This is a genomic window from Homoserinibacter gongjuensis (assembly GCF_030161875.1).
Classification (GTDB): Bacteria; Actinomycetota; Actinomycetes; order Actinomycetales; family Microbacteriaceae; genus Homoserinibacter; species Homoserinibacter gongjuensis.
On the sequence record NZ_BSVA01000001.1, the window covers coordinates 671,221 to 1,121,149 of the forward strand.

A 449,929-nucleotide genomic window follows, 5' to 3' on the forward strand; every position below is an offset into this window, starting at 1 on the left:
ATCGCATCGGCGCGGCACTGCTCGAGCCGGTGCTGCTCGTGCACGTCGACGAGGAGGCGACCCCGTGACGCCGCCGTTGGGTCGCATGGCCCGCACCCTGTGGGTTCAGTTGCCGTTCTCGCTGTGGCTCGTGGCGGTCTGGATGCTGCTGTGGGGGCAGTTCACCGTGCTCGCCGCGGTGACCGGCGTCATCGTGGCGATCTTCGTGACCCGCGTGTTCCGGCTGCCGCCCGCCGAGCTCTCGGGGCGCGTCAACCTCTGGTACGTCCTCGTCTTCGCGGTGCTCTTCCTCGGTGCGGTCGTGACGGGCTCGCTGCAGGTGGCGTGGCTCGTGCTGCGCCCGCGAGGGCGTCCGCGCAGCGCGATCATGGCCGTGCCGTTGCGCACCGACGACGACCTCATCATGACCCACGTGGGCGTCACGGCATCCCTCATCCCCGGCTCGCTCGTGATCGACACCGACCGCGACCGCCGCATCATCTACCTGCACGTCTTCGGTGTCGACACCCTCGACGACGTCGAGGCGCAGCGCGCCCAGGTGCTGCGCTGGGAGCGGCGCATCGTGCGGGCCGTCGGATCGCGCGAGCAGTACGACCAGCTGCGTCGCGAGAAGGAGGCATCCGGATGAACCCCCTGCTGATCGTCATCCTGATCGTGTTCGGCGTGGCCGCCCTGCTCACGATCGTGCGCATCGTGATCGGCCCCTCGATCCTCGACCGGGCCGTCGCGAGCGACGTGCTGCTCACCGAGGTGATCTGCGTGCTGGGCGCCGAGATGGCCATCAACGGCCACACGCGCCTGCTGCCGGTGCTGCTCATCATCGCGGCCATCGGGGTGTTCGGATCGATCTCGGTCGCGCGCTTCGTCGCCGTCAAAGAGAGTCGCACGCCATGAGCCCCGATGCTGTGGGCCTCGACGCCGTGCTCGACCTCGTGTCGCTCATCCTCATCCTGCTCGGGGCGCTGCTGTGCCTCATCGCGGCGATCGGACTGCTGCGGCTGCGCGACGTTCCGTCACGCCTGCACGCGGCGACCAAGCCGCAGGTGCTCGGGCTCATCCTCATCTGCATCGCGGTGTCGATCTCGCTGCGCGAGTGGCACGTCATCGCCTTCCTCGCGGCGGTCGTCGTGATCCAGTTCGCGACCGCCCCGCTGTCGGCGCACATGGTGGGGCGGCAGGCGTACCGGAACGGACGCCTGGATGCCGGATCGCTCGTCGCCGACGAGTTGCGTGACGCCGGGGCGACCGACGCCGACGCGACGAGCGAGGATGACGACGAGGAGGGCGACGGCAGCGACCGGCGCCGTGGGGGCAGGTCGCGGTGGCCCGCGCGGTGATCTTCGCCGGGGGCGGCGACTACACCGACCCGTGGCATCCGTTCGGGGAGACCGCCGAGCGCCTCGGCGCGGTGCTCGTGCCGGAAGGACTCTCGGTGGCCATCGTCGACACCGTGGAGGCGCTCGGCGCGGAGATGCGCGAGGCCGAACTGCTCGTGCTCAACGCGGGCAGCGGCGACGAGGCGAACCCGCTCGACGCGGAGCTTCTCGGCGTCGTCGAGGCGCACCTGGCGTCCGGTCGGCCGCTGCTCGCGGTGCACGCCGCCGCGAGCCTCTTTCCGGAGCTCGCCGCGTGGGAGCAGCTGCTCGGCGGACGCTGGGTGCGGGGCGTCAGCTGGCATCCGCCGCTCGGCGAGGCCCACCTCGAGCTCGCGCCGCACCCCATCACGGCGGGGCTCGAGGGCGTGACGGTCGTCGACGAGCGCTACACCGAGCTGCGACTCGCCCCCACCGTCACGGTGCTCGCGTGGCACGAGGAGGAGGCGCGCGGCACCCGCTCGCCTGGGTGCACGAGGCCGACGGAACCCGCGTCGTCTACGACGCCCTCGGCCACGACGCCCGCTCCTACGACAGTGCCGATCGTCGCGAGCTGCTCGCGCGCGAGGTGCGCTGGCTGCTGGCCCGCTAACCGGCCGGACCGCTCACCCGGCTAACCGAGCAGGGCCGCCGCGTCCTCGCGGCTGATCACGAGCAGCGGGTCGAGCAGGCGCGTCGGCACCTCCCGGATGCCGTTGTCGATGGTGGCACCGCGGGTCACGGTGGGCGCGGAGCCCTCGACGACCTCGCGCACCATGCTCGCCACGACGCGGGCGAGCTCGCGCGGGTCCTCGTAGACGGTCGAGGTCTGGGTGCCGTCGCGCATGGCCCGGGCCCCCTGAGGCTCGATCCGCCGCCCGTGAGCACGACGGATGGGCGCGCGGCCTCGGCATCCGCGTCACCGTGCTCGGCGCCGCCCTCCGCGTCACCGTGCTCGGCGCCGCCCTCCGCGTCGGGCTGCGCGTCGCCCTCCGCGTCGGTATGGGGCGGAATCGTGGCATCGGGCGGCGGCGGAGCCGGCGGCACGATCGGCTCCCCTCCGGAGGCAGCGGCGTCGCGCTCCAGGTGTCGCCCGCGGGCACGATGCCCCGCCCGTTCTCGAGGAGCAGCTCGGCGATGGCGGCGCTCATCGCGTCGCTCGGCGACAGCACGCCGGCGAGGGGAACACCCTCGTCGAGCAGCTCGGCGATGCGCTCGGCGGCGGTCGCGGGATCTCCGCGCAGCACCGCGGTCTGCTCGAGAGCGATCCGCCCCGAGGGCACCACGAGCCGACCCGAATCGAGGTACGGCTGCAGGGTCTCGAGCGCTCCGGCGAAGGCGTCGCGGGCACCGCGGTCGTCGCCCGAGCCCGCGAGCAGCTCGACGGGCACCGCGTCCGGCACCGCGTCCGCCGGTGCGTCGAGGCCGAGCGCCTCCACGAACGCCTCCGCGCGCAGACGACCAGCCGCTCGGTGGTCGAACGTCGCGAAGTAGTCCACCTGCTGCGAGTCGACGATGAGCTCGTCGTAGGCGATGACCGCCACCTCGGGAGCGGCCTCCTCGTCGAGCACCGCGGCGATCGCCGTGGCGTCGACCGGCGCGATCACGACGGCGACGGGGGCCGCCTCGAGCACGTCACGCAACTGCTCGAGCTGCGTGGGGATGTCGTCGCCCGCGAAGCGCACCTCGACGGCGTAGCCGTCGTCGGCGAGTTCCTGCCGCAGCACCTCGGCGCTCGCGCCCCAGGCGTTGTCGCGGTCGCCCGGGAACAGCACGGCCACCGGCGGTCCGCTCGGCGCCGGAGTGCACCCCGCGAGCGCCGCGCACGCGAGCGCTCCGACGGCCGCCGTCGCGAGCATCCGCGCCCACCTCACGCCCCGAGCCTACCTCCGCGAGAGCACGCACTTCGGGGCGCTGTCGGCGACCTTCCGCCACGAAAGCGGGTGCTCGCGCACCCCCACGGAGTGGTCAGCCGATCGTCGCGAACGCCCGCACGGGGAAGGTGCCGAACCCCTCCACGGCCGGCGGCACGGCCGTGAACCGGGCACCCGACGGCGGCAGCTCGGCGAGGTTCGTGAGGTGCTCCACGACGTGGATGCCCGCACCCAGCAGCCCGGAGTGCGCCGGCCGGGGCCCGTGCGGCACGACGTCGTCGATGTTGAGCGAATCGATCCCCACGAGCGCCGCACCCTGCTCCACGAGGTACGCGACGCCCGGCGCCGACAGGAACGGCGCATCGACCCCGTACGCGGGCCGCCCGAAGTGGCGATCCCATCCGGTGTGCAGCAGCACGGCCTTACCGCGCACGTCGCGGTCCCACAGCGCCTCGGCCGGGATGCCGCGCGTCGCGAGATCGGTGAGATGGAAGACCTCGGTCGGCAGATCGACGAGGCTCGCGAGCTCGAGCCCCGCGAGATCCGGGCCCTGCGCGAAACGGTGGTAGGGGCTGTCGAGGTAGGTGCCCGTGTTGCCGATCATCGTGATGAGGTCCATCGCGAACTCGGTGCCCTCCTCATAGTGAGCACGCGAGTCCTCGCGCGTGAGGTGCGGCGTGAACACCGGCGCCGGCAGTCCCGGGTAGGTCACGAGCCCCTCGCGGATGACGTGGCTCAGGTCGACGACACGGCGCCCGGATGCTGCGGCCGCGGTGGTCTCGATGCCGCGCGTACCGCGGTGCTGCTCCTCCACGACGACGAGGTTGGTGACCTCGATCGAACCGACGAGGGCGAGGCCGAGGTGCTGCACGAACAGGCGCCCGACCTCGGCCACCTCCACGTCGGGCCGCGGCAGATCGATCCGGAAGCCCTCGGCCGTGAGGCCGCCCCGTTGGCGAACGCGACGTGGGCGTCGAAGTGGGCACGGAACTGGGGGCAGCGGGCGGTGCGATGCGGGGCTCAGACACGGGAACGGATCCTCCGGATGACGGTCACCAGCACGGCGACGAGGGCGAGCAGGGCGGGCACGAGCAGGTGGTCCCAGGCGAGCACGAGCAGCGCGCCGGTGAGCACGACCGAGACGACCGCCATCCACCAGCCGATCGTGAACCGGGCGAGCAGCCGCACGGCAGCGACCATGCCGAGGAAGTACAGCGAGACCATCGAGGCCGTGTGGATGAGGATGAACGTCTGCATGTCGAGGCCGAAGACGAAGTACACCGAGGCGTAGCCCAACATGATGAGACCGACGAGCCCGATCGCTCGCCTCGGCACGGCACCCGCCTCTGCGCCCTTGGCCAGCCAGCGCGGCAGGTGCCGATCGCGCGCGAGCGAGGCGGTGAGGTTCGAGAAGGCCGGAACGTAGACGTTGAGTACGCCGAGCGCGATGATCGTCGCGATACCACCCACGACCGCAGGCCCGAACCCGGGCAGGTTGACCGCGACGAGGTCGATGAGCGGTGCCTGACTGCGTGCCCCGGCGGCTCCGAAGACTCCGACGGTCACGAATTGCAGGGCGAGATAGGCGAGGCCGACGACCGTCATGCCGATCACCGTGGCCCACACGATCGTGCGGCGCGGATTGCGGAACTCGTGCGCGATGTGGGTGATGGCCTCTCCGCCGGCGAACGCCCACACGAAGAGACTGATCCCGAGCGCGACGCCCGACCACCCGTGCGGCAGGAAGGGCGTGAAGTTCGCCGACTCGACCGCCGGGGCAGCACTGGCGATGACGCCCACGACGACGGCGACGAGCAGGCCCGAGAGACCCAGTTGCACGGTGCCCGAGACCCGCAGGCCGAACAGGTTGAGCACGAGGGATGCGGCGAGGAACCCCAGACCGATCGCGGCGACCCACCCCCGGTCGAGGCCGAGCGCCGCCGTCAGGTACTCCCCGCCGAGCGCCGCGACGACGGGTGCGCCGAAGCCCACCCCGAACAGGAACCAGTAGCCCGTCGCGCGCGCCGCGGTATCGCCGAGCGCGAGCCGCACGAACGTCGCGACGCCTCCGCCATCCGGATACCGCCCCGCGAGGGCGGCGAAGGTGCCGGCGAGCGGGATCGACAGCACGAGAACGATGCCGACCGCGAGGATCGAGGCCGGGCCCGCGGCATCCACCCCGAGCCCCGGCAGCACGAGGATGCCGGTGCCGAGCACCGCGGCGATGTAGAGCGCGGATGCCGTCGGCAGCCCGATACGTCCGTGGGCCGCGGATGCCGTGGTCGCCTTGACGGCGGTGATCGCGCTCGCGGGGGCGGCCGGGGTGCGGGTCATGTGCTCATCCTTGCGTTGGCGCGATCGCGCCGTCCAGCGATTTTCCGCCATCACGCGGGCGGATTCAGACAGGCGCAGCGGGGGCTACGACCTCCCGGCGGGAGTTGTTTCTCCCTCCGCGGGGTCGCGGCTCCAGCTGCGCCCGGAGCGGTCAGAGGCGGGCGAGCGTCTCGATCACGTCGGACACGAGGTCGTCGACGCCCTCGATACCCACCGAGAGGCGCACGACCGCGGGCGACACCTCGAGCGCGGTGCCCCGCACCGAGGCGTGGGTCATCTCGGACGGGTAGCAGACCAGCGACTCGACGCCGCCGAGCGACTCCGCCAGCTGGAACAGCTGCGTCGACTCCGCGAAGCGCCGAGCGGCGGCCTCGTCGTGCAGCTCCAGTGAGAGCATGCCGCCGAAGGCACGCATCTGGCGCGCGGCGAGTTCGTGACCCGGATGCGAGGGCAGGCCGGGGTAGTAGACGTGCGCGAGCTTGGCGTGGCCCACGAGCGCTTCCGCGAGCGCGAGCGCATTCGCCGAGTGACGGTCCATGCGCACCGCGAGGGTCTTGATGCCGCGGGTCGTGAGCCACGCATCCAGCGGTCCCGAGACAGCCCCCGCGCCGAACTGCAGGAAGGCGACCTTGTCGGCCAGCTGCTCGCCGCCCACCTCGACTCCGGCGCCCACGATGACCGCACCGCCGAGCACATCCGAGTGCCCGCCCAGGTACTTCGTGGTCGAGTGCACGACCACGTCGGCACCGAGGGCGAGCGGCTGCTGCAGGTAGGGCGTCGCAAAGGTGTTGTCGACGACGACGATCGCCCCGACCGCGCGGGCCAGCTCGGCGACCGCGGCGATGTCGGTGACCTTCATGAGCGGGTTCGACGGCGTCTCCACCCACACGATCCGGGTGTTCTCGCGCAGGCCGGCACGCACCGCATCCAGGTCGCCCATCTCGACGGTGTCGAGCTCGACGCCCCACGGCACGTGCACGCGGTTGACGAGCCGGTGGGTGCCACCGTAGACGTCGTTGCCCATGAGAACGTGGTCGCCGGGGGTGAGCACCGCGCGCAGCAACGCGTCTTCGGCGGCGAGACCCGAGGCGAAGCTGAAGGCGCGCGTCCCCCTCGAGCGAGGCGAGCTGCGTCTCGAGCGAGGTGCGCGTCGGGTTCCGCCCGCGCGCATACTCGTAGCCGCCTCGGAAGCCGCCGATGCCGTCCTGCACGAACGTCGTCGAGAGGTACAGCGGCGGGATGACGGCACCGGTCGTCGGGTCGAACTCCTGCCCGTCGTGGATCGCGCGGGTGGCGAAGTCGAAGCCGGATGCGGTCTGGTCGGTGGTCATCGTCGTTCCTTGCTCAGGGGTGGTGCGGGGCTCGTGCTCTGGCGCGCCGGCGAGGGCTATTGCGACAGGAAGGCGAGCAGGTCGTGCCGGGTGACGACGGCCGCGGGCTTGCCGTCGACCGTCACGAGGAGGGCGTCGACATCGGCGAGCGCCTCACGGGCGGCCGTCACCGAGTCGTTCATGCCGATGAGGGGCATCGCGGGGCGCACGTAGCGCGCGAGCGCATCCGTCAGCTGGGCCTCGCCGTGGAAGACGGCGTCGATGAGGCTGCGCTCGTCGATCGAGCCGACCACCTCGCCCATCACGACGGGCGGCTCGGCCGACAGCACCGGCATCTGCGAGATGTCGTACTGGCGCATCTTGTCGATCACGTGGCGCACGGTGTCGCTCGGGTGCACGTGCACGAGGCCGGCGAGCTCGGGCTCCTTGGTGCCCACGAGGTCGGCGACCGTCTTCTCGTCCTCCGCGGGCAGGAACCCGTAGGAACGCATCCATCGGTCGTTGAAGACCTTGCCGAGGTAACCGCGGCCGCCGTCCGGCAGCAGGATCACCATCACGGCATCCGGGCCGAGCGCGCGCGCGGCCTTGAGCCCGGATGCGACGGCGAGCCCCGAGGACCCTCCGACGAGCAGACCCTCTTCGCGCGCGAGGCGACGGGTCATGTCGAAGGATTCGGCATCCGAGCTCGCGATGATCTCATCGACGACCTTCGGGTCGTAGGCGGTCGGCCAGAAGTCCTCGCCGACGCCCTCGACGAGGTAGGGCCGCCCGGTGCCTCCCGAGTACACGGAGCCCTCGGGGTCGGCGCCGATCACGACGATGTCGGGGTTCTGCTCCTTGAGGTAGCGTCCGGCGCCCGAGATGGTGCCGCCCGTGCCGACCCCCGCCACGTAGTGGGTGACCCTGCCGTCGGTGTCGCGCCAGATCTCGGGACCCGTGGTCTCATAGTGGCTGAGCGGGCCGTTCTGGTTGGAGTACTGGTCGGGCTTGAAGGCGCCCGGGATCTCGCGCGCGAGCCGGTCGCTCACCGAGTAGTACGAGTCGGGACTCTCGGGCGCGACGCTCGTGGGGCACACGACCACCTCGGCGCCGTAGGCCTTGAGCGTGTTGATCTTGTCTTCGGAGACCTTGTCGGGGCACACGAACACGCACTTGTAGCCGCGCTGCTGGGCGACGAGCGCGAGCCCGATGCCCGTGTTGCCGGAGGTGGGCTCGACGATCGTCCCGCCCGGCTCCAGCTTGCCCTCGGCCTCGGCCGCATCGATGATGCGCTGCGCGATGCGGTCCTTCGAGCTGCCGCCCGGGTTCACGTACTCGACCTTCACGAGCACCGTGGCCTGGATGCCGTCGGTCACCCGGTTGAGTTTCACGAGCGGCGTATTGCCCACCAGGTCGAGCACCGTCTCGGCGTACTTCATCCCCGAGCCTACCCGCGCACGTGCCGTGTTACCCGGGTCACCGCTGTTGTGCAGGACTTCTCTGTTGTGCAGGAACTGCGCGCGTCCGCGGCGGCGAGATGCCCGGAAAATCAGGGTTCGGGCCGCGCAAGGCCGCGGAAACTCCTGCACAACAGCAGCCCGGCGATCATGACGTCGGCGTGACCCCGGATGCCGTGAGCTGCTCCGCGAAGAGCCGCGCGTACTCCCCGTCGAGGGCGAGCAGCTCCGGGTGCGTGCCCGACTCGACGATGCGCCCGGCGCGCACGACGTGGATGACATCCGCGTCGACCACGGTCGAGAGCCGGTGGGCGATCGCGATGGTCGTGCGCCCGCGGGATGCCGCGTCGAGCGCCGACTGCACGATGCGCTCCGACACGGTGTCGAGCGCGCTCGTGGCCTCGTCGAGGATGAGCACGGCCGGGTCCTTGAGCAGCACGCGCGCGATCGCGACGCGCTGCTTCTCGCCTCCGGAGAGCCGGTAGCCGCGCTCCCCCACGAGCGTCTCGTAGCCGTCGGGGAATGAGGCGATGGTCGCGTGGATGTTCGCCGAGCGGCACGCGGCCTCGAGCTCCTCCTGTGTGGCGTCGGGCTTGGCGTAGCGCAGGTTGTCGGCGATCGTCGCGTGGAAGAGGTAGGTCTCCTGGCTCACGACGCCGATGTGGTCGATGAGGGATGCGTGCCGCAGCGTCCGCACGTCGTCTCCCGCGAACAGGACGGCCCCCGCGCTCGCCTCGTAGAGCCGCGGGATGAGGTACGACACCGTGGTCTTGCCCGCGCCCGAGGGCCCCACGAACGCGACGTACTGCCCCTTCTCGATACGGAACGAGACGTCTTGCAAGGTGCCCGCGGCATCCGGTGCAGCGTCCGGATAGCGGAAGGTCACCTCGCGGAACTCCACCTCGCCGAGCCGCGCGGCGTCGACCACGCGCGCGTCCGCAGCATCCGTGATCGACGGCACCAGATCGAGGTACTCGAAGATGCGCGCGAACAGCGCCCGTGAGGTCTGCAGGTCGAGCGCCACGCGCAGCAGCCCCATGAGCGGGAACATGAGGCGCGCCTGCACCGTCGTGAACGCCACGATCGTGCCGGCCGTCACCGGCACATCCCGCAGGATGAGCCACGCCGCCACGAGGTAGACCACCGCGGGCACGACCGACATGAACACCCCGACGACCGCGAAGAACCACTGGCCCGACATCTGCTGCCGCACCTGCAGCATGATCTGCCGATCGTTCTCGGATGCGTAACGCGCGATCTCGGCCGGCTGCCGGTTGAAGGTCTTCGCGAGCAGGATGCCCGACACCGAGAGGGTCTCCTGGGTGATCGCCGTCATCTCCGACAGCGACTCCTGGGTCTGGGTCGCGATGCGCGCCCGCACCTGGCCGACCCGGCGCTGCGCGAGCACGAGCACGGGCAGCAGCACGACGGCCACGACCGTGAGCTGCCAGCTCAGCAGCAGCATGGCCACGAGCGCGCCGATGACGGTCACGGTGTTGCCGACGACGCTCGAGATCGTGTTGTTCAAGACGCCCGCCACGCCGCCCACGTCGTTCTGCAGCCGGGACTGGATGACGCCCGTCTTGGTGCGCGTGAAGAAGCCGAGCTCCATCGCCTGCAGGTGGCTGAACAGTCGCACCCGCAGAGCGCCCATGACTGAGTTGCCGACGCGCGCCGTGAGGTAGGTCTGCCAGACGCCCAGCGCCGCCGACACGAGCCACAGGCCCACCATCGCGCCGACGAGCCACATCAGCACCGGCACATCCGGGCTTCCGGATGGCGGGAACAGCCCCTCGTCGAACGCGCGTTGGGTGAGCAACGGGGCAGCACACCGAGTCCCGCGGAGATCAACACGAGCACGATCGTCGTGACGAGCTGCCCCGCGAACGGACGGAACAGCTCGCCGATGCGCCCGAGCAGGTTCGGGATGCGCGGAGCCGAGGCGTTCTCCGCCCGCTGCACCTCGGCATCCCGGCTGCCGACGCGACCCGCCGCGCCGCCGCGCCCGCCGCCCATGCTCATGGATCGAGCCTAGGCCGCACCCGGGGTGCCGCACCGGCTGCCCACCATGGCGGGAGAAACGACCTCGCGGCGGGGGTCGTTTCCCCCGCCGCGAGGTCATGGCTCCAGCTGCGCCCCGATCAGCCCTTGGTCGACCCGGCCAGCAGGCCGCGCACGAAGTAGCGCTGCAGCGAGAAGAACACGATGAGCGGCACGACGAGCGACACGAACGCCCCCGCCGTGAGGCGCTGCCACTCCTGACCGCGCGAGCCGACCATCTCGGCCAACCGCTGAGTCAGTGGCGCCGCATCCTGCGTGCCGCCCGAGAAGATGAGCGCCACCAGCAGGTCGTTCCACACCCAGAGGAACTGGAAGATCGCAACGGAGGCGAGCGCAGGGATCGCGAGCGGCAACACGATGCGGAAGAAGATCTGGCCGTGGGTCGCACCGTCGACGCGTGCCGCCTCGATCACCTCGTTCGGGATCTCGGAGATGAAGTTGTGCAGGAGGAAGATCGCGAGAGGCAGCGCGAACATCGTGTGCGCGATCCAGATCGGCAGATAGTTCTGCACGGGGATCATCGGGATCACGTCGTGAAGCCACTGCTGGCCCGGCTTCAGGAAGGTGGAGAAGAACTGCAGCAGCGGCACGAGCGCCATCTGCAGCGGCACGATCTGCAACGCGAACACGAAGATGAACAGCGCGTTCACCCACTTGAACCGCATCCAGGCGAAGGCGTAGGCCGCCATCGACGCGAAGGTGAGGGGAAGATCGTCGACGGGATCGCGATGAACAGCGAGTTGACGAAATAGGCGCCGAGCTGAGGCGAGGACTGCGACGGCGAGAGCAGCACATCCCGGTAGTTGTCGAGGGTGAAGCCGGGGTTCTGGAAGATCGTCCACCACCCGGTGTTGAGGATGAGCTCCGCGGGTCGGAACGAGGAGATGAACAGGCCGAAGGTGGGGATCGTCCACACCACCGCGATGATGAGCGCCGCGACGGTTGCCCCGCGCGAGGTGAGGCGGCGCTTGACGCGCTTCGTCTTGGAGCCCAGCTCCGCTTCCTCGGCGACCTCGATCTCGCCTCGACCGTCCTTCATGGGCAGATCCGCGGGAGCCACGGAACTGCGTGCGATACCTCCGCCGGCGACTCCGGCGTCCATCGAAGTCATCGGATCTCCCTCTGCTTGCGAAGCACGTTGATGTTGTAGATGACGATCGGCAGCACGAGCACGAACAGGATGATCGCGAGCGCCGATCCACGCCCGACTTCGGAGGCGCGGAACGCCTGGGTGTACATCTCGTTGGCGACGACACTCGTGTTGAAGTTTCCGGCGGTCATGGTGCGCACGATGTCGAAGACCTTGAGGGTCGCGATCGAGATCGTGGTGAGCACCACGACGAGGGAGCCCTGGATGCCCGGCACCGTCACGTTGCGGAAGCGCTGCCAGCCGTTCGTCCCGTCGAGCTGCGCCGCTTCGATCTGCTCGGTCGGGATGCCCTTGATGGCAGCCGAGAGCACGACCATCGCGAAGCCGGTCTGGATCCAGATCATGACGATGATGAGGAGGAAGGTGTTGATGGGGTCGCTCTGCAACCACTGCACGGGTTCGTTGCCGAACGCGACGGCGATTGCGTTGAACAGGCCGATCTGCTCACGTCCCGCGGACTTGTACTCGTATACGAAGCGCCAGATGATGCCCGCGCCGACGAACGAGATCGCCATGGGCATGAACACGAGCGCCTTGTACACGCGCTCGCCACGCGACTTGTCGATGAAGACGGCATAGGCCAGCCCGAGCACAGTCGAGAGCGTCGGCACGAGGGCCACCCAGATGATCGTGTTGATGAGCGTCCGGATCGCCGCCGGTTGCGTGAACATCCAGATGAAGTTGTCGAACGTGAAGTTGCCGCCCTTGTCGAGGAACGAGAGCGCGAGCGTGCGGAACGCGGGGTAGACCAGGCCGATGGCCACCAGGATGAGCGCCGGGCCGAGGAAGCCCACGAGCTGCCAGTAGTCGCGCCCCTTCTTGGGCGCTTTGTCGATGAAGAAGACCAGCAACCCCACGATCGCGGCGAAGATCGCCAGGCCGATCAGGAGTTGCAGGATCTTTCCGATCAGATCCGCGGTGGTCATCGTGATCCTCGCCTTTCCTTCGTCGTCGAAGAGGTGGAGCAGGGGTCGACCCTGCACCGAGACTAGAGCGGGGGTGAGGCTGGAGACCAGTCCCACCCCCGCTCCGCTCGGGCGATCAGAGTGTCAGCTGGTGGGCCAGCTCGCCTCGATCGCGTCGACGGTCTGCTGCGTCGACTGGCCGCCGACCCAGGCGACGATGCCCTTCCAGAACGAATCCGCGCCCACGGCACCCGGCATGAGGTCGGAGCCGTCGAAGCGGAACGTCGTGTCGGGGTCCTGCAGAATCTCGATCGACTGCTTGAGCAGCTCGCTCGAGGCGTTGTCGGAGTCGAGGCCCTTGTTGGCCGAGATCACACCGCCGAGCGATACCCGGTTGTTCGCCCAGGTGTCGCTCGAGAGGTACGCACGCACCGCCTCGACCTCCTCGGCGTCACGGAACGCGACCGGGAACTCACCGCCACCGGTCACCGCCTGCGGATCGTCGACGTTCACCGGCGGCAGCAGGAACGCGAACACGTCGCCGTCGGGCGCGACCACGTTGCCCTCGTCACCGTTGGGGTTCCAGAAGGTCTCATAGAACGAGGCCTGGTGGTGCAGCGAGCACTCGCCGTCGAGGATCGGGAGGCCCGCCGTCTGGAAGGCCTCGCTGATCTGCGTCGACACGTCGCCGATGCCGCCGTTGACCATGTCGGGGTTCTTGAGGTACTCCCCGACCGAGTCGAACGCCTTCACGATGGCGGGGTCGTTGAACGGGATCTCGTGGGTCACCCACTGGTCGTAGACGTCTGCGCCGGCCTGACGCAGCACGAAGTCCTCGATCCAGTCGGTGCCCGGCCAGCCGGTCGCCTCGCCCGATTCCAAACCGACGCACCACGGCTTGTGGTCACCTTCGGCGGCGATCTTCTCGGAAAGCGACGTGAGCTCGTCGAGCGTCGTGGGGATCTCGTAGCCCTTGTCCTCGAACTCGCTCGGCGAGTACCAGACGTAGCCCTTGATGGATGCCATGAGCGGTGCGGCATAGAAGGTGCCGTCGATGGTGCCGTACTTCTTCCAGTCCTCGGACCACCACTCGTCGACGTTGTCCTCCACGGCCTTCGAGGCCGGGATGAGCCAGCCGCCCGCCGCGAGGCGCGCGAGCAGACCGGGCTGCGGCACGATGCCGATGTCGGGAGCGTTGCCGCCCTCGGCGAGCACCGCGATCTGGGCCTCGAACTCGCTCGTGCCCTGGTAGTTGATCTTGATGCCCGTGCACTTCTCGAAGTCGCTCCACGACTTCACAAGATTGTCTGCCTCGAGGTCGAGGATCGTGCCGGCGATGGTGACGTTCGCCCCGTCGAATGTGCCGTATTGCTCGTACGGCGCACAATCGACTTCGCCGCCATCATCCGCGATATCTCCCGTACAGGCGGTGAGCGCGAGCACCCCCACCCCCGCGGCTGCGATGCCGGCGATGAGCCGGCGGTTCACCCGTGAACGCATAGTTCCTCCTCATTGAGCCCCGGGCCGCGGGTGGCGGCCGGGGTGCGGATGGTGCAAAGACGAATCGGCTCCGGTCACGTCCGCGACTTTGGGAACCGTTTCCACTTCCCACCGTAGGCGAGCAGTCCTCCGCGCGGCAACCGGGAGACCCCCGGACAGGTCACGATCCGGCAACGTGCGCCGACCCGTTCGGAAACACGGAAGGGCGCCGCCCCCGTGGGGAGCGACGCCCTTCCGGCGACGTGTCGTTACTTGAGGACGACCGTGGCGCCGGCCTCTTCGAGCTGCGCCTTCGCCTTGTCGGCGGTCTCCTTGTTCGCGCCCTCGAGCACGGTGCTGGGCGCACCGTCGACGAGCGCCTTGGCCTCGCCGAGGCCCAGGCTCGTGAGGGCGCGGACCTCCTTGATGACCTGGATCTTCTTGTCGCCGGCGGCCTCGAGGACGACGTCGAACGAGTCCTTCTCCTCGGCCTCTTCGGCGGCGCCACCAGCGCCACCCGCGGCGGGGGCACCCGCGGCCGCGACGGCGACCGGAGCGGCGGCGGTGACCTCGAAGGTCTCCTCGAACTTCTTCACGAACTCGGACAGCTCGATGAGCGAAAGCTCCTTGAACGCCTCGAGCAGCTCGTCGGTGCTGAGCTTGGCCATTTCTATCTCCTTAGCTGTGGGGCGCGCGCCCCGGGTCGATGACCCCGTCACGGATGCGACGGGCAGTCTCTATGCGAGGGTCAGCTCGCGGATTCCTGCTTCTGGCGCAGCGCGTCGACCGTGCGGACGGCCTGGGCGAGCGGTGCGTTGAACAGGTAGGCAGCTCCGAACAGCGAGGCCTTGAAGGCACCGGCCAGCTTGGCCAGCAGCACCTCCCGGGACTCGAGATCGGCGAGCTTGCCCACCTCGGCGGCGGTCAGGGCGGCACCGTCGAAGTACCCGCCCTTGACCACGAGCAGAGGATTGGCCTTGGCGAAGTCACGCAGAGCCTTCGCGACGGCGACGGTGTCGCCGTGCACGAACGCGATCGCGGACGGGCCCTCGAGGAGGTCGTCGAGACCCTCCACGCCGGCGTCCTTCGCAGCGATCTTGGTGAGCGTGTTCTTCACCACGGCGTAGCTCGCGTCCGCACGGATGTTCGTGCGCAGCTCCTTGAGCTGCGCCACCGTGAGGCCGCGGTACTCGGTGAGCACGATCGCGTTCGAGTTGCGGAAGGTCTCCGTCAGCTCGGCGACCGTGGTTTCCTTGTTCGCCATGGCGCTCCTTGTCATTGTGGATGTCGCGCCGATTCCCGCAACTCGCCTTCCCGGCGGTGTTAAACACGAAAGCTCCGGCGCAAGCGCACGGAGCTGAACTCGGGATGGACCCGGGGACTTCTTCACACACCTGCGCGGGCCCCTTCGAGAAGGACTTCGTCTGCGCTCCCGCATGCGGGCGCACAGAGACCAGCGGTCTTCGGCGGGTTCAGATTATCACACTGTCCGCACGCGCCGGACCACGAGCAGGGTCACGATCGCGGCGAACAGCACCGCCGCCACGGCGATCGCGAGCCCGAAGCCCGGGTCGGCGATCTCGACCTCGGGCTCGGGGGTCGGCGCCACGAGCTCGAGCTCGTCGACGGGCGTCGGCTCGGTCACCCCGGAACTGCCCGCGACGAGCGGGGTGGCCACCTCCTCCGCGAGCGCGAACCATGCGCCGGTGGCGGCATCGCGCACGAGCTGGGCGTCATCCGGAACCTCGGCGAGCGCGGATGCTGCCTCGGCACCCGAGGTGAACTCGGCGAGCTCGGGCTGCTCGGTGTCGAGGTTGATCCAGACGACGGCGACCCCGACGGGCTGCTCGGCGACCGACACCGGCACGGCCCACTCGTTGGCCATGCGCGCGGGCTTGCCCTCGACGTCGCCCGCGAGGCGCTCGTCGGTCCACAGGAAGACGCGCGAGATCGGCCCGGGGGTCGTGGTCTCGTCGAAGTCGACGCCCTCCCCCGACGCGTTCTCGCCGTAGATGTCGTCGAGCCGCTCCATGAGACCGCCGCCGGTCACGTACGCGCGCACCTCGGGCGGCACGGAGCCGACGCTGGCCGAGGCCGCGGAGGACGCGACGAGCACCGGCGCGGCCGCGAGCGCCGCGGCGAGCACCAGGGTGGCGAGGAGGGCAGGAGACGACCGGGGGCGGATCGCATGGCGCTCAGTCTGCCAGTTCGGGGCCACCCTCCCGGTGCGCGGCGCGGTGCTGCGGCAGGCGAACCGTCACCCGGGTGTCGCCCGGCACGCTCGCGACGGCGATCTCGCCGTCGTGCGCCGCGACAACAGCCGCGACGATCGCGAGCCCGAGCCCCGTGCTGCCCGTGGCGGACACGCCCGCGTCACGCGCCCGCGACGCGTCGCCACGCGCGAAGCGCTCGAACAGTCGCGGCTGCAGCTCCTCGGGGATGCCCGGGCCGTCGTCGGCGACCGTCAGCACGACGTCGTCGCCGTCCGCCGCGAGCGTCACCGTGATGGCCGTGCCGGCGGGCGTGTGCCGGTGGGCATTGGCGAGCAGGTTGACCACCACCTGATGCAGCCGTGCGGCATCGCCCTCGACCGTGAGCGGCGGCTCGGGCGCTACCACCTCCCACTCGTGGTCGGGGGCCGCCGCGTAGGCGTCGCCCACCGCATCCGTCACGAGTCGCACGAGCTCGACCTCGTCGTGCGCGATCCCCTGCCCCTCGTCGAGCCGGGCAAGCTCGAGGAGGTCCTCCACGAGCGCGGTCATGCGGATCGACTCCGATTCGATGCGGTCGAGCGAGCGGATGGCGTCGGGCGGCAGTTCCGCGTCGATGCGGCGCGTGAGCTCGGCGTACCCGCGGATCGAGGCGAGCGGCGTGCGCAACTCGTGGCTCGCATCCGCGACGAAGCGCCGCACCTTCTCCTCCGAGCGCTGGCGGGCCACGAGCGCCTCCTCGACGTGCCCGAGCATCCGGTTGAGCGCGGCACCCACCTGGCCCACCTCGGTGCGCGGATCCGACTCCGCCTCGGGCACGCGCTCGGGGATCGCGACGTCGCCGGATGCCAGCTCGAGCCCGGTGACCCGGGTCGCCGTCTCGGTCACCCGCTCGAGCGGGCGCAGCGCCACCCGGGTGAGGGCGATCGCGCCGATCGCGCCGAGCAGCAGAGCGCCGAAGGTGACGAGGCCGAAGATGCCGGCGAGCGTCCAGGTGGTCGTGTCGACATCCGCGGTGGAGATGCCGACCGCGAGCGCACCATTGGATGCGGTGTGCACCTGAACGCGATAGCTGCCGAGGCCGCTCAGGTGGACGTTGGACGGCCCGTCGGCGGAGGCGGCGAAGAGCTGGCGCAGCTGGGTCGCGGTGAGCTCTTGGGCGGTGCCGGGGTCGGTGTACACGTAGCCGCGCGCTCCGGTGCCGGGGGTGAGCACCGCCACCACGAGGCCCGCGCTGAGGCTCTCGCTCCCGCCCGGCAGCTCGTCGCCCGGCTCCCCCGCCAGCAGGTAGTGCGACACGTCGTAGACCTGGGCGTCGAGCCGCTGCAGCAGGTTCTGACGCAACGCCAGCACGCTCACGGCGCCGATGAGCACGCCGAGCAGCGCCACGAGCGCCACGACGCCGAGCGCGACCCGACGCCGGATCGACCACGGCGCGCGGGCGCGGGTGCCGTGATCCGCCGTCGTGGCCTCCGGCTCGTGCGCGTCGGTCATGACGGCGGCTTGATCAGATAGCCGACGCCGCGCACGGTGTGGATGAGCGGAGGCAGACCCTCGCCCTCGATCTTCTTGCGCAGGTAGGAGATGTAGATCTCGACGATGCTCGAGCGGCCCTCGAAGTCGTAGCTCCAGACCCGGTCGAGGATCTGCAGCTTGCTCACGACGCGGCGCGGGTTGCGCATGAGGTAGCGCAACAGCTCGAACTCCTTCGCGGTGAGCTCGATGGGCCGACCGCCGCGCGTGACCTCGTAGCTCTCCTCATCGAGGGTCAGATCGCCGACCCGCAGCACGGGGTCGGTGTAGCCCGACACGGCACGCCCGCTGCGGCGCAGAAGACCGCGCAGCCGTGCCACGACCTCCTCGAGGCTGAAGGGCTTGGTGACGTAGTCGTCGCCGCCCGCCGTGAGGCCGACGACGCGATCGGCCACGGCATCCTTCGCGGTGAGGAACAGCACCGGCACGTCGTCGCCCGTGGCGCGCAGTCGGCGCAGCACCTCGAGCCCGTCGAGGCCCGGCATCATGATGTCGAGCACGATCACGTCGGGGGCGAGGGCGCGTGCCTTGCTGAGAGCCGACGCGCCGTCGGTCGCCGTCTCGACCTGCCAGCCCTCGTAGCGCAGCGCCAGCTGGATGAGCTCGCCGAGCGCGGCCTCGTCGTCGACCACGAGCGCGCGCACGGGCGACCCGTCGGGGCGGGTCAACGCGGCGGGCGCAGTCTGGGTCACCATTCGATTGTGCTCGGGTGGCTGGGAGTTCGCTATGCCGCGCCTTGACGGGGGCCTGCGGTGCGCTGATGTCGACACGGCCGCGCGAACCCGCCGCTCCAGCACCGCGATGTCCGCGCGCCGTGTGAGCATGGATCCGTGCAACCCACCCTCGCGCTCTTCGACGCACCCCCGGTGCCGTACCGAGAGCGGGTGATCGCGGATGCCGCCGACCGCGTGAGCTGGTTACGCGAGCGTGCGCGCGGCGTCACGGCCACGGATGTCGCACGCCTCACGGGCGAGAAGGCCGTGCGTGCGGTTGCCCTCGAGAAGCTGCTCGGCTCGCGGTTCAGCGGCAACGCGTACACGCAGCACGGTCGTACCCGCGAGCCCGAGATCGGACGCTGGGTCGCCCGGCATCATCCGGGCATGCGCGGCAACACCGCGCTGTTCCACGCCGACGGGCAGCGGGCGCACCTCGCGACGCCCGACGGTATCCGCGACAACGACGGCACCCTCGAGCTCTGCGAGATCAAGACGACGCGCACGGCGTGGCGCAGCATCCCGCGCCACTATCTGCGGCAGGTCTGGTGGCAGCAGTACGTGCTCGGCGCCGAGCGCACGCTCGTGGTGTGGGAGCAGCACGACGACTTCGTGCCCGTGAGCGGCGTGCCCGAGACGCGCTGGGTCGACCGCGATGAGAACGAGATCCACCGGCTCGTGGCGCTCGCCGAGCAGGTGCTCGCGGCGATGCGACGGTAAGGCTTGTCCGGCCCTAGCGACGACGCGCGCGCGAGATCGCCACGACACCCGTCCCGGCGGCCGCGATGACGACCGCGATCAGCAGGATGTAGAACGCCACCGACAGGTAGCCGTTCGCCGAGGTGTCGGGGTTGAGGAACGGATACGGGTACCACGAGGTCGCGCCCGTGAGCTCATCGCGCACGAACGGCCCGCGGATCATCGTGTAGGCCGCCCACACGATGGGGTAGATCACGATGATGCCGACCACGCGGAAGCCGAGGCGTCGGCGCCCGGGCGCGAACAGCCAGTCCAGCAGCAGCAGGAGCGGGGCGACGACGTGCAGCACCTCGTTAGTCCACGCGACGGTCGTGCCCTGTGGCAGTTCGATGCCACGCAGCAGCAGGTTGTAGACGACACCCGTCGTGACGAGGTAGGTCGTGGCGCACGCACGCAGCACCGCGAACCACTGCGGGTCGACCCCCGCGCGCCCGCCGCGGATCAGCACGACCGCCCCGATCGCGAGCACGACGGCGCCCACGAGGTTCGACTGGATCGTGAAGAACGAGTAGAAGTTCACGATCTTCGACGCGATGTCGCTCACCCCGGTGTCGCGCCAGTAGTTCTGGCTCGTGATGAACTGCACGATGACGGCGAGGAGGATGAGTGCGGCGCCCGCGATGCGGACGGCGACGAAGAGAGGGCGCATGGCGCGAAACTATCAGCGCAACGGACGCTCGTACACGTAATCGTCTTCGTACCGCTCCCCCACCAGGAAGCGCTTGACCCCGACGCGCGTGAAGCCGTGCTTGCCGTAGAAGCGCTGGGCGCGGGCGTTGAGCTGGTTGACACCGAGCCACATGCCCCGCGCGCCCGACGCCGTAGCCTCGGCGAGGCTCTCGGCCATGAGGGCGGACGCGACCCCGGCACCGTGCGCACCCGGATGCACGTAGCACTTGGAGAGCTCGACCGTGGGCCGCAGGGTCACCGCGGCGGCGACGTCGGCATCCGTCGGTTCGCCGGCGACGAGCATCGTGTAGCCCGCGAGCGCGCCCCCGCCCCGGCGTCACCCTCCACCTCGGCGACGAAGATCACCCGGGCCGGGTCGTCGAGGTAGCGCGTGAAGCTCGCCTCGGACAGGTGCGCGGCGATGAAGGCCGCCTTGGCCTCGTCGGTCGTGTGCGGGGGCAGGCGAGGGGGAAGGTGAGCGCCGCGAGCGCCGCAAGCGCCTCGACATCCGCGTGGTCGGCCAGGCGCACTCGCATGCAGCCAGGGTATCGCGACGGAATCAGTGGCTTTTCGCCACGGTCACGGCTTGAATGGCCAGATGAGCGCCCACCAGCCGACGGTTTTCGAGCGCTACCCGCCGACCGCGTCCGTCATCGCCCATTCCCTCGCGTCGACCCGCCAGGCGGTGTTCTGGCTCGACGAGCTCGGCGCGCGGGACGCGCACCCGCCCCTGAGCGGCACGATCACGACCGAGCTGGCGATCGTCGGCGGCGGATTCACCGGCCTCTGGACGGCGCTCCGCGCGAAGCAGCGCGACCCCGACCGGCGCGTCGTGCTCGTGGAGGCCAAGCGCATCGGATGGGCGCAGTCGGGCCGCAACGGCGGCTTCGTCGAGGCGAGCATCACCCACGGCGAGGAGAACGGCCGCTCACGGTGGCCCTCGGAGTACCCGCAACTCGCTCGCCTCGGCCTCGAGAACCTCGACGCGATGGAGCGCACGGTCGCCGAACTCGGGCTCGACGTGCAGTGGGAGCGCACGGGCGAACTCGACGTGGCGACCGAGCCGCACCAGCTCGACTGGCTCACCGGAGCATCCGCTGCCGAGCATCCGGATGCCGACGTCGTGCTCTTCGACCGCGAAGGCGTGCAGGCCGAGGTGCACTCGCCGAGCTACCTCGGCGGCACCTGGCGTCGTCGCGAGGTGGCCCTCGTGCACCCGGCGCGGCTCGCGCGCGAGCTCGCGCGGGCGGCGGCGGATGCGGGGGTCGAGATCTTCGAGGACTCCGCCGTGCGCCGCATCGACGCCGACAGCACCGGCACCCTCGAGCTGTTCACGGATGCCGGACGCGTGCGCGCGGATCGGGTCGCCCTCGGCACGAGCGTGTTCCCCTCGCTGCTCGTGCGCAACCGGCTCATGACGGTGCCGGTCTACGACTACGTGCTCATGACCGAGCCCCTGGATGCGCGTCAGCGCGCCTCGATCGGCTGGGAACGGCGCCAGGGCATCGGCGACCTCGCCAACCAGTTCCACTACTCCCGGCTGACCGCCGACGACCGCATCCTGTTCGGCGGCTATGACGCCGTCTACCACTACGGCGGGCGGGTGCGGGCGCAGTACGAGAACCGGCCGCAGAGCTTCGAGCGGCTCGCCTCGCACTTCTTCACGCTCTACCCGCAGCTCGAGGGGCTGCAGTTCACGCACAAATGGGCGGGCGCGATCGACACGAGCACGCAGTTCTGCGCGTTCTTCGGCACCGCGCGCCGCGGGCGGATCGCCTACGCGGCGGGGTTCACCGGGCTCGGCGTGGGCGCCACGCGATTCGCCGCCGACACCATGCTCGACCTGCTCGCGGGTGAGCCCACCGAGCGCACCGAGCTCGAGATGGTGCGGCGGCGGCCGCTGCCGTTCCCGCCCGAGCCGGCCGCATCCTCGGCATCCAGGCGACCCGCTGGTCGCTCGATCGCGCCGACCACCGTGAGGGCCGACGCAACCTACTGCTGCGCACGCTCGACGCCCTCGGCTTGGGGTTCGACTCGTGAGGGCCGGCGAGCTGCACCACGCGGATGCGGTAGAGCTCGAGCACGAACCGGTCGGCGGCGAGGAGCGCATGTCGGGCACCCCGAGCATCGGCTGGACGGCTCTCGGCGCGACCGTCGACGGCGCGGAGGTCGGGGTCTGGGAGATCACGCCGGGCGTCGTTCGCGATGTCGAAGAGCACGAGATCTTCGTGGTGCTCGGCGGCCGCGCGACGATCGCGTTCGAGGCGGGGCCCGAGCCGATCGAGGTGCGCGCGGGATCCGTCGTGCGCCTCGCCGCGGGCATGCGCACCACCTGGACCGTGCACGAGACCCTGCGGAAGGTATACGTCACTCCTCCGGCGCGCTAGCGACCGCCGTACCGGGCGCCGGCTCGCGCCTGCCCCGCACGAGCACGAGGTGCACCGCGGCGAGCACGAGGCCGAGAGCCGAGGGAACCGCGACCGCGGTGAGCGCTGCCATGGCGCCCGCGGCATCCGCGAGCCCTCCGACGAGCGCGACGGCGATGCCCTGGCCGATGATGATGCCGCTCGAGAGCAGCGTCATGGTCGTCGCGAGACGACCGGCGGGGGCGGCATCCGCACCGATCGTGAAGATCGTGACGACGCTCGCGCCCACAGCGACGCCGACGAGCGCGAAGCACACCGCCACACCTGCCAGGCTCGGCACGTGCGGCATCACGAGCGCGACGGCGGCCATGGCGCCCGCGAACACGAGCCAGCGTGCCGCCACCGGGAAGCGCTGCGGCAGTCGACCGACCGTGATCGCGGCGAGCGCCGAGGTCGCGCCCATGACCCCGTAGAGCAGGCCCGTCGCCTCGCCCGCGTCGAGCGCCTCCATGACGGCGGTCGCGGAGGTGAGCGTGGAGCCGAAGAAGCCGCCGACGGCGAGCATGCCTCCCGTGGCGAGCACGACGCCCGGTCGCAGCAGTTCGCGACGGGGGCGATGCGCTGCGCCCCATCGTGGGAGCCCGGCGGCACGGCAACGGCGGTCGGATGGAGCCCGAAGGCCGCAACGAACACGAGTGTCAACGCCGCCGCGACGAGCAGCGGCGCGGCCGGACCGAAGGCGGTCGCGAGCACGCCGACGAGGATCGGGCCGCCCACGAACGAGATCTCGTCGGCCATGGTCTCGTAGCCGAGTGCGACCGGCACACCGCGGCCGCCGGCACGCGTGTCGGCGGAGAGCAGCGCGAGCCAGCGGGCGCGCGCGAGCGGCGACGCCGGCGGAATGGTGGCCCCCGCGAGGATCGCGAGCACGAGCAGCACGCCGAGCGGGGCGCCGCCGTAGACGACGGCGAGCAGCCCGAGCAGCAGGCCCGTGTGCAGCACCGCGACGATGAGCAGAACGGGTCGCTGGCCCACGCGATCGGTGATCGCCCCGATCACCGGCCCGCCGAAGCCGGACGCGATGCCGAGCGCAGCCGAGACCAGGCCGGCGGTTGCGAGTCCGCGTTCCACCGACACGAGCGTCAGGACCCCGACGACATCCATCGCCACCGGGATGCGCGCGATGAAGGCGACGACGAAGAACCAGGTGCTCGTCATCCGGCGCAGCTGAGCGAGTCGGGTGACCGGAATCGCGGCCTCGGTCATCTCGCCTCCTCGACGCTCGGGTGCGCGGGCATCCGCGCTGTTTCGCAACTCAGGAGCATCCGGCCCGGAAAGGCGGAAAGGCCCGCACGAGGCGGGCCCTTCCTGAGCTGTGTTGCTGTGGTGATTACAGAGCAGCCACGTCGAGCGGCACACCCGGGCCGAAGGTGGTCGAGAGCGACCCCTTCTGGATGTAGCGCCCCTTCGAGCTGGACGGCTTCGCCCGCTGGATCTCGTCGAGCGCGGCGGTGAAGTTCTCCTGCAGCTGCTCGGTGGTGAATCCGGCCTTGCCGATCACGAAGTGCACGTTGGCGTGCTTGTCGACGCGGAACTCGATCTTGCCGCCCTTGATGTCGGACACGGCCTTGGCCACATCCGGCGTCACGGTGCCGGTCTTCGGGTTCGGCATGAGACCACGGGGGCCCAGCACCTTACCGAGACGACCCACCTGACCCATGAGCTCGGGCGTCGAGACGGCCGAGTCGAAGTCGGTGTAGCCGGCGGCGACCTTCTCGATGAGCTCGCTGCCACCCACCTCGTCGGCGCCGGCCGCGATGGCGGCCTCGGCCGCGGGGCCGGTGGCGAACACGACGACGCGCGCCGTCTTGCCGGTGCCGTGCGGCAGGATGACGGTGCCGCGCACCATCTGGTCGGCCTTGCGGGGGTCGACGCCGAGCTTGAGCGCGACCTCGACGGTCGAGTTGAACTTCTTCGACCCGGTCTCCTTGACGACGGCGACGGCCTCGTCGGGAGCGTAGAACTTGCCGGCCTCGAGCTTGTCGGCGGCGGCGCGGTATGCCTTGGACTTCTGAGCCATGATTACGCCTCCACCGTGATCCCCATCGACCGGGCGGTGCCGGCGATGATCTTGGCCGCAGCCTCGATGTCGTTCGCGTTCAGATCGGCCTGCTTCTGCTCGGCGATCGCGCGAACCTGCTCGCGGGTGAGCTTGCCCACCTTGGAGGTGTGCGGGGTGGCGGAGCCCTTGCCCACGCCGGCGGCCTTCTTGATGAGCTCGGCGGCGGGCGGGGTCTTCAGGATGAACGTGAACGAGCGGTCTTCGTAGACGGTGATCTCCACCGGGATGACGTTGCCGCGCTGGTTCTCGGTGGCCGCGTTGTAGGCCTTGCAGAACTCCATGATGTTCACGCCGTGCTGACCCAGGGCCGGGCCGATGGGCGGGGCCGGGTTGGCGGCGCCGGCGTTGATCTGGAGCTTGATCAGGCCGGTCACCTTCTTCTTCGGTGCCATATTCCTTTTCTTTCGATCGAACGAGGCTCTCGCCTCACTCTCCCGCCATCCGGTTGGACGCGGTGGGTGGTCGCCGGGCGCGCGAAAGCGCACAGACAACCTGTCCATGATACACGGGGCTACGCTTCTGCTCATGGTCCCCACCGCATCCCTCGGCGCCTTCGTGGTCGCGTCGATCGTGCTGATCCTCATGCCGGGCCCCAGCATCCTGTTCGTGATCGGTCGCTCGGTGGCCTACGGCCGGCTCGCGGGCGTGCTCTCGGTGGTCGGCAACGCGCTCGGGATGCTGCCGCTGCTTGCGCTCGTCGCCCTCGGGGTCGGGGCGCTCGTGGCGCAGTCGGTCGTGATCTTCACGATCATCAAGGTGATCGGCGCGGGCTACCTCGTGTACCTCGGCGTGCAGGCCATCCGGCACCGCCGCGAGGTGCCCCAGGACGAGGCGCGCGCCCCGCGCTCCAGCTGGCGACTGCTCGGCGAGGGCTTCGTCGTGGGCGCCACCAACCCGAAGACGATCGCGTTCTTCGTGGCGGTGCTGCCGCAGTTCGTCGACTACCGCGCGGGAGCGATCCCTCTGCAGCTGGCCGAGCTGGGCGTCGTGTTCGTGGCGCTCGCGCTCGTGTGCGACTCGGCGTGGGCGCTCGCCGCGGGCACGGCGCGTGCCTGGTTCGCGACATCGCCTCGCCGCATCGCACGCCTGCGCGCCACCGGCGGCGCCATGATGATCGGCCTCGGCGGCGTGCTGCTGCTCACGGGCAACAAGCACTGAGGCGGCGCTCACTCGCCACGTGTCGTCGCATCCGTCCGTCTGAGGCGACAAGGAGTGGCAACTGAGGCCTGGCTACGCGACCACGAGTGGGTGCACGTCAGGCGCACCCGCACGAAGCGCTACTGCGAGGTGTCGAGGATGGTGCGGAGCAGTGCGCGGCGCGCCGGGTCGTCGTACGAGGCGATCCGCTCGCGGGCGAGGCGGTAGACCTCATCATCGGCGCGCGCGCCAACGACCCACACGACCACGACGCTGCCGTCCGGCAGCACCTGGAAGACGATTCGATACGCGCGGTCGCCGACGACAAGCTTCCGGAAGCCGGTGAGATCCGACTGCGCGTTCGCCTTCGATCCGAGCGGAGCGCCCCGCAACTCGGGCGACTCCTCGAGCTTCTTCAGTCCCTTCAGCACAAGGACGCGTGCGGAGCCGTCCAGAGCCCGTACGTCATCCGCGGCCTCGGGCAGCAGGCGCACGAGCGCTGACATCAGGCGGCGTCGGGGTCGACGTCGTCGTGCAACTCGACGCCCAGTTCGGCGGCGAGTTCGTCGAGCTCAACGAGGTCGCCGCTACTCGTGTTGAGCCGCACGAGCGCCAGCCCGAGCAGCCGCAGGTCTTCCTCGCGTTCGTCGACCGCGTCGAGTCGATCGACGAGCGACACGGGCGCCAGTACTCCGACGGGTGTGTTGTTCCGCACGACGACGATCATTCGCCCCGCCTCCACCTCATCCGTGACCTGCCCGAAGTTGCGGGCGACCTGACTGGCGGCTCGGATGTCGCGGGTATCGACCTTCATGCGGGATATTTTACGCATCATTTTGCGCAATGCCAGGTCCCGATGCTCTTCACCGTCGACATACGAAAACGCGAAGGCCCCGGATGCGTGCAGCATCCGGGGCCTGGCGTCGCGTCGTGGACGCTAGAGCTTCGTCACCTGGTCGAAGGAGAGCTCCACCGGGGTCTCGCGCTCGAAGAGCGAGACGAGCACGGTGAGCTTGCCGCTCTCGGGCTTGATCTCGGAGATCGTGCCCGGCAGGCCCGCGAACGAGCCCTCCTTGATGGTGATGGTCTCGCCGACCTCGAAGTCGATCTCGGCCGGGATGACGCGCGCGGCGGCCTTGCCACCCTTCGCGGCGCCGGCACCCTTGACGGGCGCCTCCACGACCTGCACGAGGCTCTTCAGCATGTTGAAGGCCTCTTCGAAGCGCAGCGGGGTGGGGTTGTGCGAGTTGCCGACGAAGCCCGTGACGCCCGGCGTGTGGCGCACGACCGACCACGAGTCCTCGTTGAGCTCCATACGCACGAGCACGTAGCCCGGGATGCGCACGCGGTTCACGAGCTTGCGCTGCCCGTTCTTGATCTCGACGACGTCTTCCATCGGCACCTGCACCTCGAAGACGTAGTCCTCCATGGCCATCGACTGGCGGCGCGACTCGATGTTCTGCTTCACGCGCTTCTCGAAGCCGGCGTAGGAGTGGATCACGTACCACTTGCCGGGCTTGCCGCGCAGCTCGGCGCGGAACTCCTCGTAGGGGTCGACCTCGGGCTCGGTCTCCTCCTCCTCGGTCTCCTCCTCGTCCTCGGTGGCGGCGGCAGCGGCATCCGCTTCGTCGCTCGAGTCGATGTCGAGGGCGTCGTCGACGATCGCGTCGGCCTCGGGGTCGGATGCTGCTTCGAGCGCGTCGAGGGCGCTCTCGAGTCCGGCCTCGACGTCGGTGTCGCCGTCGTCGACGATGTGGATGGCGCGGTGCTCGGCCGACTCGACGGACGACTCCTCGGATGCGAGCACGTTGCCCTCCTGGGCCTCGTCCTCCTCGGAGGACTGCTCGGCTGCGGTCGCGAGGTCGATGTCGCGCTCTTCTTGCGTCACGATGCTTTCTTTCCTTGTGGGGAGCTCAGGGCCCGGGACGGGCCGGATCAGGCGAGGTCGGGGTTGCCGAACGCCCAGTTCACGAGCCAGCTGAAGAGCTGATCGAGGCCCCAGACGAGGCCCATCATGATCAGCACGAACACGAGCACGACGGCCGTGAAGTTGAACAGCTCACGACGGGTCGGGGTGACGACCTTCTTCAGCTCGGCGATGACCTGACGGAGGAAGAGGGCGATCCGTGCGAACGGGTTGCGCCGCTCAGCGCGTTCGCGCTTGGCGTTCGCGACGACGTCCTCGCTGGGCTCGTCGATCACCTTTCGTGCCACTCTCACTACCCTTTCGGCCGGCGATCCCACGCACTCTCGTGCGCCGGATTCGCAGGGCGGACAGGACTCGAACCTGCAACCTGCGGTTTTGGAGACCGCTGCTCTACCAATTGAGCCACCGCCCTATGTCGCTTGCCTCCCGAGCGCCGCAACCCGATTCCGGGCATGACGAAGATTGGGTGACCAGGCAACCCGGTCAAGTGTACGGCATCCGCCGCGGCGTGCTGTCAGCCGGCCCCGTCTCCGCGAGAGTACGCACTTCGGGGCGCGAGGCGCGGCGTGTCGCTTACAAAGTACGTACTCTCACGGACGGGAGCGGAGGGAGGCGCGCGCGGATGCGACGACCGCGGCGGCGAGGGCGTCGAGCGCGGGCGAGCGCAGGTTCCACTGCTGCCAGTAGAGCGGCACCGCGACGCCCGGGCCGCCGGGGGCGAGCTCGACGAACGCGCCGGGTGGGGCATCCGCGAGCTGCGATTCCAGGAGCATGCCCCAGCCGAGCCCGAGCGCGATGGCCTGCAGGAAGTCGCTCGAGCCCGAGACGAAGTGGCGCGGCGGGTCGAGCACTCGCCGCGAGACACTGCGCAGGAAGCGCGTCTGCAGCTCGTCGTCGTGGTCGAAGTCGACGACGGGGGCACGGGCGAAGGATGCTGCATCCGCTGCATCGCGGAACCAGCGCTCGGCGAATGCGCGGCTGGCGGCCGGGTGGTAGACGAGCACCCCGAGGGGGTCGAGCTGCAGCCCGCGACCGGGTCGGCGCGCGAGGTGACCGCGGCCATGACGCGCCCCGAGGCGAGCAGCTCGGCGGTGCGGTCCTGGTCTTCGCGGTGGATGTCGACGACGATGCGCCGCTCGGTGCACACGGATGCGATCGCCGGCAGGAACCAGCTCGTGAGCGAGTCGGCGTTGACCGCGAGCGGCACGCTCGTGAAGCCCTCGTCGGAGTCGTCGAGCCGCAATGCGGCGGCGGCATCGGCCTCGAGCAGGGCGATCTCGCGCGCGAGTCGCAGCAGCACCTCGCCCGACTCGGTGGCGCGCACCGGCTTGGAGCGCTCGACGAGCACGCGCCCGAGCTGCTGCTCGAGCGCCTTGATGCGCTGGCTCACCGCCGACGGCGTCACGCTCAGCGCTGCCGCGGCGGCGTCGAAGGTGCCCGCGTCGACGACCGCGCGGAGCGTGGCGAGGTGGTCTCGGTCGAGGTTCATCTGAAGTGATGCTAATGCTTCTGCAGAATCCTGAACTGGATTGACGACGGGAGGCGGCCTAGCGTGGGCGCGTGACGACATCCGCTGCCCTCGCCGCCGCGCTCGCCGGGCTGACGCTGGGCCTCTCGCTCATCGTCGCGATCGGCGCGCAGAACGCCTTCGTGCTGCGCCAGGGCATCCGCCGCGAGCACGTGCTCGCGATCGTCGCGATCTGTGCGCTCAGCGACATCGTGCTCATCGGGCTCTCGATCGCCGGCACGGGCGTCGTGATCGATGCGGTGCCATGGCTGCTCGTGATCGTGCGGATCGGCGGCGCCCTGTTCCTCGCCGCCTACGGCGTGCTCGCGGCGCGGCGCACGCTGCGGCGGCAGACCGAGGTGCTGACCGTCGACACGGCACCGGATGCGGCATCCCGCCGCCGCTCGCTGCTCGCCGCGGTCGCGACATGCCTCGCGGTCACCTGGCTCAACCCCCACGTGTACCTCGACATGACCATCGTCGGCTCGCTCGCGAACAGCCACGGCGATGCCCGCTGGTTCTTCGGGCTGGGGATCGCCGCGGGGTCGGTGCTGTGGTTCACGACGCTCGGCTTCGGTGCCCGGGCGCTTGCCCCGGTGTTCGCTCGCCCGCTCGCGTGGCGCATCCTCGACGGCGCGATCGCGCTCGTGATGCTGACGCTCGCGGTGCTCGTGGCGTGGCCGCTGTTCTTCTCGAGGTGACGCTTCGAGGTGACGCTTCGAGGTGACGCTTCGAGGTGACGCTGGTTTCGAGACGCGTATCGCTGCGCGATGCGCTCCTCAACCAGCTGAGCGGCGCACCGACGGGCCGCCCAACGGTGTCGGCACTCGCGCGGCCGGGCGTTCGCGCACGGCCGGCCGCGCGGCCGGCGTCGCGGATTACCGCGGCGCACAACAAGCACAGCCTCAGAGCAGACGCCGCTCGAGGGCCCACGCGGTGAGCTCGTGGCGTGACGAGAGCTGCAGCTTGCGCAGCACCGAGGAGACGTGGGTCTCGACCGTCTTGATCGAGATGAAGAGGTGCGACGCGACCTCCTTATAGGCGTAGCCGCGCGCGATGAGCCGCATGACCTCCTGCTCGCGCGCCGAGAGGCGATCGAGCTCGTCGTCGCGGGTCGCGACGGCCGGGGCACCGGCGGCGGTGCCGAAGGCGTCGAGCACGAAACCGGCGAGGCGCGGCGAGAACACGGCGTCCCCCGCGGCGACCGTCGCGACCGCGGCGGCGACCTCGGCCCCACTCGTGGCCTTGGTGATGTAGCCGCGGGCTCCCGCACGGATGACGCCGACGACGTCTTCGGCGGAGTCCGACACCGAGAGCGCGAGGAACCGCACCTCGCCCAGCAGCGCGGCCGAGCGGCGCACGACCTCGGCGCCTCCGCCGCCCGCCCCACCGGGCAGGTGCACGTCGAGCAGCACGACCTCGGGACGCAGCTCGGCGATCGACCGCACCGCCGCATCCACGTCGCCCGCCTCGCCGACGACCTCGACGGCGTCGCCGAGGTCGGTGCGCAGGCCGGTGCGGAAGATCGAGTGGTCGTCGACGATGAGCACGCGCGTCATGACGCTCCCCCTCGGTTGCGGGTGCGGCGGGCACGATGTTCGGCGCCGGCGCGGTGCCGGATGCCGGGGCCGCGCGCCGCGGAAGTCGCAGCAGCACCTCGGTGCCCTCCTCGCCGCTCGTGACGGTGCCCGTGCCGCCCGCGCGCGCCATGCGCCCCACGATCGATTCGCGGATGCCGAGGCGGCCATCCGGGACGGCATCCGGATCGAAGCCCGCACCCCTGTCGCGCACGAACACCTCGATCGCCTCGGGTGTCGCCTCTGCGTACACCGTGACCTCGCCCCCGCGTGCCGCGCCGCGTTGACGAGCGCCTCGCGCGCGGCACCCGCGAGCGCGCCCGACTCGATCGCGCCGACGTCGCCGACGGTCACGACCTCGATGCGCACAGCGTGCTCGAGCTCGAGCTCGCGTGCGATCGTCTTGAGCTCCGTGGCGAGGTCGCCCGCGAACGGGTCGGTGCCCGCGAACAGCCAGTCGCGCAGTTCGCGCTCCTGAGCGCGGGCGATGCGCGCGATCTCAGAACCGGCGCCCGCCCGGTTCTGGATGATCGCGAGGGTCTGCAGCACCGAGTCGTGCAGGTGCGCGGCGATCTCGGCGCGCTGCTCCTCGCGCGCGAGGGCGGCGCGCTCGGCCGCACGCGACGCCCAGCGATCGATGAGCGGAGGCAGCACGAACCCGGCGATTCCGAGCAGCACGAGGGCGACGCACACGATCGCGACGAGCGTGCGCGCATCGGCGAACGAGGCGGGCAGCGGCGCGACGCCGAGCACGATGAGCAAGCCGGATGCGAGACCGCGCACCACGGGCGCCGTCACGGCACGCTGCGGGTCGCGCCGGTCGACGGCGACGGCCCATGCGATGGCGGCGAGCAGCGCGAGAGCGGATTCGGCGAGACCGATGGGCAGCAGCTGATACGTGGAGGTCGGCCCCCAGGTGAACGGCACGATCAGCGCGAAGACGGCGCCGCATCCGATCAGAATCGCCGCGACGGGAGCGAGGCGGGTGCGCGGAGCATGCGGGGTGCCCGGCTCCCGCGGCACGAGCGCCCACAGCCACGCGTAGAGCAGCGCCGGTGCGAGCCCCGCCAGCGCTGCGACGGGTGCGCTCCGCACCCACAGCGCGTACAGCATCCACACCGCGCCGAGCGCGCCGAGCCCCGCGAAGAGCACGCGGGTGAGCACGACCGGCATGCCCAGGTGCCGCGCGAGCGCGACGCTCACGCCGCCGAGCACAAGCGCACTCGGGCGCACGAGCGGGGGCGGATGCGTTGCTCGCCCGCGCGCGCGGGCGCGACGGCCCCCACGGATGCAGGCTCGGCGGCGGTCATGCGTCGATCGTCGCACGCGCGGGGCGTCCCGCATCCTCGGATCAGGGGACGATCAGGGCATCCCCCATAGAACGCCACCCGCGCCGCGCGCCACGATCGAGTCATGGCCCGACGCACCACCGCATCCCCGCCGCCCGACGAGGCTCCCGAGGAGTCGACTGACGCGTCCGCGCCCGTCGGCCCCTCCACCGCCGAGGAGGCCGCGCCCGAGACGCCCGCCCTCGAGACGGAGAAGGCGGCCTCCCCCAGCGCGGCATCCGCATCCGCTCCCGGCGAATCAGGTTTCTTCACCTGGCTCCGTGGCCTCGGCGTACAGCGCCAGAACGGCTGGCTCGGCGGCGTGTGCGGCGGCCTCGCAACCCGCATCGGGATCGACCCGCTGCTCGTGCGCGGTATCGCCGTCGTGCTCGCGGTGGTCGGCGCACCCGTCGTGCTGCTGTACGCCATCGCCTGGTTCCTGCTGCCGGATGCGGCGGGCACGATCCATGCGCAGGAACTCGGACACGGGCGCATCACGCGTGCACTGCCCGGCATCATCGCCGTGTTCCTGCTGTCGTTCCTGCCCCTCACGCAGGGCTTCTGGTACGCGGGCGCGCTCTATTGGGGCGACCTCGGATGGGGTGGTGCCGCCGGTCGCATCGTCTGGACCGCCGTGCTGCTCGCCGCCGTCATCGTGCTCGTCGTGTGGCTCGCGCGCCGCTCCTCGGCCGAGATCCCGATGACGCCCGCCACGACGGATGACCGGCCCGAGACGGTGCCGACGTTCCCATCGGAGGCGGCAGGCGTGAGCGTGGCGGACACGGCGCCCACCACCGCCGCGTTCGTCGCGTCCGCGTCGCCCGCGTCCGAGCCCGGCGAGCCGCCCGCGCCTCCGGCCGATGCCTCGGCGGAGGAGCTCGCAGCATGGAAGGCCAGCCAGGCCGAGTGGCAGAAGCAGCGCGCCGCGTGGGCGGCAGAACAGCGCCGCAGCGAACGCGACCGCCGCCAGGCCGAGGCGCACGCGCAGGCTGTCGAGGCCGCGGAGCTCGCGCGCGAGCGCGCACGCATCCGGCGCATGACTCGCCCGAGAGCCAGCGCCGGGGTCGTGTTCCTCGTGCTCGGTGTCGCCCTCGTCGCGGGGGCGATCGCCGCGTTCACGGCCGCCCAGTCGCCGGCGACCCGCGGCGCCGAGTGGATGATCGGCGCGGCCGTGCTCGTGCTCGTGCTCGGCCTCGGCACGGTCGTCGTGGCCCTGGGCCGCCGGCGCAGCGGGGCGCTCGCGTTCTTCTCGATGCTCGCGGTGGTCGCGCTCGTGCTCGCCGTGGTCGTGCCGACGGATCGCACGACGATCCTGCCGGGAATGCGCTGGTCGATCGCCGGCACGCACGACGGTCGCTACTCCCAACTCGTGGGCAGCACCCACCTGTACGTGGCGGACCGCGAGGGGAGCACCGCGGTCATCGACCTGTGGCAGTTGTCAGGCGACGTGCAGATCGAGCTCGAGCCGGGTGCGACCCTGCGGGTCGAGATCACCTCCGACGACCCCGGCAAGTGGGTGACGGTGGAGGAGCGGCACGACGACGTGGGCAGATTCTCGGACTATCGGACCGACCGCGGTCGGCTGACGTTCACGGCCGGTGAGGGCGATCCGGATGTCGTGCTCCGCGCGTGGATCGGCAGGGGCACATGGATGCGCGTGAACTCATGGTCGGAGCCGGGTCCATGGCTCACCCTCACCCCGCAGCCAGACGATACCTGGGCGACCGACACGAACGGCGCGCTCGTCGAACCCATCCCCACCCCCACCCCCACGCCGGCCGATCTCATCGACACCGACCAAGGAGCCACCCCGTGAACGACGCGATCCCGACAGAGACTCTCGCGAGCGACGCCACCGTGGATCCGGCATCCGCCAGCGAGCACCTGCCGCGCCCCCGCATCCGCGTCGGGGCCGTGCTGTGGGGCCTCGTGCTGCTGGCTGCGGGCGGCACGGTGCTCTGGCTGGCCTCCTCCCCCGCACGCCGTGCCGACGCCCTCGATACCGTGCTGGGTCTCGACGGCTTCGGATGGGCGTTCGTGATCGTGGTGACCCTCGGCGCGACCATCACCGTGCTCGCTCTCGCCGCAGTCATCCGCCGCCTGCAACACCACTGAACCCCCAGGCAACCCCTCACCGAGTGGTCGCATCGGGTGGCCCATTCGGGCGGGAAGGCCACCCGAATGGACCACTCGCGCGGGGCGGTGCGGAGGTTGTCCACAGATGCGGGGCTGGGGACCGCCGGGGCGCAGATCGGGAGCAAGCTGACGGGATGCCTCGACCTCCCGAGCCGCTGCCCGACGAATGGGCGGATGCGCCGTTCCGGGTGCGCGACGCCCGTCGCCTCGGGATCGGGCGAGACCGCCTGAAGGCATCCGCATTGCACGCGCCGTTCAACACCGTGCGCGACCACGTCGGTCGGCTCGAACCCGCGCGGATCGCAGCCGCTTTCGCGCTGCGTCAGAATCCGGATCAGGTGGTCAGTCACACGACCGCGTTGCTGCTGTGGGGCGCGCCGCTGCCTCGCAGGATCGAGCGGCAGCCGACGATCCACGTCTCGTCCGTCGGGGCCTCCCGGCCACGGACGCGCCTGACGATCCCCCACCTCCTGCAGTCGGAGCGAGTCGGCGTGACGACTCTCGGCGGCCTCGCGATCACCGACCCCGCCACGAGTTGGGTGCAGAGCGCACCGTTGCTCGGCCTGGATGATCTGGTCGCGGCCGGCGACTTCCTGATCACCGGAACGGAACCGTTCGACGCGAGGCCGCCGCTCATCCGGCGGGAGCACCTGGCGGCCGCCGTGGAGCGGCATGCGGGCGGCCGGGGGTGAGGAAAGCCCGGGAGGCCCTCGGTCTCGTGAGGTACGGTCCGCTCTCCCGTCGCGAGAGCTACCTGCATCTCATGGTGCTCCGTGCTGGACTTCCGGAGCTGTCCCTCAATTTCGACGTCTACCACCCGACCACCGGCGCGTGGATCGCGATGGTCGACGGCGCCCATCCGGAGTTCCGCACGGCGATCGAGTACGAGAGCCTGCTGCACCTGGACCCGGCGAAGTTCCGGCGCGACATCCGCAAGCAACAAGAACTCGCCGCGATCGGCTGGGAGACGCACCGCCTCACGTCCGATGACGTCGACCCACAACTCCGCACCCCCGCATCCCGTGCAGCTGTGGCGCGCATCCGCGCCACTCTTCTCGCTCGCGGCTGGCACCCGCCCCGCGAGTAGTCGCATCGGGTGGCCCATTCGGGCGGGAAGGCCACCGGATGCGACCACTCGCGAGCACCGGGGGTCCACCGGATGGTGGAGGGAGGAACCACCGGGCGGGAGAGGTGCGCGCGGGCACGGGCAAGCAGAGTGGGGGCATGACCACAGGCAGTGCCACCACGCAGAACGTCGTCGAGGTGCGGGGGCTCCGCAAGCGGTACCGGGATGTCGAGGCCGTGCGCGGCATCGACTTCGACATCCGCCGCGGAGAGACCTTCGCCCTGCTCGGCCCCAACGGTGCCGGCAAGTCCACCACCATCGAGATCCTCGAGGGCTACCGCGACCGCACGGCCGGCGAGGTGCGCGTGCTCGGCATCGACCCCCACCACGGCGACCTGCCCTGGAAGGCACGGCTCGGCATCGTGCTGCAGTCGACCGGCGAGTCGGGCACCGCGACGGTGCGCGAGCAGCTGCGGCACTTCGCCGGCCTCTACCCGAACCCGCGTGACGTCGAGGAGACGATCGCCGCGGTCGGCCTCGAGCAGAAGGCGAATACGCGCATCGCCAAGCTCTCGGGCGGGCAGAAGCGCCGCGTCGACGTGGCCCTCGGCATCATCGGACGCCCCGAGCTGCTGTTCCTCGACGAGCCCACGACGGGCTTCGACCCCGAGGCGCGCCGCCAGTTCTGGAAGCTCATCCGCAGCCTCCGCGACGAGGGCACCAGCATCCTGCTCACCACCCACTACCTCGACGAGGCGCAGCAGCTCGCCGACCGCGGCGGCATCATCGCCGGCGGCGAGCTCGTGGCCATCGGCGCCATCGACGAGCTCGGCGGCGCGGATGCGCGGGTGCCGATCGTGCGCTGGCTCGAGAACGGCGTGCAACGGCAGGAGCGCACGACCGAACCCGGCGCACTCGTGGCCCGTCTCGCGGCCGCGGGCGAGCCCGAACGGCTCGAGGTGATCCGCCCGAGCCTGGAAGACATCTACCTGGAGCTCGTCGGCGAGACCGCCACGATCCCCACGCTCGAAGGGAACCTCGCATGAGCGCCGTCACGGCATCCGCATCCCCCACGACCACCGGTTTCGGCCCCGTGCGCACCGTGCGGCTCGGCCTTGCACGCGTCGGCTACGAGGTGCGCTCGTACTTCCGCCAGGGCGACACGGTGTTCTTCACCTTCCTGTTCCCCCTCGTGATGCTCACGATCTTCTCGATCGCCTTCAGCGATGCCGAGTTCGGCCGCACCCCCGACGGAGATCCGGTGACGGCCGCGCAGTACTACCTGCCGGCGATGCTCGCGGCCGGGGTGCTGCTGTCGGGCCTGCAGAACATGGCGACCGACATCGCGATGGAGAAGAGCGACGGCACGCTCAAGCGACTCGCCGGCGCCCCCTCTCGCCGGTGAGCTACTTCATCGGCAAGATCGGGCAGGTGCTCGTGACGGCCGTGCTGCAGGCGGCGCTGCTCATCGCGGCCGCGGCTGTCGCGTTCGGCGTGCCGCTGCCGTCGGATGCGGAGGCCTGGGCCACGTTCGCCGGGGTGCTCGTGCTCGGGGTCGCCACGTGCGCCATCCTCGGCATCGGGCTCTCGGCCCTGCCGCGCTCGGGCAAGAGCGCGACGGCGGTCATCATCCCGATCGTGCTCATCCTGCAGTTCATCTCGGGCGTCTACATCCAGTTCTCGCTGCTGCCCGAGTGGCTGCAGCAGATCGCCAACGTGTTCCCGCTCGCCTGGCTCGCGCACGGCATGCGCGCCGTGTTCCTGCCGGATGCCTACGCGGCCCTCGAGGCCGGCGGCGAGTGGAACCTCCCCGGCGTCGCGATCGTGTGCGGCATCTGGCTCGTCGCCGGTCTCGTGCTCACCCGCGTGACCTTCCGCTGGATCCGCAAGGATGGCTGAGTGATCACCTCCCGCTGGTGGCTCCTGGGCCTCGCGGGCGTCGGCGTCTTCGTCATCGCCACGCTCGTGGTGACCACCGCGCCCCCGCCGAGTTGGCGGTGGGCGTGGTGGCCGTCGCGGTGTATGCGGCGCTCTTTCTCATGCTGCGACGACGCGCGGTCGTGGAGCGCTCCCCGCCGCGATCGCGCTCATCGTGGCGACGGTGCTCTTCGCGGGCGCCGTCGCGGGCCTCGAACCGCTGCTCGCGATCGCGCAGTGCTTCGCCTACCCCGCGGTGTGGGTGCTCTCGGAGGGGCGACGGGATGCCACCCTCGCGAGCATCGGCGTCGCGATCGCGGTGGGTGCGGGCTTCTCGGTGAGCATCACCGACGCCAACGCGTGGCAGCAGATCCTGCTCAGTCAGACGCTCTCGGTGGGCTTCTCGGTGATCATGGGCAACTGGATCTGGCGCATCGCCGAGTTCGGCGCCGAGAAGACCCGGCTGCTCGACGAGCTCACCGCGGCGCAAGACGAACTCGCCGCACTGCACCGCGACGCCGGCATCACGGCCGAACGGGCCCGGATGTCACGCGAGGTGCACGACACCGTCGCGCAATCGCTCACCGGGCTCGTGCTGCTCGCGCAGCGCGCCCGACGCGGATTCGCATCCGGATCCCTCGACGACGAGACGCTCGAGCTCATCGAGACGAGTGCGCGGGATGCGCTCGCCGAGACACGCGCGCTCGTCGCGGCTGCGGCGCCCGTCGAGCTCACTCAGGGCGGGATCGCGGAGGCGCTCGAACGGCTCGCGGAGCGCTTCGAACGCGAGACGCGCATCCGGGTGTCGGTGTCGACGTCGCTCGACGAACCGCTCGATCGCGACACCGAGGTCGTGCTGCTGCGGTGCGCGCAGGAGGGGCTCGCGAACGTGCGCAAGCATTCGGCGGCGGCGCACGCCCGCATGGAGTTGACCGTGGCATCCGGAGACGCACGGCTCGTGCTGAGCGACGACGGCCGCGGATTCCCCGCCGAGGCGCGAGCGGGTTTCGGCCTCGCCGGCCTGCGCGACCGGCTCGCACTCGCGGGCGGCACGCTCGAGGTCGACGGCACGCCCGGGGCCACCGCACTGACCGCGACGCTGCCGATCGGGGGTGCCGCGTGATCCGCATCCTCGTGGTCGACGACCACCCCGTCGTGCGTGCGGGCATCGTGGCGCTGCTCGAGTCGGCGCCGGATGTCGTGATCGTCGGCACGGCGGCGAGCGGCGAGGAGGCTCTCGCCCTGGTGCCGAGCGCCGCGCCCGATCTGGTCGTGATGGATCTGCGGATGCCGGGCATCGACGGCGACGAGGCGACCGCCCGCATCCTCGCGGCCCACCCCGAGGTGCGCGTGCTCATCCTCACGACCTACGAGACCGACGACGGCATCCTCTCGGCGATCGCCGCGGGCGCGAGCGGCTACCTGCTGAAGGCCGCGCCCGAGGAGGAACTGCTCGCGGGCGTGCGCGCGGTGGCGGCGGGCGAGGTGGCGCTCGCACCGAGCGTGAGCCGCATGCTCGTCGCGCGCACCCGGACGCCCGAACCGCCCGCTCCGCTGCTCAGCCCGCGCGAGCTCGAGGTGCTGCGACTCGTGGCCGAGGGCCTCTCGAACCGCGAGATCGGCGCCCGCATCCACCTCGGCGAGGCGACCGTCAAGACGCACCTGCTGCACGCCTTCGCCAAGCTCGACGTGAACGACCGCACGCGCGCGGTGACCCGGGCGATGGAGCTCGGCATCCTCTAGCCCGGGCTCACCTGAGGTGAGACTCGACCTCGGCCCAGCTGGGCATCGACGTCGAGGCACCCGCGCGCGTGGTGGCGAGAGCGGCGGCGACGGCTGCGGCACGCAGCGCGGCGGCCTCGGCGTCGCCCGCGGCCAGGCGCGCCACGAGCACGCCCGTGAACGTGTCGCCCGCTCCCGTCGTGTCGACCGGGGTCACCGGATGGGCGGCCACCTCGGCGACGATGTCTCCCGCGCGCGCCACGAGAGCGCCGCGCGCGCCGCGGGTCACGACGACCGTGCCGACCAGTGCGCTCAGGGCGCGGGCGGCATCCGCTTCGTCGTCGATTCCTGCGAGGGCGCACGCCTCGGCGGCGTTCGGCACGAGGACGTCGACCTGCTCGAGGAACCCGTCGGGCAGCGGCAGCACGGGCGCGGGCGTGACCACGGTCGTGACGCCGACCGAGCGCGCGAACGCGACAGCGGCGGCGACGAGCGGCAGCGGGCGCTCGAACTGCACGACGAGGTACCGGGCCGCGCGGATCGCCGCGCGCTGCACGTCGTCGAGCGGCAGCTCCACCCCGTTGGCGTCGGGCACGACGACGATCGCGTTCTCGCCGCCGTCGAGCACCGCGATGTGCGCGGTGCCGGTGGGACGCTCGACGAGGGCGATCGCATCCGTGTCGACCCCGGCCGCGGCGAGCGTCTCACGCAGCTCGCCGCCGAAGGCGTCGCCGCCCACCGCACCGAGGAAGGCCACGTCGCCGTCGACCCGAGCGGCAGCAATCGCCTGGTTCAGGCCCTTGCCTCCCGGAACGGTCGTGAACGAGCTGCCGAACATCGTCTCGCCGGGCTCGGGCAGCCGGGGCTGCCGCACGACGAGGTCCATGTTGGCGCTGCCGAGCACCACGATCTCTGCCACGACTCGACCCTAGCGAGGGTGCGCGCCGCGCCCGCCGGCCCGCCGCAATGTCGAAAATGCAGGAGATCCGCGCTGCTGGGCCGGCATCCGCCCCCGTTCTGTCGCGTTGAGTCGCGACGACTCCTGCATTTTCGACAAAGCAGGCCCGGGTGCGGCGACCGACCGAGCTACAGCTCGACCCCCACGAACACCGGCTCGGGGTGCAGCCGCACGCCGAACTCGGCGAGCACGCGCGTCTGCACGAGGGAGGCGAGCTGGGCGACATCCGCCGCCGTCGCACCGCCGCGGTTGACGATCGCGAGGGTGTGCTTCGTCGAGATCGCGGCGCCCGAGCCGGGCAGGGTGAAGCCGCGCGAGATGCCGGAGCGCTCGATGAGCCAGGCCGCCGACAGCTTCACCTGGTACTCCGCCGAGGCGAGAGCCGGCACGTCCTCGCCGGGCGCCAGCACGCGCTCCGGCTCCTCCGACACGATCGGCCAGCGCGGGGCGTCGGCAGGCATCGCCCGTGCGAACGACTCCGACACGATCGGGTTGGTGAAGAACGAGCCCGCGCTCACCGAGTCGGGGTCGGCCGCATCGAGCACCATGCCCTTCGACGCGCGCAACGCGAGCACGGCTCGCCGGGCGTCGGCGAGAGGCACACGTTCGCCCAGCTCCACCTGCAGAGCGGATGCGAGCTGCGCGTACGCGATCGGGCCCGACCAGCCGCCCGCGTCGAGGTCGAGCTCGACGGCGAGCACGATGCCGGCTCGCCCGCGCTTGAGGGCGCTCGTACGGTAGCCGAGGCCGAGGTCGCGCGCGTCGAGGCGCATCACCTCGCCAGTCGCGTAGTCGAGGAAGTCGATGCCGACGAGCCGCTCGCCGAGTTCCTGGCCGTGGGCGCCGATGTTCTGCACGGGTGCCGCCCCCACCGTGCCCGGGATGCCGCTGAGCGCCTCGACGCCCGCGAGGCCCGCGTCCACGGTCGCCGCGACGAGCGCGTCCCAGCTCTCCCCGCCTCCGCGCGCACGCGGGCGTGTCGCCCGTCGGCGTCGATCGCGATGTCGATGCCCCGCGTCACGACCCGGATGACGGTGCCGTCGAAGCCCTCGTCGCCGATCAGCACGTTCGAGCCGCCGCCGAGCAGCAGCCAGTCGTCTCCCGTGCGCCAGACCTCGAGCGCGGTCTGCACGAGCTCGTCGCGCGTCGCGGGCTCCACGAGTTCGCGCGCGGGGCCCCCGACCCGGAGGGTCGTGAACTCCGCGAGCGGACGCCCCGGGTGCGACTCCACGGGCGTCACGGCTCCAGGCGGGCGAGAACTTGCGCCTTGCCGAGCACCGTCTCGCCACGGAAGGTGACGGTGAGATCGATGCGCGCAGCATCCTCGTCGATGCGGCCGACCTTGGCGGTCACCGTCACGACAGCACCCTCGGCAGCATCCACCACGACGGGGCGGGTGAACCGCACCTGGTAGTCGACGACGCGGCCGGCATCCCCGAGCCAGTCGACGACGGGCTGCGCGGCGAGCCCCATCGTGAGCATGCCGTGGGCGAGCACACCGGGCAGTCCGACGGATGCGGCGACGTCGTCGCGATAGTGGATGGGGTTGAAGTCACCGGATGCGCCCGCGTAGCGCACGAGGCTGTCGCGGCTGAGTGCGAACTCGGCCTCGGCCACGACGTCACCGACGGTCAGGCTCGAGAGCGTGGGCGTGCTCATTCGTCACCTCGCACGACGAGGGTGGAGGTCGCGGTGACCACGTGGGATCCGGATGCGTCGGCCACGAGGGCGTCGGCCGTCACCATGGAGTGCCCGCCGAGGCTCTTGACGCTCGTGACGGTGAGGGTCGCCGTGAGCTCGTCGCCCGCGACGACCGGGCGGCTGTAGCTGAAGCGCTGGTCGCCGTGCACGACACGGCTGAAGTCGATGCCTGCCTCGGGGTCGGCCAGCAGCTGCGCGAGGGCGTGCTCCTGCACGACGACCGGGAAGGTGGGCGGCGCCACGACATCCGGGTAGCCCGCTGCGCGTGCGGCCTCGGGGTCGTGGTGGAGGGGTTCGTCGCGAACACGGCACGCGCGAACTCGCGCACCTTCTCGCGGCCGACGAGGTAGGGGGCTGTGGGCGGATAGCTCCGCCCCTGCAGCTCGGGGTTGACGCTCACGGGTTCGAGCCTAGCTTCGCTCCCCCGCGCGTGCCCCGCGCGCCCGACCCCTTCGTACGGAACCCCGGCGACCGTCGCGGTCAGCCGGGGTTCCGGGGTCTATGCGGTGGGCCTGCTTACTGGCAGGACTCGCAGTAGAGGTCGTCCATCGGGTCGACCGGAACTGCGTAGCCACCGACGGTGTCGACGTCGTTCATGGCAACCTCCCTCAGAAGTCTCAACTGGTGGTCCAAGGTTTTCACCCTGGTGAGTCACCACTATATAACGGGAATTCCACGCGTGTCATTCCCCTACATGTTGTGTCTCGGCGTGTCGCGCAAACTTTTTCGATACCCGTATTCCACCAGCAACCACCGACATCCGGCGTCCATGCCGGGGTCAGGGGCGGGCGAGCGCCGCCATCCGGTCGACGGCCTCGATGACGAGCTCGGGGGCACACGCGAGGTTGAGACGCACGTGGCCGCGCCCCTCGCGCCCGAACGCCGGGCCGTTCGAGAGGGCGAGGCGTGAACGCTCGAGCAGCACGGATGCGGGGTCGTCGCCCCAGCCGTACGCCGAGAGGTCGATCCAGGCAAGGTAGCTCGCCGACGGTCGCGTCAGCCGCGCCTCCGGCAGCTTCGCCGCGAGCTGCGCCTCGAGCAGCTCGACGTTCGCCACGATCGACGCGATCGTCTCGGCGAGCCACGCCCGCGCATCCGCGAACCCGACCCGGGTGGCGAGGAGGCCGAGGTGGCCCGTGCGGAAGGTGACCTCGTCGGGCAGCCCGCGCACGAGCTGTGACATCCGCTCGGACTCGGCGACGAAGAAGGCGGCCTTGAGTCCCGCGAGGTTGAAGGCCTTGCTGCCCGACTCCGCCGCGATGCCGTGCTCGCGCGCGGCGTCCGACACCGTCAGATACGGGGTGAACACGACACCCGGATGCGTGAGCGGCGCGTGGATCTCGTCGCTCACGACGAAGCCGTCGTGCCGGGCCACGATGCGCGACAGCTCCGCCAGCTCGTCGCGCGTGTGCACGAGTCCGAGCGGGTTGTGCGGGTTGCACAGCAGCACGCCACGCGCCCCCGCCGCGAGTGCCCGGTCGATGCCTGCGAGGTCGAGGGAGTAGGCGGTGCCGTCGGCGTGCAGCGGCACCTCGACGACCCGGGCGCCCGCCTCCGGGATCAGGTCGAAGAACGGCGGATACACGGGCGGGGTGATGATGACGCCGTCGCCCGGCGCGGCCAGCCGGCTCAGCGTCTCGACGATCACGACGCTCACATCCGTCGTGATGCCCATCCGCTCCGGATCGGGCGACCAACCCCAGCTGTCACGCGCGAACGCGGCGAACGCCTCGCGCGGTGCCGGGTCGCGCGGGTCGACGTAGCCGGTGTCGCTGCGGTCGATCGCCGCGCGCAGGGCGTCGGCGATCTGGGGCGCGAGGGGATAGTCCATCTCGGCGACGAACATCGGCAGCACGTCGGCGGGATACGCGCGCCACTTCTCGCTCGTGCGCGTGCGGAGCAGGTCGAGGGGATCAGCGGGAGTGCCCATGCCCCGATGCTAGGCGGGCGGGCCGCTACGCTCGCGGGCATGAGCGGCCTCGTCATCCCTCCCCCGGCAGCCCGGGAGATGCATGCCCCGCACGAGCGCCCGCCGCTGCCACTCGGCACGCGGGTCGACACCGTGTGGATCTGGCTCATCGTCGTGGTGCCGTGGGTGCTGGCCTCCACCATCTACCTCTTCGACGTGCGCGAGGTGCTGGACGCGCTCTGGGTCGACGACGCGACCGCAGCGCTCGGCCACGTGGGGCTGCACCTCGCGGTGCTCGCGGGCAGCTCACTCGTGACGATCGCACTCGCCCTGCTCTTCGCGTTCCGAGATGCGCGCCGGCTGCGGACGGTCGGCGTGGTGCGCCCCTTCCCGTGGGGCTTCGCGGCCATCGCCGGCATCGTCTATGTGATCGGACGCCAGGTGGTGCTGCGCAAGGTGACTCCGGCATCCGCGGCGCCGCTCGTCGTGTCGATCGTGCTCTATGTGCTCTGGTACACGGTGTTCGGCGCGTGGGCGATCGTGAGCGTGGCGGATGCGCTCGCCGGGCTCGCCGCTAGCATCGAGCCATGACCGACCCGACAGCATCCGCGGCCGCGAGCGCGGCCCCGGGTGGTATCCCGACGGCACCGGCGGACAGCGCTGGTGGAACGGTTCCGGCTGGAGTGAGCACACCGCGCCCGCAGCCGCCGGGCCCGCGCAGTCGGTGCAGCGACCGGCCCTGCCTGCGGGCGCGCGCATCGACAACGCGTGGGTCTGGATCGTCTCGGTCGGGTATCTGCTGAGCATCATCCCGATGTTCTTCTTCGACATGAACGGCTACATCGCGACGATCTTCGACGCACAGCTGTCGCGCTCCCCGGCCGGCCTGAGCGACGCGCTGGTGGGCTACGCCGTGTTCGGCATCGTCTCGTGGCTGCTCGGGCTCATCGTCTGGGGGCTCGCCGTCTTCGGGGCGTATCGCGACTACAAGCACCTCGAGGCGATCGGCGTGGAGCGCCCCTTCCACTGGGCGTTCGCGTTCATCCCGTACCCGATCGTCTACCTGATCGGCAGGCACGTCGTGCTGCGCAAGGTGAGCCGCACGGCGGGGTGGCCGCTGTGGGCGCACATCGGCAGCTATGCACTCGTGTTCCTCGCGATGGGGATCTGGATGATCGTCGCGATGCGCGCGATGTTCGAGATGATCGCGCAGTATCCCGGCACGTTCAGCTGAGCCGAGCGCTGAGCCGGGCGCCGAGGCGGCAGGAAAGCTCAGACGACGTCGAACTCGAACTCGAGCCGCCGCGCGCCGAGGTGCACGCGTGCGCCCGGGAACACGATCCGCAGCAGCGCCTGCAGCTCCGGCCCGAGCCGTCCCCGGCCCCCTCGGCTCCAGTGCAGCGAGAAATGGGCGCGGCCCGCTGCCCGCTGCACGATCGCGACGGTGCGCCGGTGGGCGAGCGAGGCACACGCCGCGTCCACCACGGCGCGCTGGGTGTCATCCATGTGGGTCACGAGCCCATCGGCATCGTGTAGTTCCGAGACCACGTCGCCGAGCCAGACGCCGTCGGCCTCCTCGACGAGTGCGCGTCGCAGGGCGTCACCCAGCGTGCGCGCCCGCTCGGCGTCGTCCGAGGTGAGCTCTCCCGCGTCGAGCACGCCACGCAGGAACGGCCCCACCTCACTCTCCACGAGCGCGAGTCGTTCATCGTGCAGTTCGCTGCGCACCCGAGAGCGGATGCGTTCCACCTCCGTTCGACGCAGCTCGCTCGTCTGCTCCCGCCAGCGCAGCAGCCGACGCACGGCGGTCGCCGAGAAGGCGGCCGCACCGACCCCGGCGGCGAGCAGCGGTCCGCCGGTGAGGAACCCGTAGACGACGGGGGCAGTGGCGCCCCCGCGGCCGCGCTGCCCGCGACGGTGATCGCGGCGACGACCACGGCGCTGCCCGCCGCCATGCCGAGCAACTCGGCCGCGGGGCGGAAGCAGGCCATCGCCATCACGAGCAGGGCGAGAGCGAGTGGCGACCAGTCCGAGCGCACCGTGACGTTGCCGCCCCATTGCGCCGCAGCCTCGAAACCCACCGCGGCGAGGCCCACGAGGTGCACCGCGAGCGCGCTGCGCCAGGTGAACGGAGCCCGCCGGGGACTGCTCGCGAGCACCACGATGAGACACGCGACGGCGAGGCACACGTAGCCCGCGGCGAGGAACAGACCGTCGCGGTACTCGGCGCGGTGCACGACCGAAACTCCCACCGAGGTGCCGATCGCCCCCGCCGTGAGCGCCCACCCGAACGCCTGCGCCGTGACCCCGCCGAGGGGGTCGAGCTGCTGGGGCGAGAGTGACGTGACGGCGGTCACACCAACACCGCCGCGGGGATCGTCACGTGCACCGAGGTGCCCGCGCCGGGGCTGCTCCAGACCCGCACGGTGCCGCCGCAGCGCTCCAGCCGGCCGACCACCGACTCGCTGAGCCCGAGACGATCGTGCGGAACGGCATCCGGGTCGAAGCCGACGCCTTCGTCGACGATCGTGACGCTCACCTCGCCGGCATCGGCGGCCGCGGCGAGCCAGGCCTCGGTCACCCCCGCATGCCGCACGACGTTCACGAGGCACTGCGCGAGCGCGGCGCGCATGGCCGAGGCCGCCGGCTCCGAGACCCGGTCGAGCGCCGTCACCTCACCCTCGAGGCGCACCGTGACCCCTCCCGCTGCGCCGATCGAGACGAGCCACGCCGCGACCCCGTCGGGAGCGGGCGGCTCGGCGTGCAACAACGGCAGCACCGCGCTCGACTCGAGGCTGCGCACGATGCGGGCACGTTCGGTCTCGTCGAGGGCACCCGGCTCGCGGTGGGCGAGCACCGCGAGCTCGCCCAGCAGGGTGTCATGCAGCAGGGCGATCGACTCGCGGCCCTCGCTCTCGCGCAGGCGACGCGCGCGCGTGCGGCGGTCGGCCTCCTGCAGGGATGCGGTTCCGCGCCGCGACCGCCGGCGCGCGAGCGGCACGAGAGCGTACGCGATCACGACGGCGGCCGCGATCGCGATGGGCGGCACGTCGAGGCGGTACGGCAGCGAGACCACCGCTGCGGTCACCGCGATCGTGCCCTCGCCGATGGCGAATCCGGCGAGCGCTCCCGCCAGTCCCCCGGTCCAGCGGTCGCTCGCGATCCCGATCACGACGGCGAGGTTGGTCGACATCGACAGCATGAATCCGGCCGTACCCGCCGACGCCTGCGCAGGCGACGCGGCCGCTGCGAGCGTGAGCGCGGCGAGGGACGCCGACACCGTGACGGCGATCGCGACGCATCCGAGCACGGGGATCGGCTGCCAGCGCCATCCGGCGACGCAGCAGGCCGCGAGCGGCACGAGCGCAAGGGGCACCCACGGCACGAGGCTGCCGGGCTGCGCGAGCGGCAAGATCACGCCCACGGCCGCCAGCACCGCGACGAGCACGAGGCTCATCGCCACGACGCCCGTGACGAGCGCGGCACGCGCGGTGAGCGCGGCCTCGCGCAGCGGCACGACCCACTCGCCAGGGGTGCTCACGCTCGTGGCGGGAGGCGGCGCAGCGGTCATGCACGAAGAGTAGCGACTGCCCTCAACGGGGTGCGAGGCTCACCTCGTGCACGGATGCCACGGCCGGCTGACCGAGGGCCCGGTACTCCCAGCCCGCCTGCCGGTAGGCCTCGGCATCGAGCGCGTGCCGGGCGTCGACCACCCGCCGCTCCGCCACGACGTAGCCGAGGAGGGCCGGGTCGGCGTGCCGGAACTCGTCCCACTCGGTGAGCAGCACGACGACCTCGGCCTCGTGCGCCGCCTCGCCGAGCGAATCGACGTAGACGAGGTCGGGGTAGGCGCGGTGCGCGTTCTCGTTGGCCTTGGGGTCGTACACCGAGACCTCCGCGCCCTCGAGGTAGAGCATCCGCGCGACGTCGAGCGCCGGCGCGTCGCGCACGTCGTCGGAGTCGGGCTTGAACGCGGCGCCGAGAGCCGCCACGCGCACCCCGCGCAGATCTCCCCGGCGAGCTCCCGCACGAGCTCGACTGTGCGCGAACGGCGACGCTGGTTGATCGCATCCACCTCTTCGAGGAAGGCGACGGCCTGCCCGACGCCGAGCTGCGCGGCGCGGTGGCGGAAGGCGCGGATGTCCTTGGGCAGGCAGCCGCCGCCGAAGCCGAGACCCGGCTTGAGGAAGCGACCCCCGATGCGTCCATCGTGCGACAACGCGGTCGCGAGCACGTCGACATCCGCTCCCGCCGCCTCGCAGACCTCGGCCATGGCGTTGATGTAGGAGATCTTGGTGGCGAGGAACGAGTTCGCGGCCACCTTCACGAGCTCGGCCGTCGCGAGATCGGCCACGATCACCGGGGTCTCGGCGTCGATGATGGGCCGGAAGACGTCTTCGAGCAGGTGCTCGGCCCACTCCGACTCCACCCCGAACACGAGCCGGTCGGGGTGCAGGGTGTCGTCGACCGCGAAGCCCTCGCGCAGGAACTCGGGATTCCAGGCGAGCTCCACCTCGGCATCCTGCGGCGCGACCTCGGTCACGAGCTGCGCGAGGCGCGCAGCGGTGCCCACCGGCACCGTGGACTTGCCCACGATGAGGGCGTGCTTGTGGATGCGCGAGGCCAGCTCGGTCATGGCGCTGTCGACGTAGCGCAGGTCGGCGGCATCCGACCCCTGCTCCTGCGGGGTGCCCACACACACGAAGTGCACGTCGCCGAAGCGCGCGGCCTCGTCGAAGTCGGTCGTGAACCGCAGGCGGCCGGACTCCAGCGCGGTGCTCAACTCCTCCGCGAGCCCGGGCTCGTAGAAGGGCACCCGTCCGGCCGCGAGTTCGGCGATCTTGCGGTCGTCGACGTCGACACCGAGCACCTCGATGCCCAGCTTGGCCATGCAGACCGCGTGCGTCGCGCCCAGGTATCCGGTTCCCACCACCGTGATCCGGGGCGGAGTCGTCGTGCTCGTCATCGCAATGCTTCCTCTCGTTGTTCGGACAGGTTCGGGTGGTCGTTCGAGGTGGCCGCGCTCGTCGGCACGCTCGGCGCCGGAGGGCCCACCTCGGTGCGGGGCACGATGCCCCGGCTCATCGACTGCAGCGGGCGGCGCTCGCGCAGGGGGTCGTTGCGCTTGCGGCCCGCGCCGAGGCGCGTCACGAGCGCGGCGGCGACGATCAGGGTCACGACCAGCCACACGATCGTGAGCGGTTGCATGACGGTCGCGACGATCTGGTCGAGGCTGCGGCTCGCGGCCCAGCCGTCGACGAGGTTGCCCTCGACGTGCGCGTCGATCGCCCGATCGCTGTCGATCGCCGCCGGGCCGGTGCCGGTGAGCTCGTTGTCGGTGGCGCTCGTGCCGGCGAGCTGGCCCGTGAGCGTGATGCCGTGCACCGTCGCGTCGGTCACCGTGTTGTCGCGCACGGTCGCCGCGGCGTTGCGCACATAGACGCCGGTCTGCGCCCGCGCGATGTCGTTGGATGCGACGGTCACCTCATCCGCGTCGTCGCGAATCGAGATGCCGTGCTGCTCGACGCCGTCGATCTCGTTGTTGCGCACCGCGACGCCGCTCGGGCCGTCGTCGAGCACGATGCCCATGCTTCCGCCGCTCACGGTGTTGTTGCTCAGCCGGATGTGCGATCCGCCGACGACATCGATGCCGCTGCGCGGGTTGTCTCGGATGTCACTGCCCACGACCGACGACCCGGTCGACGCATCCGCGCCCTCGGTGGTCGGCCCGTCGGCGCGAGCCCGGCCGTCGAGCAGTACCCCGTTGCGACCGTTGGACTCGATGGTCGCCCGATTGACGGTCGCCGTCTCGCTGCCCCGTCCGACCACCACGCCGTCTCGGGCGTTGTCGGATGCGGTCACCCGTGTGAGCGCGGCCCCCGTCACGTCGCGGTCGAGCACGATGCCGTCGGCGAGGCTGCCCGTGACGGTGACGCTCATGAGCGTGGGAGCCGACGCTTCGGAGATCGTGATGCCGACAGCGTTGCCGTCGATCTCGGTCGAGCTGACCGCCAGACGGGTCGCCGCGGCGGGTGCCTCGCTGAGCTGCATGAGGGGCACGCCGTCGGCGCCCGCTCCGGCGGGCGTCGGCACGAGGTCGGCGGCGCGTTCGCCTTCGTAGGCGATGCCGCTCGTGGCACCGCTCCAGAACCCGAGCGCCGCGAACTGGGCGTCGGCGATGCGCAGATCGCCGCCCACCACGCGCAGGTAGGGCCGCCCGTCGGCGGTGGCCTCGTCCGGGGTGCCGGTGCTCGCATCCCAGCTCGTGAGCGATGCGGGGCTCGCCGCGGTGCCCTGGACGGCGATCGAACCTCCGAGGGCCACGATCGAGCTGAAGCCCGTGGAGTCGCCCGCGAGCAGCAGCTTCTCGCCCGCCCCGATCGTGAGCTTCGCCTGAGCCATGACGGCGAGGTGCTCATGCAGCACGTACGCGCCGTCGGCGCCGTCGGCGCTGAGGGTGGCGGGTGCCGACTGCACGAGTTCCGCGAGCGTGTAGGGCGCCGAGCGGGCCGGCAGCACGAGGGTCGCGCGCGCCTCGGTCGCGACGCGGAATGGCCGCGAGGTGTCCAGCGCGGCCGAGACTCCGGCCGACGCGGCCGTCTTCACCGCCACGAGCCGTGCCGCCTCCTGTGCGGCGAGCGCGGTCTCGGCGGCCGCGTCTCCGGGATACGGCTCACCGGCGGTTTCGGCGGTGGGCGTCGTCTCGCGCGAGGTGTCCGTGTGCTGGGCGGGGTCGCCGAAGGTGACGAGCGACCACGCGATGGCCCCGGCGGCGCCGAGCGCGATCACCGACACGAGCACCTTGTTCCCGGTTCTCATGCCGTCACCGCCTCGGGCCGGCGCCCCGCACGCCCGAGCGAGGCGGAGTCCTGACCGTCGCCCCCGGTCTGGCCGGCCCGACGGGTCAGCCACCCCTGCTTGTTCATCGTCACGAAGGCGAAGAGCTTGATCGGCAGGGCCACGAGGATCACCGTGAGCGTCATGAGCGGCAGCAGCAGGAGGTCACGCGGATGCTGGCGCAAGTGCGAGAAGCCGCGCACGCCGCGCCCCACCACGACCCACGCCACGGCGAGCGCCGCGCCGATCACCGTGTACTCGAGGCGCGAGAAGATCAGGTAGGCGAGGCTCATCCCCATCGTCACGGGGGTGAGCAGGATCTGCAGCACCGTGAGTTGCGTGATGATCGGCTGGCGGCGCAACCACCCCATCCGGATCGCGGTGAGGTAGCAGCGGAACGAGTTGCGGCTCCAGCGCACCCGCTGTTTGACGAAGGCGCGGAAGGTCGAGGGGAACATCGAGAGCGCCTTGGCCGAGCTCTGGTGCACGGTGCGGTAGCCCTGGGCGAGCACGAGCCAGGTGAGCCGCCCGTCGTCGCCGGCGATGCAGCGGCGACCCAGGAAGTACTCGTTCTCGAGCTGGTCGAGCACGGGCATCACGGCCGCGCGCCGGTACACCGCGGTGCGTCCGGAGAGGCAGGGCACGGCGCCCACGCGACCCATCGCGGGCACGTAGTCGAAGTAACGCAGGTTGACCATCCAGTCCGCGATGCGTCGCCACACGCTCGACTCGCGTTCGAAGACGTTCTGCTGCGTGCTCACCCCGCCGACCCGTGCATCCGCGAACGGCATCTGAACGGCCTCGAGCATCCCGGGCGTCCAGCGCGTGTCGGAGTCGACGAGCGCCACGAGTTCGGAGCTCGCGAGCCTCAGCCCCACGCCGAGAGCGGAGCGCTTGCCCACGTGTTCGTAGAGCACGGGGCGCACGATGGGGTCGCCCAGGGCGACGATGCGGTCGTGCGCTTCGAGATCGGCCACGTCGAGCACGATGATGATCTCGTCGGGCCGCTCCGCACGCCAGGTGTCAAGGCAGTCGAGCAGGATGCCGGGGTCCTCGTGGAATGAGGGCACCACGATCGAGACGCTCGTGCGGAAGTCGGTGACGATCGGGCGCGCACCGCGCGACATCACGAAGCGGATGAACCACAGGCCCCACACGATGACGCCGGCGACGGCGACGGGCATAAATGGTTCGACCACCGCCAGCCACTCGCCGAGCTGAGCGAAGACGCTGCCGAGCGCCTCGACGACGGCGTTCCACCAATCCTGGAACGACCAGTCGAGCTCGTTCTGCACCATCAGCATGGGCCCCTCCGGTCTGTCGAGATCTGGACTCGGCGACCGTAAGCACGGCCGCCACCGGAGGTCGCGGCTCTCAGGACGCTCTCATGCCGCGTTCACATTGCCGCCAGGCTCGGAATCCAGAAAACCCCAGGTCACGCGGCTAATCCGACGCTTAGGGATGAGACCTTTCTCATTCGGTGCAGGTGATGTTGCTGACCCCCTTGACAGCCCCGGATGCGGTGTTATCGCACGCGACCACATTGCCCAGCGCGGGGGTCACCGCGATGCCATAGCCGGGCCCGTCGACGTGGGCGGCGTTGCCGGAGAAGCGGTTGCGGGTGCCCCACCCGTCGACGATCTCGTGGGTCTGGAAGCCGTCTTTCGGCGAGGTCGTGCCCGTGTTGCCGACGATGGTCCAGTCGTTGCCCTTCACGTCGACCCAGGAGTCGGCGGTCGCCGCCACGAGGTCCGACCCGTCGAAGGTGTTGCCCTCCACGACGCCGCCGGAGGTGCCCTCCTTGATGTCGATGGCCTCCGCCTTCGTCCTCGTGATCGTGTTGCCGACGAGGCGGTTGCGGTCGCTGCGATCGGGCTTGCAGGAGCTCACGTCGCACCAGTTGCTCTCGGCAGAACCGACGTAGATCCCTTCGCCGAACTTGGCCTGCCGCAGCCCGGTCTCGGAGATCGTCGAGCCGACGATGAGGTTGTCGACGCTGCCGTCGCGCAGGTGGATGGCCTCGTCGCCGATGCGGCGCACCGTGAGACCGCCGAGCACGATGTCGGAGCTGCCGTCGACCATGATGCCCTTCTGGCCGTTCTCGACGGTGAAGCCGATGAGCCGCCAGTGCTCGACCCGGTCGAGCGCGAGCACGGTGCCCTTCTGGGGGTTGCCGCCGTCGATCACCGCCTTCGATGAGCCGCACAGCCAGATCGGCTCGTCGTCCGTGCCGGAGCGGTCGATCTCGAAGCGGTCGTCGTAGCGGCCGTCGGCGACGCGGATCACGTCGCCCGGCTCCGCGTCGTCGAGCGCGTCCTCCAGCTCGTCGGCATCCGAGACCTTCACGGATGCCGACGGACACGAGGGAACCGCGTCGCCCCCGCCGACGGCGTCGGCGTCGGTATCCGTCCCGGAACCGACAGGGTGGGAGCCGCCGCACACCCGAGAAGCGTCAGGGGCGCGGCGCAGAGACCGATGATCACAGCGATGCGAGTTCGTGTACGCATGCGGCGCGACCTTAGGCGACGAACCCGGATGCCAGCGGCGAGCTTTCCGGACGTTCCTGAGTGCCACTGCAGGCTTGCCCTAGACAGGTGACCCCAGAGTCACCTATTGTCGTCCCGTGGACACGGATGCAGTGATCGCCGCCATCGCGGATCCCTCGCGGCGGCGCATCCTGGACGCCCTCCGCGCGCGCGACGGCCAGAGCGTCGGCGAACTCACGGAAGTGCTCGCACCGCTCGGCCGGCACGCCGTGCTCAAGCACGTGGGCGTGCTCGAGCAGGCGGGTCTCGTCGTGTCGCGAAAGCAGGGTCGCGTGCGACGGTGCCATCTCAACGCCGTGCCCATCGTCGAACTCGCCCAGCGCTGGATCGACGACTTCGGCGCCCGCGCATCCGCTGGGCTGCTGTCTCTCAAGACCGAGCTGGAAGGACCACGCGAATGACCGACGATCGTATCTACGAGGTGGAGGTGGCGGCGCCGCCGCAGAAGGTGTGGGAGGCGCTCACCGAGCCCCACACCGTGCGCCGCTACTACTACGGCACGAGCCCGCGCACGACGTGGGAGGTGGGCTCGCCTGTCGAGTTCGTCGACGATGACGGCGACGTGCAGATCGAGGGCGTGGTGCTCGCGTTCGAACCCCTGTGCGCCTCGCGCACACCTTCATCGCCACCTGGTACGGCGGCCACGATGACCAGGGCTCCCTGCATTGGGAGGTGACGCCGACCGAGACCGGCAGCCGGGTGACGCTCATCCATCGGGGAGCGCAGGCGGCGACCCGCGAGGGCTCCGAGACCGCAGACGGCTCCCAGCACGTCATCCAGGCCCTGAAGGCACTCCTCGAGCGGGATCCGGATATCGCGCAGAGCATCGTGATCGACGCCCCTCTCGAGCGGGTGTGGGATGCGATCGCGGACTCGACGGCGTTCGGCACCTGGTTCGGCGCCGAGTTCGAGGGCCCCTTCGCGGCGGGTGCCACGACGGCTGGCCGCATCGTGCCGACCGCGATCGACCCCGAGGTCGCCGGCGCACAGGAACCGCACCGGGGCGCGCCGTTCACGCTCGACGTCGTCGCGATCGAGCCGATGCGCCGCTTCGCCTTCCGCTGGGAGGCCGTGCCCGACTCACCGGTGCGCACCGCGGTGGAGATCCTGCTCGAGCAGGTCGAGGGCGGCATCCGCGTGACCATGACCGAGGATGGCTTCGACGAACTGCCCGAGGAGGTGCGGGAAACCGCCCGGGAGGACAACGCGGGTGGATGGGCGGCGCAGACGCGCCTGCTCGCCGGCTACCTGGCACGGGCCGCCTGACGGCGCCCGACGCCGGCCCCGACCGGTGCGACGACGCAAGCCTCGCCGCACCGATCGGATGTCAGCCCCTGTCGGGAGAGGGGGATAGGCATCTCATCGACGGGTCACCGGCACGCTATCGGCGCCCGGTGGCCTCGGAGCCGCGTTTCATCCCCTATTTCGGTGGTTGCCTCCTCAGCTTCCGTACCCATACGTCGCCGGGCGTAGACGATGCCGGCCGCACCGAGCACGAGGAGCATGAGCGCCGCGAACAGCGGCACGAGCAGCTCACCCTCGACGCCCGTCGATGACAGCGCGGGCGCCACGACGGCGAGCGCCGCGACCCCGTACCCGCCGTCGAGCGCGTCGGCGCTGAATCCGCGGGCAACGATCGTGTGCGCCCCGAGCTCGAGGCCGGCGGGCACCACGACGCCCACCGAGATCTCCCCGTCGGCGTCGGCGATCGTCGTGCCGAGCGCCTCGGGCACGGAGTAGGCGAAGAGCTCGACGCTCGAGCCGGGTACGAAGCCCGAGCCCTGCACCGTGATCCGTGCGCCCGGAATCGCCGTCGTGATGGGCGATCCGCCCGAGAGGAGTGCGAGCGCGATCGCGGGCGTGCTCTCGGTGGGCGCCTCGGACGGCATCGCGAGATCGACGATGTCGAAGGTGACGGCATCCGAGACCGCCGAGGCGCCGGCCCAGTGCGCCGTGACGACGGCGCTGTAGCTGCCGGCCGCCAGGCCGGTCACCGCGCATGCCGTCGTCGTGGTCGTGCAGCTGAGGCCGCCGGGCTCCACGGCCACGGTGTAGCTCGTGGCAGCCCCGCTCGGCAGGGCCATCGCGTGCCAGCGGATGAGCGCTTGCTGCGACCCGGCCACGACGTCGACGACCATGGCCGTCCAGTGGGCCGTGAGCGCGACGTCGCCCAGTACGGACCGGCCCGCCGTCCACTCGCTCGCACCGTCGTACCAGCCCGCGAACACGAAGTCGGTGCGGGTGGGCGGCGACGGCGGCACGATCGGCGAGCCGTACTCGATCGTCTGATCGGGCACGCTCGTTCCGCCTGCGCTGTCGAAGCTCACCGTGTAGCTGTTGATGCTCCACTGGGCATACAGCGTGATCGCGGATGCCGGCACGCGATCGGCGGCGAAGTCCCACGCTGTCGTGAGCGCGGCATCCGCGAACCAGCCCACGAAGGTGTGCCCGTCGCGCGTCGGAGCCGCGGGCTCGGTCACGAGCGTGTCGTACACCTCGGGCTGCGGCGGTACGGCGCTGCCGCCGTTCGTCGCGAACGAGACGAGGTAGCTGTTGATGCTCCACTTCGCGTAGAGCGTGATGTCGGATGCCGGCACCGTATCGGCCGCGAAATCCCACGCCGTCGCGAACGCGGCATCCGCGAACCATCCGGCGAAGGTGTGGCCCTCACGCGTCGGCTCGGTGGGCTCGGCCACGAGTTCGTCGTAGTCGACCGACTGCGGCGGCACGGCGCTGCCCCCATTCGACGCGAACGACACGAGGTAGCTGTTCACCGTCCACTTCGCATACAGAGTGACGTCGGACGCCGGCACCACGTCGACCCCGAAGTCCCACGACGCCGCGAACCCGGCATCCGCGAACCACCCCGCGAAGGTGTGGCCAACGCGCGTCGGCTCGGCGGGCTCGGCCACGAGCGTGCCGTAGTCGAGCGTCTGACCGGAGACCGCGCTGCCGCCGTTCGCATCGAACGACACCGTGTAGCTGTTGACGGTCCACTTCGCGTGCAGCGTGATGGGGTGGGCCGGCACGGCGTCGACGCTGAAGTCCCACGGCGTCGTGAACGCGCCGTCGGCGAACCACCCCGCGAAGGTGTGACCTTCACGCGTGGGATCGGCCGGCTCGGTCACGAGCGATTGGTACTCGAGCGTCTGGTTGGGCACGAGCGCGCCGCCGTTCTCGTCGAACGACACGAGGTAGCTGTTGATGCTCCACTGTGCATAGAGCGTGACCGCGTGAGCGGGCATGGTCGCGGTGTCGAAGTCCCAGGCGTTCGTCAGCGCGGCCTCCGTGAACCAGCCCGCGAAGGTGTAGCCCTCACGTGTGGGCGCCATCGGCTCGGACGCGACGGTGCCGTAGTCGACCAGCTGCGACGACACGGCGCTGCCACCGTTCGACACGAACGTCATTCCATAGTCATTGACCGTCCACTTGGCGTGCAGGGTGAGCTCCGAGGCCGGCACCGTGTCGGTGTCGAAGTCCCACGCCGTGGTGAATGCGGCATCCCCGAACCACCCCGCGAAGGTGTGCCCGACGCGTGACGGGTCGCTCGGCTCCGCCACGAGCGAGGCGTAGTCGAGGGTCTGCCCCGGCACCGCGCTGCCTCCATGCGCGTCGAACGTCACGATGTAGCTGTTGATGCTCCAGTCGGCATACAGCGGGATCGCGTGCGACGGCATCACACCGCCCGCGAAGTCCCAGGCCGAGGTGAGGCCCGCATCCGCGAACCAGCCCGCGAAGGTGTAGCCCTCACGCGTCGGGTCGCTCGGTTCCGTGACGTGCGTGTCGTACACGACCGACTGCGTCGGCACCGCGCTGCCGCCGTTCGACACGAACGTCACGTCGTAGCTGTTGATGCTCCACTTGGCGTAGAGGGTGATGCCGGACGCCGGCATCACGTCGGTGGCGAAGTCCCACGCCGTCGTCAGCGCCGCGTCGGCGAACCACCCGACGAAGCTGTAGCCCTCACGTATCGGCGCCGTGGGCGCCGTCACCGTCGTTCCGTAGTCGACCGGCTGCGGCAGCACCGCGCTCCCCGTTCGACACGAACGTCACGGGGTAGCTGTTGACGGTCCAGCTCGCGTAGAGCGTGGTGAGTTCGGAGTCCGTGACATCGTCGGCGAAGTTCCACGCGGTCGTGAGCGCCGCATCCGCGTACCAGCCGACGAAGGTGTGCCCCACGCGTGTCGGCGCCGGATTCGGCTCAGGGATCGTGGAACCCACCTCGAGCGCGAGCGGGGTGAGCCCCGTGCCGCCATTGGAGTCGAAGACCACGGCCGCGGGGTACTCGATGCGCACCGAGTAGTTGTTTCCCGCGCGCACCGCTCGGAACACCTGATCCGTGGGCGTTCCCGTCGCGGTGATGGTAGCCGGGCGTGTGTAGCTGCTGGAGACCGAGCGGCGCCCCCGTTGGTCACCGATCCCGCCGCGGCGACGCCCTGCACCGTGATGGATCCTGCCCCGCCTAGCTCGTACGCACCACCTGAGCCGATCCCCGAAGAGTTCTCGCCCCCGACGGCGATGACGGTGCCCCCGGTGATCGTCACCTGTGCCCCCGAGCCCGCCCGCCCGTTGCCGCTCGTGCCGAGGGAACCGCCGCCGCCCCCGATGCCCGCACCGTCGCGAACCGTGTAGGTAGAGGTCGAGGTCGCTCTGACGATTCCCCCGGTGATCGTGATCGTGCCGCCGTTTCCGCCGTTTCCGCCGCCGGAGACGGTGAAGTTCCCCACCACCGCCACCGATCCCCGCTCCTCCGGCACCGCGCGACGGCACGGCGCCGGCCGCGGTCGCCCGCACGTCGCCGCCCCGGATGGTGATCGAGCCAGCAGACTCGCCGTTCTGGTTGTTGCCGCTCTTCCCGCCGATCGCCGCCGCGCTCGCGCCGCCGTTCGCGGTGAGGCGGCCCGTCGTGCCGTCGATCACGAGGCCGGCACCGCTCGGCACGCGGATGGCCGGGACGTAGTTGCCGAGGCCGTTGATCGTGAGGTTCCGGTCGGTGAGATCGAGCGTGACCGTGACGCCCACCGGCACCGAGAGGCTCTGCCCGCCGGGGTTGTCGATGCTCGCGCCGAGCTCGACGGCGACGTCCTCCGTGGCGTCGTTGACGGCTGCCTGCAGCGAGGCCCAGTCGGTGACGAGCGTCGCCGCTGCGGCGGGCGCCGCGGGCACGAGCGCGATCCCTCCCGCCGCGAGGGCGGTGGCGAGCAGGGCGGACAATCCGCGATGGCGACGAGACATGGATGCGACTCCCGGGGTGCTGTGCGATTCACCGTTCGGGCGCGGCGAACCACCGCATCCGAACGAGCAGCCCTATCCCCAGAGCGTCACTCGACGTTCATGCCCGGCCGGCGAACCGCCCGGGACCACCCCAGCACGGTACCAACCCGCGGTCGGCGGCCCGAGCCCCCGCTCGGGGGCATGACACTCCTAGGCGACCAGCACCTTCATCACGACCTCCCGTACGGCTGTGCGTTGTCCGCGGCCCGCATGCCACCGGTCACTCCACCGGGTTCCAACATTCGGCCCAACTCTCGCCGCGGGCCACCTTGGGCGGTCGCTGCTCGGCGCAGATCGCGGTCGCTGCAGGGCAACGCGGCTGGAAAGGACAGCCGGGGGACGAATCGCGACTCGGGGGGCTCCCCGACATCCGCTTCGCCCATCGCGACACGCGATGCACGCCGATGTCCGGGGGCGCCGCGGCCGGAGTCGAGTCGACGAGCAGACGCGTGTACGGATGCAGCGGCCGATCGATGACGGCGTCGACTGGGCCCGCCTCGACGATGCGACCCGCATACATCACTGAGACGAAATCAGAGATGTACCTGGCGCTGGCGATGTCGTGGGTAACGTACAGCACGGCAACCCCCTGCTCATCGCTCAGGCGACGCAGCAGATCGAGGATCTCGAGGCGGATCGAGACATCGAGCATGGAGACGGGCTCATCGGCGAGCAGCACGTCGGGTCGAGAGGCGAGGGCCCTGGCGATGACGACACGCTGACGCTGACCTCCGGAGAGGTCCCCCGGGCGGCGATCGAGGAAAGAAGCCGACGGGAGGAGACCGACGCTCTCGAGGAGTCTGCTCACGCCCGCCTCGACGTCGCGACGACGTGAGGCGAATCCGTGCAGTCGCAAGGGACGACCGATGAGGTATCGCAACCGCTGCAAAGGGTTGAGCGACCCGTACGGGTCTTGAAACAGGATCTGCACCCGGCGGAGCACATCGCGCCTCGGCCGCGCTCTACGCTGGCGCGCTCCATCGAGCAGAATGCTCCCGCTGGTCGGGTGGATGACGAAGCCGAGCATGCGGGCAAGCGTCGACTTACCACTGCCACTCTCGCCGACGAGGGCGTGGATCTGCCCCCGAGAAAGGGCGAGGGACGCGTTCTCGACGACCGTCGCGGCGACGCGCCCCATGATCGGGTCGTCGACGACGTACTCGCGACTGATGTCGTCGGCGATCAGGATGCGCTCATACTCGTGCATCGTCAGGCCTTTCCAGCCCCATGGCGGTAGGTGTCAGCGTCGGGAAGGCGTGGAAGAGCTCCCGCGTGTACTCCTCCGAACGCGGGCCCCCGACGTCTTCGACATCAGAGCGCTCCACGACCTTCCCGTTGCGCATGACCACGACCGTGTCGGCGATCTCCAGCAGGAGCGCGAGATCGTGGGTGACGAAGACGACGGCGAAGCCGAGCAGGTCCCTCAGTCGCAACACCTGGTCGACGATCTGCCGCTGCATCACGACGTCTACGGCGGTCGTCGCCTCGTCCATCACGACCAGGCGCGGGTTGCAGGCGAGCGCCAGAGCGATGGCGGCGCGTTGGCGCGTCCCTCCCGAGAGCTCATGTGGGTAGCTGCGCATGCGCTCGACCGGAACGCCCACGGTAGCGAGCAGCTCCCGGGTACGGGCCGCGATAGCCGCCCGTCTCATCCCCGGGTTCTTGGCGGCCAGCACATCCGCGAACTGCGCGTCTAGCCGCGCGACCGGGTTGAGCGCATCCATCGCACTTTGCAGCACGATGGAGAAATCCGACCAACGGAGACGACGCAGAGCGTCCTCCTCCAGAGCGAGAACGTCGACCAGCTGGCCGTCGCGCCTTCTCCAGAGCACATGCCCCCGGTCACGATGCCCGGTGGACGCAGCAGACGAAGCATCGCGTGGACCAGGGTGGACTTGCCCGACCCGGATTCTCCGACGACGCCCACGATCTCACCCGGCTTCACCACAAGGTCGACCCCCTTGCAGGCGTGCGCAGTGATGTCGCCAGCTAGGTACTCGACTTCGAGGCCCTCGACGCGGAGCAACTCGTCGCCTGCATCCGCAACCGTCTGGGCACCTGCCGCACGAGCGGACGCGGTCGCGCGTTCCAGCCGGACGAGGCGTCTCCGCACCGAGGGGCGGGCGGCGCTCAGCCGGGGATTCACCATCTCGTCGAAACCGAAGTTGAGCAAAGCCGCGCCAGCCCCCAGGATGGCGATCCCGAGGCCGGGCGGGAGATACCACCACCACATCCCGGACAGGATCGCACCCTGGGTCCGCGAGACCTCCAGCATGGTGCCCCAGCTCGAGGTGTCTGGTGAACCGATGCCGAGGAAGCGCAAGGAGGCCTCGGCGAAGACCGCGCCGACGATCGCGACGAGGAGGAGATTGAACAGGTAGCCCGACATCTGCGGAAGAACGTCGACGAAGAGTTGACGCGTTCGGGTCTCTCCCACCATCCGGGATGCGGTGACAAAGTCGCGATTCCGCAGGCTCAGGACCTGGGATCGGACGGCACGAGCCTCGCCAGGCCAGCCAACGAGGCCGATGATGAGGATGATCGTGATCTCGTTGACCGACCGCATGTATCCCGCGACGATGATCGCCAAGGGGATGGCGGGGATCACCATCAAGAGATTCATGGTGCTGTTGAGGGCGGAGTCCACCCAGCCACCGGCGAACCCGGCAACGAGGCCGACGACGACCGCGATCCCGGTCATCAGCACGCCAGCCGTGAGGCCGACGAAGACAGATCCGCGTGCCCCGAGAACCCACTGGGCGAAGAGGTCCGACCCGGAACTATCCGTCCCGAGCCAGTGCCTCGCGCTCGGCGGTTGGCGGATCGCCTGGCGATCGACGGCATGCGGGTCCAGGCCGAGCAGGTCGAGCAGGAACGGCCCGATGATCGCGATGACCAGGAACGAGATCAGGATCGCGGCGCCGATCCGCACTTTCGAGCTTGAGAGCGCACCAGAGGTCATGTGCTGCTCCTCGTCCGCGGGTCGAGGACGACATAGAGCGAATCGGCCAAGAAGTTGCCGAGCAGGATGGCAAGGGTCACCATGAGGAACACCCCTTGCATCACTGGGAAGTCCTTGGCGGTGACGGCTTGCACGAGCACGCTTCCCACCCCGGATAGTTGAAGACGAGTTCGGTGAAGAGCAGGCCGCCAACGACGCCCCCGAGCGCCGTGGCCAGGTTGGTCACCGGCGGCAACAGCGCATTGCGTGCGGCATAGCGAACGACGACGCGTGCACGCGAGAGCCCCTTCGCCTCAGCTAGCAATACGTAGTCCTCGGTCACGGTCGTGATGGTCATGTTCCGCATCTGGAGGATCCAGAACCCGATCGATGCCGAAACGGTCGCGACGATCGGGAGCAGGGCGTAATGAAAGACGCTTCCGATGAATGGGGCGTTGAACCCGGGATCGACACTGGAGCTGAACGATCCAGCGATCGGGAACAACCCGGATTGGTAGGCCACGAAGTAGATCAGCAACATCGCGATCCAGAACGGCGGCAGCGCACCAGCGAACGCCGCTGCAGGGACGGCGACGGTGTCGGCGAAACGGCCGGGCCGCATCCCGATGATGGCCCCGATGATGATGCCGAGCAGGAAGGCCGTGACCACCGACGTGCCCGCGAGGAAGATGGTCCAAGGCAAAGCCGCGCCGATGAGGTCGGCCACGGGCACAGGGTAATACGTCGTCGACAGCCCGAGGTCGAACTGGGCGAGCTTCGCCCAATAGTCAACGTACTGCTGCAACACGTTCTGGGTCGGGTCGCCGAAGAAGGTACGGAACGACTCGATCTGTTCGGGCGAGACGGGCATTCCCGTTTGTCGTTCGATCTTCTGCACGAGAGAGGCGACCGGGTCACCCGGCATGAAGCGGGGGATAATGAAGTTCAATGTGCAGGCCGCGAGGGCGGTCAGCACGTAGAGCCCCGCCCTGCGCGCGAGGAAACGTGCCCCAGCGACGCGATGTCGTCGGACTCCGCGCGCGGCAGGACTCCTCCCGACCCGCGATGTGACGATGCTCAATCGGACTCCTTTCGCGGTTCATGGCCTGCCGCGACAGCGGCCGCGGCAGGCCATGAACCGGGTGCGGCTGGGGTTACTTCGGCTGAAGATCGAGCATGATCATCGTCGCGCTCGGCGCCACATACGGACTAGCGAGATACTCGGCACTCACTGGATCCGTCGGCCAGCCGCTCCAGCGAGACGAGTTGATGAGCACGCTCCAGTTGCCGCCGACGGTGGGAATGTACGGCACATCCTCGTAGACGATCCGTTGCAGGTCCATCCCGAGTTCGATGTACTCGTCCGAGGCCGGATCGACCGCCGACATGCGCTCGACGAGGTCGACCGAGCGCGCGTCCTCCCACCCGCCGAAGTTGCCGGGCGAGCCCATCCAGCGGAAGACGTCGAGCATGCCGGCTGCCCCCGAGGTGAACCGAAGCGCGCCGTGCGCCTCCTCGACGGCCGCGTCGTACTGGTCACCGGGAGGGGTGAGCAGCTGGAGGTCGATCCCGAGATTCTCCTGAAGCTGCGCCTTGATGTCGCGGTAGATGGGCTCCGCCGAGGTCCAGCTCACTGGGTAGGCGAAGGTGAGGCGGATCGACTGGTCGCCCTTGACGAGCAGGCCGTCGTCGACCGACCATCCGGCCGCGGCAAGCTCGTCCTGAGCCGCCTGGACGTCGACCTCGCGCGTGGCTCCGCCGGCGCACTCGTCGATCAGCACGCTGTCGGCGTAACGCGAGGCGGTGAAGCCGCACGGGCTGGGCACGGGCAGGCCCGAGAGCTCCGCGAGCGCAGGCACGTCGATCGCGAACGCGATCGCGCGGCGCATGTGGACGTCGTCGAACGGCGCCTTGTTCGACGCGAGCACGAGCGACTCGGCACCCCCGTGGGGCACGACGAAGCTCTTGTGGTTCTCGGGATCGGTGGCGTCGAACTCCTGCTGGGCAGTCGGCCACGCGGCACCGCTCCATTCCAGGTCGCCGCCGGCCAGTTGGAGCTTGAACGTCTCCGGCGAGAAGGCGACCATCTCCACGCGATCGACGGCGCTGTCACCCTGCCAGTAGTCGTCCCGCACGTCGAACACCGCCGACTTGGGCTGAATCCTGTCGAGCACGAGGAGGCCGCTGCCGATCGGTTCCGGGTTCGTGAAGGTCGCGACATCCTCGTCCTTCCACTGCGCGGCCTGCACGATGGGCGCGTTGGCGAGCCCGGCGAGCCGCCCGTACGAGTTGTCCGGGAAGGTCAAGACGATCGTGTGCTCGTCGGTCGCCTCGACCGAGGTATACGCCGCCCCCAGGCGTTCAGTTCCGGATGCTCGAGGGGCACGGAGAGCGTGAACTTCACGTCCTCGCTCGTGAGCGGTGTGCCGTCGGAGAAGGTCACGTCGTCGCGTAGCACGAGCGTGAGCTGGGTGGCGTCGTCGTTGAAGGTCCACGACTCGGCGAGCCAGGGCTTCACCGGGTCCTCCGGGTGCTGGTGGTCGATGCGGACCAGAGCGTCGTAGATGAAGGTGAGCCCGGGACCCTTCTCGGACGGGCCGAAGGGGTTGTAGTTCTCCACCATGGTGGCGGGTCCCTCGATGCGGAGGATGCGGGGAACGTCGGTGTCCGCCGCCGGAGTGCAGCCGGCCAGGGCCAGCACGGCCGCGGCGGCGATCGCCAGCGGTATGGTCAGTTTTCTCACGGAAGTGCCTTTCGGATTCTCAGGACAGGGTGGTGAAGGTGAGGTTCGGGAAGGTCAGGGCGATGTCGGAGAGGTCGGTCAGGTCGAGCGGCACGAGCGAGCTGTTCCACGTCGTCCACTGGCCCTGCGTGCGCACGGCCGCCAACCCGGTCACGGCCTTCTCGTTCCAGGTGTCGTAACCGTCGGAGGGATCCCACACCTCGTCGATGCAGCTCGTGACGGTGCCGGGGCACGTGGTGCCGAAGTCCCAGCTTGCGAAGTCGAACTCGTCGAGGCGGTCGCGGATGCCGGTGTTGGCGAAGCCGCCGAAGTTGCGGCTCGTGATGACCTTGACCGGGAGATCGGTGACATCGGTGTTCGGGAAGTAGTGCGTGAGCGCCGACTGGGCGATGTTCAGCAGCCGGCCCTCGACGATCGTCAGCGACGACTCGCCCTGGAAGAACAGCACCGGCAGCAGCCCCTCGGTGGAGTCCGCGAACGGCTGGTTCGTCATGTAGGGGCTCAGCGCGATCCCTCGAACCGTCTGCCCGCCCACCGCGAGCGCGCTCGAGTTCTTCGCGTAGAAGGCCGCGGTCACGTACACGCCGAGGTTGTCGATGTCGTAGTAGGTGCCGGCGGTGAGCTTCGTCACGTCGCCGGAGATCACGGGTGCGATGGCGCTCGCGAACGCCGTCGCCTGCTCGGGCAGCAGCCCGGCCTCCCAATCAGAGATGTTCTCGAGGGTGGCCGCGAGCGGCAGGTCGCTCGTGTCGTGCACACGCTGCGCGAGATTGCTCACATCGATGGTGGTGCCCCCGCCGGGGTAGATCACGAAGATGTCGCCGGGGTTGTGCCCACTGGTCGGCGCTCCCGTGTACAGCACCCGGCGGGATGCGTTCTCGCCGCCGCTGCTGTCAGAGGTTCCCGCGAGCACGACATCGCGAACGCCGTGCCTCTCGATGAAGTCGACGTACTCGGAGGGCGGCTCGAGCAGCTTGATCCATGCCACGCCGGGATCCATCGAGCCGTCGTAGCCCATGGTCGCCATGACCTCGTAGCCCGCGTCGGCCGCACCCTGGAGCACCGTCCGCAGCTCGTAGATCGAGTCGAAGCTGACGAGGAAGTGCAGAGGGAGCACGGGAGCCTGCAGCGTACGGATCAGCTGCGGCGCCGATTGGATTCCCGGGGCGACTACGACCGTCTCGAACGTGCGCGTGGAGCCGAGTGCCGTATCGAGCGTCGTGATGGTCTCGGCGATCGCGTGCTCGAGGAACGCGGGCGTCGCGTAGACGGGGGCGGGACCGTAGCCGGACGCACTCGGCGTCCACGAGGGGCCCGCGGACTGAGAGAGGATCTGCGCCGACTTCTGCACGGCGTACTCCGCGCTCAGCCCGCCGCCGAGCGTGTAGACGGGGAAGCCCGAATAGTCCTCGACCCCGATGTCGAAGGTCGTCAGTTGCGAGCCATCGGTGACACGGAAGAAGGTCTGATACTGCTCCCAGGTGCGTCCGTCGTCGAGTCGCACCCGCACGAAGACCCCGTAAGACCCGACCGGCATGCCGCCGTCGACCTGCCAGAGCGAGGACGTGTCGGCGTGCGTGGCGTTCGCTGCGAGCGCCAATCCGCTCTCAATCTGGGTGAACCGCCGGTAGCTCGGGTCGGTGAGCCCGAAGACGATCGCGTAGGCGTCGGAGACCGTCGCCGACGAGCCGGAGACGTTGCTCAGCTCATAGGAGAGCTCGGGCGTCTCGCCCGTGAGGTACGTCGCCTGGTCGAGGGTCGCGTCGACGACCTTGATCGCCGGCGCGACGGTCTGAGTGATCGGGTCGCCGTAGACCTCGAAGTTGGTGAGGTGGGCGCTCGAGTTCGCGGAGTTGCTGATGATGTTCACACGCACGTATCGCCCGACGCCGGTGACCGCGAAGGTCTCGGCGTTCTGGGCCGGGATGTCGTTGTACTTCCACGCGATCGGTGCCGACCAGTTCTCCCCGTCGAGGCTCACCCGCACGTAGTAGTGATAGAAGCGCACGCCATCCACGTAATTCCGATTCGTGAGGGAGCTGAGACTGTAGATCCCTTGCAGATCGACCTGCCACCAGGCGTCGTGGCCTCCGGTCAGTTCGGCGTCGAAGTAGCCGCCAGTGTTGCTCGGATCCGCGTCGTTGGCGGCGGCGGCGTTGACCCCGGACGAGCTCGTCGGCTTGTTCAGGCTGATGGGCAGGGGATCCGCTGCGGCCGATACCGGCGCGGCGATGACCGCAGCGACGATGGGCAGGATGGCGAGGATCGCAAGCAGACCGCGCGGGCGGCGGGTAGACGGACTCATTGTCACTCCTTTGTGTGAGGCCGGATGCGAACGGAGCGTCAGCTCGACGGGTCGAGGCGTCGGATGCGAAGGTCGGTGCGGTGCGCGATCGCCGAGGAGAGCTGTTCGAGCGCCCGAGCCGGAGCTTCGATCGGCCCCGTGCGATGCGCGGCGAGCACGTCGAACGCACGCCAGAAAGGCGTGTCGGCCCGGTCGCCGTAGATCTCGTCGGCCGCGGTGTCGAGTGTCGTGACGTCGGTGAAGCCGCGAGCGCGCAGCGCCCGCTCGAGCGCGAGCGCGTGCTCCGGTCCCCCGACGTTGAGTGTGGCGTTGATCACGACGGGCAGGCCGCGGAGCGCGTCGGCGTCGAGGGCGCCCGCGTCGCGCAGCGTGTGCTCGAAGCGGTCGAGAGTGAGATCCAACGCGTCGAGCTGCCAATAGACGAGCGGCAGGACGCCCCCGACCGCTTCCGCGTGAGGATGCGTGATGAGGTAGGGGTTGAGGGCGAGTTGTCGGATCTCCGTCCCCTGCGCCCGGAGCAGCACTGCCTGTGCGTAGGAGGCCGCGTCGTAGGCAGCGAGGTAGTCGTCGGCCGTCATCAGCCAGGTCTCGACGTGCGCCGCCCACAGTTGGGCGAGGACGCCGTCGAGCTGCTCTTCGGCCAGCCCGCTCTCCCAATCCGTGATGCGGAACGCCTCGGGCTCGAGCTCGACCGCATCGAGGTCGTCGATCGTCCGCCGGAGCATGTTGTCATCGAGCTGGCTGCCGCCGTCCGGCGAGGTCACGAGCACCTCGCCCGCCGCGATGTGGTCGCCGCCGTGCGCCGCCAGCGGCCGCCGTGCGAGATGCGGGCTCACGCCCCGCGTGCCGATCAGAACCACTCGGCGCACCCGGTGGCGCGCGAGGAAGGAGCGGTACGCCGCGGGCAGCTCGAGCATCTTGAGCCAGGCCACGGCCATCGTGGGCATGGACTCGTCGTAGGCGAGGGTCGCGTAGGCCGCGAACCCGTCCTCCGCCGCCCCGTCGAGGGCGTCCTGCGTCTGGGCGATGGAGCGCGCGCTCGCAAGGAAGTGCAGAGGCAGGAACGGCGCCCCCAGCAGCTGGGCGACATAGGACGCACTCGAGACGCCCGTGCCCACGACCACGGTGTCGTACACGCGCTCGGCGCCCAGCGCGTCATACGCGGCGATCGTCACGTCGACGGCTTCGCGGAGGAACGAACGGGTGGCGAGCACCGGATTCGGGCCGAGGCCGGGCGCCTGCACTTCCCAGGTGTGCGCGACTCCGCCGCTCAGGCTCGCCAATGCCTCCTGCACGGCGTACTCCGCGCTCATGCCCCCGTCGAGCGCGTAGACGCCGATCCCCTCGAGGGAGTGCCGCCCGATGCGGTAGCTGGCGAGTTCCGTGTACATCGTGCTCCATAAATAAAAGGTTCTTTATTAAAGAGCACTGTAGTAAGACACGGATGTCGCGTCAAGCGCGGATCGGAGCCTCTCTTTCGACGAGTTCCTCGAGGGTGGCCTCGACCGCAGCGTGCACTGCTCCCAGTGCCACTGCACGGTGCGAGAGCACGCTTGCCTCGATTCGTGTCGGCAGCAGAGTCAACTGCGATACGCCCTCGCGCAGGGGTGGAAGAATCTGACCGGCCGCGTCAGCGACCGCGCCACCGACGACGATCAGTTGCGGATTCAACAAGATCGCGAGTACCGCGATCGCTCGCGCCACACCCGCGAGGATGTCTTCGAGAACGTCGCGCGCCACCGTGTCACCCAGACGAGCCGCCTCGAGCAGCAGCTCCACGTTCACCTGCCCGGGGTCGTCACCCGCCAGGGAGCGCAGGAGCTGACCGCTATCGGCGGCATCCGAGTCGGCGAGCAGGCGACGCAGAGCGTCACGCCCGGCCTCGCGCCCGAGCGCACCGATGCCCTCCGAGCCTTGTCCAGTGGCGAAGAGCTGGGTGAACCCCATCTCCCCCGCACCACCCGCGTAGCCACGCACTGTACGTCCGTCGACCACGATCCCCGCCCCGAGCCGCTCGCCGGCTAGCACGAAGACGAGATCACGGATGCCCTCGCCCACGCCTCGCCATCGCTCGCCCTCCGCCGCGAGGTTCGCGTCATTCTCAACCTGCACGGCGCAACCGAGCGCGGCCGAAAGCTCTTCCCCTAAGTGCAAGCCGTTCCAGCCCGGGAGCGTCGGAGATTGCATGACGATTCCCGATTCGGCGTCCACGATGCCGGGCGACCCCACCACGGCCCGCATGAGGGAATAGAGAGGGAATCCAGCGACACCGATCGTCTCGCGAGCCAACTCGACGACTCGTGCAAGCCGGTCGGGGGCTCCCAGCGCCGAGTCCAGCGCCTCGCTGCGCTCAGCCCGTACGTCACCCGCGAGATCGGCAGCAATGAGCGTCACGCGTCCGACTCCCACGTCCACTCCGAGCACGACACCACCGTCGGCCCGGAACGTCAGCTCACGCGCAGGGCGGCCGCGGCGCTGCCCGGCCTCGATGACGGATTCCGAGGCCCAGCCCAGCCCAACGAGGTCGTCGGCGATGCTCTCGATCGTAGGGCGCGAAAAGCCCGTCAGCTCGACGAGCTCGGTGACGCGCAACGGCCCACTTGCCCGGAGTTCGGTCAGCACCCTGGTTGCGTTGAGCCTGCGCAGCAGCGGCGGCGCCGCGGCTCCATTCAGCATGTGATTCCTCCTCGAGCGCGGCCGCGTCGGCTGTTTCAGCCGGGCACGGGCGACACCGACTGCACACTACCGAGCCTACGGCCGCGCTCGGCCGCGAAGACGGCCAGATGCGACGACAACGACGCGGCCCCTCCCGAATGAATACCCCGCTCATCCCCGGTGGCGACGGCGTGCACGAAGGCATCCATGAGCCCCTCGTCGCCGCCTCCGTGGCCTCCGCCCGCGGTCGCGTCGCCGTATGCGGCGACTTCGAAGACCTCGGTGGTCGGCGCGCCGAACTGGTACACCTCGACACGCTCACCGTCGGTGCTGAGTTCTCCCTTGCTGCCGAAGATCGTCGTCCTGCGATGTCCGCCGGCGTTGAAACCCGTCATGGTGAAGACGCCGCTCGCCCCATCGGCGAACTGCATCGCCACGACCTGATGATCGACGACATCGTTGTCGGCGTAGTAGACACATCGCCCGTACGGGCCGTCCGTAAGGGCGCGATCGAGTTCCTCCCGAGTGGGGATGTCAACGACCGTCTCGAGGGGCCAGCCGGTGTCGCCTGCGTCGAGGAGGCCACGATAGAGCGTGGTCGCCGAGTAAGGACAGGTGCGCTGGAGGGGACAGTCCACGCATCGTGGCGTCGCCCCCGCCGGCGCTGCTTCGGAACGGAAGTGCTGCAGTCCGCCGAAGCTCGAGACCGACGCGATCGGTTGGCCCACGATGTGCTGAAGCCAGTCGATGTCGTGTGACGACTTGGCCATCAGCATGAACGTCGAGTCTTCTTCACGCCGCCAGTTCCCTCGCACATAGGAGTGTGCCTGGTGCCAGTAGCCGACAGGCTCGAGGTGCTGCACGCTGACGATCGTGCCGAGCCTGCCCGAGTCCACGATCGACTTGATGAGGCGAGTGTGCGGCGTGTACAGCAGCACATGACAGACCGCGAAGATCCCCTCCGATCTTGCGGCCACCTCGACGATCCTCCGGCTCTCCTCTTCGGTGGGCGCGAGCGGCTTCTCGAGCAGTACGTGATATCCGCGCTCGAGGAACGCGATCGCGGGATCGACGTGGAAACGGTCCTGGGTGGCGATGATCACGGCATCGGACGCCCTCGGGCGGTCCAGCAGTTCACGCCAGTCGTCGACGAGCTGCGCGCCGGTCAGACCGTGCTCGTCGGCGATGCGCGCCCGCCGCACGTCGTTTCGCTCGGCGACCGCCACGACCCGCGCGCGATCCGGATGGTTGAGCATCCAGCTCGCGTAGTTGTGGCCGCGGTTGCCTGCACCCACGATGGTGAAGGTGACGGGTGAGTCCTGATGCATGCGATGCCCTATTCAAAAGTTTCTTTTATAAAGAACATATCGATAATAGGGCAGACTGGACCGGGCGCAAGACTACGGCAAGACGCAGACCTGAAGTAAGGGACGCAAGAACAGGCATTGGGTGGGGGCTCCCGCGAGTCACGGAAGGCGAGTAGGAATAGCCCATGTCGCGCTCCGTGATCCGCACGACCGATGCCCCCGCAGCGCCGCCGACGTACAGCCAGGCGACGAGGGCGGGCGGCCTGATCTTCGTGTCAGGCACCTCACCCGTCGATCCGGCGACCGGCGGGTTCGCCGGGGAGACGGTTCAGGAACAGACCCGCCAGTGCCTGACCAACATCCGGGCCATCCTGGAATCGGCGGGCAGTTCGATCGACAAGGTCGCGAGCGCCACCGTGATCCTCGCCGACGAGGAGGACTTCGCCGGTATGAACGAGGAGTGGCTGCGATGGTTCCCGACGGACCCACCCGCACGGCAGGGAGCGAAGTTGCCGGTGCGGGTGCCGGGTCTGAAGGTCTCGATCGCGGTGATCGCCGAAGCGTGACGCCCGGAGTTGTCGCGGGCACGAGCCTGCCCCACCCGTGCGGCATGCGACGCGCGTCAGTTGACGAAATCGTCTAGGAAGGGTCTGGCTCGCTACCGCGAAAAGCGCTGCTGGGCGGCCTGCTTGCTCACGCCGAGCGCGGCCCCGATGACCGTCCACGAGTCGCCGGCATCGCGCGCGGCACGCACTGCCTCGCGCAGTCGCTCTTCCGCGGATGCCACGGCTTCGTTCGCCGCGATGATCGCGCGAAAGTGTGTGGCGTCGCGTGCGGACGTCGCCGCGGGGTCGAGTCCGTCGAGCCCGGTGTCGTCAATGCGTGTCGTGGTCGCGATGCCGATCACCTCATATAGTCGTAGAACTTCGCGCGCAAGCGGTCTGCGTGGATGACTCGCGTGGGCGAGCCGACAGGCACCGCCACCAGCTCCAACATCGAGCCGCTCGTATCCGGGCCGATTACGAGTAGCCGTTCCTCGCCGACGTACTCATACTCAACCAGTCGCACTGCGTTCCTCCAGGCGTGCAAGATATCCGCGTTCGAGATGCCGTGCTTGCGTGCACTGATGGCGATCCGTATTGGCGTCAACCTTATCTTGACGGCACAGGCAGGTCAAGGAATTCTTGACGTCGCGAGGCGGATGGGATGTTGTCGGAGCCTACGCGCGTGTAACGGCTTGACGCCGCGGTTGTCCACAGCATGTGTCGGTACGACGCCACCGGCGAAGGAGTCAGGTAGGGCAGATCGGGAGATTCGGTAGCTGAGGCGGGACTCGAACCCGCGACCTCACGATTATGAGTCGTGCGCCCGAACCCTAGGAGCTCGATCACCCCGCGCGTGGTGATCTCGCCTCCGTTTCGCTGATCGGGTGGTTGATGGACGATGTCGTCGACCCAGATGCAATGAGGTGGGATCGTGGCCAAAATGTGTCCACGGTAGTTCTAGTTCGCTCAGTTGGGACAGATGCGACGATCTACCGGACTGACGGTCGGCTTTCACGTGCGAGATGATGGAAACGGAGCTAGCGCATGGCCCGAAACACCGACGACATCGTTGCCGATCTGACGTTTGCATCGGCGGGAATACTTCCCGCTCTTGGAATCGAGACTTGGAACCACGGCTGGGCATTCGAAGACTACCGGCGCTCGAACAAGGCTGCTTTCGACGGGCGGGATGGCCCGGCCACATTCTCCCCGAGGCGCTTGAGCGGTGGGAGCGCGCGACGGCGCAACTCCTGCGAGACCCTCGCATGGCCAGCCGCTGGGATCCCGACGAAGTCTGGGGTCTCGTTGTTTCGCTCTGCGAGACAGCCCGTCACTTGGGTGACCGCAGCGCGTCGTTCATCCACGACAACGTCCAACGAATGCTCACCGCCGATGTCGCGTGCACGATCCTGCTTATCGCAAATACCACTTGGGGCACAGACCCGATGGACCTCGGCGACGCCGTCATCGGAGATGCGGGTGAGGGGTTCCTCGAGGCATTGACGGACGCTTCCCGAGGACGAATAGTGCCCTCCTCGGAACGAAGCGCTATGTGGCTGGAAGACCAAGTGACACCACGAATGCGACGGCCAAAGCGACCCGCTCCTACGGCGATAGCGTGTTGGACGTCCGGGCAACGTGCGCTTGCAGTCGATCACGCGAGCAGGGCGATGCGGGAGATCGTTCACCTTCCGCTCCTATTGGAACAGGACCTAAAGGCATTCGGAGTCTTCCGGCGAGGTGAGCTCAATCGACCTGGTGTCAGGGGCTGGCTCTCGATCGTGGGGCGGTTGAAGCAGCCATCTCGGGCGGAAGGTTTGGGCTCGAACTCGCGGCTCAGCCTCTGACTGTCACCGGGGTTATGCGCAGCGGTGACCCTGTGCACTGGTACAGCGCTGAGCCGCTTCCACTTGGGCGGCTCATGACGCAGGCACACATTCGTGAAGCTGTCGTCACCTGTCTCAGCAACGATCCGGTCGCGAAGCGAATACGCGTGGCCGCGCGGTGGTACGCGCAAGCCCACTACGCAGAGAACGCTGAAGACTCAGCCCTCGCTCTCGGTGTCGGTATGGACGCCATGCTTACCGCGCGACAGCCGCTTCCAGGATCGGCAATGGCAGATCGAATCGCTTGGCTCGTGCGCGATCCCGCCGCGCGATCAGAAGCGCGGCGCGATTACTTGCGGTTCTTTGGCGTCAGGAGCGCTGTCGCTCATGGGGCTAGCAGTTCGAAACTTCACGATCCGTCGTTTCTTCCCGACTTCTTCAACTTCGTGACTGCAACCGCTTGGCGGCTGCTCGACCTGCACGAGTCCTTCCACCCCACTACTGACGCTCAGCTCGACGATCTGTTCGAGAGCCTGCGACTCGGAACTACAGCTTGGCCGGCGGCGACTGCCTAGTGGGCCGCTGACAAATCGAGCCATTTTCTGCTCCCCAGAACAGGCGGCACTTTGGCATTTCCGGACCCGTCGCGCCGGGTGGGCGTCAGCGGCGACCGGTCTTGGCCAGGGGAGAACCACCGACGATGTGCCAGCCGGCACAATAGGGGCAACCAACCACCTGAGACGGCTTGTTGCCGCGCCGAAGGGAGTTCGGTGACGTCCCTGGGGGTGGTGTAGTTCTCGGGCTCGGGTGTCACGTCGTTGACGTGAGGAGCCATCGTGCGATGGTCAGTGAGAACTGTCTAGGAATCTCACGGAAGGACACAAACGCACGATGGCTCTTGACCAGTCTGCCCTCCTCGAGCTGCTCGGGGAACTGAAACTCACCGATGTCACTGACCGGATCCGGGTCGCGACCGAGACGCTCTATCAGGAACTGATCGACGCGGAAGCGACCGCGGTGATCGGTGCGAGCCCGTTCGAGCGCTCTGCGACCCGTACCACGCAGCGCAACGGCTTCCGGGCGAGGACGCTGTCCACGACTGCCGGGGATCTGGAGTTGCGGATCCCGAAGCTGCGGCAGGGCAGCTTCTTCCCGTCGCTGCTGGAGGTGGCGTCCCGCCTGACCGCCCGTTCTACTGGAGCCTCTATTAGCCCTGCTTGGGTCCGGGAATGGCTTGACATGCGGTTGGCGAGACGTCACCGACGTGTCTGAGGGTTCGATCGGCGCAGTCGACACCGGGACCGGCGACAGTTTCAGTCGCATCCTGCCGGACTAGTCCTCGGACAAAAGCCCGATGGTCAGCTCGTCCGACTCGATGTTCAACTCGAGTCCGAATCCAGTGTCCAAAATGCTCTGTACATCCGAGTGGTCGCCTGACGCCACAAACGCCACTGCACGCTCATCCATGTAGACGACGAGCGGCGCCGGGGGCGTCTCACCGTCCAGCGATCGCAGTGCGATGGACCCTGAAGTTTCCGGGTTGAGCTCAATCCAGGACAAGGATGCTCTCGCGACGCCGTCCTCAAGCAAAGAGCGAAGAAGGCTTCGCCGGCGGACTCGAGTGAAGTCAACGAGGTCCAGAACCTCCGAAGATGTCGCCGCGAACTGGTTACGCCAATCGCCGATGCTGAGTTCAGCCAGCCAACTACGAAGTTCATCCACCGATTCGGCCTCAATTGGCGCACTTTCGGCAAGCACGTTGGCCAACCGGCGCGATCGGAAGCCTGACCTCATCAAGCGAAGTGCGCGCAAATCTTTGACCCCATACCGAATGTAGCCAGAGAGCTCGGGGCAAAGCCTTTCCTCTGAGTCGAGACGTTCGAGATGGAGATTGATCAGGTCGACCAGGGCGCCGACGGTCCACGCGAAGTAGTGCTCGCAGTGGTTGGTCACCGCGGTGACAGCCTGCTCCAACCTCCACGACGGCGGTTCGACCGCCGACAGGAACTGTTCTGCAAGATCCGGAAGCGACGCGCCGTTCATCCAAGAACGAACAAGGTCGGCTGGGCCAACCGAGACATCTTGGCCGCGAGGGGTGACGCGAAACTCCCATTTGGGCGCTTCCGGTAAGTCGAGCAGTGTCGGCAAGTATGGGCCCAAGAAGGAAAGAGCGACCGACGGGGAGCCGAGATCCTGGGAGCCGTCAACTTCAGAAGCAAGTCGAAACGCAAGGTGATCCATCCACCGTGCTGTCGAAATTGAGGTCCCGGTGCGGGGCCACCGCCGTCGCTCCGTTGGCTCTGTGGCGAGGTAAGCAAGTTTGGTTGCCTCGGCGAGGGGCTCGTAGACCGCGCGAGCAGCTAGCGACTGGGAGGCCATCAGGGTGGAACCGACAATCGCTTCGACGTCCGCAGAGAATGACTCGGGTGACTCTGTCTCGTCGGTCGCCAGCATCAACCAGACAAAGCTAATGAAGTCAGCGGCAACGCCGGCGGCCGAGAAGATCGCGTCGGTGTCTTCTCGAGCCGATCGCTCCAGCGCCGCAACCGATACCAGAGCATCCTCGACAATGAGAGAGGACGTTACGGCGAGCTCGTCAGCGTCGGGATTGAGATCGTCGAAGTCCTGCGAAGATGGCGCGGCAGCCCGCACCAGAACTATCCATCCCTCGGTTTCTCGACCAGCGCGACCTGCTCGTCCCATCGCATTCACGAGCCTCGCCCCGCGCAGACGGCTGTCCTCGGGCTGGCCCTGGTAGCTCTGGTCGTACAGAACGACTGTTCGAACCGGCAGGTTTACGCCGTCAGTCAGGGTCGACGTGCACGTCAAGAACGGCAGCGAATCGTCTTTGACCGCCTCTTCCAGAGCCTCGAGAACCTCAACAGGCAAGCCGGCGTGGTGAAACGCTGCACCACCGAGGAGTGCCTGTACTAAAGGATGCTCCGGTCCCAGCTGCTGCCGCACGAAGTCGACGAGCGAACTCAGCCTTGGGTGCTCCACCTCGTTCGATGCTGCAAGGGCAGCAGCGAGGGATTGGGCTTGGAGCTTCGTGGTGGCCACCACAAGAACGGAACCTGCGTGACCGAGCGCCCGAACCATGTCTGCCGCAATGACATAATTCTTGGTCGAGCGATCTCCGTCGACCTTCGTCTGTTGAGGCCGCTCTCCCCGTCCTTCGACTTGCGAACCAACCGCCACCCGGTGTCGCCCTGGGTCGACAGAGTCGTGACCTGACCGTTCGCGAGACGAAGGCGAATGAGTCCCTTCAGCTCAGTCGTGTGCCGGAAAGGCCAAACCGTACCCGCGCCACTCTCGACCGATGTGAGCTCCCAGTCGGCATCGGTGTTGAAGACGGCATGGAGTCTGCGTGGCCCTCTCCAGTCAGACTCATTGACCAGAGCCGCTCCGTTGGGGCTAAGCCATTGCGCTATCGATCCCACGTTCCCCATTGCCGCCGAGATCAGAACGATGCGGTGGTCGGTTTCTCGAGTCAGGAGATCGAGCGCTGAGATCGCTGACTCGAGCGCGAATCCGCGCCCTTGCTCCTTCAACAGTTGGGCTTCGTCAAACACGAACATCCCATACCGATCCAGAGTGCCCGATGCGTCATGTCGAATGAGTTGGACGAGTCGTTCGGGCGTCATCACGTCGACGTCGGAAGGCTCGTCATTCCCACCGTCGAACGTCATTAGATCCCACAGCGTCGGATAATCGGGAAGCTCGGGCCCTGCCTCCTTCTGGAGCATTCGCACTCGCCGAGCCATCGCACGCCGAACTTCTCGGCCCAGGCTTCTGGTTGGCACGACGTAGCAAACGCTTCGATTACTCTCGGCCAAGAAGTTCGCAGCAAGTAGTTGCGCCATCAAGGTTTTGCCGCCGCTTGTTGGAACGGCCAGGACCATTCGTGTGACGTTGCCATTGAGCGGTGATGGCGTCGACGCCAGGAGATTCCGCTGCGGCTCCCACAGCGTTACCACTGCAGGGCTGCCCGACGCGAAGGTCTGGCGGACTACCGACGGAACCGAGGGCGGAAGGATCGTTGGGTTCCAGACCGAGCCCGCCCACGCCTCGTCCACGAATTGAAGGATGTGTCCGGCAACCCATCTCGCGTTCAGGTCCTCGGGACCAACTTCGTCTGCGACTACAGCACGCAACCGTTGCAGGCCTCGATCACGCCTCTCCAGATTTCCGCGAACCAAGAAGTGAAGTAGGTCCTCGGCTCCAAGAGTGACGAATTGCGACGGACCGTAGGCAGTTGATCGGAGATCAGTCAGCTCCGAGATTGTGGCAAGGTCGGCAAACTGACGTCTCCAAACCGCAAATCGCTGGAACAGAGTGCGGGCGTCCAGTCCCAGAAAGGCCGCGCCCACCTCGAGTGGTGCGAGAGCGAGCTGACGGGTTACGTCGAATTCTTCTTGATCATTGGTCTTACGCAGGCGTTCGGAAATAGCCGTTGCGTTCGGCTCCCGGCCGCCTCTGCGATAGCCGATAGCCGAAGCGAACCCGAACGACAGCATCTCTTCGCGCGTGCGATCGGGATTCGCCATCGCCAGATCGAACACGTGGGCGCTCACCAGGAACGCTTGGCGCTGCCTGACCAGCGTGTATCTTTCGGCAGCCCCGCTCACGGAAGCGATCCCGTGAAGGTACCAAGCCGTGTCGAGCAACTCTGGCGCGATTCGATCCCGCCGCAGTATCAGACCGATCTCGGCGGTCGCGAGCAGATCCTGCAATTGCTCGGGAGTTGGAAGCCCCGAACGCTGGGCCAGGGCGCCACCGAGTAATGCGATATCTAGAGCCCGCTCCACACGATGTCCTTCACTCTCGATGCGAAGCCCGCAAAGTCGGGAATGGCGACGACAATTGCCTCCGTTTGCGCGGGGAGCGCGAACGCGGGGAAGGTGGCGCGAATTGAACCGAAGCTGCGGTGGCTATGTGGAGCCGTCGACGCCGACGTGCCGACCGAGACGCCCACCCCGGCCTTCGCGCTGCGGTCGAACCACAGATCAACCATCGAGGAGTACATATCTCTCAGGGAGACGTCTTCAATCATCGACTCCGGCCCCGAAAGTTTGGCGAGGTATTCGTGCCCGCGCTTCGCGAGTTGCTTTCCTGCGCGGTTGATGGTCCCAGAAATGACCGCTTGAGCAGTGTGCTTCTTAATCTCCCAAAGACGGAACACGTAATCGCCAGAAGGATTCGCGTAGACAACAAGCCCATCGCCTCCCGGCTCGAGCGGATCTGCTTTCACGGGATGAGCGCGAACCAGAACACGGCCGTCCCGCGCGACGAGACGTTCGGCAATAACGAGGTACCAAATCAGCTCCGCTATGTGCCCTTGAAGGTGATCGTCGTTCGGTGGGTTGTCAGGCGTGCCAAAACCGATCGACATGAAGGTTTCGACCGCCTTCAACGCCGTGCCAGTTTCGGGCGGCCCGCCGTCACGCCTGCCGCGCCACCGGTCAAGGACGGGAGACTCGCCGCAAACGATTTGCATAGCAGTGTCAGCGAGCAACTGAGCCGCAGCTTCTCGTTCGGCGCCTCCGAGCTCGAGGCCTCCGATCACGTACTCGACAGCAGAGTCCGCGGTGCTCTCGCTCAGTACCAGCAGCGGCGTTAGTGCGGTTGCGCGCGCCAACCTGACCTCCTCTCCGAGCAGAGGTTATCGATGTCGGCAGCCAGATTGGGTTAGATGCACCTACTCATACGCACGCCGGCCCGCGAGGCCAATGATCTACTGGCCTCCGCCTCGTAGATCGGCGCGAGACGTGGCCAAAATGTGGCCAAATGGCCACAACTGACGAGCAACGAAAGGCGGCTCATCTCATCCACGCCTTTGAATGGACCAGAAGAACCCCTGATCAGACCATGTGTAGCTGAGGCGGGACTCGAACCCGCGACCTCACGATTATGAGTCGTGCGCTCTCACCAACTGAGCTACTCAGCCGCACGTCCACCGGCCTGAGGGTGGAGCCCCGGACCGGTGAACAGAGCCCCGAGTCAGGATTGAACTGACGACCCCTTCCTTACCATGGAAGTGCTCTACCACTGAGCTATCGGGGCGCACCGCGGATCACGCCGAGGCACCGCAAGAGCCTACCATCCGCCAAGGGGCCGTCACGCCATCCGCCGCCGCCCCTGCGACGCCCTCGCGGGTGCCTTCGCACGGCATCCGATCGACGTCAACCCCTCGCCGTGACGGCGCCGCGTGGCTAGCGTCGAAGCTGCGACGCGTCCGTCGCGCCTTCCCCCTGACGACGAAGGGCGCCCATGCACACCTGGCCCGGATCGGCCTACCCGCTCGGAGCGACCTTCGACGGCAACGGCACCAACTTCGCCCTCTTCAGCGAGGTCGCCGAGAAAGTCGAACTCTGCCTGTTCGACGACGACCTCGTCGAGACGCGCTGCACGCTCACCGAGGTCGACGGCTACGTGTGGCACGCCTACCTGCCCGGCATCCGTCCGGGGCAGCGCTACGGATACCGGGTGCACGGCCCGTGGGACCCCGCGAGCGGGCAGCGCTGCAACCCCGCGAAGCTGCTGCTCGACCCGTACGCGAAGGCGACGACCGGCGAGATCCGGTGGGGGCAGTCGCTGTTCTCGTACCGCTTCGGCGAGGAGGACTCCTTCGACGACACGGATTCGGCATCCGACATGATGCACGGCGTCGTGGTCGACCCGTTCTTCGACTGGAGCGGCGACCGCGCACCGCGCACGCCCTACGACGAGACGATCATCTACGAAGCCCACGTGAAGGGGCTCACCCAGCTGCACCCCGAGATCCCCGAGGAGCAGCGCGGCAGCTACGCGGCGCTCGGGCATCCCGTGGTGATCGCGCACCTGCAGAAGCTCGGCATCACGGCGCTCGAGCTCATGCCCGTGCACCAGTTCGTGCACGACTCGGTGCTGATCGAGCGCGGGCTGCGCAACTACTGGGGTTACAACTCGATCGCGTTCCTCGCGCCGCACGCGGAGTACGCCTCCGCCGGTGCCCCCGGTCAGCAGGTGCAGGAGTTCAAGGGCATGGTGCGCAGCCTGCACGCGGCCGGCATCGAGGTCATCCTCGACGTGGTCTACAACCACACGGCGGAGGGCAACCACCTGGGGCCCACCATCTCGATGCGCGGTATCGACAATGCCGCCTACTACCGGCTCGTCGACGACGACAAGCGCTACTACATGGACTACACGGGCACCGGCAACTCCCTCAACGTCGGCCACCCGCACACGCTGCAGCTCATCATGGATTCGCTGCGCTACTGGGTGACCGAGATGCACGTCGACGGCTTCCGCTTCGACCTCGCGGCGACCCTCGCCCGCGAGTTCTATGAGGTCGACCGGCTGGCCACCTTCTTCGAGCTCGTGCAGCAAGACCCGATCGTGTCGCAGGTGAAGCTCATCGCGGAACCGTGGGATGTCGGACCCGGCGGCTACCAGGTGGGCAATTTCCCGCCGCAATGGACCGAGTGGAACGGCAAGTACCGCGACACGGTGCGCGACTTCTGGCGCGGGCATCCCTCGACCCTCGGCGAGTTCGCCTCGCGCATCACCGGATCGGCCGACCTCTACGAGCAGACCGGGCGGCGCCCCGTGGCGAGCATCAACTTCGTAACTGCCCACGACGGTTTCACGCTGCGCGACCTCGTCTCCTACGATGAGAAGCACAACGACGCCAATGGCGAGAACGGCGCCGACGGCGAATCGCACAACCGCTCCTGGAACAGCGGAGCCGAGGGCTCCACCGACGACCCCGCCATCCAGGCACTGCGCGCACGCCGCCAGCGCGACCTGCTCGCGACCCTGCTGCTCTCGCAGGGCGTGCCGATGATCGCGCACGGCGACGAGCTCGGTCGCACTCAGCAGGGCAACAACAACGTCTACGCGCAGGACTCCGAGCTCAGCTGGGTGAACTGGGAGCAGGCGGACACCGCGCTCATCGAGTTCACGGCGGCCCTCGCCGGCCTGCGGCGCGATCACCCCACCTTCCGCCGCCGCCGCTTTCTCGAGGGCCACCCGCTCGATGAGACGCGCGATGCGCGCCCCGACATCGCGTGGCTCCGCCCCGACGGCCAGCGGATGCGACCGGAGGATTGGGATGCCGACTTCGGCAAGTCGATCGGCATGTACCTGGGCGGCGGCGCGATCCCCGGTCGTGACGTGCGCGGCGAGCGCATCGTCGACGACGACTTCCTCGTGTACTTCTCCTCGCACGACGGCGACGTCGACGCGACGCTGCCCGACCTCGGCCCCAGCGCCTGGACGGTGCTCGTCGACACGAGCGGCGCCGCGGTCAACGCGACCCTGCGCACCGGCGACACCCTCACACTCGCCCCCTTCTCGATGGTCGTGCTCACGGAGTTCATGGCCGAGGAGGAGACGGGCGACGACGCGGTGAGCAGTTCGCTCACGACGGCGGCGGCAGCTCGCCCGCCCGCCGTCGTCGACCCGGGGGTGGCATGAATCCGCTCCCCGCTCGACGTACCGCATCCAGCTGACCGCCGAGTTCCCGCTCACCTCCGCGGCCGAGCTGGCCGACTATCTGCGCACGCTGGGGGCCGACTGGTTCTACCTCTCGCCGCTGCTGGCCGCGACCCCGGGCTCCCCGCACGGCTATGACGTGGTCGACCACGCGCGCGTCGATCCGGGCCGCGGCGGCCCCGACGGGCTCGAGCGGCTCTCGCGCGCCGCCCGCACCCGCGGGATGGGGGTGCTCGTCGACATCGTGCCCAACCACATGGGCGTCGGCGATGCCTCCGCCAACAGCTGGTGGTGGGATGTGCTGCGCCTCGGCCAGGACTCCCCGCACGCGCGCTTCTTCGACGTCGACTGGACCGCGGGCGGCGGGCGCGTGCGCATCCCGGTGCTCGGCGAACCGGTGACGGATGCGGCGGCGTCCGGCGCGCTCCGCGTCGAGGGCGATGAGCTGCACTATTACGAACACCGCTATCCGCTCGCCCCCGGCACCGGCGACGACGGCGCCCCCGTCGAGGTCGTGCACGACCGTCAGCACTACGAACTCATGCACTGGACGCGCGCCGACGCCGAGCTCACCTACCGACGCTTCTTCGGCGTCAACGAGCTCGCGGCCGTGCGGGTCGAGCTGCCCGAGGTGTTCGCCGCCACCCACCGCGAGATCCTGCGCTGGATCCACGAAGGCCTCGCGCAGGGGCTGCGGGTGGATCACCCCGACGGCCTGCTCGATCCGGGCGGCTATCTCGACGACCTGGCCGAAGCGACCCGCGGATGCTACGTGCTGGTCGAGAAGATCCTCGAGCCGGGCGAGCAGCTCCTCCGTTCTGGGCCACCGCCGGCACGACCGGGTACGACGCGCTCGGCGACCTCGACCGCGTGCTCGTGGACTCGGCGGGGCGGGCACCCTGGGCGCCCTCGACGCGCGACTGCGGGACGGCGACCGCGCGGCACCCTCCTGGCCCGACCTCATCCACGGCACCAAACGGGCGATCGCCGACGGGCTGCTGGCCTCCGAGGTGAACCGCCTCGTGCGCGAGGTGCGCGGCGCGGGCGACGCTGCCGAGCATCCGGATGCCGAGGTCGCCGACGCGCTCGCCGAACTGCTCGCGTGCTTCCCGGTGTACCGCAGCTACCTGCCCTTCGGTATCGAGCACCTCGAGCGCGCCCTCGCGGACGCCGAGCGGCGACGCCCCGAGCTCGCGGGCGTGCTGCACGCGCTCGGACGACTGCTGCGCGACCCTCCCACCCGGTGGCCCGGCGTTTTCAGCAGACTTCGGGCATGGTGATGGCCAAGGGTGTCGAAGACACGGCGTTCTATCGCACCTCGCGGCTTGCGAGCCTCACCGAGGTGGGCGGCGACCCGTCCGAGTTCGCGATCGACGTCGCCGAGTTCCATCGCCGCCAGCAGGCGCGGCTGGCGAGCTGGCCCACCTCGATGACGACGCTCTCCACCCACGACACCAAGCGCGGCGAGGACACCCGCGCCCGCATCGACGCGATCACCGAGGTGCCCGAGCTGTGGGAGGAGTTCGTCGACCGGCGACGCGCCGCCTTCGACCTCGGCGACGGCGTGCTCGAGAACCTGCTGTGGCAGTCGGTAGTGGGCGCGTGGCCACGCGAGCGGGAAGCGCTGCACGGTTACGCCGAGAAGGCCGCGCGCGAGGCGGGGCTGTCGACCCGGTGGACGACGCCCGACGCGGTCTTCGAACAGCGTCTGCACGCGTTCATCGATCGCCTCTTCGACGACCCCGACACGCACGACGACCTCGAGCGCATGGTGTCGTTCCTGCAGCCCGCCGGCTACTCGAACGGCCTCTCCGCCAAGCTCATGCAGCTCACGGCGCCGGGGGTTCCGGATGTCTACCAGGGCAGCGAGCTGTGGGAGCGTTCGCTCGTCGACCCCGACAACCGTCGCCCGGTCGACTTCGGCCTGCGACGCAAGCTGCTCGCCCGGCTCGACGGCGGCGAGCTGCCGCCGGTGGACGAGTCGGGCGCCGCGAAGCTGCTCGTCACGAGCCGGGCGCTGCGGCTGCGGCGCGATCGAGCGGAGCTCTTCACACGCTACGTGCCCCTCGTGGCCGCGGGAGCCGCATCCGAGCATGTGGTGGCGTTCGACCGAGGCGGCGCTATCACCATCGCCACCCGTCTGCCGATCGGGCTCGAGAACGCGGGCGGCTGGGGTGCCACCGAGCTGCTCGCGCGCGAGGGCACCTGGCGGGATGCGCTCACCGGCCGCGTCGTGGAGGGCGGCGCCCTGCCGCTCGCGACCCTGCTCGAGCGCTACCCCGTCGCGCTGCTCGTGCGGGAGGACGCGTGATCGCGCGGGTGTGGGCGCCGCGAGCCGCGACGGTAGAGCTCGACCGTGCCGGCATGCGCGAGCCCATGCACGCCGTGGGGGCGGCTGGTGGGAGGGCGGTGAGCTCGCGCCCGGTGAGCGCTACGGCTTCGCGGTCGACGGCGGGGCGACCCGGCCCGATCCCCGCGGCCGCGAGCTTCCCGACGGCGTGCACGGCCTGAGCGCGGCCCGGCCCACCCCGGCGGCGCCGCTCGCGACCCCGGGCTGGGCGGGCCGCGAGCTCGCCGACGCCATGCTCTACGAGCTCCACATCGGCACCTTCACCCCTGGCGGCACCCTCGACGCCGCGATCGACCGTCTCGATCACCTCGTCCGGCTGGGTGTCGACGCCGTCGAGCTGCTGCCCGTGAACGCCTTCAACGGCGTGCAGGGCTGGGGCTACGACGGCGTCGCCTGGTACGCGGTGCACGCCCCCTACGGCGGACCGGATGCCTACCTGCGCTTCGTCGAGGCGGCCCATGCGCGCGGGCTCGCCGTGATCCAAGACGTCGTGTACAACCACCTGGGACCGAGCGGCAACTACCTGCCCGAGTTCGGTCCCTACCTGCGCGAGGACCGCAACAGCTGGGGCGAGACGCTCGACCTCGACGAGCCCGAGGTGCGGCGCTACATCCTCGACAACGCGGCCCTCTGGTTCGAGGAGTACGCCGTCGACGGTCTGCGACTCGACGCCGTTCATGCGCTCGACGAGCGCGGCGCCCCCACCTGCTGGCCGAGCTCGCGGCCGAGACCGAGGCACGCGCGGCGCGTCTCGGCAGGCCGCTCACCCTCATCGCCGAGTCCGACCTCAACGATCCGGTCATGTTCACGCCGCGCGCGGCGGGTGGGCACGGCCTCACCGCCCAGTGGAGCGACGACTACCACCACGCCGTGCACGTCGCGCTCACCGGAGAGACGCAGGGCTACTACGCCGACTTCGCGCCGATCTCCGCACTCGGCATTGCGGCGACGCGCGGCTTCGTCCACGCGGGCAGCTACTCCTCGTTCCGCGAGCGCGTGCACGGCCACCCCATCCCGCCCGACACCGAGGCGTGGCGGCTCGTGACCTTCTCGCAGAACCACGACCAGGTCGGCAACCGCGCGGCGGGCGATCGGCTCACCGCCCAGCTCTCGGAGGAGCGTCTGGCGATCGCCGCGGTGCTCACGGTGCTCTCGCCCTCGACCCCCTGCTCTTCATGGGCGAGGAGTGGGCGGCATCGACCCCGTGGCCGTTCTTCACCTCGCATCCGGAGCCCGAGCTGGCCGAGGCGGTCGAAGCCGGCCGCCTCGCCGAGTTCTCCCGCATGGGATGGGATCCCGACGAGGTCGCGCACCCGCAGGATCCGGCGACCTTCGCGCGCGCCCGGCTCGACTGGAGCGAGCTCGCCGAGCCGTTCCACGCCCGCATGCTCGAGCGCTACCGCACGCTCATCGCCCTGCGCCGCGCCGAGCCGGAACTGCACAGCCCACGGTTCGCCGAGCTCTCGGGCACGTGGGACGACGACGCCCGCACGATCGCTCTCGCGCGCGGCGGCATCACGATCCGTGTGAACCTCGGAACGCGACCCTGGCGTGCGGGCGCCGCCGAGGAGGTGCTGTTCACCACGACCGGCGCTCCACCCATCGCGGGCGGTGAGCTCGTGCTGCCTCCCGACAGCGCGGTCGTCAGCCGCCGCTGAGGCGGGTCACGCCTCGAACGCGGGCAGCGTCACCCCCGGCAGCCGCCAGGCGACGAACGCCGGTCCGGCGGTCGAGACGCTCCCGCCGGCCACGGCAACGGGCGCTCCTCCGTTCTCGGCGAGCAACAACTCGGCATCCTCGGGCAGCTCCCCCGCGAAGTCGACGGCCGCGAGAGCGCGGGTCGCGAGCACGAGCACGCACTCCGCAGCGTGCTCCCGCACGAAGGCGACCGCCTCATCCGAGACGTGCAGCCAGCGGATGCCGCCCTCGGCAAGCGCCGGATGTCGCCGGCGCAGCGCGATCAGGCGGCGGTACAGCGAGATCGTCGGCGCGAACTCGTCGATGCGCTCCCACGGGATCGGCGTGCGCGACTGCTCGCCGTCGGATGCGGTGAAGCCGAACTCGTCGCCCGCCCACACCACGGGGATCCCCGGCAGCGTCATCGCGAGCCCCGCCGCGACGGGAAGTGCGCCCTCGCGCGCCGAGGTGAGGAAGCGGGGGTGTCGTGGGTGTCGAGCGCGTTCATCGTGTGCAGCCGTGTGCGCCAGGGCAGCGCCGCCACGAACTCGCGGTGCGCCGCATAGAAATCGCGGCCCGTGTAGTCGGTGGTACGCCCGAGGGTCATGCCGAGGCCGCCGCCAGCCGGGCTGCCCGGCATCGAGAGCCAGTTCCACAGCGGGCGCGTGAAGTTCGCGTAGGTCATGGCGCCGTGCCACGCGTCGCCCGTGAAGTCGCCGCCCGAGGCGTCATTGGTCGACTCGGCGATGAGCAGCGTGTCGGGGTTCACCTCGATCATGGTGCGGCGAATGCTCGTGCGCACCGCCTCGTTGTGGTCGTCGTCGCGGTAGCGGCCGGTCATGTTGGCCACGTCGATGCGCCAGCCGTCGAGTTCGAACGGCTTCTGCAGGTAACGGGCGACGATCGAGTCGACGCCCTCGATGAAGCGCGCCTTCAGCTCCGGCGAGTTCCAATTGAACTTCGGCAGACTGCGGTGTCCGAGCCACGACACGTAGTCCGACTGCCGTTCGTCACGCCACAGGTAGAACGCGCTCTCGGCCGCCTCGGGGTTCTCATAGGCGGCGCGGAACCACTCGTGCGCATCGCCCGAGTGGTTGGTCGTGAGATCGCCCATCACCCGGATGCCGCGCGCGTGCGCCGCCTGCACGAGCGCGACGAGCGCCTCATCCCCGCCGAGCAGCGGGTCGACGTGGTCGAACGACTCGGCGTCGTAGCGGTGATTCGAGCGCGCCGCGAAGACGGGCGTCAGATACAGCAGGTCGACGCCGAGCAGGGCGAGGTGATCGAGTCGCTCCCGGATGCCGTCGAGGTCGCCGCCGTAGAACTGCCGCCCCGTCGACGCACCCTCGTGGATGACGGGGTCGCCCCAGTCGGCCGGCTCCGCCCAGTCGGGAAGCTTTCGCGCATCCGCCGCGGCCGAGCGTGCGAAGCGGTCCGGGAACACCTGGTACATCACCGCCCCGCACGCCCACGCGGGCGGGGCGGGGAAGGTCACGAGGCGGAAGTCATCGATGTCGCGCGTCTCGATGCTCGAGAGCCCGTGCGAGGTGAGCCACCAGGTGTTCGCGGCGAAATCCTCGAGCAGCCAGCGGTAGCCGTGCACGGGGTTCTCCACGCGCACCTCCGCCTGCCACCAGATGGCATCCGGCGTCTCGTGCGCGACCCGCGCATCCGCATAGCTCGGCTCCCGATCGGGGTTGGAGCGCACGCGCACCACCCGCAGCGGCGGGAAGCCACGCGGCACGCGCAACCGCAGTCGCACGGCCTCGCCGAGTTGCGGCTGCTGCGTCGAGACGTAGAGCGGCGAGCCGTCGTGGTGCGGCAGCGCCGCCGGATGCCGAACTCCCGAGCCGTGCGCCGCCGTCACTTCACGGCGCCCGCGGTGATGCCGCCGACGATGTAGCGCTGCAGGGCGAGGAAGAGCGCCACGACCGGGATCGCCGCCATGATGGCGCCCGCCGAGAAGGCGCTCCAGTCGGCGTAGCGCGGGTTCGACACGAGCTTCACGAGGCCCACGGCGAGCGTCTGGTTCTCGGGGTCGATCAGCAGCACGCTCGCGATGAGGTACTCCGACACCGAGGTGATGACCGACAGCAGGGCGACGACCGCGAGGATCGGCGCCACGAGTCGCAGGATGATCGTGAAGAAGATGCGCGCATGTCCGGCACCGTCGATCTTGGCGGCCTCGTCGATCTCCACCGGCACGGTGTTGAAGAAGCCGTACATGAGGTAGGTGTTCACGCCGAGCGCCCCACCGAGGTACACCATGATGAGCCCGGTGTGGGTGTTGAGCCCGAACGCGGGGAACACGTCGCCGATGGCGCTCATCATGAGGAAGATCGCGACCGCGCCGAGCAGCTGCGGGAACATCTGGATCACGACGATCGTGATGAGCCCGAAGCGGCGGCCGGCGAACCGCATCCGCGAGAACGCGTAGGCGGCGAGCGCCCCCATGAGCGTCGAGGCGACGGCCGTCACAGTGGCGACCTTGAGCGTGTTCCAGAACCACAGCAGGTAGGGGCTCTTGTCGTCGCTCAGGATGCGCCAGAAGCTGTCGATGCCGATCTTCGAGAACAGCGCGTTCGATCCGGTGAGCGTGCCGTTGGGGTTGAGCGCGCTCGAGAGCACGAACAGCAGCGGGAACACCGCGAACACCGCCACGACGAGCGCGATGAGGTGACGCCATCCGGTGTCGGCGAACCAGCGGCCGAAGCTGCGTCGCCGCGGGGCGGTGCGCGGGAGGGTGCCGTCGTGGTCATCGCTGGATCTCCTCGAGAGCCTTGGTCCTCGAGAAGCTGACCACCGCGATGATCGCCACGATGAGGAAGATGATGATCGAGAACGCGGATGCCAGACCGTAGTCGCGGTTCTGGCCGGTGAAGGCCACCTTGTAGACCATCGAGATGAGCAGGTCGGTGTGTCCCACCGGCAGGCTCGTCGTGGTATCTCGTGGACCGCCGTTGTTGAGCAGGTACACGAGGTTGAAGTTGTTGAAGTTGAAGGCGAAGGATGCGATGAGCACCGGCGCGGTCGTCGACAGCAGCAGCGGCAGCTTGATCTGCCGGAAGACCTGCCAGCCCTTGGCGCCGTCCATCGTGGCAGCCTCGGTGAGCTCGTCGGGGATCGCCTGCAGGGCACCCGTGCAGATGAGGAACATGTAGGGGAAGCCGAGCCACACGTTCACGAGCAGCGCGCTCGCCTTCGCGAGCGTCGGATCGGTGAGCCACGGGATGGCGGCCCCGCCGAAGATCACCTGGTTGAGGAAGCCGAAGCTCTCGTTCATCATGCCCTTCCACACGAGGATCGAGAGGAAGGCCGGGAACGCGTACGGCAGGATCAGCAGCAGTCGGTAGTACTTGACCCCGCGCATCCGGGCGTTCTGGAAGGTGATCGCGAGCAGCAGCCCCAGCCCGAAGCAGAGGGCCACGGATCCGATGGCGAAGACGAAGGTCCAGATCGTCACGTAGATGAGCGGGCCGCGGATGGACTGCTCGGTGAACGCCCGCACGAAGTTGTCGAAGCCGACCGTGATCTGCCATCCGGGGCGGAGTTCCGCACCGTCGTCGGCGACGAAGGCGCCCGTGCCCCGGTCGGTGTAGACCACGCCCGTCTGGGTGTTGGTCATCGTGCCGGCCTGCGCGTCGAACTCGAGGGTCGACAGGTAGCGGTAGGCGTTGGAGCCGTCGGGGGTGCGCAGGGCGCCGTCGTTCGGGTCGGACGAGTAGGGCACCGCGAGCGAGGTGATCTCGTCGGTGCGCGCGATGACGTCCTGGAAGGTGAGGCTCGTCCATCCGGGAGCGGCGACGGCCTTGCCGCCCTCGAGGGTGGCCCCCGACACGCGGCTGAGGGGCTCGTCGTTCGTGCCGACGAAGGCATCGCCCGTCTCGGGGTCGGTCACGAGCAGCCCGAGCTCGCCCAGGCGGTCGACGACGGTCACGGGGTAGGTCGGCGAATCCTCGACGCGCTGCAGCGAGGAGGCCAGCAGCGATGACACGGCCTGCTCCTTGGTGCCGTTGTGGCCCGTGCCGTAGTTCGTGAAGCCCACGTAGCAGGTGTAGAGCAGCACGAACACCTGGAAGACGGCGAGGAAGATGAGGCCCGGCGTGAGGTACTTGGCGGGCAGGAGGCGCCGCGAGAAGTAGACCCAGTTCACGAGCGCGGTGACCACGAGCACCACGATCGCGACGACCCAGTTGTCCTGCAGCACGAGCATGAACGCGGCGAAGATCGAGATCGCGTCGATGATCGCGAGCAGCACGATCTTCAGCAGCAGGGCGCGCACCGAGGTGCTCGGCAGAGCCGGCTGGCGCGACGCGGTGCGGCGCGGGCTACGAGTGGACAGAGCCATCGGGGGTCACATCTCTCTGCGCAGGGGTGGATGGGAAGAGGATGCGGGGCGCGTCCACCCCTGCGGCGGCACGCCCCGCATCCTCAGCCGGTCGAGCGGCTCAGCCGATCGCGGCGGACACGTCCGCGACGAGCTTGTCCCACGTCGCCTTCGGGTCCTCGCCGTTGATGATCGCGGCCTCGGAGACGCCCCAGTACTGCCACACCGAGCCCATCGCGGGAATCGCGGGCATCGGCACGGCGTCGCCGCCGACGGCCTGGAAGCCGGCGATGATCGGGTCGCTCGCGGCGGTGTCGGCGGCGGCGCTCAGGGCGGGCAGGATGTTGCCGGCCTGGAAGAGCTCGAGCTGCACGTCCTCGGAGCCGAGGTAGTTCACGAGGAAGTCGGTCGCCGCGACCTTGTTCTTCGACTCAGCGGAGAGGAAGAAGCCCTTCACGCCGGCGAACGGCTGGGCCGCTTCGGCCGTCGGGCTCGGGATCGGGTCGATCGCGACGTTGATGCCTGCGTCGACCGCGGCGCCCACGTTCCACGGGCCAGTCAGCCAGAAGGCGGCCGTGCCGTCGAGGAAGGCCTGCTTGGCGATCGCGCCGTCGATGTCGGTGTTGAACACGCCGGTGCCGGTCTTGCCCTGGCTCGCGAGCCACGCGGCGAACTCGTAGCCGCCCTCGCTGCCGAGCTGCAGGTCGCCGGCGTCGTAGCTGCCGGAGTCGTCGGTGCCGAACACCGGGGCGCCGAACGCGGTCTGGAACGGGTAGAGGTGGTACGGGTTGCCCTCGGCGCCCTGCTCGACGACGAACGGCTGAGCGAGGCCGGCGGCCGTGCCCTTGGCGATCATGTCGTCGAAGCTCGTCGCGGCCTCGGGCACGAGGTCGGCGTTACGCAGCACGGCGATGTTCTCGACGGCGTACGGAAGCATGTAGACGGTGCCGTCGTAGGTGGCGGCCTGGATCGCGACATCGAGGTAGTCGCCGGCCGAGTCGCCGAGCTCGAGGGGAGCGACGACACCGTTGGTGGTCAGCTCGCCGAGCCAGTCGTGCGCGCCCATGACGATGTCGGGGCCCTCACCGGTGGGCACCTGCTGGATGAAGTCGTCCTTGATGGTGGCGTTGTCCTTCGCCACGAGGTCGACCTCGACACCGGTCTTCTCGGTGTAGGCATCGGCCGCGCCCTGCAGCGCGTCCACGCGCTCCGCGTCGACCCAGACGGTGAGGCTGCCGCTGGCCTGCTTGTCGCCGCCGTCGTCGCTCGAGGCCTGGCAGCCGCTCAGCACGAATGCGGAGGCGACGGCGATCGCGCCGAGTGACAGCGCGCCCTTCTTGGTCACCTTCATTGGTGTGGTCCTTTCCCTGTGTACGGATTCGGCCGCACGTGGGAGGCCGTTCTCCGGAACGCTCGGTGCAAGCGTTTGCAGACATGAGAACCTAGAAGGACCCCGCGTGTCAAGTTGATTCGATCACGTCCTGATAACGCCCGGCCGGAATTGACATCCGAGAATGGAAACGTTTACATGTGGTCACGTCAACGCGGGGCGCAGCGGATGGCGCATCCACGTCACTGAGGATCGTTAGCATCGAAAGCGCCCCCGGATCCCACCGAAGGAAGCAGCAGCGTGAACACGACGATCGACCGCGCGACGCAGCGCGACGACTGGTGGCGTACCGCCGTCATCTACCAGGTGTATCCGCGTTCCTTCGCGGACGCCGACGGCGACGGTGTCGGAGACCTGCCGGGCATCACCCAGCGGCTCTCGGCCCTCGCCGAGCTCGGCGTCGACGCGGTGTGGCTCTCGCCGTTCTTCACCTCGCCGCAGGCCGACGCCGGCTACGACGTCGCCGACTACTGCGACGTCGATCCGCTGTTCGGCACCCTCGACGACTTCGATGCGATGCGCGAGCGCGCCCACGAGCTCGGCCTCAAGGTGATCATCGACCTCGTGCCGAACCACTCCTCGAGTGCGCACGAGTGGTTCCAGGCGGCTCTGGTCGCCGCGCCCGGGTCGCCCGAGCGCGCCCGCTACATCTTCCGCGACGGTAGGGGCGAGCGTGGTGAGCTGCCGCCCAACAACTGGGAGTCGGTGTTCGGCGGCATCGCCTGGACGCGGGTGACCGAGCCCGACGGCACGCCCGGCCAGTGGTACCTGCACCTCTTCGACACCTCGCAGCCCGACTTCGACTGGACCAACCCCGAGGTGCGCGAGTACTTCCGCGACGTGCTGCGGTTCTGGCTCGACCGCGGCGTCGACGGCTTCCGCGTCGACGTGGCGCACGGTCTGGCGAAGGCCGAGGGCCTGCCCGACTACACGCCCCCGCCGACTCCGGCAGCATGGGCGGCGACGAGGCGGATGTGCCCTACTGGGCGCAGGACGGCGTGCACGAGATCTACCGCGAGTGGCACGAGGTGCTCGCCGAGTACGGTCCCGACCGCATCCTCGCCGGTGAGGCGTGGGTCGAACCCCTCGCCAAGCTCGCGCAGTGGGTGCGCCCCGACGAGATGCACCAGACCTTCAACTTCAGCTACCTCGAGACGCCGTGGAAGGCCGAGCCGCTGCGCCGTGTCGTCGACGAATCGCTCGCGGCCTTCGGCTCCGTCGGCGCGCCGAGCACCTGGGTGCTCTCGAACCACGACGTCATCCGCCACGCCACCCGACTCGGGCTCACCCCTCCCCCGCCGCAGGGGCAGGGCCTCGGGCCCAAGTCGGAGTCGCATCCGGATGAGGTGGTGGGCCTGCGGCGCGCACGTGCCGCCACGGCGTTCATGCTCGCGTTGCCCGGCTCGTCGTACGTGTACCAAGGTGAGGAACTCGGGCTGCCCGAGGTCATCGACCTGCCCGACACCGCCCGCCAGGATCCGAGCTTCTTCCGCACGGCCGGCGAGACCTACGGTCGTGACGGATGCCGTGTGCCGATTCCGTGGGAAGCGGATGCGCCCGGCACGGGCTTCGGTCCGACCGCGGCGAGCTGGCTGCCGCAGCCCGACAGCTGGCGCGAGTACGCGCGCGACGCGCAGGCCGGCATCCCCGGTTCGACGCTCGAGCTGTACCGCTCACTGCTCGCGGTGCGCCGCGAGCACCGGCTCGGCGCGGGTGAGCTCACCTGGCTGCCGAGCGACGAGCCCGACGTGCTGACCTTCCGCAACGGTGACGTGATCGTGGTGGCCAACACGGGCGCCGGCCAGGCGACCCTGCCTGCTGGCCGCGTGCTCGTCTCGAGCGGCCCCGTCGCCGAGGGCCGCCTGCCCGGCGACACCACGGTGTGGCTCGCGGCGGAGTGAGCCGCTGCCGAGCTGGCTGAGGAGCGCATCGCGGAGCGATACGCGTCTCGAAGCCTCCGTCGCACCTGACGCTGGTTTCGAGACGCCGCTGCGCGGCTCCTCAACCAGCTGAGAGCTAGCGCGACGTGTTCTGCGTCAGCCAGATGAACGGGTCGACCCGCACCCCGTTGTCTTCGATCTCGAGGTGCAGGTGCGGCGCGGTCACCTGACCGGTGGCGCCGACGAGTCCGACGAAGTCGCCCACGGCGATCCGGTCGCCGATCGCGAGCGGCGACGATCCGGTCTGCATGTGCGCGTAGCTCGAGATGACCTGACGGCCGTCGATGGTGTGCTGGATGCGCACGTAGTTGCCCCAGCTGCCGAAGCCGTCGACGTGGTCGATGACGACGCCGTCGGCGATCGAGTAGATCGGTGTGCCCGCACCGGGCACCAGGTCGATGGCGTAGTGGAAGGTCGAGCAGCCACCGCACGGGGCCGGGCGCGCGCCGAAGCCATCCGTGATGGGTACCTCGTAGGGGAACGGCCAGCGCACCGGCCCGGTCCAGAACACCGAGTAGGCGAAGTTGCCGCGCGAGTACTTGTCGCGCAGCACCTGCGCCCACGACTTGACCTCGAAAGTGTCGCGCTGGGCGCTGAGGGCCGAAGCATCTGTGTTGGCGATGTCGACCTCCTGGCCCTCGATCGGCACCGAGGGGGCGAGGTCGGCAACGTCGGCCGCGGCGAGGTCGTAGCCGCCCAGCACGTTGACGGGCAACGACATACCCACCACGAGTGCCCCGGCGGCGGTCAGCGCGCCGAACGACAGCAAGCGGGAGCCGAGCCTCCGCCGGGCCGTGCGGCGCGTCGGCGGATGGGTGGCGGCGGTGGCCGCCTGCGGCCGAGGAGGCGGTGCCGAGGATGCCGGTGCGGCGGGCAGAGGCAGCGCGGCGGGCAGAGTCGGTGGGGTCTGCGACGGCGCTGCCGACGGCGGAGCAGAACTCGCGGCCGCGGCGGCCGCCGCGCGCTCACGTTCACGGAGCTCGCGGCGGGATGTCGCTGCAGGAAGCGGACCGTCGGCAGGCGTCACGAGCTCACATCGCGGTCGTCACCGGAGCGCGCGGCAATGGTCATCACGCTCTCCTCCGGGTTACGACACGCTTCTCGGGTTTCGGGAAACCATTCGATGGTAACCGACGGGTCTTGCGGCGGCCAGTGCCGGCGAGCGTCATGACCCCAGGAAGCGGCGTTGCGCCTCCCACAGCTCGGCGAGTTCCTGACCGCGGCCCGGGTAGTCGCGATGGCCGTAGCTGAGCACGAACCGCCCGATGCGTGAACCCGCGAGGGCGTCGGCGATCGAGAGCTGCCCCGCTGCCGGCACCACCGCATCCTCGCGGGCGACGGCGACGTGCACCGGGAGTGGCGCGAAACCCGCCGCAGTGGCTGCGTCATACCACCGCAGCACCTCGAGCGTCTCCGGATGCTGCTGCACGTACCGGCTCACTGCCGCACCGCTGCCGGTATTCGGCACCGTGATTCGAAGAGGGTGGTTGCCGAAGCTCGGCACGACGAGACAGGCGGCAGCCAGCCGGTCGTCCCACGGGATCGCGAGCGCGCCGATGCCGCCGCCGAAGCTCGTGCCGAGATAGTCGATGCGCGCCAGACCCGGCACGAGGAGCCCGAGTGCGGTGACCGCGCACCAGAGGTCTGCCACGCACCCCCGTGCACGTAGCTGTCGCGGTGCTGGATGCCATGGAGCACGTGCTCGTCGGGGCGCCGCGGGATGCCCGGCACGAGTCCCCGATCCGGGAGCCCCCGGGAGCAGAACCACAGCACCGCAGCATCGTCGACGGGAACGGGGCGCTCGGGGGACGAACGACCGCCGTAACCATGGCCCACGACGAGTCCGCGTGTCGGCTCACCCGAGGCCGGCAGCTGCAGCCACCCACCCAACTCGACGTGCCCCTCCGAGGTGAAGGCGATGTCGTGCTCGATCCGGTCGCCGAATCGGCGGGTGCCGACGATCCGGGGCGCGGGGTCGACAGCCCGTGCCCGCCGGTAGCGGGCGGTCCAGAACTCGGCGAAGCCCTCCGGCGGGGCGGGCGCCGCTGCTGAGGAGCCGCTCACGGAGCCCACCCGTGTGCACGGAGCCAGCGCAGGCAGAGTTCTGTCCACTGCTCGACGTTGCCCGCACCGCGCGCGAGACCGAGCGCGTGGTCGCCGTCCTCGAACAGGTGGAGCTCGTGCGGAACGTGGTGTCGGGCCAGCGCGGCGCCCAGCAGGTAGGCGTGATCGACCGGCACGATCGTGTCCCCCACCGAATGCCAGACGAAGCTCGGTGGCGCCTGCCGGTCGACGAGGACGTCGAGCGAGGTAGCGGCACGTAGCGCGTCGCTCGCATCCTCGCCGAGCAGATTGAGCTGCGAAGCGCGATGGGTCGCCGACTGCATCGACACCACGGGATAACCGAGCACGACGAAGTCCGCACGGTCCTCCACCGCATCCGCTGGTGCGTAGGCGGCGAGACCCGCCGCGTGGCCCCCGCCGAGAAGCCGATGAGCCCGACTGGTCCGTTGTGCCGTGCGCGCTGCGTCCGCAATTCCGCCCGGATCGCGTCGAGTGGGGCGGGGTGCCGCGCGAGCAACGGATAGCGGAAGACCGACGCCGAGACGCCCGCCGAGCCGAGCCATTCCGCCACCGGCTCCGCCGTGCGTTCCGCATGCACCGCGTAGCCGCCACCCGGCAACACGATCACGTGCACCATGTATGCGTCCCCTTCCTGTGCCTCACCCGGGCAGCGCGCGGCCGCGCGCGCGGAAGTCGGCGAGCACGTCACTCCAGGGGATCACCCCGTTGGCGTCCGCCCAGTCGTGCCACGCACGCTCCAACTCCGCGACGAGCGTCGGATGCTGCCCGGCGACGTCGTGCAGTTCGCGGCGATCGATCGCGAGGTCGTAGAGCTCCCACGGCTGATCCGCGTCGCGCACGAGCTTCCAGCGGCCGCGGCGAATCGCGGCGTTCCCCATGTGCTCCCAGCAGAGGGTCCGCTCCTCGGAGTCGAACGTCCGGGGCGCCCGCAGCAGCTCGAGCAGACTCTCGCCGGCTCCCTCGGCAACTCCGCCGACGGCCGTCATGATCGTCGGCGCGACATCGACGATGTGCGCGGGTGCGGCACTCACGCCGCCGCCCGTGACGCCCCCATGCGGCCAGCTCGCCAGGAACGGAACCGCGATGCCGCCCTCGTGCACCCAGCGCTTGTACCGGCGGAAGGGGGTGTTCGAGAGTTGTGCCCACGACCGCCCGTAGCTCGCGAAGCCATCGTCGGGCCCCGGTCGGATCGCGGGCTCATTGCCCACGCGCACTTCGCGTCCGTCGCGCGTGCGCCCGGCATGCGCGGTGAGACTCGGCGAGAAGGGTAGCGCCTCGGCACTCGCCCCGTTGTCGGAGGTGAAGATCACGAGTGTGTCGTCACGCACCCCGTGCGCGTCGAGTGCGTCGAGCAGCCGGCCCACGCCCGCGTCCATCGCCTCGACCTGTGCGGCGTAGGTCGCCATCCGCTCGGCCTCCCACTCGAGGGAGGCCGCGCCTGCGAACGGGGGCACCTCGGGATCGTGCGGCAGGTCGACCACGTGCTCGAGTGCGACTTCACTCAGACGGTCGGCACGCCGGCGGCGCAACTCGTCCCAGCCACGACGGTACCGCTCGCGATAGTGCGCGATCCGGTGCTCGGGCGCGTGCAACGGCCAGTGCGGCGCCGTGTACGCGAGGTAGAGGAAGAACGGGGTGCCACCGGCGACGGCCGCGTCGACGAACTCGACGGCCCGCCGCGAGAGATCGTCGGTGAGGTAGTAGTCGGGGTCGTCACCACGCTCGATCCGCTGCTCGCCTTCGTAGAGCGGGGGATCGTAGTAGCTCGCGGCCCCACCGAGGATGCCGTAGAACTCGTCGAAACCGCGCCGCGTCGGCCAGGTCTCGTTCGGGGTGTTCGTATCCGACGACAGGTGCCACTTGCCCAGCAGCGCCGTTGCGTAACCACGCTCTCCAAGTCGCTCGGCCACCGTCGGTACGCGAGGGTCGAGCGAGCCCGGGTACCCGTTCGGCCGGTCGTCGGTCGTGAGGATCCCCACGCCGACGGAGTGCGGGTGGCGACCTGTGAGGAGGGCAGCCCGCGACGGGCTGCAGCGCGGAGTCGCATAGAACGCGTTCATGCGCACCCCACCCGCCGCGAGCGCATCGAGTCGTGGGGTGTCGATCTCGCCGCCGAAGCATCCGAGATCTGAGTACCCCAGATCGTCGGCGAGGATCACGACCACGTTCGGGGACGTCATGGCGACTCAGCTTCCTCCGATCAGCTCGGCCCGGAACGGCGCGATGAACTCGGCGAGCGCTGAACGCTCCGCCTCGGTGCACGGGGCAAGTGGGGGTGCCACGTGTGGCGTCAGGAGGCCGAGCTGATCGAGCACCGCCTTCACCGAGGGCACCCCGGCGCGAATGCGGTGCATGCCGGTCAGCAGAGTCGTCACCTCTTGCGCGCGTTCGGCGGCTGCGTCGTCACCGACGGCGAGCGCGTCGAGCAGCCGCACGGCGAGCGATGGCGCGATGTTGCCGGTGCCGGGCACGATGCCGTCCGCCCCCATGCGCAGCCCGGCGAGCAGCGCCGTCTCGCCGCCCTGGCTGACCCCGAAGTCCGGACGCGCGTCTTTGAGCGCGATGAAGCGGGCGAGCGTCTCGAGGTCTCCCGAACTGTCCTTGACCCCGATCACATGCGAGAGTTCGGGCAGCTGCTCGATGACGGCCGGCGTCAGGTCGTTCACGTAGCGAGGGATGTTGTAGGCCACGACGGGCGCCTCGAGCGCTGCGAAGCGACGGAAGTGCTCGAGGATCTCGTCGTCACGATGGCGGAAGTAGAACGGCGCACACACCGCGACCGCGTCCGCACCCGCCGCCACGGCGAGCGCCCCGCGCTCGAGCGCCTCGAGCGTGGCCGGGGCGGTCGCGTTCACCACGACGGCACCGAGCGGAACCCGGTCGTGCCAGGCCTGCACCATCTCCTCGAGATAGCCGCGCAACATGCTGGTGGGGATGAGCGGCCCCTCGCCGTTGCTGCCGAGCACCATGAGTTTCGTCACGCCGGCATCAGCCATGGCATCGAGCAAACGTGCGCTCAGCGTGGCATCCGGGCGGCTTTCGGCATCGAGCCCCGTGACGATCGGCACGATGAGCCCCGAGAGCAGGTGACGTCCATCGATCATCAGTACGGCCTCACATCCGGGTCGTCCGGCCAGGCGAGCTCGATGCCCTCGGCCACCAGCAGCTCCTGGAACTCGGCGAGCGACGCCGGGTCGTTTCGCACAGCGGCGGGCGCCAGCTCGCGTTCGAGACAGTATGACGCGAGCAGCCCGGCGACCTCGCCGACGTTCCATTCCACCGGGTGCAGGCGAAAGCATCCGTTGGTGATGTGCGTCGTGCCGATGTTCTTGCCCGCAGCGAGCAGGTTCTCCACCCGCACCGGGATGAGCGCCCCGAGCGGGATCTGGAACGGACAGCTCGCGACATCGATGTAGTTGTCGCCTCCGGTCGACGGGTGCAGGTCGATCCGGTACATCCCGATCCCGACGCTGTCGGGATACGACACGGCGCCCGCCTCGCCGCGCACGGCGAGCGAGACATCCTGTTCGACGACGGTGTACTGGGCCCGGATGCGACGCGACTCTCGAATGTAGGGCGCCTTTGCAAAGCCGTCGTCGGTCCCCATCACGTCGGGGCGGAGCCGCAGACCCGGCCAGCCCCGTCCGCCATCCGGACGCGGAGCCTCCGTCTGCAGCCAGTAGAGCATGCTTGCCGCGAGATCCCGGCTGCCCTGCAGGTGGCGCTGCTTCTCGTCGTCGTCGACGCCGATGAGGGCACCCGGCAGATAGTCGATCATGGGCCAGTTGACGATCGTGACCTCGCTGTCGCAGAAGCCGGGTTCGAAGACATCACGCGAGACGATCCTCCGGAACGCCCACAGTTCGCGGTCACCCGGATCGAGGCTCTGATCGGCGACGATCTCGCCGACCGGCTCGTGCGGCACGAAGCGTCGCTCGAGCGGCTCGAGCGTTCGCGGGTCGGGTGCCGTCAACCCGAGCAGCGGCCCCGGCCAGTAGTCGGGCTGGTACGAACGCCAGAAGTCGTAGTCGGCCGGCCGCTCGATCGTGTGGTCCTCCCCTCGCGGTACTCGATCGCGAAGACCCAGGAGAACGCCTGCATGTTCGACGGCTGCGCCTCGTCGGGCGCGCTCGGCTCGCCCGTCTCGGCACGCGACTCGAATCCCGTGACGTGTTCGACGTCGCCGACTGCCAGCACATCGCCGAGCTCGGTCGCGTCGAGCACGTAGCGGGCCCGCACCTCCACCCTGTGCTCGGGCCCCTGCAGATGCACAGAGGTGATCGTGTCGCCCGAGGTCTCGACCTCGACGGCGACGTGTCGATACAGGATGCGCATCCGTCCCGAGGTGAGGTACGGCGACACCATCGACTCGAGCACGGATGCCGCGACCCGCGGTTCGTGGCAGAGCCGACTGACCTTGCCTTTGCCCGGGTTGAGCTCGGGGTCGGCGAGGGCGTCCGGTGTCAGCGGATACCACCGGCGGTAGTGCTCACGGATGCCGTCGCGAACCGCGCGATAGCTGCGCGTCGCACCGAACCGCTCGATCCAGGGATGCTCGTCGGGGGAACCCCTGACTCGTGAGCTGCCCGCCGATCCAGTCGGTCTCCTCCGTGACGAGCACGCGAAGGCCGCGGCGCGCGGCGCCGAGTGCCGCGGCGACGCCTCCCAGCCCGCCGCCGACGATCAGCACGTCGCATGTCTCCACTCGAACCCCTGTCACCCTGTGCCTTTCCCTGATGTTGTTGACCTAGTCGTCGGCGCCGGCGAGATCGAGCGCGGCGTCGAGAAGCTGACGGGTGTACTCGTGCGCAGGGTGCACGAAGATCTGCTCGGCGTCGTCGAACTCGACGATCTCGCCGCGGCGCATGACGGCGACGCGGTCGGCGATCTGCCGCACGACCCCGAGATCGTGCGAGATGAACAAGAGGGAGAGTCCGTGCTCCTCCTTGAGGTCCACGAGCAGTCGCAGAATCTGGGCTTGCACCGACACGTCGAGGGCGGAGACGGCCTCGTCGCACACGAGCAGGGTGGGCTTGAGCGCGAGCGCACGTGCGATGCTCACACGCTGACACTGTCCGCCCGAGAGCGCCGCCGGCCGGCGGTCCGCGACGCTGGGGTCGAGCCCGACGTCGTCGAGGAGCTCGGCGAGCGCGGTTGCCCGGTCGCGAGGTGCGATAGCGGGGTGCGTTCGCCACACTTCGTTGATGATGGCGCGCACGGTCATGCGCGGGTTGAGCGAGGAACGCGGATCCTGGAACACCATCTGGATCTCGCGCTTGAGGGCGGCCGGCCGGCGCGATACGGTGCGCAACTCGGTCCCGTGGAAGCGAATGGAGCCCGCGCCGAACTTCTGGAGGCCGACGACGCTGCGGGCGACGGTCGTCTTTCCGGAGCCCGACTCGCCCACGATCGCGAGGGTCTCGTTGTGTCGGAGGCTCAAGCTCACACCGTCGACGGCCTTGCGCGGGGGTTCCTCGCCGGGTCGAAGACGGCGACGGCGGCGGGAGAAGTCCACGACGAGCCCGTCGACTTCGAGCAGTGGCCCGGTCATGCGGGGACCTCCTCGGCGAAATGGCAGGCAGAGCGCCGCACCTCGTCGATGGCGATGAACGGCGGCTCGACGACGCGGCAGATGTCCTGCGCCATCGGACAGCGCGGATGGAATGGGCAACCGCTGGGGCGCGACCGCGGGTTGGCGGGGGCGCCGGGAAGGGGTTCGGCGAGCGCGCTCTTGGTCGTCACCGCGGGCACGCTCTTCACGAGTGCGCGGGTGTACGGATGCTTGGGTCGGGCGAGCAGGTCGGCCGCCGGTCCGCGTTCGGCCACACGCCCCGCATACATCACGACGAGGTCGTCGGCGACGTGCGCCATGACCCGCAGATCGTGGCTCACCAGCAGCATCGCCATCCCCTCGGTCTGACGCAGAGAACTCAAGAGGTCGAGGATCCGCGCCTGCACGGTGACGTCGAGTGCCGTCGTGGGCTCGTCGGCGAGCATGAGACCGGGAGAGCCGGCGAGTGCAAGCGCGATCATGGCGCGCTGGCGCATGCCCCCGAGAACTGGTGGGGGTACTCCCGGGCGCGGCGTGCAGCATCCGGGATCCCCGCTCGCGTGAGCAGCTGCACCGCCGCATTGCGCACCTCCTGACGACCGGCACCGTTGCGGCGGAGGATCTCACCGACCTGCGTGCCGATGGTCTGGGTCGGGTTCAGGGCGGCGAGCGGGTCCTGGAAGATCATGGCGATCTCGCGGCCGCGCACGGCACGGCGCTCCGCCTCGCTCATCGCGAGGAGGTCGCGTCTACGCCACCAGATCTGCCCCTGGGTGGTGGAGCCCGGGGGCAGCAATCCGATCACGGCGTTCGCCGTCATCGTCTTGCCACTCCCGGACTCTCCGATGAGACCCGTGGTCCTCCCGGGCCGCACGCTGAACGAGACGTCGTCGACGATCCTGATGGGTCCGCCCGCGCCGGGCACGTCGACCGACAGGCCGACGACCTCCAGGAGCGGCCGCTCATCCGTTGCTGATGTCATCGACGACGCCTCGCCCTCTTAGTTGGACGCCGAGATGGTCACGGAGGCGAAGCCCGGACGTCCGTCGGGCGCCAGGACGAGACCGTCGACGTTCTTGTTCCAGGCGTACGCGAGGCGTGTGAACATCGGGTACATGCCGACCGCGTCGTTCCAGATGATCTCGATCGCCTGGGCGTAGTACTCCTCGCGCTTCTCGACATCACCCGTCGAGCCGGCCGAGGCGAGCAGAGCGTCGAGCTCCTCGTTGCAGTAGCCGGTACGGTGCGCCGCACACGGGTAGAGGCGGCCGACGTTGGTCGCAGCATCGAACCCCTGCGAACCGATCATCTGGATGTTGATGTCCCAGTTGAGAGCGAGCAGGTCCTCGAGGAACACCGCCTGCTCCTTCTCGAGCACGTCGACCTTGACGCCGATCTTGGCGAGGTCGGAGGCGACGGCCTGCGTCACCTCGGCGAACTGCGGTTGCGAGTACTGGAAGCGCAGCGTCGTCGAGAAGTCGAACCCGGCATCCTCGAGCGCCTCCTTGGCAGCATCCGGGTCGTACGCCACAGGCTCCTGCGGGGCGTACCCCAGCACCGTCGGCGCGACCACCGAATCGGCGGGGCTGCCGGTCTCGGGGAAGAGGCTCGTGATGATCGTCTCGAAGTCGACCGCCTGCCACAGCGCACGCCGCACCGCGGGATCCGCGATGGCGGGGGTAGAGCTGTTCATCCACATCGTCATGACGGCGTTGGTCTCGATCGCCTCCACCTGGAGGTCGGCGTTCTCACGCAGCATGGCGACCTGGTCGTCGGGCATACCCCACGCCACCTGGATCTCGCCGGTCTGCAGCGCGGTCATGCGAGCCGCGATCTCCGGGATCGTCCGGAGCTCGAGCACGTCGAGCGTCGGCTCCTCGCCCCAGTAGTTGGGGTTCGGCACGAGCCGAAGGGTCGAGCCGGGCACGAACTCGTCGACGACGAACGGTCCGGAGCCGATCGGCTCGCCGAAGCTGTTCTCGTCAACGTCCGCAGGTGTCACCACGAAGAGCTGCAGCTTGCCGAGCAGCGCCGGCTCGGGTCCGGGCGCCGTGAAGACGACCGTCTTGTCGTCGGGCGCCGCGACCGTGAAGCCCTTGAAGTTCGAGGAGAGCGGTCCGGCGAGCGCGAGCACGCGTTCGAACGACGCCGCGACGTCCGCTGACGTCAGCGGGGAGTCATCCGAGAACGTGAGGCCGTCGCGGAGCGTGAAGGTCCACACGCTCGCGTCGTCGTTCGGTTCCCAGGACTCGGCGAGTTCGCCCTCGAATTTTCCCGGCCCGACGGTGTTGACGAGCTGGCTGAAGATGGCCTCTGCTGCCAATTGGGTGCCGGCGTCTTGCGATGACGCCCCGTGCGGATCGAGGTTCTCGATCGGATACTGCACGCCGACGGCGAGTTCCTGATCCTCGGCGAGAGTGGGCCCGGAGGTGGTGGTACACGCCGCAAGCGACGCCGCTGTGACGATGGCCGCGGCCCCCGCCATCAGTCGTGTTCGGAATGTGATGGGCATTGCTGATATCTCCTTTTCTGACTTCCTTGTCGTGGGCAGTTGAGTTCGAAGACGACGGCTCACCGTCGGTCGCCGGTGAGTCGCGCGGTAAGCCGGTCACCGAGCAGTCCGGCGCTGATGACCAGGCCACTCAGGGCGATGCCGGGGAACGCCGAGACCCACCAGGCGCTGCCGAGGTAGCTGCGTCCGATCGCGATCGTCTGACCCCAGGAGACCGACGAGGGCGGCAGCCCCAGCCCGAGGAAGCTGAGTCCCGCCTCGGAGAGGATGGCGAGCGCGAACTCCGTCGTCGCGAGCGCGGCGACAGGCCCGATCACGAACGGAATGATGTGCCGCAACAGCAACAGGGGTGACGGCACACCGACGAGGCGGGCCGCATCGACCCACGGTCGCTCGCGGAACGACAGGGCGATCCCTCGCGAGAGCCGCGCGAACCCGATCCAGTTGGCGACCGACAGGGCGAGGATGACCACCAGCATGCTGCGGTCGAGCACGCCGGCGATGATGATCGCGAGCAGGATGCCGGGGAAGGCGAGCAGAACGTCGATGAGGCGCGAGATGGAGACATCCGCCCAGCCCGAGAAATAACCGGCCATCGTGCCGAGCAGCACGCCGACCACAGCGGAGATCCCCACGACGGAGACCCCGATGATGAGCGAGGTGCGCGCGCCGTAGATCAGTTGCCCGAGCATGTCCCGGCCGACGCCGTCGGTGCCGAGCGGTCGCGGCTCGCCCGCCGCGCTCACCGATCCGGGCGGGAGCAGCCGGTCGCCCACCGAGGTGATGACCGGGTCGTAGAACACGAACATGGGGCCGATGACCGCCACCAGCACATAGAGGCCGATGATGATCGCGGGGATCGTGCCCTGCGGCAGGCCGCGGGTCGAGCGGCGCGTGCGAGCAGGGGTCGTCAAGAGCTTCGTCATGAGCGCACCAGCCGGATCCGGGGTCGAGTCGGGCGTACAGGATGTCGATGAGCAAGTTGATGGTGACTACGATCACGGCAGCGACGAGCGTGGCCGCTTGCACGATCGAGTAGTCGCGATTCGAGACCGATGAGACGAGCAGGGTGCCGAGACCGGGCCAGGCGAAGACGTTCTCGATGATGACGGCGCCGCCGAGCAGGGCTCCGACGTGCAGCCCGACGATCGTGACGACGGGAATCGAGGAGTTCCGCACGACGTGCCCGAAGAGCACCTGCCGGGGTGTGAGCCCCTTCGAGATCGCGGTCTGCACGTATCCCTCCGCCATCGACTCCGCGACGCTGCTGCGCGTGATCCGGGTGATGACGGCGATGAACGGGATGGCGAGCGTCACCGCGGGCAGCACGAGGTGGGCGGGGCTGCCGGTGCCGGCACTCGGCAGCACCTGCAGCTGGAGGGCGAAGAACAGGATGAACATGATGCCGATCCAGAACGGCGGTGCGGCCTGGAGCGTCAGTGCGAACCCGGAGATCGCGCGATCCAGCCTGCTGCCGGGCCGCGAGCCGGCGATCGCACCGAGCAGGAGCCCGATGGTCGCGACGACGGTTGCGGCGAGAGCCAGCTCGGCGGTCGCGGGGAGTCGCTCGAACACGAGCTCGATCGCGGGACGCCCGAAGCGGTAGGAGTCGCCGAAGTCGAGTCGCACCACGTTGCCGAGGTAGATCAGGTATTGCACCGGGAGCGGCGCGTCGAGCCCGAGCTTGGTCCTCAGCGACTCGACCTCCTCGAGGGTGGCGTCGGGGCCCAGCAGGATGGTGGCCTGGTCGCCGGGAGCGGCGCGAACGATGATGAAGACGAGCGTCACCGCACCCCAGATGATGAAGAGGCCGGTGGCGATCGAGCGAGCGAGGTACCGGATCACGCCTGCACCCGGAAGGTCGGGGACAGTGCGATCGAGTTGCCGTCGGTCGGCTTGCAGGGCAGCAGCACCTGTTGCGCATCGGCACCGGGTTCCTCGAGCAACCGCACGAGCATCTGCACGGCCTCCCGCCCCATCTCGGTGCGCGGCAGAGCGAACGACGTCCAGATGCGTGTCGCAGTCGGGGCAGGCGCCTCTCCCAGGAAGACGACGGAGCAATCGCCGGGGATGTGGATGCCGGCTTGCTCGGCGGCCCGCTCGATCGCCTCGGCGAGACCGGCGGACTCACTCGGCTCGACGAGGATGGCGGTGACGCCTGCGTCGATCCACGACCGCATGAGCTCTGCGTCGACCTCGGCGTTCTCCGAGATCACATGCACCAGTTCCGGCCCGTACGCGAGCCCCGCCTCCGCGAGCCCGTCGCGGTGGCCGGCCTCGCGGTCGGCACTCGGCTCGTCTCCGTTGGACTGCTTGAGCAACAAGATGCGGCGGTGTCCCATGGCGGCGAGGCGCCGCACCATGGAACTCGTCGCAGCGGCGTAGTCGGCACCGACGTACGACAGCTCCACACCGTCGACCTCTCTGCGGCCGATGAACACGAACGGGAAGTCCTCACGAGTGAGGCGAGCGAGGTCGTCCCGCGCCAGGTGGCGACCGAGCAGCACACAACCGTCTGCCTTGAGCAGTCGGTTGGAGCCGCCCGCGTAGACGCTGCGCTCCCCGGAGACGCCCGCGGAGGTGAAGAGGAGCATGTCGTAGCCCAGCAGGGCCGCCTCCGCCTCGACGCCGAGCAGGAACGGGAAGTAGAAGTCGCGCTCGCTCACGGGGAAGACGGACTCGAAGGTGTAGAGGCCGAGGATGCGGTTGCCCCCGCCGCGCAGCCCGCGCGCCATCGGGTTGACCGAGTAGCCCAGCTGCGCGATGGCGTCGAGCACGCGCTGCCGCTTCTCCTCGGAGACCTGCGCGCCATTGCCGTTCACCACCGTCGAGACGGTGGCCTGAGACACCCCGGCCAGGCGCGCGATCTCGACCTGGGTGGGGCGGCGACTTCCTCGTCGTGTGCTCATCATGGCCTTCGATACGTATCAGAAAACGGGTCTGCGTCAGAGTACATACGCCCTTCACATTCGTCAAGCGCCGCCTCGGACCCGTTGCAAAGGCCAAAAAACGGGCTTGCGGCGGCAGGCCGGCGCGGCTACCGTAGCGAACTACTTATACGAAACAGGCCTGAGTTTTCCGGGCCAGGCGGCAAAGGAGCCCCGTGAGACTGGCCACGTTCCTCCTCGAGAACACCGAAAGCTGGGGATTCGTGATCGCCGACCCGGTTTCGGGCGAGGAGCGGATCGTCGAGCCAACACGGGTGCCCGCGGTGCTCGAGCGCACCATCCTGAGCACGTCCGGGTACGCCCACTCCCGCCCCGAGTTCCGCGACGACTGGCCGGCCGATCTCGCGGGAGCGCTCGCCTCCGGCGACGACGGCCTCTCGGAACTCGCGCGGCTCGCACGTTTCCTCGAACGCTATCTCGCGCAGTCGGATGCCGCGGTTCTCGACCTCGTGTCCCATCGCGTCGCCGATGTCGAACTTCTCGCCCCGATACCCCGGCCTCGACTGTGCTGGGGCCTGGTGACCAACGCTCCGTCGTTCGTGCGCAACAAGGTCGGGATCGACCACCTCAACCTCTTCCCCCTCGGCCACCAGCGACCACAGGGAAGCGTGATCGGTAGCGGCGCACCGGTCATCATGCGCGGTGGCCACCACGTGCCGCTCATGTCGTACAACGTCGAGCTCGGGGTCGTCATCGGACGGGGCGGCCGGTACATCGCGCTCGAGGACGCGATGGACCACGTCGCGGGCTTCACGACCGTCACCGACGTGGCGGGCACCTACTACTACGGCGTCGTTCCCGGCAACGAGGGTCGCGGATACCACCTTCCGCCGGAGTACGACGATTGGCTGTACCAAGCGACCGCCTCGTGGGGCGGCAAGATCGCCGACAGCCTGTGCCCGGTCGGGCCCTACCTCGTCACCAAGGACGAGGTAGGCGACCCGTACGACCTCCTCGTCTACACCCGTCAGAACGGCCGGCAACGGGATCGCGCACACACCTCGGCGATGATGCTCGGCATCGAGCGCGTCATCCACTGGTACTCCTCGTTCGCGACGCTGCACCCCGGCGATGTCATCCACTTCGGCACGATGGGCGTCGACGGGCTCCCGATACCGTCGGAGCAGCTCGAGCGGAACCCGACGGTGCTCGAATCGGAGATCGAAGACGTCGGACTGTTGCGCAACCCCGTGCGGGTGATCGAGCCACACGAGCCGGTGCCGTTCGAGAGCCACCCCTCGTACGCGGTTCGCCGCGCCGCACAGGAGCCGCCCCTCACCGCGAGCGAGTGGAGCGTCGAGCAGGCGCGCCACGTGTACACCGCCTTCGGAAACCACGAGCAGGCGGCCGGCGAGGGCCTGCCCCGACTCGCCGTTCCGCGCTTCCTCAACGGACCCGCGAGCTCCCTCGGTGCGAGCGGCACTCCCGTCGAGCTGCCGGTGCGCGCCACCGAGCTCGAGGTCGCGATCGAGCTCGCCGTCGTCATCCGCCGGCTCACCTCGGGGACCGCGCGCGGTGGGGCCAAGGACGCCATGCTCTCCCTCAGCCCCCTCGTCTCGCTGTGCGACCTCTCCTTCGCCGACACCGTCATCGAGCCCGCCCGCGCGGGTGAGCGCCACATTCCGGCGGTCTACGGTCGTTGGGCCGACGGGTTCAACGTGCTCCCGAGCGTCGTCGGCGGCGAGGTCGGTGAATGGCGCGAACGGCGGATGGCACTCACCGTCGGCGACGAAGAAGTCTCGGCCTCCACGTCCGACTATCTCTTCGGGCCCGAGGACCTCATCGAAGCCATCTCCGCCCAATCGACGCTGTTCCCAGGCGACGTCGTGACGCTCGGCAGCACGACGGCACGGGTCGTCCGCGTGACGGCCGAAACCCCCGTGCGCGTCGCGGCCGCCATCGACGGCCTCGGCACGATCGCGTTCGACATCGTGCCGGCGTCCCACTGACCTGCTCCCCCACCACCGCACCACCACGCGGCCACGGTCGCACGACGAACAGGAGAATGACCATGTCGATCACGAGACGTCACATCCTCGGGAGCGCGGGTATCGCCGCGCTCGGCGCCGCGACGTTTGCGGGAGGGCCACCGAGTGGAACTCCGGCAGCATCCAACGTTCCGTGGGCTTCCACGGTCACGACGCCGCAAGACTTCGGGGCGGTCGCGGACGGAGTCGCGGATGACACCTCCGCGATCCAGCAGGCGATCGACGCGCAGGGAACGCGCGACAACAAGATCGTCTACTTCCCGCCCGGCACCTATCGGATCACGCAGACGCTCACCGTGCCCGACGGGACCGGCCCGACCGGCAACTTCAGTCGCCTCGTGCTCGCGGGGGCGGGCACCATGGGATCGCGCACCTCGATCATCCAGGTCGACTTCGACGGCACGGCCCTGCACATCGCCGCACCGCTCTCGGCACTGTACGGACTGTGCTTCGTCGTCGCGGCCGGGCTCAAGAACTCGCTGGGCGTCCTCACGGCGCGCGATCCCGGGATCGGCGAGGCGACCAACACCGACGACGTCGACACGACGATCACCGAGTGCACCTTCGTGGAGTTCTACACCGCAGTGAAGCACGTCGGTCGGGGGATGGTGTTCACGAACAATCTCGTCGCGACCGGCGACTTCGGCCTCGACATCTCGTGGCCCGAGGAAGGTGTCGCCGGCAGCGGCGTTCACCTGCTGCCTTACGGCATGCGCAAGTGGCTCATCGAGGGCAACCACTTCCACAGCATGGGCACCGCGATCCGCACGACGGGACCACACGCGGCGAGCTTCCGAGGTGCGATCATCGCGAACAACATCCTCGACATCGGACGCCGCCTCTTCGCCGGCGGCGTGATCAACTCCACTTTCGCCGGGAACGTCGTCGAGAACGCCTCGGGGGACCGGTGGTCAACGTGACCTCGGGCGGCACGAACCTCACGTTCACCGGCAACGTCTTCGGCGGCAGCGAACCGACCGGCGGCGGGCGGCCGCCCTACGCGATCGCCTTCGGAACGGAGGTCGACGCGCGCAACGTGACAGTCACGGGAAACTCGTTCAACTGGCTGACTCGCTCTCCCGTCTACTTCGGGGCCGCAGCATCGGAGATCTCGATCTCGGCCAACTCGTTCGACAACTGGAACCTCGACGAGGAAGAGCGCTGGTCGGCCGTGCGGATCAACGGCGACGCGTCGCAGGTCTCGATCATGGGAAACATCTTCGGAGCGAACCCGGTGTCGGCGCCTCCGATCCGCGTCATCGGAGCTCTCTCGCACTCGTCGATCGTCGGGAACACCTTCCCGGGGAATACCGACGTGCTGTACGCAGGGTCACAGGGAGGTGGCAACTACATCCCGACGCCGTAGCAAGGAGAACCGGCTCGAGAGCGCCTTCTACTCGACCTCGCGCACAGTATTGCGAAGAACGCCGAGCGCTCCGATCTCGACTTCCACGACGTCTCCATCGTGCAACAGCTTCGGCGGGTCCATGAACATGCCGACCCCGGCGGGCGTGCCGGTGACCACGACATCTCCCGGCTCCAACGCCGTGAACGTCGTCACGAACTCGAGGATCTCCGGGATATCGAAGATGCCGATGCCGCTAGCACGCTGGTGGGGCTTCGGACTCGTCTGGCTTGCCCTCGTACTCGTGCTCACCGACCTCGGCTGGAGTCAGCTACAGGGGAAGGCCGGCCGGCCCTAGGGCTCCCGCCAGCGGGTCTCACGCCCCCAGCTCATCGAGCAGCTCTTCGAGCGGGCCCACGACATCCGGGTGCCCTGCGATAAGGAACTCGCGGCTCGGGCTGGCGGCCCCGCGGCCCTTGACGATGGCACCGGCCTCGCGAGCGATGAGCTCGCCGGCGGCGTGGTCCCACGGGTTGAGGGTGCGCTCGTAGAAGCCGTTGAGGCGGCCGTTCGCGACGCCCACGAGGTCGAGCGACGCCGTGCCGAGGCGCCGGATGTCGCGCACGTGCGGCAGCAGTCGCGCAACCAGCGCGCCCTGCTCTCCGCGGATCGCGGCGTCGTAGGAGAACCCGGTGGCGATGAGCGCCTGCTCGAGCGGCACGGCATCCGCAACCCGGATGCGCTGCTCACCGAGGTATGCGCCGCCGTCGCGCGCCGCCGTGAACAGCTCGTCGATCGCGGGGTTGAAGACGGCGCCGGCGAGCGGAGTCCAGCCCGCGGGATCGGGATCGCCCTCGACCACCGCGATGCTCACGGCGTAGTGCGGGATGCCGTAGAGGTAGTTGACGGTGCCGTCGATCGGGTCGACGAGCCACGTGATGCCGCTCGTACCCCCGCTTGCACCACCCTCCTCGCCGAGGATCGCGTCCTGGGGGCGCGCCGCCTCGATCCGAGCGCGGATGAGCTCCTCCACCTCGCGGTCGGCCGCGGTCACGACGTCGACGATGCTCGACTTCGTCGCGGCGACCTCGACACCCTCGCGTCGCCGCTGGGCGGCGAGCTGCCCTGCCTCGAGGGCGATCGCACGGGTCAGTTCGAGAAGTTCGGTGCTCATGCCTCCAGCCTGGCATGCGGCTGAGGCGACGTGTGCGGCCGCTCAGCCGCGCGCGACCGCCGCCAGCAGCTGCACGAGCGGATGCGGCACGCGATCCTGCGGGACGGCGGCCGCGAGCAGCCGCGCGTAGCGCACCTTGTTGCCGCTCCGACCGGCGAAGAACAGCATGAGCTGCTGCTCGAGCGGTCGACCGCGCTGCGCGGGCTGCCGCTGCAGCACCCGGAAGGAGCGCCCTTCGCCCTGTTCCTCGATGAGGGCGAGCACGCTCTCGGCACCGAGTGCGCGCACGAACTCCGCCTCGAGATCCGGGTCGCACACGAAGAGCTCGTCCACGAGACCCGCGAAGTCGGCCTGCTCGGCGCGGTCGACCAGGCCGAGCAGCCGCTCACCGGCGAGTTCGGCCACGGCCCGCCGTGCGCCCTTCGAACCGCCGACGACGACGAGGCGCGGCCTCGCCAGCCCCAGGCGTGCCGCGAGCGTCTCGACGGCGAGGGCGTCGCTGGCGCCTTCGACGAGCACGACGGTCATGGTCCATCGTTACCACGTGCGGGCATCGGTCGCGCGGCCTAGGGTTGCCGCATGCCCGCCGACAAGGCCGCGGTGCCCGCACCGATGCTCGACCCGATCGTGCTGCCCGAGCTGCAGGCAGGCGACGGCTACGACCTCGAGCCGTCGGCCTCGCTCGAGGCCTTCGCGTTCGAGAGCATCAGCACGGATGCCGTCCAGCTCGGCGGCGCCCGGATCGAATCGTGTCGGGTCACCGGGCTGCACGCTGCCGAGGCGGAGCTGCGCGGTACGACGATCATCGAGACCGTGCTGGAACACCTCGACATCCCGGTGTTGCGAGCCTCGCGCACCCGCTGGCGCGACGTGCGGATCGAGGGTGGCCGCCTGGGCTCCGCGGAGCTGTACGACGCCGACTGGGAGTCCGTGGAGTTCGTCGGATGCAAGCTGAGCTTCGTCAACCTGCGCGGAAGCACGTTGCGCGACGTGCGATTCACGGACTGCACGATCGAGGAGCTCGACCTGGGCGCGGCCGAGGTGCTGCGCCTCGCGTTGCCGGGCACCCGCATCCGGCGCCTCGACGTGTCGCGCGCGACGCTGCAGCACGCGGACCTGCGCGGGTGCGAGTTCGCGGAACTGACGGGCGCCGGCTCGCTGCGCGGCGCCGCGATCGACGGGGATCAGCTCACGCTGCTCGCGCCGTTGCTCGCGAGCGAACTCGGCATCACGGTCATCGAACCGTGAAGCGCGCCGCGAGCAGCACCTCCTCGCGCGACGACGGCCCCACGAGCACGTCGAAGTCGCCTGGCTCGACGACGCGGTTGCCCGCCGCGTCGACGATCGTGCACGCGGACACCGGCAGCTCGATCTGTACGCGCTGCGACTCCCCCGGTGCCAGCAGAACCTGACGGTAGGCCTTGAGCTCACGGTCGGCCCAGCTCGCGCTCGTGACGTCGTCGCGCACGTAGAGCTGCACCGTCTCGCGCACCGGGCGCGCGCCCGTGTTCGCGACGGTCACCTCGGCCTCGATCGTGTCGGCGAGCCCGAGCGAGGTCTCGGCGAGCGTCAGTTGCGAGTACTCGACGCTCGAGTACGTGAGCCCCTCGCCGAACGCCCAGGCCGGCGACTGCGTGAGGTCGGCGTAGCGGTCGCCGTGCTGGCCGCGGATCTGGTTGTAGTACGTCGGCTGCTGCCCGACGTGCCGCGCGAACGAGATCGGCAACCGGCCCGAGGGCTCGGTGTGCCCCAGCACGATCTCGGCGAGCGCCCGCCCGCCCTGCATGCCGGGGTTGGCGACCCAGAGCACGGCCGCCGCCCGGGCGACCGACGGCGGCAGCACGAGGGCTTCGACGCCAGCAGCACCACGATCACCGGCGTGCCGGTCGCGATCACGGCGTCCAGCAGCGCGATCTGGCCGCCGATCAGCTCGAGGGTCGCGGTGGAACGCCCCTCGCCCACGAGCTCGATCGCGTCGCCGACCACCGCGACCACGGCATCCGCCGACTCGGCATCGGCCACCGCCTGGGCGATGAGCGCATCGTCGGGCGGGCAGGCACGCACGACGGGCGGCCGCGGCTGCCCGTCGGGGTGCGTGGCGCCGAGCGGATGCGGTTCGAGCGTGAGGATGTCGGCGCCACGCGCGTAGCTCACCTCCGACCCCGCCGGCGCGAGCTCGCGCAGACCGTCGAGCACCGTCGTGATGAGCTCGCGCGGCTGCCCGTCGAGCCATCCGGCCTGACCCGAGCCGCCGGCCCAATCGCCCAGTTGGTACTGCGCGTCGTCGGCGAGCGGGCCGACGACGGCGAGCTTGAGCGGCCGCGTCGCGGCCCCCGCCGTCCCCGCATCCACTCCGAGAGGCAGCGTGCCGTCGTTCTCGAGCAGCACGATCGAGCGCCTGGCGGTCTCGAGATTGAGCTCGCTGTGCGCGGCCTGTCCGACGATCGCCTCATGCCCGACGACGGGCAGCCGCGGATCCTCGAAGAGGCCCAGGTCGAACTTGATGGTGAGGATGCGCGCGACCGCATCGTCGAACGCGTCGGCGGGCAGCATCCCGGCTTCGACCGCCTCGAGCGCGCCCTCGAAGAAGCGCGGCGTCGTCATGATCATGTCGTTGCCCGCCTTCGTGGCGGCGGCGGCGGCGTGCGCGTAGTCGGGCTGCACGCGCTGCTCCCACACCATCCGCCCCACGTTGTCCCAGTCGGTCACGAGCGCGCCCTGATAGCCCCACTCGCCCTTCAGCACGTCGGTGAGCAGCCACTCGTTGAGCGTGATCGGCACCCCGTCGGTGGTCTGGTAACCGAGCATGAAGATGCGGCACCCCTCGCGCGCGACGCGCTCGAAGGGCGGCAGGAACCACGAGCGCAGCTTGCGGCGCGAGATATCGGCCTCGGACGCATCCCGCCCGCCCTGGGTCTCGCTGTAGCCGGCGAAGTGCTTCGCGGTCGCGAGGATCGCGGTGCGATCGTGCAGCCCCTCGCCTTGGTAACCGCGCACCATGGCCGAGGCGTACTCGCCGATGAGGAACGGGTCCTCGCCGAACGTCTCGTTCACACGCCCCCAGCGCAGCTCGCGCGCGATGCACAGCACAGGCGAGAAGGTCCAGTGGATGCCGGTGGCCGCCACCTCGATCGCCGTCGCGCGCGCCACGCGTTCGAGCAGCTCGGGATCCCAGGTTGCGGCCATGCCGAGCTGGGTAGGGAAGATCGTCGCCCCGGGCCAGAACGAGTGGCCGTGGATGCAGTCCTCCGCGACGAGCAGCGGGATCCGCAGGCGCGTGGCCGCCGTGAGCCGGTTCGCCTCGAGGATCCGCTCGGGCGAGGTGTGCAGGATCGACCCGGCGTGACGATGCTGCACGGCGTCGACCAGATCCTCGCGCGCGTCGAGCTGCAGCATCTGCCCGACCTTCTCCTCGAGCGTCATCCGTGCGAGCAGGTCGGCCACGCGATCCGAGGTCGAGCGGGTCGGGTCACGGAACGGTTCGGTCATTCTGAGGCTTTCTGGGTCGTTGCGTCGGATGCGGTGGTCGGGGTGGCAGCGCGCACGACGGTCACGGCGTCGTTCACGTCGAGGCCCTTCTTCTTCATCGCGCGAGCCCGCTCGCCCGCCGAGCGCAGCCGGGGGTTCACATACTCGTCGATGCCGAAGTTGATGAGCGAGAGGGCGACGCCGATGATCGCGATGCAGAGGCCGGGCGGCAGGTACCACCACCACTGGTTCTGCTGGAAGGCGCCCTGGGCGGAGGCCCAGTTGAGGATCGTGCCCCAGTTGTAGGTGGTCACCGGGATGACGCCGATGTACGAGAGCGTCGTGAGGCTCAGGATCGCTGCGGTGACGGTGCCCACGAAGCTCGCCGCGATGAGCGCCATGAGGTTCGGCAGCATCTCGACCGCGATGATGCGGCGCAACGGCTCGCCGTTGGCGCGGGCCGCCTGGATGAAGTCGCGATTGCGCAGCGACATCGTCTGGGCGCGCAGCACCCGCGCGCCCCACGCCCAGCCGATCAGGCCAAGGACGGCGGCGATCAGCCACAGCGGCGGGTCTTCGAAGATCGACGCGACGATGATGATGAGCGGCAGCCCCGGGATCACCAGGAACACGTTCGTGAGCGCCGAGAGGCCCTCGCTCTTCCAGCCCGAGAGGTATCCGGCGATCACCCCGATCGTGATGGCGATGAAGGTCGCGATGATCGCGGCGAGGAATCCCACGACGATCACACCGCGGGTGCCGTGGATCACCTGGCTCAACACGTCTTCGCCGATGTGCGTCGTGCCGAGCCAATGCGCGGCCGAGGGCGCCTGGAAGCGCGAGGTGTTGTCGACCTTGGTCGGCGAATACGGGGCGAGCACGTCGGCGAAGATCGCGACGAGCACGAAGAAGCCCAGGATCGCGAGCCCGGTGATCGACTTGGCGTTGCGGAACATCGCGAAGGCCGAGCCGAGACGGGCCCAGAAGCTCGTGCCGCGCGGCGTCTTCTCCGCGAGCTGAGCTGTGCGGATGGTCATCGTCTCGGGGGCGCCCGCGCGCGGGGCCGCGTGCGGGTGTCGTCGGTCGTTGCCATGGCTCAGGCCTCCGTCTGTCGGGTGCGCGGGTCGAGGAAGGCGTAGGCGAAGTCGGCGAGCACGTTGGCCACGAGCACCGAGATCGTGATCACCAGGAACACACCCTGCATGAGCGCGTAGTCCTTGGCGTTGGTGGCATCCAGCAGCAGCTTGCCGATACCCGGATAGCTGAACACCATCTCCATGACGATCGTGCCGCCCACGATGAAGCCGATCGAGAGCGCGAAGCTCTGGATCTGCGGAAGCACGGCGTTGCGTGCGGCGTAGCCCCACAGCACGCGGCGGTTCGGCAGTCCCTTCGCCTGGGCCACCGTGATGTAGTCCTCATCGAGCACGGTGAGCATCATGTTCCGCATGCCCAGCATCCATCCGCCGAGCGAGGCGATCACGATCGTCACCGCCGGCAGCGTGCCGTGATGGATGACCTGGCCGATGAACTCGAAGGTCCACTCCGGCCGCATCCCCACGCCGTACGCCTTGCCGATCGGGAACCATCGCAGGTTCACCGAGAAGGCGGCGATCGCGAGCAGGCCGAGCCAGAAGTACGGGATGGTGCCGAGGAACGTCGTGATCGGCACGAACACGTCGAGCTTGCTGCCGCGCCGCCAGCCGATGATGCCGCCGCCGATCGTGCCGATCGCGAACGAGACGATCGTGGCGAAGCCGACGAGCCCCACGGTCCACGGCAGGGCCTGACTGATCACCTCGGTGACCGGCCGCAGCCCATGCAGCAACGAGACGCCGAGGTCGCCGCGCAGCAGGTGGGCCCAGTAGTCGAGGTACTGCTCGACGAGCGACTTGTCGGTGTCGAGGCCGAGCAGCGCACGCAGCGCGTCGGCCGCCTCGGGCGTCACGTTGCGGTTGCGCGCGAGGTACTGGCTGACCGCGTCGCCCTTCATCATGCGGGGCAGGAAGAAGTTGATGGTGATCGCGGCCCACAGGGTGAAGAGGTAGAACGCGGCGCGGCTGCCGAGGAAGCGCCACGGGATGCGGGAGTGGCCCGAGACGACGCGCGTCGCGGTGGTGCCGACGGCGATCGCGTCGAGCTGGGGCTGGGCGCCGCTCATGGTGCACCTCCGAGGTCGCGGGCGGCCGAGGCGAAGAACGACTCGGGATCGGGGGATGCCGCGCGCAGTTCGCGGGTATACGGGTCCTGCGGGGTGAGGATCACCTCGTCGGCCGTGCCGTGCTCGACGACCCGACCCTGGTTGAGCACGATGATCTCGTCGCTGAAGTGCCGTGCGGTGGCGAGGTCGTGGGTGATGTAGAGCACCCCGAGCCCTTCATCCCGCTGCAGCTCGGCGAGCAGGTTGAGCACGCCCAGCCGGATCGAGACGTCGAGCATCGACACCGGCTCGTCGGCCACCAGGATCGCCGGCCGCGAGGCGAGGGCGCGCGCGATCGCGATGCGCTGCCGCTGACCGCCCGACAGCTCGTGCGGGCGGCGCTCCATCACCGCATCCGGGTCCAGGCGCACGCGCTCGAGCAGGCGGCGCACCTCGGCCTCGGTCTGCGCCTTGGGCACGACGTCGTCGAGGCGCAGCGGACGCTCGATGTGGTAGCGGATGGAGTGGTACGGATTGAGTGAGGCGAACGGATCCTGGAACACCATCCGCAACTGCTGCCGGTACCGGCGCAGGGCCGTGCCGTGGCGCGGGATCGGGGCGCCGTCGAGCCGCACCTCACCGCTCGTCGGGGTCTCGAGCTGGGTGAGGATCTTGGCGATCGTCGACTTGCCGCTGCCGGACTGGCCGACGAGGCCGATCGTCTGGCCGGAGCGGAGCGTGAAGCTCACGTCGTCGAGCGCGCGGATCTGCCCCGCGCCGCGCACGTTGTAGATCTTGGTGATGTGGTCGAACTCGAGCACGGTCATCGCGCCACCACGCCCCTCTCGCCGGTGAGCCGCGGGAACGAGCTCAGCAGCGTCTTCGTGTAGTCGTTCTGCGGATCGGTCCAGATGCGTTCCGCGGTGTCGAGCTCGACGATCTCGCCCTCGCGCATGATCGCGATGCGGTCGCTGATCTCCAGCAGCAGCGGCAGGTCGTGGGTGATGAAGATCACCGAGAAGCCGAATTCGTGCCGCAGTTGCGAGATCTGCCGCAGGATCTCGCGCTGCACGAGCACGTCGAGGGCGGTGGTCGGCTCGTCCATCACCATGAGCTGCGGACGCAGGGCCAGCGCCATCGCGATCATGACGCGCTGCCGCATGCCGCCCGAGAGCTCGTGCGGGAAGGAGCGGGCGCGCTGTGCGCCGACCTTGACGATCTCGAGCAGCTCGGCGACCTCGGCGCGACGTTGCCGCGCCGACATCCGGGGGCGGTGCACCTCGAAGACGTCCTCGAGCTGCGACCCGATCGGGGCGACCGGGTTCAGGGCGTTCATCGCGCCCTGGAACACCATCGACACCTTGTCCCAGCGGAACCGGCGCATCTGCTCGGCGTCGAGGGCCCCCAGGTCGACGTCGTCACCGGATGCGTCGTGGAACACCACGGAACCGCTCGTGATCACGGCGGGCGCCTTGAGCAGCCGCTGCACGCCGTACGCGAGGGTCGTCTTGCCGCATCCGCTCTCGCCCGCGAGGCCGAGCACCTCGCCGCGCTGCAGTTCCAAGGTGACGTGGCTGACCGCCTCGACGGGCGGATCGACGTCGTACACGACCGAGAAGTCGCGCACCGAGAGAAGCGGTTCGTTCATCGCCTGCTGCTCGCTTTCCTGTCCGACGGAGGGTGGATGCGCGTGGCGCACCCACCCCCGTTTCCGCACTGACCTACTTGGCGGGCTTCAGCTTCGTGAGGATCTGCACGATGCCGGGCTGCGTCGGGTCGGCCGAGGCGTACTGGTCGCTCTCGGTCGGGAATCCGACGTAGTTGCGGGTGTTGTACTCGCCCAGCAGCGGGTGCGCACCGAGCGGGATCGCCGGCACGTTCTCCGCGAAGGCCTTCTGCAGAACGGCGCTCGCGGCCTGACGCTCCTCATCCGAGGATGCGTTCGCGTAGGTGTTCAGAGCAGCCGTCACCGCGGGGTCGTTGAAGCGACCGAAGTTGAACTGCGCCTTGTCGTCGACGATCCACTTGGGGTCCATCGTGGAGGTGTAGAGGCCGTAGGCGTTGCCGGTGTCCTCGAGCCAGTGGATGATCGCCTGGAAGGTGCCCTCCTGGCGCGCGGCGTCCCAGCCGCCCCAGTCGGGCTGGTCGACCTTGACCTCGATGCCGAGGGCCTCGTCGAGCTCCTCGGCGATGAGCGCCTGCTCGGTGTTCCAGTCGCTCCATCCGGCGGGCACCGAGATCGAGAACGAGACGGCCTCGCCGTCGGGGTCGATCAGCGCGTCGTCCTTCCAGGTGTAGCCGGCATCCGTGAGGATCTGCTTCGCCTTGTCGACGTCGACCGCGTAGTTCTGGTCCTTGTACTCGGGCAGGATCTCGTCCTCGAGCAGCGCGCCGAGGCCCGTGACGTTCCAGACGGCCTCGCTCGCGCCCTCGCGTGCGATGTCGACGTAGGCCTCGCGGTCGATCGTCCAGGCGAGCGCCTCACGCAGGGCGGGGTTGTTGAACGGCTTGGTCTGCAGGTTCATGAACAGCGTGCCGGCACCCGCGGTGGGCGAGGCCAGGAAGTGGTTGTTCTCGTCGGCGGCCAGGTAGCTGTTCTCGATCTGCGGGATGAACGCCTGCGCCCAGTCCGCGTCGCCCGAGACGAGCGCCGTGGTGAGCGCGGCGTTGTCGCCGTAGGACACGTAGTGCAGCTCGGGCACCGCGAGTTCGCCGCCCCAGTAGTCCTCGTTGGCCTTCAGGGTGACCGACTCCGTCGACCAGTTGTCGAGCACGTACGGTCCGGTGCCGACGGCGAGACCCTCATCCGTGAGCGGGTCGGTGTTCGGGTCGGCGATGTTCTCCCAGATGTGCTTCGGCACGATCGGGGTGTGCAGCACGCGCGACTGCGCGGTGTACTTCGAGTCGGCGAACTTCAGCGTGATCGCGTCGCCCTCGACGGTCGCGCCCTCGTACTTGAGCCCGGAGGTGTCGCTGAGCTTGCCGCTCAGGTACATGTCGAAGGTGAAGACGATGTCGTCGCCGGTGAAGGCGGTGCCGTCGCTCCACTTCACGCCGCTGCGCGGCACGACGGTGAGCTCGGTGTAGTCGTCGTTCCACTCGACCGATTCCGCGAGCCACGGCGTGGTGCCGAGGTCGCCGGTGGGGTTGACGAGGGCGAGCGGCTCGAAGATGACCTTGGCGTAGCCGTACTTCGAGGCCGAGGAGTCGCCCAGGAACGGGTTGTGGGATTCGGTGGTGATGGCGCCGTCGGGCTTGGCGATCGTCAGGGCGGCCCCCGACGTCGAGCCGCTGTCGGTGCTCGGCGAGCACCCGGCCAGCACCATGGTGCTGAGAGCGACGATCGCACCGACGGCGATCACGGACTTCTTGAGCTTCATTGCTTCTCCTAGTGGCGGGATGCCGGGATTCCGGGAGCGCTCCCGGGACTGTGATTATGTTACCCAGCCGCACCCGGTGGGTTCACTTACTTACCGGGCAGTAAGCTGGGTGGGGCCAGGCTACCGATGGAGTAGCAAATTGACAAGACGGGGCGAAGCGAGGGTGGCGTGGTGAAGACGGTGAGCGACGCGGGCGCCGGCGGACCACGCAGTCGGCCCGCGACAGCGCGCAAGCGCACCGAGATCCTGAAGGCCGCCATCGAGACCTTCGGCGCAAAGGGCTCGACCAACGGCACCCTGACCGACATCGCCGAGCAGGTGGGCATGACGCACGCGGGCGTGCTGCACCATTTCGGCTCCAAGCAGAAGCTGCTGCTCGAGGTGCTCGCCTACCGCGACCGCAGCGACCCCGGCCTCGTCGACCAGCACATCCCGGGTGGACCCGAGCTGTTCCTGCACCTCGTGCGCACCGCCTACTCCAACGCCCTGCGCCCCGGCATCGTGCAGGTCTACACCGTGCTGTCGTCAGAGTCGGTCACCGATGACCACCCGGGCCGCCCCTACTTCGAAGATCGTTATCGCGTGCTGCGCGAGGAGATCCGCAGCGCCTTCGCGCAGCTGTGCCTGCAGCAGGGCGTGACCGATCCGGGCACGATCGACACGGCATCCGCGTCGATCCTCGCCGTCATGGACGGCCTCCAGCTGCAGTGGCTGCTCGACCCCGCGGCTCTCGACCTGGGCGCAGCGACCGAGTTCGCCATCCGTGCGATCGTCACCGAGGTGCTGCGGCCGGGGCCGCCGCTCGAGTCGTACGCGGGCTAAGGTCGCGCGCGGCGCGGCCGGCGTCGCCGAGACGGCAGTTTCGACCCTTCCGCGGCGCGTCTTCGGGTCGAAAGTGCCGTCTCGATGACCTGCGCGTCGTGCGGTGCGGCTAGGTCGCGGCGGCGCGGCGCTGCAGGCCGTCGAGGATGAGGTCGAGCGCGAAGAGGAACTCGGCGTCGTCGTCGCACGCACCCAGCACGCCGTCGTGGGCCGCTGCGAGCGCGAGCTCCGCGACGTGCGGCAGCGTCGGGGCCCACGCGCGCACCTGAGCCGCGACGAGCGCCGGGTCCGTCTCGGTGGGCGCGTCGTCGAAGAGGTTGGCGTCGAAGCCGAGCACCCGGCTGCCGAGCACGTGCAGGGCGTGGTGGGCGAGCTCGAGCGAGACGCCGCCCGTGCGCAGGATGCCGAGCACGCGGTCGATGTAGGCGACGGTCGCGGGTCCCGCCTGGTCTCGGGAGTCGAGCACGCGCGCGGACCACGGATGCCGCAGCATGGTCGCCCGGGCGGCGAGGATGAGATCCCGCAGCTGGGCAGGCCACTCTCCCGACGGTTCCGGAAGGTCGATCTGCGCCACGAGGGCATCGCCCATGGCGTCGAGCAGAGCCTCCTTGTCGCGCAGGTGATGGTAGAGCGACATCGGATCGACCTCGAGCGAGGCGGCGAGGCGGCGCATGCTGAGCCCGTCGATCCCGTCGCGGTCGGCGAGGGCGATGGCCTCCGCGACGATGCGCTCACGACTGAGGCGCTCGGGACGCGCGGCGCTGCGGTCAGGGCGGCGCGCCGTGGCCGGCGGCGCGGCAGGCGCAGCGGCGGGATCGGGGCGTCGAGGCATCGTCCGCAGTCTAGTGCTTGACGGGTCTACACCGTAGAGGTACTGTTTCCTACCGTGTAGACCTACATTGTAGAGGAACGACCATGGACACCACCTCATCCACCCCATCGCCGCCGCCGCGCGCACTCATCCGCGCGATCTGGCGTGGCCACCGCCTGCTCGTGCGACTGAGCGGCGCGCGCCTCGGACTGCCCGCCCCGCGCCGCGGCAAGCGGATGGGCATGATGCGCGTACACGCGATCGGTCGCAACTCGGGAGAACCCCGCCCGGTCGTGCTCGGCTACTTCGACGACGGCGACGCGCTCGTCACCCTCGCCATGAACGGCTGGGCGGCGGCGGATCCGTCGTGGCTGAAGAACCTGCGCGCCCACCCCGAGGTGCGCGTCGACCTCGGCCGCACGCGCCGCACGGTGCGCGCCCGCATCGCCGCGGGCGAGGAACACGAGCGCCTTTGGGCACGCTTCGCCGACTACCCGGGCTGGGGCGACCTCGACGCCTTCGCGATCCGCCGACCGAAAGGGACGGCGGTCGTCGTGCTGGACCCCGCATGACGCGCCCGCCGCGCAGCTCGCGAACGTGAAAGACCCCGCCGAAGCGGGGTCTTTCACGTTGGTGGCGAGTGAGGGATTCGAACCCCCGAAGGCTACGCCGGCTGATTTACAGTCAGATCCCTTTGGCCGCTTGGGTAACTCGCCAGATGCGCTCACGGCCCGTGTGATCACCAACCGCTCGCGCCCATCAAGGATACAAGGTCGCAGCAGCTCACGAGACCACGCGTGAGGCCGCCGATAGGATGCCAGCAATCATCACCCAGCACAGGAGGACGCGTGCCCGGCATCCACGAGGTCGCCCGGGTCGCGGGCGTCTCCGCCGCGACGGTCTCGCGTGCGCTGTCGGGCCGTGGCTCGGTGTCCCCCACCACCCGCGAGCGCGTCGTCGCGGCCGCCACCGAGCTCGGCTACGTCGTCTCGTCGAGCGCCTCGGGCCTCGCCACCGGGCGCACCCGCAACGTCGGGGTGGTGATCCCCTTCCTCAACCGCTGGTTCTTCGGCGCGGTCGTCGAGGGCGCCGAATCGGCGCTGCTCGAGCGGGGCTACGACCTCACCCTCTACAACCTGGGCGGCAGCGACGAGGAACGACGGCTCGTCTTCCAGCACTTCCTGTTGCGCAAGCGCGTGGATGCCGTGATCGCCGTCTCGCTCGAACTCACGGGCGACGAGGTGCAGCGGCTCATCGACCTCGACAAGCCCATCGTCGGCGTCGGCGGCCCCCTACCGGGCGTGCGCACGCTGAGCCTCGACGACACCGAGCTCGGGCGCCTCGCCACCGAGCATCTGCTGGCCCTCGGCCACACCGACATCGCGCACATCGGCGGCGAAGCCCTCGAGATGGACTTCCACCTGCCCACCAACCGCCGCCACGGCTACGAGCAGGCGATGCACGCCGCCGGCCTCGAGACCCTCGACCGTCATTTCCACGCGGCCGACTTCACCATGGAGGGCGGCTACCGGGCCGCCAAGCAGCTGCTCGGCAACCCGAGCGGGCGTCCCACGGCGATCTTCGCCGCATCCGACGAGATGGCGATCGGCGCGATCCTCGCCGCCAAAGACCTCGGCATGCACGTTCCCGGTGACGTGTCGATCATCGGCATCGACGACCACGAGTTGGCCGAGTTCTTCGGGCTCACGACGATCGCGCAGTTCCCCGACATGCAGGGACGCATGGCGGTCGAGGTGCTCATGGACGAGCTGCACCCCGGCGAGCGCAGCGAGGAGACCCTCAACATCGACCTGCCGTACGAACTCGTCGTGCGCTCGTCCACGGCCCGGCGCTAGCCCACCTCCGCTGTTGTGCAGGAATTCTGCTGTTGTGCAGGAATTCTCGCCAGCATCGGCGGCTGAAAGCCCCGACTTCTCCTATTTCTCGGCGAGGACGCGCGCGCGAGCTGCGAAGGATCCTGCACAACAGCAGAACTCCTGCACAACAGCACGTCAGCGAGCCACGGCCGCCGCCTCGGCATAACGGATGGCGTACTGCGCGACCGTGCCGAGGTACACCTCGGGCGAGTTGTAGGAGCGGATGCCGGCGCGCCATCCGTCCTCCGTCTCGTAGGCGGTGCTCGCCCGGCACAGGTAGTTCGCGGTCGCGAGCACGGAGTCGTCGATGTTCTGCGGGTCCTCGACTCCGTCTCCCCCACCGTCGACGTGCCAGTTGCGCCACGCTTCGGGGATGAACTGCATCGGCCCGACCGCGCGATCCGCCTCCGCGTCGCCGTCGATCGCGCCGCCATCGCTGTCGGGCACGAGCGCGACGCCGTCGCCGTCGAGCGCCACCCCGAAGATGCCGGGCACCGCCGTGCCGCCCTCATCGAGGCGCGCACCGCCGTGCCGCCCGTGGTCGGACTCGGTCGCCCCGACCCCGGCGATCGTCGCCCAGCTCAGCCCGCACTCGGGCATCGTCTCGGCCTTCACAAGCGCAGCCCCTGCGTAGGCGGCGAGCGCGCGGCGCGGGATGCCGGTCGCGTCGGCCACCTCGTCCAACCAGTCCGGGTCGGCCAGGCCCGCAACGCCCGGCCCGGTCGGCGTCGCGGCGGCAGGCGGCGGGGTGGCGGGCGGGGCCCAGCTGGGAAGCGGGGTGCGCTCGGCACCCGGCGTGGCATCGCGGCCGCGTGGGGCGAGGAACACCACGACGGCCACCGTCAGCAGGGCGAGCGCCACCACGACCGCGGCCACCGGCACGAAGGTCTTGAGGGCGGGGCGCACGCCTAAGACCTAGCATGGCTGCATGGCAGATTCCTCTTTCGACATCGTGAGCAAGGTCGACACGATGGAGACCCAGAACGCCCTCAGCCAGGCCCAGAAGGAGATCGCGCAGCGCTACGACTTCAAGAACGTGGGCGCCTCGATCGAGTTCTCGGGCGAGAAGATCCTCATGAAGGCGAACGCCGAAGAGCGGGTGAAGGCCGTGCTCGACGTGTTCGAGCAGAAGCTCATCAAGCGCGGCATCTCGCTGCGCTCGCTCGACGCCGGCGAGCCCTTCGCATCCGGCAAGGAGTACCGCATCGAGGCCCGCATGAAGGAGGGCATCTCGAGCGAGGACGCCAAGAAGATCTCCAAGATCATCCGCGACGAGGGCCCCAAGTCGGTCAAGTCGCAGATCCAGGGCGATGAGCTGCGCGTGCAGTCCAAGAGCCGCGACGACCTGCAGGCCGTCATCGCGCTGCTGAAGGGCAAAGACCTGGATGTCGCCCTGCAGTTCGTGAACATGCGCTGAGCGCCGATCCGCCGCGGTTTCGGCGTTCCGCGCGCCGCGAAACCGCGGCACCTCGCCGAAACCGCGGCACAACCGCGCCCCGACGCTGACAGACTGAGTACGTGGAGGGTGGATTCGCCGCGTGGCTCTCACTCGCGACCGTCGTCGCGCTCATCCTCATCGACCTCGCCGTGCGCATCACGGCCCTCATCGTGGTGCCGCGCAACCGCAGACCGCAGACCGCCATGGCGTGGCTGCTCGCGATCTTCTTCATCCCCTACGTCGGCATCCTGTTCTTCCTGCTGTTCGGCAGCGCGCGGCTGCCGCGCAATCGCCGACGCAAGCAGCGCGAGATCAACGAGTACATCCTCGAGACCACCGAGGGCATCGAGCTCGTGCAGAAGGATCCCGCTTGGCCTCCGTGGCTCGAGCCGCTCGTCGAGCTCAACCGCACCCTCGGCGCCATGCCCCTCGTCGGCGGCAACAGTGCGCAGATGTGGGCCGACAATCAGCAGGCCTTCGACGCCATGACCGAGGCGGTGAAGGCGGCCAAGCGCGTCGTGCACGTCGAGTTCTACATCCTGTCGCTGGATGACACCACGCGCCCGTTCTTCCAGGCCCTCGCGGATGCGCGTGCCCGCGGCGTGAAGGTACGCGTGCTGCTCGACCACCTCGGCAACCTGCAGTACCCCGGGTTCCGCCGCACGAAACGCTTCCTCACGCGGGCCGGCATCGAGTGGCACCTCATGCTCCCGTTGCAGCCGCTCAAGGGACGCTTCCAGCGCCCCGACCTGCGCAATCACCGCAAGCTGCTCGTGATCGACGGCGAGGTGGCATTCACCGGCTCGCTCAACGTGATCGAGACGCCGTACCAGAAGAAGAAGAACCACAAGCGCGGCCTGCACTGGAAGGACTACTGGGTGCGCTTCGAGGGCCCCGTGGTGGCCGGCATCGACGCGATCTTCGTGACCGACTGGTACTCCGAGACCGACGAGCTGCTCGTGCGCGAGGCCGCCCCCGTGCGCCTCTCGGGCGACGGGCATCTCGACTGCCAGGTCGTGCCGAGCGGCCCCGGCTTCTCGGGCGAGAACAACCTGCGGCTGTTCAACTCGCTCGTCTACAACGCCCAACGTCGCATCGTGCTCGTGAGCCCGTACTTCGTGCCGGATGACTCCATGCTCTACGCGGTCACCACCGCCGCGCAGTCGGGGCTGCACGTCGAGCTCTTCGTCTCCGAGATCGGCGACCAGTTCATGGTGTACCACGCCCAGCGCAGCTACTACGAGGCGCTGCTCAAGGCCGGCGTGAAGATCTACCTCTACCCGGCACCGACCATCCTGCACGCCAAGCACATGACCTTCGACGACGAGGTCGCCATCATCGGCTCCTCCAACATGGACATGCGCTCGTTCACGCTCGACCTCGAGATCTCGGTGATGATCCACGGCGAGCCGTTCCTCTCGCAGCTGCGCCAGGTGGAGGACGCCTACCGCGCGGTGAGCCGCGAGCTCACCCTTGAGGAGTGGCGCGAGCGGCCGTTCCGCCTGCAGACGGTCGACAACCTCATGCGCTTGACGGCCGGGCTGCAATAGGGTCGGCGATTTCGAGACGCGTCGCCTGCGGCGGCGCTCCTCAATCACCTCGTCAGTCGGCGGACTCCCCGCGCGAGATCTCGACCATCTCCTCGCGCGGCACGACCTTGATACGCGCGCGCCCGTGCGGCTCGCCGAGAGCGACCTCGTGCGTGTCGAGCCGGTGCCAGCCCTCGAGATCCGTGTACGCGATGCCGCGTTCCTCGAGCAAGGTCACGATGGATGCCTCGGCGGGGTCGGCGGGATCCCACCAGTTCGCCTGATCGGTCACGAGGTGCGAGATGGTCTCCATGGCATCCGACTTGGTGTGGCCGATGAGACCCACCGGGCCGCGCTTGATCCACCCGGTGGCGTAGACGCCGGGCACGACCTCGTTGTGGTGGTCGAGCACCTGACCCTCGTGGTTGGGGATCACGCCGCGCTCCTCGTCGAACGGGATGCCGTCGAGGGGTGACCCGAAGTAGCCGATCGCCCGGTACACCGCCTGCACCGGCACCTCGCGGATCTCGCCGGTGCCGCGCACGCCGCCCGAGCCATCCGGTTCGGTGCGCTCGTAGCGGTAGGCGGTGATGCCGTGCTCGTCGCCGACGATCTCGACGGGCTTCGCGTAGAAGTGCAAGTGCAGCCGGCGCGAGGCCTGACCGACTTCACGCTGGCGCCACTGGGTGAACACCTTGTCGATCACGAAGACCTGCTTGTTCGACTCGATCGCCCGGCGCGAGGCCTCGTCGTAGTGGAAGTCCTCCTCGTCGAGGATCATGTCGACGTCGCGCAGCTCGCCGAGCTCCCGCAGCTCGAGCGGCGTGAACTTCACCTGCATCGGCCCTCGCCGACCGAACACGTGCACATCCGTCACGGGCGAGGCGACGAGGCCGTCGTAGACGTTGTCGGGGATGTCGGTCGAGAGCAGGTCCTCGGGGTGCTTCGCGAGGATGCGCGCCACGTCGAGCGCGACGTTGCCGTTGCCGATCACGGCCACCGACTGCGCCTCGAGCGGCCAGGTGCGCGGGAAGTCGGGGTGGCCGTCGTACCAGCTCACGAAATCGGCGGCACCGAAGCTGCCGGGCAGATCGACGCCCGGGATGTCGAGGCCGGCATCGCGCACGGCGCCGGTCGAGAAGATCACCGCGTGGTAGTGCTTCTTGAGGTCGGCGAGGGTGATGTCGCGCCCGTAGAGCACGTTGCCGAAGATGCGGATGTCGCCCCGGTCGACGATGTCGCGCAGCGCCCCGATGACGCCCTTGATGCGCGGGTGGTCGGGCGCGACGCCGTAGCGCACGAGACCGTACGGGGCCGGAAGCTGCTCGAACAGGTCGATCGAGACGTCGAAGCTGCGCTCGTACTTGAGCAGGATGTCGGCCGCGTAAATGCCGGCGGGACCGGCTCCCACGATCGCGAGACGGAGCTTCATGCGGGGGTTTCCTTCCTGTGCGCCGAAGCGCGGGATGCGGGATGCGGAGCGGAGCGCTCATCCGAGGGCGCCGCGGGCAGGCGCCCGGGCGCGCTCAACCGGAACGCTCGACGATCGCCTGGGCGAAGCGGGTGAGCGACTTCTTGACGGGTCCCTCGGGCAGCGGTGCGAGGGCCGCGACCGCATCGTCGGCCCAGCGTCGCGCCTCGGCGAGCGTAGCGGCCGTCACCGGGTGCGCGTGCAACTCCGCCACCGCGCCGGTGAACGCGGCGGGGTCGGCATCGGGGGCGAGCCCCTGTTCGAGGCGCGCCAGCAGCGCAGCGGATGCGGCATCCGTCTCGGCGTCGCGGCGCAGGTAGAGCAGAGGCAGGGTGGGCACGCCCGCACGCAGATCGGTGCCGGCCTCCTTGCCGGTGTGCTCGATGGCTCCCGAGAGGTCGATGACGTCGTCGACGAGCTGGAACGCCACCCCCACGCGCTCGCCGAACAGCTCGACGGGCTCGCGGTACTCATCCGGGGCGTTGGAGAAGATCACCCCGATGACGGCCGCACAGGCGATGAGCGATCCGGTCTTGTCGGCGAGCACCTGCAGGTAGTGCTCGATCGGGTCGTCGCTCGGGCGCGGCCCGATGGTCTCGTGCAGTTGGCCGAGGCACAGCCGCTCGAAGACGTCGGCCTGGATCGTGAGGGCGCGCTCGCCGAGCCCCGCGATGAGCTGCGACGCGCGCGCGAACAGCAGGTCGCCCGTGAGGATCGCCACGGAGTTGCCCCACACGGTCTGGGCGCTCGGAACCCCGCGACGCATCTGCGCGTCGTCCATGACGTCGTCGTGGTACAGCGACGCGACGTGGGTGATCTCGACGGCCTGGGCCGCCACGACGACGTCATCGTTCACGCCGTCGCCGAGCTGGGCGGTGAGCAGCGCGAGCACGGGGCGCACCCGCTTACCGCCGGCGTCGAAGAGATAGCGACCCGCGGCATCCGCGATGTCATCGGCGAAGGCGAGCTGCCCCGCGAGACCGGCCTCGACCTTGTCGAGTCCCTTCTCGATGGCGCGTGCGAAGTGCCGTTCCTCGCTCGAGGCGAAGAGGGCGTCGCCGAGGCCGAGCGAGGCGCCGAGCGTGCGGCGCCGGGCGATCGAAGGGGTCGGGGTCACGTTGTGGCCGTTCTGAGGTCAGCTGGTCGGGCGCGGGGTCGAGGGGCGCGGACGGGTGCCGCCGCGGCGACGGGCGGCGGATGCGCGCACGGCCGGATCGACGGGCTTGCGTCCGCGGTGCAGGGCGACGACGCCGCCCGTGAGATTGCGGTAGGCCACGCGGGCGAAGCCGGCGCCGCGGATCCATTGGGCGAGGGTCTGCTGATCCGGCCACTGCTCGATCGACTCGAGCAGGTAGCGGTAGGCGTCGGGGTTGGAGCTCGCGAGCTTGGTGACGAGCGGCATGCCGAGCTTCATCCAGCCGTCGTAGCCGAGCCGCATGAGCGGGTTGCTCGGATGCGAGAACTCGCAGATCACGAGGCGCCCGCCGGGCTTCAGCACCCGGTACATCTCGCCGAGTGCCACGATCGGGTCGGCGATGTTGCGCAGGCCGAAGCTGATCGTGACGGCGTCGAACTCGTCGTCGCCGAACGGCAGGCGTTCCGCGTCTGCCTCCACGAACTCGAGGTGCGGGTGGCGGCGGCGCCCTTCGGCGATCATGCCGGGCGAGAAGTCGACGGCCACCACCGTGGCGCCCGACTTCGCGAGCGCGGCCGAGGAGGTTCCCGTGCCCGCAGCGATGTCGAGGATGCGCTCGCCCGGTTGCGGGTCGATCGCACGCACCGTGGCGATCCGCCAGAGCGGCGCGTTGCCGAGCGAGAGCAGGTCGTTGGTGCGGTCGTAGCCGCGCGCGACGTCGTCGAACATGCCGGACACCTCGTCCGGCCGTTTCTCCATATCCGCCCTGTTCACCACGCGCCATCCTATCCAGCCCACATGCGCCGTGCCCGGGGCCTTCGACCCTCGTGTGCGCGCGCGATGAGCCTAGGGTGGAGGGGTGACCGTTGCCCCAGGCGAGGTGCCCGTGCTCGCCGCCCGCACACGGGTCGTGGATCCGCTGACCTCGCTGCTCCCGATCCTCGATGCGCGTGCTCCGCTGCTGTTCATGCGACGCGGTGAGGGGGTCGCCGGGCTCGGCGAGGCGGTGCGTCTCACCTTCCGCGGAGCAGACCGCATCGCCCAGGCGGCGGAGACCTGGCGGCGCATCACGGCATCCGCGACGATCGACGACCCGGTGCGCAAATCGGGCACCGGCCTGCTCGCCTTTGGGGCCTTCACCTTCGACGAGCGCTCGGCGTTCGAGAGCGTGCTCATCGTGCCGCGCACGATCGTCGGCCGCCGTGACGGGGTGAGCTGGGTGACCGAGGTGCGCGTGGCCGGCGACGAGACCGAACCGCCCGCGGCGGTCGCGCACGAACTGGGCGCCGAGTTCCGGTTGAGCCTGCTGCCGGGCGAGGTGGGGCCCGCGCGGTTCCGCGAACTCGTGGCTGATGCCGTGAGCCGCATCCGCGCGGGAGAGTTGCGCAAGGTGGTGCTCGCGCGCGACCTCGTGGGTCACCTGCCTGAGGGCGGCGACCTGCGGCGCGTGCTCGCCGAACTCGCGCTCGGCTACCCCGACACCTGGACCTTCGCGATCGACGGCCACCTCGGCTCGAGCCCCGAGACCCTCGCGCGCGTGAGCCACGGCAAGGTGACGGCGCGCGTGCTCGCCGGCTCGATCGCGCGTGGCGCCGACGCGGAGTCCGACCACGCGGCGGCCCTGCGCCTCGCGACCTCGACGAAGGACCTCGACGAGCACAGCTACGCCGTGCAGAGCGTGCTCGACGCCCTCGCTCCGCATGCCCGCTCCGGCATCTCGGCGAGCGAGATCCCGTTCGCGCTCAAGCTTCCCAACCTGTGGCATCTCGCGACCAACATCGAGGGAGTGCTCTCGGATGTGTCCTCGGCGCTCGACCTTGCCGCCGCCCTGCATCCCACGGCGGCGGTCGCCGGCACCCCGACCGCGAAGGCACTCGAGGTGATCCACGAACTCGAGCCCCTCGACCGCGGCCGCTACGGCGGGCCCGTCGGCTGGGTGGATGCGGCGGGCGACGGCAAGTGGGCTGTCTCGCTGCGCTCGGCGGAGGTGTCACCGGAGGGCGACATCCGCGCCTATGCCGGGGGCGGCATCCTCGCGGCGTCCGACCCCGATGTCGAGCTCGCCGAGACGAAGCTCAAGTTCCGGCCGATCGTGGAGGCCTTCGGCTGACGCCCCACCCGGGGTCCGCGAAAGTACGTGCTTTTGCGCCTCAAACGGCCTCCGGAGGCTTAAGAGTGCGTACTCTCGCGGAGAGCGGTCAGACGGTGGCCGCCAGCAGGCGCTGCTGCTCCTCCACATCGAAGTCGGCGGGTGGCCAGCTCTGCCCAAGGGAACGCAGCGCATCGGTGAGCAGCTCGGCGACCGCGAGCCGCGCGTACCACTTGTGGTTCGCGGGGATCACGTACCAGGGCGCGGCATCGGTCGAGGTGCGCTCGATCGCCAGCTGGTAGGCCTGCTGGTACTCGGGCCACAGCGCGCGCTCGGCGATGTCGCCGGGGTTGAACTTCCAGTACTTGTCAGGCCGCTCGAGGCGCTCGGCGAGGCGCTCGCGCTGCTCGTCGGGCGAGATGTGCAGCATGCACTTCACGATGACGGTTCCGGATGCCGCGATCCGCTGCTCGAAGTCGACGATCGCCCCATAGCGGCGCTCGATCTCGGCGGCATCGGCGAGCTGGCGCACCCGCCCGATGAGCACGTCCTCGTAGTGCGAGCGGTCGAAGACCCCGATGCGTCCGGACTCCGGCAGCTCGCGCTCGACCCGCCACAGGAAATCGTGCGCGAGCTCCTCCTCGGTCGGGGCCTTGAAGGAGTGGATGTGCACGCCCTGCGGGTCGACCGACCCCACGACGTGCCGAAGGATGCCGCCCTTGCCGGCAGTGTCCATCGCCTGCAGCACGAGCAGCACGCTTCGCGGGTCGTGCTGGGTGTTGGCGAACAGCAGCTCCTGCAGCCGGTCGAGCTCGGGCTCCCCGCCGCGAGCGCCTTCTCGCCTGCCTTCTTGTCGCCCGCGAAACCGGGAGTCGCATCCGGATCCACCTCGGCGAGACGGAAACCGGCCCCCGCCCGCAACAGTTCGGCGCAACTCATGCCGCCACGCTAGCGCTGCCCATGTCTCATGCGGGAGACGGGGCTTCGAGACGCATCGCGCTGCGCGCGACGCTCCTCAGCCACCTGAACCGCTCAGCGGGCGAGGGCGGCCTGCGCCCCTCATCGGGCGAGGCGGCCTGCGCTCCTCAGCGCGCGAGGGCGACCTCCACGAGGGTGCGGCCGGCGGTCGGGGTGAGCGCACCGTCGAGCTGCCCGCGCTCGGTGACGAGGCGGTGCTCCCAGCCGTAGGCGGATGCGAGGGCCGCGAGGTCGACATGTTGCGGGGTCAGCAGCACCCGGTCGGCGAGCGCGAGGTCGGCCGAGCGCGCCACCTCGAGCCCGTCGAAGATCGTGCCCCCGTGATCGTTGCCGACGATGAGCTGCAGGCGCGGCCAGGCTTCACCGTCGCCGCCGAGCAGCGAGCCGACGTCATGCAGCAGCGCGAGGTCGCCGAGCAGCACGCGCGTGACCCCGGGTCGCGTCTCGTCGCGCTGGGCGGCGAGGGCGATGCCGGTCGCGGTGGCGATCGTGCCGTCGATACCGGCGAGGCCGCGGTTGGCGTGCACGGGGATGCGCTTGCCGGGAGCCACCCGATCGAGTTCGCGGATGAGGCGCGAGGCCCCCAGCACGAGCCGGTCGTGCGGCCAGCTCGCCGCCCACACGGCCTCGACGAGCTCGCGGCGCGTGACGGGTGCCCGCATCCGCTGCAGCTGTTCGCGCGCGAATCTCGCCCGCTCGGTGTAATCGAGGCCGATCGAGGCGACCGAACCCTCGTCGATCTCGAGCAGCGAGCGTGATGCGTGGGCCCAGCGGCGCGGCCACGACGGGTCGGGCTCGCGCGAGGTGTCGACGACGACCCGGTCGACGAAACGCGTGACGCGACGGCCGGGGTTGTAGTCGTCGAGGCCCGGGGTGCGCACCACGATCGTCTCGACCCCGCGGCGCTCGATGATGGCCGGCACCTCCCGGCTGAGGGTGGGGTGCCCGAAGACGACCACGCGCTCGACGCGGTCGCCGAAACCCGCGGCTCCCAGCAGCTCGCGGTACGCGGCCGCCAGGTTGGGACCGAACCGGGCGCCGCTCGCGACCTCGGCGAGCAACGGGGCGCCGAGCTCGCGCGCGACCTGCTCCGCCACCTCGCCCGCGCCCGAGCCGGCGACGACGATCGTGCCGGGGGCCGGAGACAGCTCCGCGGTCTCGCCGAGCGCGACGGGAGGCGGTGTCCACGTCCCCGGCTCGACATCCGGCAGCCGCACGGCCGAGGAGAGCGGCTCGCGGAAGGCGAGGTTGACGTGACGCGGACCCCGGATGCCGTCGAGCACCTCGGCCGCGAGAGCGTCGGCCGCCTGCTCCTCGCCCGGGTCGCCCGCGGGGGCCGGAACATCCCACGAGTGCGGCGCGACGCCGCGGAAGATGCCCGCCTGGCGCGTGGTCTGATTGGCGCCGACGCCGCGCAACTCCTCGGGACGGTCGGCGCTCACGACGAGCAGCGGAACCCCCGAGTGCGCGGCCTCGAGCACGGCGGGGTGCAGGTTGCCGACGGCGGTGCCCGAGGTGGTCACGATCACGGCGGGCACGCCCGACTCGATCGCGAGCCCGAGGGCGAGGAAGCCCGCCGAACGCTCGTCGATGCGCACGTGCAGGTTCAGCAGGCCCGCCTGCTCGAAGCGGGCCGCCGCGAGGGCGAGCGCCTGCGAGCGCGATCCGGGGCACACCACGACATCCGTGACACCCCGGCGCACGAGCCCCGCGAGCAGAGCTGTGGCGTAGACGCTCGCGGGAGCGTCGGGGCCCCGGCTCACTGCGGGTTCTTCGGGGCGTCGTCGTCGCCGAGCTCCGACAGGCGCTTCTCGAGGTCGCGGATGCGCTGCTCCTGCTCCTTCTCGCGCGCGAGGCGACGCAGGAACTCGGGGTCGTCATCCGGCGCCGAGGGCGCCGTGCGGTACCGGCCGTGCTCGCGCGGCTCGAGCCGCTCGCGACCGAGGGCGAACCACAGGATCGGGCCGATGATCACGATGCTGATGGCGATGATCACCCAGAGGCCCTTCGGCAGGGCGCGCACGCGCGAGGGATCGATCCGCACGATGTCGACGACGGCCGCGACGAGCAACACCAGAGCGATGATGATCGGGAGGTAGCGCAGCAGGGCGGCCATACCTTGATTCTAGGCTCTCCGCCCGGCCTTGGCCCGGTCGCCCCGGGACGATCGACCTAGGATGGGCAGGTGCCCGCCTGGATCCCGTACACCCTGCTGCGCCTCGCCCTCTTCGGCGGAACCTTCGCGCTCGTGTACGTGCTGCTGGCGCCCTACGCGCTGCCGGCCATGATGGCCCCGTTGCTCGCCGCGCTGGCAGCGGTGATCGTGAGCCTCACCGTCTCGTACATCTTCTTCCCGACGCTGCGCAATCGCGTGGCCGCCGAGTTCGCCGCGAGTCGTGAGCGCAGCCGCCAGAAGGCCGGAGTGCCGAGCTCCGACGAGCGCGGTCCCGACGAGCGCGCCGAAGACCTCGACTGACCCGAGAGTTCGGCCAAACGCTGTAGCGTTCGGCGTCGCGCGGCCGTGATGACGGGTGCGGCGGGTGAAGCGCTACAGCGTTTGGCGCCCCGCGCGGGTCAGACGACCGCCGGGATGCCGATCGCGAGCGAGAAGGCGAGCGCCGCGCCGAGGCCCACGCCGTAGGCGAGGGCCGTCAGGAGCGTGAGCTTGAGCGCCGTGACGTACTCACGCGCGGTGCGCGCCGTCATGACGATGAGGATCGCCGGAACCGTCGCGAACAGCACGAAGAACACATACGGCGCGAGCTCGTAGAACAGCACGAAGAACACCAGGATGCCGAAGGGCACGAGCACGAAGACCGTGTAGAGGATGCGCGACGGCAGCTGCCCGATCCGCACCGCGAGGGTGCGCTTTCCGGCTGCGGCATCCTGCTCCCGGTCGCGGAGGTTGTTGACGTGCAGCACGGCCATCGCGAGGAAGCCGGCCGCCGCACCCCGAGCCACGCCTCGATGTTGACGGTGCCGAGCTGCACGAAGGTCGTGCCCGCGACCGCGACGACTCCGAAGAACACGAACACGACGAGCTCGCCGAGCCCCGCGTACCCGTAGGGGCGCGTGCCGCCCGTGTAGAACCAGGCGGCGACGATCGCCACGGCGCCCACCGCGAGCAGCCACCACTGCTGGGTGACGATCACGAGCGTGAGGCCCGCCACGGCCGCGAGACCGAAGAACACGAGCGCAGCCACGAGCACGTGCCGCGGCTTGGCGCGACCCGAGCCGACGAGACGCGAGGGGCCGACCCGGTGCGCGTCGGTTCCGCGGATGCCGTCGGAGTAGTCGTTGGCGTAGTTGACGCCGATCTGCAGCAGGGCGGCAACCGCGAGGCAGAGCACCGCGCGCGCCCAGTGCTCGTACCAGACGTCGAGGCCGAGGGATGCGGCGCCCGTTCCGAGTGCGACCGGCGCGATGGCCAGGGCGAGGGTCAGCGGACGTGCCGCACCGATCCAGGTGCCGAGGGTTGCGGGCGTCGCCTCGGCCGGCGGGCGGCCCCCGGGCCGACCGCTCTTGCCGCGGGTCTTCTTGCCGCTCGGCTTGCCCTTGGCGGGCGCCTTCTTCGACGGAGCGTTGCCTCGGGCACGCTCAAGGGCCTGGGGATCGAATCGCTGCTGCTTCGCCACGGGGGAAGCCTACTGTCGCGGCGTTGGTCGAGGTGGCGGGCCGTCGGGGCCGCCGCGGTGGCGTCCTGTCGAGGTGGCTGAGGAGCGGCGCCGCAGGCGACGCGTCTCGAAGCCTCCGTCGAAAGGGGACGCTGGTTTCGAGACGCGCGCCGCTGCGCGGTGCGCTCCTCAACCCGCTGAGTCTTCGGCGCCGCTGCGCGGTGCGCTCCTCAACCCGCTGAGTCTTCGGCGCCGCTGCGCGGTGCGCTCCTCAACCCGCTGAGTGCGTGCGGGCGAGGGTCGCGGCCGCGCGACGGTCGGGCTTGCCGCTCGGCAGCAGCGGTAGCGCCGCCACGCGCACGACCCCGTCCGGTTTCGCGACCGAGCCGAGCCGCGCCTCGACCGCCACGAGCACGGCCGGGTCATCGACAGCCGCCCCCGCCGCGACCACCACCGGACGCTCGCCCCACCGGGGATGCGCGACGGCGACGACCACGGCATCCGCGCATCCCGGCTGGGCGCGCACCACCTCCTCGATGTGCGCGAGCGAGATCTTCACGCCCCCGAGATGATGACGTCGTCGCGACGGCCCAGCACGCGCAGCGTCTCGCCGTCGAACTCGCCGGCATCGGCGGTGCGGAACCAGCGGATGCCGCCGTCGTTCGTGAAGCGCTCCTCGGTGAGCTGCGGGTCGTCGAGGTAGCCGTCGGCGACCGTCGGGCCGCCGAGCTGCACCTCGCCGTCGACGATGCGCACGCGCGCCCCGCCGATCGGTCGGCCGTCGTAGACGCACCCGCCGCTCGTCTCACTCGAGCCGTAGCTGCGCACGACGCGGATGCCGCCCTCGCGCGCCCGCTCGAGCAGCGGCTCCGGCGTCGCCTGGCCGCCCACGAGTACCGCCTGGAAGTCGCGCAGCACGGCGCGCGCGTCGGCATCGTCGAGCAGCGTCGCGAGTTGCGCCGGCACGAGGGCCGTCGCGTGCGCGGTGTCGTCGGACAACGCCGTCGCGGCCGCGACGAACCCCGCCGCCGTGAAGTGGTCCCCCGCCACCACCTCGGGCGAGGTCTGCGCGCACAGCGACCGCGCGAGCACGTTGAGGCCCGCGATGTAGTGCACGGGCAGAGCGAGCACCCACTGGGCAGGTCCGCCGAGCGCCGATTCGCTCGCGGCAGCGGATGCCAGCACGGCGTCGGCCGACAGCACGACGCGCTTCGGGCGGCCGGTCGTGCCGCTCGTCTCCACGACGAGCCCCACGTGCTGGGCGACCGCGGCGGGCAGGGGCGCGGCATCCGCTCCCGAAGCGCCCGAGGCGACGAAGAGCGCGGGACCGCCCGCGAGCGCCGAGCGGAGCGCCTCGAGCACCGCGACGGGGCCCTCGGTTGCGGCGACCGTGACGAGCGGTCTCATCTCAGAAATGCCAGGGGTAGGGGCCCCAGTCGGGGTCGCGCTTCTCGAGGAACGCGTCGCGGCCCTCGGCCGCCTCATCCGTGCCGTAGGCGAGGCGGGTGGCCTCGCCCGCGAATACCTGCTGGCCGACCATCCCGTCGTCGACGGCGTTCATGGCGAACTTGAGCATGCGGATCGCCGTGGGACTCTTGCCGAGGATCGTCTCCGCCCACTCGAGCCCCGTGCGCTCGAGCTCGGCATGCGGCACGACGGCGTTCACGGCGCCCATCTCGTAGGCGCGTTCGGCGTCGTACTCGCGGGCCAGGAAGAACACCTCACGCGCGAACTTCTGACCCACCTGCCGCGCGAAGTAGGCGCTGCCATAGCCCGCGTCGAACGAGCCGACATCCGCATCCGTCTGCTTGAACCGCGCGTGCTCGCGGCTCGCGATCGTGAGGTCGCACACGACGTGCAGCGAGTGGCCGCCGCCCGCAGCCCAGCCGGGCACGAGCGCGATGACGACCTTCGGCATGAAGCGGATGAGGCGCTGCACCTCGAGGATGTGCAGGCGCCCTGCAGCCACAGCTGGTTGAGGAGCCCGCGCAGCGGGCGTCTCGAAACCAGCATCGCGGTACTCGTACCCGCTGCGCCCGCGGATGCGCTGGTCGCCGCCCGAGCTGAACGCCCAGCCGCCGTCCTTCGGACTCGGGCCGTTTCCGGTGAGCAGCACGACGCCGACGCGCGGATTCTGGCGCGCGTCGTCGAGGGCGCGCGCGAGCTCGTCGACCGTCTGCGGGCGGAAGGCGTTGCGCACCTCCGGCCGGTTGAACGCGACGCGCGCGATGCGTCCGGTGACATCGAGGTGGTAGGTGACATCGCCGAGGGTCTCGAAGCCGGGCACCTCGCGCCAGACCTCGGCGTCGAACAGCTCCGAGACGGTCACAGCGCTCCGATCCAGGTGAGGAGATACAGCAGCACGACGGGGTTCAGCAGCACGCCGACCGCGATCGCCGCGATGCCCCATCCGCGTCCCCAGTTTGCGACAACCGCGACGATTCCCGCGAGCACCGCGAAGACGCTCAGCCCGATCGCAGAGTACGACAGCCCTACGCCGAGCTCGAGCAGCCCCGCGAGGGAGCAGGCGAGTGCGACGGCCCAGGTGATCACCATGAGGATCGCGAGACCGCCCGCGAGCGCGCCCGGCCAGCGGGGGCGGCGCGCGAGCACGTCGTCGGGTTCGAGCTCGGGCACGATCAGCTCGGCGGCATCCGATCGCACGTCGAAGATCTCGAGGCCAGGTCGCTCGGGGCCCATCGAGGGGTCGCTCACGCCTCCACCCTAGGGCGTGAGCCCCTCCGCGAGCGCTACCCGAATCCGCGAGCGCTGCCCGCCGACGGACCGCGCTCGCGGATTTGGGTAACGCTCGGCGAGGATGAGGGGGTGACACCGGATGTCGAAGAGCTGCTCGCGGACGCGCACGTCGTGCGGCTGCCGCTCGTGACGCGCTTCCGTGGCGTCATCGAGCGCGAGGCGCTCCTGCTGCGCGGCCCGAGCGGGTGGGGCGAGTTCTCGCCGTTCCTGGAGTACGACGACGCCGAGGCGTCCGCGTGGCTCGCGGCCGCGATCGACGCGGCCTGGGGTGCGCCCACGCCCGTGCTGCGCGACGCGGTGCCGGTGAACGCGACGCTGCCCACGGTGCCGGTCGATCGCATCCGCGAGGTGCTCGAGCGTTTCGGCGAGGTGCGCACCGTCAAGGTGAAGGTCGCGGATGCGCGCGAGGGCCTCGCAGACGACGTCGCCCGCGTGCGCGAGGTGCGGCGCATCCTGGGCGCCGAGGGCCGCATCCGGGTCGACGCGAACGCCGCATGGAGCGTCGATCAAGCCGAGCGAGCGGCACACGCGCTCGCGCCGTTCGACCTCGAGTACCTCGAACAACCGTGCACGACCGTGGCTGAGCTCGCCGAACTGCGGGAGCGGCTGCGGGACTGGCAGCTGCCGATCGCCGCGGATGAGAGTGTGCGCAAAGCCTCCGACCCGCTCGCCGTCGCGCGGGCGGGCGCCGCCGACCTCCTCGTCGTGAAGGTGCAACCGCTCGGCGGGGTGGCCCGGGCGTTGCGGATCGTCGCCGAGGCGGGGCTGCCGGCCGTGGTCTCGAGCGCGATCGACACCTCAGTGGGGCTCGCGATGGGCGCGCGCCTCGCGGCGGCACTTCCCGAGCTCGCCTACGACTGCGGACTCGGCACGGCGGCCCTGCTGGCGGCCGACGTCACAGCCGAGCCGCTGCGGCCACGGGGCGGAGTGATCGCGGTGCGGGCCGTGGAGCCGGATGCGACACTGCTGCGGCAGCACGCGGCGCCGCCCGAGCGGGTCGCCTGGTGGCACGAGCGCGTGCGCCGCTGTGCGGCGCTGCTCGCGGCTTCCACCCTGACCGCGGGTTGAGTAGCCGCGCGCTGGGCGCCCCTCCCGCGGGTTGAGTAGCCGCGCGCGCTGGGCGCGCGGCGTATCGAAACCTCCCGCACGCGATACTGCGCGAGGGCGGGCTTGCTGAGTCGACCCGCACCCGCGTCGCGCGTCGGCGTCAACAGGGTTTCGATACGCCCGCGCCTGCGGCGACGGGCTACTCAACCAGCGGGGTATGGAGCGCGCGACGAACCTCAACCAGCGGAAGGGAGCGCCCGCGGCTGGCCCCACGCAGCGGGAAAAGGAACGCCGCGACGAACCTCAACCAGCGGGAAACGAAGCGCGGAGCGGGCTCAGAGCCCCGAGTACGCGTGCAGGCCCTTGAAGAAGAGGTTGACGACGGTGAAGTTGAACAGCACCGCGACGAAGCCCACGATCGCGAGCCAGGCCGAGGGCGCACCGCGCCATCCGCGGGTCGCCCGGGCGTGGATGTAGCCGGCGAAGACGACCCAGATGATGAACGTCCAGACTTCCTTGGTGTCCCAGCCCCAGTAGCGGCCCCACGCGTGCTCGGCCCAGATGGCGCCCGCGATGAGGGTGAAGGTCCAGAAGGCGAAGCCGATGACGTTGACGCGGTAGGCGAGGTTCTCGAGCGCTTCGGAGTTCGGGAAGGCGCGCAGGAAGCGCGGCTTGTCGGTGGCACCGAGCTCGCGACGCGCCTGCAGCAGCTGCGCGATCGAGAGACCTGCGCCCAGGGCGAAGAAGCCCGTTCCGAGGATCGCCACGAAGACGTGGATCACGAGCCAGGCCGACTGCAGGGCGGGCGGCAGCGGGATGACGTCGACGTAGACGTTCATGGCCGCGAGCATGAGCAGCAACGTCGCGAGCCCCGTGATGTAGGCACCGAGGTAGCGCACGTTGCGGAACAGGCCGACCACGAGGAACACCCCGACGATGATCGCGGTGCCCGTCACGGCGAACTCGAACATGTTCGCCCAGGGGGCCCGGGCGGCCGCGATGCCGCGCAGCACGAGCCCGAGCACGTGCACCGCGAAGCCGAGCACGGTGAGCGCGAACGCGATGCGCGCGCTCTTGCCAGGCTTCGCATCCGCAGCCTCGGATGCCGTGGGCGGCGCGGGCGGGGCCAGCACCGTGGTGCCACCCCGGCTCGCGGCGGTGGACGACGCGGATGCCGACGCAGCGGACAGCGCGCGTCCCGCGACCGTCTCGCTCGAGCGGCGACCGAGGTCGACGACGTACCCGATGAACGCGAGCACGTAGATCGCCGACGCCGAGTACACGGCGAGCAACGAGTAGGCGGCGAGGGTGTCGGTGGTCACGGGTTCATCCTACGTTCGAGCCTCGCCGCGTGGCGGCGGGCGATGTCGGCCACCGCATCCGCGAGACCGGGGTCTTCGCCGCGCGCGAGGCCGGCGTATTCGAGGTGCACCGCGTCGCCGTCGGCGACCGCCTTGATCCACATGCGGCGGCGCGGAACGAAGAGGCTCACGAGCAGGCCGCCGAGGATCAGCAGCGAGAACACGAGCACCCAGCCCTCGGTCGGGTCGTGATGGAACTCGACGCCCACGAAGCGCTTGAGCGCGGTGAACTCGATCGTGCCGAGGCCGTCGGGCAGTTCGGCGGTCTGGCCCTGCTTCAGCTCGAGCGCCGCGGCGTCGGCCTTCGGGCCCGCGACCTGCGTGAGGCCGTCGGTGTCGAGCGAGTACGCGTTGACGCTCACGCCCTCGTCGAGCCCCAGGTCGCCCGTGTAGACGGTGAGCGTGAGCAGGCTCGAGGGCCCGATGTAGGGCGACTGCGACTGGAAGATGCCGTCGCTCTGCTCGACGGGGTCGGGGTAGAAGAACCCGAGCATGCCCACCTGCTCGGCGAGGCCGTCGGGCACCTTGATGACGCCGAGGCTGCGCAGGTTGTTGTCTTGCGGGATGAAGGCGACGGGACCCGAGAACGCGACCTCGCCATCCGCGTCGCGCACGGTGACGACGGGGGCGAAGCCGTTGCTGAGGAGGTACATCTTGGTGCCGCCGATGTCGAGCGGCCAGTTCACCTTGAGGTCGGCATCCGTCCAGTCGCCGCCCGGCACCCGCGTCGACAGGTGCGCGGTGAAGTCGAGGGTGGAAGTTACCGGATGCCGGGTCGAGCTCGTAGGCGCCCTCGAACTCGTCGAGGCGCACCGAGAAGGGCTCGAGCGCGCTCTCCGTGAAGAAACGACCGGAGGTGAAGGAGTCGTAGGCGACGAGCGAGTTGGTGAACGCGGAGTCCTGCACGATCACCCGCTGACCGTTGTACCCGAAACCGCTGCCGATGCCGACCGTCACGAGCACACCGACGAGCGCCGTGTGGAAGACGAGGTTCCCGGTCTCGCGCAGGTACCCGCGCTCGGCCGAGATCGAGTCGCTGTAGCGTTCGACGCGATACCCGGCCCCGCGCAGCACGGCGCGGGCCTCCTCGACGGCCGTCTCGACATCCGCGGTCACGGTCTGCTCGGTGAAGCCGACGAGGCGCGCGAGGCGCGCGGGGGTCTTCGGCGGACGCGCGCGCAGGGCGTCGAGGTGGTGCTTGGTGCGCGGCAGGATGCAGCCCACGAGCGAGATGAACAGCAGCAGGTAGATGGCCGAGAACCACGGCGAGCTGAACGTCGAGAACACGCCGAGCTTGTCGAGCAGTTCGAAGGTGTCGGGGTTGTCGCGCTGGTACTGGAGCACGCCGTTCGGGTCGGAGCTGCGCTGCGGCACGAGCGACCCCGGCACGGCGGCGAGCGCGAGCAGCAGCAGCAGCACGAGAGCCGTGCGCATGCTCGTGAGCTGGCGCCAGAAGAAGCGCAGATAGCCGACCACGCCGAGCCTCGGCTGCGTGACGCCTGCCTCGGGCGGCGCGGCGTCGATGTGGTCGTCGGGCCGGTGCGGGTCGGTCGACCGATCTGCCTTCGACGCGGCCTTCGACGTCGCGGTCTTCTTCGTGCGCTCAGAGCGGGGTGCTGAAGCCACCGATCACCGCCCCCAGTTCCGACATGATGATGCTCCACAGTCCGGTGACCATGAGCACGCCGATGATGATGAGCAGCACGCCGCCCGCGATGTTGATGCCCCGGATGTGACGTCGCACCCAGCCGAGACTCGTTCCGACCCAGCCGAAGCCGAGGGCGACGAGCACGAAGGGCACGCCGAGCCCCGCGCAGTAGGCCAGGCCGAGCAGCACAGCCCGCCACGGGTCGCCGCCGTACCCGGCGAGGAACCCGACTGCGGTGAGCGTGGGGCTGATGCACGGGGTCCAGCCGAGGGCGAAGAGGATGCCGAGCAGCGGTGCGCCGATGAGTCCGGTGCGCGGCTGCCAGGTGGGCTTCACCTGGCGTTGCAGCACGGTCACCTGACCGATGAACACGAGGCCGAGCACGATGATCACGCCGCCGCCGATGCGCATGATGAGGTCGCCGTACTGCAGGAGGAAGCGGCCCGCGGTGCCGGCCAGCACGAAGACCGCGAGGAAGACGAGCGAGAAGCCCGCCACGAACAGCAGCGCGCCGAGCGTCATCCGCGAGCGGGTGCGCTTCGCTCCGCGCGCGACCCCCGAGACGTAGCCGAGGTAGCCGGGCACGAGGGGGAGCACGCACGGGGAGAGGAACGACATGAGTCCCGCGGCGAGCGCGATCGGCACGGCGAGCCACAGCCCGCCGGAGACGACGATCTCGCCCGGGTTCACGTCAGGCGCTCTCGGCGAGCAGCTCGTCGACGATGTCGACCACGACGCTGCGGCTCTCGATGAGCCCGCTGAAGCGCGCCGCGACGCGACCCTGCTTGTCGAGCACGAGCGTCGTGGGCACCGAGTTGGGTGCGTACTTCCCGCCCGCGAAGGCGAGCTGCACGGCGTTGTCTTCGTAGTCGACGATCGAGGGGTAGCTCACGCCGTGCTCGGCCTCGAACTTGCGAGCCGTGTCGGCTGTGTCGCTCACGTTCACGCCGAGCACCGTGACCCCGGCATCCGCGAACTGCTGGTGGATGGCTTCGAGATCCGGGGCCTCCTCGCGGCAGGGCGGGCAGCTGGCGTACCAGAAGTTGACGACCACGACCTGCCCGAGCGTGTCGGTCGAGGCGAACGCATCGCCGGTGTCGAGCGTGCCCACGAACTCCACCGGCTGCTCGCGGTCGGATGCGGCGAGCTGCACGACGCGTCCGTCGCCCGAGATGTAGCCGCCGCCGGTGCCCGACTCGTACTGATCGGCGAGATGCCCGGCCTCGGCGGTGCACCCGGAGAGCAGGGTGGCGAGCAGGGCGATGGGCGCCAGCAGGCGCACGCCGCTCGGGCGACGGGTTCGGGTGGTCACACGGCTCCCAGGTCGATGGACTGCGAGAGCAACTCTGCCGCAGGTTCCTGATAGTCCACCTCAGCGAAGGCGCCGTTGCGCCAGGCGAGCGTCGTGATGCTCGAGAGCGCGCAGCGGCGGGCCCGCGGATCATGCGCGAGCGGCTTGCGGGCGAGCGTGCGGGCGACCATCCAGATGGGCAGCTGGTGCGTCACGAACACCACCTCGCCGCTCTCGGTCTCGGCGTGCGCCTCGGCGATGGCCGACATCATCCGCGCCCGGATCGAGGTGAACGGCTCGCCCCAGCTGGGACGCCACGGCCAGCTGAGATACGGCCAGTTGCGGGGTCGCGCAGGCCGCGGCGCACGTTGGTGCCCTCGAAGCGGTTGGCCGGCTCGATGAGGCGGTCATCGAGGGCCACCTCGAGTCCGAAGCGCGCCGCCCAGGGCGCCGCCGACTCCTGGGTGCGCTGCAGCGGGCTCGCGGTGAGGGATGCGATGGGTCGCCCGGCGAGCGAGGCGGCGGCGAGCTCGGCCATGCGGTGTCCGAGCTCGCTGAGCCCGAATCCGGGAAGCCGCCCGTACAGCACGCGCGTGGGGTTCTCGACCTCCCCGTGACGCACGAGATGAATGAGGTCGGCGGGCACCCGCCCAGTCTACGAGCGGCACCGCCACCCGGGTTCGGCTCAGGCTGCTGCGGCGTCGGGGATGAGGGCGAAGTTGTCGCGGAAGAGGCCCGTGGGGTCGACGCGTGCCTTGAGCGCGCGCAGCCGTTCGAGGGTGGCGGGCGGGAAGGCGCGCTCGACCCGGTCGCCGCGCGGGTCGGCCTCGAAGCTCAGGTAGACCCCGAGCACGTGCTCCTCGAGCGCGTCCCACTGCGCGTTGAGCCAGGATGCATCGCGGCCCATCGCGGTGAGCGAGAAGTTGGCCGAGCGGTGCGCGTAGGCCGTCGCATCCTCGGGCACGTCGGAGACCGCCCCGCCCACCGCGCGAGCCTGGAAGAACTGCACGCCGCCGGAGCGCAGCATCCGGGCGAGCTCCGCGGAGAGCTCGGGGGTGAGATGCCGCACGAGGCCGCCCCGCGACATCGGCGTACCCGCCCCGCGGTGCCCGCCGTCCTGAGCGTTCGCGATGACGGCCGCGTAGGGCGCGAGGGCCACCGACTGATCCAGCAGCGGCGCGATCTCGGCGAAGGGCTGCAACCGCTCGAGGATCGTGTCGGGGTCGTTCGAGTCGACGAGCAGCATCGCCTGGGCGTACATCGCGTCGCCGCGCGGGGCACCCAGGATGATCTCGCCCGAGACGTCGCGCGGCGCCGCCTCCATCGCCTGGCCGAAGCGCTCCAGGAAGCCCGTGGTATCGGATGCGTCGAAGGCGAGCTGCGCCCACCCCACCTCGCCCGCCTCCGCGGCCTCGAACTCGAAGGCCGTCACGACACCGAGGTTCGCCCCGGCGCCGCGCACCCCCAGAAGAGCTCGGGATCGTGCTCGGCGTCGGTGCGCACGACGCTGCCGTCGGCGAGCACGAGCTCGGCGGCGCGCATCCGGTCGATCGTGAGGCCGTGCTCGCGGGCGAAGTAGCCGACGCCGCCCGCGGTCGCGAGCCCGCCCACACCCACGCCGCCGTAGTCGCCCGAGGTGATCACCCAGCCGTGCGGCTGCAGCGCCGCCGCGACCTCCTGCCAACGCGCACCGGGCCCGACCCGCACGAGGCGCCGCTGCTCGTCGAGCACCTCGATGGAGTCGAGCGCGCCGACATCGAGCACGATGCCCCCGTCGTTCGTCGAGCGCCCGCTGATGCCGTGGCCGGCACTGCGCACACCGAGCGGCAGCTCGCGGTGCTCGCGGGCCACCGCGACCGCCTGCACGACCTCGTCGACCGTGCGCGGGCGCAACACGAGGCCCGGCGCTCCGCCGCGCAGGTAGTTGGCGCGCACCGCGCCGTACTCGCGATCGCCCGGCTCCACGGCGTTCTCGGCGAGCGCGGGCGGCAGGGAGTCGTAGGCGATGCCCGGCAGGCGCGCTGCACGGGCCGCCGCGCCGCGCACCCGAGTGGCGACGGTGGTGCCGCGCTCCGCGCGCCGCTCGGCGACCCGTTCACGCAGCTCCGGCGCGACCTCGGTGGCGAAGGTCTCGAGCGTCGCCGGGTCGTCGCTCGCGAGGATGAGCGTCGAGGCGCCGTCGTCGACCACGATGGGCAGCAGCTGCTCCACCCACTGAGCCGGCGGGCCCTGCAGGAACCCGGCGTCGTCGTCCTGGAAGCGTCCGCCGATGTTGAGCAGCCGCTGGATCTCGCGCGGGTCCCGGCCGACGGCCTCGGCGGCCGCGTCGATCACGGCGTTCCCGGCCGCGTAGCCGCCGGGCTCGAGGTACGCCCAGCTCGGCAACCAGCCGTCGGCCAGCCGCCCGATCAGGCGCAGCATCCGGGGCTTGAGCGCCCCGACCCAGATCGGGATCTCGTGCGCCGGTGCCGGCCCGCGCCGAGCGCCGTCGACGCGGTAATGCGTGCCGGAGAGGCGCAGCGCGCCGCGCTCGTCGGCATCCCACAGCCCGCGGATGATCGGGATCGCCTCCGCGAGCGCCTCGACGTTCTCGCCCGGGGTGCGTCGCGGCCCGCCCATCGCGACGATCGGGTCGACGAAGCCGCCCGCGCCGAGACCCAGCTCGAAGCGCCCGCCCGAGAGCAGGTCGAGGCTCGCCGCGGCGCGCGCGAGCACGGCAGGTGGGCGCAGCGGCAGGTTGTGCACGTTCGCGGCGACATGGATGCGGGAGGTGCGCGCCGCGACCCAGCTCAGCAGCGTCCAGGTGTCGAGGAACGAGGGCTGGTAGGGGTGATCCTGGAAGGTCACGAGGTCGTAGCCGAGCTGCTCGCTCAGCTGCGCGAGGGTGACAGGCACGTCGGGGCGCACGGCAGACGGCGTGATGAAGGTTCCGAAGCGCAGGGGATGACCGTAGTCGGGCATGACCCCAGCATCCAGCCTCGGACGGCACCCGGCAATCGGCCGATAAGTAGCTTACTCTGAGTAAGTGACTACCCCCGACCCCGACCTCATGCACATCGACGACGAGGCGTGCCGCCGCTTCCTCTCCTCGACCGAGCTCATCGGCCGACGGTGGAGCCCCGGCATCATGCTCGCCATCGGGCGCGGGGCGCACCGCTTCAGCCAGATCGTCGCGAACGTCGACGGTCTCTCCGACCGGATGGCGGCGCAGCGGCTGCGCGAGCTCGAGGCGACGGGCCTCGTGGAGCGCAGCGTCGTGCCGACCACCCCCGTACAGGTGCGCTACGCGCTCACCCAGCCCGGGCTCGAGCTGCTGCGTTCCCTGCAGCCGCTGGCCGGCTGGGCGCACCGCTGGTCGGAGCTCACCGACGGCGCGGTGCAGCGCGAGGCGTCCTGAGGGCGTCGGCGACGTCAGCCGAAGAGGGGCCGCAGACGCTCTGCCGCCGAGGCGCGGATCCACACGGCCGTCTCGTCGAGCGGCACGTCGCGCTCCACGACGCCGCCCGAGTGGCGCGTGCCGCGGAACGCGTCGACCCACTCGCCGTCGGGCAGCCAGGCCCGCACGGCATCCGCACCCTCCTCGACGACGGGCGCCACGAGCAGCTCGTCGCCCAGCATCCACTGATAGGGATGCGCGAACGCCTCCTCGGCGTCGGGCGCGTCGAAGAACAGCGGGCGCATGAGCGGCTCCCCCGCGTCGACCGCCCGCTCGGCCTGTTCGGCCAGATACGGCACGAGCCGCTCGCGCAGCTTCGCGATCGCACGGAAGGCGGGGATGACGTGCTCGTCGCCGCTGCGCTCCGCGATGTTCCACGGGGTGCGATCCCGCGACGGGGTGCGGTGGTGGTTGAACTCGGAGTGGTACTGCATGATCGGCACGAAGGCGGCCGCCGCGGCCGAACGCAGGTAGAGCTCGGCGCTCGGGATCTCGCCGCTGAAGCCCGCGAAATCCCAGCCCCAGTAGACGATGCCGCTCGCAGCGGCGGTGAGCCCCGCGGTGAGCGACCAGCGGAACGCCTCCCACGTGGAGTTCTCGTCGCCCGCCCAGAACGCGCCGTGCGCCTGGCTGCCGGTGAAACCGGCGCGGCTGAAGGTCACCGGCGGCTTGCCCGAGCGACGCAGCAGATCGCCGTAGGCCTTCGCGTAGTGCACGGGGAAGAGGTTGTTCTTCTCGTCTCCCCGGCGCCCGTCGAGGTAGACGAGCTCGCGTCCCCAGGCGTGCTCGCCGCCGTCGGTCTTGAACCCGTCGATGCCGAGCTCCTCGACGAGGTAGCGGCGCTTCTCGGTCCACCAGTGCGCGGCGCGCTCATCGGTCAGATCGGGCATGAGCCCGAGCGGGAACCACCAGCCGCGGTTGCGGTAGGGGCGCAGCGAGCCGTCGGGGGCCTCCTCGCGGATGAGCACGTTGTCGCGGATGGCCGCCTCGGCATCCGCCTTCACCTGGCCGAGCGGATGCGGGCGCATCTTGATGAGCGGGATCTGCCACAGATGTACGCGCACGTCGCGGCGGTGCAGCTCGTCGACCATGCCCTTCGGGTCGGGCCAGGCACCGTCGACGGAGAAGGTGAAGTCGGCGAGACGCCGAGGCTCAGCGCCGTCGACGACCGAGGTCTGCGCATCGCGGAACGTCGTGAAGGTGCTCTCGTCGCTCCACGCCTCGATGACGACGGATCCGACGGGGATGTCGAGGTCGCGGTGCAGATCCAGCTGCCGCATCACCTCGGCCTGCGTGTTCCACTCGTTGCCGCTCGCCCACAACCGGAACACCCACTCGGGCAGCGTCTCAGCGCGACCGGCGTCGGCGAGGAATGCGCGCAGCACCTCCCGCGGTGAGCCGTCGAAGAGCGCGAGCTCGAGGGTGCCGTCTGCCCCCGTCTCCGCCTCGACCCAGAGCTGGTCGGGCGTCGACGCCCCCACGTCGAACCACACGCGCCGCGAGGTGCGTACGTGGAAGCCCCAGCCGCCTCCCCCGACGACGTGCGCGAACGGCATCGGCAGGTAGGTACGCCGCTCGCGCCCCTGGTTCTTGTACTGCTCGAACACGACCGAGTCGAGCGTCGTGCCGCGCTGGTCGAGGGCGTCGTAGCGCTCGCCGAAGCCGACCACGCGCTCCCCCGCAGCGAGCGGGAGGGCGAAGCGGATGCGCAGGGTCGCGTCGCCCGCGACGAGCCGTGACACCGAACCGGGCACGACGCGCGCGGCGCCGACCTCGGTGAGCCCCGCGGCATCCGGAACCCAGCCGGCGACCTGCGTCTCGAACCAACGCGTGGACTGGTGGGGAGCCACGAAGCGGTAGCGCAGGCGCTCGCCCGCGATGAGGCCGTCGAGCGTCGTGCGCCAGCCGCCTGACGCGCGGGCGAGGCGGGCCTGCGCCGAGGCGAGGTGGCCGCCGTCGACCGACTGGCCGCGCGAGTTGCGGGGCACCCGATCCAGGGCGATCGGACTCTGTGCGACGCCATCGCGCTGCCACTCGAGCCGCACGGATGCGACGTCGGCGCTCGTGCGCACGCCGAGCTCGAGCGGCTCCCCCGCGACCGGGTCGACGGGCGACCGCTGCTCGGTGTCGGCGGAGTACGGGTGGCCGGAGCCGAAGGGCCGGTGGCGGATCACGGCTCCACCACCCCGAGCTCGACCGCGAGACGCAGGTACATGGCCGACGACCACAGCAGCGGATCCGCGCTCGGCCCCCAGCGCTCGACCCACTCGTCGACGAAGGAGGCGTCGAGCAGATGCCGGTCGACCTGCTCGGGGATGCCGCCGTCGTGCGCGGTGGATGCCGCCCAGCGCAGCAGCTCGAGCGCGCGTTCGGTGCGCCCGGCGCGCGCCCAGGCCAGCCCGAGCATGCAGCTGAGCAGGGGCCATTGGCCGCCGCCGAAGTAGGTGTCGGCGCGGAAGCGGTGCATGCCGCCGTCGACGACGAGCTGCTCGTCGAGCACCTCGAGTGTCGCGAGCGCGAGCGGCTCCTGCGCGTCGAGCGCGCCGAGCGGCGCCACGAGCGACGCGAGGCTCGCGTCGACGGCGTCGGTGCCGACCCACTTCACGAGGTGGCCGTCAAGGACGCCGTCGGTGCGCATCCGCTCGTCGATCGCGGATGCGGTGGTTCGGGCGAGCTCGGCCGTCACCTCGTCGAGACCCGGCAACACGGCGGCCGCGCGCAGCCCCGCGAGCAGGCTGCCGAGGGTCGAGATGTGCACCTGCTCGATGTGCTCCTCCCACCAGTCGTAGCAGGGGCGCGCCCACGAGCTCGCGAGGTACTCGATCGTGAGCCGGCACGCGTCGAGCCACGGTGCGGCGTCGACGCCGTGGCGCGTCGCGTGCGCAGCGAGCGCCCACAGCCAGATGCCGTAGCCGTCGAGTTGGAAGTCCCACCACTCGTCGGTGCCGTCGCGCCCGTCGAAGTCGAAACGCGTGGGCAGCATGTCGGCGTCGGGCAGCGGGGTGCCCGCGGCGGCGGCTGCCACGATCCGCGCCACGTCGTCGCGACGCGCCTCGATCACGCGAGCGCACCATCCGAAGAACGCCTCCGCGGATGCCGCATCCCCGCCCGCCGACATCGCGTCGGCGATGAAGGCACCGTCGCGGAACCACGAGTAGCCGCGGTAGGCCGAGAAGGTCGGGCTCGCGGGGTAGGCGCCATCGGCGTGCTGTAGGGAGCGGATGAGCGCGCGCTGGTCGAGGGCGAGCGCGGCGAGCGCTTCGCGGTCGGCGAGCACGGGTGTGGAAGTCATGGAGATCCTCGGTGACGGGTGGGCGTCTGACGGGGTGGGAAGAAGGTGGGGAGGGGTGCGGGCCGGGACGGATGTCGCCCCGGCCCGCGGATCGGATCAGCCGCCGATCACGGCGTTGATGCGCTGCTCGGCGCTCGCAAGGGCGTCCTCGACGGTCTTGCGACCGGCCTGGGCCTCGACGAGCTCCTCGGTGATGATGTCCTGCATCTCGGTCTGACCGGCCGCCGCGACCGGCGGCAGGGCGATGCCGTCGAGCGAGTCGAAGACGGCCTGGCGGTTCTCGGGCGCACCCTTCTCGAGGTACACCGAGAGCTTCGCGTCGTCGGAGATGGGCGGCAGCTCCCAGCCGCTGTCGAGCCGCACGTCGACCATGGTGTCCGACGAGGTCAGGAACTCGGCCCACTTGGAGGCGGCCTCGATGTGCTTCGAGCTCGAGCTCACGCCGACCGCGTTCGAGAACACGGCGCTCGCCTGCTGGGTGTTGCCCGGCTCGACCGCGATGTCCCAGCCGAAGGGCACGTCGGCGACCGCGCCGAACACCCAGATGCCGGTGTGCAGCATCGCGAGCTTGCCGTCCTTGAACAGGTTGGTGTCGAAGTCGGGCGTGCCCTGACCCTGCTCGATCGTCGGCATCACGGTGCCGCTCTTCTCGGTGAGCCACTTCGCGGCCTCGATGCCCTCGGGCGTGTTGAAGGCGACGGCGGTGCCGTCGTCGTTCAGGAACTTCCCGCCGTTCTGGGCGAGCACCTTGTAGTACTCGTAGAAGCTCACCGGCTGGTGGTCGCCCCAGACGCCCGCGGCCTGATCCGTGAGCTTCTCTGCCGCCGCCTTCTCGTCGGCCCAGGTCCAGTCCGAGCTCGGGTAGTCGAGCCCGGCTGCGTCGAACAGGTCCTTGTTGTAATAGAGCACGACATCCGAGAACGAGCTCGGCAGCGCGTACTGGGTGCCGTCGGTCTGGTAGGCCTCGAGCACCGACTGGCGGTACACCGAGGGGTCGGAGACCTCGATCGGGGCGAGCACGCCGTTCGCCTGGAACTCGGCGTAGTTGGCGTACTCGAGGTCGAACACGTCGCTCTGGGTGCCGGCCGCGAGGTCGGTCTGCAGGGCGGTGCCGTAGTCGCTGTAGGGCAGCGTCGTGACCTCGACCGTGATGCCGGGGTTGGCATCCTCGAAGGCGTCGACGATCTTCTGCAGGTTCTGCTCGTTGCCGTCGTTCGAGATGAAGTTGGTGTACGTGATCGTGACGCTGCCGTCGCCGTTCTCGGCAGGTGCCGAGCAACCGGCGAGGATGACCGAGCCGACGGCGACGATGCCGAGGGCCATGGGAAGGCGCTTCATGTGCCGTTCTCCTTCTGTGTGGATGTGATGCGGGTGGGTGTGGGCGACCGGACTCACTTGAGCCCGGAGTTGGCGACGCCCTGCACGACGTACTTCTGCGCGAAGACGTAGAGGGCGAGCATGGGGAGCACGCTCACGACCGAGCCGGCCATGACGATGTCCCATTCGGTCGTGTACTGGCCCTGCAGGCCCGCGAGGGCCACCGGCAGGGTCTGCAGCTCGGGTGCGCGCAGCACCACGAGAGGCCACAGGAAGCTGTTCCAGCTGCCCATGAACGCGAACACCGTGAGGGTCGCGAGAGCCGGACGGATGTTGGGCAGGATCACCTGCCAGAAGATCCGGAAGTGTCCGGCGCCGTCGAGGGTGGCGGCCTCGTCGAGCTCGCGCGGCACCTGGTTGACGGCCTGCCGCAGCAGGAAGATGCCGAACGCGCTCGCGAAGGTCGGCAGCAGCGCGCCGAGGTAGGTGTTGATGAGCCCGAGCGTCTTGAGCTCCACGAAGAGCGGCACGATGAGCACCTGCAGCGGGATCATCATGGTCGCGAGGTAGATCGCGAACACGACGCCCCGACCGCGGAACGGCAGCCGGCTGAACGCGTAGGCGGCGGTCGCGCTCGTGAGCAGCTGTGCGAGCGTCGTCGCGATCGCGAGCCCGAGGCTGTTGAGGATGATGCGGCCGAACGGACGCTCCGCGAACAGGCGCCAGTACGCCTCGAGCGAGGGGTTCTCGGGCACGAGCGCCGGGGTGACCGAGAGTCCCGCCCCCGGCGTGAGCGAGGTGACGATCGTCCACAGGAACGGGAAGAACATCGCGATCGCGCCGGCGATGATCACCACGTGCAGCACGACGGGGCCGAGCAGGCCCGGGGCGGCGGGTCGCATCTGGGCCGTGTCAGCCATAGGTCACCCACCTCTTCTGGCCGACGATCTGCACGACCGTCACCCCGAGCACGACGGCGAACAGCAGCCAGCTGAGAGCGGATGCCTCTCCCGCGGCCCCGTAGCGGAACGTCAGATCGTAGATCTGCTGCACGACCACCTGGGTCGACCCGCCCGGGCCCCCGCCCGTCATGGCGTACACCTGGTCGAACACCTGGAAGCCGTTGATGAGCGAGATGACCACGACGAAGAACGTGCTCGGACTGAGCAGCGGCAGCACGACCGAGAACAGGCGGCGCCACCATCCGGCGCCGTCGACGCGCGCGGCATCCAGCAGTTCGGGGTCGATCGCCTGCAGCCCCGCGAGCAGGATCACCATGACGAAGCCGAGATCCTTCCAGGCCGAGGCGATGATGATCGAGGGCATCGCCCACGCCGGGTCGGCCCACCATCCGGGGCCGTCGATGCCGACCCAGCTGAGCGCCGTGTTGACGACCCCGGTCGAGGGGTTCAGCAGCCAGCGCCACACGAGAGCCACCACGATCCAGCTCGTGACGACCGGCAGGAAGTACACGCCGCGCAGGATCGAGCGACCCTTGAGCCTGGTGTTGAGGGCCAGCGCCAGAGCGAGACCGCCGAAGTACACGAGCGGCAGGTAGCCGACGATGTAGTAGAGCGTGTGCAGGAAGATCGCACCCGTCTTGGGGTCGCTGAGCAGCTTCGCGTAGTTGTCGAGTCCCACGAACACCGGCGGGGCCAGCAGGTTCCATTTCGTGAGGCTCACCCAGGCGGCGCTCACCATCGGCGCGAGCACGAAGGCGGTGAGCGGGATCGCGCTCGGAAGCAGGAAGGCCAGCACCGTGAGGGTGTAGCGGATGCGGGAGCGCCGCGGGCGGCGTTCGGTGCGTGCCGGGGCGGGTGGCGTGGTGAGGCCGGCGCCGAGCGTTCCGACGCTCATGCCTGCTCCCGCTCGGGCGCACCCGCCGAGAGGCGCGCGCGCACGAGTCGGCCCTGTTCCCCAGCGACGCCCTCGGCGTCGAAGGGGTCGCGAGCACCAGGGCGGCGGCGCCCTGCGCCCAGCTCTCGTCCTGCCAGGTCTCGACCGCGACGCCGACCCCGCGCCGGGCGGGGAGCAGCGAGGAGCGGAACGCGGGCTCGAAGCCGAGGGCCCAGTGCGGCCATGCGGCCGTGCCCTCACCGAGCAGGATGACGAGTTCGGGATCGAGGGTGTGCACGATGCCCGCGAGCGCGCGGCCGAGCAGGTGGCCGGCCTCGCCGAAGAGCGCTGTCGCCCCGGCGTCGCCCGCGTCGGCGGCCGCGCGGAGGGCCGCCATGCCGGCCGTGCCGCCGAGGATGCCGCGCTCCCGCGCCTCGCGCACGAGCGCGGCCTCGCCCACGAGCGCCTCGAGGCATCCGCGGTTGCCGCACATGCACAGCGGGCCGTCCTCGACGACCGGGGTGTGGCCGATCTCGCCCGCGCCGCCGGCGGCGCCGCGAAGTACGACCCCGTCGACCACGATCCCGGCGCCCACTCCGGTTCCGATCGTGACGACGAGGAAGTTCTCGTGCCGACGCCCCGTGCCGTACAGGCGCTCGGCCATGGCGAGGGCGTTGACGTTGTTCTCGATGAGCACGGGCAGCTGCAGCTCGCGGCGCAGGCTCTCGCCGAGCGGCATCCGCGTCCAGCCGAGCTGCGGCGAGACGACGACGCCCTCGCCCTGGCGATCGACGGAGCCGGGCACCCCGACGCCGACGCCGAGCAGGCGTCCGCCCGTGCTGCCGGCGATGAACCGCGCGAGGAGCGTCGCGAGATCGGCGAGCACCGTGGAGGCGCTCGCGTCGAAGCGCTCGCTCGCCGAGCGCAGCACCGAGCCGTCGAGTCCGACCTCGACGAAGGCGATGTGGTCGGCGGCGACCTTCACGCCGATCGCCGAGCCGCCGCGCTGGGCGAGGCCCAGGCGTCGGGCCGGGCGGCCGCCCTGCGAGGGCTCGTGGTCGAGTTCGACGACGAGACCGTCGGTGAGCAGCTCCTTGGTGAGCTGCGTCATGAGCGCGGGCGAGACGCCGAGCACCCGGGCGAGTTCGGCCCGCGAGGAGGGGCCGTGAGCACCCAGGTGCGCGAGCACGGCCGAACGGTTGACGTCGGTGCGTGCGGTGGGTCGGATCATCGTCGGTCCTCTTGCGCTCGGGTTATTTCAGGAGTAAATAAACCAAAGAACGAAGTGACTGTCAAGCCGACGAGGAGAACCATGCCCCACGCCCGCCCCTCCACCTTCGACGACCGGCTCCGGGAGCTCGTCGAGGCCGCCGCGGCGCGGTCCGAGCTCGTCGGCATCGTCGGCTTCGGCTCGACGGCCGAGAGGAGCCGTGCCGACCAGTGGTCGGATCACGATCTCGCGCTCGTCGTCCGCCCCGGCCACGAGGCGGGGCTGCGCCGCGCGCACGACTGGGTTCCGCACCCCGAGCGCGTCGCGCTCGCAGTCGTCGACGGCCACGACGGCGTGACGGTCGTCTGGACCGGCGGAGAGGTGCTCGAGTACGGCGTCGCCACGCTCGACGATCTCGCCACCTGGCCCGCAGACCGCGCGGCGGTGCTTCTGGATCGAGGCGGTGTGGCGCCCGTCGTGAGCGCGATGCTCGCCCGCACGGCGACGGCCCCGCCCACCGACGTCGCCCAGCGCACCGGGAGCGCCCTCGTCAAAGTGCTCGTGGGTGTAGGTCGCGCGCGACGGGGCGAACTGCTCACGGCGAACCGCAACATCCGGGGCGAGGCACTCGAACACCTTCTGGCGGCGTGGACCGCGGCCCTGCCGAGCAGCACCCCGGGCCTCGACGCTCTCGACCCGCATCGTCGCTTCGAGAGCGCGCACCCCGAGCTCGGAGCGCGGGTCGACGAGGCGCTCCGGCTCGACGTCGAGAGCGCGGCGCGCGCCCTGTTCGACCTTGCCGAGCAGACCCTTGGAGCTCGCGCCGACTTCCCCGCGGCGGCCGCCGTCGCGATCCGGACGCGTCTGGGATGGGACTAGTCGCCTCTCAGGCCAGCAGTGCCTCCATGTTCGCGGCGAGGTGCGCCCGATACTCGACGAGCCACTCGCCCTCGAAGCCGCGCGGCACGATCTCGGTCGTGATGAGCGTCGTGAACCACACGCGGTAGAGGTGGATGCGCGCGAGCTCGGCCTCGCTGAAGGCGTCGGTCGCCGCGAGCCGCGGGTCGGGCGCGTCGACGTTCATGGCGTCGCCCGCCACAACATCGAAGAGCGGGTCGGCCCAGAGCGCCCGCTCCACGTCGATGAGCCCGAGCACCTCACCCGTCTCGGGCACCACGAACACGTTGCCCGGCCAGGGGTCGGCATGCACGAGGCGGGGTTCGGTCACCGCCGCGAGCGCCGTGCGACCCTCCGCGAACACCTCCCGGATGCGCGCCTCCGGCAGCGACACCCCCGCGCGCCGAGCATCGGCGAGCAGGCTCTCGACGATGAGCGTGACGGCGTCGGGCCAGGTGGCCGCGCGCAGCGTCGCCGACGAGGGATAGCCGAACTCGACTCCCGCCTCGGCGTGCACGCGGGCGAGGATCGCCCCCAGCTCCCGCTTCGCGCGGTCGTTCGCCTCGGCGGTCATCGCCTCCTGCGCGAGGTCCCAGCGCTCCCCCGGCACCCGGCTCATCGCGAGCACGTCGACCGGCAGCACCGAGCGACTCACATCGAGCAGCAGCAGGCGCGGGTAGGGCCAACCGCGCGCCTCGGCGAGCTGCATGATCTGCGCTTCGGCGCGCAGCATCCGCTCCTCGTAGAGCAGCAGTGACGGCGCGTCGTCGGGCGGCGCGATCTTGACGATCGCGTCGTCGCCGGATGCAAAGCGCGCCTCCCACACGGAGGCGAAGGTGCCGCCCTCGAGCACGTCGAGCCCGGTCAGCTCGCCGAGGGCGCGAGCACGCGCGCCACCGCATCCGGGTCCGGCAACTCCTGCGCCTGCGTCACGTCTGCACCTCGGGTTCTTTCGCCGCCTGCACCCGCTTCGCGATGCGCACTTGAAGGTCGTCGAGTTCGGCAGTGACATCCACCGCTGCCCAGACCTTGTTCTTGGTTCTGCCGGTGATCTCGCGGAGCACGCCGTCGGCTTCCAGTCGGGAAAGTGCTTCGGAGGTGGACCCTGCGCTCGCTCCGGAGATCCGGCGAGCCGACTCGGTGGAGATCACGGGCTGGTCGAGCAGGCTGCCGAGGATGCGCTCCGCGGCGCTTCCCGAGCGAGGGCGGGACATCCCGGCCCACTCGGCGGGAAGCTCACGCAGGCGATGCGCCGACTTCTGCGATTCCTCGGCCGCGACGATCGCCTGTTCGCTCATGCTGCGCACGAACGCGCCGAGGTGCCCCCTCCGGTATCCGTTGACGAGCGCGAAGTAGCCATCACGATCGGCCACCATCGCCGTCGCGATAGGAACGACCGTCGCCCGAGTGACCTTCCGACGACGCAAGATCGCATTGATCAGGGCACGCCCGATGCGACCGTTCCCATCGGTGAACGGATGGATGGACTCGAATTGCGCATGCGCGGCGGCGGCCTGCACGAGCGGCGGCACGTCGTCACGGTTGATGTAGGTCTCGAGATCCCTGAGGTATCGGTCGAGCAGCTCGGGAGGCGGCGGGATGTGCACAGCGCCCCGCGGCGAATGGTCGCTGCCGCCGATCCAGTTCTGCATGTCGCGGACCCGACCCGCGTAGTCGCGATCCAGAGGGTCATCCCGCATGAGAATCGCATGCGCCGCGAGGAGGTCCGCGAGCTCGATGCGACCGGTCTCGCCCGCCCGGTCGACCATGCTGTTCAGCGCCTCCGTCGCGGCGACCATCGACACGGCGCTCGGGTTCGCCTTGATGCCCACGAGCGCGCGCGCGAAGTCTTCGGAACCCGCCTCGACGCGCTCGATCTTCGACGACGACACACTCTCGGTCTGGGTGAGGAAACGACCGAGCGCGGCCAACTGCGCTCCAGCCGCGCCCTCCGTATAGGCGATCTCGACGATTGCTTGTTCAGTGAGCGTCGCTGTTGCTGGTGCCGCTGAGAAATCGAGGTGCGCGATGAGCGGCGGTAGCGCGACATCGATCGTCGACAACATCCGATCTTCGCGGGTCCCTCCGCGATACTTCTGCCTCCACGCCCGGGGCTCCGAGGTATGGGCGGGCCACGCTTCATCCGCCGCCATCAGCCGACCTCCGCTCGAAGCATCCGCCGGATACTTCGGCTTATGGATGTTAAGCGAAAGGATATCAGCGATTCGTCGGCTTCGCGAGTGGGGATTCCCAACACAGCTCTCGGGGTTCCGATCCTCGCGCGAGGGGAGACTAGCGGCGCCGCGACGGCGGAAACGACCCGATAGCGCCCGGTTTTCGGGTGGTTTCTGCCGTCTCGATGACGAGCGGGCGCCCAGCCGGCCCCGGCTAGACTCGACCCCCGTGACCGTACGCACCCTCGTGAAGCAACTCGCCGCCGCAGCAGACGGCCCCGTCCGCGTCTCCGGATGGGTCGAGACGGTGCGCGATCAGAAGAAGGTGCAGTTCGTCATCCTGCGTGACGAGACCGGCGCCGTGCAGCTCGTGCACCCCCGCACGGATGTCGACGAGCCCGGCAGCGACGCGCTCGCCACCCAGATCTCCGCGCTCAGCCACGGCAGCTTCCTCACCGTCACGGGCGAGCTCAAGCACGACGAGCGCGTCAAGCTCGGCGGGCTCGAGGTGAAGATCGGTGAGATCGAGGTGACCGCCGCCGCGCTCGACCTGCCGATCGCCGAGGACTCGTCGATCGACAAACGTCTCGACTGGCGCTTCCTCGACCTGCGCCGCCCCGAGCAGAACCTGGTGTTCCGCGTGCAGACGACCTTCCTGCACGCCCTGCGCAGCTGGTGGGTCGAGAACGACTTCATCGAGATCCACACACCCAAGCTCATGGCCTCGCCCTCCGAGAGCCGTGCCGAGCTGTTCGAGGTGGAGTACTTCGAGACGAAGGCGTACCTCGCCCAGAGCCCGCAGTTCTTCAAGCAGATGGCGCAGCCGGCCGGCTTCGGCAAGGTGTTCGAGGTCGCGCCCGCGTTCCGCGCCGACCCGAGCTTCACCAGCCGCCACGCCACCGAGTTCATCTCCGTCGACGCCGAGATGAGCTGGGTGACCTCACACGAAGACGTCATGCGGATGCACGAGCAGCTGCTGGTCGCTGGCCTCACGGCCGTCAAGGAGAAGCACGGCGCCGAGATCGAGGCCGCGTTCGGCACCACGGTAACGGTGCCGGAGCTGCCGTTCCCGCGCATCCCGCTCTCCGAGGCGCACAGCATCCTCGCCTCACGCGGCTACACCGTGCCGCGCGCCGACGGCGATCTCGACCCTGAGGGCGAGCGGCGACTTTCGGAGTACGTGAAGGAGCAGTACGGCCACGAGTTCGTGTTCGTGACCGACTACACCTCGAACATCCGGCCGTTCTACCACATGCGCCACGAGGGCGACCCGAGCCTCACCAACAGCTACGACCTCATCTTCAACGGCACCGAGATCTCCACCGGCGCCCAGCGCGAGCACCGCATCGACGTGCTCGTCGCCCAGGCGAAGGAGAAGGGGATGGAGCCGGCCGAGCTCGACTTCTACCTCGACTTCTTCCGCTACGGCGTGCCCCCGCACGGCGGGTTCGGCATGGGCCTCAGCCGCGTGATCATGCTGCTGCTGCACCAGCCGTCGATCCGCGAGGTCACCTACCTCTTCCGCGGACCGAACCGCCTGCTGCCGTAGTCCGCGAAAGCCCGCGCTGTCGCGGAGGGGCTCAGGCCGTCTGCTGGTAGCGCGGCTCCTGCAGCACGGTGAGGTCCTCGAGGTGCGCGCGCGGGATGGAGCGCATGACCGCCTCCACCATCGCCACCGCGGAGGCCTTGGCGACGTAGTTGCCGCTCACCGCGACCGTCTGCCCGCTCTCCGACACGATCCGCCAGAAGTACGGCTGAGTCGGGTTCTTGCTTCGCAGCACCTGGAAGCGCATGGCGATCTCCTCGGGGGAAAGGGGACGATCCCTGGAGACTAGACCGGATCGGCGACCCCCGCTAGGGGGCAAGGCGCGTTGGGGTGGACCGGTGGGGTGTCACGACGGCCTGCACCCCTCAACCCGCGGTGGGGGCCGGGACCTCGTAGTCGACGCAGCTGCGGTCGGCGGCGACCGAGCGGATGAACGCGGCCGCCTGCTGGTGCTGCGGATGCGTCTGATACGCGGCCAAGTCATCCGCGGTCGCGAAGTCCGAGACGAGCACGACATGCCAGTTGCCCTCGCTCGCGCCGACGTCGATGCCGACCTCGAGCCGCTCGGCCGGAACGATGCCGCGCAGCGCCTCGAGGCGCTGCCGCACGCCCTCGGCATCCGCGGCGCGCTGCTCCGCGCGATCGGCTCCCATGCGCCACGAAACGATGTGCCGGATCACGCCCGCCCCTCCCGCTCGTCGAGTGCGCGCCGGAACCGCTCGGGGTCGACGCGCCAGATCTGGTGCACCCGGTCGTCGATGAGCAGCACGGGGATCTCCTCCGCGTACTCGGCGAGCAGCGCCTCGTCGTCGAGGATGTTGCGCTCCTCGACGGTGAGCCCCCGTTCGCCCGCCACCTCGAGCACGATCTGCCGAGCGTCGTCGCAGAGATGACACCCGGGCTTCGAGAGGAGGGTCAGGCGCACATCGGGCACACACCTAGACTATGGGGGTCATGCCCGCGGCCCAGAACCCGACCCCGAGCGAACGTCCCGTCATCGCCTTCTTCGACGTGGACAACACGCTCATGCACGGCACGAGCGTGTTCCACGTCGGCCGGGAGGCGTGGGCGCGCGGAATCATCGGGTGGCGCGACATCCTGCTCTTCGGTTGGCATCAGCGCCGATTCATCAAGGTCGGCGAGAACCACGAGCACATGGGCACCGCGAAGGATCGCGCGCTCGGGCTCATCGCGGGGCACACCGAAACCCAGATTCAGGAGCTCGCGCAGTCGATCTGGGAGCACCGCATCCGCCCGCGGCTCTGGCCCGAGACTGTGGCGCTCGCACACGAGCACATCGACAAGGGTCACCAGGTGTGGCTCGTCTCGGCGACTCCCGTCGAGGTGGGTGAGCTGATCGCCTCGAAGCTCGGCCTGACGGGCGCGCTCGGCACGCGCGTGGAGGCGGTCGACGGCGTCTACACGGGTCGGCTCGTCGGCTCGGTGCTGCACGCCGAGAACAAGGCCGTCGCCGCCAAGGAGCTCGCCGACGGGATGGACGCAGACCTCGGTGCGTCGTGGGCCTACTCCGACAGCCGCAACGACATCCCGCTGCTCGAGCTCGTCGGCAACCGCGTGGCGGTGAACCCGGATGCCGGTCTGGCCCGGTACGCCGCGGAGAAGCACTGGCCGACGATGCGGCTCGATCCGGCCGCCATCAAGGCGCAGCAGCGGCGCGTTCGTCGCGAGGCGAAGCAGGTGAGCAAGGCGGCGCAGAAAGTCGGCAAACGCGCGGCGAAGGCGGCAAAGACGAAGCCCCGGGGCTGAGCCCGGGGCTTTCGGTCACTTCTTGTTGCGACGCTGGTGACGCGTCTTGCGCAGCAGCTTGCGGTGCTTCTTCTTCGCCATGCGCTTGCGGCGCTTCTTGATGACGGAACCCATGTTCACCTCGTTCGTTCGTTCGTCGCGGACCCTGGTCCGTGACGAACCGCGGGAAGCCTAACCGGGAGATTCTAACAGGCCCGCCTGGGAGACCGACGCCCGGGACGGGCGTCGGCGCTGGCGTCGCTGCGAAGGCCAGAAATGGCCTTCGCTCTAAGCTCCAGCGCGCTGGGCGTCGTGATCGGCGATGCCGACGACTCCCGCGACCGCCGACTCGGGGATGCGGTACGAGCGCCCGAAGCGCACGGCCGGCAGCTCACCGGAGTGCACGAGACGGTAGACGGTCATCGTGGAGACGCGCATCATGTCGGCGACCTCCTGAACCGTCAGGAAGCGCACATCCGAAAGATCCCGCGCCATCGTGCCCTCTGTGTCTCGTGTGGTCGATGTGGCCCCTGTGGCTGGAGCACACTGCCCACAGAGTAGGGGGTGGACGGTCTCGGTGTCCAGGCAGCGGCAGCGGCGCGTGGCACCCTGGGGGCATGAAGTTCCTGGCGGCGTTCCGCAGCTCGCGGCGACAGCCGTGGCTGCAGGTGGCGAAGTCCGCCGTCGCGACGATCGTGGCCTGGCTGCTCGCGGGCTGGGCGGTGCCGGGCCCGCTGCCCGTCTTCGCCGCGATCGCGGCACTCCTGGTCGTGCAGCCGAGCCTCAACCAGTCGATCGCGAAGGCCGTCGAGCGCTCGGTGGGCGTCGTGGCCGGCGTCGTGATCGCATCCGCTCTCTCGCTCGCGTTCGGGCAGGCGACCTGGGTCGTGCTGCTCGCGGTCGTGGCCGCCCTCGCCGTGGCGTGGGCGCTGCGCATGACCACCGGCACCTCGAACCAGGTCGCGATCAGCGCGCTGCTCGTGCTCGCCCTCGGCGCGGCCACGCCCGACTACGCCGTCGACCGCGTGATCGAGACCGTCATCGGCGCGGTGATCGGTTTCGTCGTGAACCTCGTGTTCGTGCCGCCCGTTGCTCTCGCCCCCGCGCAGCGCGCGATCGACGCCCTCGGCACCGAGGTGGCGGCATCCTCGACCGACTCGCCGAGGGCCTCAGCACCCCCAGTCGCCCGCGCAGCTCGAAGAGCTCATGATCACGGTGCGCCTCATGCGCCCCATGGTCACGACGGCCGAGGATGCGTTGCGCACCGGGGCGGAATCGCTCACGCTCAACCCGCGGGCCCGCCGGCGGCGCGAGGAGCTCGTGGGGCTCGAGGCCACCCTCGAGCGCCTGCGGCCGATCGTCACGCAGGTGATCGGCATGACCCGCGCGGTGTACGACCGCTACGACGCGAGCCTCGTCGACGAGCCGACGGTTCGCGCGATCGCCGAGCAGCTGCGCCGAGCCGCCCACGATGTGCGGCGCGTCGTGCGGCGCACCAACCCCGATCCGGCGAACCCGCCGACCGAGAGCATCCCCGCGCTCACCTCACCGCTCGCGGTGGGGGCTCCCTCGTCGGGGCACTGGATCGTCGTGGGCTCGCTGCTGGAAGACCTGCGCCGCATCCACGAGACGCTCGCCGCGGAGTAGGCGCCGCTAGTCGCCGCCCTTGCGGAGCTTGCCGCTCACCCGGTGGCGGGCGTCTTCGACGCGCTGCCGGGCGCCCTCGAGCTTCTCCTGGGCGGTCTCGAACGCGACCCGCGCGGCATTCGCCGTGTCGGCCGCGGTGCGGCCGAGGCGGCCGCCGAACTCGGCCCCCGCCCAGGCGGCGTACACCGTGGTGGCGCCGTTCTCATCCGTCGCGACGGTGAACTCGGTGAAGGGCTCGAGCCATACCTCGACCTCTTCGAGCGGGCTCGCGTCGAGGTGGTAGTAGCGGTGCTGGCCCTCCTCGCGCACCCCCACGAGGCCGTGCTCGCGCAGCACCTTGAGGTGCTTCGACACCGTGGGCTGCGCGATGCCGAGCTCGTTCACGAGGTCGCCCACGGCGAGCTCGCCCCGGCTCTCGAGCAACTGGCGAAGGATCTCGCGGCGGGTGCCGTCGGCGAGGACGTCGAAGATGTCGGCCATTCCGACAGACTAGCCAGGGCGCCCCGGGAGTACCATGACCCGGATTCGACAGACGGAAGCGGAGGGGACCGGATGCGCACCAGACCGGTGCAGCGCGACCCGTTGTCGGCGCGACTCCTGGATCGAATCGGCGACTTCGCCACGCTGACCCCCGCGCGGTTCGCGATCGCGATCTTCGCGACCCTCGTCATCCTGTTCACCCTGCTGTTCTCGCTGCCCATCGCGACGAGCTCCGGCGAGCGCGCGCCGCTCGTGGATGCCGTGTTCACGGCCGTCTCGGTGATCTGCGTGACGGGCCTGTCGACCGTCGACATGGCGACCTACTGGTCGCCGTTCGGCCACGTCCTGGTATTCGTGGGCGTCGAGATCGGCGGCATCGGCGTGCTGACGGTCGCCTCGATCCTGGGTCTCGTCATCAGCCGCAAGCTCGGCCTGCGCCAGAAGCTCATGGCGGCCGGCGACGCGAACCCCATGCGCATCCGCCGCGGGCCGATCTCGGAGGGTCAGGCCGTGCGCCTCGGCGAGACCGGCAACCTGCTGGTGACCGTCGCGGTGAGCGTCATCGTGATCGAACTCGCCGTCGCCGCGCTCATCTTCCCGCGCCTGCTGCTCGCGGGCACCCCTGGTATTCGGCGCTGTGGGAGTCGATCTACTTCTCGGCGATGGCCTTCACCAACACGGGCTTCTCCCCCGCCCCCGAGGGCATCGCGCCGTTCGCGAACGACTGGTGGTTCCTCGGGGCGCTCATGATCGCCACGATCTTCGGTGCCATCGGCTTCCCCGTGATCTACGCCCTGCGCAAGCGCCTGCTGCACCCGCACGGCTGGTCGCTGCACGTCAAGCTCACCCTCGTCTGGTTCGGGGCGCTCATCGTGGGCGGCGCACTCGCCTACCTCGGGCTCGAATGGGGCAACCCCGACACGATGGGCGACATGGATGCGAGCGACCGCATCCTGAACAGCCTCTTCCTCTCGGTCATGTCGCGATCCGGCGGCTTCTCGACGCTCGACATCGACCAGCTCGACGGCTCGAGCCTGCTCGTGACCGACATGCTCATGTTCGTGGGCGGCGGCTCCGCGTCGACCGCGGGCGGCATCAAGGTGACGACCCTCGCCATCCTGTTCCTCGCCGCCTTCGCCGAGGCGCGCGGCAACGACGACATGGAGGCCTACGGCCGTCGCGTGCCGCCGGATGTGCTGCGCCTGGCGGTGTCGGTGGTGCTCTGGGGCGCGACCATCGTGGCGGGCGCGACGATCCTCATCATGTTCATCAACGAGGACGCGCCGCTCGACTACGTGCTGTTCGACGTGATCAGCGCCTTCGCGACGTGCGGGCTCACCACCGGCTTCACGCAGGGCGCGAGCGAGCCGACGCAGTACATCCTGGCCGCCACCATGTTCTTCGGCCGCATCGGTACAGTGACTCTCGCCGCGGCGCTCGCGGCGTCCATCAGGCGGCAGCTCTTCCGTCGCCCCGAGGAGAGGCCCATCGTTGGTTGAGAAGATCGCCCACGACGCTCCCGTGCTCGTGATCGGACTCGGTCGCTTCGGTGCGGCCACCGCGGGTCAGCTGCAGCGCCTCAACCGCGACGTGCTCGCCGTCGACGAAGACATGACGCTCGTGCAGAAGTGGTCGGAGCGCGTCACCCACGCCGTGCAGGCCGACGCCCGATCGATCGACGCGCTGCGCCAGATCGGCGCCGAGGACTTCCAGATCGCCGTGGTCGCCGTCGGCAGCTCGATCGAGGCGAGCGTGCTCATCACCGCCAACCTCGTCGACCTCAAGGTGCCGCAGATCTGGGCGAAGGCCATCAGCCAGTCGCACGGCAAGATCCTCAGCCGCATCGGCGCCAACCACGTCATCTACCCGGAGGCGGAGGCCGGAGAGCGCGTCGCGCACCTCGTGTCGGGCCGCATGATCGACTTCATCGAGTTCGACGATGGCTTCGCGATCGTCAAGATGTACCCGCCGAAGCCCATCCGCGGGCTCAGCCTCGCCGAGTCGCACGTGCGGCAGAAGTACGGCATCACGGTCGTGGGCGTGAAGAGCCCGGGCAACGACTTCACCTACGCGACGGCCGAGACGGTCATCACGAACCACCACCTCATCATCGCCTCGGGCTCGACCTCCGATCTGGAGAAGTTCGCGGCGCTCGAGTAGGTCTCCTCAGCCGACGGCGAGTTCCTTCGCGCGGGCGATCGCGGCATCCGCTGCCCGACCGAAGACCTCGTCGAGATGCGCCTCGTCGAGCACCGCGATGAGCCGCTCGGTCGTGCCCTTCGGGCTCGTCACGCGACGGCGCAGCTCGGTCGGCTCCTCGCCCGTCGACTCGAGCAGCAGCGCCGAGCCGATGAGGGTCTGCTCGGCCATGAGGCGGGCGTCTGCGCGGGCGAAGCCGAGACCCTCGGCCGCCTCGGTGAGCTTCTCGATGAGGAAGTAGATCGTCGCCGGCCCCGAGCCCGAGATCGCCGAGAGCGCGTCGATACGGTGCTCCGGCAGCTCGACGACGGCACCCACCGCCGTGAACAGCTCCCGGGCGAGCGCGAGTTCGGTTGCGCCCGCGCGCGATCCCGCCGCGACGCCCGTCACGGCGCGCCGCACGAGCGCGGGCGTGTTGGGCATCGCGCGGACGACGGGGTTCGGCGCGACGGCCTCCATCGCGGCGGTCGGGATGCCCGCGGCCACGCTCACCACCACGGCATCCGCGTCGAGACTCCCCGCCACCTCGCGCAGGGTGTCGAGCACCATCGCGGGCTTCACCCCGACCAGCACGATGCCGGCGCCCGCCACGACCGCGGTGTTCGCACCCGGGTCATCCTCGAGCGCGAGGGCGCGCACGCCCTCCGCGCGCCAGGCCCCGGCCGACGCCGCGGTGCGCGTGCTCACGGCGACGGATGCGGGGTCGACACCCGCGGCGATCAGGCCGCGCACGATGGCTCCCGCCATCGAACCGGCACCGAGTACGGCGAGGGGCGGAAGGGTCGTCATGGCCCTCATCCTAGAATCGGGTCATGAGCGCGTCCGGCGGCACCAAGGCGATCATCGCGGCCTTCCTGGCCAACCTCGGCATTGCCATCACGAAGTTCATCGCGTGGGCCTTCTCGGGATCCAGCTCGATGCTCGCCGAGGGCGTGCACTCGGTGGCGGACTCCGGCAACCAGCTGCTGCTGCTGCTCGGCGGGCGCCAGGCGCGCAAGAAGGCGGATGCGGAGCATCCGTTCGGCTACGGACGCGAACGTTACGTGTACGCCTTCGTGGTGGCGATCATCCTCTTCTCGGTCGGTGGCGTGTTCTCGATCTACGAGGGCATCGACAAGCTCACCCACCCGCACCCGCTCGAGAACTGGTGGCTGCCGGTGCTCGTGCTCGTGATCGCCATCTGCCTCGAGAGCTTCTCGCTGCGCACCGCGGTGAAGGAGTCGAACCACGTGCGCGGCCGCCAGAGCTGGGTGCAGTTCGTGCGGCGGGCCAAGCAGCCCGAGTTGCCCGTCGTGCTGCTGGAAGACGTGGCGGCGCTGTGCGGCCTCGTGTTCGCGCTCATCGGCGTGGGGCTGACCGTGATCACAGGCGACAACCTGTGGGATGGCGTGGGCACGATCGCGATCGGCACGCTGCTCGTGCTCGTCGCCGTGATCCTCGGCGTCGAGACCAAGAGCCTGCTCGTGGGCGAGGGCGCGAACCCCGACGATCACGCCAAGATCCTGGCGGCGCTCAACGGGCACGAGCTCGTGGAGGCGGTCATCCACATGAAGACCCTCTACCTCGGCCCCGATGAGCTGCTCGTCGCGGCCAAGATCGCGGTGCCGCGCGCCACGCGCGCGGTCGAGGTGGCGGCGGCGATCGACGCCATCGAGTCGGCGGTGCGCACGGCCGTGCCCGCCGCTCGCGTGATCTACCTCGAGCCCGACATCTACGTCGCGCGCGGCGAGCATCCCTCCACCGACGCGATCGTGATCAAGAGCGCCGACTGACCCTCACCGGCGGCACAGGGTGACGCCTCAGAGCTCGGATGCGCGAGCGTCGGCGAAGAAGCGCGTGAGCGGGGCGGCGCACTCTGCCTCGAGCACGCCCGCGACCACCTCGGCGCGGTAGGGCAGTCGGCGATCCCGCAGCAGGTCGTGCACGCTGCCCGCGGCACCCGCCTTGTCATCCCACGCCCCGAACACGACCCGCGGGATGCGCGCCGCGAGGATCGCGCCGGCGCACATGACGCAGGGCTCGAGCGTCACCACGAGCGTCGTGTCGTCGAGGTGCCAGTCGCCGCGCAGCTGGGCTGCCCGCCGGATCACGACGATCTCGGCGTGCGCGGTCGGATCGGCATGCTTCTCGCGCTCGTTGCGCCCGTGGGCGAGCACGGTGCCGTCGCGATCCAGCAGCACCGCGCCCACCGGCACGTCGCCGGATGCGAGGGCGAGCTCCGCCTCGGCGAGGGCGAGGCGCATGGCCTCCGCGTCGCTCCGAGAGGGCATAGATTGAAGCCTATGCGAGTGCACGTCGCCGACCATCCGCTCATCACGCACAAGCTCACGGTGCTGCGCGACGAGCGCACGCCGTCGCCCGTGTTCCGCGCCCTCACCGAGGAGCTCGTGACGCTGCTCGCCTACGAGGCGACCCGCAATGTGCGCACCACCGAGGTCACGGTTCGCACGCCGGTGTCGGAAGCCGTCGGGCTCTCGATCGCCGCCCCTCGGCCGCTCGTCGTGCCGATCCTGCGCGCGGGCCTCGGGATGCTCGAGGGCATGGTGAAGCTCGTTCCGACCGCGGAGGTCGGCTTCCTCGGCATGGTGCGCGACGAGGAGACGCTGCAGCCCACCACCTACGCCGAGCGGCTGCCCGACGACCTCTCGAACCGGCAGTGCTTCATCCTCGACCCCATGCTCGCCACCGGCGGTTCGCTCGGTGCGGCCATCGAGTTCCTGTTCCAGCGTGGCGCCGTGGATGTGACGGCCGTGTGCCTCATCGCCGCCCCCGAGGGCATCGAGGCGGTGCGCAAGATGACCGAGGGTCGCGAGGTGACGGTCGTCGTCGGCGCCCTCGACGAGAAGCTCAACGAGCGCGGCTACATCGTTCCGGGCCTCGGCGACGCGGGCGATCGGCTCTACGGCCTGGTCTGAGTCTTCTTGCGCCGCGATGATCCGCGGCGCTCGGCCGAACGGCCGGCCGTACGCGAACTCCCGGCCGTTCGCGTGCCGACACCGGTGACCGTTCGCGCGGGCTTAGCACACATCCGTTCTGTTACGCGTTGTGTTACGACGCTCGGGCGTGCGGTTGACACGCGGCGTCATACTCGCCCAAACTGGCAGGCATGACCGCTCTCGCTCGCCCCACGACCTCCTTCGAGGCCCTTGGGACTGTCGGCATGATGCCGACGCGCTCGGTCATGTGTTGTCGAATGTGTGCCTGACGGCCGCCTCGCCCGAGTTGCCCACATGGTGAACTCCCCGACATCCGGACCTTCTCCGGATGACGCTTCCCGCTTCGACAACCCTCGGCCCGCCGCTTCTGATGCGGCCGCCGACACCTCGCAAGGATTCGACGACATGTCTCTCGCCACCCTCGACACCCTCCGTCCCCAGACCCGCCGCTACCCCGTGCCGCGCGCCGTGCCGCAGCCGGCGCCCGAGCCGGAGCGTCCGCGCATCCGCGCCGTCCCCGAAGGCACCGAGGCCCGCGGCTTCGCGCTGTATGTGGGCGTCGACGAGCTGAAGGCCGCCGGCTCGGGCGTCTCGCTGCCCCAACTGGTCGAGGCGCTCAAGCGCACCGTCGCCGAGCTCGTGCCCGACGCCGAGACCTACGCCGCGGTCGCCCTCGCCCCGCACGGTGCGGGCGGTCGCGACGTCGAGGTCGTGCGCCTCGCCCTGCAGGACCCGGCCGCCCTCGCCAAGCACCGCCAGACCGTGGCGCCCGTCGAGCCGCCCGAGCCGAAGGGCGGTGTCGTGATCGACATCTCCCGCAAGCGCGTACAGCTCGACGGCGACACCGCCCCGCTCACCTACAAGGAGTTCGAGCTGCTGCAGTTCCTCGTGCTGCGCGAGGGCCGCACGATCGACCGCGGCGAGATCATCTCGACCCTGTGGGCCGACGGCGGGGACGACGTGCCGAACGAGCGCACGATCGATGTGCACGTGCGGCGGCTGCGGGCCAAGCTCGGCGCCTACGAAGACATCGTGCGCACCGTGCGCGGCCTCGGCTACCGGTTCGACCGCCACGCGGATGTCACCATCCGCTGGGCGTCGACGCCGTCGCCCGACGTGTTCTGAGCGAGCCGGCTCCCCCGGCTGCTCCCCGGCCACGCCTCGCCGCATCCGCTTCGGGCCGTCGCATCCGCCCGGCTGATGTCGAAAATGCAGGAGAAGTCTCGGCGCGCCCCCGAGTTGTCCGGGGTCTGGCGTGTCAGCCGCGCGAGTTCTCCTGCATTTTCGACACAGCGGGCACGGGGGTGGGGGCGAGCACGGGGGCCGGATGCCGGAGTCGGAGTCGGCGCGGGCGCGCGGCGCGCGCGGCGCATCCGCTGCTGGCCGATCACGATGCCGGCGAGCACGAGCAGGATGCCGAGCAGTTGCGCGGCGCCGAGGCTCTCGCCGCCCAGCAGCAGACCGAGCAGCACACCGGTGACCGGGTTGAGCAGACCGACGATGCCGACGGTGCCCGCGCTCAGGTGCTCGAGCCCGTGGAACCACGCGACGTTGGCGAGCGCCGTGCCGATGAGGGCCACGTACGCGAGGCCGAGCCAGCCACCGAGGTCGAGCGCCGGGGGCGGGCCTTCGAACACCACCGCCACGACCAGCAGCAGCACGCCACCGAACAGCAGCTGCCAGGCGCTCGCGCCGACGGGATCCGCCGTCATGCCCCACCGCTTCGTGAGCACGAAACCGAGCGACGACATCACGAGTCCCGCGACGGACGCCGCCACCCCCACATGTCGATCGCCCCGAACGCGCCCGCCACGAGCAGCAGCACTCCGAGGATGCCGATCGCGGCCCCCGCGAACATCCGCGCGGTGGGCTTCTGGCCGGCGAGCGCCCACGCGAACAGCGCGAGCACGAGCGGGGATGCCGCCATGATGGAAGAGGCGATGCTCGTGGGCAGCAGCTGGGCGGCGATGTAGAGCAGCAGGAAGAAGCCGCCGACGCCGAACAGGCCGAGAAGCGCGGTGCGGCTCCAGTCTCGGATGCCGTGGGGCCGGGTGCGGGCGATCAGCAGCAGCACGATGCCGGCGGGCAGCGCGCGCAGCGCCGAGCCCCAGAGCGGCGCGTCGACGGGCAGCAGCAACTGCGTCACGTAGTAGGTGGCGCCCCAGGCGACGGGCGCGATGGCGGTGATGAGAACGGACCGCAGGTTAGCTTCCATGGAAGGTATATACCTTCCGGGGAAGGTATTATTCCCGTGTGCCCACGCCTCTTCCCGACGACCGCGTCGATCGCATCCAGGAGCAGTGGCGCCGCGAGCGCCCGGACCTCGACCCGACGCCCCAGGGCGTCATCGGCCGCCTGCACCGCCTCGCCGATCGGCTGCGCGACGAGCTGATCACCGTGTATCGCGAGCACGGCCTCGGCGAGGGCGACTTCGACGTGCTCGCGTCGTTGCGTCGCACGGGCGCCCCTTCGAGCTTCCGGCCGGCGAGCTGGCACGGCACACGATGGTCACGACCGGCGCCATGACCAAACGCATCGACCGCCTCGAGGCCGCGGGCCTCGTGACGCGCACGCCCGACGCGTCCGACGGACGCGGCCGGCGGATCGGCCTCACCGACCGCGGGCGGCAGCTCATCGATGCGGCCTTCACCGACCACATCGCCAACGAACACCGCCTCGTGGGGCTGCTCGCGGCATCCGATCGCGAGACGCTCGCGCGCATCCTCAAGCAGTGGCTCGGGGCGCTCGACGACGCGTGACGCGTGACGGCGACGCGTGACGGGGGCTGCCGCTAACGTCGCGGCATGGACGTCATCCTGGTTCCCGGCTTCTGGCTGCGCGGCGACTCGTGGGATGCAGCACTCCCGCCCATCGAGGCCGCCGAGCATCGCACGCATCCGATCACCCGCCCCGGTCTCGGCCACGGCGACGACCCATCTGCGGTGACGCTCGCCGATCAGGTCGCGGCGATCGTGGCCGAGATCGATCGCCACCCCGATCCCGTCGTGCTCGTCGGGCACTCCGGGGCGGGCCCGATCGTCTACGGCGCGGCCGACCAGCGCATAGATCGGGTCGCGCGCATCGTCTACGTCGACACCTGGCCGCTCCCCGAGGGCATGGCCAACAACGACGAGCTGCCCGTCGTCGACGGCGCGGTGCCGTTGCCCGACTGGGCGATCTTCGACGACGCCGACGTGCGCGACCTCGACGAGGGGTTGCGCGCCCGGATGCGCGCGGATGCCGTGCCGGAGCCCGCAGGAACCGCGCGCGACGGGCAGCAGCTGCGCGACGAGCGGCGACGTGGCATCCCGACGACCCTCATCGCCACTTCCCGTACGGAGGCGGAGTACCGCGAGTGGTTCGAGAGCCCCTTCTTCTCCGAGCTGCGCGCGCTCGAGGACGTCACCTGGGTCGAGCTGCCGACCGGCCACTGGCCGCAGTTCACGCGACCACGGGAACTCGGAGAGGCGATCGCGGCAGCCATCGGCTAGTGCGGATTCGTGTTCACCTGCTCGCTCTAGGCTGACGGCGTGACCGCCGCATCCGCCCCCGAGAGCCCCTCGCCCGGCGCCTCGGCTTCGCGGATGCGGTGATGATCGGCCTCGGATCGATGATCGGTGCCGGCGTGTTCGCGGTGCTCGCGCCGACCGCCGCGGTGGCCGGGCCGGCGCTGCTGATCGGGCTGCTCATCGCGGCCGTCGTGGCGTACGGCAACGCGACCTCGTCGGCGCAGCTCGCGGCCCAATATCCGACCTCGGGCGGCGCCTACGTGTACGGGCGCGAGCGGCTCGGCGCGTGGCCGGGATTCCTCGCCGGATGGTGCTTCGTCGTCGGCAAGACCGCGAGCTGCGCGGCCATGGCGCTGACCTTCGCCGCGTATGTCGCGCCTCCCGAGTGGCAGAAGCCCCTCGCGAGCGCCGGTGTCGCGGCGCTCACCCTCGTCAATTGCCTCGGCGTGCACCGCACCGCCGCAGCCACAAAGGTGATCGTCGTGATCGTGCTCGCGGTGCTCGCGTTCGTCGTGACGGCGGGGCTCGCCTCGGGCGACGCGCAGCCCGCGCAGCTGGTGCCAGGGGGCGACGAGACCACCGTCTACGCGGTGCTGCAGTCGGCCGGGCTGCTGTTCTTCGCCTTCGCCGGATACGCCCGCATCGCCACCCTGGGCGAGGAGGTGCGAGATCCCGCGCGCACGATTCCTCGTGCCATCGTCTGGGCGCTCGGCGGTGCACTCGCCGTGTACGCCACGATCGCGGTGGTGGCCCTGCTCGTGGTGGGAGCGCCCGCGCTCGCGACATCCCACGCACCGCTGGCCGACGTCGCGACGGCGGGCGGATGGGCGTGGGCGGCTCCCGTGGTGAGCGTCGGTGCGGCGCTCGCCGCGCTCGGTGCCCTGCTCGCCCTGCTCGCCGGCATCGGGCGCACGAGCCTCGCGATGGCACGCACGGGCGACCTCCCACGCTGGTTCGCCGCCGTGCATCCACGCTTCGCTGTTCCGCAACGCGCCGAACTGCTGTTGGGCATGGTGGTGTGCGCACTCGTGCTCGTCACCGACCTGCGCGGGGCGATCGGGTTCTCGTCGTTCGGGGTGCTGCTCTACTACCTGGTCGCCAACCTCGCCGCGCTCACACAGGACCGCGAACATCGGCGGTTTCCGCGAGCGCTTGCAGTCGTCGGGGCCGCCGGATGCGTGCTCCTCGCCGCCACGCTGCCGCCGGCGTCGGTCGTCGGCGGTGCCCTGGTGATCGCGGCGGGAGCCGGGATTCGGGCCCTCGCGCAACTCGTCAGAAAAATAACGAACGGATAACTAGACAGCGTTACCTTTCCGTTATACATTGAAAGCGCTTGATTCGTTTGCTGTGGCGGATCAAGCGGAATGTGATTGCAGGACACTCTTGGTGCAAGGGAGAGGGTCGGCCGCTCGCCTCTGCGGCCGGCCCTCAATCACGTTAAGGCGCGGTTTCAAGACGCGTATCGCTGCGCGATGCGCTCCCCAACCGCCTACCGGTGACACTCTCTAGGCTGGCCTCGTGAGCACGGATCCGGTCGACGCCTGGGAGGCCCTCTACCGCGCGCAGGTCGCGGTGATGCGCCGCCTGAACGCCGAGTTCCCCGACGACGAGGTGAGCCTCACCGAGTACGACGTCATCTTCAACCTCTACCGGCAGCCGGGTCGTGCGGCCCGCATCCGCGATCTCAACCGCCTGCTGCTGCTCAGCCAGCCGAGCGTCAGCCGCCTGCTCGACCGCCTAGTCGGGCGCGGCCTCGTCGTGAAGCGGAGGGATCCGGACGACGCCCGCGGCACGATCGTCGAGCTCACCGAGCACGGCGCCGAGGTGTTCCGCCGCGTCGGCGCGCAGCACGCGCGCTCGATCATGGCGTGGATGTCGGCCCTCGACGCCGAGGAACTCGAGCGCCTCGCGCAGATCACCGCGAGGCTGCGCGCGAGCGCCGAGCGCGGCTGAGCATCCCCGCGCTAGACCGGCGGCCGCCCGCCGATCACCATGACGGCGCGCGCCGCGACATAGACGGCTGCCTCGGCCGCCGCGATCGGATCAGCCGTACGCAGCCAGGCGTCGAGAAAGCCCGCGATGAAGGCGTCGCCCGCACCCGTCGGGTCGACCGCCCGCACCGACCGCGCGGGCACCGGCACGGGTGCCGCCCCGTCAGCGACGACGAGCACGCCCCGCTCGCCGCGGGTGAGCGCGACGAGCGGAAAGCTCGCTGCGAGCATCCGTGCTGCAGCATCCGCGTCGTCCTCCCCGGTGAGCAGCGTCGCCTCGTCGGCGCTCAGGAACAGCAGGCGCGCCCCGCGGATCGCCTCGAGGAAACGCTCGACGCCGAAGTCCGAGATGAACCCGATCGAGCCGGGGTTCACCGACACCGGCACCCCCGCATCCGCCGCCCGCCCGAGCAGCGACCGCGTGCCCGCGACGCCGAAGCCGTCGACCACGCTGTAGCCGCTCACGTGCAGCAGGTGCGCGCCCGCGAGCAGCTCGTCGGTGACGGATGCCGACCGCAGCAGCGAGTTCGCCCCGCGCTCGGTGAGCATGGACCGTTGCGCGCCCTGCACGACGATGATGATGGTGCCGGTCGGCACGCCGATCTCGACCTGCAGGTGCGGCGTGACACCCGCCTCACGCAACTCCTCCTCGTGGAAGGCGGCGTCGTGTGACCCGACGGCGGCCACGAAGTCGACGGCGACCCCGCGGCTCGCGAGCCAGGTCGCGGTGTTGGCCGCCGACCCCCGGATGCGAGCTTGATCGTGGCGGTCGTATCGGTGTCGGGGCGGATCGCCTCGCGCGGCACGGCCACGATGTCGTTGATGAGGTCGCCGATCACGACGACCCGCTCGCCTCTCATGCGCGCGGCGTGAGGCGCGACCAGGCGATCGCGACCTCGGCAGCGACCCGCACGTTGTTGCGGGCGAGATCGAGGTTGACCTCGAGGCTCCTGCCCCCGACGCGTCGACGACATAGCCGAGCAGGAAGGGCGTCACTGCCTTGCCGCGCACGCCGGCCTCTTCGGCTGCGGCGAAGGCGGTGCGCAGCACCCGGTCGTGCTCGGCGGGGTCCCACTGCTGCTCGAGCGGGATGGGGTTGGCGAGCACGATGCCGGTGCGCGATCCGCGCGCGTCACGCGCCGCCATGACCGCCGCGACCTGCTCGGCGGAGTCGACCTTCCAGTCGAGCTCGAAGCCCGACTCGCGCAGCCAGAACGCCGGGAACGCCGTGGTGCGGTAGCCGATCACGGGCACGCTGAGCGTCTCGAGCCGCTCGAGCGTCGCGCCGATGTCGAGCACGCTCTTGACGCCCGCCGAGACGACCGTCACCGGGTTCTCGGCGAGGGTCGGCAGGTCGGCCGACTCGTCGAAGGTCTCGGCGGCACCGCGGTGCACGCCGCCCAGGCCGCCCGTGGCGAACACGCGGATGCCGGCGAGGCTCGCGAGGTGCGCCGTCGCCGCGACGGTGGTCGCCCCCGAACGCCCGAGCGCCGCGAGGATCGGCAGGTCGCGCACGGAGGCCTTGGCGAGCTCGTCCTCGGCGATGCGACGCACGCCATCGGCATCCAGTCCGATCTGCGGCACCCCGTCGAGCACCGCGATCGTCGCGGGCGTGACGCCCTGATCACGCAGCAGCTGCTCGAACTCGAGCGCCGCCTTGTGATTGCGCGGGCGCGGCAGCCCGTGGCTGATGATCGTCGATTCGAGCGCGACGACGGGACGGCCGCCGGCGAGCGCGTCGGCGACCTCGGTGGAGAGCTGGAAGGGGTCACCCTCCACGGTAATGCCCGGCGGACGGCGCAATGAGCGAGACGGCGAAGCCCTAGCATCATGACCATGCCCGACGCACCCATCACCCGCCGCGAGGCGTTCGATCGCGTGACCCGCGCACGGGAACGCGTCGCCGCCGCTCAGCTGCTCGCCGAGGCGGCCCAGGCGGAGCTCGTGCGTGCCGAGTCGGCCCTCGCCACGGCCATTCCTGACGCGACCATGTTGGCCGACGACCCGGCTGCCGTGCCGCGCGACACCCGTCCAGCGGCCGCGTCGGGCGAGCTCCGCGAGGCGCTCGGCCCGGGCCCCGCCGACTGGCGCCGCCGCCGCACGTCGACCACGTGGGCGGTCAGCCTCGTCGCCCTTGCCGTCTCCCTCCTGCTGCATTGGATCGCACAGATGGCCTTCGGCGCCGTGGCGGGCGCGATGATCGGCATCGAGGGGTTCGCGAACATCACGGAGCGCGACCTCGAGACGATGCAGATCATGACTCTCGCCTCGACCCTCGCCCTCACCGTGATCGCCATCGGGTGGTGCGGCCTGCTCAGCTACGAGCGGCTCAGCTGGCCGCCCGCGATCGGCGACTACGGGATGAACTGGTGGCGGTACTGCTTCGCCCCCGTGCTCGGCCTGACGCTCGTTCACGGGGTGGTCTTCGCGCTGCTGATGTTCGACGCGGCGCGCCCCTGACCGCTACTCCACCAGTTCGCGCTCGGCGGGCACGACCTTGCCGGGGTTGAAGTTGTCGCCCGGGTCGACCGCCGAGAACAGCCCGCGCATGACCGCGACGCCCTCGGCGGAGATGTCCTGTTCGAGCCACGGCGAGTGCTCGACGCCCACGCCGTGGTGGTGCGAGATCGTGCCGCCGTTGTCGACGAAGGCCTGCTGGATGGCCGATTTCACGACGTCGTACTCGGCGAGCATGTCCTCTCCGCCCACGAAGGCGAAGGTGAAGTAGAGGCACGCGCCCGAATGGTAGGAGTGCGAGAGGTGGCACATGATCCACCCCTTGGTGCCGATCTCGTCGTAGGCGCGGTTGGCGGCCGCGACGACCCCGTTGTAGAGCGGCAGCAGCTTCGACCACGGCGCGGCGGTCTCGGAGACGTCGCCCGCGGCCCCCGGTCGAGCAGGAAGTCGCGCAGGTAGGGGGTGTCGAACTTCTTCTGGTCGTAGAGCACACCCGGACCGGTGCCGACGCCCATGCCCCCGTGCTGCTTCACGATGGCACCCACGAGCTTCTTCTGCCGGGTGACGTGCGCCGCCCCGCCCTCGAAGCCGATGAACGAGAGGCAGATCTCGTCGAGGTTCCACCCCTTCGACTTCATGAGGGCGGGCAGCACCTTGCCGGCCAGCAGCGCATCCATCCCGTGGCGCTCCTTGCTCGTCGCCATCGAGAAGCCGGTCTCGCGAGCATCGGAGACGCGCGTGATGATGGGCGAGGCGTCGGACTCCGAGATGGTCTGCATCGCCTTGATGCCCGCCTCCCACGTGGGGAAGAAGTACGCCTGGATCTCGCGCACCTCGGCCACGCGGTGCACCTGCGCGGTGATCTCGGTGATGACCCCCAGGCGGCCCTCGCTGCCGACGATCATCTCGCGCACGCTCGGTCCTGTCGACGCGGATGGGATCGCGGGGATCACGAGCACGCCGTCGCGGCCGTCGCGCGAGGGGCGCACGACCCGGATGCCGCGCACGATCTGGGCGATGTCGCCGTACTTGTCGGACTGCATGCCGGATGAGCGCGTGGCCGCCCAGCCGCCGATCGTCGAGTGGGTGAAGCTGTCGGGGAAGTGCCCGATCGTCCAGCCCTGGGCGGCGAGCTGCGCCTCGAGGTGCGGACCGAGCGCACCGGCCTGGATGCGGGCGAGGCCCGAGTCGGCGTCGATGTCGATGACGCTGTTCATGCGGCCCATGTCGAGCGACACGACCGTGCGGCTCTCCCCGGCACCGGTTCGAGGGAGCCGGCGATGTTGCTGCCCCCGCCGAACGGGATCAGCACGGCGTCTTCGGCGACCGCGGCATCCACGATGCGCTGCACGTCGTCTTCGTCGGCCGGGTAGACGACGACGTCGACGGCGCGCTCGATGCGGTTGGTGCGGATGCGCACGAGGTCGCGCAGGCTCTTGCCGTAGGTGTGCACGACGCGGTCCATGGCATCCGTGGTCACGAAGTCCGCGCCGACGATGTCGGTGAGGCTCGAGAGGAAGGCGGATGACACGTTCGCCTCGGCGAGGTCGAGGGCGGCGAACTCGGGCTGCTCGGCCTTCTGGGCGGTGGCGAGGTCGAGGCCGACCGCCTGCAGCACGAAGGGTGCGAAGCCGGGCTTGTCTTCGTGATGGAATCCGACGCCCTCGACGCCCCAGCCCCACCACTTCATGTGCTCGACGTCAGTCACGGTCTCTCTCCTTCGGGCGACGACTGCGCGTCCGGCTCCGGGTTGCCGGGCGACGCGCTCAGAATACGGGGTGCGTAGGCGTCGTGCATGCGCTCCACCTCGGCGCGGATGCGGGCCGTGAACGCCACCGCGGTCTCCCCGGTTCGGCGCGCATGGGGGCGCCGAACACGACGCCGACCGGGAGGCGTCCGGGCTTCGGCCAGCTGCTGCCCCGCGGGTGCGCGATGCCGGCACCGATGAGGGCCACCGGGAGGCACGGCACGTCGGTCGCGATCGCGAGGGATGCCGCGCCCTGCTTGAAGTGCCCCATCTCGCCGTTCTTCGACCGGGTGCCCTCGGGGAACACCAGCAGCGGCACGCCGCGCTCGAGCAGGGTCTTGGCCGAGACGGCCCGCTGATTGACGCCCTTGCGGTCGACGGGGAAGGCATTGAAGAAGAGGGCGGTGAGCCCGCGCCGCCACCACACGTCGAAGAAGTAGTCGGCCGCAGCGCCCGCGGCGAGGTAGCGCGCGAGCCGACGCGGCAGGGCGCCCAGGATGAGCGGCGCGTCGAGGTGGCTCGAATGGTTCGCGACCACGACGAAGGCGCGCGGCACATCCCTCAGCTTGCGACGCCCGACGACCGTCACCTTGACCACCGACCAGGTCACCGGCTTCAGGATGCCGCGCTGCGCCACGAAGCGGGCCACGGCCTGGGCGTGGGAGGTGAAACGGTCGTTGCGGGGGTGTGGTCCGCGTCGATCGTCACCATGCAGCCAGGCTAGTCCCGGTGCATTCCACAGCGGGCTGCGGATGCTCGGCTCGCCGCCGCTGGGAATGTCCCCCGTGTGCGCTACGTTGTCTGCAAGTGGATCGGGCATTCTCGATCGGCGCTAGGCTCCGGGGTTCATCCGGGGCCTTTCGCTTTCTACGGGTAGACCTTCATGCCGTAGCCGTCCATCTCACCCTGGGACGACGTGACGATCTTCGATTGAAGGACGTCCCAGGCCCGATTCGGCTGCCCAGGTCGAAGATCGTGAAGACCAATGGGCCTCGCAACCAGATCAGCGACCTGCAGACCCGGGCTGTTGACCTGCTTGCTCACGCAGAGGAAGTTGAGCGTTTGGGGCATCCCGCGCATGCGGGTGCTGTCCATGATGCGCCGGAACTGCAACTCGAGTTCTCGGTCCTCGTCTTTGCCACGACTCTCGAAGACGACAAAGACGCGACGACCGACCTGACCGCGCGCCTGCAGCTGGAGGAAGACTCTCTCGAGGCCGAACTCCAGAGCCACGTGGTAGGGGCTGACGTCTCGGCCCACGCGCTGTCGAAATTCGTGCTTGCGAATCACCGTTGCGACAATGCCGAAACGCGGCAGCGCGATCAGTTCATCGAGGCGAGCCATGAATCTGGCCCGAACGTCTCCCACCCTGAGGAGATCGAACGGAGGGAGGCTCTTGCGGATCTCCCGTTCGTGGAACACGACCATGTCGTGGCCGAAGAAGTCGAACTTCATCTGCTCAACCGCGGGAACAACGCGACGGACGTACTCGTCGACGGGGTAGATGCAGAACGCGAGGACAAACCGCGGGTACTCAGGGTTGATCTCGGTCAGGCTGTGGTCGCCGCTCTCGTCGACGTAGACGATGTAGTCGCTGTTGCGACGGGCGAGGCTCGCTGAACCGGGCATACGGCCACGCTAGCCACGGCCGCCGTCATACGACCGGGACGGCAGGCACCACCATCCGTCTCCACCGGCCACCGGCCACGCGCCTGCCGTATCCGCCCCTCACGAGTGCAGCGTGACGACGTAGCCGTCGGGGTCGCGCAGCGCGAACTGGGTGCCGAAGGGACCCTCGAAGGGCTCCTGCACGATCTCGACGCCCTGCTCGGCGAGCGTGGCGTGCACGGCGCGGGCATCCTCGGTGCGGAACCAGACGCCGACGCCGGCACCGAGCTGCCCGATCGCGTCGAGGTCGACCCCGGGGAACGGGTCGCGCACGGCGAAGGCGACCGCCCCATCCGGGGTGCCGAAGACGACCGCTGCGGGGTTCGGGGCGGGCAGGCGGGTGAGGCCGAGGAGGTCTTCATAGAAGTGCGCGGATGCCTGGCGGTCGCGCACCTGGAACGACACGAAGTCGGGCGGGGTCGTGGAGCTCGAGGTGGAGGTTTCTGTGTTCGTCATGTCAATATGCTGACACTCGAAGCGTGGTGTGTCAAACTATTGACATGACGCAGGCCACCACCATCGCGGAGCGGCTCGGAGTGCTCATCAAGGAGACCCAGGCGCTCCTGCATCAGCGCATGGACGAGCGCCTGCGTCCCCTCGGGCTGAGCGTGCCGCAGTACGCGTGCCTCACCGCGCTGCACGACACCCCGGGCATCACGGGGTCCGAGCTCGCACGGCGCACCTTCGTGTCGCGACAGTCGACGAACGTGCTGCTGCAGGGCCTCGAGAAGCGCGGCCTCATCGAGCGCTCCCCCGACTCCGGTCCCCGCCGGGAGCGGGCGACCGAGCTCACGCCGGAGGCACGCTCCCTGCTCGCGCGCGCCCGCACGCAGGTCGCCGGCGTCGCGGATGCGATGACGGAGTCGCTCCCCGCCGCCGAGCTGCGGCAGCTGGAGGCACTGCTCGCCCGGTGCCGCGACGGCTTGCGCTGAGTGCGGCGGACGCGGCGGGCCGGGCCTACGGCTGCTCGCTGTGGCGCGAGCTCGAGATCGTGCGCGACACCCAGCGCACCGTGCGCGGTGGCAGATGACGCAGCCACCAGCTGAGGAAGCGGTAGCGCAGGCTCGGGATCGACAGCGCGCGCCCGCGTGCGACATCCTTCAGGCACGCGGCGACGAGATCCGACGCGTCGAGCCAGAGCCACGACGGGATCGACGACTTGCGGATCTCGGCGCGGTCGTGGAACTCGGTGTGCACCCAGCCCGGCAGCAGAGCCGTCACCGTGACCCCCGTGCCGTGCAGCGCGTTCGACAGGCTCTCGCTGTAGACCCGCATCCAGGCCTTGATGGCCGAGTACAGCCCCATCGAGAGGTAACCGGCCACGCTCGCGACGTTGATGATCGCGCCCTCGCCGCGCGCGCGCATCCCGGGCACCGCGGCGGCGGCGAGCACGAGCGGAGCGTGCATCATGACCGTGATGGCGTCGTCGGCCTCGGCGAGGTCGGGGTCGGACAGGCGCGACTTCATGCCGTATCCGGCGTTGTTGACGAGCAGATCGACGGGCCGCTCCCGGTCGCCGAGCCGCCGCGCCACGCGGTGCACGTCGACCTGCTTGCCGAGGTCGGCGACGATCGTCTCGACCTCGCGGCCGGTCGCACGCAGCTCGGCGGCGACCTCGTCGAGCCGGGATTCCGTGCGCGCCACGAGCACGAGGTCGTAGCCGCGGGCGGCGAGGGTGCGCGCGAACGCGGCGCCGATCCCGGCGGTGCCGCCGGTGACGAGAGCGATGGGCATATGGCTTACGATACGGTCATCCGGGGCGCACCTTCCGCCCGAGTGCGCCCACAGGAAGGCCCACCACCGGCATGACCCCCGAACCACGAGCTCCACGTCGTTCGACGTGCGGGAGTTCGCGCGCACCGTGCAGGGCAGCCACCGCGACGAGATCGACGCGGCCGCGATCGCATCCGCGGGACTCGCAGCGGATGCCGTGCATCTCGTGCGCGTACTGCGCGATCTCGAGCGCGGAACCTTGCACCGCATGCGCAACCTGCTCGTCACCGCGACCCACAAAGACGCGCGCGTCACGGCGTTCCTCACGAGCTGGGCGTTCGAGAAGTTCTGGATCGCCGACGCGCTCGACGCCGTGCTCGAGGCGGTCGGGGCCGACACGGCCGCGCTCGAGGGGCCGCGTCGCCGCTCGCCTCGCGAGCGTGCCGAACGTCGCGGTCCCGTGCGTCGGGCGATCGCCGGCAACTTCGCGGGTACGCAGCTCGTGGCCGCCCACGTCACGACGGGCCTCATCGACGAGTGGATCAGCCAGGCCGCGTACCGTCGCCTGGGCGAGGCCGCATCCGTGCTGTCGGATCTCGTGACCCGGCTCCTCGCGCTCAAGGACCGCCACATCGCCTTCCTCTCCGAAGACGCCGAGCGGCGCCTCGCGGCCAACAACCGCGCCGTCAAGCTCACCCGCAAGGCCATCGCCCAGGCCGCCTGGCCGATCGGCGCGACCGAGATCCCGGATGCGGATCGCACGTTCTTCGAGACCTTCGTCTTCGGCGGCACCGAGGGTCGCACCGCGGCCGCACGCATCGCCGAGCGGGTCGCCGCCCTGCCGGGCCTCACCTCCGCGCACGGCGACACGGTCGCCGCGAGGCTCGCCTCGTGACCCCGAAGCGCGCGAAGACGGAGCTGGGCTCCGCCCACGTCTTCCTCACCGGCGGCACGGGCTTCGTCGGGCAGGCGGTGCTCGAGCGGCTGCTCGGCTCGCACCCCGACACGACCATCTCGCTGCTCGTGCGTACGAAGGGCGCAGCGTCCGGTGAGGATCGCCTGCGCACCCTGCTGCGCAAGCCCGTGTTCCGCGCCTGGCGCGAGGCCGTCGGCGAGGCGGGGGTCGACGACGCGGTCGCCCGTCGCATCCGCATCGTCGAGGAGGGCTCGGCAGCGTGCCCGCGCTGCCTGCCGACATCGACATCGTCATCCACTCCGCCTCGACGGTGTCGTTCGACCCGCCCATCGACCAGGCCTTCGACACCAACGTCGGCGGGGCGATCGGACTCTACGAGGCGCTGCGCGCATCCGGATCCACCCCCACGTCGTGCACGTCTCGACCTGCTACGTCGGCGGGCTGCGCAAGGGCGTCGTGCCCGAGGCACGGCTCGGCCACCGCATCGATTGGCGCGCCGAGTACGCCGCCGCGAAGTCGGCGCGTGAGCGCGTCGAACTGGCCTCACGCCAGCCGGCGCAGCTGCGGGCCTTCATGGACCGCGCCCGCGCCGAGCACGGCAAGGAGGGCCCGCAGTCGGTCGCCCGCGCGAGCGAGGAGGCGCGCGTCGCCTGGGTCACCGAGGCGCTCGTCGACGCCGGCCGCACGCGCGCCGAGTCCCTCGGCTGGACCGACGTCTACACCCTCACCAAGGCCTTCGCTGAGCGCGCCGCCGAGGAGCTCTGGGCGGATGCCGGCGGCTCGCTCTCGGTCGTGCGCCCGGCGATCATCGAATCGGCTGTTGCCCACCCCTTCCCCGGCTGGATCGACGGGTTCAAGGTGGCCGACCCGCTCATCCTCGCCTACGGCCGCGGGCTGCTGCCCGAGTTCCCGGGCCTGCCCGACAGCGTGCTCGACCTGATCCCCGTCGACTACGTGGTGAACGCGATCCTCGCCGCGGCCGCGAACCCGCCGAAGGGTGAGCCCGAGTACTTCCACATCGCATCCGGCGCCTCGAATCCGCTGCCGTTCCACCGCATGTTCGAGAACGTGAACGCCTACTTCACGGCCAACCCGATGCCGACCCCGGTGACGGCCACGTGCGCGTGCCGACGTGGCGGTTCCCCGGTGGCAGCAAGGTCGAACGCGCGCTGCGGCGTCGCCGCACCCAGCTCGACCGTCGCGAACGCTGGCTCACGCGCCTGCCGTCGACGACCCGCACGCGGGCGCAGCTCGCCGAGCTCGGCACCAAGAAGAGCGACCTCGAGACGCTCGAGAACTTCTCCGAGCTGTACCGCGCGTACGTGCAGACCGAGATCATCTTCGACGACGCCAACGCGCGTGCCCTGCATGCCGCGTTGCCGGCGAAGGCCCGCCGCGATCGCGGGTTCGACGTGACCGAGATCGACTGGGAGCACTACCTGCAGGAGGTGCACTTCCCGGCGATCACGACCCTCACGCGCGCGTTCTCACGCCGCCCCGAGGCGAGCTCCACCGAGGGGCGTCCGGTGAAGCAGCTCCCGGAGCGCACGGATGTCGTGGCCGTCTTCGACCTGGAGGGCACGGTCGTCGACACCAACCTCGTCGAGCAGTACCTGTGGGTGCGATCCGCGGGCTTCGGCTGGGCCGCGTGGCCCGCATCCGTGGCCTCGATCCTCACCAAGCTGCCCGCCTACCTGCGTGCCGAGCGTCGTGATCGCGGCGAGTTCATCCGCACCTTCCTGCGGCGCTACGCGGGGATGCCGGCCGCGCACCTCGAGAACATCGTCGGCGGCGGGTATGCCGACCGGGTGCTCGGGCACACCGCCACGGCGGCGCTGGAGCGGGCGGCCGCACACCGCGCCGCGGGGCACCGCACGGTGCTCGTGACGGGCTCCATCGGCACGCTCACCGCGCCCGTCGCATCCGCGTTCGACGAGGTCATCGCGAGCGAGATGCACGTGAAAGACGGCCAGCTCACGGGCTACCTCGCCCGGCCCCCGATCGTCGACGAGGCGCGGGCCAACTGGTTGCGCCAGTACGCCGAGCGCGGCGGCTACGACCTCTCGGCCTCGTACGGCTACGGCGACAGCCACGCCGACCTCGTGTGGCTCGAGCTCGTCGGCCACCCGCACGCGGTCAACCCCGACAGCCGCCTCGCACGTGAGGCCGGGCGGAGGCGTTGGCGGATCGATACCTGGAAGAGCGGTTCGCGAGCCGCGAACCGTGCTTTGATGGCGGGAGATCCCGCTGACGCGATTCCCGAGGAAGGAGCGGGCGGCAGCTAGCGACCGCCCAGGGGCTCATGGCATTCGACATCGACAGGTACACGGCGACCTCGGACGCCGTCGCGTGGGGCGACCTCGACTTCGACACCTTCGACACCGATCCGCTGCCCGAGAGCACGCTGCGCACCCTGCGCTACATGTGCGACATCGAGTACCACACGGTGTGCTACCTGCGGGATCTGCTCACGACGCCGTCGCACAAGGAGGCGGATGTCGGGGCCTTCATGACGATGTGGAACCGCGAGGAGTTCTGGCACGGCGAGGCCCTCGCCGCGGTGCTCGCGAAGCATGACATCACGGTCGACTTCGACCAGCTGAAGGCCACGCGCCTCAAGCTCGGCTGGAAGGACCGCCTCGACCCCATCAAGCAGTCGATCATGGGCGGCCTCGTCGGCAACGACTTCGTGGCGGTGCACATGGCGTGGGGTGCGGCCAACGAGTGGTCGGCCAACGCGGCCTACCTGCGGATGGCGGAGCTCGAGGGGCACCCCGTGCTCGCCGAACTGCTCAAGCGGATCGCACGGCAGGAGACCCGGCACGTCGCGTTCTACGCGTCGCAGGCGCGCGATCGCCTCAAGGACTCGAAGAAGGCGCAGAAGCTCGCGCGCTTCGCCCTCTCACGGTTCTGGGGGCCGGTGGGGTCGGGGGTGCAAGAGGAGTCGGAGGTGACCCACGTCATGAACCACCTCTTCGCCGGGCCCGACGGACGCAAGCTGGTGCGCGACGTCGACTCGCACATCGCGAAGCTGCCGGGGCTCGAGGGCCTCACGATCGTCGAGGACTCGCTCGAGAAGCGCGGCATCGCCGCCTGATCGGGCGGTCAGGCTCAGGCGGGCTCGTCGGCCGGCGGCACGGGGGTGTCGCCCTCCGCCTCCACGATGTCCGAGAGCGTCTCGCGGTCGGAGGTGCCCTGACCAGTCAGGCTGTTCTCGATGTCGTCGGACTGTCCGCTGTTGACCACGTCGTAGGTCTCTGCAGAACCGCCGGACTGGTTGCCACTCGCATTCGTTCCCATGTGCCGAGTGTGCTCCTCCGCGGCGCGCGCGTCGAGGGCTTGACGCGCGGAGCGCCCCGTGCTCGTGCGGAGGGAGTTCTTCACGTAGCATCAATGCGCAATCGATTTTTCAGATCGAAGAGGATCCATGAAGCACGACTTGTTCGTCCACCCGCTCGCCACTCCCGCCTGGGAGTCCGAGCCCGCGGCGGCCCTGCGCCTGGCCACCCGTTCGCTCTGGACTACCCCGCACGACGACGAGGTGGGCGCCCCCGAGCGTCGCATCATCCATCAACGCGCGATCTTCACGAGCCGGCCGGGGCGGTTCGATGCCCTCACGGTCGGCTGGGGACCCGGCTATCACAAGTGCGCGAGCGGCCAAGAGCGGGATGCGGCCCTCGACGTGATCGTGTCGCGGGGCGACCGCAGCGGTTGGCACGAGGTCGGACGCCTGCGCACGAGCGTGGAGGAGCTCGCTGCCGAGGGCGGACGTCTCGACCTCGGCGGACTCGAGACCTCGGCGCTCGTGGCCGAGGTGCGCCGTGCGGCCACCGACGAGTGGTGGCCCGGATGGAACCTCGCCACGGCGGGCCTGCACCTCACGGGCGAGCTCGACCGCACGTGGGCCCCCGGCGACGACGGCTGGCTGGCGGTCGGCGAGGTCGACACCGCGGGGCTGCCCGCCGGTGTCACGGCCGAGCGCAGCGCCACCGATGTCGTGTTCCGCACCCCGCACCTCGCTGTCGGTTTCCGCCTCAAGAGCCCCGCGTGGTCGCACCTCGGCCTCGATCAGGACGGCCGCGGCCGCACCGACGACAACCTGCTCCAATTGCCCCGGTCGATGGACATCGTGCGCTCCGGCGTCTACCCCTCCGGGGTCTACCCCGTACTCCGCGACCAGAACGCCGAATACCTCGCGCAGGGCCCACGCTTCGCCGCCACCGACGGCACCCTGCCGATGGGCTTCCTGCACCGCGATTACCACGGATCCACATCCGTGCACGGCTCGACCGTGCGCTACGACGTGACGATCCCGGATGCCGGTCAGCGGTACGTGCTCACCTTCACCGTGCACGCGGATCGCATCGAGCTGACCGCCGAGCGCCACGCCGCCGAAGAGCGGCGGGCGTGGCAGAGCTCCGCATGGCACGTCGCCCTCGACAACCGGGTGACGCCCTCATGCGCGCTCGGCGAGCCGACATTCGTCGGCGAGACGGGCCTGTTGCGAGGACCCATCGCCTGGCACTTCCCGCGCTACGGCACGCTGCGCCTCAGCGGTGGCGACGACGTGCTGTGGCGCAGCGACTCCGTGCGGCCGCTCGACACCAACACCCTCGAGCTCAAGCTCGGCGAGCAGCCGACCGCTTTCGGGGACTACGTGCTGGCCGCCGGCATCCATCGCGCCGAGCTCACCCTGCAGGTCGCCGCACCGCAACTCAGCGAGCTCGCCGCCGACACCCCCGCCCCGGTGCGCCGCGCGCTCGAGCGACACACGCTGACCGCTCTGCCGTTCCGCGCCGACACGGCCACCTACTCCAACAACGGCGCCTCCATGCACTGCACGACCTCGCTCGCGGATGTCTCGGCGATCGCCGTGCACCTGGGCGAGGCTCCCGGCATCCGTCCGCTCGCGTGGGTCGGGGATTCGCTGCAGCGCTGGCTCGACGGCGCACCGAGCTACGGCTCGGGCGCCACCTCGCACGGGGACCATCGCCTCGAGGACGAGTATGTGCACATGGCCGCCAATACGTTGCTCGCCATGGGCCGCTACCTGGTGGCCTCGGCCGATCGGGCCTGGTTCGAGCGTAATCGCAGCCGGATCGTGCGCGAGCTCGACGACATGCTCGCCCGCGACATCGATGGCGACGGCCTTGTGGAATCGACCCTGCGCCGCGGTATCACGGGCGAGCACCAGTGGAGCACCGCGTGGGCCGACGTGATCTCGTTCGGCGGCAAAGACGCGTGGGCCAATGCCGTGCTGTGTGAGACATGGCGGGTCTGGGAGCCCGTGCTGCGCGACCACGGCGAGAATGCGCTCGCCGATCGCATCGTCGAAGCGCGCGCCGCGCTCGTCGACTCCTACCTGTCCACCTTCCTGAATCCGGCCACCGGACTCGTGGCGGGCTGGCGCTCGAGCGACGGCGAACTGCACGACCACGGCTTCTCGATCGTGGTCGCCCAGGCCTGCGCGACCGACGCCGTGCCCCTCGAGTCCGCCCGCGAGATCATGGCCGCACTGCTCGCGGCGTGGAGGAGGCCGGTCTCGACGACGTGCGCAACGGCATCCCGCTGAACCTCTGGCGGATCCCCGAGGACGAGATCGGCGGAGTGGTCTTCGGCCTGCCGATGGGCAGCTACCAGCAGGGTGGCTACTCGCACCACGGCGCCCGGGTCGTCGTCGAGGCGCTCGAGCGCTGCGGCATGCGTGAGGAGGCCGACCGCGTGCTCGAGCAACTCTGCGAGACGATCGGCGACGACTCGTCGTTCGGCGGCCTCGGCAGCGGCAAGGACTGGCGCATGGCCGACGGCACCCCGAGCGGCTACGAGGGCCAACTCGTGGAGGGCTTCAGCGTGCTCGCCGCGGCGCTGCAGCGCTGGCGAGCGCACCCCGTGCCTACGCTCGAGGCAGAGAGGGGATGAGCGTGCTCAGGATCACCGAGGTCACCGCACGCGTCGTGCCCGTGGCCACACGCCTCCCGTTCCGGTACGGCATCGCCGAGATGACACGAGCGCCGCACGTCGTCGTGCAGCTGCGCACCGAGACCCCCACGGGGGCGCGACCGGCTGGTCGAGCGAGCACCTCCCACCCAAGTGGTTCATCAAGGATGCCACCCTTCCGTTCGCCGAGGAGGTCGCGATCCTCTCGCGCGCGATCCTCGCAGCGCTCGACGCGGCGCGCGGCATCCAGGCGGAGCATGCCTTCGCCTTCGTGCACGAACTCGACCGACAGCAGGCGGCCTGGGCCGCGCGCGCGGGGTCTCCGGGCTCGTCGCGGGTCTCGGCGTAGCCCTCGTGGAGCGCGCCCTGATCGATGCGGTCTGTCGAGGCGAGGCGAAGCCGTTCGCCGATGCGCTCGACGACGGGACGCTCGGCTTCACGCCCGCCGACATCCACCCCGAGCTGGCGGCCGCAGCGCCGTTCACCGCGCGGCGTCGCCGCGAGATCGCGGTTCGGCACACGGTCGGCCTCGCGGATCCGCTGTTCGATGCCCAGGTGACCGACGACCCGGGTGACGGACTCCCCGTCAGCGTGGAGTCGGTGATCCGGCGCTATGGGGTCACCCGGTTTAAGCTCAAGACGGTGGGAGACGTCGAGGCCGATGTCTCGCGGATCGCAGCGTTGCTCGAGCTGTGCGAACGCGCGGGCGTCGACCCCCGCTTCACGATCGACGGCAATGAGTCGATGCATGCCGCCGACCACCTCGCGGGGTGGGTGCGTGGCCTCTACACGAGCCCGGTCGCGGACGCGCTGCGGGCCCGCCTCGACGCGATCGAGCAGCCGATGTACCGCGACGTCGCGCTGGGGGCCGAGGCGGAGGCGGCACTCGCCGAGGTGGGTTCGCTCGCCCCGGTGATCATCGACGAGTCGGACGGCGCGATGGACACGGTGCGGCGCGCCATGGACCTCGGCTACGCGGGCGGCACGTACAAGGGATGCAAGGGGTGTTCCGCGGGCTCGCGAACGCGGCGCTGGTGGCGCATCGAGACCGACCCGAACGGAGAACCGTGCTCACGGCCGAGGACCTCAGCACGATCCCGCCCCTGACCGTGAACCAGGACCTCGTGGTGGCATCGGCGATGGGTCTTCGCCACATCGAACGCAATGGTCACCACTACTTCGCCCGCTTCGCACCGCTCGACGCGACACTCGCCGACCGCGTGCTGGCAGCGCATCCGGATGCCTTCGAGTTCCGCGACGGCGCCCCCGACTGCGCATCGAAGGTGGCGAGCTGCGCATCGGCTCGCTGCTCGATGCACCCTTCGGCCTGGCGCCCGCGCCCGACCCGGCGGGCCTGACCCCGCTGACCGAGGAGACCGCTGCAGCGCTTGCCTGACGGCAACGCGCCGCCACTGCAGGGTCGCGTGTTTGTTGATGAGCAATCGGTTGCGCATTTGCTCAGAAGATGATTCAATCGCACCAACGAAAGGCCAGTCAATGACGACCCGTCCCCTTCCCGACACTCCGCTCGGGGTGTTCCGAAGCGGCACCGTGATCCCGGCGCATGTGCTCGCCCTCACCGAGGAACTGCGCATCGACGAGCGTCGCCAGCGAGCCCTCACCCGCTACTACCTCGACGCGGGGGTCGGCGGGCTCGCGGTGGGTGTGCACACGACGCAGTTCGGCATCCGCGCGGCAGGCCTCTACACCGACGTGCTCCGCCTCGCCGTCGAGACCGCCGACGACTGGACCGATCGCCCGCTCGCCCTCGTGGCGGGCGTCACGGGAGACACCGCGCACGCGGTCGACGAAGCCGCCATAGCCAACGGCCTCGGCTACACCGCGGCGCTCGTGAACATCGCCTGGTGGAAGGACCGCACCGAGGCCGAGACGCTCGCTCACGTGCGCGAGGTCGCCGAGGTCATGCCGATCGTCGGCTTCGCCCTGCTGCCCGAGGTGGGCGGCTTTCACCTGAGCCGCGAGTTCTGGGCCGAGTTCGCCGCGATCCCACAGGTGATCGGTATCAAGATGGCGCCCTTCAACCGGTACCGCACGATCGACATCGTGCGGGGCGTCGTCGACGCCCACGCCGAAGAACGCCTCACTCTCTACACGGGCAACGACGACCACATTGTCGCCGATCTGCTGCAGCCCTTCGCCGTGCCGCGCGACGGTCGCACCGTGACGCTGCGCGTACGCGGAGGCCTGCTCGGCCACTGGAGCGTGTGGACCCGCCGCGCGGTCGAACTGTTCGAGCGCATCCGCTCGTTGCCCGACGGTGCCGACATCCCCGCCGAGATGCTCGCGCTCGACACGGCCGTCACCGACGCCAACGCCGCGATCTACGACGCCCGCAACGACTTCGCGGGCTGCATTCCCGGGTGTCACGAGGTGCTGCGTCGCCAGGGTCTGTTCGCCGGCACCTGGTGCCTCGACCCCGCCGAGCGGCTCTCTCCCGGCCAGCTGGAACTGATCGACGCCGTCACCCGCGACTACCCCGAACTCAACGACGACGACTTCGTCACCGCCGGACTCGAGCGCTGGCTCGCCTGACCGACACCCCACCGAAAACAGGAACGATGACACAGACGCAATTGCTCACCTTCGACACGCTGCCCGGGCGCTTCGCGTCGCTCGACGACCTCGATGAGTTCATGTCGCGGCCGACGCCCGACACCGTGCGGGAGCTCGCCGAGCTCGAGGGCGACATCATCGTGCTCGGGGTCGCCGGAAAGATGGGCCTCGGCCTCGCCCGCATGCTCAAGCGCGCGGCCCCGCACAAGCGCGTCGTCGGGGTGGCCCGCTTCAGCGAGGAGGGCAGCCGCGAGAAGCTCGAAGAGGCCGGGGTCGAGGCCATCCAGGCCGACCTGCTGAACCGCGACGAAGTCGAGGCGCTGCCGAAGCTTCCCAACGTGATCTACATGGCGGGTCTCAAGTTCGACTACCGGGGGCGCGAAGACTTCCTGTGGGCGATGAACACGCTCGTGCCGGCCTACGTGGCCGAGGCCTTCCGCGACTCGCGGATCGTGTCGCTCTCGACCATCCACGTCTACCCGTGGAGCGACCCGCGCCGCGGCGGTGTCACCGAGGCAACCCCTCCGCTTGCCCGCCCCGGCGAGTACGCCAACTCGGTCGTCGGCCGTGAGCGCACCTTCCAGTACCACTCGCGCCTACACGGCACGCCTGGCCGCATCGTGCGCTTCGTCTACGCGATCGACATGCGCTACGGCGTGCTGCAGGAGATCGCCAGCTGGGTGCGCAGCGGCACCCCGATCCCGCTCGCGACGGGCAACGTCAACATCCAGTGGCAGGGGATGCGATCAACCACTTCGCGCGTCTGCTCACCCGCGTCGACACCCCCGCATCCGCGATCAACATCGGCGGGCCGGAGAGCGTGTCGGTGCGTCGCGTCGCCGAGTCCTTCGGCGAGCGCTGGGGCATCGAGCCGGTCTTCGAGGGCACCGAGAGCGACTACGCCCTCTACGTCAACTGCGACCAGGCTGCGGCCGAGCTCGGCAACCCGGTGGTGCCGATCGAGCGGATGGTCGACTGGGTGGCCGACTGGGTGGAGAACGAGATGCCGCTCTACGGCAAGCCCAGCAAGTTCCAGATCCGCGACGGGATCTTCTGATGAGCGGCATGCTGTCAGGGATCAAGGTCGTCAGCTTCACGCACTTCCTGCAAGGTCCGTCGGCGAGCCAGCTGCTCGCCGACCTCGGCGCGGATGTCGTGAAGGTGGAGCCGCATGGCGGCGCCTTCGAGCGCAGCTGGACGGGCCCCGACAAGTTCATCGAGGGCTACTCGCCCTTCTTCGCACTCGCGAACCGCAACGTGCGCAGCATCGTGGCCGACCTCAAGAACCCCGAGGGTGTCGCGGTGGTGCGCAGCCTCGTGCTCGAGGCCGATGTGCTCATCGAGAGCTTCCGCCCGGGCACGCTCGACAAGCTGGGGCTCGGCTATGAGCAACTCGCGGCCGAGAACCCGAGGCTCGTCTTCGCCTCGCTCTCGGGCTACGGATCCGACGGCCCGTACCGCGACCGTCCCGGCCAGGACGTGCTCGTGCAGGCCCTCTCCGGACTCGCGATGGCCACCGGCCGCGGCGGCGCCGACCCCACCCCGGTGGGGGCATGCGTGGTTGATCAGCATGCGGCCGTGCTCGGTGCGTTCGGCATCCTCGCCGCGCTGCATGGGCGTGAGCGCACCGGCCGCGGCGGGCTCGTCGAGTCGAACCTGCTGAACGCCGCCCTCGACCTGCAGATCGAACCGCTCGCCTACGCCCTCAACGGCTTCTCGTCGAGCCGCTCCACGAGCGGGGTGTCGTCGCCGTTCTACAACGCGCCCTACGGCGTGTTCGCGACCTCCGACGGCTACCTGTGCATCTCGCTCACGAGCCTGGAGGCGCTCGAGCGGGTGTTCGGCGACGCGTGGTTCGCCACCCTTGATCCCGGCAGTCGATACGAGGAGCGCGACGCGATCAACGAGCGCATCGCCGCGCACATGCACGGGCGCAGCACGGCCGGATGGTCGGAGCACTTCACCGCGAACAAGATGTGGTTCGCCCCCGTCAACGGTTACGACGAGGTCATCGTCGACCCGCAGGTGCTGCACAACGACAGCTTCGACGCGTTCGAGCACGAGACGGCGGGCACGATTCGAACGCTCAAGCATCCGATCATGTACGACGGTGAGCGGCCGGGCATCCGCACAGCACCCCCGGAGCTCGGCCAGCACACGCGTGAGGTGCTCACCGCCCTTGGGGTGGAAGGACCCGATGCAGAGGCGCTGTTCGCCTCGGGGGCGGTCGGCTAGATGGCTGACTCCGAGCTGCTCGTCGAGCGTCGCGGTCACCTCCTCTCGCTCGTGCTCAATCGACCCGCGGCGCGCAACGCCGTGTCGCCGGCCATGCTCGAGATGCTCACCGCGGCGATCGAGGAGGCCCGCGGCGCCCGCACCGACGTCGTCACGATCACCGGAGCGGGCGGCTACTTCTGCGCGGGCGCGGACATCGCCTCGTACACGACCCCGCGCGCGCGGCTCGCGGAGCTCGAGGCCTTCACCCGGGCCGCCCGGAACCTCTGCCGCGCAATCGAGACCCTCGATGCCGTGACCGTCGCCGCCGTCGACGGCCCCTGTCTCGGCGGCGGGTTCGAGATCGCCCTCGCCTGCGACCTGATCATCGCGGCCGACACGGCCCGGTTCGGCCTGCCTGAGACCCGACTCGGGCTGATCCCCGGCTGGGGAGGAACCCAGCGCCTGACTGCCGCGATCGGCGCCCCCGAGCCCGCCGCGTCATCCTGACCGCCGAGACTCTGCCCGCAGCGACCGCTCACGAATGGGGCATCGTCGCGCGCGTCGTCGCCGACTCGGAGCTCGCGGTCGAGGTCGACCGTTTCACCGACGATCTGCTGAGTCGCGCCCCACGGGCACTCACCGCGGCCAAACGCGCGATCGCCGCCGTCACGGGGCACCACTGGCCCACGCACGGTGCTGACGTCGAGACCACCGAGCTCATGAGCATGTTCGCCTCCGCGGACGGCGCGGAAGGAATCGACGCGTTCGTCACCAAACGTCCACCCCACTTCACCGGAGCCTGAGGACCCCATGCCGCTTCCCCGCACACCTCCCCGCATCTGGAGGACTGGCGCATCGACTCGACCGTCGGACTCGACCACGGCCTGCACGTGCTCGCGGACGTCGACGTAGTCGTCGTCGGCCTCGGCGCTGCCGGCGTGGCGGCTGCGACAGTGGCGGCCGAGGAGGGGCTCAACGTGCTCGCCGTCGAACGCTACGGCTTTGCCGGTGGCGCCGCGGTGGCGGGCATGTCGGGCACCATCTGCGGGCTGTACCTGGCGAGCGAGCGCCCCGACGACGGGCCGACGCAGGTGGTCGCGGGATTCACGGAGCGGTTCCGACTCGCCCTCGCCGCCCGCGGCGGGCTCACCGAGCCGCAGCTGTACGGCAAGACGTGGACGGTCGCCCACGACCCCCTGATGTGGCGTGAGGCGGCCGACGCCCTGCTGACCCGATCCGGCGCCCGGATCATCTACCACGCGGTGGTCACCTCCGCCATCATGGACGGCCGCGCAGTCCGGGGGTGATCCTGGAATCGAACGCCGGCCGCGTGGCTGTGCACGCGAAGCGCACGATCGACGCCTCCGGTGACGCGGCGGTCGTGGCCCGCGCGGGCGGCGACTACTACTTCGGCGACGGCGGCCGCATCCAGAACCCCACGATGTTCTTCCGGCTCGGCGGTGTCGACACCGAGGCGTTCTGGAGCGCCTACGGTAGCGATACCATCTGCCCGCCATGGGTGACGGATGCGATCCGCAGCGCGCGCGCGGACGGCGCCGAGCTGCCGCGCGAGAAGGTGTGGATCTTCCGTACCCCGCGCCCCGGCGAGCTGCTCGTCAACGCGACGCGCCTCGCCGGTCGTGACGGGCGCGTGCTCAACGTCATCGATCCGGAGGACTTCACGATCGCCGAGATCGACGGTCGACGCCAGATGCGCGAGTACGCCGATTTCCTGCGTGAGACCCTCCCCGGCTGCGCCGACGCCTACGTGGTCGACACGGGCGTGGAGGTCGGCATCCGCCAGACCCGCAGCATCGCGGCCGAGGTGACGCTGCGCAACGATGATGTCGTGAACTGCCGAAAGCGCGACGACGCGATCGTGCGCTCGCCCTGGCCGATCGAGCTGCACGACGGCGCACGCCCGAAACTGCACTGGCTGCTCGACGACTGGTACGAGGTGCCCTACGGCGCTCTGCTCCCGATGGGGCTCGACGACGTCATCGTCGCTGGGCGATGCCTCGGCGCCGAGCACGAGGCGCTCGCCTCGGCTCGCGTCACGGCTCAGTGCTTCGAGTACGGTCACGCCGCCGCACGCGCCGTGACCCTCTCGCTCGAGGCCGACGTGGCCCTCCGCGATATCGATGTGACCGAGTTGCGTCGCGCGATGCGACGCGCGGGGAGCAGCCTCTGAGACTTCGTGATGGTGCACAATGTTCACGTACCCGCACTGTGCCGTGCGTGCCGACCTATCGGTCGGCCCAGATGAAGGGGCCTCTGCTCGATGGTGAGGCTCAAAGACGTCGCCGAGCGCGCCGGAGTCTCGGTGTCGGTCGCATCCCGTGCGCTCACTGACGACAGCCAGGCACGCATCAGCGCCGACACACGCGCGCGGATAGCCGCCGCCGCCGCCGAACTCGGCTACCAACCCGACCACCGCGCCCGGGCCCTGCGGCTTTCGCGCTCGGGCGCCATCGCGCTCATCGTGCCCGAGGTCAACAATGCGATCTTCGGCGGGCTGCACGCCGGCATCCAGGAGGCGTGCCAGGAACGCAAGACGGCAGTGCTCCTCGGTCAGCTGAACGCCTCCGACCGCTCTGCCGACTCTCTCTCGCGGCTGATCGGCAACGGTCGCGTCGACGGAGTGATCCTGCAGCGCGCCGAGGACTACGACGACGCCTCGCTGCAGGCCGCGCTGAACATCTCGGTGCCGACGGTGCTCTTCAACTCCCAGCTGGAGGGGCACGTGGGCTCTGTCGTGCTCGACGACCCCGCATCGGTGCGCGTCGCGTTCGAGCATCTGCGCGGCCTCGGCCACGAGCACATCGGCTTCATCGCGGGCGCCGCCCACCACGATGCCGCCGCCCGACGGCTCGCGGCGTTCACCGAGCTCACGGCGCAAGACCCGCACCCGGAGTGGGTGCAGGCGGGAGGGTGGGAAGCGCCCGCCGGTCGCGATGCGATGATCCGCATCCTCGAGCTCGCCGACCGCCCGACCGCGATCGTCGTCGCCAGCCTCAACGCGGCGGTCGGTGCATTGCACGCGACGGCCGAGCTCGGCGTCAGGGTGCCCGAGGACCTCTCGATCGTGTCGATTCACGATGCCTGGATCGCTTCGTTCACCGTGCCGGCGCTCACGACAGTGCGGATGCCGATGGTCGCGGCCGGCAACCAAGCCGCCGACATGCTGCTCGACCACCTCGACGGCGCCCCCTCGAGGATCGCGTGCTCACGAGCCCGGCGCCCGAGCTGCACGTTCGAGGTTCGAGCGCCGCGCCCCGGGGCTGACGACCGCTTCGCGACGGGCCGCTCAGAGGAGCGCCCGCACGGCCCCCGGGTCCAGATGGCCGTCGGCGATCACGAGCCGGTGCTGAAAGGCCAGCTCGCCACGTGCCGGCACCGTGAGCCCGTCGACGTAGGCGTGCGCCCAGCCGATGGCCGAGAAGGGTTCGAAGCGGTGCAGCCAGCGATGGTGGCCGACGGTGGGCTGATCGCCGAATGCGAGCCCGAGGGTGACCTCGTCGCCCGCCACGGTGACGCCGTGCACGATCATGGTGCGCGACTCGCCACCCGACTCGCTGAGATCGACGCCGTCTCCATCGATCGCGGCCGCGGCGAAGCCCTCAGCCAGGCGCAGCCAGAGCCCACCGTAACCACCGTCGGGGCGGCCGCGCTGTGCGGGGGTCTGCAGGGCGACGTCACTGCCCGTGGCGCTCGTGAGGGTCGTCGCGAAGTCGATGAGGAGCGCCGGGATGCCCTCCAGCTGCGCGACGACGAAGCTCCACGAGCGTCGCTCGTCGAGGAGGGGCTGACCCTCGTGTCCGACCCAGCGCACGCTCTCACGAAGCGTCGCACCCGCGTCGCCTGACGCCTCCGACGTCCACTCCTGATGATCGATGCGCCCCTGGTCTTCGACGACGATGTAGCCCTGCTCGGGACTGAAGTACGTGCCACCACCCCAGAGGTTGTGGGCGTCGACGCGGGGGAACGCGAACGACAGTCCGTGATGCCAGGTGTGGTCTTCGGGCGCGAAGCCTGTGACCGTGACGCCCCCAGGCGTGCGCAGCGGATGGATGAACGGCTTCGGCGTATCGATCGGCCCGATGCCATGGCCGAGACCGAAGTGGGCGACCGACGAGCCGTCGAGCAGCAACTCGCGCTCATCGTGCGCGTGGTCGGTGATCGTGAAGCGGGGCTCAGCCACGACGCGCCTCCACCCGTGCCGGGCCCGATGCATCCAGCGCCTCATAGAACGGGTCGCCGTCGACGATCTCGCCGCGGGCGATCTCACGCCCCTCAGCGGATGACTTGTACAGCGCCGTGAGGAACTCGAGAGTCGCGCGCGACTCGAGAGTCGTGAGCTTCGGCTTCTCGCCCGCCCGCCAGCACGCGATGAGGTCTTCGAGCTGCGCACGGTGGGCGTTGACATGCATCTCGGGCTCGTCGGCCGCCCAGCCGTCGACCCGCATGGCCGCATCGCCCTCGCCGATCGTCGTCACCGACCACTCGTCGAGCAGCGGGAGGTAGAGGGTGTCGAGAGTCACGTTCGCCTTCTCGGCGATCACCTGCAGCTTCGTCTCCGGGTCGTGGCTCACCACGGTCGACACGATGCTGCCGATAGCCCCGGATGCGAACCGCACGCTGGCGACGCTCGCATCCTCCACGTCTATCGGTCGCGACACCGTCTCGGCGATCCCGCTGACGCTCGCCCAGTCCCCGCCCATGAGCCACAGGATCAGGTCGACGGCGTGGTAAGCCTGCGTCGTGGTGGAGCCGCCGAATTCGGTGGCGAACTTGCCGCGCCACGGCGCATCCCAGTACTCCGGGCCGCGGTACCAGTTCGTGTGGGCGATGCCGACGAGCGGCCGCCCCCAGCGGCCGTTGCGCAGGTCGGCTTCCACCTGCCGCGATCCGCCGGAGTAGCGGAACTGCGACACCGTGACGCACCACCGTCCCGTCTCGGCCTCCACGGCCGCGATGCGATCGGCGGAGGCGAGGGACCCGGTGAGCGGCTTCTCGCAGTACACCCAGGCACCCGCGCGCATCGCCTCGATCGCGAGGGGCTCGTGCAGGTGCGGCGGGGTCGCCACGACGGCGATGTCGGGCGCGATCTCCGCGAACATCGTCGTGGCATCGGCGTACAGCGCCTCGCATCCGAAGGTCTCGCCCGCCGCGGTGCGACGTGCCTCGTCGGGGTCGACGATCGCGACGAGCTCCACGTCGGCGGCGAGAGCCTGGATGGCGGGCAGGTGAGCCGCGGCACCGATGCCGCCGGCACCGATGACGGCGATCCGTGCTCGAGATGACATGCGGTGATTCAGCCTTTCAAACCGGTCGTGGCAATGCCCTGCACGAGGTACTTCTGCCCCACGAGGAAGAAGCCGAACAACGGGCCGAGCGAGATGACGGCCATGGCGAACATGGCGCCCCAGGCGCTGTCACCACTCGCGTCGAGGAAGGAGTTCAGTCCCAACGGAACCGTGTAGTTGCGCGGATCCTGCAGGTAGATCATCGGAGTGAGGAAGTCGTTCCAGGTCCAGATGAAGGTGAAGATCGCCGACGTCGCGAGCGCGGGCTTCAGCAGCGGCAGGATGACGTAGAAGAAGGTCTTCCAGGGGCCCGCGCCATCGATCTTCGCCGCCTGGTCGAGCTCGGTCGGGATACCACGCAGGAACTGCACCATGAGGAACACGAAGAAGGCGTCCACTGCGAGGAACTTCGGGACCACCAGCGGGAGGAAGGTGTTCACCCACCCGAGGTTCGCGAACAATACGTACTGCGGGATCAGCAGCACGTGGTGCGGCAGCATCAGCATGCCCATCATGCAGGCGAAGAAGATCTTCCGGCCGCGGAACTGCATCCGCGCGAATGCGTACGCCGCGAGGGTGCACGCCACCAGATTGCCGAGCACCGAGAACAACGCGACGATCGTCGAGTTGATCATGAAGGTCCCGAACCCGACCCCGGCACCATTCCACCCGCGAACGTAGTTGTCGAGGATGAAGGGGTTCGGGATCGGCGACACCTCGGAGAAGATGTGCTCGCTGTCCTTGAACGATGCGCCCAGCATCCAGATGAGCGGGTACAGCATCACGAGACCCACGGCGATCAGCAGGGCGTGCTTGAAGGTGCTGCGGCCGGCGCTTCGCTTGGTGCCCACCGTCATCGCGACGGTGCTCTGGTCGAACTTCGTGTCAATCGTCATAGTGCACCCAGTACTTCGAGAACCAGAAGTTGACGGCCGTCACGAGTGCGATGACCACGAACAGGATCCAGGCCATGGCGCTCGCGTAGCCCATCTGGAATCCGGTGAAACCACGCTGGTAGAGGTACAGCGTGTAGAAGAGCGTCGAGTTGACCGGGCCGCCGGTGCCTCCCGAGACGACGAAGGCCGGCGTGAAGGCCTGGAACGCTCCGATCATCTGCAGAATGAGGTTGAACAGGACGATCGGGCTCAGCATCGGCAGAGTGATATGCCGGAACGAGCCCCATCGACTGATGCCGTCGACGGCAGCGGCCTCGTAGAGGTACTGCGGGACCTGGCGGAGAGCCGCGAGGAAGATGACCATCGGCGAGCCGAAGGTCCAGACGTTCAGGATCACGAGGGTGCCGAGGGCTGTCTCGGGGTTGCCGATCCAGCTCATTCCCTCGATGCCGAACCAGTCGAGGATCTGGTTGATGAGACCGTTGGATCCGAACATCTGGCGCCACAGCACCGCGACCGCGACGCTCGCCCCGATCAGGCTCGGGAGGTAGTAGACGGAGCGGTAGAGCGAGAGGCCGCGGAGACCGCGGTTGAGCACCATCGCCACGGCGAGCGCGAAGGCGAGCTGCAGCGGCACCGAGACGAGCACGTAGACGAGGGTCACGCGCACGGCGTCGAGGTACTTCGGGTCGTTGGTGAAGAGCTTGATGTAGTTGTCGAAGCCCACCCACTCGGGCGCCGCGAGCATGCTGAAGTCGGTGAACGAGAGATAGAGCGAGTACAGCATCGGCCCGAGGGTGATGACGAAGAAGCCGATCAACCACGGGAGCAGAAACGTGTAGGGCGCGATCTTGTCAGCGAGGAGCGACCGGCGCAGGGAGGTGGACTTCCGTGCGCGGGGACCGAGGGTCCCCGCGCACGGTCATCGCCCGTACGCTCGTCCGCCGACGCCTCAGGGGCGTCCGTCGGATCGGTGAGCGTTGTCATGAGCCTTCTTACTGTTGAGGCGGATGGATCAGCCGAGCTCCGACGCGGCCTGCGCCATGAACTGCTTCGCGGCATCCGCGGGCGAGAGTTGGCCGAACTGCACTTGCTGCGCCACCTCGGCGAACAGGGTGTTGACCGTGCCGGAGCCGGCGGGAGCGGGAACCGGAGCGGGTGCACCGTTCTCGCGCACCGACTCGAAGATCTCGATCGCGCGCTGCACGTTCTCGTTGGCGCCCGCAGAGGCCGCCTCGATCACGTTGGCGTTGGCCGGGAAGCCACGGTTGAGACCCAGGATGCCGTTGGCCTCTTCGTTGTTCAGCAGGAAGTCGACGAGCTTCGCCGCGGCCTCCTGGTGCTTGGACTGCTTCGAGATCACGAGGTTCATCGCGGTGCGCATGTACTGGCCCGCGTCTTCACCCTCACCCGGGAAGCGTTCCAGCGAGATGACGTTGGGGGTGCGTCCCTGCACGCCGTCGTACTGGTTGGTGAAAAGGAAGGTCGAGGCCGCAACGCCCGCGACGACGGCGTCGTACGGGGTGCCCTGGTACTCGGAGGTGATGTCCGGCGTGGTGGCGCCGCCGCTCGCGCGGAGGTCGGCCCAGTACTGCCAGAAATCGGCGAGCGTCTTCTCTGAGAAGGCCAGCCCGTCGGCGTCCATGAAGTCCTCGCCGCGCTGCTTCGCCCAGACCTCGAAGACCTGGTAGCCGTGCGAGAGGTCGGTGACGCCGGCGAGCGAACCACCGGATGCGGTACGCACCTCGGCTGCGAACTCGGCCAGGTCGTCCCAGCTGTAATCGCCGCTGGGTGCGGTCAGGCCGAGCGCCTCGATCGCCGTCGTGTCGAAGATGAAGCCCTGGGTCGAGAGGCCGAACGGCATGGCGGCGAGCTCGCCGTCGACTGTGCTGACCTGCAGCAGGTCGGCGTCCCAGCCGTCCTGCGAGACGCCCTTGCTCAGGTCGGCGAGCTGGCCGCGCGAGGCGAACTCGACGAGCACCTCGTTGTAGAACTGGAACACGTCGGGCGAGTTGCCGCCTGTGTACTGCGTGGTGATCTTGTCGAGGTAGCCGTCGAATCCGCTGAAGTCGCGCACGACGGTGATGCCCGGGTTGAGATCCTCGAACTTGTCGAGAGCGCTGTTGGTGATCTCGTGGCGCACATCGTCGCCCCACCACGCCATGCGCAGCTCGATCGGCTCGTCGCTGTCACCGTCGCCCTCCGACGACGTGCACGCGGCGAGCGACAACATCACGGCCGCGCTGGCCACGACCGCGGCGAGCTTCAAGCCTTTCCGATTGCGGTGTGTGAACACTGTTTCTCCTCATTGAGATGCCCTCACGGGCGGGTGATCTGCGGGGGTGACCCTCGGGTGAACAATCGATTTCGCAACTGCTCGTGCGTTGACTATACGTTGCGCGACGAGGGCCGTCAAACAACCCGCCCGTCGCGAGCCCATCGCACGAGCGTCGGCACCGCACGATCAGCGAATCGCTCGAAGTGCTCGGCCGTCGAGTACGCGTGTGCCGACAAGCGCAGGCGCGCCACGCCGCCCCACCCCGCGATCTGCGTCTCGAAACCGAGCTCGTCCGCGATCCGTTGACGCAACGCGCCCGCCGCCTCCGGTCGCTCCCGCAGGCCGGCCGGGAGCGCCACGAGAGCCATCGACGGCGCGGGCATGCCCACCGCGACACGATGGTCCTCACCCGTCAGGCGAGCGAAGGCGTCGACGATCAACTGCTGGCCATACGCCAGGAGCTCACGCTGGAAGGCACGGATGCGATCCCACCCGAGCTCGGCCTCGAGCATCTCGATGCCCACCGCGGAGGCGAGATAGCTTGTCGAGTCGGCCGTTCCCTGCTCGTCGAAGTTCTGCGGGTAGGCCGCGTCACTCGCCCACGACTCGATGGGCGGCCGCACCCGCGCGGCCGTCTCAGGATCCAGCACCGTCACGGCGGAACCGCGCACGCCGCACGCCCACTTGTGCAGGTTGCCGATCCAGGCATGACCCGTCTGCCCGGCGGGCACCTCGAGCATTCCGGGTGCGTGAGCCGCATCCACGAGCACGGTGATGCCGCGCTCGCGCGCCGCGGCGGCGACCGCATCGACCGGCATCCGGCGGGCGGTCGCCGACGTCACGTGGTCGAGCACCAACATCCGTGTCTTCGGACCGACTGCGCCCAAGATCGCATGCATCGCCGCCTCGGCATCCGCCTCGAGCGGCACGTGGGCGGTCACGACACGGGCGCCCGACCTCGCGGCCTCGAGTTCCACATGCTTGGCGAGTGCGCCGTAGGCGTGGTCGGTCACGACGATCTCCTCGTTCGCGAACGCGCGCAGCACCGCTGTGGTTCCGGCACTCGCCGACGGCACGAAGGCGAGCCGCTGCGGCGCGGCGCCGAGGAACTCCGCGACGCTTCGACGGGCATGCTCGCGACGCGGCTGCACCTCGAGATGCCAGCGCAACGGATTCGCATCGACCTGCGCGAGGAGCGCGGCCCGATGCTCGACGGTCGCGCGCGGCGCAGCCCCGTAGGAGCCATGGTTGAGGTGCACGACCCGAGAGTCGAGAGCCCACAGTTCGGCCGCGGGGCGGCCCGACCGGGTGGTGAGCTCCCGTGGTGCCTCAGTGCTCATACAGATCGGCCGGCCTCGGGACAGCGACGGTGCTCACGGCTCCAGCCTAAGCATCCGCGGATGGCGGCCTGCACACCCGCACAGCGTAGAGTCGCGGCATGACTTCGGCTCGGAACTCCAGCCGGGAGGCGATCCGCGAAGCCGCATCCGCGCTCTTCCCGGTGCGGGGGTACACGGGCACCTCGGTACGCGACATCGCCGCGCAGGCGGGCGTCGATCCGGCCCTTGTCATCCGGCACTTCGGCTCGAAAGAGGAGCTCTTCCTCGAGATCATGCGGTTCGACCCGGAGGCTCAACCCCTGCTCGACGGGCCGATCGGCGAGCTCGGCGAGCACTTCATCGACTACGTGCTGACCGCGGGCGAGCAGGTGCGCAGCGTGTTCCTCGCGCTCATCCGGGCGAGCGACTCGGGCGGCGTCGCGCCGCGACTGCGTGAGATGCACGAGATGGCGTTCGTCGCGCCACTGCGCTCGCGGCTCGTCGGACCGGATGCCGAGGTGCGGTCGCGTCTCGCCGCCGCGCTGGTGGGCGGCCTGCTCTACAGCCTGTGGGTCGTGGGCGACGAGGAGCTGCTCGCCGCCGAGCGACCCGAGCTCGTGCGCCGCTATGGCGCGCTGCTGCAGACGCTCATCACGCCGCCGGCCCGCTGAGGAGGCGGCCCTACTGCACCGACCATCCCCCATCGGAGGCGAGCACCGCGCCGTTGATGTTGACGCCGTCGTCGGAGAGCAGGAAGGTGATCGACGCGGCGAGCTGCTCCGCAGTCGCGAGCGTCGGCATCTGCATCTGGTACGGACGCAGCTTGGCCGTGCCCCACTCGGACACGTGCGGCGGAAGCGGGATGCCGGTGGCGACGCCGCCGGGTGCGACCGCGTTGACGCGGATCCCTTCGCGGCCGTACATGAACGCAGCCGACTTGGTGAGCCCGATCACGCCGTGCTTCGACACGGTGTAGGCGTTGCCCGACGCGTTGCCGCGCAGGCCCGCCTCCGAGCTGACGTTCACGATCGAGCCCGTGTGCGCGGCGAGCATCGCGGGGATGACGGCGCGGGTGAGCTTGAAGACACCCGTCAGGTTCACGCCCAGCACGCGGTCCCACATGGCGTCCTCGGTCTCGTGCAGCGGCGAGAAGTCGTCGTTGATGCCCGCGACGTTCGCGAGCGCGTCGATCCTGTCCCCCGCCGCGGCGACGATCGCATCCACCGACTCCTGCCGCGTGATGTCGCCCGCGACGGTGACGATCTCCGCCTCAGGTAGCGAGGCCCGGAACGCCTCGAGCTTCTCGGCGGAGATGTCGACGGCGACCACGCGGCCGCCCTCGCGGGCGACACGGGATGCGGTGGCGAGTCCGATCCCGGATGCCGCGCCGGTCACGATGACGGTCTTGCCGGCGAAGCGGCCGGGGGTGATGGCCTCCTCCCACGGCTCGGGCTCGAAGTCGTCGGCGGGTGCGTCGGCTTCGGCGACCTCGACCTCCGCGGGCGCGGCCGCGTCGAGACCTTCGATCACCGATGGGTCGCCGCTGTTCGCCTTCTCGACGAGGTCGTCGACGAGCGATTGCGGCATCTGGCCCTGGCTCATCGCCACGAGACTCTGCAGCGGAAGCAGCTTGACGGGAGCGAGCACCTTCTCGTCGACGCCGGCCTGGGCGAGCAGCTGACGGATCAGGGGGCCGCCGATCGGATGCTTGAGCCAGGTGCCCACGGAGTTCTTGGCGGTGAGTGCCTTGTCTTTGGCCATGATGCGTCCCTTCGCAGCGACGGTCGGATGTGCCGTCAGCATCAGTCTGCGCCGCGGAACGGGAGGTGTCAACACTGTTGACACCTCCCGGGGCTGCCGACGTTCAGGCCGCCACGAGGGCCTCCCGCAGGGCCGCGAGCACGCGCTCGTGAAGCTCCTCGACCCCGCCCTCGGCGTCGAGTTCGACGACCTGCCGGCGGTAGTGCTCGAGGAGGGCGTCCTCCGCCGCGGTCGGCGCCGAGCCCGCCGGTCGCAGATACAGCGCCACCTCGATCTCGGCAGCTCGTCTCCCCAGCACGTCATCGAGAGCGGATGCCTCGGCAAGGTCACGCGGGAAGCCCTCGAGCACGAAGCCCGCGGCGTGCGGCGCCAGCTCACGCTCGGTGAAGGCAGCATCCGTCGCCCCCGAAGCCGCATCGACCACGAGGTGCGGCACGCCGAGCCGCTCGGCCAGCATCCGCCCCTGTGCGGCGGTGTCGGCGTGCGGCCGGCCGACGAGCATGATGCGCATCAGGCCGCCCTCCCCTCTCCGACTGCCCCCGAGCCCGTCGCGGGGCTCGTGATCGCCACCTCGACCTCGGGCTCCACGAGGAAGCGCGAGTACGCCTCGATCGTCAGGAAGGTCGGGAAGTCGTCGCCGAGCGCGAGGCCGCGCACGAGCTCGGCGGCATCCTCGAACCGACCGTCGGGAGTGCGGCGCACCTCGAGCTCGGCGGAGAGCAGGCGCTCGACGAAGGCGGCCGTCACCCGCGTGCCCTCGCGCGTGACCGTGCCCTGGCGGATCCACTGCCACAACTGCGAGCGGCTGATCTCGGCGGTGGCGGCGTCCTCCATGAGGTCGTCGATCGCCGCGGCGCCGACGCCCCGCAGCCACGACTCGAGGTAGCGCACGGCGATCGACACGTTCGCGGCGACCCCCGCATCCGTCACCTCACCCTCGATCGTGAGATCGAGCAGGGCCCGCGCGTCGACGCGCACGTCGTCGCGCATACGGTCGAGCTGGTTCGGTCGCTCGTCGAGCACCGCGTCGAACTCGGCCTGCGCCGTGGGGATCAGATCGGGATGCGCCACCCACGTGCCGTCGAACCCGTCACGGGCCTCGCGGCGCTTGTCGGCCGCCACCTGTTCGAGCGCGCGCGCCGTCACCTCCGGATCGCGTCGGTTCGGGATGAACGCGCTCATGCCGCCGATGGCATGGGCTCCCCGCTTGTGGCAGGTGGCGACGAGCAGCTCGGTGTAGGCGCGCATGAACGGCACCGTCATCGTGATCCGCGCGCGATCGGGTAGCGTGAACGCCGCCCCGCGGCCGCGGAAGTTCTTGATGATGGAGAAGATGTAGTCCCAGCGGCCCGCGTTGAGGCCGGCGCAGTGGTCACGCAGTTCGTAGAGGATCTCCTCCATCTCGAACGCGGCCGGGATCGTCTCGATGAGTACCGTCGCCCGGATCGTGCCGTGCGGCACGCCCAGCAGCTGCTCGCTGAGGCTGAACACGTCATCCCACAGCCGGGCCTCGAGGTGCGACTCGAGCTTCGGGAGGTAGAAGTACGGTCCGCTCCCGCGCGCGATCAGTTCATGCGCGTTATGGAATGCGTAGAGGCCGAAGTCGACGAGCGATGCGGATGCGGGGCCCGCGATGCCCGGGCCGTCGGTGAAGCGCAGGTGCTTCTCGACGAGGTGCCAGCCGCGCGGGCGGAACACGATCGTGGGGGTCGACTCCCCGAGGCGGTACTCCTTGCCCTCGGCGCTCGTGAAGTCGATCTGCCGACGGATCGCATCGCACAGGTTGACCTGGCCGCCGACGACGTTCGCCCAGGTGGGGCTCGTGGCGTCCTCGTGGTCGGCGAGCCACACCTTCGCGCCGGAGTTCATGGCGTTGACGGTCATCTTGCGGTCGGTGGGCCCGGTGATCTCCACCCGGCGATCATCGAGGCCCGGACCGGCGCCTGCCACGCGCCAGTCGGGATCCTCACGGATCGCGCGTGTCTCGGACAGGAAGTCGAGGTCGCGGCCGTTCTCGATACCGCGCCGACGCTCCATCCGTGCCGTGAGCGCCTCGTGGCGTCGACCGACGAAGCTCTCGTGCAGGCGGGCCAGGAAGCGCAGCGCCTCCGGCGTGAGGATCTCGTCGAAGCGCTCGCCCTGCGGGCCGAGCACCTCCATCCGTGCATTCATGGGTCTTCCTTTCGTGGCGCAGCTGGAGCTGTGACACCCGGGCGGGAGTTGTTTCCCCCGCCGCCGGGCGCGGCTCCAGGCGCGCCATGTGGGTCAGTGGAACTGGGCGGACTCGGTGGAGCCGACGAGGGCGAGGGTGGCCGAGTCGGGGTTGAGGGCGGTCGCGATGCGGTCGAAGTACCCGGTGCCGACCTCACGCTGGTGCCTGGTCGCGGTGTAGCCGCGAGTCTCGGATGCGAACTCCGCCTCCTGCAGTTCGACGTACGCCGTCATGTGGCGCGTCGCGTACTCGCTCGCGAGCTCGAACATCCCGTGGTTGAGGGAGTGGAAGCCGGCGAGGGTAATGAACTGGAACGCGTAGCCCATGGCGGCGAGCTCGCGCTGGAACCGCGCGATCTGGGCGTCGTCGAGGTGGCGCTTCCAGTTGAAGCTCGGGGAGCAGTTGTAGGCGAGCTTCTGCTCGGGGAACTCGGAGTGGATCGACTCCGCGAACGCCCGCGCGAGCTCGAGATCGGGCTCCGACGACTCGACCCACAGCAGGTCGGCGTAGGGCGCATAGGCGTGCCCGCGAGCGATCACCGGCTCGATGCCGCCCGTCACCTCGTAGAAGCCCTCGGCCGTGCGCTCCCCCGTGAGGAACGGGCGGTCGCGCTCGTCGTGGTCGCTCGTGAGCAGGTTCGCGGCGAGCGCGTCGGTGCGCGCGATGATGACGCTCGGCACGCCGGCCACATCCGCCGCGAGACGCGCCGCGTTGAGGGTGCGGATGTGCTGGCCGGTAGGCACGAGCACCTTGCCGCCCATGTGACCGCACTTCTTCTCGCTCGCGAGCTGGTCCTCCCAGTGCACGCCCGCGGCACCCGCCTGGATCATCGACTGCATGAGCTCGTAGGCGTTGAGCGGACCGCCGAAGCCGGCCTCCGCATCCGCCACGATCGGCGCCATCCAGTCGCGGCTCGTCGAGCCCGTCTCGGCGAACTCGATCTGCGCGGCGCGTTGCAGGGCGTTGGTGATGCGGCGCACGACCGCGGGCACCGAGTTCGCCGGGTAGAGGCTCTGGTCGGGGTAGGTCTGGCCGGCGAGGTTCGCGTCGGCGGCCACCTGCCAGCCCGAGAGGTAGATGGCCTCGAGTCCCGCGCGCACCTGCTGCACGGCCTGGTTGCCGGTGAGGGCGCCGAGTGCGGCGATCCAATGCTCGGGGTTCTCGGAGTTGGCCTGCACCGACTCCCACAGCCGCTCGGCGCCGCGGCGGGCGAACGTCGCCTCCTCGCGCACCGGTCCGCGCAGCGCGACGACGTCGTCGGCCGTGTAGTCGCGGCGGATGCCGTTCCAGCGCGGGTCGGCGGCCCACTCGGCCTCGAGTTCGGCGGCGGTCTGCGTCTGATCACCGGGGCGGTGGGTGCTGTTCGGGATGCTGCTCATGGTCGGTCCTTCCGAGATCGGCGGGGCGGATGCGGTGCGTGTGTTCGATCGTGCGGCCCACGCATCCGCTTTTCTCCACCGAAGCGAGCCGAAATTCCTGCATTTTTCTCTTGAGGAGAAGAACGGCGCCTGTCACCATCGAGACATGGGCAGCGCAGCCGACGAGACGTTCCACGATGAAGACGTGCTCGACTCCCTCACCGTCGGACGCCGCATCCGGCAGCTGCGCCTCGACCGCGGCATGACCCTCGAAGCGCTCGCGAGCGCGATGGGCCGCGCGATCTCGCAGGTCTCGCTCATCGAGAACGGCAAGCGCGAACTCAAGCTCGGCGAGCTGCAGCGGCTCGCTCGGATCCTGGGGACGAGTGTCGACGAGCTGCTCACCGCCGAGCCGCCGTCCCGGCGGGCGGCCCTCGAGATCGCGCTCGAGCGCGCGCAACGCGGGCCGCTCTTCCAGAGCCTGGGGCTCGGGCCGCTGCCCATCCGCAAGTCGCTCAGCGACGACGCGATCCGGACCATCCTCGCCCTGCACGACGAGCTCGGCCGGCTGCATCGCGAGCGGGCGGCGACCCCGAAGAGGCCCGGCGCGCCAACGCCGAACTGCGGCGGGAGCAGCGCAAGCGCGGCAACTACTTCTCCGAACTCGAGCAGACCGCGGCCGAGCTGCTCGGGGCGGTGGGGCACGAGGGCGGTCCGCTCTCGCAGCGCGTCGCATCCGAGCTCGCCCGCCACCTGGGCTTCACGCTGCACTACGTGTCGGATCTGCCCTCCACGACGCGCTCGGTGACCGACCACGCGAACGGCCGCATCTATCTGCCGGTGCGTCAGGGCGGCGACCCGCGGTCGGTGCTGCTGCAGGCCCTCGCGGCCCACGTGCTGGGGAAGCAGGAGCCGCACGACTACGCCGAGCTGCTCCGCCAGCGGGTGGAGACGAACTACCTCGCGGGCGCGCTGCTGATCCCCGAGCAGAGCGCCGTCGCGTTCCTCACGGCCGCGAAGGCCCAGCGCGAGCTCTCGGTCGAGGACCTGCGCGACGCCTTCGCCACGAGCTACGAGACCGCCGCGCACCGCTTCACGAACCTCGCCACCGAGCACCTCGGCATCCCGCTGCACTTCCTCAAGGTGCACGAGTCGGGCGCGATCTCGAAGGCCTACGAGAACGACGGCGCGCTGTTCCCCACGGATGCGCTGGGCGCGGTCGAGGGGCAGATCGTGTGCCGCTTCTGGTCGGCGCGGCAGGTGTTCGACGTCGAGGACCGCTTCAGCCCCTATCACCAGTACACCGACAAGCCGAACGGCACGTACTGGTGCACCTCGAGCATCCAGTCGACCGCGAGCGGTTCCTTCTCGGTGAGCGTGGGCACGCCGTTCGTGCACGTCAAGTGGTTCCGGGGCGCGACACCCCGGTGCGGCGCGCGTCGACCTGCCCGGATCCCGCCTGCTGTCGCCGGCCCCCGACGTCCTGGCCGAACGCTGGCAGAGCGCCGCGTGGCCGAGTGCTCGCCTGCACTCCTCGCTGCTCGCCGCGATGCCCACCGGCACCTTCACGGGCGTCGATCTCACCGAGGTGTACGAGTTCCTCGACGCGCACGCGCCGGAGTGAGGCGCGCGAAGCTCGGCCGCCGGGTCACACCGTCGGCGGTGGGTCACCCTCCCCCGTCGGATCGGGATCAGCCGCGGTCGGCTCGGCCTTCGGCGGCACCACGGGCAGCGGCAATGTCGGCGTCGAGCGTGCGCCTCCGCGACGGGCGTGCTGGCGCTCCTTGGCGGCGAGTTCGCCCGGCTCCACGAAGGTGCCGTCGCGAGTGCGGTGCTCCTTCTCGATCATCAGAACACCTCCCCTCCGACCGTGCGATGGGCCTCTCCGCTCTCGCCCGGTTCGTCGGGCAGGAACGGGCTCGGCTCCTCGGGCATCGGCGCGCCAGGCTCTGTCGGGGTGACATCGGGGCCGGGTGGCACCCCCTCGGGGCCCGGTACGGGCGCGTTCGGGTCACCACCGGGCGGCGGTGCGATGGAGGCATCCGGCCGCGGCGCGCCGGTGGCATCCGACAGCTCCCCGTCGGTGGCCGGCATGCGTTGGTCGTGGAATTGGCCGTCGGGGGCGTCGGGCGCGGCCGACGCCGTGATCCCGGATGCGGCGGTCGCCACGCCCGGCGACTCCGACACGAGCGTGCCCTCGGGGGTGAGGTCCTCGTTCGCCACGGCGTCGTGGTGCGGCCGGCCGACGACGTAGCAGTCGGCGTCGAAGTGCTGGGGGTTCACCCCCGTGCTCTCGTCGAGGGGGTGGTCTTGGATGCGGTCGGTCGTCTCAGTCATGTGCGACTCCTCTCCGACTCCAGTGGACGCTCCGGCGCGCGCAAAAACAAGTGGGGTGACAGGGTTGAGCCAGCGGGCTAGCATGCCCAGACGTGATGCGGCGCGGACTTTCAGCGCGCACGCGCGAACAGCAGGTAGACCGCGGCGGTCCAGGTGTAGGCCCGGTCGCGCAGGCCCGAGCCCGTGAGAGCATCGAAGTTCTCGGCGAAGCCGTGTCGTTCGCATAGACGACGAAACCGCGATCTCACGTCGTCGGCAAGTTCCGGCCGTCCCGAGCGGCGTAGCCCCGCCTCGAGGATGAACGTCGACGGGGCCCAGATGGGCCCGCGCCAATAACCGTCCGCCTCGTAGTGGGGCGAGTCGACGAGCTCCGTCGCCGGCCCGAACTCGGTGAGGTGCGCTTCGGCCATTACGACGAGCGCATCGCGTATGGCGGGCTCGAGCCGCTCCCCGAGGATGAGGGGCAGCGCGAGCAGCAGACTCGACGTGGCCGAAGGTCGATGACCCTCGACCGAGCGCGCGACAAGTTGGTCACCGGCCCGGAGTTCGCGCAGCAGCGCGGCGCACACGCGGTCGGACTCGGCACGCCAGGGCGTCGCGTCCTGCCCCGACTGCTCGGCGAGTACCGCGAGCTCGTCGAGCTGCAGCACGAGGAAGGCGGCGAGGTCGGGCGACTCGACCATCCGCGCATCATCGAAGACCGTGGAGTTATCCCACCCCGAGTCGTTACCGTGTTCGTAGAACGGTACGGCGCTGCCCGGCGCACGTCGATGATCGAGCCAGTACCGCGTCCAGTCGGCGAGGCGCGTGTAGACCTCTGTACGAACCTCGGCGACGAGCTCGGGCGGAAGCATCTCGCGCAGCAGCGACCACACCCACCCGTGGATGGGCGGCTTCACGAAGTTGTAGAGCACCTCCGAGTGGGTGACCGAGTCGGGCAACGCTCCCGTCGGCGCCTGGTGGTCGAAAGGCAGCAGGAACTGGTCGACGGCGGCGCGGGGTTCGGATGCGGCGAGCGCGAGCGCGTTGAAGCAGTGGTCCCAGCTCCACACCTTGTCCATCCAGTGCTTCGACATGAGCACGGCTTCTCGCGTGACGAAGCCCGACGGCTCAACGGTCGCGCTCCACAGCACGTAGGCGGCGAGCATCGCCGCGTCCCGCGACGCACCCGACTCCGGGGCGACCCCGCGCGCGTAGGCCGCGAACTCCGCTTCGCGCATCGCAGCGAGCTGATCGAAGCTCGCCTCGCTCCGGTAGCTGTCCCCCACCGAGGCGAGTTCTTCGATCGCGAGCTCCCACGGCGTACTGTCGGCGCCAGCCGTCACGGCACGCGGCGAGACTCCGAGCTCTTCGGCGCCCGCCACCTCCATCCCCCGCTCAGCAGGGTGATGCGATAGCGCCGTCCCGTCTCATACGAGGTCAGCACCGCCGAGCCGTCCGACGGCGAGCGATAGAGGTAATCGCCTGTGAACGGCGTGAGCCGCGCGGCCGCGGCGCTGAGCCGGAGGCCGAGGCCCCGCCCTCGCACCCGTACCGCCGCGGGCCGATCGAAGGTCACCTCCACCTGTCCCTGCTCGGCGACCCACCGCAGGACCGAAGGCGACGCCTCCAGCTGCACCGCAGCATCCGCACCGTCGGCGAGCGGGGCGAACGACAGCACCGGATGCATCCCTGTCGTGTGCGAGACGAGGTGCACGAGTTCGGCGCGCTCGTGCAGGCCGACGACTCGCGAGACCGACAGCCATGATCCGCGCATACTGAACGGGATCTGGTCGAGATCGAACGCGACGCCGCCCACCTACTTCACCGCACCGGCCGTGACGCCGGCCGCGACGTAGCGCTGCGCCACCACGAGCAGCACGGCTGCCGGGATGGACGCGACGACGGCCGTCGCCATGATCGCGTTCCAGTCCTGCGTGTTGTTGCCGATGTAGCGGTAGATCCCGATCGTGATGGGCTGCAGCTCACCCCGCGGTTGACCGTCGAGGCGAACAGGAAGTCCGACCACGACCAGAGGAAGGTGAAGAGCGAGACTGTCACGACCGAGTTGCGGCTGATGGGCAGCACGACCGAGCGGAAGCTGCGCCACGCGCCGGCCCCGTCGATCTTCGCCGCCGACATGAGCTCCTCGGGGATGCCCGACATGAATGCCGTGAAGATCAACACCCCGAACGGAACGGCGAGGGTCGAATCGGCGAGGATCAGGCCGAGCACCGAGTCCAGGATGCCCCAGTTGAAGAAGATGAGGTAGAAGCCCATCGCCATGATGATGCCCGGAATCATCTGCGCGATGAGCATCACGAAATCGACCGCGCCGCCGCCACGCGGATGCAACTTCGCCAGGGCGAATGCTGCGGGAGCCGACAGCGCAAGCGTGAGAGCGACGGTTCCCAGGCCGACGATGAGGCTCGTGCCGAGGTAGGGCAGCTGGTCCTGTAGCACGCGCGCGTAGCCATCGAAGGTCGGGTCGATCGGGATGAGGTCGGGCGGATCCTTCCGCAGCCGAACGGGCTGGGTGAGCGAGACGTTGATCATCCAATAGAGCGGAAAGAGCATGATCGCTGTCAGGATTACGCCGATCGTCGTGTTGACGGTGCGCTTGGTACGGACGTTCACAGCTCGTCCTCCGTGCGTCGCTGGGTGCGGATGTAGATGATGCCGAAGACGAAGGCGATCACGATGAGCAGGTTGCCCACTGCCGCGGCCGGACTGAGGTCCGGAGATCCTCCGCCGAAGCCGAGCCGGTATGACCAGATCGCGAACGTCGTCGAAGAGTCGCCCGGGCCGCCGCGCGTCATGATCCAGATGATGTCGAAGACCTTGAGCGTGTAGATGAGGCCGAGCAGCAGCGTGATGGCCGACACCGGGCGCAGCATCGGGAAGGTGATGCGCCAGAAGGTCTGCCACGCGTTTGCTCCGTCGAGCGATGAGGCCTCGTAGACCTCGTCGGGGATGTTCTGCAGCCCCGCGTACATGATGACGAGGTTGAACGGGATGCCGATCCAGATGTTGGCGATGAGGACGCCGATCATCGAGGTCTGCGGCGAGGTGAGCCAGTTGACCTGCGAGATGCCGAACACAGCGAGCGCGGCGTTGACGACGCCGGAGTCGGAGTTCAGCATCCAGGCCCAGATCGACGCCGACACGAGCAGCGGCAACAGCCACGGCACGAGGAAGAGCGCGCGCAGTGTCGTTGAAAGCGGGAACCGGCGGTAGAAGAACACGGCAAGCGCAAGGCCGAGCGCGAACTGCACCGCGATGGAGCCGAGCGTGAAGACGGCCGTGCTCCCCAGCGCCGGCCAGAAGGTCGGACTCCGCAGCACTTCGACGTAGTTCGCGATGCCGACGAACGGCGCCTCACCCGTGATAAAGGAGGCGAGTGTGTAGTCACGGAAGCTCAGGTCGAGGTTGCGGAAGAGAGGGTAGGCGTAGAACACGATCATGTAGATCGCGACGGGGGCGATGAACCCCCAGGCGACGAGTTGGTGCCGGAGGCGCTGGCTGCGCTGCGCGGGCCTTTCGGCTCGGCGTTCCGCCGGGCGGGTGGCACCGGGTGTCGGTGCCACCCCCGGCGCGGGTCCGTCCCCCGCCCGTGCCGGTTCTCGGCACGGTCTGCATCGCTGTCATGGCGCTCCTTCAGTGATGTTCGGGGGGACGGACCGGGTGTGGATTCAGCCGAGCTTCTCGGATGCGGCCTTCTGCGCCGCCGCGAGGGCGTCGGCGGGGCTCGACCCACCGGAGAGCGCGTTCTGGACGGCCGTGTAGAGCTGCTCGGAGATGGTGCCGTACTTCACGCCGAGGTTGTCGGCGGTGCGCGGCTTGGCGTCGCCCACCGCGGTGACCCAGCCCTCGAGCGTGGGGTCGGCGGCGAGCTGGGCCTCCTGGCCCGCGGCGGTGGGCGCCACGTAGCCGAGCGAGTCGGCCCCCGTGTTGCCCTCGGTGAGGCACTTCACGATCTTGACCGAGGTCGCGTAGCGTGCGGTGTCCTTCTGGATCGGGATCGTGATGAACTCGCCGCCCGTGGGAGCCGGCGCCGGCTTACCGTTCTCGCCCGGGATCTGGATCGACTTGTACCCGGCCGCGTCGGCATCCGACTTGAACCACGAGCCGTTCTCGGCGAAGCCGAACTCGCCCGTCTTGAACTCGTCCCAGCTGGTGCCCTGCGTGTTCTGCAGCACCGACTGCGGGGCCAGACCGTTCTTCACCCAGTCGGTCCAGAGGGTAAGCGCCGAGACCGCCTCGCTCGAGTCGAGCGCGGTGAGGTCGGCGCCCGCACCCCAGAACCACGGAAGGAACTGGAACGAGCCCTCTTCGGTGCCGACGGCCGAGAAGGTGATGCCCTTCTTGCCGGAGGCCACGACCTTCTCGAGCGCCGCGGTGAGCGAGGCGCCGTCGGTGACAGAGGCGATGTCGACGCCCGCTGCCTCGAGCACGGCGGGGTTGTAATAGAGCCCGAGCGTGTTGGCCCCCACGGGTACCCCGTAGGTCTTGCCGTCGATCTGCCCCGCGGTCAGGATGTTCTCCTGGATGTCGGAGACATCGAGCCCGTTGTCGTCGGTCGTCGTCAGCAGTCCGGCGTCGGCGAGCGTCGAGACCTTGGGGTTGTCGACCATCGCGATGTCGGGCAGCTTGCCGGCGGCGGCGGTCGTGAGGTCCTTGACGGTGTCGCCCGTGTTACCGGCGTTGCGCTTGATCGTGATGCCGATGTCGGCGGCGCAGGCATCGATGGCCTTGGCCCAGTCCGAAGACGCGTCGCGGTCGGGGTACGGGTCCCACAGGGTGTACTCGGTCGAGCCCGACGAATCGTTGTCACTCGGCGTGCTGGAGCATCCGGTGAGCGCGGCGGCGACGAACACGCCGCTCAGCACTGTGGCGCCGACGATGCGGGCCGTGCGGTTCTTGTCCACGGTATTCCTCTCTGAATGGTGCGGGGTGGTGCGTTATTCGGTTGTTTCTGTCGAACCGGTTCGACACGTGCGCTGACGAGATCGCCGCCCGCGCCAGTGCGGGTCAGCGGGTGCTGCCTCGATCCGTCAGTTCGGGTGCGATGAACCGGACGACTGGGGCGCCGGCGCCCTCCCCGTCCTGCATTCGCTGCACGAGAGCCTGGACCGCGGCGCGGCCCAGTTTGTCGGGAGACGTCTCGATAGCCGTGTAGGGCAGCGAGAACAGTCGACCGAAGTCTTCGGAGAAGATGCCCACGACCGAAAGGTCGCGCGGAACCTCGACGCCGCGCGCGTTCAGCACGGGCGGCAGGGCCGCGATCATCGCGTCGTTGTGCACGATGACCGCGGTTGCGGTGGGGCGCTCGTCGAGGATGCGATTCCAGGCGTCCGCGATCGCGGGCTGCTCCGTCTCGCCATAGTGGGGGTGAATGCGCAGGCCGTACCGCGCCGCTCGCTCGAGGGCGGCATCCCGGAAGCGCCACACGTAGGCGCCACCGCGCGTGATGACATGCTCATGGGGCGAGATCAGCACGATCTCGCGGTGGCCCAGCTCGTGCAGATGGTCGACGAGCATGCGCGCCGCCTCGCCGAAGTCGAGGTCGAAGACGTCGAGGCCGTCGGTGTCGCGCGGCAGACCGACGAGGGCGCCCGGCTGCCGCGCGGCGCGCAGGGTTTCACACGCGGATCGTCGTGGGCGACGTTGAGCAGCACGACGCCGTCGACCATGTCGGAGTCGGTGATGCGCTTGAGGGCGCGCGGACCGTCGTCTTCGGTGACCATGAGGATGTCGTAGCCCGCCTCGCGCGCGGCGTCTGAGATCGGCAGCACGTACTGCAACATGGCGGGCGAGAACTCGTCGCGGAAGAACTGTACGAGCAGGCCGATGACCATCGTCTGACTGGTGGCGAGGGCGCGCGCGCCGGCGTTCGGGGTGAAGCCGAGCTCCCGGACGGCAAGCTCGATGCGCTCACGTGTCTCATCGGAGATCGTGCGCTTGCCCGACAGCGCATACGAGACGGTGCTGCGGGACACTCCCGCCGCCTTCGCCACGTCGCCGATGGTCGCCACGGCCTGTTCTCCTTCGAACCGATTCGATGAATCTCGGGTGAGTTCGAGGGGAATCTTGCCCGATTTCGTCGTCGAATGCGAGCATTGTGTCGAATTCATCACGGAATCGGGGGTTGAAACCCCTTCGGGTGGACGCTACGTTAATCGAACCGGTTCGACAATACAAGCCTCTCCGGTCATCCGTCAATAACGAATAGGTATCCGTGTTTCCGTCCTCCCCCGCCACTGCCCGCGCCGCGACGCGCCGCGCTCAAGGCGGCCCCGTCTTCCCCGCCGCGGCGCCCTGCGGCCCCTCGGTCTCGACGAGGTGCGCATCACGGGCGGCTCGTGGGGCGCCCTGCAACACCTCAATGCCGAGGCGATCATCGACCACTGCCTCAACTGGATGGAGCGCATCGGATGGGTGCGCAACTTCGACCGCATTGCCCGCACCGCTTCTGGCCCCCACGACGGCATCGAGTTCGTCGACTCCGAGGTCTACAAGTTGCTCGAGGCGATGGCGTGGGAACTCGGTCGGAACGCGGATGCCGCCCTCGAGGCTCGGTACACCGCACTCGTCCGGCGGGTCGCCGCCGCGCAGGACGCCGATGGCTACCTGCACACGAGCTTCGGCCACGACGGCCAACGTCCGCGTTACTCCGACCTCGAGTGGGGCCACGAGTTGTACTGCGCCGGCCACCTTCTGCAGGCCGCCGTCGCGCGCCTGCGCACCGGCCACGACGACGAGCTCGTCTCGGTCGCCCGACGGCTCGCCGAGCACCTCTGGAACGAGTTCGGGCCCGGCGGACGCGACGCGGTCTGCGGCCACCCTGAGGTCGAAGTCGCGCTCGCCGAGTTCGCTCGCGCCACCGATGAGCCCCGCTACCTCGAACTCGCAAAGCTGCTTCTCGAGCGGCGCGGGTACCGCACGCTCGGCACGACCCTGTTCCAGGGCAGCGACTACTTCCAAGACGACGTGCCCGTGCGTGAGGCGGAGGTGCTGCGCGGGCACGCCGTGCGCGCGCTCTACCTCGCCGCGGGCGCCCTCGACGTCGCGGACGAGACAGGCGACGACGCGCTCGCGGACGCCGTCGAGGCGCAGTACCGTCGCACCGTCGAGCGCCGCAGCTACCTCACAGGCGGCATGGGTGCCCACCACCAGAACGAGGAATTCGGCGAGGACTACGAGCTGCCGGCCGACCGCGCCTACGCCGAGACCTGCGCCGCGATCGGCTCGGTCATGGTGGCCTGGCGGCTGCTACTGCGCACGGGCGATCCCCATTATGCCGACCAGATCGAGCGCACCCTGCTCAACGCCGTACTCGTCTCCCCTCGCCACGACGGACGCGCGTTCTACTACGCCAACAGCCTGCACCAGCGGGTCCGCACGCACCCCCACGCCGACGACGAGTTGAGCGAGCGCGCCGAAGCGAGCATGCGGGCGCCCTGGTTCGAGGTGTCGTGCTGCCCCACCAACGTCGCACGCACCCTCGCCTCCATCGCCGGATATGTCGCGACCGCCCATGACGACGGGGTGCAGCTGCACCAGTTCGCCGCAGGGGATGTTCGCACCCGCCTCGATGCGGGTGTACTCGCGCTGCGCGTCGAGACCGCTTATCCGCGTGACGGCGTCGTGCGCGTCACCGTTATCGAGGCACCGGATGCGGCGGTCGGCATCGCGCTGCGGGTGCCGGCCTGGGCAGACGGCGCGACGCTCGCCGACCGAGGTGTGCCCACATCCGCTGCCCCCGGCATGGCGAATGTGCACCGCGTCTTCGCGCCGGGCGACGAGCTCGTGTTGACCCTGCCGCTGACGCCGCGCTACACGCAGCCGCACCCGCGGGTCGACGCCGTGCGGGGTCAGCTCGCCGTGGAACGCGGCCCCCTCGTGCTCGCCCTCGAAGACGTCGACCTGCCTCAGGGCGTCGACGTCGAGCATGTCGAACTCGACGCGGCTGCGCCGCCCATCGCGACCGACGACGGCGCAGAGGTCACGCTGCGCATCCGGGTCGACCCCGACCTCCCCGCCGTCGCCGCCGACGAAATCCGGGCGCGGCTGCGGCCCTACAAGGACTGGGCCAACCGTGGCCCCTCGACCATGCGCGTCTGGATCCCGATGGCGCGCTGACGAAGACGTCCCGACCCCCGTTGGGACGGCGCGGTGCCGCTGGCTTCGCGTCCACCACCGTAAAGCAAGGGAGCTTTTCATGCGAAGCACCACATCCGCGGATGCGCGCAGCGGCGCACCCCGCACCCTGCGTCGAGCGACAGCATTGCTGCTCGGCGCCGTCCTCACCGCCTCGGGCGTCGGCCTCGCCGCCGTGCCAGCCCAGGCAGCCACGGCCACACTCGTCGTGAACGCGAGTCAGACGCTGCGGCCCGTCACTCACGTGGCGACCGGCAGCCTCTACGGTCTGGCAGACGCCAACACCCCGTCCGACGCGCTGGTGCAGGCGATCAAGCCGAACACCTTCGTGCAGATGCCGCACGACGGCAAGCAGCAGGGCACCGGCGACATCCTCGCGGTCGCCGCCAAGGCGCAACGCGCGAACGCCAAGCTCGTGCTGCGGATGTCGGACTACTACGCCGGATGGCCGTACCAGTTCTCGTGGGACACCTGGCTGCCCGCGGTGCGCAAGATGGTGAACGACTCGCTCGCCTCGCCGTACTACTCGTCGATCGTGGCGTACGCGCCGTGGAACGAGTCGGACAACACCTGGCTCGCCTCCAACGGCACCTTCGAGGACTTCTGGACCCGCACGGTGCGGGAGATCAAGAAGATCGACCCGAACAAGCCGATCCAGGGCCCGAGCTTCTCCGACAACATTTCGACGATGCGCACGTTCATGCAGAACGCCAAGAACACGAACACGGTGCCCGACATCCTCGCCTGGCACGAGCTCATCCGTTCCGGCAAGCTCATCACCGACCTGCAGACCGTCAACGGCATCCTCGCCGACCTCGGCATCAGCCAGCGGCCGATCGACATCGAGGAGTACGCCGCCCCGAGCGAGGTGGGGCTTCCCGGCCCGCTCGTCGGCTACATCGCCAAGTTCGAGCGCTACGGCATCACCCGCGCCGAGCTCGCGTTCTGGAACCAGTCGGGCACCCTCGGCGACCTGCTCACGAGCCGCGGCGGCAGCCCGAACGCGGCCTACTGGCTCTACACCTGGTACGCCCAGATGAGCGGCAACATGGTCGTCACGACCCCCGAACGCCTCGACCGGCATCGACGGGGCGGCCTCCCTCACCGCCGACAAGAAGACGCTGAGCGTGATCGTCGGCGGCGGCTCGGGTGATACCGCCGTGCAGATCACCGGGCTCGGCTCGACGAGCCTCGGCAGCACCGTCACCGTGAAGGTCGAGCGCACGCAGTCGCTCGGACGCACGGTGGCATCCGCGGGGCCACGCCGCTCTCGACGAGCACCTACACCGTCACGAACGGCGCCATCACGGTGCCGATCTCGGCCACGACAAACGACGCCTACCGCGTCACCGTCACGCCCGGAGCCGGCGGCGGAGACACGGGGCTCGCGGGCGGCTACCGCATCGCGAACGTACACAGCGGTCTGCTGCTCGACACGGCCGGGTCGGGCACTTCGGCCGGAACGCTCGTGCAGCAGGCGACGGCGAACGGCGCGAGCACCTCGCAGGTGTGGAACGTCGTGGATGCCGGGAACGGCCGGTACAAGATCGTCAACGCGAAGAGCGGGCAGGTGCTCGGCATCCAGAACGCCTCGACGAGCCAGGGCGCGTCCGCGCTCATCTGGGGCGACACGGGAACCGCCGACCACGTGTGGACGTTCGTGTCGGACGGGGCGGGCCACTACAAGATCCGCAACGTGAACAGCGGCCTCGTGCTCGGCGTCACCAACATGAGCACGAGCTCCGGCGCACAGGTCATCCAGTGGGGCGACACCGGCACCGCCGATCACCTCTGGACCCTCGGGGCGGCATCCGGCTCGACCCCGATCGCGGGCGACCACCGCGTGTCGAACCAGAACAGCGGCCTGCGCCTCGACACCCAGAACTCAGGAACCGCCGCGGGCACGCTCGCGGTGCAGGCGAATGCGAGCAGTTCGACGACGCAGGTGTGGACCTTCGTCGATGTCGGCGGCGGCCAGTTCAGAATCGTCAACAAGGCGAGCGGCCGCGTGCTCGGCATTCAGAACGCCTCGACGAGCCAGGGCGCATCCGCGCTCATCTGGTATGACTCGGGTGCGACGGACCACAAGTGGACGGTGGAGCCCGACGGCGCGGGGCACTACAAGCTGCGCAACGTGAACAGCGGGTTGCTGCTCGGCGTCACCAACATGAGCACCAGCTCCGGTGCCCAGGTGATCCAGTGGGGCGACACGGGCACCGCCGACCACCTCTGGAACCTCGGCGCGGCCTGAGCACGCTCGCCAGAGGCCGATCGTCTCGGGACGGTCGGCCTCCGGTGCCGAGGTCAGCGGGTCAGGATGAGCGCATCGCCCTGCCCGCCGCCCCCGCACAGGGCGACCGCGGCGGTGCCGCTGCCGCGTCGCGCGAGCTCGTGCACCATGTGCACGACGAGCCGGTTGCCGGATGCGCCCACCGGATGCCCGAGCGAGATGGCGCCGCCGTGGATGTTGACGACGTCGTCGGCGAGGCCGAGCTCGGCCTGGGAGCGCACCACGACGGCGCCGAACGCCTCGTTGATCTCGACGATGTCGAGCTCGGCGGGGGTGATGCACTGCCGCGCGCAGGCCTGCTCGATGGCACGGGCCGGCTGCGCGTGCAGCGAGTTGTCGGGGCCTGCCACCTGGCCGACGGCCCCGACGGTGGCGAGCACCGCCCAGCCCTCGGCCTCGGCGCGCTCGCGGCTCGTGAGCACGACGGCCGAGGCGCCGTCGGAGATCTGCGAGGAGTTGCCGGCCGTGATCGTGCCACTCTCGGTGAAGGCCGGGCGCAAGCGCGCGAGCGTCTCGGGCGTCGTGTCGGGCCGCACCCCCTCATCCGCGGTCACGAGGAGCGGGTCGCCCTTGCGCTGCGGCACCTCGACCGGCACGAGCTCCGCGTCGAACACGCCGGCCGCCTGGGCGGCCGCGGCGCGCTGGTGCGACCGCGCGGCCACGGCATCCTGTGCCTCGCGCGTCACCTCGTAACGCGCGTTGTGGCGCTCGGTCGATGCGCCCATGCTCTCGCGGTCGTACGGGTCGGTCAGGCCGTCGTAGGCCATGTGGTCGAGCACCTCGACGGTGCCGTACGACCAGCCGTCGCGCGAGCCCATGAGCAGGTGCGGGGCGCGGGTCATCGACTCCATGCCGGCCGCCACGATCACGGATGCGTCGCCGGAGCGCAGGGTGCGGGCGGCGTCGATCACGGCCGTGAGCCCCGAGAGGCAGACCTTGTTGATGGATCCCGCCGGTACGTCCCAGCCGAGCCCCGCGCCGAGCGCGGCCTGGCGGGCGGGGTTCTGCCCCGACCCCGCGGCGAGCACCTGCCCCACCAGCACCGCATCCACCGCCGAGGCCGGGATGCCGCCCCGCTCGAGCGCGCCGCGGATCGCGGTCGAGCCGAGCTCCACGGCGGTGAGCGAGCCGAGCGCGCCCTTCAGCCGCCCCTGCGGCGTGCGCGCCGCCGCGACGATCACGACATCCGCGCCGTTCATCGCACGACCTCCGCGAGCTCCGGGGCGACGGTGAGCGGCGGCTCGGTCGCGGCGACGACCTGGTCGACCGTCACGCCGGGCGCCGTCTCGACGAGCACGAGCCCGTCGGGGGTCACGTCGATCACGGCGAGGTCGGTGATGATGCGGTCGACGACGCCGCGGCCGGTGAGCGGCAGCGAGCACTCGTTCACGATCTTGGCAGAGCCGTCCTTGGCGACGTGCTCCATGAGCACGATCACGCGCGCCGCCCCGTGCACGAGGTCCATCGCGCCGCCCGGGCCCTTCACCATCTTGCCGGGGATCATCCAGTTCGCCAGGTCGCCCCGCACCGACACCTGCATCGCGCCGAGGATCGCGGCGTCGATCTTGCCGCCGCGGATCATGCCGAAGCTCGTGGCGGAGTCGAAGAAGGCCGCGCCGGGCAGCGTCGTCACGGTCTCCTTGCCGGCGTTGATGAGGTCGGGGTCGACGTCGGCCTCGCTCGGGTAGGGGCCGACACCGAGGATGCCGTTCTCGGACTGCAGCACGACGGTCACCCCGTCGGGCACGTGGTTCGGCACGAGCGTCGGCAGGCCGATGCCGAGGTTCACGTAGGAGCCGTCGGCGAGCTCTCGGGCCGCACGGGCGGCCATCTCGTCACGGGTGAGCGCCATCCGCGTCACTTCCTTCCGTCGCGGCGGCGACGGTGCGCCGCTCGATCCGCTTCTCGATGTCGGTGCCCACCTCGACCACGCGGTGCACGAAGACGCCGGGCAGGTGGATGCTGTCGGGGTCGAGCTCGCCGGGTTCGACGAGCCGCTCGACCTGGGCGATGCAGACCCGGCCCGCCATCGCGGCGAGCGGGTTGAAGTTGCGCGCGGCCTTGGTGAACACGAGGTTGCCGTGGCGATCTCCGGCGGCGGCGTGCACGAGGGCATAGTCGGTCGTGATGGCCTCCTCGAGCACGAACTCGCGCGGCGTGCCGCCCACCTCGAAGACACGCACGTCCTTGACGGGTGAGGCGACCGCGACACCGCCGTTCCCGTCGTAGCGGCGGGGCAGCCCGCCGCCTGCCACCTGGGTGCCGACGCCGGTCTGCGTGTAGAAGGCCGCGATCCCGGAGCCGCCCGCGCGCAGCTTCTCGGCGAGCGTGCCCTGCGGGGTGAGTTCGAGCTCGAGCTCGCCCGAGAGGAACTGCCGCTCGAACTCCTTGTTCTCGCCCACATACGACGAGGTCATCTTGCGGATGCGCTGCGCCTGCAGCAAGATGCCGAGGCCCCAGTCGTCGACGCCGCAGTTGTTCGACACGATCGACAGCTCGCGCGTGCCCTGAGCCAGCAGCGCCTCGATGAGCGCGATCGGATTGCCCGAGAGCCCGAAGCCGCCGACGGCGAGCGAGGCTCCGTCGGGGATGTCGGCGACGGCCTCCGCCGCACTCGCGATCCGCTTGTCGATCATCGTCGATCCTCCGTGATGGGTCACCGTCGTCGGTTGCGTCCTGGGATGCGTCCCCAGCCTGGGCGACCCGCTGCGGGAGACGAAGCGGCGGCTTGCCATGTGGAATCGGATGCGCGTAGCGTCCACATCGTGGACACTTTGGATCAGGCGATGTCCACATCGCCGAGCGGTGGGGGCACCCAGTCGGTGTCCCGCGCCGCCCTGCTGCTCAAGCTCGTCGCGCGCACGGGCGACGGCATCCGCGTCTCCGAGCTCGCGGAGCGTGCCGAACTGACCCGCCCGACCACGCACCGCCTGCTCGCGGCACTCCGGCGCGAGGGGCTTGTCGACCGCGACGAGCAGACCGGCCTCTGGGTGCCGGGCCCCGAGCTCTACCTCATGGGCACGGCGGCCGCGGCGCGCTACGACGTGGCCGATCTCGCGCGCGACATCGTGCGCTCGCTCGCCGGGGTCACCGAGGAGAGCGCCTTCTTCTCGGTGCGACAGGGCGACGAGACGGTGTGCCTCGTGCGCGAGGACGGCAGCTTCCCCATCCGTTCCTTCGTGCTGTCCGAGGGCGTGCGGTTCCCGCTCGGGGTGGCCTCCGCGGGGCTCGCGATCCTGGCCTTCCTGCCGTCGGCCGAGGTCGACGCGTACTTCGCGCGGCATCCGGAGCTGCCCGAGAAGTGGGGCCGCCCGCACGGCGAGAAGCGGCTGCGCGCCCGGCTCGCCGAGACCCAGGAGCACGGCTACTCGCTCAACCCCGGCCTCATCGTGGAGGGCAGCTACGGGCTCGGCGCGGCGGTGTTCACGCGGGCCGGGCACCCCCAGTGGGCGCTCAGCCTCACCGGCGTGCAGTTCCGCTTCACGCCCGAGCGTGTCGAGAAGCTCGGGCGAATCCTGCTCTCCCACGCGCACCAGCTCACGGCGCGCATCGCCGCGAGCGGCCGCGGCACCTGGCGCTGAGCGTTCAGGGCACCTCGTGCATCGCCGACACCGGCGCGATCGCGAGGTGCGCGAGCACGGCATCCACCGTCGCGAGGTGACCGATCACCCGCGTGTGGCCGGCATCCGGCACGACCTCGAGCCGAGCGCCGAGGGTCGCCTCGGCGAGCTCACGCGACGCGGCGAGCGGCACCTGACGGTCGCGCGCACCGTGCACGATCAGCAACGGAACCGACGGGGCGAGCGGATGCGCGATGCCGTCGTAGCGCAGGTCGAACGTCGCGGGGGTGTCACCGAGACGAGCGAGAAAGCGACGTTCGAGGTCGTCGCGAGCGGCGCCGTCGAGTCGCATCATCCGCGCGAACTCGTCGAGGAACACGGCGGGTCGGCCGGCGCCCGCGAGCGAGACGACCGTGTCGGTCTCGAGCCCGAGCCGCGCGGCCGTGAGCGCCGCGAAGCCGCCGAAGGAGTGCCCGATCACCGAGCGGAAGCGGCCGTGCCGTCGCTGCAGTTCGGCGAGCACGGCGAGCCAGTCGCGCACGTCGACACGACCGCCCTGCGAGCCGCCGTGGGCGGCGACGTCGGGCGCGATGACGCGGTAGCCGTCGGCCCGCAGCGCCGGCACGAGCGGTGCGAACTGCGAGGCGCGTCCCCGCCAGCCGTGCAGCAGCACGAGCAGCGGCCCGTCGACGCCCCAGGAGGCCACGTTCACGCGCCGCCCGTCGACGACCATGTGCTCATGGCGCGCGTCGCGCATGATGCCGACCGCATCTGGAGCCACCCGCATGCGGGGTCGGGTGACGAAGAAGACGCGGAGGGCGAGAGCTCCGCCCCACCGCCGGTCGAGGGCGTCGGCCGCGCGGAGGGCGGTCGCGGCGAGCGCGGTACTGGGCACGGAAACTCCTTTACGAACGATCGTTCGGATAGCTGACCCGAACTATACATTCCGAACGATCGTTCGTAAACTGTCGACGTGACGATGGTGACCGACGGACGACGCGCGCGGGGCGACGCCTCCCGGCGCACGGTGCTCGCGCGCGCCACCCAGCTCGCATCGGTCGAGGGCCTCGACGGCCTGAGCATCGGCGCACTCGCGACCGCGACCGGGCGCAGCAAGTCGACTATCGCCACCCTCTTCGGCGACAAGCAGGGCCTCCAGCTCGCGACCATCGACGCCGCGGCCGAGGTGTTCCGCGAGCACGTCGTCGAGACGGCCCGTCGGGTGCCGCACGGCGCCGGGCGGATCGCGGCTCTCCTCGCCGCGATGCTCGTCTACTCCCGCGACCGCGTGTTCGAGGGCGGCTGCTTCTTCGCCGCCGTCTCGGCCGACCTCGACTCGAAGCCCGGCCCCGCCGCCGACGCCGTGCGCAGCTGGACGCGGCAGTGGCACGACTACGTCGAGCGCCAACTGCGCACCGCGATGGAGTGCGGCGACCTCCGCACCGACACGGACGTCGACCAGCTCGCCTTCGAGCTCATCGCCCTCGCCGAGGGCGCGAACGTGCGCTCCCTGCTCGCGAACGACGCGCGGCCCTACGCGCGAGCCGCATCAGCCATCAGCTCGGCGCTGCTGCGCGCGGGGCCCCGCCCGAGACGCTCGGGGCGCTCGAGCTGTAGCCACCCGCGCCGCCCTGTCACGCTCCCCGGGCCGCGTCAAGGGGTCGAGAAGTGCTCGCGACAGGGCCAGGGTCGAGGCATGAGGCTGCTCGGGCTCGTGGTCGCCGCCGTGCTGGCGTGCGCGCTGTGCGGATGCTCCACGCAGGCCGAACAGCTCACGGATGCCTCCGCATCCGGCGTCGCGGCTGTGCGCTCCAGCGCCCTCGCTCTCGAACTCGCCGCCGACGGCCGGGAGTGGCGACCGGCCTCCGACACCGCGCTCGCCGACGCGCTCACCGAACTGAGCGATGCCCACCGCACGCTCATCGAGCTCGTGCCGGGTGACGCCGAGCAGGAGCAGGCGCGCGACAGCGTCGCCGACGCGCTGCAACGCGCGCTCGGCGCTGTCGCCGGGGCACGCGCCGCCCTCGCGCACGGCGACGAGCTCGACGGCTGGATCGCGCAACTCGATGACGCGGCGGATGCGCTCGAGGGGGCCGCCGGATGAAGCGCCTATTCGCGGTCGCCCTGGGTGTGCTCACGGCGATCGGGGGTTCGTCGACATCGGAGACCTCGTCACCAATGCCGTGGTCGGGTCGCGCTTCGGCATGTCGCTCGCCTGGGTGGTGCTCGTGGGCGTCGTGGGCATCTGCCTGTTCGCCAACATGTCGGGGCGTGTCGCGGCGGTCAGCGGGCGGGCCACCTTCGAGATCATCCGCGAGCGCCTGGGGCCCCGGGCGGGACTCGCGAACCTCGGGGCGAGCTTCTTCATCAACCTCATGACGATGGCGGCTGAGATCGGCGGCATCGCACTCGTGCTGCAGCTCGTGACCGGCATCGGCCCGCTGCTCTGGATGCCGCTCGCGGCGTTCGCCGTATGGATCGTGGTGTGGCGGGCCAAGTTCTCGCAGCTGGAGAACGCCACCGGCCTGCTCGGGCTCAGCCTCATCGTGTTCGCCGTCGCCGTGGTCATGCTCGGGCCCGACTGGGGCGCCCTCACCCACCAGGCGCTCGTGCCCACGGTGCCGCAGAGCGAGAATCCGGTGAGCTACTGGTACTACGCGGTCGCGCTGTTCGGCGCGGCGATGACGCCGTACGAGGTGTTCTTCTTCTCCTCCGGGGCGATCGAGGAGGGCTGGGGGCGGCGCGACCTCGGGCAGGCCCGCGTGAACGTGCTCGTGGGCTTCCCGCTCGGCGGGCTGCTCTCGCTCGCGATCGCGGCATCCGCGACGATCGTGCTGCTGCCGCAGGCGATCGAGGTGACCTCGCTCTCGCAGGTCGTGCTGCCCGTCGTGCAGGCCGGTGGCACCGTGGCGTTCTGCTTCCTGGTGGTCGGGATGCTCGCGGCGTTCTTCGGGGCGGCGCTCGAGACGACGCTGTCGAGCGGCTACACCATCGCCCAGTACTTCGGATGGTCGTGGGGCAAGTTCCGTCGCCCCGCGAAGGCCGCGCGCTTCCACCTCGTGATGATCCTCGGACTGATCGTCGCCGTCGCGGTGCTGATGACGGGCGTCGACCCGGTGGCGGTGACCGAGTACTCGGTGGTGTTCTCGGCGGTCGCGTTGCCGCTCACCTATATTCCGATCCTCATCATCTCCAACGATCCGGACTACATGGGCAGCGACGTCAACTCCCCCGCCGTCAACGGCGCGGCGCTCGTCTACCTCGTGATCATCGTCGTCGCGGCGCTTGCGGCGATCCCGCTCATGATCCTCTCGGGAGCTGGTGCCTGATGAAGTCTCCGACCGTGCGCGCGGGCCGCCTGCTCGATGCCCAGCTGCACCTGCTGGATCGGCAGGTGCTCGACCGCTCCGGCACGCCCGTGACCGCCGTCGACGACCTCGAGCTCACCGACGTGCCGCTCGGCACCGATCTCGCGAAGGTCGAGCCGCCCGTCATCGAGAACCTGCTCGCCGGCGCCGTGCTCGGCACGCGCATCTTCGGCGGCCGCACTCCCGACAACCGCTGGCACCGCATCCCCTGGTCGGTCATCGCGAAGCTCGACGTGGCGATCTCGCTCGAGGCGGATGCGGATGACTTCGACGTGCGCTGGTCGGAACGCTGGGTGCGCGACCGCATCGTCGCTCGCATCCCGGGGGTCGCCATGATCCTGAGTGACCTGCTGGGCACCGAGGTGCGCGAGGCCGACGGCACCGCGGTGGGCCGCGTGATCGACGCGCGGTTCCGGCTCGAAGGCAACACGAGTCCCTCGCGGGCGCGGCTCGTGGGGCTCATCGTGAGCCGGGGCGCTGTCGCCTCCTACCTCGGCTACGAGCGCACCGCGGCATCCCGTCCGGTGCTGCTCGACAAGCTGCTGCGCGCGCTGCACCGCGGCTCGTTCCTCGTGCTGTGGCAGGACATCGAACGCATCGAGGAGCACCAGGTGCTGCTGCGATCGGGCTACGAACGCCAGTCGTCGGTGCTCGACCCGGATGCGCAGGCGTCGTCAGACCGCTAGGCGCGCGACCTGCCGTCGGCCGAGGATGAGCGCGCCGACGCCCGCGAGCAGCGCCGCGAGCGACACGAGGCCCACGACGATCGTTCCGGTCGGTGCCCCCGTTGCGGCGAGTTCGGCGCCACCGCCGGCAGCGAGCACCGTCACCTGCACGACACCGAGCGCACCGCTGGTCTGCCCGCGGAAGAGCACGTGGTGGGTGCCGCCCGCGAGGTGCGAGAGGTCGACGCCGCGCAACTGGACGGTGCCGCCCACGACCGCGAAGGTGCCGAGGAAGCTCGCGGTCGAGTAGGAGTAGACGTCGACGAAGGCGTCGGATGGCTCACTCCACGGAAAGTCTCCCGCGAACGGAAGCGTGGGGTCGACGCGCGAGATGTCGGCGTTGGCGAGCCCGACAGGCACGAACTGCGCCGTGTCGGCCGCAACATCGATGCCCTCGGCGTCGATCAGGTCGGCCAGAGCCGTGCTGTCGGCTGCCGGAGGTGCCGCCGGCGCCGCGGGCTCGGCGGCGAAGCGGTAGGAGACGCCACCGACCGTGATATCACTCACACGCGCGGTGGTCGGCCCAGCCGTGCCGGAACCCGCCCCGACGACGATTGCGGTCACCTCGTACTCGGCGATCTGAGCGAAGTAGTCGGAGAAGGTGCCGCTGCCCGAGAACGCCCCGACCTTCGGCCAGGTGCCGATGCGCTTCTGCGACCGCCACCCACCGGTGCCCGTCGAGCTGTCCACGGCGGTGTCGGCCGTCAGATCGACGGTCGCCCAGCCGGCGCTTGCCGCAAGCGGCTCCCATTTGAGAACCGTGTAGCACCAGGTCTCCGGCACGTCGGTGAAACCCCAGACGTTCGCCGAGTCGCAGTAGTCATTGCCCGGCGCCGCGGGGTCGGTCGGGTTGGGACCGTAGCTCGAGTCGGCGGGGCGGAAGACGAGTTCGAACTGGAAGTTCACGTTGGGGCCCGCATAGGTGTAGCTCGCGCCGGCCCGCAGCGCGTCGATGTCGGTGGGACGCTCGCCCGCGGCGAAGCTGCGGTACACGTACGCCCGCGAGGTCGTGTCGGCGAGATTCAGAGCGAGCGCCGTGTCGCCATCGGGACCGAGCGCGTCGACACCGACCGAGGCGTTGGACACATCACTCCACCACCCGGCAGACGCGGCAGGGCGAGAACTCGCGAGGTCGGACGCATGCACGTCGACGACGCCGCCCGGCGCCGCCACCGCGGACGAACCCGGCAGTGCAAGCAGTGCAGTGACGCCGACGGCGACCATCGTCACCGCCGCGCGACGGAAGGATGCGGAAAGGGACGGCGTCATGGCTCGGGTGCCTCGTCTGGGTTCTCGGGGTCAAGTCGGTCGGCCGCCCGCAAAGCAGATGGGGGGCCACGTCGGGGCGGCCAACCGGGCCGAGCCTAGGGTTCGCGCAGGCTCGGCGTCACCGGGCCGGAGCTCGATTCACCCACCGTCTCAACCCTGCGGCCCCCGTGCGCGGGTCACCTCTCGAGATAACGGAAGGCCTCGAAGAGGCCCGCACGCATCGCGCGGTCCACGGCATCCGAACGGGATGCCGCCGCGAGCTTGCGGTAGAGGTTGCGCAGATGCGTCTTGATCGTGTTGAGCGACACGAACTGCTCGGCCGCCAACTGCTGAACCGACGCGTCGCTGCGAAGCAGCGTGAGCAGTTCCGCCTCCCGCTGCGTGAGCGGCTCGCGGAGCACGTCATCCGCTTCGGCTCCCTGCGGGCCGGGCACACCGACCCGCTCCGCGTGCTCGCGCAGCTCGGGGAAACGCGCCCAGTTGATGACGCCGCCCCACCACCGCGCGGGCACGTCGACCACGAGCGTGTCGAACGCCATGCGCGCGACGCTCGGCATGCCCGATCTGGCCAGCGCGACGATCCGCACGATCCGTACGCGCCAACTCGTGCGCCGTGAGTGGTCGGCGACCTTCTCGCAGGCCTCCAGCTCGCGCAGCGCGTCCTGGGGAACCCCATGGCGAGCAGGGCGCGAGCCCGCAACGCGACGAAGCAGAAAATGTGGCGCGGGTCCGGCTCCAACCCCTCCAGCAGGCGCAGGGCGAGCCCCGGGCGACCCATCTCGATGAGCTGCCGGGCCCGCAGGTCGAGGGCGACGGCACGCGGCAGGGGTGCCAGATCTCGACGGTCGCGGGCTGGCTCCGCAAGCGAATCGGGGGCGCGGTCCCGGAACGCGAGGTCCTTGACCGCGAAGTCTCCGAGCAGGTCCCAGGCGCGCGACGATCGCTCCCCGTGGCGCAGCTCCTTCGCAACCGCCACCATCTGCGGCAGGTCGCGGGCATTCATCGCGTCGACGTAGCGTGCCAGCAACACGGTGCGAGCGGGCCGCGCACCTTCCGCTTCGCGCACGCGCGTGAACGGTTCGCACAGCTCGGCCATCGCCAGATCGCCCCGCAGCGTGGCGTTGTAGAGCGCGAGTCCCGCGGCCGCCTCGAGCGAGATCCGCCACCTGTCGCCCTCGGGCGCCGCGAGCACAGCGCGCGCGTGCCGATCCGCGGCCTCGAGGTCGAGCAACTCCGTGAGGGCGGCGAGCAGCGTCACGAGTACCGCGTTCCGAATGCGCGCCGCACGCTGGCGCTCCGCCCATGGCGCATGCTCCAGCTGTGCGAGCGCGGCCTCGGCGGCGCGAACGGCCTCGGCGGGGCGGGCATCGGCGATCAGCAGGATCGCACGGGAGGCGAGGATCGCCCCGCGCGCTCCCTCCGTCTGCACGGCGAGCTCGTCATCCGACAGGCGGAGCAGGTTCTCGGCGTCGGGCAGCTCGCGCGGGTCGCCGCCACGGCCGACTTCGACAAGCAGGCAGGCCGCGACGAATGCCGGATCCTCGGCGGCTCGAGTCATCACGAGCCAGCGCGTGTCGACCACGAACTCCACCGCGCGCGGATCGGGGTGCGCCAGCACCGCCTCGATGTACGCGTGAGCGGCATCCGTATCGCCCGCGAGTGCCGCCCAATACCGGCCCGGCAGCGAACCGGGTGCGGCGCGTGACGCCAGCTCGCGCGCGATCTCCGCGACCGGCATGCCGGCACCCCGGGCAGGCGCGAGCGTGCGCAGGACCGCGATCGCCGCGCGTGGTGCGGCGACCGACAGCACGACGGCGTCGTGGATGTGCGAGGCGGTGCGTTCGACGAGCCCCTCGGCGAACAGTTCGGCGAGGGCGTCCTCGCTGCTGCCCGCCACCTCGAGAAGATCCGGCACCAGTTCGACCGGCACCTCGCCCAGCACGTCGAGCGCGAGCAGCAGACGGTCGGCACCGTGCCGACCGAGCCGCTCGTGCAGCCAGCGTGCGTACATCCGCTCCGCCGAGACGCCTGGGTACTCGGTGCGCAGTTGCGCGCACGCGACGATGCGTCCCGGCGACCCCTCGCACAACTGGACGAGCTGAGCGAGCTGCTCCTCGTTCAGCGCCAGGCCACGGCGAGCGAGCGCCTCGGATGCGAGGTCGGCATCCCAGGCCAGGTCGTCGTCGGTCACCACCTCGACACTCTGCTGGGCGGGGCGGCGCTCCAGACGGCCCGCGGTACACACCACGACGGTGACGTCACGGCGCCGCCTGGTCAGTCCGGCCAGGTCGAGCAGCTCGATGCGATCTACGAACCGCCGCGCATCCTCGATCACGAGAACGGTGCGACCACCGGAATCGGTGACGTCGGGCAGGTGCGTGAGCACACTCAGACCGCGCCGCAGCACCTCATCGGGCCCGTCCGGGGGCATGCGGGAGTCATCCCAGGCGACCTGCCAATCGGGATGCCGCGCCACCCAGGCGCGGATGGTGGTGCGTGATCCGAAGCCCGGGCGAGCATCGAAGACGATCAGCTGACCGGCCGCCGCGGCCGCATCGAGGCGCTCGACGAGGCGCGGGCGCTCCACCCAACGCGTGTCCCCCGGTGACCCCAACTCGTCTCCCGAACTTGTCCCCCGAGAAACGTTATACGCAACGCCGCGCGAGCAGAACCTCCGTGCAGCTAGCCCCGTCGGACGGGCGTCGTCAAGGGGTCGAGAACCGCCGCCGAGGCGGCGAGAGTCAACATGCGGAGGTCGGCGGACTACCTCGCGCAGGGAGGTGGGGTCGTGGCCTGGCTACGGAATCACGGGCTCGTCATCGTCAACCTGGTGCTGTTCGTCGGGTTCCTGACGGGGATGACGTTCGCGGGCTGGCAGGTCTCCAACGACGACGCGCTCGACCACGGCGATCCCACCCAGACCGTCGGGGCCTACCTGGCGTCCGGCGACTACTGGGAGGCCGTCTCCGAGAACTGGGAGAGCGAGTTCCTGCAGATGGCCTCGTATATCGCCTTCACGATCTTCCTCTTCCAGACGGGCTCCTCGGAGTCGAAGCCGATCGGCACACCCGCGCCGCAGGACGAGGATCCGCGCCGCCACCGCACCGACCCGAAGGCGCCCTGGCCCGTGCGGCGCGGCGGCTGGGTGCTCGTGCTCTACGAGAACTCGATGCTCATCCTCTTCGCCGTGCTCTTCGTGGCCGCGTTCGTGACCCACCTCATCTCGGGTGCCGCGGCCTACAGCGAGGAACAGCTTCGCCACGGCCTGCCGGGCGTGACACCGCTCGAGTATCTCGGAACCTCGCAGTTCTGGTTCGAATCGTTCCAGAACTGGCAGAGCGAGTTCATGGTCGTGGCCCTGCTCGCCGGCGCGGCGGTGTATCTGCGTCAGCGCGGCTCGAGCGAGTCGAAGCCCGTGCACGTGCCCCATGCCGAGACCGGGGCCTGATCAAGAAGGAGAGCATCATGACCGAGGAACGCAGTCACGACGCGGATGACGCGGAGGTCATCTCCGACGGCGAGTGGGCCGGCCAGAGTGGCTCCGCCGGGCCCGATGACGACGACCCGCAGGGCATGCGCGGTCAGCTCGATGACTCGATGGACGGGCTTGAGGAGGGCGACGACGCCGGAGAGGCATCGCGCGGTATCCCGCAGAATGCGCCGACGCGCGACGACGCGTCCACGGACGATTCCGGTGACGCGTCGTCGTAGTTCCGCGCCGGGCGACTTCGCGCGCTCAGCCGTCGCCGTCGAGCGCGAGCGACAGGTCGATCGGCGTCTCGACGTCGCTCCAGTCCTCGTCGACGAGTCCGGTCACGTCGTCGCCCGAGTCGAGCACCACATCCCTCATGGTCATCACCCCTCGGGAAGCATGCCCAGCATCGGCATGTCCGACGAGGGGCTTGACACGCGCGGTCGAACTACTCCTCGGCGACCGGGCGACGCTGCTCGAGGTCGAATCTCTCCCCCGCGGCGAGCACGTCGAGCCGCACCCCATGGATCGAGAGCAGCTCGTCGGGCCGCGCCTCGGCGATGTTCGAGCTCGTCGCCGGCTCGACATCGAGCACGTAGACGGCTCCGGAGCCGACGACGGTGAACCCACTCGAGCCGGACGGCGCGCCGCAGCGCCTCTGCCGGACCCTTCGGCAAGGTCGCGAGCCCGAAGCCGGCGGTCATCGCGGTGCTCCAGATGCCGCAGAGCGCGTGGTGAGAAACGTCTCGAGCTCCGTCAGAAATTGCCCCCGATGACGAGGCTCGACGATCAGGATTCAAGAAGCGCCACCCCTGTCGAGCCCGTAGCGTGAGGGGCACATCGCCCCCGAGGCGCGGCGAGTGAGGAGAAGAGCAAATGGCGAAGGCCGAAGCCACCGAGGGTCTCAGCAAGGCAGAGCGCGACGCGGTCAAGCAGCGTGCGAAGGAGCTGCGCGAGCAGCAGAAGGCGGGCAAGAACCGGGAGGCCGGCGAAGCTGCGGTAAAGGACGCGATCGCCGCGCTCGAACCCGACGATCGCAGCCTGGCCGAGGGGTTCTACGCCGCCGTGAGCGAGGTGGCGCCGCAGCTCGTGCCGAAGACCTATTACGGGATGCCCGGCTTCGCCAACGCGGCGGGCAAGATCGTCGTCTTCATGCAGCCGGCCAAGAAGTTCAACACGCGCTACGCGACGATCGGCTTCGAAGACACCGCCCAGCTCGACGACGGCGATCTCTGGCCGGTCGGCTTCGGGGTGCGCGCGTGGACGCCCGCTGTCGACCAGGCGGTCCGCGAGCGCGTGCGCCGCGCGATCGGGGATGCCGGATGAGGTGCCCACCCCGCGTCAGCTCGTCGCGGTGATCCCACCGCTCAGCATCCGCATGATCTGCCGCGAGACCTCGGCCGGGTCGACACCCTGGTCGACGAGCTCCATGCCCGTGCCGAGCAGGCCGTGCACGAGCGCCGTGGTGGTGCGGGTGTTGAGCCCCTGCTCGTCGAGCACGGTCGCAAGGGGCGCAGCATCGCGTCGTGCAAGGTCATGAGGTCGTCGCGATGGCTCGGACTGAGCGGGGCGTCACGCAGGGCGCCCGCAATCGCGTGGCGGCCTTCGGCGGTCATCGCCATGGTGTGCTCGACGTAGGCGCGCAGCCGCGCCGCACCGGGTTCGGTGGCCCCGAGCGCGACCTCGAGTTCGGCATCCCATCGTTCGATCGCGTCGATGGCGATCGCGACGAGCAGATCGTCCTTGCTCGCGAAGTAGTCGTAGAAGCTCGACCGGGCCAGCCCCGCACGCTCGCACACGCTGCGCGGCGTCACCCCGGCGACGCTCGCCTCGAGCAGCACCGCCTCGCCGGCGCGCAGCAGCGCGGCCCGCTGCGCCGCGCGGTGCTCGGCGACGGTCGGTGCGGAGATGCGCGGCATTCCGTCACTCTCCTCCCGCGCCCGAAGGCGCGGATCAACGCCAGACGGTCGCGATGACCACGTTCGCCACCGTCAGGCTGCCGAGAGCCGGAAGGACCCAGCCCGCGAGCTTCTCACGCTTGCGGTGCACGAGCGCGATCACGATGATCGCCACGAGCACGGCGAGCTTTACCGCGATCTTGACGTTGTTGACCTCGTGGCCGAGCGGATACTGCAGGCCGACGAGGAGCACCCCGGTGAGGAGCATGGTCCACGCACCGTGCAGGATCGCCGGCAGCACACGGGCGGTTCCCTCGCGGATGGCACGGATCTGGTAGAGCACCCCACCCAGGAGGGCGGCGACCCCGATGATGTGCAGCGCGAGGATGACGTTCTTGAGGATCTCCATGCGACCATCTTACCGACATGGTGTCGGTTAAACCCGTTCCTGCGCCTTCAATGCAATGCGGAGGCGAGCGTCGAGCTCAAGAAACCCACCTACGAGCTGCGGCGCCTCAACACCCAGAAAGCCCCCGGCCGATGGCCAGGGGCTTCCACGAAGTGCGCCCGGAGGGATTCGAACCCCCAACCTTCTGATCCGTAGTCAGATGCTCTATCCGTTGAGCTACGGGCGCGCGTCGACGCGAAGTCAACCTGACGACTATATCAGGGCCGAAGCGGGGGTTCGCACAGGGCTGGAGCGCACGGCATCGGGCCCGGGATGCCCGCCCGGCTCCCGGACCCGATGTGTCGGTGAGCGCTCAGCCCGCGCCGGTCGTCTCGGGGTTGGCGTCGTCGACGGGGTCGGGGTCGACGACCGTGTCGGCGTCGCCTCCCGTGCCTGCCGCTCCGCTACCACCTGAGGTGCCGGCGCCCTCGCCTGCGGTGACACCGTCACCGTCGGTGGCGCCGCCACCCGACTCGGGGCCCGTGGACGCCGCCCCGCCCAGGTCGGGACCGACGCCTGGCTCGCTCGTGTCGCTCACACCCTGTTCGTTCTCGTTCATGTCGACCTCCTTCTGCCCCGAGCGTGCACAGCGACGGTGCCGCCGGCACCGGGATTGACAGCAGCATCCGGCAGACGTAGAAGGCCGCGGAACGCAGCACGGCGACCCGCGCGAACGCGTGAATATCCAGCGAACCGGTCGGCGTCAAGCCCCTGCCGTGACGCGCGGCCGCGACCTAGCTTGAGACTCACCGCACGAGTCGTCTCGCCGCACGAAGGCGAGCAGAGCACAAGGGGTACGCAGATGACCATCACCGCACCGCAGATCACGACATCCACGACCGCGCGCGCCACGGTGCGCAGCATCGCGCCCGAACGCCTCCGGGTCGAGCTGGACGGCGAAGTGGTCGGCTTCGTCGACATCGTGGGGCAGGTGCACGTTGCGTTGCTCGGCAACATGTACCCCTACGCCGTCGAGATCGCGCAGACCCTCGATGCCGACTCCGCCGCTCACTCGGTCATCGCCGCCGCGCAGTCCTGACGCGGCACGTCACCCGCCAGACACCGGGCGTCATCCGGCGTCGCACGCTGTCGCACGTCGTCGCAGAACGTCACCTCGGTGGCCGGGCGCGCAACGACGGGCGAGACTCGACGCCTGAAGCCGTGCGGAGGAGGTGACCGGTGTCGACGGATTACGTCGCGATCCCCTGGGACAGTGCCCAACCGAATCCGCCTGCCCGTGCGACCCCGGGGCTCGGGTTCCGCGGATTCGGCATCTACGTCGGCCTCGACGAGGGGGCAGCGGATGCGGCGGGCGTCGACATCGCATCTCTCGTCGGAGAGGTGCAACGGGCGATCACCGACATTCCCGGCGCGCAGACCTTCGCGTCCGTCGTGCTCGCTCCCCCGTACGTCGAGGAGCCACCGCTCGCGGTCGTGCGCAGCGCGCTCGGTGAACCCTCGCTGCAGCGGACCGTGCCTCGTGCACCGCGCGGGGACGGGGTCGTGATCGATCTGGCCCGCCATCGCGTCACCGTCGACGGCCGGCACGTCACGCTGAGCTTCCGCGAGCACGCTCTGCTGACCTTCCTCGTCGAGCATCAGGGCGAGGTGCATGATCGCCCGCGACTGCTCGCCGCGCTGCTCGGCGAGACCGACGGCGAACCGATCCACGAACGCACGATCGACGTCTACCTGCAGCGACTGCGGCGGAGGCTCGCCCCGTACGGCGACGTCGTGCGCACGGTGCGAGGTCGCGGCTACCGGCTCGATCCGCACCCCGACGTGACGGTCGTACCCGCGCACGCGACGGCGCGGTAGGCACACGCGTTCCCTTCCTGCACATCGGAGTCATTCACGACTTCTCCACGACTTTCGAATACGCGTTCGATTTCATGGGAGAATCAAGCATGCCCTCACTCCCCGCCTATCTCGCCGTTCTCGACGCTGCGACGCCGTTCGCGGTGCCTGCGGTGGCGGGGTTCACGGATGCGGAACTGCTGGATGGGCAGCGTGCCCTCGCGGAGCTGCGGCGGCGGGTGGATGCGGTGGCCTCGGCGTTCGCCGGGGAGATCGCCCACCGCTCACGGCGGGAACTCGGGCACTCGGGGCTCGCGCAGGCGAACGGGGTGCGATCGGCGGAAGACCTCATCGCGAAGGTCACCGCGACCTCCCGCCGTGACGCTCACACGCTGGTGAAGGCCGCGGAGTTCCTGCCGACCGCCACACGGCTCGATGCTCCCGAGGTGCCGCCGGCGCCGCGCTGGCAGACGCTGATCGGGGATGCGGTCGCCTCCGCGGCGATCTCCGTCGGGGCCGCGGAGGTCATCCGCACCCGCCTCGCGGCAGCCGCCGACGGCGCCGCAGACGACGACCTCACTTCCGCCGCGAAGCTGCTGATCGCGGCAGCACCGCAGTCGACGCTCGAGAACCTGGCCGCGCTGGCCGCCCGCGCGCGTGACGAACTCGACCTGGCCGGCATCCCCGCACGCGAGAACGCGCTGCACGCCAAGCGGTACCTGAAGTTCCGCACGCAACCAGACGGCTCCACCAGCTTCCACGGTCTGCTCGACCCGGAATCCGCGGCGATCGTCGTACCGGCATTCGACGCCGCCACCTCCCCCGCCGAGGCGGCCCCCGCTTCGTCGACCCGGATGCCGCCCAGCGCGCCGAAGACATCGTCCGCGACGAGCGCACCACCGAGCAGCTCAGCCTCGACGTGTTCGTCGAACTCATCCGCATCGGCGCACGCGTCGACGACGGCCGGCTTCTCGGTGACCGCAAACCGGCCGTGCGCATCCTCGTCACCCAGACCGACCTCGATGCCCAACCCGACGCCGACGGCACCCGGGTGGGCGCCGCCTACTTCGAAGGCCAGCACGACGCCGTTTCCATCGCCACCGCCGAACGCTACATCTGCAGCAGTGGCGCCGTACCGATCATGTTCGACACCGACGGACGCGCACTGAACCTCGGTCGCGAGCAACGCCTCTTCAACCAGAAGCAACGCACCGCGATGGCCGCCCGCGACGGCGGATGCCTCCTCTGCGACCGACCACCATCCTGGTGCGAAGCCCACCACATCGACCACTGGGACGCCCACAACGGCCGCACCGACATCGACGACGGCGTACTCCTCTGCAGGTTCTGCCACCTCAACGTGCACAACAACACCTGGCGCATCCGACGAGAACACGGCCACTACTTCCTCGAAAGACCCGACAGCAACGGCACCCTCCGCCGCACACCCCTGAACCGCCGCAGTCCCACGTTGCAACGACTCCTCAGCGCCTGACTGCTGTGCCGAGCTGAGGGCTGCGCCGCAACAGCCGACGAGCGCGGGGCGGGTTTCGAGACGCCCGCCTTCGGCGGGCTCCTCAACCAGCCGGGTCAAACGCCTGCGGCGGGCTCCTCAACCAGCTGTGGGAGGCACACCCCGGCGGCCCCTCTCAGATGTCAGCCGGCCGACGACACCAGAGCCGAGAGCGGATGCGCGGCCGGCAAGTCAGCGAGCGCCGCGGCGCCGTCGAGTCCCGTGCCGTGCGGCGCCTCGAAGCGCACCCCCGGGTGCACGGCACGAACCGCCTCCTCGAAGGCCTCACGCACGAGTGAGCCCCGGAACACGCCCCCGATCGCGCTCACCACGGGAGCGCCATCCGCTCCAGCCCGCCGCAGCGCGGTCACGACCGAAAGGGCGAGCTCCTCGGCCGCGTCACGACAGAGGCGCGCAGCCACCTCATCCGTGGCCGCGCGCGCCGCGACCGCCTCGGCGAACCACGCGATCACGCTGACCTTCGCCGGGTCGGACTGCAGTTGCACGTAGGCGTCCTCCAGCTCGGGCCACCGTGAGCTCACGACCTCGGTGAGCGCGGTCGCGGGCCCGCGACCGTCGTGGGCCCGCATGACGGCGTCGAGGGCGGCGCGGCCGAGCCAGTACCCGCTTCCCGCATCGCCCATGAGGTAACCCCAGCCGTCGACGCGGGCGACGCCCGCCGGCCCGACCGCCAGGATGATCGAGCCCGTTCCGCTCGCCACCACGACGCCGTGCTGGTCGCCGAGGGTGCCCAGGTAGGAGGTGACCGAGTCGTGGGCGAGCAGCACGCGGCCGGGCGCGGAGTCGTGCAACAGGGCACGCAGCTCGCCCGCGTCGTGCTCGACGCTCGTGAGTCCCGACACCCCCGCGGCGAGCGCGTCGAGCGGAACCCCGGAGGCCGCCTCCCGCGTCACCGCCGCGAGCTGCGGCAGCAGCGGCTGATCGGTGCGCACACCGGCGAACAGCCGCTCGACGGGCGCGGCATCCGGGCGGGTGAGGCGCGTCTTCACGCCGGTCTGGCCCGCATCCAGCGCGAGAACGGTGGCGGGCTTCGTCAGGTCACTCACACGGGAACGATAGCCGGGAGGGGAGCGGAGGCGGTGCGGTGGTGCTGAAGTCCTTGGAGCGGGCAGCCGCGAAAGCAGCGTGTCGATACCCGCGGCCTAGACTCGACCCGATGGCGGGCTTCTTCTCGTTCCTCCTCGGCCTCCGGGCGCAGCAGCCGGGCGAGTACCGGCGACTCACGCGTATCCGCCGCCGCATCTACACGCCCGTCGCCCGACTCGAGGCGGAGGTCGTGCGCTCGGCCGAGCCGATCCCGTTCGGCGAGCTCGACCGCGCATCGTTCGCGCCCATCCGTGCGGGCGCCGCGTTCGGCGGGGTGCTCGAGTGCGCCTGGCTGCGACTCACGGGCGAGGTGCCCGCGGATGCTGACGGCGCGGTCGTGCTGCTCGGCATCCGGGGCGAGGCGCTCGTGTACGACGCCGACGGCGGCATCGTCGACTCGGTCTCGACGGTGTTCCAGCAGGGCGACCTGCCGCACGCCGGTGGGCGCTACCGGCCGGTCGGTGACCCGCTCGCGGCGGGCACGCGGGTGGAGCTCTACGCCGACGTCGCCTACAACGGGTTCATCCTCTACGAGGTGGGCAGGGGCGTCTTCCACGGCGCCCAGCTCGCGACGCGCGACGACACCGTCTTCGGGCTCTACTACGACTACCTGACCCTCGTCGTGCTCGCGGGCGCCACCGAGGATCCCGCACTCGAGCATGGGCTGCACTCGGCGCTCGATGCCGCCTGGCGGCGATTCCGGCAGGGGATGCCGCGGGGGCGCGCGCGGAGCTCGCCGAACCGCTCGCTCGGCCCGCAGCATCCGACTTCACGTTCTCGGCGGTGGGGCACGGCCACCTCGACATGGCGTGGCTGTGGCCGCTGCGCGAGACGCGGCGCAAGGCCGCCCGCACCTACACGCGCGCCCTCAACACGATCGAACGCCGCCCGGGCTACGTCTACGGCACGAGCCAACCCCAGCAGCTCGCCTGGATGAAGCAGCACCAGCCGGCGCTCTACGAGCGGATCAAGGCCGCGGCGGCGAGCGGACGTCTCGAACTGCAGGGCTCGTTCTGGGTCGAGCCTGACACCAACCTGCCCTCGGGCGAGGCGCTCGTGCGGCAGGCGGTCGTCGGGCGGCGGTTCCTGCAGGAGGAGTTCGGGCTGAGCGACGAGCAGCTGCGCATCTGCTGGCTGCCCGACACCTTCGGCTACTCGGGCAACCTGCCGCAGATCCTGCGGGGAGCGGGCATGGACCGCTTCATGACCATCAAGCTCGCCTGGAACAAGGCCACCGTCTTCCCGCACCGCACCTTCCGCTGGCACGGGATCGACGGCTCCGCGGTGCTCGTGCACATGCCGCCCGAGGGCGACTACAACTCGCGCGGCGCGGCCGACAACATCCTCACCGCGCTGAAGCAGTACCCCGAGCGCGCGCTCGGCCGGGCGCTTCTCGTATACGGCTCGGGTGACGGCGGCGGCGGGCCGGGCGAGATCCACCTGGAGCTGCTCGAGCGCGAGATCGGGCCCGAGGGGCAGGGCATCCGCGGGCTCCCCCGCATCGAGTTCTCGACCGCGCGCGACTTCTTCGACGAGCTCGAGCGTCTCACCGACACCGGCGGCCTGCACGAGCACACGGGCGAGCTCTACCTCGAGACCCACCAGGGCACCTACACGACCCAGGGCGCCATCAAGCGGCACAACCGCACGATCGAGCGGATGCTCCACGAGGTCGAGGCCCTCACGGTCGCCGCCGACGGGGACACGCGTGGCGAGCTCGAACCCATCTGGCGCGAGGTGCTGCTGCACCAGTTCCACGACATCCTGCCGGGGTCGTCGATCGAGCGGGTGGGCCGCGAGGCGCGCGAGACGTATGTGCGACTCGAGGGCGAACTCGACGCGCTCGGCGACGGGCTGCTCGGCGCGCTGTCGGAGGGTGCCCAGCCGACCGCGGTCAACCTCACGAGCTTCCCGCGCGACGAGCATGTGCGGGTCGATGGCGCGTGGCACCGCGCCGTGGTCGAGCCGTATGCGGCGGCCGTCATCGAGCCGGCCGACGGCCCCTTCGGCCTCACCGCCCTGCCGTCGTCGATCTCGAACGGGCTCGTCGAGCTGCGCTTCGACGACGCCGGCGTCATCACCTCGCTCATCGACCGCGCAGGGGCCGAGCACGCTGCCGAGGGCCTCAACCGGCTCGTGCTGCACCGCGACCCCTACCAATGGCCCTTCGACGCCTGGGACATCGACCCCCGCTACACCGCACGCCGTCCCCGGCAGCTGCGGTTGGCATCCGCCGAGACCCGGCTCGACGGGCCGACCGTCGTACGCGAGCAGCGGCTGACCGCGCCGGGTGTCGAGGCGCAGCAGCGCATCGTGCTCGAGGCGGGCAGCGAGCTCGTGCGGTTCGAGACGCGCGTCGACTGGCGGGCCACTCACCGGATGCTGCGGGCCGAGTTCCGCCCCACGCGCTGGGCCGATGAGGTGGCGTGCGACATCCAGTTCGGGCACATCCAGCGCACGACCACCGAGCGCAACGCCGTCGAGCGCGCCCAGTTCGAGGTCGTCGCCCACAAGTGGATCGCCGTGGAAGACGAGCGCGGCGGTTTCGCGCTGCTGAACGACGGCAAGTACGGACACCGCGCGAAGAACGGGTTGCTGAGCCTCAACCTGCTGCGGGCGCCGACCTTCCCCGACAAGACCGCCGACCGCGGCCTGCACGAGTTCACGTACGCGATCCGGCCGTTCGCGGCGGGCGCGCTCGGCGAGGTGATCCGCGAGGGCTACCGGCTCAACAACCCGCTGCGGATCACGCGCGGTGTCGCCTTCGAGAGCCTCGCGTCGAGCTCGAACCCGGATGTCGTGGTCGAGACGGTGAAGCGCGCCGAGTCGGACGCGGGCACAGTGGTGCGCCTCTACGAGAGCCGCGGACGGGCGACGACCACGACGCTCGCCACCCGCATCCCGCACGGCCGCGCGACGCTCGTCGACCTGCTCGAGCGCCCACTCGGCCCCGCCGAGCTCGAGCGGCTCGAGCTGGGGCCGTTCGAGATCGCGACCGTGCTGCTCGAGCCGCCTACCCAGGCGGTTGAGGAGCGCCGCGCGTAGCGCGACGCGTCTCGAAACCGCCGTCACCTCACGCCCGCCGTGGCGTCGGAGGCTTCGAGACGCGTCCGCCTCCGGCGGCCGCTCCTCAGCCACCTCGGCAGGTGCGCGCCGCTAGCCTGACCCCATGAACCCGACGTCGCCGTCGCCGCGTGCCCAGGCGCGAGCCGTCGTCGTCGCGGGGTTCGGGCAGAACGTCGTGCTCACGACGGTCACGACCTTCGTGCTCGCCTACCTCATCCAGTACGCGGGCATCTCGAGCGCCGGCATCGCGGTCGTCACGGCGATCATCACGGTCGCGAAGATCCTCGATGCGATCACCGACCCGATCATGGGCGTGATCATCGACCTCACCCGCACCCGGTGGGGCAAGCTGCGCCCCTACATCCTCTTCTCGGCGGCACCGGTCGCCGCTCTCACCGCCCTCATGTTCGCCGTGCCCGACGCCGACGAACCCCTGCAGCTCGTGTACTTCGGCGTCGTCTACGTGCTGTGGGGCTTCGCCTACACGGTGTGCGACGTGCCGTTCTGGGGGCTCATCGGCTCGGCGTTCCCGGATGCCGGCCAGCGCACCCGGGTGATCGGCAACGTGCGTGCCTTCGGCGCGATCTCGCTCGGGCTCGCGACGCTCGGCATGCCGTGGCTCGCGCGGGCGCTCTCCGGCGGCGGCGCGACGACCGGCACCGGCTGGACGCTCGCCGTCGCACTCGTGTCGGTCGTGGGCATGGCACTGTTCTTGCTGGCGTTCTTCGTGCCCCGCGAGCGACCGTCGGCCCTGAAGCAGGGTCGATTGACGCTTCGGCAGCTCGGCGGCACCCTCATCCGCAACACGCCCCTGCTTCTGGTGCTGCTCGGCTCGGTGCTCGGCTTCGGCCGCTTCATCGTGCAGGCGGGCGGCGCCGTGTTCGTGGTCGTCGCGTACGGCGACGAGGGGCTCTTCACCCTCATCGGCGCGGCGATCATCGTGGGGCTCGTGGCGTCGAGCTTCGCCACGCCGCCGCTCATGCGCTGGGTGTCGGCGCGCGCGCTCATGGTGTGGTCCTCGCTCGCGGGTGCCGTGCTCTACGTCGCCATGTACCTCGTCGGCTTCGCGAGCATCGCCGCGATCGTGGCCTTCATCTTCCTCACCGGGCTCACCCTCGGCATCTTCCTCGTCGGGCAAGCCACGATGATCGCGGATGCGGTCGACGACGCCGAGCGCCGCACCGGCATCCGCAACGACGGCGTCTCGTTCGCGACGCTCACCTTCGTGTCGAAGATCATGAGCGCTCTCGCCGTGCTGGTGTTCGGGCTCTTCGTCGCCGCCGCGGGCTACCAAGCGGATGCCGCGGTCACCCCCGAGATGCAGAACACGGTGTTCGCGGCGATCACCCTGGTGCCCGCCGTCAGCTGCCTGCTCTCGGCGGTGCCGTTCGCGTTCGTGCGGCTGCACCACCCGCGGGTTGAGTAGCCCGTCGCCGCAGGCGCGAGGCACCCCGTGGGTTGAGTAGCCCGCCGCCGGAGACGCGAGGCACCCCCGTGGGTTGAGTAGCCCGCCGCCACAGGCGCGGGCGTATCGAAACCCTGTTGACGCCGCCGCGCGACGCGGGTGCGGGGGGGGACTCAGCAAGCCCGGCCGCTCGCAGTATCGCGTGCGGGGGTTTCGATACGCCGCGCGCCCAGCGCGCGCGGCTACTCAATCAGCGGGAGGGACGGCCGACGCGCGCCGCTCCTCAACCAGCGGGAGGGGCGCCCAGCGCGCGCGGCTACTCAACCCGCGGTGAGGGGCGGCCGGCGCGCCGCTACTCAACCGGCGTCAGTCGCGCCAGCTGTGCTGCGGGTCGTAGCCGAGCACCTCGCGGGCGTGGTCGATCGACAGCAGCGTCTCGTGCTCACCGAGCTCGCGACGCAGCTCCACGCGAGGAAGTACTCCGCCATGAGCGACGCGCTCGAGCGCTCCATGACGGTGTCGGCGGCGGCGATGATGAAGCGATCGAAGCCGGGAACGTCGCGCAGCAACGCGCGCTCGACAGCCTGGGCGGCATCCCGCGCGTCGATGTAGCCCCACAGGTTCCACTTGCGCGACGCCGGATCGGACTGGAACGCCGCGAAACCGGGGTAGTCATCCGGAACCATGACGTTCGAGAAGCGCAGCGCCGTGATCGAGAGCTCGGGGTCCCAGCGCACGACCTTGCGCGCCAGCTCCTCTTCGAGGTGCTTGCCGAGTGAGTAGACGCTCTCGGGCCGCGTGTCGTACTGCTCGTCGACCGGTGCGTAGGGCGGGTCGATGTCGAACGGCAGCCCGAGCACCGTCTCACTCGACGCGGTGACGATGCGCCGGATGCCGGCTCGTCGCGCCGCCTGCACCACGTGGAAGGCGGCGAGCATGTTGTTCTGGAAGGTCGCGATGTCGGTATCGAGGCCCGGCGCCGGGATCGCGCCGAGGTGCACCACCGCGTCGAGCCCGTGGTGCCGCTCGTCGATCGCGCTCAGGGCGTCGACGACGGCGCCGTAGTCGGTGAGCTGCACCCGGGTGAACCCGTCACGCCGTGGCCCCGCGACATCCAGTGCGACGACGTCGTGCCCCCGCGCACGCAACTCCCGCTCGACGACGCTGCCCAGCTTGCCGCTGGCTCCCGTGACCGCAATCCGCATGACACCAGTCTGCCCTTGTCGCGGCGTGCTAACGTTCCCCCGATCGTGACCGCAGAAGGAGGTGAGCCCATGTCCGCAGTATCCGCACAGGGTGCTCCCCCGCAGCGCACGATCCGCGACTGAGCTAGTCGCCCCCGGGAGCGCCTCAGGCTTCGCGAAAGGCGACTCCCATGAACACACACCCTTCTCTCTCCGGCCGCGCGCTCGTTCTCGGCGGCGGCGGTTCCACCGGTAACGCCTGGCTCATCGGCGTCATCGCCGGTCTGCGTGACGGCGGGCTGGATGCCACCACCGCCGAGGTGATCGTCGGCACCTCCGCCGGGTCGACCGCGGCAGCCCAGATCACGGGCGCCGATCCGACCGAGCTCTATGCGGCCACGCTCACCCCGCCGCCCGCGCAGGTGGGCTCGCCCTTCGCGTCCGCGCGCAATAGGCCGGCCGTCGACCATCTCGCGAGAACCGACGCGATCATCGCCGCATCCGCGGACGCCGACGACATGCGCCGCGGGATGGCCGCGTCGGCGCTCGCCCTCGACGCCTCATCCGACGAGACCGTTCAGGCGCGCTGGCGGGCGACCGTGGCGGCACGCCTGCCCCGCACCGGGTGGCCCGCCCAGCGCGTGCTCATCACGGCGGTCGACGCCCGCACCGCCGAGCCCGTCATGTTCGACCGCGACAGCGGCGTCGAACTCGTGGACGCGGTCGCCGCGAGCTGCGCGGGAGGCTTCGCCTACCGCATCGGCGACGACGCCTTCATCGACGGCGGCTACCGCAGCAACGCCGACAATGCCGACCTGGCATCCGGATGCGAACGCGTACTCGTGCTGTCGCCGTTCGGCGGGCGCACCCGTCTGCCGCTCACCTGGGGTCTCGACCTCGCGACCCAGCTCGAGCAGCTGCGTGCCGAGGGCAGCGTGGTCGAGGCGATCTTCCCCGACGCCAACGCGGAGCACCTGTTCGGCGGCAACGCGATGAACGCTGCGCTCCGCCCGGATGCGGCGCGTGCCGGGTACGCGCAGGGTCGCGAGCGGGCGGAGCAGCTGGCGGGCCTCTGGGGGTGAGTCGGTCGTCGCGCCGCGTTGCGCGGGGGACGGTGGTTTCGAGACGCGTCGCGCTCCGCGCGGCGCTCCTCAACCCCTGAGTGTTGCGATGCGGAGGGACGGCGGTTTCGAGACGCGACGCGCGACGCGCGACGCTCCTCAATCCCCTGAGCCGCACCTGTCGAGCGAAGCGGGGGTGCGGATTCGGTTTCCGGACGCTGGCATCGGGTCTGGCGGGAGCGCATCGCCGCCAGGCGATACGCGGGGGCATGCGTCCGGAAACCGAATCCGCACCCCCGCGAAGCGTCGAGAGCCGAGAGCCGAGAGCCGAGAGCCGAGCCTCAGCCCAGCAGCTCGGCGAGACGCGGCAGCTGGGCCGCATCCTCGAGGGCGGACCCGACCGCCGCCACGCGCACACCCGCCGCGAGGTAGTCGGCGACGTTGGACGCGTCGAGGCCGCCGGTGGCGACGAACGTCACCTGCGGGAACGGCCCGCGGATGTGCTTGAACCAGCCCACGCCGAGCCAGGTCGCCGGGAACGCCTTCACCCAGGTGAGCCCGAGCGACACCGCGAGCTGCACCTCGCTCGGGGTGGCGACGCCCGGCAGGATCGGCAGTCCTGCATCCCGCGCGGCCTCGACGACACGCGCGTCGAGGCCCGGCGAGACGAGGTAGCGGGCTCCCGCGTCGCGTGCCACCTCCACCTGCTCCGGCCGGATGATGGTGCCGGCTCCGACGGTCTTGCCGCGTTCGGCGCCGAGCCGCACGAGCTCGCGCAGCGCGAGTTCGTCTTCGTCGGTCTGCAAGGGCACCTCGACGGCGTCGATGCCGAGGTCCCACGCGGTGGTGGCGAGGCGCACCGAGCGCTCCACTCCCATGCCGCGGAGGATCGCCATGAGCGGTGCGCCCTGGAAGATGTCGTCGAATTCTCTCATGCGGGGGCTCCTCGATGGTGTCGCTGGTGGTCTGCAAGACGAGGGCGGCGCGGGCGTGACCGGCGCGCAATCGCGTGTCGGCATCCGCTCCGTCGAGCCGGGCGGCGAGGTAGCCGCCGGCGAACGCGTCGCCCGCGCCGACCGCCTCGAGCACCTCGACGCGCAGGGCTGGCACGAAGTGCGCGCCGTCGGCGTCGTAGAGGGTCGCGCCCACGTCGCCGTCTTTGACGACGAGCTCGGCGGGCTCGGCGAGCAGTGCGCGGATGTCGTCGGCCGTCGCGGTGCCCCACAGCGTCTCGGCCTCGTCGCGCCCGACGAGCACGAGGTCGGCACGCGCGGCGAGCTCTCGAAGACGGGCGGCGGCCAGCTCGAGCGGCCACAGCGCCGCCCGGTGGTTGACATCGAAGCTCACGGTGACGCCCGCTTCGTGCGCACGGGTGATGAGCGCGTCGAGGAAGGCGGATGCGGTGTCGGAGATCGCGGCCGTGATGCCCGACACGTGCAGGATCCGCACGCCGTCCAGCGTCACGGTCGCGGCATCCGAGCTGTCGAGGTGCGCCGCCGCCGACCCGGCACGGTAGTACCGCACGCCGTGTCCGGGGTCTTTGACGTACAGCCCGGTCGGGTGCGACGCATCCCGCTCCACGCTCGACACGTCGACGCCGAGGGCGGCGAGCTGCCGCAGGATGCGGTCGCCGAGCGCGTCGGCGCCGAGCCGGCTGAACCATGCGGCGCGGTGCCCGAGGGCCGCGACGTGGGCCGCGACGTTCGACTCGGCTCCGCCCGCATCCACCCGGAACTCGCGGGCGTCGACGAGCCGCGAGCCGTCGAGCGGCGCGACCATCGACATCGTCTCGCCGACGGCGAGCAGCTCGGGTGTCACCTCAGGTCGGTCACCGCCGCCGCGTCCATGTCGTCGAATGTCTGGTTCTCTCCCGCCATCGCCCACACGAACGAGTATGCCGCGGTTCCGACCCCCGAGTGCAGCGACCAGCTCGGCGAGATGATCGCCTGCCGGTCGGCGACGACGAGGTGACGGGTCTCCTGCCGCTCGCCGAGCAGGTGGATGACGCGGGCGTCGTCGGGCACGTCGAAGTAGAGGTAGCACTCGGTGCGGCGGTCGTGGGTGTGGGCCGGCATGGTGTTCCACATCGAGGCGGGGTGCAGCTCGGTGACGCCCATGACGATCTGGCAGCTCTTCACGCCGTTCTCGTGGATGTACTGGTTGAGGGTGCGGCGGTTGGAGGTGAGCTGGTCGCCGAGTTCGCGCACGGTGCCCTCCCCGGCGAGACGAGCGCGGCGGGGTAGCTCGTGTGGGCGGGCGCGGAGAAGAGGTAGAACTGCGCCTGGCCGTCGGCGTCGGCGCTGCGCCCATTGTCCGCTTCCGCTGGCGCGTCAGCGAACACCACCTTCTCGATGCCGCGCCCGAGGTACAGGCAGGCGCCCTTCACGAGCGTGTACACCTCGCCGTCGGCCGTGACGGTGCCCGTGCCGCCGACGTTGATGATGCCGAGCTCGCGGTGTTCGAGGAAGTAGTCGCTGCGGATCTCGGGGTAGCCGGTGAGGGCGAGTTCGCGCCCCGCGGGCATGGCGCCGCCGAGCACGACGCGGTCGTGGTGCGTGTAGGTGAGGCGGATCTCGCCGGGCACGAACACCTCCGGAACGAGGTAGGTCTCACGCAGCTGCTGGGTGGTCATGCCCGGGATCTGGGCGGGGTTGGTCGCGTAGCGCTGTTCCATGGTTCCCTCCTTGGGGGTCGACGTAGGTGGCTGTGTCAGCGGACGAGCCAGCCGCCGTCGACGGGCAGCACGGTGCCCGTGACGTAGGCGGCGGCATCCGAGGCGAGGAATACGAAGGCGCCCTGCAGGTCGTCGGGGGTGCCCCACCGTCCTGCCGGGATGCGCGCGACAATCGAGGCCTCCCGCGCCTCGTCGGCGCGGATCGCCGCCGTGTTGTCGGTGGCCATGTAGCCGGGGGCGATCGCGTTGACCGTCACCCCGGATGCGGCCCACTCGTTGGCGAGGGCTTTCGTGAGTCCCGCGACGGCGTGCTTCGAGGCGGCGTAGCCGGGCACGAGGATGCCGCCCTGGAACGACAGCATCGACGCGACGTTGATGATGCGTCCCGACCCCTGCGCGAGCATCCGTCGGCCGGCGGCCTGCGAGAGGTGGAAGACGACGTCGAGGTTGACGGCGAGCACCTCGTTCCAGTCGGATGCCGGGTGCTCGGCGGCGGGCGCGCGGCGGATGGTGCCCGCGTTGTTGACGAGGATGTCGATGCGGCCGAGCTCGGCGACGACCTCGTCGATGGCCGCGTGCAGCTCTTCGGCGGTCGCAGTAGCGAAGTCGCGGTGGATGCGGTGCACCCGTCGCCCGGTCGCCTCGATGCGCGCGGCGGTCTCGGATGCGTCTCCGCGGTCGATGAGGGCGAGGTCCGCCCCCGCCTCGGCGAGGGCGAGCGCGGCACCCTGCCCGAGTCCGCGCGAGGTGCCCGTGACCACGGCCACCCGGCCGTCCAGTCGGAAGCTGTCGAGGATCATCTGCGGGCTCCTTCGTCGGCCGAGGCGGTGAATCGGGTCGTGAGCTGCCCGATGCGCGAGATGCGCACGGTGACGGCATCACCGGGGACGAGGGCGCGATGGGCGTCCTGGGCGGCCGGCAGTTTCTGCGGGGTGCCCGTCGAGATCACGTCGCCCGGCTCGAGCGTCATGGTCTGCGAGAGGTAGTGCACGACGTACGCGGCGGAGAAGATCGTCGTCGAGGTGGACTGCGCCACCGTCACGACGCCGTCGCGTTCGACCTCGACATCGAGCTGCTGCGGGTCGCCGACCTCGTCGGGCGTCACGACCCAGGGTCCGAGCGGTGCGAAGCCGTCGAAGCACTTGCCGAGCGCCCACTGGCTCTGCCGCCGCTGCCAGGCGCGATCTGACACGTCGTTGAGGATCGTGTAGCCGCCCACGTACTCGAGGGCCTCCTCGAGGGGCACCTCTTTCGCCCGCCGGGCGATCACGAGCGCGAGCTCGCCCTCGTAGTCGACGTCGAGCGCCGCATCCGGGATCGCGACCGCATCATCCGGACCGCCGATCGTGTTCGGGGTCTTGACGAACACGTCGGGGAACTCGGGGTCGGATGCGGTCGGGGCGACCCCGTCGGGCACGTGGCCGCGGTAGTTGTAGCCGAGGCACAGCAGCTTGCCGGGCCGCACGGGGGCGTCGAGTTCGGCGTCCGCGAGGGCCGGCAGCTCGGCCGGGTCGGCCTCGGCGATCGCGGCCCTCGCCCGCGCCAGCGCGCCGGGATCCCCGAGCAGCGCCACCACATCAGGCGCCCCCGCCACGGCCGTGAGGTCGAGCAGACGCTCATCTCCGTGCACGCCCACGACCGCCGCGGGACGCACACCCGCCGCGGTGCGATAGCTGACGAACCTCACCAGTACGGCCTCCACTCGGGCAGCGCACGTCGGGTCAGGGCCTCCAGGTAGAAGTAGTCGCCCCACAGGGTGCCCTCGTCGACGCCGTTGCCCTTGGGCAGGTCGTAGACACCGTGCAGCAGCAGGGCATCCGAGGAGCTCGGCGGCTCGGGAGCGTAGCCCGCGACGAGGGAGTCGAGGATGCGGTCGGCCGCCTCGGCGGCGCGCGTACCCCGCTCGGTGCCCGGCTCGAGCGCGGCGAGCTCCTGGAGTCCGCACACGGCGATCGCGGCAGCCGAGCTGTCGCGGGGCGCATTCGAGTCGTCGTCGTAGGCGAGATCCCAGTACGGCACGTTGTCGGACGGCAGGTGCGCGAGGAAGTAGTCGGCGCACCGCCAGGCGGCCTCGAGCAGCGTCGGGTCACCGGTGGTGCGGTGGTTGAGCGCGAAGCCGTAGATGCCCCACGCCTGCCCGCGCGACCAGCACGAGTCGTCGTAGGCGCCCTGCTCGGTGGCCCCGCGCACGGGTTCGCCCGTCTCGACGTCCCAGTAGAAGGTGTGGAAGGTCGAGTCGTCGTCGCGGATGATGTGGGTGCGCAGCTGGGTGGTGTGGCGGCGCACCGCATCCGCGTACCGGTCGTCGCCGGTCTGCTCGGTGGCCCAACTCAGCAGCGGCATGTTCATGAGGCTGTCGACGATCGTGCGGCCGGCCTGACGCGGGTCGGTGAGGTCGCCCCACGCCTGGATGATGCCCGCGGGTTCGAGGAAGCGGCGCATGAGGTGATCGGCCGCGAGCAGTGCGGCGTCGCGTGCGGCCTCGTCGCCGTCCAGCCGCCAGGCCGACACGCAGGAGAGCGTGTAGAGGAAGCCGAGGTCGTGCGTGTCGAGGTCGACGCCCTCGCGCACGCGACGTTCGAAGTCGCGCGCGTGGCGTGCTGCGGCATCCCGGTAGAACGCGTCGCCCGTGAGCTCCCATGACAGCCACTGCATGCCGGGCCAGAAGCACGTCGTCCAGCCGCGGTTGCCGCCCTCCGCGACCCCGTCGCCCGCGGGGCGCGGCAGGTAGCGGTCGGCGGTGGTGGTGTCGTCGGGGTAGGTGTCGCCGAACGCGGTGATGTTGCGTCGCACGGTCTCGAGCGCACCGGGGATGCCGGCCTGCTGCGCGGCAGGCTGCGATGCGTTCGAGGAGACGGAGGGGGTCGTGGTCATGTTTCTCGTGGTGTTCCTAGCTGGGGATGGTCGCCATCAGACGGCGGCGACCTCGTCGTGGGTGAACGCGGGGCGCAGCGTGTAACGGGAGTTGGTCCACGCGAGGAAGAGCGCGGGAGACGCCATCACGCTGAGGGCGAGCACGGGCAGGTTGATGAAGAACACCGCGTACGCGACCAGCACGCCCAGGCTCAGGAGCGTGAGGTACCAGCGGCGCACCCCGAACCAGGCTCCGAGCCGCGCGGCATCCCGCACCCGGATCGCCGGATTCTCGGCGATCGCCGCGAGCGCGAGCAGAGCGATGCCCGCCACGATCATCCCGACGATCACGAGCACGACCATGACGGCCTGCGCGTAGGCGGCGTCGGCGAAGAAGCGGGCGTCGACGAGCAGCACGATGCACACGCCCACCGCGGCGAGCGCGACGAGAGCCGACCGCGTCCAGGTCGCTCGGTATCCGCGCACGAACGAGCGGAACGGATTACCGCCCGCCCGGTCGCTGCCCACCCGGTCGCTGCTCACCTGGCGGAACACCGTGAAGGCGGCCGTCAGCCCGGGGGCCGCGAGCACGGCGGCCGCCGCGACGAGCGGCCAGCTCTGGAACGGGTCGGTCAGCACGAGCAGCGCGATGAAGGGCGATGCCGTGAGCACCAGCAGGAGGTTGACCGCGACCGCCGTCGCGAGGATGTCCAGCCCCGCCTGGATCTTCTCGAAGCGCATGATCAGCCCTTCAATCCCGAGGTCGCGATGCCCTCGACGAAGAAGCGCTGACCGAGCAGGAAGATGATGGCGATCGGGATGACCGAGATGGTCAGCCCGGTGAAGAGCATCGAGTAGTCGGCCGTGACGTTGTTGGCGACGAAGTTCTTGAGCCCGAGCTGCACCGTCCAGATGCTCTTGTCGCGCAGGTAGAGCAGCGGCCCGAGGTAGTCGTTCCAGGTGTTCACGAAGGTGATGAGTGCGAGTGCGCCGAGCGCCGGCACCGCGAGCGGCAGCATGATGCGCGCCCAGATCGAGTACTCGCCCAACCCGTCGAGACGGGCCGCCTCACTGAGCTCCTCGGGGATGGTCTCGAAGAACTGCTTCATGAGGAAGACGCCGAAGGCGCCGAACGCCTGCAGCACGATCATCGCCACGAGCGTGTTGGTGAGCTTGAACTGCGCCATCATCACGTACTGCGGGATCATGTACGACTGCCACGGCACGGCGATCGTGCCGAGGTACAACAGGAACAGCACGTCGCGCCCGGGGAAGCGCACCTTCGCGAAGCCGTAGGCGGCGAACGAGCCGGTGAGCACCTGCAGGAAGGTCACGACCGTCGAGAGGATGATCGTGTTGCGCAGCCAGATCGCCATGTCGGTGTCGATCCACAGCGCGAAGTAGTTGTCGACGTGCCACACCTCCGGCAGCCATCGCACGGGCACGGAGAAGACCTCGTTCGGTCCCTTGAACGAGCTCATCACCATCCAGAAGAACGGCGTGAGCAGCGCGAGGGCGAACGCGACGAGCAGGATGCTGCCGACCACGCGCCCGACACGAGCGGCCGGACGCGTGTCGCGATCCGCACGGGTACCGTGCGGCAGCACGATCATTCGAGTGGCGGACATCAGGCGCTCCGCTTCTTGTTGATGAGGAACTGGATGACGGTCGTCACGATGCACAGCACGAAGAGCACGACGGCGGCGGATGACGCGTAGCCGAACTTCGACTCGATGAAGCCGCGCTGGTAGATGAACTGCGACAGCACGACGGTGGCCATGTTGGGGGCTGCCGTGCCGCCCGGCGAGAGCACGATGATGAGATCGAAGATCTTGAACGACGCGATCGTGAGCAGCACGGTCACGAGGAACATCGTGGGCCGGATGCCGGGCAGCGTGACGTTCCAGAAGCGCTGGAACACATTCGCGCCGTCCATGCGCGCGGCCTCGTAGAGCTCGGGCGAGACCGTCTGCAGCCCCGCGAGGAACAGGATCATGTAATAGCCCATGTCACGCCACGTGGAGATGATCACGATGGCGGGCATCGCCCAATCCTGGGACAGCAGCCAGCCGGGCGGGTCAGCGACGCCGAAGAAGCGCAGCACCTCGTTGATGGGCCCGTACTCGGGGCTGAAGAGCAGGTTCCACACGAGCCCGACCGCGACGATCGAGGTGATGTAGGGGAAGAAGGCCGCAGTGCGGAAGAACGCGACGCCCCGCAGCTTGCTGTTGAGCAGCAGCGCGAGACCGAGCGAGACGACGATCGTGAGCGGCACGTGCAGCACCGCGAAGTAGAGGGTGTTCACGAACGACCGCTGGAACAGCGGGTCGCCCATGAGCTTCTGGAAGTTCGCGATCCCGACGAAGTCGCCCTTGCCGAAGATGTTCTGGTCGGTGAGCGAGATGAAGAACAGCTGCACCACGGGAATAAGCGTGATGAGCGCGAAACCGAGGAAGTTGGGCAGGATGAAGCTCCAGCCGATCACCGTGTTGCGCAACCGGAGCTTCGAACGGCGCGGGGACGGGGTGCCGACGCGGCCGGTGACGGCGCTCGTCATGGCGTCTCCTTGTCTGTGGATGGTGTTCGGGTTCCGGGGCCGGGCAGTTGGGTGCCCGGCCCCGGCGTGTGGTGTCGCTTAGAGCGCCCCGAAGGCCGCTGCGGCATCCTTGATCGCCTGATCGACGGTCTTCGCCCGCGTCAGGATCTCGTTGTGCATCGTGCCGAGCACCGTCTGCACCTCGGCGGTCTGCGCCGAGGTCGGGTTCTCGGGGTAGGTGTCGTGCGTCGACCAGGTGAACTTCGACAGGTCGTCGCTCGGCGCACCGTCGACCGCGAAGTAGGCGGCGGCCACAGCTTCCGAGGTGTTCGACGGGGTGATGCCGATGCTCGCAAGCGCCGAGGCGGCGTCTTCGCTCATCGAGTAGGCGAGGAACTCCTTCGCGGCCTCGAGCTTCGCGTCGTCGATCGCCGCGTTGATGCCGAAGCCGGTCGGGTCGCCGAAGGTCACCGGGTTGTCGATCGTCGACGAGTCACGCTGCGGGATGGGGGCGATGCCCCATTCGAAGTCGTCGGCCTCGCCGGACGCCTGCTGGCTGATCAGCGTGGCCACGAACCAGCTGCCCATGGGGAGCATGGCCGCGTTCTGCTTTCCGAACTCGCCCTGGTACGACGGGCTGTTGGCGCTCGACTCGGCGAAGTCCATCTCGTAGCCGGCGTCCTCGCGGGCGATCCGGCGCTCGTAGAGCTCCGACATGTAGTCGTAGTCACCCGAGAAGATGTCGCCGTCCCACTGCGCGTTGGCGAACCCCTGGGTGGTCGACTGCCAGCGGTGCTCGTACACGCCGAAGTGATCGGCGGTCGTCAGCGCCTTGGCTGCCGCGTCGAAGTCATCCCAGGTCCACGACCCGTCGGGGTAGTCCACGCCGGCCTCGTCGAAGAGGGCCTTGTTGTAGAACAGCACCCACGAATCCTGGCGGTAGGGCACCGCGTACTGCGCCCCGTCGACCTCATACGAGGAGGCTCCGCTGACGCCGTCGGGGATCTTCACGTCCGAGACATCGACCAGCTGGTCGCTGTCGACGAGCACCGGAACGTACTTGACCTCCTTCTGCGTGATGATGTCGGGGCCCGCGCCGGCGCTCAGGTCGGCGGTCAGCAGGGTGTTGTACTCGGCTGCGTCGTATTCCTTGAGCTCGATCTTGTTGCCGGTGGCCGCTTCGAAGCCGTCGGCGAGCACCTGGAACTCGGGCGTGGTGTCGAGACTCCAGCCCGACAGGGTGAGGGTGACCGGTCCGGTCGACTCCTCAGGCGTGCTGTCGCCGCTGCAGGCGGCGAGAGCGAGCGAGGCCACGGCGGCGATACCGACCGCGACCACGAGCTTGCGCTTCATCAGTTGCTGCTCCTTTGCATTGTCACTCTTGGGTCTTCGGGACCCGGGGTTCACCGATCCGCCGCCATGGCGGGGTCGGAGCTGAAGAGACGGGATGCGGTGCGCACCCCGTCGGGCCAGATGACGGTCGCGAGGCGGCCGTCGGCGGTCTCGTCGAGTGCGACGGATGCCGTGGGCACCTCCGCCGCGACGCCGCGCAGTTCCACGAGGGCGCCGATCCACGCGCCGACCCGTGCCGGGAAGGTGAGCGTCGGCACTGCGCTCGAAACGCCGAGCGGGCTCGCATCGCTGCGCGTCACGACGGCCGCCTCGGCGCTGCCGAGCAGCGGCACGAGGGTGGAGGTGAGCTCGCCACCACGGGCGCGTGCGGCGCCCCCTGAGCGGCATCGCCGTCGCGGTCGGTCTGGCCGGCCGACACCGCCCATCCGCCCACCCGCAGCTGCAGTTCGGACGCCTCGACGCCGGGCTCGAGCGAGGCGAGGCGGGCGAGCCGCACCTCCCACGGTCCGCGCACGAGCGAGTGCACCTCGAGGGTGCCGAGCGGCGTCGCGACACCGTCGAGGCCGGAGCCGTGGCGGCGGCCGATCGGGCCGGGTTCGAGCAGGTGGGTGCGGGCGAGTGAGCCCGCGACACCGACCGAGGCGCCCGCCGCATCCGGGGCTTCGTCGACGCGCACCCCGAGCAGCTCCATGCCCGCGCGGTGGCTTGCGCGACCGTCGGCGGTCACGAGCGCGACGGTCTGCTCGAGCGGTGTCGTCCATGCCTCCTCGTCGAGCAGCGGGCTCGTCGCGGTCGAGTAGCCGAGCTGGGTGTAGAGCGGGGAGTCGCCGGGGGCGGCGCCCGGCATCGCGTGGTCGGTGCCGTGGTTCACGACCCGCACGATGCCGTCGCCGGGCGTGCCCGACACGAGCCAACCCGGGGCGGCGATCGCGCGCAGCACCTCGCGCTGCGCGACCGGAAGCGGAACCTCCGGCGCCGCCCAGACGGGGTGGTCGGCCGGCAGGGCGACGCCGAGCAGCCCCTTGGAGGCCCAGTAGGGCGACGCCGGCCCCGAGTACGACTGTGCGAGCGGGCGCCACGGCCCGTGCCACCCGAGGCTCAGCAGCCCGTCATCACCGGGAACACCGTGATCCGCGAAGTGGCCGACGATCGCCCCTGCCGCGTGTCGCAGGAGGCCGAGCGGCACCGAGGGCACCTCGGCGAACGCACCGACCCAGAACGGGGCGGCCGCGGCGAAGCGGTAGATGAGGCTGCGGCCCTGCAGCAGCGGCGAGCCGTCGGCGCCGACGAGCTCGACGGCGTCCTGCAGGAAGCGGTCGAGGGCCGCAACGTCGCCCTCCGTGCGTCCGGCGGCCAGCTCGGCCGCTCCCATGCGCGACCAGAGCACGGGGTAGAGGTGCAGCGCCCAGCCGACGTAGTGGTCGTAGGCGCGCTCGTCGCCGTCGGCGAGCCAGCCGTCCGCGCGCACGAAGGAATCGTGCAGCGCCAGATCCGCCGCGATGTCGTCGGGCGACCAGGGGCCTCCCACCGAGCGCAGGAAGGTCTGCACGACGATGCGGAACCACAGCCAGTTGTTGCGCGGGTAGCTCGTGTCGCCCACGACGGGCGCGAAGTAGTCGATGACCCGTTGCCGGGTGAGGGCGTCGAGGCGGTCCCAGATCCAGGGACGCGTCTGATCGAGGATGAGCGCGAGCGAGGCTGCCTCGACCTTCGCCTGCGGGTGCTCGTCGAGGCGCACCCAGCGATCGGGCGCGGCAGGGTCGACCCCGGCCCGGATGCCCTCGGCGTAGAAGTCCGCGAGGTCGCCGAGGCCCTCGCCCCGCTCCCCCATCAGCCGGAAGCCGGCGAGCAGGAAGGTGCGGGCGAAGCCCTCGAGTCCGTCGACGGCGTTGCCGTACCCGCCCTCGGCACCGGACGGCGTGATGCGCGCGTGGTTCGGCGAGGCGTAGGCGCGTGCGCCCGCCAGCAGACGGTCGGCATAGCCTGTCCAGGAGGCGCGATCGGTGAGAACGGATGCGGACGTCGCGACGTGGCGACGGGGCTGCTCACGCATCCGGGTTCTCCCTTGAAGCTGGAACGGTCGCTTCGACCGCTTTCGGAGATTAGCAACCCATTTCGTTCATGACAAGAGCTTTACTGAATTGAAATGATCAGTTATGATCGTTTCGTGACCTTCCGCGGCCCGCTGACGACGGCGATCGAGTCCCGACTCGGGCTCCTCGTGCCGCTGACGGACGCGCGCCTCGCGCCCCTGCTCTCAGCTCCGGGCGCCGCGTTGCCGGTGCCGACGGCGAGCGATCGCGAGGCGTGGTCGAGGGTCGACGGAGCCACCCGCGAGGCCGTGCTCGAGAAGGTCGCCGCCGAGCGTGCGACGCCCTGGCCGATGCCGCTGGCCCACGATGCCGCGCGTTTCCATCGCGGGGGCGATGGTGACCGGGAGCGCTGGGAGAGCCCCGCGTTCGCGCGCCAGCACCGCCTGAGTCGCGCGGCGTTCGCGGCCACCGTCACGGCAGACGACGCCGACCTCGACGCGGTCGCCGACGGCGTGTGGCTGCTGTGCGAGCAGAGCTCCTGGTGCTGGCCGGCTCACGACGACACCTTCACCGTGCACGGGTCGGTGCTCGCGACCGTCGACGACCCCTATCTCGACCTCGGCGCCGGGGAGGTCGTCGCGCAGCTGGCCTGGATCGACCACCTGCTCGGCGCGCAGCTCGACGAGCGCTACCCCGGCATCCGCGCGCGGATCCGCCGGGAGGCTCGCCTCCGCGTGTTCGAGCCCTTCGTGCGTCGGCGCGACTGGCACTGGATCGGGCTCGACGGCGACGTGCACAACTGGAACCCGTGGATCCACGGCAACGTGCTGGCAGCCGCACTGCAACTGCTCGACGCGGATGCCGAGCGGGCTCGCGTGGTGCGGCTCGCGATCGAGGGGCTCGACCGCTACCTCGCTGTGCTGCCCGCCGACGGCGCCATCGACGAGGGGTACAGCTACTGGTGGAACGGCGCCTGCCGCGCGCTCGAAGCGCTCGACCTGCTCGCGGCAGCGACCGACGGCGCGGTCGAGGTGACGGCCGAGCTGCCCGCCCTGGTGGCGACCGTGGCGTTCCCGCATCGGATGCACCTCGGCGGCGCCTGGTACCTCAACCTCGCCGACGGTCAGGCCCGGCCGGACGGCGAGCAACCCTGGCACGCACTGCATCGTGCCGCCCGCGTCGTCGGCGACGACGCTGCCCGCGCGCACGCCGCCGCGCATCGCGTGCCGGGTGCGCCGGCTGTCGACGAGCGCCACGGCCTCGGACGGATGCTGCGCGGCGTCACGGACGCGGCGTGGGTGAGTGCCGCGCGCGAGCGGTCGCCGCTGCCCCGCGAGGTCTGGCTGCCCTCGGTCGAGGTGCTCCTCGCCCGCGAAGCCGCCGGCTCGGCAGCCGGTCTCACGGTGGCCGCCAAGGGCGGGCACAACGGCGAGCACCACAACCACGACGACGTCGGCTCGTTCGTCGTGGCCTCCGACGGGGTGCCCGTGATCGTCGATGCCGGTCGCCCGACCTACACCGCCGCGACCTTCGGCCCCGACCGCTCGAGCATCTGGACCATGCAGAGCAGCTGGCACAACACGCCCGAGGTGCGGGGCAGCCGACAGGGCACCGGAGCCGCGTTCCGCGCCCACGACACCACGGCATCCCTGGACGACGCCAGCGCACGATTCTCGACCGAGCTGGCCGCCGCCTACCCGGATGCCGCCCTCCGCCGCTGGAACCGCACCGTGACGCTCGAGCGGGGCACGCATCCGCGGGTCGTCGTCGACGACTCCTGGGCGTTCGCCGATGAAGGCGCCGAGCCGACGCAGCGACCGACCGCGTTGCACCTGCTCGTCGCGGGCGACGTGGAACTCGTCGGCGACGGCGCCCGGATCACGCCGCTCGACGGCGCGAGCACCGTGCGGGTGCGCTGGCCTGCCGAGCTCGAGGCCGCCACGACCGTGCGCGATCTCGACGACCCGATGCTCTCCACCGTGTGGGGTGCGCGGCTCACCCGAATCGAACTCGACGTGACACACCACCGCGCGGCCCGGGTCACGGTAGAACTGGACACGACGACACCTGAGGATCCCCACGCATGAGCGATCAGAACCCGCACGCGCCCCTGGCGCCCGCCCGCCGGGCCCACGTGCTCACCTCCCTCGCGCGCGACGGTGTCGTGCGTGTCTCGCAGCTCATCGACGAGCTCGGAGTCGCGCCAGTGACCCTGCGCCGCGACCTCGCGCAGATGGAGAAGGAGGGGCTGCTCGTGCGCGTGCACGGCGGTGCCGTGCCGCCCGAGGGCGGTGTGCCGGCCGCGAGCGCCGAGACCATCGCGCGGCCCGCCCACCAGGAGGCGATCGGCGTGCTCGTGCCGTCGCTCGGTTACTACTGGCCGAGTGTGGTGCGGGGCGCCGAGGAGGAGGCTCAGCGGCTCGGGTATCGCGTCGTCGTGCGGGGAGCGTCGTACGAACTGCAAGACGAGCGCCCCGTGCTCGACCGCCTCGTGCACGGCGAGGGGGTGCGCGGCCTCATCGTGGCGCCCAACACCGACATGCCGCACGCGCGCGAGGTGGTCGCCTGGCTCGCCGACTGCGGCGTGCCGAGCGTGCTCGCGGAACGCGACGCGACGCATCCGGATGGCACGCCCGTCGAGTCGGTCGCGAGTGACCACGCGTTCGGCGGCGTGCTCGCCGCACGACACCTCGCGGCTCTCGGGCATCAGCGCGTCGGCCTCGTGCTCTCGCGGCACTCGCCCACCTCGCGCAAGATCGCCGCCGGGTGGACGGCCGCCTGCGAGGAGCTCGGCCTGACGCCGTCGCAGCACTTCGAGTCGCTCATTCCCGACCGCAGCACGCCCGAGTTCTCCAGTGCGGTCAACGCCGCCCTCGACACGGCGATCGACAAGGGCATCACCGCGTTGCTCGTGCACCCCGACCACGAGGCGATGGCGTTCGTCGACCTCGCCCTCGGGCGCGGCATCTCGGTGCCGGGCGACCTGTCGATCATGGCGTACGACGACGAGGTCGCCCAGCTGTTCACGCCGCCGCTCACGGCCGTGAGTCCGCCCCGTCGCGCGGTCGGCGCCGCCGCCATCGACCTGCTCGTGCGCCGCATCGCCGATCCCGACCGTCCCGTGCACCGCGTGACGATCAACCCCACGCTCATCGCGCGCGAGTCGACCGCCGCGCCGCGGAAGGCCGACTGAGGCGTGATCGACCCGCGCGACTTCTCTCCGTGGGATTTCTGGGACGGTGCTTCCGAATCGGATGCCGCGGCGCAGCTCGCGCACCAGTCGGCGCTGCGGAAGACGCATCCGGGTTGGCGCCTCGGCGACCGCTGCTTTCTCTCCCCGCTCGCCTCGGTCGACCCGGAGGAGTTGGTGCTCGGGGATCGCAGCTACGTCGCCGCGGGTTCCTACCTCACCGGCGAGCTGAGCATCGGGCGCGACTGCAGCGTCAACGTCTACACGGTCGTGCGGGGCGATGTGCGGATCGGCGACGCCGTGCGGATCGGCGCGCACACCTCGATCCTCGGCTTCAACCACACGATGGACGACCCCGAGACCGAGGTGTTCCGGCAGCCCCTCACCTCACGCGGCATCCGCATCGGCGACGACGTGTGGATCGGATCGCACGTGGTCGTGCTCGATGGCGTGACGGTCGGTGACCGGGCTGTGCTCGCGGCAGGCGCCGTCGTGACGAAGGACGTGCCGGCGGGAGCCGTGGTGGGCGGCAACCCGGCACGCGTGCTCAAGTGGCGCGTGCCGCCCGTCGACCCGCTGGGCGCGCGGCTGCGTGTGTTCGGGGATGCGGTGCGTGCCTCGGCCCGGGCCGTACTCGACCGATCGTGGAACGCCGAGGCACGGCTCTTCACCGACCGCCCGGGGGTCGCCCCCACGGTGCGTGCGCAGTGCGACGCGATCGAACTCGCCGAGCTGCTGCTCGGCAGCGCTCCCCGCAACTGCCCGCCGAGGAGCAGCTCGCACGACTGCGTGGATGGCAGGATGCCACCACCGGTCTCGTCGCGCCGATCGATGCGCACGGGGCGCAACAGCATCCGCCCGATCCGGACGACCCCGACGTCGCCTACCACGTGCTGTGCGTCGGGCACGCGCTCGAACTGCTCGGCTCGGGGTTCGCGCACCCCGTGCGGATGGCCACCGAGATGACGCCCACCGCCGTCGTGGCATTCTGTGAGCGTCTTCCGTGGTCCGAGGAGGCCTGGACGGCGGGCCACTGGATCGACGCGCTCGGAACGGCGCTGCACGTGACGCGGCGGCGCGGCGACGTCGTGCCTGCCGGCGTCGAGGAGGCGCTCATCGGCTGGCTCGTCGCGCGCGCCGATCCGGGCACCGGGGTGTGGGGCGCGCCCCGTGAGGCCGACGGGATGCTGCAGCCGGTCAACGGGTTCTATCGCGCGAGCCGCGGCACCTTCGCCCAGTTCGGCCTGCCGGTGCCGTACCCCGAGCGGGTCATCGACACCGTGCTCGCCCACGCGCGCGACGCGCGCTTCTTCGCCCACGGACGGCGAGACGCCTGCAACGTGCTCGACGTCGCCCACCCACTGTGGCTCACGCGGGCGAGCCGTCATCGCGCTGCCGAGGTGGCACCCCTCGCGCGCGAACTGCTGGAGGTGGCACTCGACGCCTGGATCCCGGATGCGGGTGCCGCGTTCTCCGAGGGCGGCGAGCCGGGTCTGCAGGGCAGCGAGATGTGGCTCGCGATCGTCTGGTACCTCGCCGACCTCCTCGGTCTCGCCGAGGAGCTCGGCTACCGGCCGCGCGGCGTGCACCGGCCGGAGCCAGCGCGAACAGCAGCCGGCTGAGGCGCACCCGCGAAGCGGAGGCGGCTCGAAACCAGCGCCGCTCAGTCTTTGGGCGCCTGACCGCGCGCGAGTGCATGCAGCAGGCCGGTGAACTGCTCGATCGACTCGATCGGCCAGTCGGCCAGCACGTCATAGAGGCGCCCTTCGTAGGGCTGTCGCGCCCTGTCGAGCCGGCGCTGCCCCTCGTCGGTGACGGCGATGAGCTTGATGCGCCCGTCGTCGGGGTCGGCCGTGCGGGCCACGAGCCCGAGTTCCTCGAGCTCCGAGACGGCGCGACTCACCTGCCCCTTGTCGGCGGTCATGTGCTCGGCGATGCCCGAGACCGTGACCGAACCGGCACGCTGGATCACCGAGAGCACCTTGTAGGTGCCCGGCAGCATCCCGGGGCTCACCGCCTCGGCGAACTGCACGTACATGCGCCGCAGCTCGGTCATGAGCTCGCCGAACGCGGCCTCGAGGCCGCGCACGGCCTGCTGGCGGGCATCCTCCTGGCGGGCGTCCGTCGGCGCGGCGGATGCGGGCGCCGCGCCGACGGGGTCGGGGGTGGTCATCGACGGCTCGTTCCTGCCTGGTGATCGTCATCGGGCAGCGTGACGCTGCCGGTCGCGGTGAGCACGCTCATGCCCTCCGGCACCGAGACGGTCGCGAGGTCGGCCTCGGCGGCCTGCGCACGCTCGGTGGTCGTCATGCGGGTGAGCGGCTTGTTCGGCAGGAGCAGGATAGCGATGAGGCTGATCACGGCGAACGGCACGGCGATCAGGAAGGAGTGCGAGATGCCGTTCGCGTAGATGTCCTCCACGACGATCCGCAGCGCCTTCGGCATCTCCGACACCTTGGGCAGGGTGCCCGACTGCAGCAGCTCCGCCCACTTCGGCGCCTCGGAGCCGAGGCTCGCGATCGCGGCGGCGATGTCATCCTTGCGCTCCACGATGAGATCGGTCACGCGTGCCGCGAGCGCCGCCCCCATGACCGAGACGCCGATCGTGCCGCCGAGGCTGCGGAAGAAGGTGACGCCCGAGCTCGCGACGCCGATCTTGGTCGGCTCGGTGGTGTTCTGCACCACGAGCACGAGGTTCTGCATGGTCATGCCGACGCCCGCGCCGAGCAGCACCATGTAGAGCGACACGAGGGTGAAGTCGGTGTCGTAGTGGATCGTCGAGAGCAGGTAGGAGCCCGCGGTCAACAGCACGGCGCCGACTACGAGGTAGGGCTTCCAGCTTCCGAAGCGCGTGATGAGGGCACCGACCCCCACGGATGCGATGAGCAGCCCCGCGATCATCGGGATCGTCATAAGACCCGCCTCGGTCGGCGTGGCGCCCCGCGAGAGCTGCATGTACTGGCTGAGGAACACCGAGGCGCCGAACATCGCGATGCCGGTGGCGATCGAGGCGATCACCGAGAGCGTGAAGGTCGCGTTGCGGAACATCGACAGCGGGATGAGCGGCTCCTTGGAGCGCAGTTCCACGATCACGAACAGCACCGCGGCGAGCAGTGCCCCGCCGACCATGAGGGCGGTCGTCAGGCTCCACCACTCGAACGAGTCGCCCGCGAGCGACACCCAGATGAGCAGCAGCGACACCGCGGTCGAGAGCAGCACGATCCCGAGGTAGTCGATCGACACCTTGCGCTTCTCGCGGCCCGGCAGGTGCAGGGTCGACTGCACGATCACGAGCGCGACGATCGCCACGGGCAGGGCGACGTAGAAGTTCCAGCGCCAGCCCCATCCGTCGGTGATGACCCCGCCCAGCAGCGGACCGCCAACGGTCGAGACCGCCATCACGGCACCGAACAGACCCATGTAGCGACCGCGTTCGCGCGGGCTGATGATGTCGGCCATGATCACCTGGCTGAGCGCGGCGAGACCACCGGCGCCGATGCCCTGCACCGCGCGGAATGCGATGAGCGTCTCGGGGTTCTGCGAGAACCCGGCCGCGGCGGTGGCGAGGATGAAGATCACGATCGAGAGCTGGAACAGCAGCTTGCGATTGAAGAGGTCGGCGAGCTTGCCCCAGATGGGCGTCGAGATCGCGGTGGTGAGCAGCGTCGCGGTGATGACCCAGGTGAACGCCGTCTGGTCGCCCTGGAGGTCGTTGATGATGACCGGCAGCGAACTCGAGACGACGGTCGACGCGAGCATCGACACGAACATGCCGAGGATGAGGCCCGAGAGGGCCTCGAGCACGCGACGGTGCTCCTTCTTCTCGGCGGGTGCGTCGGGCGACGCGGGCGTTGACGACATGCGGATCCTTAAGGACGGAAGGTTTCGAGCGGATGCGCGGCGACGTTGGCGCTGGATGGTTGAGAGAAGTCAACCGTTGAGAGGGGTCAACGATACGCGCATGGTTGACAGATGTCAACGACCCAGAGTCGACTGTCGCCCGGGCGCGTGATCGAAGATGAGACTCGTGTTGGTGGCCGCCACCTCGGGCCGCAAGCTGATCGTGTCGGACACCAGTTCGCGCAGTTGCGCGGCGTCGCGAACGGCCACATGCACGAGGAAGTCGCGGTCGCCCGCGACGAAGTACACCCGCCGCGTGGCGGGCAGCTGCTCGAGGTAGGCCTGGAAGCGGCGCAGGTCGCCGCGGGCGTGCGCATGCAGGCGGATCGCGATGAGCGCCTCGAGCGCCAGGCCGAGCGAGCTCTGATCGATCTCGGCGTGGAAGCCCGTGATCACGCCTGCCTCGACGAGCGCCCGCACCCGCTTGTGGCACGTCGACTCGGAGACGCCGACGCGGCTCGCGAGCTCGCTGTTCGACACGCGTCCGTCGCGCTCGAGCTCGTGCAGGATGGCGCGGTCGGTGGCGTCGAGCCGGCGGCCGCCGGAGGAATCCTGCGCGGGCATCTGCGCCTTTCGATCGGATGAGGCGATTCTTTCGTGATTCGTGGTCTGAAGCAAGAATCTTCGAGCTGTGCGCGCCTCACCCGCGGATTTCGGATACTGGCTGTGAGGGCGCCGAGCACGGCACCCCGACAGGGTCGTCGGAAGGATGCGCGACGTGGCGCGATCGATCGTCGTCGGTGCGGGAATGGTGGGCCTCGCGACGGCGTGGCACCTGCAGGAGCAGGGCGTCGAGGTCACAGTCGTCGACCGCACGGGCGTCGCCGCCGGATCCTCGTGGGGCAACGCGGGCTGGCTGACGCCGGGCAAGGCGATTCCGCTCGCCGACCCGAGCCTCTGGACCTACGGGCCGCGCGCGCTCATCGATCCGGATGCCGCACTGCACGTGCCGTTCCGCGTCGACGCGGCGCTGTGGAGCTTCCTGGCCCGCTTCGCCGCCCACGGCACGCACCGCGCGTGGGATCGCACGATGGCCGCGCTCACGCCCATCGACCGCATGGCGCTCGAGTGCTTCGACGAGCTCGGCGCGGGCGGCGTCGACGCCTGGACGCGCGAGGGCCCCTTCGTGATCGGCTTCGCGGAGGAGGCGCACTCGCCCGGCTTCCTGCGCGAAGTCGAGGGCGTCATCCGGCACGGACAGGACGTGCCGTTCGAGCGTCTCGACGACCCCCGCGAGCTCGCACCGCAATTGTCGGATGCCGTCAAGGTCGCCTATCGACTCGACGGGCAGCGCTTCCTCGAACCCGCCCCCTACGTCGAGGCGCTCGCCGCATCCGTGGTCGCCCGCGGGGGTGAGCTGCGCACGGGCGTCGCCGTCACGGCCGTCTCCGGCGGCACGCAGCCGAGCGTCACCCTCGCCGACGGCGAGCGGCTGGAGGCCGACTCGGTCGTGCTCGCGACGGGCGCGTGGCTCCCCCAGCTCGCCCGCGCGCTCGGCGTGCGCACCCGCGTGCAGGCCGGGCGCGGGTACTCCTTCACGGTCGCGACCGAGCAGCCGGCAGTGCACCCGGTGTACCTGCCGTTCCAGCGGATCGCGTGCACCCCGTATCAGGGCCGCTTCCGCATCGCGGGCACGATGGAGTTCCGCCGCCCCGACGAGCCGCCGCAGGCGCGCCGCATCCAGGCGATCATCAACCAGGCCCGGCGACTGTTCACCGGCGTCGACCTCGAGCACCGTGAAGACGAGTGGGTGGGCTCACGCCCCGTCACTCCCGACGGCCTGCCCCTGGTCGGCGCCACCCGCGCGCCCGGCGTCTACGTCGCGGGCGGCCACGGCATGTGGGGCATCGTGCTGGGCCCCGCCACCGGCAAGCTGCTCGCCCAGCGCATCGTCACCGGCGAGACCCACCCGGCGATCGCGCCGTTCGACCCGCTGCGGTGACGCCGCAGGACGACCAGCCCTGAGGACTCCGACGACGATCAGCGGTCGACTCGATGCTTCCAGTAGCCGGGGCGGCGGCTCTGATGCGCAAACGCCACAATCAATAAGTCATCATCCCGGACGAAGTAGACGACGCGTTAGGGAAACACACCGATCTTGCGGCTTCGGACGACCGGGAGACGATCCCAGCCCGGAAACTTGGGCCAAGCGTCGGGACTCCACTCGATGTCATCAACCGCCTTGGCGACCTCGATGTCGAACTCGTCGCCGAGACCGGCCTCGGTTATCGCATAGGAGCGGACGGCATCCAGGAACTCGGCCTCCGCCTGCGGATGGACGCGGTGACGGAGGGTCACTTACGCAGATCGTCCAAGAGTGCGCGCGCCTTCTCACGCGTTTGCTCGAAGGTGCTCAACTCGACTCGGCTGTGCAGGATGTCGTCGACACGAGAACCAATCTCGTCACGCCAAACATCGTCGATCTCCGACTGCGACGCGTCGTCCGCGGGGTGCAGGCTGGCGAGGAGGCGGTGCGCGACCAGGGTGCGCTCGTCCAGGTCGAGCGCGAGACCCGCCTGATACACCTCGTCAGCCTTGAGTGCCATGTATCGAGTGTACGGCGGCACGCTGACACCGGCCAGGACCGGGGCGCCACGACCGAGCATACGTGTCGTCGCCGGACGGCTCAGGCCTTCCTGCGCCGACGGCGCTCGAGCAGCAGGATCACGCCACCCATGAGCACCGCGGCCTCGAACGCCGCGAGCCACGCCACGGGCGAGCTCGTTCCCGTCAGGGCGAGACCCAACGCCGGGTCCACGGTCACGACAGCGGTCGAGGCTACTGCGGTGACGGGTCTGGTGCAGGAGCTGGTGACACCTAGCGTTTAGGGCTGTGGCCCTGAGCGGGAAGGATGTCATCATGCCCGGACCGTATCCCCAGGAGTTTCGCGAGGACGTTGTCGCGGTTGCTCGTGGTCGTGAGAGCGGGGTGACGTTGGCGCAGATCGCGAAGGATTTCGGGATCGCTGAAGCGACGCTGACGAACTGGCTCAGACAGGCCGATGTCGAGGAGGGTCGCCGCCCCGGTCAGACCAGAGATGAGGCCGCCGAGTTGCGGGAGCTGCGGCGCCGTAACCGGCTTCTGGAGCAGGAGAACGAGGTGCTCAGGAAGGCAGCGGCGTATCTGTCGCAGGCGAACCTGAAGCTGGGCGGCTCCCCAAAATGATCTACCCGCTCGTGGACGAGCTGGCCGACGCCGGGATTCCGGTGAAGGTGACGTGCCGGGTTCTCAACATCGCTCGGCAACCGTTCTATCGGTGGAAGCAGTCCCCTTGAGCGACGCAGTGTGGGTGCAGGCCCATCGGCTGAACGCGCTCATCGACGCCCACCGGGAAGATCCCGAGTTCGGCTATCGGTTCCTGGCGAATGAGGCCCGCAAGGCTGGCTGGAGGATGTCGCGCCGGACCGCGTGGAAGCTCTGCGCGACGGCCGGGATCACCTCGGCCGCGCAGCGCCGTCGACGGTCGAAGACCAAGAAGCAGGGACCGCCCGTGTTCGACGACTTCGTGCAGCGCGTGTTCGCCGCGGACGCCCCGAACCGGCTCTGGCTCACCGACATCACCGAGCACTGGACAGGCGAGGGCAAGCTTTACTGCTGCGCGATGAAAGACGTCTACTCGAACCGGATCGTCGGCTACTCGATCTCGGACCGGATGACCGCGAAGCTCGCCGTCGACGCACTCGAGAACGCCGTCGCGAGACGCGGTGACGTCGCCGGTTGCATCGTCCACGCGGACAGAGGCAGCCAGTTCCGCTCCCGGCGCATGGCGTCAGCGCTGAACCGTCACGGCATGGTCGGCTCGATGGGCCGCGTCGCCTCTGCGGGCGACAACGCCGCGATGGAATCGTTCTGGTCGCTACTGCAGAAGAACGTCCTCCACCGACGCGCCTGGGCCACCCGCCAGGAGCTGCGTCTGGCAATCGTGGTCTGGATCGAGCGAAAGTACCACCGGCAGCGCCCCCAGGACGCGCTCGGCGGATTGACGCCGATCGAGTTCGAAGCCAAACTAGCCCGGCCGCGATCCCTCGCGGCCTAACCAGAAACTGTCACCAGTTCCTGCACCAGACCCTAGCCCCAAAATCTCTCGAGTGGGTCGGCCGTACGTCTGGTTGGATGAGATGCCGTAGCTTCCTCTTGAAGCAGCGCTACGTTATCCCGCCATTCCGTTCTGAATCCACAGCGAGCCACTTTCCGCCGTGGTCCGTGTGGCAGACGAGCGCCAAGACTTCGTCCCATAGCGCCCAGCGATTGCTGCTGCCGGGCGACTCGCCGCCACCGGTGCGACGACTCCCGCGCCTGGAGCGAGGCCCTTTGCTGCAGTCACTATCCGGGCAACCCCGGCACCTACGCCACCGGCACCCCCGAAGAACGCGCCGGCAACGGCGCCAGTGATCACCGACCCCTCCGCGAGCATGGTCTTCAGGTGCTGGTCTGCAGCGTCGAGGGTCTGCCCGGCGAAGGCGGTGGTGTTGCCGTGGGCGTCATACCCGAGCTCGGATGGGGATTCACTTCGATGGCTGGCGTGTAGGAACCTCCATCCTGAGAGACCTCGACCCTACCCGCCAACGACGCGCTTAACCCCGGCTACACCCTCAATCGCCATGAGCCCAATTAGGGAGAGTTTCCTCGGGCATCCTCAACGCTCGCTGCCAGAACTCCTTCGTTGTTCTCGCTCGCGCTTGCCGGTGACGAATCCCCAGAGCCTGGCAACTCCGAACGCGACCGCAGTTGCGATCGCGCCGTAGAAGAAACCGATCGGAAAAGCGATTACTCCGACGAGGGCCGATGCCACTAGCTGACCGGCACTCGCTCCGAGAAACAATGAAACCCACGCGCGTGACAACGCCGCGACCGCGTAGGCCAGTTCACCGAATGGGAACAAGCAGACAAAGAACGGATCCGAATACACGGATCCGGATTCGCGAGGGGAGCGTGGCCGATGTTCCAGCCGACAACGACCGCGAAGCAAGTTGCCCAAATGAGGCTCGCCACAATCGCCACGACAACCAACCGCGGGACGGGCGAACGGGCACGGCCAGGACGCTGAACCGGGGCATCCGTGAAACCCAACTGGACGATCTTCTGCCGCAGTGCCTCAGCTTCGCTGGATGAGTCATTCACAGAATCTGCCCCTCCACGTTCCGAGCAAAGGCGTACCACAAGGACCTGGCAACGATCTCGTAATTATCTTGCCCCAGCCCACCCGGAGGCTGTGCAGCTGAGATGCCGACCACGTCAAGATATGCGACATTCTCTTCCACGACGAAGTTGAACCCAATGACGCCCGGATAGTCAGGATGATCGGACTCGGCCCTGAATGAAAAGCCCGTCTTGGTGCGCTCGAACACTGTGACGTGACCAGTGACCCCATCCAGCCCATACATCCCAAGCACCGTGAGGTTCAGCTTTTGCCCTACCTTGCCGAGTCGCACCTTGGAGTTCCTGCCATCTGCAGCGGTCAGGGGCGGGAAAACCTTTCCGAAATTGGCAGCGACCCTTTTCATTACTTGTGAAGCGCGGAGCGAGGTAGGACCGATCTTGAAGCGATGGGCGTACCCCCATCCGGTCGAACATTGGGCAAGGGAGTAGCAACCCTTCTGCCCAGACAGGTCAAGCCCGTTGATGGGGTCGGCTGGGTAGTCGTATGCGTTGGTGACGCCGCCTTCGATGGGGTCGGTTTCGAGGAACCTGCCGAGGGCGGGGACGTATTGGCGGGCACCCATCTCGATGGTGGCGGTGTCGCCGTAGTGCTCGTACGGGCGGGACGCGCCCCCAGCCATCCGTAGTCGATCGACCCGGGGGTGGTGTCGTGGACCCGGTCGTCGGTGGTGGTCGTGCCGACTACCCAGGTGGAAGGGTCGATGGGTTGCCCGAACGGGTCGAACAGCTGGATCGGGGTGGCCGTGTAAGCGCGGATCAGGTCCCCGTGGATGTTCGGGTAATACCAGGCCTGGTTCCCGGACGCATCCACGGTGACCACGGCACCGCCGGGGAGGTTCATAGTCCGCTGCACCCGCGCATTCGTGGTGGCGTTGAGCACACCCCAGGCGGAGTCGCCGCCGCCAGTGTAGGTGTACCGGTAGTTCTCCGCACCCGATGCACCGGAGGTGGTGCGTTGCACGATCCGCCCCGTCACATCCCGCAGGTAGGTGATCACCGACCCATCCGCGAGCGTCGTCCTCAGATGCTGATCCGCGGCGTCATACCCGAGGGTCTGCCCGGCGAACGCGGTGGTGTTCCCGTGCGCGTCATACCCCAGCTCGGATGCGGCCAGCCCATCCACGACCGCGTTCGCACCCGACGGGGCGTTCGTCGTCACCGACGACACAATCCGGTCCGCGTTGTCGTAGCAATACGTGGTCGTGGTGGGGGTACCGCCGGCCTTGCTGTCCGACATCGTCGTGCGGTTATTGTTCAACGCCGGATTCGTCGTGCCGCACGCCGCAACCGCACCGTACCCGTATTCCCAATCGTGGCGAGGTATCGCCACCCCCGCCTCGGTGAGGGTCGCATCCGTCAACCGCCCCGCACCGTCAAAGGCGTAGAGGGTGCTGTAGGTGTTGGTGCCATAGGACATGGTGTCTTTCATCACCCGACCCGCCTGCGACCGGATCACCGTGTCGGTCAGGTTCTGCCCGGTCGAGAAATCCCACGACAGCGACGTCACCGCCCCCGACCCATTCCGGGTCAGACTCGTCAAACTCGACCCGTTCCCCGCGTTCCCGGTACCGGACGGATAGCTGACGGAGGTGACCTCGGCGCCGGTGTAAGTGATGTTCGCGATCGGCTTGCCGGCATCCTGCACCTGCGTCACCCGACCGTCGTCGTCGTAGGCGAACTGCTGCGCCTTCGCCGCCATTCCCTGTGTCGTCACCGACACCTGAGCGACCGTGCCACGCGGGTCGTTGTAGGTCGTGGTGGTGACTGTGCCCCACACATCCGTGTACGACACCACCCGGCCGAGCAGGTCGATCTGGGTGGTGATGTCGCCCAGCAGGTCCACCCCGGGCGAGGATTCCCGGTTGTCGCCCACCGAGGAGATCAGCGGATTGCCCGACGGCAAACCGGTGCTGGTGAACTTCGTGGTGGTCGTGTACCCGGTGGTGTCGACCCCGTATGCCGACTGCACGGACTGGTAGGCACGGCCCCGCGCGTCGTAGCTGACGCACGACCATGTCGTGTCGCCCGAGCGTTTCGTGCCGACCGTGCGACCGAACAGGTCGTACACGTACTGCGTGGTGACAGCCGACCCGGACGCCGGCGTTGGGGTGGTCGTCGACTTCAGGAATCCGTTCTGCGGGGTCGTCGCGGGCAGCCCGCAGATCACCGACCCGAGCTGCTCAGTCGCACCCCAATACACCGATTTCGTGGCCGCCGGTTCTGTGCTTGTCGGCGCCAGACCCGCCGCGACCTGCGCGGGCATGATCTTCGCCAACCGCCGCAGATACCCGGTCCCATAGGTCTCGTAGCTGGTCTGGGTGCGCAGGTTCAGTCCGGCCGGGTCGAGCGAGGTCTCCGTCGCCTGCCCCAACCAGGGGCTCGCGTAGGTGGTCGCGGTGACGATGTCGGGCACCTGGGAGTCGGTGACCCCCGATGCGCCAGCTGGGGCTGCGTCATCCACCGTGGTGCGGGTGACCAGACCGTAGTCGGGGTGTAATTCGCACCCGGCACCACCGTGAACGCGGTGTCGCCGGGCTTCTTCCACTTCACCGACAGCGACGCGTTGCCCGTCGTGTCGGAATACTGCACCCGAATCCGGTGGCGTTCGTTCGCGACCGCCGTGGTGAAGGGGACGTTCACCGACGCTACCGAGGTGTCGATCCGGTACACCGGCACATCATCGATCGACACCGTCGCGGCTTGGTCCGCCGCCACCTGGAAGCTGTAAGCCCCGGCCGCACCGAACTGCAGATAGCCGGTGCCGATGCTCGAGAAGTTGTCCACCCCGACACCCGTGCCCGCAGGTGCGGCAGCAGCCCAGTTCGAGTCGATCGCGCCGCCGGTCGAACCCGGGTAGCCGAGGGTGTATCCGACGGGCTTGCCCACGAAGCCGGCGGATGCGAACCATGTCACGTTCAACCCCGCGAAGCTCACCCCCGCAGAGCTCGTGTCGTACTGGGTGGTCGTGTGCGGCACCGTGAACCCGCAGGAAGTGTCCGGCAGCCTGGTCGCGAGGAAGCAGCCAGTGGGCGCCGGACCGTAGCTGTCGGTCGCACGGTCGGTGTACGGGTCGTAGATCGTGGTCGACATCCGCCCCGACGCATCCGTCGACGACAACAACTGATCCTTCGCCGACCAGGTCTGCGACGCCACCAACCCCGTCGCGCTGCGCGCGGTCAGTTGCCGGTACGCCGAATCGAAAGTCACCGTCGCGGCATGCCCGTTCGCCGGCGCGGTCGATGACGGCGTCAGCCCCGCCACATCGACAAAGCTCATGCCCTGACCGTCGCTGAGGTCGGTGTCGGCGTAGGTGTAGCTCTTCGACGGCCGCTGCGACGGAGTGCCCCCATCCGGTGCCGGCAACGTCACCGACGTCGCCTTGCCGTTCGTGTACCCGATCTGCACGAGCTGGTTGTCTGACAGCGCCGCACCCGTGTACGCGAGCCAGTCGTTCACCAGCGACGTGCGCAAGCCCGTAAGCAGACCATTGGAGTTGTACAGGAAGTCGGTGACCTCCCCACCCGGATCTACGACCCGCGCCAACTGCCCGTTCAGATACAGCAGCTGCGTGGTGTCGGCCGTGCCCGCGACGTGCCCCGGATACACGATCCGGCACAGCATCCCCGTCGGCGGGGCGTCATACCCGGATGGCACCGGGCAGGCACTGCTCGTGCCGTCGGAATCCGACGCCGACAACCCCAGGCCAGCCCGCGAATACAGGTCACCGCCGTAGGCAAACGTCACCTTCCGCGAATAGGACGGCGTCGGCGCACCATCGCTCGAGAGCACATCCGCGATCCAATCCACCAACCCCGTGCCCTGCCGATACGACGGCACCGGCGCCGCCGGCTTCGCCGCATCCGTCGGCGACACCACCGAGGCGACCTTGCCATTCGCATTGAACAGGTACGTGGTGCCCGTCTCATCGATATAGGTGACCTTGCCGGATGCGACGGTCACCGTGCCGTACTCCCCGGAGGCGCCATGTAAGTGCCCTTGTCGTTCTTCGTGTAGGTGGTCACCGACCCGCTCACATCGGTGAACGTCACCGCATTCTCGGTCACCTGCACGTTCGCGAACGCACCCGCCGCACCCGCGAGAGGCGTGGATGCACCCCAACCCGCGGGCAACGACTCCACGACCCGCATGTACTGCTCGGCGGTGATTGCGGTGTAGGCACCAGACCCCAGCTTCGAGTACAGCGAGAGCGAAGACTTCCCGTCGACTCCCTGGTAGTACTCCACCGAGATCCGCACGGGAGTCGCCGGGACGGTCACGGTGAGCTCCCCGGGTTGCACGTAGAGGGCTGTCTCGGAGTTGCCTTCCACCCACTGGTTGACGACCTGGGTCCAGGTGCCCGGCGTGCCCTCGATGTTCACCCTCACACCGCCGCCACGCTTCACCCCGAACGCGTAGGTCCCGGCAGGCAGGGTGATGTATCCGTCCCAGCGGACCAGGTACTTGCCTGTCGGCACACCCGGCCCGGGTTCTCCGGTGTCCCAGTTGACGTCGATCGCCGAGTCGACGCGTTGCAGCACCGGTAGCTTTCCTGTGAAGTCGTACACGGGGTCGCCACCGCCGAGCGGGGTGGCGTCGTAGTAGCGCGCCAAGAGACCGGTCGGCTTCGCCAGGAGCGAGTTGTAGGAGAAGGTCTGCCCGATCGCACCGCCGAGCGTCGAGATCGTGGGCGAGGAGAAACCTAGAGAAACGTTCCCGTTGGCGAGGTTGACAGACACCGGCCCCGCAGAATCCACGGGCGACGGACCCGACGCGCCAATGCGCTGGTCGATCCGGAGCTTGTTCTTCCAGGTGGAGTCCCACTTGTCGATCCCGTCATCGGTCACGACACGCCAGGTGTAGGCCGCACCATCCAGGAGCACCCCCGCGGGCACCGTCCAGGTGAGGCTGCTCGACCACGGGGACGAGATCACTGTTCCGGTGACGCCGTCGGCGCCGGTCGTGATGCGGAACTGGTAGAGAGTTCCGGGCTCTGCGGCCGGGTTCGCGGTCGCCGACAGTGTCGGCGTCGGGGTCACCACCACCGAGCCGTCGGCCGGCGTCGCCGTCGGCTGGAGGGGCGGCGCGGATGGTGATTGGGTGGTGAAGGTCCAGAGCCCGCTCTGTCTCACCGGTTGAATCCCGTACCGATTCCAGTAGCCGTCTCGAACCTTCACCCGCCACCAGTACTGGGTGACCGGGTTGAGCTGATTCTGCGGAATCTGCACCGCAGCTCCCACCCAACCCGATTCCCACACGGGTGTGCCCGTGCCGGCCGAGTTCGCATACACGGTGAAGAAGTAGCCGAGCGAGTCGCCGTTCGGATCAGTGCCCGCCGCCTTGAAGATGGGGCGCTGAGGCGCAGCGGTTGTTCCGCTGGCGGGCAGTTGCTGCGTCGGAGTGCTGGGCAGGTCGTTGTAGTAGAGCACGAGTGTCGTGTAAAGGAACTTGTAGGTGTAGGCGGCGGACTCGTTCCCAGTGATCTCGAGATAGGCTCCGCCACTGCCAGCGTTCACGAACTCCGCGAACTTGGACGGCAGGGCTTGGTCGTCGGTGTAGGTCGTCCCGGTACTGACGGCATAGTCTGCGAGCCACGGTCCAGTACAGGAATAGCCGATGCAGCTCGCGTGGTAGACGTTCCCGCCCGTGGTGTTCGTGGTGCCGTCGTTGCCGTAGCCGAGAGCCAAGTAGCCATCGATCACCTGGCGCGACCCAGTGATGATCGAGGTGTAGTCGTAATAGAGAACGGTCCGCCAGATCGTGTTCGCACCGCCGATGCGCGAGTTGCCTACCAGAACACCGTCGCTGCGGGTGGCGCCGTTGGAGTTGTAGGCGTGGAAGTTCTGGCCACCCGGGGTGATGTAGGGATCGACCGTGACCGGGTAGACGCGGCCCTTAGCGGTCAGCCATCCGAAGTCAGGACGCAGGACCAACACGACGCCGTCTATCGCCTTCTCGATCGTGGTGCTCACGTTCGCGTAGGCGTCACCTTGCTTGCCATCGACTCCGGAAGAATCCCACATGACCGGCGCGGGGATCGTCACCTGCACGACGCCGTGCTCGTCGGCCAGCTCGACGTCGCCGAACTTGTTCAGGGTCGCCGTCAGCCCCGGTGCGGTCACCTGCCACCGATACTCCGGCGCAGCGGCCGGCACCTGAGTCAGCTCGAGCTTCTCGGTGATCGTCGCTCCGTCCACCTCGAACGTAACGTCGGTGCCAGGGAGCGCGTCCGCGTACTCCACGCGGTTCGAGGCGTCACCTTCCACGGCGGAACGCTTCGAGCTCGACGCACCCTCGAGCGACATCGACACGGTGTAGCCGTTGCGGGATACCGTGAGCAACTTCGACGCGGCATCCTTGCCGAACAGCGGCGCCAACGGGTGCAGCTTCGCCTGAGCCGAGCCGTCAGCCGAAGCGGTGACGGTCTCCGACAGCGGCACCCAATGGCCCTTGTCGTCCTTCACGTTCTTCGGCGCGAGCGACATTTCAGCGAACTTCTGCCCGGACGCGTCGACATAGAGATCGGCGTACTCCTCCCGGCCCGTCAGACGTGCCGTGTCGCGATCGACCTTGAGCGGGTCATCCGAACCAACGATCGCGGTCGCTGTCTTCGCGGCCGAGTTGTCCAGTGGTGCGTCGCTGGCCGGCGGGTCCTCGATCGAGCCCGGCGTGAACACATCTGGCGACTCCAGCGGCGGGATATCCATCGCCGAAAGACCTGTGTTTGGCTCCTGCGGGACGGGAACCTGCGGATCCGGGATAGCTTCAGCCGGCGTCACTGACACCACCATCACCGCGACGACAAGCGCCCCTACCACTGCAAGCGAACGACCCGAGAACTGCATGGCACACCCCATCGACGAAGGAAGTGGCCCCAGAATCAGTTCGGGTCAGAAGGTGAGTCCGGTCAGAGGGTAGTGGGAGAGGAACCCTCGAGAACACCCTGTGCTACACCCCACTTCGGGGGTGATGACCTTTGCGGACTCGCGCGCGCAGGGAGTCCTTCGGCAGCCGGCTAGACGCCCGGCGCACAGGCGCAACGACGATAGAGAGCGGAGACGGCGGGATTTGAACCCGCGGTCCCCTTGCGGGGACTCCACCTTAGCAGGGTGGTGCACTCGACCGGACTATGCGACGTCTCCCGGTACTGCCTGAACATCATACCCACACGCCGTGGGCCGCCCGGACCGCCTCAGTTGCCGATGGTGCAGGTCTGATCGGCGGCCGACTGGCCGCGGACTCCCGAGATCACGACCTTCTCCGGAAGGGGTTCCGTCGACGGAGCGTTGGGGTCGGGGGTGGCGTCGTCGGGCGTCGTCGGCGGGGTGGCGTTCGGGTCTGCGGTCGAGCCGCGGCCGTCGCCGGCCTCGTCGACGCCGATCGGCTGGTCGGCCAGGATGGCGGCGAACAGTTGGTCGGCCAGACCCTTCTTGGGCTGCACCTTGCCTGCGTAGATGCCGGTACCCCCGGTAGCTCCCGGGTATTGCACGAAGGTGATGCGGTCCATCGGGATCTTGTTGAGCGCCTTGGCCATGGCGATGATCGTGGCGGGCTGGGTGAGCTCCGTCGAGAGCGTCATGTTCTCGGCAGCCGCCTTCGTGAGGCTGATGAGCTTGCCCACGTTGGTGAGGGTGTCCTCCGACTTGAGCTTGCGGAGCAGCGACGACAGGAACACCTGCTGCGAGCTGATGCGCGTGAGGTCGGAGCCATCGCCGACACCATGGCGCGATCGCAGGAACTGCAGCGCCTGCCAGCCCTCGAGGTGGTGGGTGCCTGCCTCGAGGTCGAGACCGACCCACTTGTCGTGGATGGGGGTCGTCGTGCAGACGTCGACGCCACCGACAGCGGTCGCCATGGCGGCGACACCGTCGAAGCCGATCATGCCCGCATAGTGCACGTCGAGGCCGGTGAGGTTCTGGACAACCGTCACGGCGCAGGGCAGGCCGCCGTAGTAGAGCGCCTCGTTGATCGGCCGGCCGGACATCGGCGAGGTCGCCTTGCCGGTGTCGGGATCGACGCACGAGGGGAACGGCACCACGAGGTCGCGGGGGATGCTGACCGCGACCGCGTTGGTCTGGTCAGCCGACACGTGGATGAGGATGTTCACGTCGTTGAGCACGGTGTCGCGGTCGGAGTAGGCGTCCGACCCGACGACGAGCATGTTGAAGCCACCCTCATAGGCGCCGATCTCGGGGATCGGCGCCTCCTCGCCCTCGTTGATGTCGACCGAGTTGGCGGTGAGCTGGCTCGACAGCTGGTACGCCGCGATCCCCGCGACCGACCCCGTCGCGACGAGCACCACGGCGAGCGCGCTGCCGAAGAGGGCGAGCACCGTCTTCCACGCACGTGACCGCGGCAGGCGACCGTGTCGGGCGATGCCCGTCGGCTTCGGGGCGCGGGCGCGCTGCGAACGATCGCGCTTGAGCTCCTGCTCGGACACGGGACACCTTCTCTCGGGTTTCGGCGACGGACTGAGCGGAGGGCGTGGGATTCGAACCCACGAGACATCACTGCCCACCGGTTTTCAAGACCGGCTCCATCGGCCACTCGGACAGCCCTCCTGACCGAATACCGAGTGTAAAGGAGAAGAGTCCCTCAACCCTGGAAATAGCGTGCGAGTGCCGTGGCGACGCCGACCTCGCGATCGGTGCCCGTGACGTCCGTGGCGACCTCGTGCACCTCATCCGGTGCCTGACCCATCGCGATCGCGACGCCCCCGCGGATGCCGCCCAGCGGAACATGTCGATGTCGTTGCGCCCGTCGCCGATCACCAGTACGTGATCGGGAGCGATGCCGAGCTGCTGGCGCACGTACTCCATGCCGGTGCCCTTGTTGACGCCGTCGGGGGCGATGTCGAGCCACGCCGTCCAGCCGACGTTGTAGCTGACCTTGTGCAGGCCCATGCGCTCCACGACCTCGAGGAACTCCTCGACGGCGTGCCCGGGTGAGAGCACCACGACGCGCGTCGCGGGCGTGTCGAGCAGCTCCTCGAACTCCACCTGCAGGCGATCCGCGGCAAGCGCTCCCTCGGGGAACTGGCCGGTGAAACGGAAGCGGCCCTCCGGGTCCTCCACGGCGTAGCTGGCACCCTGCAGATGCTCCCGCACCGTCGTGAGCACCTCGGTGGGGTCGAAGGTCTCGACGCGATCGCGTACGTAACCGACCGGGGCGTCTCGATCGCGGCGCATCACGATCGCCCCGTTCGCGCTCACGGCGTAACTCGGCGCGATCTCGAGCCGATCGATCACCGGCAGCGTCATCGACACCGAGCGGCCGGTGGCCGGCATGATCTCGTGACCGAGGTCGCGCACCCGCAGGATCTCGGCGGCGACCCGCGGATCGAGTTCGCCGTTCTCGGTGAGCACGGTGCCGTCGATGTCGAGCCCGATGAGCCAGCGATCCTCCGGGGCGAGGGTCATGACACGGGTTCCAGTACGTCGAGGCCGAGGAACGGACGCAGCGGCTCGGGCACGACGACCGAGCCATCCGCGCGCTGGTGCGTCTCGAGCAGCGCGACGATCCACCGGGTCGTGGCGAGCGTGCCGTTGAGGGTCGCTACGGGCGCGGTCTTGCCGTCGTCGCGCCGATGCCGGATGTCGAGGCGGCGCGCCTGGAAGGTCGTGCAGTTGCTGGTCGAGGTGAGCTCGCGGTACGCGCCCTGGGTGGGCACCCACGCCTCGAGGTCGAACTTGCGGGCGGCGCTCGTGCCGAGGTCGCCGGCCGCGGTGTCGATCACGCGATACGACAGGCCGAGGCTCTTCAGCATCCCCTCCTGCAGGGCGAGCAGGCGCTCGTGCTCCGCCTCGGCATCCGCGGGGTCGACGTAGCTGAACATCTCGAGCTTCTGGAACTGGTGCACGCGGATGATGCCCCGCGTGTCCTTGCCATGGCTGCCTGCCTCGCGCCGGTAGCAGGTCGACCAGCCGGCGTAGCGCTTGGGGCCTGCCGAGAGGTCGAGGATCTCGTCTTTGTGGTAGCCCGCGAGCGCGACCTCGCTCGTGCCGGTGAGGTAGAGCTCGTCGTCGGGCAGGTAGTAGATCTCGTCGGCGTGGGCGCCGAGGAAGCCCGTGCCCGCCATGATGTCGGGCCGCACGAGGGTCGGCGTGATGAGGGGCGTGAGCCCCGACTCGAGCGCGCGCTGCAGGCCGAGCTGCATGAGGGCGAGCTCGAGGCGTGCCCCGACGCCCTTGAGGAAGTAGAAACGTGCGCCCGACACCTTCGCGCCGCGCTCCATGTCGATCGCGTCGAGCAGCTCCCCGAGCGCGAGGTGGTCGCGGGGCGCGAAGTCGAACTCGGGCTTGCCGCCGACCTCGCGCAGGGTGACGAAGTCGTCTTCGCCGCCGGCCGGCACGCCGTCGAGCACGATGTTCGGGATGCCACCCGCCACCTCGGCGAAGCGGGCTTCGGCCTCCGAGGCGGCACGCTGCGCATCCTTCACCTGGGCCGCGAGCTGCTGCGCCTGCGCCACGAGGGCGGCCTTCTCGTCTTTCGCGGCCTTCGCGACGGTCTTGCCGAAGGCGTTCTGCTCGGCCCGCAGCGCCTCGAAGGCGGCGATCGCGGCGCGGCGGGCGGCATCCGCTTCGACAGCCTCGTCGACGAGGCCGACGGACGCACCGCGACGCTCCTGCGAAGCCTTCACGAGGTCGGGCGTCTCACGCAGCAGCACAGGGTCGATCACGGATCAAGTCTAGGAGACTGACGGCTGGGGCATCGTGGCCTACGGTTGTGCCATGACGCCCCCGACCCCTCCCGGCCGCAGCGGGCGGCGGTCGTCTACAACCCCATCAAGGTCGACATCGATCGCCTGCGGGATGCCGTGGCGGCAGCCGAGAGCGCCGCCGGGTGGGCGAAGAGTCTCTGGCTCGAGACGAGCGAGGCCGACCCCGGCATCGGGCAGGCACGTCAGGCGCTCGCGGAGCGCGTGGACGTCGTGATCGCCGCGGGCGGCGACGGCACCGTGCGCGCCGTCGCCCAGGGGCTGCAGAATTCGGGCGTCGCCCTCTCCCTGCTGCCGTCGGGCACCGGCAACCTGCTCGCCCGTAACCTCGGCCTCGACGTCAACGCGTCGCGCATGGAGGCATCCGTCGAACTCGCATTCACGGGCGTCGACTCGGCGATCGATGTGGGCGTCATCGAGATCGACCGCCCGGACGGCAGCAGCGAGACGCACTCCTTCGTGGTGATGGCGGGGCTCGGCCTCGACGCCAAGATGATCGCCAACACCAACCCCGAGCTCAAGAAGAAGGTCGGCTGGCTCGCCTACGTCGACGCGATCGGCCGCTCGCTCGTCGACAAGCAGGTGCTGCGCCTGCGCTACCGCCTCGATGGTGGCGAGGAGCGCTTCACGCGTGTGCACACCATCTTGATCGGCAACTGCGGCAGCCTTCCCGGCAACATCCTGCTGCTGCCCGACGCCGAGATCGACGACGGGCTGTTCGACATCGTGACGCTGCGCCCCGAGGGCGTCGGCGGATGGGCGCGCGTCTGGGTCGGGATCGTCTGGGAGAACGGCGTGCTGCGGCGCAGCACCTTCGGGCGCAAGCTGCTCGACCTGCGTCAGCGCCCGGTGCGTGCGTTGCGCTACCTGCGCGGGCGGCGCATCGAGGGTCGCCTCGATCGGCCGGAGGAGTTCGAGCTCGACGGCGACGAGTGCGGCGTGATCACGGCGTTCCGCGCCCACGTCGACCCGGCGGCGCTGCTCGTGCGGATGCCGCGGGAGTGAGCCCGTCAGCTGGCTTGTCAGCGGGTTGAGGAGCGAGTCGCCGTAGGCGGCACGCGTCTCGAAACCAGCGTCACCCCGGTGCGGTTTCGAGACGCGTCGGGCCGCGCCCGGCGCTCCGGGGCCACCTCGTCAGTCGTCTGTCGGCGCGCCGCTCAGGATGTCGCGCAGCCAGTCGCGCGCGTCGATGAACACCTGGTCGTCGTAGCGGCTCGTGACCTCGATGTGCTGCTTGTCGGCGCGGGGATACGAGCCGAGGAACTGCACACTGGGGCTGAACCTCTTCAGGCCGAGCAGGGCATCCGCGACCCGCTCGTCGAGCACGTGGCCGTCGAGGTCGACGATGAAGCGGTAGCGGCCGAGCGCGTCGCCGATGGGCCGCGACTCGAGCAGGCTCAGGTTGACGCCGCGTGTGGAGAACTGCTCGAGCATCTCCACGAGACCACCCGGCTCGTCGGTGGGCAGCTCGACGACGACGCTCGTCTTGTCGGCGCCCGTGCGCGGCGGGATGCCGGCCGAGCGTGACACCAGCACGAAGCGCGTGACGGCCTCGGGGTTGTCGGCGATGTCTTCCGCGATCACCTCGAGCGGGTAGTGCTGGGTGATGCCGGGCGGGGCGATGGCGGCATCCGCATTTGTGGACTCCAGCAGTTCGGCGGGCGCGGCGACGTTCGAGGTCGACGGGATGTGTCCGTGGCTCGGCAGGGTCGCATCGAGCCACAGGTGGCACTGCGCATAGGCGACCGGGTGCGCGTTGATGACCTTCACATCCTCGAGGCGCGTGCCCGGCCGGCCGACGAGCTGGAAGTTCACGGGCACGAGGTACTCGCCGATGATGCGCAGGCCCGGGATGTTGGCGAGCGCATCCTGGGTGGCCGAGACGCCGCCCTCGACGGAGTTCTCGATCGCGATCATCGCGGCCGTGCTGCGACCGCTCACGACGTCGTCGAGCGCCTCGCCCACGTTGTTGACGCTGCGCCACTCGGCTCCCTGCGCCTCGGGCACCTGCGCGAGGGCGACCCAGGTGAAGGTGCCGGCGGGGCCGAGGTAGCTGTACACCTCACCGACGATAGCGGGCGCGCCGGACCTGGACGCATTTCAGGACGGCGCGGAATGATGGGCGCATGACCTCCCGCGCAGGCACCCCCGCCCAGCCGTCCGACCTCATCGACGTGCACGCGCTCGTCGATGCGTACTACCAGCGCACGCCCGACCTCGCCGACCCCGCGCAGCGCGTCGTGTTCGGCACGAGCGGGCACCGCGGCTCGAGCCTCGACGGGGCCTTCACCGAGACGCACATCGCCGCGATCACGCAGGCGATCGTGGAGTACCGCGCCGAGCAGGGCGTGACCGGCCCGCTCTTCGTGGGGGCGGATACCCACGGCCTCTCCGCACCCGCGCAGACCACCGCGCTCGGGGTGCTCGAGGCCAATGGCGTGCACGCGGTCGCCGACGCGTACGACGACTACGTGCCGACGCCCGCGCTCAGCCGCGCGATCATCCGCCACAACACCGAGAACCCGGGGGCCCGCAGGCCGACGGCATCGTCATCACCCCGAGCCACAACCCGCCGCGTGACGGCGGCTTCAAGTACAACCCGCCGCACGGCGGCCCCGCAGACTCGGATGCGACCAGCTGGATCGCCGCGCGCGCCAACGACATCATCGCGGGCGGCAACCGCGAGGTGCGCTTCGCGGAGCCCAGCGCGATCGACAGCTACGACTTCCGTGGGGAGTACGTCGACGACCTCGCGAACGTGCTCGACATGGATGCCATCGTATCCGCGGGCCTCCGGCTCGGTGCCGACCCCCTCGGCGGGGCGAGCGTGCACTACTGGCAGCTCATCGCCGAGCGCTACGGGCTCGACCTCGACGTCGTGAACCCCGCCGTCGATCCGCAGTGGGCCTTCATGACGCTCGACTGGGACGAGAAGATCCGCATGGACCCGTCCTCGCCCTCGGCCATGGCATCCGTCGTCGCGCGCGCGGGTGACTACGCGATCCTCACCGGCAACGACGCCGATGCCGACCGGCACGGCATCGTGACGCCCGACGGCGGTCTCATGAACCCGAACCACTACCTCGCCGTCGCCGTGCAGTACCTCTACGGTCATCGTCCGGGGTGGCGTGCGGATGCGGCGGTCGGCAAGACGCTCGTCTCCAGTTCGATGATCGACCGGGTGGCGGCCTCGCTCGGCCGGCGGCTGTGGGAGGTGCCCGTCGGCTTCAAGTGGTTCGTGCCGGGGCTCGTCGACGGATCCGTCGGCTTCGGCGGCGAGGAAAGCGCGGGGGCGAGCTTCCTCACGCGCGACGGGAAGGCGTGGACGACCGACAAGGACGGCATCCTGCTCGCCCTGCTCGCGGCCGAGATCCGCGCCGTCACCGGCAAGAGCCCGAGCGAGCTCTACCGCGAGCTCACGGCCGAGTTCGGCGACCCCGCGTACGCACGCGTGGATGCCGTGGCCACCCCGGAGCAGAAGGCGCGCCTCGGCAAGCTCTCCGGCGACGACATCACCGCCGCCGAGCTCGCGGGCGATCGCATCACGGCGAAGCTCTCGCACGCGCCCGGCAACGGGGCGGCGATCGGCGGCGTGAAGGTGCAGAGCGAGCACGCCTGGTTCGCGGCGCGTCCCTCCGGCACCGAGAACGTCTACAAGATCTACGCCGAGTCGTTCCGCGGGCCCGAGCATCTCGCCGCCGTGCAGGCCGAGGCGAAGCGCATCGTCGACGCCGCGCTCGGCTGACGCCACCGCAAGCGACGCCCGCCGCCCCTCACCCGCACCGCATCTCCCACCCTCGCTACGTCGAAAATGCAGGAGTCTCGCGTCCGAGATGCCGCCGATGCAGGGATCTGCACCGCGACACGCCCGGCTTCTCCTGCATTTTCGACATAACCCATCCGTCCTCCCCGCGAAGGGTCGAGAGGCTACGGGTAGTTGGGCGCCGGGGGCCAGCCGAAGAACTCCTCGAGCGTCGACACCCCCGTGTCGTGCATCTCGGTGGCGAGCTCGACGCCCACGTAGCGCACGTGCCACGGCTCGTACTGGTAGCCCGTGACATCCGTCTTGCCGTCGGGGTAGCGGATGACGAAGCCGTACTCGTAGGCGTGCGCGGCGAGCCACTGGCCCTGCGGGGTCTGCCCGAAGCAGATCTGCAGCGCGCAGTTGAGGGGCTTCGCGGAGATGTCCATGACCCACCCGGTCTGGTGCTCGCTGTAGCCGGGTCGCGCCGTGAGCGTGTCGTTGCCCTGGTACACCCCGACCTGCGTCTGGTAGCTGCGGTAGGCCGACTGGGATTGCATCTCGAGGCCGGTCTCGGCGGTGAAGGCCGCGAACATCCGCTCGATGGCGTCGGCGGCTTCGGGCCGCATCCGGGGTTCGTACACGTAGGGCACGTTCACGACGCGCAACTCGGGCGCGTAGTCGACGGGCTGCAGGGGGTTGAGCTTGTTGACGATCACCCACGGGCTCGTGGGGTCGGTGAGCGAGAACGCGGTGGCGTCGAAGGTGGGGGTGGGCGTCGGGGTGGGGGTGGGCGTCGGGGTCTCGGATGCCGTCGGCGACGCGCTCGGCGTGGGCTGCGGTGTGGGGGTGAGCAGCAGCACGATCGCGACGACGAGGGCCGTGATGACGACGATCGCGATGCTCAGCAGGAGGGCGAATCGGCGACGGCGGCGCACGCGCGCAGAGGGTCGCCGTCGGTCGCTCGGGTGGGGTGCGGACATCGCCGTTCAGCCTAGGGCCCGGATGCCGAGCGGCCGCTCGGAACGCCCAGCCGGCTCGCCGGATACCACCCTCGACTACCCGTGTGCTGGGGGTGTGCGGACCGGTCTGCACGCCGGGTGTGGGAGCGCTCTCTTCGACCCGACCGCGACCAGCATCCTCTACTCTGACCTGGGCTTTTTCATCGATACCAATTCGTTGCCATTATTCGTGTTGACAGGGCCGCCACGGCGTGCGTATCGTTACCGACGATTTCGTGGGAGCGCTCTCACGGCCTGATCGTGGGAGCGCTCTCATCGGGATCTTCCCCATCCACGCACACAAAGGAGTGACCGTGAAGTTCTCACGACGCACCGCCGCTGTTGCCGTGGTCGCATCCACCGCATCCCTCGCCCTGGTTCTCTCCGGGTGCTCGAGCGATGGCGGAAGCGGCAACGGCGACGAGAAGATCACGCTGACGATCACGACGTTCGGCACCATGGGTCTCGACGGCCTGTACGCGCAGTACGAGGCCGACCACCCGAACATCACGATCAAGGCCACCAACATCGACACGGGCGGCAACGCGCTCACCGACTGGAAGACGAAGCAGGCCTCCGGTGGTCTGCCCGACATCCAGGCCGTCGAAGAGGGTTGGCTCGGCTCGGTCATGGAGGTCTCTGACTCGTTCACCGACCTGCGCGACTACGGCGCCGACGACATCAAGGACCGCTGGGTCGACTGGAAGGTGGGGCAGGCCACCGATCCCGACGGCCGCATCATCGGCTACGGCACCGACATCGGACCGCAGGGCCTCTGCTACAACGGCAAGCTCTTCGAGGCGGCTGGCCTGCCGAGTGACCGCGAGGGCGTGGCCGAGCTGTTCGGCGGCGCCGACGCCAGCTGGGACAAGTTCTTCGAGGTCGGCAAGACCTACCACGACGCCACCGGCAAGGCCTTCTACGACCAGTCCGGCTTCATCTGGAACTCCTTCGTGAACCAGCAGGAGGAGGGCTACTACAAGAAGGACGGCTCGCTCAACATCGAGGGCAACAAGACGCTCGAGAACTTCTGGATGCAGCTCGCTGACGCCCAGAAGGCGGGCCTCTCGGCCAACCAGGCTCAGTGGGACTGGGGCGGAGGCCAGGCGTTCGTCGACGGCACCTTCGCCGTGTTCGTCTGCCCGGGCTGGATGCTCGGTGTCGTGAAGGGCCAGGTCGAGGCCGGCGGCGGCGACGCCACCAGCGGCTGGGACTTCGCCGACGTCTTCCCCGGCGGCGCGTCGAACTGGGGTGGCTCGTTCCTGACGGTGCCGACCTCGTCGAAGCACCCCAAGGAGGCCGCTGAGCTCGCCGACTGGCTGACCCAGGCCAAGCAGGAGGTCGCTTCCTTCCAGGCCGCGGGAGCCTTCCCGAGCGTGCTCGAGGCGCAGACCGACCCCGGCGTGACCGGCGAGAGCGAGCTGACGAAGTTCTTCAACAACGCACCCGTCGGCGAGATCCTCGCCTCGCGTGCCGAAGGCGTCGTCGCGCAGTTCAAGGGCCCGGATGACGCGCTCATCCAGGAGCAGGTCGTGGGCCCGGCCCGTACCGCGCTGGACGCCGGCTCGGCCGACGGCCCGACCTCCTGGAACACGCTGATCGACACGCTGCACCAGCTGATCGGCTGACCCGAGAAGCACCACCAACGCGAGGCCCCTCGGAGCGGCACGCCCCTCCGGGGGCCTCGCACCCGGAACGAAGAGATCCCGATGACCACGACATCCCCCGCCACCCGGGCGTCCACCTCGAAGAGCGCGCTCAGCCTGCGACAACGGCTGAATCGCGCCGACGTCAAGTACTCGCCGTACGTCTACGTCGCGCCCTTCTTCATCCTGTTCGGGCTCGTCGGCCTCTTCCCCCTCGTCTACACCTTCGTCGTCTCCCTCAACGACTGGGACCTGCTCAAGGGCGCCGGCGACTGGGTCGGCTTCGACAACTACGCGATCGAGCTCGCCGACCCGTGGTTCTGGAACTCGCTGTTCAACACCTTCAGCATCTTCCTGCTCTCGGCGATCCCGCAGCTGATCGCGGCGACCTTCATCGCCGCCGTGCTCGACCAGAACCTGCGCGGCAAGTCCTTCTGGCGCCTCAGTGTTCTCCTGCCCTACGTCGTGACCCCCGCGGCCGTCGCCCTCATCTTCTCGAGCATCTTCTCCGAGCAGTACGGCCTCGTGAACAACCTGCTCGGCTCGCTCGGCCTCGACCCGGTGCTCTGGAAGCACGACACCTTCCCCGGCCACTTCGCGATCGCCACCATGGTCAACTGGCGCTGGACCGGCTACAACGCGCTCATCCTGCTCGCCGCGATGCAGGCCGTACCGACCGACCTCTACGAGTCGGCGGCTCTCGACGGCGCGGGCCGCATCCGCCGCTTCTTCTCCATCACGCTGCCGAGCATCCGTCCGACGTTCATCTTCGTGCTCATCACGGCGACCATCGGCGGCCTGCAGATCTTCACCGAGCCCAAGCTCTTCGACGCCACCCGCGCGACCCCGGGCGGGGCCTACCACCAGTTCGAGACCACGACGCTCTACATCTGGAACATGGCGTTCAACCAGGACCGCTTCGGTCGCGCGGCCGCCATCGCGTTCATCCTGCTCGTGATCATCGTGCTCATCGGGCTCGTGAACTACTTCCTCTCCAAGGGGATCGCGACCAACGAGACCAAGGTCTCGCGCCGCCGAGCCGCGAAACGACTTGAGCGCCATCGTGCCGCCGGTCGCGCCGCCGTCCCCGCATCCATCGAGATCCAGCAGGAGCGCTGACCATGACCACCGCTACCGCCTCGCGCCGCATCCCGGCCGCGAAGTCACCGCACCGCATCCGGGGACAGAAGCCCGGGTTCCTCACCTACGGGCTGCTCACCGCCTGGTTCGTGGGCAGCGCCTACCCGCTCTGGTGGTCGTTCGTGGCCGGATCGAGCGACACGACCGTGCTCACGCTCGACTACCCGCCGCTGCTGCCGGGCGGCAAGTTCTGGGAGAACGCCGCCGAGGTGTTCAACACGATCGACTTCTGGCGGGCGCTCGGCGTGAGCGTGATCGTCTCGAGCACGATCACGGTCTCGGTGCTCTTCTTCTCGACGCTCGCCGGTTACGCGTTCGCGAAGCTGCGCTTCCGCGGCCGCAACGGGCTCATGCTGTTCGTGATCCTGACGCTCGCCGTGCCGACGCAGCTCGGCATCATCCCCCTCTTCATCCTCATGAAGCAGTTCGGCTGGACCGGTTCGATCGGCGCCATCATCGTGCCGACGCTCGTGACGGCGTTCGGCGTGTTCTTCATGCGTCAGTACCTCGTGGATGTCATCCCCGATGAGCTCATCGAGGCGGCCCGCATGGATGGTGCGAACCAGTTCCGTACGTTCTGGCACGTCGGCGTTCCCGCCGCGCGGCCCGCCATGGCGATCCTCGGTCTCTTCACCTTCATGACGGCCTGGACCGACTACCTCTGGCCGCTCATCATCGCCGGATCCAACCCCACGCTGCAGGTGGCGCTGAGCCAGCTGCAGTCGGCGAAGTACGTCAACTACACGATCGTGCTGTGCGGTGCGGTGCTCGCCACGATCCCGCTGCTCATCCTGTTCTTCTTCGCCGGGCGCATGCTCGTGTCGGGCATCATGGCCGGGGCGGTGAAGGGCTGATGGCGCTCGCTCTGCCGGACGGCTTCGCGTGGCCGGCCGGGTTCATCTGGGGTGCCGCGACCGCGGCCGCCCAGGTCGAGGGCGCCGCCCATGAAGACGGCAAGCTCGACTCGATCTGGGATCACTTCGCCCGCACGCCCGGGAACGTCGCCCACGGCGACACCCCCGAGGTCGCCGTCGACCACTACCACCGCATGCCCGACGATGTTCAGCTCATGAAGAGCCTCGGACTCGACTCCTACCGCTTCTCGGTGAGCTGGGCGCGCGTCAAGCCCGCCGACGGTCCCGTCAACCCGAAGGGCATCGACTTCTACAGTCGCCTCGTCGACGAGCTGCTCGAGAACGGCATCCTGCCCTGGCTCACCCTCTACCACTGGGATCTTCCGCAAGCGGTCGAGGACACCGGCGGCTGGGCGAACCGTGACACCTCGCAGCGCTTCCTCGACTACGCGATCGCGGTGCACGAGGCTCTCGGCGACCGGGTGGACCACTGGACCACCTTCAACGAGCCCCTGTGCTCCTCCCTCATCGCCTACGCGGGAGGCGAGCACGCCCCGGGCGGCAGGAGCCGCGTGCCGGGCTCGCGGCGTTGCACCACCAGCACCTCGCGCACGGTCTCGCCGTGCAGGAGCTGCGGACACGGGGTGCGCACGAGCTCGGCATCACCCTGAACCTCACGAACGCCGTCCCGAACGACCCCAGCGATCCCGTCGACCTCGATGCGGCGCGTCGCCTGGATGCGCTGTGGAACCGCGCGTACCTCGAGCCGATCCTGCTGGGCGCCTATCCCGCGGACTTCCTCGAGGACGTGGCAGGCCACGGCTTCGAGCAGATCGTTCGGGACGGCGACCTCGCCACCATCCACCAGAAGATCGACTTCCTGGGCGTGAACCACTACCACGACGACAACGTGTCGGGGCATCCGCTGCCTGCCGGGCATCCGAAGGGCTCTCCCCACCGACAAGCCGACCTCGTCGTGGTTCGTGGGCTCGGAGTTCATCACCGGCCCGACGCGCAACCTGCCGCAGACGGCCATGGGGTGGGAGATCAACCCCGACGGCCTGCGCACGCTGCTCGTGCGGCTCGGCCGCGAGTATCCGCAGCTGCCGACCCTCTACATCACCGAGAACGGCTCGGCGTGGGATGACGTGGTCACCCCCGACGGCCAGGTGCACGACGAGCAGCGGGTCGACTTCCTCGAGCGTCACCTCGAGGCGGTCGCCCACGCCATCGACGAGGGTGCGGACGTGCGGGGCTACTTCGCGTGGTCGCTCATGGACAACTTCGAGTGGGCGTGGGGGTACGAGAAGCGGTTCGGAATCATCTACGTGGACTACGAGACGCAGGAGCGCATCGTCAAGGATTCGGGTCGCCGGTTCGCGGAGATCGCCGCTGCCACGCGTACTCTCGCCTCATAGGATGTACGGGCCGACCCCGGCCAGGAGGACGCAGGAATGACCCCGGACCAGCAAGGAAGCGCTCCGACGCTCGAGCAGGTCGCGAAGGTCGCCGGAGTCTCCCGGTCCACCGTCTCACGTGTCATCAACGACTCCCCGAAGGTGACCCCGGAGGCTCTCGCGGCGGTGCGCAAGGCGATCGACGAGCTCGGCTACGTGCCGAACCGGGCGGCACGCATCCTCGCGAGCCGACGAACGCAGTCGATCGCCCTCGTGATCCCCGAGAACACGGCGCGCTTCTTCGCCGACCCGTACTTCGCGACCGTCGTGCAGGGCATCGCGATGTACCTCTCCGACACCGACTACACCCTGAGCCTCGTGATCGCCGCCGAGAGAGACGGCGAGAAGACCCGGCGCTACCTCCAGGCGGGCAACGTCGACGGGGCGCTCATCCTGTCGCACCACTCCGACGATCGCTCGTACACGCAGCTCGCGCGGTCGATCCCCGTGGTCTTCGGCGGGCGGCCGATGAGTCACGAGGGCTCGGAGGCGTACTACATCGACGTCGACAACGTCGAGGCCGCGCGTAACGTGACCCGCCGCCTCATCGACAAGGGGCGTCGCCGCATCGCCACGATTGCCGGCCCCTCCGATATGTCGGCCGGTCTCGACCGCCTCGAAGGGTGGACGCAGGCGCTCGATGCGGTCGGCATGCCCACCGATCTCGTCGAGCATGGCGACTTCAGCCCCGCGGGCGGTGAGGCCGCGATGCGGCGTCTGCTCGAGCGCGGTGCCCCGATCGACGGCGTGTTCGCGGCGAACTCGCTCATGGCCCAGGGTGCCCTCAACGTGCTGCGCAGTCACGGCAAGGCGGTGCCGCAGGACCTCGGGCTCGTGACCTTCGACAACGACTACGCCGCGCAGTCATCCAACCCCCGCTCACGACTGTCGAACAGCCGACGGTCGAACAGGGGCGCCGGATGGTCGACGTGCTGCTGCATCTCATCGACGGCGGCACGGTGTCGCAGATCACCATGATGCCCACGCGCATCATCGAGCGCGGCTCCGAATAAGCGGATACCGTCGAGACATGAGCGATCAGGTCGTCGACATCCCCGAACGCAGCCGGTTCGTGCTCGAGCGCGACGGCGAGACGATCGGCAAGGCGATCTACCGACGCGAGCCCGGGGTCATCACCTTCACCCACACCGAGGTCGACCCCGCCATCCAGGAACGTGGACTCGGCTCGATGCTCGCGAAGGCCGCACTGGATGCCGTGGCCGCCGAAGAGGGAACGCGCGTCGTGGCACAGTGCCCGTTCATCGCCGCCTACATCGAGCGGCATCCGCAGTACCAGCCGCTGCTCACTCGCTGAGCGGCGCTGCCCTCCGGCGGCGCGCGAGCACCGCGCGGAGGGCGATGCCTGCTGCCGCGACGACCACCGCGATCACGAGCGGCGGGAGCACGAGCGAGGGCATGGAGAGGTAGGCGGAGAACACGCTCAGCACGTACTCGCGCAGCTCTGCGGGGAAGTGCAGCATCATCGACGACCCCACGCCGGCGGTGACGGCGGTGGCGACCGCGGGCACGAACCAGAGCAGGAGCAGGCTCGCGACCGCCGCGATGGCGCGGCCGACGCTGCGTACGCCCGCCCAGGCGATCGCGACGCCGACCAGCACGGCGGGGATGCGCCGCACCACGCCGCCCAGGTCGAGCTCGATCGGCAGCACGCCACGTGGGCTCATCGCCATCTCGAGCCACCAGCCGACGGCCAGCGCGCCCAGCACGAGCCCGATCATGGCGCCCGCGCGCGGGGCGGCCGCGACGAGCCCGAAGGCCAGCACGGCGAAGAGCATGCCGACGACCGCGATGCCGACGGAGGCGAGCAGGTACAGGCTCGCGCGATCATCCGAGGGCAGCCCCGACTCCAGCGCCTGGGCGCTCTGCGCGGTCGCCACGATCTGCACGAACAGCAGCCCGGCCGCGATCGAGAGCGGGGCGCGCGCGGGCAGGCGCGACCGCAGGGCCCGCGCGGCGATCCCGGCCACGACACCGCCGACCACGAGCATCCCGACGACCGCTGTCAGGTAGGAGTTGCCGAGCGGCAGCAGCGCGACGGGCATCTGCTCGGGCAGCGCCTCGAACGCCCACATCGCCTGCAGCGGCAGGCGCATCCCGGTGAGGATCCACGGCAGCAGACCGATGAGAGCCGCGCCCAGCCCGATGCCGAGGCTCGCGAACGCACCCCGCCACTGGGGCGCGCGCGGAGGCTCGGGTTCGGAGAAGGCGGCGGGTGCGGGGGTCTCAAGGCTCACCAGCCCACGCTAGCCGTCCCTCGTACATGGCGGATCGTGCGTCAGGCGGATCTTCACGGGCAGGCCCTCGCGTTCGCCATGGAGAGGGGACGCGTCACCGCTCGTCGGGCAGTTCGATGCGCACGCGACCGGCCTCGAGATCGAGGCGCCCGTCGCCGGGTGCGGGCGCGGGGGCCGGCAGTTCGTTCTCGATCGCCGCGATCTTCTGCGCTTCGTGCTTGGTGGGGTGGAACACCTCGTCGGCGAACCCGAACGCGCCGTTGCCGGATCCGCGGCCCTGGTTGGTGCCGCGCAGCTCGATCCAACCGCGCCATTGCGCGACGGCGACGGCGCCGACGAACACGACGCCCAGCGCGACCCAGCCCCACCACGGCATGTTGTCCAGGCTACGCCGGAAGGACCGTGGTCCACCCTCCGCCGAACTTGGGCTCGCGGCCGTCGCCCGAGGAGGTGCCTGTGAGGCGTCGCTTCACCCAGGGTGCGACGTGCGTGCGGTAGTAGGCGGCGCCCCGCAGTCGCGTCGCCTCGGTCAGCTCGGGCAGGTCCCACCACTCCGCAGGCCGCGGCACGCCGAGCGCGTCGAGCGTGCGGGCGGCGACGCGATGGTGGCCGCGGGTGTTCATGTGCAGGCGATCCTCGGCCCAGAAGCGCGGCGTCGCGAGCTCCTCATCGAACCAGTTGTAGGCGCGGATGATGTCGGCCCGATCGGCGAGACGCTGCTCCACCACGCGCGAGAGCAGGTCCCCCGCCGCTTCATGACGCGACCCAGGGGCAGCTGCCGCGTCGGGTCGGCGCCGGAGAGCAGAATGAGCCGCACGCCCTCCTCGTCGCAGCGACGCAGCACGTGACCGAACAGACCCACGATGCGGTCGACATCCGCTTTCGGGCGGAGGATGTCGTTGCCCCCGCCGTTGAACGACAGATGGGTGGGCTTCAGGGCGAGCGCGGGCTCGAGCTGCTCCTCGACGATCGGGCCGATGAGCTTGCCCCGGATGGCGAGGTTGGCGAAGTCGATCGGCTCGCCGGTACCGGCGGCCCAGCCCTCGGCCACGAGGTCCGCCCAGCCGCGCACCCGCCCGTCGGGCAGTTCGTCGCCGACACCCTCGGTGAACGAGTCGCCGATGGCGACGTAGCGAATCGAGGGCACCGCAAAACCCTACGCCGCCCGCCGCGGGATGATGAGCGGGCGGCCGTCGCGCACGAGCACCTCGACCGGCAGCCGGTAGACCTCGGCGATGAGCTGCTCGGTGAGCACCTCGAGCGGGGTGCCGAGGGCGCGCAGGCGGCCGACGTCGAGCAGGGCCACACGATCGGCGTAGGCGCCGGCGAGCGAGAGATCGTGCAGCACGACCACGACCGTGCGCCCCTCCCGGGCGAGGTCGCGCGCGATCCGCAGCACATCCTCCTGGTGGCGCAGGTCGAGCGCGGCCGTCGGTTCGTCGAGCAGCACGACGGGGGTGTCCTGTGCGAGCACCCGGGCGAGCGAGACGCGGGCCCGCTCGCCGCCCGAGAGCTCGGTGAACCGGCGCTCGGTCAGGTGGGCGACATCCGTGCGTTCGAGGGCCTCGCGGATCGCGGTGCCGTCGAACTCACGTGCCGGCGTGCGCGCCCACGGGCTGCGCCCCATCTCGACGACCTCGGCCACCCGGAACGGAAAGCTCACGGCGTTGTCTTGCGTGAGCACCGAACGGATGCGAGCGAGCTCGAGCGGTTCGAGCGCGTCGACCGGGCGGTCGTCGATGAACACCGCCCCGGCATCCGGATGCCGCTCCCCGCGAGCGCCGAGAGCAGCGTCGACTTGCCGGCGCCGTTCGGACCCACGAGCGCGAGCAGTTCGCCCGTCGGCACCGTCAGGTCGACGTCGTCGACGGCCCGGCGGGCGCCGAGTTCGACCGTGACGTGCTCCGCACGGATCACGCCCAGCCTCCCGAGGCGCGGCGCTGCCGCCAGAGCAGCACGAAGAAGAACGGCCCGCCCACGAGCGAGGTGAGCAAGCCGATCGGCAACTCGGCTCCCCCGATGAGCGTGCGCGCGAGCAGATCGGCCACGACGATGAGCAGCGCGCCGCCGAAGGCGCTCGACACCAACAGCGCGCGGTGCGCGGGGCCGAGCAGCATCCGCATGAGGTGCGGCACCACGAGACCGACGAACGAGATGATGCCCACGAACGCGACCGCGACGCCCGTCAGCAGGGCCACGAGCACGATCGACGCGAAGCGCAGTCGCTCGACGTCGATCCCGAGATGGCGGGCGTTGCGCTCCCCGAGGGCGAGGATGTCGTAGCGCCGCCCGAGCAGCACCGCCACGACCGTGCCGATCGCCGCCACCGCGAGCACGAGCAGCGCCTCGCGCCAGAGCGATCCCGAGAGCGATCCGAGCTGCCAGAACACGATCTGCTCCCGGCTCGCGCTGCCCGCCATGAACAGCAGGAAGGCGAGCCCCGCGCCACCGAAGGCGTTGACCGCGATGCCCGTGAGCAGCAGCGTGACGACCTCGGTGCGCCCGCCCGCGCGGGAGACCCCGTAGACGAGCAGCGTCGCGCCGAGCCCGCCGGCGAAGGCGAGGAGCGCGATCGTCCACTCGCCGAGCGCCAGCAGGCCCGTCACGATCGCGATGGCCGCGCCGAACGCGGCCCCCGCCGACACCCCGACCACTCCGGGCTCGGCGAGCGGGTTGCCGAATACGGCCTGCATGACGGCACCGGCCACCGCGAGAGCCGCGCCCACCCCCATCGCCATCACGATGCGAGGAAAGCGGATGACCCACAGCGCGGCATCCGCTGTCGGGTCGATCGGGGGCCAGGGTTCGGCACCCACGGGTTCGGGATCCAGGTGCCGTGCAGGAACGACAGCACGACCTCCTGCACGCTCACCCCGAACTGGCCGACGACCGCTGAGACGATCGTCGCGACCACGAGCAGCACGGCGAGCGCGATGCCGACGAGGGTGCGACGGCGGGCGAGACGCGCCGCGGATGGCACCGCGGGCGCGCTCACGGCACCCGGTAGAGCCACTCGTCGGTGGAGAACTTCTCCGCCACGAGCTGCTCGGCGCGCGCGTACTCCTCCGGTGTGATCTCGTCGTCGTGGAGGCCGTGCAGCGAGCGGAAGGTCTCGACCATCCGCTCGATGATCGCCTCGCGCGGCATCCCGGTCTGGCTGCGCAGCGGATCTACGCGCTTCTGCGCCGACTTGGTGCCCTTGTCGCTGAGCTTCTCGCGCCCGATGCGCAGCACCTGCACCATCTTCTCCGCGTCGATGTCGTACGACATCGTCACGTGGTGCAGCACGGCGCCGTCGGCGAGCCGCTTCTGAGCGGCACCGCCGATCTTGCCTGCGGGGCTCGCGATGTCGTTGAGCGGTTGGTAGGTGGCCTCGATGCCGAGACTACGCAGCGCCACGAGCACCCAGTCGTCGAGGTAGGCGTAGCTCTCGGCGAAGCTCATGCCCTGCACGAGCTCGGTGGGCGCGTAGAGGGAGTAGGTGATGATCGACCCGGCCTCCATGAACATCGCGCCGCCGCCCGAGATGCGGCGCACCACCGGGATGCCGAACCTCGCGGCGTTCTCGGGGTCGACCTCGTTGCTCACCGACTGGAAGCTGCCGATGACGACCGCGGGCTCGTTCCACTCCCAGATGCGCAGGGTGGGCTTGCGGCGACCCGCGGCGACCTCCTCGGCGAGCACCTGATCGAGGGCGAGGTGCGTGACGGGGCTCAGAGGGCCCGGGTGCACGAGTTGCCACTCGTAGTCACGCCACGCGGTCGCGTGGTGCACGGCTCGCCGCACGGCCGTCGCGATGGCCTCGGGCGAGAAGCCGAGCAGCACGGCGCCCTCGGGCAGGGCCCGCTGCACGGCCGCCGCGATCGTCTTGCCGTCGGAGTCGGCCGGCAACCCCGTCAGGGCCGCATCGATGAGCGGCAGCGCGTCGTCGGGCTCGAGGAAGAAATCGCCGGAGAGCCGCACGTTCGCGAGGCGTTCACCGACGACGTCGAGGTCGACCACGACGAGCTTGCCGCCCGGCACCTTGTACTCGCCATGCACATCTCAAGCCTAGTCGCGCGGTGTTAGGCGTGCCTTAGTCGCGGCGGGCCGCCCTCGCTGGTTTCTGTTGTGCAGGAAAACCGGCGCAGTTGTGCAGGACAATCCGCCGACTTCCCCGGATTCACAGGCCTCGCGCGCGGGGCCGTCTGCAGAACTCCTGCACAACAGCGGAGGTCCTGCACTACAGCAGAGCGCTCAGCGCACGTGCGCGTCCAGCCACGCGACGATGTCGGCGCGCACCTCGTCGTGGTTGGTCTCGTTGAGCATCTCGTGACGGCCGCCGGGGTAGACGGTGACGGTGACATCCGTGAGTCCCCCGCGCTTCTCGTAGGCCTCGGCGAGCTTGCGGATGCTCGCGGGGCCGCCGAGCGGGTCCTCCTCCCCGATCATGATGAGCATCGGCAGGTCGGCGTCGAGCTTCTTCGGGGTGCCGAGCAGACGCAGCGTGTCGGCGAGGCCGAACAGCTTGAGCACGGTCGCGTCGAAGGTGAGCGGGTCGGCTGCGAAGGCGGCCCACACCTCCGGGTCGCGCGAGAGCCATTCGTGGCCCGTCGTGCCGAGGTGCTTGTGCCGGGCGTTGAGGTCGCCGCCGTTCATGTCGGTGAGGGTGCGGTAGGCGGTGGCCGAGAGGATGACCGCCGAATAGAGGGCGGCATCCGTTCCGATGATCTTCTGGGCGAAGAGCGAGCCGAGACTGTGCCCGAAGAGCACGAGCGGCACGCCGGGGTTCTCGTCGCGGATGATGCTGCTCAGCTGCTGCACTGCGGCGATCGCGGCCCGCACGCCCCCGGCCCGAGCTTGCCGAGCTTGCTCGTGTCGCCTCCCCACTGCTGCATGCCGGTGGCACCGTGTCCACGATGGTCGTCGGCGTAGACGGTGTACCCCGCGGATGCCAGGGCTTGCGCGAAACGCTCGTAGCGCGTCGCGTACTCACCGACGCCGTGCAGCAGCTGCACGATCGCGCGGGGCGCATCCGCGGCCCATACGTAGTAGTGGATCGTGACGCCGTGAGCGTCGACGAAGGTGCGCTCGCTGCGCGTGACATCGGTCATGGGGCCTCCTCGCCGCTGAAAGCGTAGCGGCGCTCAGGCCGTGTCCGGACGCGCAGGGCATCATGGATGGAATGAGTCTGATGTTCCGGTCGTTCGCCACCCGGAACTACCGCATCTGGTTCGCGGGCGCGCTCGTGTCGAACGTCGGCACCTGGATGCAGCGGATCGCCCAGGACTGGCTCGTGCTGGCCGAGCTCACCGACGATGACGCGGTCGCCGTCGGCGTCGTGATGGCTCTGCAGTTCGGTCCGCAGCTCGTGCTGCTACCCGTCACCGGATGGGTCGCCGACCGGTTCGACCGGCGTCACGTGCTCGCGGTCACCCAGGGGTCGATGATGCTGCTCGGCGCGGGCCTCGGGCTGCTGACGATCTTCGGCGTCGTGCAGCTGTGGATGGTGTTCGGGTTCGCGCTCGGGCTGGGCGTCGCGGCCGCCTTCGACTCGCCGGCTCGCCAGGCCTTCGTGGGCGAGCTCGTCGACGACAACTCGCTCGCCAACGCGGTCGCGCTCAACGCGGCATCCTTCAATACGGCGCGGCTCATCGGTCCGGCCGTGGCCGGGATGCTCGTGGCGGTCGTCGGTTCGGGCTGGGTGTTCCTGATCAACGCGACCACCTTCCTCGCGGTGCTCGGGTCGATCTGGGCGCTGCGACCGGCGGAGTTCACGCCCTTCACGCGCAAGGCCCGCGGGCGCGGCCAGATGCGGGCCGGGTTCCGCTACGTGAGGCGCCGGCCCGACATCCTGCTGGTCTTGGCGATGGTGTTCCTCACCGGCACCCTCGGCTACAACTTCCCGATCTACACCGCCACGATGGCGAAGGTCGAGTTCGGGGAGGGTCCGGAGGAGTTCGGCTGGCTCTCCTCGGCGCTCGCCGTCGGCTCGGTCGCCGGCGCCCTCATCGCCGCACGGCGCGACCGCCCCCGCCTGCGCACCGTCACCCTCGCGAGTCTCGCGTTCGGCATCTCCCTGGGAGCTGCGGCGCTGGCACCGGAGTTGTGGAGCTTCGCGGCCCTGCTCGTGATCGTCGGTTTCAGCGGCATCACCATGATGAACACCGCGAACGCGTACGTGCAGACCACGACGGCCCCCTCGATGCGTGGCCGGGTGCTCGCGCTCTACCTCGCGATCTTCATGGGCGGGACCCCGATCGGGGCTCCGCTCATCGGTGCCGTCGCGGATCTCGCCGGGCCCGCTGGGCGATCGTGGTGGGTGCCGCCTCCGGGCTCGCCGCGGCGGGCATCGCCGCCATCTTCTACGTGCGCACGCGCGAGGTGCGCCTGCGCTGGTCGCGCCGCGGCCGGTGGCCGATCAGCCTCTCGTCGGCGACGCCCGCGGATCGCGACACGGCAACCCAGGAGATCGCGATCGTCGAGGTCGGCACCCAGCGTTGACCCTGGCGGCGCGCTCGCCGAACGACGGCTTCCTCTGTTATGCAGGACTTCCTGTTGTGCAGGACTTCCGCTGTTGTGCAGGACTCCGGATGCTGTTGTGCAGGAACCGGCGGGCCGAAGCCCGAGAATCCGGGCCTCACGCCAACCGAGCCCGCGCGAACTCCTGCACAACAGCATCCCGCCGACGTAGCGTAAAGGCATGCCCGACAGCGACGGCGACGCGATCCGGGCGGCCCTGCGCTATCGCCTCGACCGCTTCCGGCGCGAGCAGCTCGGCGAAGAGGTCGAGCCCGAGGAGCAGCAGCGGGAGGCGACGGATGCCGACCGCGCCCTCGCCGCGGAACTCGCGATCCAGCAGGCCATGCGCCGCGGCGACTTCGACAACCTGCCCGGCGCAGGCAAACCGCTCCCCGGCCTCGGCGACGGCCGACACGACCCCGACTGGTGGCTGCGTCGCAAGATCGAGCGCGAGCAGCTGCGCGGTCTCGGCCCGGCCGCCTACCTGTTGCGCACCGAGGATGCCGCGCTCACCGAGCGCCTCGACGCGCTCACTCGAGCGGATGAGGTGCGCGCCGTGATCGAGGACTTCAACGCCCGCATTCTCGAGGCGCGGCGGCAGTTGCTCGGCGGGCCGCCGGTCATCACGCAGCCTCGCGACGTGGATGCGGAGCTCGCTGCCTGGGAGCAGCGCCGCACCGCGCGTGCGGCCGAGCGGATGCCGCCGCCCGAGCAGGAGCCGAAGCGGCGGCGACGGCGGTTTCGAGACGCGTCGCCCTTCGGGCGGCGCTCCTCAACCATCTGACCAGCGCCCCCTACGGCCGCGGGTCGCGCGCGTCGTAGTGGCGGAAGGTCGACTGCACGCGCACGAGCACGGCGATGATGGCCACGATCGCGAGGCCGCCCGCGAGCGGCGGCAGCCAGAGGGTCGTCAGCACCGCGAGCCCGCCGGCGAACATGTCGCCCACCCGCGGGCCGCCCGTCACCACCACCACGAAGATGCCCTGCAGCCGACCACGCATCTCATCGGGCGCGGCCGTCAACAGCATCGTCGAACGGAAGATCGCGCTCACCTCGTCGGAGGCGCCCGTTCCCACGAGCGCGAGAGCGGCGAGCAGCAACAGCGGAAGGTTGACCTGGTGCCACTCCTGGCCGACCGGACCGAACCATCCGGTTGCCGCGACCGCGATCACGACGCCGAACAACGCGGTGAACGCGCCGAACAGCATGATCGCGCGGCCGATCGCCACGCCGTAGCGATGCACGTGCGCGACGGGTCCGCTGAACAGGCCCGTGAGGAAGGTGCCGATGGCGGTGGCGGCGGTGAGCACGCCGACGGTGACCGCGCCGCCTCCGAGCACCGAGGCCCCGATCGCCGGCAGCAGCACGTAGGGCCGGCCGAGGCTCATCGCGACGATGTCGACGATGAAGCTCATGCGGATGTTGGGGGCGTTGCGCAGAAACCGCACGCCATCGGTGAGCGAACGCCAACCCGGCTTCGCGGTGTGGGTGAGGGGCGGCAGCTTCGGCAGGCCGACGACGCCGAGGAACCCCGCGGTGAAGAGCACCGCGTCGACCGCGAAGGTGAGCGGGAAGCCGATCGCGGCCACGAGCACGCCCGCGAGCGCCGGACCGATCGTCATCTGCAGCCCGAACGCGATACCCCCGAGGGCGTTGGCGCGCGACACCATGTGCTCCGGCACGATGCGCGGGGTGACCGAGCTGCGGGTCGCGTTCGAGATCGTCGCGGCGACGGCGTTGAGCGTCGTGAGCACGTAGAGCGGCCACACCTCGGGCCGCCCCTCGACGAACTCGTCGATCGCCGCGAGCGCCACGATTCCGAGGATCGCCGCCCAGGCGATGATGCTCGAGCAGATGAGCACGAAGCGCCGGTCGAAGGCGTCCGCGAGCATGCCGCCCCAGAGGCCGGCCACGATCATCGGCACGAGCGCGATGCCGCCCACGAGGGCGACCGCGAAGGTGTCACCGGTGATGTCGAAGACGAACAGCCCCACGGCGACCGTCGTCACCCAGTACCCGACTCCCGAGATCGCGGTGCCGATGAAGAGCCGGGCGAACACCGGATGCTCGCGCAGCGGGCTCAGGTCGACGAAGCGGCGACGCCGCGGCAGTTCGATGGACTCGGTCGGGTCGGGGTTCTCGGTCGAGCTCATCGCCGCAGTAGCCTACGCGGCTGGCGTCGATCCGGCTGGCGTCGGTCCCGCTGCCGCCGATCCGGCGGCCGCACAGGGAAACGGCCCGCCGAGGGGGATGGGCGGGCCGTCTCAGGAGCTGCGACGCTCCGGGATCTCCCGCGGCGGCGACCACCACAGCGCCGCCGCGGGATGCACTCATGGTAAGGATCGTGGCTGGGCGTCCGCCTCACGCAACCTGGGAAATCGGGGCCTCGCTCGCAGGTTAGGTGTACCTAACACTCGCCTAGAATGGCACGTGTGACCCGAGCCCTCCGCGCTGCCCTCGCGGCCGCAGCATCCGCTGTGCTGCTCGCGGGTTGCGCGGTGACCGCCGACGCCGGCGGCCCGGCCGCCACGACACCTCCCGCCGACACCCGGCCCTTCTCCGAGCTCGACTTCTACCCCGACCCGCGCCTCGCCGAGGGTGCACGCACGGCCGTCGTCGCCACGGATGCGGTCGATCCGATCGCGCACGACGCGGCACAACTCCTTCCGGCCACCGTCGTGTCGCACGACCCGGACGGCGACCGTGACGTCGTCGTGCGCGACACCTCGCGCGTGATCGCCCTCGACCTGGCCGGCTCGCTCGCGGCGACCGTCTGGGGTCTCGGCCTCGGCGACACCCTCGTCGGGCGCGACATGTCGACCACCTTCCCGGGCACCGAGCACCTGCCCATCGTGACCTCGGGCGCCCACGCCGTGAATGCCGAGAGCGTGCTGGCGTTGCGTCCGACGCTCGTGCTCACCGACGGCACCATCGGCCCGCGCGACGTGCTCGAGCAATTGCGTGAGTCGGGTGTCACGGTCGTCTTCCTCGAGAACGAGGCGAGCCTCGAAGGTGCCGTGCAACTGGCGCGCGACACGGGGCGCGCGCTCGGCGTGGCCGAGGTGGGCGAGCTGCTCGCCGAGCGCATCGCATCCGAGGTCGACACGGTGCGGGCGCAGATCGCGGCGGTGGCCCCGAGCGACGCCGACAAGAAGCTGCGCATCGTGTTCCTCTACCTGCGCGGCACGAGCGGCATCTACTACCTGTTCGGCGCGGAGTCGGGCGCCGACCACCTCATCGAGGCGCTCGGCGCGCGCGATGTTGCCGCCGAGCTCGGCTGGGAGGGCATGCGCCCCATGACCGACGAGGCGATGGTCGAGGCTGATCCGGATGTCGTGCTCGTGATGACGAACGGCCTCGCCTCCGCGGGCGGTGTCGACGGTCTGCTCGAGGCGAAGCCCGCGCTCGCGCTGACCTCCGCGGGCAAGCACGAGCGCTTCGTCGACATGGGCGACGGCCAGCTCCTGAGCTTCGGACCGCGCTCGGCTCTCGTGCTCGATGCGCTCGCGCGCGCCCTCTACGCCAAACCCTGAACGGCTCTAGTCGGTCGGCGGGGCGGGTGGCGCACCGAGAGCCTCGAGGGCGCTCCAGAACTCCACGTCGATCACGGCGCGCTGGTGCGCCTCGAGTTCGCGCAGCCGGTCGACCGAGTTGACGCCCACGACCGTCGTGTGGATGCGTGGCTCGCGCAGCGAGAAGTGCAACGCGGCCGCGGCCGGCTCGACGCCCCACTCCGCGCAGAGCGCGCGGAAGCGGTCGACGTGCGCCAGGAATTCGGGGCTCGGTTCGCTGTATCCGTAGGTGCGGCCACGGAAGTTGTCACCCGCGAGGATGCCGGAGCCGAAGGGCGCCGCGTTGAACACCGTCATCCCGCGTTGCGTCGCGAGCTCGAGGATGCGCTCGGCGGAGCGGTCGACGACGGTGTAGCGGTTGTGGGTGAGCACGACGTCGAAGACGCCCGTCTTCACGTACTCCTCGACGAGCTCGCGGCGGCCGGCGGCGATGCCGATCGCGCCGATGCGACCCTGCTCGCGCAGCTTGAGCAGCACATCCACGGCACCGCCCGGAGCGAGTGCCTCGTGCACCTCGATCGTGTACGGATCGTGCAATTGGTAGAGGGGCAGCGTCGCGAGCCCCAGCCGCTCGGTGGACTCCTCGAAGCTGCGCCGCATGCGGTCGCCCGTGAAGGCGCCCGTCACCGGGTCCTGGTCGCCCTTCGAGAACACCACACGGTTGTCGGGCAGCCCGCCGAGTTCGCGGATCGCGGCGCCGAGCAGGCGCTCGCTCTCGCCATCCGCGTAGTTGTTCGACGTGTCGACCTGCCGGAACGGCGAGGTCAGAATCGCTTTCGCCAGGTTCAGATCCGCCCCGGGGCGCTTGCCGAGGCCGGAGGTGCCGACGGTGACGGGTTCGAGGGGGATCATGCGTCCATGCTGTCAGTGTTTGTCTGGCGTCGCGATAATCCGCGACGCTCAACCCGCGGGAGCTGCCTGGCCAGCTGCGCCCTCCGCCGCCTCCCACGCCTCGGCGATGAGCTCGGCTCCGAGGGGCGTCGGGTGCACCCCGTCGGCCGCGATCGCCGCGGCCCCGTGGTGCGCCGCGGCGACGGTGAGGATGCGGTGCAGCGGCACGAAGGCCGCTCCGAACTCGGTCGCGAGCGAGGCGACCGCGTCGCGCTTGCCCGCGAGGTCGTCGAGCCACCCGTGCTGCTCCTCGGTGACGGGTGTGAGGTAGGGCTCCACGAGCACGAAGCGCGGGTTCACCGTGGCGCGCGCCTCCTCGAGCAGGCCCCGGTAGACGTGCTCGAACTCGCTCGCGCTCGTGGGCATCCCCGCATCGAATCGACGCCAGGTGTCGTTCACGCCGACGTACACCGTGAGCACGCTCGGTGCCGGATCGATCGCATCCGCCTGCCACCGGGCCCGCAGGTCGCCGATGCGGTCCCCGCCGACGCCGCGGTTGAGCACCGTGCGGTGGTCACCGCGTGTGGCGAGACTCTGAGCCACGAGCCGCACGTAACCGAGCCCGAGGTGCTCGGGGTCGTCGCGCCGGCCCGCGTCGGTGATCGAGTCGCCGATGAAGAGCAGTGGCCCGGTCATGGGGTCAGGCTAGGGGCATCGCGCGCATGATGGAACTGTGGATGAGCTTCACGTGATCGTGCTGCCGGGCGGCGGATACCACCGGCACGCTCCGCACGAGGGGGAGCCGGTGGCCGAATGGCTGCGCGCACTCGGCCACGCCGCCAGCGTGTTCGCGTATCCGGTGCTGACCCGGCATCCGGCGCCCCTGGATGCCGTGCGGGCCGAGGTGCGCCGCGTGCGCGAATCGGGTGCGAGGCGCGTCGCACTGCTCGGCTTCTCGGCAGGTGGTCACGCGGCGGGCATGGCGGCCTACACGGCAGGTGCGCCCGAGGAGCGCGTGGATGCCGTCGTGCTGAGCTACGCCGTCGTGTCGATGCTGCTGCCCACCCACAAGGGATCGCGCGTCAACCTGCTCGGCGCGAAGGCCCCTGGGAGGCGCGGCGGGCCACCTCACTCGATCAGCTCGTGACGCCGCTGGCCCCGCCGAGTTTCGTGTGGCACACGGCCGAGGACCCCGTGGTGCCCGTGCAGCACAGCTACCTGCTCGGCATGGCGCTCGCCGCCGCCCAGGTGCCGCACGAGCTGCACGTGCTGCCGGGGGATGTGCACGGCGTGGGACTCGCCGAGGGCGAGCCCGCGGGCGCGTGGACGGCGTTGTGCGCCCAGTGGCTGGGGAGGCTGTAGCTCGACGGTCAGGCGCTGGTTTCGAGACGCCGCTGCGCGGCTCCTCAACCAGCTCGACGGCTGTAGCTCGACGGTCAGGTGGTTGAGGAGCGCGCGCGGGGCGCGTCTCGAAACCGCCGCCGACGCCGGCCCGCTACAGCGGCCCGAGCAGGTGCTGCGCGACCGTCGCGTGCACCGACTCCGTGTCGGAGGGGTGGTAGATGCCGGCGAGCACATCGCGGTGCAACCGTGCGAGCTCACTCGCATTGCGGTAGCCGCCGCCACCCGCCACGCGCATCGCCTGGTCGACGACATGGCGAGCCGTCTCGGTGGAGCGGTGCTTGAGGCCCGTCAGGTCGCGGAACCAGCGCGCTCCGCGGTCGGCGCGCGTGTCGACGTCACGAGCGACCGTCTCGAGTTGCGGGGCCAGCGCATCCAGGGCGAGGGCCGCATCCGCGATACGCCAGCGGATGTCGGGGTCGGCCGCGTAGGGCGCTCCCCGTTCTTGAGGCTCGTGCGCTTCTGCGCCGCCTCGACGGCGAGTTCGAGAGCGCGGTCGGCGATGCCGGCATAGACGGATGCGATGAGGGTCAGGAAGTTGGCGAACAGCGCGAAGATGAACGGGTCGGCGTTCGGCCCGACCGGCAGGAAGCGCACGATGCGCGCGTCGGGGATCACGACGTGGTCGAGCTTGGTCGTGCGGGACTGGGTGGCGCGCATGCCGAGGGTGTCCCAGTCGTCGAGGGTCGTGACGCCCGCGTCGTCGCGCGTGAGGATGCCGTGCACGAGGCGCGGGCCGTCGGGGCCGTCGGCCTCCTTGCCGAACACGCTGAGGCGGGTCCAGGCGGGCGCGAGCGAGGTGAAGATCTTCGTGCCCGTGAAGGCGAACCCGGCGACGGGGTTTCAACTCGCTCGACGGTCGTCAGCGAGTCCCACATGACCAGATCGTTGCCGGGCTCCGAATTGCCGAAAGCGAACAGCTCACCTGCCTCGGCATCCGCCAACACCCAGGCGAGCGAGTCATCGCCCCGTTCGGCGAGAGTACGCGCGATGCCCACCACGATGAGGTGCATGTTGACCGCGAGCGCTGTGGACGGCGCGTAGGCGGCGAGCAGCCTCTGCTGGGCGACGTTCTCGGACAGAGAGCGCGGGCGCAGGTAGCCGGCCTCACGCAGCTCGGCGAGGTCCTCGTCGAAGAAGCGGTTCTCGCGGTCGTAGTCGGCCGCGCGCGAGCGGATGCCCTCGAGCAGCTGGGGGTCAGCGCAGTCACGTCTCCACGCTACGCCGCCCCGCCCCCGCGCGCCCGACGAACGCCCTTCTCGGCGGCGACGATCACGACGGAGTGCCGCGCCGCACCTGAAACGGCACGGCACTCCAGCGGATGCGCTACCCGCGCGTCGCACCCATCGGCAACAGCTCGGCGGAGGCTCCGACCTGCTCGCCGGTGGTCGGCCACTCCTGCGTGAGCAGCGCCGGGCGCACCAGGGCGGCGAGCCCGACGAGTCCGTAGCCGAGCGCCATCGCCGTGGTCGCGATGTCGCGACCCACATTGATGGCCGTGAGCAGCGCGACGGGAAGCGCAACCGCGATCGCGAGCGGCACGAGCAGCATCGCGAGTCGGGGCACAGGGGCCCAGCGCCGGGAGCGCCAGGTGAGCAGGGCGAGCGCGGCGAGAGCCGCGATGCCGGCGATCGTGGCGATGTCGACGAGGCTGTAGTCGTCGACTCGCCCCGATGCGAGATGCAGGATCACGGCGACGATCATGCCGGTGGCCGAGATCGCCGCCGCGAGCCGCACGGCGACCACGAGGGCGCCGCCGGCCGCCCGCGAGACGAGGTGGAGCGCCACGACGGCGAGCATCGCCACTCCGAGTACGAGGGTTCCCGTGTCGGCGAGCTGCACCGCGAGCGGGTCGGGCCACTGACGTTCGAAAACGAGTGCGAGCACGCCCGAGCCGAACGCCGCGGTCGCGGCCACGGCTCCGAGGGAGCGGATCGTCGCCTCGGGGACGGACGGGGACATAGAGGACCTCCAGGGGTTCTGGCGCACGGCACCCTGCCGCGCATCCCCAGAGTCGCCCGGTGGCGGCCCGGCGCGACAGGGGCGACGCGCATCGATCTCGCCCGCGTGCGTCCCGGCGTCCCGGGACACCGTGACCCGCGCGCACGGGACGCCTCCCCTGCCACGATGTCACCGTGCACACTCCCGCCTCCCGGATGGGCTCCGTCGCCGCGGTCGTCATCGTCGCGCTCGGGCTCGCCGGCGCCGTCATCGCGGTCGGGCTCGACACCGCGACGGGCGCGCCGTGGGGCGACGTGGCGCTCGCCCCCGGCTGGTCGGGCGCCCTGGCGGGGCTTGCGACCGCGGCGAGCGGGGCCTTCGTGATCCGACGGCGTGGAGCGGACCCGGTCGGTGCCGTGCTCGCGGTGTTCGGGCTCTCGAACATCGCCGACGGCATCGCGAGCGCCACGGTCAACGCCGTCGTCGCGCGCGGCGGCGCGCTCGACGCCTTCGAGGTCGCGGTCTTCCTCGGCCAGCGCTGGTCACTCGTCCCCGTGCTGCTCCTGCCCGTCGCGTTGGCGCTTCTGCCGGATTCGCGCCTCCCGCGTCAGGCGGGCCCGCGCGCCGCTGCCGTCACCGGGGTCACACTCGCGGTGCTCGCCATGGGCACCCTCCTTCTCGCCCCCACCCGCGTCCTCGCGCCCGTCTTCGGCGTGCCGGATCCGCGCCTCGCCGGACACGGCGCCCCGCCCGAGCTGTCGATCCCAGATGCCGTGTGGGCCGTGCTCGTGCCCGCGGCGCTCGTGGTCGCGGTCGTCGGGGTGGCACTCACCCTCGGCTCGCTGCTCACACGCCGGAGGGAGGAAGGGGTCTTCCGACTGCAGGTGCGCTGGCTCGCGTGGGCCGCGACCGTCTACGTCGCGCAGCTGCTGCTGGTGCTCGCCGTCGTGCCCTACGTGCTCGGCGAGATGCTCAACGTGGTCGCCACGGCGGTCATGACTGCCACGATCGCGATCGTCGTCACCCGCACCCGACTGTCGCGCATCGACGGCGTCATCACGTGGAGCATCGTCTCGGGCGCGCTCGTGGTGACCGTGCTCGCACTGGATCTGCTGCTCATCGTGACGCTCGGCGCGCTCATCGAAGACAGCACCGCGCTCGTCGTCGCGACCATCCTCGCGCTGCTCGCGTACACGCCCTTGCGGGATCGGCTCGTGACCGAGGTGGCGCGCGCGGTGTCCGGGGCGCGCGGCGATCCCTTCCGGGTCGCCGACATGCTCGGTGAGCGCCTCGAGCTTGCAGGGGCGCCGGGCGAGCAAGTGCGCGAGCTCGCGCGCGCCGTGCGCGAGCTCCTCGGTGCTCGCGGGGTGCGCATCGTGCTCGACACGGGCGACGGCTCACTCGTGGCGCTCGACGGGCACCTCGACGAGCAACGGGAGTTGCTGCACATCCCCCTCCTCGTCGTCGGGGAACCTCTCGGTGAGCTGAGCGTCGACCGTCCGCGGCGACCCTTGGCCTCATCTCGCGACCGACGCCTGCTGAGCACCCTCGTCCGGCAGACGGCCACCGCGATCCGCGCGTCCGCCGCGACAGCCGAGCTGCGACTCGCCCGCGAGCGCCTCGTGGCCGCGCGGGAGTCCGAGCGGCTCCGACTGCATCGCGACCTGCATGACGGGCTCGGCCCAGTGCTCGCAGGGGTGCGGATGCGCGTCGACGCCGCCCGCAACCTCGCGGCGGCGGATCCCGCCCGTGCCGCAGAGCAACTCGACCTCGCGTCGATCGAGATCGGCGAGGCGACGGATGCCGTGCGCCGCACGGTCACCGGCCTGCGTCCCCCCGCACTCGACGAGGTGGGGCTCGAGGGGGCGGTCCGCCGCATCTGCAGCCGCCTCGATGGGGCGGGCACGGGTGCGTTCACCGTCACGTGCGACATCGACGAGCTTCCCGAGCGGTCGGCCGCCGTCGATGTCGCGTGCACGTTCCTCGTGGGCGAGGCCGTCGCGAACGCCGTGCGACACTCGCAGGGAACGCACTGCCGCGTCGCCCTCACAGCGGAGGGGTCCGAGCTCGTCCTGCACGTCGCCGACGACGGTGCCGGATTGCACCGCGACGCGCCCGTCGGCACCGGGCTCGCCTCGATGCGTGAGCGCGTCGACGAGGTGGGGGCGCCTTCACGATCGACAGCGATTCCACCGGCACCCGCATCACGGCACGGATGCCGCTGCACGAGAGGATGGTGCCATGACCGAGATCCGCGTGGCGGTCGCCGACGACCACCCGGTCTTCCGCGAGGGACTCGCGGTGCTTCTGGGCTCGCTCCCCGGCGTCGAGGTCGTCGGCACCGCGGCCGACGGCGAGGAGGCCGTCGCCCTCGCCGAGAAGCTGCGACCCGACGTGATCGTGATGGACGTGCAGATGCCGGGGCTCGACGGGATCGCGGCGACGGAGCGCATCCGCACCTCCGCCCCCGAGGTGGGCGTCGTCGTCGTGACGATGTCGGAAGACGAAGACACGCTCTTCTTCGCGATGCGCGCCGGAGCACGCGGCTACCTCCTGAAGGGCGCCTCGCAAGACGACATCTCGCGCGCGATCCGCTCGGTCGCGGCGGGCGACGTGGTGTTCGGCCCGAACGTCGCGCAGCGCGTCGCGCGGCATTTCGCCGACGACCCCTCGCGAGGCCGGGCCACCCGTCGCTTCCCCCAGCTCACCGAGCGCGAGGGCGAGGTGCTCGCGCTCCTGGCGGAAGACCTCAGCAATCAGCAGATCGCGCAGCGGCTCTACATCTCCGCCAAGACCGCGCGCAACTACGTCTCGGCCGTGCTCACCAAGCTGCAGGTGCTCTCGCGCGCCGAGGCGGCCGAGCTCGCGCGCGAAGCGGGGCTGTGACTCAACTCGGGGCGAGCTGGCGGCGGGCCTCGTCGATGATGCTCAGGATGTCGAGGGTCGCGTCGAGCGGATGCTCGGGCGCCTCGAGCCGGCCGTCGGCCACGTGCTGTGCGGCTGCGGTCGCCTGGTAGCAGAGCCCATCGCGCCACCGCATCCCGGTCTCGTCCTCCCAGTAGGCGTTGCCGCCATCCGCCCGTCCGATGCGGAAGCCGCCCGGACCGACGAACGGCTGCACCTCGAGCTTCATGCCGTTGGAGCCGGCGACCATGGCCGTGATCGGCAGGTCGACGTTCATGCTCGTGAACGAGCTCGCCGACACCTCCTCGCCCCAGCCGAGCACGACGCGGGCGTCGGCGTCGACGCCCGTCGGCGCGAGTTCGCCCGTGGCCGCGACGGAGTCGGGCCGGCCGAGGCAGAAATGCGCCCACCACAGCGTGTAGACGCCGAGGTCGAGCAGGCTGCCGCCGCCGAGCGCCGGATCAAAGGCGCGACTGTGCGGGTCGTACTCGAAGCGGCCGGCGAAAGTGGCGGCGGCGCCCGCGACCTCCGCGAACGTGCCGTCGTCGAGCAGGCGGCGGATGATGGTCGTCTGCGGCAGGAAGCGCGACCACATCGCCTCCATCGCGAAGACGCCCGCCGTGCGGGCCGCGACGACGATCTCGGCGGCATCCGCGGCCGAGACGCCCATCGGCTTCTCGACGAGCACGTGCTTGCCGGCGTCGATCGCGAGCAGGGCGAGGCGGCGATGCTCGGTGTGCGGCGCCGCGACATAGACGATGTCGACCTCGGGGTCGGCGACCAGCTGCTCGTACGAGCCGTAGGCGCGCGGGATGCCGTGGCGCTCGGCGAAGGCCTGCGCGCGTTCCGCAGAGCGCGACGCCGCCGCGACGACCCGCTGGTCGGTGAAGCGGTGCACGGCGCTCACCCAGTCAGCAGCGATGGCGCCGGGTGCGAGCACGCCCCAGCGCAGGGTGGCACCGCCGCGCAGCGGAGTATGGGTCGCATCCGGGAAGACGAAGCTCACCCCCGCACGCTATCGGCCCCTGTCCGCGAAAGTACGCACTTTGGGGTCGGAAACGGGGCTCCGGCGTCCCGAAGTGCGTACTCTCACGGAGGCGGAGGGAGGGGTCAGGCGCCCAGGTCGGTGAGCACCGCCTCGAGCTGGTCGACGGCCCACTCGAGCTCGTCGGCCTCCACCACGATGGGCGGCGCGAGGCGGATCGTCGAGCCGTGGGTGTCCTTGGCGAGCACGCCGCGCTCCGCGAGCAGCTCCGCGACGCGGCGTCCGGTGGCGAGCGCGGGGTCGATGTCGATCCCCGCCCACAGCCCGGCCGAGCGCACCTCCACCACGCCCCGCCCGAGGAGCCCGTCCAGCCGGGCACGCAGCCCGGCCCCGAGCGACGCCGCACGCCGCTGGTAGTCGCCCGTCTCGAGCAGTCCCACGACCGCCATCCCGACGGCCGCCGCGAGCGGGTTGCCGCCGAAGGTCGAGCCGTGCTCGCCCGGCCGGAGCACGCCCAGCACCGACGCGTCGCCGACCACCGCGCTCACCGGCACGATGCCGCCGCCGAGCGCCTTGCCGAGCAGGTAGAGGTCGGGGATGACCCCCGCGTTGTCGCACTGGAAGGTCGCGCCCGTGCGCCCCAGCCCCGACTGGATCTCGTCGGCGATGAAGAGCACGTTGGCATCCCGGGCGAGGCGGCGCACCGCGGGTAGGTAGTCATCTGGAGGGATGATGATGCCCGCCTCACCCTGGATGGGTTCGATCAGCACGGCGACCGTGTCGTCGTCGATCGCCGCGGCGATCGCGGCGGCGTCGCCGTACGGAACCGACACGAAACCGGGCGTGTACGGACCGAAGTCGGCACGCGCATCCGGATCGTTAGAGAAGCTGATGATGGTGGTCGTGCGACCGTGGAAGTTGCCGTCGGCCACGATGATCTTGGCCCGGTCGTGCTCGACGCCCTTCACGCGATAGCCCCACGCGCGCGCGATCTTGACGGCCGACTCGACCGCCTCCGCGCCGGTGTTCATGGGCAGCACCATCTCTTTACCGGCGAGCTTGGCGAGAGCCTCGAGGAACGGCCCGAGCTTGTCGTTGTGGAACGCGCGGCTCGTGAGCGTGAGCCGCTCGAGCTGGGCCTTGGCCGCGTCGACGAGCACCGGATGCCCGTGACCGAAGTTGAGGGCGGAGTAGGCGGCGAGGCAGTCCAGGTAGCGCTTGCCGTCGACATCCGTCACCCAGGCGCCGAACGCCTCCGCGACCACGATCGGCAGCGGATGGTAGTTGTGCGCGCCGAACTGCTCGGCCTGCTCGAGGTAGCGGGCGGTCTGGTCGGTCACGGCCGGCGATGCCAGGTTCGCGGTCATCGTCGCAACTCCAGGGTGCAGCACTTCACGCCGCCGCCGCCGAGCAGCAGCTCGGAGAGGTCGACACCGTGCGGGATGTAGCCGCGCTCGGTCAGCTGCCGCTCGAAGTCGGTGGCACGGGAGGCGATCACGACGTTGCGTCCGTCGCTGAACGAGTTGAGGCCGAGCACCGCGGCGTCCGTGCCGCTGACGTGCACGGCATCCGGGAACCGCTCTTCGAGAAGGGTGCGGCTCGCATCGTCGAACGCGGTCGGCAGGTAGGCCACGGATGCGGGGCCCCCTCGGAGTCGAGCACCGCGAAGGCGGTGTCGAGGTGGTAGAAGCTCGGGTCGATGAGGCGCAGGGTGACCACCTCGCGGTCGTAGATCTTGCGCAGCTCGTCGTGGCTTGCGGCATCGGAGCGGAAGCCGGTGCCGGCGTAGATCGTGTCGCCGACCAGCAGGAAGTCGCCTTCGCCCTCGTTGGTCGAGACGGGCTCGTGCACCTCGAAGCCGTTCGCGCGGAACCAGTCCATGTAGGCCGGGCCCTCGGGTCCGCGCTCGGGGTACTGGAAACGGGCGCCGTAGGCGATGCCGTCGAGCACGAAGCCGCCGTTGGCCGCGTACACCATGTCGGGCAGGCCCTCGACGGGCTCGATGAGGTGCACGTCGTAGCCGAGCGTGAGGTAGAGGTCGTAGAGCTTCTGCCACTGCTCGAGGGCGTTGCCCGTGTCGGTGGGGTCTTCCGGATGCATCCACGGGTTGATGCGGTAGCTGACGGTGAAGAACTCCGGGCGGCACATGAGCACCGTGCGGCTCGTGGCCCGGCGCTCCTGGGTCGTGGGGTCAGGATCGATCAGGGTCATGCCGCCAGTGTCGCACGCACCCATCCGGTGCATGCTGGCGTTGTGTGCACTATTCATGCGCGAACGGGGTGCCTCGCGCACGAAACCCGCATAGACTTCGCCCGTGGACAACATCGACTACGGCATCCTCGACATGCTGCGTCAGAACTCCCGCGCCGGCTACGGCGACATCGGCGACCGGGTCGGGCTCTCGGCATCCGCGGTGAAGCGGCGCGTCGACCGCCTCGTCGCCGACGGCGTCATCCGCGCTTTCACCATCCAGGTCGACCCCGCCGTCGACGGCATGGCCACCGAGGCCTACGTCGAGCTGTTCTGCCGCGGCACCGTCGCCCCCGACGAGCTCAAGCGCATCCTCTCCCAGGTGCCCGAGGTGGTCGACGCCTCGACCGTCACCGGCTCGGCCGACGCGATCGTGCACATCCGCTCGCGCGACATCCCCTCGCTCGAGGATGCCCTCGAGCGCGTGCGCATCGCGCCCTCGGTCGACCACACCCGCAGCGCGATCGTGCTCTCGCACCTCATCCACCGCAGCTACGACTGATGGCCGCCGAGGCACCCTACGAGCAGCTGCGGGCACGTCTGCTCGCGGAGATGCAGGACGGCACCCGCGCCGCGGGCTCGCGTCTGCCGACCGTGCGCGCACTGGCCGAGCAACTGGGGCTCGCGCCGGGCACGGTGGCACGCGCCTACAAGGAGCTCGAAGCCGCCGGGGCGATCGAGACGCGAGGCCGGGGCGGCACCTTCGTGGCATGGTCTGCGGATGCCGGTGAGCGTCGCGTGCAGGAGCTCGCCACTCAACTCGCCGCGGTGGCACGCGAGCACCGGGTGCCACCCGAGCGGGTGCGCGCGGCGGTCGACTCCGCGCTCGACTCCGGCGGTTGAGGAGCGGCGCGGCCTCCCCGCGATCCGTAACTCAGGGGTTGAGGAGCGGCGCAGCCGCGTCTCGAAACCTCCGTCACCCCGGACGCCGATTTCGAGACGCGTCGCCCTGCAGGCGGCGCTCTCAATCAGCTGACTCTGCAGCACCCGGCTGAGTCGGCACTCGATCGGCTGCGCGCCGCGGATTACCGCGGCGCCAGACAAGCTCAGTGCCCGTCGACGTTCGAGTCGACGCCCGCATCCGGGCCCCGCGACAGCGTGGCGAGCTCGTCGAGGTCGGATGCCGCGAGCTCGAAGTCGAAGACCGCGAGGTTGTCGCGCATGCGCTCGGGCGAGGCCGACTTCGGGATCGCCACGAGCCCCTGCTGCACGTGCCAGCGCAGCACGACCTGCGCCGGCGTGCGTCCGAGGCGCTCGGCGATGCGCTGCACGACGGGGGCATCGAGCACGCGCGCACCCTGGCCGCCCAGCGGGCTGTACGACTCGGTCACGATGCCGTGCTCGGCGTCGTAGGCGCGGTGGTCGAGGCGCGGCACGGCCGGGTTGAGCTGGATCTGGTTCACGGCCGGCACGATATCGGTCTCGGCGAGCAGCACCTCGAGGTGCTCGGGCCGGAAGTTCGAGACGCCGATCGCCCGCGCGCGTCCGTCGGCGTGCAGCTTCTCGAAGCTGCGCCAGGTGTCGACGAAGAGCCCGCGCTGCGGCAGCGGCCAGTGGATGAGCAGCAGGTCGACGTAGTCGAACCGCATCCGATCGAGCGCAGCCTCGAGCCCGCCGATCGCGCGGTCGCCGCCCTGGAATCCGCCGTCGAGCTTCGTGGTCACGAAGAACTCGGCGCGATCGATGCCGCTGCGCCGGATGCCGTCGGCCACGCCCGCCTCGTTGCCGTATTTGGTGGCGGTGTCGATGTGGCGGTAGCCGAGCGCGGCGGCGGCCTCGACCGCATCCGCGACCTCGGCGTCGTCGAGCGGCCAGGTGCCGAGGCCCAGCTGCGGGATGCCGGCGCCGGTGTTGAGGGGAATCGACGGGATGGTCATGGGGGCCATCCTCACACCTCGAGCCCGATCATCGCGCGGTCGGGGGTGCCGAAGCGGTGGGCCGTGATCGACACCGCCTGCTCGCGCAGGAACGGCAGCAGCTCGATCCGCCCCGCCGCCGTGACCCGGCCGCCGTACACCGCGACATCGGGCGAGCCGCCGAGGGCCGCCGCGAGCGCCGCCGGGTCACCGCCCACGAGCCGCACCCGCGCGGGCAGCTCGCGCGCGGCGCGCGCGGCGAAGGCGGCATCCGACTCCACGGTCGCGCTCCAGCCGAGCGCCGACACGACGCGTGCCATGCGCAGCGGCGTCGCCGAGCTGATCGCCACGGTGGCCCGCGCGAGCGCGGCGGCCGCGAGCACGCGCACGAGCTCGGCGAGCTGCCCGTCTTCGGCGAGGCGCACCGTCACCGCGGTCGGCCGGTAGCGGAAGACGTTGCGCTCGACGCCGAGCTGCGACTCGTCGCGCGAGGTGCCGAACTCGGCGGCCCATGCCGCAGCGTCCGAGTAGGCGCCCCGCCGCACCGCATCGAACCCGCCGTAGTCGAGCGCGGGCTGGAACGCCTCGATGAGCGCTTGCACGCGGGGTTCGAGCCCGTCGAGCCGCAGGTCGCCCTCGGGCGCGGCCGGCACGGGGTGCCAGTCACCGAGCACGAGCAGCGTGTTGGGGCCGCCCGCCTTGGCGCCCGGACCGACCGAGGAACGCTTCCACCCGCCGAAGGGCTGCCGCCGCACGATCGCGCCCGTGATGGGGCGGTTCACATACAGGTTGCCCGCCTGCACGTTGTCGAGCCAGTGCGCGACCTCGTCGGCGTCGAGCGACTGGATGCCCGCCGTCAGCCCATAAGCCACCGCGTTCTGCAGCTCGAGCGCCTCGTCGAGCGTCGCCGCGCGCATGAGACCGAGCACCGGACCGAAGTACTCGGTGCGATGGAACGCGGAGCCCGCCGCCACCCCGTCGCGCACCCCCGGCGACCAGAGGCGGTCGGTGCCGTCGAGCTGCCGCGGCTTGACGAGCCACGACTCCCCTCCTCGAGCTGGGTGAGAGCGCGAGCGAGCTTGCCGGATGCGGGTTCGATGAGCGGGCCCACCACCGACGACGGATCCTGCGGGTACCCGACCGCGAGACTCGACACGGCATCCGCGAGCTGTCGACGGAAGCGCTCCGACTCCCCCGCCGACCCGACGAGGATCGCGAGGGATGCGGCCGAGCACTTCTGCCCGGCGTTGCCGAATGCGCTGGCGACGATGTCGCGCACGGCGAGGTCGTAGTCGGCGGCCGGGGTCACCACGATGGCGTTCTTGCCGCTCGTCTCGGCCAGCAGCGGCAGCTCGGGGCGCCACGACCGGAACAACGCCGCGGTCTCGTACGCGCCCGTCAGCACGACCCGCCCCACCTGAGGCGCGGTGATGAGCCGCCTGCCGAGCTCGTCTTCGGCGACGTCCACGAGGTGCAGCAACTCCCGCGGCACGCCCGCCTCCCACAGGGCCTCCGCGAGCACGGCACCACACCGGCGGGCCTGCGGCGCGGGCTTGAGCACGACGGCGCTTCCCGCGGCGAGGGATGCGAGCACCCCGCCGGCCGGGATCGACACCGGGAAGTTCCACGGCGGTGTCACCACCACGAGCCCGGCCGGGGCGAAGGCGGCATCCCGGATGGCGCTCAGCTCACGCGCGCGCTCGGCGTAGAAGAGGGCGAAGTCGACAGCCTCGCTCACCTCGACGTCCGCTTCGGCGATCGTCTTGCCGGTCTCGGATGCCATGACCTCGATGAAGCGTCCGCGGAACACCGCGAGCACCTCGGCGGCACGCTCGAGCAGCTCCGCGCGCGAATGACCCGGCACCTGGCCCCAGTGCCGACCCGCCTCGGCCGCAGAGGCCAGCAGCGCGTCCAACCGCGCCGGGTCGTCGATGCGCGCCGCCGCGATCGTGTCGACGCCGAGCGTGCTCTCCGCGGAGCGCTCGAGGATGCCGACGCCCCACAGCCGGTTCGCCACGAGCGCGGGGTCGGTGTCGGGTTCGTTGCGGAATCGCTCGGGCGCGCGCGGCAGGGGCGGGCTCAGGCGGTTCTGGGTGCGGTTGGCCGGCGGCACGTCGTCGTCGAGCTCGGCGAGCGCGCGCGCGAAGCGGTCGGCCTCGCGTCGGAAGACCTTCTCGTCGTCGAGCTCGAAGATGCCCGACATGAAGTTCTCGCTGCCGGCGTTCTCCTCCAGTCGCCGCACGAGGTAGCCGACGGCGGTGTCGAACTCATCCGGCTGTACGACGGGCGTGTAGAGGATGAGGCGCCGGATGTCGGACCGCACGGCGCGCGCCTGCGCACCCGCCATGCCGAGGAGCATCTCCACGTCGACCTGATGCTCGACACCCCGACGCTGCGCGAGCAGCCACGCCCACGCGAGATCGAACAGGTTGTGGCCGGCGACGCCGATGCGCACCGCCTCCGTCGCCTCGGGGGTGAGCGCGGCCAGCAGCATCCGCTTGTAGTTGGTGTCGGTGGCCTGCTTGCTCGACCAGGTGGCGAGCGGCCATCCGTGGAGTGTCGCCTCGACGCGCTCGAGGGCGAGGTTGGCGCCCTTCACGATGCGCACCTTGATGCCGGCCCCGCCCGCCGCCACGCGTCGCTGCGCCCACTCGGTGAGGTGGGCGAGGGCCGCGACCGAGTCGGGCAGGTAGGCCTGCAGCACGATGCCCGCCTCGAGGTTCCTCAGCTCGGGCTCCTCGAGTAGGCGCGTGAACACCGCGATCGTCAGGCCGAGATCGCGGTACTCCTCCATGTCGAGGTTGATGAACTTGGCTCTCCGGGTGCGCGCAGCGTCGAGGTAGAGAGGACGCAGCAGCGAGGCCGTGCGCTCGACGGTCTCGTCGAACCCCCACAGCGAGAGCTGGGCGGCGATCGACGACACCTTGACCGACACGTAGTCGACATCGTCGCGGGCCAGCAGCTCGCGCGTGCCCTGCAGGCGGCGCGCCGCCTCGCGGTCGCCGAGCACGGCCTCGCCGAGCAGGTTGAGGTTCAGGCGGGCTCCGGATGCGCGCAGCCGCCCGAGGGTCTTGTCGAGTTTGCGGGGGTCGCGTCGACCACGAGGTGGTCGACCATGCGCCGCAGCACGCGCCGAGCGATCGGGATGACGAGCCACGGGAACAGTACTGAGAAGCCGCCCCCGAGCGTGATGAGCGCACGGAGCGGCCACGGCAGGAACCGCGGCACCCGGCGGGAGAGGCGCTCGAAGTTCTTCGCGGCGACGCGCGGGTCCTCGGGGCGCACGACCCGATCCACGAACCCGAGCGTGAAGTCGAGCCCTACCGGGTCCTTCAGCACCCCCGCGAGCAGCTTCGCGCCGGGGTCAGAAGGAGGTCATCCGCCGCCGCGAGCCAGCGTCGCACGAGGGCGACCGTCTCGTCGAGGGTCGGCAGATCGGGGGAACCGCCATGGTTCATCAGGGTAGACGACACGCCTGGGCGCCTCCCGTTGCGCCGCGGTTTCGGCGATCCGCGGCCCGCGTGAGCGGCGCGGCTCGCCGAAACCGTGGCAGAGCTGTCGGCTCAGGCCGCGGCGGACGCCTCGAGCTTGGCGGCGCGCACGCCCTGCATCGCGGTCGCCCAGCTCTCGAGCTGGTCGACGAGCGCCTGGAGGCTCGCGAAGTGCTGCTCGCCCGGCGTGAAGACGCTGAAGTTCTCGAAGTCGTGGAAGAACGAGAACGCGAGCTGGGTGCGGACGTCGGCGATCTGCAGCTCGCCGAGGGTGCTGCGCAGCTTGTCGGCGGCGCGCACGCCGCTGGAGAGCGCGCCGTAGCTGACGATCGCGGCGGCCTTGTCGTTCCATTCGCGGTAGATGAACGAGATCGCGTTGAGCAGCGACGGCGAGGGCGCGTGGTTGTACTCGGAGGTCACGAAGACGAAGCCGTCGAAGCCGTCGACCTTCTCGGCCCAGGCGCGGGTGTGGTCGTGGGTGTAGCGGCCCGCGGATGCCGGTACGGCCTCGTCGAGCAGCGGCAGGTTCACTTCGGCGAGGTCGATCACCTCGTATTCGGCCTCGCCGAGGCGCGAGGCGTGCTCCTGCACCCACGCCGCGACCTGGTCGCCGACGCGGCCGGGTCGAGTGCTGCCGATGATGATGCCGATACGGAGCGGGCTGCTCATGTGATGTCCTCCCGAAGATTTAGTTGACGTGTCACGCTAACACAACCAGTTGACGCGTCAACCTATTCCTGCGGCTATCCTGGGGCGCATGTCGACCGTGTCCGAGGTGAGCGAGCAAGACTGGGAGCTCTGGCGCGACTACTTCCGTGGAGGCCGTGAACTCGTCGCCGCGCTCGACAAGCGCCTGCAGGGCGACGCGGGCATCTCGCATCCCGAGTACCTGCTCATGCTGAGCCTGTGGGAGGCGGCGGAGCACAGCCTGCGCACGGGCGAACTCGCCGAGGAGCTCTCGTGGGAGAAGAGCCGGGTTTCCCACCAGGTGGCTCGCATGGAGGCTCGCGGACTCGTGGAGCGTCGGGAGTGCGAGACGGATGCGCGCGGCGTCTGGGTCGTGCTGACCGCCGACGGCAGCCGCCTGCTGCTGCGCGCCACCCGCGATCACACCGACGCCATCCGCGCATGGTTCTTCGACCTCATGAGCGACGACGAGAAGCGCGTGCTCGGCGCCGTGGCTCAGCGCATGCGCGAGAACCTCGGAACGGTGTGCGCATCCGTCCCCCTGAGGCGGAGGCGCAGCCAGGCGACGCCGCCTAAAGTGTGCGCGTGACCACCGCGGCATCCAATCAGCCGACACCCGTATGGGTGCGGCCGGCGCCGACCCGACGTGAGGGCCGCATCGACCTCGCGATCGCGATCGGGCTCTACGTGGCGGCCGTGCTGAGCCAGCAGCTCTACCGGGTGGCAGGCATCTTCTCCGAGCCCGCGGATGCCGTGCCCACCTTTGCGCTGCTGGCTCTCGCCATCCTGCCGCTCGCGGTGCGCCGCACGCATCCGGTGATCGCGGCGATCGCGGTCTCCGTCGGCTTCATCGCGTGCGGCAGCCTGCAGGTGCCCGAACTGCTGATCCTCAACATCTCGCTCTTCACGGCGCTTTACTCGGTGGGCGCGTGGGTGTCGCGCCGCGGCCTCGCGATCGGTGTACGCGCCGCGATCGTGCTCACCATGGCGGTCTGGTTGCTCGTGTCGATCTTCCAGGCCGCGACCGACCCCGACTCGTTCGACGACTTCTCGCGCGCGGGTGCGTTCTCGCCGCTGCTGGCCTACATGCTCATCCAGGTGCTCATCAACCTGCTCTACTTCGCGGCGGCGTGGTGGTTCGGCGATCGCGCCTTCACCTCCGCGCGCCAACGCTGGGAGCTCGAACAACGCACCGCCGAGCTCGAGCAGGAGCGCGAGCGCACCGCCGCCCAAGCCGTCGCGCTCGACCGCGTGCGCATCGCACGCGAACTGCACGACGCCGTCGCGCATCACGTGAGCGTCATCGGCATCCAGGCGGGCGCGGCACGCACCGTGCTGACGAGCGACGCGGGAGCCGCATCCGAGGCACTCCAGACGATCGAGCGGGCGAGCCGCGACGCGATCCACGAGCTGCACGATCTGCTCACCACCCTGCGCGACAGTGACGAGCCCGAGGACTCGGTGCGCGGGCTCGACCGCGTGCCCGAACTCGTCGCGGCCTCGGTGGACGCGGGTCTGCCCACGAGCTACCGCGTGATCGGCGAGGCCGTGCGGGTGCCCTCGGTCGCGAGCGTCAACCTGTACCGCATCGCGCAGGAAGCCCTCACGAACGTGCGCAAGCACGGCGGCCCGGATGCGACAGCCGACGTGCGCGTGCGCTACGGCGGCGACCACGTCGAACTCGAGGTCGCCAACTCGGGCGGCATCGCGGTGCACCGGATGCCGGGCGGGCTGGGGCAGCTCGGCATGCGCGAGCGCGTGGCGGCCTCCGGGGGCACGCTCGAGCTCGGTCCGCGCAGCCGCGGAGGCTACCTCGTGCGCGCCCGCATCCCGCTGCCCGAGGAGGTTCCCGCGTGACGCGGGTGCTGCTCGTCGACGACCAGCCGCTCGTGCGCACCGGCCTGCGCGTGATGATCGACGCCCAGCCCGACCTCGAGGTCGTCGGCGAGGCCGGCGACGGGGCCGAGGGCGTCGAGCTCGCCGGGACGCTGTCGCCCGACGTGGTGTGCATGGACGTGCAGATGCCGGGACTCGACGGGCTCGAGGCGACGCGGCGCATCGCGTCGGCATCCGAGGGTCCGGCCGTGCTCGTGCTCACCACGTTCGATCGCGACGACTACCTGTTCCAGGCGCTCGAGGCGGGCGCATCCGGGTTCCTGCTGAAGACCGCGAGTCCCGAGCAGCTCGTCGACGCCGTGCGCGTGCTCGCCGCGGGCGAGGCGCTGTTGTCGCCCGCCGTCACGCGCCGGGTGATCGAGCGGTTCGGCGCCCCGAGTCCCGAGGCCCCGGCCCCGGATGAGGCGCTCACCCAGCTCACCGACCGCGAGGCGGAGGTGTTCCGGCTGCTCGCCGACGGCCTCTCCAACGTCGAGATCGCCCGCCGCCTCTACGTGGGCGAGGCGACGGTCAAGACGCACGTCTCCAACATCCTGCTCAAGCTCGGCGTGCGCGACCGCGTGCAGGCCGTCGTGCGCGCCTACCGCTCCGGCTTCGTGCGCGCCTGACCCCTGCGTGGTCTCCGCGAAAGTACGCACTTTTGCGGAGATCCGGGCCGATTCCGCCCCAAAGTGCGTACTCTCACGGACTCCGTCGGGGGCTTCCGCCGTACGGGGGAGGCGGATGCCGGAGGGCGGTCGTAGCGTGGGGCGCGGAACGAAGGAGGCCCTGTGCTCGAGATCCGAGGCGTCAACAAGACCTACGGCACCCGCCGGGTGCTCGACGATGTGAGCTTCGACGTCGCACCCGGCCGGATGACAGGCTTCGTCGGCGCGAACGGCGCGGGCAAGACCACGACGATGCGCATCATCCTGGGGGTGCTCGAGGCCGACTCCGGCACGGTCACCCTCGACGGCGCGCCGCTCGGCCCCACGGGTCGCCGCCGCTTCGGCTACATGCCCGAGGAACGCGGTCTCTACCCCAAGATGAAGCTCGGCGAACAGCTCATCTACCTCGCCCGCCTGCACGGTCTCACCCCGGCAGACGCCAAGGCCAACACCGACGAGCTGCTCGCGCGCCTCTCACTCAGCGAGCGCGCGGGCGACGCCATCGAGAAGCTCTCGCTCGGCAACCAGCAGCGCGCCCAGATCGCGGCGGCGCTCGTGCACGACCCCGAGGTGCTCATCCTCGACGAGCCCTTCAGCGGGCTCGACCCGATGGCGGTCGACGTCGTCGTCGAGGTGCTCGCCGACCGCGCCCGTCGCGGCGTTCCCGTGCTGTTCTCGAGCCACCAGCTCGACATCGTCGAGCGGCTCTGCGACGACCTCGTCATCATCGCGGGCGGCGCGATCCGGGCGGCGGGCCCGCGCGACGCCCTGCGCGCCGAGCACGCCACCCTGCGCTACCAGCTGCAGACCGACGGCGACGCCGGCTGGGTGCGCGAGACGCCCGGCGTCACCGTGCTCGAAGCCGACGGCGGCTACGCCCTCTTCGACGCGGATGATCCGGATGCTGCCCAGCGCGTGCTCGCGGCCGCGGTCGCGCGCGGTGGGGTGTCCGACTTCGCGCGACAGCATCCGTCTCTCGCCCAGATCTTCAAGGAGGTCGTCCGATGACCACCACCCCCGCACCACCGCTCGCCCGTACTCGACCCCGCGCAGCGTCTGGCTCGTCGCGATGCGCGAGGTCATCGTGCGCCTGCGCTCGGTCGCCTTCCTGGTGTCGACCGGCCTGCTGCTCGTGCTGATCCTCGGCTCGGTCGTCGTCAGCGCCGTCGTCTCGGCGACCGCGAGCGACCCGAAGGTCGCCGTCGTGTCGGGCGTGACCCTGCCCGCGGATGCCAGCGTCGACCCGCAGGACGTCGCCGACCGTGACGCCGCCGAGCAGCTGCTGCGCGACGGCGAGGTGGAGGCCGCGATCGTGCCCGACGACGGCCCGCTCGGATTCGCGGTGCTCGGCGACGACAGCGTGCCGGTCTCGGTCGTGCAGGCGCTCAGCGTCGCACCCCGGTGCAGCTGCTGGACGACGACGGCACGGCCGGATTCCTCGGCTACATCGTGGCGATCGGCTTCGGCCTCGTGTTCTTCCTCTCGGCGATGACCTTCGGCTCGACCATCGCGCAATCCGTGGTGGAGGAGAAGCAGACCCGCGTCGTCGAGATCCTGCTCGCCACGATCCCGACGCGCGTGCTGCTAGCCGGCAAGATCCTCGGCACGACGATCCTCGCCCTCGGGCAGGTGGCGCTGCTGCTCGCGATCGCGATCGTCGCGCTGAGCGTCACCGGTCAGAGCACGCTGCTGCTCGGGCTCGGGATGCCGTTCATCTGGTTCGCGGTCTTCTTCGTGTTCGGCTTCATCCTGCTGGCGGCGCTCTTCGCGGCCACCGGCGCGATGGTGTCGCGCCAGGAGGACATCGGCTCGACCACGACCCCGGTGACGATGCTCGTGATGATCCCGTACTTCGTCACGGTGTTCCTCAACGACAACCCGGTGGTGGTGACGGTCATGTCGTACGTACCGTTCTCGGCCCCGATCGGCATGCCCCTGCGCCTGTTCCTCGGCGACGCGCAGTGGTGGGAGCCGCTGCTCTCGCTCGCGATCCTGCTGGCGACGTGCGTGGGCGTGATCGCGCTCGGCGCCCGCATCTACGAGAACTCCCTCCTGCGGCTCGGGCAGCGCGTGAAGCTCGGCGAGGCCCTCAAGGGCTGAGTCTCGCGGTGGTTTCGGCGCCCCGCGCCCGGTGACACGACAGCGAGGCGCCGAAACCACAGCAGAATGGAGGGCGTGACTCTGCACGATACGACCTTCCGCGGTTTCGCGAGCGACAACTACGCCGGCATCCACCCCGAGGTGCTGCAGGCGATCGTCGACGCGAACGGCGGCCACCAGATCTCCTACGGCGAGGACGTCTACACCGCTCGCCTCGGCGAGATGATCCGCGCCGAGTTCGGGGATCGCGCGGAGGTGTTCCCCGTCTTCAACGGCACGGGAGCCAACGTCGTGTCGCTCACAGCGCTGCTGCCGCGCTGGGGCTCCGTCGTCACGACGAGCACGGCCCACATCCATACCGACGAGGGCGGCGCCCCCGAGAAGGTGGCGGGGCTCAAGCTCTTCGTCGTGCCGACGCCCGACGGCAAGCTCACCCCCGAGCTGCTGGCCACCGAGGCGTGGGGCATGGACGACGAGCACCGCTCCGAACCGGCGGCCGTGTCGATCACGCAGACCACCGAGCTCGGCACCCTGTACACGCCGGATGAGGTGCGTGCGATCGCCGACGCGGCCCACGCCGCGGGGCTCGCGGTGCACATGGACGGCGCCCGCATCTGGAACGCGGCCGCCGCGCTCGGTGTGCCGTTCCGCGCCTTCACCACGGATGCCGGGGTCGACATCCTGAGCTTCGGCGGCACCAAGATCGGCGCCCTCGGCGTCGAGGCGATCGTCGTGCTCGACCCCGACCGCGTGGCCGACATCGTGCGCCTGCGCAAGACCTCGATGCAGCTCGCGAGCAAGATGCGCTTCCTGAGCGCCCAGCTGCTCGCCCTCTTCGAGGGCGTGGGGCTGAGCGCCGCGGCGCACGCGAACCAGATGGCGGCCCGTCTGCGGTCCGCGCTCGAGGCGGGCATCGCCGACGGCTCGATCACGCAGCTCGCCTTCAGCCAGGCCACCCAGGCCAATGCGGTGTTCGCGATCCTGCCGAACGACGCGGCCGACCGCATCCGGGCCCGCTTCCGTTTCTACGATTGGGATCGTGCGGCCGGTCAGGTGCGCTGGATGACCGCGTACGACACGACGGAGGCCGACGTCGACGCCTTCGTCGCCGCGATCCGCGAAGAGCTCGCCCGCTGAGGATCATGGCGCGGCTCGAGCCGTGACCCGACGGCGTAGGCTGCCAGGGTGACGAGGTCGCCCGCTGAGAAGCCATGGCTCGACTCCTACGCCGACGGTGTACCCCGAGAGCTCGAGGTGCCGCCGGGCACGCTCGGCGACCTCATCGCCGAGTCGGTCGCCACCTACCCGCGCAACGTCGCCCTCGAGTTCTTCGGGCGCGAGACGAGCTACGCCGAGCTCGGCGAGCAGATCGAGCACGCCGCAGAGGGCCTGCGGCGTCTCGGTGTGAAGCCCGGGGATCGCGTCGCGCTCATCCTGCCGAACTGCCCTCAGCATGTCGTCGCCTTCTACGCGGTGCTGCGCATCGGCGGGGTCGTGGTCGAGCACAACCCGCTCTACACGGCGCGTGAGCTGCGCCACCAGTTCGAAGACCACCGGGCACGCGTCGCGATCGCGTGGGACAAGACGGTCCCCACCCTGCAGGACTTCCCCCGCGACCTCGCCCTCGACTCCATCGTGTCGGTCGACATGACCCGCGCCTTCCCGCTCAAGATGCGGATGCTGCTGAAGCTGCCGATCGAGAAGGCCCGGAAGAGCCGCGCCGAGCTCACGACCGAGGTGCAGGGCACCGTGCCGTGGGAGGAGCTCGTGGGCGGCCCCGCGATCCCGGCCGAGGTACCCGGTCCCGACGCCGCGAGCCTCGCGCTCATCCAGTACACCTCGGGAACCACCGGAAGCCCCAAGGGCGTGAACCTCAGCCACCGCAACCTCGTCGCCAACGCCGCGCAGGCGCGCGCGTGGGTGCCCTCGATCCCGCGCGGCACGGCATCCGTGCACGCCGTGCTTCCGCTCTTCCACGCCTACGGGCTGACGCTCTGCCTGACCTTCGCGATGAGCATGGGGGCGCGGCTCGTGCTGTTCCCGAAGCCCGACCCCGACCTCGTGCTCCCGGTGTTCAAGAAGCGCCCGCCGACCTTCCTGCCGGCGGTGCCGCCGCTCTACGACCGCCTCCGTAAGGCGGCCGAGGCGAAGGGTGTGTCACTGAAGGGCATCGAGATCGCCATCTCGGGCGCGATGCCGCTGTCGAAGGAGGTCGTGGAGCCGTGGGAGGCCCTCACCGGCGGCTACCTCGTGGAGGGTTACGGCCTGTCGGAATGCTCCCCCGTGCTCATGGCCAACCCCGTCGCACCGAACCGCCGCGCCGGCACGGTGGGCCTGCCGCTGCCCGGCACCGAGGTGCGCGTGGTCGACCCCGACGACCCGACCAACGACGTCGAGCCGGGCCAGCCGGGTGAGCTGCTCGTGCGCGGCCCGCAGGTGTTCTCGGGGTACTGGAAGAAGCCGGAGGCCACGGCCGAGGTCTTCGTGGGCGACTGGTTCCGCACCGGCGACATCGTCTCCATCGACGACGACGGCTTCGTGACGATCACCGACCGCATCAAGGAGCTCGTCATCACGGGCGGCTTCAACGTGTCGCCGTCCGAGGTGGAGGACATGCTGCGCAGTTACGACGGCATCGCGGATGTCGCCATCGTCGGCATCCCGAACGCCCGCGACGGCGAGCACGTGGTCGCGGCGGTCGTCGCCGAGCCAGGGGTCACGCTCGACACGGATGCCGTGCGCGCGTGGGCGAAGCAGCAGCTCGCGGCCTACAAGGTGCCGCGCCGCATCCACCTGGTCGACGAACTTCCCAAGTCGATGATCGGCAAGGTGCTGCGTCGCAAGGTGCGCGACGAACTCATCGAAATCGAACAACAGGAGAACAAGTAGTGAAGTTCGGCATTTTCATCCCGCAGGGGTGGCGTTTCGACCTGGTCGGCATCGACCCCGCACGTCAGTGGGGTGTCATGCACGACCTCGCTCAGTCCGCCGAAGCGGGACCGTGGGAGTCGCTGTGGGTCTACGACCACTTCCACACCACACCGGTGCCGAGCGAGGAGGCCACGCACGAGGCGTGGACCCTCATGGCAGCGTTCGCCGCCTCGACCAAGCGCATCCGTCTCGGTCAGATGTGCACGTGCGTGGCCTACCGCAACCCGGCCTATCTGGCCAAGGTCGCTGCGACGGTCGACCTCATCTCGGGCGGACGCCTCGAGATGGGCATCGGCGCCGGTTGGTACGAGCACGAGTTCCGCGCCTACGGCTACGGATTCCCGGACGCGCCCGCCCGGTTGCGGGCGCTGCGCGAGGGTGTCGAGATCATGCACCAGGCCTGGACCACCGGGAAGGCCTCGCTCGACGGCGAGTTCTGGCAGGTCGACGGGGCGATCGTGCAGCCGCAGCCCCTGCAGGAGGGCGGCATCCCGTTCTGGGTCGCGGGCGGCGGCGAGAAGGTGACGCTGAAGATCGCAGCGCAGTACGCGAGGTACACCAACTTCAACGGCGGCGCCGAGGAGTTCGCGCGCAAGAGCGAGATCCTGCGGGGGCACTGCGAGAAGCTCGGCACCGACTTCGACGCGATCACGCGCTCCTCGAACTTCAACACGATCATCGCCGAGACGGGCGGCGAGGTGACCCGCAAGGTCGACGAGCTCGAAGCGCGGCTGGCGGCGTCGATCGGCGACGCGAAGGCGGCGGAGGTCGTGTCGGCGTATCGCGGCGCATCGAAGGAGGGTCTCGCGGGCACGCCCGACGAGATCATCGACGTGCTGCGCGAGCGCCAGGAGCTGGGGCTGGGCTACAGCATCCACTACTTCGCCGACTCGGCCTACGACCGCTCGAGCGTGGAGCTCTTCGAGAAGACGGTGATCCCCGCCCTCTCCTGACCACGAATCGTGGCGCGGCGGGAGCCGTGTCCAGCCGCGCCATGGGAAGTGTGACGGGAGGTTGCGCGGGGATTCGGCGCGGGCGCGAGACGCGCTTAGCGTCGGTCGGGTGACCCGCGACGCCCCCATCCACGAACTGCTCGTCGAGTCGCGGGTCTACCCGCCGCCCGCCGAGCTCACTGCGAACGCGAATGTCGACGCGGATGCGTGGGACCGTGCCGCCGCCGACCCGGTCGCGTTCTGGACTGATGCCGCCCGCCGTCTCACCTGGCACACCCCGTTCACGCGCGCGCTCGACTGGACGCCGGCCCTGGCCCCCGACGGCACGCTGCGGCCGCCGCGCGCCGAGTGGTTCGCCGACGGCACCCTCAATGTGGCCGTGAACTGCGTCGACCGGCACGTGGATGCGGGACTCGGCGACAAGGTCGCCTTCCACTGGGAGGGCGAGCCGGGCGATACCCGCAGCCTCACCTTCGCCGAGCTGCAGCGGGAGGTCGCGAAGGCGGCCAACGCGCTCACCGAGCTCGGCATCCGCGCGGGCGACCGGGTCGTCATCTACCTGCCGGTGCTGCTCGAGACGGTCGTCGTGACACTCGCTGTCGCCCGACTCGGGGCGATCCACTCGCTCGTGTTCGGCGGGTTCTCGGCCGAGGCGCTGCGCTTTCGGGTGGAGGACACGGGCGCGAAGCTGCTCGTGACGAGCGACGGGCAGTTCCGTCGTGGCGGCGCCGTGCCGGTGAAGGAGAACGCGGATGCGGCGGTCGCCGGACTCGACCACGTGCAGCACGTGCTCGTGGTGCGCCGCACGGGCGACGACATCCCCTGGACGCCCGGGCGCGACGTGTGGTGGCACGAGCTCGTCGAGCGTCAACCCGACACCCATGACGCGCAGGCGTTCCCCGCCGAGACGCCGCTCTTCATCATCTACACCTCCGGCACGACCGGGAAGCCGAAGGGCCTCGTGCACACGAGCGGCGGCTACCTCACGCAGGTGAGCTGGAGCCACTGGGCCGCGTTCGACGCGAAACCCGACGACGTGCACTGGTGCACCGCCGATCTGGCGTGGGTGACGGCGCACAGCTACGAGCTCTACGGTCCGCTCAGCAACGCGACGACGCAGGTGATCTACGAGGGCACCCCCGACACCCCGCGCCGCACCCGGCACCTCGAGATCATCGAGCGCTACGGCGTCACCACGTACTACACGGCCCCGACCCTCGTGCGCACCTTCATGACGTGGTTCCCGGATGGCGTGCCCACGACGTTCGATCTGCGCAGCATCCGGCTGCTCGGCTCGGTCGGCGAGGCCATCAATCCCGAGGCGTGGGTGTGGTTCCGCGAGCAGTTCGGGGGCGGCCGCGCGCCTATCGTCGACACCTGGTGGCAGTCGGAGACGGGCGCGGCGATCATGGCGCCCATCCCGGGCCTCTCGCACATCAAACCCGGCTCGGCCACCCGCGCGCTCCCCGGCCTGCGCACCCTCGTGGTCGACGAGCGCGGCGAGGAGGTCGCGCCGGGCGCAGGCGGCTATCTCGTGATTCCCGAACCCTTCCCGGCCCTCGCCCGCACCGTGTGGGGCGACCCGCAGCGCTACCTCGACTCCTACTGGCGACGCTTCGCCGATCGCGGCTACTTCTTCTCCGGCGACGGGGCCAAGGTCGACGCCGACGGCGACGTGTGGCTGCTCGGCCGGGTCGACGATGTCATCAACGTCTCGGGCCACCGCCTCTCGACGATCGAGATCGAGTCCGCGCTCGTGGCGCATCCACTCGTCGGGGAGGCGGGCGTCACGGGGGCACACGACCCCGTGACGGGCGAGGCGATCGTTGCCTTCGTGATCCCCGCACGCGAGGCGGGCCCGGATGCCGTGGCCGAGCTGCGCGCCCACGTCGCCACCGCGATCGGTCCGGTGGCGAAGCCGCGCGACATCCATCTCGTGCCCGAGCTGCCGAAGACCCGCTCGGGCAAGATCATGCGCCGCCTGCTGCGCGACATCGTCGACGGCCGCCCGCTTGGTGACACGACGAGCCTGCAGGAGCCGGAGGCGCCGGCGCGCATCGCAGCGCTCCTGCGGTAGCAGCGGGGTTTCGAGACGCGTCGGGCCTACGGCCCGGCGCTCCTCAACCAGCTGACGGGCGCGGCAGCGCGGCGCTCAGTCGCCCTCCTCGAACCGGGTCACCGCGAGCGCGTCGCCGCTCGGGTCGAGGTCGACCCGCACGGTGTCGCCGTCGCGGATCTCGCCTCCGAGCAGCGCCCTCGCGAGGCGGTCGTCGATCTCGTGCTGCATGAGGCGGCGAAGTGGACGCGCCCCGTAGATCGGGTCGTAGCCGCGCTCCGCGAGCCAGGCACGCGCATCTGGGGTGACGGCGAGCTGCAGGCGGCGCTCATCGAGGCGCTTCTCCAGACGGTCGACGTAGAGCGACACGATCTGGCCGAGGTCGGCCTCCGAGAGCGGGGCGAAGACGACGATGTCGTCGAGTCGGTTCACGAACTCGGGCTTGAAGGCCTGCCGCACGAGGTCCTGCACGGCCGCCTGCTTCTTCTCCCAGCTGAGATCGCGGTCCACGAGCACCTGGCTGCCGAGGTTGGAGGTGAGGATGAGGATCGTGTTGCGGAAGTCGACCGTGCGCCCCTGGCCATCGGTGAGGCGCCCGTCGTCGAGCACCTGCAGCAGCACGTCGAACACCTCGGGGTGCGCCTTCTCGACCTCGTCGAGCAGGATCACCGAGTAGGGACGACGGCGCACGGCCTCGGTGAGCTGGCCGCCCTGCTCGTAGCCGATGTAGCCGGGAGGGGCGCCGACGAGCCGCGACACCGCGAACTTCTCGCCGTACTCCGACATGTCGATGCGCACGAGGGCCTTCTCGTCGTCGAAGAGGTAGGCCGCGAGCGCCTTCGCGAGCTCCGTCTTGCCGACGCCCGTGGGGCCGAGGAAGAGGAACGAGCCGGTGGGACGGTCGGGGTCGGAGATGCCCGCCCGCGAACGACGCACGGCCTCCGACACAGCTCGCACGGCATCCCGCTGGCCGATGAGGCGCTTTCCGAGCTCGTTCTCGAGGCCCAGCAGCTTCTCGGTCTCGCCCTGCCGCAGCTTGTCGACGGGGATGCCGGTCCACGCGGCGACGACGGCGGCGATGTCTTCGTCGGTCACCTGGTCGTTGACCATGCGGGGGCCCTGCTGCTCGATCGCCTCGGCCTGCAGCAGCTGCTGCTCGATCGCCGGGATGGTCTCGTAGTTGAGCTTGGAGGCGTCCTGGTAGCGCTGTTCGCGCATCGCGCGGTCGAGTTCGATGCGCGCGTCGTTGAGGCGCGACTTGAGATCGCCCACGCTGTGCAGGGTGCTCTTCTCGGCCTGCCAGCGGGTCTGCAGCGCGTCGAGCTGCTGCTCCTTCACGGCCATGTCGGCGCGCAGCTTCTCGAGGCGCTCCTTCGAGGCCGGGTCCTTCTCCTTCTTGAGGGCGAGCTCCTCGATCTTGAGGCGGTCGACGGCGCGCTTGAGCTCGTCGATCTCGACGGGGCTCGAGTCGATCTCCATCTTGAGTCGGGATGCCGCCTCGTCGATGAGGTCGATCGCCTTGTCGGGCAGCTGGCGGGCCGTGATGTAGCGGTTGGAGAGGGTAGCGGCGGCCACGAGCGCGCTGTCGGCGATCGCGACCTTGTGGTGAGCCTCGTAGCGCTCCTTGAGGCCGCGCAGGATGGCGATGGTGTCCTCCACCGACGGCTCACCGACGTACACCTGCTGGAAGCGCCGCTCGAGCGCCGCATCCTTTTCGATGTACTCGCGGTACTCGTTGAGCGTCGTGGCGCCGATCATGCGCAGCTCCCGCGCGCGAGCATGGGCTTGAGCATGTTGGCCGCGGCCACCGAGCCCTCGCCGCCGCCCGCGCCCATGAGGGTGTGCAGTTCGTCGATGAAGGTGATGATCTGGCCGTCGGAGTCGTTGATCTCCTTGAGCACGGCCTTGAGGCGTTCCTCGAACTCGCCTCGGTACTTGGCGCCCGCGACGAGGGCCGCGAGGTCGAGCGAGACGAGCTGCTTGCCCTTGAGCGAGTCGGCCACGTCGCCCGCGACGATGCGCTGGGCGAGCCCCTCGACGACTGCGGTCTTGCCGACGCCGGGCTCTCCGATGAGCACGGGGTTGTTCTTGGTGCGGCGGGTGAGCACCTGACTCACGCGGCGGATCTCGGCATCCCGCCCGATCACCGGGTCGAGCTTGCCGCTCTTGGCGATCTCGGTGAGGTTGATGCCGTACTGCTCGAGAGCGCTCTTCGGCTCCTCCTGGCTGGAGGGGACGCCCTGCATGTTGGCCATGGTTCTCCGTCAAGACTTGAGTAGCGGTGGCTCAACTTTAGCGCGATGGTGCGCCGAATGCACGAGCGATCTCGGATCGCGTGCGGATGCGGGGCGAGACTCCACCCCCGAACGGGGGTGACGTTCCGCGGCGCGAGGAGTAGAAAGAGTCTCACGCACCTCATCGAGAGCGTGCCCGACGAAAGGAACCACCATGTCGTACCTCAGCACGTTCTGGGACTTCCTGTGGAGCATGTTCTGGATCTTCGCGTTCGTCGCCTACCTCTTCGCCATCTTCTCGATCATCGGCGACCTGTTCCGCGACCATCGGCTCCCCGGCTGGGCCAAGGCGATCTGGATCATCTTCCTGATCTTCGTGCCGTTCCTCACCGCGCTCGCCTACCTCATCGCGCGAGGTCGCGGCATGGCCGAGCGGAACGCGGCGGCGGCAGCCGAAGCGCGGCGGGCGACGGATGACTACATCCGCCAGGCAGCGGGGGCTCGCCGAGCGCCGCCGACGAGATCCAGAAGGCGAAGGCCCTGCTGGATTCCGGCGCCATCAGCACCTCGGAGTACGAGGCACTCAAGGCGAAGGCCCTGCGCTAGTCGGACTCGCCGAATACCGCCGCGCGCCCCGCGGCGAGCGGGCGCCACACGACCACCTGGTTCTGCTTGCGCACGCGGGTTCCCGCGCGCAACGACACGACCTCGCCTTCGCTTCCGGCCGCGAACACACGGCGGCCCGGTCGTGCGAGCAGTTCGTCGGCGAGCGCCGCCTCGAGTTCGCGCACGCGAGCGCTGAGCACCGACACCTGGTTCTCCAGCTCCAGGATTCGGCGGATGCCTTCCAGGTTGAGGCCCTCGGCCGTCAGTCCCGCGATCTCGCGAAGCTGCACGACATCCCGCATCGAGTAGCGGCGCGACTGGCCGGCCGTGCGCTGCGGGCGCACGAGACCGAGCCGGTCGTACTGGCGCAGCGTCTGCGGATGCATGCCGGCCAGCTCCGCCGCGACGGCGATCGCGAAGAGGGGCGTCGACTCGTCCATCATCCGCGTGCCTTCGCGATGAGCTCGTCTCGCGGATTCTCGGCGGGAAGCAATGCCGCGAACTCCTCGAGCTTCTTCTTCGCCTCGCCCGAGAGGTGGCTCGGCACCACGATGTGCACCGTCGCGAGCAGGTCGCCCGTCGACTTCGCGGTCGCGACGCCTCGGCCCTTCACGCGCAGCACCCGGCCGCTCGGGGTGCCGGGGGCCACCCGCAGGCGCACCGGGTCGCCGTCGAGCGTCGGCACCTCGATCGTGGCGCCGAGGGCCGCCTCGCTGAAGGTGACCGGCACGTCCACCCGCAGATTGAGGCCGTCGCGCTCGAATACCGGATGAGGTCGCACCGACACGGTCAGCACGAGGTCGCCCGGCTCGCCCCCGTCGGGGCTCGGCTGACCCTTGCCGCGCAGCTTGATCTTCTGGCCGTCTTTGACGCCCGCCGGGATCTTGACCTTGGTCGCCTTACCGCCCGGCAGCTGCAGGGTGACGGTGTCGCCGTGGATTGCCGTGAGGAAGTCGAGCGTCGTCGTGGCGGTGATGTCGGCGCCGGGCGTCGGGCCCCCGAAGCCGCGGTAGCCGCCGCTCGGTGTGCCGAAGCGGCCGGAGCCGAACATGCCGCCGAGCAGATCCTCGAAGCCGCCCTGGCTGTAGCCGGCGCGGCCCGGGCCGCCGCCTCCGAACATGCCTCCGAAGACATCCTCGAAGCCACCGGCACCGCCGGGGTGAAGCGAGCACCGGAGCCCATGGCGCGCAGCTGGTCGTATTCGGCGCGCTCCTGGGGGTCGGAGAGTACGGCGTATGCCTCGCTGATCTCCTTGAACCGCGACTCGGCGGCGGCATCCCCCGGGTTGGAGTCCGGGTGATACTGCCGCGCGAGCTTGCGGTAGACCTTCTTCAGCTCGGCGTCGGAGACATCCTTCGCGACGCCCAGTACGGCATAGAAGTCCTTGTCGAACCAGTCCTGGCTGGCCATCGGACTCCTCTCGGGTGTCGGTTCAGCTAGCGGGGGTGAGCTCACGGCGACCTTGGCGGCACGCAGCAGCCGGTCGCCCAGGGCGTAGCCGATCTGGATGACGTCCTGGATCGTCTCGCCCTCGGCCTCGGGATCGGGCACGTGCACGACGGCCTCGTGGAAGTTCGGGTCGAAGACCTCGCCCACCTCGCCGATGCGTCGCAGGCCGTACTTCTCGAACCCGCTCCGCAGCTTCTGGGAGATGAGCGTGAGGGCGCGCCCTCGACGAGGTCACCGTGCGCGTCCGCGAGATCGAGGTCGTCGATCACGGGCAGGAACGAGCGGATCACCTCGGCGATGACCGCCTCGCGGTTGGCCGCGCGGTCGCGCTCGACCCGGGTGCGGAAGTTCTTCAGGTCGGCCTGCGCCCGCGCCGCGATCTCACGGTATTCGGCCACGAGATCCTTCTCGGCGTCGGCCAGCAGCGCGAGATCCTCGTCGCTCAGTTGGTCGTCGTCATCGGGCGCCCGGTCGGCCGCGGGCGTCTCCGCGCGCGGCTCTCCGGTCTTCGGGTCGATCTTCCGCTTGTCCTGGATCGCGGGCTCCTCGCGCTCGGGGTCCTGGTCGTCGCGGTGCTTGTCAGCCATCGTTACTTCTTCTCGTCCTCGTCGTCGACGATCTCGGCATCCACGACGTCCTCTTCGGAACCGTCGGTCGTGCCGCTCGTCGGGCTCGGGCCCTCCGCCGCCTCGGTGCTGGCCTGGTAGATGGCCTCGCCGAGCTTCGTCTGGGACTCGTTGAGCTTGTCGAACGCCGCCTTGATCGCGGCCTCGTCTTCACCCTGAAGCGCCGTCTTGAGCGACTCGATGTCGCCCCGCACCTCGTCCTTGACGGGGTCGGCGATCTTGTCCTCGTTCTCGGAGATGAGCTTCTCGAGCGAGTAGACGAGCTGCTCGGCGTTGTTGCGCACCTCGGCCGCCTCGCGACGGGCCTTGTCTTCTGCGGCGTGCTCCTCGGCCTCGCGCACCATGCGGTCGATGTCGTCCTTCGGCAGCGACGAGCCGCCGGTGATCGTCATCGACTGCTCCTTGCCGGTGCCCTTGTCCTTCGCCGAGACGTGCACGATGCCGTTGGCGTCGATGTCGAAGGTCACCTCGATCTGCGGCACACCGCGCGGCGCCGGCGCGATGCCGGTGAGCTCGAAGGTGCCGAGCGCCTTGTTGTCACGCGTGAACTCGCGCTCGCCCTGGAAGACCTGGATGGCGACCGACGGCTGGTTGTCGTCTGCGGTCGTGAAGGTCTCGCTGCGCTTGGTCGGGATGGCTGTGTTGCGCTCGATGAGCTTCGTCATGATGCCGCCCTTGGTCTCGATGCCGAGGCTGAGCGGGGTCACGTCGATGAGCAGCACGTCCTTGCGCTCGCCCTTCAGCACGCCGGCCTGGAGGGCGGCGCCGACGGCGACCACCTCATCCGGGTTGACCGACTTGTTGGGCTCCTTGCCCCCGGTGAGCTTCTTCACGAGCTCGGTCACGGCGGGCATGCGGGTCGAACCGCCGACGAGCACGACGTGCGCGATGTCGGCGACCTTGATGCCGGCCTCCTTGATGACGTCGTCGAACGGCTTCTTGGTGCGGTCGAGAAGGTCGGAGGTCATCTGCTCGAACTGCGCGCGGCTGAGCGTCTCGTCGAGGTTCGCCGGCCCGTTCTCGGTGAGCGAGAGGTAGGGCAGCTGGATGCTCGTGGACATGCCCGAGCTGAGCTCCTTCTTGGCCTGCTCGGCGGCCTCCTTGAGGCGCTGGAGGGCGATCTTGTCCTTGGAGACGTCGACGCCCGTGGTGTCCTTGAACTTCTTGATGAGCCACTCGACGACACGCTGGTCCCAGTCGTCACCGCCGAGGCGGTTGTCGCCGGAGGTGGCGCGCACCTGGATCGTGGAGAAGTCGTCGTCCTTGCCCACCTCGAGCAGCGAGACGTCGAAGGTTCCGCCGCCGAGGTCGAAGACCAGGATGAGCTCGTCTTCCTTGCCCTTGTCGAGGCCGTAGGCGAGGGCGGCCGCGGTGGGCTCGTTGATGATGCGCAGCACGTTGAGGCCCGCGATCTCACCGGCCTCCTTGGTGGCCTGGCGCTCGGCGTCGTTGAAGTACGCGGGAACCGTGATGACGGCATCCGTCACGTCCTCGCCGAGGTACTGCTCGGCGTCGCGCTTGAGCTTCTGCAGGATGCGCGCCGAGATCTCCTGCGGCGTGTACTTCTTGCCGTCGATCTCGACCTTCCAGTCGGTGCCCATGTGGCGCTTGACGGATGCGATGGTGCGGTCGACGTTGGTGACGGCCTGACGCTTCGCGGTCTCGCCGACGAGCACCTCGCCGTCCTTCGTGAAGGCGACGATCGAGGGGTCGTGCGGAAGCCCTCGGCGTTGGCGATGACGGTGGGCTCTCCGCCCTCGAGAACCGAGACGACGGAGTTGGTGGTGCCGAGGTCGATTCCGACTGCTCGTGCCATGTGTGTGCTCCTTGAAAACTGTCGTGACACGCGGACTTGAGCCGCGCCGTATCAAGTTTGCATCCCGCTCGGGGGCTTGTCAAGAAGGTTGAGTCGGCTCGGCTCAACCCGTCGCCGTGGCGGCACGCCCGCGCGCGCTACCCGCCGTTCACCAGGTCACAGTACGGTTGCCGCATGACCGACCCGAACGGCGACGGCGCCGCGGCCCCTGCACCTCGTCCCACCACCCCCACGCCGCCGACGGTGGCCGACACCGGCGCGATCGCCGCCATGGGGCTCGATCTGCAGGAGGGGCGCGTCATCCCCCGCAAGCAGGTCGTGTCGTGGGCCCTGTGGGACTGGGCGACCCAGCCATTCAACTCGGTCATCCTGACCTTCGTCTTCACGGCGCTCTACCTCACCACGGATGTCTTCCTCTCGCCCGAGCTCGCCGCGCTGCCCAAGGGCGACCCGGCGAAGGATGCAGCCCTCGCCGGCCTCGCGGGCGGACTCGGGCTCGCCACCACCATCTCGGGTCTCATCATCGCGCTCATCGCTCCCGTGCTCGCCCAGCGTGCCGACGCCAGCGGGCGACGCAAGTTCTGGCTGCTCGTCTACACGGGCGTGCTCATCGTCACGATGGCGTCGCTCTTCTTCGTGCAGGGCGCCCCGCAGTTCTTCGTGCTCGGCGTGACGCTCATCGCGATCGGCACGGTGTTCAGCGAGCTCGCGGGCGTCAACTACAACGCGATGCTCGTGCAGGTCGCGACGCCCAAGACCGTGGGCCGCGTGAGCGGCCTCGGCTGGGGGCTCGGCTACATCGGCGGAATCGTCGCACTCGTGATCGTCGTGGTGGCCTACGCCTCCAACTGGTTCGGCCTGCCCGAGGAGAACGGCCTGCCGTTCCGGCTCGTCGCGCTCGGCTGCGCCATCTGGACGACTGTCTTCGTGATCCCGTTCGTGCTCAACGTGCCCGAGCTGCCGAACACGACCCCCACGAAGCGCGTCAACTTCTTCGCGAGCTACGTCGTGCTCTTCCGCGACATCGTCGCCCTGTTCCGCCGCTCGCGTCCCACGTTCTGGTTCCTGCTTGCGAGCGCCGTGTACCGCGACGGGCTGGGTGCCGTGTTCACCTTCGGGGCGGTCATCGCATCCGTGTCGTTCGGGTTCGAGTTCCTCGAGGTGGTGGCCTTCGGCATCGCCGCGAACCTCGTCGCGGGGGTCAGTACCATCATCGCGGGACGCTTCGACGACATCTTCGGCGCGCGGGCCGTGATCCTGACGGCGCTCGTCGGGCTCGTGGTCTCGGGAACGGCCGTGTTCGTGCTGCACGACGCCGGCAAGGTCGTGTTCTGGATCTTCGGCCTGGCGCTGTGCATCTTCGTCGGACCGGCGCAGGCATCCAGCCGCTCGCTGCTCGCGCGCGTCACCCCGGCCGGGCAGGAGGGGCAGGTGTTCGGCCTCTACGCGACGACCGGCCGCATCGCGAGCCCCATCTCGTCGTCGCTGTGGACCCTGTTCGTGGTGGCCTTCCAGGCCACCGTGTTCGGTGTGCTCGGCATCGTGCTCACCCTCGCGGCAGGCCTCGTGCTCATGCTGTTCGTGCGCCTGCCGAAGCACGTGCGCGCCGCCTGAGCCGGGGCGCGGGCCCCGCCGCCCCCGCCGCCCCGCCCTGCCGCACCCGCCCGCCGCACCCGGCATCCGCATCCGGCACCCGCATCCGGCATCCGCCGCGCCCCAATGTCGAAAATGCAGGAGTCGCCGACGCCGACCCCCGTACTTCAAGGCCGGCCACCGACGACACGCCCGGGTTCTCCTGCATTTTCGACATAGACGGGAGGCGGATGATGCGTGACGGGGGCGCCCACGGGGCTAGCGTGGGCACATGTCGACGCGGACTCTCGCCTACTGGCTCGCGCTCGTCGACCGCCTCGTGGAGCGCGGCTTCGCCGGGGCGCTCGAGGAGCATGGCATCACGCGCATGCAGTGGCGCATCATGACCGCGCTCGGCGAGAGCCCGGCCACCGCCGACCAACTCGACGAGACGCTCGCCGACCTTCCGGCCTACGACGACGACGCGACGGCCGCCGAGCAGCTCGGCGAGCTCGTGGAGAGCGGATGGGTCGAGGCGGCGGATGCGTATCGGCTCACCGAGCGCGGGCGCGCGGCGCACGACCACATCCTCGACGCCGTCGCCGAACTGCGCACCCGCGTGCTCACCGACATTTCCCCGGGGAGGAGCAGACGATGATCGCTCTGCTTGAGCGGATGGCGCGCAACCTCGGCTGGGACGGCTGAACCGCATCCGGGCGGCTAGTCTGTGGCCATGTCGCCCGCCAACACGCCCGAGGGCACCGACCTCGTTCTGCTGCTCGACGACGAGGAAAGCCCGTCGGCACCGCGCCCAAGGCCACGGTGCATGGCTACGACACGCCGCTGCACTTCGCATTCTCGTGCCACGTGTTCAACCGGCTCGGCCGCATGCTGCTGACCCGGCGCGCCCTCGACAAGGACACCTTCGCGGGCGTGTGGACGAACGGCTTCTGCGGCCACCCGGCGCCCGGCGAGACGGCGCTCGACGCCGTGCAGCGCCGTGCCGAGGCGGAACTCGGGGTGCCCGTGCACGAGGTCGAACTCGTGCTGCCGCACTTCCGCTATCGCGCCGCGGACGCGAAGGGCATCGTCGAGAACGAGATCTGCCCGGTGTTCCGCGCCGTGATCGACAGCGACCCGAAGCCCGCGAAGTCGGAGGTCGTCGAGTGGGTGTGGGGCGAGCCGATGTCGGTGCGGATGGCGGTGGCCGCAGCTCCCTTCGCCTTCAGCCCGTGGTTCTCGCTGCAGCTCGCGGCCTGGCCCGCCGACAAGTAACGCAGCGCCTACGCCCCGGTGGCCGAGAAACGCCCGCTCCACTCGCTGGTTGAGGAGCGCACCGCCGCAGGCGGTACGCGTCTCGAAACCACCACCCGCAGCGTCTACGCCCCGGGAGCTCCCGCATCCGTCACGGTGACATCCGTGCGGTGGAAGTTCTGCCACGAGCGGGATGCCGTCGGCCCGCGCTGCCCCTGGTAGCGGTTGGCGTAGGCGCCCGAGCCGTAGGCGTTCAGCACGGGCGAGCTCGTGCGGAAGAAGCACAGCTGGCCGATCTTCATGCCCGGCCACAGCTTGATGGGCAGGGTCGCGACGTTGCTGAGCTCGAGCGTGACGTGACCCGAAAAACCGGGGTCGACAAAGCCGGCGGTCGAGTGGGTGAGCAGTCCGAGGCGGCCGAGCGAGCTCTTGCCCTCGAGGCGGGCTGCCACGTCGTCAGGCAGAGTGACGAGCTCGTAGGTGGAGCCGAGCACGAACTCGCCGGGGTGCAGGATGAACGGCTCACCCTGCTTGGTCTCGATGAGGTGGGTGAGGTCTGGCTGGTCTTCGGCGGGATCGATGAAGGGGTACTTGTGGTTGTCGAAGAGCCGGAAGTAGCGATCGAGGCGCACGTCGATGCTCGAGGGCTGGATCATGTCGCGGTCCAGCGGGGAGAGCCCGATGCGCCCGGCGTCGAGTTCGGCGGCGATGTCGCGGTCGCTCAGCAGCATGGGTCGAGCGTATCGGCTGCCCGGATCGCCGCGGGGCCTAGTCGGCGAGGTTCGCGCGCATCTCCTGGTACGAGCCGGTGTTGAGGACTTCACCTGTCGCGTCGTCGACGAAGTCCACCGCCACATCGGCATCCTCCGGATCGACGCCCGTGAACTGCTGGTACAGGGCTCCCTGGATGTAGAAGCCGAGTGCGATGAGCGCCTCGAGTTGGGTGTAGCGAGCGGCATCGACCGAGATGCGGTACGACGTCATGCCCTCGTCGAACTCGATGTCGGTGATGGAGTTGGTCTCGTCGGCGATGAGCTCGTCTGCGGCCTCGCTAGCCGACGTGCGCATCTGATCGAGCATGTCGTCGCGTTGCGCCTTGGTCATCGTGTAGGTAACGGTGTCGCCGTCGACGGTCGCGGAGAAGCCCCGGTCCTCGGCGGCCGCCACGAGCTCCTCGTCGCTCATGGTGCCCTGCGCGTCGAGCAGCGAGCGGGCGATCCTGAGGTCCACCGTCAGCAGCCCTTCGTCGACCTCCACGGCGGGAGGCGCAGAGTCCGTTTCCCCGGCCGGCGCGGGCTGCCCGGCACAGCCGATGAGGGAGAGGGCGGCGACGAAGGCGATCGACGCGGCGGCGGCGCGGACGGGCGTGTGCATGAGAATCCTCAGGTGTCGTTGGTGGGAGATGCCGGGGCGAAGACGCGGCGGGCGACATCAGACTAACGCGTGCGACCCTCATCTTTGTCATTCCGTCGACCCCAGAGCGGGTGACGGCGCGGGTTGCCGGTGCCGGTAGACTTCAACGCGCACCATCCGTGTGATCTTCGATCGCGCATCCGGGGCTGTAGTTCAATGGCAGAACTTCTGCTTCCCAAGCAGACAGCGCGGGTTCGATTCCCGTCAGCCCCTCCCATGCTCCGGCGTGCGGCCACCGGCCGTGCGACGGAGCATTCGTGTTGCGCAGTGAATCGAACCCTGGGGTGGGCTCCCGCCGCCAGAGGCTCCGCGGCGTCATGTCCGCGCGTCGGCAGGGCCAATATGGCAACCATGGAGAAAGACATCCCGACCGCACTCGGTTCCTTGCGGGTCCGTGTCGACGGCGACGGTCCCGCGACCGCCGTGCTGTGGCACAGCCTGTACGCCGATGACCGCTCATGGGACGGGGTGGCCCCCGCCCTCTCGCGCGACAGGCGACTGGTGCGGATCACGGGGCCCGGTCACGGCGGGAGCGGGTCGCCGTCGCGCCCGTACACGCTCGATGACTGCGTCGTCGCCGCGGCCGAGGTGCTCCTCGCGGTGGGTGTCACCGATGCGGTCGACTGGCTCGGATGCGCGTGGGGCGGACACGTGGGCATCGCCTTCGCCGCGGCGAACCCCGAGCGGGTGCGCACCCTGGCCGCCTTCAACTCTCCCGTGCAGGCGCTCAGCGCCGACGAGCTGCCGCGCGTGCGTCTGCTCGTGCGCGTCTACCGCCTGATCGGCGCCCGCGGTCCCGTGCTCTCGGGCGTCACGAGTGCGCTGTTGTCGTCGCGCACCCGCGAGGCGGACCCGGATGCCGTGAGCTACGTGCAGGAGTGCCTACGTCGGCTGAACCGCCGCGCGCTGCTCACCGCGATCCGCTCGATCTCGCTCGGGCGCCCCGACCTGCGTCCGTTGTTGCCCCGCATCCCGGTGCCGACCCTGCACGTGACGACGGAGGACGACCCGCTCTGGACTCCCCAGCAGGCGGAAGCCGCCGCGGCGCTCATGCCGCGGGGCACCTCGCGCGTCGCGGCCGGTGGGCACCTGACGCCGCTCGAGTCGCCCGACGAGACGATCGAGCTCGTGCGCGAATTGTGGGGTGCTACCGCTCGGTGAGGCTCGCGCGGCGGCGGACCAGCCGGATCCCTGACGACCACCGACGTCGAGCCAGCCTGAGCATCAAGCCGTGCGTGATCGCCCTGCGCGCACGGCGGCGACGATCAGCACGAGGATGCCAGCTACGGTAAGCAACGCCCCGACGATGGTGGTGATGCCTCCGAATCCCAACAAGGTTCCGCCTGGCCCGCCAGGGCCGGCGGCGTCCACCGTGTCCATCTCCGCCCACAGCCACGTCTGCCCCATGACGGTCGCGATCACGCCGAGCACCAGCAGCACGGCGCCGACGATCCATGTTTGCTTCCTGGTCATGTCAACTCCTTCTTTCGGAGGGTGTTGGGGACGTCGCCGTTAGCCGAGGTGCGCGCGAGGAGCGCGGTCAGCGCGGGGGCTGAGCAGGGGCGGCGGCCGGCTCGGCTGTCGTGCGCATCGTCAACTCGGCACCGCCCGGCACCGCAACCGTGTCGAGCGCGACCGCGACCGAGGCGACCCCGTCGAGGCCCGTCAGGTGGGTGCCCCCGCACGGGATGCGCACCTCGCCTTCCGGCAGCTCGCACACCCAACTGCGGCGCGTCGAGAGCTCATCGCCGTCGCGGTCGATGCGGATGCGCGCGCCCGCCGCCACCCACGCGGCGAGCGCCTCGTTCGCCCGCGCGGCCACGGCATCGGGGTCTGCCAGCGCCGCGGGGTCGAAGCCCTTCTTGCGCAGCGACTTGCCGACCCGGTAGACGTCGAGCGAACCGAACGGCTCGATGCGCGAACTCTGGATCGCGAGATCGTCGAAGGCGGGATGGCCGAGCGCGTCGCTGCCGACCGGCTTCGACCAAGCGTCGGCGAGCGCCGCGTCGAGTGCGAGGGATGCCAGATGGCACGCGGTGTGCCCGGCGCTGAGCGCACGCCGATGCTCGGCATCCACGGCGACCTCCACGTGCTCACCCACCGCGGGCGCCTCGCCCTCGATGAGGTGCGCGACCACGAAGGTCCACTCGGGTGTGCCCATCCGCACCGGCAGCTCGGCACCGAGCAGCAGCTCGCCCTCGCGAACGCCGCCCGTCACCGCGTCCACGATCGCGCCCGACCCGCTCGCCCAGCGCAGCGATCCGCGGTCGGCGGGCTGGTCGGGCCACGCGGCGTCGACCGGGTGGAATGCCGTGCGATCGAGCACGACCGCCGAGCGGCCGCCCGCGAGCGCCTCGACATGCAGCACCGTACCGGTCGAGGCGACCGCACCATCCGGGTAGCTCACTCGCGTCGGGGGAAGGTCCACCCCTTCAGGCTATCCGCGCCCTCAGCCGAGGAAGTCGGCGAGCCCCTCGAGCAGCCGGTCGATCTCGCCGACGGTCGTATACGGCGCGAGCCCCACCCGCAGTCCGCCCGCATCGCCGAGGCCGAGCGCGCGCGACGCCTCGAGCGCGTAGAAGTTGCCCGCCGGCGCGTGCACGTCACGCGCTGCGAGGAACGCGGATGCCTCCCCAGCCGAGCGACCGGCGAACGTCATGAGCAGGGTCGGCGTGCGCCGCGCGGCCCGCGACCAGACGGTGACCCGGTCGCCGAGGCTCGACACGCCCCGCTCGAGCCTCGCCAGCAACGCCGACTCGTGCGCGTGCAACGCTCGGAACGATCCCGCGAGCGCCGCACGCCGGTCCGTCGCCTCCCCGGGGGCGAGGCCCGCGAGCACCTCGATCGCGGCGGTCACGCCCGCCATGGTCTCGTAGGGCAGGGTGCCGAACTCGAATCGCTCGGGCACGGCGTTCGTCGAGGGCTCGAGCTTGTCGGGCCGGATCGTCTCGAGCAGGGCGGGGTCGGCGCCCAGCACCGCGCAGTGCGGCCCGAGGAACTTGTAGGGCGAGCACACCACGAAGTCGGCGCCCAACTGCTGCCGGTCGATGAGCTCGTGGGCGGCGTAGTGCACGGCGTCGACGTAGACGAGCGCGCCCTGCGCGTGGGCGGCATCCGCGATCTGCCGCACGGGCGGCATCGTTCCGATCAGGTTCGAGGCGGCCGTGACCGCGACGAGGCGCGTGCGCGGCGAGAGCACCTCGGCGAGGTCGTCGAGCACCAGTTCACCGGTCGCGGGATCCACGGCGATCCAGCGCACCGTCGCCCCGGCGCGCTCGGCCGCCTGCACCCACGGGCGCACGTTCGAGTCGTGGTCGAGACGCGTCACCACCACCTCGTCGCCCGGCCCCCAATCGCGCGACAGGTGCCGCGAGAAGTCGTAGGCGAGCTGCGTCGCGCTACGTCCGTAGACGACGCCGGATGCCGGAACAGCCAGCAGGTCGCCCGCGGCCTCGCGCATCGCGAGCACCGCATCCGTCGCATTGCGCTCGGCCAGGGTGGCGGCGCCGCGGTTCGACAGCGGACCGGTGAGCACGCGCGCGATCGCCTCCCCCACCTCGCGCGGCGTCTGCGTGCCGCCAGGCCCGTCGAAGTGCGCCATGCCGGTCTGGAGGGCAGGAAAGCGGAGGCGGAAGGCGTCGACGTCGAAGCTCATGGCCACACCGTATCGCCGCATCCGCGTGCGACCGCGCGCCGCCGGCCGCACTCAGAACGGCTGCAGCACCGGCACGAGCAGCACGCTCACCACGAGCACCACGAGGGTGAACGGCACCCCCACCTTCACGAAGTCGCCGAAGCTGTAACGCCCCGGTTCCACCACGAGCGTGTTGACCGACGACACCCGCACCGACGACGAAGTGCGCCCCGACCAGCACGACGTTCGGATCCGCGAATCCCGCGAGCGCCTCCTGCACGCTCAGGATGCCGGTGAGCGGCAACGCGACGATCACGAGCACGGCGACGACACCCGTCCGCGGACGCCCGAGCGCGAACATCCCGATCGCCACGGCGAGCAGCGCGAGCACGACGACCAGCTCGAGGCTCATCTGCGCTGCTTCCGGGTGCGCCGCGGTTCAGGGGATCGGGGTGGCCGGTGCCGACGGCGTCGTGCCCTGCTGCCCGAACAGCCCCACCCCGTAGCTGGTGAGCACCTCGTAGGCGTCGCCGTAGCTGTGCGGGTCGATGTGCTCCGGGTTGCCGTACTTCGCCAGCAGCAAGCCGAGCAGACCCTGCGCCGGCGGGCTGAGCGGCTTGTCGCGGTGGGCGTTACCCGGATGCGGATCCTCGGCCTGCGGGTTCGGCGGCAGGTACTGCGGGGTGGTGGTGGGCCAGGTCGCCGACGACCCCGCCCGCGACGACGCCGGCGGCCGCGGCGCCGCCTGCTCGCAGGAAGTCACGCCTGCTCGTGCCGTCCCGGTGTGGCTCACCGTGTTCGTCCACCCCACCATCTCAACAGACGTCTTCCGGAAATGGTCGATTAGCGTGAACCCGTGACCGTTTTCGCCCCCGAGGTCGTCGAGGCCGTGCTGCATCACATGAACGACGACCACATCGACGACAACCTGCTCATCGTGCGCGCCTTCGCGGGTCGCGATCCGGAATCCGCGCGCATGATCGACCTCGACCACCGCGGAGGAACCTGGCGCTACACCGTCGCGGGGGAGGAGGCCGAGCTGCACCTGCCGTGGTCGCAGGAGCTCAGCGAGCGCCCCCAGCTGCGTCGCGAGATCGTGGCGCTCTACGACGCCGCGTGCGGCAAGCTCGGCGTCGAACCGCGCCCCCACGACTGAGCCGCCGATGACGCCGAACCGGATCGCCGCGATCGTGGGCGCTGCGCTCTTCGCCGTGCTCGGCGCCTGGGGCCTGGTCGTCTCGCTCGCCCCCGCCGACCCCCGGCTCGGGCCGCTCATCGCCGGCGTGCTCGGCACGAGCGTGCCGCTTGCCGCGCTGCACCTCGTGATCGCTCTCGCCCTCGCCGCGGGCACCATCCGCGGCGAGGCGCTCGCCCGCCCGATCAACGTCGCGGCCGGCACCCTGCTGCTGGTGCTCGGCATGGTCGGCCTGTTCGTGGTGAGCACGCCCGCCAACGTTCTGGCGCTCAACGGGGCCGACAACGTCGTGCACTTCGCGACATCCTCGGGCCTGCTGGCCACCGGCCTGGGGGCCGCGCGACCGAAAGCGGATGCGGCACGGGGCTAGCACCAACCTTCAGGCAGCCATAAACTAAGGGCAACCTCACCAAAGGAGTCCCGTGTCCGTGCTGCCCTTCTCGCAGGCCCTCCGCGAGCGCACCTGGTCTGGCCACTCCGACAGTGAGGGCGCCGGCTTCATGACCGACCTCATGAAGGGCGACGGCACCCGCGAGGACTACATCGCCCTCGTCGCGCAGCACTACTTCATCTACGACGCCCTCGAGAGCGCCGAGGCGGCGTTCGCCGCGGATGCCGTGGTCGCCCAGTTCGCGACCCCGCGCCTCACGCGCCTGCCCGCCCTCGAAGCAGATCTCGACTACCTGCTCGGCGCCGACTGGCGCGACCGCATCGCCCCGCTGCCGACGACCCGCGCCTATGTCGACCGCATCCGCCGCGTCGCCGAGGAACGCTGGTCGGGTGGATTCATCGCCCACCACTACACGCGGTACCTCGGCGACCTCTCGGGCGGGCAGTTCATCAGCCGCGTCATGCAGCGGCGCTTCGGATTCGAGAGCAACGGCGTCGGCTTCTACCTCTTCGACGAGATCGCCGACCCGCAGGCGTTCAAGCAGACCTACCGTGACGAGCTCGACCGGGTGACGTGGGATGCCGCCGAACGCGAGCGGGTGATCGACGAGGTGCTGCTCGCGTACCGCTTCAACACCGAGCTGTTCGACGACCTCGCGCGCGCGAAGGCCGCGGCGTAGGGCAGGTGCGGCGGCGGTTTCGAGACGCGTCGCGCTTCGCGCGGCGCTCCTCAACCACCTGACTGCCCAGCTGGTTGAGGAGCGCCCGCAGGGCGCGTCTCGAAACCAGCGCCCCCTACGCCCGAATGCCCGGGATCGGCTTCGCCCGCTCCATGAAGCGGCGCACGTTGTCGTCGACGATGATGTCGCTCGGCCGCAGCGGTCGCGACAGGTAGAGCCCGTCGAGCGCCGTCAGCCGGCTGAGGGCGACATAGGTCTGCCCCGGCGCGAAGCTGCGCTGCCCGAGATCGACGATCGCGGAGTCGTAGCTCTTGCCCTGCGACTTGTGGATCGTGACCGCCCATGCGAGCCGCAGCGGGAACTGCGTGAACTCGGCCACGACATCCCGCGTCAACTGTTTCGTCACGGGTGAGTAGCTGTACTTGTAGCGCTCCCAGGTGGCCGGGGCCACCTCGTGCCGCTCACCGTCGATCTCGACGGTCACGTTGTCGGAGATGCGCACGACCTCGCCGATCGTGCCGTTGACCCAGCGACCCTCTCCCCCGGCGTCGTTGCGCAGGAACATCACCTGAGCGCCGACCTTGAGTTCGAGCTTCTCGTCGGCGGGGTACGCGCGCCCACCGAAGTCGCCATTCACATCGGCGACGGCCGAGAGGATGCGGCCGGGCAGCCGGCCGAGCGCCGCCTGGTTGATGCGTGTGACGGTGGCGTTCGTCGTGGCGAGGGTGATCGTGCCGTCGTCGGGGGCCGGGCGCGCGCCGACCGAGTTGAGCCGGCCCGCCATCTCGGCGGTCACCTGTCCGTGGCGCACGGCGTTGAGCAGCTGCTTGAACTCGAGCTCGTGCTGCCGGTGGATCGTGCCGAGTTCGTAGATCGTGAGGTCGGCCTCCTCCCACACCCGCGCGTCGAAGAACCACATCGAGCGGTAGCGGTCGGCGAAGTAGGCCCGCTCGTCGCCGTCGCCCGGCACCGGGGCGAGCTGGAACGGATCGCCGAACAGCACGAGCTGCACGCCGCCGAAGGCCTCGTGCGGCTTCTGGCGAGCCTGCCGCAGGCTGCGGTCCATCGCGTCGAGCAGGTCGGCGTTGACCATCGACACCTCGTCGACCACGAGCGTCTCGATCGCGTTCAGCAGCTTCTTGAGCTCGGCGGACTGCTCGATCTCGTGATCGGCGATGACGCCGATCGGCAGCCGGAACAGCGAGTGGATGGTCTGCCCGCCCACGTTGAGCGCCGCAACGCCGGTGGGCGCGCAGATCACGAGCTGCTTCGAGGTGTTCCAGGCGAGGTACTCGAGCAGCGTCGACTTGCCCGTTCCCGCGCGACCCGTGACGAAGATGTGCTCGCGCGTGGTCTCGATCGCCTCGAATACCGCCCGCTGCTCGGGGGCGAGATCGGTGCGCGGCATCACAGCAGGCTAACCGAGCCGCGACCTCTCCTTCAGACGCACACGGCAGAATGTGCACCGTGCGGATCGTGATCGGCTGGGTAGGGGCGGTGGTGGTGCTCGCGGGCTCGATCATCGCGGGCGTCGCGATCGCGAATGCCACGGTGTTCTCGGCATCCGCGTTCGCCCGCGACTACCTGACCTCGCTCGCCGACGGGCGCGTCGACGAGGTGCTCGCCCTGCCCGGAGTAGATGCCGAGGGGCTCGACCAGCGGATGCTCGACCCGCTCGCGCTCGACACGTTCAGTTGGGAGCTCGTGGGCGACACCGAAGACGACGGGGTGCACCGGGTGACGGTCGCGTTCACCTCGGGCAGCACGAGCGGCCGCGCGACGCTGCACATCGAGCGGGTCGGCACCCGCCTCGCGCTGTTCCCCGAGTGGGGTTTCGCGCGCTCCCCGATCACGGCGCTCAGCGTGACGACCACGGGCGACGAGCGACTCGCCGTCGGGCGCCTGCCGCTCGAGATCGCGGATGGTGCGCCCGCCGTGTTCGCGACGCTCACCCCCGGTGTGTACCGCTTCGCGCACGACTCGGAGTTCCTCACCGCCGACGAGGTGACCATCGCGGCCGTCGGTGGCGAGACCTCGGTCGAGATCGACATCGTGCCGAGCGCGACCTTCCTCGATGCCGCGCAGGAGGCGCTGGCCGACGCCCTCGCGGCGTGCGCCGACCAGCACGTGCTCTTCCCCACCGGGTGCCCGTTCGGTTACGCGATCGAGAACCGGGTGGCGTCCGAGCCCGAATGGACCATCTCGCAGCTGCCGCGCGTGCGGCTCGCGCCACACGAGCACGTGGGATCGTGGGCCCTCATCGGGGCCGACGGGGTCGCGCACCTGCGGGTCGACGTGCAGTCGCTGTTCGACGGGTCGGTGTCGACGCTCGAACAGGACGTTCCGTTCTCGGCGGCCTACCGGGTGGGTTTCGACGGCTCGGCGGTCGTGCTGGCGCCCGCCGTCGACTCGGCCGACTCCGCCGGCTGAGTCTCTGCCCGGCCGCCCGCATCCGCGCGGTGAGCGAGCATCGCGTTGTACGCCGCGAGCTCGGCCTCGCCGTCGCGGTCAGCGGCGCGGTCGCGGCGCTTCGCCTCGCGGTCGTCGCTGCGGGCCCAGAGCACCGACACCACCACGGCGAGCGCGACGGTGGGGATCTCGCCGACCGACCATGCGATCCCGCCGCCCCAGGCCTGGTCCTCGAGCGGCGGCAGCCCCAGGTGCGACCCATCGCGCCGTACCAGTCGGCGAGCATGAGGCCGGTGTCCGACATGATCGCGAGGCCGAAGAAGGCGTGGAAGGCCATCGTGGCGAGCAGCAGCAGCAGCCGCAGCGCGTACGGCGGCCGCTTGCGCACCGGGTCGGCGCCGACGAGCACGAGCACGAACAGGTAGCCCGAGATGAGGAAGTGCGCCACCATCCACAGATGGCCCACGTGGTCGGTGACCGCCCAGCGCAGAATCGGCGTGTAGTAGAACACCCACAGCGAGATGGCGAAGATGGCGGCCGCCACGATCGGGTTGGTGAGCACATTCGCGACCGGCGACTGCACCGCCCACAGGATCCACTCGCGCCCGCCCCGGCTCCCGTCGGTGCGCTTGCGGATCGCGCGGGCCGCGAGCGTCACGGGGGCGGCGAGCACGAGCAGCATCGGGATCGCCATGGTGAGCACCATGTGCCCCAGCATGTGCATCGAGAACAGGTACTGCTCGTAGACGGCGGGCGCACCGTTGGTGACCCACACGAACGACGCGAGACCCGCGAGCCAGAGCACCGTGCGGTAGACCGGCCACCTGTCGCCGCGACGGTGCAGGCGCCACACGCCCGCGAGGTAGAAGAACGCCGCGAACGCCGCGACGAGCACCCACAGCAGCTCGAGCTGCCACTCGGTCAGGTAGCGGATGGGGGTGAGCTCGGGCGGCAGCGCGCGGCCGGTGAGGTACTCGGCCGGTGTCGGGTTCGCGAGCTCCGTCGCCGGGATCTCCTCCACCGGCGGGGCGGTGCGGGCGAGTCCGGCCGCGAGTCCGCTCGCGATGCCCATGAAGGCGATCTCGCCGAGCACGAGCAGCCGGAACCACCAGCGCGAGGCGCCCTCCCGCATCCGCGAGATCGCCCAGCGGCGCTGCACGGCGCCGAACGCGCCGAGCGCGAGCAGCGCGCCGACCTTGCCGAGCACGATGAGCCCGTAGGGGGTCAGCAGCTCGGGCAGCTCGCCGATACGGATCGCCGCCGACACATACCCCGAGACGGCGACGACGATGAAGCACACGAGCGCGATGCTCGAGTAGCGCGCGAGCACGACGCGCAGCCGGTCGCCGTCGACGAGACGACGCACGAGCACGACCGCGAGCAGGCCGCCCACCCAGAGACCGGCGAACACCATGTGCAGCCAGAGGGCGCTCACCGCGACATTGTGATCGGCCGTGGCCCCCGCGTGACCCTGCTGCGCGATGAGCAGGAGCGTGAGCATCGAGCCACCCGCGGTGATCGCGAGCATCGTCGAGTTGCGCACCGCGAAGCACACGGCCGTGGCGGCGGCGGCCACGAGCGTCACGGTGAGCCACGCCCGCCCGACCGGCACCGCCGTGAGGAAGGTGCCGAACTGCTGGCCGTACACGTCGTCGAGGGTGGGCGCCGAGATGTGCAGACTCTGGAACAGCAGGAAGGCCATGGCCCCGGATGCGACGGTCCAGACGGCAGCGCCCGCGGCGGCCACGTCGACGGCGCGGTCGTACGCCTTCTCACCGGGCGTGAGCGCGAACACGGCGAGCACGAGCGCGCCGATCGTCGCGGCGGCACCCAGGTCGACGAGAACCGTCGCGATCGGGATGCCGTAGCGCACCACCGCGCCGGGGTCGACGAGCGGGAGCGGCGCAGCGCCGCCGCCGACGGCGAGCGCGATGAGCACCGCCGCGAGGGCGGCGAGAAGAAGAAGGGCGGGTCCGGTGACCCACGCAAGGCGCCGCACGCATCCAGCCTACGTGCGCGCGCCGAACGGCACCGACCCCGCGAATGCAGCAGGGGCACCGACCAACGATGGTCGATGCCCCTGCAGGCTCGGAAGGTGCCTTACTTGACGGCGGCCTTCAGCTTGGAGCCGGCCTTGACGCTCACGCCGTTCGACGCGGCGATCTGGATGGTCTCGCCGGTCGCGGGGTTGCGGCCCGCACGCGCAGCGCGGTGGGTCTTCTCGAACGACAGCCAGCCGGGGATGCTGACCTTCTTGCCGCCGCCGACCTGAGCGGCGACGACGGAGAAGAACGCGTCGACGACCTTGCCGACGGCCGCCTGGCTCTCGCCGGTCTCGGCGGCGATCGCGGCGACGAGGTCGCTCTTGTTGAGGGTGTCAGCCATGTGTCCTCCTCGGACGTTTTTCGTGATCTCGATGCGAACTCCCCGGTGGGGAAGTCGCGGGGTCGGCCCCGAGGTTGTCGACCCCTGAACCGTGCTCGAAACTACCAGCGATCCCCGACATTTCCGGGCGTTTCGGGGCTTTTCGCCCAGGTCGACCTCAGGTGTTGGTTGAGGGTTGTGCCGCTGCGAACACGACGAAGGGGCGCCGGCGCGATGCCGACGCCCCTTCGGACGTGAATGCGGAAGCGGTGTTACCAGCTCGACTTGGTCACACCGGGCAGCTCGCCACGGTGGGCCATGTCGCGGAACCGCACACGCGAGATGCCGTAGCTCGTCAGCACACCACGGGGGCGGCCGTCGATGGCGTCGCGGCTGCGCACGCGGATCGGGGAGGCGTCACGGGGCAGCTTCTGCAGGCCGACACGGGCGGCCTCGCGCTGCTCGTCGGTCGAGTTGGGGTCGACGAGCGCCTTCTTCAGCTCGAGGCGCTTCGCGGCGTAACGCGCGACGACGACCTTCCGCTGCTCGTTCTTGGCGATCTTGCTCTTCTTGGCCATGTCTTAGCGCTCCTCGCGGAATTCGACGTGCTTGCGCACCACCGGGTCGTACTTCTTCAGCACGATGCGGTCGGGGTTGTTGCGACGGTTCTTGCGGGTCACGTAGGTGTACCCGGTGCCGGCGGTGGAACGCAGCTTGATGATCGGACGGACGTCCTGTGCCTTCTTGGCCATCAGATCTTCTCCCCACGCGCGAGGATCTCGGCGACGACGGACTCGATGCCGCGCGCGTCGATCACCTTGATGCCCTTAGCCGAGACCGTCAGGGTCACGGTCCGCTTGAGCGAGGGCACGTAGTACTTCTTCTTCTGCACGTTCGGGTCGAAGCGGCGCTTCGTCCGGCGGTGCGAGTGCGAGATGTTGTGTCCGAAGCCGGGAACGGCTCCGGTCACCTGGCACACAGCTGCCATGGTTTCTTATCCAATCGCTACCGTGGGGCGAGCGCCCCACCCAAGGTCACTTGTCGGCACGCCGATACCGTGAACTCTTCGAGTCGCGGCGGCGCACAAAGAAGGCCGCATTTCTGCGGTCAACCCTCCGATGCTACCCGAGGGATGCCGCATCCGCCAGCCGCGTGCCGCATACGCCCGCCCAGTAGCCTTGCGTAGTGCGGCGTTGTAAGGCAAGATGATGTCGAGTAAGGAGCAACTCATGCCGACAGCCACGATGACCAGCAAGGGCCAGATCACCGTCCCGAAGGAGGTCCGCGACGACCTGCATCTGGAAGCGGGCTCGAAGGTGATGTTCGTGCGCCTGTCGGATGGCCAGTACCGGATCGTGGCCCGCACGGGCAGCATCATGGACCTCGCCGGCCTCTTGTACCGGCCGGATCGGGCGCCCGTCATGATCGACCAGATGAACGAAGACATCGCAGCGGCCGCTGCCGAGCACGTCATGCGGGGCCTCGAGCGTTGATCGGGATCGACGCGAACGTTTTGCTGCGCGCGATCGTTCGCGATGACCCGGGCCAGGCCCGCGCCGCCGACGCGGTGCTGGCCTCACTGACGACCACTCGGCCAGGCTTCATCACTCACGTCGCGCTCGCAGAGTTCGAATGGGTCCTCGCGCGGAGCTATCGGGAACCGCCCGCGGTGCGGCTCGCACTCATTCGCGGACTCGTCGAGACGGATTCGCTCGAATTCGAGGATGGAGAGAGCGTCGTGCGCGCCCTCTCGCTCGCCGAGTCGGGTGCCGACTTCCCGGATGCGCTCATCGCCGCAAGCATGGAGCTCTTCGGGGTCGCTGACGCGGTCACCTTCGACCGTGACGCAGCCAAGCGGATGGGCTGGCGCCTGCTGGAGGCCGCCGACGCCTGACTCAGCGCGCGCATGCGGCCGCGGTGCACTCCGGGCACACCCCGAACACGTCGACGACGTGGTTCGGCTCGGTGAAGCCGTGCTCGGCGGCGACGTGACGCGCCCAGGCCTCCACGGGATCCGCCGAGATCTCCACCGCCGTGCCGCAGTTGCGGCAGATCAGGTGATGGTGGTGCGAGCCGGGCGTGCACGCGCGGTACAGGCTCTCGCCCTCCTGCACGAGCGAGTCGGCCTCGCCCTCGCTCGCGAGGTCGGCGAGCGCGCGATAGACGGTGGCGAGCCCGACCTCCGAGCCGGTGCCGCGCAAGGAGGCGTGCAGCGCCTGCGCCGACACGAAACCCTCGGTGCGGCCGAGCGCGTCACGCACAGCCTCACGCTGCCAGGTGTTGCGCTTCACGGCGCCACCACCTCCTTCGCCCCTAGGGTACGTCGATCCCGGCGGCGGCGCCCTGCGAGCACGCACACCACCCAGATGAGGAACGAGATGGTCGTGACGTAGGGGCTGATCGGCACGCTCGCGCCGAGGGCGAGCAGGATGCCGCCCACAAGTGATACGAGCGCGAACGCCATCGACAGCAGCGGCACGACGACCGGCGAGTTCGAGATCCGCAGGGCCGCCGCGGCGGGCGTCACGAGGATCGACAGCACGAGCAACGCGCCCACGATCTGGATGCTCGCGGCGACCGCGAGGCCCAGCAGCAGCATGAATGCGAGTGAAATCCCGCGCACCGGAACGCCGCGTGCCGCAGCGACCTCGGCATCCAGGCTCGCGAACGACAGCGGACGCCACATCACGAGCAGCCCCACCACGACGATGCCGCACACGATCGCGAGCCAGCCGAGCCGGGGGTCGTCGACTGCGACGATCTGACCCGTGAGCAGCCCGAACTTGGTGGACGCCCGCCCCGGGTAGAGGGCGAGGCACAGGATGCCGAGGCCGAGACCGAACGGCATCAGCACGGCTGTGATCGAGTTGCGTTCGCGCGCTCGCGCCCCGAGCACCCCGATGATGACGGCCGCCACGAGCGACCCGATGATCGAGCCCTCGACGACGCCGACGCCGAACAGCAGGCCCGCCGCAGCACCCGCGAACGACAGCTCGCTCACGCCGTGCACCGCGAAGGCGAGGTCGCGGGTCATCACGAACACGCCGATGAGTCCGCCCGCGATGCCGAGCACGGCCCCGGCGAGCACCGAGTTGTGCAGCAGGGCGAGCAGTGCGCCGTAGTCGCGGAAGTCGAAGAGGGCGCTCCACCAGTCGCTCACGCGGCACCTCCCCGCGCACCGGGGCCATGCTCGTGGGTGTGGTGCGCGTGGTCGGGCGTGCCCACGATGATCACGCGGCCGTGGCTGCGGATGACGTCGATCTCGGCCTGGTAGAGCTCGGAGAGCACCTCCGAGGTGAGCACCTCATCCGGGGTGCCGATGCGGAACCGTCCGCCGGCGAGGTAGAGCACGCGGTCGACCATGCCGAGTAACGGGTTGACGTCGTGGGTCACGAACAGCACCCCGAAACCCCGCTCGCGACGATGCCGGTCGATGAGGTCGCTCACGAGCCGTTGCGCGCGCAGGTCGAGCGAGCCGAGCGGCTCGTCGCACAGCATGAGCCGCGGGTCGCCCGCGAGCGCCTGGCCGACGCGCAACCGCTGCTGCTCACCCCCGACAGCAGCGCCACCGGCACCTTCGCGTAGTGGCTGGCACCCACCGCATCGAGCAGCTCGTCGACGCGTTGATGGCGCGCGCGGCTCGGCCATCCGGTGCCCCAGCGCTCTCCGTCGACGCCGAGTCGCACCAGGTCGCGGCCACGGATGCGCAGCGCCGGATCCTGCCCGCGCTGCTGGGGGATGTAGCCGATGCGACGATCGCCGCGGCGCACCGGTTCACCGTCGAGCAGGATCTCGCCGTGCGCGAGCGGATGCTGCCCGAGGATCGCCTTCAAGAGGCTCGTCTTGCCGGAGCCGTTGGCCCCGAGCACGGCCACGAACTCGCCGGGAGCCACATCGAGCTCAAGCCCCGACCACAGCGTGCGTGCGCCGAGCGTCAATTGCGCGTCGCGCACACTCAGCACCGGTCGGCTCACCGGCTCATGCTAGCTGAGAACCGTTCTCAGTGTTAGTTCGGCGCGGCGATAATCCGCCGCGCTCGGCCGATCGGCCGGCCGTGCGCGAACGCCCGGCCGATCGAGTGCCGACAGGCTCGAGCCCTCGGGGAGGGGGCGCGGCGGGTGTCGAGCGGAGCAGGAGGGAGCGCGGGGGTGTCGAGCGGAGCGGGGGTGCGGATTCGGTTCCCGGACGCTGGCATCGGGACTGGCGGGAGCGCATCGCCGCAGGCGATACGCGGGGGCATGCGTCCGGAAACCGAATCCGCTCCCCGCGAAGCGTCGAGGGACCCCGGTCAGTCGAGCAGCAGCGCCGGCTCCTCGAGCACCGAGGCGACGTCGGCGGTGAAGCGCGACGCCACATCCCCGTCCACCACTCGGTGATCGAACGAGGCACCCACCGTGGTGACGTAGGCCGGGCGCACCTCGCCGTCGACCACCCACGGCTTCTGCTTGATGGTGCCGAGCGCCACGATCGCCACCTCGCCGGGGTTCAGGATCGGCGTGCCGGTGTCCATGCCGAACGAGCCGAGGTTGGTGATCGTGATGGTGCCGTTCGACATGTCGGCCGGCTGGGTCTTGCCTTCGCGGGCCACGAGCGTGAGCTGCTCGAGCGATTGCGCGAGCTCGAGCAAGGAGAGGTTCTGTGCGTCCTTGACGTTCGGCACGATCAGCCCGCGCGGCGTCGCGGCAGCGATGCCGAGGTTCACGAAGTGCCGCACGATGATCTCCTCATCGGTCCAGCAGGAGTTCACCGTGGGGTTGCGGCGCACCGCCCAGATCACGGCCTTCGCCATCACGAGCAGCGGGCTCACCCGCACCCCCGCGAAGTCGGGCGAGGCCTTGAGGCGCTTGACGAACTCCATCGTGCGGGTGGCGTTGACGTCGGTGAACACCGACACGTGCGGCGCGGTGAAGGCGGATGCGACCATCGCCTGCGCGGTCGCCTTGCGCACGCCCTTGACGGGGATGCGCTCCTCGCGCTCGGTGGGCCAGGCGGGCGTCTGGATGTTGCGGAACACGCTCGCCTGCTGCGCCTGACGGATGACGTCCTCGCGCAGCACCTCGCCGCCGGGTCCGGTCGCGGTCACCTCGGCCAGGTCGACGTCGAGGTCTTTCGCGAGCTTGCGGATGGGCGGCTTGGCAAGCACCTGCGCGCCGGGCAGGCGCGGGGCGACGCGCGCAGGCGCGGGCGCCGACGGCGCAGCACCGGGTGCACCCGGGACGGGCACGGCCGCGCCGGGACGCCGGCGGCGCGTGGCGGTGTGACCCCCTTGGAGCCGTAGCCCACGAGCACCGAGCCGGATGCGGCATCCTCGGCTTCGGGCCGCGAGCCCATCGTGCCCGGGTCGGAGACGGTGCCGAGGCTCTCGGAGTCGTTCGCGGGGGCCTGCAGCTCGATCGTGCCGCCGACGGAGTCGACGCGGATGATGGGAGCGCCCACCTCGACGGTCGCGCCCTCCTCGGCGAGCAGTTCCGTCACGGTGCCGGCGAACGGGCTCGGCAACTCGACGAGCGACTTGGCGGTCTCGATCTCGACGAGCACCTGGTTGACGGTCACCTGGTCACCGGGCTTGACCTTCCAGGCGACGATCTCCGCCTCGGTGAGGCCTTCGCCGACATCCGGCAGCGGGAACTCTGCGTGGGCCACGGGGCCTCCTCAGTGGGTGAACAGCGGGGGTGGGTCAGTAGGCGAGGGCGCGGTCGACCGCCTCCAGGATGCGGTCCACATCCGGAAGGTAGACACCCTCGAGTTTGGCGGGCGGGAACGGGGTGTCGAAACCCGAGACCCGCAGCACGGGCGCCTCGAGCGAGTAGAAGGCGCGCTCGGCGACCGTCGCCGCGACCTCCGACCCGACCGAGACATTGCCGGGCGCTTCCTGCGCCACCACGAGCCGACCGGTCTTCTGCACCGATTCGACGAGCGGGGCGTAGTCGATGGGGGCGAGCGAGCGCAGGTCGATGACCTCGACGCTCGTGCCCTCGGATGCGGCCACCTCGGCGGCCTGCAGCAGCTGCGCGACCATCGCACCGTGGCCCACGAGGGTCACCTGGGTTCCGGTTCGCACGACCCGGCTGTGGTGCAGCGGGGTGGGCACGCCGTCGTCGGCGACCTCGCCCTTCTGCCAGTACCGGGCCTTCGGCTCGAAGAACAGCACCGGGTCGTTGGAGGCGATGGCCTGTTGGATCATCCAGTAGGCGTCGTTGGAGGTCGCCGGGCTCACGACCCGCAGGCCGGGCGTGTGGGCGAAGTACGCCTCGGGGCTCTCCTGGTGGTGCTCGACGGCGCCGATGTGGCCGCCGTAGGGCACCCGGATGACGACCGGGAAGCTCGCCGACCCTTCGTGGCGGTAGGTGAGCTTGGCCAGCTGCGAGGTGATCTGGTCGAAGCCGGGGAAGATGAAGCCGTCGAACTGGATCTCGCACACCGGGCGGTAGCCGCGCATCGCGAGCCCGATGGCGGAGCCGACGATGCCCGATTCGGCGAGCGGGGTGTCGAGCACGCGCTTCTCACCGAACTCGGCCTTGAGCCCCTCGGTCACCCGGAAGACGCCGCCGAGGGTGCCGATGTCCTCGCCCATGAGCAGCACCTTCTCGTCTGCGGCCATCGCGGCGCGGAGGCCCTCGTTGATGGCCTTCGCCATCGGCAGCATCCGTTCGGTCACTTCTCCACCCCTCGAAGCCCGCCTCGTAGGCAGCGAACCAGCGCGCCTCCTCGGCGACCAGCGGATGCGCGTCCGTGTAGACGTGCTCGAAGACCTTCGCGGTCGGCGGGTCGGTCAGCTCGAGCGTGCGCCGACGTACGTCGGAGGCGAGGTCTTCGGCCTCGGCGGCGACGTCCTGGAAGAAGTCGTCGCCGACGCCGAGCGAGCGCAGATAGCTCTCGTAGCGCGTGATCGGGTCGCGCTCGGCCCAGAAGCGCGTCTCGTCGTCTTCGCGGTACTTGCTGGGGTCGTCGCTCGTCGTGTGGGCGCCCATGCGGTAGGTCAGGGCTTCGACGAAGCGTGGTCCGTTGCCTGCCCGCGCAGCATCCATCCCGTGGCGCGTGACGGCGTAGCTCGCGAGCACGTCGTTGCCGTCGATCTGCACACTTGGGATGCCGAACCCCTCTGCGCGCAGGTAGAGCGGTGTGCGCGACTGCCGTTCGACGGGCACCGAGATCGCCCAGTGGTTGTTCTGCAGGAAGAACAGCTGCGGCGTCTGGTAGCTCGCGGCGAAGACGAAAGCCTCGCTCACATCGCCCTGGCTGGTGGCGCCGTCTCCGAAGTACACGAGGGCGGCCTCGTCGACCTCGGGGTCGCCGCTGGGCTCGCCGTCTAGGCCGATGCCCATCGCATACCCGGTGGCGTGCAGCGACTGCGAGCCGATGACGAGCGTGTAGAGGTGGAAGTTGCCGGTTTCCGCCGGAACCCAGCCGCCGTGGCTGAGGCCGCGCAGCATCTCGATGACCTTCATGAGATCCAGACCGCGGATGCGACCCACGACGTGCTCGCGGTAGGCGGGGAAGATGTGATCCTGCGTGCGGGCGGCGTAGCCGGACCCGACCTGGGCGGCCTCCTGTCCGAGGCTCGGAATCCACAGTGCGAGCTGGCCTTGGCGCTGCAGGTTCCCCGCCTCGATGTCGAAGCGCCGCACGACCACCATCTGCCGGTGGAAGTCGAGCAGGCGGCTCTCGTCGAGGTCCGTGATGAGGGGCAGGTAGGGAGCTGTCGCGTCGCTCTCGACGAGCGTCCCCTGGGGCGAGAGCAGCTGAACCGTCGCCTCGGTATAAGACATGGGCTCTACCCTATGCCGCGCTCCATTCCACGGAAGTCAGAGGGTGCGCACAACCTTTTCCGCGGCTTGGATGAGCCTGTCGACAGACTCTGCCTCTCCGACGGTCACCCGGATGCCGTCGCCCGCGAACACGCGCGCGACGATTCCGTGCTCCTCCAGCACCTCGGCGGCGGCGACCGTCTGGGCCCCGGTGGGCAGCCACACGAAGTTGCCCTGCGGCTCGGGGATCGTCCAGCCCTGGGCGCGCAGCGCGTCGCGGATCTCGTCGCGGCGCTGCACGAGTTCGGCGATCTGCGCGCGGTACTCGTCTTCGTGGTCGAGCGCCGCCAGCGCCGCCCGCTGTGCGGGTTCGGTCACCGAGAGGGCGATCGCGGTGGCCCGGCAGGCGTCGAGGATGTAGGAGGGCCCGACCGCGTAGCCGACGCGGAGGCCCGCGAGCCCGTACGCCTTGGAGAAGGTGCGCAGCACGACGAGGTTGGGGTGGTTCTCGAGGATCGGCAGCCCGTCGACCGCGGCCGGGTCGGTGACGAACTCGCGGTAGGCCTCGTCGAGCACCACGAGCACGGTCTCGGGAACGGATGCCATGAAGGCCTCGAACGCCTCCGCGGTCACGGTCGCACTCGTCGGGTTGTTGGGGGTGCAGACGAGCACGAGACGCGTGCGGTCGGTGACGGCCGCCGCCATCGCGGTGAGGTCGTGCGATCCGTCGGGCAGGTGGGGGACGGTGACGCTCGTGGCGCCCGTCACCGTGACGATTCCCGGGTAGGCCTCGAAGGAGCGCCAGGAGTAGAGGATCTCATCGCCCGCTCCCGCGGTGGCCTGCGCCAGCTGATGGAGGATCGACACCGAACCGGCGCCCACGTGCACCTCGTCGACGGTCACGCCGATGCGTTCCGCGAGCCGCACCCGCAGGGCCGTCGCGGCCCCGTCGGGGTAGCGCATGATGCTGGATGCGGCGATCGCCTCGCTCACGGCGGGCAGCGTCGGAAAGGGACTCTCGTTGCTCGAGAGCTTGAACGCGTCGGCGGGCGCCGGACGCCCTTGGCGGTAGGGGTCGAGCGCGGCGATCTCGGGCCGCAGGGTGACGGGCATGGCATTCATGCTAGGCGCGGGGTGCGCGGCGGCGGCGACGCTGGGATGATGTCGGCATGCGCTTCGTCATCCGCCTGCTCATCAACGCGCTCGCTCTCTGGCTCACCGTGCTCATCCTGCATCCGCACGTGCAGGTGGCGTCGTGGGATTCCGCGGCCGACGGCACGAGCTGGTCGTGGCCGCTGTTCTGGACGTATGTGCTGCTCGCGGTGATCTTCGGTGTCGTCAACGGCATCGTCGGAACGGCGATCAAGATCGTGGCGTTCCCGCTGTACATCCTGACGCTCGGTCTCATCTCGCTCATCGTGAACGGCCTGCTGTTCCTGCTGGTGGCATGGATCTCGACGCTCATCGGCTTCGGCCTCTCGGTCGAGAGCTTCTGGTGGGGCGTGCTCGGGGCGATCGTGCTCGGTGTGATCGGCTGGCTGATCGGGATCATCCTGCGGCCGCTCACCCGCAAGAAGCGCTGACCGGGCGAGCTCACCTCGTCGGCACCCGCTCGGCGCGGTAGCTGAAGGTCGTGATCTGCGAGCCCTCCCTGCCCGTGTAGTCGTGCGTGAGGGCATCGAGTGCATCGAGTTGGGCACGCACCTCGGGCGACCCGGCGGCATCGAGCAGCCGCGCCGTTTCGGCATAGGCGCGGCGTTGGTGCGCAGGAACCGGCAGATCGGTGGGGATCGCCGACCCCTCGGGATACGCCCGACGTTCCACGATCGTGCGGTCGGTCGCTTGCTGAGCCCCGCCCGTCGCCACGACGAAATCGTCGCTGTGCCGCACGGCGACACCGTGGATGCCCTCCGGCAGCTCGATGCCGCCACCGGGATCGCCGTAGGTCTCGAGCCCGACGGTGTTCCAGTTTCCGGATGCGGCCACCGCATCCGCGACGAGCCCACCCTGCGAGAACCCCACGAGCACGACCTCCGAGTCGGGGGCGATGCCCGCGTCGGCCATCGCCTGCTCGGTCGCGCGGATCGATCCGGCCGGCAGTCCGGCGACCCCGGCCACGTTGCTCGTGAGATCCCACGGCTCATCGCCGGCGATGGGTGAGAAGGTCTGGGTGGGCGCGACGTAGACGACGTAGCGCGGCGGTTCGCCGGGAGCCGTGTAGCGCTCGATGCGCACCTGATCCTCGGCTGGCACCCGCTCGAGCCGCTGCTCGGCACCCGCCGGTGGGGTGGGCGTGGCGGTCTCCGACACGCGCTCGACCCGCACGGGCGTCTCGTGGAACGCGCGACCCGGGCTTGCGGAGCCCGCCGCGATGAGCACCCCGGCACTCGTCTGGACCCCGAGGATCCCGAGCCCTTGTTCCCCGAGCACCATCGAGACCCATGGCGGCAGGCCCGACGCCCCCAGCACGGCATCGTCGGTGTTCGACACGACGCGGCGCACGAGGGTCGCGAACTCGGGGCTCGTGACGACCTCGGGATGATCGAGCAGCCAGCGCTGCAACACCGCCTTCTTCTGTGCGTCGGTACCGGGCAGCCGGTTCCAGACGAGCACACCGCCCGCGCCGAGCAGCGGCAGGAGGGGAAGGGCGAGACGGGCGAGCGTGCCTGTCGACCATGCGGATGCCGCATCCTGCAGCGACATCACGCTGCGTTCGCCGAGCTCGTAGCTGCTCTGCGCGATGGCGATGGCTCGCCGAAGGGTGCGCACCTGATCGGCGAGGTCGAGCCCGGTCATCTCGCAGCGCTCGAGCTCGGAACGCAGGGCGCCGGGTGGGGTGTCGAGGCCGAGCACCGCGATGCGATGGGCGTCGGATTCGATGGCGTCGGCGAAGGCGTCGAGTTGCGGGAGGTGTGCGAGCAGCACGTCGGTGGCCACGAGCGTCGAGCGGCCCGAGCGCACGATGAGCGGACTGGGCGGCGTGGTGGAGGAGCCGGATGCGGGATCCGTGCCGCGCACCGGGTCCGGTGTCGCCACCTCAGCCGGCAGCATCGAGCACCTCCCGACGCGCCGCGTGGACGGCATCCGCGAGTTCGGCCGCCGCCGTGCGCAGGCGGTCGGCGATCGCGTCGACCCGCAGCGCGTACAGCTCGTATGCGGGTCCGCGCCACGCCTCCGGGCCGATCCGGGGAAGATGGCCGGCGCGCAGCGCGGCGTCGCGCTGCAGTCCCACGAGTTGCACGAGGCGATCTCGGGCGCGCTCGAGCTCGAGCGGATTGGCGGGCATCCGGGCTCCTTTCGACGATGCGACCATGCTGGGCGTCCCGCCGAACCACCGGGGCGGCGGAAGCCACATCCGGGGAGAACTCGTCACGAGTTTGATTCGGAAGGAGGGTGCCGCGGTTCGGAAGGACGCGCCACAATGGGCGGGTGAGCGACCCGCGGACGAGCGACCCGATGGTCTTCCGCATCTGCTTCGTGTGCACGGGCAACATCTGCCGCTCGCCGATGGCCGAGGCCATCATGCGCGACATCGTCACGACGAAGGGCTACGGCTCGATCGTCTCGGTGACCTCCGCCGCGACGGGCGATTGGCACGTCGGCGAGCGGGCCGACCCGCGCACGATCGCCGCGCTCGACGCGCACGGCCACGACGCCACGCGGCACCGTGCCCGGCAGTTCGACCCGACCTGGTACCCCGAGCTCGACCTCGTGGTCGCGTTCGACCGCGGCCACGAGCGCATCCTGCGTCAGTGGGCCTCCAACGACGCGGATCGCAGCAAGGTACAGCTGCTGATGAGCTTCGACCCCGAGGCATCGGGCACGATGGACGTACCGGATCCGTATTATTCGGACGCCGCCATGTTCGACACCGTGCTCCTCGCGATCGAGCGGGCGTGCGCCTCGCTGTTCCGGCAGCTCGAACCCGCCATCCGACAGGGAGTCCCATGAGTCCGCTTCCCCGCAGCCCCTGAGCCCGCTCGACGGTCGCTACCGCACCTCGGTCGAGCCGCTCGGCGAGCACCTCTCGGAGGCGGGTCTCAATCGCGCCCGCGTGCGCGTCGAGGTGGAGTGGCTGCTGTTCCTCGCGGCCCGCGGGATGTTCGGGGTGACGCCCGTCGAGGCGCAGCAGGCCGAGGCGCTGCGGGCGTGGGCCGAGCACTTCGGGCAGCCCGAGATCGATGAGCTCGCGCGCCTGGAGGCGACCACGCGTCACGACGTCAAGGCCGTCGAGTACCTCGTGCGTGCCCGACTCACCGCGCAGGGCCTCGATCACCTCGCCGAGCTCACCCACTTCGCCTGCACGAGCGAAGACATCAACAACCTCTCCTATGGCATCACACTGCGCGCCGCCGTGCAGCAGGTCTGGCTCCCGCGGTTCGACGCCGTCGTGGAGAAGCTGCGCACCCTCGCCCTCGAACAGCGCGACCAGCCGATGCTCGCCCACACCCACGGGCAGCCGGCCACCCCGACGACCTTCGGCAAGGAGCTCGCGGTGGTCGTGCACCGCCTGCAGCGCCAGCGGATGCGGATCGCCGCCGTCGAGTTCCCCGCCAAGTTCTCCGGCGCCACCGGCACCTTCTCCGCCCACCTAGTGGCTGAGCCGAGCGCCGAATGGACGTCGATCTCGCGCGAGTTCGTCACCTCGCTCGGCCTCGACTGGAACCCCCTCACGACCCAGATCGAGTCGCACGACGGCCAGGCCGAGCTCTTCGGTCGCATCGCGCACGCCAATCGCATCCTGCACAACCTGGCGACGGATGTCTGGACCTACATCTCGATGGGATATCTCACCCAGATCCCGCAGGCGGGGGCGACCGGCTCGTCGACCATGCCGCACAAGATCAACCCCATCCGCTTCGAGAACGCCGAGGCCAACCTCGAGCTCTCGTGCGCCCTGCTCGACTCGCTCGCGGCAACCCTCACGACGAGTCGCCTGCAGCGCGACCTCACCGACTCGACGACGCAGCGCAACATCGGCGTCGCCCTCGGACACTCGCTGCTCGCCCTCGACAACCTGCTCAAGGGCCTCGGCGAGATCGCGGTGAACCCGGACGCGCTGGCCGCCGACCTCGACGCCAACTGGGAGGTGCTCGGCGAGGCGATCCAGACCGTCATCCGCGCCGAGGTGGCCGCCGGCCGCTCGAGGATCGCCGACCCGTACGCCCTGCTCAAGGAGCTGACCCGCGGCAAGCGGGCGACCGCCTCCGACCTCGCCGACTTCATCCGCGGACTCGACATCGGCGACGCGGCGAAGGAGCGCCTGCTGGCGCTCACCCCGGCGACGTACACGGGACTCGCCTCGGAGCTCGTCGACTACCTCGGCTGAGCGCGGCGGGGCTCAGCTGCGTCGGCCGCGGCTGGGGTGACCGCCCCATCGGGCGGCATACGCATCCACCCATCGCCTCCCGCCTGCGAGAAATGCAGGAGATCGGGCCAGCACGGGATGCCGGAGCCCGGATCTCAGGGGCTCGGCCTTGGCAACTCCTGCATTTCTCGCACGGATGCGCCCGCCATGCGCGTGAGTTCCTCGCGCAGCTCCGGCGTTCGAGCTGTCGTCGCGGATGCGGATGCCGCGAGCGGCTCACCGAGCGGGTCGGCGTCGAACATGGGCGCTCCTGTGCCCGATGTGGTGAGTGACTACTCCCACATGTCCGGCACCGCCGCATCCGTCCGGCTACGTCGAAAATGCAGGAGAATTGCCCGGCTGCGGGCAGCGGAGGCCCGGACGCGTGGGGAATGCGCGCCGAGACTCCTGCATTTTCGACACAGCGACGAGGCCGAGGCGACGGTCAACCCGACGCCCGCGCCTCAGTGCTCGCGGGGCCCCGGGTGAGGATCGCGGTGCACCGAGCCTGCGGTGCCGGTGGGCGCATCCGGATCGACGGGGTCGACGCGGTCGCCGCTCTTCGGGGCGACCGCGATGAGCAGCGTCGCGATGAACACCAGCGAGGCGACGAACGCGACGCCCGCCATGATGAGCGCGAGCGCCCACTCGCGCGTGCCCATGAACACGAAGAGGCCCACGAAGACACCGAACACGCCTGCCATCACGAGCAGCTCGACCGGGCGCATGCGTTCGCGGCGCGAGGGGTGGGGGTCGTGTCGTTCATGCACTCACCTTCGTGGAGACCGGGCGCGGCGCGCGCAGCGAGAACGCCACAATCGCGAGCTGCACACCGAGGATGATGGCCCAGGCTCCCAGGATGCCCACGAGCAGGATGTCGGCCGTCACGACGCCCGAGACGGTGCCGTCGGCCGCGTCCGCGACGGCGTAGCTGTCGGCGTAGTCCTGGGGCACGAGCAGGAAGACGAGCCCGAGCATCGCCGTGAGCACACCCGTGAAGAGCCAGTCGCGCGCCGCTGCTCGGGCGCGACGGAAGCGGATGCCGTTGACCGCCTCGAGCGCGCCGGTCACGATCGCCCAGGCGCTCACCACCGGCACGAAGTACCCGAGGCCGCCGCTCGGCAGCACGAGAGCGGCGATTCCCGCAACGGCGGTCACGACGCCCTGCAGCAGCACGAGGCCACGCACGGACCGGTCGGCACGCAGCCCCGACGCCAGCAGCACGGCAGCCGTCACGACCGCGAACACCCCGAACCCGGCGAGGCCGAGCCGTGCGGAGTGATCCTGGCTGAAGGTGATCACGAGCCCCAGCACGAGCGCAGGCAGCGCACGGGCGAGCGGAGCGACCCAGGTATCCGGCGCTCCGAGAGCGGGAGAGGCTTCGGACACGGCTCCATCCTACGTTCGCCCGGGGCAGAGGGCGGGCCTCGGGCGCATGGTCGCCCCGAGGCCCGCCTGCGTCAGAAGCTCCAGCGTTGGGCGTCTGTCTGGTTGCAGGTGTAGAGCTGCATCTTCTGCCCGTCGAACAGCGGCGCCCCGTTCGTCGCGTCGAGGCACTTGCCCGACTGCGGGTTCTTCAGCGCCCGCGTCGCGGAGTCGTACGTCCACTTCTGCGCGCCCGTGCCGTTGCAGGTGTACAACCACACGACGGTGCCGTTCGCGGTTCCGCTGCGGGCGACATCCAGGCACTTGCCGAGCGCTCGGATGCTGCCATCCGCCCCACGCGTCCAGCTCTGTGCGGCGTTGCCGTTGCACCACGCGAGCTGGATGCGGTTCGTGTCGGTGGCATCCGCCCACGGCACATCGAGGCACAACCCCGTGTTCGCGGTCGCCCGGATCGCACTCGTGCCGGTCGGCAAGCCCGACCCGCCACCGCCCGTCGACGAGCCGTTGTCGAACACATGGATGTAGTCCACGAACATCTGCTGCGGGAACTGCGTCGAGCCGTCGGGGTAGCCCGGCCAGTCGCCGCCCACGGCGAGGTTCAGGATGAGGAAGAACTTCTGATCGAACACCCACTGGTTGCCGCCCACGCTCGCACGCGTCACTCGGTGGTACTGCTGGCCGTCGACGAACCAGGTGATCTCGCCCGGCTTCCAGTCGATCGCGAAGGTGTGCCAGGTGTCGGCGAACGACCAGCCCTGCGGGTGCTGATAGGTGCCGCTGATGCCATTCGCGCCCGAGTAGCCGGGTCCGTGCACCGTGCCGTGCACGAGGTGCGGCTCGCGTCCGATGTTCTCCATGATGTCGATCTCGCCCGAGTTGGGCCAGCTCGTCTGCGGGAAGCCGGCGCCCAGCATCCAGAAGGCGGGCCAGATGCCCTGCCCACGCGGGATCTTGATGCTCGCCTCGATGCGGCCGTACTGCAGTTCGACCTTGTCGTTGGTGGCGAGGCGAGCGGAGGTGTAGCCGGCTCCGTCGCGGCGGGCCGTGATGACGAGGTTGCCGGTGCCGTCCATGGCCGAGTTGGACCGCGAGTTGACGTAGTTCTGCAGCTCGTTGTTGCCCCATCCGCTCGCGCCGAGCTCGTGGGTCCACACGGCCGGGTTGGGCGCCGAGCCGGCCGCACCGTTGAACTCGTCGGCCCACACGAGCTGGCCGGCAGCGGATGCGGCGGGCGCCGCTGCGAGGTCGGCCCCCGTCTGCAGGGGCACGACGAGTGCGCCCGCCGCGAGTGCTGCCAGCAGCAAGCGCGAGCGGCGTCGTCGCCGCGGATTCGTGGCGGTCTGGTGGCTGGGTCGTGCTGCACTGCGGTGGAACATGTGACCTCCCGGCTTCGTCGCCGTCCGGGCCGTGCCTGGTAGTGACTCGTGTCACTCACCCGCGCACGACGGTACCGGCGCGCGGCGGCGACCGCAAGGGTGAATGCCGGTCAGCCGGTGGCGAGTTCGTCCGGGTAGACGATGTCGATCTCGTCGATGGTCTGCGGAAAGTCCTTGCGATTGTTGGTGAGGAAGCGGTCGGCACCGGCGGCCACCGCCGTGGCGAGATGAGCCGCGTCTGCCGCCCGCAGCCCGTAGGTGACCGCGAGCACGAGTGCGAGCCGTGAGGTCGCGTCATCGAGCGGTCGGAGGTCGAGCCGACTGAGAAGGCTCAGCAACGCGGCGGTCTCGTCGGATGCGGGGTCGTCGCGCATGGGCTTGGCCAGCACCTCGGTCAACAGCAGAACGGAGCCGACACGAGCGATCTCATCCGCAGCGAACAGGCGGGCGACCTGCACGCCGATCGGATGGTCGCGGGCCGCCGCGTAGATGAGAACGTCGGCGTCGAAGGCGATGGTTTCGCTCATCTCCCCGACCTGCTCGCGCGAGCGGCTTCGGCGAGCTGTCCGGCGCGTTCGTCATCGATCGCCGCGGTGCGCACCGGCTGGGTGCGCGCGGTCTCCAGGAGTGCGGCGACGTGAGCGGAACGGTCCCAGGCCGCAGAAGCGCGACGGGACGCGAGCACATCGGGTCGCACCAGCACGGCGACGACCCGCCCGTGTCGCGTGATCGAGACCTCTTCTCCCGCCGCCACGCGGTCGAGCTGTGCGGGCAGCGTCTGGCGTGCCTGGCTCACGTTGATCCTCCGCATACCAGAATTGTACATACGTGTACGTGGTTGTACTCCCGCGTCATGCCGTGCGCTCCCCCAGCCATTCCGGAGTCGCGGAGGCCATGTGCGCCGCCAAGCCGGCGGCCAACAGATGCCCGCGCGGAAGGCTGCCGGATCGGCTGCGCTCGGCGACGAGATCATCGACGCTCATCCCCTCCCGCCGGGCGTCATGCAGCAGGCGCGCCATCTTCTCCACATTCCGCTCGCCCGCTTCCCGCCCGAATGCGATCTGCACGATGGACGGTTGGGGGATGCCGGGCATCGCGAGCAGGATGGCCAGTTCCGCATGACACTCGTGAGGAACGCTTCGGGTCGCTTCTCGAGCACGGTCTCGATCAGCAGCACGGCCATCGTGAACATCTCGCAGTGCGGCGGTGGGTCGGGCACCGGATCTGCCAAATGGCTCGAGATCGTCACCCCGAACTTGGGCAGGGCGTCTTTGATCCTGCCCAGCTGCATCCGCACCTGCTCGACGGATGCGCTGTCGACCGCGGGAAGGTGGATCACCGACACGTTGCTCGAGGCCGCGGCCGTTGCGGAGGGAGAGGGCATGGCTCATCGTCGCGCGCGAGCGTGCGGCGCTTCTCGGGCGGCCGCCGATCCGTGGAGAAGTGGATGCCGTCCACCCTGGGGAGGAGTGGCTAGACAGCCGGCGCCATGTCGGCGAAGCGGGAGAAGGCGCCCTGGAAGGCGACCGTGACCGTGCCGGTCGGACCGTTGCGGTGCTTGGCGATGATGAGGTCGGCCTCGCCCGGGCGCGACGACTCCTTCTCGTAGGCCGACTCGCGGTGCAGCAGGATGACCATGTCGGCGTCCTGCTCGAGCGACCCGGATTCACGCAGATCGGAGAGCGCGGGCTTCTTGTCGACGCGCTGCTCCGGGCCACGGTTGAGCTGCGAGAGCGCGATCACCGGCACCTGCAGCTCCTTCGCGAGCAGCTTGAGCGCGCGAGAGAACTCCGAGACCTCCTGCTGGCGGCTCTCGACGCGCTTGCCCGAGGTCATGAGCTGCAGGTAGTCGATGACGACGAGCTTCAGGCCCGCCTTCTGCTTGAGCCGTCGGCACTTGGCACGGATCTCGACGAGCGTCATGTTGGGGCTGTCGTCGATGTAGAGCGGCGCGTCGGCGATGCGGCCGCGCGTGGAGGCGAGGGTCGTCCAGTCCTCGCTGCGCACGTCACCCTTGCGCAGCTTCTGCAGGAAGATGTTCGACTCGGCCGACAGCAAGCGCATCGCGATCTCGCTGCGCCCCATCTCGAGTGAGAAGAAGATCGCGGGCATGTCGTTGGTGATCGCGGCCGCGCGCGCGAAGTCGAGCGCGAGCGTCGACTTGCCAAGTGCCGGACGTGCCGCGATGAGAATCAGCTGGCCCGGGTGGAGACCGTTGGTGAGGGTGTCGAGCTCGGCGAATCCGGTCGGAACGCCGGTCATGCTGCCGTCGCGCCCGCTCGCGTGCTCGATCTCTTCGGTAGCGGCTTCGATGGCCTGCACGAGGGGCACGTAGTCCTCGGCCTCGACGCCCCCGGCGACACCGTAGATCTCGGCCTGGGCGTTGTTGACGAGGTCGGTGACCTCGCCCTCGCTCGCGTATCCCATCTGCACGATGCGGGTGCCCGCCTCGACCAGGCGGCGCAGCACCGCCTTCTCCGCGACGATCGACGCGTAGTAGCCGGCGTTCGCGGCCGTGGGCACGAGGCCGGTGAGCGTGTGCAGGTACTCAGGGCCGCCGGCGCGCTGCAGATTGCCCGACTTGGTGAGCTCGTCGGTCACGGCGATCACATCGGTGGGCTCGCCATGGGAGTAGAGCGTGAGGATCGAGTCGAAGATGATCTCGTGCTTCGGGATGTAGAAGTCGACCGAGCGCACCGCCTCGAGCACGTCTGCCACAGCGTCTTTGCTGAGGAGCATGCCGCCGATCGCGCTCTGCTCCGCGAGCAGATCGTGGGGTGGCGTGCGCTCGCCCTGCCAGCCGTCGCGCGGACGCTCGGCCTCGGGCGCGAGTCCCAGATGGGCGATCGACACGGATGCTCCTTTCGAGGCGGAAACTACGTGCGGCCACCGACATCGAGGCGCAGGCGCGCCGCGCCTCCCGGACGAGGGGTGGTAGGGGTCGAGGTCGGGATCCTCACACCGGATGTCACGCTAGGGAGCCCATGAGGGGGCTTCAAGCCGCCCTGTGGATGAGCCTGTGGAGGAGCGGCGGGAAACGCCGCCACCGATGTGAAGAAGCTGTGGAGCGATCCGTGGATAACTTCGGCGTTATCGTCGATAACTCCAGCCTGACCTGGGGTTTCTGTTTTCACATCCTGTGTGTAGAAAGATGTTTAGAGTGCAGGTTGAGAGTTGTGGGATTCCGGATGCTGCATGTGGAAAGACCTCTTGACAACGACCCCGAAAACACAGTAGCGGCGCACCCCGCAGGGGCACGCCGCTACCGGAAAAGGCGGACTACTTCGCCGCGACGACGTCCAGCTGGAGAGCCGCGACGACGTCTTCGCGCAGACGCACAGTGGCCTCGTAGCGACCCGTCGACTTGACCGCCGAGGCGAGCTCGATGGTCTGCTTGTCGATCGAACCGAGACCGGCGGCCTCGACCGCGGATGCGACATCCGCGGTCTTCACCGAGCCGAACAGACGACCCTCGCGGCCGGCCTTGACGGTCAGCTTGATGGGCGACTCTTCGAGCTTGGCCTTGAGGGCCTGCGCGTCCTCGAGCGTGGCGAGCTCGCGGGCGGCACGGGCCGCCTTGATCTGCTCGATCTGCTTCTCGCCACCACGGCTCCACGACACGGCGAAGCCCTGCGGGATGAGGTAGTTGCGCGCGTAGCCGTTCTTGACATCGACGACGTCTCCGGCCGAACCGAGTCCGGTCACTTCGGAGGTGAGGATGAGCTTCGACATTCCGTTGCCTCCTAGCGGCCCGAGCCCGCGTACGGGAGGAGCGCCATCTCGCGCGCGTTCTTGACGGCGCGGGCGATGAGGCGCTGCTCCTGCACGGAGACACCGGTGATACGACGGGCACGGATCTTGCCGCGCTCCGAGATGAACTTGCGCAGGGTGGCGACATCCTTGTAGTCGATGACGCCGACCTTGATCGACTTCGCGGGAGCGGCGTTCTTGCCACCCTTGGGCCCGCGCTTGCGGCGGTCGTTGCCGCCGCTGCTCTTTCCAGCCATTGCTGTATTCCTTCTTAGCTATGCGGTCTGATCAGCTGAGGATCAGAACGGGGTCTCGTCGGAGTAGTTACCGGGGGCGTTCCACACGTCGCCTCCGCCGGCCGACGGCGCAGAGGCCGCCCACGGCTCGTCGGCGACGGCACCCTGGGAGCGACCACCGCCGCTGCCACCGGATGCGCGGGTCACCTGCGCGGTCGCGTAGCGCAGGCTCGGGCCGATCTCGTCGACCTCGAGCTCGATCGCGGTGCGCTTGTTGCCGTCGCGGTCGTCGTAGGAGCGCTGCTTGAGGCGACCGGTCGCGATGACGCGGCTGCCCTTGGTGAGCGATCCGGCGACATGCTCGGCGAACTCACGCCAGCACGACGCGCGGAGGAACAGCGCCTCGCCGTCCTTCCACTCGTTGCTCGCGCGATCGAAATTGCGCGGCGTCGAGGCGATCGTGAAGTTCGCGACCGCGAGCCCGGTCTGCGTGTAGCGCAGCTCCGGGTCGGCGGTGAGGTTTCCCACGACCGTGATGATGGTCTCGCCGGCCATGGCCTACTCGGCGTCCTTGGCGGCTGCGGCTGCAGCGGTTGCCTTCGCGGGGCGAGCGGCCTTGCGAGCCGCCTTCGCCTCGTCGGCGGCGGCGAGCTTGCCGGCGCGGGCGACGGCCTCCTCGGCGCGCAGCACCTTGGTGCGCAGCACGGCCTCCGAGAGCTTCAGCTGGCGGTCGAGCTCGAGCGTGGCCTCGCTCGTCGCGGTGAAGTTGACGACGGCGTAGATGCCCTCGGACTTCTTCTGGATCTCGTACGCCAGGCGGCGACGACCCCAGATGTCGACGTTCTCGATGGTGCCCCCGTCGTTGCGGATGACACCGAGGAACTTGTCCAGGCTGGGTGCGACGGTGCGCTCATCGATCTCGGGATCGAGAATCACCATCAACTCATACTGATGCGTCATTGACCCACCTCCTTCGGACTAGAACGGCTGCAGAGTCTCTGCAGCAGGAGGGTTGATGCATGGTGCCGACGCGCGCAGGCGCGCGGGCAACCTGTTCATGTTACACGAGCGGCGCGCGGTTCAGGAGCGCCCAGCAGCCCAGGCCCGCAGGCGGCGCTCCGCCTCCTCGGCGCCGAGCGGACCCTCGTCGAGCCGCAGCTCGAGCAGGAACCGGTAGGCCTCCCCCACCTCGGGTCCGGGGCGGATGCCGAGAATGGCCATGATCTGCTCGCCGTCGAGGTCCGGGCGGATGGCGGCGAGCTCCTCCTCCGAGGCCAACGCCGCGATGCGCTCCTCGAGCTCGTCGTACGCGCGCTGCAGCCGGGCCGCCTTGCGCTGGTTGCGGGTCGTGACATCCGCGCGGGAGAGGATGTGGAGCCGCTCGAGCTGTTCCCCCGCGTCACGCACGTACCGGCGCACCGCGGCATCCGTCCAGGCCGCATCCGCGTAGCCGAAGAACCGCAGGTGCAAGCGGATGAGGGTCGCGACCGCCTTGATCGTGTCGCCGTCGAAGCGCAGTTCGCGCAGCCGCTTGGTGGCGAGCTTGGCGCCGAGCACGTCGTGGTGGTGGAAGCTGACGGCCCCGCCCGGCTCGATGCGACGGGTGGCGGGCTTGCCGATGTCGTGCAGCAGCACGGCGAGGCGCAGCACGAGGTCGGGCTCGTGCCCCCGCGAGCGCTCGAGGGCGATCGCCTGGGTGAGGGCCGTGAGCGAGTGCTCGTAGACGTCTTTGTGGTGGGCGTGCTCGTCGATCTCGAGCCGCAGCGCCGGCACCTCGGGCAGCACGAGTTCGGCGAGCCCGGTGTCGACGAGCACCCGGATGCCGGGAACGGGGTCGGATGCCAGCAGCAGCTTCGAGAGCTCCTCGCCGATGCGCTCCGCCGAGACGATCGCGATGCGGTCGGCCATCGCCTGGATCGCGGATGCCGCGGCGGGGTCGAGTGCGAACCCCAGCTGGGCCGTGAACCGGGCGCCGCGCAGCATCCGCAAGGGGTCGTCGCCGAACGACACCTCCGGCTCGATCGGCGTGCGCAGGCGCTTCGCGAGCAGGTCGTCGAGCCCGCCCGAGGGGTCGACGAGCACCTTCTCGGGCAGCCGCAGCGCCATCGCGTTGACGGTGAAGTCGCGCCGCATCAGGTCGCCCTCGAGCGAGTCGCCGAAGGCGACGACGGGCTTGCGGGTGACGCCGTCGTAGGCGTCAGCACGGTAGGTCGTGATCTCGACGGTCAGCTCGCCGAAGCGGGCGCCGATGGTGCCGAAGGCGCGCCCGATGTCCCAGTGCGCGTCGGCGATCGGCGCGACGATCGAGAGGATCTCGTCGGGGGTCGCGGAGCTCGTGAAGTCGAGGTCGTGGGACTCGCGGCCGAGGAACGCGTCGCGCACGGGCCCGCCCACGAGCGCGAGCTCGAAACCGGCGGCCTGGAACCGCTCCGCGAGCGTGCGGATACGCGGCGAGTCGGCGAGTGCACCGAGGCGTTCGACGGCTGCCGCGACGGGTTGCATAACGGTCGAGTCTACCGAGCGGCCCGGGCGGCCCGGCGATCTCGCGAACACGGTTTCGGTGCTGGGTAGGCGCTCAGAACGGCTCATCTAGACTTTCGACCATGTCGGCCGCGTGGATCGGAAGTGCCCCGCTGTGCCGTTGACGACCCGCCGCGCTCTGCACGCGATCGGCTCCGCGGTTCTCGCTGCGGGTCTCGCCCTCGCGACCGTCGTTCCGGCGAGCGCCGCATCCGGCGCTGATCCGGCACCCCCGGCGAACGACGGCACCCGGCCCGCCAGCGTCACCGTCACCCCCGGCGTCGGACCGGTTTCGGTGGCCGTCATCGCGCCGGTGACGCTGCCGCCCAGCACGACCGGTCTCGTCTCGGCCGAGGAGCTCGAGACCCTCACGGGTCCATTCGGTGCGCTCACCCGCCAGCTCGACGCGATCGCGGGAACCTCCGCCGCGATCGCGCTCGACCCGATGATCCTCACCTCCATCCGGGTGCTCGGTTCGACCGCCCCCGAGTCGGCTCGTCAGTGGCTCGCCCGGCTCGGTGTGCTGTCGAATGAGGTGTTCCTGCTCGCGTACGGGGATGCCGACCTCGTCGCCGCGGTGCGCTCGGGCACGCTCGCCGACCTGCAGCCCTCGGGGTTCGACTTCGCACTCGACCCGGCGAACTTCTCCCCGTCGAGACGCCCGCGCCCAGCCCGACGCCGACGCCGACGACGCCCGTCGACCCGGATGCGACGCCCCCGTTCCCGACGACCGAAGACCTGCTCGCGTGGAACTCGGCGCTCCCGAGCATCGCGTGGCCCAGCGCGGATGTCGGGGCCGCCGATCTCGCCGCGCTCGCCGCCGCGGGCTACCAGGACGTCATCCTCCCCTCCACAGCCACGGGTGACCCGGCGGCTCCCCTGCTCGCGCTCGACGGCATCCAGGGCATCGTGGTCGACGACGCGCTCTCCGCCGACCTGCAGGCGGCGGCAGGCGCCGCCTCCCCCAGCGTGCGCACGACGGCCATCGACGCACTCACGGCCCAGCTCGCGGCCGAGGCCGCCGCGCGGCCGGGCCGCGGACTCGTGCTCGCCCTCGACCGCACCTGGCCGTACGCCCAGCCGGGTCTGCCCGACACGCTCGCGGCGTTGAAATCCACGTCGGCTGCCGCGTTCGTGCCGCTCAGCAGCATCCTCGCCACGACGCCGGTCGCCGGACGTGTCACCGAGGGCGTGGCGAGCGAGGAGCGTGCGGCCGCCTTCACCGAGCTGGCCGCCGACGCCGCCGCCGAGACGGCGTTCTCGAGCGTGCTCGACGATCCGGCCCCGCTGCTCGACCCACGCCGCCTCGAGCGCATCGCCCTCTACGCGCTCGCCTGGCACGACGACGACGCCGGCTGGACGGAGGCTGTCGCGGCGTTCCGGGAACGCTCGAATGAGATCGTGACGTCGGTCAAGCTCGAGCAGGGCAGTGACATGGCACTGCTCGCCGCCCACGCGAACGTGAAGATCGCGGTGAGCAACTCGCTGCCCTACCCCGTCAACGTGCGCGTGACGGTGGATCCGCAGGGCCCGATCCTGCGCGTGCTCGAGTCGCAGCTCATCACCGTCGAGCCCGAGTCGACGGCGACCGCCGTGATCCCCGTGGAGGCGGTGGCCAACGGCCAGGTCACCGTGCTCACCTCGATCGAGAGCCCGACAGGCGTGCCGCTCGACTCGGGCCACGCGAGCGTCGCCGTGCACGCCGAATGGGAGGGCATCGGCACGCTCGTCGTGATCGTCGTGCTCGTGCTGATCTTCGTCGCGGGGCTGTTGCGCCTCATCGTCACCCGGCGCCGGGCCCGACGCCAGCGTGAGGCGGCAGACGAGTCGGAGACCGCGGATGACGTCGCCTCCGAGGGACGCGATGGCTGACGTCGCGGCGACTCGCGGCGGCATCGGTCGCGCGAGCGCCGTCATCGCCTCGGGCACCCTCGTGTCGCGGGCACTCGGGTTCGTCAACGCGATGGTGCTCATCTGGGCCATCGGCGTTCAGAACCCCGCCGCGAACGCCTTCTCGCTTGCGAACACCCTCCCCACCAACATCTACGCGCTCATCGCGGGCGGCCTCACGAGTGCCGTGATCGTGCCGCAGATCGTGCGCGCCGCGAAGCACGCCGACGGCGGCCAGGCCTTCGTGAGCCGACTGCTCACCCTCACGATCTCGGCCCTGCTCGTGATCGGTGCGATCACGACGCTCGCGGCGCCGGTGCTCATCGCGATCTCGACGACGGATGCCTCCAGCGGTGCCCTCGGCGCATCCGGTTTCGCTCTCGCCGTGGCGTTCGCGTACTGGTGTCTGCCGCAGGTGTTCTTCTACGCGCTTTACGCGGTGCTCGGCGAGGTGCTCAACGCACGCGGCGTGTTCGGTCCGTTCACCTGGGCGCCCGTCGCGAACAACCTCGTGATGATCGCCTCGGTCGTCGTGTTCGCGAATATCTGGGGCACCGATCCGGCGCACGCCGACCCGGCCGGCTGGACCCCGGAGCAGGTGGCGGTGCTCGCCGGCGGGGCGACCCTCGGGATCGTCGTGCAGGCGCTTGTGCTCGTCGTGTTCTGGCCCCGCACGGGGTGCGTTTCCGCCCCGACTTCCGCTGGCGCGGCGTGGGTCTGGGAACCGCGGGCCGCGCGGCGGGCTGGACGTTCGGCATGATCGTCATCACCCAGCTCACGATCCTCGCGCAGAACAACGTCGCGAGCCTCGCGGGGCGGGATGACCCCTCGATCGCCGTGCTGAACGTCTCGTGGTTGCTGTTCATGCTGCCCCACTCGATTCTCGCGCTCTCGGTCGCGACCCCGTTCTTCACGCGCATGAGCGCCGCGGCGTCGGCGGGCGACCTGGGCAGCTTCCGCGCCGACCTCTCGAGCAGCCTGCGCACCATCCTGCTGCTCGTCGTGGGGGGCGGCGCGGCCGTGGGGGCCGCCGCCATCCCGCTCGCGGCCTTCTTCAGCCTCGACCCCAACACCGTCGTCGGCATCTCCTCGGTGCTGCTGGCCTACCTGATCGGACTCGTGCCCTTCTCGGCGATGTTCGTGCTGCAGCGCGCCTTCTTCGCGCTCGCCGACACGCGCACGCCGTTCTTCATCCAGCTCGTGCAGGGCTCCGTCGCGGTCGGCGCGCTGGGCGTCGTGGCCTTCGTGATCGCACCGGCCCGCCCGGATCTCGTGGGCGTCGCGGTCGCCGCCTGCACGTCGGTCGCGAGCGTCGTGCAGGCGATCGTGCTGGGGGTCGTGCTGCGTCGCCGACTGCGGGGCATCGACGGCCGTCGGGTGCTCGTGCGGCTCGCGCTCTTCCTCGCGGCGGCGATCGTCGCGATCCTCGTGGGGGTCGGGATGCTGGCGCTGCTCGGCGGGTTCAGCTCGGGGTTCGCGGTCGCAGATCGCTTCTCGGCCTTCGTCTCGATCGTGCTCGTGGGCGGCACGGTGCTCGTGGTCTACGCACTCGCCCTCATCGCCGCGCGGGTTCCCGAGGCCCGCGCGGGGCTCTCGCCGCTGCGCCGCATCCTCGGTCGTCGCCCCCGCTGAGTCGCGCGGCGGGGTTTCCGCGCCGTCCCCGCGGAATGCCGCAGACCTAGGATGTGTTGTACCTCGCGACCCCCTCGACAGGAGAGACCCCGGTGCGTCAACTCATCATCATCGGCTCCGGCCCCGCCGGTTACGCCGCCGCGATCTACGCGGCTCGCGCCAACCTCGAACCGCTCGTCATCGCGAGCTCGGTCGACTTCGGCGGCGAGCTCATGAAGACCACCGAGGTGGAGAACTACCCCGGATTCCCCGAGGGCATCATGGGCCCCGAGCTCATGGACCGCATGCAGAAGCAGGCCGAGCGCTTCGGTGCCGAGATCGTCTACGACGACGTGCTGTCGCTCGAGCTCGACGGCCCGGTCAAGCGCGTCACCCTCGGCTCAGGCGAGGTGCACGAGGCGCGCGCCGTGATCTACGCCACCGGCTCCGCCTACCGCAAGCTCGGCCTGGCCGACGAGGAACGCCTCTCCGGCTACGGCGTCTCGTGGTGTGCCACGTGCGATGGCGCGTTCTTCCGCCAGCGCAAGGTCGCGGTCGTCGGCGGCGGTGACTCGGCACTCGAGGAGGCCACCTTCCTCACGCGCTTCGCCGACATCGTCTACGTGATCCACCGTCGGGACAGCTTCCGCGCATCCGCTGCGATGCAAGACCGCGCGTTCGCCGACCCGAAGATCCAGGTGATCTGGAACAACGAGGTCAAGAGCATCTACGGCGACGAGAAGGTCACGGGCATCGGCATCGTCAACACGGTCGACGGCACCGAGACCACGCTCGACGTGCAGGGCGTCTTCGTGGCGATCGGCGCCGACCCGCGCACGCACCTCGTGCACGGCCAGCTCGATCTCGCTCCCGAGGGCACGATCGCGGTGGAGGGGCGCAGCTCGCGCACCAACCTGCCCGGTGTGTTCGCGGCGGGCGACGTGATCGACCCGACCTACAAGCAGGCCGCAACGGCCGCCGGATCCGGTGTCGTGGCTGCGCTCGACGCCGAGCATTACCTCGCCGAGTTGGAGGACGCCGAGAAGGCAGCCGCCGTCGCCGCCGTCTGATCTATTCCGCTCATCGAGTCGCCGCCCAGCGGCACATCGAGATCCCCATCGAAAGGAAGCACATGTCCACCAAGGCCGTCACCGACGCCACGTTCGCGGACGAGGTCCTCAGCTCCGAGAAGCCGATCATGGTCGACTTCTGGGCAACCTGGTGCGGCCCGTGTCGTGCCGTGTCCCCGATCCTCGACAAGATCGCCGAGGAGCACGCCGACAAGATCTCGATCGTGAAGCTCGACGTCGACGACAACCCCGAGACCGCGATGAAGTACGGCATCACCTCCATTCCGGCGATGTACGTGTTCCAGAACGGTGAGATCGTCAAGCGCGTCATCGGCGCCAAGCCGAAGCCGGCGCTCGAGGCCGACCTCGCCGAGTTCCTGGCCTAAGCCACCCGCACACCCGCGGCCCCTGCTCCCCCTCGGAGCGGGGGCCGCGCTGTTTGTGCGGCTACCCTGGATGGCACTGATCGAACGGACCGCACATGACACATCCGCAGGGCACCAACCTCGATCCGTGGTACGGCCACTACGCCGCGCGCACGGCCGGACTCGCCGCGTCCGAGGTTCGAGCTCTGTTCGCCGTCGCGAGCCGGCCCGAGGTGGTCTCGCTCGCGGGCGGCATGCCCTACGTGTCGGCGCTCCCCCAGCACCTCATCGAGACGGCCGTCGAGCGTACCGTCAGCGAGAAGGGCGCCGTGGCGCTCCAGTACGGCTCGGGCCAGGGGTTCCGCGGCTGCGCGAGCAGATCCTCGAGGTCATGGCCTTGGAGGGCATCCACGGCTCGGTCGACGACGTGGTGGTCACGACCGGCTCGCAGCACGCCCTCGAGCTGCTCGCGAAGCTGTTCCTCGACCCGGGCGATGTCGTCATCGCCGAGGGGCCCAGCTACGTCACCGCGATCACGGTGTTCCGCTCGTTCCAGGCCGAGACCGTGCATTCGCCGATGGATGCGGACGGCCTGAACCCGCAGGCGCTGCGCGAGACCATCGCGCGCGTGAAGGCCGAGGGCAAGCGCATCAAGTTCCTCTACATGATCCCGAGCTTCCAGAACCCGATGGGCGTGACGCTCAGCTGGGAGCGGCGCGTGGAGATCCTCGAGATCGCGCGCGCGGAAGGCATCCTCGTGCTCGAGGACAACCCCTACGGCCTGCTCTACTTCGACCAGGCGCCGCCGCCGGCCATGCGCTCGATCGACGACGAGGGGGTCGTGTATCTCGGCACCTTCTCGAAGACACTCGCGCCCGGTCTCCGGGTGGGCTGGGCGATCGCACCCCACGCCATCCGCGAGAAACTGGTGCTGGCCAACGAGGCCGCGATCCTGTCGCCTTCGTCGTTCTCGCAGATCGTGATCTCGGAGTACATGGACACCGCCGACTGGCGCGGCCAGATCGACACCTTCCGAGGCGTCTACCGGGAGCGGCGGGATGCGATGCTCGCGGCGCTCGGCGAGTATCTGCCGTCGATGAGCTGGACGGTACCGACCGGCGGCTTCTACGTGTGGCTCACGATGCCGGAGCACCTCGACTCGAAAGCCATGCTGCCGCGCGCCGTCAAGGAACTGGTCGCCTACACGCCCGGCACGGCGTTCTACGCCGACGGGAACGGGCGGCGCAACATGCGCCTGTCGTTCTGCTACCCGCAACCCGACTTCATCCGGGAGGGCATCCGCCGGCTCGCGACGGTCATCAACGGCGAGCTCGCGCTGCTGGGCGAGTTCCACCAGACCGCGCCGCTCCCCGTCGTGCCCGTCGAGCGCGACGTGCTTCCCCGTACGCCGGCTGACCGGAGGTCACCATGTCCGACGCCCCGCTCCGTATCGTCGTGCTCGCCGGCGGCATCTCACATGAACGGGATGTCTCGCTGCGCTCGGGCCGCCGCGTCGCTGACGCCCTCGCCGGGCACGGCGTCGAGGTCGAGCTGCGCGACCCGGATGCGACGCTTCTCGCTGCCCTTCGCGAGAACCCGCCGGATGTCGTGTGGCCCGCGCTACACGGCGCCAGTGGCGAAGACGGTGCCCTGCGCGGCCTGCTGGAGTTCATCGGCATCCCGTTCGTGGGTTCCCGCTCGAGTGCTGCCCGCCTCGCGTGGGACAAGCCGGCGGCGAAGGTGATCGTCGAGCGTGCCGGCGTGCCGACCCCGCGTTCGATCACCCTGCCTCGCGACGCGTTCCGCGAGCTGGGGGCGGATGCCGTGTTCGAGGCCATCGCCGACGAGCTGCCGGTTCCGCTCGTGGTGAAGCCCGCCCGTGGGGGCTCGGCGCAGGGCGTCACGATCGTCGAGGACCGCGCCGACCTCCCGCGCGCGATGGTCGACGCCTACACCTACGGCGACGTCGCCCTCGTGGAACAGTGCATCCGCGGCACCGAGATCGCGATCGGGGTGATCGACACGGGCGACGGTCCCGTGGCGCTTCCGGCGGTCGAGATCGAACCGCTCTCGGGCGTCTACAGCTTCGAGGCGCGCTACAACGCGGGCGAGACGCGCTTCTATGTGCCCGCGCGCTTGCCGGATGAGGTGGCCGCGCGCGCCGCCGAGACCGCCTTGGCCGCCCATCGCGCCCTCGGGATGCGGCACCTCTCGCGCGTCGATCTCATCGTCGACGGGTCGGGTACGCCGTTCTTCCTCGAGGCGAATGTGCTGCCCGGTCTCACCGAGACCTCCCTGCTGCCGCAGGCCCTCGAGGCGGCTGGGCACGACCTCGGGTGGGTGTACGAGGCGCTCGCCGAGGACGCTCGCCGCGAGCCGTAATCGCGGTCTGACCAGGGGTTTTAGTTTCTAAGTCGCCACTAAGCGGCGCACCCCGTGGGTTGAGTAGCCGCGCATCGGCCCACCCCGTGGGTTGAGTAGCCGCGCAGCGGCGTATCCCGTGGGTTGAGTAGCCGCGCAGCGGCGTATCGAAACCCCCGCCCGCTCCGCCCCACGCTCACCTTCCGGCGAAGGGATCCTGCCCGAGCTCCGTCAGGATGCGGTTGAGGTCTCCCACGGTCGCAAAATCGATCACGATCGTGCCCTTGCTCGCGCCGAGGGTGATCTTCACGCGCGTGTCGAGCCGGTCGCCGAGCCGTTCCGCGATCTCGGCGAGGTGATCCTGGCGCTTGCCCGCGGCGGGCTTGGCGGGCTTCTTGATCTTGCCCTCTGAGAGCGCCGCGGCCGCCTCGCTGCGCGCACCGAGAGGTCTTCGTTGACGATCTTGTCGGCGAGTTTCTCCATCGCCGCCTCGTCGCCGACCGAGAGGATGGCGCGTGCGTGCCCCGCGCTCAGCACACCCGCCGCCACCCGCCGCTGGATCGGCGTCGGCAGCTTCAGCAGTCGCAGCGTGTTGGTGATCTGCGGACGCGAGCGCCCGATCCGCTCCGCCAATTGCTCCTGGGTGATGCCGAAGTCCTCGAGCAGCTGTTTGTAGGCGGATGCCTCTTCGAGCGGGTTCAGCTCGGCTCGGTGCAGGTTCTCGAGCAGCGCGTCGCGCAGCATCGCGTCGTCGTCGGTGTTCCGTACGATCGCCGGGATGGCGGCGAGCCCCGCCGCCTTGGAGGCGCGCAGGCGGCGCTCGCCCATGATGAGCTCGTACTGCGCCTCCCCCGCGACGGCACCGGGGCGAGGGCGGACGACGATCGGCTGGAGCACGCCGAACTCGCGCACCGAGACGATCAGCTCCTCGAGCTCCTCCTGGCGGAACTCGTGGCGCGGCTGCTGCGGGTTCGGAACGATGTCGTCGGGCGCGAGGCTCGCCAGCCGCGCTCCGGGGACGGCGACGAGCTCGGTCGGCTCCTCCGCATCCGACGACGGGAAGAAGACGTCGACGGGGCGCGCGGCGTGATCGTCGGAGGTGGGGATGAGGGCGCCGATACCGCGGCCCAGTCCGGTGCGCTTGGGTGCCGCCATCAGTTCTCCTCCTGCTTTCGCACGCCACGTCGGGCGATCTCTGCCGCGGCCTCGCGATACGACAACGATCCTGGTGAATTGAGGTCGTAGCTGATCACGCTCTGCCCGTAGCTCGGGGCCTCTGAGATGCGCACCGACCGGGGTATCAGCGTGTCGAGCACCTCGTCGGGGAAGTGCTCGCGCACCTCTTCGACGACCTGGTGCGCGAGGTTGGTGCGGGAATCGTACATCGTGAGCAGGATCGTCGAGACTGCCAGCTCGGGGTTGAGGTGACGCTCGATGAGCTTGATGTTGTTGAGGAGCTGAGAGAGACCCTCCAGGGCGTAGTACTCGCACTGGATCGGGATGAGTACTTCCTTGGCGGCGACGAACGCGTTGATCGTCAGAAGTCCGAGCGAGGGCGGGCAGTCGATGAAGACGTAGTGCGGCGGATTCTCGCTCTCGGCGATGTACGTCTCGAGCGCTGAGCGCAGGCGCTGTTCACGGGCCACCATCGACACCAGCTCTATCTCTGCGCCGGCGAGGTGGATGGTCGCGGGAATGCAGTCGAGTCCTTCGAACTCCGGGCTGCGCTGCACGACGTCGCGCATGGGAACGTCGTTGATGATCACGTCGTAGACGCTCACGGTGTCAGAGCGGTGTTCGACGCCGAGTGCGGTTGACGCGTTGCCCTGCGGATCGAGATCGATGACGAGCACCCGTGCGCCCGACTGCGCGAGCGCCGCGGCGAGGTTCACGGCCGTCGTGGTCTTCCCGACGCCACCCTTCTGGTTGGCGACGGTGAAAACTCGAGCCTGGTCGGGAAGCGGGAAGGTCTCGGCCGCAAGAGCGAGGCGTCGACGGGTGATGTCGGCGACCTCACGCGCGAGCGGAGTCGACGCATCGAAGGGGCTGGGGGTGGTCACGAATCCCTCTCGGTGTTTCACGTGAAACATCGCGGCCGTCGGACCGCGACTCTCCACTGTAATCCAGCCCACCTCCGAAGCAGATTGTCGAGCGGCGTAACCGCACGTGGGCCGACCCCGTGGCGCCGGTCGAGTAGCGCCGCACCCGCCGTCCGACCACTCACCCGCCCACTCCGTGGGTTGAGTAGCGGCGCAGCCGCGTATCGAAACCCCCAAAGCCCCCGCGCCCGAGTACCGGTGCACCGGCCCGCCGCAGGTCGAGCAGCAGCGCACGCGCCCACCCCGCGAGACGAGCAGCGGCACACCCACACACCTCGCGGGCTGAGTAGCGACACACCCCGCACGCCTCGCGGGCTGAGTAGCGACACACCCCGCACGCCCCGCGGGTTGAGTAGCGGCGCAGCCGCGTATCGAAACCCTAAGTTCCCGCGCCTGAGTACCGGTGCACCGGCCCACCGCCGCAGGTCGAGCGACACACCCGCACACCCCGCGCGTTGAGTAGCGGCGCAGCCGCGTATCGAAACCCGCTATTCTGCACTCCCCGCTTCTTCCTGCTCAACTCCGGCAGGCGATGCTGCTGGCCGCGGATGAGCGCCTCCCGCTTCGCGCGGGACCAGCCCTGCACCTGCTTCTCCGCGGCGAATGCTTCAGCCACCGAGCCGAACTCCTGGACGTAGACGAGCTCGACCGGCATGCGCCGACTCGTGTAGGCGCCCCCTCCCCGACGCATGCTGCTGCATGCGGGCGTCGAGGTCGCGGGCGGAGCCGACGTAGTAGCTGCCATCAGAGCAGCGGAGCATGTACATGGCGATCATGAGGCGATGATGGCGGGCACGGGGCGGACGTCGTGGCGGGGTGCGACGGAATCGTGGAGAGCTCGTCTCTCTCGCGCTTGTGGAGGAGGCGGGGTGGATCGGGAGCCGGTCCGAAATCCTGAGTCGAAGCCGACGACGAACGAGAGCTGGCGGCGGGGGTTTCGATACGCGCCTGCGGCGCTACTCAACCCGCGGGACGGAGCGACCTGCGGCGCTACTCAACCCGCGGGATCGAGCGGTGTACGGCGCTGCTCAACCGGCGGGGAGGAGCGGCGTACGGCGGGCGGTGCGGCGGTCCGAGCAGCGCGTGGGTCTGCCGCATCGTGAGGAAGATGCGCGCCGCGGGGGGAATGTTTCACGTGAAACGTCAGGGGCGGGTGGCGCGGAAGACTCGGGTGGGGTCGGGGACGATGCCCTCGCCGAGAATCTCCACGGTGACGTTCTGCAGCCCGAACTTGCGGATCACCTTCTGCGCCGCCGTGATCTCCTCGTCGACGCGGGCGCCCTTCATGACGATGAACTCGCCGCCGGGGCGCAGCAGGGGGCCGTCAGCGGCAGCAGCTTGGAGAGGGCCGACACCGCACGTGCGGTCACCTGATCGAGCGGTTCCCCGAGCTGAGCCTCCTCGGCTCGAGCACGCACCACCTCGACGTTGTCGAGCCCGAGTGCGTCGGCCTCCTCGGTCAGCCAATCGACGCGGCGCTCCATCGGCTCGATGAGCACCAGTTCCACATCCGGTCGGGCGATCGCGAGCACGAGCCCCGGCAAGCCGGCGCCGCTGCCCACATCCCCCACACGACCCGAACGAAGCAGCGGAGCGACGAGCGCCGAGTTCACGACGTGCCGTGACCACAGGCGAGGTAGCTCGAGCGGCCCGATCAGACCACGGGTCTCCCCTCGCGCGCCAGATCCGCGGTGAACCGTCGCGCGAGTTCGATGTGGTCGCCGAACAGCGGCGCGGCGACCGCGGGCTCCGCCTCCAGCTCGCTCATCGCATCCGCCGATGTTTCACGTGAAACATCGCTACTTCGCGGTGATCACCGTGTGACGGTCGCGACCTTCGCCCTCGGACTCCGAGTGGTATCCGCGCTCGCTCACGATGTCGTGCACCAACTTGCGCTCGTAGCTCGTCATGGGCGGCAACGACGCGGATGCAGCGCCCGCCTCGATACGCGAGATCGCGTGGTCGACGATCGCCGCGAGCTCTTCAGCTCGAGCGTCACGTGAACCGCCAATGTCGAGGATGAGCCGCGAGAAGCGGCTCGTCTTGGCCTGCACGGCGAGTCGGGTGAGCTCCTGCAGCGCCGTCACAGTGTCGGGCTTCGCCAGCAGGTCGAGATTGGATCCGGCCGTGGCCGTCACCGAGAGGTAGGCACGTCCGGCCCGCGCGTCGATGTCGATGTCGCCATCGATGTCGGCGATATCGAGCAACTCCTCGATGTAGTCAGCAGCGATATCGCCCTCGTCCACCAAGTCTTGCTCGGAGGGAGCGGTGGGTGCGTCGGCCTCGATCTGCGTCACGTTCTCGTCGTTCACTTTTTGGGTCCCTGCTTCTTGGCGCGGTTCTTGCCCACGGGCTGCTGGCGCTGGGTGGTCACGGGCTTCGCCGGTGCCTGGTCTTCGACAGCCTCAGCGATCGCGGCCGCGTCATCCGCCATCCGTCCGCGATTGCGCTTAGCGAGTCGTGCCTCACGGGCCAGCGCCGCCTCGGATCCCGGGGTCGGCATGTTCCGGATGACGAGCGCCTGCTGCACCATCGTCCAGACGTTCGAGGTGAGCCAGTAGAACATGACGCCGATGGGGAAGGCCAGGCCGGAGAAGAGGAAGACGACCGGGAGGATGTACAGCAGAATGCGCTGCTGCCGGTACATCGGGCTGTTCTTCATCTCGGGCGTCTGGTTCTTCGACATGATCTGCAGCTGCGTGTAGAACTGCGACGCCGTCATGATCACGATCATCGCGATCGCGATGATCGCGACCGCTGCGTTGCCCTCGTTGAAGGCATCCACAAGGCTGAACTTCAGCGGAGCCACATCGAACAGCGACGCCTTGCCGAAGTTGTCGGCGAGCTCCTGCGTGAGCAGACCGACGCCGGCCTTGTCGTTGCGGGCCTCGTTCAGCACCGAGAACAGGCTGAAGAAGATCGGCATCTGGATCAGCAACGGCAGGCACGACGACAGTGGGTTGGTGCCGGCCTTCTGATACAGCGCCATGGTCTCGCGCTGCATGGCCTCGCGCGAGAACTGGTCCTTCTTGCCACGGTACTTGTCCTGGATCTTCTTGAGCTGCGGCGCGACCTCGAGCATCTTGCGCTGGCTCTTGATCTGGCGCACGAAGATCGGGATCAGCGCGGCGCGGACGAGCAGCACGAGGCCCACGATCGACAACACCCAGGTGAGGCCACCGGCCGGGTCCATGCCGAGCTCCGAGAGCAGCCAGTGGAAGCCCACCAGGATCGCCTCGATGACCCACTTGATGGGCCAGAGGATTGTTCCGAAGAAGTCCATGCGGCTTGATCAGCCCTTTCCGTGTCCCGCGGCCACGAAGCCGAAACGGGTGAGGTGGTAATGGTCGTGGTGACGGCGCGATTCCGGCACGTCGTCGATGCCACCCTTTGCCCAGGGGTGGCAGCGCAGGATGCGCCACGCTCCGAGCACGACGCCCTTGATGACGCCATGCTGTTGGATCGCGCCCATGGTGTACGCGGAGCAACTCGGGTAGTAGCGGCACACGTCGCCGTACAGGGTGAGATCACCGCTCGATATCCGCGCAGGATGGCAACGCACACGTTCCTCGGCAACAGCCAGAGGAAGGCTCCGATGTTCCTCATCGGATCAGTGCGGGTCGAGGATCGCGTGCATCTCGGCGGAGAGACTAGCCCAGTCGCGCTGAGCGGAGCCGGGGAGTGCACGCACCACCACATCCGAGCCGCGTCCGCCGGCGTCGACGATCGAACGACAGACCGCCCGCATCCGGCGCCGCACGAGATTCCTCTCGACGGCATTGCCCACCGTCTTGGCGACGATGAACCCGAAACGGGCGGGGTCGGCGGGGTCGCGCTCCACGCGGTAGATGAGCGTGCTGGGCGTCGAGGTGCGCCGTCCGCGGCGCACGATCGCACGGAAGTCCGAGGGCTTGACCACTCGGTTCGCCCTGGCCAGCACGTCTCTCGACTACGCGGAGAGCTCGGTGCGCCCCTTGCGACGACGAGCCGCGAGGATGGCGCGGCCGGCGCGCGTGCGCATCCGGAGGCGGAAGCCGTGCTTCTTGGCGCGGCGCCGGTTGTTCGGCTGGAAGGTTCGCTTGCTCATGGTGATATCTCCTGGCCCCGGTGTGTGCGGTGACCGGGAAAGAACGGGGTCGGCGATCGGATGCCGACAACCTGTTAAAAATAGGGCCTCGACCGGCAACGGTCAAACCGTGGTTCACAATAGCCGTCCTCTCTCCACATCCGCCGAGAGAGAGTTGTCCACAGGCGGCTATCCACAACTAAGGTGGTCGCATCTTCCCGCGGGGCTTGACGCCCGTCAGAACCCGTGCGTCTTCGTGCCTGCGCATGTGGACAACACTGTGAATAACGACCGAGGAACACACGACCGATGACCGACTCTGGGGACCCGACCAAGGAACTCTGGACCGCCGTTCAGGCGCGACTGTCGACCGACGATCGGATCACTCCGCAGCTCCACGGCTTCATCAACCTCGTCGAACCCAAGGGGTGCTCGGCGAGACGATCTACCTCGAGGTGCCCAACGAGCTCACCCGCGGCATGCTCGAGCAGCGCATCCGGGTGCCGCTCATGGACGCCCTCGCCGACCTCGATGGCGACGTCACCGGGTTCGCGATCGTGGTCAACCCCGACATCCAGCCCATGCTGCAGCCCGTCGTCGACGACCCCATCGAGACCTCGTCGCCCGTCGAGCAGGTGAGCCCGGTGATCGAGCTCGGCCGCCGCAGCGATTCGCGCCTCAACCCGAAGTACAACTTCGACAACTTCGTGATCGGCGGATCCAACCGCTTCGCCCACGCGGCCGCGGTCGCCGTGGCCGAGGCGCCGGCCAAGGCCTACAACCCGCTCTTCATCTACGGTGACTCCGGCCTCGGGAAGACGCACCTGCTGCACGCGATCGGCCACTATGCCGAGAGCCTGTACCCCGGCATCCGCGTTCGCTACGTGAGCTCCGAGGAGTTCACCAACGACTTCATCAACTCGATCGCCAACAATCGCGCCTCGGTCTTCCAGTCGCGTTACCGCGAGATCGACATCCTGCTGATCGACGACATCCAGTTCCTGCAGGGCAAGGACTCCACCCAGGAGGCCTTCTTCCACACCTTCAACACACTGCACGACCACAACAAGCAGGTCGTGATCACGAGTGATCTCGCCCCGAAGCACCTCACCGGGTTCGAGGATCGGATGCGGTCGCGCTTCGAGTGGGGACTGATCACGGATGTGCAGGCTCCCGACCTCGAGACCCGCATCGCGATCCTGCGCAAGAAGGCGCAATCGGAACGGCTGCAGGTGCCGGAGGACATCCTCGAGTACATGGCGACGAAGGTGTCGTCGAACATCCGCGAGCTCGAGGGCACCCTCATCCGCGTCACTGCCTTCGCGAACCTCAACAAGACGCCCGTCGATCTGGCCCTCGTGCAGACCGTGCTGAAAGACCTCATCACCCTCGATGAGGACAACGTCATCTCGCCGGTCGACATCATCAATCACACGGCCGACTACTTCAAGCTCTCGGTCGACGACCTCTACGGGTCGTCGCGGTCGCAGGCCGTCGCGACCGCGCGCCAGATCGCGATGTACCTGTGCCGCGAGATGACGAGCCTCTCGTTGCCGAAGATCGGGCAGCTGTTCGGCAACCGCGATCACACGACCGTCATGTATGCGAACAAGAAGATCAGCGAGCTCATGAAGGAGCGCCGCTCGATCTACAACCAGGTCACCGAACTCACCGCCCGCATCAAGCAGGATCAGCGCTACCGTCCGTAGCGATCTCGTGCCTCGCGGCCGCGCCCCGCGCACCTGAGAGAAGGCTGTGTGACAGTTGCACAGTCTGTGGAGGGTGCTGTGGATAACTTCCGGATGACATGTGGACCGCGCCGAGGCCGCATGTGGATAGAGTTTTCGTCGCGGATGGGTTTCCCGACCTCGCGGAGGATTCCATCCGCAACCCACTCACATCTTCCACGGGTGTAGTTCTCCGACGTCAGCGGGTCAGCGCATACTTATCCACAGATCACACAGGCGTTAAGACGATTATCTCTATAGATCTCTTGCACCTCGTCCGATAACCGAGACTGTGGGAGTCCGTGCCAAGATCGTTGGACACGACCGTGCGGGGCACGGCTGTGCAGGCCCTCCCGAGTCAGACAGGAGTGACGCGTGAAGTTCCAGGTGAATCGCGACGTCTTCAGCGAGGCCGTGTCGTTCGCGGTCAAACTGCTTCCGCAGCGCACGACGCAGCCCATCCTCAGCGGCGTGCTGCTCGAAGCGGATGGTGCGACGCTCACACTGTCGTCATTCGATTACGAGGTGTCCAGTCGCACCGAGATCACGGCCGAGGTCGATGACGCGGGCACCGCCCTCGTCTCCGGCCGGCTGCTCGCCGACATCGCCAGCCGCCTGCCGAACGCCCCTGTCGTGTTCGAGACCGTCGACGGCAAGATCCAGGTGAGCTGCGGTTCCGCGCGCTTCACGCTCTTGAGCATGCCCGTCGAGGAGTACCCGACCCTTCCTCAGGTGGATGATCAGACCGGTGTCCTGCCTGCCGAGGAGTTCTCGTCGGCCGTGGCCCAGGTGGCGGTCGCGGCATCCCGTGACGACGTCACCCCCGTGATCACGGGCGTGCAGCTCGAGGTCGGCGAGAACAACCTGTCGCTCGTCGCGACCGACCGTTACCGCGTGGCGGTGCGCGAGATCGATTGGGATTCCGGCACCTCGTCGGCCGCCGGCACCACGGCCCTCGTGCCGGCCCGCACCCTGTCGGAGATCGGCAAGACCTTCGCTCATTCGGGCACGATCGGCGTCTCGATCGTGCGCAGCGACGACCGCGAACTCATCGCGTTCCGCGCCGACAAGAAGACGGTCACCTCGCTGCTGATCAAGGGCAACTTCCCGCCCGTGAAGCGGCTCTTCCCTGAGACCGTCGAGAACTACGCGGTGCTCAACACGGCCGAGCTCGTCGAGGCGACCCGTCGCGTGTCGCTCGTGCTCGAGCGCGAGGCCGCGCTGCGGTTCAGCTTCTCGGCGACCGAGGGTCTCACCCTCGAGGCCGCGGGGTCGGAACAGGCTCAGGCATCCGAGACGATCGACGCGCATCTCGTGGGCGATGACACCGTCGTCTCGCTCAAGCCGTCGTTCCTGCTCGATGGCCTGGGGGCCGTGCACTCCGAGTTCGTGCGCATCTCGTTCACGAAGACCGAGAATCCGAACAAGCCAGGTCCCGTGCTCATCACGAGCCAGTCCTCGCGCGAGGCGCCCGGATCCGACAACTACAAGTACCTGCTGCAGCCGAACCTGCTGCTGCGCTGAGAATCGACCGCGCTTCGCGCGGAGGGAGCATCCATGCACATCGGACTCGTGGGGCTCGGCCGGATGGGCAACAACATGCGCACCCGGTTGCGCGCCGCCGGCATCGAGGTCACCGGATACGACCCGAACCCCGAGGTCACGGACGTCGCTGATCTCGAGGCCCTCGCCGCCGCGATTCCCGCCCCGCGCGTCGTCTGGGTGATGGTGCCATCGGGTCCGATCACGACGGGTGTCATCACCGATCTCGCGGGGGTGCTCTCGGAGGACGATCTCGTGATCGACGGCGGCAACTCCAAGTTCACCGAGGATGCCAAGCACGCCGCTCTCCTCGCCGAGCACGGCATCCACTACGCCGATTGCGGTGTCTCGGGCGGTATCTGGGGTGCGCAGAACGGCTACGGTCTCATGGCCGGCGGCGACAAGGCCGACATCGAGCGCGCCATGCCGGTGTTCGACGCGCTACGACCGGAGGGTCCGCGTGCCGAAGGGTTCGTGCACGCGGGCGCCGTCGGCGCGGGGCACTACGCGAAGATGGTGCACAACGGGATCGAGTACGCGCTCATGCAGGCCTGGGCCGAGGGCTACGAGCTGCTCGATGCGAAGGATGAGCTCATCCACGATGTCACCGGGGTGTTCAAGGCGTGGCAGCGGGGCACCGTCGTGCGGGGTTGGCTGCTCGAACTGCTCGTGAAGGCCCTCGAGGAGGACCCGGAGTTCACCGACATCGAGGGATACGTCGAGGATTCCGGCGAGGGTCGGTGGACCGTCGAGGAAGCCCTCAACAACGCGGTGCCGGTGCCGACGATCTCGGCTTCGATCTTCGCCCGGTTCGTGTCGCGCCAGAAGGACTCCCCCGCGATGAAGGCGGTCGCGGCCCTGCGCAAGCAGTTCGGCGGGCACGCGGTGCGCAAGGCCTGAGGGTCGTGTTCGTCTCGCACCTCGAACTCGCCGACTTCCGCAACTACGAGTCCGCGTCGCTCGCTCTCGCGCCCGGCCCGAACCTCATCGTCGGCAGCAACGGGCAGGGCAAGACGAACCTCGTCGAGTCGGTCGCCTATCTCGCGACCCTCGGGTCCCACCGGGTCTCGAGTGATCAGGCACTCATCCGTCAGGGACAGGATGCCGCGATCGTCCGTGCGCGCTTGGAGCACGCCGGCCGCCAGGTGCTCGTCGAGCTGCAGCTCAACCGTCAGGGCGCGAACCGCGCACAGGTCAACCGCGCCCCCGCGAAACCCCGCGACCTGCCGCGGCACGTGCACGCCGTCTTGTTCGCCCCCGAGGATCTCGCGCTCGTGCGTGGCGAGCCGTCGGGGCGCCGCCGCTTTCTCGACCAACTGCTCGTGCAACTCACGCCGCGCATGGCGGGCGTGCTCGCCGACTACGACCGCGTGCTCAAGCAGCGCAACACCCTGTTGAAGTCGGCCCGGGCTGCGCGCGTCGCCTCGTCGCAGCTGTCGACCCTGGATGTGTGGGACGAGCGACTGGTCGACCTCGGCTCCGAGATCATCGAGGCGCGCGGCCGCCTGGTCTCCGAGCTGCGTCCCTTCGTGGGCGAGGCTTACGCGGCGATCGCGGGGGAGGTGCACGAGGCAGAGCTCGCGAGCGAGCTGTCGATCCTCGGTGCAGCTCCCGACGAGGAGTCCGAGGTGAGTGAGCAGTCGGTGCGCACCGAGATCGACCAGCTGGAGGCGGCATCCGCGTTCACGGCGGCCCTCGCGCACAACCGCCGAGCCGAACTCGACCGCGGCCTCACACTCACAGGCCCGCATCGCGACGACCTGCTGCTCCGTCTCAACGGTCTTCCCGCGCGGGGCTATGCGAGTCACGGGGAGTCGTGGTCGTTCGCACTCGCACTGCGGCTCGCCTCGGCCGCCCTCCTGCGGGCCGAGTCGCCGGCGGGGGATCCGGTGCTGATCCTCGATGACGTCTTCGCCGAGCTCGACGAGTCGCGGCGTCAACGGCTCGCGGATGCCGTGGGCGGCTATGAGCAGGTGCTCATCACCGCTGCGGTCGAATCGGATGTGCCTGCCGCACTCGCCGCGCACACCGTGCGGATCCGGGCCGGTCGCGTGCTCGAGCCCGAGGAGGCACCGTGACCGAGCCCGAGCACATCGCGGTCTACCGGCGGGTGCGACGCGTGTTCGGCGACCCGGCATCCCGCTCCCCCGATGCGCGCAAACGCGACCGCGCTTCGCGCGGGGAGACGACGGTGCCGTACGGCACGGGTCGTGATCCGCGCGAACTCGATGCCGTGCTCGACGCGCTCACCACGACGATGGGATGGACCTCGCCCCTCGCGAAGTCGGAGCTGCTCGTGGCCTGGCCCGAGCTCGTCGGCCCTGAGGTGGCAGCACACGCCGAACCCGTCACTGTGGAGGACGGGTTGCTCACCGTGCGGTGCGACTCCACTGCATGGGCGCAGCAGCTGCGCTCGATGCGCACGACGGTGCTCGCACGGATCGCGGAGCGGCATCCGGCGGCGGGTATCGAGTCGATCCGGTTCCTGGGCCCGGACACCCCCTCGTGGAAACGCGGCCCACGCGCGATTCCAGGGCGCGGCCCGCGCGATACTTACGGCTGAGACGGCAAAAGAGGTCGACCGGGCCGGAAAAGTCGCTCAGAGAGGCGTTTCCGCGGTTTTCAGAGGCGCACTGAGGTAGGATCGAAAGCGTGCGCGGCCCTCGATTCGAGGGTATCGCGACAGCGACCCTCAGGAGCCCGTCCTCTATGAATTCCCCCTCTTCGCGTCCCGCGCCCGACAGCTACGGCGCCGAATCCATACAGGTTCTCGAGGGGCTCGAAGCGGTCCGCAAGCGCCCGGGAATGTACATCGGATCGACCGGCCCACGTGGTCTGCACCACCTGGTCTACGAGATCGTCGACAACTCCGTCGATGAAGCCCTCGCCGGCCACTGCGACAACATCGAGATCACGATCCTCCCCGACGGCGGTGTGCGCGTCGTCGACAACGGCCGCGGCATCCCGGTCGCCGAGCACCCGATCGAGAAGAAGTCCACGGTCGAGGTCGTGCTCACGATCCTGCACGCAGGCGGCAAGTTCGGTGGCGGCGGATACGCGGTCTCCGGCGGCCTCCATGGCGTCGGCAGTTCGGTGGTCAACGCCCTCTCGCACCGCCTCGACGTCGACGTGCAGCGCAACGGCTCGCACTGGACGATGTCGTTCCACGACGGGGTTCCGGATGCGCCGCTCGCCCAGGGCGAGCCGTCGGAGACCACGGGCACCTCGATCACCTTCTGGCCGAACGGCGACATCTTCGAGACCGTCGAATTCGACTACGAGACGCTGCGCACCCGCTTCCAGCAGATGGCCTTCCTCAACAAGGGCCTGCGCATCCAGATCGTCGATCAGCGCGAGGTCGACGAGGAGGGCGTCCACCGCAGCGACGTGTTCCTCTACGAGCGCGGCCTCGCCGACTACGTGGAGTTCCTCAACGGCGCGAAGAAGACCGAGGTGATCCACCCCGAGATCATCGACTTCTCGGCGGAGGAGGTCACCGGCGGCGGTGACACCGTCGAGAAGCGCATCTCGCTCGAGATCGCGATGCAGTGGACGACCTCGTACTCCGAGAGCGTGCACACCTACGCCAACACGATCAACACCCACGAAGGCGGAACCCACGAAGAGGGTTTCCGCGCTGCGCTCACCACGCTCGTCAACCGCTACGCGCGCGAGAAGGGTCTCCTCAAAGAGAAGGACGAGAACCTCTCCGGCGACGACGTGCGAGAGGGTCTCACGGCCGTCATCTCGGTGAAGCTCAGCGAGCCGCAGTTCGAGGGCCAGACCAAGACGAAGCTCGGCAACACCGAGGCGAAGTCGTTCGTGCAGCGCGTCGTCGGCGAGCAACTCGGCGACTGGTTCGACCGCAACCCGAACCAGGCGAAGGATGTGATCCGCAAGTCGATCCAGGCGGCATCCGCCCGCATCGCGGCGCGCAAGGCGCGCGAGCAGACGCGGCGCAAGGGCCTGCTCGAGGGCGGCGGCATGCCGGGCAAGCTCAGCGACTGCTCGAGCAAGGACCCGGCCGTCTCTGAGATCTTCCTCGTCGAGGGCGACTCGGCCGGCGGCTCCGCCAAGACCGGCCGCAACCCCGAGACGCAGGCGATCCTGCCGCTGCGCGGCAAGATCCTCAACGTCGAGAAGGCACGGCTCGACCGGGCACTCGGCAACGCCGAGATCCAGGCGATGATCACGGCCTTCGGCACCGGCGTCGGCGAGGACTTCGACGGCGAGAAGGCCCGCTATCACAAGATCGTGCTGATGGCGGATGCCGACGTCGACGGCCAGCACATCACGACGCTGTTGCTGACCCTGCTGTTCCGCTACATGCGCCCGCTCATCGAGATGGGTTACGTCTACCTCGCCCAGCCACCGCTCTACCGCATCAAGTGGACCAACTCCGAGCACGAGTACGTGTACTCCGACCGGGAACGCGACGCGATGCTCGAAGCCGGGCTCGCATCCGGAAAGCGGCTGCAGAAGGAGAACGGCGTGCAGCGCTACAAGGGTCTCGGCGAGATGAACCACCAGGAGCTGTGGGACACGACGATGAATCCCGAGACCCGCACCCTGCGTCAGGTGACGCTCGACGACGCGGCGGTGGCCGACGGCACCTTCGCGACCCTCATGGGTGACGACGTCGAGGCTCGTCGGCACTTCATCCAGACGAACGCCAAAGACGTTCGTTTCCTCGACATTTAGCGACGCCGGTTTCGAGACGCGGCTCCGCCGCTCCTCAACCCGCTGACTGACAAGAGAGACTTATGGCAGACGACACCACGACCGAGCAGGACCTGCCGGCCGGAGACCGCATCGAGCAGGTCGACCTGCAGCTCGAGATGCAGCGCAGCTACCTCGACTACGCGATGAGCGTGATCGTCGGGCGCGCGCTGCCCGACGTGCGCGACGGACTCAAGCCCGTGCACCGGCGCGTCATCTACACGATGTACGACGGCGGCTACCGACCCGACCGCGCGTTCTCGAAGTGCACACGCGTCATCGGCGACGTCATGGGTCAGTTCCACCCGCACGGCGACAGCTCGGTGTACGACGCGCTCGTGCGCCTCGTGCAGCCGTGGTCGCTGCGCTACCCGCTCGCACTGGGCCAGGGCAACTTCGGCTCGCCCGGCAACGACGGCGCCGCGGCTCACCGATACACCGAGACCAAGATGGCGCCGCTCGCCATGGAGATGGTCCGCGACATCGACGAGAACACCGTCGACATGCAGGACAACTACGACGGCCGCACGCAGGAGCCCACCGTGCTGCCCGCGCGCTTCCCGAACCTGCTGGTCAACGGTTCTGTCGGCATCGCGGTCGGCATGGCCACCAACATCCCGCCGCACAACCTGCGTGAGGTCGCGGATGCGGCGCTGTGGGCTCTCGAACATCCGGATGCTACCCGCGAGGAGCTGCTCGAGGCCGCGATCGCGCGCATCAAGGGGCCGGACTTCCCGACCGGCGCCCAGATCCTCGGCGTCAAGGGCATCCACGATGCCTACCGCACGGGCCGCGGCGCGATCACGATGCGCGCCGTCGTCAACGTCGAGGAGTTGCAGGGTCGCACGTGCCTCGTCGTCACCGAGCTTCCCTACCAGGTCAACCCGGACAATCTGGCCGAGAAGATCGCGCTGCTCATCAAGGAGGGCAAGCTCCAGGGCATCGCCGACATCCGCGACGAGACATCGGGTCGCACCGGCCAGCGTCTCGTGATCATCCTCAAGCGTGACGCGGTGGCGCGCGTCGTTCTGAACAATCTCTATAAGCACACGCAGCTGCAGGAGAACTTCGGAGCGAACATGCTTGCGATCGTCGACGGGGTGCCCCGCACGCTCTCCATCGACGCGTTCATCACCTTCTGGATCAAGCACCAGATCGAAGTGATCGTGCGCCGCACCCAGTTCCGCCTCGACAAGGCGGAGGCCGACGCCCACATCCAGCGCGGCTACGTGAAGGCGCTCGACGCACTCGACGAGGTGATCGCCCTCATCCGGCGCTCCCCCGATGTGGAGGAGGCGCGGGCCGGCCTCATCAAGCTGCTCGACATCGACGAGCTGCAGGCGGATGCGATCCTCGCCCTCCAGCTGCGGCGGCTCGCAGCGCTCGAACGCAAGAAGATCCAGGACCGCCTGGCCGAGCTCGAGGCCGAGATCGCCGAGTACAAGCTGATCCTCGCCGACGAGTCGCGGCAGCGCGGCATCATCACGGACGAGCTCACCGAGATCGCGCACAAGTACGGCGACGACCGCCGCACCGAGATCCTGTTCGGGTTCGACGGCGACATGAGCGTGGAAGACCTCATCCCCGAGGAGGAGATGGTGGTCACCGTCACGCGCGGCGGCTACATCAAGCGCACCCGCAGCGACAACTACCGTTCGCAGCACCGCGGCGGCAAGGGCGTGAAGGGTGCGCAGCTGCGGGCCGACGATGTGGTCGAGCACTTCTTCGTGACCACGACCCACCACTGGCTGCTGTTCTTCACCACCAAGGGACGCGTCTACCGGGCGAAGGCCTACGAGCTGCAGGAGGCGGGCCGCGACGCGAAGGGTCAGCACGTCGCCAACCTGCTCGCCCTGCAACCGGACGAGCAGATCGCGCAGATCCTCGACATCCGCGACTACGGGGTGGCCCCTATCTCGCGCTCGCGACGCGCGGCGGCTACATCAAGAAGACGGCGCTCAGCGAGTACGACACCAACCGCACCGGGGGCATCATCGCCATCAACCTCAACGAGGGCGACGAGGTGGTGTCGGCGCTGCTCGTCGACGAGTCGAGCGACGTGCTGCTGGTGTCGCGCCTCGGCCAGTCGCTGCGCTTCACCGCGGATGACAACTCGTTGCGCCCGATGGGCCGCTCGACCGCGGGCGTGCACGGCATGAAGTTCCGCGACGGCGACACCCTGCTCGCGGCATCCGTGGTCGACCGCGGTTCAGACGCCGAGCCGGCGGACGAGGATGCGGATGACGTGGAGGTCACCGACGGCCCGTTCGTGTTCGTGGTGACCGAGGGCGGCTACGCCAAGCGCACCGCGGTGTCGCAGTACCGGGTGCAGGGGCGCAACGGCTACGGCATCCTCGTCGCCAAGCTCACCGAGGCGCGAGGCGAGCTCGCGGGTGCTCTCATCGTGGAGGAAGACGACGAAGTTCTCGCAGTTCTTGCCAGCGGCAAGGTGATAAGGTCTGCCGTGGCCGAGGTGCCGGCGAAGGGCCGGAACACCATGGGCGTGAAGTTCGCCCAGCTCGCGGACGACGATCGGATCATCCAGATCGCCCGCAACAGCGAGCGGAACCTGGCCTCCCCTGACTCAGACGAAACCGAACCCGAGGGTGCGGACGCGCAGAACACGGAAGCATCGAGCCCCGATGCCGCCGGAAAGGACGACACCGAATCATGAGCAGCGTCGCCGAGAAGCTCCAACGCAAAGACAGCCGCAGCGCCAGCGCCAAGCAGGTGCGCCTGAAGCTCGTCTATCTCGACTTCTGGTCGGTCGTGAAGTTCAGCTTCCTCATCTGGCTGTGCCTCGGCATCGTGCTCATCGTCGCGGCCGTGCTCGTCTGGATCGTGCTGAGCTCGACGGGCATCTTCGACACGCTCAACGGGCTGCTGCGCGACATCCTCGGTCAAGACAACTTCTCGATCACCGACACCTTCGGTCTCGGCCAGGTCGTGCTGTTCTCGTTCGTGATCGCGGTGCTCAACACCGTGACCGGCACCATCCTGGGTGCCATCGCCTCGCTGCTCTACAACCTGAGCGTGCGGTTCACGGGTGGCATTCTGGTGGGCTTCCAGAACAGCTGATCATTTTGGCTCCGCGCGGATGCGTGGGGTACTGTAGGCGAGGCCGTTCCACGTAACGGTTCTCTCTCGGGGCTATAGCTCAGGCGGTTAGAGCGCTTCGCTGATAACGAAGAGGTCCCAGGTTCAAGTCCTGGTAGCCCCACTGTATTTTCTTGTGTCGCGATAATCCGCGACACCGGCCGCTCCCGCGGCATGAGCGTGGTCGCGCCGCGTCGCGAGTGCCGACACAGTCGAGTCCGCCCGTAATCCGCCGCGCCCGCCGCTCCGCCGGCCGCGCGCGAGTGGCGCACCTGTCAGGTGGTTGAGGAGCGGATCGCCGCAGGCGGTACGCGTCTCGAAACCGCCGTCCCCCGCACCTGTCAGGTGGTTGAGGAGCCGCGGAGCGGCGTCTCGAAACCGCCGTCCCCTACGGCAGCAGCACGATCTTCCCGCGCGGCGCCGTGCCGTCCTCGATCATGCGGTGCGCATCCGCTGCCTGCTCGAGCGGCAGGGTGCGCCCGATCTCGACGTCGAACTCACCCCGTGCCGCGCGCTCGGCGGCGATGCGGATGCCCTCGGCTCGCCACGCCTGCTGCTCGGCGGTGAGCGGCACCTTGCTGCCGCCCGACCAGGCCTGGATGCCCCATCCGGGTGCGTCCGCTCCCCGCACGATCGTGCCGACGTGCTGCGGATCGCTGACGAGTTCGAGCGAGGCCTCGATCGCCTCGTCGGTGCCGGCGCCGTCGAGCACCCGGTCGACGCCGTCGGGCGCCACGGCGCGCGCCCGCTCGACGAGTCCGTCGCCGTACTCGACGGGCACGGCGCCGAGCTGACGCAGGCGGTCGTGGTTGGCGGGGCTCGCCGTGCCGATCACGTGCGCACCCATGGCGCGCGCGAACTGCACGGCCGCCTGACCCACGGCACCGGACGCCGCGTGCACGAGCACCGTCATCCCGCTCTCGACCCCGAGCGACCGCAACGCCTGATACGCCGTGGCGGCCGGAATGCCGAGGCCGGCGGCCTGCGCCCAGCTGAGGGCAGCGGGCTTCGCGGTCAGACCGGATGCGGGCACCACGGCGTAAGTCGCATAGCTGCCTTTCGCGCCCGTGACGATCACCTCGTCGCCCACCGACCAGCCCTCGACGCCGGGACCGATCTCGGCGATCACACCTGCGGCATCTGAACCGGATACGCGCGGAGTCGTGATCGGCGCACTCGGCCGCTTGCCGGCGCGCAGCTTCACGTCGATCGGGTTGACGCCGGCGGCCTTCACCTCGACGACGACCTGACCCTCGCCCGGCGTGGGCACGGGGCCCTCCGCGAGTTCGAGAACCTCCGGACCGCCGATGGCGGTGTACTGCACGAACCGAGCCATGTCATCCTCCTGCCCCTCTACCGTGCCACGGTCGGCGGACTCAGCGCGAACAGGTAGGCTGTTTCCCCGGACGGGGCCTTAGCTCAATTGGTAGAGCGCCTGCTTTGCAAGCAGGAGGTCAGGGGTTCGATTCCCCTAGGCTCCACTCTCGGGCTTGTTGGAAAACAAGCCACATCCGAGTCGGAAAACTCGACCGAAAAGCTAAGGCCACTGGTCTCGATGAACCAGTGGCCTTCATGGTTGCGGGGGCTGGGCGGCGATCGCTGGCGCGGGCCGAGATGGCCGCCCCGGCAGAGCCATTGGGTAGGCCTGTTGATGCGCGGGGCGCGTCGGATCGGACTTTGCGTGCTGCGATTCGCTGTGGAGCGGTGCGTGGGGTGCCGACCTATCGGCGTGCGGATGCGTCGGGGACGGTTAACCTGCCGCGCCTGGTTCCAGCGCGGGGCGACCCCGAACGGCATCGTGATGCGGTCGATGCGCGGGCGGCGCGGGCGAGACGCGGCGACGTAGCAGAGCGCCGAAAACGGGAAGTGAACTGGAGCGCGATTCACCGCTTTCCATCAGAGACCAAAGGCCGATGGCTCCTAAAGCAGAGCGACGCTGACGATCGGCCACAGGGCGATCAGCGCGCCGAGAATCGCGACGACGACAACGGCGATTCCGAGTCGGCGGAGGAACGCTGAGCTGTTACGCATGGCGGCACTGTAGCAGCGGCTTCTCCTTCAACAAGCACGGCTCGGAGGGGTAGACAATACGGTCTTGACGAAGACACGGCAACCCGATGCGGTCCAGTATCCGTTTCCTCGAGACTCGGTCACAGAGTAGATGGTGCTACCGGCGGAAGCGCGAATCTCAGCTATCGCCGATGCGCCGTCGGCCTGCGTGTCCTGTGCCGAGAGTTGGTCGGTCGAGGTCACGTAGTAGGCCTGAGATCCCACAATTGCCGCGCCTTGGTCGGCCGCAGCCGGGAGGGCGGGCAGCAATGCGAGGCTCAGCGCTACCGCTGCTGCCGTTGCGATCTTGCCACGTGTCTTCATTGTGACTCCTTCGTCAAGCGGGCCCTTCTACTCGCTTCCGGAACGGAGGTGAGCGTGCCCACATCTGATTCGTTGCCATCAAGCGACGAATCCTTACGTGCACCCTTGGCTCGAAAGAGCGTGTCCGTGCCTACGCGCGACGTAGAGTGATCGTCATGACCTCCGTAGAGTTCGACGCATACTCACTCGTGATGATCTACTCCGCGTTGGTCGTGTACGCCATCGCGTTCATCGCCTTCGCGATCGATCTTTCCGGCCGTTCTATGGTCACGGCCGATGCAGCCGCAGAAGCCAGCGCCGGCGAATCCCGATCAGGTCGCACGGCAGCGGAGGGATCAACGACCAATGTTGGCGTGGTTGAACGTGCCGACGTATCGACTCGGTCCGCCATTAAGTTCGCGCGAGTCGGCATCAGCCTGACCGCGCTTGCCTGGGTCCTGCACATAGGCAGCATCGTGCTGCGCGGGGTGGCGGACGGACACGTGCCCTGGTCGAACATGTATGAGTTCTCAATGGTCGGTACAGCGGTGATGGCCGGCGTGTTCCTCGCACTGAATTTCAAGCTCGATCTGAAGTTCCTAGGAACCTTTGTCACAGGTCTCGTCGTGCTGCTCCTCGGCGTGGCGACCGTGAACTTCTACGTGTCGGTGGTGCCGCTACCGGTCGCCCTGCAATCTCCGTGGCTCGTCATTCATGTTGCTGTCGCAACCCTCGGAACCGGTTTCTTCGCTATCGGCGCTGGCCTGTCGGTTGCACAGTTGCTCAGCATGAGCCACCAACACAAACCGGAGGGGACCGGCTTCCTTACTCGTCTCCCCTCCGCCGAACGCCTCGAATCGCTGGCGTACCGGGTCATCGTGATCGGGTTTGTCCTGTGGACCTTCACCTTGATCGCGGGCGCCATCTGGGCGGAACACGCCTGGGGACGTTACTGGGGGTGGGATACGAAGGAGGTGTGGACATTCATCATCTGGACGCTCTTCGCCGGCTACATCCACGCGCGGGCCACGCGCGGCTGGCGTGGCTCGCGATCGGCGTGGCTCGCGATCGTCGGCTTCGCTGCCGTACTGTTCAACTTCAGCATGGTGAACCTGTTCTTCGCGGGCTGGCACTCATATAGCGGCTTGTAGACCAACATCCGCTCCACTCTCTGAACTTCTCCGCACGACCGCGGCGACCCGCATCGGCGACGGAAGGTGGGCATGGCATCCCCTCAGGCGCTCAGCGAAGCCGACCGGCGGATCGTCGCGCTGTGGGCAGCGGACTGCGCCGATCGCGTGCTGCCGCTTTTCGAGGCGGAGGCACCGGATGACGACCGCGCGCGGGACGGGATCGCACGCGCCCGCGCGTTCGGGCGGGGCGAACTCGATGCCGCCGGTGAGATCCGTCGGCGGTTCGTCGCGGGTCGCGCTGCGCACTCGGCCACCGCTGCCGCTGCGATCGCGGCCGCCCGAGCCGCGGGTCAAGCCTCGGGCGTCGCGCACATGGGGGCGCACGCGCTCGGGGCCGCAGCGTACGCGGCGAAGGCGGCTGCGCTCGCATCCGCCGACGCGGAGACCGCGCGCCGGGCCGAGGTGCGCTGGCAGGTGGAACGCATGACGCCCGAGGTGCGCGCGGCGCTGCAGAAGCTGCCGCCACTCGGGCATGATGCGGCCGGCCCGCTCGGAGCGGGGCTGCTCGCCACCGGAGTGCTCGCCACCACGATCCGCGAGCTGCAGGCCACCGTCGCCGACTGAACCGAGCGGCGTCGCGGCGTCAGTCGAGAAGCGCCGTCAGTCGAGAACCGGCGGATGCGGTGCCGTCGGGCTCGAGGCCGTCCAGCCGAGCTCGGCGCCGCGGTGGAAGAAGTGGCGGAAGCTGTAGACGAGCGGGTTCCAGCGGGTCGGGTCGATGAGGTCGGTGCCGGGCTTGAGGATGACCGGATCGGCGTGCACCCGCAGCACCTCCGCCTCGACCATGTAGTACCCGCCGCCGTCGACCGCCGGGGTCGCCCGCCGCATCCGTGCCTCGAACTGCAGCGCGCACTCGAGCACGCGCGGCGGCGACACGAGCTCCGACGACTGTGGAGTGAGGCCTGCCGTCTCGAACTTGCGCGGTTCGAAGCGGTAGCGCGCCGCCTTCGCCTCGGGAACCGGATCGCGGCCCGTGAGCGACGCGAGCCGCACGACGGAGCGCCACTGCTCGCCGCTCGGGAAGTTCACCGTGAGCTCCTCGCGAGCGAGCAGGTTCTCGATCGTCTGCCCGCCGGCCTCGATGCCGAGCACGAGCATCTGGCCGAGCGCCCAATACGAGGATGCCGGGGCCAGGTTCGCGGTGCCGTCGGGGTTGAGAGTCGAGATCAGGTACGCGGGCGTGCCGACGTAGAGCACGCTCGGGTGAACGACGACGTGGGCCGGGCCGGCCGTCATCGGGCGTCGAGCTCGGGAGCCACCCAGCGTGATTCGATGCGCTGCACCGGAACGACGCGCACGACGATCGTCGGGTCGCCGGAGGGCAGCGGACCGTCGACCCCGACGCTGCCGGTGACCTCGTCGCGCACGACGGGGATGCCCGCCGCGGTTACCGCATCCAGGTCGAGTTCCACCACGAGCAGCTGCAGTCGCAGGTCGGCGTAGCGCTCGTCGAGCACCCGCTGGATATCGTCAGCCGTCGTCGTGCGGATTGGCTGACCCACCCCCACGAGCACGCCGCGGGTCGCCGCCTCGTAGGAGCCGAACGGAACGCTCGCCTCCCAGTCGTCGGCGATCGCCACATGAAAGGCGCGGGACTGCGATACCTCGCTCACCCTTCGACCGTAGCACCGCGCATTCCCCGCGGTCAGGGCCGTTCAGCCCTGGCGACTCACCAGTCGGAGCCGCCACCCGATCCGGAGTCGAAGCCGCCCCCGCCGTAGTCGCTGCCGCCGCCCGAGTCCCAGCCGCCTCCCCGGAGTCCCAGCCGCCGCCGGAATCCCAGCCACCGCCCGAGTCGTAACCCGAATCGCTGCCGCCTCCGCCGGATCCGCTGAACCGGAACCCGTTGGTGGAGAGCATCCAGATGACGAAGATGATGATGAGCACCATCGGCAGGTAGCGCCACGCCGACTTCTGCTCCTGCTGCTGCGGTTGCCCGTACGCCGACCGCCACGACCGTCGGCTCGCGCCGCTGCTCGTGCTGCTGCTCGCGCCGCTGCTCGAGGCGCGCGAGGTGGTGCGCACCGCACCCATCGCCTTGTTGTCGAGGTACTTCTCGACGAGCGCGTCGGCGCCCGAGATGAGCCCGCTCACGAGGTCGCCGGCCTTCAAGTGCGGCACCGCCGTGCCCTTGACGACCGCGTCGATGTCGTCGCCGTTCAGGTACGTCGAGATGCCGTTGCCGGCCTGGACCTGGATGCGGCGGGGCTGCCGAACGAGCAGGATGTAGATCCCATTGTCTTTCGCCTCGTCGCCGACCCCGAGTTCCTGGGCGCGCTTGCGCGCGTAGTACTCCACGTTCTCGGTGATCGTGTTGACCGTCTCCACCACGACGACCACGTCGTGCTTCTTACCGAGCCCGCGCAGATGTGCACCGACGGCCTGCTGCTGGTCGTAGGTGAGCATGTCGGCGGTGTCGACGACGTTGTCGTTCGCCTGACGCACCTCGACCGAGTCGACGACGATCATCGCCGGGTCGTCGGCGCGGAACGTCGAGCGGCAGAAGTCGCAGTGCCACAGTCCGTTGGTGTCCTGCGTCAGCTGGGTCGACCCGCAGTTCACGCAGCGCTGCGGTGCGAGCTCGGGGTCGCGCCCGTCGTCGACGGGTTCCGGATGCGGGTTCCCCTCGTCGTCGGGCGTGCGCGGCTCGTCCGGCGTGGGCGGGTTCTCGTCGGGCGTCACGAGGGCAGGCTACTGGGCCGCGAGCGCGCGCTCCACCGCCGCGCCCGAATCCTCCTCGGACGAGCCTGGATTACCAGCCCAACCAGCGCGGGATCAGCACGAACACCACGATGAACACGCCCGCGCATCCGAAGGTCATGAGCCCGACGAGGCCGTGCATCCGCGTGTAGCGGCTCAGAAGTCGTCCTCGTCGTCGTCGCCGACGTCGATCGCGCCGACGTCGGCGAGGTCTTCGATCCAGAGGTTCTCGTCGGCGCGCAGGGTCTGCCAGGCGGCGTAGGCCACGCCGGCGACGGCGACAACGCCGAGTCCGATGAGGATGAAGGTGCCCGGGCCGGGACCCTTCTTCGGCGGCGGCGCGAGCTTAACGACCTTGCCGCCCGAGCGGGCGGCAGAGCGCACGACATCACGCACGCGCGGATCGCGAACCGCCTCGATGACGGCGATCGCCGAGCCGACGGCGCCAGACAGGGCGGGGAGCACATCCCCCACGACCTTTTCCTTCACGGCCGATCCGGCCGAGCGCGCGCCCGCGATGCCCGTCGCGACGGCGGGCTGCACGTGATCGGTGTAGACACCGGCGACACGAGGGGCGACCTCTTCACGCGAGAGCGCGCGAGCCTGGTGGGTGGCCTCGCGCAGCACATGGGCGGCCTGATCGAGCGCTTCCCGCTGCTGTTCCCAGAGCTCGTCGGCCGAGCGCTTGAGCTTCTTCAGCTCCTTCTGACGCGTGCGGGACAGTGCCATGATGACCTCCGTTGTGCGGCTCGGCGTCCTCCCATCCTGCCACGGGGAGCTTATGAAACAATGGGCGGATGCCACTTCCCACCGCTGTCGCGACGATCCACACGACCCTCGGCGACATCAAGGTCAACCTGTTCGGCAACCACGCACCCATCACGGTCGACAACTTCGTCGGCCTCGCCACCGGGGCCAAGGAGTGGAAGCACCCGGGCACCGGTGAGGTGTCGACGAAGCCGCTCTACGACGGCGTTATCTTCCACCGCATCATCAAGGAATTCATGCTGCAGGGCGGCGACCCGCTCGGGCAGGGCATCGGCGGTCCGGGCTACCAGTTCGACGACGAGATCCACCCCGAGCTCGTGTTCGATCAGCCGTACCTGCTCGCCATGGCCAACGCCGGCATCCAGATGGGTCGCGGCACCAACGGCTCGCAGTTCTTCATCACGACGGTGCCGACGCCCTGGCTCAACCGCAAGCACACGATCTTCGGCGAGGTCGCCGACGACGCCTCGAAGCGCGTCGTCGACGCGATCGAGGCCGTTCCGACCGACGGGCGCGACAAGCCGCTCGACGATGTCGTGATCACAGGCATCGACGTCGAGAACCTGTGAACTCTCCCCGCTTCGGCGAGCAGCACGAGGAAGACCCTCGGTCTGCTACCGCCACCCCGATCGGCAGAGCTGGGTGCTGTGCCAGCGCTGCGGGCGCACGATCTGTCCGGAGTGCCAGATCCTGGCGCCCGTCGGCGTGCAGTGCCCCGAATGCGTTCGGGAGGCGGGCGGCTCGGTGCAGTGGACGCCCACGAACACCAAGCCCGTCAAGAAGCGCACCGCGGCGCGGCGGGCGCCCGTCGCATCCGGCGCTCGTGAGGGGTTCAGCGGATGGATCACCGGCCTGCTGAGGCCAGGTGGCGAATCGCCTCCCCTCAGTTGGATCTTCGCCGGCGCCCTCGTCGTGCTGTGGATTCTGGGGCTGTTCACCTCGAACCTGCCGTTCCTGCTGCTCGCCGCCGACCCGGCGGTCGCCTGGCAGCTCTGGCGCTACGTGACCGCACCGTTCGCGACCCCCGCGCAGTTCTCGATCTTCAGCGTGCTGGGCATCGCGATCAGCCTCTTCTTCTGGTTGCTCATCGCTCCGACCGCCGAGCGAACGCTCGGGCGCGCACGGTTCCTGCTCGTGTTCACCACCGCGGCCGCCGTCGGATCGGCGGCGATGGTGATCGCGGGCGCCTACGGCTTCGGCTTCAGTGCCGCGCTCTTCGGGGTGTTCGGCGCGTATGCGGTGCTCGTGTGGTCGTATCCGCCGGCGCGCATGCAGATCATCGGCGTGCTCGTGATCAACCTGATCATCAACATCTACGTGGGGGCGGGTACTCGCTGCCCTACCTCGTGGGTGGCGCGCTCGCGGGCGCGGGCGCGACCTACCTGCTGCGTTTCTACGAGGAACGGCCGCGCGCGAAGGCGTCGACCCCGTACCTCATCATCGGAGGCGCTGCGGTGGCCCTCATCGCGATCGCGATCTTCGTCAACGTCTCCCGATTCGCCTGATTGTCCACAGGTTCGTCCACAGTGTGGACAGAATCACAGGGGTGTAATTCCGGTCAGCGCCACCGGGTCGTCATGAGGAAGCCGATGAACATGATGCCGAAGCCGACGAGGATGTTGCCGGCACCGAGCGGCGGGATCGGCCAGGAGTTCTGGCTCACGTAGTACACGATGATCCAGGCGAGGCCGACGAGCATGAAGCCGAACATGACCGGCTTGAACCACACCGGGTTGGGAGCATCTTCGCTCTTCGCGGTCTCCGGGGCGGCCGGCTTGGTACGGGTCTTGGGACGGGCCATGCCCAGAATCATAGCCTGGCAGGCCGGGACGCCCGGATCAGGTGCTCGAGCGGTGGCGCCTAGAATCAGTGCATGAGCGTCGGGCCCGAGACCGCGCCGCCCGCACCCGAGCTCGGGGACGGTCGGCGGGCGCGCCGCGCTGCCGAACGCCGCCGCGCACGTTCGGGGCGGCGGGTGTCGATCATCGGCGTGCTGGGCGAGCTGCTCATCACGGCGGGCGTGCTCGTGCTGCTGTTCATCGGTTGGCAGCTCTACTTCACCGAGCTGACGGTCGGGAGCGAGCTGAGGAGCGAGGCCTCGCAGCAGAGCCGGGAGTGGAACGAGCAGGCTGCGGCGGCGCCGAAGCCGAGTAGCACCCCCGACCGACGAGCCCACGGATGAGCCCACCGCGCCGGTCTCTCAGGAGCCGCCCGTCGAAACGGCCCCCGCGAACGCGCAGCGACTCGGGATGCTGATCGTGCCGCGTTGGGGAGCCGACTACTACCGCACGATCGCCGAGGGGATCGGCGTCGCCGACGTGCTCAATCGGGGCAAGCTCGGCCACTACCCCTCCACCGCGATGCCGGGGGCGGTCGGCAACTTCGCGATCGCCGCGCACCGCATGGGGCACGGGGGATCGCTGCACCACATCAACGAGCTGCAGCTGGGCGATCACATCTACGTCGAGACGGCATCCGGCTGGTACGAGTACGAGTTCCGCAACCTCGAGTTCGTGCACCCCACGGGCGTCGGCGTGCTCGACCCCGTTCCGCAGTCTCCCGAGACGCCGCCGACCGAGCGCTACATCACGCTCACGAGCTGCAACCCGCAATACACCTCGAACGAGCGCATCATCGCCTACGGGGTCTTCATGCAGTTCTTCCCGCGCAATGCGAACGCGGCCGACTTCGGGGCCCCGGATGAGATCGCGGCGACCGTAGGAGGTGCGGCCTGATGTACGGTGCGTTGTGGCGGGTGCTGCCGGGCCCCTGGTGGGTGCGGGTGCTCATCCTGCTCGTGCTGCTCGTCGCGCTGCTCGCGGCGCTCGCCTTCTGGGTGTTCCCCTTCGTGCAGACCTTCATCACCACACCGGAAGTGACGGTGGACACATGACCCGCGTGCTCGTGGTCGACAACTACGACAGCTTCGTCTACACCCTCAACGGCTACCTGCTGCAACTCGGTGCCGAGACCGAGGTCGTGCGGAACGACGACTTCGCCGCGTCGGATGCGGCCGCGCGCATCGCCGAGTACGACGCGGTGCTGCTCTCCCCGGCCCCGGCACGCCCGCGGATGCCGGGGTGTCGATTCCGATCGTGCGTGCGGCGCTCGCCGCGGGTTCCCCCTGCTCGGCGTGTGCCTGGGGCACCAGGCGATCGCGGAGGCGCTCGGCGCCACCGTCACCCATGCCGACGAGCTCATGCACGGCAAGACCTCGCTCATCCGGCACGACGACTCGGCGTTCTTCGCGGGCGTGCCGCAGCCGTTCCATGCCACCCGGTACCACTCCCTCGCGGTCGTAGACGGCACGGTGCCCGACGAGCTCGAGGTGACGGCCCGCACCGACGGCGGGGTGATCATGGGGCTCCGGCACCGGGAGGCGCCGGTCGTGGGTGTGCAATTCCACCCCGAGTCGGTGCTCACCGAGGGCGGGTACCGGATGCTGGGCAACTGGCTCGCGTCGACGGGGCTCGCCGAGGCGGCCGAGCGGGCGGTTTCGCTGAGCCCGCTCGTCAAGCTCAGCTGACGGCGCCGCGGCGCAAACGCCGGGGTCAGACTCCGCCGCAGTAGGTGACCGTGATGGTCGAGCGCTGCGCCATCTCGCCCTTGCCGGACTGGCTCGTGACGTTGCCGCCTCCGCAGCTCTGGTCGATGACCGACTTCACGGTGAGCTGCAACGCCTGCAGCTGACCCTGCGCCGAGCTGATCGGCTGGCCCACGACATCCGGAACCTGCACCATGCCGTTCGAGATCACGAGGTTGATCGTGCTGCCCGCCGGCACCTTCTGCGCGCCGGTGCGCTGGGTGGTCTCGTCGTCGATCGTGATCGCGAGCACCTGACCGGCCGGCACGTTCGGAGAGTTCTGCTGCTTGCTCGTGCCGTAGCTGAGACCGGCGTCGGTGATCTTGGTCACGGCATCCGCTTCGGCCAGGAACATGAGCGACGGCAGGTCGACCGAGGGCGCGCCCGTCGAGACGAAGACGTCGATCGCCTCGCCCTGGTTGACGCGGGCACCCGGTCGGATGCTCGTGGAGATGATGACTCCCGTGGCGACGTCGGCGTCGGCCTTGTCGACCCGCTTCGGGGTGAGGCCGGCCTCGGTGAGCTCTTGGATACCGGCCTCGGCGGTCTGACCCGACACGTCGGGCACCGTGATCGCCAGATTGGGGGCGATCGCGGTGGGCGAGAGGCTGAAGACCCACACCATGGCGGCCACGATGATCACGGCCATGACGGCGATGCCGCCCCAGATCCACGCCACCGGCGGGCGGCTCTGCGTGCGGGTGGGGCGGTTCTCGTCGTTCGCGAGGCGGCGCAGCGTGGCTTCGGATGCCGCGGTCGAGTTGGGGTTGACGCCGAACAGCGTGGCGTTGAAGTCGTCGCTCGCGGGGGCGCGGTCGGGCACCTTGCCGCCCGCCGCCACCTCGAGGTCGGCCTTGAACTCGGCGGCGCTCTGGAACCGGTCGAAGCGATCCTTGGCGAGAGCGTGCATCACGACCGCGCTCATCGCGGGCGATACGGAGGGGTTCACGGCGTTGGGCGGCGTCGGCAGCTCGCTGACGTGCTGGTAGGCCACCGCGACCGGGCCGTCGCCACGGAACGGGGGCGCCCGGTGAGCAGTTCGTAGAGCACGACACCGGTCGAGTACAGGTCGGTGCGCGCGTCGACGCTCTCGCCGCGGGCCTGCTCGGGCGAGAAGTAGCTGGCGGTGCCGAGCACGGCGCTGGTCTGCGCCACGTTCGCCGACGACTCGGAGATGGCGCGGGCGATGCCGAAGTCCATCACCTTGACCTGCCCGTTGGGCGTGATCATGATGTTGCCGGGCTTGATGTCGCGGTGCACGACGCCGGCGCGATGCGAGTACTCGAGCGCGGTGAGGATGCCGGTCGTGATGCGGGCGGCCTCGTCGGCCGGAACCGGGCCCGTGTGGATGAGGTCGGAGAGCAGCTTGCCCTCGATGCGCTCCATGACGATGAACGGCAGCTGCACGTCGAGACCGTCGGGGCCGCGCACCGTCTCCTCGCCGGCGTCGAAGACGCGCACGATCGTGGGGTGCGCCATGCGGGCGGCGGCCTGCGCCTCCTGACGGAAGCGGGTGCGGAACGCGGGGTCGGTCGCGAGGGTCGGGCGCAGGAGCTTGATGGCGACCCGGCGGTTGAGGCGGGTATCGAGGCCCTCGTGCACCTCGGCCATCCCGCCCCGGCCCAGCAGCTTGCCGATCTCGTAGCGACCGGCGAGCGTGCGCACACTCTCGGTCACTGCGTCACTCACGCGGTCAGTCTAGCCGGGGCGGGCTGTACGCAAATCCTCCTGCGGACCCATGTCCGCGCCCTCCGTCAGGGTGCGGGATTGACCGTGATGCTCACCTGACCTGACGGTTTCGAGTCGATGCCGTTCGCGCAGTGTGCGACGTAGGAGACGGTGGCGTTGGTTCCGGGCGTGGGCCCCAGCTCGATGACGATCGAGTTGGTGCCGGCGCCCGGGTTGCCGTCGCTCGTCGTCGCGTTGTTCAGGGTGAACGTGTAGCCCTGAAGGGCGTAGCCGTCCGGGCACTGCGCGTACGTCGGGAAGCTGATCGTGACACCGTCACCGACATCCCCTGCGTCGGCGATGCGGTCGGCGTCGTCGGTGCGCCCGGCTGCGGGAATGCACCGTAGATCGTGAGCTTGATGGACGAGCCTCTCGGCACGTTGCCGACCGGGTTGATGTCCTGAACCGTGCCGACCGCATCGGGTGTCGGAGCCGCCGCGCCTGTCACGCGCTCGATCGTGAAGTCGCCGCCCGTCGCGTCGAGCTTGGCGATCGCCTCGTCTTCGGTGAGCCCCCGGTAGTCGTCGCGACTGATGGTGATGGTGTCGCTCGTCGGCTCGTCACTGGGCGTCTTGCTCGGTGGTTTGCTCGCGGTGGTGGGCGGCGGAGACGTCGGGTTCTTGTCGCCGTCCTGCGGTTGCACGAGGATCACGATGAGGATCGCGACGAGGGCCACGGCGAGCAGTGAGACGATCGCGATGAGGGGCCACATCCAGGGGCTGCGGCGGCGCGTCTCGGGGATCGGGGTGGTCGTCGACCCGGGAGCTGCCGACGGCATCACGCGCGTCGCGGCGGTCGACGCCGACTCGAGCGCGACGGCACCGGCCGCCACGCCGGGAACGGCGGCGGCGGCCCCGGCGATGTCGCCGCGACGCAACGCCTGCGCGGCGCGTGCGAGGTGCGCGGCGGTCGCGGGGCGATCCTCCGGGCGCTTGGCGATGCACGAGTACACCAGGTTCCGCACCGGCTCGGAGACGGTGACGGGCAGGTCGGGTGGGGCGTCGTTGATGTGCGCCATCGCGATCGCCACCTGCGACTCGCCCGTGAAGGGGCGCCGGCCGGCGAGGGCCTCGTATGCGACGATGCCGAGCGAGTAGATGTCGGTCGACGGGGAGGCCGGATGCCCGCTCGCCTGCTCCGGCGAGAGGTACTGCACCGTACCCATCACCTGACCGGTGGCCGTGAGCGGCACCTGATCTGCGATCCGGGCGATGCCGAAGTCGGTGATCTTGACGCGCCCGTCGGGCGTGATGAGCAGGTTGCCGGGCTTGATGTCGCGGTGCACGAGGCCGGCCGAGTGGGCGGCCTGCAGAGCGGATGCGGTCTGCGCCACGATGTCGAGCACGCGGTCGGTCGAGAGCACCTTCTCGCGCTCGAGCACCGTCGAGAGGGCCTCCCCCGGCACGAGCTCCATGACGAGGTAGGCCGAGCCGTCTTCCTCGCCGTAATCGAAGACGTTGGCGATGCCCTCGTGGTTGACGAGGGCGGCGTGCCGTGCCTCGGCGCGGAAGCGCTCGAGGAAGCCGGGGTCGCCGAGGTACTCGTCCTTGAGGATCTTGATGGCGACGGTGCGTCCGATCACGAGGTCGGTGGCCTGCCACACCTCCCCCATGCCGCCGATCGCGATCCGGCTCGACAGCTGGTATCGCCCACCGAAGGTGAGGCCGCTCGTGGGTCTCATCTGTTCAGCACCGCCTCTATGACCTTTTTCGCGAGTGGACCGGCTGTTCCATTGCCGGATCCGGATTGTCCCTTGCCTGCTCCGTCCTCCAGCAGCACCGCGACCGCGACCTGCGGGTCGTTAGCGGGAGCGAAGCCGGTGTACCAGAGCGTGTACGGGTCGTTCTTGCCGTTCTGTGCTGTGCCCGACTTGCCCCCGACATCGACACCATCGATTCTGGCACCGTTGGCGACGCCGCTGGCCACATTGGCGACCATCAGCTGGGTCATCGTCGCGGCCACGTCGGCGCTGATGGCGCGCCCGTACACGGTCGGCTCGAAGGCTTGCAGCACCGAGAGGTCGGGGGCCGTCACGCTCTCGACGAGGTTCGGCGTCATCACCTCACCGCCGTTGGCGATCGCCGCCGACACCATCGCGATCTGGAGCGGCGTCGCGCGGTCGTTGCCCTGCCCGAACGACTGCAGCATGAGCTGGGCCTCGCTCTCGGGCTTGGGGAAGACGCTCGGCGTGACCGGCATCGGCACCGTCAGCTCGGGATCCTCGAAGCCGAAGGCGACCGCCTGGTCGTGGATCGCGTCGTAGCCGAGCTCGGAGCCGAGGTTCGCGAACGGGATGTTGCATGAGAGCCGCAGGGCCGTCGCGAGACTCGTGGTCTCGCCGCCGCCGCACGCGCTACCGCCGGAGTTGGTGATCGTGGTGCTCGTGCCGGGCAGCACGAACGAGGGCGGGTTGGGCAACTGGCTGTCGGGGGTGTAGCCGCCCTCGAGCGCCGCGGAGGTCATGACGAGCTTGAAGGTCGATCCGGGAGGGTTCAGGTCGCCCGCGATGCCGCGGTTGATGAGGGGGTCGCCCGGATCGGCGAGCAACTGCTCGTAGTTCTGCACGACGACCGACTGGTCGTGGCCCGCGAGCAGGTTCGGGTCGAACGACGGCTTCGACACCATCGCCAGGATGCGACCGGTCGAAGGTTCGATCGCGACGATCGAGCCCGTCAGGTCGCCGAGTGCATCCCAGGCCGCCTGCTGCACGACGGGGTCGATCGTGGTGAGCACCGTCGCGCCGCGCGGCGTCTGCCCGGTGAGGATCTGGTTGAGGCGGTCGAGGAACTGCTCGTTGGCGCGGCCGCTCAGGTAGTTGTTGAGCGCGCCCTCGAGGCCGGTGTTCTCGCCGTGCAGCGTGAAGTAGCCCGTGACCGGCGCGTACAGCTCGCCCTCGGGGTAGACGCGTTGGAAGCGGTACTGGTCGTTCGACGGCGTCGATTGCGCGATCACCGTGTCGCCCGCGAGGATCTGTCCGCGCTCGACCGAGAAGCTCGCGTACAGGGTGCGGGTGTTGCGCGAGTCGGCCTGGAGCTGCTCCTGCTGCACGACCTGGATGATCGTCGCCGACGTGCACAGGGCGAGGAACATGGCGAGGATCAGCACGCTGACGCGGCGGAGTTCCTTGTTCACGCAGCACCACCTCCTCGACGACCGCGTGCGGCTGCTGGCGTACCGCATCCGACAACCGCAGCAGCAGCGCGACGATGAGCCAGTTGGCCACGAGCGAGGAACCGCCTGCAGCGAGGAACGGCGTCGTGAGGCCCGTGAGCGGGATGATGCGCGTGACGCCGCCGATGACGATGAACACCTGCAGCCCGACGGCGAACGAGAGGCCGACTGCGAGCAGGCGACCGAAGTCATCCTGACCGGCGATGCCGATGCGGAAGCCACGCGCCACGAAGATCAGGTAGAGGCTCAGGATCGCGAAGAGGCCGATGAGGCCGAGCTCCTCGCCGAGGCTCGCGATGATGTAGTCGCTCTCCGCGAGCGGCACCAGGTCGGGGCGACCCTGCCCGAGACCCGTGCCGACGAGGCCGCCGTCGGCGAGGCCGAAGATGCCCTGCACGAGCTGGTAGCTTCCGCCGTCGCGCTCGTAGACCTCGGGGTTGAAGGCGTCGAGCCAGTTCTCGAAGCGCCCGGCGACGTACGGAAGCACGCGGGTGGCGACCCAGCCGCCCGCGGCGAAGAGGGCGAGTCCGATCAGGATCCAGCTGCCGCGGCCGGTGGCCACGTAGAGCATCACGAGGAAGAGGCCGAAGTAGAGCAGCGCGGTTCCGAGGTCGCGCTGGATCACGATGACGCCCATCGAGAGGATCCAGACCACCAGGATCGGGCCGAGGTCACGCGCTCGCGGCAGACGCAGTCCGAGGAAGGAGCGGCCCACGAGCGAGAGCGAGTCGCGCGCGGTGACGAGGTAGCCGGCGAAGAAGATCGCGAGCAGGATCTTCGCGAACTCACCCGGCTGGAACGAGAAGATGCCGATCTGCACCCAGACATCCGCGTTGGCACCCGTCTCGCCGATCACCGGAACGACCGGCAGCAGCAGCAGCACGATGCCGATGAACATCGCGAGGTAGCGGTAACGCTGCAGCACGCGGTGGTTGCGCACGAGCAGCAGTCCGCCGATCGCGAAGACGAGCGCGATGGCCGCCCAGGCGATCTGCCGCACGCCGTACGCCGCCCAGCCCGTGTAGCCCTCGGCGATGTCGAGCCGGTGGATCATGGCGATGCCGAGCCCCGTGAGAAGCGTCGCGATCGGCACCACGAACGGATCGCCCTCGGGCGCCACGACACGCTCCACGAGGTGCAGCACGAGCACGAGCACGCCGGGTCCGGCGGTCAGCGCGAACATGCCGGGGTCCAGCTCCCCGGAGGTGCCGAGCTCGACGAGCGCGAGCGCGGCGGCCGCGACGCCGAGCGCGACCACGAGCAGCAGTAGCTCGAGGTTGCGCAGCCGAGCCGGGGTGCGCAGGCGGATGCGGATGGTCGTCGTGATCGGCGCGGATGCCGCAGCACCCGACCCGATCGTGTTCGGCGCGGTCACGTCAGTCCCCCGCCGATGCCGCGAGGCGATCGACGATCTCGTGGGCGTCGCGCAGGCTGTCGGCGCTGATGGTGGCCTCGACGGAGTCACGCTGGAAGAGCGGGAGGTCGTCGATCGAGATCGAGGTGGTCTGGTAGACGTGCGAGAGCGAGATCGGCCCGATCGACTGCTGCACGCCCTGGAAGATCGCCACGTTGCCGTCGCTCACCCCCACGAAGTAGTGCATCTGGGTCCAGCGGTAGCCGAGCCAGCCGGCCAGCACGATCGCGGCGGCGGCGAGGCCCACCCCCACGCCCCACAGGATGCGGCGGCGGATGGCGCGGCGGCGGTCCTCCTCGATGAGCTCGTCGAGGTAGCCCTCGCTCTCCGGCTCGAAGTGGGCATCGTCGGGCGGCGCGGGCTTGAGCGGGTGCAGCAGGAGAGTGGGAAGCCGGATCGGCTTGCGCACTTCCTCTTCCTCGGTTCCGAAGGTCAGCGGATGCGCGGCCGAGCCCACGAAGGTCGGTGCGGCCCCGAAGCCCCCTCGGTGTCGTCGATGTCGATGAGCAGCACCGTGACGTTGTCGGGCGCACCGTGGTCGAGGCTCTCCTTGACGAGGCGGTCGGCGGCACCCTGCGCCGTGCGGATGGTGCCGAGCACCTGCGCCATCTTGTCTTCGGAGACGTACCCCGACAGGCCGTCGGAACACAGCATCCAGCGGTCCCCGGGCCGCGTGTCGAACACGGCGGTGTCGATCTCGGGCGAGGCGTCGACATCGCCGAGCACGCGCATGAGCACGGCGCGGCGCGGATGCACGGCCGCCTCCTCGGGGGTGATGCGGCCCGACTCGACAAGTCGCTGCACGAAGGTGTGGTCGGTGGTCATCTGGGTGAGCTCGCCGTCGCGGAAGCGGTAGACGCGCGAGTCGCCGATGTGGGCGAGAGCCAGCTTGTCGCCCACCCGGGCGAGGGCCGACACGGTCGTGCCCATGCCGGTGAGCTCGTTGTGGTCGAAGACCGTCTCGGCGAGCAGGCCGTTCGCCGCGATGAGGGCATCGTGCAGCGCATGCACGGCGTCGTCGGGCGTCGGATAGGGCTGGTCGGCCTCGGCGATGCGCTGCGCCGCGATGTGGCTGGCGACGTCGCCGCCCGCGTGCCCGCCCATCCCGTCGGCGACGACGTAGAGGTGGCGGCCGAGATAGCCGGAGTCCTGGTTGCTCGCCCGGATCTTTCCGACGTGCGAGACCGCGGCGGTCGTGGGGATCGTCGCCACGCGTTACCGCCGCAGCTCGAAGCTCGTCGTGCCGATGGTGACGGTGGAACCGAGCGGCACGGGGGTGGGCAGGGTCACACGCGAGCCGTCGAGGAAGGTGCCGTTCGTGGAGTCGAGATCCTGGATGACCCACTCGTCGTTCCACAGCATGAGGCGCGCGTGGTGGGTGGAGGTGTAGTCGTCGCGGATGACGAGGCCCGATTCACTCGAACGCCCGATCGTGAGCTGCTCGGTGGGCAGCTCGATCTCCATGCCCTCCTTCGGGCCCGACGTGATGACAAGGCGCCGGGGCGTGCTGCCGCTCGCATGCGGCTGGGAGCGCACGGGTTCGGTGACGGCGGCGGGCGCGGGGTCGCGACGGCGACCGGCAGGGGAGAGGCGGGGAAGGGATCGGATGCCGCCTGCTGCGGCAGCTTGCGCGCCCGGTTGCCGAACAGGTCGGAGCGCAGGGCGTAGACGATCATGAACACGAACGCCCACATGAGGATCAGGAAGCCGATCCGCAATACGAGCAGCGTGAGTTCGCTCATCGTGTGGTCCCGTCGGGTCGGGTGAGCTCGGCGGCCTGCGCGAGCACGCGGAACACGATACGGGTACGGCCGACCTCGATCACGGAATCGGGCTGCAGCACGGCCTTCGTGACGGGCTGCCCGTTGAGCTTCGAGCCGTTCGTGGAGCCGAGGTCGTTGACCTGGCCGCGCGTGCCGTCCCAGAGGATCTCGACGTGCTTACGCGAGGTGCCGGTGTCGTCGAGGGTGATGTCGGCATCCGAGCCCCGGCCGATCACGGTGCGCCCCTTGCGCAACGGGTAGCGCTTGCCGGCGATGTCGAGCACGGGCGCCCAGACCACCTCGCCCTTGACGTTCTCGGAGTCGATGCGCACGACGCCGGCCGAGAGCCGTTCGTCGCGCTCGAGCCGGATGTCGATGCCGCCCGCGAAGCTATAGCGCTGGGCGGTCGCGTGCTGCTGCACGAGCTGCGTGAACTCGTCGACGAGCGCCGGACCGAGGCCCGTCATCCGCTCGTAGTCGGATGGCGACAGACGCACGACGAAACGGTTCGGTGCGAGGATGCGGTCGCGCGAGACGACGGCCGCCCTCGTGTCGAGCTCGCGGCGCAGGGCCGCGGTCACCTCGAGAGGCTGCAGACCGCTCTTGAAGGTCTTGGCGAACGCGCCGTTGACGACACGCTCCAAGCCCTTCTCGAATTCGTCGAGAATCCCCAAGGGTCTCCTCTCGGCGGCGCGGATGCGCCTTCCGGCTCTCTCGGACTCTCCGATGGTAGTCGGCTCGCCCGGGTGCCGGGTCAGCCGCGGGGCGCGGCCGTGTCGTCCGGGAGGCGGATGCGGCGCTCGCGGGGTGCCGCGAATCGTGCCAGTTGGTCGACTCCCGCGCACGAAGCGACCAACTCGCACGATTCCGCGGGGTCTCGCGGGGCTCTCGCGGTGGAGCGGATGCGGGGGCCGGTCATGGTAGTCTCGCTAGGCTGATCTGCTCCGGCGGGTCGCGCGCGCGAGTGGCGGAATTGGCAGACGCGCTGGCTTCAGGTGCCAGTGCCCGCAAGGGCGTGGGGGTTCAAGTCCCCCTCGCGCACCACGAGGGGTTTGTGTATCTCACGGACCCCTCTTTGCGTATCTACTGTGGCGCTGGGTCGGGCTCGACGCCTAGGTTGAGGGCGGATTTTCGGGCCGTCAGCGCCGAAGTTCGAGGTTGATCAGTGGCGTGCTGGATCGGTCGTGCCGGTTTGACGCTCGCCGGTCGAGGTTTCCAGTGTTCGGGCACGACGACTAGCGCCGCTGGTGAGCGGCGCTAGTGGGTGGGGGATGGCCTTACGTGCGGTTGGGGAATCGGGTGGTGCGGCCGTCTTGGGGCATCTTGATGAGCCAGGCCTGTTTCTTTGCCTCTTGGCATTTCGCTCGGGCGCTCTTCTCGGCCCGGAAGGGAGAGGTCGACTTGCGAGGCCCTTCCAGCCGGTTCAGGAAGGTGATGATCTTGCGGATGTTGCCGGAGACGACCGCAAGGGTGGCCATCAGGTATTGGTAGGCGTAGCCGCGACCGCCTCGCCGACCTGCGTTCGCGGCGTCTTCGTGGCTGGAGTTCTTGATGTGGGAGTTGACGTGCTCGACCGTGGACCGGAGGCCGTACCAGCGCTTCCAGGTGTGTGACTTGTAGGGGTATCGCTGCTGTAGCTTCGCCTGCTTGCTGAACTTGCCGGTGTAGAGGATTTCCGCGGGCGGGAACATGACCGTCGTCTGCTTGCGAGCGCCGGTCGCGGTGGTGATGGTGAGCTCGTGGTCCTCAGGCAGTATGTACTGCTGCCGGCCGTCTGGGCGGGGTCGGCCCTTGGGCTTGAGCCGGTACTGCTCGCGGGATGCGAGGCGCGCGTCGCGGCGGGCGTTCGCCGCGGCGCGTCTCTTCTCGCGCTCTGGGCGAGGCAGGCGTTCCGCGGCGATCTTCTCGAGTTCTTCCTGGTAAAGCTGGACCGCGTTGATGCTGGTAGTGGTCATGGTGTCGAGGTACCACTGTCCTTCGACGAGGATGAAGCGGTCGTGCGAGGCGGCCTTGCCGAGCTGAGGCGTTCGGGTATGACGACAACGGCGCGACCACGACGCGTCCCGGTCAGGCACTGGTGTATGACGTCGAGGGTCGGTTATCGACGTTGACGACCTCCGCTGGTGCGCAGTCGAACGTGTATGACGCGACCGGGAAGCTGTTGTTGCAGATCGATCCGGTCAAGGGCGCCACGCTCTATCTGGGTGACACGCAGTTGCGGAAGCCTGTTGGGTCGAACTCGGTGAGTGCGCAGCGGATCTACTCGATCGCAGGCACGGCGTTCGTGGAGCGGTCCAGCGATCCCGCGGCCACCGGCGTGGTGTGGTTGGCGACGGATCCGCAGGGCACGGTGGGTGATCAGGTGAACGCGGCCACTGGCGCTCGTGCAGTGATTCGGCTGGATCCGTTCGGTCGCGCGCGTGGCTCATCAACGTCTGCCTGGGCGGATGGGCGTGGGTTCTTGAATGCGCCGGTGGATGCCGCGACTGGGCTGATCCGCTTGGGGTGCGCCTATACGACAGCACCCTGGGCAGGTTCTTGTCGGTAGATCCGGTGCTGTCTCCCGCGAATCCGCAGCAGAACAACGGGTACAGCTACGCGGCGAACAACCCGGTCACCTACTCCGACCCATCGGGTGGCTGCTATCTGGGCGGGGGTGACACCTGTGTTCATGACAGACCGGCGAAGAAGAAGACGGGCACCACGACGCCGTCGTCTTCGTCGCAGCAGCCGAGTGCGAAGGAGGACGCGCCCGCGAAGAAGGCGGCCAAGCAGGAAGAACAGTGGTGGAACCCGTTCTCCATCCCGGTATCAGCGGGCCGGGGGGACAGTCCCGCGGGGCGCGGATGTGGATCACACGATCGACTTGCAGCTCGGGGGTCTCGATGACATCACCAACATGGCACCGCTGGATGCGTCTGTGAACCGGAGTCTTGGGTCCCAGGTAATGTGGCAACTGCGTGGTGTTCCAACTGGAACATGCGTGGTCGCAGTGACGATCTGCTGAGGTGGCAAGGAATGTTCGAACGATTCATCGGGCGATACGCGGCAGGGCACTCGTGGCAGGCAAATGGCCGTGAGGTGCCGGACTTCGCACTGCGGGACGTCGACGGCTATAAGGCCTTTATGAGCGCGTTTGCTGGTGCGACTTTTGGCAGCGGGCTCTATCGCGTTCATGACGCGGAGTCGACGACGGAGTCAAAGTCGTCGATACGCGGCCTGTTCCCTGCCCTAGCTGAGCGACTGCATCCGTTCGCATATGACTGGCTTGGCCGGCATTTCGCTCTCGATACAGGCCGAACATTGGGTGGTGTGCCGCAGGTCATGATGCTTGAGCCGGGTACCGGAGAGGCGCTTGAAATTCCGGTGGACTTCATCCGCTTCCACAACGAAGAACTTGTCGACCTCGCTGAGCCAGCACTTGCTGTCGACTTCTTTTCCCAGTGGCGCGCAGACGCTGTAGCCGCCGGCCTGGATCGTTCGGAGTGCGTCGGTTATCGCGTGCCACTCTTTCTTGGGGGCACCGATAGCGTTGACAACTTGGAGCGGTGCGACATGGCCGTCTATTGGAGCTTGTGCACGCAACTGCTGGCGGCAGCGCGTTCAGCGGAACCCGGCACGCGGGTCACCGGCCTTCACGGAGAGTAGCGGCAGGAGGCGGCGGTCGCGCGGTACTCGCGGGAGAGATGAAGGGTTTGCCGGGGTTGTAGTGACGAGTTCGGTCGATCGTGTGCAGCAGGAGACCGCTGCGAGGTTCGGTGTCCTTGCTCAGCTCCCCGCGGCTGGCGCCAGGGTCGGGATTTCTAGAAGTGTTCGCGATCAGGTATGGCCGCTCAACGCCCTGCGCCATGCGCCAGAACCGGGCACTTCGGGGTGGTTCATCTGGGCCGGGGGAGATTAGTGCAGATCCCGACTACTTCGTGCCGCTTCATGTTTCACACCTGGAGGAATGGTGCCCCGAGATGGTCCCCTATCTCGGGCTGCCCCCGGGCTGGCGGGTGCTTCTCGCGCCTGGACATGAGGACGTCTGGTACGACGAATCGCTGCTGGAGCCGGATCCCGGCCTTTGAACGCACTAGCCTCCGAACGGATGTTTGGGTAGTGCCAGTCGAGACTTCACGTTTCGTCATCCGCCGCGACTCTGCGGCCAACCCGCGTGGGACCGCTGAGGTCTGGGTGACTCTTCTGGTTAGGCCGCAGTTGCGGCCTGTTTGGTCATGATGGCTTCGAACTCGACCGGGGTCAACCGGCCGAGTGCTTGCTGTCGTCGTCGGCGGTGGTAGGTCCGCTCGATCGAGGTCGCGATCGCGAGCCGCAGCTCGAGTCGGGTGGCCCAGGTGCGGGTGTTGAGGACGTTCTTCTGCAGGTTCCCCGAGGCGATCGACAACCCGATCGGTGGCGAGGAAACCGGGGCACCTCACGGCCGCAGATCCCAGAGAAGGGGGAATAACCCAATCCGTCTCTGGCGGAAAAGCTCATGCACTCGCATCCCGATTGCCTCTTTCGGCTTCTCGGTTGATACAAGACGCAGGCGGGGAGCATCTCTGCGAGGTCAGCGAGATGCCGGCGGCTGGTCGTGCTGCCTGCGTGACGGCATGCAGCGGGGGTTCAGCTCCGCGCTCGCGCCGAAGCGGGCGTGCGAGAACTGCGTCGTGCCGCGCATAGAGCCGTCATGGACATGAACATGGCTTTCGTCATCGCCCCCACCGCCGAGTACATCCGCGCCTTCGAGAAGCTCGCGATCGAGCTCGGCTGCGAAGCAAGATTCAGCACAGACGAGGCCGGCACCCTCAGTGTGACGACCACGTTGATCGAACCATGGGTGCTCGCCCTGGTCCTCACCGTCGAGGACGAGCCCGATGAGAGCCTGTCACGCTGATGCAACGCAGCGCACCCACCACCAACCCTCTTCCCCCGAGGACGTCTCGGTCGCGGGGCTTGCAGCGGTCGCCGCATCGCCGACCCAGTGCAGCGCGCCGCAGCTGCCTACCAGCCGCGACTGCCGGAGAGGCTCCGCGACGTGCTCGCCACAGACCGAGACCCGGGCGCCATCGAAAGTGCCCAGCGATGACGGGGCTACGGAGATACGCAAACACCTCACCACGAGAGGGACCTGCGATCACGCAGGTCCCTCTGTGCATCTTCGAGCCCCCGGGGGCGCCGGCCGGGTCCTCTCGCCCGGTGGCGTGTTCGCGCCAATCGCGCCATCCGCTGCATCGGGTTCGTCATGATGGGGCCGTCCGCACGGTGTGCGGGCGCACCCGACTGAGCGAGCCAGGGGGACACATGGCGCACACCCGCATCCGCACGCGTTCGGCCGGCTTGGCGGCCGCCGCGCTCGTCCTCGGCGGGTTCGTCGTGGCCGCGAGTGCACCGGGCCCGGCGAGGGCCGCGACGCCCGAGCTGGTCGACACCTTCTCGGTCGGGTACTTCCCGTTCGCGCTCGCGGTATCGCCCGACGGCGGCACGCTCTACGTCGCCAACGCGGGGGATGGCACCGTGATGGCTGTCGACACGGCCACGGGCACGGCAGGGCCCCCATCTCGGTCGGCGACTTTCCCGCGTCGCTCGCGCTGACCCCCGACGGCTCCGTTCTTTACGTGGCGAACATGTGGAGCGACGATGTGAGCGTGGTCGACACGGCCGCGAACGCCGTCACCGCGACAGTCCCCGTCGGCTCGTCGGCCTTCGTGTTCCCGTATGCAGTGGTCGTCTCGCCCGATGGGTCGGCGGCCTATGTCGCCAACTACGACGAGGGCACCGTCTCGCTCATCGACACCGCGAGCAACACCGAGACGGCGACGATCAGCGTGGGCAACATCCCTCTTTCGGTGGCGATCTCTGCCGATGGCGCCCGGCTCTATGTCGTGAACCTCGATGACGGGACGGTCTCGGTGATCGACACGGCCAGCGTGGCGGTCACTGCGACGGTGGCTGTCGGCGGTACCCCGAATGCGGTCGCCGTGTCGCCGGACGGCGCGATCGTCTACGTCACGAACGACGACGGCACGATCGCCGTGATCGACGCCGCCTCGAACACCGTCGCGGCGACGGCGCCCTCGGGGGCCTCCCGACCGCGATCACGGTGTCGCCCGACGGCGCGAGCCTCTTCGTCGTCGACGGGGATGACGAGGCGCTCATGGTCGTGGATGCGGCGACCCTCGCAGTCACCGCGACGGTGGACGTCGGCCTCTCGCCGACCGCCGTGGTCGTCTCGCCGGACGGCTCGACCGTGTACGTGGCGAACGCCGACAGCGACTCGATCTCGGCGGTGCGTCTCGTCGCACCCGCGCCGGCGGATGCGGGCACCGCGGAGCTCGCCGACACGGGTCTCGACGCCGGCTCGACCGCGGCCGGTCTGGGCCTGATCGCCATGGGCATGCTGGCCCTCGTGGTGCATTGCGTGGCGCGAGCCCGGCAGCGAACGGAGAACCCCTGCGCGGATGAGCTCGGCGCCTCCCTGCCGCGTCAGGCCGAGGCGGGGTGCTCGCGTCGTTCGGCGGCGAGGATCGTGTCGAGCACGCCGGGAGCGCGCGCGTTCAGGTCGTCGCTGCGCAGCGAGCTGAGGATCGCCGTGCCCTGGTAGCGCTGGCTGATCAGGCCGGCCTCGCGCAGCACTCGGAAGTGGTGGGTGCGTGTCGATGGCGCGACGGGCAGGGCGAAGCGGCTGCATCTCTGTTCGGCGGGGCCGTCGGCGAGTTGCCGGATGATGGAGCGCCGAAGCGGGTCGGCGAGCGCCGCGAGCACGCCGTCGAGCGTGATCTCACTCGGCTCAGGGTGTTCGAACTCGCGCACGGATCCTCCACCTTCAAGTGTAGCTACTTCGGCGACTTTCGTATTACGATGAATGTCGTATTTCGATAAGGCTCGTAATTCGCGTGCTGCGCGATCCTGAGGAGAAGAAGCATGAGAGTCCTGCTCACCGGAGCATCCGGTTTCATCGGCCAAGCGGTGCTCGCTGCGCTCCGCGCGGCAGGCCACGGCGTCGTCGCACCGGTGCGCAGTATCGCGTCGGCCGACCGCGTCGCGGCGGTCGGAGGTGTCGCGATCCAGGGCGACGTGACCGACGTCGACTGGTTCGCCGAGCAGCTCGTCTCGGTCGATGCGGCCGTTCACGCGGCCACGCCGGGTGACGGCTCCAGTGCGGACTTCGACGCGCGGGTCGTCGACGGAGTGCTCGCCGCTTTCGCCGCGACAGGAAAGCCCTACCTGCATACGAGCGGCATCTGGTTGTGGGGCTCGAACCCGCGCATCGACGAACACGATCCGCTCGACCCGCCTGCGCTCACCGGCTGGCGGGTGCCGATCGAAGAGCGCCTGCTGCAGGCTGATATCGTCGCCACGATTCCGGCACCCGGCATCGTGTACTCGGGCCGCCGCGGACTCCCCGGCCTGCTCGCCACATCCGATGAGCCGCACTCCCCGTGCGACTCATCGGCGACGGACGCCAGCACTGGGCGACGATCCACGCGCACGATCTGGCGAGCCTCTATGTGCACCTGATCGAGCGCGCCGAGCCGTTCGGGCGCATCGTCGCCGTGTCGGGGCAGAACCCCACCGTCCGCGAGATCGCCGCGGCGGCGGTCGGTGCCACGGGCTTCGTCGCGGAGACCCCGGACGCCAGTCGCGCGCGACTCGGCGCGGACTTCGCCGACGCCCTCCTGCTCGATCAGCAGGCGACGGGCCAACGCGCTCGCGACCTCGGCTGGCATCCCGCGCGGCCGTCGCTGCTCGAGGAGCTGCGCGCGACACGCTGACCGGGAGGGCCCGCATCCGCCCCTGCGCCCTACTCCTCGGCGGGGATCGGCTCCGCCGGCAGCTTGCGCACCCGCGCCCGCCGCCGACGACGCTCGGGGATCATCCCGCGCATCTCCTCGAGCTTGCCGAAGCACAGCAGCCGGTCGCCGGCCTCGAGCACGACGCCCTTGCGCGGATTCGGGATGACGTTGGTGCCGCGGTGCAGCGTCAGCACGGTGATGTCGCGCTCCCACAGGCCCGACTCGCCGAGGGTCTTGCCCACGAGCTCCGCATTGCCGTGCACGAGCAGCTCGGCCACGCCGTAGCCGGTCGAAACCGAGAGCCGTTGGCGCACGTCGATCTCGGGGAACGCCACCTGCCCGGCGATGTAGTCGATGATCGCGCCCGCGACATCCAGCTGGGTGGCCGTCTCGATGCCCTGCAGCCCGGGCGAGGAGTTGACCTCCATCACGAGCGGGCCGTCGGCGCCCTCGAGCATGTCGACGCCCGCGACGCGCAGGCCCATGATCTGGGCCGATCGCACCGCCGCCTGGGCGTACTCGGGCGGCAGGTCCACCGGCTCGACCGTTCCGCCGCGGTGCACATTGGAGCGGAACTCGTCGCCCGCCGCCGTGCGCCGCATCGCCGCGACCACCCGGTCGCCCACGACGAGGGCGCGGATGTCGCGGCCGCGGCTCTCGGAGACGAACCGCTGGATGAGCACGTTCTGGTTCGTGGAGTGCAGGGTCTCGATGATCGCCTCGGCGACCTTCACCTCGGGCGCGAGGATCACGCCGATGCCCTGCGTGCCTTCGAGCAGCTTGATCACGACGGGCGCACCGCCGACCTGCGCGATCGCGGGGCGCACATCCGCTCGGTTGCGCACGAACGCGGTGGCCGGCATGCCGATGTTGTGGCGCGACAGGATCTGGTTGGCGCGCAGCTTGTCGCGCGCGTTCGAGATGCCGTTCGCGGTGTTGGGCGTGTAGACGTCCATCTGCTCGAACTGCCGCACGACGGCGGTGCCGAAGTAGGTGATGGAGGCGCCGATGCGCGGGATGATCGCGTCGTAGTCGCTCAGCGGGCGCCCGCGGTACTGCAGGTCGGGCTCGTCGCCTGAGAGGTCGATCGCGAAGCGCAGGGTGTTGAGCACCTTCACCTCATGCCCGCGCTGCAACGCGGCGGCGCGCAGGCGCTGCGTCGAGTACGCCCGAGGGGCGCGCGAGAGGATCGCGAGTTTCATGGGAGCGGCCTGCCAAGATGGTGCGGTGAGCGAGAAGACCCATTCAAACACCCTTGCCGGGTGGCGTGAATGGGTGCAGCTTCCCGAGGTCGGCGTGCCCTGGATCAAGGCGAAGCTCGACACCGGCGCGCAGACTTCGTCGATCCACGCCTACGACGTCGAACCCTTCGATCGCGACGGCACCGCGTGGGTGCGGTTCGGCATCCGTCCGTGGCAGGAATCGGATGCCGACGAGGTCGTCGTGGAGTGCCCGGTTCACGATGTGCGCCGCGTGCGCAGCTCATCGGGCCACGTCGACGAGCGCTTCGTGGTGATCATGAAGCTCGTGCTCGTGGGCCACGAGGTCGACGCCGAGGTGACGCTCAGCAACCGCGACGCGATGGGGTTCCGGATGCTGATCGGCCGTGAGGCGCTCAGTCGCGGCTTCGTCGTCGACTCGGCGCGGTCGTTCCTCGGCGACCGCGCGCCGCGGCCCATGCGGCGCCGCAACCGCGGCGACGCATAGGGGCCTGGCCGCCGCCTCAGTCGGCGAGGATGAGGTACAGCGCGCGACGCGCCTCGTCGAGCTTCTGGATCGCGGCAGCACGCTGGGCGTCGGTCGCGGCGTGGTGGAACTGGCCGACCACGCCCATGAGCTTGCCCACGCTCTCGTGGAACGCGAGCTCCTGGGCGCTGCGCTTCGGAGCGCCGGATTCCCACGCGCGCGTGAGCTCGTCGGCGTTCTCCTTCACGTAGGCCCGACCGGCCTCGGTGAGGGCGTACTCGGTGCGCCGGCCCTCGCCGACGGCCTCGATGAGCTCCTCGTCGACGAGCTGCTGCAGCGTCGGGTAGACCGAGCCGGGGCTCGGGCGCCAGACGTCGGCGGACCGCTCGGCGATCGTCTTGATCACGTTGTAGCCGTTGGAGGGGCCCTCGGAGAGCACCGAGAGGATGACGGCGCGGATATCACCGCGCCCGGCACGACCCCGCCCGCGTCCGCGTCCGCGGCCGAAGCCGCCGAACGGGGGCATGCCGCGCATCGGCGCGTGCACGCCCCACTCGGCGTGCGGGCCGTGGGCGGCGGGGTTCTGGGGGTCGTGGTGGAACATGGCATCGCGCTCGTGGCGCGGGAAAGCCTGAGGGTTCATGATCGATCTCCTTCATGTAGATCATGGCGCCGCGAGATATCGCGACCCGTCAACGATATATCGCAACCTATCGCGAGCGCAAGTGCCCCTGGAGATCGGGCGGGTCGCCGCGTAGGGTGGCACCCATCCGGGGAGACAGACCCTTCCGGTACCCACCGTGAGGAGGGCCGAGATGGAGCCGGCGGGCGGCGTCGCCCTCGATGCCGCCGAGACACGACGAACGCACTGGCGTGGCGCCCTCATCGGCGTCGGCGTCGCGATCGCGGCCGGTCTGCTCACGGTGATCGCCCCCAATCGGCCCATGCTGACGACGAGCCGGGCCTCGCCGGATCACTCGTGCACAGCCTGTCGTCGGGGGTCACGCAGGTCGTCGACCCCGTGGTGGCGCCCCTCCCGGATGCGCGCGAGCTGCCCGTCGTGGGCGGTCTCGTCGGCGAGGTGGTCGACAGCCGTCCCGTCAGCACCGTGACCGCTCCGGTTTCAGGCCTTGTCGATAGCCTGCTCGGCGACACGGTCGGCTCGCTGCCGGTGCTCGGCGGGGTGCTCGGCGATACGCCGCTCGGCTCCGTCACGCAGCCCGTGAGCGGCGTCGTCGACGGCACGCTCGGCCAGCTGGCCGGCACGGCGGGCGACGCGGATGCGGCACCCGCCGCACCCGGTGTCGACAGCGGCACCATCGCATCCGGCGCGGCAGCCGTACTCGGATCCGCACTCGTCGGATTCGCCGGCGATCTTCCCTTCATCTCCCACGCCGGCGACCTCGCCGTCGTAGGCGCGGTCGGCGCCGAGGGCCTGTTCCACGGGCCCGTGAGCGCTCCGGGCGATCTCACGCCCACCTCCGCAGTCACCGCGGGCGGGCCGCCGATCGGCCTGGCCGCCGCGGTGCTCGGCGCCGGCCTGCTCTTCGTCCTCGCCTGCGGACGCCTCGGCGCCGCTGGCGTCCGGGCGCATCCCTCGCCCGTTTTCGCCACCGACACCTCGCCCGACTGATCGGGAACGGGTCCGCCTGCGCGCTGCGCGTGGGTCGACCTTCTGCCGCGCGCGTCCCCGGATGCGCGTCGACACCCGTTCCGCGCGTCCGACCGGATGCGTGCAGATCAGACCAGGCAAGGAGCCGGAATCATGAACAAGTACGTCTCACGAGGGCTATGGACAGTCCTCGTCACGGGGGCTTCATGGCCCTCGGAGTCGGCGTCGCGCACGCCGATACGGGAACCACAGGCGAGGATGGCATCGCCTCGGGCACGCAGGGGATCCTCGGCATCGAGCTCCCCGTGCAGCTCGGCGGCAACGCCGTCTCGCTGCTGGGTGACGCCCACAGCTCGGGCGCCTCCACGAGTGCGCCCGCAGCGGATGCCGGCACGGCATCCGGCGGCACCACGAGCGGGAGCGATTCGGTGGCCGGCGGCACGCAACTGCTGCCCGAGCTCGGGGTTCCGATCACCCTCGGCGGCAACTCGATCTCGGTGTTCGGCGACGCGTCGAGCAGTGGATCGGCGACCGCGGCGGGTGGTTCGGATGATGCTGCCGCGTCGTCGGGGGCGACCGACGGCACGAACGGCGTGCTTGCGGGCAGCCAGGTGCTGGGCGATGCGGCGCTGCCCGTGACGCTCGGCGGTAACGCCATCTCGGTGCTGGGGAACGCGTCGAGCGACGACGCGAGCACCGCATCCGGTTCCGCCACGAGCGATCAGGAGGGATCGACGAGTGGAACCGACAGCACGCTGGGGGAACGCAGCTGCTCGCGGATGCCGGGGTGCCGGTGACGCTCGGCGGCAACGCGATCTCGCTGCTGGGGGATGCGTCGAGCACGGGCTCGGCGACGGCTCCCGGCACCTCGGGAAGCACGGGTGGTGATGCCGGTTCCGGCGGCACGGATGGCACGGCCGGCACACTGGCGGGAACGCAGCTGCTGTCGGATGTCGGCATTCCGCTGACGCTCGGCGGCAACGCCATCTCGGTGCTCGGCACGGCCTCGACCGATGGGTCGACGACCGTGCCCGGAACCGACCCGGGCACCGACCCCGGCACCGATCCGGGAACGGACCCCGGCACCGACCCGGGCGCTGACCCCGGAACCGACCTGCCGACCTTCGCGCTCGCAGCGGATGGCGCGGTGCTTCCGTGGACCGGGGTCGACGACGGGATCGCCGCGCTCGGCATGGCGGCGGTGCTGCTGACGGTCGGCGGCGTGCTGCTGCTGCGCCGGGCGAGCACGCACCGGCGCTGAGGCGCGGCACCGCGGGCACACGGGCCGCAGGTCCGCCTTCGAGCGGCACTGTGACACCGTGTGACCCGCGGTGACGGTCTGTGACCGGCGTTCTCGACGCACACGGCGGGGCGCGGCAACATGCTCGGGTGACCGAGCAGACCGCGCCCCGCCAGATCCGTTTCAACGCGTTCGACATGAACTGCGTCGCCCACCAGTCCTCCGGCATGTGGCGCCACCCCGACGACCGCTCGGAGACCTACAAGGACATCGAGTACTGGACCGGGCTTGCGCGGTTGCTCGAGCGCGGCAGGTTCGACGGCATCTTCATCGCGGATGTGCTCGGCACCTACGACGTGTACGGCGGCAGCAACGAGGGCGCGATTCGCCACGGGGCGCAGGTGCCCGTGAACGACCCGGTGCTGCTCGTGTCGGCCATGGCCGCGGTGACCCGCCACCTCGGATTCGGGGTGACCGCGGGCACCGCGTACGAGCATCCGTATCCCTTCGCCCGCCGCATGTCGACGCTCGACCACCTCACCAAGGGCCGGGTCGGCTGGAACGTCGTGACCGGCTACCTGCCGAGCGCGGCCCGCAACATGGGTCACGACGACCAGCTCGAGCACGACGACCGCTACGACCACGCCGACGAGTACCTCGAGGTGCTCTACAAGCTGTGGGAGGGCTCGTGGGAGGACGACGCCGTCGTGCGCGACCGCGAGACGGGGGTGTTCACCCGGCCGGAGAAGGTGCACGAGATCCGGCACGAGGGCCGGCACTTCACGGTGCCCGGCATCCACATCTCGGAGCCGTCGCCGCAGCGCTCGCCCGTGATCTACCAGGCGGGGGCCTCGCCGCGGGGCATCGCGTTCGCGGCCGGCAACGCCGAGGCGATCTTTGTGGCGGCGCCGACCAAGGAGGTGCTGCGCGCGACGGTGTCACGCATCCGGGGCGCCCTCGAGGCGGCGGGGCGCGACCGCTACGCCGCGCGCATCTACACGCTCGTGACGCTCATCACCGACGAGACCGACGAGAAGGCCCAGGCCAAGTACGAGGACTACCTGCGCTACGCCTCGCCCGAGGGGGCGCTCGTGTTCATGTCGGGCTGGATGGGCATCGACCTCTCGAAGTACGACCTCGACGAGCCGGTGGGCAACGTGGAGTCGAATGCCATCCGCTCGGTGATCCAGAACTACGAGGAGTCGGCGAAGAACGGCGAGGAGTTCACAGTGCGTGACATCGCCGTGGGCGGCGCGATCGGCGGCCTCAGGCCGACCTTCGTCGGCGGTGCCGAGACGATCGCCGACCTGCTGCAGGAGTGGGTCGAGTACACCGACGTCGATGGTTTCAACCTCGCCTACGCCATCACGCCCGGCACCTTCGAAGATGTCGTGGAGTACCTGGTGCCGGTGTTGCAGGCGCGCGGGGCGTACCCGTCCGAGTATGCGGAGGGCACGCTGCGCCACAAGCTGCACGGTCGTGGCGATCGGCTGCCCGAGGAGCACCGCGGGGCCCGCTACCGCATCGGCGGCGAGCTCTCGACCGCGGTCGCGACCACCTCGGAGCGCGCCGCCGTCTCCGTCTGACTGCAGTCGGGGCGTAGCTGGAGCCGCGACCCGGTGGCGGGAGAAACGACCCCCGCCGCGGTGCCGTTACCCCGCTGCGCGACCTCGGCATCCGGCGCTGGGTCCGCATCCGCGTCTGCCGTCACCGGAACGAGGCGACGGATGAGGAAGCCCCAGCCGAGCGCGACGAAGAACATCAGCACGCCGTAGACCGCGCCCGGCAGCGACATCTCGACGCTGCCGATGACGGTCTGGGCGATCACGATCGCGAGCGTCGCGTTGTGGATGCCGATCTCGAACGAGCTCGCGACCGCCTGCCGCGGCTCGACGCGGAACAGGCGCGGCACGAGGAAGCCGATCGCGAGCGAGAGCAGGCAGAACACGACCGTGATGAGGGCGAGGCGCCCGATGTTGTCCATGAGCAGCTGCCAGTTCGACACGACCGCGCCCGCGATCACGATGGCGAGGATGAGCATCGACGCGATGCGCACGGGCTTGTCCATGCGGGTGGCGAAGCCCGGCTTCCACCAGCGCACGAGCATGCCGAGCACGACCGGCAGCAGCACGATCGCGAACACCTCGACGGCCTTCGCGAACTGCACACCGAGCTCGTCCTGCCCGGGCATGAACCACAGGATCGCGAGGTTCGTGATGAGCGGCAGCGTGAACACCGCGATCACCGAGTTGACGGCGGTGAGCGAGATGTTGAGCGCCACGTCGCCCCGGAACAGGTGGCTGTAGAGGTTGGCGGTGGTGCCACCGGGGAGGCGGCCAGCAGCATCATGCCCACGGCGAGCACGGGCGGCAGCTGGAAGAGCACCACGAGGCCGAGGCACAGCGCGGGCAGCAGCACCAGCTGGCACACGAGCGCGATCACGACGGCCTTCGGATGCTTCGCCACGCGGGCGAAGTCGGCCGGCCGGAGCGAGAGGCCCAGTCCGAACATGATGATGCCGAGGGCGACGGGCAATCCGATGGAGGTCAACGCTGATCCCATGGCTGCATCCTGTCGGATGCGGCGCGTTCTCGCACGTAGACAGGCTTGTCGTTGCCTCCGCGAGAGTACGCAGTTTGGTGCCGTGCGCGCGGCGTGTCGCCCGCAAAGTACGTACTCTCGCGGAAGGTGGCGGGATGTCGAGGATGCGTGGCGGAGGCGGAGGGCGCGTGCCGGCCGGGGCGCCGCTAGCGTCGGCGGCATGACCGACACGCTCGCCGCATCCGCCGTCTCGCGCCTCAGCGCTGCCGAGCGGGAGGCCGCCGTCGCGCACTTCGCCGCGAAGCTGCGCTACGAGACCGACGCCTCGGATGTCGCGGCGGCCATGGCCGCGGGCGAGCGGCTCGTGCTCGTCGACACCCGCAACCTCGCCTCCTGGAACCAGGGGCACGCGGCCGGTGCCGTGCACCTGCCCCGGCTCGAGGTGGCGGAGCGGGCGCCGCGCGAGATCCCGCTCGACACCCCGGTCGTCGTCTACTGCTGGAGCCCCGGCTGCAACGGCGCCGACAAGGCGGCCCTCGAGTTCGCGAAGCTCGGCTACGAGGTGCGGCTCATGATCGGCGGCTTCGAGTACTGGGCGCGCGAAGGCTACGACGTGGAGTCGGATGCGGGCCCCGTGCTGCGCGGGGTCGACGCGCTCGTGGGGCCGGTCGCCGACGGCGTCGCCGACGACTGCGGCTGCTGAGGCGTGCCACCTACATGGCGGATCGCGCCCTGGCCGGCCCGCGCGGGCTCAGGGCGTCGATTCGCCATGTAGCCGGAACGCGGAGCGCGTCAGACGGCGAGTTCGGCGAGCAGCTCGTCGGCCGTGTCGGCGACGGCGATCGCGCCGGCGGCCTCGGCGGGTGAACCGTACCCCCAGGTGACGAAGATCGTCGGCACCTCGTGCGCCGCGGCGCCCTCGACGTCGTGGATGCGGTCGCCCACCATCACGGGGCGCTCGACCTCGGAATTCAGCGCGAGGCGGCGCAGGGCCTCCTCGACGACATCCGGCTTGGCGCTGCGCACCTCGTCTTCCGAGGCTCCGGTGATCTCGGTGAACGCGTCGCTGATGCCGAAGTGGTCGAGGATGAGCCGCGCCGCCGACTCGGGCTTCGAGGTCGCGAGCGACAGCGGCACTCCCGCGTCGTGGATGTCACGCAGCACCTCGAGCACGCCGGGGTACGGGGTCGCGTCGAAGACGCCCACCTCGGTGTAGTGCTCGCGGTAGAGGGCGTGGGCGTAGCGCGACTCGTCGGCGTCGAGCTTGGCGAGGTCGCGGAACGAGTCGAGCAGCGGCGGCCCCACCCACTTGAGCAGCTCGGCGGGCGGGGGAACCGGAATCCGCAGCTGCTCGTAGGTCCAGGCGAGACTCGCGAGGATGCCCGGCGCGGAGTCGACGATCGTGCCGTCGAGGTCGAACAGCACGGGGGTGAAGCGGGGGCTCATGGGAATCGGGCTCTCGGGTCGGGGTCGGGTCGGGTAACGATGGGGTGCTCAGAACAACCGGGCGTGCCCGGTCTCTAGACCCCGCATGGCGTCGTAGTCGAGCACGAGGCAGCGGATGCCGCGGTCCTCGGCGAGGGTGCGCGCCTGCGGCTTGATCTCCTGGGCGGCGAACACGCCGGTGACGGGCGCGAGCAGCGGGTCGCGGTTCATGAGCTCGAGGTAGCGGGTGAGCTGCTCGACGCCGTCGATGTCGCCGCGGCGCTTGATCTCGACGGCGACGCTCGCGCCCTCCGCATCGCGGGCGAGGATGTCGACGGGCCCGATCGCGGTCATGTACTCGCGGCGCACGAGCGTGTGCCCTCCCCGAGCAACTCGATCTGCTCGGCGAGCAGCCGCTGCAGGTCGGCCTCCACGCCGTCTTTCTGCAGGCCGGGGTCGATGCCGAGCTCGTGCTCGGAGTCGTGCAGGATCTCGTGGATCGAGATCACCAGCAGGTCGGCGGTCTTGGCGTTGGCGACGCGCCACAGCTCGACGACGCCGGCGGAGGCGCGCTCCTCGTCGACCTCGTCGACGGTGAAGGTCGTGGGCGGGCTCATCCAGTTGAGCGGCTTGTAGCTGAGCGAATCGGAGTGCACGAGCACGCTGCCGTCGGCCTTCACGACGAGCAGACGGGTGGCGAGCGGCAGGTGTGCCGAGAGGCGTCCGGCGTAATCCACCGAGCACCGGGCGACGACGAGTCTCACTCTTCCACGTTAGTCGGCGCGCCTGGGGGCCGCCGCCGCCGCGGTTCCGCGACCGTCGCCGTTCGCGACGGGTAGAGGTTCCGTCGCGCTCGGGCGACAATGGGCCCGTGCGTGGGTACACGGTCGATGAGGTCCGGCAGGCAGAGGCGCCGCTGTTGGCAGCGGGCGCCCCGCTCATGGCGCGTGCCGCGGCGGCGCTCGCGGATGCGGTGTCGAGCGAGCTGAGCACGCGCGGTGTGCGGGTGCGCGACGCGCGCGTGCTCCTGCTCGTGGGCACGGGCGACAACGGTGGTGACACCCTGTTCGCGGGCGCCCTCCTGGCCGGACGCGGTGCCCGCGTGTCGTACCTGCCGCTCGGCTCGCGCGTGCACTCCGCGGGTGAGGCCGCCGCGCTCGAGGCCGGCGCGATCCGTGTCGCCGACGCGCCCGACACCGCGGAGTTCCACGCCGTGCTCGACGCCGCCGACGCGATCCTCGACGGGATCGTCGGCATCGGGGCGGGCGCCGGCTCGGCGCAGGGGGTCGGGCTCCGCGGGGCGGCGCGCACGGCGGTCATGTTCGCACGTGAGCGCGTGGTCGAACGCGAGGGCGCCTTCCGGTGGCCTTCGCGGTCGACGTGCCCAGTGGCATCCATCCCGACACCGGCGAGGTTCCCGAAGCGGATGCCGTGCTGCCCGCCGACGTGACGGTCACGTTCGGTGCGTGCAAGGTGGGCCTGCTGCGCGCACCGGCCGAGGTGGTCGGACGCATCGAGCTCGTCGACATCGGGCTCGGGCTGGAGCCCTGAGCCCCAGACCTCGAGCTGCCGCTCAGACCTCGAGCTCTTCCTCGGCGTCGAGCTCGGCCGCGAGTTCGGCCAGCAGACGGCTGGCGGCCCGCCGGTCGCCCGCCGTCACGACTCCGCGACGCGCGACCGCGAGGATGAGCGACTCCCAGCGCACGTCATCGAGGTGCGCGGGCGCGACGCCGCGTGCCGCGAGCTCGAGATGCTGCTCGATCTCCGCGGCCGTGGGCAGCGGCTCGCGCATGGCAGTCCTTCCGCGGTCGGGTATCCGCGTAGATTTCCTCAGGATAGCCCCGCAGGCGAGGGACGGGCAGTCCCGCGAACGGGGGAGCGCCGGAGCGCGGAACGCGTGCTCAGGCGGGAGCGTCGGCCGCGGCGAGCTGGCCGCACGCGCCGTCGATCTCCTTGCCGCGCGTGTCGCGCAGCGTCGTCGGGATGCCGGCGGCCTCGAGGCGTGCGATGAACTCGGCCGTGACATCCGGATCCGAGGAGGTCCACACCGAACCGGGCGTCGGGTTGAGCGGGATGGGGTTCACATGCACCCAGCCGCGCCCGCGTTCGTTGAGCTTCTGCGCGAGCAGCTCGGCGCGCCAGGCGTGGTCGTTCATGTCCTTGATGAGGGCGTACTCGATCGACACGCGGCGGCCGGTGACCTCGAAGTAGTGGCGCGCGGCATCGAGTGCCTCGTCGACCTTCCAACGCGAGTTCACCGGGATGAGCTCGTCGCGCAGCACGTCGTCGGGTGCGTGCAGGCTGAGGGCGAAGGTGAGCGGCAGGTCCTCGTCGGCGAGCTTGCGGATCGCGGGGGCGAGACCGACCGACGACACCGTGATCTGCCGCGCCGACATCCCGAGCCCGTTCGGCTGCGGGGCGACCATCGTGCGCACGGCCTTCATGAGGCGGTTGTAGTTGGCGAGCGGCTCGCCCATGCCCATGAAGACGATGTTGGTGACGCGCGCGCTGGAGCTTGGAGCGGAGGCCATTTCTGGCCTCCGCCGCGACGCCAGCGCCGACGCCCGTCCCGGGCGTCGGTCCGACTTGCGGCCGGGCCACTCCGCCAGCTCGCCCGCGGCGATCGCGCGGTTCGCCTCCACGACCTGCGCGACGATCTCGGCCGCCGACATGTTGCGCGTGAGACCCGCCTGGCCGGTGGCGCAGAACGGGCAGTTCATGCCGCATCCGGCCTGGCTCGACACGCACAGCGTGACGCGACCCGGGTAGCGCATGAGCACCGACTCGACGAGCGCGCCGTCGAAGAGTCGCCACAGGAACTTGATCGTCTCGCCGCCGTCGGTGCGCAGGCGCCGCACCTCGGTGAGCAGCGGCGGCAGCATCGCGGTGACGAACTCGTCGCGGCCGTCGGCCGGAAGGTCGGTCATCTGCGCGGGGTCGGTCGTGTAGTGGGTGAAGTAGTGGGTGCTGAGCTGCTTCGCGCGGAAGGCGGGGAGGCCGAGCTCGACGACCTTCGCGGCGCGCTCCTCGGCGGTGAGGTCGGCGAGGTGCGTGGGCGGCTGGGTGCGGCGCGGGGAGGCGAACTGCAGCTTGGGGCGCCCCTCGGCATCCAGCTGCTGGGTCCATCCCTCGGCGCGGGGGCGCACCTGCTTGATCTCGCTCACCGCCCGATTCTCGCAGGTCGTGCCTGGGTGGAGTGGCCCAAACGCTGCAGCGTTCGGCAGCGGGCGGCAGGATTCGCTGTGTCTCGGCGGCAACCGCTACAGCGTTTGCGCCATCCAGCGGGTGCCGAGTGCCCGCGCGCCGAGCGTCAGAGCGCGGATGCCGTAGAAACCCACGCAGTACGCGAGCTGGATCGCGAGCACCGCGGCCGGCGCACCCGCCTCGGCCGGCGTCTGGGCGGCCCACCACAGCAGCGGCACATAGACCACGAGGTTCACGAGACCCGCGAGCGCGAGGTAGCGGCCGTCGGCGGCACCGATCAGCACGCCGTCGAGCACGAACACGAGGGCGCCGAGCGGCATCGTCGCGGCGACCACCCACGCGCCGACGGGCACCGCGGCGATCACCCCGCCATCCGACGAGAACACGTAGCCGAGCCACGGCGCAACACCGGCGAGCACGGCCCCGAACACGACTCCGGATGCCACCCCCAGCCGATCAGACGGCGCACGGTCGCGCGCACCTCGCCCGGTGTGCCGGCGCCGAGGTCGAACCCGATCATCGCCTGCGCCGCGATCGCGAAGGCGTCGAGGGCGAGCGCGAAGAGGAAGGTGAGCTGGAAGAGCACCTGGGTGGAGGCGAGGGTCACGGTGCCCAGTCCCGTGGCCGACACGGTCGTGGCGACCAGGGCGACCCTCAGGGTGAGGGTGCGCAGCAGCATCCACCCGCCGGCGCGCGCCGCCGCCGCCACCCCGGGCAGGCCGGGGCGCACGTCGGCCCCCTCGCGGCGGGCGTGCCGCACCGCGATCACGAGACACGCGGCGGCCATGCCCCACTGCGCGATCACCGTGCCGATCGCCGAACCGGCGATGCCCCAGCCGGCGCCGTAGATGAGAACGGCGTTGAGCACGCCGTTGGCCGCGAACCCCGCGACAGCGATCACGAGCGGCGTGCGGGTGTCTTGCAGCCCGCGGAACAGTCCGGTCGCGGCGATCACGGCGAGCATGGCGGGGATGCCGAGACTCGAGATCCCGAGATAGAGGGCGGCGAGCTCGGTGACGCGCGGGGTGGCGCCGAACGCGGCGGCGAGCGGATGGGCGGCGAGCGGTCCGACGACGGCGAGCACCAGCCCGAGGGCGAGCGCGAGCCAGATGCCGTCGATGCCCGCGCGCACCGCACCCGCCCGGTCACCGGACCCCAGCATCCGGGCGACCGCGGGGGTCGTCGCATAGGCGAGGAAGACGAGCAGGCCGATGGCGGTCTGCAGCACCGTGCTCGCGATGCCGAGACCCGCGAGGGGATCGACGCCGAGGTGACCGACGAGCGCGGTGTCGGTCGCGAGGAAGAGCGGCTCGGCCACGAGCGCACCGAGCGCCGGCACGGCCAGGCCCAGGATGCGGCGGTCGATCGCTCTCACGCGTTCACGCTATCCGGGCGGAGAAGCTGTCGCGCGGCGGGGAAGTTGCTCCCGCCGAGTCAGCTCATCGGTTCTGATGCGGAGGGGCCGGATGCTGCGCCCGCGGCGGGTGCGTCGGTCGCGGTACCGGTACCGGCATCCGCAGTTGCCGGCCGGATGCCGCGCGGCGGCCGCGCCGCGGGTGCCGCGAAGGTCGCGAGCACGATGAGCACGAACACGATGATGAGCGCGTTGAGGATGCCGATGTGCTCGCCGACGACGCCGATGAGCGGCGGCCCGACGAGGAAGGCGCAGTAGCCGACGGTCGCGACGGCCGACACCCGAGCCGCCGCACGCACCGGGTCGTCGGCGGCGGCCGACATCGCCACCGGGAAGCCGAGCGAGGCGCCGAGCCCCCACAGCACGATGCCGGCGACGGCCACCGGGATGATCGGCACGAAGATCACGAGGGCGAGGCCCAGGGCGGCGGAGGCGCCGGTGGCCCACAGCACGGGCACGCGGCCGAAGCGATCGATGAGCGGTCCGCCCGCGATGCGTCCGACCATCATCGCGGCGGTGAAGAGCGTGAACAGGGCCGCACCTTCGCCGTTCGCGAGACCGCGGTCGTCGACCATGCCGAGCGCCAGCCAGTCGTTGGCCGAGCCCTCGGTGAAGGCCATGCCGAGCGCGATGAGACCGATCGCGAGGGTGCGCGGCTCGAGCCAGATCGACATCCGGTCGCGGAACGACACGTGGGCGACCTCTTCGCCCGTGTCGGCGTGCGTCGCGACCCGCGGGATCGCGCGCGGCGCGAGGAAGGCACCGAGCACGAGCAGCACGGCCATGCCGGCGGCGTGGAGGCCGACCGAGACGTGCTGGAAGACGAGCAGCGTGCCCACGCTCGTGCCGATCACCATGCCGGCGCTCCAGCTGGCGTGCAGCAGCGGCATGATCGTCTTTCCGATCACCTTCTCGACCGCCGCGCCCTCCACGTTCATGGCCACGTCGCAGATCGCGCTCCCGAACCCGTAGAGCGCCATGCCCACCACGACGAGGGCGAACGAGCCCAGCACCGAGGTGCCCACGCCGATCACGAGCAGGGCGACGGCGCACAGCACGAGCATGATGGCGATCGAGCGACGCCCGCCGAGCCACTGGATCACGTGACTGGCGAGTACGAGCCCCACGATCGATCCGATCGAGACTCCCAGGATCAGGTAGCCGACCCACGACACGGGCAGCTCGAGCTGGTCGCGGATGCTGGGGATGCGGATCGCCCAGGTCGCGGCCCCGAGGCCGTTGAGGGCGAACACGGCGAAGACGGCGTTGCGCCAGGCGATCGCGTGGGTGGGGCGGGAGGTCGTGGTCATGCGGATCCGGTCGAGGTCGTGTGGGGTGAGGTGGCAGTGCGAGGCCGCCGACGGTGTCGAATCGATTCGATCGAAACGATTCGAGTAGGCTAACGCGGGATGTCCGACACCGCAAACACCCGACCGACCCTCGCCGCCGTCGCGGCGCGGGCGGGCGTGTCGGCCTCCACCGCATCGCTCGTCTTCAGCGGGCGCGGTCCCGTGGCGGATGCGACGCGCGCCCGGGTGCTCGAAGCCGCGGCCGAGCTCGACTTCGCGGGGCCCGACCCGACGGCCCGCTCGCTGCGCCGCGGCCGCACCGGCGTGATCGGCGTCGTCACCGAAGACAGCCTGGGCGACGCGTTCCGCGACCCCATCAACCTCGCACTGCTCGACGGGCTGGGCGACGAGCTCGCCGACGAGGGGTACGGCCTGCTGGTGCTTCCCTGGGCGCCCGGGTCGAGCGTCGACCTCGCGGCGGCGCCGATGGATGCCGCGATCCTGCTCGGCTGCAGCGCCGACCTCGCGCACTCCGTCGAGGTGCTGCAGCAGCGCCGCATCCCGCTCGTCGCGATCGAGGCGCCCGAGCTGCCGGGTGTGGTGCCGATCGACCTCGACAACGCCGAGGCCGCCCGCCACGGCGCCGAACTGCTGCGCGAGCTCGGGCACGAGCGGGTCGCTCTCGTGACCCTGCCGCTCGACGTGGACCGTACGCGCGGGGCGCTCACCCCTGAACGCGAGGCGGCGGCGACGGCCTTCACGGCATCCGAGCGCATTCGCGGAGCGCGCGCGGTGTTCCCGGATGCCGGGGGTGTCTCGGCGGGCGGCAGCACCGTCGGCGAGGGTTACGCCGCCGGTCAGGCGCTCCTGCAGGTGCCGGATGCCGAGCGGCCGACCGCCGTGATCGCGCAGTCCGACCTGCTGGCGGCGGGTGTCATCCGCGCCGCCGAGGAGCTCGGCATCGCGGTGCCGGATGACCTCAGCGTGCTGGGGTTCGACGGCATCCGCCTCGACGGCATCACCTCGCACGCGCTCACGACCCTCGTGCAGCCCGCCGTCGAGAAGGGCCGGGCCGCGGGGCGCGCGGTGCGGGCCGCGCTCGCCGGCGACACCCCGGATGCCGTGACCCTCACCTCGGAGCTGCGGCGCGGGGCGACGGTGGCGGCACCCCCGCCGCCGGGTGGTCAATCGCTGTAGCGTTACGCGTTCTCGGCCTGGCGCCGACGCATGCGCGCCAGTTATTGACCGAGCGCGCCAGCAATGCCTGATGCGGAAGGGAAGACGCTGCAGCGTTTGACCCCACCGCAGGGCGCGCGGCGGCGGCGCGCGGCGGCGGCGCGCGGCGGCGGGGAGGGCGGGCGGCGGCGGGGAGGGCGCCGCGTCAGGCGTGTGCGGCCGCCAGCCGGTCGAAGGCGGCATCGAGTTCCGCGTTCACGACGCGACGCGACGCATCCGCGCGGTACCAGTCGGCGATCTCGCGGGCGCCCTCGGCGAACGGGGTCGTCGCGACCCAGCCCGGCACGAGCGTCTTGATGCGGGTGTTGTCGAAGAGCACGGAGTGGGCCTTGTCACCCACGAGCCCCGGACCCATGTCGGGGATCTCGCGTGCGATCGCATCCGAGGCCACGTGCACGATCTCGGGCTCGACGCCGAGGGCGCGGCCCAGCAGCCGGGTGATCTCGTCCCAGGTGAGCGACTCGTCGCCCGTGATGTGCACGGGGCTGCCGATCGCATGGGGGTTGCCGAAGAGGCCGACGAACGCGCGCGCGAAGTCGCGGGCGTGGGTGAGGGTCCACCAGCTCGTGCCGTCGCCGTGCACGATCACGGGCTTGCCGTCCAGCATGCGCTGCAGGGTGGTCCAGCTGCCCTCGAGCGGGATGAGGCTCGCGTCGTAGGTGTGCGAGGGGCGCACGATCGTCATCGGGAAGCCGGCGTCGCGGTAGGCGCTGACGAGCACGTCTTCGCACGCGATCTTGTCGCGCGAGTACTGCCAGAAGGGATTGCGCAGCGGCGTCGACTCCACGATGGGCAGCTGTGCGATCGGCTTCTGGTACGCGGATGCGGAGGAGATGAAGAGGTACTGCGCGGTCCGCGGCCCGAAGAGGGCGACATCCGCCTCGACCTGCTCGGGCCGGAAGGCCCGGAAGTTGGCGACGACATCGAACTCTCGGTCGCCGACGGCGGATGCGACCGACGCCGCGTCATCCGCGTCGCCGATGAGCACCTCGGCCCCGTCGACGGGCGGGCGCTTGGTCGAGAGCCCCCGGTTGAGCAGGGTCACCTCGTACCCGCGCTCGATCGCGAGCCGCGACACCGAGGAGCTGATGATGCCGTTGCCGCCGACGATGAGCACCCGCTGCGCTGCCATGTCGTCAGCCTACGCATCCGGTTTGGGGAGGAGTCAGCCGCGCGGCATAGGGTGAGTTCATGACCGACGAGGCTCCCGCCGCCGCCGTCGACGCGAACCCGCACAACGCATCCGGGATCGCCCTCGACGAGCTCGACCCCGCCATCCGTCCACAGGACGACCTCTTCCGGCACGTCAACGGCACGTGGATCGCGCGCACCGAGGTCCCCGCCGACAAGGCGCGCTACGGCTCGTTCTATCTGCTTGCCGAGGCCGCCGAGCTCGCCGTGCGCGAGATCATCGAGGAGGCCCAGGGCGCCGACCCCGGCACCGAGGAACGCAAGATCGGCGACCTCTACGCGAGCTTCATGGACACCGAGCGCATCGAGGCGCTCGCCTGGGAGCCCATCCGCGCCGAGCTCGCCGAGGTCGCGACGATCGATGACATCCCGGGCTTCCTGCGTGCCCTCGGCGCCTTCGAGCGCACCGGCGTCGGCGGGTTCTTCGCCGCCTTCGTCGACAACGACCCCGGCGACCCCGAGCGCTACCTCGTGTTCCTCGAGCAGGCCGGCCTCGGTCTGCCGGACGAGTCGTACTACCGCGAGGAGAAGTTCGCCGACATCCGTGCGGCCTACCTCGCCTACCTCGAGCGGATGCTGACGCTCGCCGGGTTCGACAAGTGCCCCAAGCGCGCTGCCCGGGTGCTCGACCTCGAGACCGCCATCGCCTCCCACCACTGGGACAACGTGCGCACGCGCGACAGCCAGGCCACCTACAACCCCATGTCGTGGACGGATGCGGCCTCGCTCGCGAAGGACGTGCCGCTCGACGCCTGGCTCGACGCGCTCGGTGCTCCCGAGGGTGCCTTCGACACGGTGGTCGTGCGCGAGCCGAGCTTCATCGAGGGCCTCTCGGAGCTGCTCGTCGAGGAGCGCCTCACCGCATGGCGCGACTGGCTGCGCTTCCAGCTCATCCGCTCGGTGGCGCCCTACCTGCACGAGGAGGTCGTGCAGACCAACTTCGACTTCTACGGCACCACCCTGCAGGGCACCCCGGAGCTGCGCGCGCGGTGGAAGCGCGGTGTGAGCCTCGTCGAGGGCGCGATGGGTGAGGCCGTCGGCAAGGTCTACGTCGAGCGGCACTTCAGCCCCGGCGCCAAGACCGCGATGGACGAGCTCGTCGGCCACCTCATCGACGCCTACCGCGACTCCATCGAGACCCTCGAGTGGATGACCGACGAGACGCGCGAGCGCGCCCTCGAGAAGCTCGGCAAGTTCACGCCCAAGATCGGCTACCCCGCGAAGTGGCGCGACTACTCGGCGCTCACGGTCGACGCATCCGACCTCGTCGCGAACGTGCGCGCCACCGCGGCGTTCGAGTTCGCGCGCGAGCTCGGCAAGATCGGCAAGCCGATCGACCGCGACGAGTGGTTCATGACGCCGCAGACCATCAACGCGTACTACAACCCCGGCTTCAACGAGATCGTGTTCCCCGCGGCGATCCTGCAGTACCCGTTCTTCGACGAGAACCGGGATGCCGCCGCCAACTACGGCGCGATCGGCGCCGTGATCGGCCACGAGATCGGCCACGGCTTCGACGACCAGGGTTCGCGGTTCGACGGCGACGGCCGGCTCACCGACTGGTGGACCGAGGCGGATCGCGCTGCGTTCGAGGAGCGCACCTCGAAGCTCATCGCGCAGTACGACGCCCTCGAGCCGGCGCAGCTGCCCGGCCACCACGTCAACGGTGCACTCACGATCGGCGAGAACATCGGGGATCTCGGCGGCCTGGGGATCGCCTGGAAGGCCTACCTGCTCTCGCTCGCCGGCCAGGAGCCGCCCGTGGTCGACGGCCTCACCGGTGCCGAGCGCTTCTTCCTCAGCTGGGCGCAGGCGTGGCAGATCAAGGTGCGCGACGAGGAGGCGCTGCGACTGCTGTCGATCGACCCGCATTCGCCGAATGAGTTCCGCTGCAACCAGATCGTCCGTAACCTGGACGTGTTCTCCGAGGCGTTCGGGCTCACGCCCGCCGACGCGCTCTGGCTCGCTCCCGACGACAGGGTCACCATTTGGTAGATGCCCCCGTGCTCACCGGTCGGCGCGCGCGTGTGCAGGAGGCACGTGCGCCGCGCCACCGTTCCGAGCGCGCGGAACCGAGCTTCTCGGGCACCTTCCAAGCCCTCGGCGAGCTCGCGTACAGCGGGGCACAGGTGTCGGCGTCGGCGATCGACCTCGACTCCGACGAGCGCATCGTGTCGATCGACGACCGCATCGTGCTGCCCACGGCATCCGTGGGAAAGATCCTGCTGCTCATCGAGGTGTCGGCGCGCCTCTCGGAGCAGGCCGTGCCGGCCATCGAGGTACTCGCCAAGACGTCGAAGGATGCGGTGGGCGACTCGGGGCTCTGGCGGCACCTGCAGGCGCGGTCGCTTCCGCTCGCGGATGTCGCCACCCTCGTGGGCGCGACGAGCGACAATCTCGCCACGAATGTGCTGCTGCGCGAGGTCGGACTGGACGCCGTGCGGGCCCGCACGGAAGACCTCGGGCTGCTGCGCACGGCCCTGCTCGATCTCGTGCGCGACACTCGCGGACCGGACGACGCGCCGCAGCTCTCGGTGGGGTCGACGGCGGAGCTCTCGTGGCTGTTCGCTGCACTCGCCCGCGGCCAGGTGGTCGACGCGCTGACCTCGTCGCGGGTGCTCGGGTGGCTGTCGCTCAATACCGATCTGTCGATGGTCGCGAGCGCGTTCGGCGTCGATCCGCTCTCGCACCGCGGGGTCGACCACGGGCTGCAGCTCGTCAACAAGACGGGCACGGATGTCGGGGTGCGGTCGGAGGCCGGCATCCTGCGCGGGCCGCGGCGTGGCATCGCCTACGCCGTGTCGGTGCAGTTCAGCGACCGTTCGATCGCCGCGCGCCTGCGGGTGCTCGAGGCGCTGCGGGTGACGGGGTTCGACCTGCTCGAGTACGTGCACTGAGCGGTCGGGGCCGCTTTCAGGTCCTCCCGGGCGGGTGTTCTACCCCCGTTGTCCACAGTTCGCGCGGAGGGGCTTGCGCCCCCGTCCGGGGGCTCTAAGTTGAGCCTTGCCCCGGTCGGTCCGTACCCGCGGAATCCCACCTGCCCGGTGCGTGCAACACCTGAAACATCCCCCCGATAACCCCCACATCGCTTACCCCCGTCTCGGGCGCATCCCACTCGAGGCCGCCCTGCCTCCGGCGCACGCCTTTCCGGCCCGCCTGTCGTCGGGCTGTCCCGACGCGCCCGAGAGGGAGGTGCGCGCCCGTGCGCCGCCATACGTGCGGGTCCTCCCTGCAAGGACATCACCGTGCTCAAGAAGATCTCGGCGACGCTTGTCGCCTTCGTACTCGCTCTCGGCCTCTCCCTCGTCATCGCCCCGGCTTCCGCGGTCGCAGACGAACAAGCCTCCCCCGACCAGCACCTCGCCCTCGGATACTCCGACGCAGCTCGTGCCGAGCGAGCCGGCAGCCGATCCGGCCGCCGACTCCGCGCCGACTCCTGACCCTGCGCCACCCGCCGACCTCGCGCCGAGCCTCGCGCCCCCGCCGGGCCCAGCCCCGCAGGGCCCCGCTCCCGCTCAAAGCAGGACGTTCTCGCAGAGCGCCGCCTCGAGCAGTTACCCCACCAACCCCCGCCTCTTCGGCGTCGCGCTCTACGTGTACAAGAAGGTCGACGCGGGCGCGCCCGCGGCCTGGGAGAACTCCGGCCCCCAGCGGCTCCTGATCTCGCGCGTCGACAACCCGAGCGAAGACGCCAATACCTGGTACACCTCCATCTCCCCCTCGCTGCTGCCTGCGGATGTCTGCGGCGCGGGCTGGGGCGTGCAACAGGACAAGGTGTCGTTCACCGGAAGCTTCACCTTCCCGTCGACGATCACGCCGCCCGACGACAACATCGGCTGGCCGCCGCTCTACGACGCCCAGCACCAGGAGCTCTCCGAGCTCGTGACGGTGCCCGCGTGTCCGCCGCCGTCCTACCCGAGCTGCATCCCCACCTCGTCGGTCAGCTACACCTACGACGCGACGACCAACAGCGGCGTCATCACCGTGCCCGACCCCGCCGGTTCGACCGGTGAGCTGTGCACGCCGTTCTGGGTGACGGCGACGAGCTGGAAGTACCTCGGCAGCAGCACCTGGATCCAGAAGCTCGATCAGGTGCAGCAACTCGGCAAGATCTCCACGCCGGGCAGCTACCCGTACTCCGCCGCCGTCACGTGCGGTCAGGGCGACATCTACGCCTCCTTCCGCGGCGACGATGCGACCCTGACGCCCACGCCGTACCTGTACGGTCCCGACAACCCCTTCAACGAGCACTTCCTGCACGAGATGGGATTCAGCGGTCCGACGCCCACCTACATGCAGACCAAGCTCGGCTGCAACGAGCTGTCCGTCGCGCCCACCAGTGCGCCGGCGAGCTGCACCGCGCAGGGCGGCTACTCGCTGCCGACCGTCGACCACGTGCGCTGGCTCCGCGACGGCACGCCTGTGCCGGCGGGCGACTACACCGCCACGACGGGAAGCACCGTGACGATCACGGCGATCGCCGACGAGACCTTCGTGCTGCCGGGGGAACGCAGAACCCGACGACGCACGAGTGGTCACGCAGCTGGACGTTCAGCTTCCCCGCGGCGACCGGATGCGCGGTGCCGCAGCTGGTCGGCTCGATCACCGCACAGTGCGTGAACGACGTGCCGATTCTCGGCTACTCGGTCACCCTCGTCGACCCCGACCACCAGTCGACGGGTGACGAGGCCGTGCTCAGCCTGACCGACGGAACGAACACCTACGTCTTCGACCCCGCGCTCGGCACGATCCACGACGGTGAGACCCTCACGGGTAGCCGCCTCTGGCCGGGTGCGAGCGTCGACGGTGACGGCAACCCCACGGGCTGGCCCGGCTGGGAGTTCACCGGCGGCAGCTGGCAGGAGACCACCGGCAACTTCGCCTGGACCCGCGCCGACGGACTCACCGCCGTGATCAGCGTCAATCCCGAGCTCGGGGTCACCGTGACCTACCCGCCGGGCGACCCGTCGTGCATGACCCGCCCGCCGCAGGACCCGCCGACCCTCGGGCTCTTCCCCACCAACGCACAGCTGTCGACGCAGTGCACGGTCGACGGGCGCGGCGTGCTGACGCTCGGCCTCGTCGAGGAGTGTCGTTCTTCGACGACGTCAACTACTTCATCGACGGCGTGCCGGCGACGAGTGCGACGGTCTACCTGAACCCGGGCAGCTATCGGGTCACGGTGACGACGAAGAACGCCGCCGACGGCCTCGACGGGCCCACGGCGTGGCAGTTGAACGTGACAGGCACCGGCGTGTGCGGTGAACTGACGACCCTTGCCCTCACGGGGGTCGAGTCCGGTTACCTCGCCGTCATCGCCGGCCTGCTGATCGCCGCTGGTGCGTCGATCGTCGTGATCCGCCGGGTACGCCCGGGCGCGTGAGAACCCGGGTCCCGTCCGCTGCAGGGGCGGACGGGACCCGGTCCACGTGGCGCGGGGCTGCGTGCCGCGGATGCGGAGCCGCGCCCCGCGGTGCTGCGGATGCGGCTCAGGCGCTCGCCGCGTCGTCCGCGGTCGCGGTGCCCGCCTCCGGGCGCTCGACCTCGACGCCGTAGACGGCCCCGAGGCCCGCCGCGAACTCCTCGAGCCGCCCCTGCGTGGCGAGCTCGCGCGCCCGCTCGGACGGACCGTGCACGAGCACGCCGGCGAAGTGACGGAGCGCCGATTCGACAGCGCCGTCGTCGCCGCGGGCGCGGGCCCGGGCGATCTCGGACTCGAGCAGCGCATCCACGTGCCGCCGCAGTGCGACGATCGCGGGCGCCGCCGCAGCATCCGCGGCGAAGCCGGCCGCGGCATCCCCGACGAGGGCGTGCGCGGGACCCGCGAGCTCGGGAACCGGTGCGTGCAGCGCGAGCAGCTCGAGGTCGATGAGCTCGACGTCGGGCAGCTCACCTACCTGGGGGTCGACGTTGCGGGGCAGGCCCAGGTCGATCACGAGCAGGCGGTGACCCGCGGGGATGTCGGAGGGCGCGATCGTGTAGCGCGAGGTGCAGGTGATGACGACATCGGCGTCGGCGAGGGCGGCACCGAGCTCGTTCTCGGCCCGCACGCCGTACTTGGCCGCGAACATCGCGGCCCGGCCGGTCGCGGAGTACGTCCGCAACGCGCGTGCGCCGCGGGCCTGCAGCGAGGCGATCGTCGTCGCCGCGTAGCGGCCCGTGCCGACGATCAGCACGCGGGCCTGCGACCAGTCGGGGATGCGCGCCGAGGCGAGGTCGAGGGCGAGCCGCGCGACGCTGCGATCGGCGCGGCTCTGATCGGCCACGCCGCGCACGGTGCGCGAGGTGCGCGCCGCCTGCTGGAACAGCCGATCCAGCGGCGCGCTGACCGTGCCGGCTGCGCGGGCATCCTGCGCCGCGCGCTGCACCTGGCCCGCGATCTCCTCCTCGCCCACGACCATCGACTCGAGGCCCGCCGTCACGGCGAACAGGTGCCGCACGGCGCTCTCGCCCAGGTGTGCATCGGCGCTCGCGCGCAGCAGTTCGGCGTCGGCGGGGAGTGCTCGGCGAGGGCCGCGACGACCGCCTCGGTGGCCACCGCATCCGGGGCCGCGAGCGGGTCGTCGAGGTCGAGGTACACCTCGAAGCGGTTGCACGTCGCGAGCACGACAGCGCCGCGCACGAACTCGAGGGCGGCGAGCCGACGGGATGCCGCGGGCGCTGAGGTGTGCGAGATCCGGTCGAGGAGCTCGAAGTCGGCGTTGCCGTGGTTCGCCGTCAGACAGAACAGCACGTGCTCCATCGTAACGAGCGGCTTCCGAGTGTCCCCCGAGGATCGCGATGCGAGGATGGACGGGTGCTTCCCGCCTCGCATCCCCTCACCGACGGCCGCACCGCGGCATCCGACTTCGTGCGGGCCGTGCGCGGCGAGCGCACCGAGCGCACACCCGTGTGGTTCATGCGTCAGGCGGGCCGCTCACTGCCGGAGTACCGCGCCGCCCGCGAGGGCACCGACATGCTCGAGGCCTGCCTCACCCCGCGCTCGCGGCCGAGATCACGCTGCAGCCCGTGCGCCGACACGGGGTGGACGCCGCGATCCTGTTCAGCGACATCGTCGTGCCGGTGCTGCTCGCGGGCGTCGACGTGCGGATCGTGCCGGGCCGCGGTCCCGTGCTCGACGAGCCCATCCGCACGGCGTCCGACGTGCTGCGACTGCGACCGATCGATCCGGATGCGCTCGCGCCGATCTCCGAGGCGGTGCGCCTGACCGTGGCCGAACTCGGCAGCACACCGCTCATCGCCTTCGGAGGCGCGCCGTTCACTCTCGCCTCCTACCTCGTGGAGGGCGGGCCCTCGAAGGATCAGCTGCGGGCCCGCTCGCTCATGTACAGCGACCCGCACGCCTGGGCGGCGCTGCTCAACTGGTGCGCCGACGTGACGGGCGCCTTCCTGCGCGCGCAGGTGGAGGCGGGGGCGAGCGCCGCACAGCTGTTCGACTCGTGGATCGGCTCGCTGTCGCGCCGCGACTACCAGCGACGGGTGGCGCCGCATTCGAAGCGCGCCCTCGACGCCCTTCGCGGCCTCGAGGTGCCCAAGCTGCACTTCGGCGTGGGCAGCGGTGAGGTGCTCGACCTGCTGCCGGGGCTCGGGGTGGATGCCGTGGGCGTCGACTGGCGGATCCCCCTCGACGAGGCGAGCGCGCGGCTGGGCGGCGGCGTGCCGCTCCAGGGCAACATCGATCCGGCCCTGCTCGTGGCGCCCTGGCCGGTGCTGCAGGCGCACGTCGAGGACGTGCTCGACCGCGGCCTCGCGGCCCCCGCGCACATCGTCAATCTCGGACACGGGGTGCCGCCCGAGACCGACCCCGAGGTGCTCACCCGCGTGGTGGAGTTCGTGCATGCCCGCTCCTGACCGCGTGATCGTCGTGGGCGGCGGGGTCGCCGGCCTCGTCGCGGCGCGCGAACTCGTGCTCGCGGGCCGCGAGGTCGTGCTCCTGGAGAGCTCGGACCGACTCGGCGGCCAATTGACGTCGCATGCCGTTGCCGGCATCCAGCTCGACGCCGGGGCCGAGGCGTACGCGCAACGGGGTGACGACATCCCGCGCCTGCTGCGCGCCCTGGGGCTGCACGACGACATCGTGACGCCCGTCGAGGCGCCGGCCTGGCTGCATCGCGCCGACGGCAGCGCCGTGCCGCTTCCGGCCACGAGCCTGCTCGGCATCCCCGGGGTGCCCCTCGCGCGCGACGTGATCGAGGCGATCGGCATGCGGGCCGCCCTGCGCGCCCAGCTCGACAATCTGCTGCCGGGTCTCGTCGCGGCGCGTGCGGAGACCGTCGAGCAGCTCGTGCTGCGCCGGATGGGGCGCGGAGTGCTCGACGGCCTCGTCGCCCCCGTCGTGCGGGGTGTGCATTCGACCTCGCCCGCCGAGGTGCAGGTGGAGCAGGTCGCACCCGGGCTGCGTGCTCTCATGCTGAGCGCGGGCAGCCTCGCCGCGGCCGTGCGGGCCCGGCGGGCGAAGGCCCCGGCCGGCTCTCTCGTCGCCTCGCTGCGGGGCGGACTGTTCCGTCTCGTCGACGCGCTCGTGCACGATCTCGACCGCTTCGGCGTCGAGGTGCGCACCGGCGTCGAGGTGGTCGCCGCCGACGGC

The 449,929-nt window shown here is 69.8% G+C and carries 416 protein-coding genes, 12 tRNA genes and 72 pseudogenes (2 of these 500 running past the window's edge); 195 read left to right on the top strand and 305 right to left on the bottom strand.

Features of this window, described 5'->3' with window-relative positions:
* The 5 genes in view from QQK29_RS03695 to QQK29_RS03715 are tightly spaced (at most 17 nt apart) and all read left to right on the top strand, a layout consistent with a single transcriptional unit that may run on beyond the window.
* Window positions 1-68, top strand: the 3' portion of a protein-coding gene (locus QQK29_RS03695) for a Na+/H+ antiporter subunit D (protein ID WP_284297886.1). It extends 1,486 nt beyond the left edge of the window; 68 of the gene's 1,554 nt are visible here — the last part of the coding sequence; its start codon lies off the left edge, out of view; its stop codon occupies window positions 66-68.
* Between the two features lie 17 nt (window positions 69-85).
* Entirely contained in the window at window positions 86-628 is a 543-nt protein-coding gene (locus QQK29_RS03700; RefSeq protein WP_284301893.1) for a Na+/H+ antiporter subunit E, read from the top strand.
* Complete coding sequence (locus QQK29_RS03705) at window positions 625-894, top strand: MrpF/PhaF family protein (RefSeq protein WP_284297888.1); 270 nt, start codon at window positions 625-627, stop codon at window positions 892-894. The genes QQK29_RS03700 and QQK29_RS03705 overlap by 4 nt, the downstream gene beginning before the upstream one ends.
* Window positions 891-1,337, top strand: a complete 447-nt coding sequence (mnhG, locus tag QQK29_RS03710; protein WP_284297890.1) for a monovalent cation/H(+) antiporter subunit G — start codon at window positions 891-893, stop codon at window positions 1,335-1,337. The genes QQK29_RS03705 and mnhG overlap by 4 nt, the downstream gene beginning before the upstream one ends.
* Entirely contained in the window at window positions 1,322-1,990 is a 669-nt protein-coding gene (locus QQK29_RS03715; protein ID WP_284297892.1) for a ThuA domain-containing protein, read from the top strand. The genes mnhG and QQK29_RS03715 overlap by 16 nt, the downstream gene beginning before the upstream one ends.
* Here QQK29_RS03715 and QQK29_RS03720 read toward each other — a convergent pair.
* From QQK29_RS03720 to QQK29_RS03785, 14 genes and pseudogenes are all read right to left on the bottom strand, one after another.
* Window positions 1,979-3,226, bottom strand: a complete 1,248-nt coding sequence (locus QQK29_RS03720; protein ID WP_284297894.1) for a substrate-binding domain-containing protein — start codon at window positions 3,224-3,226, stop codon at window positions 1,979-1,981. The genes QQK29_RS03715 and QQK29_RS03720 overlap by 12 nt on opposite strands.
* Window positions 3,227-3,320: 94 nt before the next feature.
* A complete protein-coding gene (locus tag QQK29_RS03725) occupies window positions 3,321-4,127 on the bottom strand; it encodes a cyclase family protein (protein ID WP_284297896.1) in 807 nt (268 codons plus the stop codon).
* A gap of 119 nt (window positions 4,128-4,246) precedes the next feature.
* On the bottom strand, window positions 4,247-5,560 hold the full coding sequence (locus QQK29_RS03730; RefSeq protein ID WP_284297897.1) for an amino acid permease: 1,314 nt from the start codon (window positions 5,558-5,560) through the stop codon (window positions 4,247-4,249).
* A 151-nt stretch (window positions 5,561-5,711) separates the two neighbouring features.
* Window positions 5,712-6,891: pseudogene (locus tag QQK29_RS03735) on the bottom strand (cystathionine gamma-synthase).
* Window positions 6,892-6,947: 56 nt separating this feature from the next.
* On the bottom strand, window positions 6,948-8,309 hold the full coding sequence (locus QQK29_RS03740; protein ID WP_284297899.1) for a cystathionine beta-synthase: 1,362 nt from the start codon (window positions 8,307-8,309) through the stop codon (window positions 6,948-6,950).
* A 166-nt stretch (window positions 8,310-8,475) separates the two neighbouring features.
* Window positions 8,476-10,343: pseudogene (locus QQK29_RS03745) on the bottom strand (ABC transporter ATP-binding protein).
* Window positions 10,344-10,468: 125 nt separating this feature from the next.
* Window positions 10,469-11,427: pseudogene (locus tag QQK29_RS03750) on the bottom strand (carbohydrate ABC transporter permease).
* A 68-nt stretch (window positions 11,428-11,495) separates the two neighbouring features.
* Window positions 11,496-12,464, bottom strand: a complete 969-nt coding sequence (locus QQK29_RS03755) for a carbohydrate ABC transporter permease (RefSeq protein ID WP_284297901.1) — start codon at window positions 12,462-12,464, stop codon at window positions 11,496-11,498.
* 123 nt (window positions 12,465-12,587) lie between these two features.
* Window positions 12,588-13,943, bottom strand: a complete 1,356-nt coding sequence (locus tag QQK29_RS03760; protein ID WP_284297903.1) for an ABC transporter substrate-binding protein — start codon at window positions 13,941-13,943, stop codon at window positions 12,588-12,590.
* A gap of 248 nt (window positions 13,944-14,191) precedes the next feature.
* Window positions 14,192-14,590 carry a 50S ribosomal protein L7/L12 gene (gene rplL / locus QQK29_RS03765; protein ID WP_284297905.1) on the bottom strand — a complete coding sequence of 133 codons (399 nt, stop codon included), beginning with the start codon at window positions 14,588-14,590 and terminating at the stop codon, window positions 14,192-14,194.
* An 80-nt stretch (window positions 14,591-14,670) separates the two neighbouring features.
* Window positions 14,671-15,186, bottom strand: coding sequence for a 50S ribosomal protein L10 (gene rplJ / locus QQK29_RS03770; protein ID WP_284297907.1), 516 nt, complete (start codon window positions 15,184-15,186; stop codon window positions 14,671-14,673).
* Window positions 15,187-15,402: 216 nt separating this feature from the next.
* Window positions 15,403-16,068: a hypothetical protein gene (locus tag QQK29_RS03775; RefSeq protein WP_284297909.1), complete on the bottom strand. Its 666-nt coding sequence runs from the start codon at window positions 16,066-16,068 to the stop codon at window positions 15,403-15,405.
* A gap of 49 nt (window positions 16,069-16,117) precedes the next feature.
* Window positions 16,118-17,626, bottom strand: a complete 1,509-nt coding sequence (locus QQK29_RS03780) for a sensor histidine kinase (protein WP_284297911.1) — start codon at window positions 17,624-17,626, stop codon at window positions 16,118-16,120.
* The gene (locus QQK29_RS03785; RefSeq protein WP_284297913.1) at window positions 17,623-18,360 is read right to left on the bottom strand and encodes a response regulator transcription factor; all 738 of its coding nucleotides are present in this window, start codon (window positions 18,358-18,360) and stop codon (window positions 17,623-17,625) included. The genes QQK29_RS03780 and QQK29_RS03785 overlap by 4 nt, the downstream gene beginning before the upstream one ends.
* A 135-nt stretch (window positions 18,361-18,495) precedes the next feature.
* On the opposite strand from QQK29_RS03785, the gene QQK29_RS03790 reads away from it, so the two are divergent.
* A complete protein-coding gene (locus tag QQK29_RS03790) occupies window positions 18,496-19,098 on the top strand; it encodes a YqaJ viral recombinase family protein (protein ID WP_284297915.1) in 603 nt (200 codons plus the stop codon).
* A gap of 13 nt (window positions 19,099-19,111) precedes the next feature.
* On the opposite strand, the gene QQK29_RS03795 is transcribed toward QQK29_RS03790, so the two are convergent.
* The 3 genes from QQK29_RS03795 to QQK29_RS17750 are packed head-to-tail and all read right to left on the bottom strand — an operon-like array spanning window position 19,112 to window position 20,342.
* Entirely contained in the window at window positions 19,112-19,786 is a 675-nt protein-coding gene (locus QQK29_RS03795; RefSeq protein WP_284297917.1) for a Pr6Pr family membrane protein, read from the bottom strand.
* A 12-nt stretch (window positions 19,787-19,798) separates the two neighbouring features.
* Window positions 19,799-20,110 (bottom strand): GNAT family N-acetyltransferase, encoded by a 312-nt coding sequence (locus QQK29_RS17745; RefSeq protein WP_348533796.1) that lies wholly within the window; start codon window positions 20,108-20,110, stop codon window positions 19,799-19,801.
* Between the two features lie 58 nt (window positions 20,111-20,168).
* A complete protein-coding gene (locus QQK29_RS17750; RefSeq protein WP_348533797.1) occupies window positions 20,169-20,342 on the bottom strand; it encodes a hypothetical protein in 174 nt (57 codons plus the stop codon).
* A 62-nt stretch (window positions 20,343-20,404) separates the two neighbouring features.
* Between QQK29_RS17750 and QQK29_RS03805 the strand changes: the two are divergent.
* Window positions 20,405-21,846 (top strand): annotated as a pseudogene (locus QQK29_RS03805) (NAD(P)/FAD-dependent oxidoreductase).
* Complete coding sequence (locus QQK29_RS03810) at window positions 21,843-22,193, top strand: cupin domain-containing protein (protein ID WP_431308649.1); 351 nt, start codon at window positions 21,843-21,845, stop codon at window positions 22,191-22,193. The pseudogene QQK29_RS03805 and the gene QQK29_RS03810 overlap by 4 nt, the downstream one beginning before the upstream one ends.
* On the opposite strand, the gene QQK29_RS03815 is transcribed toward QQK29_RS03810, so the two are convergent.
* The 4 genes and pseudogenes from QQK29_RS03815 to rplK all read right to left on the bottom strand — a co-directional run bounded on the left by QQK29_RS03815 (window position 22,174) and on the right by rplK (window position 24,686).
* Window positions 22,174-22,737, bottom strand: coding sequence for an MFS transporter (locus tag QQK29_RS03815; protein ID WP_431308650.1), 564 nt, complete (start codon window positions 22,735-22,737; stop codon window positions 22,174-22,176). The genes QQK29_RS03810 and QQK29_RS03815 overlap by 20 nt on opposite strands.
* A 77-nt stretch (window positions 22,738-22,814) precedes the next feature.
* A pseudogene (locus QQK29_RS03820) lies at window positions 22,815-23,438 on the bottom strand (MFS transporter); the annotation flags it as partial.
* A 124-nt stretch (window positions 23,439-23,562) separates the two neighbouring features.
* Window positions 23,563-24,252, bottom strand: a complete 690-nt coding sequence (gene rplA / locus QQK29_RS03825) for a 50S ribosomal protein L1 (RefSeq protein ID WP_284297923.1) — start codon at window positions 24,250-24,252, stop codon at window positions 23,563-23,565.
* Window positions 24,253-24,254: 2 nt separating this feature from the next.
* On the bottom strand, window positions 24,255-24,686 hold the full coding sequence (rplK, locus tag QQK29_RS03830; RefSeq protein WP_284297925.1) for a 50S ribosomal protein L11: 432 nt from the start codon (window positions 24,684-24,686) through the stop codon (window positions 24,255-24,257).
* A gap of 133 nt (window positions 24,687-24,819) precedes the next feature.
* Between rplK and QQK29_RS03835 the strand changes: the two genes are divergently transcribed.
* Complete coding sequence (locus QQK29_RS03835; RefSeq protein ID WP_284297927.1) at window positions 24,820-25,452, top strand: LysE family translocator; 633 nt, start codon at window positions 24,820-24,822, stop codon at window positions 25,450-25,452.
* A gap of 119 nt (window positions 25,453-25,571) precedes the next feature.
* On the opposite strand, the gene QQK29_RS03840 is transcribed toward QQK29_RS03835, so the two are convergent.
* The 7 genes and pseudogenes from QQK29_RS03840 to QQK29_RS17760 all read right to left on the bottom strand — a co-directional run.
* Complete coding sequence (locus tag QQK29_RS03840; RefSeq protein WP_284297929.1) at window positions 25,572-25,937, bottom strand: type II toxin-antitoxin system RelE family toxin; 366 nt, start codon at window positions 25,935-25,937, stop codon at window positions 25,572-25,574.
* Entirely contained in the window at window positions 25,937-26,245 is a 309-nt protein-coding gene (locus QQK29_RS03845; protein WP_284297931.1) for a type II toxin-antitoxin system prevent-host-death family antitoxin, read from the bottom strand. The genes QQK29_RS03840 and QQK29_RS03845 overlap by 1 nt, the downstream gene beginning before the upstream one ends.
* A gap of 123 nt (window positions 26,246-26,368) precedes the next feature.
* On the bottom strand, window positions 26,369-27,322 hold the full coding sequence (nusG, locus tag QQK29_RS03850; RefSeq protein ID WP_431308771.1) for a transcription termination/antitermination protein NusG: 954 nt from the start codon (window positions 27,320-27,322) through the stop codon (window positions 26,369-26,371).
* 44 nt (window positions 27,323-27,366) lie between these two features.
* Window positions 27,367-27,645: a preprotein translocase subunit SecE gene (secE, locus tag QQK29_RS03855; RefSeq protein ID WP_284297935.1), complete on the bottom strand. Its 279-nt coding sequence runs from the start codon at window positions 27,643-27,645 to the stop codon at window positions 27,367-27,369.
* 52 nt (window positions 27,646-27,697) lie between these two features.
* A tRNA-Trp gene (locus QQK29_RS03860) sits at window positions 27,698-27,770 on the bottom strand.
* A gap of 178 nt (window positions 27,771-27,948) precedes the next feature.
* Window positions 27,949-28,362, bottom strand: coding sequence for an ArgP/LysG family DNA-binding transcriptional regulator (locus tag QQK29_RS17755; RefSeq protein ID WP_348533940.1), 414 nt, complete (start codon window positions 28,360-28,362; stop codon window positions 27,949-27,951).
* Between the two features lie 59 nt (window positions 28,363-28,421).
* A pseudogene (locus QQK29_RS17760) lies at window positions 28,422-28,928 on the bottom strand (LysR family transcriptional regulator); the annotation flags it as partial.
* Here QQK29_RS17760 and QQK29_RS03870 point away from each other — a divergent pair.
* On the top strand, window positions 28,919-29,566 hold the full coding sequence (locus QQK29_RS03870; protein ID WP_284297937.1) for a LysE/ArgO family amino acid transporter: 648 nt from the start codon (window positions 28,919-28,921) through the stop codon (window positions 29,564-29,566). The pseudogene QQK29_RS17760 and the gene QQK29_RS03870 sit on opposite strands and share 10 nt — an antisense overlap.
* A 204-nt stretch (window positions 29,567-29,770) precedes the next feature.
* Here QQK29_RS03870 and QQK29_RS03875 read toward each other — a convergent pair whose 3' ends face one another.
* Complete coding sequence (locus QQK29_RS03875; protein WP_284301896.1) at window positions 29,771-30,424, bottom strand: LuxR C-terminal-related transcriptional regulator; 654 nt, start codon at window positions 30,422-30,424, stop codon at window positions 29,771-29,773.
* Between the two features lie 1,431 nt (window positions 30,425-31,855).
* Here QQK29_RS03875 and QQK29_RS03880 point away from each other — a divergent pair.
* The 8 genes and pseudogenes from QQK29_RS03880 (at window position 31,856) to QQK29_RS03915 (ending at window position 38,632) form a co-directional block, all read left to right on the top strand.
* On the top strand, window positions 31,856-33,586 hold the full coding sequence (locus tag QQK29_RS03880) for a PspC domain-containing protein (RefSeq protein WP_284297939.1): 1,731 nt from the start codon (window positions 31,856-31,858) through the stop codon (window positions 33,584-33,586).
* On the top strand, window positions 33,583-33,885 hold the full coding sequence (locus QQK29_RS03885; protein ID WP_284297941.1) for a hypothetical protein: 303 nt from the start codon (window positions 33,583-33,585) through the stop codon (window positions 33,883-33,885). Before QQK29_RS03880 ends, QQK29_RS03885 begins: the two co-directional genes overlap by 4 nt.
* Window positions 33,886-34,040: 155 nt before the next feature.
* Window positions 34,041-34,598: a hypothetical protein gene (locus tag QQK29_RS03890; protein ID WP_284297943.1), complete on the top strand. Its 558-nt coding sequence runs from the start codon at window positions 34,041-34,043 to the stop codon at window positions 34,596-34,598.
* A gap of 26 nt (window positions 34,599-34,624) precedes the next feature.
* Entirely contained in the window at window positions 34,625-34,993 is a 369-nt protein-coding gene (locus tag QQK29_RS03895; RefSeq protein ID WP_284297944.1) for a hypothetical protein, read from the top strand.
* 137 nt (window positions 34,994-35,130) lie between these two features.
* A complete protein-coding gene (locus QQK29_RS03900) occupies window positions 35,131-36,018 on the top strand; it encodes an ABC transporter ATP-binding protein (RefSeq protein ID WP_284297946.1) in 888 nt (295 codons plus the stop codon).
* A pseudogene (locus QQK29_RS18435) lies at window positions 36,015-36,871 on the top strand (ABC transporter permease). The gene QQK29_RS03900 and the pseudogene QQK29_RS18435 overlap by 4 nt, the downstream one beginning before the upstream one ends.
* A gap of 193 nt (window positions 36,872-37,064) precedes the next feature.
* Entirely contained in the window at window positions 37,065-38,012 is a 948-nt protein-coding gene (locus QQK29_RS03910; RefSeq protein WP_284297948.1) for a sensor histidine kinase, read from the top strand.
* Window positions 38,009-38,632 (top strand): response regulator, encoded by a 624-nt coding sequence (locus QQK29_RS03915; RefSeq protein WP_284297950.1) that lies wholly within the window; start codon window positions 38,009-38,011, stop codon window positions 38,630-38,632. Before QQK29_RS03910 ends, QQK29_RS03915 begins: the two co-directional genes overlap by 4 nt.
* A gap of 7 nt (window positions 38,633-38,639) precedes the next feature.
* Here the strand turns inward: QQK29_RS03915 and QQK29_RS03920 are convergent, their stop codons facing one another.
* The 5 genes and pseudogenes from QQK29_RS03920 to QQK29_RS03940 all read right to left on the bottom strand — a co-directional run bounded on the left by QQK29_RS03920 (window position 38,640) and on the right by QQK29_RS03940 (window position 43,200).
* Complete coding sequence (locus tag QQK29_RS03920; RefSeq protein ID WP_284297952.1) at window positions 38,640-39,530, bottom strand: ribokinase; 891 nt, start codon at window positions 39,528-39,530, stop codon at window positions 38,640-38,642.
* Between the two features lie 167 nt (window positions 39,531-39,697).
* Window positions 39,698-40,809 (bottom strand): annotated as a pseudogene (locus tag QQK29_RS03925) (UDP-N-acetylmuramate dehydrogenase).
* Window positions 40,806-41,228, bottom strand: a complete 423-nt coding sequence (locus QQK29_RS03930; protein WP_284297954.1) for a MaoC family dehydratase — start codon at window positions 41,226-41,228, stop codon at window positions 40,806-40,808. Before QQK29_RS03930 ends, QQK29_RS03925 begins: the two are co-directional and overlap by 4 nt.
* A pseudogene (locus QQK29_RS03935) lies at window positions 41,225-41,670 on the bottom strand (FAS1-like dehydratase domain-containing protein). The gene QQK29_RS03930 and the pseudogene QQK29_RS03935 overlap by 4 nt, the downstream one beginning before the upstream one ends.
* Window positions 41,671-42,048: 378 nt before the next feature.
* On the bottom strand, window positions 42,049-43,200 hold the full coding sequence (locus QQK29_RS03940) for a MalY/PatB family protein (RefSeq protein WP_284297956.1): 1,152 nt from the start codon (window positions 43,198-43,200) through the stop codon (window positions 42,049-42,051).
* A 39-nt stretch (window positions 43,201-43,239) separates the two neighbouring features.
* Between QQK29_RS03940 and QQK29_RS03945 the strand changes: the two genes are divergently transcribed.
* Both QQK29_RS03945 and QQK29_RS03950 read left to right on the top strand, forming a co-directional pair.
* Entirely contained in the window at window positions 43,240-43,770 is a 531-nt protein-coding gene (locus QQK29_RS03945) for a hypothetical protein (protein ID WP_284297958.1), read from the top strand.
* Window positions 43,733-44,413, top strand: coding sequence for a DUF2510 domain-containing protein (locus QQK29_RS03950; RefSeq protein ID WP_284297960.1), 681 nt, complete (start codon window positions 43,733-43,735; stop codon window positions 44,411-44,413). Before QQK29_RS03945 ends, QQK29_RS03950 begins: the two co-directional genes overlap by 38 nt.
* Before the next feature lie 38 nt (window positions 44,414-44,451).
* On the opposite strand, the gene QQK29_RS03955 is transcribed toward QQK29_RS03950, so the two are convergent.
* The 7 genes and pseudogenes from QQK29_RS03955 to QQK29_RS03985 all read right to left on the bottom strand — a co-directional run bounded on the left by QQK29_RS03955 (window position 44,452) and on the right by QQK29_RS03985 (window position 52,458).
* Entirely contained in the window at window positions 44,452-44,685 is a 234-nt protein-coding gene (locus tag QQK29_RS03955) for a hypothetical protein (protein WP_284297962.1), read from the bottom strand.
* Between the two features lie 5 nt (window positions 44,686-44,690).
* A complete protein-coding gene (locus tag QQK29_RS03960; RefSeq protein WP_284297965.1) occupies window positions 44,691-45,536 on the bottom strand; it encodes a hypothetical protein in 846 nt (281 codons plus the stop codon).
* The gene (locus QQK29_RS03965; RefSeq protein ID WP_284297967.1) at window positions 45,533-46,750 is read right to left on the bottom strand and encodes a sensor histidine kinase; all 1,218 of its coding nucleotides are present in this window, start codon (window positions 46,748-46,750) and stop codon (window positions 45,533-45,535) included. The genes QQK29_RS03960 and QQK29_RS03965 overlap by 4 nt, the downstream gene beginning before the upstream one ends.
* A 22-nt stretch (window positions 46,751-46,772) precedes the next feature.
* Window positions 46,773-48,145: pseudogene (locus tag QQK29_RS03970) on the bottom strand (UDP-glucose dehydrogenase family protein).
* Window positions 48,142-49,998 carry a right-handed parallel beta-helix repeat-containing protein gene (locus QQK29_RS03975; RefSeq protein ID WP_284297969.1) on the bottom strand — a complete coding sequence of 619 codons (1,857 nt, stop codon included), beginning with the start codon at window positions 49,996-49,998 and terminating at the stop codon, window positions 48,142-48,144. Before QQK29_RS03975 ends, QQK29_RS03970 begins: the two are co-directional and overlap by 4 nt.
* Window positions 49,995-51,320: a glycosyltransferase gene (locus QQK29_RS03980; RefSeq protein ID WP_284297971.1), complete on the bottom strand. Its 1,326-nt coding sequence runs from the start codon at window positions 51,318-51,320 to the stop codon at window positions 49,995-49,997. Before QQK29_RS03980 ends, QQK29_RS03975 begins: the two co-directional genes overlap by 4 nt.
* 169 nt (window positions 51,321-51,489) lie before the next feature.
* Window positions 51,490-52,458: a right-handed parallel beta-helix repeat-containing protein gene (locus QQK29_RS03985; protein WP_284297973.1), complete on the bottom strand. Its 969-nt coding sequence runs from the start codon at window positions 52,456-52,458 to the stop codon at window positions 51,490-51,492.
* Window positions 52,459-52,639: 181 nt separating this feature from the next.
* Here QQK29_RS03985 and QQK29_RS03990 point away from each other — a divergent pair, with 181 nt between their 5' ends.
* The 3 genes from QQK29_RS03990 to QQK29_RS04000 are packed head-to-tail and all read left to right on the top strand — an operon-like array spanning window position 52,640 to window position 53,828.
* The gene (locus QQK29_RS03990) at window positions 52,640-52,963 is read left to right on the top strand and encodes an ArsR/SmtB family transcription factor (RefSeq protein ID WP_284297975.1); all 324 of its coding nucleotides are present in this window, start codon (window positions 52,640-52,642) and stop codon (window positions 52,961-52,963) included.
* Window positions 52,960-53,238 carry an SRPBCC domain-containing protein gene (locus tag QQK29_RS03995; RefSeq protein ID WP_284297977.1) on the top strand — a complete coding sequence of 93 codons (279 nt, stop codon included), beginning with the start codon at window positions 52,960-52,962 and terminating at the stop codon, window positions 53,236-53,238. The genes QQK29_RS03990 and QQK29_RS03995 overlap by 4 nt, the downstream gene beginning before the upstream one ends.
* Window positions 53,163-53,828, top strand: a complete 666-nt coding sequence (locus QQK29_RS04000) for an SRPBCC domain-containing protein (protein WP_284297979.1) — start codon at window positions 53,163-53,165, stop codon at window positions 53,826-53,828. The genes QQK29_RS03995 and QQK29_RS04000 overlap by 76 nt, the downstream gene beginning before the upstream one ends.
* A gap of 104 nt (window positions 53,829-53,932) precedes the next feature.
* On the opposite strand, the gene QQK29_RS04005 is transcribed toward QQK29_RS04000, so the two are convergent.
* The 12 genes and pseudogenes from QQK29_RS04005 to QQK29_RS04060 all read right to left on the bottom strand — a co-directional run bounded on the left by QQK29_RS04005 (window position 53,933) and on the right by QQK29_RS04060 (window position 69,808).
* Window positions 53,933-56,587: an InlB B-repeat-containing protein gene (locus QQK29_RS04005; RefSeq protein ID WP_284297981.1), complete on the bottom strand. Its 2,655-nt coding sequence runs from the start codon at window positions 56,585-56,587 to the stop codon at window positions 53,933-53,935.
* Window positions 56,526-57,776, bottom strand: a complete 1,251-nt coding sequence (locus QQK29_RS04010) for an InlB B-repeat-containing protein (protein WP_284297983.1) — start codon at window positions 57,774-57,776, stop codon at window positions 56,526-56,528. The genes QQK29_RS04005 and QQK29_RS04010 overlap by 62 nt, the downstream gene beginning before the upstream one ends.
* A gap of 280 nt (window positions 57,777-58,056) precedes the next feature.
* Window positions 58,057-58,974: an ABC transporter ATP-binding protein gene (locus QQK29_RS04015; protein ID WP_284297984.1), complete on the bottom strand. Its 918-nt coding sequence runs from the start codon at window positions 58,972-58,974 to the stop codon at window positions 58,057-58,059.
* Between the two features lie 55 nt (window positions 58,975-59,029).
* Window positions 59,030-59,560 (bottom strand): ATP-binding cassette domain-containing protein, encoded by a 531-nt coding sequence (locus tag QQK29_RS04020; RefSeq protein WP_284297987.1) that lies wholly within the window; start codon window positions 59,558-59,560, stop codon window positions 59,030-59,032.
* Complete coding sequence (locus tag QQK29_RS04025) at window positions 59,530-60,798, bottom strand: ABC transporter permease (RefSeq protein WP_284297989.1); 1,269 nt, start codon at window positions 60,796-60,798, stop codon at window positions 59,530-59,532. Before QQK29_RS04025 ends, QQK29_RS04020 begins: the two co-directional genes overlap by 31 nt.
* Window positions 60,795-61,702, bottom strand: a pseudogene (locus QQK29_RS04030) (ABC transporter permease). The gene QQK29_RS04025 and the pseudogene QQK29_RS04030 overlap by 4 nt, the downstream one beginning before the upstream one ends.
* A gap of 229 nt (window positions 61,703-61,931) precedes the next feature.
* The gene (locus QQK29_RS04035) at window positions 61,932-63,083 is read right to left on the bottom strand and encodes an ABC transporter substrate-binding protein (RefSeq protein ID WP_284297993.1); all 1,152 of its coding nucleotides are present in this window, start codon (window positions 63,081-63,083) and stop codon (window positions 61,932-61,934) included.
* Entirely contained in the window at window positions 63,080-63,520 is a 441-nt protein-coding gene (locus QQK29_RS04040; protein ID WP_284297995.1) for an ABC transporter substrate-binding protein, read from the bottom strand. The genes QQK29_RS04035 and QQK29_RS04040 overlap by 4 nt, the downstream gene beginning before the upstream one ends.
* Before the next feature lie 19 nt (window positions 63,521-63,539).
* Complete coding sequence (locus tag QQK29_RS04045; protein ID WP_284297997.1) at window positions 63,540-65,825, bottom strand: discoidin domain-containing protein; 2,286 nt, start codon at window positions 65,823-65,825, stop codon at window positions 63,540-63,542.
* 38 nt (window positions 65,826-65,863) lie between these two features.
* Window positions 65,864-67,216 (bottom strand): hypothetical protein, encoded by a 1,353-nt coding sequence (locus tag QQK29_RS04050; protein ID WP_284297999.1) that lies wholly within the window; start codon window positions 67,214-67,216, stop codon window positions 65,864-65,866.
* 61 nt (window positions 67,217-67,277) lie between these two features.
* The gene (locus tag QQK29_RS04055) at window positions 67,278-68,501 is read right to left on the bottom strand and encodes an ROK family protein (protein WP_284298001.1); all 1,224 of its coding nucleotides are present in this window, start codon (window positions 68,499-68,501) and stop codon (window positions 67,278-67,280) included.
* A 35-nt stretch (window positions 68,502-68,536) separates the two neighbouring features.
* Window positions 68,537-69,808: a Gfo/Idh/MocA family protein gene (locus QQK29_RS04060; RefSeq protein ID WP_284298004.1), complete on the bottom strand. Its 1,272-nt coding sequence runs from the start codon at window positions 69,806-69,808 to the stop codon at window positions 68,537-68,539.
* Between the two features lie 176 nt (window positions 69,809-69,984).
* On the opposite strand from QQK29_RS04060, the gene QQK29_RS04065 reads away from it, so the two are divergent.
* Entirely contained in the window at window positions 69,985-70,353 is a 369-nt protein-coding gene (locus QQK29_RS04065) for a RidA family protein (RefSeq protein WP_284298007.1), read from the top strand.
* A gap of 92 nt (window positions 70,354-70,445) precedes the next feature.
* Here the strand turns inward: QQK29_RS04065 and QQK29_RS04070 are convergent, their stop codons facing one another.
* Both QQK29_RS04070 and QQK29_RS04075 read right to left on the bottom strand, forming a co-directional pair.
* On the bottom strand, window positions 70,446-70,694 hold the full coding sequence (locus QQK29_RS04070) for a hypothetical protein (protein ID WP_284298009.1): 249 nt from the start codon (window positions 70,692-70,694) through the stop codon (window positions 70,446-70,448).
* A 411-nt stretch (window positions 70,695-71,105) separates the two neighbouring features.
* Window positions 71,106-71,180, bottom strand: a tRNA-Met gene (locus QQK29_RS04075).
* 1,073 nt (window positions 71,181-72,253) lie between these two features.
* Between QQK29_RS04075 and QQK29_RS04080 the strand changes: the two genes are divergently transcribed.
* Both QQK29_RS04080 and QQK29_RS04085 read left to right on the top strand, forming a co-directional pair.
* Window positions 72,254-72,733, top strand: a complete 480-nt coding sequence (locus tag QQK29_RS04080; protein ID WP_284298011.1) for a HEPN domain-containing protein — start codon at window positions 72,254-72,256, stop codon at window positions 72,731-72,733.
* A 316-nt stretch (window positions 72,734-73,049) separates the two neighbouring features.
* Window positions 73,050-73,340: pseudogene (locus QQK29_RS04085) on the top strand (transposase); the annotation flags it as partial.
* Between the two features lie 150 nt (window positions 73,341-73,490).
* Here QQK29_RS04085 and QQK29_RS04090 read toward each other — a convergent pair.
* From QQK29_RS04090 to QQK29_RS04110, 5 genes are all read right to left on the bottom strand, one after another.
* Entirely contained in the window at window positions 73,491-75,218 is a 1,728-nt protein-coding gene (locus QQK29_RS04090; protein WP_284298015.1) for a helicase-related protein, read from the bottom strand.
* Window positions 75,140-76,732, bottom strand: a complete 1,593-nt coding sequence (locus QQK29_RS04095; RefSeq protein WP_284298018.1) for a DEAD/DEAH box helicase — start codon at window positions 76,730-76,732, stop codon at window positions 75,140-75,142. Before QQK29_RS04095 ends, QQK29_RS04090 begins: the two co-directional genes overlap by 79 nt.
* Before the next feature lie 218 nt (window positions 76,733-76,950).
* A complete protein-coding gene (locus tag QQK29_RS04100; protein ID WP_284298020.1) occupies window positions 76,951-77,796 on the bottom strand; it encodes a hypothetical protein in 846 nt (281 codons plus the stop codon).
* A gap of 235 nt (window positions 77,797-78,031) precedes the next feature.
* A tRNA-Met gene (locus QQK29_RS04105) sits at window positions 78,032-78,105 on the bottom strand.
* Window positions 78,106-78,149: 44 nt separating this feature from the next.
* Window positions 78,150-78,221, bottom strand: a tRNA-Thr gene (locus tag QQK29_RS04110).
* A 207-nt stretch (window positions 78,222-78,428) separates the two neighbouring features.
* Between QQK29_RS04110 and glgX the strand changes: the two genes are divergently transcribed.
* The 3 genes and pseudogenes from glgX to treZ all read left to right on the top strand — a co-directional run bounded on the left by glgX (window position 78,429) and on the right by treZ (window position 84,644).
* On the top strand, window positions 78,429-80,618 hold the full coding sequence (gene glgX, locus QQK29_RS04115; protein WP_284298022.1) for a glycogen debranching protein GlgX: 2,190 nt from the start codon (window positions 78,429-78,431) through the stop codon (window positions 80,616-80,618).
* A 25-nt stretch (window positions 80,619-80,643) separates the two neighbouring features.
* Window positions 80,644-82,947, top strand: a pseudogene (treY, locus tag QQK29_RS04120) (malto-oligosyltrehalose synthase).
* Between the two features lie 53 nt (window positions 82,948-83,000).
* A pseudogene (gene treZ, locus QQK29_RS04125) lies at window positions 83,001-84,644 on the top strand (malto-oligosyltrehalose trehalohydrolase).
* Between the two features lie 6 nt (window positions 84,645-84,650).
* Here treZ and QQK29_RS04130 read toward each other — a convergent pair.
* From QQK29_RS04130 to QQK29_RS04150, 5 genes and pseudogenes are all read right to left on the bottom strand, one after another.
* Window positions 84,651-85,088 (bottom strand): DUF3459 domain-containing protein, encoded by a 438-nt coding sequence (locus QQK29_RS04130; RefSeq protein ID WP_284298024.1) that lies wholly within the window; start codon window positions 85,086-85,088, stop codon window positions 84,651-84,653.
* The gene (locus QQK29_RS04135) at window positions 85,085-86,530 is read right to left on the bottom strand and encodes an alpha-amylase family glycosyl hydrolase (protein WP_284298026.1); all 1,446 of its coding nucleotides are present in this window, start codon (window positions 86,528-86,530) and stop codon (window positions 85,085-85,087) included. The genes QQK29_RS04130 and QQK29_RS04135 overlap by 4 nt, the downstream gene beginning before the upstream one ends.
* Window positions 86,527-87,399, bottom strand: a pseudogene (locus QQK29_RS04140) (sugar ABC transporter permease); the annotation flags it as partial. The gene QQK29_RS04135 and the pseudogene QQK29_RS04140, both read right to left, overlap by 4 nt.
* 19 nt (window positions 87,400-87,418) lie before the next feature.
* A complete protein-coding gene (malF, locus tag QQK29_RS04145) occupies window positions 87,419-89,011 on the bottom strand; it encodes a maltose ABC transporter permease MalF (RefSeq protein WP_284298028.1) in 1,593 nt (530 codons plus the stop codon).
* A 100-nt stretch (window positions 89,012-89,111) separates the two neighbouring features.
* A complete protein-coding gene (locus QQK29_RS04150; RefSeq protein WP_284298030.1) occupies window positions 89,112-90,341 on the bottom strand; it encodes a sugar ABC transporter substrate-binding protein in 1,230 nt (409 codons plus the stop codon).
* A gap of 279 nt (window positions 90,342-90,620) precedes the next feature.
* Between QQK29_RS04150 and QQK29_RS04155 the strand changes: the two are divergent.
* A pseudogene (locus tag QQK29_RS04155) lies at window positions 90,621-92,281 on the top strand (glycoside hydrolase family 13 protein).
* A gap of 115 nt (window positions 92,282-92,396) precedes the next feature.
* Here QQK29_RS04155 and QQK29_RS04160 read toward each other — a convergent pair.
* The 15 genes and pseudogenes from QQK29_RS04160 to QQK29_RS04230 form a co-directional block, all read right to left on the bottom strand.
* Entirely contained in the window at window positions 92,397-93,347 is a 951-nt protein-coding gene (locus tag QQK29_RS04160) for a M23 family metallopeptidase (RefSeq protein WP_284298032.1), read from the bottom strand.
* 138 nt (window positions 93,348-93,485) lie between these two features.
* Window positions 93,486-93,971, bottom strand: coding sequence for an acetylxylan esterase family protein (locus QQK29_RS04165; protein WP_284298035.1), 486 nt, complete (start codon window positions 93,969-93,971; stop codon window positions 93,486-93,488).
* Window positions 93,972-94,380: 409 nt separating this feature from the next.
* A complete protein-coding gene (locus tag QQK29_RS04170; RefSeq protein ID WP_284298036.1) occupies window positions 94,381-94,755 on the bottom strand; it encodes an alpha/beta hydrolase family protein in 375 nt (124 codons plus the stop codon).
* Between the two features lie 288 nt (window positions 94,756-95,043).
* Window positions 95,044-96,585, bottom strand: a complete 1,542-nt coding sequence (locus QQK29_RS04175; protein WP_284298038.1) for an arylsulfatase — start codon at window positions 96,583-96,585, stop codon at window positions 95,044-95,046.
* Between the two features lie 6 nt (window positions 96,586-96,591).
* Window positions 96,592-97,509, bottom strand: coding sequence for a dihydrodipicolinate synthase family protein (locus tag QQK29_RS04180; protein ID WP_284298040.1), 918 nt, complete (start codon window positions 97,507-97,509; stop codon window positions 96,592-96,594).
* On the bottom strand, window positions 97,509-98,378 hold the full coding sequence (locus QQK29_RS04185; protein WP_284298042.1) for an FAD-dependent oxidoreductase: 870 nt from the start codon (window positions 98,376-98,378) through the stop codon (window positions 97,509-97,511). Before QQK29_RS04185 ends, QQK29_RS04180 begins: the two co-directional genes overlap by 1 nt.
* Window positions 98,375-98,782 (bottom strand): FAD-dependent oxidoreductase, encoded by a 408-nt coding sequence (locus tag QQK29_RS04190; protein WP_431308651.1) that lies wholly within the window; start codon window positions 98,780-98,782, stop codon window positions 98,375-98,377. Before QQK29_RS04190 ends, QQK29_RS04185 begins: the two co-directional genes overlap by 4 nt.
* A gap of 112 nt (window positions 98,783-98,894) precedes the next feature.
* Window positions 98,895-99,095, bottom strand: coding sequence for an FAD-dependent oxidoreductase (locus QQK29_RS04195; RefSeq protein WP_284298044.1), 201 nt, complete (start codon window positions 99,093-99,095; stop codon window positions 98,895-98,897).
* 57 nt (window positions 99,096-99,152) lie between these two features.
* Complete coding sequence (locus tag QQK29_RS04200) at window positions 99,153-99,956, bottom strand: ABC transporter ATP-binding protein (RefSeq protein ID WP_284298046.1); 804 nt, start codon at window positions 99,954-99,956, stop codon at window positions 99,153-99,155.
* On the bottom strand, window positions 99,953-100,438 hold the full coding sequence (locus QQK29_RS04205; RefSeq protein WP_284298048.1) for an oligopeptide/dipeptide ABC transporter ATP-binding protein: 486 nt from the start codon (window positions 100,436-100,438) through the stop codon (window positions 99,953-99,955). The genes QQK29_RS04200 and QQK29_RS04205 overlap by 4 nt, the downstream gene beginning before the upstream one ends.
* Complete coding sequence (locus QQK29_RS04210; protein ID WP_284298051.1) at window positions 100,435-100,938, bottom strand: ATP-binding cassette domain-containing protein; 504 nt, start codon at window positions 100,936-100,938, stop codon at window positions 100,435-100,437. Before QQK29_RS04210 ends, QQK29_RS04205 begins: the two co-directional genes overlap by 4 nt.
* Window positions 100,939-100,956: 18 nt before the next feature.
* Complete coding sequence (locus tag QQK29_RS04215) at window positions 100,957-102,468, bottom strand: ABC transporter substrate-binding protein (protein WP_284298053.1); 1,512 nt, start codon at window positions 102,466-102,468, stop codon at window positions 100,957-100,959.
* 59 nt (window positions 102,469-102,527) lie between these two features.
* Complete coding sequence (locus QQK29_RS04220) at window positions 102,528-103,394, bottom strand: ABC transporter permease (RefSeq protein ID WP_284298055.1); 867 nt, start codon at window positions 103,392-103,394, stop codon at window positions 102,528-102,530.
* Window positions 103,395-103,470: 76 nt separating this feature from the next.
* A pseudogene (locus QQK29_RS18440) lies at window positions 103,471-104,313 on the bottom strand (ABC transporter permease); the annotation flags it as partial.
* Window positions 104,310-105,380, bottom strand: coding sequence for a LacI family DNA-binding transcriptional regulator (locus tag QQK29_RS04230; protein ID WP_348533800.1), 1,071 nt, complete (start codon window positions 105,378-105,380; stop codon window positions 104,310-104,312). The pseudogene QQK29_RS18440 and the gene QQK29_RS04230, both read right to left, overlap by 4 nt.
* Window positions 105,381-105,571: 191 nt before the next feature.
* On the opposite strand from QQK29_RS04230, the gene QQK29_RS04235 reads away from it, so the two are divergent.
* The 3 genes from QQK29_RS04235 (at window position 105,572) to QQK29_RS04245 (ending at window position 108,770) form a co-directional block, all read left to right on the top strand.
* Window positions 105,572-107,365 carry a fumarylacetoacetate hydrolase family protein gene (locus QQK29_RS04235; RefSeq protein WP_284298059.1) on the top strand — a complete coding sequence of 598 codons (1,794 nt, stop codon included), beginning with the start codon at window positions 105,572-105,574 and terminating at the stop codon, window positions 107,363-107,365.
* A gap of 62 nt (window positions 107,366-107,427) precedes the next feature.
* Window positions 107,428-108,324, top strand: a complete 897-nt coding sequence (locus QQK29_RS04240) for a glycosyl hydrolase family 28-related protein (protein ID WP_284298061.1) — start codon at window positions 107,428-107,430, stop codon at window positions 108,322-108,324.
* The gene (locus QQK29_RS04245) at window positions 108,312-108,770 is read left to right on the top strand and encodes a hypothetical protein (protein WP_284298063.1); all 459 of its coding nucleotides are present in this window, start codon (window positions 108,312-108,314) and stop codon (window positions 108,768-108,770) included. The genes QQK29_RS04240 and QQK29_RS04245 overlap by 13 nt, the downstream gene beginning before the upstream one ends.
* Window positions 108,771-108,797: 27 nt before the next feature.
* On the opposite strand, the gene QQK29_RS04250 is transcribed toward QQK29_RS04245, so the two are convergent.
* The 3 genes from QQK29_RS04250 to QQK29_RS04260 all read right to left on the bottom strand — a co-directional run bounded on the left by QQK29_RS04250 (window position 108,798) and on the right by QQK29_RS04260 (window position 110,451).
* Window positions 108,798-109,061: a fumarylacetoacetate hydrolase family protein gene (locus QQK29_RS04250; RefSeq protein ID WP_284298066.1), complete on the bottom strand. Its 264-nt coding sequence runs from the start codon at window positions 109,059-109,061 to the stop codon at window positions 108,798-108,800.
* Window positions 109,062-109,125: 64 nt separating this feature from the next.
* The gene (locus QQK29_RS04255; RefSeq protein ID WP_284298068.1) at window positions 109,126-109,923 is read right to left on the bottom strand and encodes an inositol monophosphatase family protein; all 798 of its coding nucleotides are present in this window, start codon (window positions 109,921-109,923) and stop codon (window positions 109,126-109,128) included.
* Between the two features lie 42 nt (window positions 109,924-109,965).
* Window positions 109,966-110,451, bottom strand: a complete 486-nt coding sequence (locus QQK29_RS04260) for an ATP-dependent endonuclease (protein ID WP_284298070.1) — start codon at window positions 110,449-110,451, stop codon at window positions 109,966-109,968.
* A 51-nt stretch (window positions 110,452-110,502) separates the two neighbouring features.
* On the opposite strand from QQK29_RS04260, the gene QQK29_RS04265 reads away from it, so the two are divergent.
* The gene (locus QQK29_RS04265; RefSeq protein WP_284298072.1) at window positions 110,503-111,171 is read left to right on the top strand and encodes a pentapeptide repeat-containing protein; all 669 of its coding nucleotides are present in this window, start codon (window positions 110,503-110,505) and stop codon (window positions 111,169-111,171) included.
* On the opposite strand, the pseudogene QQK29_RS04270 reads toward QQK29_RS04265, so the two are convergent.
* The 6 genes and pseudogenes from QQK29_RS04270 to QQK29_RS04295 all read right to left on the bottom strand — a co-directional run bounded on the left by QQK29_RS04270 (window position 111,158) and on the right by QQK29_RS04295 (window position 118,911).
* Window positions 111,158-113,412 (bottom strand): annotated as a pseudogene (locus QQK29_RS04270) (exo-beta-d-1,3/1,6-glucosidase). The gene QQK29_RS04265 and the pseudogene QQK29_RS04270 sit on opposite strands and share 14 nt — an antisense overlap.
* Window positions 113,409-114,428 carry an ABC transporter permease gene (locus tag QQK29_RS04275; protein ID WP_284298074.1) on the bottom strand — a complete coding sequence of 340 codons (1,020 nt, stop codon included), beginning with the start codon at window positions 114,426-114,428 and terminating at the stop codon, window positions 113,409-113,411. Before QQK29_RS04275 ends, QQK29_RS04270 begins: the two are co-directional and overlap by 4 nt.
* A gap of 59 nt (window positions 114,429-114,487) precedes the next feature.
* The gene (locus QQK29_RS04280) at window positions 114,488-115,552 is read right to left on the bottom strand and encodes an ABC transporter permease (RefSeq protein ID WP_284298076.1); all 1,065 of its coding nucleotides are present in this window, start codon (window positions 115,550-115,552) and stop codon (window positions 114,488-114,490) included.
* Window positions 115,549-116,358, bottom strand: coding sequence for an ABC transporter ATP-binding protein (locus tag QQK29_RS04285; protein ID WP_284298078.1), 810 nt, complete (start codon window positions 116,356-116,358; stop codon window positions 115,549-115,551). Before QQK29_RS04285 ends, QQK29_RS04280 begins: the two co-directional genes overlap by 4 nt.
* Window positions 116,355-117,179 carry an ABC transporter ATP-binding protein gene (locus QQK29_RS04290; protein WP_284298080.1) on the bottom strand — a complete coding sequence of 275 codons (825 nt, stop codon included), beginning with the start codon at window positions 117,177-117,179 and terminating at the stop codon, window positions 116,355-116,357. The genes QQK29_RS04285 and QQK29_RS04290 overlap by 4 nt, the downstream gene beginning before the upstream one ends.
* Window positions 117,180-117,252: 73 nt before the next feature.
* Window positions 117,253-118,911: an ABC transporter substrate-binding protein gene (locus QQK29_RS04295; RefSeq protein WP_284298082.1), complete on the bottom strand. Its 1,659-nt coding sequence runs from the start codon at window positions 118,909-118,911 to the stop codon at window positions 117,253-117,255.
* Between the two features lie 168 nt (window positions 118,912-119,079).
* Here QQK29_RS04295 and QQK29_RS04300 point away from each other — a divergent pair, with 168 nt between their 5' ends.
* Window positions 119,080-119,733 carry a TetR/AcrR family transcriptional regulator gene (locus tag QQK29_RS04300; RefSeq protein ID WP_431308652.1) on the top strand — a complete coding sequence of 218 codons (654 nt, stop codon included), beginning with the start codon at window positions 119,080-119,082 and terminating at the stop codon, window positions 119,731-119,733.
* 109 nt (window positions 119,734-119,842) lie between these two features.
* On the opposite strand, the gene QQK29_RS04305 is transcribed toward QQK29_RS04300, so the two are convergent.
* Window positions 119,843-120,565: a TetR/AcrR family transcriptional regulator C-terminal domain-containing protein gene (locus QQK29_RS04305; RefSeq protein ID WP_284298084.1), complete on the bottom strand. Its 723-nt coding sequence runs from the start codon at window positions 120,563-120,565 to the stop codon at window positions 119,843-119,845.
* 83 nt (window positions 120,566-120,648) lie between these two features.
* Between QQK29_RS04305 and QQK29_RS04310 the strand changes: the two genes are divergently transcribed.
* Window positions 120,649-121,116, top strand: a complete 468-nt coding sequence (locus QQK29_RS04310; protein WP_284298085.1) for a nitroreductase family deazaflavin-dependent oxidoreductase — start codon at window positions 120,649-120,651, stop codon at window positions 121,114-121,116.
* A 59-nt stretch (window positions 121,117-121,175) separates the two neighbouring features.
* Here the strand turns inward: QQK29_RS04310 and QQK29_RS04315 are convergent.
* Window positions 121,176-121,260 (bottom strand) — tRNA-Tyr (locus QQK29_RS04315).
* Window positions 121,261-121,392: 132 nt separating this feature from the next.
* Between QQK29_RS04315 and QQK29_RS04320 the strand changes: the two genes are divergently transcribed.
* Window positions 121,393-122,400, top strand: a complete 1,008-nt coding sequence (locus tag QQK29_RS04320; protein ID WP_284298086.1) for a LacI family DNA-binding transcriptional regulator — start codon at window positions 121,393-121,395, stop codon at window positions 122,398-122,400.
* 156 nt (window positions 122,401-122,556) lie between these two features.
* Here QQK29_RS04320 and QQK29_RS04325 read toward each other — a convergent pair whose 3' ends face one another.
* Window positions 122,557-123,327: a lytic murein transglycosylase gene (locus QQK29_RS04325; protein ID WP_284298088.1), complete on the bottom strand. Its 771-nt coding sequence runs from the start codon at window positions 123,325-123,327 to the stop codon at window positions 122,557-122,559.
* Window positions 123,328-123,349: 22 nt separating this feature from the next.
* Between QQK29_RS04325 and QQK29_RS04330 the strand changes: the two genes are divergently transcribed.
* Together QQK29_RS04330 and cls are read left to right on the top strand one after the other, a co-directional pair.
* Window positions 123,350-123,838 carry a YajQ family cyclic di-GMP-binding protein gene (locus QQK29_RS04330; RefSeq protein ID WP_284298090.1) on the top strand — a complete coding sequence of 163 codons (489 nt, stop codon included), beginning with the start codon at window positions 123,350-123,352 and terminating at the stop codon, window positions 123,836-123,838.
* A gap of 101 nt (window positions 123,839-123,939) precedes the next feature.
* Window positions 123,940-125,409, top strand: a complete 1,470-nt coding sequence (cls, locus tag QQK29_RS04335; RefSeq protein WP_284298092.1) for a cardiolipin synthase — start codon at window positions 123,940-123,942, stop codon at window positions 125,407-125,409.
* 52 nt (window positions 125,410-125,461) lie between these two features.
* Here cls and QQK29_RS04340 read toward each other — a convergent pair whose 3' ends face one another.
* From QQK29_RS04340 to QQK29_RS04350, 3 genes are all read right to left on the bottom strand, one after another.
* Window positions 125,462-126,820 (bottom strand): FAD-dependent oxidoreductase, encoded by a 1,359-nt coding sequence (locus QQK29_RS04340; RefSeq protein ID WP_284298094.1) that lies wholly within the window; start codon window positions 126,818-126,820, stop codon window positions 125,462-125,464.
* 94 nt (window positions 126,821-126,914) lie between these two features.
* Window positions 126,915-127,976, bottom strand: a complete 1,062-nt coding sequence (locus QQK29_RS04345) for a polyprenyl synthetase family protein (protein ID WP_284298096.1) — start codon at window positions 127,974-127,976, stop codon at window positions 126,915-126,917.
* Between the two features lie 18 nt (window positions 127,977-127,994).
* Complete coding sequence (locus QQK29_RS04350) at window positions 127,995-128,723, bottom strand: class I SAM-dependent methyltransferase (RefSeq protein WP_431308654.1); 729 nt, start codon at window positions 128,721-128,723, stop codon at window positions 127,995-127,997.
* 130 nt (window positions 128,724-128,853) lie between these two features.
* Here QQK29_RS04350 and QQK29_RS04355 point away from each other — a divergent pair, with 130 nt between their 5' ends.
* The gene (locus tag QQK29_RS04355; RefSeq protein WP_284298100.1) at window positions 128,854-130,104 is read left to right on the top strand and encodes an isochorismate synthase; all 1,251 of its coding nucleotides are present in this window, start codon (window positions 128,854-128,856) and stop codon (window positions 130,102-130,104) included.
* 88 nt (window positions 130,105-130,192) lie between these two features.
* On the opposite strand, the pseudogene QQK29_RS04360 reads toward QQK29_RS04355, so the two are convergent.
* The 3 genes and pseudogenes from QQK29_RS04360 to QQK29_RS04370 form a co-directional block, all read right to left on the bottom strand.
* A pseudogene (locus tag QQK29_RS04360) lies at window positions 130,193-131,022 on the bottom strand (polyphosphate kinase 2 family protein).
* 146 nt (window positions 131,023-131,168) lie between these two features.
* On the bottom strand, window positions 131,169-132,824 hold the full coding sequence (gene menD / locus QQK29_RS04365; RefSeq protein ID WP_284298102.1) for a 2-succinyl-5-enolpyruvyl-6-hydroxy-3-cyclohexene-1-carboxylic-acid synthase: 1,656 nt from the start codon (window positions 132,822-132,824) through the stop codon (window positions 131,169-131,171).
* The gene (locus tag QQK29_RS04370) at window positions 132,821-133,177 is read right to left on the bottom strand and encodes a PLDc N-terminal domain-containing protein (protein WP_284298104.1); all 357 of its coding nucleotides are present in this window, start codon (window positions 133,175-133,177) and stop codon (window positions 132,821-132,823) included. Before QQK29_RS04370 ends, menD begins: the two co-directional genes overlap by 4 nt.
* Before the next feature lie 69 nt (window positions 133,178-133,246).
* Here QQK29_RS04370 and QQK29_RS04375 point away from each other — a divergent pair, with 69 nt between their 5' ends.
* Window positions 133,247-133,537, top strand: coding sequence for a DUF4229 domain-containing protein (locus QQK29_RS04375; protein ID WP_284298107.1), 291 nt, complete (start codon window positions 133,247-133,249; stop codon window positions 133,535-133,537).
* 98 nt (window positions 133,538-133,635) lie between these two features.
* Here the strand turns inward: QQK29_RS04375 and QQK29_RS04380 are convergent.
* From QQK29_RS04380 to QQK29_RS04395, 5 genes and pseudogenes are all read right to left on the bottom strand, one after another.
* Window positions 133,636-134,696, bottom strand: a pseudogene (locus QQK29_RS04380) (1,4-dihydroxy-2-naphthoate polyprenyltransferase).
* Window positions 134,697-134,946: 250 nt separating this feature from the next.
* Complete coding sequence (locus tag QQK29_RS17775) at window positions 134,947-135,234, bottom strand: AMP-binding enzyme (protein ID WP_348533801.1); 288 nt, start codon at window positions 135,232-135,234, stop codon at window positions 134,947-134,949.
* Window positions 135,231-136,082, bottom strand: coding sequence for an AMP-binding protein (locus QQK29_RS04385; RefSeq protein ID WP_348533802.1), 852 nt, complete (start codon window positions 136,080-136,082; stop codon window positions 135,231-135,233). The genes QQK29_RS17775 and QQK29_RS04385 overlap by 4 nt, the downstream gene beginning before the upstream one ends.
* Window position 136,083: 1 nt before the next feature.
* Window positions 136,084-137,004, bottom strand: a complete 921-nt coding sequence (locus QQK29_RS04390; RefSeq protein ID WP_284298109.1) for a 1,4-dihydroxy-2-naphthoyl-CoA synthase — start codon at window positions 137,002-137,004, stop codon at window positions 136,084-136,086.
* A complete protein-coding gene (locus tag QQK29_RS04395) occupies window positions 137,001-137,390 on the bottom strand; it encodes a hypothetical protein (RefSeq protein WP_284298111.1) in 390 nt (129 codons plus the stop codon). The genes QQK29_RS04390 and QQK29_RS04395 overlap by 4 nt, the downstream gene beginning before the upstream one ends.
* 111 nt (window positions 137,391-137,501) lie before the next feature.
* Between QQK29_RS04395 and QQK29_RS04400 the strand changes: the two genes are divergently transcribed.
* Complete coding sequence (locus QQK29_RS04400) at window positions 137,502-138,500, top strand: o-succinylbenzoate synthase (protein WP_284298113.1); 999 nt, start codon at window positions 137,502-137,504, stop codon at window positions 138,498-138,500.
* Window positions 138,501-138,814: 314 nt separating this feature from the next.
* Here the strand turns inward: QQK29_RS04400 and ccsB (QQK29_RS04405) are convergent, their stop codons facing one another.
* The 9 genes and pseudogenes from ccsB (QQK29_RS04405) to QQK29_RS04435 all read right to left on the bottom strand — a co-directional run bounded on the left by ccsB (QQK29_RS04405) (window position 138,815) and on the right by QQK29_RS04435 (window position 145,740).
* Complete coding sequence (ccsB, locus tag QQK29_RS04405) at window positions 138,815-139,801, bottom strand: c-type cytochrome biogenesis protein CcsB (protein WP_284298115.1); 987 nt, start codon at window positions 139,799-139,801, stop codon at window positions 138,815-138,817.
* Window positions 139,798-140,562 (bottom strand): cytochrome c biogenesis ResB family protein, encoded by a 765-nt coding sequence (locus QQK29_RS04410; RefSeq protein WP_284298117.1) that lies wholly within the window; start codon window positions 140,560-140,562, stop codon window positions 139,798-139,800. Before QQK29_RS04410 ends, ccsB (QQK29_RS04405) begins: the two co-directional genes overlap by 4 nt.
* 112 nt (window positions 140,563-140,674) lie before the next feature.
* Window positions 140,675-141,274 (bottom strand): annotated as a pseudogene (locus tag QQK29_RS04415) (cytochrome c biogenesis ResB family protein); the annotation flags it as partial.
* A 169-nt stretch (window positions 141,275-141,443) separates the two neighbouring features.
* Window positions 141,444-142,178 (bottom strand): cytochrome c biogenesis CcdA family protein, encoded by a 735-nt coding sequence (locus QQK29_RS04420; RefSeq protein ID WP_284298119.1) that lies wholly within the window; start codon window positions 142,176-142,178, stop codon window positions 141,444-141,446.
* Between the two features lies 1 nt (window position 142,179).
* A complete protein-coding gene (locus tag QQK29_RS04425; RefSeq protein ID WP_284298121.1) occupies window positions 142,180-142,800 on the bottom strand; it encodes a TlpA family protein disulfide reductase in 621 nt (206 codons plus the stop codon).
* Window positions 142,797-143,078: pseudogene (locus tag QQK29_RS17780) on the bottom strand (histidine phosphatase family protein); the annotation flags it as partial. The gene QQK29_RS04425 and the pseudogene QQK29_RS17780, both read right to left, overlap by 4 nt.
* The gene (locus tag QQK29_RS17785) at window positions 143,048-143,425 is read right to left on the bottom strand and encodes a histidine phosphatase family protein (protein WP_348533803.1); all 378 of its coding nucleotides are present in this window, start codon (window positions 143,423-143,425) and stop codon (window positions 143,048-143,050) included. The pseudogene QQK29_RS17780 and the gene QQK29_RS17785, both read right to left, overlap by 31 nt.
* A gap of 39 nt (window positions 143,426-143,464) precedes the next feature.
* Window positions 143,465-144,211, bottom strand: coding sequence for a BBE domain-containing protein (locus tag QQK29_RS17790; RefSeq protein ID WP_348533804.1), 747 nt, complete (start codon window positions 144,209-144,211; stop codon window positions 143,465-143,467).
* Entirely contained in the window at window positions 144,208-145,740 is a 1,533-nt protein-coding gene (locus QQK29_RS04435; RefSeq protein ID WP_348533805.1) for an LLM class flavin-dependent oxidoreductase, read from the bottom strand. The genes QQK29_RS17790 and QQK29_RS04435 overlap by 4 nt, the downstream gene beginning before the upstream one ends.
* A 64-nt stretch (window positions 145,741-145,804) precedes the next feature.
* Between QQK29_RS04435 and QQK29_RS04440 the strand changes: the two genes are divergently transcribed.
* Window positions 145,805-146,176 carry a winged helix-turn-helix transcriptional regulator gene (locus tag QQK29_RS04440; RefSeq protein WP_284298123.1) on the top strand — a complete coding sequence of 124 codons (372 nt, stop codon included), beginning with the start codon at window positions 145,805-145,807 and terminating at the stop codon, window positions 146,174-146,176.
* 14 nt (window positions 146,177-146,190) lie between these two features.
* On the opposite strand, the gene QQK29_RS04445 is transcribed toward QQK29_RS04440, so the two are convergent.
* From QQK29_RS04445 to QQK29_RS04480, 8 genes and pseudogenes are all read right to left on the bottom strand, one after another.
* Window positions 146,191-148,389, bottom strand: coding sequence for a glycoside hydrolase family 31 protein (locus tag QQK29_RS04445; RefSeq protein ID WP_284298125.1), 2,199 nt, complete (start codon window positions 148,387-148,389; stop codon window positions 146,191-146,193).
* Complete coding sequence (locus QQK29_RS04450) at window positions 148,386-149,507, bottom strand: glycoside hydrolase family 15 protein (RefSeq protein WP_284298127.1); 1,122 nt, start codon at window positions 149,505-149,507, stop codon at window positions 148,386-148,388. Before QQK29_RS04450 ends, QQK29_RS04445 begins: the two co-directional genes overlap by 4 nt.
* 96 nt (window positions 149,508-149,603) lie before the next feature.
* Window positions 149,604-150,845, bottom strand: a complete 1,242-nt coding sequence (locus tag QQK29_RS04455; protein ID WP_284298129.1) for an ABC transporter substrate-binding protein — start codon at window positions 150,843-150,845, stop codon at window positions 149,604-149,606.
* 53 nt (window positions 150,846-150,898) lie between these two features.
* Window positions 150,899-151,744, bottom strand: a complete 846-nt coding sequence (locus QQK29_RS04460; RefSeq protein WP_284298131.1) for a carbohydrate ABC transporter permease — start codon at window positions 151,742-151,744, stop codon at window positions 150,899-150,901.
* On the bottom strand, window positions 151,737-152,681 hold the full coding sequence (locus QQK29_RS04465) for a carbohydrate ABC transporter permease (RefSeq protein WP_284298133.1): 945 nt from the start codon (window positions 152,679-152,681) through the stop codon (window positions 151,737-151,739). Before QQK29_RS04465 ends, QQK29_RS04460 begins: the two co-directional genes overlap by 8 nt.
* Window positions 152,682-152,832: 151 nt before the next feature.
* A pseudogene (locus QQK29_RS18445) lies at window positions 152,833-153,891 on the bottom strand (ROK family protein); the annotation flags it as partial.
* A gap of 865 nt (window positions 153,892-154,756) precedes the next feature.
* Complete coding sequence (locus QQK29_RS04475) at window positions 154,757-155,620, bottom strand: phosphotransferase family protein (RefSeq protein ID WP_284298137.1); 864 nt, start codon at window positions 155,618-155,620, stop codon at window positions 154,757-154,759.
* Between the two features lie 76 nt (window positions 155,621-155,696).
* A complete protein-coding gene (locus QQK29_RS04480; RefSeq protein ID WP_284298139.1) occupies window positions 155,697-157,184 on the bottom strand; it encodes a Fic family protein in 1,488 nt (495 codons plus the stop codon).
* On the opposite strand from QQK29_RS04480, the gene aspS reads away from it, so the two are divergent.
* Window positions 157,171-158,490: an aspartate--tRNA(Asn) ligase gene (gene aspS / locus QQK29_RS04485; RefSeq protein WP_284298141.1), complete on the top strand. Its 1,320-nt coding sequence runs from the start codon at window positions 157,171-157,173 to the stop codon at window positions 158,488-158,490. The two genes, QQK29_RS04480 and aspS, sit on opposite strands and share 14 nt — an antisense overlap.
* A gap of 31 nt (window positions 158,491-158,521) precedes the next feature.
* Here the strand turns inward: aspS and QQK29_RS04490 are convergent, their stop codons facing one another.
* From QQK29_RS04490 to QQK29_RS04500, 3 genes are all read right to left on the bottom strand, one after another.
* The gene (locus QQK29_RS04490) at window positions 158,522-158,734 is read right to left on the bottom strand and encodes a YegP family protein (RefSeq protein ID WP_284298143.1); all 213 of its coding nucleotides are present in this window, start codon (window positions 158,732-158,734) and stop codon (window positions 158,522-158,524) included.
* A 118-nt stretch (window positions 158,735-158,852) separates the two neighbouring features.
* On the bottom strand, window positions 158,853-159,167 hold the full coding sequence (locus QQK29_RS04495) for a Dabb family protein (protein WP_284298145.1): 315 nt from the start codon (window positions 159,165-159,167) through the stop codon (window positions 158,853-158,855).
* Window positions 159,164-159,421, bottom strand: a complete 258-nt coding sequence (locus QQK29_RS04500; protein ID WP_284298147.1) for a glutaredoxin family protein — start codon at window positions 159,419-159,421, stop codon at window positions 159,164-159,166. Before QQK29_RS04500 ends, QQK29_RS04495 begins: the two co-directional genes overlap by 4 nt.
* Before the next feature lie 20 nt (window positions 159,422-159,441).
* On the opposite strand from QQK29_RS04500, the gene QQK29_RS04505 reads away from it, so the two are divergent.
* Window positions 159,442-160,254 (top strand): HAD family hydrolase, encoded by an 813-nt coding sequence (locus QQK29_RS04505; RefSeq protein WP_284298149.1) that lies wholly within the window; start codon window positions 159,442-159,444, stop codon window positions 160,252-160,254.
* 15 nt (window positions 160,255-160,269) lie between these two features.
* Here the strand turns inward: QQK29_RS04505 and QQK29_RS04510 are convergent, their stop codons facing one another.
* Complete coding sequence (locus QQK29_RS04510) at window positions 160,270-160,368, bottom strand: 30S ribosomal protein bS22 (RefSeq protein ID WP_003792170.1); 99 nt, start codon at window positions 160,366-160,368, stop codon at window positions 160,270-160,272.
* Between the two features lie 153 nt (window positions 160,369-160,521).
* Window positions 160,522-160,728, bottom strand: a complete 207-nt coding sequence (locus QQK29_RS04515; protein WP_284298151.1) for a helix-turn-helix domain-containing protein — start codon at window positions 160,726-160,728, stop codon at window positions 160,522-160,524.
* A 122-nt stretch (window positions 160,729-160,850) separates the two neighbouring features.
* Here QQK29_RS04515 and QQK29_RS04520 point away from each other — a divergent pair.
* Together QQK29_RS04520 and QQK29_RS04525 are read left to right on the top strand one after the other, a co-directional pair.
* Window positions 160,851-161,252: pseudogene (locus tag QQK29_RS04520) on the top strand (aromatic acid exporter family protein); the annotation flags it as partial.
* 187 nt (window positions 161,253-161,439) lie between these two features.
* The gene (locus tag QQK29_RS04525) at window positions 161,440-161,880 is read left to right on the top strand and encodes a hypothetical protein (RefSeq protein ID WP_284298153.1); all 441 of its coding nucleotides are present in this window, start codon (window positions 161,440-161,442) and stop codon (window positions 161,878-161,880) included.
* A 6-nt stretch (window positions 161,881-161,886) separates the two neighbouring features.
* Here QQK29_RS04525 and QQK29_RS04530 read toward each other — a convergent pair whose 3' ends face one another.
* Window positions 161,887-162,360 carry an ArsR/SmtB family transcription factor gene (locus QQK29_RS04530; protein WP_284298155.1) on the bottom strand — a complete coding sequence of 158 codons (474 nt, stop codon included), beginning with the start codon at window positions 162,358-162,360 and terminating at the stop codon, window positions 161,887-161,889.
* A gap of 72 nt (window positions 162,361-162,432) precedes the next feature.
* Between QQK29_RS04530 and QQK29_RS04535 the strand changes: the two are divergent.
* Together QQK29_RS04535 and QQK29_RS04540 are read left to right on the top strand one after the other, a co-directional pair.
* Window positions 162,433-163,859: pseudogene (locus QQK29_RS04535) on the top strand (TrkH family potassium uptake protein).
* On the top strand, window positions 163,852-164,520 hold the full coding sequence (locus QQK29_RS04540) for a potassium channel family protein (protein ID WP_284298157.1): 669 nt from the start codon (window positions 163,852-163,854) through the stop codon (window positions 164,518-164,520). Before QQK29_RS04535 ends, QQK29_RS04540 begins: the two are co-directional and overlap by 8 nt.
* A 6-nt stretch (window positions 164,521-164,526) precedes the next feature.
* On the opposite strand, the gene proC is transcribed toward QQK29_RS04540, so the two are convergent.
* On the bottom strand, window positions 164,527-165,348 hold the full coding sequence (gene proC / locus QQK29_RS04545) for a pyrroline-5-carboxylate reductase (RefSeq protein WP_284298159.1): 822 nt from the start codon (window positions 165,346-165,348) through the stop codon (window positions 164,527-164,529).
* A 23-nt stretch (window positions 165,349-165,371) separates the two neighbouring features.
* Between proC and QQK29_RS04550 the strand changes: the two genes are divergently transcribed.
* Window positions 165,372-166,331, top strand: coding sequence for a cation diffusion facilitator family transporter (locus QQK29_RS04550; RefSeq protein WP_284298161.1), 960 nt, complete (start codon window positions 165,372-165,374; stop codon window positions 166,329-166,331).
* A 27-nt stretch (window positions 166,332-166,358) separates the two neighbouring features.
* Here the strand turns inward: QQK29_RS04550 and QQK29_RS04555 are convergent, their stop codons facing one another.
* Window positions 166,359-166,829 carry a nucleoside deaminase gene (locus QQK29_RS04555; protein WP_284298163.1) on the bottom strand — a complete coding sequence of 157 codons (471 nt, stop codon included), beginning with the start codon at window positions 166,827-166,829 and terminating at the stop codon, window positions 166,359-166,361.
* 12 nt (window positions 166,830-166,841) lie between these two features.
* Here QQK29_RS04555 and upp point away from each other — a divergent pair, with 12 nt between their 5' ends.
* Together upp and QQK29_RS04565 are read left to right on the top strand one after the other, a co-directional pair.
* Window positions 166,842-167,474 carry a uracil phosphoribosyltransferase gene (gene upp, locus QQK29_RS04560; protein WP_284298165.1) on the top strand — a complete coding sequence of 211 codons (633 nt, stop codon included), beginning with the start codon at window positions 166,842-166,844 and terminating at the stop codon, window positions 167,472-167,474.
* A 426-nt stretch (window positions 167,475-167,900) separates the two neighbouring features.
* A complete protein-coding gene (locus QQK29_RS04565; RefSeq protein ID WP_284298168.1) occupies window positions 167,901-168,620 on the top strand; it encodes a winged helix-turn-helix domain-containing protein in 720 nt (239 codons plus the stop codon).
* Here the strand turns inward: QQK29_RS04565 and QQK29_RS04570 are convergent.
* Together QQK29_RS04570 and QQK29_RS04575 are read right to left on the bottom strand one after the other, a co-directional pair.
* Window positions 168,551-169,273, bottom strand: coding sequence for a DMT family transporter (locus QQK29_RS04570; RefSeq protein WP_284298170.1), 723 nt, complete (start codon window positions 169,271-169,273; stop codon window positions 168,551-168,553). The two genes, QQK29_RS04565 and QQK29_RS04570, sit on opposite strands and share 70 nt — an antisense overlap.
* Entirely contained in the window at window positions 169,246-169,710 is a 465-nt protein-coding gene (locus tag QQK29_RS04575; RefSeq protein WP_284298172.1) for a DMT family transporter, read from the bottom strand. Before QQK29_RS04575 ends, QQK29_RS04570 begins: the two co-directional genes overlap by 28 nt.
* Window positions 169,711-169,748: 38 nt before the next feature.
* Here QQK29_RS04575 and QQK29_RS17795 point away from each other — a divergent pair, with 38 nt between their 5' ends.
* The 5 genes from QQK29_RS17795 to QQK29_RS04595 all read left to right on the top strand — a co-directional run bounded on the left by QQK29_RS17795 (window position 169,749) and on the right by QQK29_RS04595 (window position 172,957).
* Window positions 169,749-170,021 (top strand): hypothetical protein, encoded by a 273-nt coding sequence (locus QQK29_RS17795; protein ID WP_348533806.1) that lies wholly within the window; start codon window positions 169,749-169,751, stop codon window positions 170,019-170,021.
* Window positions 170,000-170,254 carry a MarR family winged helix-turn-helix transcriptional regulator gene (locus QQK29_RS17800; protein WP_348533807.1) on the top strand — a complete coding sequence of 85 codons (255 nt, stop codon included), beginning with the start codon at window positions 170,000-170,002 and terminating at the stop codon, window positions 170,252-170,254. The genes QQK29_RS17795 and QQK29_RS17800 overlap by 22 nt, the downstream gene beginning before the upstream one ends.
* 45 nt (window positions 170,255-170,299) lie before the next feature.
* Window positions 170,300-170,986 (top strand): alpha/beta fold hydrolase, encoded by a 687-nt coding sequence (locus tag QQK29_RS04585; RefSeq protein WP_284298174.1) that lies wholly within the window; start codon window positions 170,300-170,302, stop codon window positions 170,984-170,986.
* A gap of 50 nt (window positions 170,987-171,036) precedes the next feature.
* Window positions 171,037-172,299 carry an APC family permease gene (locus tag QQK29_RS04590; protein ID WP_431308772.1) on the top strand — a complete coding sequence of 421 codons (1,263 nt, stop codon included), beginning with the start codon at window positions 171,037-171,039 and terminating at the stop codon, window positions 172,297-172,299.
* A 223-nt stretch (window positions 172,300-172,522) separates the two neighbouring features.
* Window positions 172,523-172,957, top strand: a complete 435-nt coding sequence (locus QQK29_RS04595; protein WP_284298179.1) for a MarR family winged helix-turn-helix transcriptional regulator — start codon at window positions 172,523-172,525, stop codon at window positions 172,955-172,957.
* 11 nt (window positions 172,958-172,968) lie between these two features.
* Here QQK29_RS04595 and QQK29_RS17805 read toward each other — a convergent pair whose 3' ends face one another.
* Window positions 172,969-174,774: a pseudouridine-5'-phosphate glycosidase gene (locus tag QQK29_RS17805; RefSeq protein WP_348533808.1), complete on the bottom strand. Its 1,806-nt coding sequence runs from the start codon at window positions 174,772-174,774 to the stop codon at window positions 172,969-172,971.
* A 57-nt stretch (window positions 174,775-174,831) separates the two neighbouring features.
* Between QQK29_RS17805 and QQK29_RS04610 the strand changes: the two genes are divergently transcribed.
* Window positions 174,832-175,455 carry a hypothetical protein gene (locus tag QQK29_RS04610; protein WP_284298181.1) on the top strand — a complete coding sequence of 208 codons (624 nt, stop codon included), beginning with the start codon at window positions 174,832-174,834 and terminating at the stop codon, window positions 175,453-175,455.
* A gap of 3 nt (window positions 175,456-175,458) precedes the next feature.
* On the opposite strand, the pseudogene QQK29_RS18450 reads toward QQK29_RS04610, so the two are convergent.
* From QQK29_RS18450 to QQK29_RS04630, 5 genes and pseudogenes are all read right to left on the bottom strand, one after another.
* Window positions 175,459-176,678: pseudogene (locus QQK29_RS18450) on the bottom strand (FAD-binding oxidoreductase).
* Complete coding sequence (locus QQK29_RS17820; RefSeq protein WP_348533809.1) at window positions 176,666-177,160, bottom strand: FAD-binding protein; 495 nt, start codon at window positions 177,158-177,160, stop codon at window positions 176,666-176,668. The pseudogene QQK29_RS18450 and the gene QQK29_RS17820 overlap by 13 nt, the downstream one beginning before the upstream one ends.
* 58 nt (window positions 177,161-177,218) lie before the next feature.
* Entirely contained in the window at window positions 177,219-177,848 is a 630-nt protein-coding gene (locus QQK29_RS04620) for a lysophospholipid acyltransferase family protein (protein WP_284298184.1), read from the bottom strand.
* A 218-nt stretch (window positions 177,849-178,066) separates the two neighbouring features.
* On the bottom strand, window positions 178,067-178,828 hold the full coding sequence (locus tag QQK29_RS04625; RefSeq protein ID WP_284298186.1) for a DUF3800 domain-containing protein: 762 nt from the start codon (window positions 178,826-178,828) through the stop codon (window positions 178,067-178,069).
* A 99-nt stretch (window positions 178,829-178,927) separates the two neighbouring features.
* A complete protein-coding gene (locus QQK29_RS04630; RefSeq protein WP_284298188.1) occupies window positions 178,928-179,323 on the bottom strand; it encodes a VOC family protein in 396 nt (131 codons plus the stop codon).
* A gap of 44 nt (window positions 179,324-179,367) precedes the next feature.
* Here QQK29_RS04630 and QQK29_RS04635 point away from each other — a divergent pair, with 44 nt between their 5' ends.
* Window positions 179,368-179,799, top strand: a complete 432-nt coding sequence (locus tag QQK29_RS04635; protein WP_284298189.1) for a MarR family winged helix-turn-helix transcriptional regulator — start codon at window positions 179,368-179,370, stop codon at window positions 179,797-179,799.
* 25 nt (window positions 179,800-179,824) lie between these two features.
* On the opposite strand, the gene QQK29_RS04640 is transcribed toward QQK29_RS04635, so the two are convergent.
* Window positions 179,825-180,601: an SDR family NAD(P)-dependent oxidoreductase gene (locus QQK29_RS04640; protein ID WP_284298192.1), complete on the bottom strand. Its 777-nt coding sequence runs from the start codon at window positions 180,599-180,601 to the stop codon at window positions 179,825-179,827.
* 106 nt (window positions 180,602-180,707) lie between these two features.
* Here QQK29_RS04640 and QQK29_RS04645 point away from each other — a divergent pair, with 106 nt between their 5' ends.
* The 5 genes and pseudogenes from QQK29_RS04645 to QQK29_RS04665 all read left to right on the top strand — a co-directional run bounded on the left by QQK29_RS04645 (window position 180,708) and on the right by QQK29_RS04665 (window position 184,593).
* Window positions 180,708-181,475, top strand: a complete 768-nt coding sequence (locus QQK29_RS04645) for a hypothetical protein (protein WP_284298194.1) — start codon at window positions 180,708-180,710, stop codon at window positions 181,473-181,475.
* A pseudogene (locus tag QQK29_RS04650) lies at window positions 181,472-181,726 on the top strand (SDR family oxidoreductase); the annotation flags it as partial. The gene QQK29_RS04645 and the pseudogene QQK29_RS04650, both read left to right, overlap by 4 nt.
* A gap of 80 nt (window positions 181,727-181,806) precedes the next feature.
* A pseudogene (locus QQK29_RS04655) lies at window positions 181,807-182,405 on the top strand (SDR family oxidoreductase); the annotation flags it as partial.
* A gap of 209 nt (window positions 182,406-182,614) precedes the next feature.
* Window positions 182,615-183,781, top strand: a complete 1,167-nt coding sequence (locus tag QQK29_RS04660) for an HAD-IB family hydrolase (RefSeq protein WP_284298196.1) — start codon at window positions 182,615-182,617, stop codon at window positions 183,779-183,781.
* A 17-nt stretch (window positions 183,782-183,798) separates the two neighbouring features.
* On the top strand, window positions 183,799-184,593 hold the full coding sequence (locus QQK29_RS04665; protein WP_284298198.1) for a ferritin family protein: 795 nt from the start codon (window positions 183,799-183,801) through the stop codon (window positions 184,591-184,593).
* 14 nt (window positions 184,594-184,607) lie between these two features.
* Here QQK29_RS04665 and QQK29_RS04670 read toward each other — a convergent pair whose 3' ends face one another.
* A complete protein-coding gene (locus QQK29_RS04670; RefSeq protein ID WP_284298200.1) occupies window positions 184,608-184,796 on the bottom strand; it encodes a hypothetical protein in 189 nt (62 codons plus the stop codon).
* A 127-nt stretch (window positions 184,797-184,923) separates the two neighbouring features.
* Here QQK29_RS04670 and QQK29_RS04675 point away from each other — a divergent pair, with 127 nt between their 5' ends.
* The 12 genes and pseudogenes from QQK29_RS04675 to QQK29_RS18465 form a co-directional block, all read left to right on the top strand.
* Complete coding sequence (locus QQK29_RS04675; RefSeq protein WP_284298202.1) at window positions 184,924-187,068, top strand: hypothetical protein; 2,145 nt, start codon at window positions 184,924-184,926, stop codon at window positions 187,066-187,068.
* Entirely contained in the window at window positions 187,023-187,415 is a 393-nt protein-coding gene (locus QQK29_RS04680) for a hypothetical protein (RefSeq protein ID WP_284298204.1), read from the top strand. The genes QQK29_RS04675 and QQK29_RS04680 overlap by 46 nt, the downstream gene beginning before the upstream one ends.
* A 372-nt stretch (window positions 187,416-187,787) precedes the next feature.
* Window positions 187,788-188,540 carry an enolase-like domain-containing protein gene (locus tag QQK29_RS04685; protein ID WP_284298207.1) on the top strand — a complete coding sequence of 251 codons (753 nt, stop codon included), beginning with the start codon at window positions 187,788-187,790 and terminating at the stop codon, window positions 188,538-188,540.
* Window positions 188,501-188,791 (top strand): hypothetical protein, encoded by a 291-nt coding sequence (locus QQK29_RS04690; protein WP_284298209.1) that lies wholly within the window; start codon window positions 188,501-188,503, stop codon window positions 188,789-188,791. The genes QQK29_RS04685 and QQK29_RS04690 overlap by 40 nt, the downstream gene beginning before the upstream one ends.
* 139 nt (window positions 188,792-188,930) lie before the next feature.
* The gene (locus QQK29_RS04695; RefSeq protein ID WP_284298211.1) at window positions 188,931-189,986 is read left to right on the top strand and encodes a dihydrodipicolinate synthase family protein; all 1,056 of its coding nucleotides are present in this window, start codon (window positions 188,931-188,933) and stop codon (window positions 189,984-189,986) included.
* Between the two features lie 203 nt (window positions 189,987-190,189).
* Window positions 190,190-190,576 (top strand): annotated as a pseudogene (locus QQK29_RS18455) (NAD-dependent epimerase/dehydratase family protein); the annotation flags it as partial.
* Window positions 190,577-190,737: 161 nt separating this feature from the next.
* Window positions 190,738-191,064: an NAD-dependent epimerase/dehydratase family protein gene (locus QQK29_RS04705; protein ID WP_284298215.1), complete on the top strand. Its 327-nt coding sequence runs from the start codon at window positions 190,738-190,740 to the stop codon at window positions 191,062-191,064.
* Between the two features lie 8 nt (window positions 191,065-191,072).
* Window positions 191,073-192,242, top strand: a complete 1,170-nt coding sequence (locus QQK29_RS04710; RefSeq protein ID WP_284298217.1) for a CaiB/BaiF CoA transferase family protein — start codon at window positions 191,073-191,075, stop codon at window positions 192,240-192,242.
* Window positions 192,243-192,731: an enoyl-CoA hydratase/isomerase family protein gene (locus tag QQK29_RS04715; protein WP_284298219.1), complete on the top strand. Its 489-nt coding sequence runs from the start codon at window positions 192,243-192,245 to the stop codon at window positions 192,729-192,731.
* An 11-nt stretch (window positions 192,732-192,742) separates the two neighbouring features.
* Complete coding sequence (locus tag QQK29_RS18460; RefSeq protein WP_431308773.1) at window positions 192,743-193,027, top strand: enoyl-CoA hydratase/isomerase family protein; 285 nt, start codon at window positions 192,743-192,745, stop codon at window positions 193,025-193,027.
* A 150-nt stretch (window positions 193,028-193,177) separates the two neighbouring features.
* Window positions 193,178-194,415, top strand: a pseudogene (locus QQK29_RS04720) (FAD-dependent oxidoreductase).
* A 90-nt stretch (window positions 194,416-194,505) separates the two neighbouring features.
* Window positions 194,506-195,432: pseudogene (locus tag QQK29_RS18465) on the top strand (LacI family DNA-binding transcriptional regulator); the annotation flags it as partial.
* Between the two features lie 99 nt (window positions 195,433-195,531).
* Here the strand turns inward: QQK29_RS18465 and QQK29_RS18470 are convergent.
* The 6 genes from QQK29_RS18470 to QQK29_RS04750 all read right to left on the bottom strand — a co-directional run bounded on the left by QQK29_RS18470 (window position 195,532) and on the right by QQK29_RS04750 (window position 201,963).
* Window positions 195,532-196,470, bottom strand: a complete 939-nt coding sequence (locus tag QQK29_RS18470) for a DUF6807 family protein (protein WP_431308774.1) — start codon at window positions 196,468-196,470, stop codon at window positions 195,532-195,534.
* The gene (locus QQK29_RS04730; RefSeq protein WP_284298223.1) at window positions 196,418-197,530 is read right to left on the bottom strand and encodes a Gfo/Idh/MocA family protein; all 1,113 of its coding nucleotides are present in this window, start codon (window positions 197,528-197,530) and stop codon (window positions 196,418-196,420) included. The genes QQK29_RS18470 and QQK29_RS04730 overlap by 53 nt, the downstream gene beginning before the upstream one ends.
* Window positions 197,531-197,538: 8 nt before the next feature.
* Window positions 197,539-198,426 (bottom strand): carbohydrate ABC transporter permease, encoded by an 888-nt coding sequence (locus QQK29_RS04735; RefSeq protein WP_284298225.1) that lies wholly within the window; start codon window positions 198,424-198,426, stop codon window positions 197,539-197,541.
* Complete coding sequence (locus QQK29_RS04740) at window positions 198,416-199,303, bottom strand: carbohydrate ABC transporter permease (protein ID WP_284301901.1); 888 nt, start codon at window positions 199,301-199,303, stop codon at window positions 198,416-198,418. Before QQK29_RS04740 ends, QQK29_RS04735 begins: the two co-directional genes overlap by 11 nt.
* A 138-nt stretch (window positions 199,304-199,441) precedes the next feature.
* Window positions 199,442-200,677 (bottom strand): ABC transporter substrate-binding protein, encoded by a 1,236-nt coding sequence (locus QQK29_RS04745; RefSeq protein ID WP_284298227.1) that lies wholly within the window; start codon window positions 200,675-200,677, stop codon window positions 199,442-199,444.
* Between the two features lie 161 nt (window positions 200,678-200,838).
* Window positions 200,839-201,963 (bottom strand): aminotransferase class V-fold PLP-dependent enzyme, encoded by a 1,125-nt coding sequence (locus QQK29_RS04750; RefSeq protein ID WP_284298229.1) that lies wholly within the window; start codon window positions 201,961-201,963, stop codon window positions 200,839-200,841.
* Window positions 201,964-202,142: 179 nt separating this feature from the next.
* On the opposite strand from QQK29_RS04750, the gene QQK29_RS04755 reads away from it, so the two are divergent.
* On the top strand, window positions 202,143-202,694 hold the full coding sequence (locus tag QQK29_RS04755; RefSeq protein ID WP_284298230.1) for a TetR/AcrR family transcriptional regulator: 552 nt from the start codon (window positions 202,143-202,145) through the stop codon (window positions 202,692-202,694).
* Between the two features lie 10 nt (window positions 202,695-202,704).
* On the opposite strand, the gene QQK29_RS04760 is transcribed toward QQK29_RS04755, so the two are convergent.
* From QQK29_RS04760 to aceA, 4 genes are all read right to left on the bottom strand, one after another.
* The gene (locus QQK29_RS04760) at window positions 202,705-203,784 is read right to left on the bottom strand and encodes an SDR family NAD(P)-dependent oxidoreductase (RefSeq protein WP_284298232.1); all 1,080 of its coding nucleotides are present in this window, start codon (window positions 203,782-203,784) and stop codon (window positions 202,705-202,707) included.
* A gap of 103 nt (window positions 203,785-203,887) precedes the next feature.
* Window positions 203,888-204,295: an adenylate kinase family protein gene (locus QQK29_RS04765; RefSeq protein WP_284298234.1), complete on the bottom strand. Its 408-nt coding sequence runs from the start codon at window positions 204,293-204,295 to the stop codon at window positions 203,888-203,890.
* Window positions 204,295-205,956 carry a malate synthase A gene (gene aceB, locus QQK29_RS04770; protein ID WP_284298236.1) on the bottom strand — a complete coding sequence of 554 codons (1,662 nt, stop codon included), beginning with the start codon at window positions 205,954-205,956 and terminating at the stop codon, window positions 204,295-204,297. Before aceB ends, QQK29_RS04765 begins: the two co-directional genes overlap by 1 nt.
* Before the next feature lie 93 nt (window positions 205,957-206,049).
* Window positions 206,050-207,375: an isocitrate lyase gene (gene aceA / locus QQK29_RS04775; RefSeq protein WP_284298238.1), complete on the bottom strand. Its 1,326-nt coding sequence runs from the start codon at window positions 207,373-207,375 to the stop codon at window positions 206,050-206,052.
* Between the two features lie 145 nt (window positions 207,376-207,520).
* Here aceA and QQK29_RS04780 point away from each other — a divergent pair.
* Window positions 207,521-208,978: pseudogene (locus tag QQK29_RS04780) on the top strand (helix-turn-helix domain-containing protein).
* Between the two features lie 24 nt (window positions 208,979-209,002).
* On the opposite strand, the gene QQK29_RS04785 reads toward QQK29_RS04780, so the two are convergent.
* The 9 genes from QQK29_RS04785 to QQK29_RS04825 all read right to left on the bottom strand — a co-directional run bounded on the left by QQK29_RS04785 (window position 209,003) and on the right by QQK29_RS04825 (window position 215,669).
* Window positions 209,003-209,203, bottom strand: coding sequence for a hypothetical protein (locus QQK29_RS04785; protein ID WP_284298240.1), 201 nt, complete (start codon window positions 209,201-209,203; stop codon window positions 209,003-209,005).
* Window positions 209,203-209,691 (bottom strand): hypothetical protein, encoded by a 489-nt coding sequence (locus QQK29_RS04790; protein WP_284298242.1) that lies wholly within the window; start codon window positions 209,689-209,691, stop codon window positions 209,203-209,205. Before QQK29_RS04790 ends, QQK29_RS04785 begins: the two co-directional genes overlap by 1 nt.
* A gap of 110 nt (window positions 209,692-209,801) precedes the next feature.
* Entirely contained in the window at window positions 209,802-211,061 is a 1,260-nt protein-coding gene (locus QQK29_RS04795; RefSeq protein WP_284298244.1) for an amylo-alpha-1,6-glucosidase, read from the bottom strand.
* Window positions 211,013-211,489 (bottom strand): hypothetical protein, encoded by a 477-nt coding sequence (locus tag QQK29_RS04800; protein ID WP_284298246.1) that lies wholly within the window; start codon window positions 211,487-211,489, stop codon window positions 211,013-211,015. Before QQK29_RS04800 ends, QQK29_RS04795 begins: the two co-directional genes overlap by 49 nt.
* 5 nt (window positions 211,490-211,494) lie before the next feature.
* On the bottom strand, window positions 211,495-212,307 hold the full coding sequence (locus tag QQK29_RS04805) for a carbohydrate ABC transporter permease (protein ID WP_284298248.1): 813 nt from the start codon (window positions 212,305-212,307) through the stop codon (window positions 211,495-211,497).
* A complete protein-coding gene (locus tag QQK29_RS04810) occupies window positions 212,304-213,257 on the bottom strand; it encodes a carbohydrate ABC transporter permease (protein ID WP_284298250.1) in 954 nt (317 codons plus the stop codon). The genes QQK29_RS04805 and QQK29_RS04810 overlap by 4 nt, the downstream gene beginning before the upstream one ends.
* A 105-nt stretch (window positions 213,258-213,362) precedes the next feature.
* Window positions 213,363-214,598: a sugar ABC transporter substrate-binding protein gene (locus QQK29_RS04815; protein ID WP_284298252.1), complete on the bottom strand. Its 1,236-nt coding sequence runs from the start codon at window positions 214,596-214,598 to the stop codon at window positions 213,363-213,365.
* Window positions 214,599-214,701: 103 nt separating this feature from the next.
* Entirely contained in the window at window positions 214,702-215,211 is a 510-nt protein-coding gene (locus tag QQK29_RS04820; protein ID WP_284298255.1) for a substrate-binding domain-containing protein, read from the bottom strand.
* Window positions 215,163-215,669 carry a LacI family DNA-binding transcriptional regulator gene (locus QQK29_RS04825; protein ID WP_284298257.1) on the bottom strand — a complete coding sequence of 169 codons (507 nt, stop codon included), beginning with the start codon at window positions 215,667-215,669 and terminating at the stop codon, window positions 215,163-215,165. Before QQK29_RS04825 ends, QQK29_RS04820 begins: the two co-directional genes overlap by 49 nt.
* A 343-nt stretch (window positions 215,670-216,012) precedes the next feature.
* Between QQK29_RS04825 and QQK29_RS04830 the strand changes: the two genes are divergently transcribed.
* The 3 genes from QQK29_RS04830 to QQK29_RS04840 all read left to right on the top strand — a co-directional run bounded on the left by QQK29_RS04830 (window position 216,013) and on the right by QQK29_RS04840 (window position 220,081).
* Window positions 216,013-217,812 carry a glycoside hydrolase family 127 protein gene (locus QQK29_RS04830; protein ID WP_284298259.1) on the top strand — a complete coding sequence of 600 codons (1,800 nt, stop codon included), beginning with the start codon at window positions 216,013-216,015 and terminating at the stop codon, window positions 217,810-217,812.
* A gap of 79 nt (window positions 217,813-217,891) precedes the next feature.
* Window positions 217,892-218,983: a hypothetical protein gene (locus QQK29_RS04835; protein ID WP_284298261.1), complete on the top strand. Its 1,092-nt coding sequence runs from the start codon at window positions 217,892-217,894 to the stop codon at window positions 218,981-218,983.
* Between the two features lie 156 nt (window positions 218,984-219,139).
* Entirely contained in the window at window positions 219,140-220,081 is a 942-nt protein-coding gene (locus tag QQK29_RS04840; protein ID WP_284298263.1) for an RICIN domain-containing protein, read from the top strand.
* 53 nt (window positions 220,082-220,134) lie between these two features.
* Here the strand turns inward: QQK29_RS04840 and QQK29_RS04845 are convergent, their stop codons facing one another.
* From QQK29_RS04845 to QQK29_RS04855, 3 genes are read right to left on the bottom strand one after another with little or no spacing between them, the layout of a single operon-like run.
* The gene (locus QQK29_RS04845; protein WP_284298266.1) at window positions 220,135-221,319 is read right to left on the bottom strand and encodes an acetyl-CoA C-acetyltransferase; all 1,185 of its coding nucleotides are present in this window, start codon (window positions 221,317-221,319) and stop codon (window positions 220,135-220,137) included.
* Window positions 221,316-221,972, bottom strand: a complete 657-nt coding sequence (locus QQK29_RS04850) for a CoA transferase subunit B (protein ID WP_284298268.1) — start codon at window positions 221,970-221,972, stop codon at window positions 221,316-221,318. The genes QQK29_RS04845 and QQK29_RS04850 overlap by 4 nt, the downstream gene beginning before the upstream one ends.
* Window positions 221,956-222,756 (bottom strand): CoA transferase subunit A, encoded by an 801-nt coding sequence (locus tag QQK29_RS04855; protein ID WP_284298270.1) that lies wholly within the window; start codon window positions 222,754-222,756, stop codon window positions 221,956-221,958. The genes QQK29_RS04850 and QQK29_RS04855 overlap by 17 nt, the downstream gene beginning before the upstream one ends.
* Window positions 222,757-222,906: 150 nt before the next feature.
* Between QQK29_RS04855 and QQK29_RS04860 the strand changes: the two genes are divergently transcribed.
* Complete coding sequence (locus tag QQK29_RS04860) at window positions 222,907-223,701, top strand: IclR family transcriptional regulator (RefSeq protein ID WP_284298272.1); 795 nt, start codon at window positions 222,907-222,909, stop codon at window positions 223,699-223,701.
* Window positions 223,702-223,705: 4 nt separating this feature from the next.
* On the opposite strand, the gene QQK29_RS04865 is transcribed toward QQK29_RS04860, so the two are convergent.
* On the bottom strand, window positions 223,706-224,575 hold the full coding sequence (locus tag QQK29_RS04865) for an alpha/beta fold hydrolase (RefSeq protein WP_284298274.1): 870 nt from the start codon (window positions 224,573-224,575) through the stop codon (window positions 223,706-223,708).
* A gap of 84 nt (window positions 224,576-224,659) precedes the next feature.
* Here QQK29_RS04865 and QQK29_RS04870 point away from each other — a divergent pair, with 84 nt between their 5' ends.
* From QQK29_RS04870 to QQK29_RS04880, 3 genes are all read left to right on the top strand, one after another.
* On the top strand, window positions 224,660-225,784 hold the full coding sequence (locus QQK29_RS04870) for a TetR family transcriptional regulator C-terminal domain-containing protein (RefSeq protein WP_284301902.1): 1,125 nt from the start codon (window positions 224,660-224,662) through the stop codon (window positions 225,782-225,784).
* A 100-nt stretch (window positions 225,785-225,884) separates the two neighbouring features.
* Complete coding sequence (locus QQK29_RS04875) at window positions 225,885-227,009, top strand: NRAMP family divalent metal transporter (RefSeq protein ID WP_348533810.1); 1,125 nt, start codon at window positions 225,885-225,887, stop codon at window positions 227,007-227,009.
* Window positions 227,009-227,734, top strand: a complete 726-nt coding sequence (locus QQK29_RS04880) for a hypothetical protein (RefSeq protein ID WP_284298276.1) — start codon at window positions 227,009-227,011, stop codon at window positions 227,732-227,734. Before QQK29_RS04875 ends, QQK29_RS04880 begins: the two co-directional genes overlap by 1 nt.
* On the opposite strand, the gene QQK29_RS04885 is transcribed toward QQK29_RS04880, so the two are convergent.
* Entirely contained in the window at window positions 227,723-229,042 is a 1,320-nt protein-coding gene (locus QQK29_RS04885) for a hypothetical protein (RefSeq protein ID WP_284298278.1), read from the bottom strand. The two genes, QQK29_RS04880 and QQK29_RS04885, sit on opposite strands and share 12 nt — an antisense overlap.
* Window positions 229,043-229,218: 176 nt before the next feature.
* Window positions 229,219-230,346 (bottom strand): helix-turn-helix transcriptional regulator, encoded by a 1,128-nt coding sequence (locus tag QQK29_RS18475; RefSeq protein ID WP_431308775.1) that lies wholly within the window; start codon window positions 230,344-230,346, stop codon window positions 229,219-229,221.
* Between the two features lie 1,484 nt (window positions 230,347-231,830).
* Between QQK29_RS18475 and QQK29_RS04895 the strand changes: the two genes are divergently transcribed.
* A complete protein-coding gene (locus QQK29_RS04895; protein WP_284298283.1) occupies window positions 231,831-232,490 on the top strand; it encodes a DUF6766 family protein in 660 nt (219 codons plus the stop codon).
* Window positions 232,491-232,507: 17 nt separating this feature from the next.
* On the top strand, window positions 232,508-232,753 hold the full coding sequence (locus tag QQK29_RS04900) for a hypothetical protein (protein ID WP_284298285.1): 246 nt from the start codon (window positions 232,508-232,510) through the stop codon (window positions 232,751-232,753).
* Window positions 232,754-232,962: 209 nt separating this feature from the next.
* Here the strand turns inward: QQK29_RS04900 and QQK29_RS04905 are convergent, their stop codons facing one another.
* Entirely contained in the window at window positions 232,963-233,109 is a 147-nt protein-coding gene (locus tag QQK29_RS04905) for a hypothetical protein (RefSeq protein WP_284298287.1), read from the bottom strand.
* A 281-nt stretch (window positions 233,110-233,390) separates the two neighbouring features.
* Here QQK29_RS04905 and QQK29_RS04910 point away from each other — a divergent pair, with 281 nt between their 5' ends.
* On the top strand, window positions 233,391-233,840 hold the full coding sequence (locus QQK29_RS04910) for a hypothetical protein (RefSeq protein WP_284298289.1): 450 nt from the start codon (window positions 233,391-233,393) through the stop codon (window positions 233,838-233,840).
* A gap of 41 nt (window positions 233,841-233,881) precedes the next feature.
* On the opposite strand, the gene QQK29_RS04915 is transcribed toward QQK29_RS04910, so the two are convergent.
* The 4 genes from QQK29_RS04915 to QQK29_RS04930 all read right to left on the bottom strand — a co-directional run bounded on the left by QQK29_RS04915 (window position 233,882) and on the right by QQK29_RS04930 (window position 235,419).
* Window positions 233,882-234,433 (bottom strand): TetR/AcrR family transcriptional regulator, encoded by a 552-nt coding sequence (locus QQK29_RS04915; RefSeq protein WP_284298291.1) that lies wholly within the window; start codon window positions 234,431-234,433, stop codon window positions 233,882-233,884.
* 34 nt (window positions 234,434-234,467) lie between these two features.
* Window positions 234,468-234,821, bottom strand: coding sequence for a hypothetical protein (locus QQK29_RS04920; RefSeq protein WP_284298293.1), 354 nt, complete (start codon window positions 234,819-234,821; stop codon window positions 234,468-234,470).
* A 153-nt stretch (window positions 234,822-234,974) separates the two neighbouring features.
* Window positions 234,975-235,047, bottom strand: a tRNA-Arg gene (locus tag QQK29_RS04925).
* A gap of 126 nt (window positions 235,048-235,173) precedes the next feature.
* Window positions 235,174-235,419 carry a hypothetical protein gene (locus tag QQK29_RS04930; RefSeq protein ID WP_284298295.1) on the bottom strand — a complete coding sequence of 82 codons (246 nt, stop codon included), beginning with the start codon at window positions 235,417-235,419 and terminating at the stop codon, window positions 235,174-235,176.
* A 243-nt stretch (window positions 235,420-235,662) separates the two neighbouring features.
* On the opposite strand from QQK29_RS04930, the gene QQK29_RS04935 reads away from it, so the two are divergent.
* The 4 genes and pseudogenes from QQK29_RS04935 (at window position 235,663) to QQK29_RS04950 (ending at window position 238,152) form a co-directional block, all read left to right on the top strand.
* A complete protein-coding gene (locus tag QQK29_RS04935; protein WP_284298297.1) occupies window positions 235,663-235,899 on the top strand; it encodes a hypothetical protein in 237 nt (78 codons plus the stop codon).
* A gap of 140 nt (window positions 235,900-236,039) precedes the next feature.
* The gene (locus tag QQK29_RS04940; protein ID WP_284298299.1) at window positions 236,040-236,678 is read left to right on the top strand and encodes a winged helix-turn-helix domain-containing protein; all 639 of its coding nucleotides are present in this window, start codon (window positions 236,040-236,042) and stop codon (window positions 236,676-236,678) included.
* 89 nt (window positions 236,679-236,767) lie between these two features.
* Window positions 236,768-237,472 (top strand): annotated as a pseudogene (locus QQK29_RS04945) (DUF222 domain-containing protein); the annotation flags it as partial.
* A 104-nt stretch (window positions 237,473-237,576) separates the two neighbouring features.
* Window positions 237,577-238,152, top strand: coding sequence for an HNH endonuclease signature motif containing protein (locus QQK29_RS04950; RefSeq protein ID WP_284298301.1), 576 nt, complete (start codon window positions 237,577-237,579; stop codon window positions 238,150-238,152).
* Between the two features lie 161 nt (window positions 238,153-238,313).
* Here QQK29_RS04950 and QQK29_RS04955 read toward each other — a convergent pair whose 3' ends face one another.
* Window positions 238,314-239,237 carry an N-acetylglucosamine kinase gene (locus QQK29_RS04955; RefSeq protein ID WP_284298303.1) on the bottom strand — a complete coding sequence of 308 codons (924 nt, stop codon included), beginning with the start codon at window positions 239,235-239,237 and terminating at the stop codon, window positions 238,314-238,316.
* A 110-nt stretch (window positions 239,238-239,347) separates the two neighbouring features.
* Here QQK29_RS04955 and QQK29_RS04960 point away from each other — a divergent pair, with 110 nt between their 5' ends.
* From QQK29_RS04960 to QQK29_RS04970, 3 genes are all read left to right on the top strand, one after another.
* Window positions 239,348-240,214, top strand: coding sequence for a hypothetical protein (locus QQK29_RS04960; RefSeq protein ID WP_284298305.1), 867 nt, complete (start codon window positions 239,348-239,350; stop codon window positions 240,212-240,214).
* Window positions 240,100-242,322 (top strand): alpha-mannosidase, encoded by a 2,223-nt coding sequence (locus QQK29_RS04965; RefSeq protein ID WP_284301903.1) that lies wholly within the window; start codon window positions 240,100-240,102, stop codon window positions 242,320-242,322. The genes QQK29_RS04960 and QQK29_RS04965 overlap by 115 nt, the downstream gene beginning before the upstream one ends.
* Window positions 242,323-242,446: 124 nt before the next feature.
* Window positions 242,447-243,769 carry an MFS transporter gene (locus QQK29_RS04970; protein WP_284298307.1) on the top strand — a complete coding sequence of 441 codons (1,323 nt, stop codon included), beginning with the start codon at window positions 242,447-242,449 and terminating at the stop codon, window positions 243,767-243,769.
* Window positions 243,770-244,114: 345 nt separating this feature from the next.
* Here the strand turns inward: QQK29_RS04970 and QQK29_RS04975 are convergent.
* A pseudogene (locus tag QQK29_RS04975) lies at window positions 244,115-244,953 on the bottom strand (NAD-dependent epimerase/dehydratase family protein).
* Between the two features lie 170 nt (window positions 244,954-245,123).
* Between QQK29_RS04975 and QQK29_RS04980 the strand changes: the two are divergent.
* On the top strand, window positions 245,124-246,014 hold the full coding sequence (locus QQK29_RS04980; RefSeq protein ID WP_284298309.1) for a patatin-like phospholipase family protein: 891 nt from the start codon (window positions 245,124-245,126) through the stop codon (window positions 246,012-246,014).
* A gap of 320 nt (window positions 246,015-246,334) precedes the next feature.
* Here QQK29_RS04980 and QQK29_RS04985 read toward each other — a convergent pair whose 3' ends face one another.
* The 13 genes and pseudogenes from QQK29_RS04985 to QQK29_RS05045 all read right to left on the bottom strand — a co-directional run bounded on the left by QQK29_RS04985 (window position 246,335) and on the right by QQK29_RS05045 (window position 257,462).
* Window positions 246,335-246,928, bottom strand: coding sequence for a bifunctional 4-hydroxy-2-oxoglutarate aldolase/2-dehydro-3-deoxy-phosphogluconate aldolase (locus QQK29_RS04985; RefSeq protein WP_284298311.1), 594 nt, complete (start codon window positions 246,926-246,928; stop codon window positions 246,335-246,337).
* 73 nt (window positions 246,929-247,001) lie between these two features.
* A pseudogene (locus QQK29_RS04990) lies at window positions 247,002-247,778 on the bottom strand (sugar kinase); the annotation flags it as partial.
* A gap of 29 nt (window positions 247,779-247,807) precedes the next feature.
* Window positions 247,808-248,200 (bottom strand): 5-deoxy-glucuronate isomerase, encoded by a 393-nt coding sequence (locus tag QQK29_RS04995; protein WP_284298312.1) that lies wholly within the window; start codon window positions 248,198-248,200, stop codon window positions 247,808-247,810.
* Entirely contained in the window at window positions 248,128-248,667 is a 540-nt protein-coding gene (locus QQK29_RS05000) for a hypothetical protein (RefSeq protein WP_284298314.1), read from the bottom strand. Before QQK29_RS05000 ends, QQK29_RS04995 begins: the two co-directional genes overlap by 73 nt.
* 35 nt (window positions 248,668-248,702) lie before the next feature.
* Window positions 248,703-249,467, bottom strand: a complete 765-nt coding sequence (gene kduD / locus QQK29_RS05005) for a 2-dehydro-3-deoxy-D-gluconate 5-dehydrogenase KduD (protein ID WP_284298316.1) — start codon at window positions 249,465-249,467, stop codon at window positions 248,703-248,705.
* Window positions 249,464-250,354 carry a fumarylacetoacetate hydrolase family protein gene (locus QQK29_RS05010; RefSeq protein ID WP_284298318.1) on the bottom strand — a complete coding sequence of 297 codons (891 nt, stop codon included), beginning with the start codon at window positions 250,352-250,354 and terminating at the stop codon, window positions 249,464-249,466. Before QQK29_RS05010 ends, kduD begins: the two co-directional genes overlap by 4 nt.
* Window positions 250,351-251,541 carry a glycoside hydrolase family 88 protein gene (locus tag QQK29_RS05015; RefSeq protein ID WP_284298320.1) on the bottom strand — a complete coding sequence of 397 codons (1,191 nt, stop codon included), beginning with the start codon at window positions 251,539-251,541 and terminating at the stop codon, window positions 250,351-250,353. Before QQK29_RS05015 ends, QQK29_RS05010 begins: the two co-directional genes overlap by 4 nt.
* Before the next feature lie 36 nt (window positions 251,542-251,577).
* Window positions 251,578-252,261 (bottom strand): DUF624 domain-containing protein, encoded by a 684-nt coding sequence (locus QQK29_RS05020; RefSeq protein ID WP_284298322.1) that lies wholly within the window; start codon window positions 252,259-252,261, stop codon window positions 251,578-251,580.
* A 2-nt stretch (window positions 252,262-252,263) separates the two neighbouring features.
* Complete coding sequence (locus tag QQK29_RS05025) at window positions 252,264-253,148, bottom strand: carbohydrate ABC transporter permease (RefSeq protein ID WP_284298324.1); 885 nt, start codon at window positions 253,146-253,148, stop codon at window positions 252,264-252,266.
* On the bottom strand, window positions 253,148-254,077 hold the full coding sequence (locus QQK29_RS05030; RefSeq protein ID WP_284298326.1) for a carbohydrate ABC transporter permease: 930 nt from the start codon (window positions 254,075-254,077) through the stop codon (window positions 253,148-253,150). Before QQK29_RS05030 ends, QQK29_RS05025 begins: the two co-directional genes overlap by 1 nt.
* Before the next feature lie 78 nt (window positions 254,078-254,155).
* A complete protein-coding gene (locus tag QQK29_RS05035) occupies window positions 254,156-255,409 on the bottom strand; it encodes an extracellular solute-binding protein (protein WP_284298328.1) in 1,254 nt (417 codons plus the stop codon).
* A 50-nt stretch (window positions 255,410-255,459) separates the two neighbouring features.
* Window positions 255,460-255,708, bottom strand: a complete 249-nt coding sequence (locus QQK29_RS05040; RefSeq protein WP_284298330.1) for a hypothetical protein — start codon at window positions 255,706-255,708, stop codon at window positions 255,460-255,462.
* Window positions 255,705-257,462: a DUF2264 domain-containing protein gene (locus tag QQK29_RS05045; RefSeq protein ID WP_284298332.1), complete on the bottom strand. Its 1,758-nt coding sequence runs from the start codon at window positions 257,460-257,462 to the stop codon at window positions 255,705-255,707. Before QQK29_RS05045 ends, QQK29_RS05040 begins: the two co-directional genes overlap by 4 nt.
* A 114-nt stretch (window positions 257,463-257,576) precedes the next feature.
* On the opposite strand from QQK29_RS05045, the gene QQK29_RS05050 reads away from it, so the two are divergent.
* Genes QQK29_RS05050 through QQK29_RS05065 form a run of 4 tightly spaced genes read left to right on the top strand, consistent with a single transcriptional unit; the run spans window position 257,577 to window position 262,254 of the window.
* Window positions 257,577-259,529, top strand: coding sequence for a heparinase II/III domain-containing protein (locus tag QQK29_RS05050; protein ID WP_284298334.1), 1,953 nt, complete (start codon window positions 257,577-257,579; stop codon window positions 259,527-259,529).
* The gene (locus QQK29_RS05055; protein ID WP_284298336.1) at window positions 259,526-260,635 is read left to right on the top strand and encodes a substrate-binding domain-containing protein; all 1,110 of its coding nucleotides are present in this window, start codon (window positions 259,526-259,528) and stop codon (window positions 260,633-260,635) included. Before QQK29_RS05050 ends, QQK29_RS05055 begins: the two co-directional genes overlap by 4 nt.
* A gap of 3 nt (window positions 260,636-260,638) precedes the next feature.
* The gene (locus tag QQK29_RS05060) at window positions 260,639-261,598 is read left to right on the top strand and encodes an acyltransferase (RefSeq protein WP_284298338.1); all 960 of its coding nucleotides are present in this window, start codon (window positions 260,639-260,641) and stop codon (window positions 261,596-261,598) included.
* Complete coding sequence (locus tag QQK29_RS05065) at window positions 261,583-262,254, top strand: hypothetical protein (RefSeq protein WP_284298340.1); 672 nt, start codon at window positions 261,583-261,585, stop codon at window positions 262,252-262,254. Before QQK29_RS05060 ends, QQK29_RS05065 begins: the two co-directional genes overlap by 16 nt.
* Window positions 262,255-262,295: 41 nt before the next feature.
* Here the strand turns inward: QQK29_RS05065 and QQK29_RS05070 are convergent, their stop codons facing one another.
* The 3 genes from QQK29_RS05070 to QQK29_RS05080 all read right to left on the bottom strand — a co-directional run bounded on the left by QQK29_RS05070 (window position 262,296) and on the right by QQK29_RS05080 (window position 265,096).
* Window positions 262,296-262,805, bottom strand: a complete 510-nt coding sequence (locus QQK29_RS05070) for a MarR family winged helix-turn-helix transcriptional regulator (protein WP_284298342.1) — start codon at window positions 262,803-262,805, stop codon at window positions 262,296-262,298.
* Window positions 262,802-264,493: an MDR family MFS transporter gene (locus tag QQK29_RS05075; protein WP_284298344.1), complete on the bottom strand. Its 1,692-nt coding sequence runs from the start codon at window positions 264,491-264,493 to the stop codon at window positions 262,802-262,804. The genes QQK29_RS05070 and QQK29_RS05075 overlap by 4 nt, the downstream gene beginning before the upstream one ends.
* A gap of 114 nt (window positions 264,494-264,607) precedes the next feature.
* On the bottom strand, window positions 264,608-265,096 hold the full coding sequence (locus QQK29_RS05080) for an Lrp/AsnC family transcriptional regulator (protein WP_284298346.1): 489 nt from the start codon (window positions 265,094-265,096) through the stop codon (window positions 264,608-264,610).
* A 145-nt stretch (window positions 265,097-265,241) separates the two neighbouring features.
* Between QQK29_RS05080 and QQK29_RS05085 the strand changes: the two genes are divergently transcribed.
* Window positions 265,242-266,474 (top strand): NAD(P)/FAD-dependent oxidoreductase, encoded by a 1,233-nt coding sequence (locus QQK29_RS05085; protein WP_284298348.1) that lies wholly within the window; start codon window positions 265,242-265,244, stop codon window positions 266,472-266,474.
* Between the two features lie 137 nt (window positions 266,475-266,611).
* On the opposite strand, the gene QQK29_RS05090 is transcribed toward QQK29_RS05085, so the two are convergent.
* The 3 genes from QQK29_RS05090 to QQK29_RS05100 all read right to left on the bottom strand — a co-directional run bounded on the left by QQK29_RS05090 (window position 266,612) and on the right by QQK29_RS05100 (window position 267,296).
* Window positions 266,612-266,830 (bottom strand): hypothetical protein, encoded by a 219-nt coding sequence (locus tag QQK29_RS05090; protein WP_284298350.1) that lies wholly within the window; start codon window positions 266,828-266,830, stop codon window positions 266,612-266,614.
* A complete protein-coding gene (locus QQK29_RS05095; RefSeq protein WP_284298352.1) occupies window positions 266,827-267,078 on the bottom strand; it encodes an addiction module protein in 252 nt (83 codons plus the stop codon). The genes QQK29_RS05090 and QQK29_RS05095 overlap by 4 nt, the downstream gene beginning before the upstream one ends.
* An 80-nt stretch (window positions 267,079-267,158) precedes the next feature.
* Entirely contained in the window at window positions 267,159-267,296 is a 138-nt protein-coding gene (locus QQK29_RS05100; protein ID WP_284298354.1) for a hypothetical protein, read from the bottom strand.
* A gap of 95 nt (window positions 267,297-267,391) precedes the next feature.
* Here QQK29_RS05100 and QQK29_RS05105 point away from each other — a divergent pair.
* A pseudogene (locus tag QQK29_RS05105) lies at window positions 267,392-268,568 on the top strand (IS3 family transposase).
* Between the two features lie 1,081 nt (window positions 268,569-269,649).
* Here the strand turns inward: QQK29_RS05105 and QQK29_RS05110 are convergent.
* The 9 genes and pseudogenes from QQK29_RS05110 to serS form a co-directional block, all read right to left on the bottom strand.
* A complete protein-coding gene (locus tag QQK29_RS05110) occupies window positions 269,650-269,964 on the bottom strand; it encodes a hypothetical protein (RefSeq protein WP_284298356.1) in 315 nt (104 codons plus the stop codon).
* A 225-nt stretch (window positions 269,965-270,189) separates the two neighbouring features.
* Window positions 270,190-270,312, bottom strand: a pseudogene (locus QQK29_RS18480) (hypothetical protein); the annotation flags it as partial.
* 1,708 nt (window positions 270,313-272,020) lie between these two features.
* On the bottom strand, window positions 272,021-273,652 hold the full coding sequence (locus QQK29_RS05120) for a PA14 domain-containing protein (RefSeq protein WP_284298360.1): 1,632 nt from the start codon (window positions 273,650-273,652) through the stop codon (window positions 272,021-272,023).
* Complete coding sequence (locus QQK29_RS05125; RefSeq protein WP_284298363.1) at window positions 273,649-276,534, bottom strand: PA14 domain-containing protein; 2,886 nt, start codon at window positions 276,532-276,534, stop codon at window positions 273,649-273,651. The genes QQK29_RS05120 and QQK29_RS05125 overlap by 4 nt, the downstream gene beginning before the upstream one ends.
* 208 nt (window positions 276,535-276,742) lie before the next feature.
* Window positions 276,743-276,831: transfer RNA gene (locus QQK29_RS05130), tRNA-Ser, on the bottom strand.
* Between the two features lie 50 nt (window positions 276,832-276,881).
* Entirely contained in the window at window positions 276,882-278,129 is a 1,248-nt protein-coding gene (locus QQK29_RS05135) for an LCP family protein (protein ID WP_284298365.1), read from the bottom strand.
* A gap of 36 nt (window positions 278,130-278,165) precedes the next feature.
* Window positions 278,166-278,250, bottom strand: a tRNA-Ser gene (locus tag QQK29_RS05140).
* A gap of 213 nt (window positions 278,251-278,463) precedes the next feature.
* A pseudogene (locus tag QQK29_RS05145) lies at window positions 278,464-279,108 on the bottom strand (HAD family hydrolase); the annotation flags it as partial.
* Entirely contained in the window at window positions 279,105-280,367 is a 1,263-nt protein-coding gene (gene serS / locus QQK29_RS05150) for a serine--tRNA ligase (RefSeq protein ID WP_284298367.1), read from the bottom strand. The gene serS and the pseudogene QQK29_RS05145, both read right to left, overlap by 4 nt.
* 45 nt (window positions 280,368-280,412) lie before the next feature.
* On the opposite strand from serS, the gene QQK29_RS05155 reads away from it, so the two are divergent.
* Window positions 280,413-281,411, top strand: a complete 999-nt coding sequence (locus QQK29_RS05155) for a diacylglycerol/lipid kinase family protein (RefSeq protein ID WP_284298369.1) — start codon at window positions 280,413-280,415, stop codon at window positions 281,409-281,411.
* A 129-nt stretch (window positions 281,412-281,540) separates the two neighbouring features.
* On the opposite strand, the gene pheA is transcribed toward QQK29_RS05155, so the two are convergent.
* Window positions 281,541-282,467, bottom strand: a complete 927-nt coding sequence (gene pheA, locus QQK29_RS05160; protein WP_284298371.1) for a prephenate dehydratase — start codon at window positions 282,465-282,467, stop codon at window positions 281,541-281,543.
* A gap of 65 nt (window positions 282,468-282,532) precedes the next feature.
* Here pheA and pgm point away from each other — a divergent pair.
* Window positions 282,533-284,151 (top strand): annotated as a pseudogene (gene pgm / locus QQK29_RS05165) (phosphoglucomutase (alpha-D-glucose-1,6-bisphosphate-dependent)).
* A gap of 182 nt (window positions 284,152-284,333) precedes the next feature.
* On the opposite strand, the gene QQK29_RS05170 reads toward pgm, so the two are convergent.
* Entirely contained in the window at window positions 284,334-285,131 is a 798-nt protein-coding gene (locus QQK29_RS05170) for a M15 family metallopeptidase (protein ID WP_284298372.1), read from the bottom strand.
* Window positions 285,132-285,463: 332 nt separating this feature from the next.
* Here QQK29_RS05170 and QQK29_RS05175 point away from each other — a divergent pair, with 332 nt between their 5' ends.
* The 6 genes and pseudogenes from QQK29_RS05175 (at window position 285,464) to QQK29_RS05200 (ending at window position 291,561) form a co-directional block, all read left to right on the top strand.
* Complete coding sequence (locus QQK29_RS05175; protein WP_284298373.1) at window positions 285,464-286,777, top strand: ABC transporter substrate-binding protein; 1,314 nt, start codon at window positions 285,464-285,466, stop codon at window positions 286,775-286,777.
* Between the two features lie 81 nt (window positions 286,778-286,858).
* Window positions 286,859-287,914 carry a carbohydrate ABC transporter permease gene (locus tag QQK29_RS05180; RefSeq protein ID WP_284298375.1) on the top strand — a complete coding sequence of 352 codons (1,056 nt, stop codon included), beginning with the start codon at window positions 286,859-286,861 and terminating at the stop codon, window positions 287,912-287,914.
* Window positions 287,915-287,916: 2 nt separating this feature from the next.
* On the top strand, window positions 287,917-288,789 hold the full coding sequence (locus tag QQK29_RS05185) for a carbohydrate ABC transporter permease (RefSeq protein WP_284298377.1): 873 nt from the start codon (window positions 287,917-287,919) through the stop codon (window positions 288,787-288,789).
* Window positions 288,789-290,207 (top strand): annotated as a pseudogene (locus QQK29_RS05190) (GH1 family beta-glucosidase). The gene QQK29_RS05185 and the pseudogene QQK29_RS05190 overlap by 1 nt, the downstream one beginning before the upstream one ends.
* A 36-nt stretch (window positions 290,208-290,243) precedes the next feature.
* Window positions 290,244-291,259, top strand: a pseudogene (locus QQK29_RS05195) (LacI family DNA-binding transcriptional regulator).
* A gap of 17 nt (window positions 291,260-291,276) precedes the next feature.
* Window positions 291,277-291,561 carry a GNAT family N-acetyltransferase gene (locus QQK29_RS05200; RefSeq protein WP_284298379.1) on the top strand — a complete coding sequence of 95 codons (285 nt, stop codon included), beginning with the start codon at window positions 291,277-291,279 and terminating at the stop codon, window positions 291,559-291,561.
* On the opposite strand, the gene QQK29_RS05205 is transcribed toward QQK29_RS05200, so the two are convergent.
* The 9 genes and pseudogenes from QQK29_RS05205 to QQK29_RS17825 all read right to left on the bottom strand — a co-directional run bounded on the left by QQK29_RS05205 (window position 291,551) and on the right by QQK29_RS17825 (window position 297,594).
* Entirely contained in the window at window positions 291,551-292,501 is a 951-nt protein-coding gene (locus QQK29_RS05205; protein WP_284298381.1) for a hypothetical protein, read from the bottom strand. The two genes, QQK29_RS05200 and QQK29_RS05205, sit on opposite strands and share 11 nt — an antisense overlap.
* A 94-nt stretch (window positions 292,502-292,595) precedes the next feature.
* On the bottom strand, window positions 292,596-292,877 hold the full coding sequence (locus QQK29_RS05210; protein WP_284298383.1) for a hypothetical protein: 282 nt from the start codon (window positions 292,875-292,877) through the stop codon (window positions 292,596-292,598).
* A 10-nt stretch (window positions 292,878-292,887) separates the two neighbouring features.
* Window positions 292,888-293,648, bottom strand: a pseudogene (locus QQK29_RS05215) (SGNH/GDSL hydrolase family protein).
* A gap of 9 nt (window positions 293,649-293,657) precedes the next feature.
* Window positions 293,658-294,418, bottom strand: a pseudogene (locus QQK29_RS05220) (heme ABC transporter ATP-binding protein).
* Window positions 294,415-295,317 (bottom strand): FecCD family ABC transporter permease, encoded by a 903-nt coding sequence (locus tag QQK29_RS05230; protein ID WP_284298389.1) that lies wholly within the window; start codon window positions 295,315-295,317, stop codon window positions 294,415-294,417. The pseudogene QQK29_RS05220 and the gene QQK29_RS05230 overlap by 4 nt, the downstream one beginning before the upstream one ends.
* A complete protein-coding gene (locus QQK29_RS05235) occupies window positions 295,239-295,496 on the bottom strand; it encodes a hypothetical protein (protein WP_284298391.1) in 258 nt (85 codons plus the stop codon). The genes QQK29_RS05230 and QQK29_RS05235 overlap by 79 nt, the downstream gene beginning before the upstream one ends.
* On the bottom strand, window positions 295,493-296,542 hold the full coding sequence (lplAB, locus tag QQK29_RS05240) for a lipoate-protein ligase LplAB (RefSeq protein ID WP_284298392.1): 1,050 nt from the start codon (window positions 296,540-296,542) through the stop codon (window positions 295,493-295,495). Before lplAB ends, QQK29_RS05235 begins: the two co-directional genes overlap by 4 nt.
* 195 nt (window positions 296,543-296,737) lie before the next feature.
* Window positions 296,738-297,325: an alpha/beta fold hydrolase gene (locus tag QQK29_RS05245; protein ID WP_348533811.1), complete on the bottom strand. Its 588-nt coding sequence runs from the start codon at window positions 297,323-297,325 to the stop codon at window positions 296,738-296,740.
* Window positions 297,292-297,594, bottom strand: coding sequence for an alpha/beta hydrolase (locus tag QQK29_RS17825; protein ID WP_348533812.1), 303 nt, complete (start codon window positions 297,592-297,594; stop codon window positions 297,292-297,294). Before QQK29_RS17825 ends, QQK29_RS05245 begins: the two co-directional genes overlap by 34 nt.
* A gap of 71 nt (window positions 297,595-297,665) precedes the next feature.
* Between QQK29_RS17825 and QQK29_RS05250 the strand changes: the two genes are divergently transcribed.
* Both QQK29_RS05250 and QQK29_RS05255 read left to right on the top strand, forming a co-directional pair.
* Window positions 297,666-299,174 carry an MFS transporter gene (locus QQK29_RS05250; RefSeq protein WP_284298394.1) on the top strand — a complete coding sequence of 503 codons (1,509 nt, stop codon included), beginning with the start codon at window positions 297,666-297,668 and terminating at the stop codon, window positions 299,172-299,174.
* 9 nt (window positions 299,175-299,183) lie between these two features.
* The gene (locus QQK29_RS05255; RefSeq protein ID WP_284298396.1) at window positions 299,184-299,786 is read left to right on the top strand and encodes a DnaJ family domain-containing protein; all 603 of its coding nucleotides are present in this window, start codon (window positions 299,184-299,186) and stop codon (window positions 299,784-299,786) included.
* A gap of 10 nt (window positions 299,787-299,796) precedes the next feature.
* Here the strand turns inward: QQK29_RS05255 and QQK29_RS05260 are convergent, their stop codons facing one another.
* The gene (locus QQK29_RS05260) at window positions 299,797-301,155 is read right to left on the bottom strand and encodes an MFS transporter (RefSeq protein WP_284298398.1); all 1,359 of its coding nucleotides are present in this window, start codon (window positions 301,153-301,155) and stop codon (window positions 299,797-299,799) included.
* Between the two features lie 279 nt (window positions 301,156-301,434).
* Here QQK29_RS05260 and QQK29_RS05265 point away from each other — a divergent pair, with 279 nt between their 5' ends.
* Entirely contained in the window at window positions 301,435-302,535 is a 1,101-nt protein-coding gene (locus tag QQK29_RS05265) for a heme/hemin ABC transporter substrate-binding protein (RefSeq protein WP_284298400.1), read from the top strand.
* 6 nt (window positions 302,536-302,541) lie between these two features.
* Here QQK29_RS05265 and QQK29_RS05270 read toward each other — a convergent pair whose 3' ends face one another.
* Window positions 302,542-303,426 (bottom strand): aldo/keto reductase, encoded by an 885-nt coding sequence (locus tag QQK29_RS05270; protein WP_284298402.1) that lies wholly within the window; start codon window positions 303,424-303,426, stop codon window positions 302,542-302,544.
* Between the two features lie 48 nt (window positions 303,427-303,474).
* Window positions 303,475-304,101, bottom strand: a complete 627-nt coding sequence (locus QQK29_RS05275; RefSeq protein ID WP_284298404.1) for an SGNH/GDSL hydrolase family protein — start codon at window positions 304,099-304,101, stop codon at window positions 303,475-303,477.
* A gap of 37 nt (window positions 304,102-304,138) precedes the next feature.
* Between QQK29_RS05275 and QQK29_RS05280 the strand changes: the two genes are divergently transcribed.
* Both QQK29_RS05280 and QQK29_RS05285 read left to right on the top strand, forming a co-directional pair.
* Window positions 304,139-304,552 carry an alpha/beta hydrolase family protein gene (locus QQK29_RS05280; protein WP_284298406.1) on the top strand — a complete coding sequence of 138 codons (414 nt, stop codon included), beginning with the start codon at window positions 304,139-304,141 and terminating at the stop codon, window positions 304,550-304,552.
* Window positions 304,549-304,767 (top strand): prolyl oligopeptidase family serine peptidase, encoded by a 219-nt coding sequence (locus QQK29_RS05285; protein ID WP_284298408.1) that lies wholly within the window; start codon window positions 304,549-304,551, stop codon window positions 304,765-304,767. The genes QQK29_RS05280 and QQK29_RS05285 overlap by 4 nt, the downstream gene beginning before the upstream one ends.
* Window positions 304,768-304,900: 133 nt before the next feature.
* Here QQK29_RS05285 and QQK29_RS05290 read toward each other — a convergent pair.
* The 3 genes and pseudogenes from QQK29_RS05290 to QQK29_RS05300 form a co-directional block, all read right to left on the bottom strand.
* A pseudogene (locus QQK29_RS05290) lies at window positions 304,901-305,996 on the bottom strand (acyl-CoA dehydrogenase family protein).
* A gap of 136 nt (window positions 305,997-306,132) precedes the next feature.
* On the bottom strand, window positions 306,133-306,768 hold the full coding sequence (locus QQK29_RS05295; protein WP_284298410.1) for a hypothetical protein: 636 nt from the start codon (window positions 306,766-306,768) through the stop codon (window positions 306,133-306,135).
* Window positions 306,769-307,699: 931 nt separating this feature from the next.
* Window positions 307,700-308,023 (bottom strand): hypothetical protein, encoded by a 324-nt coding sequence (locus QQK29_RS05300; RefSeq protein ID WP_284298412.1) that lies wholly within the window; start codon window positions 308,021-308,023, stop codon window positions 307,700-307,702.
* Here QQK29_RS05300 and QQK29_RS18485 point away from each other — a divergent pair.
* Together QQK29_RS18485 and QQK29_RS05310 are read left to right on the top strand one after the other, a co-directional pair.
* A pseudogene (locus QQK29_RS18485) lies at window positions 308,022-308,531 on the top strand (histidine kinase); the annotation flags it as partial. The gene QQK29_RS05300 and the pseudogene QQK29_RS18485 overlap by 2 nt on opposite strands.
* 457 nt (window positions 308,532-308,988) lie before the next feature.
* The gene (locus QQK29_RS05310) at window positions 308,989-309,633 is read left to right on the top strand and encodes a response regulator transcription factor (RefSeq protein WP_284298416.1); all 645 of its coding nucleotides are present in this window, start codon (window positions 308,989-308,991) and stop codon (window positions 309,631-309,633) included.
* A 1-nt stretch (window position 309,634) separates the two neighbouring features.
* On the opposite strand, the gene QQK29_RS05315 is transcribed toward QQK29_RS05310, so the two are convergent.
* From QQK29_RS05315 to ddaH, 3 genes and pseudogenes are all read right to left on the bottom strand, one after another.
* Window positions 309,635-310,657: a Gfo/Idh/MocA family protein gene (locus QQK29_RS05315; protein ID WP_284298418.1), complete on the bottom strand. Its 1,023-nt coding sequence runs from the start codon at window positions 310,655-310,657 to the stop codon at window positions 309,635-309,637.
* Window positions 310,658-310,761: 104 nt separating this feature from the next.
* Window positions 310,762-312,003: an ornithine--oxo-acid transaminase gene (gene rocD, locus QQK29_RS05320; RefSeq protein WP_284298420.1), complete on the bottom strand. Its 1,242-nt coding sequence runs from the start codon at window positions 312,001-312,003 to the stop codon at window positions 310,762-310,764.
* A pseudogene (gene ddaH / locus QQK29_RS05325) lies at window positions 312,000-312,847 on the bottom strand (dimethylargininase). Before ddaH ends, rocD begins: the two are co-directional and overlap by 4 nt.
* A 103-nt stretch (window positions 312,848-312,950) precedes the next feature.
* Here ddaH and QQK29_RS05330 point away from each other — a divergent pair.
* Entirely contained in the window at window positions 312,951-313,388 is a 438-nt protein-coding gene (locus tag QQK29_RS05330) for an Lrp/AsnC family transcriptional regulator (protein ID WP_284298422.1), read from the top strand.
* On the top strand, window positions 313,388-313,729 hold the full coding sequence (locus QQK29_RS05335) for a GntR family transcriptional regulator (RefSeq protein WP_284298425.1): 342 nt from the start codon (window positions 313,388-313,390) through the stop codon (window positions 313,727-313,729). The genes QQK29_RS05330 and QQK29_RS05335 overlap by 1 nt, the downstream gene beginning before the upstream one ends.
* Window positions 313,730-313,932: 203 nt before the next feature.
* Here the strand turns inward: QQK29_RS05335 and QQK29_RS05340 are convergent, their stop codons facing one another.
* The 3 genes and pseudogenes from QQK29_RS05340 to QQK29_RS05350 form a co-directional block, all read right to left on the bottom strand.
* Complete coding sequence (locus tag QQK29_RS05340; protein ID WP_284298428.1) at window positions 313,933-314,763, bottom strand: aldo/keto reductase; 831 nt, start codon at window positions 314,761-314,763, stop codon at window positions 313,933-313,935.
* A gap of 11 nt (window positions 314,764-314,774) precedes the next feature.
* Window positions 314,775-318,200, bottom strand: a pseudogene (locus QQK29_RS05345) (bifunctional proline dehydrogenase/L-glutamate gamma-semialdehyde dehydrogenase).
* Between the two features lie 105 nt (window positions 318,201-318,305).
* Window positions 318,306-318,902 carry an NADPH-dependent FMN reductase gene (locus tag QQK29_RS05350; protein WP_284298430.1) on the bottom strand — a complete coding sequence of 199 codons (597 nt, stop codon included), beginning with the start codon at window positions 318,900-318,902 and terminating at the stop codon, window positions 318,306-318,308.
* Between the two features lie 88 nt (window positions 318,903-318,990).
* Between QQK29_RS05350 and QQK29_RS05355 the strand changes: the two genes are divergently transcribed.
* The 9 genes and pseudogenes from QQK29_RS05355 (at window position 318,991) to acs (ending at window position 329,524) form a co-directional block, all read left to right on the top strand.
* Window positions 318,991-319,509, top strand: a complete 519-nt coding sequence (locus tag QQK29_RS05355; RefSeq protein ID WP_284298432.1) for a MarR family winged helix-turn-helix transcriptional regulator — start codon at window positions 318,991-318,993, stop codon at window positions 319,507-319,509.
* Window positions 319,506-320,777, top strand: coding sequence for a sensor histidine kinase (locus QQK29_RS05360; protein WP_284298434.1), 1,272 nt, complete (start codon window positions 319,506-319,508; stop codon window positions 320,775-320,777). The genes QQK29_RS05355 and QQK29_RS05360 overlap by 4 nt, the downstream gene beginning before the upstream one ends.
* Window positions 320,774-321,424 carry a response regulator gene (locus tag QQK29_RS05365; protein WP_284298436.1) on the top strand — a complete coding sequence of 217 codons (651 nt, stop codon included), beginning with the start codon at window positions 320,774-320,776 and terminating at the stop codon, window positions 321,422-321,424. Before QQK29_RS05360 ends, QQK29_RS05365 begins: the two co-directional genes overlap by 4 nt.
* Before the next feature lie 162 nt (window positions 321,425-321,586).
* Window positions 321,587-322,471, top strand: coding sequence for an ABC transporter ATP-binding protein (locus QQK29_RS05370; protein ID WP_284298438.1), 885 nt, complete (start codon window positions 321,587-321,589; stop codon window positions 322,469-322,471).
* 61 nt (window positions 322,472-322,532) lie between these two features.
* Window positions 322,533-323,563, top strand: a pseudogene (locus tag QQK29_RS05375) (ABC transporter permease).
* Between the two features lie 66 nt (window positions 323,564-323,629).
* Window positions 323,630-324,700 carry a threonine aldolase family protein gene (locus tag QQK29_RS05380; RefSeq protein ID WP_284298440.1) on the top strand — a complete coding sequence of 357 codons (1,071 nt, stop codon included), beginning with the start codon at window positions 323,630-323,632 and terminating at the stop codon, window positions 324,698-324,700.
* 48 nt (window positions 324,701-324,748) lie between these two features.
* Window positions 324,749-326,452: a long-chain-fatty-acid--CoA ligase gene (locus tag QQK29_RS05385; protein ID WP_284298442.1), complete on the top strand. Its 1,704-nt coding sequence runs from the start codon at window positions 324,749-324,751 to the stop codon at window positions 326,450-326,452.
* Window positions 326,452-327,447: an LLM class F420-dependent oxidoreductase gene (locus QQK29_RS05390; RefSeq protein WP_284298445.1), complete on the top strand. Its 996-nt coding sequence runs from the start codon at window positions 326,452-326,454 to the stop codon at window positions 327,445-327,447. The genes QQK29_RS05385 and QQK29_RS05390 overlap by 1 nt, the downstream gene beginning before the upstream one ends.
* A gap of 109 nt (window positions 327,448-327,556) precedes the next feature.
* Window positions 327,557-329,524: an acetate--CoA ligase gene (acs, locus tag QQK29_RS05395; protein ID WP_284298447.1), complete on the top strand. Its 1,968-nt coding sequence runs from the start codon at window positions 327,557-327,559 to the stop codon at window positions 329,522-329,524.
* A gap of 75 nt (window positions 329,525-329,599) precedes the next feature.
* Here acs and QQK29_RS05400 read toward each other — a convergent pair.
* Window positions 329,600-331,758: pseudogene (locus QQK29_RS05400) on the bottom strand (ATP-dependent Clp protease ATP-binding subunit).
* A gap of 193 nt (window positions 331,759-331,951) precedes the next feature.
* Between QQK29_RS05400 and QQK29_RS05405 the strand changes: the two are divergent.
* Window positions 331,952-332,343: pseudogene (locus QQK29_RS05405) on the top strand (SHOCT domain-containing protein).
* Here QQK29_RS05405 and QQK29_RS05410 read toward each other — a convergent pair.
* The 5 genes and pseudogenes from QQK29_RS05410 to dnaK all read right to left on the bottom strand — a co-directional run bounded on the left by QQK29_RS05410 (window position 332,340) and on the right by dnaK (window position 336,234).
* Window positions 332,340-332,783 (bottom strand): heat shock protein transcriptional repressor HspR, encoded by a 444-nt coding sequence (locus QQK29_RS05410; protein ID WP_284301904.1) that lies wholly within the window; start codon window positions 332,781-332,783, stop codon window positions 332,340-332,342. The pseudogene QQK29_RS05405 and the gene QQK29_RS05410 sit on opposite strands and share 4 nt — an antisense overlap.
* A pseudogene (locus QQK29_RS05415) lies at window positions 332,783-333,753 on the bottom strand (DnaJ C-terminal domain-containing protein). The gene QQK29_RS05410 and the pseudogene QQK29_RS05415 overlap by 1 nt, the downstream one beginning before the upstream one ends.
* Before the next feature lie 99 nt (window positions 333,754-333,852).
* Window positions 333,853-333,996: pseudogene (locus QQK29_RS18490) on the bottom strand (nucleotide exchange factor GrpE); the annotation flags it as partial.
* 92 nt (window positions 333,997-334,088) lie between these two features.
* Window positions 334,089-334,379 (bottom strand): annotated as a pseudogene (locus tag QQK29_RS18495) (hypothetical protein); the annotation flags it as partial.
* A 2-nt stretch (window positions 334,380-334,381) separates the two neighbouring features.
* Window positions 334,382-336,234, bottom strand: a pseudogene (gene dnaK, locus QQK29_RS05425) (molecular chaperone DnaK).
* A 174-nt stretch (window positions 336,235-336,408) separates the two neighbouring features.
* Here dnaK and QQK29_RS05430 point away from each other — a divergent pair.
* From QQK29_RS05430 to idi, 3 genes are all read left to right on the top strand, one after another.
* Window positions 336,409-337,848 carry an MFS transporter gene (locus tag QQK29_RS05430; RefSeq protein WP_348533814.1) on the top strand — a complete coding sequence of 480 codons (1,440 nt, stop codon included), beginning with the start codon at window positions 336,409-336,411 and terminating at the stop codon, window positions 337,846-337,848.
* A 250-nt stretch (window positions 337,849-338,098) separates the two neighbouring features.
* Window positions 338,099-338,464 (top strand): helix-turn-helix domain-containing protein, encoded by a 366-nt coding sequence (locus tag QQK29_RS05435; protein ID WP_284298451.1) that lies wholly within the window; start codon window positions 338,099-338,101, stop codon window positions 338,462-338,464.
* Between the two features lie 164 nt (window positions 338,465-338,628).
* Window positions 338,629-339,081: an isopentenyl-diphosphate Delta-isomerase gene (gene idi / locus QQK29_RS05440; protein WP_348533815.1), complete on the top strand. Its 453-nt coding sequence runs from the start codon at window positions 338,629-338,631 to the stop codon at window positions 339,079-339,081.
* Window positions 339,082-339,185: 104 nt separating this feature from the next.
* Here the strand turns inward: idi and dcd are convergent, their stop codons facing one another.
* On the bottom strand, window positions 339,186-339,791 hold the full coding sequence (gene dcd, locus QQK29_RS05445) for a dCTP deaminase (protein ID WP_284298453.1): 606 nt from the start codon (window positions 339,789-339,791) through the stop codon (window positions 339,186-339,188).
* A gap of 37 nt (window positions 339,792-339,828) precedes the next feature.
* Window positions 339,829-340,434, bottom strand: a complete 606-nt coding sequence (locus QQK29_RS05450; RefSeq protein WP_284298455.1) for a hypothetical protein — start codon at window positions 340,432-340,434, stop codon at window positions 339,829-339,831.
* Between the two features lie 181 nt (window positions 340,435-340,615).
* Between QQK29_RS05450 and QQK29_RS05455 the strand changes: the two genes are divergently transcribed.
* A tRNA-Gly gene (locus QQK29_RS05455) sits at window positions 340,616-340,686 on the top strand.
* A 138-nt stretch (window positions 340,687-340,824) separates the two neighbouring features.
* Window positions 340,825-341,634: an alpha/beta fold hydrolase gene (locus QQK29_RS05460; protein ID WP_284298457.1), complete on the top strand. Its 810-nt coding sequence runs from the start codon at window positions 340,825-340,827 to the stop codon at window positions 341,632-341,634.
* Between the two features lie 63 nt (window positions 341,635-341,697).
* Here the strand turns inward: QQK29_RS05460 and QQK29_RS05465 are convergent, their stop codons facing one another.
* The 6 genes from QQK29_RS05465 to QQK29_RS18505 all read right to left on the bottom strand — a co-directional run bounded on the left by QQK29_RS05465 (window position 341,698) and on the right by QQK29_RS18505 (window position 344,913).
* Window positions 341,698-341,946 (bottom strand): hypothetical protein, encoded by a 249-nt coding sequence (locus tag QQK29_RS05465; RefSeq protein WP_284298459.1) that lies wholly within the window; start codon window positions 341,944-341,946, stop codon window positions 341,698-341,700.
* Between the two features lie 67 nt (window positions 341,947-342,013).
* Window positions 342,014-342,901, bottom strand: a complete 888-nt coding sequence (locus QQK29_RS05470) for an alanyl-tRNA editing protein (RefSeq protein ID WP_284298461.1) — start codon at window positions 342,899-342,901, stop codon at window positions 342,014-342,016.
* A gap of 21 nt (window positions 342,902-342,922) precedes the next feature.
* Entirely contained in the window at window positions 342,923-344,128 is a 1,206-nt protein-coding gene (locus QQK29_RS05475; RefSeq protein ID WP_284298463.1) for a cysteine desulfurase-like protein, read from the bottom strand.
* 51 nt (window positions 344,129-344,179) lie between these two features.
* Window positions 344,180-344,314, bottom strand: coding sequence for a hypothetical protein (locus QQK29_RS05480; RefSeq protein WP_284298465.1), 135 nt, complete (start codon window positions 344,312-344,314; stop codon window positions 344,180-344,182).
* Between the two features lie 232 nt (window positions 344,315-344,546).
* Window positions 344,547-344,690 (bottom strand): hypothetical protein, encoded by a 144-nt coding sequence (locus QQK29_RS18500; protein ID WP_431308657.1) that lies wholly within the window; start codon window positions 344,688-344,690, stop codon window positions 344,547-344,549.
* Window positions 344,691-344,739: 49 nt separating this feature from the next.
* The gene (locus QQK29_RS18505; protein ID WP_431308658.1) at window positions 344,740-344,913 is read right to left on the bottom strand and encodes a twin-arginine translocation signal domain-containing protein; all 174 of its coding nucleotides are present in this window, start codon (window positions 344,911-344,913) and stop codon (window positions 344,740-344,742) included.
* A 50-nt stretch (window positions 344,914-344,963) separates the two neighbouring features.
* On the opposite strand from QQK29_RS18505, the gene QQK29_RS05490 reads away from it, so the two are divergent.
* From QQK29_RS05490 to QQK29_RS05500, 3 genes are read left to right on the top strand one after another with little or no spacing between them, the layout of a single operon-like run.
* Complete coding sequence (locus QQK29_RS05490; RefSeq protein WP_284298469.1) at window positions 344,964-345,263, top strand: DUF2470 domain-containing protein; 300 nt, start codon at window positions 344,964-344,966, stop codon at window positions 345,261-345,263.
* A 7-nt stretch (window positions 345,264-345,270) separates the two neighbouring features.
* On the top strand, window positions 345,271-345,672 hold the full coding sequence (locus QQK29_RS05495; RefSeq protein WP_284298471.1) for a DUF4383 domain-containing protein: 402 nt from the start codon (window positions 345,271-345,273) through the stop codon (window positions 345,670-345,672).
* A gap of 52 nt (window positions 345,673-345,724) precedes the next feature.
* Entirely contained in the window at window positions 345,725-346,372 is a 648-nt protein-coding gene (locus QQK29_RS05500) for a biliverdin-producing heme oxygenase (RefSeq protein WP_284298474.1), read from the top strand.
* 115 nt (window positions 346,373-346,487) lie between these two features.
* Here QQK29_RS05500 and QQK29_RS05505 read toward each other — a convergent pair whose 3' ends face one another.
* The gene (locus QQK29_RS05505) at window positions 346,488-347,780 is read right to left on the bottom strand and encodes an ATP-dependent DNA helicase (protein WP_284298476.1); all 1,293 of its coding nucleotides are present in this window, start codon (window positions 347,778-347,780) and stop codon (window positions 346,488-346,490) included.
* A 59-nt stretch (window positions 347,781-347,839) separates the two neighbouring features.
* Between QQK29_RS05505 and QQK29_RS18510 the strand changes: the two genes are divergently transcribed.
* Window positions 347,840-348,802, top strand: coding sequence for a hypothetical protein (locus QQK29_RS18510; protein ID WP_284298477.1), 963 nt, complete (start codon window positions 347,840-347,842; stop codon window positions 348,800-348,802).
* On the opposite strand, the pseudogene QQK29_RS05515 reads toward QQK29_RS18510, so the two are convergent.
* The 5 genes and pseudogenes from QQK29_RS05515 to rpmB all read right to left on the bottom strand — a co-directional run bounded on the left by QQK29_RS05515 (window position 348,730) and on the right by rpmB (window position 352,133).
* Window positions 348,730-350,780: pseudogene (locus QQK29_RS05515) on the bottom strand (bifunctional copper resistance protein CopD/cytochrome c oxidase assembly protein). The gene QQK29_RS18510 and the pseudogene QQK29_RS05515 overlap by 73 nt on opposite strands.
* Window positions 350,781-350,881: 101 nt before the next feature.
* Complete coding sequence (locus QQK29_RS05520) at window positions 350,882-351,166, bottom strand: HU family DNA-binding protein (protein ID WP_284298479.1); 285 nt, start codon at window positions 351,164-351,166, stop codon at window positions 350,882-350,884.
* 251 nt (window positions 351,167-351,417) lie between these two features.
* Window positions 351,418-351,723, bottom strand: a complete 306-nt coding sequence (gene rpsN, locus QQK29_RS05525) for a 30S ribosomal protein S14 (protein WP_284298480.1) — start codon at window positions 351,721-351,723, stop codon at window positions 351,418-351,420.
* A 3-nt stretch (window positions 351,724-351,726) separates the two neighbouring features.
* A complete protein-coding gene (gene rpmG, locus QQK29_RS05530) occupies window positions 351,727-351,897 on the bottom strand; it encodes a 50S ribosomal protein L33 (protein WP_029145259.1) in 171 nt (56 codons plus the stop codon).
* Entirely contained in the window at window positions 351,897-352,133 is a 237-nt protein-coding gene (gene rpmB, locus QQK29_RS05535) for a 50S ribosomal protein L28 (RefSeq protein ID WP_258799129.1), read from the bottom strand. Before rpmB ends, rpmG begins: the two co-directional genes overlap by 1 nt.
* Before the next feature lie 241 nt (window positions 352,134-352,374).
* On the opposite strand from rpmB, the gene QQK29_RS05540 reads away from it, so the two are divergent.
* Complete coding sequence (locus tag QQK29_RS05540) at window positions 352,375-352,638, top strand: AbrB/MazE/SpoVT family DNA-binding domain-containing protein (protein ID WP_284298498.1); 264 nt, start codon at window positions 352,375-352,377, stop codon at window positions 352,636-352,638.
* Complete coding sequence (locus QQK29_RS05545) at window positions 352,635-353,039, top strand: type II toxin-antitoxin system VapC family toxin (RefSeq protein ID WP_284298500.1); 405 nt, start codon at window positions 352,635-352,637, stop codon at window positions 353,037-353,039. Before QQK29_RS05540 ends, QQK29_RS05545 begins: the two co-directional genes overlap by 4 nt.
* Window position 353,040: 1 nt before the next feature.
* On the opposite strand, the gene QQK29_RS05550 is transcribed toward QQK29_RS05545, so the two are convergent.
* The 7 genes and pseudogenes from QQK29_RS05550 to QQK29_RS05580 all read right to left on the bottom strand — a co-directional run bounded on the left by QQK29_RS05550 (window position 353,041) and on the right by QQK29_RS05580 (window position 360,015).
* Window positions 353,041-353,436 (bottom strand): Fur family transcriptional regulator, encoded by a 396-nt coding sequence (locus QQK29_RS05550; RefSeq protein WP_284298502.1) that lies wholly within the window; start codon window positions 353,434-353,436, stop codon window positions 353,041-353,043.
* Window positions 353,433-354,305 carry a metal ABC transporter permease gene (locus QQK29_RS05555; protein WP_284298504.1) on the bottom strand — a complete coding sequence of 291 codons (873 nt, stop codon included), beginning with the start codon at window positions 354,303-354,305 and terminating at the stop codon, window positions 353,433-353,435. The genes QQK29_RS05550 and QQK29_RS05555 overlap by 4 nt, the downstream gene beginning before the upstream one ends.
* A pseudogene (locus tag QQK29_RS05560) lies at window positions 354,302-355,119 on the bottom strand (metal ABC transporter ATP-binding protein). Before QQK29_RS05560 ends, QQK29_RS05555 begins: the two are co-directional and overlap by 4 nt.
* A 314-nt stretch (window positions 355,120-355,433) precedes the next feature.
* Window positions 355,434-356,788: pseudogene (locus tag QQK29_RS05565) on the bottom strand (dihydrolipoamide acetyltransferase family protein).
* A 34-nt stretch (window positions 356,789-356,822) separates the two neighbouring features.
* Window positions 356,823-357,746: an alpha-ketoacid dehydrogenase subunit beta gene (locus QQK29_RS05570; protein ID WP_284301906.1), complete on the bottom strand. Its 924-nt coding sequence runs from the start codon at window positions 357,744-357,746 to the stop codon at window positions 356,823-356,825.
* Window positions 357,649-358,914, bottom strand: a complete 1,266-nt coding sequence (locus tag QQK29_RS05575) for a thiamine pyrophosphate-dependent enzyme (protein WP_284298506.1) — start codon at window positions 358,912-358,914, stop codon at window positions 357,649-357,651. Before QQK29_RS05575 ends, QQK29_RS05570 begins: the two co-directional genes overlap by 98 nt.
* 36 nt (window positions 358,915-358,950) lie before the next feature.
* Window positions 358,951-360,015, bottom strand: coding sequence for a histidinol-phosphate transaminase (locus QQK29_RS05580; RefSeq protein ID WP_284298508.1), 1,065 nt, complete (start codon window positions 360,013-360,015; stop codon window positions 358,951-358,953).
* A 47-nt stretch (window positions 360,016-360,062) separates the two neighbouring features.
* On the opposite strand from QQK29_RS05580, the gene QQK29_RS05585 reads away from it, so the two are divergent.
* A complete protein-coding gene (locus QQK29_RS05585; RefSeq protein WP_284298510.1) occupies window positions 360,063-360,476 on the top strand; it encodes a phage holin family protein in 414 nt (137 codons plus the stop codon).
* A gap of 10 nt (window positions 360,477-360,486) precedes the next feature.
* On the opposite strand, the gene QQK29_RS05590 is transcribed toward QQK29_RS05585, so the two are convergent.
* Both QQK29_RS05590 and QQK29_RS05595 read right to left on the bottom strand, forming a co-directional pair.
* Window positions 360,487-361,929: an alpha/beta hydrolase family protein gene (locus tag QQK29_RS05590; RefSeq protein WP_284298512.1), complete on the bottom strand. Its 1,443-nt coding sequence runs from the start codon at window positions 361,927-361,929 to the stop codon at window positions 360,487-360,489.
* A 1-nt stretch (window position 361,930) separates the two neighbouring features.
* On the bottom strand, window positions 361,931-362,179 hold the full coding sequence (locus QQK29_RS05595; protein ID WP_284298514.1) for a hypothetical protein: 249 nt from the start codon (window positions 362,177-362,179) through the stop codon (window positions 361,931-361,933).
* A gap of 170 nt (window positions 362,180-362,349) precedes the next feature.
* Here QQK29_RS05595 and QQK29_RS05600 point away from each other — a divergent pair, with 170 nt between their 5' ends.
* Window positions 362,350-362,844 carry a low molecular weight protein-tyrosine-phosphatase gene (locus QQK29_RS05600; protein ID WP_284301907.1) on the top strand — a complete coding sequence of 165 codons (495 nt, stop codon included), beginning with the start codon at window positions 362,350-362,352 and terminating at the stop codon, window positions 362,842-362,844.
* A 19-nt stretch (window positions 362,845-362,863) separates the two neighbouring features.
* Window positions 362,864-364,222 carry an adenylosuccinate lyase gene (purB, locus tag QQK29_RS05605; RefSeq protein WP_284301908.1) on the top strand — a complete coding sequence of 453 codons (1,359 nt, stop codon included), beginning with the start codon at window positions 362,864-362,866 and terminating at the stop codon, window positions 364,220-364,222.
* Window positions 364,223-364,356: 134 nt separating this feature from the next.
* On the opposite strand, the gene QQK29_RS05610 is transcribed toward purB, so the two are convergent.
* The 14 genes from QQK29_RS05610 to QQK29_RS05675 form a co-directional block, all read right to left on the bottom strand.
* On the bottom strand, window positions 364,357-364,503 hold the full coding sequence (locus QQK29_RS05610) for a hypothetical protein (protein WP_284298516.1): 147 nt from the start codon (window positions 364,501-364,503) through the stop codon (window positions 364,357-364,359).
* Window positions 364,504-364,704: 201 nt separating this feature from the next.
* Entirely contained in the window at window positions 364,705-364,968 is a 264-nt protein-coding gene (locus tag QQK29_RS05615; RefSeq protein ID WP_284298518.1) for a hypothetical protein, read from the bottom strand.
* Between the two features lie 34 nt (window positions 364,969-365,002).
* Entirely contained in the window at window positions 365,003-365,629 is a 627-nt protein-coding gene (locus tag QQK29_RS05620) for a DUF308 domain-containing protein (RefSeq protein WP_284298520.1), read from the bottom strand.
* A gap of 71 nt (window positions 365,630-365,700) precedes the next feature.
* Complete coding sequence (locus tag QQK29_RS05625) at window positions 365,701-367,002, bottom strand: family 16 glycosylhydrolase (protein WP_284298522.1); 1,302 nt, start codon at window positions 367,000-367,002, stop codon at window positions 365,701-365,703.
* A gap of 110 nt (window positions 367,003-367,112) precedes the next feature.
* Window positions 367,113-367,529, bottom strand: coding sequence for a PIN domain-containing protein (locus QQK29_RS05630; protein ID WP_284298523.1), 417 nt, complete (start codon window positions 367,527-367,529; stop codon window positions 367,113-367,115).
* A complete protein-coding gene (locus tag QQK29_RS05635) occupies window positions 367,526-367,828 on the bottom strand; it encodes a type II toxin-antitoxin system Phd/YefM family antitoxin (protein WP_348533817.1) in 303 nt (100 codons plus the stop codon). Before QQK29_RS05635 ends, QQK29_RS05630 begins: the two co-directional genes overlap by 4 nt.
* A 25-nt stretch (window positions 367,829-367,853) precedes the next feature.
* Complete coding sequence (locus QQK29_RS05640; protein WP_284298525.1) at window positions 367,854-368,096, bottom strand: hypothetical protein; 243 nt, start codon at window positions 368,094-368,096, stop codon at window positions 367,854-367,856.
* Between the two features lie 379 nt (window positions 368,097-368,475).
* On the bottom strand, window positions 368,476-369,855 hold the full coding sequence (gene dnaB / locus QQK29_RS05645; RefSeq protein ID WP_284298527.1) for a replicative DNA helicase: 1,380 nt from the start codon (window positions 369,853-369,855) through the stop codon (window positions 368,476-368,478).
* A gap of 426 nt (window positions 369,856-370,281) precedes the next feature.
* Window positions 370,282-370,734, bottom strand: a complete 453-nt coding sequence (gene rplI, locus QQK29_RS05650; RefSeq protein ID WP_284298529.1) for a 50S ribosomal protein L9 — start codon at window positions 370,732-370,734, stop codon at window positions 370,282-370,284.
* An 11-nt stretch (window positions 370,735-370,745) separates the two neighbouring features.
* Entirely contained in the window at window positions 370,746-371,009 is a 264-nt protein-coding gene (rpsR, locus tag QQK29_RS05655) for a 30S ribosomal protein S18 (RefSeq protein ID WP_284298530.1), read from the bottom strand.
* 42 nt (window positions 371,010-371,051) lie between these two features.
* Window positions 371,052-371,543, bottom strand: coding sequence for a single-stranded DNA-binding protein (locus tag QQK29_RS05660; protein WP_284298531.1), 492 nt, complete (start codon window positions 371,541-371,543; stop codon window positions 371,052-371,054).
* A 3-nt stretch (window positions 371,544-371,546) separates the two neighbouring features.
* Window positions 371,547-371,948: a 30S ribosomal protein S6 gene (rpsF, locus tag QQK29_RS05665; RefSeq protein WP_284298532.1), complete on the bottom strand. Its 402-nt coding sequence runs from the start codon at window positions 371,946-371,948 to the stop codon at window positions 371,547-371,549.
* A 120-nt stretch (window positions 371,949-372,068) separates the two neighbouring features.
* Window positions 372,069-373,490 carry a CCA tRNA nucleotidyltransferase gene (locus QQK29_RS05670; RefSeq protein WP_284298534.1) on the bottom strand — a complete coding sequence of 474 codons (1,422 nt, stop codon included), beginning with the start codon at window positions 373,488-373,490 and terminating at the stop codon, window positions 372,069-372,071.
* A gap of 87 nt (window positions 373,491-373,577) precedes the next feature.
* Window positions 373,578-373,880, bottom strand: a complete 303-nt coding sequence (locus tag QQK29_RS05675) for a hypothetical protein (protein WP_284298536.1) — start codon at window positions 373,878-373,880, stop codon at window positions 373,578-373,580.
* 366 nt (window positions 373,881-374,246) lie between these two features.
* On the opposite strand from QQK29_RS05675, the gene QQK29_RS05680 reads away from it, so the two are divergent.
* The 6 genes and pseudogenes from QQK29_RS05680 to QQK29_RS05705 all read left to right on the top strand — a co-directional run bounded on the left by QQK29_RS05680 (window position 374,247) and on the right by QQK29_RS05705 (window position 380,826).
* On the top strand, window positions 374,247-375,380 hold the full coding sequence (locus QQK29_RS05680) for a DUF6049 family protein (protein ID WP_348533911.1): 1,134 nt from the start codon (window positions 374,247-374,249) through the stop codon (window positions 375,378-375,380).
* Between the two features lie 91 nt (window positions 375,381-375,471).
* A pseudogene (gene murJ, locus QQK29_RS05685) lies at window positions 375,472-377,030 on the top strand (murein biosynthesis integral membrane protein MurJ).
* Between the two features lie 92 nt (window positions 377,031-377,122).
* Window positions 377,123-378,079: a thioredoxin-disulfide reductase gene (trxB, locus tag QQK29_RS05690; RefSeq protein ID WP_284298538.1), complete on the top strand. Its 957-nt coding sequence runs from the start codon at window positions 377,123-377,125 to the stop codon at window positions 378,077-378,079.
* Between the two features lie 62 nt (window positions 378,080-378,141).
* Window positions 378,142-378,465 carry a thioredoxin gene (gene trxA / locus QQK29_RS05695; RefSeq protein ID WP_284298540.1) on the top strand — a complete coding sequence of 108 codons (324 nt, stop codon included), beginning with the start codon at window positions 378,142-378,144 and terminating at the stop codon, window positions 378,463-378,465.
* Window positions 378,466-378,560: 95 nt separating this feature from the next.
* Window positions 378,561-379,796, top strand: a pseudogene (locus QQK29_RS05700) (aminotransferase-like domain-containing protein); the annotation flags it as partial.
* Window positions 379,797-379,872: 76 nt separating this feature from the next.
* Window positions 379,873-380,826: a D-alanine--D-alanine ligase family protein gene (locus QQK29_RS05705; RefSeq protein WP_284298542.1), complete on the top strand. Its 954-nt coding sequence runs from the start codon at window positions 379,873-379,875 to the stop codon at window positions 380,824-380,826.
* 175 nt (window positions 380,827-381,001) lie between these two features.
* On the opposite strand, the pseudogene QQK29_RS05710 reads toward QQK29_RS05705, so the two are convergent.
* The 10 genes and pseudogenes from QQK29_RS05710 to rpmH form a co-directional block, all read right to left on the bottom strand.
* Window positions 381,002-381,960, bottom strand: a pseudogene (locus QQK29_RS05710) (ParB/RepB/Spo0J family partition protein).
* Window positions 381,960-382,895 (bottom strand): ParA family protein, encoded by a 936-nt coding sequence (locus tag QQK29_RS05715; RefSeq protein WP_284298544.1) that lies wholly within the window; start codon window positions 382,893-382,895, stop codon window positions 381,960-381,962. The pseudogene QQK29_RS05710 and the gene QQK29_RS05715 overlap by 1 nt, the downstream one beginning before the upstream one ends.
* Window positions 382,896-383,283: 388 nt before the next feature.
* Window positions 383,284-383,559, bottom strand: coding sequence for a GIY-YIG nuclease family protein (locus tag QQK29_RS05720; RefSeq protein WP_284302043.1), 276 nt, complete (start codon window positions 383,557-383,559; stop codon window positions 383,284-383,286).
* Window positions 383,513-383,680, bottom strand: a complete 168-nt coding sequence (locus QQK29_RS05725) for a GIY-YIG nuclease family protein (protein ID WP_348533818.1) — start codon at window positions 383,678-383,680, stop codon at window positions 383,513-383,515. The genes QQK29_RS05720 and QQK29_RS05725 overlap by 47 nt, the downstream gene beginning before the upstream one ends.
* A 367-nt stretch (window positions 383,681-384,047) precedes the next feature.
* Window positions 384,048-384,672 (bottom strand): annotated as a pseudogene (rsmG, locus tag QQK29_RS05730) (16S rRNA (guanine(527)-N(7))-methyltransferase RsmG).
* A 31-nt stretch (window positions 384,673-384,703) separates the two neighbouring features.
* The gene (locus QQK29_RS05735; RefSeq protein ID WP_284301911.1) at window positions 384,704-385,201 is read right to left on the bottom strand and encodes a Jag family protein; all 498 of its coding nucleotides are present in this window, start codon (window positions 385,199-385,201) and stop codon (window positions 384,704-384,706) included.
* 11 nt (window positions 385,202-385,212) lie between these two features.
* On the bottom strand, window positions 385,213-386,187 hold the full coding sequence (yidC, locus tag QQK29_RS05740; RefSeq protein ID WP_284298546.1) for a membrane protein insertase YidC: 975 nt from the start codon (window positions 386,185-386,187) through the stop codon (window positions 385,213-385,215).
* A 9-nt stretch (window positions 386,188-386,196) separates the two neighbouring features.
* Window positions 386,197-386,412, bottom strand: coding sequence for a membrane protein insertion efficiency factor YidD (gene yidD, locus QQK29_RS05745; protein WP_348533819.1), 216 nt, complete (start codon window positions 386,410-386,412; stop codon window positions 386,197-386,199).
* Window positions 386,413-386,514: 102 nt separating this feature from the next.
* A complete protein-coding gene (gene rnpA, locus QQK29_RS05750; RefSeq protein WP_431308659.1) occupies window positions 386,515-386,823 on the bottom strand; it encodes a ribonuclease P protein component in 309 nt (102 codons plus the stop codon).
* A gap of 30 nt (window positions 386,824-386,853) precedes the next feature.
* Window positions 386,854-386,991 (bottom strand): 50S ribosomal protein L34, encoded by a 138-nt coding sequence (rpmH, locus tag QQK29_RS05755; protein ID WP_021010601.1) that lies wholly within the window; start codon window positions 386,989-386,991, stop codon window positions 386,854-386,856.
* Between the two features lie 288 nt (window positions 386,992-387,279).
* Between rpmH and dnaA the strand changes: the two are divergent.
* The 9 genes and pseudogenes from dnaA (at window position 387,280) to QQK29_RS05800 (ending at window position 398,178) form a co-directional block, all read left to right on the top strand.
* A pseudogene (gene dnaA, locus QQK29_RS05760) lies at window positions 387,280-388,679 on the top strand (chromosomal replication initiator protein DnaA).
* A gap of 393 nt (window positions 388,680-389,072) precedes the next feature.
* Window positions 389,073-390,221, top strand: a complete 1,149-nt coding sequence (gene dnaN, locus QQK29_RS05765) for a DNA polymerase III subunit beta (RefSeq protein WP_284298562.1) — start codon at window positions 389,073-389,075, stop codon at window positions 390,219-390,221.
* 33 nt (window positions 390,222-390,254) lie between these two features.
* Entirely contained in the window at window positions 390,255-391,139 is an 885-nt protein-coding gene (gene gnd, locus QQK29_RS05770; protein WP_284298564.1) for a phosphogluconate dehydrogenase (NAD(+)-dependent, decarboxylating), read from the top strand.
* Window positions 391,140-391,144: 5 nt separating this feature from the next.
* On the top strand, window positions 391,145-392,317 hold the full coding sequence (gene recF / locus QQK29_RS05775; RefSeq protein WP_284298565.1) for a DNA replication/repair protein RecF: 1,173 nt from the start codon (window positions 391,145-391,147) through the stop codon (window positions 392,315-392,317).
* Entirely contained in the window at window positions 392,314-392,802 is a 489-nt protein-coding gene (locus tag QQK29_RS05780) for a DciA family protein (RefSeq protein WP_284298567.1), read from the top strand. The genes recF and QQK29_RS05780 overlap by 4 nt, the downstream gene beginning before the upstream one ends.
* Window positions 392,803-392,948: 146 nt before the next feature.
* A complete protein-coding gene (gene gyrB, locus QQK29_RS05785; protein ID WP_284298569.1) occupies window positions 392,949-394,940 on the top strand; it encodes a DNA topoisomerase (ATP-hydrolyzing) subunit B in 1,992 nt (663 codons plus the stop codon).
* A gap of 62 nt (window positions 394,941-395,002) precedes the next feature.
* Window positions 395,003-397,632 (top strand): annotated as a pseudogene (gyrA, locus tag QQK29_RS05790) (DNA gyrase subunit A).
* Window positions 397,629-398,036 (top strand): DUF3566 domain-containing protein, encoded by a 408-nt coding sequence (locus tag QQK29_RS05795; RefSeq protein WP_284298570.1) that lies wholly within the window; start codon window positions 397,629-397,631, stop codon window positions 398,034-398,036. Before gyrA ends, QQK29_RS05795 begins: the two are co-directional and overlap by 4 nt.
* Window positions 398,037-398,104: 68 nt before the next feature.
* Window positions 398,105-398,178, top strand: a tRNA-Ile gene (locus QQK29_RS05800).
* Between the two features lie 264 nt (window positions 398,179-398,442).
* Here QQK29_RS05800 and QQK29_RS05805 read toward each other — a convergent pair.
* On the bottom strand, window positions 398,443-399,390 hold the full coding sequence (locus tag QQK29_RS05805; protein ID WP_284298572.1) for a quinone oxidoreductase family protein: 948 nt from the start codon (window positions 399,388-399,390) through the stop codon (window positions 398,443-398,445).
* Window positions 399,391-399,462: 72 nt separating this feature from the next.
* On the opposite strand from QQK29_RS05805, the gene QQK29_RS05810 reads away from it, so the two are divergent.
* The 3 genes from QQK29_RS05810 (at window position 399,463) to QQK29_RS05820 (ending at window position 402,163) form a co-directional block, all read left to right on the top strand.
* Window positions 399,463-399,535 (top strand) — tRNA-Ala (locus QQK29_RS05810).
* A 1,047-nt stretch (window positions 399,536-400,582) separates the two neighbouring features.
* A complete protein-coding gene (gene ccsB / locus QQK29_RS05815) occupies window positions 400,583-401,557 on the top strand; it encodes a c-type cytochrome biogenesis protein CcsB (RefSeq protein ID WP_284298574.1) in 975 nt (324 codons plus the stop codon).
* Between the two features lie 72 nt (window positions 401,558-401,629).
* Window positions 401,630-402,163 (top strand): putative immunity protein, encoded by a 534-nt coding sequence (locus QQK29_RS05820; RefSeq protein WP_284298576.1) that lies wholly within the window; start codon window positions 401,630-401,632, stop codon window positions 402,161-402,163.
* Between the two features lie 36 nt (window positions 402,164-402,199).
* Here the strand turns inward: QQK29_RS05820 and QQK29_RS05825 are convergent, their stop codons facing one another.
* From QQK29_RS05825 to QQK29_RS05840, 4 genes are all read right to left on the bottom strand, one after another.
* Window positions 402,200-402,835: a flavin reductase family protein gene (locus QQK29_RS05825; RefSeq protein ID WP_284298579.1), complete on the bottom strand. Its 636-nt coding sequence runs from the start codon at window positions 402,833-402,835 to the stop codon at window positions 402,200-402,202.
* On the bottom strand, window positions 402,832-403,056 hold the full coding sequence (locus tag QQK29_RS05830; RefSeq protein ID WP_284298583.1) for a hypothetical protein: 225 nt from the start codon (window positions 403,054-403,056) through the stop codon (window positions 402,832-402,834). The genes QQK29_RS05825 and QQK29_RS05830 overlap by 4 nt, the downstream gene beginning before the upstream one ends.
* Before the next feature lie 13 nt (window positions 403,057-403,069).
* Complete coding sequence (locus tag QQK29_RS05835; protein ID WP_284298584.1) at window positions 403,070-404,281, bottom strand: TPM domain-containing protein; 1,212 nt, start codon at window positions 404,279-404,281, stop codon at window positions 403,070-403,072.
* Between the two features lie 174 nt (window positions 404,282-404,455).
* Window positions 404,456-405,028 (bottom strand): hypothetical protein, encoded by a 573-nt coding sequence (locus QQK29_RS05840; RefSeq protein WP_284298586.1) that lies wholly within the window; start codon window positions 405,026-405,028, stop codon window positions 404,456-404,458.
* Window positions 405,029-405,096: 68 nt separating this feature from the next.
* Here QQK29_RS05840 and QQK29_RS05845 point away from each other — a divergent pair, with 68 nt between their 5' ends.
* The gene (locus QQK29_RS05845; RefSeq protein WP_284298588.1) at window positions 405,097-405,636 is read left to right on the top strand and encodes a peptidylprolyl isomerase; all 540 of its coding nucleotides are present in this window, start codon (window positions 405,097-405,099) and stop codon (window positions 405,634-405,636) included.
* 73 nt (window positions 405,637-405,709) lie between these two features.
* A complete protein-coding gene (locus tag QQK29_RS05850) occupies window positions 405,710-406,648 on the top strand; it encodes a rhomboid family intramembrane serine protease (RefSeq protein ID WP_431308660.1) in 939 nt (312 codons plus the stop codon).
* Here QQK29_RS05850 and QQK29_RS05855 read toward each other — a convergent pair.
* On the bottom strand, window positions 406,626-406,868 hold the full coding sequence (locus QQK29_RS05855; RefSeq protein ID WP_284298592.1) for a cell division protein CrgA: 243 nt from the start codon (window positions 406,866-406,868) through the stop codon (window positions 406,626-406,628). The two genes, QQK29_RS05850 and QQK29_RS05855, sit on opposite strands and share 23 nt — an antisense overlap.
* Before the next feature lie 72 nt (window positions 406,869-406,940).
* Here QQK29_RS05855 and QQK29_RS05860 point away from each other — a divergent pair, with 72 nt between their 5' ends.
* The 4 genes and pseudogenes from QQK29_RS05860 (at window position 406,941) to QQK29_RS05875 (ending at window position 408,593) form a co-directional block, all read left to right on the top strand.
* The gene (locus tag QQK29_RS05860) at window positions 406,941-407,249 is read left to right on the top strand and encodes a class E sortase (protein ID WP_284298594.1); all 309 of its coding nucleotides are present in this window, start codon (window positions 406,941-406,943) and stop codon (window positions 407,247-407,249) included.
* Window positions 407,197-407,802 (top strand): class E sortase, encoded by a 606-nt coding sequence (locus QQK29_RS05865; protein ID WP_284301912.1) that lies wholly within the window; start codon window positions 407,197-407,199, stop codon window positions 407,800-407,802. The genes QQK29_RS05860 and QQK29_RS05865 overlap by 53 nt, the downstream gene beginning before the upstream one ends.
* Window positions 407,802-407,960 carry a hypothetical protein gene (locus tag QQK29_RS05870; protein ID WP_284298596.1) on the top strand — a complete coding sequence of 53 codons (159 nt, stop codon included), beginning with the start codon at window positions 407,802-407,804 and terminating at the stop codon, window positions 407,958-407,960. The genes QQK29_RS05865 and QQK29_RS05870 overlap by 1 nt, the downstream gene beginning before the upstream one ends.
* Window positions 407,957-408,593: pseudogene (locus QQK29_RS05875) on the top strand (aminodeoxychorismate/anthranilate synthase component II). Before QQK29_RS05870 ends, QQK29_RS05875 begins: the two are co-directional and overlap by 4 nt.
* 25 nt (window positions 408,594-408,618) lie before the next feature.
* Here the strand turns inward: QQK29_RS05875 and QQK29_RS17830 are convergent.
* The 9 genes and pseudogenes from QQK29_RS17830 to QQK29_RS05910 all read right to left on the bottom strand — a co-directional run bounded on the left by QQK29_RS17830 (window position 408,619) and on the right by QQK29_RS05910 (window position 417,400).
* Window positions 408,619-409,644 carry a PASTA domain-containing protein gene (locus QQK29_RS17830; protein WP_348533820.1) on the bottom strand — a complete coding sequence of 342 codons (1,026 nt, stop codon included), beginning with the start codon at window positions 409,642-409,644 and terminating at the stop codon, window positions 408,619-408,621.
* A complete protein-coding gene (locus QQK29_RS17835; RefSeq protein ID WP_348533821.1) occupies window positions 409,596-410,339 on the bottom strand; it encodes a protein kinase domain-containing protein in 744 nt (247 codons plus the stop codon). Before QQK29_RS17835 ends, QQK29_RS17830 begins: the two co-directional genes overlap by 49 nt.
* A 238-nt stretch (window positions 410,340-410,577) precedes the next feature.
* Window positions 410,578-412,059: a protein kinase domain-containing protein gene (locus QQK29_RS05885; RefSeq protein ID WP_431308661.1), complete on the bottom strand. Its 1,482-nt coding sequence runs from the start codon at window positions 412,057-412,059 to the stop codon at window positions 410,578-410,580.
* Window positions 412,056-413,510: a peptidoglycan D,D-transpeptidase FtsI family protein gene (locus QQK29_RS05890; RefSeq protein WP_284298598.1), complete on the bottom strand. Its 1,455-nt coding sequence runs from the start codon at window positions 413,508-413,510 to the stop codon at window positions 412,056-412,058. The genes QQK29_RS05885 and QQK29_RS05890 overlap by 4 nt, the downstream gene beginning before the upstream one ends.
* Window positions 413,511-413,523: 13 nt before the next feature.
* A pseudogene (locus QQK29_RS05895) lies at window positions 413,524-414,906 on the bottom strand (FtsW/RodA/SpoVE family cell cycle protein); the annotation flags it as partial.
* A 19-nt stretch (window positions 414,907-414,925) separates the two neighbouring features.
* On the bottom strand, window positions 414,926-415,372 hold the full coding sequence (locus tag QQK29_RS17840; protein WP_348533822.1) for a hypothetical protein: 447 nt from the start codon (window positions 415,370-415,372) through the stop codon (window positions 414,926-414,928).
* Window positions 415,373-415,395: 23 nt separating this feature from the next.
* Complete coding sequence (locus QQK29_RS17845; protein WP_348533823.1) at window positions 415,396-416,175, bottom strand: PP2C family protein-serine/threonine phosphatase; 780 nt, start codon at window positions 416,173-416,175, stop codon at window positions 415,396-415,398.
* A gap of 3 nt (window positions 416,176-416,178) precedes the next feature.
* Window positions 416,179-416,705: pseudogene (locus QQK29_RS18515) on the bottom strand (FHA domain-containing protein FhaB/FipA).
* Entirely contained in the window at window positions 416,702-417,400 is a 699-nt protein-coding gene (locus tag QQK29_RS05910) for an FHA domain-containing protein (RefSeq protein WP_284298604.1), read from the bottom strand. The pseudogene QQK29_RS18515 and the gene QQK29_RS05910 overlap by 4 nt, the downstream one beginning before the upstream one ends.
* 284 nt (window positions 417,401-417,684) lie before the next feature.
* On the opposite strand from QQK29_RS05910, the gene QQK29_RS05915 reads away from it, so the two are divergent.
* Window positions 417,685-417,770, top strand: a tRNA-Leu gene (locus tag QQK29_RS05915).
* A gap of 233 nt (window positions 417,771-418,003) precedes the next feature.
* Here the strand turns inward: QQK29_RS05915 and QQK29_RS05920 are convergent.
* Window positions 418,004-418,801 carry a hypothetical protein gene (locus QQK29_RS05920; protein WP_284298605.1) on the bottom strand — a complete coding sequence of 266 codons (798 nt, stop codon included), beginning with the start codon at window positions 418,799-418,801 and terminating at the stop codon, window positions 418,004-418,006.
* Between the two features lie 62 nt (window positions 418,802-418,863).
* Here QQK29_RS05920 and QQK29_RS05925 point away from each other — a divergent pair, with 62 nt between their 5' ends.
* Window positions 418,864-419,274, top strand: a complete 411-nt coding sequence (locus tag QQK29_RS05925; protein WP_284298607.1) for a hypothetical protein — start codon at window positions 418,864-418,866, stop codon at window positions 419,272-419,274.
* Window positions 419,275-419,395: 121 nt separating this feature from the next.
* On the opposite strand, the gene QQK29_RS05930 is transcribed toward QQK29_RS05925, so the two are convergent.
* Entirely contained in the window at window positions 419,396-419,530 is a 135-nt protein-coding gene (locus QQK29_RS05930) for a hypothetical protein (protein WP_284298608.1), read from the bottom strand.
* Between the two features lie 214 nt (window positions 419,531-419,744).
* Between QQK29_RS05930 and QQK29_RS05935 the strand changes: the two genes are divergently transcribed.
* From QQK29_RS05935 to QQK29_RS18525, 3 genes are all read left to right on the top strand, one after another.
* The gene (locus QQK29_RS05935) at window positions 419,745-420,374 is read left to right on the top strand and encodes a T6SS immunity protein Tdi1 domain-containing protein (protein WP_284298610.1); all 630 of its coding nucleotides are present in this window, start codon (window positions 419,745-419,747) and stop codon (window positions 420,372-420,374) included.
* An 82-nt stretch (window positions 420,375-420,456) separates the two neighbouring features.
* On the top strand, window positions 420,457-420,627 hold the full coding sequence (locus tag QQK29_RS18520) for an immunity protein Imm33 domain-containing protein (RefSeq protein ID WP_431308776.1): 171 nt from the start codon (window positions 420,457-420,459) through the stop codon (window positions 420,625-420,627).
* A complete protein-coding gene (locus tag QQK29_RS18525) occupies window positions 420,575-420,796 on the top strand; it encodes an immunity protein Imm33 domain-containing protein (RefSeq protein ID WP_431308662.1) in 222 nt (73 codons plus the stop codon). The genes QQK29_RS18520 and QQK29_RS18525 overlap by 53 nt, the downstream gene beginning before the upstream one ends.
* 119 nt (window positions 420,797-420,915) lie before the next feature.
* On the opposite strand, the pseudogene QQK29_RS05940 reads toward QQK29_RS18525, so the two are convergent.
* Window positions 420,916-421,092: pseudogene (locus QQK29_RS05940) on the bottom strand (IS3 family transposase); the annotation flags it as partial.
* A 270-nt stretch (window positions 421,093-421,362) separates the two neighbouring features.
* Between QQK29_RS05940 and QQK29_RS05945 the strand changes: the two are divergent.
* The 4 genes and pseudogenes from QQK29_RS05945 (at window position 421,363) to QQK29_RS18535 (ending at window position 423,312) form a co-directional block, all read left to right on the top strand.
* Window positions 421,363-421,605, top strand: a complete 243-nt coding sequence (locus QQK29_RS05945; RefSeq protein WP_284298612.1) for a hypothetical protein — start codon at window positions 421,363-421,365, stop codon at window positions 421,603-421,605.
* Window positions 421,606-422,012: 407 nt separating this feature from the next.
* Window positions 422,013-422,303 (top strand): YncE family protein, encoded by a 291-nt coding sequence (locus QQK29_RS05950; RefSeq protein WP_284302046.1) that lies wholly within the window; start codon window positions 422,013-422,015, stop codon window positions 422,301-422,303.
* Window positions 422,300-422,773: pseudogene (locus tag QQK29_RS18530) on the top strand (cytochrome D1 domain-containing protein); the annotation flags it as partial. The gene QQK29_RS05950 and the pseudogene QQK29_RS18530, both read left to right, overlap by 4 nt.
* A 92-nt stretch (window positions 422,774-422,865) precedes the next feature.
* On the top strand, window positions 422,866-423,312 hold the full coding sequence (locus QQK29_RS18535; RefSeq protein ID WP_431308777.1) for a YncE family protein: 447 nt from the start codon (window positions 422,866-422,868) through the stop codon (window positions 423,310-423,312).
* On the opposite strand, the gene QQK29_RS05960 is transcribed toward QQK29_RS18535, so the two are convergent.
* Window positions 423,195-423,521, bottom strand: coding sequence for an ArsR/SmtB family transcription factor (locus QQK29_RS05960; protein ID WP_284298614.1), 327 nt, complete (start codon window positions 423,519-423,521; stop codon window positions 423,195-423,197). The genes QQK29_RS18535 and QQK29_RS05960 overlap by 118 nt on opposite strands.
* Before the next feature lie 111 nt (window positions 423,522-423,632).
* Here QQK29_RS05960 and QQK29_RS05965 point away from each other — a divergent pair, with 111 nt between their 5' ends.
* Window positions 423,633-424,229 carry an NAD(P)H-binding protein gene (locus tag QQK29_RS05965; RefSeq protein ID WP_284298616.1) on the top strand — a complete coding sequence of 199 codons (597 nt, stop codon included), beginning with the start codon at window positions 423,633-423,635 and terminating at the stop codon, window positions 424,227-424,229.
* Entirely contained in the window at window positions 424,220-424,483 is a 264-nt protein-coding gene (locus QQK29_RS05970; protein ID WP_284298618.1) for a Rossmann-fold NAD(P)-binding domain-containing protein, read from the top strand. Before QQK29_RS05965 ends, QQK29_RS05970 begins: the two co-directional genes overlap by 10 nt.
* 29 nt (window positions 424,484-424,512) lie before the next feature.
* Here the strand turns inward: QQK29_RS05970 and QQK29_RS05975 are convergent, their stop codons facing one another.
* Window positions 424,513-425,706: a RimK family alpha-L-glutamate ligase gene (locus QQK29_RS05975; RefSeq protein WP_284298620.1), complete on the bottom strand. Its 1,194-nt coding sequence runs from the start codon at window positions 425,704-425,706 to the stop codon at window positions 424,513-424,515.
* A 25-nt stretch (window positions 425,707-425,731) separates the two neighbouring features.
* Between QQK29_RS05975 and QQK29_RS05980 the strand changes: the two genes are divergently transcribed.
* Window positions 425,732-426,211 carry an ATP-dependent zinc protease family protein gene (locus QQK29_RS05980; protein ID WP_284298622.1) on the top strand — a complete coding sequence of 160 codons (480 nt, stop codon included), beginning with the start codon at window positions 425,732-425,734 and terminating at the stop codon, window positions 426,209-426,211.
* A 16-nt stretch (window positions 426,212-426,227) separates the two neighbouring features.
* On the opposite strand, the gene QQK29_RS05985 is transcribed toward QQK29_RS05980, so the two are convergent.
* Entirely contained in the window at window positions 426,228-426,833 is a 606-nt protein-coding gene (locus QQK29_RS05985) for a PadR family transcriptional regulator (RefSeq protein WP_284298624.1), read from the bottom strand.
* A 336-nt stretch (window positions 426,834-427,169) separates the two neighbouring features.
* On the opposite strand from QQK29_RS05985, the gene QQK29_RS05990 reads away from it, so the two are divergent.
* The 4 genes from QQK29_RS05990 (at window position 427,170) to QQK29_RS06005 (ending at window position 430,628) form a co-directional block, all read left to right on the top strand.
* Complete coding sequence (locus QQK29_RS05990; RefSeq protein WP_284298626.1) at window positions 427,170-427,823, top strand: hypothetical protein; 654 nt, start codon at window positions 427,170-427,172, stop codon at window positions 427,821-427,823.
* Between the two features lie 185 nt (window positions 427,824-428,008).
* A complete protein-coding gene (locus QQK29_RS05995; RefSeq protein ID WP_284298629.1) occupies window positions 428,009-428,599 on the top strand; it encodes a hypothetical protein in 591 nt (196 codons plus the stop codon).
* Window positions 428,590-429,063 carry a hypothetical protein gene (locus tag QQK29_RS06000; protein ID WP_284298631.1) on the top strand — a complete coding sequence of 158 codons (474 nt, stop codon included), beginning with the start codon at window positions 428,590-428,592 and terminating at the stop codon, window positions 429,061-429,063. The genes QQK29_RS05995 and QQK29_RS06000 overlap by 10 nt, the downstream gene beginning before the upstream one ends.
* Window positions 429,064-429,239: 176 nt before the next feature.
* Window positions 429,240-430,628 carry an LLM class flavin-dependent oxidoreductase gene (locus QQK29_RS06005; protein WP_431308778.1) on the top strand — a complete coding sequence of 463 codons (1,389 nt, stop codon included), beginning with the start codon at window positions 429,240-429,242 and terminating at the stop codon, window positions 430,626-430,628.
* On the opposite strand, the pseudogene QQK29_RS18540 reads toward QQK29_RS06005, so the two are convergent.
* Window positions 430,559-431,805 (bottom strand): annotated as a pseudogene (locus QQK29_RS18540) (bile acid:sodium symporter family protein). The gene QQK29_RS06005 and the pseudogene QQK29_RS18540 overlap by 70 nt on opposite strands.
* Between QQK29_RS18540 and QQK29_RS06020 the strand changes: the two are divergent.
* A complete protein-coding gene (locus QQK29_RS06020; protein ID WP_284298638.1) occupies window positions 431,804-432,286 on the top strand; it encodes a rhodanese-like domain-containing protein in 483 nt (160 codons plus the stop codon). The pseudogene QQK29_RS18540 and the gene QQK29_RS06020 overlap by 2 nt on opposite strands.
* Before the next feature lie 89 nt (window positions 432,287-432,375).
* Here QQK29_RS06020 and QQK29_RS06025 read toward each other — a convergent pair whose 3' ends face one another.
* Window positions 432,376-433,029 (bottom strand): HAD-IA family hydrolase, encoded by a 654-nt coding sequence (locus tag QQK29_RS06025; RefSeq protein ID WP_284298640.1) that lies wholly within the window; start codon window positions 433,027-433,029, stop codon window positions 432,376-432,378.
* Between the two features lie 48 nt (window positions 433,030-433,077).
* Window positions 433,078-433,772: pseudogene (gene nucS, locus QQK29_RS06030) on the bottom strand (endonuclease NucS).
* A 107-nt stretch (window positions 433,773-433,879) separates the two neighbouring features.
* On the opposite strand from nucS, the gene QQK29_RS06035 reads away from it, so the two are divergent.
* Both QQK29_RS06035 and QQK29_RS06040 read left to right on the top strand, forming a co-directional pair.
* Window positions 433,880-434,458: an NAD(P)H-hydrate epimerase gene (locus QQK29_RS06035; protein ID WP_284298642.1), complete on the top strand. Its 579-nt coding sequence runs from the start codon at window positions 433,880-433,882 to the stop codon at window positions 434,456-434,458.
* Window positions 434,389-434,559: a hypothetical protein gene (locus QQK29_RS06040; protein WP_284298644.1), complete on the top strand. Its 171-nt coding sequence runs from the start codon at window positions 434,389-434,391 to the stop codon at window positions 434,557-434,559. The genes QQK29_RS06035 and QQK29_RS06040 overlap by 70 nt, the downstream gene beginning before the upstream one ends.
* A gap of 22 nt (window positions 434,560-434,581) precedes the next feature.
* On the opposite strand, the gene QQK29_RS06045 is transcribed toward QQK29_RS06040, so the two are convergent.
* From QQK29_RS06045 to QQK29_RS06060, 4 genes and pseudogenes are all read right to left on the bottom strand, one after another.
* Window positions 434,582-434,800 carry a hypothetical protein gene (locus QQK29_RS06045; RefSeq protein ID WP_284298647.1) on the bottom strand — a complete coding sequence of 73 codons (219 nt, stop codon included), beginning with the start codon at window positions 434,798-434,800 and terminating at the stop codon, window positions 434,582-434,584.
* A 109-nt stretch (window positions 434,801-434,909) separates the two neighbouring features.
* Window positions 434,910-436,172 (bottom strand): 23S rRNA (adenine(2503)-C(2))-methyltransferase RlmN, encoded by a 1,263-nt coding sequence (rlmN, locus tag QQK29_RS06050; protein ID WP_284298648.1) that lies wholly within the window; start codon window positions 436,170-436,172, stop codon window positions 434,910-434,912.
* Between the two features lie 96 nt (window positions 436,173-436,268).
* Window positions 436,269-437,587: pseudogene (locus tag QQK29_RS06055) on the bottom strand (MATE family efflux transporter).
* Window positions 437,588-437,646: 59 nt separating this feature from the next.
* Window positions 437,647-438,936, bottom strand: a complete 1,290-nt coding sequence (locus QQK29_RS06060; protein WP_284298649.1) for an MFS transporter — start codon at window positions 438,934-438,936, stop codon at window positions 437,647-437,649.
* A gap of 99 nt (window positions 438,937-439,035) precedes the next feature.
* Here QQK29_RS06060 and QQK29_RS06065 point away from each other — a divergent pair, with 99 nt between their 5' ends.
* A complete protein-coding gene (locus QQK29_RS06065; RefSeq protein WP_284298650.1) occupies window positions 439,036-440,112 on the top strand; it encodes a LacI family DNA-binding transcriptional regulator in 1,077 nt (358 codons plus the stop codon).
* A 184-nt stretch (window positions 440,113-440,296) separates the two neighbouring features.
* Here the strand turns inward: QQK29_RS06065 and QQK29_RS06070 are convergent, their stop codons facing one another.
* On the bottom strand, window positions 440,297-441,283 hold the full coding sequence (locus QQK29_RS06070) for an NAD-dependent epimerase/dehydratase family protein (RefSeq protein WP_284298651.1): 987 nt from the start codon (window positions 441,281-441,283) through the stop codon (window positions 440,297-440,299).
* Between the two features lie 59 nt (window positions 441,284-441,342).
* On the opposite strand from QQK29_RS06070, the gene QQK29_RS06075 reads away from it, so the two are divergent.
* From QQK29_RS06075 to QQK29_RS06100, 6 genes are all read left to right on the top strand, one after another.
* Window positions 441,343-443,337, top strand: a complete 1,995-nt coding sequence (locus tag QQK29_RS06075; protein ID WP_284298654.1) for a M13 family metallopeptidase — start codon at window positions 441,343-441,345, stop codon at window positions 443,335-443,337.
* Between the two features lie 8 nt (window positions 443,338-443,345).
* A complete protein-coding gene (locus QQK29_RS06080) occupies window positions 443,346-444,239 on the top strand; it encodes a serine hydrolase (protein WP_284298656.1) in 894 nt (297 codons plus the stop codon).
* Between the two features lie 348 nt (window positions 444,240-444,587).
* On the top strand, window positions 444,588-444,782 hold the full coding sequence (locus QQK29_RS06085; RefSeq protein WP_284298658.1) for a hypothetical protein: 195 nt from the start codon (window positions 444,588-444,590) through the stop codon (window positions 444,780-444,782).
* The gene (locus QQK29_RS06090; RefSeq protein WP_284298661.1) at window positions 444,730-445,962 is read left to right on the top strand and encodes a hypothetical protein; all 1,233 of its coding nucleotides are present in this window, start codon (window positions 444,730-444,732) and stop codon (window positions 445,960-445,962) included. The genes QQK29_RS06085 and QQK29_RS06090 overlap by 53 nt, the downstream gene beginning before the upstream one ends.
* Complete coding sequence (locus QQK29_RS06095; protein WP_284298663.1) at window positions 445,923-446,501, top strand: cell wall protein; 579 nt, start codon at window positions 445,923-445,925, stop codon at window positions 446,499-446,501. Before QQK29_RS06090 ends, QQK29_RS06095 begins: the two co-directional genes overlap by 40 nt.
* Complete coding sequence (locus QQK29_RS06100) at window positions 446,432-446,725, top strand: LPXTG cell wall anchor domain-containing protein (RefSeq protein WP_284298665.1); 294 nt, start codon at window positions 446,432-446,434, stop codon at window positions 446,723-446,725. Before QQK29_RS06095 ends, QQK29_RS06100 begins: the two co-directional genes overlap by 70 nt.
* A 106-nt stretch (window positions 446,726-446,831) precedes the next feature.
* On the opposite strand, the gene QQK29_RS06105 is transcribed toward QQK29_RS06100, so the two are convergent.
* Together QQK29_RS06105 and QQK29_RS06110 are read right to left on the bottom strand one after the other, a co-directional pair.
* Entirely contained in the window at window positions 446,832-447,782 is a 951-nt protein-coding gene (locus tag QQK29_RS06105) for a glutamyl-tRNA reductase (protein WP_284298668.1), read from the bottom strand.
* Window positions 447,761-448,075, bottom strand: a complete 315-nt coding sequence (locus QQK29_RS06110) for a hypothetical protein (RefSeq protein ID WP_284298670.1) — start codon at window positions 448,073-448,075, stop codon at window positions 447,761-447,763. Before QQK29_RS06110 ends, QQK29_RS06105 begins: the two co-directional genes overlap by 22 nt.
* A gap of 63 nt (window positions 448,076-448,138) precedes the next feature.
* Between QQK29_RS06110 and hemE the strand changes: the two are divergent.
* Both hemE and QQK29_RS06120 read left to right on the top strand, forming a co-directional pair.
* Window positions 448,139-449,193, top strand: a pseudogene (gene hemE, locus QQK29_RS06115) (uroporphyrinogen decarboxylase).
* Window positions 449,180-449,929, top strand: partial view of a protoporphyrinogen/coproporphyrinogen oxidase gene (locus QQK29_RS06120; protein ID WP_284298672.1) — the 5' portion only. 480 nt of this gene lie beyond the right edge of the window; the window shows 750 of its 1,230 coding nt (coding positions 1-750); the start codon lies at window positions 449,180-449,182; the stop codon falls past the right edge of the window. The pseudogene hemE and the gene QQK29_RS06120 overlap by 14 nt, the downstream one beginning before the upstream one ends.

Excerpts from the sequence above, each read along its gene's own strand:
- QQK29_RS03890 (WP_284297943.1), top strand. The coding sequence starts at position 34,041 with ATGCCTCGACCTCCCGAGCCGCTGCCCGACGAATGGGCGGATGCGCCG.
- QQK29_RS04280 (WP_284298076.1), bottom strand. The coding sequence starts at position 115,552 with ATGAGCGGCGCCCAGCCCCAGCTCGACGCGATCGCCGTCGGCACCACC.
- QQK29_RS04670 (WP_284298200.1), bottom strand. The coding sequence starts at position 184,796 with ATGGGAACGAATGCGAGTGGCAACCAGTCCGGCGGTTCTGCAGAGACC.
- QQK29_RS04330 (WP_284298090.1), top strand. The coding sequence starts at position 123,350 with ATGGCAGATTCCTCTTTCGACATCGTGAGCAAGGTCGACACGATGGAG.
- QQK29_RS03785 (WP_284297913.1), bottom strand. The coding sequence starts at position 18,360 with ATGGTGACCCAGACTGCGCCCGCCGCGTTGACCCGCCCCGACGGGTCG.
- QQK29_RS05635 (WP_348533817.1), bottom strand. The coding sequence starts at position 367,828 with ATGTACAATTCTGGTATGCGGAGGATCAACGTGAGCCAGGCACGCCAG.
- QQK29_RS04055 (WP_284298001.1), bottom strand. The coding sequence starts at position 68,501 with ATGCTGAATGGAGCCGCGGCGCCGCCGCTGCTGCGCAGGCTCAACGCA.
- QQK29_RS04350 (WP_431308654.1), bottom strand. The coding sequence starts at position 128,723 with ATGTTCGACGACGTCGCGCGCGGCTACGACCGCACCAACGACCTGCTC.
- QQK29_RS18470 (WP_431308774.1), bottom strand. The coding sequence starts at position 196,470 with ATGAGGCGCTGGATGCATCGGGCCCGGCACGGGTGGAGGCGCGTCGTG.
- QQK29_RS04210 (WP_284298051.1), bottom strand. The coding sequence starts at position 100,938 with ATGACATCAGCAACGGATGAGCGGCCGCTCCTGGAGGTCGTCGGCCTG.
- QQK29_RS04205 (WP_284298048.1), bottom strand. The coding sequence starts at position 100,438 with ATGATCGCGCTTGCACTCGCCGGCTCTCCCGGTCTCATGCTCGCCGAC.
- QQK29_RS04710 (WP_284298217.1), top strand. The coding sequence starts at position 191,073 with ATGCTGTCAGGGATCAAGGTCGTCAGCTTCACGCACTTCCTGCAAGGT.
- QQK29_RS05985 (WP_284298624.1), bottom strand. The coding sequence starts at position 426,833 with ATGAACCCTCAGGCTTTCCCGCGCCACGAGCGCGATGCCATGTTCCAC.
- gnd (WP_284298564.1), top strand. The coding sequence starts at position 390,255 with ATGCACATCGGACTCGTGGGGCTCGGCCGGATGGGCAACAACATGCGC.
- QQK29_RS05995 (WP_284298629.1), top strand. The coding sequence starts at position 428,009 with ATGGCCCTCGGAGTCGGCGTCGCGCACGCCGATACGGGAACCACAGGC.
- QQK29_RS03700 (WP_284301893.1), top strand. The coding sequence starts at position 86 with ATGGCCCGCACCCTGTGGGTTCAGTTGCCGTTCTCGCTGTGGCTCGTG.
- QQK29_RS03730 (WP_284297897.1), bottom strand. The coding sequence starts at position 5,560 with ATGACCCGCACCCCGGCCGCCCCCGCGAGCGCGATCACCGCCGTCAAG.
- QQK29_RS05795 (WP_284298570.1), top strand. The coding sequence starts at position 397,629 with ATGAGCAGCGTCGCCGAGAAGCTCCAACGCAAAGACAGCCGCAGCGCC.
- rplL (WP_284297905.1), bottom strand. The coding sequence starts at position 14,590 with ATGGCCAAGCTCAGCACCGACGAGCTGCTCGAGGCGTTCAAGGAGCTT.
- QQK29_RS04385 (WP_348533802.1), bottom strand. The coding sequence starts at position 136,082 with ATGAGACCGCTCGTCACGGTCGCCGCAACCGAGGGCCCCGTCGCGGTG.
- QQK29_RS04675 (WP_284298202.1), top strand. The coding sequence starts at position 184,924 with ATGAAGCACGACTTGTTCGTCCACCCGCTCGCCACTCCCGCCTGGGAG.
- QQK29_RS05295 (WP_284298410.1), bottom strand. The coding sequence starts at position 306,768 with ATGTCCCCGTCCGTCCCCGAGGCGACGATCCGCTCCCTCGGAGCCGTG.
- dcd (WP_284298453.1), bottom strand. The coding sequence starts at position 339,791 with ATGCTGCTGAGCGACCGCGACATCGCCGCCGAACTCGACGCCGGGCGC.
- QQK29_RS05585 (WP_284298510.1), top strand. The coding sequence starts at position 360,063 with ATGCGCTTCGTCATCCGCCTGCTCATCAACGCGCTCGCTCTCTGGCTC.
- QQK29_RS05255 (WP_284298396.1), top strand. The coding sequence starts at position 299,184 with ATGCCCGACAGCGACGGCGACGCGATCCGGGCGGCCCTGCGCTATCGC.
- QQK29_RS05570 (WP_284301906.1), bottom strand. The coding sequence starts at position 357,746 with ATGGCCGCAGACGAGAAGGTGCTGCTCATGGGCGAGGACATCGGCACC.
- QQK29_RS05660 (WP_284298531.1), bottom strand. The coding sequence starts at position 371,543 with ATGGCCGGCGAGACCATCATCACGGTCGTGGGAAACCTCACCGCCGAC.
- QQK29_RS05270 (WP_284298402.1), bottom strand. The coding sequence starts at position 303,426 with ATGATCCCCCTCGAACCCGTCACCGTCGGCACCTCCGGCCTCGGCAAG.
- QQK29_RS05380 (WP_284298440.1), top strand. The coding sequence starts at position 323,630 with ATGGAGGGCGTGACTCTGCACGATACGACCTTCCGCGGTTTCGCGAGC.
- QQK29_RS04755 (WP_284298230.1), top strand. The coding sequence starts at position 202,143 with ATGACTTCGGCTCGGAACTCCAGCCGGGAGGCGATCCGCGAAGCCGCA.
- QQK29_RS05435 (WP_284298451.1), top strand. The coding sequence starts at position 338,099 with ATGTCGACGCGGACTCTCGCCTACTGGCTCGCGCTCGTCGACCGCCTC.
- proC (WP_284298159.1), bottom strand. The coding sequence starts at position 165,348 with ATGACGACCCTTCCGCCCCTCGCCGTACTCGGTGCCGGTTCGATGGCG.
- QQK29_RS05015 (WP_284298320.1), bottom strand. The coding sequence starts at position 251,541 with ATGACCACGACCCCCTCCGTCTCCTCGAACGCATCGCAGCCTGCCGCG.
- QQK29_RS04130 (WP_284298024.1), bottom strand. The coding sequence starts at position 85,088 with ATGACGCTGCCGGGGATCCCCGTGGTGTGGGCGGGCGACGAGTTCGGC.
- QQK29_RS04020 (WP_284297987.1), bottom strand. The coding sequence starts at position 59,560 with ATGGATGCGCTCAACCCGGTCGCGCGGCTAGACGCGCAGTTCGCGGAT.
- QQK29_RS05460 (WP_284298457.1), top strand. The coding sequence starts at position 340,825 with ATGGAGAAAGACATCCCGACCGCACTCGGTTCCTTGCGGGTCCGTGTC.
- QQK29_RS05505 (WP_284298476.1), bottom strand. The coding sequence starts at position 347,780 with ATGCCGCGCACCGATCTCGCCCCCGAGCAGCGGGCGGTATTCGAGGCG.
- QQK29_RS05185 (WP_284298377.1), top strand. The coding sequence starts at position 287,917 with ATGACCACCGCTACCGCCTCGCGCCGCATCCCGGCCGCGAAGTCACCG.
- QQK29_RS03940 (WP_284297956.1), bottom strand. The coding sequence starts at position 43,200 with ATGGGCACTCCCGCTGATCCCCTCGACCTGCTCCGCACGCGCACGAGC.
- QQK29_RS05070 (WP_284298342.1), bottom strand. The coding sequence starts at position 262,805 with ATGACCACCCCCGACCCCGTCGGCGCGGCGCCCGCATCCGCCGCGCCG.
- QQK29_RS04525 (WP_284298153.1), top strand. The coding sequence starts at position 161,440 with ATGATCACGGTGCGCCTCATGCGCCCCATGGTCACGACGGCCGAGGAT.
- QQK29_RS05610 (WP_284298516.1), bottom strand. The coding sequence starts at position 364,503 with ATGTTCGACGCCGACCCGCTCGGTGAGCCGCTCGCGGCATCCGCATCC.
- QQK29_RS04510 (WP_003792170.1), bottom strand. The coding sequence starts at position 160,368 with ATGGGTTCCGTCATCAAGAAGCGCCGCAAGCGCATGGCGAAGAAGAAG.
- QQK29_RS04310 (WP_284298085.1), top strand. The coding sequence starts at position 120,649 with ATGGACACCACCTCATCCACCCCATCGCCGCCGCCGCGCGCACTCATC.
- QQK29_RS04025 (WP_284297989.1), bottom strand. The coding sequence starts at position 60,798 with ATGACCTCTGGTGCGCTCTCAAGCTCGAAAGTGCGGATCGGCGCCGCG.
- mnhG (WP_284297890.1), top strand. The coding sequence starts at position 891 with ATGAGCCCCGATGCTGTGGGCCTCGACGCCGTGCTCGACCTCGTGTCG.
- QQK29_RS05705 (WP_284298542.1), top strand. The coding sequence starts at position 379,873 with ATGTCCGACGCCCCGCTCCGTATCGTCGTGCTCGCCGGCGGCATCTCA.
- QQK29_RS04820 (WP_284298255.1), bottom strand. The coding sequence starts at position 215,211 with ATGCTCGTCGACCATCTGCACGAGCTGGGCCACCGCGAGATCGTGCTG.
- QQK29_RS04565 (WP_284298168.1), top strand. The coding sequence starts at position 167,901 with ATGTCTCTCGCCACCCTCGACACCCTCCGTCCCCAGACCCGCCGCTAC.
- QQK29_RS04980 (WP_284298309.1), top strand. The coding sequence starts at position 245,124 with ATGAACACACACCCTTCTCTCTCCGGCCGCGCGCTCGTTCTCGGCGGC.
- QQK29_RS04150 (WP_284298030.1), bottom strand. The coding sequence starts at position 90,341 with ATGAAGGTGACCAAGAAGGGCGCGCTGTCACTCGGCGCGATCGCCGTC.
- rpmG (WP_029145259.1), bottom strand. The coding sequence starts at position 351,897 with ATGGCCAAGAAGGCACAGGACGTCCGTCCGATCATCAAGCTGCGTTCC.
- QQK29_RS05720 (WP_284302043.1), bottom strand. The coding sequence starts at position 383,559 with ATGCCGGTCGAGCTCGTCTACGTCCAGGAGTTCGGCTCGGTGGCTGAA.
- QQK29_RS05575 (WP_284298506.1), bottom strand. The coding sequence starts at position 358,914 with ATGTCTTATACCGAGGCGACGGTTCAGCTGCTCTCGCCCCAGGGGACG.
- QQK29_RS05025 (WP_284298324.1), bottom strand. The coding sequence starts at position 253,148 with ATGTCCGCCACTCGAATGATCGTGCTGCCGCACGGTACCCGTGCGGAT.
- QQK29_RS03875 (WP_284301896.1), bottom strand. The coding sequence starts at position 30,424 with ATGACGCGCGTGCTCATCGTCGACGACCACTCGATCTTCCGCACCGGC.
- glgX (WP_284298022.1), top strand. The coding sequence starts at position 78,429 with ATGCACACCTGGCCCGGATCGGCCTACCCGCTCGGAGCGACCTTCGAC.
- QQK29_RS05640 (WP_284298525.1), bottom strand. The coding sequence starts at position 368,096 with ATGCCCGGCATCCCCCAACCGTCCATCGTGCAGATCGCATTCGGGCGG.
- QQK29_RS05855 (WP_284298592.1), bottom strand. The coding sequence starts at position 406,868 with ATGGCCCGTCCCAAGACCCGTACCAAGCCGGCCGCCCCGGAGACCGCG.
- QQK29_RS04230 (WP_348533800.1), bottom strand. The coding sequence starts at position 105,380 with ATGATGAGCACACGACGAGGAAGTCGCCGCCCCACCCAGGTCGAGATC.
- QQK29_RS04765 (WP_284298234.1), bottom strand. The coding sequence starts at position 204,295 with ATGCGCATCATGCTCGTCGGCCGGCCGCACGCCGACACCGCCGCACAG.
- QQK29_RS05670 (WP_284298534.1), bottom strand. The coding sequence starts at position 373,490 with ATGCAACCCGTCGCGGCAGCCGTCGAACGCCTCGGTGCACTCGCCGAC.
- QQK29_RS06005 (WP_431308778.1), top strand. The coding sequence starts at position 429,240 with ATGAACTGCGTCGCCCACCAGTCCTCCGGCATGTGGCGCCACCCCGAC.
- QQK29_RS05495 (WP_284298471.1), top strand. The coding sequence starts at position 345,271 with ATGACGCCGAACCGGATCGCCGCGATCGTGGGCGCTGCGCTCTTCGCC.
- QQK29_RS04050 (WP_284297999.1), bottom strand. The coding sequence starts at position 67,216 with ATGTACACGGAACTCGCCAGCTACCGCATCGGGCGGCACTCCCTCGAG.
- QQK29_RS04790 (WP_284298242.1), bottom strand. The coding sequence starts at position 209,691 with ATGACTGAGACGACCGACCGCATCCAAGACCACCCCCTCGACGAGAGC.
- QQK29_RS05825 (WP_284298579.1), bottom strand. The coding sequence starts at position 402,835 with ATGACGGCCGGCCCGGCCCACGTCGTCGTTCACCCGAGCGTGCTCTAC.
- QQK29_RS04450 (WP_284298127.1), bottom strand. The coding sequence starts at position 149,507 with ATGACTTCCACACCCGTGCTCGCCGACCGCGAAGCGCTCGCCGCGCTC.
- QQK29_RS03930 (WP_284297954.1), bottom strand. The coding sequence starts at position 41,228 with ATGAGCACGCCCACGCTCTCGAGCCTGACCGTCGGTGACGTCGTGGCC.
- QQK29_RS04460 (WP_284298131.1), bottom strand. The coding sequence starts at position 151,744 with ATGGCTGACACGGCCCAGATGCGACCCGCCGCCCCGGGCCTGCTCGGC.
- QQK29_RS03950 (WP_284297960.1), top strand. The coding sequence starts at position 43,733 with ATGCGCTCGCCGGGCTCGCCGCTAGCATCGAGCCATGACCGACCCGAC.
- QQK29_RS05200 (WP_284298379.1), top strand. The coding sequence starts at position 291,277 with ATGAGCGATCAGGTCGTCGACATCCCCGAACGCAGCCGGTTCGTGCTC.
- QQK29_RS05965 (WP_284298616.1), top strand. The coding sequence starts at position 423,633 with ATGAGAGTCCTGCTCACCGGAGCATCCGGTTTCATCGGCCAAGCGGTG.
- QQK29_RS05630 (WP_284298523.1), bottom strand. The coding sequence starts at position 367,529 with ATGAGCGAAACCATCGCCTTCGACGCCGACGTTCTCATCTACGCGGCG.
- upp (WP_284298165.1), top strand. The coding sequence starts at position 166,842 with ATGCGAGTGCACGTCGCCGACCATCCGCTCATCACGCACAAGCTCACG.
- rpmB (WP_258799129.1), bottom strand. The coding sequence starts at position 352,133 with ATGGCAGCTGTGTGCCAGGTGACCGGAGCCGTTCCCGGCTTCGGACAC.
- QQK29_RS04215 (WP_284298053.1), bottom strand. The coding sequence starts at position 102,468 with ATGCCCATCACATTCCGAACACGACTGATGGCGGGGGCCGCGGCCATC.
- QQK29_RS04630 (WP_284298188.1), bottom strand. The coding sequence starts at position 179,323 with ATGACGAACACAGAAACCTCCACCTCGAGCTCCACGACCCCGCCCGAC.
- QQK29_RS05475 (WP_284298463.1), bottom strand. The coding sequence starts at position 344,128 with ATGAGCTTCGACGTCGACGCCTTCCGCCTCCGCTTTCCTGCCCTCCAG.
- QQK29_RS18525 (WP_431308662.1), top strand. The coding sequence starts at position 420,575 with ATGCGCCAGAACCGGGCACTTCGGGGTGGTTCATCTGGGCCGGGGGAG.
- QQK29_RS05065 (WP_284298340.1), top strand. The coding sequence starts at position 261,583 with ATGGCCACCGAGATGACGCCCACCGCCGTCGTGGCATTCTGTGAGCGT.
- QQK29_RS05410 (WP_284301904.1), bottom strand. The coding sequence starts at position 332,783 with ATGGACGAGTCGACGCCCCTCTTCGCGATCGCCGTCGCGGCGGAGCTG.
- QQK29_RS03995 (WP_284297977.1), top strand. The coding sequence starts at position 52,960 with ATGACCGACGATCGTATCTACGAGGTGGAGGTGGCGGCGCCGCCGCAG.
- QQK29_RS04275 (WP_284298074.1), bottom strand. The coding sequence starts at position 114,428 with ATGACCATCCGCACAGCTCAGCTCGCGGAGAAGACGCCGCGCGGCACG.
- QQK29_RS05430 (WP_348533814.1), top strand. The coding sequence starts at position 336,409 with ATGACCGACCCGAACGGCGACGGCGCCGCGGCCCCTGCACCTCGTCCC.
- QQK29_RS05600 (WP_284301907.1), top strand. The coding sequence starts at position 362,350 with ATGGTCTTCCGCATCTGCTTCGTGTGCACGGGCAACATCTGCCGCTCG.
- QQK29_RS05310 (WP_284298416.1), top strand. The coding sequence starts at position 308,989 with ATGACCGAGATCCGCGTGGCGGTCGCCGACGACCACCCGGTCTTCCGC.
- QQK29_RS04455 (WP_284298129.1), bottom strand. The coding sequence starts at position 150,845 with ATGAAGCGCCTTCCCATGGCCCTCGGCATCGTCGCCGTCGGCTCGGTC.
- QQK29_RS05180 (WP_284298375.1), top strand. The coding sequence starts at position 286,859 with ATGACCACGACATCCCCCGCCACCCGGGCGTCCACCTCGAAGAGCGCG.
- QQK29_RS05860 (WP_284298594.1), top strand. The coding sequence starts at position 406,941 with ATGAGCGTCGGGCCCGAGACCGCGCCGCCCGCACCCGAGCTCGGGGAC.
- QQK29_RS04665 (WP_284298198.1), top strand. The coding sequence starts at position 183,799 with ATGGCATTCGACATCGACAGGTACACGGCGACCTCGGACGCCGTCGCG.
- QQK29_RS04285 (WP_284298078.1), bottom strand. The coding sequence starts at position 116,358 with ATGACCGTGCTCGAGTTCGACCACATCACCAAGATCTACAACGTGCGC.
- rpsR (WP_284298530.1), bottom strand. The coding sequence starts at position 371,009 with ATGGCTGGAAAGAGCAGCGGCGGCAACGACCGCCGCAAGCGCGGGCCC.
- QQK29_RS04960 (WP_284298305.1), top strand. The coding sequence starts at position 239,348 with ATGGCGGGCTTCTTCTCGTTCCTCCTCGGCCTCCGGGCGCAGCAGCCG.
- QQK29_RS05930 (WP_284298608.1), bottom strand. The coding sequence starts at position 419,530 with ATGGAGAACGGGTTCCACCACTGTTCTTCCTGCTTGGCCGCCTTCTTC.
- kduD (WP_284298316.1), bottom strand. The coding sequence starts at position 249,467 with ATGATCCTCGACAGCTTCCGACTGGACGGCCGGGTGGCCGTGGTCACG.
- rplA (WP_284297923.1), bottom strand. The coding sequence starts at position 24,252 with ATGGCTCAGAAGTCCAAGGCATACCGCGCCGCCGCCGACAAGCTCGAG.
- yidC (WP_284298546.1), bottom strand. The coding sequence starts at position 386,187 with ATGGACTTCTTCGGAACAATCCTCTGGCCCATCAAGTGGGTCATCGAG.
- QQK29_RS03705 (WP_284297888.1), top strand. The coding sequence starts at position 625 with ATGAACCCCCTGCTGATCGTCATCCTGATCGTGTTCGGCGTGGCCGCC.
- QQK29_RS04370 (WP_284298104.1), bottom strand. The coding sequence starts at position 133,177 with ATGGCCGCCCTGCTGCGCTACCTCCCGATCATCATCGCTCTGGTGTTG.
- QQK29_RS04465 (WP_284298133.1), bottom strand. The coding sequence starts at position 152,681 with ATGAGCGTCGGAACGCTCGGCGCCGGCCTCACCACGCCACCCGCCCCG.
- QQK29_RS06065 (WP_284298650.1), top strand. The coding sequence starts at position 439,036 with ATGTCCGACACCGCAAACACCCGACCGACCCTCGCCGCCGTCGCGGCG.
- QQK29_RS04575 (WP_284298172.1), bottom strand. The coding sequence starts at position 169,710 with ATGGAAGCTAACCTGCGGTCCGTTCTCATCACCGCCATCGCGCCCGTC.
- QQK29_RS05805 (WP_284298572.1), bottom strand. The coding sequence starts at position 399,390 with ATGGCTCGGTTCGTGCAGTACACCGCCATCGGCGGTCCGGAGGTTCTC.
- QQK29_RS05820 (WP_284298576.1), top strand. The coding sequence starts at position 401,630 with ATGGCATCCCCTCAGGCGCTCAGCGAAGCCGACCGGCGGATCGTCGCG.
- QQK29_RS05170 (WP_284298372.1), bottom strand. The coding sequence starts at position 285,131 with ATGTCCGCACCCCACCCGAGCGACCGACGGCGACCCTCTGCGCGCGTG.
- QQK29_RS03980 (WP_284297971.1), bottom strand. The coding sequence starts at position 51,320 with ATGCTGATGGTGCAGAACGAGCTCGACTGGTCGTTCCAGGATTGGTGG.
- QQK29_RS04260 (WP_284298070.1), bottom strand. The coding sequence starts at position 110,451 with ATGACCGTCGTGCTCGTCGAAGGCGCCAGCGACGCCCTCGCCGTCGAG.
- QQK29_RS17800 (WP_348533807.1), top strand. The coding sequence starts at position 170,000 with ATGGTCACGACCGGCGCCATGACCAAACGCATCGACCGCCTCGAGGCC.
- QQK29_RS04515 (WP_284298151.1), bottom strand. The coding sequence starts at position 160,728 with ATGGCGCGGGATCTTTCGGATGTGCGCTTCCTGACGGTTCAGGAGGTC.
- QQK29_RS04875 (WP_348533810.1), top strand. The coding sequence starts at position 225,885 with ATGTCGCTCGCCTGGGTGGTGCTCGTGGGCGTCGTGGGCATCTGCCTG.
- malF (WP_284298028.1), bottom strand. The coding sequence starts at position 89,011 with ATGGCTCTGTCCACTCGTAGCCCGCGCCGCACCGCGTCGCGCCAGCCG.
- QQK29_RS03755 (WP_284297901.1), bottom strand. The coding sequence starts at position 12,464 with ATGACCACCGCGGATCTGATCGGAAAGATCCTGCAACTCCTGATCGGC.
- QQK29_RS05260 (WP_284298398.1), bottom strand. The coding sequence starts at position 301,155 with ATGAGCTCGACCGAGAACCCCGACCCGACCGAGTCCATCGAACTGCCG.
- QQK29_RS05035 (WP_284298328.1), bottom strand. The coding sequence starts at position 255,409 with ATGAAGCGCAAGCTCGTGGTCGCGGTCGGTATCGCCGCCGTGGCCTCG.
- QQK29_RS05125 (WP_284298363.1), bottom strand. The coding sequence starts at position 276,534 with ATGCAGTTCTCGGGTCGTTCGCTTGCAGTGGTAGGGGCGCTTGTCGTC.
- QQK29_RS04555 (WP_284298163.1), bottom strand. The coding sequence starts at position 166,829 with ATGCCCTCTCGGAGCGACGCGGAGGCCATGCGCCTCGCCCTCGCCGAG.
- QQK29_RS05975 (WP_284298620.1), bottom strand. The coding sequence starts at position 425,706 with ATGAAACTCGCGATCCTCTCGCGCGCCCCTCGGGCGTACTCGACGCAG.
- trxA (WP_284298540.1), top strand. The coding sequence starts at position 378,142 with ATGTCCACCAAGGCCGTCACCGACGCCACGTTCGCGGACGAGGTCCTC.
- QQK29_RS05935 (WP_284298610.1), top strand. The coding sequence starts at position 419,745 with ATGTTCGAACGATTCATCGGGCGATACGCGGCAGGGCACTCGTGGCAG.
- QQK29_RS04610 (WP_284298181.1), top strand. The coding sequence starts at position 174,832 with ATGCCCGACGCACCCATCACCCGCCGCGAGGCGTTCGATCGCGTGACC.
- QQK29_RS04920 (WP_284298293.1), bottom strand. The coding sequence starts at position 234,821 with ATGGAGATCCTCAAGAACGTCATCCTCGCGCTGCACATCATCGGGGTC.
- QQK29_RS04855 (WP_284298270.1), bottom strand. The coding sequence starts at position 222,756 with ATGATCGACAAGCGGATCGCGAGTGCGGCGGAGGCCGTCGCCGACATC.
- QQK29_RS18535 (WP_431308777.1), top strand. The coding sequence starts at position 422,866 with ATGGTCGTGGATGCGGCGACCCTCGCAGTCACCGCGACGGTGGACGTC.
- QQK29_RS05950 (WP_284302046.1), top strand. The coding sequence starts at position 422,013 with ATGGCGCACACCCGCATCCGCACGCGTTCGGCCGGCTTGGCGGCCGCC.
- QQK29_RS17750 (WP_348533797.1), bottom strand. The coding sequence starts at position 20,342 with ATGCGAGTGCGCCTGGCCGACCACGCGGATGTCGAGGCGCTTGCGGCG.
- QQK29_RS05465 (WP_284298459.1), bottom strand. The coding sequence starts at position 341,946 with ATGACCAGGAAGCAAACATGGATCGTCGGCGCCGTGCTGCTGGTGCTC.
- QQK29_RS03955 (WP_284297962.1), bottom strand. The coding sequence starts at position 44,685 with ATGGATGACACCCAGCGCGCCGTGGTGGACGCGGCGTGTGCCTCGCTC.
- QQK29_RS05595 (WP_284298514.1), bottom strand. The coding sequence starts at position 362,179 with ATGCCCGCCAATCCGCTCGAGCTCGAGCGCGCCCGAGATCGCCTCGTG.
- QQK29_RS03965 (WP_284297967.1), bottom strand. The coding sequence starts at position 46,750 with ATGACCGCTGCGCCGCCTCCCGCCACGAGCGTGAGCACCCCTGGCGAG.
- QQK29_RS05725 (WP_348533818.1), bottom strand. The coding sequence starts at position 383,680 with ATGATCGCCATGTACATGCTCCGCTGCTCTGATGGCAGCTACTACGTC.
- QQK29_RS05450 (WP_284298455.1), bottom strand. The coding sequence starts at position 340,434 with ATGCACACGCCCGTCCGCGCCGCCGCCGCGTCGATCGCCTTCGTCGCC.
- rpsF (WP_284298532.1), bottom strand. The coding sequence starts at position 371,948 with ATGACGCATCAGTATGAGTTGATGGTGATTCTCGATCCCGAGATCGAT.
- rplI (WP_284298529.1), bottom strand. The coding sequence starts at position 370,734 with ATGTCGAAGCTCATCCTCACCTCCGAAGTGACCGGACTCGGTTCGGCC.
- QQK29_RS03760 (WP_284297903.1), bottom strand. The coding sequence starts at position 13,943 with ATGCGTTCACGGGTGAACCGCCGGCTCATCGCCGGCATCGCAGCCGCG.
- QQK29_RS17825 (WP_348533812.1), bottom strand. The coding sequence starts at position 297,594 with ATGACCGATGTCACGCGCAGCGAGCGCACCTTCGTCGACGCTCACGGC.
- QQK29_RS04635 (WP_284298189.1), top strand. The coding sequence starts at position 179,368 with ATGACGCAGGCCACCACCATCGCGGAGCGGCTCGGAGTGCTCATCAAG.
- QQK29_RS05250 (WP_284298394.1), top strand. The coding sequence starts at position 297,666 with ATGAGTCTGATGTTCCGGTCGTTCGCCACCCGGAACTACCGCATCTGG.
- gyrB (WP_284298569.1), top strand. The coding sequence starts at position 392,949 with ATGAATTCCCCCTCTTCGCGTCCCGCGCCCGACAGCTACGGCGCCGAA.
- QQK29_RS04290 (WP_284298080.1), bottom strand. The coding sequence starts at position 117,179 with ATGAACGAACCGCTTCTCTCGGTGCGCGACTTCTCGGTCGTGTACGAC.
- QQK29_RS04295 (WP_284298082.1), bottom strand. The coding sequence starts at position 118,911 with ATGAAGCTCAAGAAGTCCGTGATCGCCGTCGGTGCGATCGTCGCTCTC.
- QQK29_RS05300 (WP_284298412.1), bottom strand. The coding sequence starts at position 308,023 with ATGTCGGCGACCCGGAAGGGATCGCCGCGCGCCCCGGACACCGCGCGC.
- QQK29_RS05045 (WP_284298332.1), bottom strand. The coding sequence starts at position 257,462 with ATGCGTGAGCAGCCCCGTCGCCACGTCGCGACGTCCGCATCCGTTCTC.
- QQK29_RS05520 (WP_284298479.1), bottom strand. The coding sequence starts at position 351,166 with ATGGCTGACACCCTCAACAAGAGCGACCTCGTCGCCGCGATCGCCGCC.
- aceB (WP_284298236.1), bottom strand. The coding sequence starts at position 205,956 with ATGAATGCACGGATGGAGGTGCTCGGCCCGCAGGGCGAGCGCTTCGAC.
- QQK29_RS04200 (WP_284298046.1), bottom strand. The coding sequence starts at position 99,956 with ATGACCGGGCCACTGCTCGAAGTCGACGGGCTCGTCGTGGACTTCTCC.
- QQK29_RS04935 (WP_284298297.1), top strand. The coding sequence starts at position 235,663 with ATGACCATCACCGCACCGCAGATCACGACATCCACGACCGCGCGCGCC.
- QQK29_RS04910 (WP_284298289.1), top strand. The coding sequence starts at position 233,391 with ATGGCGAAGGCCGAAGCCACCGAGGGTCTCAGCAAGGCAGAGCGCGAC.
- QQK29_RS05625 (WP_284298522.1), bottom strand. The coding sequence starts at position 367,002 with ATGTTCCACCGCAGTGCAGCACGACCCAGCCACCAGACCGCCACGAAT.
- QQK29_RS04045 (WP_284297997.1), bottom strand. The coding sequence starts at position 65,825 with ATGAGTCCGTCTACCCGCCGCCCGCGCGGTCTGCTTGCGATCCTCGCC.
- QQK29_RS05275 (WP_284298404.1), bottom strand. The coding sequence starts at position 304,101 with ATGACCGGGCCACTGCTCTTCATCGGCGACTCGATCACCGACGCGGGC.
- QQK29_RS04585 (WP_284298174.1), top strand. The coding sequence starts at position 170,300 with ATGGACGTCATCCTGGTTCCCGGCTTCTGGCTGCGCGGCGACTCGTGG.
- QQK29_RS06075 (WP_284298654.1), top strand. The coding sequence starts at position 441,343 with ATGACCGACGAGGCTCCCGCCGCCGCCGTCGACGCGAACCCGCACAAC.
- QQK29_RS06020 (WP_284298638.1), top strand. The coding sequence starts at position 431,804 with ATGACCGACACGCTCGCCGCATCCGCCGTCTCGCGCCTCAGCGCTGCC.
- QQK29_RS05870 (WP_284298596.1), top strand. The coding sequence starts at position 407,802 with ATGTACGGTGCGTTGTGGCGGGTGCTGCCGGGCCCCTGGTGGGTGCGG.
- QQK29_RS05340 (WP_284298428.1), bottom strand. The coding sequence starts at position 314,763 with ATGACCATCCCGTCGATTCCCCTCAACACCGGCGCCGGCATCCCGCAG.
- QQK29_RS05335 (WP_284298425.1), top strand. The coding sequence starts at position 313,388 with ATGGCCGCCGAGGCACCCTACGAGCAGCTGCGGGCACGTCTGCTCGCG.
- QQK29_RS06060 (WP_284298649.1), bottom strand. The coding sequence starts at position 438,936 with ATGACCACGACCTCCCGCCCCACCCACGCGATCGCCTGGCGCAACGCC.
- QQK29_RS04220 (WP_284298055.1), bottom strand. The coding sequence starts at position 103,394 with ATGACGAAGCTCTTGACGACCCCTGCTCGCACGCGCCGCTCGACCCGC.
- QQK29_RS06070 (WP_284298651.1), bottom strand. The coding sequence starts at position 441,283 with ATGGCAGCGCAGCGGGTGCTCATCGTCGGCGGCAACGGCATCATCAGC.
- QQK29_RS04715 (WP_284298219.1), top strand. The coding sequence starts at position 192,243 with ATGGCTGACTCCGAGCTGCTCGTCGAGCGTCGCGGTCACCTCCTCTCG.
- QQK29_RS03780 (WP_284297911.1), bottom strand. The coding sequence starts at position 17,626 with ATGACCGACGCGCACGAGCCGGAGGCCACGACGGCGGATCACGGCACC.
- QQK29_RS05715 (WP_284298544.1), bottom strand. The coding sequence starts at position 382,895 with ATGTTTCACGTGAAACACCGAGAGGGATTCGTGACCACCCCCAGCCCC.
- QQK29_RS03845 (WP_284297931.1), bottom strand. The coding sequence starts at position 26,245 with ATGAAGGTCGATACCCGCGACATCCGAGCCGCCAGTCAGGTCGCCCGC.
- QQK29_RS04970 (WP_284298307.1), top strand. The coding sequence starts at position 242,447 with ATGAACCCGACGTCGCCGTCGCCGCGTGCCCAGGCGCGAGCCGTCGTC.
- QQK29_RS04240 (WP_284298061.1), top strand. The coding sequence starts at position 107,428 with ATGTCGATCACGAGACGTCACATCCTCGGGAGCGCGGGTATCGCCGCG.
- QQK29_RS04255 (WP_284298068.1), bottom strand. The coding sequence starts at position 109,923 with ATGAGCACCGAACTTCTCGAACTGACCCGTGCGATCGCCCTCGAGGCA.
- QQK29_RS04180 (WP_284298040.1), bottom strand. The coding sequence starts at position 97,509 with ATGATCGATGGACGTCACCTGCTCTCGGGGCTCATCGTGCCGATCGTC.
- QQK29_RS04985 (WP_284298311.1), bottom strand. The coding sequence starts at position 246,928 with ATGAGAGAATTCGACGACATCTTCCAGGGCGCACCGCTCATGGCGATC.
- QQK29_RS04015 (WP_284297984.1), bottom strand. The coding sequence starts at position 58,974 with ATGGGGCGCGTCGCCGCGACGGTCGTCGAGAACGCGTCCCTCGCCCTT.
- QQK29_RS03795 (WP_284297917.1), bottom strand. The coding sequence starts at position 19,786 with ATGCGCCCTCTCTTCGTCGCCGTCCGCATCGCGGGCGCCGCACTCATC.
- QQK29_RS05080 (WP_284298346.1), bottom strand. The coding sequence starts at position 265,096 with ATGCCCGCGCAGGATTCCTCCGGCGGCCGCCGGCTCGACGCCACCGAC.
- QQK29_RS04850 (WP_284298268.1), bottom strand. The coding sequence starts at position 221,972 with ATGGCGCTCACCCGTGACGAGATGGCCGCCCGTGCGGCCCGAGAGCTC.
- QQK29_RS06025 (WP_284298640.1), bottom strand. The coding sequence starts at position 433,029 with ATGAGCCCCCGCTTCACCCCCGTGCTGTTCGACCTCGACGGCACGATC.
- QQK29_RS04640 (WP_284298192.1), bottom strand. The coding sequence starts at position 180,601 with ATGCCCATCGCTCTCGTCACCGGCGGCACCGCCGGGATCGGCGCCGCG.
- QQK29_RS05000 (WP_284298314.1), bottom strand. The coding sequence starts at position 248,667 with ATGGAACAGCGCTACGCGACCAACCCCGCCCAGATCCCGGGCATGACC.
- QQK29_RS03740 (WP_284297899.1), bottom strand. The coding sequence starts at position 8,309 with ATGAAGTACGCCGAGACGGTGCTCGACCTGGTGGGCAATACGCCGCTC.
- QQK29_RS05085 (WP_284298348.1), top strand. The coding sequence starts at position 265,242 with ATGCGCGACGTGGCGCGATCGATCGTCGTCGGTGCGGGAATGGTGGGC.
- QQK29_RS05615 (WP_284298518.1), bottom strand. The coding sequence starts at position 364,968 with ATGCGCCCGGTCGAGCTGCTCGTGATGGCAGGCGTGTTCGGTGTCTTC.
- QQK29_RS05885 (WP_431308661.1), bottom strand. The coding sequence starts at position 412,059 with ATGAGACCCACGAGCGGCCTCACCTTCGGTGGGCGATACCAGCTGTCG.
- QQK29_RS03840 (WP_284297929.1), bottom strand. The coding sequence starts at position 25,937 with ATGTCAGCGCTCGTGCGCCTGCTGCCCGAGGCCGCGGATGACGTACGG.
- rplJ (WP_284297907.1), bottom strand. The coding sequence starts at position 15,186 with ATGGCGAACAAGGAAACCACGGTCGCCGAGCTGACGGAGACCTTCCGC.
- QQK29_RS04735 (WP_284298225.1), bottom strand. The coding sequence starts at position 198,426 with ATGACGATTGACACGAAGTTCGACCAGAGCACCGTCGCGATGACGGTG.
- QQK29_RS06045 (WP_284298647.1), bottom strand. The coding sequence starts at position 434,800 with ATGCGCGAGCCGCTGCCCACGGCCGCGGAGATCGAGCAGCATCTCGAG.
- QQK29_RS05030 (WP_284298326.1), bottom strand. The coding sequence starts at position 254,077 with ATGACGAGCGCCGTCACCGGCCGCGTCGGCACCCCGTCCCCGCGCCGT.
- aceA (WP_284298238.1), bottom strand. The coding sequence starts at position 207,375 with ATGAGCAGCATCCCGAACAGCACCCACCGCCCCGGTGATCAGACGCAG.
- QQK29_RS04695 (WP_284298211.1), top strand. The coding sequence starts at position 188,931 with ATGACGACCCGTCCCCTTCCCGACACTCCGCTCGGGGTGTTCCGAAGC.
- QQK29_RS03975 (WP_284297969.1), bottom strand. The coding sequence starts at position 49,998 with ATGAGAACCGGGAACAAGGTGCTCGTGTCGGTGATCGCGCTCGGCGCC.
- QQK29_RS04885 (WP_284298278.1), bottom strand. The coding sequence starts at position 229,042 with ATGACGCCGTCCCTTTCCGCATCCTTCCGTCGCGCGGCGGTGACGATG.
- QQK29_RS05020 (WP_284298322.1), bottom strand. The coding sequence starts at position 252,261 with ATGCGCTTCGAGAAGATCCAGGCGGGGCTGGACATCCTCGCGACGGCG.
- QQK29_RS03815 (WP_431308650.1), bottom strand. The coding sequence starts at position 22,737 with ATGCTCGCCGTCGGCGGCTTCTTCGGCTCCACGCTCACCTCCGCGACC.
- QQK29_RS05540 (WP_284298498.1), top strand. The coding sequence starts at position 352,375 with ATGCCGACAGCCACGATGACCAGCAAGGGCCAGATCACCGTCCCGAAG.
- QQK29_RS05210 (WP_284298383.1), bottom strand. The coding sequence starts at position 292,877 with ATGCCGTGGTGGGGCTGGGTCGCGCTGGGCGTCGTGTTCGTCGGCGCC.
- rocD (WP_284298420.1), bottom strand. The coding sequence starts at position 312,003 with ATGACCGCGAACCTGGCATCGCCGGCCGTGACCGACCAGACCGCCCGC.
- QQK29_RS03880 (WP_284297939.1), top strand. The coding sequence starts at position 31,856 with ATGGCCCGACGCACCACCGCATCCCCGCCGCCCGACGAGGCTCCCGAG.
- QQK29_RS03835 (WP_284297927.1), top strand. The coding sequence starts at position 24,820 with ATGGTCCCCACCGCATCCCTCGGCGCCTTCGTGGTCGCGTCGATCGTG.
- QQK29_RS04505 (WP_284298149.1), top strand. The coding sequence starts at position 159,442 with ATGCCCGCGGCCCAGAACCCGACCCCGAGCGAACGTCCCGTCATCGCC.
- QQK29_RS04870 (WP_284301902.1), top strand. The coding sequence starts at position 224,660 with ATGGTGACCGACGGACGACGCGCGCGGGGCGACGCCTCCCGGCGCACG.
- QQK29_RS04435 (WP_348533805.1), bottom strand. The coding sequence starts at position 145,740 with ATGCCCGACTACGGTCATCCCCTGCGCTTCGGAACCTTCATCACGCCG.
- QQK29_RS04900 (WP_284298285.1), top strand. The coding sequence starts at position 232,508 with ATGACCGAGGAACGCAGTCACGACGCGGATGACGCGGAGGTCATCTCC.
- QQK29_RS03900 (WP_284297946.1), top strand. The coding sequence starts at position 35,131 with ATGACCACAGGCAGTGCCACCACGCAGAACGTCGTCGAGGTGCGGGGG.
- QQK29_RS04795 (WP_284298244.1), bottom strand. The coding sequence starts at position 211,061 with ATGGAGGTGGCGGGCGCCGAAGAGCTCGGAGTCTCGCCGCGTGCCGTG.
- QQK29_RS05355 (WP_284298432.1), top strand. The coding sequence starts at position 318,991 with ATGTCGACCGTGTCCGAGGTGAGCGAGCAAGACTGGGAGCTCTGGCGC.
- QQK29_RS05095 (WP_284298352.1), bottom strand. The coding sequence starts at position 267,078 with ATGGCACTCAAGGCTGACGAGGTGTATCAGGCGGGTCTCGCGCTCGAC.
- ccsB (WP_284298574.1), top strand. The coding sequence starts at position 400,583 with ATGACCTCCGTAGAGTTCGACGCATACTCACTCGTGATGATCTACTCC.
- QQK29_RS04175 (WP_284298038.1), bottom strand. The coding sequence starts at position 96,585 with ATGACGTCCCCGAACGTGGTCGTGATCCTCGCCGACGATCTGGGGTAC.
- QQK29_RS04915 (WP_284298291.1), bottom strand. The coding sequence starts at position 234,433 with ATGCCGCGCATCTCCGCACCGACCGTCGCCGAGCACCGCGCGGCGCAG.
- QQK29_RS04530 (WP_284298155.1), bottom strand. The coding sequence starts at position 162,360 with ATGGCCGACATCTTCGACGTCCTCGCCGACGGCACCCGCCGCGAGATC.
- QQK29_RS04835 (WP_284298261.1), top strand. The coding sequence starts at position 217,892 with ATGCGAAGCACCACATCCGCGGATGCGCGCAGCGGCGCACCCCGCACC.
- QQK29_RS03945 (WP_284297958.1), top strand. The coding sequence starts at position 43,240 with ATGAGCGGCCTCGTCATCCCTCCCCCGGCAGCCCGGGAGATGCATGCC.
- QQK29_RS04860 (WP_284298272.1), top strand. The coding sequence starts at position 222,907 with ATGTCCACATCGCCGAGCGGTGGGGGCACCCAGTCGGTGTCCCGCGCC.
- rpsN (WP_284298480.1), bottom strand. The coding sequence starts at position 351,723 with ATGGCCAAGAAGAGCAAGATCGCCAAGAACGAGCAGCGGAAGGTCGTC.
- QQK29_RS05845 (WP_284298588.1), top strand. The coding sequence starts at position 405,097 with ATGCCACTTCCCACCGCTGTCGCGACGATCCACACGACCCTCGGCGAC.
- QQK29_RS05350 (WP_284298430.1), bottom strand. The coding sequence starts at position 318,902 with ATGAGCAGCCCGCTCCGTATCGGCATCATCATCGGCAGCACTCGACCC.
- QQK29_RS05580 (WP_284298508.1), bottom strand. The coding sequence starts at position 360,015 with ATGAATGCCATGCCCGTCACCCTGCGGCCCGAGATCGCCGCGCTCGAC.
- QQK29_RS04625 (WP_284298186.1), bottom strand. The coding sequence starts at position 178,828 with ATGCCCGGTTCAGCGAGCCTCGCCCGTCGCAACAGCGACTACATCGTC.
- QQK29_RS05055 (WP_284298336.1), top strand. The coding sequence starts at position 259,526 with ATGAGCGATCAGAACCCGCACGCGCCCCTGGCGCCCGCCCGCCGGGCC.
- QQK29_RS18475 (WP_431308775.1), bottom strand. The coding sequence starts at position 230,346 with ATGGGCGGAGCGCCAGCGTGCGGCGCGCATTCGGAACGCGGTACTCGT.
- QQK29_RS04490 (WP_284298143.1), bottom strand. The coding sequence starts at position 158,734 with ATGCGCTTCCAGGTGCTGCGAAGCAAGAACCCGACTCAGCCGTACTTC.
- QQK29_RS04730 (WP_284298223.1), bottom strand. The coding sequence starts at position 197,530 with ATGTCATCTCGAGCACGGATCGCCGTCATCGGTGCCGGCGGCATCGGT.
- QQK29_RS04760 (WP_284298232.1), bottom strand. The coding sequence starts at position 203,784 with ATGGCCAAAGACAAGGCACTCACCGCCAAGAACTCCGTGGGCACCTGG.
- rplK (WP_284297925.1), bottom strand. The coding sequence starts at position 24,686 with ATGGCACCGAAGAAGAAGGTGACCGGCCTGATCAAGCTCCAGATCAAC.
- QQK29_RS04550 (WP_284298161.1), top strand. The coding sequence starts at position 165,372 with ATGAGCGCGTCCGGCGGCACCAAGGCGATCATCGCGGCCTTCCTGGCC.
- QQK29_RS04785 (WP_284298240.1), bottom strand. The coding sequence starts at position 209,203 with ATGATCGAGAAGGAGCACCGCACTCGCGACGGCACCTTCGTGGAGCCG.
- QQK29_RS04060 (WP_284298004.1), bottom strand. The coding sequence starts at position 69,808 with ATGCATCAGGACTCACCCGTCACCTTCACCATCGTGGGTGCAGGCAAC.
- rpmH (WP_021010601.1), bottom strand. The coding sequence starts at position 386,991 with ATGAGCAAGCGAACCTTCCAGCCGAACAACCGGCGCCGCGCCAAGAAG.
- QQK29_RS04845 (WP_284298266.1), bottom strand. The coding sequence starts at position 221,319 with ATGAACGGCGCGGATGTCGTGATCGTCGCGGCGGCGCGCACGCCGCAG.
- QQK29_RS04930 (WP_284298295.1), bottom strand. The coding sequence starts at position 235,419 with ATGAACGAGAACGAACAGGGTGTGAGCGACACGAGCGAGCCAGGCGTC.
- QQK29_RS04305 (WP_284298084.1), bottom strand. The coding sequence starts at position 120,565 with ATGCCTCGACGCCCCGATCCCGCCGCTGCGCCTGCCGCGCCGCCGGCC.
- QQK29_RS05840 (WP_284298586.1), bottom strand. The coding sequence starts at position 405,028 with ATGGCACTGTCCCGCACGCGTCAGAAGGAGCTGAAGAAGCTCAAGCGC.
- QQK29_RS04340 (WP_284298094.1), bottom strand. The coding sequence starts at position 126,820 with ATGAAGCTCCGTCTCGCGATCGTGGGAGCCGGTCCCGCCGGCATTTAC.
- QQK29_RS04080 (WP_284298011.1), top strand. The coding sequence starts at position 72,254 with ATGACGCAGGCACACATTCGTGAAGCTGTCGTCACCTGTCTCAGCAAC.
- QQK29_RS04880 (WP_284298276.1), top strand. The coding sequence starts at position 227,009 with ATGAAGTCTCCGACCGTGCGCGCGGGCCGCCTGCTCGATGCCCAGCTG.
- QQK29_RS04265 (WP_284298072.1), top strand. The coding sequence starts at position 110,503 with ATGCCCGCCGACAAGGCCGCGGTGCCCGCACCGATGCTCGACCCGATC.
- QQK29_RS17745 (WP_348533796.1), bottom strand. The coding sequence starts at position 20,110 with ATGCTCGTCGCCGGCGAACCGACGGATGCCGACGTCGCCGCCGCGGTG.
- QQK29_RS05075 (WP_284298344.1), bottom strand. The coding sequence starts at position 264,493 with ATGTCGTCAACGCCCGCGTCGCCCGACGCACCCGCCGAGAAGAAGGAG.